General features: G+C 57.2%; 370 protein-coding genes, 1 tRNA gene, 11 pseudogenes and 1 riboswitch (2 of these 383 only partly in view). Of the genes and pseudogenes, 221 read left to right on the forward strand and 161 right to left on the reverse strand.

Translation table 11 applies throughout. The features are described from left to right. Positions 1 to 465: the start of a cache domain-containing protein gene (locus tag FQ705_RS10770; protein ID WP_144140596.1), read on the reverse strand. It extends 945 nt beyond the left edge of the window; 465 of the gene's 1,410 nt are visible here — the first part of the coding sequence; its start codon is at positions 463 to 465; the stop codon falls past the left edge of the window. Positions 466 to 745: 280 nt separating this feature from the next. Between FQ705_RS10770 and FQ705_RS10775 the strand changes: the two genes are divergently transcribed. Next, positions 746 to 943 carry a DUF3311 domain-containing protein gene (locus FQ705_RS10775; RefSeq protein WP_144140598.1) on the forward strand — a complete coding sequence of 66 codons (198 nt, stop codon included), beginning with the start codon at positions 746 to 748 and terminating at the stop codon, positions 941 to 943. After that, positions 940 to 2,421, forward strand: a complete 1,482-nt coding sequence (gene mctP / locus FQ705_RS10780; protein ID WP_144140600.1) for a monocarboxylate uptake permease MctP — start codon at positions 940 to 942, stop codon at positions 2,419 to 2,421. Before FQ705_RS10775 ends, mctP begins: the two co-directional genes overlap by 4 nt. Before the next feature lie 58 nt (positions 2,422 to 2,479). On the opposite strand, the gene FQ705_RS10785 is transcribed toward mctP, so the two are convergent. Together FQ705_RS10785 and FQ705_RS10790 are read right to left on the reverse strand one after the other, a co-directional pair. Further along, positions 2,480 to 3,712 carry an NAD(P)/FAD-dependent oxidoreductase gene (locus tag FQ705_RS10785; RefSeq protein ID WP_144142318.1) on the reverse strand — a complete coding sequence of 411 codons (1,233 nt, stop codon included), beginning with the start codon at positions 3,710 to 3,712 and terminating at the stop codon, positions 2,480 to 2,482. A 5-nt stretch (positions 3,713 to 3,717) separates the two neighbouring features. After that, positions 3,718 to 4,629 (reverse strand): LysR family transcriptional regulator, encoded by a 912-nt coding sequence (locus FQ705_RS10790; RefSeq protein WP_144140602.1) that lies wholly within the window; start codon positions 4,627 to 4,629, stop codon positions 3,718 to 3,720. Between the two features lie 217 nt (positions 4,630 to 4,846). Between FQ705_RS10790 and FQ705_RS10795 the strand changes: the two genes are divergently transcribed. From FQ705_RS10795 to FQ705_RS10815, 5 genes are all read left to right on the forward strand, one after another. Continuing rightward, positions 4,847 to 5,800: an aromatic alcohol reductase gene (locus FQ705_RS10795; protein WP_144140604.1), complete on the forward strand. Its 954-nt coding sequence runs from the start codon at positions 4,847 to 4,849 to the stop codon at positions 5,798 to 5,800. 141 nt (positions 5,801 to 5,941) lie between these two features. Next, a complete protein-coding gene (locus FQ705_RS10800) occupies positions 5,942 to 6,676 on the forward strand; it encodes a DUF3348 domain-containing protein (protein ID WP_144140606.1) in 735 nt (244 codons plus the stop codon). Between the two features lie 10 nt (positions 6,677 to 6,686). Continuing rightward, positions 6,687 to 8,936, forward strand: coding sequence for a DUF802 domain-containing protein (locus FQ705_RS10805; protein WP_144140608.1), 2,250 nt, complete (start codon positions 6,687 to 6,689; stop codon positions 8,934 to 8,936). After that, on the forward strand, positions 8,933 to 9,580 hold the full coding sequence (locus tag FQ705_RS10810) for an OmpA family protein (RefSeq protein WP_144140610.1): 648 nt from the start codon (positions 8,933 to 8,935) through the stop codon (positions 9,578 to 9,580). The genes FQ705_RS10805 and FQ705_RS10810 overlap by 4 nt, the downstream gene beginning before the upstream one ends. Further along, the gene (locus FQ705_RS10815; RefSeq protein WP_144140612.1) at positions 9,573 to 10,160 is read left to right on the forward strand and encodes a DUF2894 domain-containing protein; all 588 of its coding nucleotides are present in this window, start codon (positions 9,573 to 9,575) and stop codon (positions 10,158 to 10,160) included. Before FQ705_RS10810 ends, FQ705_RS10815 begins: the two co-directional genes overlap by 8 nt. Before the next feature lie 202 nt (positions 10,161 to 10,362). On the opposite strand, the gene FQ705_RS10820 is transcribed toward FQ705_RS10815, so the two are convergent. Then, positions 10,363 to 11,127: a TerC family protein gene (locus FQ705_RS10820; RefSeq protein ID WP_144140614.1), complete on the reverse strand. Its 765-nt coding sequence runs from the start codon at positions 11,125 to 11,127 to the stop codon at positions 10,363 to 10,365. Positions 11,128 to 11,247: 120 nt separating this feature from the next. Here FQ705_RS10820 and FQ705_RS10825 point away from each other — a divergent pair, with 120 nt between their 5' ends. After that, positions 11,248 to 12,129, forward strand: a complete 882-nt coding sequence (locus tag FQ705_RS10825) for a LysR family transcriptional regulator (protein WP_144140616.1) — start codon at positions 11,248 to 11,250, stop codon at positions 12,127 to 12,129. Here the strand turns inward: FQ705_RS10825 and FQ705_RS10830 are convergent. The 4 genes from FQ705_RS10830 to FQ705_RS10845 form a co-directional block, all read right to left on the reverse strand. Continuing rightward, entirely contained in the window at positions 12,102 to 12,563 is a 462-nt protein-coding gene (locus FQ705_RS10830) for a TerB family tellurite resistance protein (RefSeq protein WP_144140618.1), read from the reverse strand. The two genes, FQ705_RS10825 and FQ705_RS10830, sit on opposite strands and share 28 nt — an antisense overlap. Before the next feature lie 289 nt (positions 12,564 to 12,852). Continuing rightward, positions 12,853 to 13,296, reverse strand: coding sequence for a hypothetical protein (locus tag FQ705_RS10835; RefSeq protein ID WP_144140620.1), 444 nt, complete (start codon positions 13,294 to 13,296; stop codon positions 12,853 to 12,855). 112 nt (positions 13,297 to 13,408) lie between these two features. After that, positions 13,409 to 14,314, reverse strand: coding sequence for a phosphatase PAP2 family protein (locus FQ705_RS10840; protein WP_186307824.1), 906 nt, complete (start codon positions 14,312 to 14,314; stop codon positions 13,409 to 13,411). A 241-nt stretch (positions 14,315 to 14,555) separates the two neighbouring features. Continuing rightward, complete coding sequence (locus FQ705_RS10845) at positions 14,556 to 15,659, reverse strand: linear amide C-N hydrolase (RefSeq protein ID WP_144140624.1); 1,104 nt, start codon at positions 15,657 to 15,659, stop codon at positions 14,556 to 14,558. 374 nt (positions 15,660 to 16,033) lie between these two features. Between FQ705_RS10845 and FQ705_RS10850 the strand changes: the two genes are divergently transcribed. Together FQ705_RS10850 and FQ705_RS10855 are read left to right on the forward strand one after the other, a co-directional pair. Continuing rightward, positions 16,034 to 16,996 carry a response regulator gene (locus FQ705_RS10850; RefSeq protein ID WP_144140626.1) on the forward strand — a complete coding sequence of 321 codons (963 nt, stop codon included), beginning with the start codon at positions 16,034 to 16,036 and terminating at the stop codon, positions 16,994 to 16,996. A 196-nt stretch (positions 16,997 to 17,192) separates the two neighbouring features. Continuing rightward, on the forward strand, positions 17,193 to 17,519 hold the full coding sequence (locus FQ705_RS10855; protein WP_144140628.1) for a DUF4148 domain-containing protein: 327 nt from the start codon (positions 17,193 to 17,195) through the stop codon (positions 17,517 to 17,519). A gap of 181 nt (positions 17,520 to 17,700) precedes the next feature. Here FQ705_RS10855 and gabD read toward each other — a convergent pair whose 3' ends face one another. Then, entirely contained in the window at positions 17,701 to 19,161 is a 1,461-nt protein-coding gene (gabD, locus tag FQ705_RS10860; protein ID WP_144140630.1) for an NADP-dependent succinate-semialdehyde dehydrogenase, read from the reverse strand. 10 nt (positions 19,162 to 19,171) lie between these two features. Continuing rightward, positions 19,172 to 20,455 carry a 4-aminobutyrate--2-oxoglutarate transaminase gene (locus FQ705_RS10865; RefSeq protein ID WP_144140632.1) on the reverse strand — a complete coding sequence of 428 codons (1,284 nt, stop codon included), beginning with the start codon at positions 20,453 to 20,455 and terminating at the stop codon, positions 19,172 to 19,174. A 131-nt stretch (positions 20,456 to 20,586) separates the two neighbouring features. On the opposite strand from FQ705_RS10865, the gene FQ705_RS10870 reads away from it, so the two are divergent. Next, complete coding sequence (locus FQ705_RS10870) at positions 20,587 to 22,092, forward strand: PLP-dependent aminotransferase family protein (RefSeq protein WP_144140634.1); 1,506 nt, start codon at positions 20,587 to 20,589, stop codon at positions 22,090 to 22,092. A gap of 11 nt (positions 22,093 to 22,103) precedes the next feature. Here FQ705_RS10870 and FQ705_RS10875 read toward each other — a convergent pair whose 3' ends face one another. The 4 genes from FQ705_RS10875 to phnC form a co-directional block, all read right to left on the reverse strand. Further along, positions 22,104 to 22,940: a DMT family transporter gene (locus tag FQ705_RS10875; RefSeq protein WP_144140636.1), complete on the reverse strand. Its 837-nt coding sequence runs from the start codon at positions 22,938 to 22,940 to the stop codon at positions 22,104 to 22,106. 293 nt (positions 22,941 to 23,233) lie between these two features. After that, positions 23,234 to 24,076 carry a phosphonate ABC transporter, permease protein PhnE gene (phnE, locus tag FQ705_RS10880; RefSeq protein ID WP_144140638.1) on the reverse strand — a complete coding sequence of 281 codons (843 nt, stop codon included), beginning with the start codon at positions 24,074 to 24,076 and terminating at the stop codon, positions 23,234 to 23,236. Further along, positions 24,073 to 25,050: a phosphonate ABC transporter substrate-binding protein gene (gene phnD / locus FQ705_RS10885; RefSeq protein ID WP_144140640.1), complete on the reverse strand. Its 978-nt coding sequence runs from the start codon at positions 25,048 to 25,050 to the stop codon at positions 24,073 to 24,075. Before phnD ends, phnE begins: the two co-directional genes overlap by 4 nt. 41 nt (positions 25,051 to 25,091) lie before the next feature. Further along, on the reverse strand, positions 25,092 to 26,000 hold the full coding sequence (phnC, locus tag FQ705_RS10890) for a phosphonate ABC transporter ATP-binding protein (RefSeq protein WP_144140642.1): 909 nt from the start codon (positions 25,998 to 26,000) through the stop codon (positions 25,092 to 25,094). A 291-nt stretch (positions 26,001 to 26,291) separates the two neighbouring features. Between phnC and FQ705_RS10895 the strand changes: the two genes are divergently transcribed. The 4 genes from FQ705_RS10895 to FQ705_RS10910 all read left to right on the forward strand — a co-directional run bounded on the left by FQ705_RS10895 (position 26,292) and on the right by FQ705_RS10910 (position 34,165). Continuing rightward, positions 26,292 to 27,329 carry a M14 family zinc carboxypeptidase gene (locus tag FQ705_RS10895; protein ID WP_144140644.1) on the forward strand — a complete coding sequence of 346 codons (1,038 nt, stop codon included), beginning with the start codon at positions 26,292 to 26,294 and terminating at the stop codon, positions 27,327 to 27,329. Next, positions 27,326 to 28,102 carry an alpha/beta fold hydrolase gene (locus tag FQ705_RS10900; protein WP_144140646.1) on the forward strand — a complete coding sequence of 259 codons (777 nt, stop codon included), beginning with the start codon at positions 27,326 to 27,328 and terminating at the stop codon, positions 28,100 to 28,102. The genes FQ705_RS10895 and FQ705_RS10900 overlap by 4 nt, the downstream gene beginning before the upstream one ends. 157 nt (positions 28,103 to 28,259) lie before the next feature. Continuing rightward, positions 28,260 to 33,101: an NAD-glutamate dehydrogenase gene (locus FQ705_RS10905; RefSeq protein WP_144142320.1), complete on the forward strand. Its 4,842-nt coding sequence runs from the start codon at positions 28,260 to 28,262 to the stop codon at positions 33,099 to 33,101. Between the two features lie 158 nt (positions 33,102 to 33,259). Continuing rightward, on the forward strand, positions 33,260 to 34,165 hold the full coding sequence (locus tag FQ705_RS10910) for a cation diffusion facilitator family transporter (RefSeq protein WP_144140648.1): 906 nt from the start codon (positions 33,260 to 33,262) through the stop codon (positions 34,163 to 34,165). 24 nt (positions 34,166 to 34,189) lie between these two features. Here the strand turns inward: FQ705_RS10910 and FQ705_RS10915 are convergent, their stop codons facing one another. Next, positions 34,190 to 35,170 (reverse strand): aldo/keto reductase, encoded by a 981-nt coding sequence (locus tag FQ705_RS10915; RefSeq protein ID WP_144140650.1) that lies wholly within the window; start codon positions 35,168 to 35,170, stop codon positions 34,190 to 34,192. 202 nt (positions 35,171 to 35,372) lie between these two features. Here FQ705_RS10915 and FQ705_RS10920 point away from each other — a divergent pair, with 202 nt between their 5' ends. Further along, positions 35,373 to 36,446, forward strand: coding sequence for a purine-nucleoside phosphorylase (locus tag FQ705_RS10920; RefSeq protein WP_144140652.1), 1,074 nt, complete (start codon positions 35,373 to 35,375; stop codon positions 36,444 to 36,446). 238 nt (positions 36,447 to 36,684) lie between these two features. Here FQ705_RS10920 and FQ705_RS10925 read toward each other — a convergent pair whose 3' ends face one another. After that, positions 36,685 to 36,996 carry a DUF4148 domain-containing protein gene (locus FQ705_RS10925; RefSeq protein WP_144140654.1) on the reverse strand — a complete coding sequence of 104 codons (312 nt, stop codon included), beginning with the start codon at positions 36,994 to 36,996 and terminating at the stop codon, positions 36,685 to 36,687. A gap of 253 nt (positions 36,997 to 37,249) precedes the next feature. Beyond that, a complete protein-coding gene (locus FQ705_RS10930; protein ID WP_144140656.1) occupies positions 37,250 to 38,254 on the reverse strand; it encodes a LysR family transcriptional regulator in 1,005 nt (334 codons plus the stop codon). Between the two features lie 173 nt (positions 38,255 to 38,427). Here FQ705_RS10930 and FQ705_RS10935 point away from each other — a divergent pair, with 173 nt between their 5' ends. The 6 genes from FQ705_RS10935 to FQ705_RS10960 all read left to right on the forward strand — a co-directional run bounded on the left by FQ705_RS10935 (position 38,428) and on the right by FQ705_RS10960 (position 48,301). Further along, positions 38,428 to 39,282 (forward strand): alpha/beta hydrolase, encoded by an 855-nt coding sequence (locus FQ705_RS10935; protein ID WP_144140658.1) that lies wholly within the window; start codon positions 38,428 to 38,430, stop codon positions 39,280 to 39,282. A 42-nt stretch (positions 39,283 to 39,324) separates the two neighbouring features. Next, the gene (locus FQ705_RS10940) at positions 39,325 to 40,563 is read left to right on the forward strand and encodes an efflux RND transporter periplasmic adaptor subunit (protein WP_144140660.1); all 1,239 of its coding nucleotides are present in this window, start codon (positions 39,325 to 39,327) and stop codon (positions 40,561 to 40,563) included. 56 nt (positions 40,564 to 40,619) lie between these two features. Beyond that, complete coding sequence (locus FQ705_RS10945) at positions 40,620 to 43,805, forward strand: efflux RND transporter permease subunit (RefSeq protein WP_144140662.1); 3,186 nt, start codon at positions 40,620 to 40,622, stop codon at positions 43,803 to 43,805. Between the two features lie 13 nt (positions 43,806 to 43,818). Next, on the forward strand, positions 43,819 to 45,387 hold the full coding sequence (locus FQ705_RS10950; RefSeq protein ID WP_144140664.1) for an efflux transporter outer membrane subunit: 1,569 nt from the start codon (positions 43,819 to 43,821) through the stop codon (positions 45,385 to 45,387). 322 nt (positions 45,388 to 45,709) lie between these two features. Continuing rightward, on the forward strand, positions 45,710 to 46,912 hold the full coding sequence (locus tag FQ705_RS10955; RefSeq protein ID WP_144140666.1) for an acyl-CoA dehydrogenase family protein: 1,203 nt from the start codon (positions 45,710 to 45,712) through the stop codon (positions 46,910 to 46,912). Between the two features lie 60 nt (positions 46,913 to 46,972). Continuing rightward, positions 46,973 to 48,301 (forward strand): Nramp family divalent metal transporter, encoded by a 1,329-nt coding sequence (locus FQ705_RS10960; protein ID WP_144140668.1) that lies wholly within the window; start codon positions 46,973 to 46,975, stop codon positions 48,299 to 48,301. A gap of 29 nt (positions 48,302 to 48,330) precedes the next feature. Here the strand turns inward: FQ705_RS10960 and FQ705_RS10965 are convergent, their stop codons facing one another. Beyond that, positions 48,331 to 49,245, reverse strand: a complete 915-nt coding sequence (locus FQ705_RS10965; protein WP_144140670.1) for a LysR family transcriptional regulator — start codon at positions 49,243 to 49,245, stop codon at positions 48,331 to 48,333. Positions 49,246 to 49,377: 132 nt separating this feature from the next. On the opposite strand from FQ705_RS10965, the gene FQ705_RS10970 reads away from it, so the two are divergent. After that, positions 49,378 to 50,742 carry a nucleobase:cation symporter-2 family protein gene (locus FQ705_RS10970; RefSeq protein ID WP_260854438.1) on the forward strand — a complete coding sequence of 455 codons (1,365 nt, stop codon included), beginning with the start codon at positions 49,378 to 49,380 and terminating at the stop codon, positions 50,740 to 50,742. A gap of 20 nt (positions 50,743 to 50,762) precedes the next feature. Further along, positions 50,763 to 51,272, forward strand: a complete 510-nt coding sequence (locus FQ705_RS10975; protein WP_144140672.1) for a nucleoside deaminase — start codon at positions 50,763 to 50,765, stop codon at positions 51,270 to 51,272. 105 nt (positions 51,273 to 51,377) lie between these two features. Here the strand turns inward: FQ705_RS10975 and flhC are convergent, their stop codons facing one another. From flhC to FQ705_RS11010, 7 genes are all read right to left on the reverse strand, one after another. Further along, positions 51,378 to 51,950 carry a flagellar transcriptional regulator FlhC gene (gene flhC, locus FQ705_RS10980; protein WP_144140674.1) on the reverse strand — a complete coding sequence of 191 codons (573 nt, stop codon included), beginning with the start codon at positions 51,948 to 51,950 and terminating at the stop codon, positions 51,378 to 51,380. 14 nt (positions 51,951 to 51,964) lie between these two features. Further along, positions 51,965 to 52,285, reverse strand: coding sequence for a flagellar transcriptional regulator FlhD (gene flhD / locus FQ705_RS10985; RefSeq protein WP_007177882.1), 321 nt, complete (start codon positions 52,283 to 52,285; stop codon positions 51,965 to 51,967). Between the two features lie 541 nt (positions 52,286 to 52,826). Continuing rightward, entirely contained in the window at positions 52,827 to 54,050 is a 1,224-nt protein-coding gene (locus tag FQ705_RS10990; protein WP_144140676.1) for a YeeE/YedE family protein, read from the reverse strand. Between the two features lie 169 nt (positions 54,051 to 54,219). Beyond that, a complete protein-coding gene (locus tag FQ705_RS10995) occupies positions 54,220 to 54,783 on the reverse strand; it encodes a GNAT family N-acetyltransferase (RefSeq protein ID WP_144140679.1) in 564 nt (187 codons plus the stop codon). Positions 54,784 to 54,878: 95 nt separating this feature from the next. Further along, positions 54,879 to 55,751: a helix-turn-helix domain-containing protein gene (locus FQ705_RS11000; protein WP_144142323.1), complete on the reverse strand. Its 873-nt coding sequence runs from the start codon at positions 55,749 to 55,751 to the stop codon at positions 54,879 to 54,881. Positions 55,752 to 55,868: 117 nt separating this feature from the next. Next, complete coding sequence (locus FQ705_RS11005; RefSeq protein ID WP_144140681.1) at positions 55,869 to 56,171, reverse strand: addiction module antidote protein; 303 nt, start codon at positions 56,169 to 56,171, stop codon at positions 55,869 to 55,871. Further along, a complete protein-coding gene (locus tag FQ705_RS11010; protein WP_144140683.1) occupies positions 56,168 to 56,539 on the reverse strand; it encodes a type II toxin-antitoxin system RelE/ParE family toxin in 372 nt (123 codons plus the stop codon). The genes FQ705_RS11005 and FQ705_RS11010 overlap by 4 nt, the downstream gene beginning before the upstream one ends. Before the next feature lie 310 nt (positions 56,540 to 56,849). Between FQ705_RS11010 and FQ705_RS34940 the strand changes: the two genes are divergently transcribed. The 5 genes from FQ705_RS34940 (at position 56,850) to FQ705_RS11035 (ending at position 59,388) form a co-directional block, all read left to right on the forward strand. Then, the gene (locus FQ705_RS34940; RefSeq protein WP_260854439.1) at positions 56,850 to 57,440 is read left to right on the forward strand and encodes a hypothetical protein; all 591 of its coding nucleotides are present in this window, start codon (positions 56,850 to 56,852) and stop codon (positions 57,438 to 57,440) included. After that, the gene (locus FQ705_RS11020; protein WP_144140685.1) at positions 57,434 to 57,898 is read left to right on the forward strand and encodes an RbsD/FucU family protein; all 465 of its coding nucleotides are present in this window, start codon (positions 57,434 to 57,436) and stop codon (positions 57,896 to 57,898) included. Before FQ705_RS34940 ends, FQ705_RS11020 begins: the two co-directional genes overlap by 7 nt. Before the next feature lie 93 nt (positions 57,899 to 57,991). After that, positions 57,992 to 58,399 (forward strand): VOC family protein, encoded by a 408-nt coding sequence (locus tag FQ705_RS11025; RefSeq protein WP_144140687.1) that lies wholly within the window; start codon positions 57,992 to 57,994, stop codon positions 58,397 to 58,399. Positions 58,400 to 58,621: 222 nt separating this feature from the next. Beyond that, entirely contained in the window at positions 58,622 to 59,053 is a 432-nt protein-coding gene (locus tag FQ705_RS11030; protein ID WP_144140689.1) for a DoxX family protein, read from the forward strand. Between the two features lie 62 nt (positions 59,054 to 59,115). After that, entirely contained in the window at positions 59,116 to 59,388 is a 273-nt protein-coding gene (locus FQ705_RS11035; RefSeq protein ID WP_144140691.1) for a hypothetical protein, read from the forward strand. A gap of 51 nt (positions 59,389 to 59,439) precedes the next feature. Here FQ705_RS11035 and FQ705_RS11040 read toward each other — a convergent pair whose 3' ends face one another. Beyond that, on the reverse strand, positions 59,440 to 60,873 hold the full coding sequence (locus tag FQ705_RS11040; protein WP_144140693.1) for an MFS transporter: 1,434 nt from the start codon (positions 60,871 to 60,873) through the stop codon (positions 59,440 to 59,442). A 994-nt stretch (positions 60,874 to 61,867) separates the two neighbouring features. Between FQ705_RS11040 and FQ705_RS11045 the strand changes: the two genes are divergently transcribed. The 3 genes from FQ705_RS11045 to FQ705_RS11060 all read left to right on the forward strand — a co-directional run bounded on the left by FQ705_RS11045 (position 61,868) and on the right by FQ705_RS11060 (position 64,964). Further along, positions 61,868 to 62,740: a GIY-YIG nuclease family protein gene (locus FQ705_RS11045; RefSeq protein WP_144140695.1), complete on the forward strand. Its 873-nt coding sequence runs from the start codon at positions 61,868 to 61,870 to the stop codon at positions 62,738 to 62,740. Between the two features lie 104 nt (positions 62,741 to 62,844). Next, entirely contained in the window at positions 62,845 to 63,042 is a 198-nt protein-coding gene (locus tag FQ705_RS11050; RefSeq protein ID WP_144140697.1) for a hypothetical protein, read from the forward strand. A gap of 1,175 nt (positions 63,043 to 64,217) precedes the next feature. Then, the gene (locus FQ705_RS11060) at positions 64,218 to 64,964 is read left to right on the forward strand and encodes a DUF5677 domain-containing protein (RefSeq protein ID WP_144140699.1); all 747 of its coding nucleotides are present in this window, start codon (positions 64,218 to 64,220) and stop codon (positions 64,962 to 64,964) included. A gap of 33 nt (positions 64,965 to 64,997) precedes the next feature. Here FQ705_RS11060 and FQ705_RS11065 read toward each other — a convergent pair whose 3' ends face one another. The 5 genes from FQ705_RS11065 to FQ705_RS11085 form a co-directional block, all read right to left on the reverse strand. Next, complete coding sequence (locus FQ705_RS11065; RefSeq protein ID WP_144140701.1) at positions 64,998 to 65,783, reverse strand: hypothetical protein; 786 nt, start codon at positions 65,781 to 65,783, stop codon at positions 64,998 to 65,000. 365 nt (positions 65,784 to 66,148) lie between these two features. Then, the gene (locus FQ705_RS11070) at positions 66,149 to 66,913 is read right to left on the reverse strand and encodes an SDR family oxidoreductase (RefSeq protein WP_144140703.1); all 765 of its coding nucleotides are present in this window, start codon (positions 66,911 to 66,913) and stop codon (positions 66,149 to 66,151) included. 47 nt (positions 66,914 to 66,960) lie between these two features. After that, positions 66,961 to 67,401: a MarR family winged helix-turn-helix transcriptional regulator gene (locus FQ705_RS11075; RefSeq protein WP_144140705.1), complete on the reverse strand. Its 441-nt coding sequence runs from the start codon at positions 67,399 to 67,401 to the stop codon at positions 66,961 to 66,963. A 3-nt stretch (positions 67,402 to 67,404) separates the two neighbouring features. After that, positions 67,405 to 69,318 carry an FAD-binding monooxygenase gene (locus FQ705_RS11080; protein ID WP_144140707.1) on the reverse strand — a complete coding sequence of 638 codons (1,914 nt, stop codon included), beginning with the start codon at positions 69,316 to 69,318 and terminating at the stop codon, positions 67,405 to 67,407. A gap of 116 nt (positions 69,319 to 69,434) precedes the next feature. Next, positions 69,435 to 69,869 carry an acyl-CoA thioesterase gene (locus FQ705_RS11085; RefSeq protein WP_144142325.1) on the reverse strand — a complete coding sequence of 145 codons (435 nt, stop codon included), beginning with the start codon at positions 69,867 to 69,869 and terminating at the stop codon, positions 69,435 to 69,437. Between the two features lie 112 nt (positions 69,870 to 69,981). Between FQ705_RS11085 and FQ705_RS11090 the strand changes: the two genes are divergently transcribed. The 4 genes from FQ705_RS11090 (at position 69,982) to FQ705_RS11105 (ending at position 74,070) form a co-directional block, all read left to right on the forward strand. After that, positions 69,982 to 70,686, forward strand: a complete 705-nt coding sequence (locus FQ705_RS11090; protein ID WP_144140709.1) for a Crp/Fnr family transcriptional regulator — start codon at positions 69,982 to 69,984, stop codon at positions 70,684 to 70,686. Positions 70,687 to 70,799: 113 nt separating this feature from the next. Beyond that, a complete protein-coding gene (locus tag FQ705_RS11095) occupies positions 70,800 to 72,167 on the forward strand; it encodes an MFS transporter (RefSeq protein WP_144140711.1) in 1,368 nt (455 codons plus the stop codon). A 37-nt stretch (positions 72,168 to 72,204) separates the two neighbouring features. Further along, on the forward strand, positions 72,205 to 73,125 hold the full coding sequence (locus FQ705_RS11100) for a 3-keto-5-aminohexanoate cleavage protein (protein ID WP_144140713.1): 921 nt from the start codon (positions 72,205 to 72,207) through the stop codon (positions 73,123 to 73,125). A 3-nt stretch (positions 73,126 to 73,128) separates the two neighbouring features. Beyond that, complete coding sequence (locus FQ705_RS11105) at positions 73,129 to 74,070, forward strand: 3-hydroxyacyl-CoA dehydrogenase NAD-binding domain-containing protein (RefSeq protein ID WP_144140715.1); 942 nt, start codon at positions 73,129 to 73,131, stop codon at positions 74,068 to 74,070. Between the two features lie 368 nt (positions 74,071 to 74,438). Here FQ705_RS11105 and FQ705_RS11110 read toward each other — a convergent pair whose 3' ends face one another. The 7 genes and pseudogenes from FQ705_RS11110 to dcm all read right to left on the reverse strand — a co-directional run bounded on the left by FQ705_RS11110 (position 74,439) and on the right by dcm (position 84,006). After that, positions 74,439 to 75,854 carry an IS1182 family transposase gene (locus tag FQ705_RS11110; protein ID WP_144140717.1) on the reverse strand — a complete coding sequence of 472 codons (1,416 nt, stop codon included), beginning with the start codon at positions 75,852 to 75,854 and terminating at the stop codon, positions 74,439 to 74,441. 299 nt (positions 75,855 to 76,153) lie between these two features. Next, positions 76,154 to 77,023: pseudogene (locus FQ705_RS11115) on the reverse strand (manganese catalase family protein). A 421-nt stretch (positions 77,024 to 77,444) separates the two neighbouring features. Beyond that, a pseudogene (locus FQ705_RS11120) lies at positions 77,445 to 78,567 on the reverse strand (sensor histidine kinase). Between the two features lie 291 nt (positions 78,568 to 78,858). Next, positions 78,859 to 79,989 (reverse strand): hypothetical protein, encoded by a 1,131-nt coding sequence (locus FQ705_RS11125; protein ID WP_144140719.1) that lies wholly within the window; start codon positions 79,987 to 79,989, stop codon positions 78,859 to 78,861. Positions 79,990 to 80,151: 162 nt separating this feature from the next. Continuing rightward, the gene (locus FQ705_RS11130) at positions 80,152 to 80,898 is read right to left on the reverse strand and encodes a hypothetical protein (protein WP_144140721.1); all 747 of its coding nucleotides are present in this window, start codon (positions 80,896 to 80,898) and stop codon (positions 80,152 to 80,154) included. 510 nt (positions 80,899 to 81,408) lie between these two features. Then, positions 81,409 to 82,437 (reverse strand): transposase, encoded by a 1,029-nt coding sequence (locus FQ705_RS11135; RefSeq protein WP_144140723.1) that lies wholly within the window; start codon positions 82,435 to 82,437, stop codon positions 81,409 to 81,411. A gap of 213 nt (positions 82,438 to 82,650) precedes the next feature. Then, positions 82,651 to 84,006 (reverse strand): DNA (cytosine-5-)-methyltransferase, encoded by a 1,356-nt coding sequence (gene dcm, locus FQ705_RS11140; protein ID WP_144140725.1) that lies wholly within the window; start codon positions 84,004 to 84,006, stop codon positions 82,651 to 82,653. Between the two features lie 178 nt (positions 84,007 to 84,184). Between dcm and FQ705_RS11145 the strand changes: the two genes are divergently transcribed. Next, a complete protein-coding gene (locus tag FQ705_RS11145; RefSeq protein ID WP_260854440.1) occupies positions 84,185 to 85,027 on the forward strand; it encodes a DNA adenine methylase in 843 nt (280 codons plus the stop codon). A gap of 112 nt (positions 85,028 to 85,139) precedes the next feature. Beyond that, complete coding sequence (locus tag FQ705_RS11150) at positions 85,140 to 85,415, forward strand: HU family DNA-binding protein (RefSeq protein WP_144140727.1); 276 nt, start codon at positions 85,140 to 85,142, stop codon at positions 85,413 to 85,415. Between the two features lie 174 nt (positions 85,416 to 85,589). Here FQ705_RS11150 and FQ705_RS11155 read toward each other — a convergent pair whose 3' ends face one another. The 6 genes from FQ705_RS11155 to FQ705_RS11180 all read right to left on the reverse strand — a co-directional run bounded on the left by FQ705_RS11155 (position 85,590) and on the right by FQ705_RS11180 (position 93,331). Continuing rightward, positions 85,590 to 86,015 carry a hypothetical protein gene (locus tag FQ705_RS11155; protein ID WP_144140729.1) on the reverse strand — a complete coding sequence of 142 codons (426 nt, stop codon included), beginning with the start codon at positions 86,013 to 86,015 and terminating at the stop codon, positions 85,590 to 85,592. A gap of 872 nt (positions 86,016 to 86,887) precedes the next feature. Next, positions 86,888 to 87,562, reverse strand: coding sequence for a hypothetical protein (locus FQ705_RS11160; RefSeq protein ID WP_144140731.1), 675 nt, complete (start codon positions 87,560 to 87,562; stop codon positions 86,888 to 86,890). 216 nt (positions 87,563 to 87,778) lie between these two features. Continuing rightward, entirely contained in the window at positions 87,779 to 88,681 is a 903-nt protein-coding gene (locus tag FQ705_RS11165) for a TniQ family protein (RefSeq protein WP_144140733.1), read from the reverse strand. Between the two features lie 3 nt (positions 88,682 to 88,684). Continuing rightward, positions 88,685 to 90,322 (reverse strand): AAA family ATPase, encoded by a 1,638-nt coding sequence (locus FQ705_RS11170; protein WP_144140735.1) that lies wholly within the window; start codon positions 90,320 to 90,322, stop codon positions 88,685 to 88,687. Then, on the reverse strand, positions 90,306 to 92,483 hold the full coding sequence (locus tag FQ705_RS11175) for a Mu transposase C-terminal domain-containing protein (RefSeq protein ID WP_144140737.1): 2,178 nt from the start codon (positions 92,481 to 92,483) through the stop codon (positions 90,306 to 90,308). The genes FQ705_RS11170 and FQ705_RS11175 overlap by 17 nt, the downstream gene beginning before the upstream one ends. After that, positions 92,483 to 93,331, reverse strand: a complete 849-nt coding sequence (locus tag FQ705_RS11180; protein ID WP_144140739.1) for a TnsA endonuclease N-terminal domain-containing protein — start codon at positions 93,329 to 93,331, stop codon at positions 92,483 to 92,485. Before FQ705_RS11180 ends, FQ705_RS11175 begins: the two co-directional genes overlap by 1 nt. A gap of 202 nt (positions 93,332 to 93,533) precedes the next feature. Between FQ705_RS11180 and FQ705_RS11185 the strand changes: the two genes are divergently transcribed. From FQ705_RS11185 to FQ705_RS11210, 5 genes are all read left to right on the forward strand, one after another. Then, the gene (locus FQ705_RS11185) at positions 93,534 to 93,767 is read left to right on the forward strand and encodes a DUF6471 domain-containing protein (RefSeq protein ID WP_144140741.1); all 234 of its coding nucleotides are present in this window, start codon (positions 93,534 to 93,536) and stop codon (positions 93,765 to 93,767) included. A 712-nt stretch (positions 93,768 to 94,479) separates the two neighbouring features. Beyond that, entirely contained in the window at positions 94,480 to 94,692 is a 213-nt protein-coding gene (locus tag FQ705_RS11190; protein ID WP_144140743.1) for a BPSL0761 family protein, read from the forward strand. Between the two features lie 731 nt (positions 94,693 to 95,423). Continuing rightward, positions 95,424 to 96,176 (forward strand): metallophosphoesterase, encoded by a 753-nt coding sequence (locus FQ705_RS34945; protein ID WP_409934712.1) that lies wholly within the window; start codon positions 95,424 to 95,426, stop codon positions 96,174 to 96,176. Between the two features lie 990 nt (positions 96,177 to 97,166). Continuing rightward, positions 97,167 to 97,625, forward strand: coding sequence for a hypothetical protein (locus FQ705_RS11205; RefSeq protein ID WP_144140747.1), 459 nt, complete (start codon positions 97,167 to 97,169; stop codon positions 97,623 to 97,625). 80 nt (positions 97,626 to 97,705) lie between these two features. Further along, entirely contained in the window at positions 97,706 to 98,029 is a 324-nt protein-coding gene (locus tag FQ705_RS11210; protein ID WP_144140749.1) for a hypothetical protein, read from the forward strand. A 616-nt stretch (positions 98,030 to 98,645) separates the two neighbouring features. Here FQ705_RS11210 and FQ705_RS11215 read toward each other — a convergent pair. Further along, positions 98,646 to 99,824 carry a DNA cytosine methyltransferase gene (locus tag FQ705_RS11215; RefSeq protein ID WP_144140751.1) on the reverse strand — a complete coding sequence of 393 codons (1,179 nt, stop codon included), beginning with the start codon at positions 99,822 to 99,824 and terminating at the stop codon, positions 98,646 to 98,648. Positions 99,825 to 100,433: 609 nt separating this feature from the next. Between FQ705_RS11215 and FQ705_RS11220 the strand changes: the two genes are divergently transcribed. The 3 genes from FQ705_RS11220 to FQ705_RS34815 all read left to right on the forward strand — a co-directional run bounded on the left by FQ705_RS11220 (position 100,434) and on the right by FQ705_RS34815 (position 103,040). After that, a complete protein-coding gene (locus tag FQ705_RS11220; RefSeq protein ID WP_144140753.1) occupies positions 100,434 to 100,712 on the forward strand; it encodes an HU family DNA-binding protein in 279 nt (92 codons plus the stop codon). A 256-nt stretch (positions 100,713 to 100,968) separates the two neighbouring features. Then, positions 100,969 to 101,379 carry a hypothetical protein gene (locus FQ705_RS11225; protein ID WP_144140755.1) on the forward strand — a complete coding sequence of 137 codons (411 nt, stop codon included), beginning with the start codon at positions 100,969 to 100,971 and terminating at the stop codon, positions 101,377 to 101,379. An 809-nt stretch (positions 101,380 to 102,188) separates the two neighbouring features. Then, the gene (locus tag FQ705_RS34815) at positions 102,189 to 103,040 is read left to right on the forward strand and encodes an H-NS family nucleoid-associated regulatory protein (protein ID WP_144140757.1); all 852 of its coding nucleotides are present in this window, start codon (positions 102,189 to 102,191) and stop codon (positions 103,038 to 103,040) included. A gap of 1,203 nt (positions 103,041 to 104,243) precedes the next feature. On the opposite strand, the gene FQ705_RS11235 is transcribed toward FQ705_RS34815, so the two are convergent. From FQ705_RS11235 to FQ705_RS11280, 10 genes are all read right to left on the reverse strand, one after another. Beyond that, positions 104,244 to 105,074, reverse strand: coding sequence for an ABC transporter permease (locus FQ705_RS11235; RefSeq protein ID WP_409934692.1), 831 nt, complete (start codon positions 105,072 to 105,074; stop codon positions 104,244 to 104,246). Continuing rightward, complete coding sequence (locus FQ705_RS11240; protein ID WP_144140759.1) at positions 105,067 to 106,257, reverse strand: ABC transporter substrate-binding protein; 1,191 nt, start codon at positions 106,255 to 106,257, stop codon at positions 105,067 to 105,069. Before FQ705_RS11240 ends, FQ705_RS11235 begins: the two co-directional genes overlap by 8 nt. A gap of 24 nt (positions 106,258 to 106,281) precedes the next feature. Further along, the gene (locus FQ705_RS11245) at positions 106,282 to 107,043 is read right to left on the reverse strand and encodes an ABC transporter ATP-binding protein (protein ID WP_144140761.1); all 762 of its coding nucleotides are present in this window, start codon (positions 107,041 to 107,043) and stop codon (positions 106,282 to 106,284) included. Next, positions 107,040 to 108,143, reverse strand: coding sequence for an acyl-CoA dehydrogenase family protein (locus FQ705_RS11250; RefSeq protein WP_144140763.1), 1,104 nt, complete (start codon positions 108,141 to 108,143; stop codon positions 107,040 to 107,042). Before FQ705_RS11250 ends, FQ705_RS11245 begins: the two co-directional genes overlap by 4 nt. Continuing rightward, positions 108,140 to 108,706: a carboxymuconolactone decarboxylase family protein gene (locus tag FQ705_RS11255; RefSeq protein WP_144140765.1), complete on the reverse strand. Its 567-nt coding sequence runs from the start codon at positions 108,704 to 108,706 to the stop codon at positions 108,140 to 108,142. The genes FQ705_RS11250 and FQ705_RS11255 overlap by 4 nt, the downstream gene beginning before the upstream one ends. A gap of 119 nt (positions 108,707 to 108,825) precedes the next feature. Beyond that, entirely contained in the window at positions 108,826 to 109,830 is a 1,005-nt protein-coding gene (locus FQ705_RS11260) for an AraC family transcriptional regulator (protein ID WP_144140767.1), read from the reverse strand. Positions 109,831 to 110,178: 348 nt separating this feature from the next. Further along, positions 110,179 to 111,831 carry an FAD-dependent oxidoreductase gene (locus FQ705_RS11265; RefSeq protein ID WP_144140769.1) on the reverse strand — a complete coding sequence of 551 codons (1,653 nt, stop codon included), beginning with the start codon at positions 111,829 to 111,831 and terminating at the stop codon, positions 110,179 to 110,181. Positions 111,832 to 112,160: 329 nt separating this feature from the next. Continuing rightward, entirely contained in the window at positions 112,161 to 112,487 is a 327-nt protein-coding gene (locus FQ705_RS11270) for a hypothetical protein (RefSeq protein WP_144140771.1), read from the reverse strand. Continuing rightward, positions 112,484 to 114,217 carry a methyl-accepting chemotaxis protein gene (locus FQ705_RS34820; protein WP_144140773.1) on the reverse strand — a complete coding sequence of 578 codons (1,734 nt, stop codon included), beginning with the start codon at positions 114,215 to 114,217 and terminating at the stop codon, positions 112,484 to 112,486. The genes FQ705_RS11270 and FQ705_RS34820 overlap by 4 nt, the downstream gene beginning before the upstream one ends. A 1,061-nt stretch (positions 114,218 to 115,278) precedes the next feature. After that, positions 115,279 to 115,728, reverse strand: coding sequence for a BON domain-containing protein (locus tag FQ705_RS11280; protein WP_260854443.1), 450 nt, complete (start codon positions 115,726 to 115,728; stop codon positions 115,279 to 115,281). A 607-nt stretch (positions 115,729 to 116,335) separates the two neighbouring features. Between FQ705_RS11280 and FQ705_RS11285 the strand changes: the two genes are divergently transcribed. Then, positions 116,336 to 116,602: a DUF1488 family protein gene (locus tag FQ705_RS11285; protein WP_144140775.1), complete on the forward strand. Its 267-nt coding sequence runs from the start codon at positions 116,336 to 116,338 to the stop codon at positions 116,600 to 116,602. A gap of 388 nt (positions 116,603 to 116,990) precedes the next feature. On the opposite strand, the gene FQ705_RS11290 is transcribed toward FQ705_RS11285, so the two are convergent. The 4 genes from FQ705_RS11290 to FQ705_RS11305 form a co-directional block, all read right to left on the reverse strand. Then, positions 116,991 to 117,443: a MarR family transcriptional regulator gene (locus FQ705_RS11290; protein ID WP_144140777.1), complete on the reverse strand. Its 453-nt coding sequence runs from the start codon at positions 117,441 to 117,443 to the stop codon at positions 116,991 to 116,993. Between the two features lie 388 nt (positions 117,444 to 117,831). Further along, positions 117,832 to 118,386, reverse strand: coding sequence for an acyloxyacyl hydrolase (locus FQ705_RS11295; protein WP_144140779.1), 555 nt, complete (start codon positions 118,384 to 118,386; stop codon positions 117,832 to 117,834). Positions 118,387 to 118,864: 478 nt separating this feature from the next. Continuing rightward, complete coding sequence (locus tag FQ705_RS11300; protein WP_144140781.1) at positions 118,865 to 119,305, reverse strand: PRC-barrel domain-containing protein; 441 nt, start codon at positions 119,303 to 119,305, stop codon at positions 118,865 to 118,867. A 1,294-nt stretch (positions 119,306 to 120,599) separates the two neighbouring features. Beyond that, the gene (locus FQ705_RS11305; protein ID WP_144140783.1) at positions 120,600 to 121,607 is read right to left on the reverse strand and encodes an amidohydrolase family protein; all 1,008 of its coding nucleotides are present in this window, start codon (positions 121,605 to 121,607) and stop codon (positions 120,600 to 120,602) included. A gap of 89 nt (positions 121,608 to 121,696) precedes the next feature. Between FQ705_RS11305 and FQ705_RS11310 the strand changes: the two genes are divergently transcribed. The 3 genes from FQ705_RS11310 to FQ705_RS11320 all read left to right on the forward strand — a co-directional run bounded on the left by FQ705_RS11310 (position 121,697) and on the right by FQ705_RS11320 (position 125,092). Beyond that, positions 121,697 to 122,608 (forward strand): LysR family transcriptional regulator, encoded by a 912-nt coding sequence (locus FQ705_RS11310; protein WP_186307826.1) that lies wholly within the window; start codon positions 121,697 to 121,699, stop codon positions 122,606 to 122,608. 351 nt (positions 122,609 to 122,959) lie between these two features. Beyond that, a complete protein-coding gene (locus FQ705_RS11315) occupies positions 122,960 to 124,312 on the forward strand; it encodes an MFS transporter (protein ID WP_144140787.1) in 1,353 nt (450 codons plus the stop codon). Between the two features lie 96 nt (positions 124,313 to 124,408). Then, on the forward strand, positions 124,409 to 125,092 hold the full coding sequence (locus FQ705_RS11320; RefSeq protein WP_144140789.1) for a 3-oxoacid CoA-transferase subunit A: 684 nt from the start codon (positions 124,409 to 124,411) through the stop codon (positions 125,090 to 125,092). A gap of 174 nt (positions 125,093 to 125,266) precedes the next feature. Here FQ705_RS11320 and FQ705_RS11325 read toward each other — a convergent pair whose 3' ends face one another. Next, entirely contained in the window at positions 125,267 to 125,959 is a 693-nt protein-coding gene (locus FQ705_RS11325) for a GntR family transcriptional regulator (RefSeq protein ID WP_144140791.1), read from the reverse strand. A gap of 143 nt (positions 125,960 to 126,102) precedes the next feature. Here FQ705_RS11325 and FQ705_RS11330 point away from each other — a divergent pair, with 143 nt between their 5' ends. The 13 genes from FQ705_RS11330 to FQ705_RS11390 all read left to right on the forward strand — a co-directional run bounded on the left by FQ705_RS11330 (position 126,103) and on the right by FQ705_RS11390 (position 142,257). After that, positions 126,103 to 127,041, forward strand: coding sequence for a 3-carboxyethylcatechol 2,3-dioxygenase (locus FQ705_RS11330; RefSeq protein ID WP_144140793.1), 939 nt, complete (start codon positions 126,103 to 126,105; stop codon positions 127,039 to 127,041). Positions 127,042 to 127,056: 15 nt separating this feature from the next. Then, a complete protein-coding gene (locus FQ705_RS11335; RefSeq protein ID WP_144140796.1) occupies positions 127,057 to 127,473 on the forward strand; it encodes a nuclear transport factor 2 family protein in 417 nt (138 codons plus the stop codon). Positions 127,474 to 127,505: 32 nt separating this feature from the next. After that, the gene (locus FQ705_RS11340; RefSeq protein WP_144140798.1) at positions 127,506 to 127,880 is read left to right on the forward strand and encodes a cupin domain-containing protein; all 375 of its coding nucleotides are present in this window, start codon (positions 127,506 to 127,508) and stop codon (positions 127,878 to 127,880) included. A 106-nt stretch (positions 127,881 to 127,986) separates the two neighbouring features. Next, entirely contained in the window at positions 127,987 to 129,600 is a 1,614-nt protein-coding gene (locus tag FQ705_RS11345; RefSeq protein ID WP_144140800.1) for an FAD-dependent monooxygenase, read from the forward strand. Positions 129,601 to 129,688: 88 nt separating this feature from the next. Beyond that, positions 129,689 to 130,543 carry a fumarylacetoacetate hydrolase family protein gene (locus FQ705_RS11350; protein WP_144140802.1) on the forward strand — a complete coding sequence of 285 codons (855 nt, stop codon included), beginning with the start codon at positions 129,689 to 129,691 and terminating at the stop codon, positions 130,541 to 130,543. Positions 130,544 to 130,650: 107 nt separating this feature from the next. Then, a complete protein-coding gene (locus FQ705_RS11355) occupies positions 130,651 to 131,649 on the forward strand; it encodes an NAD(P)H-quinone oxidoreductase (RefSeq protein WP_144140803.1) in 999 nt (332 codons plus the stop codon). A gap of 311 nt (positions 131,650 to 131,960) precedes the next feature. Continuing rightward, on the forward strand, positions 131,961 to 133,313 hold the full coding sequence (locus FQ705_RS11360) for an MFS transporter (protein WP_144140805.1): 1,353 nt from the start codon (positions 131,961 to 131,963) through the stop codon (positions 133,311 to 133,313). Positions 133,314 to 133,541: 228 nt separating this feature from the next. Beyond that, positions 133,542 to 134,615: a porin gene (locus tag FQ705_RS11365; protein WP_144140807.1), complete on the forward strand. Its 1,074-nt coding sequence runs from the start codon at positions 133,542 to 133,544 to the stop codon at positions 134,613 to 134,615. 1,090 nt (positions 134,616 to 135,705) lie between these two features. Beyond that, a complete protein-coding gene (lpdA, locus tag FQ705_RS11370) occupies positions 135,706 to 137,439 on the forward strand; it encodes a dihydrolipoyl dehydrogenase (protein ID WP_144140809.1) in 1,734 nt (577 codons plus the stop codon). 86 nt (positions 137,440 to 137,525) lie between these two features. After that, a complete protein-coding gene (locus tag FQ705_RS11375) occupies positions 137,526 to 138,014 on the forward strand; it encodes a Dps family protein (RefSeq protein ID WP_144142333.1) in 489 nt (162 codons plus the stop codon). Between the two features lie 256 nt (positions 138,015 to 138,270). Beyond that, positions 138,271 to 138,600 (forward strand): H-NS family nucleoid-associated regulatory protein, encoded by a 330-nt coding sequence (locus FQ705_RS11380; protein WP_144140811.1) that lies wholly within the window; start codon positions 138,271 to 138,273, stop codon positions 138,598 to 138,600. A gap of 918 nt (positions 138,601 to 139,518) precedes the next feature. Continuing rightward, on the forward strand, positions 139,519 to 140,139 hold the full coding sequence (locus FQ705_RS11385; RefSeq protein ID WP_144142335.1) for a glutathione S-transferase family protein: 621 nt from the start codon (positions 139,519 to 139,521) through the stop codon (positions 140,137 to 140,139). A 39-nt stretch (positions 140,140 to 140,178) separates the two neighbouring features. Then, a complete protein-coding gene (locus tag FQ705_RS11390) occupies positions 140,179 to 142,257 on the forward strand; it encodes a pyridoxamine 5'-phosphate oxidase family protein (RefSeq protein ID WP_144140813.1) in 2,079 nt (692 codons plus the stop codon). A 49-nt stretch (positions 142,258 to 142,306) separates the two neighbouring features. On the opposite strand, the gene FQ705_RS11395 is transcribed toward FQ705_RS11390, so the two are convergent. Together FQ705_RS11395 and FQ705_RS11400 are read right to left on the reverse strand one after the other, a co-directional pair. Next, positions 142,307 to 143,329 carry a dicarboxylate transporter/tellurite-resistance protein TehA gene (locus FQ705_RS11395; protein WP_144140815.1) on the reverse strand — a complete coding sequence of 341 codons (1,023 nt, stop codon included), beginning with the start codon at positions 143,327 to 143,329 and terminating at the stop codon, positions 142,307 to 142,309. Positions 143,330 to 144,109: 780 nt separating this feature from the next. Then, positions 144,110 to 145,585, reverse strand: coding sequence for a multicopper oxidase family protein (locus FQ705_RS11400; RefSeq protein WP_144140817.1), 1,476 nt, complete (start codon positions 145,583 to 145,585; stop codon positions 144,110 to 144,112). An 840-nt stretch (positions 145,586 to 146,425) separates the two neighbouring features. Between FQ705_RS11400 and poxB the strand changes: the two genes are divergently transcribed. Further along, positions 146,426 to 148,150, forward strand: a complete 1,725-nt coding sequence (poxB, locus tag FQ705_RS11405) for a ubiquinone-dependent pyruvate dehydrogenase (protein WP_144140819.1) — start codon at positions 146,426 to 146,428, stop codon at positions 148,148 to 148,150. A 1,056-nt stretch (positions 148,151 to 149,206) separates the two neighbouring features. Here the strand turns inward: poxB and FQ705_RS11410 are convergent. Beyond that, on the reverse strand, positions 149,207 to 150,661 hold the full coding sequence (locus FQ705_RS11410) for a PLP-dependent aminotransferase family protein (protein ID WP_144140821.1): 1,455 nt from the start codon (positions 150,659 to 150,661) through the stop codon (positions 149,207 to 149,209). Positions 150,662 to 151,977: 1,316 nt separating this feature from the next. Between FQ705_RS11410 and FQ705_RS11415 the strand changes: the two genes are divergently transcribed. After that, positions 151,978 to 152,931 carry a helix-turn-helix domain-containing protein gene (locus FQ705_RS11415; protein WP_186307827.1) on the forward strand — a complete coding sequence of 318 codons (954 nt, stop codon included), beginning with the start codon at positions 151,978 to 151,980 and terminating at the stop codon, positions 152,929 to 152,931. Positions 152,932 to 153,249: 318 nt separating this feature from the next. Next, a complete protein-coding gene (locus FQ705_RS11420; protein ID WP_144140824.1) occupies positions 153,250 to 153,429 on the forward strand; it encodes a hypothetical protein in 180 nt (59 codons plus the stop codon). A 313-nt stretch (positions 153,430 to 153,742) separates the two neighbouring features. Here FQ705_RS11420 and FQ705_RS11425 read toward each other — a convergent pair whose 3' ends face one another. The 7 genes from FQ705_RS11425 to FQ705_RS11455 form a co-directional block, all read right to left on the reverse strand. Continuing rightward, a complete protein-coding gene (locus tag FQ705_RS11425) occupies positions 153,743 to 155,014 on the reverse strand; it encodes an MFS transporter (protein ID WP_260854446.1) in 1,272 nt (423 codons plus the stop codon). Between the two features lie 144 nt (positions 155,015 to 155,158). Next, a complete protein-coding gene (locus FQ705_RS11430) occupies positions 155,159 to 156,523 on the reverse strand; it encodes an FAD-dependent oxidoreductase (RefSeq protein WP_144140826.1) in 1,365 nt (454 codons plus the stop codon). Positions 156,524 to 157,671: 1,148 nt separating this feature from the next. After that, entirely contained in the window at positions 157,672 to 158,022 is a 351-nt protein-coding gene (locus FQ705_RS34950; RefSeq protein ID WP_409934713.1) for a LysR family transcriptional regulator, read from the reverse strand. Between the two features lie 186 nt (positions 158,023 to 158,208). Next, on the reverse strand, positions 158,209 to 159,399 hold the full coding sequence (locus FQ705_RS11440; RefSeq protein WP_144140828.1) for an iron-containing alcohol dehydrogenase: 1,191 nt from the start codon (positions 159,397 to 159,399) through the stop codon (positions 158,209 to 158,211). Between the two features lie 16 nt (positions 159,400 to 159,415). Continuing rightward, positions 159,416 to 160,726, reverse strand: coding sequence for an MFS transporter (locus FQ705_RS11445; RefSeq protein ID WP_260854447.1), 1,311 nt, complete (start codon positions 160,724 to 160,726; stop codon positions 159,416 to 159,418). A gap of 38 nt (positions 160,727 to 160,764) precedes the next feature. Beyond that, complete coding sequence (locus FQ705_RS11450) at positions 160,765 to 161,577, reverse strand: class II aldolase/adducin family protein (protein WP_144140830.1); 813 nt, start codon at positions 161,575 to 161,577, stop codon at positions 160,765 to 160,767. Positions 161,578 to 161,689: 112 nt separating this feature from the next. Continuing rightward, positions 161,690 to 162,595: a LysR family transcriptional regulator gene (locus FQ705_RS11455; RefSeq protein WP_144140832.1), complete on the reverse strand. Its 906-nt coding sequence runs from the start codon at positions 162,593 to 162,595 to the stop codon at positions 161,690 to 161,692. A gap of 3,127 nt (positions 162,596 to 165,722) precedes the next feature. On the opposite strand from FQ705_RS11455, the gene FQ705_RS11460 reads away from it, so the two are divergent. The 3 genes from FQ705_RS11460 (at position 165,723) to FQ705_RS34040 (ending at position 167,956) form a co-directional block, all read left to right on the forward strand. Further along, complete coding sequence (locus FQ705_RS11460; RefSeq protein ID WP_222105639.1) at positions 165,723 to 166,118, forward strand: DUF302 domain-containing protein; 396 nt, start codon at positions 165,723 to 165,725, stop codon at positions 166,116 to 166,118. 46 nt (positions 166,119 to 166,164) lie between these two features. Then, positions 166,165 to 166,812 (forward strand): isochorismatase family protein, encoded by a 648-nt coding sequence (locus FQ705_RS11465; protein WP_144140834.1) that lies wholly within the window; start codon positions 166,165 to 166,167, stop codon positions 166,810 to 166,812. A 916-nt stretch (positions 166,813 to 167,728) separates the two neighbouring features. After that, complete coding sequence (locus FQ705_RS34040) at positions 167,729 to 167,956, forward strand: hypothetical protein (protein WP_186307872.1); 228 nt, start codon at positions 167,729 to 167,731, stop codon at positions 167,954 to 167,956. On the opposite strand, the gene FQ705_RS34955 is transcribed toward FQ705_RS34040, so the two are convergent. Beyond that, a complete protein-coding gene (locus tag FQ705_RS34955; RefSeq protein WP_144140836.1) occupies positions 167,892 to 168,293 on the reverse strand; it encodes a DUF3331 domain-containing protein in 402 nt (133 codons plus the stop codon). The genes FQ705_RS34040 and FQ705_RS34955 overlap by 65 nt on opposite strands. 660 nt (positions 168,294 to 168,953) lie before the next feature. Then, positions 168,954 to 170,153 (reverse strand): porin, encoded by a 1,200-nt coding sequence (locus tag FQ705_RS11475; protein WP_144140838.1) that lies wholly within the window; start codon positions 170,151 to 170,153, stop codon positions 168,954 to 168,956. 930 nt (positions 170,154 to 171,083) lie between these two features. On the opposite strand from FQ705_RS11475, the gene FQ705_RS11480 reads away from it, so the two are divergent. Together FQ705_RS11480 and FQ705_RS11485 are read left to right on the forward strand one after the other, a co-directional pair. Then, positions 171,084 to 171,533, forward strand: coding sequence for a hypothetical protein (locus FQ705_RS11480; protein WP_144140840.1), 450 nt, complete (start codon positions 171,084 to 171,086; stop codon positions 171,531 to 171,533). A 144-nt stretch (positions 171,534 to 171,677) separates the two neighbouring features. Further along, the gene (locus FQ705_RS11485) at positions 171,678 to 173,138 is read left to right on the forward strand and encodes a catalase (RefSeq protein ID WP_144140842.1); all 1,461 of its coding nucleotides are present in this window, start codon (positions 171,678 to 171,680) and stop codon (positions 173,136 to 173,138) included. 598 nt (positions 173,139 to 173,736) lie between these two features. Here FQ705_RS11485 and FQ705_RS11490 read toward each other — a convergent pair. After that, entirely contained in the window at positions 173,737 to 174,579 is an 843-nt protein-coding gene (locus FQ705_RS11490; RefSeq protein WP_144140844.1) for a helix-turn-helix domain-containing protein, read from the reverse strand. Between the two features lie 624 nt (positions 174,580 to 175,203). Between FQ705_RS11490 and FQ705_RS11495 the strand changes: the two genes are divergently transcribed. The 7 genes from FQ705_RS11495 to FQ705_RS11525 all read left to right on the forward strand — a co-directional run bounded on the left by FQ705_RS11495 (position 175,204) and on the right by FQ705_RS11525 (position 182,790). Further along, positions 175,204 to 176,103 carry an amidohydrolase family protein gene (locus FQ705_RS11495; protein ID WP_144140846.1) on the forward strand — a complete coding sequence of 300 codons (900 nt, stop codon included), beginning with the start codon at positions 175,204 to 175,206 and terminating at the stop codon, positions 176,101 to 176,103. A 19-nt stretch (positions 176,104 to 176,122) separates the two neighbouring features. After that, entirely contained in the window at positions 176,123 to 177,310 is a 1,188-nt protein-coding gene (locus FQ705_RS11500; protein WP_222105640.1) for a CaiB/BaiF CoA transferase family protein, read from the forward strand. Between the two features lie 119 nt (positions 177,311 to 177,429). After that, positions 177,430 to 178,290, forward strand: coding sequence for an oxaloacetate decarboxylase (locus FQ705_RS11505; protein WP_144140848.1), 861 nt, complete (start codon positions 177,430 to 177,432; stop codon positions 178,288 to 178,290). 12 nt (positions 178,291 to 178,302) lie between these two features. Then, a complete protein-coding gene (locus FQ705_RS11510; RefSeq protein WP_144140850.1) occupies positions 178,303 to 179,562 on the forward strand; it encodes an aconitase family protein in 1,260 nt (419 codons plus the stop codon). Next, a complete protein-coding gene (locus FQ705_RS11515) occupies positions 179,559 to 180,089 on the forward strand; it encodes a 3-isopropylmalate dehydratase (RefSeq protein WP_144140852.1) in 531 nt (176 codons plus the stop codon). The genes FQ705_RS11510 and FQ705_RS11515 overlap by 4 nt, the downstream gene beginning before the upstream one ends. A 152-nt stretch (positions 180,090 to 180,241) precedes the next feature. Further along, entirely contained in the window at positions 180,242 to 181,411 is a 1,170-nt protein-coding gene (locus FQ705_RS11520; RefSeq protein ID WP_144142343.1) for a porin, read from the forward strand. Between the two features lie 47 nt (positions 181,412 to 181,458). Next, positions 181,459 to 182,790: an MFS transporter gene (locus FQ705_RS11525; RefSeq protein ID WP_144140855.1), complete on the forward strand. Its 1,332-nt coding sequence runs from the start codon at positions 181,459 to 181,461 to the stop codon at positions 182,788 to 182,790. Between the two features lie 357 nt (positions 182,791 to 183,147). Here FQ705_RS11525 and FQ705_RS11530 read toward each other — a convergent pair. Continuing rightward, positions 183,148 to 183,856, reverse strand: a pseudogene (locus FQ705_RS11530) (transposase); the annotation flags it as partial. Between the two features lie 23 nt (positions 183,857 to 183,879). Here FQ705_RS11530 and FQ705_RS34960 point away from each other — a divergent pair. Then, positions 183,880 to 183,963 (forward strand): annotated as a pseudogene (locus FQ705_RS34960) (DUF815 domain-containing protein); the annotation flags it as partial. 605 nt (positions 183,964 to 184,568) lie between these two features. On the opposite strand, the gene FQ705_RS11535 reads toward FQ705_RS34960, so the two are convergent. From FQ705_RS11535 to FQ705_RS11550, 4 genes are all read right to left on the reverse strand, one after another. Then, positions 184,569 to 185,519, reverse strand: a complete 951-nt coding sequence (locus FQ705_RS11535; protein ID WP_144140857.1) for a peptidyl-alpha-hydroxyglycine alpha-amidating lyase family protein — start codon at positions 185,517 to 185,519, stop codon at positions 184,569 to 184,571. Positions 185,520 to 186,258: 739 nt separating this feature from the next. Beyond that, the gene (locus tag FQ705_RS11540) at positions 186,259 to 187,182 is read right to left on the reverse strand and encodes a 3-keto-5-aminohexanoate cleavage protein (protein WP_144140859.1); all 924 of its coding nucleotides are present in this window, start codon (positions 187,180 to 187,182) and stop codon (positions 186,259 to 186,261) included. Positions 187,183 to 187,362: 180 nt separating this feature from the next. Beyond that, positions 187,363 to 187,590: a hypothetical protein gene (locus tag FQ705_RS11545; protein ID WP_144140861.1), complete on the reverse strand. Its 228-nt coding sequence runs from the start codon at positions 187,588 to 187,590 to the stop codon at positions 187,363 to 187,365. 307 nt (positions 187,591 to 187,897) lie between these two features. Next, entirely contained in the window at positions 187,898 to 188,959 is a 1,062-nt protein-coding gene (locus tag FQ705_RS11550) for an aromatic ring-hydroxylating dioxygenase subunit alpha (protein ID WP_144140863.1), read from the reverse strand. Positions 188,960 to 189,657: 698 nt separating this feature from the next. Between FQ705_RS11550 and FQ705_RS11555 the strand changes: the two genes are divergently transcribed. Then, positions 189,658 to 190,623 carry a PDR/VanB family oxidoreductase gene (locus FQ705_RS11555; protein WP_144140865.1) on the forward strand — a complete coding sequence of 322 codons (966 nt, stop codon included), beginning with the start codon at positions 189,658 to 189,660 and terminating at the stop codon, positions 190,621 to 190,623. A 1,023-nt stretch (positions 190,624 to 191,646) separates the two neighbouring features. Next, complete coding sequence (locus tag FQ705_RS11560; protein ID WP_186307828.1) at positions 191,647 to 192,408, forward strand: TetR/AcrR family transcriptional regulator; 762 nt, start codon at positions 191,647 to 191,649, stop codon at positions 192,406 to 192,408. A 421-nt stretch (positions 192,409 to 192,829) separates the two neighbouring features. Here the strand turns inward: FQ705_RS11560 and FQ705_RS11565 are convergent, their stop codons facing one another. Both FQ705_RS11565 and FQ705_RS11570 read right to left on the reverse strand, forming a co-directional pair. Next, complete coding sequence (locus FQ705_RS11565; protein ID WP_186307829.1) at positions 192,830 to 193,888, reverse strand: LysR family transcriptional regulator; 1,059 nt, start codon at positions 193,886 to 193,888, stop codon at positions 192,830 to 192,832. A gap of 871 nt (positions 193,889 to 194,759) precedes the next feature. Beyond that, positions 194,760 to 195,170, reverse strand: a complete 411-nt coding sequence (locus FQ705_RS11570; RefSeq protein ID WP_144140871.1) for an ester cyclase — start codon at positions 195,168 to 195,170, stop codon at positions 194,760 to 194,762. 1,092 nt (positions 195,171 to 196,262) lie between these two features. Between FQ705_RS11570 and FQ705_RS11575 the strand changes: the two genes are divergently transcribed. From FQ705_RS11575 to FQ705_RS11585, 3 genes are all read left to right on the forward strand, one after another. After that, positions 196,263 to 197,132 (forward strand): fumarylacetoacetate hydrolase family protein, encoded by an 870-nt coding sequence (locus tag FQ705_RS11575; protein WP_144140873.1) that lies wholly within the window; start codon positions 196,263 to 196,265, stop codon positions 197,130 to 197,132. A 44-nt stretch (positions 197,133 to 197,176) separates the two neighbouring features. Beyond that, on the forward strand, positions 197,177 to 197,791 hold the full coding sequence (locus FQ705_RS11580) for a VOC family protein (RefSeq protein ID WP_144140875.1): 615 nt from the start codon (positions 197,177 to 197,179) through the stop codon (positions 197,789 to 197,791). A 457-nt stretch (positions 197,792 to 198,248) separates the two neighbouring features. Beyond that, positions 198,249 to 199,451, forward strand: a complete 1,203-nt coding sequence (locus FQ705_RS11585; RefSeq protein ID WP_186307830.1) for a carbohydrate porin — start codon at positions 198,249 to 198,251, stop codon at positions 199,449 to 199,451. 691 nt (positions 199,452 to 200,142) lie between these two features. Here FQ705_RS11585 and FQ705_RS11595 read toward each other — a convergent pair. Then, on the reverse strand, positions 200,143 to 201,111 hold the full coding sequence (locus FQ705_RS11595) for a LysR family transcriptional regulator (RefSeq protein WP_144140879.1): 969 nt from the start codon (positions 201,109 to 201,111) through the stop codon (positions 200,143 to 200,145). A 102-nt stretch (positions 201,112 to 201,213) separates the two neighbouring features. Here FQ705_RS11595 and FQ705_RS11600 point away from each other — a divergent pair, with 102 nt between their 5' ends. Further along, positions 201,214 to 201,654: a DoxX family protein gene (locus tag FQ705_RS11600; protein ID WP_144140881.1), complete on the forward strand. Its 441-nt coding sequence runs from the start codon at positions 201,214 to 201,216 to the stop codon at positions 201,652 to 201,654. A 113-nt stretch (positions 201,655 to 201,767) separates the two neighbouring features. Here the strand turns inward: FQ705_RS11600 and FQ705_RS11605 are convergent, their stop codons facing one another. Further along, on the reverse strand, positions 201,768 to 202,661 hold the full coding sequence (locus FQ705_RS11605) for a LysR family transcriptional regulator (RefSeq protein WP_260854448.1): 894 nt from the start codon (positions 202,659 to 202,661) through the stop codon (positions 201,768 to 201,770). A gap of 110 nt (positions 202,662 to 202,771) precedes the next feature. Between FQ705_RS11605 and mdlC the strand changes: the two genes are divergently transcribed. The 4 genes and pseudogenes from mdlC to FQ705_RS11625 all read left to right on the forward strand — a co-directional run bounded on the left by mdlC (position 202,772) and on the right by FQ705_RS11625 (position 206,905). Then, the gene (mdlC, locus tag FQ705_RS11610) at positions 202,772 to 204,355 is read left to right on the forward strand and encodes a benzoylformate decarboxylase (protein ID WP_144140885.1); all 1,584 of its coding nucleotides are present in this window, start codon (positions 202,772 to 202,774) and stop codon (positions 204,353 to 204,355) included. A 254-nt stretch (positions 204,356 to 204,609) separates the two neighbouring features. After that, entirely contained in the window at positions 204,610 to 206,073 is a 1,464-nt protein-coding gene (locus FQ705_RS11615) for a benzaldehyde dehydrogenase (RefSeq protein ID WP_144140887.1), read from the forward strand. Positions 206,074 to 206,135: 62 nt separating this feature from the next. Continuing rightward, positions 206,136 to 206,306: pseudogene (locus FQ705_RS11620) on the forward strand (benzoyl-CoA-dihydrodiol lyase); the annotation flags it as partial. A 164-nt stretch (positions 206,307 to 206,470) separates the two neighbouring features. Beyond that, positions 206,471 to 206,905: a MaoC family dehydratase gene (locus tag FQ705_RS11625; protein ID WP_144140889.1), complete on the forward strand. Its 435-nt coding sequence runs from the start codon at positions 206,471 to 206,473 to the stop codon at positions 206,903 to 206,905. 1,007 nt (positions 206,906 to 207,912) lie between these two features. On the opposite strand, the gene FQ705_RS11630 is transcribed toward FQ705_RS11625, so the two are convergent. Further along, a complete protein-coding gene (locus FQ705_RS11630) occupies positions 207,913 to 208,884 on the reverse strand; it encodes a helix-turn-helix domain-containing protein (RefSeq protein ID WP_186307831.1) in 972 nt (323 codons plus the stop codon). Between the two features lie 565 nt (positions 208,885 to 209,449). Between FQ705_RS11630 and FQ705_RS11635 the strand changes: the two genes are divergently transcribed. The 5 genes from FQ705_RS11635 to FQ705_RS34045 all read left to right on the forward strand — a co-directional run bounded on the left by FQ705_RS11635 (position 209,450) and on the right by FQ705_RS34045 (position 215,030). Next, a complete protein-coding gene (locus FQ705_RS11635; RefSeq protein WP_260854450.1) occupies positions 209,450 to 211,285 on the forward strand; it encodes a glycoside hydrolase family 3 protein in 1,836 nt (611 codons plus the stop codon). 689 nt (positions 211,286 to 211,974) lie between these two features. Continuing rightward, entirely contained in the window at positions 211,975 to 212,508 is a 534-nt protein-coding gene (locus FQ705_RS11640; RefSeq protein WP_144140894.1) for a hypothetical protein, read from the forward strand. Positions 212,509 to 212,780: 272 nt separating this feature from the next. Continuing rightward, positions 212,781 to 213,413 (forward strand): carbonic anhydrase, encoded by a 633-nt coding sequence (locus tag FQ705_RS11645; RefSeq protein ID WP_144140896.1) that lies wholly within the window; start codon positions 212,781 to 212,783, stop codon positions 213,411 to 213,413. A gap of 68 nt (positions 213,414 to 213,481) precedes the next feature. Then, a complete protein-coding gene (gene cynS / locus FQ705_RS11650; protein ID WP_144140898.1) occupies positions 213,482 to 213,952 on the forward strand; it encodes a cyanase in 471 nt (156 codons plus the stop codon). Between the two features lie 787 nt (positions 213,953 to 214,739). Next, positions 214,740 to 215,030, forward strand: coding sequence for a transposase (locus FQ705_RS34045; protein ID WP_186307832.1), 291 nt, complete (start codon positions 214,740 to 214,742; stop codon positions 215,028 to 215,030). A gap of 20 nt (positions 215,031 to 215,050) precedes the next feature. Here FQ705_RS34045 and FQ705_RS11660 read toward each other — a convergent pair whose 3' ends face one another. Both FQ705_RS11660 and FQ705_RS11665 read right to left on the reverse strand, forming a co-directional pair. Next, entirely contained in the window at positions 215,051 to 216,394 is a 1,344-nt protein-coding gene (locus tag FQ705_RS11660) for an MFS transporter (protein ID WP_260854451.1), read from the reverse strand. Further along, the gene (locus FQ705_RS11665) at positions 216,391 to 217,686 is read right to left on the reverse strand and encodes a sensor histidine kinase (protein ID WP_144140902.1); all 1,296 of its coding nucleotides are present in this window, start codon (positions 217,684 to 217,686) and stop codon (positions 216,391 to 216,393) included. Before FQ705_RS11665 ends, FQ705_RS11660 begins: the two co-directional genes overlap by 4 nt. An 800-nt stretch (positions 217,687 to 218,486) precedes the next feature. On the opposite strand from FQ705_RS11665, the gene FQ705_RS11670 reads away from it, so the two are divergent. Both FQ705_RS11670 and FQ705_RS11675 read left to right on the forward strand, forming a co-directional pair. Then, complete coding sequence (locus FQ705_RS11670; protein WP_144140905.1) at positions 218,487 to 218,936, forward strand: response regulator transcription factor; 450 nt, start codon at positions 218,487 to 218,489, stop codon at positions 218,934 to 218,936. Positions 218,937 to 219,573: 637 nt separating this feature from the next. Further along, positions 219,574 to 220,248, forward strand: a complete 675-nt coding sequence (locus tag FQ705_RS11675) for a response regulator transcription factor (protein WP_144142347.1) — start codon at positions 219,574 to 219,576, stop codon at positions 220,246 to 220,248. 564 nt (positions 220,249 to 220,812) lie between these two features. Here FQ705_RS11675 and FQ705_RS11680 read toward each other — a convergent pair. The 3 genes from FQ705_RS11680 to FQ705_RS11690 all read right to left on the reverse strand — a co-directional run bounded on the left by FQ705_RS11680 (position 220,813) and on the right by FQ705_RS11690 (position 223,646). Next, complete coding sequence (locus tag FQ705_RS11680; RefSeq protein WP_409934714.1) at positions 220,813 to 221,808, reverse strand: alpha/beta hydrolase; 996 nt, start codon at positions 221,806 to 221,808, stop codon at positions 220,813 to 220,815. A gap of 367 nt (positions 221,809 to 222,175) precedes the next feature. Further along, positions 222,176 to 222,604 carry a DUF3331 domain-containing protein gene (locus FQ705_RS11685; protein WP_313955667.1) on the reverse strand — a complete coding sequence of 143 codons (429 nt, stop codon included), beginning with the start codon at positions 222,602 to 222,604 and terminating at the stop codon, positions 222,176 to 222,178. A 67-nt stretch (positions 222,605 to 222,671) separates the two neighbouring features. Next, complete coding sequence (locus FQ705_RS11690) at positions 222,672 to 223,646, reverse strand: helix-turn-helix domain-containing protein (RefSeq protein WP_144140909.1); 975 nt, start codon at positions 223,644 to 223,646, stop codon at positions 222,672 to 222,674. An 805-nt stretch (positions 223,647 to 224,451) separates the two neighbouring features. On the opposite strand from FQ705_RS11690, the gene FQ705_RS11695 reads away from it, so the two are divergent. Continuing rightward, positions 224,452 to 224,925: a DUF1348 family protein gene (locus FQ705_RS11695; RefSeq protein ID WP_409934693.1), complete on the forward strand. Its 474-nt coding sequence runs from the start codon at positions 224,452 to 224,454 to the stop codon at positions 224,923 to 224,925. A 75-nt stretch (positions 224,926 to 225,000) separates the two neighbouring features. Next, positions 225,001 to 226,617, forward strand: coding sequence for an acetolactate synthase large subunit (locus FQ705_RS11700; RefSeq protein WP_144140911.1), 1,617 nt, complete (start codon positions 225,001 to 225,003; stop codon positions 226,615 to 226,617). 310 nt (positions 226,618 to 226,927) lie between these two features. Here the strand turns inward: FQ705_RS11700 and FQ705_RS11705 are convergent, their stop codons facing one another. Further along, positions 226,928 to 227,824, reverse strand: coding sequence for a LysR family transcriptional regulator (locus FQ705_RS11705; protein ID WP_144140913.1), 897 nt, complete (start codon positions 227,822 to 227,824; stop codon positions 226,928 to 226,930). A 1,275-nt stretch (positions 227,825 to 229,099) separates the two neighbouring features. On the opposite strand from FQ705_RS11705, the gene FQ705_RS11710 reads away from it, so the two are divergent. Then, positions 229,100 to 230,569, forward strand: coding sequence for a PLP-dependent aminotransferase family protein (locus FQ705_RS11710; protein WP_144142352.1), 1,470 nt, complete (start codon positions 229,100 to 229,102; stop codon positions 230,567 to 230,569). On the opposite strand, the gene FQ705_RS11715 is transcribed toward FQ705_RS11710, so the two are convergent. The 3 genes from FQ705_RS11715 to FQ705_RS11725 all read right to left on the reverse strand — a co-directional run bounded on the left by FQ705_RS11715 (position 230,570) and on the right by FQ705_RS11725 (position 234,740). Next, entirely contained in the window at positions 230,570 to 230,779 is a 210-nt protein-coding gene (locus tag FQ705_RS11715) for a DUF2970 domain-containing protein (RefSeq protein WP_260854453.1), read from the reverse strand. It lies immediately after the preceding gene. A 974-nt stretch (positions 230,780 to 231,753) separates the two neighbouring features. Then, a complete protein-coding gene (locus FQ705_RS11720) occupies positions 231,754 to 232,143 on the reverse strand; it encodes a DUF934 domain-containing protein (RefSeq protein ID WP_144140915.1) in 390 nt (129 codons plus the stop codon). 1,187 nt (positions 232,144 to 233,330) lie between these two features. Further along, complete coding sequence (locus tag FQ705_RS11725; RefSeq protein WP_144142356.1) at positions 233,331 to 234,740, reverse strand: PLP-dependent aminotransferase family protein; 1,410 nt, start codon at positions 234,738 to 234,740, stop codon at positions 233,331 to 233,333. 420 nt (positions 234,741 to 235,160) lie between these two features. On the opposite strand from FQ705_RS11725, the gene FQ705_RS34965 reads away from it, so the two are divergent. Further along, complete coding sequence (locus tag FQ705_RS34965; RefSeq protein WP_144140917.1) at positions 235,161 to 235,448, forward strand: MerR family DNA-binding transcriptional regulator; 288 nt, start codon at positions 235,161 to 235,163, stop codon at positions 235,446 to 235,448. A gap of 509 nt (positions 235,449 to 235,957) precedes the next feature. Here FQ705_RS34965 and FQ705_RS11735 read toward each other — a convergent pair. After that, entirely contained in the window at positions 235,958 to 236,494 is a 537-nt protein-coding gene (locus FQ705_RS11735; RefSeq protein WP_144140919.1) for a carboxymuconolactone decarboxylase family protein, read from the reverse strand. Positions 236,495 to 237,362: 868 nt separating this feature from the next. Between FQ705_RS11735 and FQ705_RS11740 the strand changes: the two genes are divergently transcribed. From FQ705_RS11740 to FQ705_RS11750, 3 genes are all read left to right on the forward strand, one after another. Then, positions 237,363 to 237,632, forward strand: a complete 270-nt coding sequence (locus FQ705_RS11740) for a hypothetical protein (RefSeq protein WP_144140921.1) — start codon at positions 237,363 to 237,365, stop codon at positions 237,630 to 237,632. Positions 237,633 to 237,892: 260 nt separating this feature from the next. Beyond that, on the forward strand, positions 237,893 to 238,870 hold the full coding sequence (locus FQ705_RS11745) for an alpha/beta fold hydrolase (RefSeq protein WP_260854454.1): 978 nt from the start codon (positions 237,893 to 237,895) through the stop codon (positions 238,868 to 238,870). A gap of 228 nt (positions 238,871 to 239,098) precedes the next feature. Further along, on the forward strand, positions 239,099 to 239,731 hold the full coding sequence (locus FQ705_RS11750) for a cupin domain-containing protein (protein WP_144140923.1): 633 nt from the start codon (positions 239,099 to 239,101) through the stop codon (positions 239,729 to 239,731). Positions 239,732 to 239,886: 155 nt separating this feature from the next. Here the strand turns inward: FQ705_RS11750 and FQ705_RS11755 are convergent, their stop codons facing one another. Then, entirely contained in the window at positions 239,887 to 241,365 is a 1,479-nt protein-coding gene (locus FQ705_RS11755) for a SulP family inorganic anion transporter (RefSeq protein WP_144140924.1), read from the reverse strand. A gap of 337 nt (positions 241,366 to 241,702) precedes the next feature. Continuing rightward, positions 241,703 to 242,578: an alpha/beta fold hydrolase gene (locus tag FQ705_RS11760; RefSeq protein ID WP_144140926.1), complete on the reverse strand. Its 876-nt coding sequence runs from the start codon at positions 242,576 to 242,578 to the stop codon at positions 241,703 to 241,705. Positions 242,579 to 243,468: 890 nt separating this feature from the next. On the opposite strand from FQ705_RS11760, the gene FQ705_RS34050 reads away from it, so the two are divergent. Further along, positions 243,469 to 243,654, forward strand: a complete 186-nt coding sequence (locus FQ705_RS34050) for a hypothetical protein (RefSeq protein ID WP_186307833.1) — start codon at positions 243,469 to 243,471, stop codon at positions 243,652 to 243,654. 381 nt (positions 243,655 to 244,035) lie between these two features. Here FQ705_RS34050 and FQ705_RS11770 read toward each other — a convergent pair whose 3' ends face one another. The 4 genes from FQ705_RS11770 to FQ705_RS11785 all read right to left on the reverse strand — a co-directional run bounded on the left by FQ705_RS11770 (position 244,036) and on the right by FQ705_RS11785 (position 249,147). Beyond that, complete coding sequence (locus tag FQ705_RS11770; RefSeq protein WP_144140928.1) at positions 244,036 to 244,401, reverse strand: hypothetical protein; 366 nt, start codon at positions 244,399 to 244,401, stop codon at positions 244,036 to 244,038. Continuing rightward, positions 244,394 to 245,392, reverse strand: coding sequence for a cytochrome d ubiquinol oxidase subunit II (gene cydB, locus FQ705_RS11775; RefSeq protein ID WP_144140930.1), 999 nt, complete (start codon positions 245,390 to 245,392; stop codon positions 244,394 to 244,396). Before cydB ends, FQ705_RS11770 begins: the two co-directional genes overlap by 8 nt. 33 nt (positions 245,393 to 245,425) lie before the next feature. After that, complete coding sequence (locus FQ705_RS11780) at positions 245,426 to 246,823, reverse strand: cytochrome ubiquinol oxidase subunit I (RefSeq protein ID WP_186307865.1); 1,398 nt, start codon at positions 246,821 to 246,823, stop codon at positions 245,426 to 245,428. A 1,400-nt stretch (positions 246,824 to 248,223) separates the two neighbouring features. Beyond that, positions 248,224 to 249,147, reverse strand: a complete 924-nt coding sequence (locus FQ705_RS11785; RefSeq protein WP_144140934.1) for a LysR substrate-binding domain-containing protein — start codon at positions 249,145 to 249,147, stop codon at positions 248,224 to 248,226. 102 nt (positions 249,148 to 249,249) lie between these two features. Here FQ705_RS11785 and metC point away from each other — a divergent pair, with 102 nt between their 5' ends. The 5 genes from metC (at position 249,250) to FQ705_RS11810 (ending at position 253,861) form a co-directional block, all read left to right on the forward strand. Further along, positions 249,250 to 250,416 (forward strand): cystathionine beta-lyase, encoded by a 1,167-nt coding sequence (metC, locus tag FQ705_RS11790; RefSeq protein WP_144140936.1) that lies wholly within the window; start codon positions 249,250 to 249,252, stop codon positions 250,414 to 250,416. 49 nt (positions 250,417 to 250,465) lie between these two features. Then, on the forward strand, positions 250,466 to 251,116 hold the full coding sequence (locus FQ705_RS11795) for an amino acid ABC transporter permease (protein WP_144140938.1): 651 nt from the start codon (positions 250,466 to 250,468) through the stop codon (positions 251,114 to 251,116). Then, positions 251,113 to 251,901 carry an amino acid ABC transporter ATP-binding protein gene (locus FQ705_RS11800; protein WP_144140940.1) on the forward strand — a complete coding sequence of 263 codons (789 nt, stop codon included), beginning with the start codon at positions 251,113 to 251,115 and terminating at the stop codon, positions 251,899 to 251,901. The genes FQ705_RS11795 and FQ705_RS11800 overlap by 4 nt, the downstream gene beginning before the upstream one ends. A 24-nt stretch (positions 251,902 to 251,925) precedes the next feature. Further along, positions 251,926 to 252,768, forward strand: a complete 843-nt coding sequence (locus FQ705_RS11805) for a transporter substrate-binding domain-containing protein (protein ID WP_144140942.1) — start codon at positions 251,926 to 251,928, stop codon at positions 252,766 to 252,768. Positions 252,769 to 252,850: 82 nt separating this feature from the next. Beyond that, positions 252,851 to 253,861: a succinylglutamate desuccinylase/aspartoacylase family protein gene (locus tag FQ705_RS11810; RefSeq protein ID WP_144140944.1), complete on the forward strand. Its 1,011-nt coding sequence runs from the start codon at positions 252,851 to 252,853 to the stop codon at positions 253,859 to 253,861. A 1,432-nt stretch (positions 253,862 to 255,293) separates the two neighbouring features. Here FQ705_RS11810 and FQ705_RS11815 read toward each other — a convergent pair. Further along, positions 255,294 to 255,818, reverse strand: coding sequence for a hypothetical protein (locus FQ705_RS11815; RefSeq protein WP_144140946.1), 525 nt, complete (start codon positions 255,816 to 255,818; stop codon positions 255,294 to 255,296). On the opposite strand from FQ705_RS11815, the gene FQ705_RS11820 reads away from it, so the two are divergent. From FQ705_RS11820 to FQ705_RS11835, 4 genes are all read left to right on the forward strand, one after another. Then, positions 255,817 to 257,535, forward strand: a complete 1,719-nt coding sequence (locus tag FQ705_RS11820) for an NAD-dependent malic enzyme (RefSeq protein WP_144140948.1) — start codon at positions 255,817 to 255,819, stop codon at positions 257,533 to 257,535. The two genes, FQ705_RS11815 and FQ705_RS11820, sit on opposite strands and share 2 nt — an antisense overlap. 26 nt (positions 257,536 to 257,561) lie before the next feature. After that, a complete protein-coding gene (locus FQ705_RS11825) occupies positions 257,562 to 258,506 on the forward strand; it encodes an AEC family transporter (protein WP_144140950.1) in 945 nt (314 codons plus the stop codon). Positions 258,507 to 259,095: 589 nt separating this feature from the next. After that, the gene (locus FQ705_RS11830; protein WP_144140952.1) at positions 259,096 to 260,151 is read left to right on the forward strand and encodes a Dyp-type peroxidase; all 1,056 of its coding nucleotides are present in this window, start codon (positions 259,096 to 259,098) and stop codon (positions 260,149 to 260,151) included. After that, positions 260,144 to 260,947: a family 1 encapsulin nanocompartment shell protein gene (locus FQ705_RS11835; RefSeq protein ID WP_144140954.1), complete on the forward strand. Its 804-nt coding sequence runs from the start codon at positions 260,144 to 260,146 to the stop codon at positions 260,945 to 260,947. Before FQ705_RS11830 ends, FQ705_RS11835 begins: the two co-directional genes overlap by 8 nt. 260 nt (positions 260,948 to 261,207) lie before the next feature. Here FQ705_RS11835 and FQ705_RS11840 read toward each other — a convergent pair whose 3' ends face one another. Beyond that, a complete protein-coding gene (locus tag FQ705_RS11840) occupies positions 261,208 to 261,318 on the reverse strand; it encodes a transposase domain-containing protein (protein WP_144142360.1) in 111 nt (36 codons plus the stop codon). 498 nt (positions 261,319 to 261,816) lie between these two features. After that, positions 261,817 to 263,316 (reverse strand): SLC13 family permease, encoded by a 1,500-nt coding sequence (locus tag FQ705_RS11845; RefSeq protein WP_313955668.1) that lies wholly within the window; start codon positions 263,314 to 263,316, stop codon positions 261,817 to 261,819. Between the two features lie 392 nt (positions 263,317 to 263,708). On the opposite strand from FQ705_RS11845, the gene FQ705_RS34490 reads away from it, so the two are divergent. From FQ705_RS34490 to FQ705_RS34055, 3 genes are all read left to right on the forward strand, one after another. Beyond that, entirely contained in the window at positions 263,709 to 264,167 is a 459-nt protein-coding gene (locus tag FQ705_RS34490; protein ID WP_260854455.1) for a helix-turn-helix domain-containing protein, read from the forward strand. 710 nt (positions 264,168 to 264,877) lie between these two features. Continuing rightward, positions 264,878 to 265,873, forward strand: a complete 996-nt coding sequence (fdhE, locus tag FQ705_RS11855) for a formate dehydrogenase accessory protein FdhE (RefSeq protein ID WP_144140958.1) — start codon at positions 264,878 to 264,880, stop codon at positions 265,871 to 265,873. A 629-nt stretch (positions 265,874 to 266,502) separates the two neighbouring features. After that, a tRNA-Sec gene (locus tag FQ705_RS34055) sits at positions 266,503 to 266,595 on the forward strand. A 395-nt stretch (positions 266,596 to 266,990) separates the two neighbouring features. Here FQ705_RS34055 and FQ705_RS11860 read toward each other — a convergent pair. Beyond that, the gene (locus FQ705_RS11860) at positions 266,991 to 267,587 is read right to left on the reverse strand and encodes a hypothetical protein (RefSeq protein WP_144140960.1); all 597 of its coding nucleotides are present in this window, start codon (positions 267,585 to 267,587) and stop codon (positions 266,991 to 266,993) included. Between the two features lie 594 nt (positions 267,588 to 268,181). Between FQ705_RS11860 and fdnG the strand changes: the two genes are divergently transcribed. The 4 genes from fdnG (at position 268,182) to FQ705_RS11880 (ending at position 274,054) form a co-directional block, all read left to right on the forward strand. Then, the gene (fdnG, locus tag FQ705_RS11865; RefSeq protein ID WP_144140962.1) at positions 268,182 to 271,250 is read left to right on the forward strand and encodes a formate dehydrogenase-N subunit alpha; all 3,069 of its coding nucleotides are present in this window, start codon (positions 268,182 to 268,184) and stop codon (positions 271,248 to 271,250) included. Positions 271,251 to 271,259: 9 nt separating this feature from the next. Further along, on the forward strand, positions 271,260 to 272,186 hold the full coding sequence (gene fdxH, locus FQ705_RS11870) for a formate dehydrogenase subunit beta (protein ID WP_144140964.1): 927 nt from the start codon (positions 271,260 to 271,262) through the stop codon (positions 272,184 to 272,186). After that, complete coding sequence (locus tag FQ705_RS11875) at positions 272,173 to 272,829, forward strand: formate dehydrogenase subunit gamma (protein ID WP_144140966.1); 657 nt, start codon at positions 272,173 to 272,175, stop codon at positions 272,827 to 272,829. The genes fdxH and FQ705_RS11875 overlap by 14 nt, the downstream gene beginning before the upstream one ends. Before the next feature lie 481 nt (positions 272,830 to 273,310). Then, positions 273,311 to 274,054, forward strand: coding sequence for a YaaW family protein (locus FQ705_RS11880; RefSeq protein WP_144140968.1), 744 nt, complete (start codon positions 273,311 to 273,313; stop codon positions 274,052 to 274,054). 89 nt (positions 274,055 to 274,143) lie between these two features. On the opposite strand, the gene catC is transcribed toward FQ705_RS11880, so the two are convergent. From catC to FQ705_RS11895, 3 genes are all read right to left on the reverse strand, one after another. Next, positions 274,144 to 274,428 (reverse strand): muconolactone Delta-isomerase, encoded by a 285-nt coding sequence (gene catC, locus FQ705_RS11885; RefSeq protein WP_144140970.1) that lies wholly within the window; start codon positions 274,426 to 274,428, stop codon positions 274,144 to 274,146. A gap of 85 nt (positions 274,429 to 274,513) precedes the next feature. Continuing rightward, positions 274,514 to 275,641 carry a muconate/chloromuconate family cycloisomerase gene (locus FQ705_RS11890; RefSeq protein WP_144140972.1) on the reverse strand — a complete coding sequence of 376 codons (1,128 nt, stop codon included), beginning with the start codon at positions 275,639 to 275,641 and terminating at the stop codon, positions 274,514 to 274,516. A 105-nt stretch (positions 275,642 to 275,746) separates the two neighbouring features. Beyond that, positions 275,747 to 276,670, reverse strand: coding sequence for a LysR family transcriptional regulator (locus FQ705_RS11895; RefSeq protein WP_144140974.1), 924 nt, complete (start codon positions 276,668 to 276,670; stop codon positions 275,747 to 275,749). A 174-nt stretch (positions 276,671 to 276,844) separates the two neighbouring features. On the opposite strand from FQ705_RS11895, the gene catA reads away from it, so the two are divergent. From catA to benD, 5 genes are all read left to right on the forward strand, one after another. Beyond that, positions 276,845 to 277,780, forward strand: coding sequence for a catechol 1,2-dioxygenase (catA, locus tag FQ705_RS11900; protein ID WP_144140976.1), 936 nt, complete (start codon positions 276,845 to 276,847; stop codon positions 277,778 to 277,780). A gap of 112 nt (positions 277,781 to 277,892) precedes the next feature. Further along, positions 277,893 to 279,251: a Rieske 2Fe-2S domain-containing protein gene (locus tag FQ705_RS11905; protein WP_144140978.1), complete on the forward strand. Its 1,359-nt coding sequence runs from the start codon at positions 277,893 to 277,895 to the stop codon at positions 279,249 to 279,251. Further along, positions 279,248 to 279,736 carry a benzoate 1,2-dioxygenase small subunit gene (gene benB, locus FQ705_RS11910; RefSeq protein ID WP_144140980.1) on the forward strand — a complete coding sequence of 163 codons (489 nt, stop codon included), beginning with the start codon at positions 279,248 to 279,250 and terminating at the stop codon, positions 279,734 to 279,736. Before FQ705_RS11905 ends, benB begins: the two co-directional genes overlap by 4 nt. 38 nt (positions 279,737 to 279,774) lie before the next feature. Further along, positions 279,775 to 280,797 (forward strand): benzoate 1,2-dioxygenase electron transfer component BenC, encoded by a 1,023-nt coding sequence (benC, locus tag FQ705_RS11915; RefSeq protein WP_144140982.1) that lies wholly within the window; start codon positions 279,775 to 279,777, stop codon positions 280,795 to 280,797. Further along, the gene (gene benD, locus FQ705_RS11920) at positions 280,794 to 281,570 is read left to right on the forward strand and encodes a benzoate diol dehydrogenase BenD (protein ID WP_144140984.1); all 777 of its coding nucleotides are present in this window, start codon (positions 280,794 to 280,796) and stop codon (positions 281,568 to 281,570) included. Before benC ends, benD begins: the two co-directional genes overlap by 4 nt. Before the next feature lie 321 nt (positions 281,571 to 281,891). On the opposite strand, the gene FQ705_RS11930 is transcribed toward benD, so the two are convergent. Both FQ705_RS11930 and FQ705_RS11935 read right to left on the reverse strand, forming a co-directional pair. Further along, complete coding sequence (locus FQ705_RS11930) at positions 281,892 to 283,028, reverse strand: M20 family metallopeptidase (RefSeq protein ID WP_144140986.1); 1,137 nt, start codon at positions 283,026 to 283,028, stop codon at positions 281,892 to 281,894. Between the two features lie 38 nt (positions 283,029 to 283,066). After that, positions 283,067 to 284,275, reverse strand: coding sequence for a RidA family protein (locus tag FQ705_RS11935; RefSeq protein ID WP_144140988.1), 1,209 nt, complete (start codon positions 284,273 to 284,275; stop codon positions 283,067 to 283,069). Positions 284,276 to 284,890: 615 nt separating this feature from the next. Between FQ705_RS11935 and FQ705_RS11940 the strand changes: the two genes are divergently transcribed. The 6 genes from FQ705_RS11940 (at position 284,891) to gcvH (ending at position 291,014) form a co-directional block, all read left to right on the forward strand. Continuing rightward, positions 284,891 to 286,048 carry a branched-chain amino acid ABC transporter substrate-binding protein gene (locus FQ705_RS11940; protein ID WP_260854456.1) on the forward strand — a complete coding sequence of 386 codons (1,158 nt, stop codon included), beginning with the start codon at positions 284,891 to 284,893 and terminating at the stop codon, positions 286,046 to 286,048. 164 nt (positions 286,049 to 286,212) lie between these two features. Beyond that, positions 286,213 to 287,163 carry a branched-chain amino acid ABC transporter permease gene (locus FQ705_RS11945; protein ID WP_144140990.1) on the forward strand — a complete coding sequence of 317 codons (951 nt, stop codon included), beginning with the start codon at positions 286,213 to 286,215 and terminating at the stop codon, positions 287,161 to 287,163. Positions 287,164 to 287,173: 10 nt separating this feature from the next. Further along, positions 287,174 to 288,343, forward strand: coding sequence for an ABC transporter permease subunit (locus FQ705_RS11950; RefSeq protein WP_144140992.1), 1,170 nt, complete (start codon positions 287,174 to 287,176; stop codon positions 288,341 to 288,343). Positions 288,344 to 288,363: 20 nt separating this feature from the next. Then, entirely contained in the window at positions 288,364 to 289,140 is a 777-nt protein-coding gene (locus FQ705_RS11955; protein WP_144140994.1) for an ABC transporter ATP-binding protein, read from the forward strand. Next, positions 289,140 to 289,871, forward strand: a complete 732-nt coding sequence (locus FQ705_RS11960; RefSeq protein WP_144140996.1) for an ABC transporter ATP-binding protein — start codon at positions 289,140 to 289,142, stop codon at positions 289,869 to 289,871. The genes FQ705_RS11955 and FQ705_RS11960 overlap by 1 nt, the downstream gene beginning before the upstream one ends. Positions 289,872 to 290,210: 339 nt before the next feature. Further along, positions 290,211 to 290,299: riboswitch (glycine riboswitch) on the forward strand. A gap of 343 nt (positions 290,300 to 290,642) precedes the next feature. Next, entirely contained in the window at positions 290,643 to 291,014 is a 372-nt protein-coding gene (gene gcvH, locus FQ705_RS11965; RefSeq protein WP_144140998.1) for a glycine cleavage system protein GcvH, read from the forward strand. 114 nt (positions 291,015 to 291,128) lie between these two features. On the opposite strand, the pseudogene FQ705_RS11970 reads toward gcvH, so the two are convergent. Both FQ705_RS11970 and FQ705_RS11975 read right to left on the reverse strand, forming a co-directional pair. Beyond that, positions 291,129 to 291,266, reverse strand: a pseudogene (locus tag FQ705_RS11970) (IS5/IS1182 family transposase); the annotation flags it as partial. A 75-nt stretch (positions 291,267 to 291,341) separates the two neighbouring features. Continuing rightward, positions 291,342 to 292,733, reverse strand: coding sequence for a PLP-dependent aminotransferase family protein (locus FQ705_RS11975; RefSeq protein WP_260854458.1), 1,392 nt, complete (start codon positions 292,731 to 292,733; stop codon positions 291,342 to 291,344). Positions 292,734 to 292,964: 231 nt separating this feature from the next. On the opposite strand from FQ705_RS11975, the gene FQ705_RS11980 reads away from it, so the two are divergent. From FQ705_RS11980 to FQ705_RS12020, 9 genes are all read left to right on the forward strand, one after another. Next, positions 292,965 to 294,110 (forward strand): branched-chain amino acid ABC transporter substrate-binding protein, encoded by a 1,146-nt coding sequence (locus tag FQ705_RS11980; protein WP_144141000.1) that lies wholly within the window; start codon positions 292,965 to 292,967, stop codon positions 294,108 to 294,110. A gap of 3 nt (positions 294,111 to 294,113) precedes the next feature. Further along, complete coding sequence (locus tag FQ705_RS11985; RefSeq protein ID WP_144141002.1) at positions 294,114 to 295,445, forward strand: amidase family protein; 1,332 nt, start codon at positions 294,114 to 294,116, stop codon at positions 295,443 to 295,445. Positions 295,446 to 295,479: 34 nt separating this feature from the next. Then, positions 295,480 to 295,884: an ectoine synthase gene (locus FQ705_RS11990; RefSeq protein ID WP_144141004.1), complete on the forward strand. Its 405-nt coding sequence runs from the start codon at positions 295,480 to 295,482 to the stop codon at positions 295,882 to 295,884. Positions 295,885 to 295,950: 66 nt separating this feature from the next. Next, positions 295,951 to 297,051, forward strand: a complete 1,101-nt coding sequence (locus tag FQ705_RS11995) for a DUF2817 domain-containing protein (RefSeq protein WP_144141006.1) — start codon at positions 295,951 to 295,953, stop codon at positions 297,049 to 297,051. Positions 297,052 to 297,081: 30 nt separating this feature from the next. Further along, positions 297,082 to 297,894: a VOC family protein gene (locus FQ705_RS12000; protein WP_144141008.1), complete on the forward strand. Its 813-nt coding sequence runs from the start codon at positions 297,082 to 297,084 to the stop codon at positions 297,892 to 297,894. 270 nt (positions 297,895 to 298,164) lie between these two features. Then, complete coding sequence (locus FQ705_RS12005) at positions 298,165 to 298,923, forward strand: NAD(P)H-dependent oxidoreductase (RefSeq protein WP_144141010.1); 759 nt, start codon at positions 298,165 to 298,167, stop codon at positions 298,921 to 298,923. A gap of 249 nt (positions 298,924 to 299,172) precedes the next feature. Next, on the forward strand, positions 299,173 to 299,763 hold the full coding sequence (locus FQ705_RS12010; protein WP_409934694.1) for an isochorismatase family protein: 591 nt from the start codon (positions 299,173 to 299,175) through the stop codon (positions 299,761 to 299,763). Between the two features lie 701 nt (positions 299,764 to 300,464). Beyond that, positions 300,465 to 301,859: a dihydrolipoyl dehydrogenase gene (locus tag FQ705_RS12015; protein WP_144141012.1), complete on the forward strand. Its 1,395-nt coding sequence runs from the start codon at positions 300,465 to 300,467 to the stop codon at positions 301,857 to 301,859. Between the two features lie 761 nt (positions 301,860 to 302,620). Beyond that, entirely contained in the window at positions 302,621 to 303,334 is a 714-nt protein-coding gene (locus tag FQ705_RS12020; protein ID WP_144141014.1) for a dienelactone hydrolase family protein, read from the forward strand. A 300-nt stretch (positions 303,335 to 303,634) separates the two neighbouring features. Here FQ705_RS12020 and fabF read toward each other — a convergent pair whose 3' ends face one another. The 4 genes from fabF to FQ705_RS12040 form a co-directional block, all read right to left on the reverse strand. Continuing rightward, positions 303,635 to 304,876 (reverse strand): beta-ketoacyl-ACP synthase II, encoded by a 1,242-nt coding sequence (fabF, locus tag FQ705_RS12025; protein WP_144141016.1) that lies wholly within the window; start codon positions 304,874 to 304,876, stop codon positions 303,635 to 303,637. A 64-nt stretch (positions 304,877 to 304,940) separates the two neighbouring features. Next, on the reverse strand, positions 304,941 to 305,561 hold the full coding sequence (locus FQ705_RS12030) for a pyridoxamine 5'-phosphate oxidase family protein (protein ID WP_144141018.1): 621 nt from the start codon (positions 305,559 to 305,561) through the stop codon (positions 304,941 to 304,943). A gap of 551 nt (positions 305,562 to 306,112) precedes the next feature. Further along, a complete protein-coding gene (locus FQ705_RS12035; protein WP_144141020.1) occupies positions 306,113 to 306,622 on the reverse strand; it encodes a DinB family protein in 510 nt (169 codons plus the stop codon). A gap of 302 nt (positions 306,623 to 306,924) precedes the next feature. Further along, complete coding sequence (locus tag FQ705_RS12040) at positions 306,925 to 307,824, reverse strand: LysR family transcriptional regulator (protein WP_144141023.1); 900 nt, start codon at positions 307,822 to 307,824, stop codon at positions 306,925 to 306,927. Positions 307,825 to 307,903: 79 nt separating this feature from the next. Here FQ705_RS12040 and FQ705_RS12045 point away from each other — a divergent pair, with 79 nt between their 5' ends. Together FQ705_RS12045 and FQ705_RS12050 are read left to right on the forward strand one after the other, a co-directional pair. Further along, on the forward strand, positions 307,904 to 308,650 hold the full coding sequence (locus FQ705_RS12045) for a carboxymuconolactone decarboxylase family protein (RefSeq protein ID WP_222105642.1): 747 nt from the start codon (positions 307,904 to 307,906) through the stop codon (positions 308,648 to 308,650). A 330-nt stretch (positions 308,651 to 308,980) separates the two neighbouring features. Next, positions 308,981 to 309,940, forward strand: coding sequence for a LysR substrate-binding domain-containing protein (locus FQ705_RS12050; RefSeq protein ID WP_144141025.1), 960 nt, complete (start codon positions 308,981 to 308,983; stop codon positions 309,938 to 309,940). Between the two features lie 284 nt (positions 309,941 to 310,224). Here the strand turns inward: FQ705_RS12050 and FQ705_RS12055 are convergent, their stop codons facing one another. The 3 genes from FQ705_RS12055 to FQ705_RS12065 are packed head-to-tail and all read right to left on the reverse strand — an operon-like array spanning position 310,225 to position 311,576. Beyond that, complete coding sequence (locus FQ705_RS12055; protein WP_144141027.1) at positions 310,225 to 310,587, reverse strand: SH3-like domain-containing protein; 363 nt, start codon at positions 310,585 to 310,587, stop codon at positions 310,225 to 310,227. Beyond that, on the reverse strand, positions 310,584 to 311,225 hold the full coding sequence (locus FQ705_RS12060) for a nitrile hydratase subunit alpha (RefSeq protein WP_144141029.1): 642 nt from the start codon (positions 311,223 to 311,225) through the stop codon (positions 310,584 to 310,586). The genes FQ705_RS12055 and FQ705_RS12060 overlap by 4 nt, the downstream gene beginning before the upstream one ends. Positions 311,226 to 311,228: 3 nt before the next feature. After that, on the reverse strand, positions 311,229 to 311,576 hold the full coding sequence (locus FQ705_RS12065) for an SH3-like domain-containing protein (protein ID WP_144141031.1): 348 nt from the start codon (positions 311,574 to 311,576) through the stop codon (positions 311,229 to 311,231). Positions 311,577 to 312,572: 996 nt separating this feature from the next. On the opposite strand from FQ705_RS12065, the gene FQ705_RS12070 reads away from it, so the two are divergent. The 4 genes from FQ705_RS12070 (at position 312,573) to FQ705_RS12085 (ending at position 317,143) form a co-directional block, all read left to right on the forward strand. Beyond that, the gene (locus FQ705_RS12070; RefSeq protein WP_144141033.1) at positions 312,573 to 313,637 is read left to right on the forward strand and encodes a catalase family peroxidase; all 1,065 of its coding nucleotides are present in this window, start codon (positions 312,573 to 312,575) and stop codon (positions 313,635 to 313,637) included. Then, positions 313,634 to 314,167, forward strand: a complete 534-nt coding sequence (locus FQ705_RS12075; protein ID WP_144141036.1) for a cytochrome b — start codon at positions 313,634 to 313,636, stop codon at positions 314,165 to 314,167. Before FQ705_RS12070 ends, FQ705_RS12075 begins: the two co-directional genes overlap by 4 nt. An 803-nt stretch (positions 314,168 to 314,970) precedes the next feature. Beyond that, complete coding sequence (locus FQ705_RS12080) at positions 314,971 to 316,452, forward strand: hypothetical protein (protein WP_144141038.1); 1,482 nt, start codon at positions 314,971 to 314,973, stop codon at positions 316,450 to 316,452. A gap of 406 nt (positions 316,453 to 316,858) precedes the next feature. Further along, entirely contained in the window at positions 316,859 to 317,143 is a 285-nt protein-coding gene (locus FQ705_RS12085) for a hypothetical protein (RefSeq protein ID WP_144141040.1), read from the forward strand. 328 nt (positions 317,144 to 317,471) lie between these two features. Here FQ705_RS12085 and FQ705_RS12090 read toward each other — a convergent pair whose 3' ends face one another. After that, positions 317,472 to 317,690 (reverse strand): hypothetical protein, encoded by a 219-nt coding sequence (locus FQ705_RS12090; protein ID WP_144141042.1) that lies wholly within the window; start codon positions 317,688 to 317,690, stop codon positions 317,472 to 317,474. A 47-nt stretch (positions 317,691 to 317,737) separates the two neighbouring features. On the opposite strand from FQ705_RS12090, the gene FQ705_RS12095 reads away from it, so the two are divergent. The 14 genes and pseudogenes from FQ705_RS12095 to FQ705_RS12165 all read left to right on the forward strand — a co-directional run bounded on the left by FQ705_RS12095 (position 317,738) and on the right by FQ705_RS12165 (position 337,391). Continuing rightward, a complete protein-coding gene (locus tag FQ705_RS12095) occupies positions 317,738 to 318,523 on the forward strand; it encodes a sigma-70 region 4 domain-containing protein (RefSeq protein WP_144141044.1) in 786 nt (261 codons plus the stop codon). Continuing rightward, positions 318,520 to 319,170, forward strand: coding sequence for a hypothetical protein (locus FQ705_RS12100; RefSeq protein ID WP_144141046.1), 651 nt, complete (start codon positions 318,520 to 318,522; stop codon positions 319,168 to 319,170). The genes FQ705_RS12095 and FQ705_RS12100 overlap by 4 nt, the downstream gene beginning before the upstream one ends. Positions 319,171 to 320,016: 846 nt before the next feature. Further along, a complete protein-coding gene (locus tag FQ705_RS12105; RefSeq protein WP_144141048.1) occupies positions 320,017 to 320,496 on the forward strand; it encodes a hypothetical protein in 480 nt (159 codons plus the stop codon). A gap of 3 nt (positions 320,497 to 320,499) precedes the next feature. After that, positions 320,500 to 320,985 (forward strand): hypothetical protein, encoded by a 486-nt coding sequence (locus tag FQ705_RS12110; RefSeq protein WP_144141050.1) that lies wholly within the window; start codon positions 320,500 to 320,502, stop codon positions 320,983 to 320,985. Between the two features lie 482 nt (positions 320,986 to 321,467). After that, positions 321,468 to 322,829 carry a thiamine biosynthesis protein ThiF gene (locus tag FQ705_RS12115; protein WP_186307835.1) on the forward strand — a complete coding sequence of 454 codons (1,362 nt, stop codon included), beginning with the start codon at positions 321,468 to 321,470 and terminating at the stop codon, positions 322,827 to 322,829. 13 nt (positions 322,830 to 322,842) lie between these two features. Further along, positions 322,843 to 323,604, forward strand: a complete 762-nt coding sequence (locus tag FQ705_RS12120) for a hypothetical protein (protein WP_144141054.1) — start codon at positions 322,843 to 322,845, stop codon at positions 323,602 to 323,604. Between the two features lie 104 nt (positions 323,605 to 323,708). Then, positions 323,709 to 324,872 (forward strand): AAA family ATPase, encoded by a 1,164-nt coding sequence (locus FQ705_RS12125; protein ID WP_186307836.1) that lies wholly within the window; start codon positions 323,709 to 323,711, stop codon positions 324,870 to 324,872. A gap of 19 nt (positions 324,873 to 324,891) precedes the next feature. Continuing rightward, positions 324,892 to 327,498: a S8 family peptidase gene (locus FQ705_RS12130; RefSeq protein ID WP_144141058.1), complete on the forward strand. Its 2,607-nt coding sequence runs from the start codon at positions 324,892 to 324,894 to the stop codon at positions 327,496 to 327,498. A gap of 22 nt (positions 327,499 to 327,520) precedes the next feature. Further along, positions 327,521 to 328,996, forward strand: coding sequence for a S8 family peptidase (locus FQ705_RS12135; RefSeq protein WP_144141059.1), 1,476 nt, complete (start codon positions 327,521 to 327,523; stop codon positions 328,994 to 328,996). Positions 328,997 to 329,005: 9 nt separating this feature from the next. Beyond that, positions 329,006 to 329,221 (forward strand): hypothetical protein, encoded by a 216-nt coding sequence (locus FQ705_RS12140; RefSeq protein ID WP_144141061.1) that lies wholly within the window; start codon positions 329,006 to 329,008, stop codon positions 329,219 to 329,221. Positions 329,222 to 329,878: 657 nt separating this feature from the next. Beyond that, a pseudogene (locus FQ705_RS12145) lies at positions 329,879 to 329,989 on the forward strand (AsnC family transcriptional regulator); the annotation flags it as partial. A gap of 1,364 nt (positions 329,990 to 331,353) precedes the next feature. Further along, on the forward strand, positions 331,354 to 331,758 hold the full coding sequence (locus FQ705_RS12155; protein WP_144141063.1) for a RidA family protein: 405 nt from the start codon (positions 331,354 to 331,356) through the stop codon (positions 331,756 to 331,758). 1,011 nt (positions 331,759 to 332,769) lie between these two features. After that, positions 332,770 to 336,180 (forward strand): molybdopterin-dependent oxidoreductase, encoded by a 3,411-nt coding sequence (locus FQ705_RS12160; RefSeq protein WP_144141065.1) that lies wholly within the window; start codon positions 332,770 to 332,772, stop codon positions 336,178 to 336,180. Between the two features lie 386 nt (positions 336,181 to 336,566). Next, a complete protein-coding gene (locus FQ705_RS12165; RefSeq protein ID WP_186307837.1) occupies positions 336,567 to 337,391 on the forward strand; it encodes a helix-turn-helix domain-containing protein in 825 nt (274 codons plus the stop codon). Between the two features lie 389 nt (positions 337,392 to 337,780). Here the strand turns inward: FQ705_RS12165 and FQ705_RS12170 are convergent, their stop codons facing one another. After that, positions 337,781 to 338,374, reverse strand: a complete 594-nt coding sequence (locus tag FQ705_RS12170; protein WP_144141069.1) for a TetR/AcrR family transcriptional regulator — start codon at positions 338,372 to 338,374, stop codon at positions 337,781 to 337,783. 69 nt (positions 338,375 to 338,443) lie between these two features. Beyond that, positions 338,444 to 339,976: a PLP-dependent aminotransferase family protein gene (locus FQ705_RS12175; protein WP_144141071.1), complete on the reverse strand. Its 1,533-nt coding sequence runs from the start codon at positions 339,974 to 339,976 to the stop codon at positions 338,444 to 338,446. A 280-nt stretch (positions 339,977 to 340,256) separates the two neighbouring features. Between FQ705_RS12175 and FQ705_RS12180 the strand changes: the two are divergent. The 17 genes and pseudogenes from FQ705_RS12180 to FQ705_RS12260 all read left to right on the forward strand — a co-directional run. Continuing rightward, positions 340,257 to 340,784: pseudogene (locus tag FQ705_RS12180) on the forward strand (dihydropyrimidinase); the annotation flags it as partial. Between the two features lie 71 nt (positions 340,785 to 340,855). Beyond that, positions 340,856 to 342,028, forward strand: a complete 1,173-nt coding sequence (gene cofG, locus FQ705_RS12185; RefSeq protein WP_144141075.1) for a 7,8-didemethyl-8-hydroxy-5-deazariboflavin synthase CofG — start codon at positions 340,856 to 340,858, stop codon at positions 342,026 to 342,028. Further along, positions 342,025 to 343,305, forward strand: coding sequence for a 5-amino-6-(D-ribitylamino)uracil--L-tyrosine 4-hydroxyphenyl transferase CofH (gene cofH / locus FQ705_RS12190; RefSeq protein ID WP_144141077.1), 1,281 nt, complete (start codon positions 342,025 to 342,027; stop codon positions 343,303 to 343,305). Before cofG ends, cofH begins: the two co-directional genes overlap by 4 nt. Then, positions 343,298 to 344,275 carry a 2-phospho-L-lactate transferase gene (gene cofD, locus FQ705_RS12195; protein ID WP_144141079.1) on the forward strand — a complete coding sequence of 326 codons (978 nt, stop codon included), beginning with the start codon at positions 343,298 to 343,300 and terminating at the stop codon, positions 344,273 to 344,275. Before cofH ends, cofD begins: the two co-directional genes overlap by 8 nt. Continuing rightward, entirely contained in the window at positions 344,272 to 345,039 is a 768-nt protein-coding gene (locus FQ705_RS12200) for a hypothetical protein (protein ID WP_144141081.1), read from the forward strand. The genes cofD and FQ705_RS12200 overlap by 4 nt, the downstream gene beginning before the upstream one ends. After that, entirely contained in the window at positions 345,032 to 345,811 is a 780-nt protein-coding gene (gene cofE, locus FQ705_RS12205) for a coenzyme F420-0:L-glutamate ligase (RefSeq protein WP_144141083.1), read from the forward strand. Before FQ705_RS12200 ends, cofE begins: the two co-directional genes overlap by 8 nt. Continuing rightward, positions 345,808 to 346,491, forward strand: coding sequence for an NADPH-dependent F420 reductase (gene npdG, locus FQ705_RS12210; RefSeq protein ID WP_144141085.1), 684 nt, complete (start codon positions 345,808 to 345,810; stop codon positions 346,489 to 346,491). Before cofE ends, npdG begins: the two co-directional genes overlap by 4 nt. A 36-nt stretch (positions 346,492 to 346,527) precedes the next feature. Continuing rightward, positions 346,528 to 347,538 carry a TIGR03842 family LLM class F420-dependent oxidoreductase gene (locus tag FQ705_RS12215; protein WP_144141087.1) on the forward strand — a complete coding sequence of 337 codons (1,011 nt, stop codon included), beginning with the start codon at positions 346,528 to 346,530 and terminating at the stop codon, positions 347,536 to 347,538. 103 nt (positions 347,539 to 347,641) lie between these two features. Further along, a complete protein-coding gene (locus tag FQ705_RS12220; protein ID WP_144141089.1) occupies positions 347,642 to 348,835 on the forward strand; it encodes a Zn-dependent hydrolase in 1,194 nt (397 codons plus the stop codon). A 47-nt stretch (positions 348,836 to 348,882) separates the two neighbouring features. Then, the gene (gene ald, locus FQ705_RS12225; RefSeq protein ID WP_144141091.1) at positions 348,883 to 349,998 is read left to right on the forward strand and encodes an alanine dehydrogenase; all 1,116 of its coding nucleotides are present in this window, start codon (positions 348,883 to 348,885) and stop codon (positions 349,996 to 349,998) included. A gap of 115 nt (positions 349,999 to 350,113) precedes the next feature. Next, a complete protein-coding gene (locus FQ705_RS12230; RefSeq protein ID WP_144142372.1) occupies positions 350,114 to 351,229 on the forward strand; it encodes a Re/Si-specific NAD(P)(+) transhydrogenase subunit alpha in 1,116 nt (371 codons plus the stop codon). A 4-nt stretch (positions 351,230 to 351,233) separates the two neighbouring features. Then, on the forward strand, positions 351,234 to 352,976 hold the full coding sequence (locus tag FQ705_RS12235; protein ID WP_144141093.1) for an NAD(P)(+) transhydrogenase (Re/Si-specific) subunit beta: 1,743 nt from the start codon (positions 351,234 to 351,236) through the stop codon (positions 352,974 to 352,976). Positions 352,977 to 353,426: 450 nt separating this feature from the next. Beyond that, positions 353,427 to 353,714, forward strand: a pseudogene (locus tag FQ705_RS12240) (aldehyde dehydrogenase family protein); the annotation flags it as partial. Between the two features lie 156 nt (positions 353,715 to 353,870). Beyond that, entirely contained in the window at positions 353,871 to 354,689 is an 819-nt protein-coding gene (locus FQ705_RS12245; protein WP_144141095.1) for an AraC family transcriptional regulator, read from the forward strand. A 164-nt stretch (positions 354,690 to 354,853) separates the two neighbouring features. Further along, the gene (locus FQ705_RS12250) at positions 354,854 to 355,441 is read left to right on the forward strand and encodes a cyclase family protein (RefSeq protein WP_144141097.1); all 588 of its coding nucleotides are present in this window, start codon (positions 354,854 to 354,856) and stop codon (positions 355,439 to 355,441) included. 87 nt (positions 355,442 to 355,528) lie between these two features. Then, positions 355,529 to 356,062 (forward strand): flavin reductase, encoded by a 534-nt coding sequence (locus tag FQ705_RS12255; protein ID WP_144141099.1) that lies wholly within the window; start codon positions 355,529 to 355,531, stop codon positions 356,060 to 356,062. A 51-nt stretch (positions 356,063 to 356,113) separates the two neighbouring features. Further along, entirely contained in the window at positions 356,114 to 356,917 is an 804-nt protein-coding gene (locus tag FQ705_RS12260; RefSeq protein WP_144141101.1) for a helix-turn-helix domain-containing protein, read from the forward strand. A 200-nt stretch (positions 356,918 to 357,117) separates the two neighbouring features. Here FQ705_RS12260 and FQ705_RS12265 read toward each other — a convergent pair whose 3' ends face one another. Further along, the gene (locus FQ705_RS12265) at positions 357,118 to 358,482 is read right to left on the reverse strand and encodes a solute carrier family 23 protein (protein ID WP_144141103.1); all 1,365 of its coding nucleotides are present in this window, start codon (positions 358,480 to 358,482) and stop codon (positions 357,118 to 357,120) included. A gap of 445 nt (positions 358,483 to 358,927) precedes the next feature. On the opposite strand from FQ705_RS12265, the gene FQ705_RS12270 reads away from it, so the two are divergent. From FQ705_RS12270 to FQ705_RS12315, 10 genes and pseudogenes are all read left to right on the forward strand, one after another. Next, positions 358,928 to 359,110, forward strand: coding sequence for a hypothetical protein (locus FQ705_RS12270; RefSeq protein ID WP_144141105.1), 183 nt, complete (start codon positions 358,928 to 358,930; stop codon positions 359,108 to 359,110). After that, positions 359,107 to 359,715 carry a nucleoside transporter C-terminal domain-containing protein gene (locus FQ705_RS12275; protein ID WP_260854460.1) on the forward strand — a complete coding sequence of 203 codons (609 nt, stop codon included), beginning with the start codon at positions 359,107 to 359,109 and terminating at the stop codon, positions 359,713 to 359,715. Before FQ705_RS12270 ends, FQ705_RS12275 begins: the two co-directional genes overlap by 4 nt. A gap of 394 nt (positions 359,716 to 360,109) precedes the next feature. After that, a pseudogene (locus FQ705_RS34505) lies at positions 360,110 to 360,643 on the forward strand (nucleoside hydrolase). Between the two features lie 653 nt (positions 360,644 to 361,296). Continuing rightward, positions 361,297 to 362,571, forward strand: coding sequence for an ester cyclase (locus FQ705_RS12290; RefSeq protein ID WP_186307839.1), 1,275 nt, complete (start codon positions 361,297 to 361,299; stop codon positions 362,569 to 362,571). Positions 362,572 to 362,684: 113 nt separating this feature from the next. Continuing rightward, on the forward strand, positions 362,685 to 363,935 hold the full coding sequence (locus tag FQ705_RS12295; protein ID WP_222105643.1) for an ABC transporter substrate-binding protein: 1,251 nt from the start codon (positions 362,685 to 362,687) through the stop codon (positions 363,933 to 363,935). Between the two features lie 57 nt (positions 363,936 to 363,992). After that, the gene (locus FQ705_RS12300) at positions 363,993 to 365,021 is read left to right on the forward strand and encodes a carbohydrate ABC transporter permease (RefSeq protein WP_144141113.1); all 1,029 of its coding nucleotides are present in this window, start codon (positions 363,993 to 363,995) and stop codon (positions 365,019 to 365,021) included. 18 nt (positions 365,022 to 365,039) lie between these two features. After that, positions 365,040 to 365,288: pseudogene (locus tag FQ705_RS34970) on the forward strand (ATP-binding cassette domain-containing protein); the annotation flags it as partial. 243 nt (positions 365,289 to 365,531) lie between these two features. Continuing rightward, a complete protein-coding gene (locus FQ705_RS34975; RefSeq protein WP_409934715.1) occupies positions 365,532 to 365,867 on the forward strand; it encodes a TOBE domain-containing protein in 336 nt (111 codons plus the stop codon). A gap of 56 nt (positions 365,868 to 365,923) precedes the next feature. Continuing rightward, positions 365,924 to 366,895, forward strand: a complete 972-nt coding sequence (locus FQ705_RS12310; RefSeq protein WP_144141117.1) for a cupin domain-containing protein — start codon at positions 365,924 to 365,926, stop codon at positions 366,893 to 366,895. A 100-nt stretch (positions 366,896 to 366,995) separates the two neighbouring features. Then, complete coding sequence (locus tag FQ705_RS12315) at positions 366,996 to 367,670, forward strand: hypothetical protein (RefSeq protein WP_144141119.1); 675 nt, start codon at positions 366,996 to 366,998, stop codon at positions 367,668 to 367,670. A 41-nt stretch (positions 367,671 to 367,711) separates the two neighbouring features. Here the strand turns inward: FQ705_RS12315 and FQ705_RS12320 are convergent, their stop codons facing one another. After that, positions 367,712 to 368,491 carry a DeoR/GlpR family DNA-binding transcription regulator gene (locus tag FQ705_RS12320; protein WP_144141121.1) on the reverse strand — a complete coding sequence of 260 codons (780 nt, stop codon included), beginning with the start codon at positions 368,489 to 368,491 and terminating at the stop codon, positions 367,712 to 367,714. Positions 368,492 to 368,689: 198 nt separating this feature from the next. On the opposite strand from FQ705_RS12320, the gene FQ705_RS12325 reads away from it, so the two are divergent. The 4 genes from FQ705_RS12325 to FQ705_RS12335 all read left to right on the forward strand — a co-directional run bounded on the left by FQ705_RS12325 (position 368,690) and on the right by FQ705_RS12335 (position 372,825). Beyond that, on the forward strand, positions 368,690 to 369,817 hold the full coding sequence (locus FQ705_RS12325) for an NAD(P)/FAD-dependent oxidoreductase (RefSeq protein ID WP_260854461.1): 1,128 nt from the start codon (positions 368,690 to 368,692) through the stop codon (positions 369,815 to 369,817). Between the two features lie 70 nt (positions 369,818 to 369,887). Further along, the gene (locus FQ705_RS34515; RefSeq protein WP_260854462.1) at positions 369,888 to 370,073 is read left to right on the forward strand and encodes a (2Fe-2S)-binding protein; all 186 of its coding nucleotides are present in this window, start codon (positions 369,888 to 369,890) and stop codon (positions 370,071 to 370,073) included. After that, positions 370,066 to 371,331, forward strand: coding sequence for an NAD(P)/FAD-dependent oxidoreductase (locus FQ705_RS12330; RefSeq protein WP_144141123.1), 1,266 nt, complete (start codon positions 370,066 to 370,068; stop codon positions 371,329 to 371,331). Before FQ705_RS34515 ends, FQ705_RS12330 begins: the two co-directional genes overlap by 8 nt. 69 nt (positions 371,332 to 371,400) lie before the next feature. After that, complete coding sequence (locus tag FQ705_RS12335; protein WP_144141125.1) at positions 371,401 to 372,825, forward strand: FGGY family carbohydrate kinase; 1,425 nt, start codon at positions 371,401 to 371,403, stop codon at positions 372,823 to 372,825. A 14-nt stretch (positions 372,826 to 372,839) separates the two neighbouring features. Here FQ705_RS12335 and FQ705_RS12340 read toward each other — a convergent pair whose 3' ends face one another. From FQ705_RS12340 to hisD, 5 genes are read right to left on the reverse strand one after another with little or no spacing between them, the layout of a single operon-like run. After that, positions 372,840 to 373,592: an alpha/beta fold hydrolase gene (locus FQ705_RS12340; protein ID WP_144141127.1), complete on the reverse strand. Its 753-nt coding sequence runs from the start codon at positions 373,590 to 373,592 to the stop codon at positions 372,840 to 372,842. A 38-nt stretch (positions 373,593 to 373,630) separates the two neighbouring features. After that, entirely contained in the window at positions 373,631 to 374,410 is a 780-nt protein-coding gene (locus tag FQ705_RS12345; RefSeq protein ID WP_260854463.1) for an HpcH/HpaI aldolase family protein, read from the reverse strand. Continuing rightward, complete coding sequence (locus FQ705_RS12350) at positions 374,407 to 375,453, reverse strand: LacI family DNA-binding transcriptional regulator (RefSeq protein WP_144141129.1); 1,047 nt, start codon at positions 375,451 to 375,453, stop codon at positions 374,407 to 374,409. The genes FQ705_RS12345 and FQ705_RS12350 overlap by 4 nt, the downstream gene beginning before the upstream one ends. Further along, on the reverse strand, positions 375,450 to 376,232 hold the full coding sequence (locus FQ705_RS12355; protein ID WP_144141131.1) for an SDR family NAD(P)-dependent oxidoreductase: 783 nt from the start codon (positions 376,230 to 376,232) through the stop codon (positions 375,450 to 375,452). Before FQ705_RS12355 ends, FQ705_RS12350 begins: the two co-directional genes overlap by 4 nt. Beyond that, positions 376,229 to 377,548, reverse strand: a complete 1,320-nt coding sequence (gene hisD, locus FQ705_RS12360; RefSeq protein ID WP_144141133.1) for a histidinol dehydrogenase — start codon at positions 377,546 to 377,548, stop codon at positions 376,229 to 376,231. Before hisD ends, FQ705_RS12355 begins: the two co-directional genes overlap by 4 nt. A gap of 498 nt (positions 377,549 to 378,046) precedes the next feature. Between hisD and FQ705_RS12365 the strand changes: the two genes are divergently transcribed. Next, positions 378,047 to 379,177: a porin gene (locus FQ705_RS12365; protein ID WP_144141135.1), complete on the forward strand. Its 1,131-nt coding sequence runs from the start codon at positions 378,047 to 378,049 to the stop codon at positions 379,175 to 379,177. A 456-nt stretch (positions 379,178 to 379,633) separates the two neighbouring features. Here FQ705_RS12365 and FQ705_RS12370 read toward each other — a convergent pair whose 3' ends face one another. The 4 genes from FQ705_RS12370 to FQ705_RS12385 form a co-directional block, all read right to left on the reverse strand. Beyond that, on the reverse strand, positions 379,634 to 379,876 hold the full coding sequence (locus tag FQ705_RS12370; protein WP_144141137.1) for a hypothetical protein: 243 nt from the start codon (positions 379,874 to 379,876) through the stop codon (positions 379,634 to 379,636). 477 nt (positions 379,877 to 380,353) lie between these two features. Beyond that, on the reverse strand, positions 380,354 to 380,563 hold the full coding sequence (locus FQ705_RS12375) for a hypothetical protein (RefSeq protein WP_144141139.1): 210 nt from the start codon (positions 380,561 to 380,563) through the stop codon (positions 380,354 to 380,356). Positions 380,564 to 380,779: 216 nt separating this feature from the next. Then, on the reverse strand, positions 380,780 to 381,046 hold the full coding sequence (locus tag FQ705_RS12380; protein ID WP_144141141.1) for a hypothetical protein: 267 nt from the start codon (positions 381,044 to 381,046) through the stop codon (positions 380,780 to 380,782). Beyond that, on the reverse strand, positions 381,043 to 381,561 hold the full coding sequence (locus FQ705_RS12385; protein WP_144141143.1) for a hypothetical protein: 519 nt from the start codon (positions 381,559 to 381,561) through the stop codon (positions 381,043 to 381,045). Before FQ705_RS12385 ends, FQ705_RS12380 begins: the two co-directional genes overlap by 4 nt. Before the next feature lie 162 nt (positions 381,562 to 381,723). Between FQ705_RS12385 and FQ705_RS12390 the strand changes: the two genes are divergently transcribed. The 6 genes from FQ705_RS12390 (at position 381,724) to FQ705_RS12415 (ending at position 388,634) form a co-directional block, all read left to right on the forward strand. Continuing rightward, positions 381,724 to 382,104, forward strand: a complete 381-nt coding sequence (locus FQ705_RS12390; protein WP_144141145.1) for a hypothetical protein — start codon at positions 381,724 to 381,726, stop codon at positions 382,102 to 382,104. Between the two features lie 923 nt (positions 382,105 to 383,027). After that, a complete protein-coding gene (locus FQ705_RS12395; RefSeq protein WP_144141147.1) occupies positions 383,028 to 383,336 on the forward strand; it encodes a hypothetical protein in 309 nt (102 codons plus the stop codon). Between the two features lie 759 nt (positions 383,337 to 384,095). After that, positions 384,096 to 384,575 (forward strand): hypothetical protein, encoded by a 480-nt coding sequence (locus tag FQ705_RS12400; protein ID WP_144141148.1) that lies wholly within the window; start codon positions 384,096 to 384,098, stop codon positions 384,573 to 384,575. 1 nt (position 384,576) lies between these two features. Beyond that, positions 384,577 to 386,295 carry a hypothetical protein gene (locus FQ705_RS12405; protein ID WP_144141150.1) on the forward strand — a complete coding sequence of 573 codons (1,719 nt, stop codon included), beginning with the start codon at positions 384,577 to 384,579 and terminating at the stop codon, positions 386,293 to 386,295. A 219-nt stretch (positions 386,296 to 386,514) separates the two neighbouring features. Next, positions 386,515 to 387,075, forward strand: a complete 561-nt coding sequence (locus FQ705_RS12410; RefSeq protein WP_144141152.1) for a hypothetical protein — start codon at positions 386,515 to 386,517, stop codon at positions 387,073 to 387,075. 2 nt (positions 387,076 to 387,077) lie between these two features. Continuing rightward, positions 387,078 to 388,634 (forward strand): AAA family ATPase, encoded by a 1,557-nt coding sequence (locus FQ705_RS12415; RefSeq protein WP_144141154.1) that lies wholly within the window; start codon positions 387,078 to 387,080, stop codon positions 388,632 to 388,634. 453 nt (positions 388,635 to 389,087) lie between these two features. Here the strand turns inward: FQ705_RS12415 and FQ705_RS12420 are convergent, their stop codons facing one another. The 9 genes from FQ705_RS12420 to FQ705_RS12465 form a co-directional block, all read right to left on the reverse strand. Then, a complete protein-coding gene (locus FQ705_RS12420) occupies positions 389,088 to 390,437 on the reverse strand; it encodes a hypothetical protein (RefSeq protein WP_144141156.1) in 1,350 nt (449 codons plus the stop codon). Further along, on the reverse strand, positions 390,434 to 396,727 hold the full coding sequence (locus tag FQ705_RS12425) for an AAA domain-containing protein (RefSeq protein WP_144142379.1): 6,294 nt from the start codon (positions 396,725 to 396,727) through the stop codon (positions 390,434 to 390,436). Before FQ705_RS12425 ends, FQ705_RS12420 begins: the two co-directional genes overlap by 4 nt. Before the next feature lie 17 nt (positions 396,728 to 396,744). Then, positions 396,745 to 397,389, reverse strand: a complete 645-nt coding sequence (locus FQ705_RS12430) for a 4Fe-4S cluster-binding domain-containing protein (protein WP_144141158.1) — start codon at positions 397,387 to 397,389, stop codon at positions 396,745 to 396,747. A gap of 3 nt (positions 397,390 to 397,392) precedes the next feature. After that, positions 397,393 to 399,216 (reverse strand): AAA family ATPase, encoded by a 1,824-nt coding sequence (locus tag FQ705_RS12435; protein WP_144142381.1) that lies wholly within the window; start codon positions 399,214 to 399,216, stop codon positions 397,393 to 397,395. Between the two features lie 1,645 nt (positions 399,217 to 400,861). Further along, complete coding sequence (locus FQ705_RS12445; protein WP_144141160.1) at positions 400,862 to 401,131, reverse strand: hypothetical protein; 270 nt, start codon at positions 401,129 to 401,131, stop codon at positions 400,862 to 400,864. A 227-nt stretch (positions 401,132 to 401,358) separates the two neighbouring features. Then, positions 401,359 to 402,282, reverse strand: a complete 924-nt coding sequence (locus FQ705_RS12450) for a hypothetical protein (protein ID WP_144141162.1) — start codon at positions 402,280 to 402,282, stop codon at positions 401,359 to 401,361. A 1,585-nt stretch (positions 402,283 to 403,867) separates the two neighbouring features. Then, positions 403,868 to 407,938: a KAP family NTPase gene (locus tag FQ705_RS12455; RefSeq protein ID WP_260854466.1), complete on the reverse strand. Its 4,071-nt coding sequence runs from the start codon at positions 407,936 to 407,938 to the stop codon at positions 403,868 to 403,870. Positions 407,939 to 407,963: 25 nt separating this feature from the next. Continuing rightward, positions 407,964 to 408,257, reverse strand: coding sequence for a hypothetical protein (locus FQ705_RS34060; protein ID WP_186307840.1), 294 nt, complete (start codon positions 408,255 to 408,257; stop codon positions 407,964 to 407,966). Between the two features lie 68 nt (positions 408,258 to 408,325). Beyond that, positions 408,326 to 409,147 carry a helix-turn-helix transcriptional regulator gene (locus FQ705_RS12465; protein ID WP_144141166.1) on the reverse strand — a complete coding sequence of 274 codons (822 nt, stop codon included), beginning with the start codon at positions 409,145 to 409,147 and terminating at the stop codon, positions 408,326 to 408,328. Between the two features lie 414 nt (positions 409,148 to 409,561). Between FQ705_RS12465 and FQ705_RS12470 the strand changes: the two genes are divergently transcribed. Genes FQ705_RS12470 through FQ705_RS12485 form a run of 4 tightly spaced genes read left to right on the forward strand, consistent with a single transcriptional unit; the run spans position 409,562 to position 417,136 of the window. Next, positions 409,562 to 411,037, forward strand: a complete 1,476-nt coding sequence (locus tag FQ705_RS12470; protein ID WP_144141169.1) for a hypothetical protein — start codon at positions 409,562 to 409,564, stop codon at positions 411,035 to 411,037. Continuing rightward, positions 411,024 to 411,764 carry a hypothetical protein gene (locus FQ705_RS12475; protein WP_144141171.1) on the forward strand — a complete coding sequence of 247 codons (741 nt, stop codon included), beginning with the start codon at positions 411,024 to 411,026 and terminating at the stop codon, positions 411,762 to 411,764. The genes FQ705_RS12470 and FQ705_RS12475 overlap by 14 nt, the downstream gene beginning before the upstream one ends. Continuing rightward, on the forward strand, positions 411,757 to 416,124 hold the full coding sequence (locus FQ705_RS12480; protein ID WP_144141173.1) for a hypothetical protein: 4,368 nt from the start codon (positions 411,757 to 411,759) through the stop codon (positions 416,122 to 416,124). Before FQ705_RS12475 ends, FQ705_RS12480 begins: the two co-directional genes overlap by 8 nt. Then, positions 416,117 to 417,136 carry a hypothetical protein gene (locus tag FQ705_RS12485; protein WP_144141175.1) on the forward strand — a complete coding sequence of 340 codons (1,020 nt, stop codon included), beginning with the start codon at positions 416,117 to 416,119 and terminating at the stop codon, positions 417,134 to 417,136. Before FQ705_RS12480 ends, FQ705_RS12485 begins: the two co-directional genes overlap by 8 nt. 394 nt (positions 417,137 to 417,530) lie before the next feature. Here FQ705_RS12485 and FQ705_RS12490 read toward each other — a convergent pair whose 3' ends face one another. Further along, positions 417,531 to 418,091: a hypothetical protein gene (locus tag FQ705_RS12490; RefSeq protein WP_144141177.1), complete on the reverse strand. Its 561-nt coding sequence runs from the start codon at positions 418,089 to 418,091 to the stop codon at positions 417,531 to 417,533. A gap of 595 nt (positions 418,092 to 418,686) precedes the next feature. On the opposite strand from FQ705_RS12490, the gene FQ705_RS12495 reads away from it, so the two are divergent. Both FQ705_RS12495 and FQ705_RS12500 read left to right on the forward strand, forming a co-directional pair. Beyond that, positions 418,687 to 419,349, forward strand: coding sequence for a hypothetical protein (locus FQ705_RS12495; protein ID WP_144141179.1), 663 nt, complete (start codon positions 418,687 to 418,689; stop codon positions 419,347 to 419,349). 254 nt (positions 419,350 to 419,603) lie between these two features. Then, positions 419,604 to 420,188 (forward strand): hypothetical protein, encoded by a 585-nt coding sequence (locus FQ705_RS12500; RefSeq protein WP_144141181.1) that lies wholly within the window; start codon positions 419,604 to 419,606, stop codon positions 420,186 to 420,188. 745 nt (positions 420,189 to 420,933) lie between these two features. Here FQ705_RS12500 and FQ705_RS12505 read toward each other — a convergent pair. Together FQ705_RS12505 and FQ705_RS12510 are read right to left on the reverse strand one after the other, a co-directional pair. After that, positions 420,934 to 421,521 (reverse strand): hypothetical protein, encoded by a 588-nt coding sequence (locus FQ705_RS12505; RefSeq protein ID WP_144141183.1) that lies wholly within the window; start codon positions 421,519 to 421,521, stop codon positions 420,934 to 420,936. 290 nt (positions 421,522 to 421,811) lie between these two features. Then, positions 421,812 to 422,414: a hypothetical protein gene (locus tag FQ705_RS12510; protein ID WP_144141185.1), complete on the reverse strand. Its 603-nt coding sequence runs from the start codon at positions 422,412 to 422,414 to the stop codon at positions 421,812 to 421,814. An 893-nt stretch (positions 422,415 to 423,307) separates the two neighbouring features. Between FQ705_RS12510 and FQ705_RS12515 the strand changes: the two genes are divergently transcribed. Continuing rightward, the gene (locus FQ705_RS12515) at positions 423,308 to 423,964 is read left to right on the forward strand and encodes a hypothetical protein (protein WP_144141187.1); all 657 of its coding nucleotides are present in this window, start codon (positions 423,308 to 423,310) and stop codon (positions 423,962 to 423,964) included. Positions 423,965 to 424,689: 725 nt separating this feature from the next. On the opposite strand, the gene FQ705_RS12520 is transcribed toward FQ705_RS12515, so the two are convergent. Further along, the gene (locus FQ705_RS12520; RefSeq protein ID WP_144141190.1) at positions 424,690 to 425,826 is read right to left on the reverse strand and encodes a hypothetical protein; all 1,137 of its coding nucleotides are present in this window, start codon (positions 425,824 to 425,826) and stop codon (positions 424,690 to 424,692) included. A gap of 749 nt (positions 425,827 to 426,575) precedes the next feature. Beyond that, positions 426,576 to 427,877, reverse strand: a complete 1,302-nt coding sequence (locus FQ705_RS12525; RefSeq protein ID WP_144141192.1) for an MFS transporter — start codon at positions 427,875 to 427,877, stop codon at positions 426,576 to 426,578. A gap of 397 nt (positions 427,878 to 428,274) precedes the next feature. On the opposite strand from FQ705_RS12525, the gene FQ705_RS12530 reads away from it, so the two are divergent. Beyond that, positions 428,275 to 429,000: a response regulator transcription factor gene (locus FQ705_RS12530; protein WP_144141194.1), complete on the forward strand. Its 726-nt coding sequence runs from the start codon at positions 428,275 to 428,277 to the stop codon at positions 428,998 to 429,000. A gap of 34 nt (positions 429,001 to 429,034) precedes the next feature. Here FQ705_RS12530 and FQ705_RS12535 read toward each other — a convergent pair whose 3' ends face one another. Beyond that, the gene (locus FQ705_RS12535) at positions 429,035 to 429,940 is read right to left on the reverse strand and encodes a dihydrodipicolinate synthase family protein (protein WP_144141196.1); all 906 of its coding nucleotides are present in this window, start codon (positions 429,938 to 429,940) and stop codon (positions 429,035 to 429,037) included. Positions 429,941 to 430,156: 216 nt separating this feature from the next. Between FQ705_RS12535 and FQ705_RS12540 the strand changes: the two genes are divergently transcribed. The 6 genes from FQ705_RS12540 to FQ705_RS12565 all read left to right on the forward strand — a co-directional run bounded on the left by FQ705_RS12540 (position 430,157) and on the right by FQ705_RS12565 (position 435,065). Then, entirely contained in the window at positions 430,157 to 431,113 is a 957-nt protein-coding gene (locus FQ705_RS12540; RefSeq protein ID WP_144141198.1) for a 4-hydroxyproline epimerase, read from the forward strand. After that, the gene (locus FQ705_RS12545; protein WP_144141200.1) at positions 431,110 to 432,255 is read left to right on the forward strand and encodes an NAD(P)/FAD-dependent oxidoreductase; all 1,146 of its coding nucleotides are present in this window, start codon (positions 431,110 to 431,112) and stop codon (positions 432,253 to 432,255) included. The genes FQ705_RS12540 and FQ705_RS12545 overlap by 4 nt, the downstream gene beginning before the upstream one ends. Continuing rightward, positions 432,248 to 432,520 (forward strand): (2Fe-2S)-binding protein, encoded by a 273-nt coding sequence (locus tag FQ705_RS12550; protein WP_144141202.1) that lies wholly within the window; start codon positions 432,248 to 432,250, stop codon positions 432,518 to 432,520. The genes FQ705_RS12545 and FQ705_RS12550 overlap by 8 nt, the downstream gene beginning before the upstream one ends. Next, the gene (locus FQ705_RS12555) at positions 432,520 to 433,794 is read left to right on the forward strand and encodes an FAD-dependent oxidoreductase (RefSeq protein WP_144141204.1); all 1,275 of its coding nucleotides are present in this window, start codon (positions 432,520 to 432,522) and stop codon (positions 433,792 to 433,794) included. Before FQ705_RS12550 ends, FQ705_RS12555 begins: the two co-directional genes overlap by 1 nt. Before the next feature lie 163 nt (positions 433,795 to 433,957). Beyond that, positions 433,958 to 434,725, forward strand: coding sequence for an AraC family transcriptional regulator (locus tag FQ705_RS12560; RefSeq protein WP_144141206.1), 768 nt, complete (start codon positions 433,958 to 433,960; stop codon positions 434,723 to 434,725). A 10-nt stretch (positions 434,726 to 434,735) separates the two neighbouring features. Then, positions 434,736 to 435,065, forward strand: a complete 330-nt coding sequence (locus tag FQ705_RS12565) for a hypothetical protein (RefSeq protein WP_144141208.1) — start codon at positions 434,736 to 434,738, stop codon at positions 435,063 to 435,065. A gap of 7 nt (positions 435,066 to 435,072) precedes the next feature. Here the strand turns inward: FQ705_RS12565 and FQ705_RS12570 are convergent, their stop codons facing one another. The 3 genes from FQ705_RS12570 to FQ705_RS12580 form a co-directional block, all read right to left on the reverse strand. Next, on the reverse strand, positions 435,073 to 435,333 hold the full coding sequence (locus tag FQ705_RS12570; RefSeq protein WP_144141210.1) for a hypothetical protein: 261 nt from the start codon (positions 435,331 to 435,333) through the stop codon (positions 435,073 to 435,075). 154 nt (positions 435,334 to 435,487) lie between these two features. After that, positions 435,488 to 435,820: a hypothetical protein gene (locus tag FQ705_RS12575; protein WP_144141212.1), complete on the reverse strand. Its 333-nt coding sequence runs from the start codon at positions 435,818 to 435,820 to the stop codon at positions 435,488 to 435,490. Positions 435,821 to 436,025: 205 nt separating this feature from the next. Further along, positions 436,026 to 437,909: a bifunctional sugar phosphate isomerase/epimerase/4-hydroxyphenylpyruvate dioxygenase family protein gene (locus tag FQ705_RS12580; RefSeq protein WP_144141214.1), complete on the reverse strand. Its 1,884-nt coding sequence runs from the start codon at positions 437,907 to 437,909 to the stop codon at positions 436,026 to 436,028. A gap of 321 nt (positions 437,910 to 438,230) precedes the next feature. On the opposite strand from FQ705_RS12580, the gene aroQ reads away from it, so the two are divergent. From aroQ to FQ705_RS12595, 3 genes are all read left to right on the forward strand, one after another. Then, positions 438,231 to 438,686, forward strand: coding sequence for a type II 3-dehydroquinate dehydratase (gene aroQ, locus FQ705_RS12585; protein WP_144141216.1), 456 nt, complete (start codon positions 438,231 to 438,233; stop codon positions 438,684 to 438,686). After that, on the forward strand, positions 438,683 to 439,585 hold the full coding sequence (locus FQ705_RS12590; RefSeq protein WP_144141218.1) for a shikimate dehydrogenase: 903 nt from the start codon (positions 438,683 to 438,685) through the stop codon (positions 439,583 to 439,585). Before aroQ ends, FQ705_RS12590 begins: the two co-directional genes overlap by 4 nt. 72 nt (positions 439,586 to 439,657) lie before the next feature. Further along, the gene (locus FQ705_RS12595; protein ID WP_144141220.1) at positions 439,658 to 441,025 is read left to right on the forward strand and encodes an MFS transporter; all 1,368 of its coding nucleotides are present in this window, start codon (positions 439,658 to 439,660) and stop codon (positions 441,023 to 441,025) included. Positions 441,026 to 441,097: 72 nt separating this feature from the next. Here the strand turns inward: FQ705_RS12595 and FQ705_RS12600 are convergent, their stop codons facing one another. The 5 genes from FQ705_RS12600 to FQ705_RS12620 form a co-directional block, all read right to left on the reverse strand. After that, complete coding sequence (locus tag FQ705_RS12600; RefSeq protein ID WP_144141222.1) at positions 441,098 to 441,808, reverse strand: TetR/AcrR family transcriptional regulator; 711 nt, start codon at positions 441,806 to 441,808, stop codon at positions 441,098 to 441,100. Positions 441,809 to 441,902: 94 nt separating this feature from the next. Next, on the reverse strand, positions 441,903 to 443,192 hold the full coding sequence (locus tag FQ705_RS12605) for an NAD(P)/FAD-dependent oxidoreductase (protein WP_144141224.1): 1,290 nt from the start codon (positions 443,190 to 443,192) through the stop codon (positions 441,903 to 441,905). Positions 443,193 to 443,335: 143 nt separating this feature from the next. Further along, complete coding sequence (locus FQ705_RS12610; RefSeq protein ID WP_144141226.1) at positions 443,336 to 444,121, reverse strand: anti-sigma factor domain-containing protein; 786 nt, start codon at positions 444,119 to 444,121, stop codon at positions 443,336 to 443,338. Continuing rightward, entirely contained in the window at positions 444,121 to 444,690 is a 570-nt protein-coding gene (locus tag FQ705_RS12615; RefSeq protein WP_144141228.1) for an RNA polymerase sigma factor, read from the reverse strand. Before FQ705_RS12615 ends, FQ705_RS12610 begins: the two co-directional genes overlap by 1 nt. 385 nt (positions 444,691 to 445,075) lie before the next feature. Further along, complete coding sequence (locus FQ705_RS12620; protein WP_144141230.1) at positions 445,076 to 446,008, reverse strand: dihydrodipicolinate synthase family protein; 933 nt, start codon at positions 446,006 to 446,008, stop codon at positions 445,076 to 445,078. Between the two features lie 142 nt (positions 446,009 to 446,150). Between FQ705_RS12620 and FQ705_RS12625 the strand changes: the two genes are divergently transcribed. Together FQ705_RS12625 and FQ705_RS12630 are read left to right on the forward strand one after the other, a co-directional pair. Continuing rightward, complete coding sequence (locus FQ705_RS12625) at positions 446,151 to 447,134, forward strand: LysR family transcriptional regulator (RefSeq protein WP_144141232.1); 984 nt, start codon at positions 446,151 to 446,153, stop codon at positions 447,132 to 447,134. A gap of 195 nt (positions 447,135 to 447,329) precedes the next feature. Next, a complete protein-coding gene (locus tag FQ705_RS12630) occupies positions 447,330 to 450,410 on the forward strand; it encodes a transglycosylase domain-containing protein (RefSeq protein ID WP_144141234.1) in 3,081 nt (1,026 codons plus the stop codon). Between the two features lie 68 nt (positions 450,411 to 450,478). Here FQ705_RS12630 and FQ705_RS12635 read toward each other — a convergent pair whose 3' ends face one another. The 4 genes from FQ705_RS12635 to FQ705_RS12650 form a co-directional block, all read right to left on the reverse strand. After that, positions 450,479 to 451,705 (reverse strand): ROK family transcriptional regulator, encoded by a 1,227-nt coding sequence (locus tag FQ705_RS12635; RefSeq protein ID WP_144141236.1) that lies wholly within the window; start codon positions 451,703 to 451,705, stop codon positions 450,479 to 450,481. A gap of 29 nt (positions 451,706 to 451,734) precedes the next feature. Next, positions 451,735 to 452,532, reverse strand: a complete 798-nt coding sequence (locus FQ705_RS12640; protein WP_144141238.1) for an ATP-binding cassette domain-containing protein — start codon at positions 452,530 to 452,532, stop codon at positions 451,735 to 451,737. Between the two features lie 18 nt (positions 452,533 to 452,550). Beyond that, positions 452,551 to 453,537 carry an ABC transporter permease gene (locus tag FQ705_RS12645; RefSeq protein ID WP_144141240.1) on the reverse strand — a complete coding sequence of 329 codons (987 nt, stop codon included), beginning with the start codon at positions 453,535 to 453,537 and terminating at the stop codon, positions 452,551 to 452,553. 87 nt (positions 453,538 to 453,624) lie between these two features. After that, positions 453,625 to 454,629, reverse strand: a complete 1,005-nt coding sequence (locus FQ705_RS12650) for a sugar ABC transporter substrate-binding protein (protein ID WP_144141242.1) — start codon at positions 454,627 to 454,629, stop codon at positions 453,625 to 453,627. Positions 454,630 to 455,264: 635 nt separating this feature from the next. Here FQ705_RS12650 and FQ705_RS12655 point away from each other — a divergent pair. After that, positions 455,265 to 455,951 carry a DNA-3-methyladenine glycosylase I gene (locus FQ705_RS12655; RefSeq protein ID WP_260854467.1) on the forward strand — a complete coding sequence of 229 codons (687 nt, stop codon included), beginning with the start codon at positions 455,265 to 455,267 and terminating at the stop codon, positions 455,949 to 455,951. 37 nt (positions 455,952 to 455,988) lie between these two features. Here FQ705_RS12655 and FQ705_RS12660 read toward each other — a convergent pair whose 3' ends face one another. Then, a complete protein-coding gene (locus FQ705_RS12660) occupies positions 455,989 to 456,594 on the reverse strand; it encodes a hypothetical protein (RefSeq protein WP_144141244.1) in 606 nt (201 codons plus the stop codon). A gap of 513 nt (positions 456,595 to 457,107) precedes the next feature. On the opposite strand from FQ705_RS12660, the gene FQ705_RS12665 reads away from it, so the two are divergent. Next, the gene (locus tag FQ705_RS12665; RefSeq protein ID WP_144141246.1) at positions 457,108 to 457,395 is read left to right on the forward strand and encodes a hypothetical protein; all 288 of its coding nucleotides are present in this window, start codon (positions 457,108 to 457,110) and stop codon (positions 457,393 to 457,395) included. Between the two features lie 108 nt (positions 457,396 to 457,503). Here the strand turns inward: FQ705_RS12665 and FQ705_RS12670 are convergent, their stop codons facing one another. Further along, positions 457,504 to 458,268, reverse strand: coding sequence for a flagellar brake protein (locus FQ705_RS12670; protein ID WP_144141248.1), 765 nt, complete (start codon positions 458,266 to 458,268; stop codon positions 457,504 to 457,506). Between the two features lie 250 nt (positions 458,269 to 458,518). Next, on the reverse strand, positions 458,519 to 459,550 hold the full coding sequence (locus FQ705_RS12675) for a LacI family DNA-binding transcriptional regulator (protein ID WP_144141249.1): 1,032 nt from the start codon (positions 459,548 to 459,550) through the stop codon (positions 458,519 to 458,521). A 191-nt stretch (positions 459,551 to 459,741) separates the two neighbouring features. Between FQ705_RS12675 and FQ705_RS12680 the strand changes: the two genes are divergently transcribed. Both FQ705_RS12680 and FQ705_RS12685 read left to right on the forward strand, forming a co-directional pair. Then, a complete protein-coding gene (locus tag FQ705_RS12680) occupies positions 459,742 to 460,896 on the forward strand; it encodes an ABC transporter ATP-binding protein (RefSeq protein ID WP_144141251.1) in 1,155 nt (384 codons plus the stop codon). Between the two features lie 11 nt (positions 460,897 to 460,907). Then, positions 460,908 to 461,373, forward strand: partial view of a beta-galactosidase gene (locus tag FQ705_RS12685; RefSeq protein WP_144141253.1) — the beginning only. Its footprint extends 1,508 nt past the window's final position; only the first 466 of its 1,974 coding nucleotides appear in the window; the start codon lies at positions 460,908 to 460,910; the stop codon falls past the right edge of the window.

Below are 461,373 nucleotides of genomic sequence, written 5' to 3' on the forward strand. Positions count from 1 at the left end.
ACGTTGCCACAGATAGCGCACGTAGCCGCCACCACGCGATGCGGCGGCCAGCAGTTGCTGGATCGTCGGCGCGCCTTGCGGATCGCGCAGCGCCCACAGATCGCGCCCGACGATGTCGGGCTCGCGCGGATGCATCAGCGCACGGCCATGCATGTCGAAGACAAAGAAGTAGCCGTCCTTGCCGAAATCCATCTTGCCGAGCATAGCGAGCGCGCGCGTGCGCAGCATGGCGTCGTCGCGCGCGTTGTCGCTGCCGGCCTCGTAGAGCGGCGCAATCGCGGTGGTGGCAAGTTCGACGTAATGCTTGAGTTCGATCTGCTTGCTCGCCATATAGGCGGCCTGGGCGGTCGCGTGCTGCCGTTCGGCGAGCGCGGTGGCTTGCTCGCGCACCCCGGTTTCGATGCTCGCAATGGCCACCAGAAAAGGCACGATGGCCAGCAGGACAATCTTTGCTTTCAGTTTCATCGTTCGAAAAAACCGCGGCCAACTACGTAATAGTACGTAGCCGGCATACGTAGTTGCGCGCTTGTGAGGAAGCTTACGAACGCGAATACTACATCCCCGCGGCATACCGCGCCTCGTTCGTCGCAGCCGATTTGTATGAACTTTAAATCGGTCCGGCCTCGGCCGCGTGGGTGGCGTGCAAGCAGGCGATGCCGGTTTGCCGTCTAATAGGAAACCGGTTTTCCGCGTCCGAACCACGAGTTACGGTACGCGGTGTCAATAATAGACTTAGGAGAAGTTCGTGGAGACCTCCCCATCCGCCAGCCGTTCATGGCTCTGGCTCATTCTGCTTATCCCTTACATCGCGCTGTTGTGGCTGCCGTTCTATAACGACACGCGTCCGTCGTTCGCCGGCTTCCCGTTCTTCTACTGGTATCAGTTCTTGTGGGTGCCGTTGACCTCGCTACTGATTTACGTCGTGTACCGAGGTGTCAAATGAGTGATCTGAATCCTGTGAACCCGGTAGCGATGACGGTCTTTATCGCCTTCTTCGTGCTCGTCACCGTGGTCGGTTTTTTTGCCGCGCGCTGGAAGCGGGGCGATCTGACGCAATTGCACGAATGGGGCCTCGGTGGCCGTCAGTTCGGCACGGTCATTTCATGGTTCCTGGTGGGCGGCGACTTCTATACCGCCTACACGGTGATCGCAGTGCCGGCGCTGGTGTATTCGGTGGGCGCCTACGGCTTCTTTGCGTTGCCGTACACGATCATCGTCTATCCGTTCGTGTTCGCGGTCATGCCGAAGCTGTGGAAAGTCGCGAAGGAGAAGGATCACATCACGGCGGCGGACTACGTGCAGGGTGAGTACGGCGGCAAGTGGTTTCCGGCGGCCGTCGCGCTGACCGGCATCATCGCCACCATGCCGTATATCGCGCTGCAACTCGTGGGCATGCAGGTCGTGATCAAGGGGCTCGGCGTGTCCGGTGAAATGCCGCTGATCGTCGCTTTCGTGATTCTGGCGCTCTACACCTACGCAAGCGGCCTGCGTGCCCCGGCGATGATCGCGTTCGTGAAGGACATCATGATCTATATCGTCGTGATCGCGGCAGTGTGGCTGATTCCGTCGAAGCTCGGCGGCTACGCGCATGTGTTCGACGCGGCCGATACGTACTTCAAGGCCAAGGGCGGCGCAACGGGCATCCTGCTGAAGCCGACGCAGTTCACCGCGTATGCGTCGCTCGCTTTGGGCTCGGCGCTGGCGGCGTTCATGTATCCGCATACGATGACGGCGGTGCTGTCGTCTTCGTCGGCGAGCACGGTGCGCAAGAATGCGATTTTCCTGCCGGCGTACACGCTGCTGCTGGGTCTGATCGCCTTGCTCGGCTATATGGCCATCGCGGCCGGCGTGCATGTGAAGTCGGCCTCGGATATGGTGCCGGCGTTGTTCAACACGCTGTTCCCGTCGTGGTTCGTCGGCTTTGCGGCGGCGGCGATTGCGATCAGCGCGCTGGTGCCCGCGGCGATCATGTCGATCGGCGCGGCCAATCTGTTCACGCGCAATCTGTGGCGTCCGCTGGTTTCGCCGAACATCTCGCCTGAGGGCGAGGCGTCCACGGCGAAGCTCGTGTCGCTGGTCGTGAAGTTCGGCGCGCTGCTGTTCATCGTGTTCCTGCCGACGCAGTACGCGATCGACCTGCAATTGCTCGGCGGCGTGTGGATCCTGCAGATTTTCCCGGCTATCGTGTTCTCGCTGTACACGCGCCGTCTGAATACGCCGGGCCTGTTCCTCGGCTGGCTGGTCGGGATCGTGATCGGCACGAGCCTTGCCGTCATTCAGGGGCTCAAGCCGGTGTACGCGCTGCATCTGGGCGATGCGGTCTATCCGGTGTATATCGGCCTGATCGCGCTGACGGCCAATATCGTCGTGAGCTTCATCGTGTCGATGGTGTCGCCGCGACGCGCGGCGGTGACGGCCTGATCGTTTTTTGCGCTGCTTGATGAACGCCGCGGATCGGTCGATCCGCGGCGTTTTTTTTCTAGAAACGCTCTACCCGGAACGGTTGCGGATCGACAATACTCGGCTCGCCGGTCATCATCTCCGCAATCAGCCGGCCTGTGATCGGCCCCAAAGTCAGCCCGTGATGGGCATGGCCGAAGGCGAACCACAAGTCGCGGTGACGTCGCGCGGGTCCGATGATCGGCATCATGTCCGGCGTGCAGGGGCGGTTGCCCATCCATGGTTCGTCGTCGACACGTTTTCCGAGCGGGAACAGTTCGCGCGCGATCGGCTCGACAGCGGCGAGCTGGGTGGGTGTCCTGGCTGCGTCACGTTGCGCGATTTCAGCACCGGTGGTGAGCCGTATTCCGCGCGCCATCGGCGCCAGCACATAGCCGTTTTCGGCGTCCAGAACCGGTTGATGCAGCCGCGCCTCGCCCTCGGGCGCGTAGTGCATGTGATAGCCGCGCTTGACCGCAAGCGGCAACCGGTAGCCGAGCCGCGAACTCACCCGATCCGACCACGGCCCCAATGCGACCACGGCCGACGAAGCCGACAGCGTGCCGTCGTTCGTTTCGACTTCCCAGCCTTCGCGAAGCGTATCCGCGTCGCCGATAAAAAACCGTCCGCCCAGTGCTTCGAAATATTTCGCATAAGCGGTGACGAGGGCGTTGGGATCGCTCACCGAATCGGATTGCGGATAGCGCAACCCACCTCGCAAGCTGCGGTCGAGATCGGGCTCGGCGCGTTGCAGGCTCGCGGAATCGAGTGTTTCGAAAGCGATGCCGTATTCCCGATGCCATTGTTCCGCGAGCCGGATTTCCGCTGCGTGAGCGGCTTCGCTGCGAAACACTTTCATCCAGCCGATCGGACGCAGCAATGCGCTCGCGCCGGCCTCGGCCGCAAGCGTCCGATGTTCGCTCACGCAATGCTCGATCAGCGTCGCGTACGACTTCGCGATTTCCGCGTGCCTCGCCGGATGGGAGTTGCGCCAGTATTGCCACAGGAAGGGCGCGACCTTGAGTATGGCGTCGGCATGGTAGCGAACGTCCGGCGACTGGTTGCGCGCATAGCGTAGCAAGGTGTCGAGTCCACGTGGAAACGCGTAGGGATACACGCCTTCGCGCTGGATCAGCCCCGCGTTGCCGAACGAGGTCTCGTTGCCCGGCAGCTTGCGATCGACCAGCGCTACCTGGCGGCCGCGTTTCTGAAGATGCACCGCCACGCTTACGCCCACGATCCCCGCGCCGAGAACGATGGCGTCGAATTTTATTGTGCTCATCTGCTGGGTCCGAATTCACTTTGCCCGAAAATTTCCACTATCCAATCCACGAATGCTCTCGTCGCGCCGCTTGCGTTGCGTCCCATCGGATACACAAGAGAAATGGGCACCGGCGAACATCGGACGCTGGCCAGTACTTCCTTCAGACGCCCTGATGTCAGATACGGCAGCGCGACGAACTCGGACAGCTGGATAAGTCCCAATCCTTCGAGGCCGCATTGCAAATAGGCTTCGGTTTCGTTCACGCTGAACCGGCTCTGCATCGTCATGCCGTGATCTTCGCCGTATACGTGAAAGCGCCAGTCGAGCGGCCGGCCCGTTGCATTGGAGAGATAGTTGACCGCCCGGTGACTCGCCAGCTCGCCGAGCGTTTGCGGCTCGCCATATTCCTTCAGATAGCGCGGCGCCGCGCAGGTGATCCAGTTGAGTTCGCCCACCCGTCGCGCGATCAATGACGAGTCCGCCAGTTCGCCCGTGCGGATCACGCAGTCGATGCCGTCGTAGATCAGGTCCGCGGGCCGGTCGCTTAGTCCGAGCACGAGCTCGATGCCGGGAAAGCGTTGCTCGAATTCCCGCAGCCTCGGCAGCACGAGCGCCCGGCCGATCACGCCCGGCATGTCGGCTCTCACGCGCCCGCGAGGCGCGGCGGTATCGGTCGACAGTTCGCTTTCGGCGCGTGCGATCTCCGCGAGGATGGTCCGGCATGACGCGTAATAGCGTTCGCCGGCGTCGGTCAGACTCAGTGTGCGCGTGCTGCGGCGAAGCAGGGCAGCGCCCAGTTCGCGTTCGAGATTTTTGATGATCGTCGTGACCGACGAGCGCGGCATGGACAGCGTCCCGGCAGCCTTGCTGAAGCTCTGCGCCTCGACGATGCGCGCGAAGATGGTCATCGCTTGAAGTTTGTCCATGAGCGGGGCGTCGGTCCAATGAGCGTGGCGTCGTTCGCAGGCGGCCTGAAGCGGGTTTTCATCTTACAGGGATGCGGCGGTGGTCATGACGTTCGACGCACACGCTTTCTCATTTCCATTACCGCGAACAATGCCGCGGACCTCGACACCTACACTGCAATCCGTCCGTGCAAGCGAACGCTTTCCAAACGGTTTCTGTCTTCGAAAAGGTCCACTCATGTCGCACTCCCAGTCCATTCTCGTTCTCGGTGCCGGTGAACTCGGCATGGCGATGATGCGCAGTCTCGCACGTCGCGCCGCCGCTGCGCCTCAGGTGTCGATCGCCGTCTTGCTGCGGCCCGCCACGCTGCACTCGGGCGATCCGGCCAGGCGCAAGGATATCGACGAATTGCGCGCGCTCTCCATCGAACTGGTGTCAGGTGATCTCGCCGGGCAGGACGCGGCTTCGCTTGCCGCGCTGTTCCGGCGCTTCGATACGGTGATCTCCTGCACGGGGTTTGTCGGCGGCAAGGGAGTGCAGTTGAAGCTCGCCCGTGCCGCGCTCGAGGCGGGTGTGGCGCGTTATTTCCCATGGCAATTCGGCGTCGATTATGACGTGATCGGCCGGGGCAGCGCGCAGGATCTGTTCGACGAGCAACTCGACGTGCGCGATCTGCTACGTGCCCAGCAGCGCACGGAATGGGTAATCGTATCGACGGGCATGTTCACCAGCTTTCTGTTCGAACCGTCCTTCGGCGTGGTCGACCTGGAACAGAACACGGTTCATGCATTGGGGAGTTGGGACAACGCAGTCACCGTCACCACGGCAGACGACATCGGCGCGTTGACGACGGAGATCGTGTTTGCCAGGCCGCGCATCGCCAACCAGGTCGTCTATCTCGCCGGTGACACGGTGAGCTATCGCCGGCTCGCCGATAGCCTCGACGCCATGCTCGGCCTGCACGTGCGTCGCGTCGAATGGAGCGTGCCGCAGTTGCAGGCGGAACTGGCCGCGGAGCCCGACAGCTCGCTCAGGAAATATCGGGCCGTGTTCGCGGCCGGGGCCGGCGTCTCGTGGTCTCCTGCGCAGACCTTCAACGCGCAGCGCGGCATCGCAGTCTGCGGGATCGAACAATGGATGCGCGAAAACTTGCGGCAAGACGAGGGCGTTTCGCTTCCGTACCCAGGCTGACGAGCGGAAACGCCCCCGCAGAGGCTGCCGGCAGGCGCGCCGGACACGTTAAAATGCCGCCCTCGCTCATGCCTCGGGCGCCCTGCCGCGGTCCCGGCCACCGCCAGCGTGTAAACTGCTGACTTTTTTGACTCCGGTGGTATGTTGCAAGCCCCCCAGCGCACAGCGTTCAGCGGTCCTGCGCTCATTCGCTTACTGGCCCGTCTGGCAGATGTCGACGTTCCCGAATCCGGGCAATCGCTCTCGGACCGGCTTAGCCAATGGCTCGGCTGGACCGACGCTATTGCGTTGTCGTCGGCGCTGAGCGGTAAGCCGCCCGCAGTCGCCGTCAGCGCGCGCGCGTTCGGCAGCGCGGAAGAGGAAGAGTTCGCGCGGGCGCGCGCCGCGATGGCCAAGGCCATCGCCGGCGATAGCGCGTTTGCCGTGGCCGGAAGACGCCCCCCCGCGCAGACCGCGCCCGCGGACGCACCGGCCGACTACGCCGTGTTCCGCCAGCGCTATCTCTCCATGCAGCAGACCATGGAAACCGGCATCGGCGCGCTGCGCAGCCGCCTGCGCGCCACGCTGGCCACGCAAACGCCCGCCATGGCGCGGCTCGCCGTGGTGGACGCCGTCATGGAGCGCGCGCTGGGCGAGCGTGAGCGCACGCTCCTCGCGACGGTGCCCGGCTTGCTCGCCGGCCATTTCGAGCGCTTGCGCAAGGCCGAGGCACGCACACTCGCGAGCGACGAAGGTGTGGTGCAGGACGCCGCCGCTGCCACGCCGGGCGCGTGGCTGGACGCGTTTCGCAACGACATGCGCAGCGTCCTGCTGGCCGAGCTGGAAGTTCGTTTACAACCGGTCGAAGGGTTGCTTGCCGCCCTTCGCACCCGCTAACCGGGACACCATGTCCAGATATCGTATCGATCTCGCCGTATTTCTCGCCGGTCTGGCCGCTGTGTGCTGGATCGCCGCCGGCTATGCCGGCTCGAACCCGCTGGCGTTCTGCGTCACCTTGCTGATTGGCGTCTGCTATCTCGCGGGCGCGCTCGAGTTGCGCCGCTATAGCCAGGCGAGCGCCACGCTGACGCGGGCGGTCGTGGCCTCGTCCGGGCCGCCGTCGAGTCTCGCCGCCTGGCTCGAGCCTTTGCATCCCAGCTTGCGCCATGCGGCGCGACTGCGTGTGGAAGGCGAGCGCGTCGCGTTGCCGGGACCGGCGCTCACGCCCTATCTGGTCGGCTTGCTGGTGCTGCTGGGTATGCTGGGCACGCTGCTCGGCATGGTGGTGACGCTGCGCGGCACGGGTATGGCGCTGGAAAGTGCGACCGATCTGCAGGCGATCCGCGCATCGCTGGCCGCGCCGGTGAAGGGCCTGGGCTTCGCGTTCGGCACCTCGATTGCGGGCGTGGCCAGCTCCGCCATGCTTGGGCTGTTGTCCGCGCTGTGCCGTCGGGAGCGTCTCGAAGCGGCGCAAGCGCTCGACGTGCAGATCGCCACGAACCTGCGCGTCTACTCGCAGAGCCATCAACGCGAGGAGAGCTTCAGACTCCTGCAGCGACAAGCCGAAGTGATGCCCACGCTGGTCGATCGTCTGCAATCGATGATGGCCGCTATCGAACAACACAGTCTGTCGCTGAACGAACGGCAGATCGCCAGCCAGAATGCGTTCCACGGTAAAGCCGAAGCGGCTTACGTGCGTCTCGCGACGTCCGTCGAGCAATCGTTGAAGGAGAGCGTCGCCGATAGCACTCGCGCTGCCGGGGCTGCGTTGCAGCCGGTCGTGGCCGCGACCATGGCGGGTCTCGCGCGTGAGTCGGCCGCCCTGCACGAGAGCGTTGCGCAAGCCGTGCAAAAACAATTGGAGGGGCTGTCGAGCGGTTTCGCGGCGACTTCGACGAACGTTGCCGATGTCTGGAACCAGGCTCTGGCCGATCACCAGCGTTCGCGCGAGGAATTGGCACAGCAATCGGCTGCGTTGCACGAGAGCGTTGCGCAGGCCGTGCAGAAGCAACTGGACGCATTGTCGAGCGGTTTCGAGTCGACCTCGGCCGACGTCGCCGGCGTCTGGAGCAAAGCACTGGCCGAGCACCAGCAATCGAGCGAGGAGCTGGCGCAGCAACTGCGCGTCTCGCTGGAGCGCTTTACCGGGAGCTTCGAACAGCGCTCGGCCGGCTTGCTGGAAAGCGTTTCCGCGCGCCTCGAAGCGACGGCGGGGAAGGTCTCCACCGCATGGAGCGAGGCGTTGGTTCGCCAGGAACACATCGGTGAAAAACTCGCGGATCACAATCAGCAGGCACTGACCGCCGCCGCGGCCGTCTTCGAGCAGCATTCGGCGTCGTTGCTGCGTGCCGTGGGACAGTCGCATGCGGACTTGCAGACGGAACTGGCAGCACGCGACGAACAACGCCTCGCAGCCTGGACCGACTCGCTCGGTTCGATGTCCACCAACCTGAACGAAGCGTGGCAACAGGCGGGCGAGCGCAGCGCAGATCGTCAACAGCAAATCTGCGACACCCTCGCACAGACCGCGAGCGATATCTCGGCCCAAACGCAGGCACACGCCGCCGGCACGATCGCCGAAATTGGCCGGCTCGTGGAAGCGGCTTCGGAAGCGCCCAAGGCCGCAGCCGAGATCATCGCCGAATTGCGGCAGAAACTCTCCGACAGCATGGTCCACGACACAGCCATGCTGCAGGAACGCACCCGCCTGCTCGAAACGCTGGAGACCTTGCTCGATGCGGTGAATCACGCATCGACCGAACAGCGCAGCGCCGTCGACGCACTGGTTGCGACCTCGGCCGATCTGCTGGAGCGCGTCGGCACGCGTTTCACCGACAGGATCGAGGCCGAAACCGGCAAACTGGACAGCGTCGCGGCGCAGGTCACCGGCAGCGCGGTCGAAGTGGCGAGCCTCGGCGAAGCGTTCGGCGCGGCCGTGCAACTGTTCGGCGAGTCGAACGAGAAACTCGTGGCTCATCTGGAACGTATCGAAGCCGCGCTCGACAAGTCGGTCACGCGCAGTGACGAGCAGCTTGCCTACTACGTGGCGCAAGCGCGCGAAGTGATCGACCTGAGCGTGATGTCGCAGAAGCAGATCCTCGAGGAACTGCAACGGGTTGCCGGTCAGCGCGCGTCGGCTGGAGCCGAAGCGGCATGAGCGAGGACATCGACGGCGGCATCGAGACGAGTGCGCCGATCTGGGCCGTGTTCGGCGATCTGATGTCCGTGCTGCTGGGTGCGTTCGTGCTGATTCTAGTGGGCGTCATCGGCGTCCAGCTGGAACTGTCGAGCAAGCTGGAGCACGAGGTCAAGCAGCGGCAGATAGAAACGCAGCGCCGCAAGACCCTGGAGCAGGCGCTCGCGGGACCGCTGGCGGCGGGGCGCGTCACTCTGGTCAACGGACGCATTGGCATTAGCGGCAACGTCCTGTTCGCGCTGAACTCCGACCAGTTGCAGCCGCAGGGTCTGGATCTGCTGAAGAGCCTTGCCGGGCCGCTCGCCGCCTATCTGCGCGCCAACGACGAAATTTTGATGGTGAGCGGCTTTACCGATGACCAGCGTTTGCGCGAAGGTAACCGGCGGTTTGCCGATAACTGGGAGCTCTCGGCTCAACGCGCATTGACGGTGACGCGCGCGTTGATCGATCAGGGCGTGCCTGCGCAGTCGATATTCGCGGCCGCGTTCGGCTCCGGCCAGCCGGTCAGCGCCAATAGCGACGAACAGGGGCGGGCGAAAAACCGGCGTGTGGAAATTGCGCCGGTGCCGAGGCCTTCGAGCGCAACGGTGAAATCTCGTGAGTAGCGACGCCCGCACTACGCTCGACGCCTGGCGCGCGCGTGGCGTCGATCGCGTGAACCCTGTGCGCTTCCATTTTATCGACGCGCTCGAACGGCGCACGGCGAGTCATAGCGGTGAAGCGCGACGGCTGCTCGACGAGCGTTTGTCCGGGTTGATCGAAGGCTACGCAATTGAAATCGCACGCGCCGTGTCTGCTGCTGGTGCTGCGGTTGACGATGCCGTTCCTGCGCCACTCGCCGAACTGATCGACCACACCAGCGATCGACGCGCAGCCGCTTCTTATCCGGAACTGCCGGCGCTCGACTACTTCAGGGACGTCTGGTCGAAAGTTCGCACCGAGAAGCAATTGCGACAGTCGCTGCAACCGGCGCCGGGCAATGCCGGCCCACTCAATTCGAGCAGCCTCGTGCATCGCTCGCTTTCATTGATGCGGGAATTGTCGCCGGGCTACCTGACGCAGTTTCTGTCGTACGTCGACACGCTGGCGTGGATGGAGCAGTTGAACGGCGGCGCGCAGACCAGCAAGGAAGCATCGCGCGCTGCGAACGTCGGCAAGAGCGGGCGCGGCAGCAAAGCTCGCTGACCGGGCTCGCGAGGCAGGCCCGTTAGCGCCCGGCACGCCTTCAGTCGAAGTCGAATACAGCGAAAATCGAGCGTTTCTTGTAACCGCGATAGCCCGATCGGTGCTCGCCATGAGCGCGGTGCTCGGTCATGAGCAAGTCGGTCGTGGTGCAAGCGGGGCATTTCAAGGTCTCGCTCCTGAAAAATAGAAAAACATCGAACCTTCACTCCGGCGATCGACGCGGGCTACGAGCCACGCGCCTTGTTTTCGCCCGACGCGCCAGCATGTTCATCGCCTCGACGAACGCGGAGAACGCCATTGCCGCGTAGATATAAGCCTTCGGCACATGCGAGCCGAAACCTTCGGCGATCAGCGTCATGCCGATCACGAGCAGGAAGCTGAGCGCCAGCATCACGACGGTCGGATTGCGCTCGATGAAAAGCGACAGCGGGCGAGCCGCGAACAACATCACCATGACTGCGGCGATCACCGCGACGAACATGATCGGCATATGCTCGGTCATGCCGACCGCGGTGATGATGCTGTCGACCGAAAACACCATATCGAGCACGAGGATCTGGCCGATTGCGGCCGCCACCGTCAACTGCGCGGTCGAGCGGGCCTTGTCGTCTGCATCGTTTGCATGCGTCACGTGATGACGAATCTCGCTCGTTGCCTTCCACACGAGGAACAGGCCGCCGCCCAGCAGGATCAGATCGCGCCACGAAAACGCATGGCCGAACAGCGAAATGGCGGGCGCCGTGAGTTGCGCGATCCACGCGACCGTGCCGAGCAACGCGAGCCGCAGTACGAGCGCGAGCATGATGCCGATGCGTTGCGTGCGCGCACGCTGCGCTTCCGGCAGTTTGTTGCTGACGATCGAGATGAAGATCAGGTTGTCGATGCCGAGCACGATCTCCATCACGACCAGCGTGAGGAGGGCTGCCCAGGCAGCCGGGTCGGAGAAAAGTACGAGTAGGGAGTCCATGGGATTCTTCGGCGATGAATGCGTTCAATGTCGCGAGAGGTTCATGATCGGCCACTTTCTGGTTCGGATAAATCAGTGATAACCTGATCGATATATCGATTTTTTCGAAGTGTGGCCGCCATGCTCAACTACCGTCATCTGTACTATTTCTGGATTGTCGTGAAAGAGGGTGGCTTCGCACGCGCGGCCGAGCGGCTCGACATGGCGGTTCAGACCATCAGCGCGCAGGTGCGCGAGCTGGAGAAGTCGATCGGGCGCCAGTTGCTTAAACCCGCGGGCCGCGGCGTCACGATGACCGAAGCGGGCGAGACGGCGTTTCATCGCGCGGAGCAGATTTTTCAGATCGGCGAGGCGTTGCTCGACGAAATGCGCGAGGCCGGCGGCGAAGGCGTCGCGCGGCTCGCCGTGGGGTTGTCGGACGGCATTTCCAAGCTTGCCGCTCATGCGTTGCTGGCGCCGGTGCTCGGTACGCCGTCGCTGCGGCTGCTGTGCCATGAGGGCGAACACGCGGAACTGATGTCGGAGCTCGCGCTGCATCGGCTCGATCTCGTGCTCGCGTGTCAGCCTGCGCCTCACAACACGGATTTGCGTGTCGTGAGCCAGCGTCTCGTTGGCTCGCCGGTCGATTGGTATGGACCCGCCGAACTGGTTCGCAAAGCGGGCCGTGGCGGCTTTCCGCACTGTCTGGCCGAACTGCCGGTGCTGTTGCCCACGCGGCACAGCGCGCTGCGCGCGCGGCTCGACCGATGGTTCGAAACCGAGGGTATCCGGCCACGAATCGTCGGCGAGTTCGAAGACAGCGCGTTGATGGCGGTGTTTGCCGCGCGCGGTCTGGGCGTGTTTCCGTTGGCTGAACTCGGCGCGGAGGACCTCTCGTTGCTGCGCGGTCTGCGCTGGCTCGGCCGCGCGGAAGGCGTGATCGAAGAGGTCCACGCGATCCGCTCGCGGCGTGGCCAGCATCACGTGCTCGCGTCTCAGGTGATCGCCGCCGCGCGAACCTGAGCGCGCGCTGGGCCTTGGTCGCCGCCGCGAGAGTCGACGAGGCGCTCGGGTGCGACGCCCCATGCCTTCAATATGGCAGCGAGCAAGGCGATTTCGCCGTCCGCCAAGTGGTTGTCCGCGATCACGACGGCCGCGCACAGGCGCATGACCTTGCGACGCAAGGCGGGGTCGTCGATCTCGTCGATCAGCGTGGCGAGCATGGCGGTGTCGAGTTGGCCAGAGGAAGGCGAGAGCGAAGTGTGACCGACCGAGTGGTCCTCGCACAGGTTCTGCACGATCTGCGCAAATTGTTCTGGGGCAAGGCCGAGTTGGCCGGCAATGTCGAGCTTCTCCAGCGCACGCTCCTCCGAGCTGCAGACGTGGCCATCGGAAGTCAAGGCCAAGGCGACGATACGGGCTGCGGCTTGCGGGCTGTTACGCGGATAGGTTCTCATGATCGGGTGTCCTTGGCGGAGCGCGTCCGCGGTAATGAAGTGACCCCAGTCTGAGTCAGTCTATGAATCGGATAAATCTGCCTTTTATGGAACGAAGGTTCGGAAAAGACGAAGTATGGAGTGTGCCCAGCGCAAGCGCGCATCCGCTGACATTCAAACGCCTGACCTTCGAGGGCGAATGGATCAACAAAACGACGCCTGAAGACGCGGGCCCGTTTGTCGATACGTATATCAACCGTCGTAACAACGGCGTGATCGGCGAGGTCACGACGTCCGTCGTGCCGCCGCCTCAATGCGTGCAGACCACTGCGGTCAGCAGCAACGGAATGATCATGTGGACGGTGGCGGTGCTGCCGGCCGCCTTAACGCGCGATTCGACGGCCTCGCTCGGCGCGGACAGCACGGCGCCATACAGCGGGCTGGCAAGCGCCGTGCCGCGGCCTTTTTTGAACATGCCGTCGTCCGGTTCGTAGCCGAGTACTGCGTAGACCCGGAAGCCGAATGCGGTCATGTCGCTGCCATGCACGGGGCGATATGCGTTCACGGAATTCGAGTCGACCCGCATGGGATCCGGCTCGATGTATTTGTCATCGATCAACTGGCCAATGAACGCGTGCGGATGCGCCTGGCAGTCGAATTGCGCATCGAGCGAGTAGGCGTGCGACGTGAGGGGGCAGAAGCCCGCGCCGGCAGTGACGAGTAGAGCGAGTTTGCTTAGAGGATGGCTTGCCATGTCTACCTGCCTGAACCGCGGCGCGTCGGCCCGCTGGCGACGCTCTAGTTGTTAGTCTCGCAGATTTTTGCACAGGGCGTATGCGTGCCAGCGAACTCTTGCGACGGCGGCCTTATCCAGTCGCGCCGGTGAGACCGGCGTGCGGGCGGGCGGCACCTTGACGGTGCGCGCGCTTCACGCACCAGATGGTCAGCGTTGCGAGGGCGAGGCCGGCGATCACGTCGGCCAGATAGTGACCGCCCTGGGTCGGCGTCGAGGCGATCATCGTCGTGTTGAGTACGACAGCGCACCAGAAAAGCAGCGGTGTGCGCCGTAGTGCGTAAGTGAAGAGAACCGCGAGCACGGTATGGAAGGACGGGATCGATACCAAACCCTGAACGCTCGCCAGGTCGAAGGTGCGTTGCGTGCCATCGCGCAGTGTCGCGAAGTCCGATACGGTTGCAAGAAGATTGGGGTCGGCCACGTTGAAATGCACGAACGCCGCTGTCGCGGGGAAGGGCGTCGAAAGTACGAGCACGAGAAGAGCGGACACCATTACCAGAAAGACAAAGTCCGACAATTCATCGTTCTGGCCCGACAGCCCGAGCACGAATGGAATGATCGGAAGTTGCCAGCGTCCGCTTTCATACGCGAGTTGGAGAATGCGGTGGACGTGAGGGTGCGCCTGAACCCACTGATAAAGTGCGAGCCAGTCGAATCCCAGGGTCTGGTCGAAACGGACGAGTGTGCCATCCACGAGCGGCGGGTTGACTGTCACGCATAGATACGACAGCACGGCGGCCACCGCGAAAAAGCACGTCAGAACGGCGTACCAGGCGACGGTGCGTGACACTTCGACAATGCGTAAGGTGGCGGTAATCTGTCGATAGCGCGGGATACGGGTCACGATTAGAACACCGAGCGCCATCAGGATCAGCTGGCCGACATTTTTTGCTTTGCCTTCGATGCCGGCGAGGCTGACGGCGTAGTGGGCGACACGCAGCCAGATCACATCGATGAGCAGGACGATGCCCACCACGATCCATCCACGACGATATTCGTTCCAGAAGGATCGCCGTGAGCGCTGCGAAAAGATCGGAGCTTCGTTGCGTCGACGCATGAAATACGGCCCGTAATCCAGGTCTTATAGCCGAATGCCGGTCAGGGATCGGCGCTCTCGCGCACGTCATCGGAACAGTCGTGCGGCGCATGGCATGTTAACGGCGAAACGGGGCGACGGCTTGAGCGCTATCGAACAACCCTTCTAAACCCAGTCGCCGTCAGGACACCTTCGCCGGCATGAATCTGAATGACGCCGTCGGCACGAAGTAGCGCGATACCTCGCCGGAATAGACTTGTCCGGCGTCGATCGTCAGCTTCATGATGGGCGCGCCCGGCTTCAGATTCAGCGCGCGCAGCGAGACCCAGAAAGTGTCCGGCCGCGTCGCCGAATCGAAGTAGTACGTCAGGTTCTTCTGGTCGGAAACGGTGCGCCAGATGGTGGACGACAGGTTGGGCATGTTCGGCGTGCTGATGCCGAGCGGCACGCTCACCGAACGCATCACGCTCATGACGCTCGCCACTGCCTCATAGGCATACGACTGGTTTGGAACGCCGGCAATGTAGTTCGGATCGAGTTGCTTCGGAATGGCGTCGAGCAGGAACGACGCGCGCACGAAGCGATCGGCGGCGCGGTTCGTACCGGGCAGGAAGCTCAGGCCGCCCACGCCTTTCCAGTAGGTGTCGAGCGCGAGCTGCTCGCTGTAAATCGGCGAGTTCGTCATGATCCTGAACGCCTTGCCGTGGTGGATCACCAGCTTGCCGTCGAGATATTCCAGAATCGCCGAATCGCCTTGGGCGTCCGAGAGCGCGAGGTGGATCGTCAGCGGTTTGCCGTTGGGCAAGGGCGGCGCGATGATCTGGAACGGCTCGCGGCCGAGCGCGTCGACCGCTTCGGAGACCGTTGCGAAGTTGTCGAGCGCGTATTGCGCCCACAGGCTGATGGACAGCGGCGCGCGCTGCAGATCGGGCTTGCCGTAGTCGGTTTCGGCGAGATAGAGCGCATTCGCCACGAGCCCGCGCTCGTTCATGCCGTCGACGCTGCCGATTTCGTAGCCCGAGACGATCACGCTGCCGTACTTCGAGGTCCAGCGCGGGGTGCGGGGTCCCGCGGCGCCGTCGCGTGCGATCCCCGCTGGAAAGACCCACACGTTCGAGCGCATGTCTTCGGACCAGTCCATCGAGCGGCCGGTTATCACGGTGCCGTCGTCGCCGACATACAGCGCGCGGGTGCAGCCGCTCGCCAGCGACGTGGCGAACAGGGCCAGCGCGGCAAGGGCCGCGCCGATCAAGGCGTACTGGAACTTGCGGAACAGGCCGGGCATGGCGTCTTCCTCTGAGCGGGCGATAGGCGGGCGGAGGGACGAACGTTGATGCACGTCTCGCCCGACGAGGAGCATAGCAAAAGGCCGGGACGGCGGCCGAGCGGTGCCGCGTCTTCATTCAAGCTGCATATTCAGGCGACCTCAGACCACTTCAGGCCACTTCAGGCCACTTCGGGCACCTATGCGGGCTGAGCGCCGAAGCAAGTTTGCACGTTTTGGCAAAGAGCCCTGTACTATACGGTTCACCGGGAACCGGCCCGACAACCAGGCTTGAACAGTCCGGCGTGTCAGCAAACACGGACCGCTTTTTTCGTATGGTTGCTGGCCTGCCGCGTTGGTTTTGCCAGCGGCGGCGCGACGAACCACGTGAAAATATGAACAACTTTATTCGACCACCAGTTTTCTATCCGGCAACGGTCGTCTTCGTCGACGACAACGACAGCTACCTCGACGCGCTGCGCCGTTTCTTTCCGGACGTTTCCACTCATCTGTTCTACACGCGTCCGCAAACCGCGCTGGCGTTCATCCGTCAGCACGCGCGCGAGAACTCGCTGGAGTTCGCGTCGGCGTCGGCGTGTCTGAGCGAGACGGGCTTCGAGCGGCTGGTCGAAACGTCGGCCGAGCGAGACATCCTGAGCCGCGACGACCGCTTCGCCGAAGTGGCGGCGGTAGTCGTCGACTACGACATGCCGGGTATGAGCGGGGTCGAATTTCTCTCGTCCATTTCCCATCTGCGTTGCGCCAAGGTGTTGCTGACCGGCGTCGCTGACGAAACCGTCGCGGTGAAAGCGTTCAATGCCGGCATCGTCGATCTGTACCTGCGGAAAACGGAACCGGACTCGGGCAATCGACTGGTCAATTTTCTGAAGGACGCCAAAAACCGGCATTGCGCCGAAGGTGGCTGGCTGGCGCTCGGCGAAAATGGACTGACCTACTGTGACCCGCGAACGCGGGCGGTGATCGACAACATCGTCGCCACCCAAGGCATCGTCGAGTACTACTGGCGTCCTGAGCAGAACGCCATCCTGATGTTCGACCGCGCGGGCAAGCCGAGCGTGTTCGTCGCGTGGGCGGAGAACGACTGGATCTCGCAGGGCGAGATCGTCGCGGACGAAAGCGGGCCGGCCGAGTTGCTGCGCCAGTTGGCGGTGCGCGAGGCGATGCCGCTGTTCTGGCCGGATCTGGCTTACCGTTACGGCATGAACGTCAGGACGCTGACTCCCCAACCGATTCCGGATTGGAACGACGCGTTCTATTGCTGGGCGCCGATCGAAGCCAACGAGGTGGGCGCCAACCCGTTGACCTTCGCGCAATGGCGGAGCGAGGGAAAGCAGTAATTCCGGATAGAAGGGCGCCCCACGCCGGGCGCCAGACCTTGTCGCAAGGGGATCTGGCGCGATTATCCTAATATTGGCAACAGTGAATTCATTGGTTAGGGGTTTACCCTAGATAGCCTGTCTCCTAGACTGCTGTTCATCCGCTGCAGACACAAAGGTCTCAGCGCGGCAAACAAAAATCCTGGAGGTAGGAATCATGAAATCGCTCATCGAAGCTGTTGTTATCGCTGCTCTCATCACCGCACCGCTCGCCGCTTTTGCTCAATCGAACCAGCCGGTGACTCGCGCTCAGGTGCGCGCCGAACTGGTTCAGATCGAAAAGGCCGGCTACAACCCGGCAACCTCGAACGACTACGACTACCCGGCCAACATTCAGGCTGCGGAAGCCCGGGTTGCCGCTCAGAACGGCTCGGCTCAAACCAGCGGCTACGGTTCGGCTACGCAAGGTTCGTCGCAGGCTGGCAGCCGTTCGTCGACCAGCGTCAGTTCCTACTCGGCTCCGGTTGCTAGCTACGGTCGATAATCAGGCAGCACGGCGCGCAGCATCGTAGCGCGCCGGATCGACCGGCATCCAACGCGACAGGCTTGCTCTCACCGAAAGGTGAGGCAAGCCTGTTGTGCATTCTGGACAATGACGGTCGCGAGACCGCAGATCGCGTGACGTGCGTCGCCCCCGGCGCAAACGCAGATCGACGCTACCGCATTCAGATTCCGCCGACGCACATGTACTTGATGACCACGTAGTCGTCGATACCGTAGTGCGAGCCTTCGCGGCCGAGGCCCGATTGCTTGACGCCGCCGAACGGTGCGACTTCGTTCGAGATCAGGCCGGTGTTGATGCCCACCATGCCGTATTCGAGCGCTTCCGCAACACGCCACACCCGACCGATATCGCGGCTATAGAAGTACGACGCGAGGCCGAATTCCGTGTCGTTCGCCATGCGGATCACTTCCTCGTCCGACGCGAAGCGGAACAGCGGGGCGAGCGGACCGAAGGTTTCGTCGCGTGCCACTTTCATGGCCGGCGTGACATCGGCGAGTACGGTCGGCTCGAAGAAGCCGTGACCGAGCGCATGACGCTTGCCGCCCGTGACGATGCGCGCACCCTTGGCGAGCGCGTCTTCGATATGCGACTCGACCTTGAGCACGGCGGCTTCGTTGATCAGCGGACCTTGCGTGACACCGTCGTCGGTGCCGCGCCCCACCTTCAGTTGTTCGACCGCGACGCGCAGTTTTTCCGCGAATGCGTCATACACCTTGTCATGCACGTAGAAGCGATTCGTGCAGACGCAGGTCTGGCCGCTATTGCGATACTTCGACGCGATCGCGCCGGCCACGGCCGCATCCAGATCGGCGTCGTCGAACACGATGAACGGCGCGTTGCCGCCGAGTTCCAGCGACACTTTCTTGACCGTCGGCGCACATTGCGCCATCAGCAGACGACCCACCGGCGTCGAGCCCGTGAACGACAGCTTGCGCACGATCGGATTGCCAGTCATTTCCGCGCCGATCGCTTTCGGCTCGCCGGTGACGACGTTGAACACGCCGCGCGGCACGCCGGCACGCTCGGCCAATACGGCCAGCGCGAGCGCGGAGAGCGGCGTGGCTTCAGCCGGTTTGACGAGGATCGGGCAACCCGCCGCCAGGGCCGGCCCGACCTTGCGCGTAATCATCGCCGCCGGGAAATTCCACGGCGTGATGGCCGCGCAAACGCCGATCGGCTCTTTCGTGACGACGATGCGCTTGTCGTTGGCGGGCGTCGGAATGGTGTCGCCGTTCACGCGCTTGCCTTCCTCCGCGAACCATTCCAGGAACGAGGCGGCGTACTGGATCTCGCCCTTGGCTTCGGCGAGCGGCTTGCCTTGTTCCGTGGTGAGAATCTTCGCCAGATCGTCGGCGTGTTCCAGCATCAGGTCGTGCCATTTGCGCAGGATCGTCGAACGCTGCTTCGCGGTCGTCGCGCGCCATGCGGGCCACGCGGCGTTCGCCGCGTCGATGGCGCGACGGGTTTCCGCCGCGCCCATGCGGGGAACCGTCGCGATCGTTTCGCCCGTCGCCGGATTCTTGACCTCGAAAGTCGTGGCATCGTCGGCGCCTTGCCATTCGCCCGCGATGAACGCGTGCGTCTTGAGAAGCGTCGGGTCCTTCAGGCTCAGTGTGGTCATCCGTGTTTCCTCAGGCTGCGATCGTGACGCTTTCTTTGACCACGTCTTCGAGGATCGCCATGGCTTCGTCGAAGACGGCGTCCTGAATCGTGAGCGGGAACAGGAAGCGCACCACGTTGGAATACACGCCGCACACCAGCAGAAGCAGGCCGCGTTCGAGCGCGCGAGTCTGCACGCGCCTGGTGAAGTCTGCATCCGGTTCCGTGCCGCCTGGCTTGCAGAACTCGACTGCGACCATGCCACCGGGGCCGCGCACGTCGGCGATCTGCGGCACTTCGCTTTGCAGCGCGATCAGCTTGGCCTTGATGCGGTCGCCCAGCAGCGTCGCGCGTTCGCAGAGTTGTTCTTCGTCGATGATGTCGAGCACCGCGTGCGCCGCCGCCACCGCCAGCGGATTGCCGGCATAGGTGCCACCGAGGCCGCCAGGCGCTGCGGCATCCATCACATCGGCGCGACCGATCACGCCCGACAGCGGCATGCCGCCTGCCAGACTCTTGGCGACCGTCATCAGATCGGGCACGACGTCGTAGTGATGCATCGCGAACAGCTTGCCGGTGCGGGCAAATCCCGTTTGCACTTCGTCGGCGATCAGCAGGATGCCGTGCTCGTTGCACAGCTTGCGCAGCGCGCGCACGAACTCGGCCGGCGCCGGATAGAAACCACCTTCGCCCTGAACCGGTTCGAAGATGATCGCGGCGACGCGCTTCGGATCGATGTCGGCCTTGAACAGGTAGTCGATGGCTTTCAGCGAGTCGGCGGTCGTCACGCCGTGCAGCGGATTCGGGAACGGAGCGTGGAACACGTCCGACGGGAACGGGCCGAAGCCGATCTTGTACGGCGCGACCTTGCCGGTCAGCGCCATGCCCATCAGCGTGCGGCCGTGGAAACCGCCGGTGAAGGCGATCACGCCCGGACGGCCGGTGGCGGCGCGGGCAATCTTGATGGCGTTTTCGACGGCTTCAGCGCCGGTTGTGAAGAAGGCGGTCTTCTTCGGATGGTCGCCCGGCGCGCGCTCGTTGAGCTTCTCGGCCAGTTCGACATACGACGCGTACGGAACGATCTGATACGCCGTATGCGTGAAATGATCGAGCTGGTCGCGAATCGCCGCGACGATCTTCGGATGACGATGGCCCGTATTGCACACCGCGATGCCGGCGGCGAAGTCGATGAAACGGCGGCCTTCGACGTCCCACAGCTCCGCGTTTTCGGCGCGCTCGGCGTAGAAATCGCACATCACGCCGACGCCGCGCGGGGTGGCGGCGTCTTTGCGGCTCTTCAGGTCGGCGTTCTTCATGGTCATCTCCTGGCTCCTCGGTATCTTCGGTATGGGCAGAGGCCGCACGTCCGGCGCGGCACATGCAGCGACTATAATGAGATTTGGCTCTTAACTTCAGAGCCATTTCAATAAAAATGTAGGAGCCAATCATGCGAGCGAGCGTTTTGTCCGATTGGTTGGCACAGCGCCTCGAGCGGGGCAACGGCCAGCCGATCTATCGTCAACTGCACCGGCTATTGCAGCAGGCGATCCTGTCGCGCGAATTGCCGCCGGGCAGCAAGGTGCCGTCGTCGCGATTGTTGGCGCAGGAGTTGGGGATCGGGCGCAATACGGTGACGCAGGTGTACGAGCAACTGGTGCTCGAGGGCTATGTGAGCTCGGCGACCGGGCGAGGCACGTTCGTGGCCGATAGCGCGCCCGATGAGATCGTCGGCGTGCCGGATGCGCCGCTTCCGCAGACGCGTCCTGAGACGCTGCCGCCGCAGGCCCAGCGCGCGCTGTCCGTGCGCGGCGCGCGGTTGATCGCCGGCGCGGGCGTGTCCAAGCGTCAGTGGGGCGCGTTCATGCCAGGCGTGCCGGACGTGACGAAGTTTCCGGCGCGCGTGTGGAGTCGCTTGCACAACAAATACTGGCGACGGCTGCGGCCCGACCTGTTGACCTATGCGCCGGGCGGCGGCCTTGCGTCGTTGCGGCATGCGCTGGCCGATTATCTGCGGACCTCGCGCTCGGTGCGCTGCACGCCGGAGCAGATCATCATCACGACCGGGATTCACCAGTCGGTCGATCTGGCGGTGCGTCTGCTGTCCGATCCGGGCGACGTGATCTGGACCGAGGACCCGTGCTACTGGGGCGTGCGCAGCGTGCTGCATGTGTCCGGGCTGCAATCGCGGCCGATCGCCGTCGACGAGGAAGGCATCAACCCGTCCGCCGACGATCTCGCGCATCCGCCCAAGCTGATGCTCGTCACGCCTTCGCATCAATATCCGCTCGGCATGGTGATGAGCCTCGCGCGCCGACGCATGTTGCTCGAGTACGCCCGGCAGCATCAATGCTGGATCATCGAGGACGACTACGACAGCGAGTTCCGCTACGGCAGCCGGCCGCTGGCGTCGTTGCAAGGACTGGATACGTCGGGGCAGGTGATTTACGTGGGGAGTTTCGGCAAGACGCTGTTCCCGGGTTTGCGCATCGGCTATCTGGTCGTGCCGCAGGCGCTGGCGGAGAGCTTCGCTACGGCTAGCGCGGAGTTGTATCGCGAGGGGCAGTTGTTGCAGCAAGCGGTGCTGGCGGAGTTCATCGCGGAAGGGCATTTCACGTCGCATATCCGCAAAATGCGCACGTTGTATGGACAGCGTCGGCAGACCTTGCTGGATGCCGCCGCGCACCGATATGGCGACGCGCTGCCGGCCGTGGGCGGCGATGCCGGGTTGCATCTGGTGATGCAGTTGCCCGAAGGCAGCGACGACCGCCTGGTGGCGACGGCGGCACTCGAGCGCAATATCGTCGTGCGGCCGTTGTCGGGGTATTACGCGCAGCCGTCGCTGGCGCCGTCGGGTTTGCTGATCGGGTATGCGTGCGTGCCGGATGAAGAGATTGCGCCGTGCTTCGACACGCTGGCGGATGCGATCGATGCGACGCTGGTGCAGTTTGCGTGAGGGGGACCGCGTCAAATCCGAATCAACACCGCCCCCAACGTCACCAGCGCACACGCCACGATTCGCCGCGCAGTCAGCTTTTCCCGCATGAACAACCAGCCGATCAGCACCGCGAAAATCGAACTCAACTCGCGCAACGCGGACACCATCGCAATCGGCAGATAACGGTACGCCTCGATAATGAGGCAGTACGCAAACAGCGCGAGCGCGCCCGCGGTGATCCCTTTGAGGACCACCGCGCGGCCGATGAACAGCCCCTTCGCGCCACCACGCCAATGCCAGGCGAGCAGAAACTGCGGGACATTCCAGATCAGATAGACCCACATGATGTAGCTCATGCCATTGCCCGCCACGCGCGCGCCAATGCCGTCCACGACCGAATACGCCGAAATGAAGAAACCGGTGAGCAACGCGAACGGCACGCTTTCGCCGGAAAAGCGCAGACCGCGTCGAAATGCCAGCGACATGATGCCGATCGACACCAGCGCCACGCCGACCGCGGCCACCGGTTTGAGCGCTTCGTGAGCGAACACGAGTGCGCCGACGAACACCAGCATGGGTGAGAGACCGCGCGCAATCGGATAGATCTGTCCGAAGTCGCCACTGCGGTAAGCGCGGATCAGTGCCAGCAGATAGCCGCATTCCAGCAGCACCGAGGCAAAAATGTACGGCCATGCCGCCGGCGAAGGCAACGGCAGCACCATCACGCCGACCGCACCGACGGCGATATACGGAATCGCCATCATGCCGAGCAGCCAGACACGGTCTTCGGAAAGATGCAAAAACGCGTTCCACGTAGCGTGAAGCAACGCGGAGAACAGCACCAGCAAAACGACCAGGGTTTGCATCGACACTCAGGGAGAAAAGGGCGGCCTGAGACCGGCCGCAAGCCCGTGATTATTCCAGTAGAACGCTGGGATAACGGTCCGGACCACGCGAGTCGAGGGGTTTTATGTGGAAAAAGGCGGCAATTTGTGGCGCCGAAAAGACGCTATCAGCCAGGCTGGCAAGCACGTATACAGCTAGAGAGAGGACCGCAGGGGCGGCGAGGAATAAACGAAGCCGAGCTTCATTCATTCCTCGACCCGGCAGTCAGAATCGCAAACCCGAACGACATCGAACCACATCGAACCGCATCGAATCACGTCACGCGTTCGCGCAGCCATGCCGAGGCCAGATCGATCACCGTCACCACGACGATCACCATGATCATCACCGCCGCCGTTTGTGCATAGTTGAACGAGCGGATCGCTTCATACAGCACCACGCCGATCCCGCCGGCGCCGACCATGCCGACCACCATCGCCGAGCGCACGTTCGATTCGAAGCGATACAACGCGTACGAAATCCATAGCGGCAACACCTGCGGCAGCACGCCGTAAATGATCTCGTCGAGACTCGTCGCGCCGGTCGCACGCACGCCTTCGGCCGGACGTGGATCGATGGCTTCGACTGCTTCGGCAAACAGTTTGGCGAGCACGCCGGTGGTATGCACCCACAAGGCCAGCACGCCCGCGAACGGACCGAGTCCGACCGCGACGATGAACAGCATCGCAAAGACCATTTCATTGATGGCGCGGCACGCGTCCATCATGCGGCGCATCGGCTGCACGACCCACATCGGCGCCATGTTGTGCGCTGACATGAGGCCGCACGGCACCGCGCACACGAGCGAGAGCGCCGTGCCCCACACCGCGACCGACAAGGTCACATACATCTCGTGCAGATAACTGCGCCAGTCGCTGAAGTCCGGCGGGAAAAAGTCCTTCGCGAACTGCCCCATGTTGGCGGAGTCGCTGAACAGATCCAGTGGACGCATATCGGCGCCGTGCCACGCGCCACCGAGCACGGCCAGCACCACGATCCAGCCGATGATCGCGAACCAGCTGCGCTTGCCGGCAACCGGCGCGGGCTGACGCGCCGCCTGCGCGGCGAGCGCGTCACTCGAGCGCGCCGGCGACGTACTCAGATCGACGGTGTTCATTGCTTCGACTGCTCGGTGTTGAGCGCGCCCAGTTTGGCGTCGAGCGCGGCCAGCTGGGTCTTGCGGTCGTCGGCGGAGAGATGCGTGTCGCTCTCGATCTTCTGCTTCTGCTGGAACAACGCGACCTGGCGAATCGGCAGCAACTGCGCATCCGACGACGCTCCGAAACCGCCGTAACCGAAGATCGCCGCCATCACGGCTTTCTCATGGGCATCGGTCTTCGCGTAGTTCAGGAAGAACTTGCGCAGCTTGTCCTTGGTCGCTTGCGGCAAATCCTTACGCCACACCAGCGGATCCGACGGAATCAACGGCGAAGTCCACAGCACGCGCACTTGCGCGAATTTGTCCGGATGCTGTTTTTGCAGCGAGTCGAGCATTTCGGTGTTGTTGGTCGCGATATCGACCTTGTTGTTCACCACGGCCAGCAGGTTCGCTTCGTGACTCGACGGCATCACGTTCTTGAACGACGTGTTGACCGGCGTGTTGTGCCTGGCGAACAGGTAGTAGCCGGGAATCAGCGTACCCGAGGTGGAGTTCGGGTCGCCGAAGCCGAGCGTGACGTCTTTAGTGTTCTTGAACACGTCGTCGAGCGTCTTGAAGCGGCTGTTCACATTAGTGATCAGCACCGACTTGTAACCGGCGTCGCCGTTTGCGTACAGGACCTTCGCGAACACTTCGCCTTGCGAGCGGTCCACCGCTTCGATCGCCGACGCGTTGCCGAGATACGCGACCTGCACTTTATTGAAGCGCATACCTTCGATGATGCCGGCATAGTCGGTAGCGAAGAACGCTTTGATGTTCAAGCCGGTTTGCTTGTTCATGTCTTCGATCAACGGCTCCCAGCGCTGCTTGAGCACCGAGGAGGAATCCGTCGAAATGATGCCAAGATCGATGTCCTCGGCTTGCGCCGTGGCGACGCAGGCAAACGATGCCGCGCCGACGGCGAGCGTGATCAGCGAACGCAGGAATTTCATGGGGCGAGGTCCGGTTGTGTTGACAGATGGATTCGGCGCGCTCAGTGCGAGTGTGCCGGTTTGAGAGCGAACGCGTAACGCGTCGAAGCCGGGGTGTTGTCGCCGGTCGGTGCGCCGCCTGGCGGATGACTTGCGAGGTTGTCGGCAGCCTGCTCGTGCTCTTCGCCCGGCGTGCTCGCGTCGAGCAACTCGTGGGCGTCGTCGCCATAAAGTTTCTTGAGCAGCACCGGTGTCAGCGCGGCGGAGGGGCCGTCGTAGACCACTTTTCCGCGGCGCAGCGCGATGGTGCGCGGACAGTACTGCATGGCAATGTCGACCTGGTGCAGCGACACCAGGACGGTGAGTTGATGCTCGCGGTTCAGCGCGCGCAGCATGTCCATCACGCGGCGCGACGATTCGGGATCGAGCGAGGCAATCGGTTCGTCGGCGAGCACGATGCGTGCGCGTTGCACCAGTGCGCGTGCGAGCGCCGCGCGTTGCTGCTGACCGCCCGAGAGATTGGCGGCGCGTTCGCGCGCATGGTCGCCGATGCCGACTTCATTGAGTGCCGCGAGCGACAAGGCGCGCTCTTCACGAGGAAAGCGTCCCGTGAGCCGACGCCACAACGGCAGACGGGCGAGCGCGCCGATCAGCACATTGCTTTCGACCGAGAGACGATTGACCAGATTGAATTGCTGGAACACGAAACCGATATCGCGGCGAATGCTGCGTACCTCGCGCACGATGCGGCCGTTCTGCTGAATTGGCCGACCGAGAATGGCGATCTGCGAGGGCTGTGCATCAGAGGCAGTGAACCCCGCGATGTGCCGCAACAAGGTCGATTTGCCCGAGCCCGATGCGCCGATCAATGCCACCATTTCGCCGGGCGCGACGCGCAGGTCGATTTCGTCCAGCGCTTTGCGGCCGTTGCTGAACGTCTTGCTCAGACGCTCGATACGAATTGCTTCCATAAGTACCCCTTGATGCATCCGGCCTTTGCCGGGATGTGTGGGGCTCATTCTAGGAAGCGTCTGTGACGGTTGAGTGAAGGCGTCGCAACGTCTAGACGACTATATCTTCGCGTGCCTTTTTTATGTCGTTAAAAAGGCAATTCGAAGTCATTCCTCCGACGCAAAAGTGACACCCATGTGACACGATTCGCCTCCGCGCATGTCGGTTCTGCATGATCGCGTGCAGACAGGCTATATTGCGACATTCGCCGAGCCGTCCCCAATAACCTTGCAGTTCCTTGCGACGCCGTCATGCCATCGCCTCTGACCTTCCTTCCCGACAGTTTTGCGGAGTACGAAGATCTCAAGGCGATCCTCGATCAGGGCAGCGCGAGTTTCGCGATCGAGACTGTCTGCGAAACGACGGTGCGTGGCCGCCACTTCGCCGTGCAAACCGCAAGCATCGGTTCGACCGATCCGCGCGCGCCAGCGATTGGTTTTTTTGGCGGCATTCATGGGCTCGAGCGTATCGGCTCGCAACTCGTACTCGATTACATGCGCGCGCTGCTCGCGCGGCTCGAATGGGACGAATTGCTGGTCAGGCAATTGCAGTCCATTCGTCTGATCTTTATGCCGATCGTCAATCCCGGCGGCATGTGGGCCGCGACGCGGGCCAATCCGAATGGCGTCGATCTGATGCGCAATGCGCCGCAAAGCGCCGACGAACGCGTGCCGCTGCTTGCCGGCGGCCAGCGCGTGGGGGCGTGGCTGCCGTGGTATCGCGGCCGTGAAGGCGAACCGATGGAGGCAGAAGCCGCGGCGCTACTGCGAGTGGTCGAAAACGATCTGGCCACGCGACCGTTGAGTATCGCGCTCGATTGCCATTCGGGTTACGGCTGGAATGACAGCATCTGGTTTCCCTATGCGCGCACCCGCAAGTTGATGCCGCATCTGCCGGAAATGTATGTGTTGAAAACCATGTTCGAGCGCGCCCATCCCCATCACGGTTACGCGTTCGAACCGCAGAGCCATCAATACCTGTTGCACGGCGATCTCTGGGACTTCGCCTACGACCGCACGCCTGCGCCCAACGTCTTTCTGCCGATGACGCTCGAACTCGGCTCGTGGCTGTGGATCAAGAAGAACCCGCGACAGCTGTTTTCGCGGCAGGGCATGTTCAATCCGGTCAAGGCGCATCGCACCGCGCGCGTGCTGCGCCGCCATGCGAATCTGCTCGACTTTCTCGCGCGCGCGGCGTTTTCCTCGCAGCGCTGGCTGCCGCAGGGCATGCGTCGTGAGCAATTGCTGCAAAGCGCGATCGACCATTGGTATAACCCGGACAGCGTATGAGCACGTGGATCCTGCTGCGCGGGTTGACGCGCGAAACGCGTCATTGGGGCCGCTTGCCTGAAGCGTTGCGCGAGGTCGTGAGCGGCGATCGTGTGTTGCTGCTCGATCTGCCGGGCAACGGCGAGTTCGCCGGATTGCGCGCGCCCGCCAGGGTCACGGACATGGTGGACTTCGTGCGGCTTGCCGCAAGGCGCGCCGGCGCGGCGGCGCCTTATAGCGTGCTGGCAATGTCGCTCGGCGGCATGGTCGCGACAGACTGGGCGCAGCGGCACCCCCAGGAGATCGAGCGGCTGGTGCTGATCAATACCAGCATGCGTCCGTTCAGTCGCATGACGGAGCGCTTGCGTCCTTCGGCGTGGCCGGCGCTGTTACGTGTCGCACGACGCTGGGGCGATGCACCGCGCGCCGAGCGTGACATTCATCGGCTCACCTGTAACAACGTCGAGACACTCGGCGCCGATCTCGATGCATGGAGCGCAATCCGCCGCAGCGCGCCGGTGAGTCGTGGCAATGCGTTACGGCAGCTCTGCGCCGCCGCGCGCTTCACCGCAGGCGCGGCCAAACCGGACTGCCCCTTGCTGATTCTCTCCTCGCGCGCGGACCACCTGGTCAATCCCGTGTGCTCGACGAAACTCGCCGCGGCGTGGCGGGCGATGCATATCGAACACGCGTGGGCCGGTCATGATCTGCCGCACGACGACGCCGCATGGACCAGCGAACAAGTCCGCTCCTGGCTTGCGCAAACGCAGGCTGAGCCGAAGCCCGTGCTTTAAACGGCGGCGCGTGCGCTTGCAGCATGGTGTGTGTCAACGGGTATAACCTTAGTGCGGGTGCGCGTCGCATCTCGGGCCACGGGTGCATAATTCCCCTTCAGACGATGCATGCCAATCACGCAATACTCGCCATTGCCGCCAGCCGGGGGAGTCGATGATGCAAGCAAAGAACGAAGAAGCCGTCACGCATTTGCTGAACGATGTCGTCGAATTTGCACGCGGGCGGTTGCCCGAGCCGACCTTTAACGTGGTCGAGCCTTTTCTGCGGCACTACTACGATTTCGTCGACGCCGACGATCTGCAAAGCCGCTCGATTGCCGACCTGTACGGCGCGGCGCTCGCACACTGGCAAACTGCACAACGCTTCGTGCCGGGCACCGAACGGCTGCGAGTCTATAACCCGATTCTCGAACAGCACGGCTGGCATTCCGATCACACGGTGATCGAGATCGTCAACGACGACATGCCGTTCCTGGTCGATTCGGTGTCGATGGCCGTCAACGGCCTGGGGCTCGCGCTGCATTCTGTCGTGCATCCCGTGTTTCGCCTCTGGCGAGGCGTGGACGGCACTATCACGCGCGTGGGGCAGGGCGCGGAAGATGCCACCGATACGCGCTCGCACCTCACATCGTTCATTCACTTCGAGGTAGACCGCTGCGGCGACGCCGCGAAGCTCGACGCACTGCGCGACGCAATCGCCAAAGTGCTGCGCGACGTACGCGCTGCTGTCGAAGACTGGCCGAAGATCGTCGAGCTGGCGCGCATCACGATCAAGGGCATGAAGACAGGCGAGGCCGGTCCGGAGGGTGTCGAAGCGCGCGCCTTTCTCGAATGGATGGTGGCCGATCATTTCACCTTTCTCGGCCAGCGCGACTATGAACTCGTGCAGCACGACGTCGGCTACGGCCTGCGTGCGGTGCCGGGCTCGGGACTCGGCATTTTGCGTGACGCGCTGCGGCCGGTCGGCGCTTCCGAAGTCACCGCTTTGCCGCCTGCCGCCGCCGAGATCATTTCGGGTTCGTCGCCCATCTTTCTCACCAAGGCCAATTCGCGAGCGACCGTGCATCGCCCAGGCTATCTGGATTACGTAGGCATCAAACTGACCGGCGCGGACGGCAAGGTGATCGGCGAACGGCGCTTCATCGGTCTGTACACGTCCACCGCGTATTTCGTCTCGGCGTCGGAAATTCCGATCGTGCGGCGCAAGTGCGCCAATATCGTACGGCGCGCCGGCTTTCTGCCGAAGGGTCACCTGGCGAAATCGCTGGTGACGGTGCTCGAGACCTATCCGCGCGACGAACTCTTTCAGGCCGACGAAAACCAGCTTTACGACATCGCGCTCGGGGTCTTGCGGTTGCAGGAACATCAGCGCACGCGGCTCTTCGTGCGGCGCGACCGTTTCGACCGCTTTGTCTCCTGTCTCGTGTTCGTGCCACGCGACAAGTACAACACCGACTTGCGGCAACGCATCGCCAACCTGCTCGCCGAGGCGTTCAACGGCGAGAGTGTCGAATTCACGCCGCTCCTATCGGAGTCGACGCTCGCGCGCATTCATTTCGTCGTGCACGCCAAACCGGGCGGCATGCCCAATGTCGATACGCGCGAACTCGAAGCGCGCCTCGTGCAGGTCTCGCGCCGCTGGCAGGACGATCTCGCCGACGCGTTGCTCGACGCCTTCGGCGAAGAGCAGGGCAATCGTCTGCTCCAGCATTACGGCGATTCGTTTCCCGCCGGCTATCGCGACGACTATCCGGCACGTACGGCGGTGCGCGATATCGAATTGATCGAGCGCGTGCAGGGCAGCGAGCGGCTCGCGATGAACCTCTACCGTCCTATCGAGGCAGGTCCGCGAGCATTCCGCTTCAAGGTCTATCGCGCGGGTTTGCCTATCGCGTTGTCGCGCAGTCTGCCAATGCTCGAACACCTCGGTGTGCGCGTGGATGAAGAGCGGCCCTATCTGATCGAAGCGGTCGGCGCGACGCCCGCATGGATTCACGACTTCGGCCTCGAACTCGCGGACGATGCCGAATTCGATATCGAGCGTGTGAAGGATCTCTTCGAAGAAGCGTTCGAGCAGGTGTGGACCGGTGCAATCGAAAGCGACGACTTCAATCGCCTCGTATTGCGTGCGCAATTGAATGCCCGTGAAGTGACGATCTTGCGCGCTTACGCCAAGTATCTGCGCCAGGTGGGTTCCACGTTCAGCGACGCCTATATCGAGCGCGCGGTGACCGGCAATCCGGCCATCGCGCGAATGCTGGTCGAACTATTCATTGCCCGCTTCGATCCGGCGCTGGGCGACACGCGCGAGGCCCATGTCGACGGCTGGCTGCATACGATCGACAGCGCACTCGACCAGGTGCCGAATCTCGACGAAGACCGCATCCTGCGGCAGTTTCTCGGCGTGATCAAGGCGACGCAGCGTACCAATTACTATCGCTTCGACGCCGAAGGTCATCCGAAGCCGTATCTGTCGTTCAAGTTCGATCCCGCGCACGTGCCGGGTCTGCCCGAGCCGAAGCCGATGTTCGAGATCTGGGTCTACTCGCCCCGCGTGGAAGGCGTGCACCTGCGCGGCGGACGTGTCGCGCGCGGTGGTTTGCGCTGGTCCGACCGGCGCGAAGATTTCCGCACGGAAGTGCTCGGCCTGATGAAAGCGCAGATGGTGAAGAACGTCGTGATCGTGCCGGTCGGCTCCAAGGGCGGCTTCGTCGTGAAGAATCCGCCGCCGCAGAGCGAGCGCGACGCGTGGATGCGCGAAGGCATCGCCTGCTATCAGACGTTCCTGCGCGGACTGCTCGACCTGACCGACAACCTCGCGGGCACGACGGTCGTGCCGCCACCCGACGTAGTCCGGCACGACCCCGACGATCCGTATCTGGTGGTCGCCGCCGACAAGGGCACGGCCACTTTTTCCGACTACGCCAACGCGATCTCGCAGGAATACGGTTTCTGGCTCGACGATGCATTCGCCTCGGGCGGCTCGGTCGGCTACGACCACAAGAAAATGGCGATCACGGCGCGCGGCGCGTGGGAGTCGGTCAAGCGGCACTTCCGCGAAATGGGCGTCGATACGCAGACCATGGACTTCACCGTCGTCGGTGTCGGCGACATGTCCGGCGATGTGTTCGGCAACGGCATGCTGCTCTCGCCGCATATCAAACTGGTGGCCGCCTTCGATCACCGGCATATCTTCCTCGATCCAAATCCCGATCCGGCAACCAGTCTTGCAGAACGCGGGCGTCTGTTCACTCTCGACCGTTCGAGCTGGGCCGATTACGATCCCGGGCTGATTTCCGCGGGCGGCGGCGTGTTTCCGCGCACGGCCAAGACGATTCCGCTGTCACCGGCAGTGCAGACCGTGCTCGGCATCAGCGCGCCGGCGCTTGCGCCGACCGAGTTGATGCGCGCGATTCTGCAGGCGCCGGTCGATCTGCTTTATAACGGCGGCATCGGCACCTATGTGAAGGCGAGCCGCGAGACCCAGCTGCAGGTCGGCGACCGTGCCAACGACGCCATCCGCGTGAATGGCGCCGATCTGCACTGCAAGGTCGTGGCCGAAGGCGGCAACCTCGGGCTTACGCAACTCGGGCGCATCGAATTCGCGCAGCGCGGCGGACGCATCAACACGGACGCGATCGACAACTCGGCGGGCGTGGACTGTTCGGACCATGAGGTCAACATCAAGATACTGCTGGGTCTCGTCGTATCCGACGGCGAGATGACCGGGAAGCAACGCAATGCGCTGCTGGCTGAAATGACCGACGAGGTCGGCCTGCTCGTCCTGCAGGACAACTACTACCAGACCCAGGCGCTATCGATTGCGGGCCGCTACGGCGTCGAACTGCTCGATGCCGAGGCGCGCCTCATGCGTTATCTCGAACGTGCCGGGCGACTGAATCGCGTGATCGAATTTCTGCCGACCGATGAAGAGATTGCCGAGCGGCAGGCGGCCAGACAAGGTCTCACGACGCCCGAGCGTGCGGTATTGCTGGCCTACAGCAAGATGTGGCTGTACGACGCGTTGCTCGACTCGTCGATGCCGGAAGATCCGCTCGTCGGCGATATGTTGATCGACTATTTTCCCAAGCCGCTGCGCCAGCGTTTCAATGAACCCATGCAACGTCATCCGCTGCGGCGCGAGATCCTTGCCACGCATTTGACCAATGCACTGGTGAACCGGGTGGGCTGCGAGTTCGTGCATCGGCTGATGGAGGAAACCGACGCGCATCCCGGCGATATCGTGCGCGCCTGCATCATGGCGCGCGACGTGTTCGATCTCGACGACGTCTGGCGCAGCATCGACGCGCTCGACAACCGCGTTGCCGACGATGTCCAGGCGCGCATGTTCGTCGAAGTCGCGCGGCTCGTGGAGCGCTCGGCATTGTGGTTCCTGCGGCAGATGCAAGTGGGCGCGCTCAGCGACGGCGACGTGGCCGGCCTGCTCGCGCGTTGCCGCGACGCCGCCCAGAGGCTTGCGCCGCAATGGCCCGCGCTATTGCCCGCAGCCGATCTCGAAGCGCTCTCCGAGCGGCAGCGAGTGCTCGCCGATGCGGGAGTCGATAGCGAGCTGGCCGTGCGGATCGCGAGCGGCGACATCTCGGCGGCGCTGCTCGACATTGCCGAAGTCGCATCGGCTTGCGGGCGCAGCCTGGAACTCGTAGCGGGGGTTTATTTCGCGCTCGGCACGCAACTCAACTATGGCTGGATCAGCGAACGGGCCGCCGCTTTGCCGGCGCCCACCCACTGGGACATGCTGGCGCGTGCCTCGGCGCTGGCCGAACTGGCGCGCCTCAAGCGTGCGTTGACCACCAGTGCTTTGGCCGACGCCGACGACGCGTCGACACCGGATGCGCTGGTCCAGGCATGGCGCGAAAAGCGCGCCGCGCAACTCGAACGCTATGCGCGTCTGCTGGCCGACTTGCGAGCGACGGGCGGCGCGAGTCTGTCGATGCTGCTCGTGATCGTTCGTGAGATGACGGCGCTGGAGCGGGCCTGACGCGGCTCGCCGCCATTTCGCGCGGCACGGTGGATGCTACAGAGCGTGGGTCCGGTGGCAACATCATCCGGGTTGGACGCATGCCGCCCGGCATGGCCATAATACGGGCTATCGCCAACCGATAGCTCTCAGCACACTCACGGACGCCCTCCACGACGATGAAAGAAGAATCGCCGAAAGCCATTTTCTATGCGCTCGCCGCCAACCTCGGCATCGCCATCTGCAAGTTTGCCGCGGCCACGTTCACCGGTTCCGGCGCGATGTTCGCCGAAGCCATTCACTCCACCGCCGACTGCGGCAATCAACTGCTCCTGCTGTTCGGTCTGCGTGAAGCGCGCAGGCCGGCCAGTCCCTTGCATCCGATGGGCGGTGGGCGCGAGATCAACTTCTATTCGTTGCTGGTGGCGCTGCTGCTGTTCTTCGTGGGCGGCGCCTTCTCGGTGTACGAGGGCCTGCACCGTCTGGTGGCGCGCGAGCCCTTGCAGTATGCGTATGTGGCGCTTGCGGTGCTGGGTGTGTCGGTGGTGCTCGAATCGTTTTCGCTGTGGGGCGCGGTGAAGGAAATCCGCAAAACCCATCCGACCACGAGCATGTGGCGCTGGTTTCGCGAGACGCGCGAGTCGGATCTGCTGGTGGTCGCGGGTGAAGATATTGCCGCGTTGGCTGGGCTCGCGATGGCTTTCGTCGCCGTGCTGATGACCATGATTACCGGCAATACCGTTTATGACGCACTGGGTTCGATCGGCGTGGGCTTGTTGCTGATGGTGATCGCGTGGCTGGTGGCACGCGAAGTGAAGTCGATGATCGTCGGCGAATCGGCCAGCCCGGACGTGCGCCATGCGATCGAGGCGCATCTGCGTGGCCGCACCGAGATTCGCAGCATCATCAACATGATTACGCTGCAATGGGGGCGCCACGTGGTGGTGGCCGTGCAGGCGGAAATGATCGACTATGCCAGCGGCCGCGCGATGGTGGATGCGATCAACGTGATCGAAGCGGACTTGCAGGCCACGTTTCCGCAAGTCCGCTGGGTGTTTTTCGAGCCCGACGTACCGCGCATCTGACGAACCGACGCGCGAGCGTGCGGTTTATTTAAAGCCGGTCACCGCGTGCGGCACGTACAGCTCTTCAAGCCGCTGGATTTCATCCGCGCTCAGGTTCAAGGTGAGCGCGGCAACCGCATCGTCCAGGTGATGCAACTTGGTCGCCCCGACGATCGGCGCGGTAATGGGCTTCTTCTGCAACACCCACGCCAACGCCACCTGTGCGCGCGGCACGCCGCGTTCTTTGGCGATCTCGCTGACCCGCTCCACGATGCGCCGATCCGCGTCTTCCGCTTGCACATACAGCGTGCGGCCGAATTCGTCGGTTTCGGAGCGGGCGCTTTCGGTGTCCCAGTCGCGCGTCAGACGCCCGCGCGCCAGTGGACTCCACGGAATCACGCCGATCCCTTCGCTTTCGCAGAACGGCAGCATTTCGCGCTCTTCTTCGCGATACAACAGATTCACGTAGTTCTGCATCGTGACGAAGCGGGTCCAGCCATTGACCTCGGCCACATGTAGCGCCTTGGCGAACTGCCATGCATACATGGACGACGCGCCGATATAGCGCGCCTTACCGGCCTTCACGACGTCGTGCAACGCCTCCATCGTTTCCTCGATCGGCGTTTTGTCGTCCCAGCGATGGATCTGGTACAGATCGACGTAATCCGTACCCAGACGTCGCAGGCTGTGATCGATCTCGGCCATGATCGCCTTGCGCGAGAGGCCGGCACCGTTCGGGCCCGGATGCATGCGGCTATTCACTTTGGTGGCGAGCACGATTTCGTCGCGCTTTGCAAAATCCTTCAGCGCGCGCCCGACGATTTCCTCGCTGGTGCCATCGGAGTAGACGTTGGCGGTGTCGAAGAAGTTGATGCCGTAGTCGAGCGCCTGTTTGATGAAGGGCCGAGCGGCTTCGTCGTCGAGCGACCAGGGGTGCGTGCCGCGCGCGGGCACGCCGTAGCTCATACAACCTAGGCAAAGACGCGATACATCGAGACCGGTACGACCGAGTTTCACATAATCCATCGTGGTGCTCCTGGTTTGAGTGCACAAAGGCGGTGCGCGCTACGGATCTTCGATTATAAGAAAACGGCGGACCAGGCGTATTGAGTCGATTTGAAATGGCGCACTGCGCAGTGGCAAATCATTTCTTCGCACCTATACTTCTTTCGGCTTGAAAGCAGCACTCTCTCCCAACCTGCATCACAAGCAAAAAAGGAAGATCACGATGCTGACTCGCACACTCGGCGCGCTCTGCGTCACGACCCTTGCGGCTTGCGCGGCCTTTACCTCAGGACCGGCCAGCGCGGACGACAACGACAATTTCTCGCAAGGCGACGGCGGCGCGCACGGTCGGCCCGTCAAGGTGATGATCATTTCGATGTTCGGACCCGAGGGGCAGGTGTGGCTCGACCGGCTTGGACCGTGGCGCGATATTCCGGTGGATGGCCTCTCGCCCGATTACCCCACGGTTCATTGCAACAAGCAGGACGTGTGCGTCATGACCACCGGCATGGGGCATACCAATGCCGCTGCATCGATCATGGCATTGACCTTCTCACCGCGTTTCGATCTGCGGCATACGTACTTCATGGTGGCCGGCATTGCCGGAATCGACCCACAGCAGGGTACGGTCGGGTCCGCCGCGTGGGCGAAATATCTGGTCGACTTCGGGATTCAATGGGAAATCGACGGACGTGAAATTCCGCCGGCCTGGAGTACGGGGTATCTCGGCATCAACACCACGAGTCCCACTGCCAAGCCACCGCTCGACTATCGGACCGAGGTGTTCCAGCTGAACTCTCAGCTCGTCAATACGGCGTATGCCCTGTCTCGCAGCGTGGTGCTGTCCGACAGCGCACAGGCGCAAGCAGCACGGGCCAAGTATTCGTACGCGCCGGCCAATCAGCCGCCTTCGGTGCTTCAATGCGACACGCTGGCGGGCGATACCTGGTGGTCAGGCACGCTGCTCGGGCAACGCGCGCGTGACTGGACCAGGATTCTGACCGACGGCAATGGCGTCTACTGCACGACCCAGCAGGAAGACAACGCCACGTATGAAGCGCTCAAACGCGCCGCGTCGGTGCATAAAGTGGATTTGAATCGCGTGGCGGTTTTGCGCGCGGGTTCGGATTTCGACCGGCCCTACGATGGCCAGACGAGTTCGGACAACCTGCTCAACTATGCCGCGCAGGGCGGCTTCACGATCGCGATTGAAAATCTCTTCAGGTCGGGCAATCCGCTCGTGCAGGATATCTCCACGCATTGGAGCGATTGGCGCGAGGGAGTGCCCAAACGGTGAAACGGTTTCAGTTTTTCGATGCGTGTATGCCCGCGACACGAAAGACGCGGGCATACCTGCAGCATTCGATACTCAGTGTTGCGGCGCGCGGTACGGCGTCCACACTGGCGTATCGGAATCCCAATGGTCGAGTTCAGAGGGTGTCATGATGAGCTCCTTTTTTGAAGAGTGCATGCAGCGTGTCGCAATGAGTATTTCTTTTGGAAACCGAATCATTGCGGCAGTTTTTATGTTCCGGTTACTGGCCGTCTGCTACACGCGTGACTTCGCCGTTCGTATTCGTACCTTCCTGAAGCGCGATACGTGCAGCCTGCGTTTGACCAATCAGTCCTTTGTTCGGGTACGTCGTGCGATTTAGCGCGGGCAGCGAACCGTCGCGATACGCGGCGACCAGATCGGCCTTTACTTCAGCGCGTGTTTTTGCAGTGGTCGTGGGAACGGGTGCCGTTTCATAGGTACCTGCACGGCCAATGCCTCCGCCGCCTTGAGCGAACACCGGTGCGCTCACGAGCAGCGAGAGGGCGAGACCAGCTAAGAGATTGCGTTTCATGATTCACTCCTGTCGATTCGTTTGCAGCACGGGTGTCGCTGCGACAGGGTGAAATGTAGGCTTCGAGGCGATCCGGATAAATCGCACTTTCACGAAATGAATTGTCAAGATTCCAGAACAATCACGAAAGCAGGTCGGGAAAGCCTTGAAAACTCGGGAAACCGCGGCATTAGGGCCGCGGCTGGAATTCACTGTTTCAGATTGTGTACTTCAATTGATGTCGGTTCACGTTCGGCCTTCGCTCAATTAAAGCTCAGGCAACCCACTCCGTTATTACCGGCGTATCGAGCGTAGGCGCAGACTCGCGTTCTTCGAAAGTACGCTGCGTGCAGGTTGCGTCGAGACTGCCGCGGCCACTCAACAACGGGCAACGATCGAACAGCTCGGCAATCCAGTCTACGAAAACACGGACTTTAGGCGACAGGTGACGACTGTGCGGATAGACTGCGGAAATTGGCATCGGCAAAGGCTTCAGTTCCGGCAGTACTTCCACCAACTGTCCCGAGCGCAGATGCGGCAGCACCATGAAGAGCGCCGGCTGAATCAGGCCGAAGCCTTCGAGTCCGCAGGTCACGTAAGCGTCCGCGTCGTTCACCGAGACGATGCTCTTCATCTTCACTTCAACTTCTTTGCCCTCGACCATGAAGGCCCAATCGATCGTGCGTCCTGTGCGGCTCGAGAAGTAGTTAACGGCTTTGTGATTGTCGAGGTCTTCGAGCGAACCCGGCACGCCGGCGCGTTCGATGTAGTCCGGTGCAGCACAGGTCACACCCTCGAACAGGCCGATCCGGCGCGCCACCAGCGAGGAATCCTGTAGCGCGCCCACCCGCACGACGCAGTCCACGCCTTCCTGCAGCAAGTCGACCGGTCGGTCCGACAAGCCGAGTTGCAGGTCGATGTCCGGATAGCGCGTGTGGAATTCACACAACGAAGGAATCACCAGCAGGCGGCCAATCGAGCCCGGCATATCGATGCGCAGCTTGCCATGCGGCTTCTTGTTGCCGCTCTGGAAACTTGCCTCGGTCTCCTCGACATCCGCGAGAATGCGCACGCAACGTTCGTAGTACGCGGCGCCGTCCGGTGTCAGCGACAAACGCCGCGTGGTCCGATGCATCAGACGCGTGCCGAGGAACGCTTCGAGGTTCTGAATGATGGTGGTGACCGATGCGCGCGGCAGATCGAGCGTTTCCGCGGCACGGGTAAAACTGTTTGTGTCGACGACACGCGTGAACACTTGCATGGCCTGAAGCCGGTCCATTGCAAACCTCCAGAAGGGGCTGGCGCACTGAGCAGAGATCGAATCCGCAGAGCAATCGCATCCGATTGTTCAGGGGCGCCGAATTGTGTTGCCGGATTATAGGCATTTATTTACGAGTCTGCCGAACCCACAATTCGCACCATTGAAGTTCTATGCGCATTGCGCGGCTCGACATGGATGCATTTAAACCGCCGTACTCCTTTGTGCCCGCCGGCAGCGGCCCGGCACAGACCGACAGCACGGCACTCGACGTCACTGACGTGCAGATCGAAGGGCACGCGCAGGACATCAGACTGCGGTTGTACCGGCAGGGCAAGAAGACCGCACTGCCGGTATTGCTTTATTTTCACGGCGGCGGCTTTACGAAGGGCTCGATCGAACAGGCCGATTACGCCTCGCGTTATTTCGCAGAACACTTACCGGCGTTGGTGGTGTCGGTGGGTTATTCGCTCGCGCCGCAATTTCCGTTTCCTGCCGCGCCCGAAGACGCACACCGTGCGGCGCTGTGGGTGCAGACGCGGGCGCGTGCATTTGGCGGCAATAGCAGGAAAGTCGGCGTCGCAGGCCATGACGCGGGCGGCCAGCTGGCCAATTGCCTCGCCTTCATCGCGCGGGATCGCGGTGATGTGCAGATTGCCGCGCAGGCGCTGTTCGGGCCGATGCTCGATCCGAGCCTCACGCGTTTAGGCGACGAACAGCGGCTCGGCTCCGATATCACCGCGAAAGAGTGTGCAGCGTGTTATCGCGCGTACCTGCCGCAAGCGTCGCAACGCATGCATCCGTATGCCGCGCCGCTCGAATCGTGCCGTCTTGCGGGCCTGCCTGCCACGCTGATCGCGACGGCGCAAAACGACGTGCTGCATGTGGAAGCGGAGAAATACGCGAGCAGTCTGATCGACGCCGGTGTGCTGACCCAGGTGGTCCGCTATCCGAGCGTTTCGCACGCGGCGCTGGCCGACCACCCGCCCGCGTTGCAGGAAGCAGTGAGATTTTTTCAGTGGCGCTTCGATGCGCGCGCCCATCGATAAACAAAAAAAGCAGACATTCATCAACGATATTGGGAGCTTCTCATGACCATTCTTCCTCTTTCCCGTCGCCGCGTGGCGATTGCCGTGCTGGCCGTCGTCGTCGTAGCGGGGCTGGGCACGTTCGGTGCGATTCGCGTGGATGCGAGCTCGCCGGCTGCGCCGACCATCGTGCCGGAAGTGGACGTCGCCACGGTGGTGCAAAAGACGATTACCGACTGGCAGAGCTATTCGGGCCGCCTCGAGGCCGTCGAAAAAGTGGACGTTCGTTCGCAGGTGCCGGGCACGATCGTCTCCGTCAACTTCAAGGACGGCGCACTCGTGAAGAAGGGCGACACGCTGTTCGTGATCGACCCGCGTCCGTACGCAGCGGAAGTGGATCGCACCGAAGCACAGGTCGCGGCGGCCCAGGCGCGCACGGGTTACACGCAAAGCGACTGGGAGCGCGCGCAACGCCTGCTGGCCGATAACGCCATCGCCAAGCGTGATTACGACGAGAAGCAGAACGCCTCACGCGAGGCGAGCGCGAACCTGAAAGCCGCGCAAGCCGCAGTGGAAACCGCACGCATCAATCTCGGCTATACGAAGATTGTCGCGCCGGTGGCGGGCCGCGTCTCGCGCGCGGAAATCACGGTGGGCAACGTCGTGTCGGCGGGCGCGAGCGCCGCGCCGCTGACCACGCTCGTATCAGTGTCGCCGATCTACGCCTCGTTCGACGCGGACGAACAGACCTACCTGCAATACCTGAGCCGCGCGAAAGACGGCAGCAAGGTGCCGGTGCAACTCGGCCTCGCGGACGAAACCGGCTACTCGCGCAGCGGCACGATCGAATCGGTGGACAACCGGCTCGACACGTCGTCGGGCACGATCCGCGTGCGCGCGCGCTTCGATAACCAGGACGGTGCACTGATTCCGGGTCTGTACGCGCGCGTGAAGGTGGGCGGCAGCGAACCGCATGCGGCGCTGTTGATCGACGACGCGGCGGTCGGCACCGATCAGGACAAGAAGTTCGTGCTGGTGGTCGATCAGAGCAATCACGTCGTGTATCGCGAGATCTCGGTGGGCAGCATGCAGGGCAACCTGCGTGTGGTGAAGGGTGGTCTGCAAGCCACCGATCGCATCGTCGTCAACGGTATTCAACGCGTACGCCCTGGCGACGCGGTGCGTGCCCACATGGTGTCGATGACCGCCGACCAGGATCCGAACAGCGTACCGCTTGCCCAGACGCAACAAGCGGCACCGGCGCAACCGCAGACGCGCGCCAAAGCGGACAAGAATTCGTGAGCGCCACGCGCCGCGGTTTGACGACGCGGCGCCTGCTCCTACGTTAAGAGCTTCCCATGAACATATCCAAATTCTTCATCGATCGGCCGATCTTTGCCGGCGTGTTGTCGGTCCTGATCCTGCTGGCGGGCATCATTTCGCTCTTCAAGCTGCCGATCTCGGAGTACCCGGAAGTCGTGCCGCCTTCAGTGGTGGTGCATGCGCAATATCCGGGCGCGAATCCGAAGGTGATCGCCGAGGCCGTGGCTTCGCCACTCGAAGAGCAGATCAATGGCGTCGAGAACATGCTGTATATGCAGTCGCAAGCGAATAGCGACGGCAATCTCACGCTCACGGTCACTTTCAAGCTCGGCACCAACCCGGACCTCGCGACACAACTCGTGCAGAACCGCGTGAACCAGGCGCTGCCGCGTTTGCCGGAAGACGTGCAACGGCTCGGTATCACCACGATCAAGAGTTCGCCCACGCTGACCATGGTGGTCCACCTGATCTCGCCGAACAATCGCTATGACATGACGTATCTGCGTAACTACGCGTTGCTGAACGTCAAGGATCGGCTCGCGCGGATTCAGGGCGTCGGCGAAGTGCAGTTGTGGGGTTCGGGCGACTACGCCATGCGTGTGTGGCTCGATCCGCAGAAAGTCGCACAACGCGGCTTGACCGCAACCGAAGTGGTCAACGCGATCCGTGAGCAGAACATTCAGGTGGCGGCCGGTGTGATCGGCGCATCGCCTTCGGTGCCGGGCACGCAACTGCAGTTGTCGGTGAATGCGCGCGGCCGTTTGAAAACCGAGGGCGAATTCGGCGACATCATCGTCAAGACTACGCCGGACGGCGGCGTGACCTATCTGCGCGATATTGCACGGGTCGAACTCGCGGCGTCGGAATACGGGCTGCGTTCGCTGCTGGACAATAAACCCGCCGTCGCACTCGCGATCAACCAGGCGCCGGGCGCGAACTCGCTCGCGATTTCCGATCAGGTCCGCTCGGCCATGAAGGAACTCGCGCAAGACATGCCGGCGGGCGTCGAATACAAGATTGTGTATGACCCGACGCAGTTCGTGCGTTCGAGTATCGAGGCGGTCGTGCATACGCTGCTCGAAGCGATCGCGCTGGTGGTGATCGTCGTGATCGTGTTCCTGCAAACGTGGCGTGCGTCGATCATTCCATTGATTGCGGTGCCGGTGTCGATTGTCGGGACCTTCTCGCTGCTGCTTGCATTCGGCTTTTCGATCAATGCCCTGTCGTTGTTCGGCATGGTGCTGGCGATCGGGATCGTGGTGGACGACGCGATCGTGGTGGTGGAGAACGTCGAACGGAACATCGAGAACGGGCTGAGTGCGCGCGATGCGACGTACAAGGCGATGCAGGAAGTGAGTGGACCGATTATCGCGATTGCGCTGACGCTGGTCGCCGTGTTCGTGCCGCTCGCCTTCATGACGGGTCTGACGGGGCAGTTCTACAAGCAGTTCGCGATGACCATCGCGATCTCGACGGTGATCTCGGCGTTCAATTCGCTGACCTTGTCGCCGGCTTTATCCGCGATGCTGTTGCGTGGTCACGGCGCAAAGGAAGACTTCCTGACGCGAGTGATGAATCGCCTGCTGGGTGGCTTCTTCAAGCGCTTCAACAAGGTGTTCCATCGCGGCTCGACGGAATACGGCCGTGGCGTGACGGGTGTGCTGCGCCGTAAAGGCGCGATGCTTGCGGTGTACGCGATTCTGCTGGGCGGGACCGTGCTGATCTCGCACGTCGTGCCGGGCGGTTTCGTGCCGGCGCAGGACAAGGAATATCTGATTGCCTTCGCGCAGTTGCCGAATGGCGCGTCGCTGGACCGGACGGAAAAAGTGATTCGCGATATGAGCGCGATTGCACTAAAGCAGCCGGGCGTGGAAAGCGCGGTAGCGTTCCCGGGTTTGTCGGTGAACGGCTTCACGAATAGCTCGAGCGCAGGCATCGTGTTCGTCACGCTCAAGCCGTTCAAGGAACGAGGCAGCAAGACGCTTTCGGCAGGTGCGATTGCCGGTGCACTGAACCAGCAGTTCGGCGCCATCAAGGATTCGTTCGTCGCGGTGTTCCCGCCGCCACCCGTGCTCGGTCTCGGCACGCTCGGCGGCTTCAAGATGCAGTTAGAGGATCACGGCGCGGTGGGTTACGCGGAATTGAACAAGGCGGCGGAAGCGTTCGTGAAGAAAGCGGCGCAAACACCGGAACTCGGCCCGACCTTCTCGAGCTACCAGATCAACGTGCCGCAGTTGAACGTCGACCTGGATCGCGTGAAGGCCAAGCAACTCGGCGTGCCGGTCACCGACGTGTTCAACACGATGCAGATCTATCTGGGGTCGCTGTATGTCAACGACTTCAACCGCTTTGGCCGCGTGTACCAGGTTCGGGTCCAGGCCGATGCGCCGTTCCGTCAACGTGCCGACGACATCCTGCAACTGAAGACGCGTAACGCAGCAGGCGACATGGTGCCGTTGTCCTCGCTGGTGACGGTGACACCGACGTACGGACCGGAAATGGTGGTGCGCTACAACGGTTACACGGCAGCCGACATCAACGGCGGTCCGGCACCGGGCTTTTCTTCCGGCCAGGCGCAAGCCGCGGCCGAACGCGTGGCGGCGGAAACGTTGCCGCACGGCGTGAAGCTCGAATGGACCGACCTGACGTATCAGCAGATTCTGGCTGGCAATGCGGGCCTGTGGGTGTTCCCGATCAGCGTGCTGCTGGTGTTCCTCGTGCTGGCCGCGCTGTATGAAAGCCTGACGCTGCCGCTCGCGGTGATTCTGATCGTGCCGATGAGCGTGCTGTCTGCGTTGACCGGCGTGTGGCTCACCGGCGGTGACAACAACATCTTCACGCAGATCGGGTTGATGGTGCTGGTGGGCTTGTCGGCGAAGAACGCGATTCTGATCGTCGAGTTCGCACGCGAACTCGAACACGATGGACACACGCCGTTGTCGGCGGCGATCGAGGCGAGCCGTCTGCGTCTGCGGCCGATTCTGATGACGTCGATCGCGTTCATCATGGGCGTGGTGCCGCTGGTGTTGTCGAGCGGAGCCGGTTCGGAAATGCGTCACGCGATGGGTATCGCGGTGTTCTTCGGCATGCTCGGGGTGACGCTGTTTGGCCTGATGCTGACGCCGGTGTTCTATGTCGTGTTGCGCACGCTCGCTGGCGGGACGATCCACGTCGCGCAGAAGGACGCCCCGCACTACGCGGCGCCGGTGACGGACGTCTGAGGAGAAAACAATAATGAAACGCTATGAATCTTTGAGTGGATGGGGCCGGGCGGCCACCAGCGGATTGCTGATCGCCTTGCTCGCCGCCTGCTCGGTCGAGCCCACTTACAAGCGACCGGACGTGGATACGCCGACAGCCTTCAAGGAGGCGCCGGCGGCATCGGCGGTGTCCGCGGCCTCCGGTGCTCCGGCAGCTTCGGCGCCGGACAACGGCACCTGGAAGCAGGCACAGCCCGCTGACGACGCCCATCGCGGCGAATGGTGGGCGGTGTTCGGCGACCCGCAACTCAACGCGCTGGAAGAGCAGGCGGAAGCGGCCAATCAGGACCTGAAGGCAGCCGCAGCGCGTGTGCAGCAAGCACGTGCGGTCACGCAGGCCGCGAAGTCGGACTGGTTCCCGAAGCTCGATGCGGGCTTCGGACCGACTCGCGAGCGCGCCTCGGCGGCCTCGCAATTCCTGCCGGATAGCGCAGGCGGCACTACGGGGACGATCTGGCGCGCGCAGGTTGGCGCGTCGTATGAGGCGGATCTGTTCGGGCGAGTGAGTTCGAATGTGAACGCTTCGCGTTCGGACGAGCAGCAAAGCGAAGCGCTGTTCCGTTCGGTGCAGCTCTCGCTGCAGGCCGACGTTGCGCAGAACTACTTCCAGTTGCGCGAGCTCGATACCGATCAGGATCTGTATCGGCGTACCGTGGCACTGCGCGAGGACACCCTGAAGCTGGTCGAACGCCGTTTCAAGGAAGGCGATATTAGCGAACTGGACCTGGCGCGTGCCCGCAACGAACTGGCGAGCGCGCGGGCGGATGCGGTTGGCGTGGCGCGTCAGCGTGCGGCTTCCGAGCATAGTCTGGCGATTCTGCTGGGTAAGCCACCGGCGGATTTCTCCTTTGCCGAAGCACCGTTGACGCCGGTGACAGTGCGCGTACCGCCGGGTCTGCCGTCGGCATTGCTCGAACGGCGTCCGGACATTTCGGCGGCAGAGCGGGCCATGCAGGCCGCCAACGCGCGGGTGGGTCTCGCCAAGTCGGCGTTCTTCCCGAAGCTCGATATCACGGGCGCAGCGGGCTTTGAATCGGCGACACTCGGCGATCTCTTCATGTGGTCGAGCCGCGCGTTCCTTCTCGGGCCGCTCGCCGGTGGCGCATTGACGTTGCCCTTGTTCGACGGCGGCCGCCGCAAGGCGAACCTTGCCCAGGCTCGCTCGAAGTACGACGAGGACGTGGCGCAGTATCGTCAGCAGGTATTGGTGGCGTTCCGTGAAGTGGAAGACAACCTGGCCGATCTGCGTTTGCTCGACGACCAGATGCGCGAGCAGAACGACGCAGTGCAAGCCTCGCAGCGCGCCGCGCATCTCTCACGCACGCAGTACACGGAAGGCGCGGTCAGCTATCTGGATGTGATCGACGGCGAGCGGCAGGTGCTGACTTCCCAACTGCAGGCGAGCCATCTGCAAGGCACGCAGGCGGTGGCGACGGTCAATCTGATTCGCGCGATGGGCGGCGGCTGGGGCGATGTGCCGGCGGCCGACACAGCAGTGGGCGCGATCTCGTCGGCTGCCGTGCAGCAGGTAGCGAAACAGTAGTCTTTCGACTTGCCGAAGTATTGAACGCCGGGCCGCGCATTGCGCGGCCCGGCTTCTTTTTTTGTCCAAATCGTTTTTCGCGCTTTCCTTCTAAAAATCCCTTCGTAGACCACGCGCGTTACGCCCTCTATGATCGTTCGGACCTCTTCTGGAGAGAGGCGCGAACGGTTGGCCGGTCCACTTTTCGCGCCGCATGAAGAACGAACTCCTGTGCCGTGGACATCCGGCTCCGATGTCACTGCCTATCGGGCTAGCAAGGACATCAACCGCAGCAGAGCGCTCGCCTTGCTGACGCTTACCCCTTTATCCAGGTGGAAATCGCATGAATGGTCCTCGCCATGCCGACGCGCGGTCAACGCGCGAGGCCTCCGCTGCCACGCCTGTGCGCGATCTCGCGACGTTGCTCGACGCTCTACGCGTCACGGCGGCGCGACGTGATCGCGAAGGCGGCCACGCCGCGCAGGAAAAACAATGGATCGCCGACGCGGGCCTGCTGACACTCGCCGTGCCGCGCGAATTCGGTGGCCAGCAGGCGCGGTGGCCCGAGATTTACGAAACGATCCGTCAGATCGCCCGGGTCGACAGCGCGCTTGCCCATCTATTGGGCTTTACCTGCTTGCAGGTAGTCAGCGTCGATGTGTGGGGTCATGCGGAGCAACGTGCCCGCTATCTGGGCGGCACCGTGGAAGGGCGCTGGTGGTGGGGCAATGCCGTCAATCCGCTCGACACCCGTCTCGTTGCAAGCGCAACCGGCGACGGCGGCTACCTTCTCGACGGCCAGAAAGGGTTTTGTTCGGGTACCCGCGGCTCGCAGATGATGACCGTGTCCGCACACGATCCGCTCACCGGCAAACCGGTGTTCGCAGTCGTGCCGACCACGCGTGAAGGGATCACGGTCGACGAAGACTGGAATCCGATCGGCCAGCGTCAGACCGACAGCGGCAGCGTCGCCTTCGCGAACGTCAGGGTGGAGCCGCACGAAGTGCTGGAGCGGGCCGACACGCCGTACGCGAGCTTGCGGACCTTGATCTCGCAACAGGTGCTCACCAACCTGTTCGTGGGCATCGCGCAAGGTGCGCTCGAGGAAGCGCGTTCGTACGTCACCCGGCACGGCAGGCCGTGGATCAATTCCGGCGTCGACAAAGCCACCGACGACCCCTATCTGATCCACCGGTTCGGCGAAATGCGTTTGCAGACGGTCAGCGCCGAAGCGCTCGCCACGCGCGCGGCCTACGCACTCGACGACGCCTGGCAGCAAGGTCCAACGCTCACCGCCGACGTCCGCGCGCAGGTGGCGCTCGCCACTTCGGAGGCGAAGATCGTCGCGCACCGTGCCGCGCTCGACGTCAGCGAAAATCTGTTCGACGCATGTGGCGCCCGCGCCACGCACGAGCCGCTTGCGCTCGACCGTTTCTGGCGCAACGCGCGCGTGCATACCTTGCATGATCCGCTCGACTATCGCGTGCGCGATGTCGGCCGCTATGCACTCAGTGGGACGCTACCCGAGGTTTCTTTGTACACTTGAGGCGGCTCGCGATGGCCGGCACGGCTCGTCGCGTTTGATTCCCTTCAAGAGACTTCCGGTTTGCTCTTCAAACTACCGACCACCGCAACGGCGCCGTTTTGCCCATCCGAGGTGCAAGGCTCGGTCGACGTTTCGCAAGGCGCGCCTTTCTGGAAAAAGATCCTGCAGTTCGCAGGACCCGGCCTGCTGATTTCGATCGGCTACATGGACCCCGGCAACTGGGCTACCGACATTGAAGCGGGCTCACGCTACGGCTACAGCCTGCTGTTCGTGGTGGTGCTGTCGAGTCTCGCGGCGATGGCGTTGCAATGCCTCAGCATGCGCCTGGGTATCGCAACGGGCCGCGACCTCGCGGAATTGTCGAGAGACCGTTATTCACCGGCGGTGGCGCGCTTTCAATGGGTGCTCGCGGAACTGTCGATCGTGGCCTGCGATCTCGCGGAAGTGCTGGGCGGCGCACTTGCTTTTCATCTGTTGTTCAAATGTTCGTTGACCACCGGCGTGCTGCTGACCGCCTTCGATACGCTCATCGTGCTCGGCCTGAAAGGCAAGAATTTCCGCGACCTCGAAGCGATCATGCTCGGCCTGATCGCGACCATCGGCGTGGGCTACATCATCGAACTCGCGCTGGTGAAGCCGCATTGGACCTCGGTTGCACAAGGCCTGATTCCGTCCTGGCAGGCGTTGAATTCGCGCGAACCCCTGTATCTGGCGATCGGCATTCTCGGTGCGACTGTGATGCCGCATAACCTCTACCTGCATTCGTCGATCGTGCAGACGCGCGCGGTCAGGCGCGATCCGGTCAGCATCCGTTCGGCGATCGGCATGTCGCGCATCGACACCATCGCGTCGTTGACGCTCGCGCTGCTGATCAATATGGCGATTCTGATTCTTGCCGCAGCGGCGTTCCATGCCACCGGCCACAATCAGGTCACCGAAATCGAAGACGCGTACAAACTGCTCGCACCGATTCTCGGTACCGGCTTCGCGGCAATCCTGTTCGCCGTGACGCTGCTCGCGTCGGGACAAAGCTCGACCTTCACGGGGACGGTGGCGGGGCAGGTCATCATGGAAGGTTTTCTCAAGCTGAAAATCCCGTGCTATCAGCGCCGCCTCATTACCCGGGCGCTGGCCCTGATCCCCGCGCTGATCGGCGTGCAGATGATGGGCAACGGCGCGGTCGGCAAGTTGCTGGTCGCAAGCCAGGTGGTGCTGAGTTTGCAGTTGCCGTTCGCGCTCTATCCGCTGATCCGCATGACCAATGATCGCTCGCTGATGGGCGAATTCGCCAATACGCTGCTGACCCGCTTCGTCTCGTGGACGCTGTTTGTCGTCATCAGCGTGGCGAATATCTGGCTAGTGGTGCAGACGGTCGGACTGATCGGCTGATTGCGGCAAAGGACCGTCCGGCAACGCCGCTATAAGGTCGTGGCGTTGCCGTGCCGGTCGAGTTCATACACTTTCTGTTCCTGCAGGCGGCGTTTCAGCCACACGCCTGCTTTGCCGAGCACGCGCGCTTTCGACCAGATCAGATCGACGCCGACATGCCAGTCGGTGTGCGGATACGCCGCCAGCTGCAATTCCACCAATTCCCCTTCGTCCAGTTCGCGCCGTATCAATTGACGCGGCAGCGTCGTCCAGCCGAGACCGGCGCGGGTCATCTCGAGCAACGCCAGATAGTTCTCCGCCTGCCAACTGCGCATCGAGTCCAGATACTCGGTGCTCGGCAGCTTGTTGTCGTGCGCGCTGAAGACGAGTCGCCGATGGGCGCTGAGATCGGCGAAGCTGACTTTATCCAGACGCGTCAACGGATGATCGCGCCTTGCCACGTGCGCGAGAATCAATTTACCCATCTGCAAGAAGCCGAGATCGCGCGGGTAAGCCGGTTGCGCAAACGCAATCCCGAGGTCCACTTCATCGTTGAGCAACAGGCGGCTCACATCGCCGTGCAGCGGATGGCGAATGTCGAGATCCACATCGGGAAACTGCTCGGCGAAGTCGAATAGCGCCGGCATCAACGTGTTGTAGGGGACTTCGATCGCCAGCGTCAGGGCGGGTTCGACCAGTTCGCCCAGATCGTTGGCGTGCGACTCCAGATCGAGACAGCGCTCCAGCACCAACTCCGCTTCGTTCAAGAGCTTACGTCCGGCCGCTGTCAGCACCGGCAATTTGCTACTCCGGTCGAACAAGGCAAGACCCCAGTCGACCTCGAGATTGGCGATCGCCATGCTGATGGTCGATTGCGTCTTGCCCAGACTGCGCGCGGCCGCCGAGAACGAGCCCGCTTTCGCCACCCGGGTAAACATTTCCAGCTGATCGAGGGAATAGCGCATGGGCAATGCTTCCGACCTATTGAATAAATCGATGGATGTTCATTTGGTGGCCCGGCGGGCTTGATGGATTATGGCGCACCGACCAGCGCGGGGCAAACCGCGATCCGAGGCAATCAAACGATGGAGACAAGCGTGAACCACCCCAATGCGGTACATCCGGTCGACGAAATATTGCCGATCCGGCAACTGGTCAGTTTTGGTCTGCAGCACGTGCTGGTGATGTATGCGGGCGCAGTCGCCGTGCCCTTGATTCTGGGCAGCGCGCTCGGCCTCACGCCGCAGCAGATGGTCGCGCTGATCAACGCCAACCTGCTGACCTCGGGCATCGCCACGCTGATTCAGACGATCGGCTTCTGGAAATTCGGCGCGCGTCTGCCCCTGATCCAGGGATGTTCGTTCATCGCGATCGCGCCGATGATCATGATCGGCAAGCAATACGGGCTTGGCCAGGTGTTCGGCTCGGTGATCGCGTGCGGCGCGGTGACGATTCTGATCGCGCCGGTTTTCAGCCGCTTGCTGAAGTTCTTTCCGCCCGTCGTGATCGGCAGCCTCATCACGATCATCGGCATTTCGCTGATGCCTGCCGCCGCGATCTGGCTCGGTGGCGGCGATCCCGGCGCGCCGTCGTTCGGCGCGCCCGGTAATCTGCTGTTGGGCCTGGTCACGGTGGCCATCACGCTGTTCATCTATGCCCGCTTCAAGGGTTTCATCGGCAATCTCTCGGTGTTGATCGGGCTGATTGCCGGCACGCTCATCGCCGCGCTGTGCGGCATGACGAGCTTCGCTCACGTGGGCGAGGCCGCGTGGTTCGAAATCAGCGCTCCGTTCGCTTTCGGCTGGCCGCAATTCGCCGTCACGCCGATTCTGGTGATGACGCTCGCGATGCTCGTGATCATGGCCGAGACCACCGGCAACGTGCTGGCGATCGGCACGATCATCGGCCGGCCGTCATCGCAGGCGACGCTGGGCAACGCCTTTCGCGCCGACGGTCTCTCGACCATGCTCGGCGGTATTTTCAATAGCTTTCCGTATAACGCTTTTACTCAGAATACCGGCCTGATTGCGCTGTCGAACGTGAAGAGCCGCTTCGTGGTGGCGTCGGCCGGTGCGATCATGATCCTGATGGGCATGTTTCCGAAACTCGGTGCGATCATCGCGTCGGTGCCACGGCCCGTGCTCGGCGGCTGCGCGATCGTCATGTTCGGCATGACGACCGTGGCGGGGATTCAGGAGTTGTCGCGCGTGAAATTCGACGGGACGCGCAACGCGATCATCGTCGCGGTATCGGTGAGCGTCGGCGTGTTGCCGATGTCCTTTCCCGCGCTGTTTGCACACGTGAGCGGACCGCTCAAGCTGGTGCTGGATAGCGGCATTTTCCTCGGTGCGATCAGCGCCATCGTCCTCAACATCTTGCTCAATCGCGAGAGTCAGTCGGCGGGTAGCGCCGACACGTCCGCGCCGCTTTCGACCGGCAGCGCGCGCTCAGAAGTTCTTTAACCACGCATCAGGAATCGAACATGAACGTAGAAACTGGCTTGACCACGGCGACGTTGTCCGACGCCGACATGGCGTTGCTGCGAGCGACCATCGAACTCGCCGAAGAGTCGAAAAAGAACGGGCGGCATCCGTTCGCGGCGATCGTCGCCAATGAGCACGGCGAAATCGTGGCCTCCGCCGGAAACAATTCGATGCCGCCGCATGGCGATCCGACCCAGCACGCCGAACTGGCGGCGGCGGCCAAAGCGGCGACCTTGCTGTCGCCCGAGGCGCTTGCGAAATGCACGCTGTATACGAGCGCTGAACCTTGCTGCATGTGCTCGGGCGCGATCTACTGGTGCAATATCGGCCGGGTGGTGTACGCGCTGTCCGAGCACCGGCTGTTGACGCTCACGGGCGATCATCCGGAAAACCCGACGTTTTCGTTGCCATGCAGAGAGGTTTTCGTTCGCGGCCAGCGTCACGTCGAAGTGGTCGGACCGTTACTGGAAGAAGAGGCTGCGCAGTCGCACGTCGGCTTCTGGGCGTAAGAGGCAGAGGTCCTGGAAGGGGCGGCCCGGAGGGGATGTTTGCCTCCGGGTGCTTCGGTTCGATGAGGGCTGGACCGGCCCGCATCGAATCAGAGTCGATCGGGTTCAGGCAGCCTGAGCGATCTGTGCGGCTTCGAGCGCTTCCTGCTGGCGGGCAGCGGCAGCCTTTTTCGTCTTGCCGGCACGCGAGGGCGGTTGGCAGGCGCCGCACACCACGTTGTGTTGCAGGTCGTGCTTGTGTGCCACGAACTTGCCGGTGCAACGGCAGCACTTGGTCAGTTGCAGGATGTCGGCATCGAAGAAACGCACCAGCGTCCATGCACGCGTCAAATCCAGCACCGGTTCGGTTTCGCTGTGCTGGCAATGCTCCAGATACAGCCGATACCCTTTGGTCAGCGCATCCAGATGCGAGCAGCGCGCTTCGTTCTTCAGGAACAGGTAAGTGTTGTAGAACAACGATGCGTGGATGTTCGCCAGCCACGTCATATACCAGTCCGCCGAGAACGGCAGCATGCCCTTGGGCGGCGAAACGCCTTTCACTTCACGGTACAGGCGGATCATGCGGTCACGCGAGAGCGTCAGTTCGCTTTCGAGCACCTGCATGCGCGCACCGAGTTCGATCAACGCGATCGCGCGGAATACGTCTTGTGCATCTTCCGTCAGGCTACGCTTGAGCATCGCAGTCACCTCGATTAAGCAAACTGCTCAGCCGGCTGGCCTGCAAGCAGGATCGCCGCGTGAGTCGGTGCAACTGCCGTGTGCTTCGTCGTTTGCGTCAACGCCGACAACATCGAGTGGTCGTTGAAGCGGAAGAAGCACAGAAGCTGATCGGAAGCGGCCAGCTTGACGATCTGTGCAAGCGACAACCCTGCCAGCAGATCAGCCAGTTCCGACGACAATCCCAGACGGAACATGCCGACCGGTTTGTCCTCACGCAACATACGTTGCGCAAGCATGATGTAAGACAAGTTAATCTCGCGGATTGAATCCAGCGTCTCGCTGCTACGGTCCATTTTCTCTGTTTCCGAAGCCCCGAATTACTATGTCGGCATTTTTTGCCGTTATGTCTTTTTTGCCTCGCCGGAAACGATAACCTCCGGCTACATGTCACCACCTGATACAGGCACCGACTTTTTGATACATCGCGTTACATTTCGTAACAGCTTGGGACGAATTGTATGAAGGGTAAAACAAGAAATCAATCCCTTCTCAAAAAAATATCTCAAAAAGATACATCTAATTTCGGTAACTATTTCACGGCACTGTAATAGACGATGCGTGGCGGATTTTTTGCCACCTGAGAATTTCGTCTAATCCATGAAAACCCTTGTGTTTCGGGGGATTGATTGATTTGTCTGAGCAAATCGACAAAACGGGTTTGTAACCGCTAAAACCGTTTTAGAAAGAAAGGAAGTAGAAAGAAAACGGAAAATAGGAGTGGCCGAAAGTAATAAATACCGGCCTTCGAGGATGCTTTGGGGACAAAACAGAGGTGTAACGAGGCGGTGCGGCCCCGGTTACAAATGGAGCCGCAGTTGTAACTTCTTGCCGTGGCTAACAACCCGTCTGATGAACGCGCTCGACCTCGAGGCCGAACGCGGGCCGCAAACGGGTGCCCAGCACGTTGCCGGCGAATGCGGCAAGCAGCCAGATCCAACCATGCAGGCTGCCTGACACGATGCCGCTAAAGTAAGCGCCGATGTTACAACCATAGGCCAGACGGGCGCCGTAGCCCAGCATGAGGCCGCCAACTACCGCGGCGATCAGCGAGCGAGCCGGCACTTTCCAGACCGGCGCGTAGCGGCCGGCGAGCGCGGCAGCCGTCATGGCGCCCACAATGATGCCGATGTCCATGACCGTGGTTACATCATGTGTCACCGGCGCGGACAGGGCGCTAGCGTTGGCTTGACCGGCCCAATACGGCCAGTGAGCAACGTCGACGCCTAGCGCGTTAAAGATCTTGGCGCCCCAGAGCGCGAACGCGGATGTCACGCCCCACGGGCGGCCCGACAGCGCAAGCGTTGCGAAGTTGAGCAGCGCCAGTGCGATCGCGCCGACAAACAGCGGCCACGGGCCATGCAACCACGGCGACGTATGCGGTTGACGCGGCGCTTCGTCGACCAGCTTGCCGTGACGGCGCCGCTCGACTAGTACAGTGAAGGCGGCAATCGCTGCAAACAGGAAGAGGTTCAGCGCGATGGCCCAGCCTGCGCCGAGTGAGGTAACCAGCGAAAGTGGTTTGAGCGACGGCAGCGCGGTCCAGAACGGCATGTGCGCGGTAGCCACGACCGAGCCGACCACGAAAGCGGCCAGTGTAACGATCATGCGCGTACTGCCGCCGCCCACCGTGTAGAGCGTGCCGGAGGCGCAACCGCCGCCCAGTTGCATGCCGACTCCAAACATGAAGGCGCCCACCACCACGGACGTGCCGGCCGGTGCAACCAATCCGGCTACCGGGTGACCGAACAGGGTGCCGGCGGCAAGTGCGGGGAAGAACAGCACTACGCCGAGCGCTAGCATCAGCATTTGCGCCCGCAGACCGGCGCCACGGCCGTCGGCGATGAAAACACGCCAGGCCGAGGTGAAGCCAAATGCGGCGTGATAAAGGGATATGCCCAGCAGGGCGCCGACTATATAGAGCGCCGCCTGCCGGCCGCTCACGGTTTGCGCCAGATACACGGCGCCGAGCGCGAGCAGGACGAGCGCGGCGCCGAGTGGTTTCGGATTGACGTCGAAGCGGCGAGGGAGGCGCGGAAGCGAAGTGGAGAGATCGGACATGATAAGTTGACTGACAAGCCGGGAAGCAGGACACCGGACGGTCGCCGGGGCAGATTTTTTGCGGTGTTTTCGGTGGAATGCAGCGTAAAGCTGGCTGAAAACAATAGCACGGTTGAGACAGGAAAGCCGACCGGGCCGGAGCGACGGCCCCAGCCCATTTAGGCGCTTATCAAGCTCGATCGCGGCCAGATGTCGGCTGCACGAACCACGCCATCAGATCGGCGTCGTAGAAAACGCCGCCAACCTGCAGCGCGCCGACTTCGCAGCCGTATTTGCGAAAGCCCACCGATTCGTAGAGCTTGCGCGCCGCCTCGTTATGGCTGCCGACCATGAGCTGAATCTGGCGCAAACCGTCTATTTGCGCGACCCGGGTGAGCAATTCGGCAAGCAGGGCGCGGCCCGCGCCGCGACCTCCGCCCTCAGGCGCGACGTACATCCCGACCACCGACGCTTTGTGCCGTTCCTTGTCCCGTTGGCTACGTATCAGTCCCACTATGCCGATCAGCGGCGTTCCGGTCGCCAGATAGGCGCCGAGCAGGACATCGCCTTCGGCAGCACGCGCGCCCTGCAAGATGGTCTCGTACTGCGTCGCGCCCTTCGCCAGGTTTTCCTCGTAACTCTGGCCGAACGATTCCGGATGCGCCTTGAGCCCACGCAGGCGCAGCTGGAAGTATTCGTCACGGTCGGCGGGACCGAGTTGTCGAATGACTACGGTTGGATTGTCGAGAGGCATTTTTCGCGTGGACTGCGTCGTGCGGATTGAATGGCGCTATTTGGCTAGCGGTGGAATGCGGAAAGCTTGCGCGCCGCGTGAGTGCTTGGCAACGCTTATGTGGTTGGCTGCGACGCAGTCCCGGCGCGCTGACTGTCGGCAAACTCGCGCAATGCCGTGGCGGTTTCCTGGTCGGCTGGGAAGAATGCTTCGATAGCCAGCTCTGAAAGCGTGACGTCAACCGGCGTGCCGAACACGGTGGCCGTGCTGAAAAATGACAGCACGCCGATCGGCGTGCGTAGCCGCAGCGGGACGGCAATCTGATTGGCTGCGTTGTCGTCGTGGTCGGCTTCATGCGCGCCCGGCGGCGCAGGGTAGCCCGTCAGTTCGTCGCGCAATGCGCTCAATGTCTGATCGCCGCTCACGTCGATCTGCCGTTGCAGCCGGGCCAGTACATGCGCGCGCCATGCGTGCCAATTGACGATCGCCCCTGCGATGCCCTTCGGATGCAAGCTCAGTCGCAACGCATTGACCGGCGGCTTCAGCAATTCGGCACTGGCGCCGGCCAGCAGCGGCGCCAGCGCCGTATTCGCAGCGACGATCGTCCAGTGACGGTCGATCGCAAGGGCGGGGTAGGGTTCGTGTCCTTTGAGCACCAGTTCGACGGCCTCGCGCGCCGCGGCAAGTTGCGGGTCGGAGAGCGGGCGCTCGCGAAACAGCGGCGCATAGCCTGCGGCGACGAGTAGCGCATTGCGCGCGCGTAGCGGTACGTCGAGACGCTCGGCCAGGTGCATGACCATTTCCCGGCTAGGTACCGCGCGCCCCGATTCGACGAAGCTCAGATGCCGGGTGGAGATGTCGGCTTCGGTTGCGAGCAGCAACTGGCTCATGCGGCGTCGCTGGCGCCATTCGCGCAGCAGGTCGCCGACGGTGCGGCTCGCTGACGAAGCATGCGACGGCGTGCTTTGTGCAAGAGAAAAAGTGTTCATGGCGCCGATAATAGCCAATGCGTGACTCCGGTCGATTACGTTGAAGGTAATGGAATACCCGGCTCAAGCCTACGAATATACGGACACGCCCGACGCTGAACAGCGCACCGCCACTTGTCAAACTGCGGCCACGCCTTGCGGTACCACATTAAGTTTGACGCCTAGCGCCTGCAGCAGTTTGAACACCGTATCCATGCGCGGTTTGGAGCCGGGCGCCAGTGTTTTATAGAGACTTTCGCGACCCAATCCGGCGTCGGCCGCGACTTTGGTGATGCCGCGTGCCTTGGCGATATCCGCAATGGCGGCGAGCAGGAGGTCGGCGTCGCCTTCTTCCAGCGCCGCGTTGAGATATTCGGCAATCATGGCCTCGCTATCGAGGTAATGCGATGCGTCGAATCGTGCGGTTTTGATCTTGCTCATGACAGTTCCTTTCTGATTGCTGCCCACATTGCTTTGGCATGCTTGATATCGGTTGGCTGCGTGGACTTGTCGCCACCACAGAGCAGCAAATACACCGTGGTTCCTTCCCGCGCGAAGTAGACCCGATAGCCGGGAGCCCAATCGACGCGCATCTCTGCGACGCCGTCTTCCAGCCACTTCATGTCACCGAAATGCCCGCGCTCTGCGCGCCGGATACGCACGAGAATTTTTGCCCGCGCTCTCAGGTCGCCGAGTTGGGCAAGCCAGGTGTCGAACACTTCCGTGCGGTTGACCGTGTACACGGGTGGTGAGGCGATCTGTTGAGAAGTGTATCCTTGTGGATACGAGTTTGCAAGAGTAAAAACCATATTAAAAAGCGGCTCCCCGTCCGTGTCTATTCAATGAAACAAACACCGTGCGTCAGCGCCGCGCGGTCCCATTCATGTCCCATGAGGTTAGCGGCTCGCGCCGCACCTGACGATTCATCCGAATGGCCAATGCCGCGGTCTTACCGTGCTTCGGTTGCGCCGTCCGCGTCGAGGCCGCCTCTCAGGAAAATGCTTACCTCCCACGTAATCGACGCAACACGCGCGACGCGTCAATCTTCACTCCGAGCCCGCTGCCTACAACGACGTTTGCCGAGCGTACTGCTCAGCCTTATTTGCCAGGGAGTCCGAGATGAGTGCGCATACCAATCTGATCTCCGGCGACGCCCGAATGTCCGCTCATCCAGACTTTTTTTCGGAGACGACCATGCACGAACCCGCCACCGCTGCGCCTTCTCAACCCATCGTCGAGCTCGCCCGGATCGGCGCCGCGGCCGATGCGTTCATCAGCGCGATCGCCGGTTTTGCCTTGCTTGCCGGCGCGCGTGCGTTCATGTTTACTGCGTTGCTTGGCTGGCGCGAGCCGGTGGCGGGCGGCGCCGGCTTCGTGGTACTGGCGCTCATCGGCTGGCTGCGCTGGCACTTGAGCAGCGGCTGCAATGACAGTCGCTCCAACGGCAACTGCTCCAACTGCAGCCGCCGCACACCCACCGCCAGCACGGGTTTTCCCGTCGGCCGCGCGAGTCACGACGCCCCTTGCTACAATCGATCATCGCTTGACGTTGCGGCGCGTGAGATCGTTCCTCGCGAGCCCGGGTCGCACCAACCGATCTCGCAGACGGAGCGGCTCGCCTTGTCCCGCCGGCGCTTCATGCGTGCCGCGCCAGGCAGCGAAAACCGTGCGGCAGGCGACCTATCAGACAACAAGGAGACACCGTGCTGAAGAATCTGGACCCGCTGTTGAATGCCGACATCCTCTACGCGCTACGCTCGATGGGTCACGGCGACGAACTCGTGATCTGCGACGCGAATTTCCCCGGCGCGTCGGTGGCGCAGGAGAGCGTGCTCGGCGAACTGCTACGCCTCGACGGCGTGAGCGCGCCGCGTGCGATTCGCGCCGTGCTCTCGGTGCTGCCGTTGGACACGTTCATCGAGCACCCGGCTTCGCGCATGGAAGTGGTCGGCGAGCCGGGCACGATTCCCGCGGTCCAACGCGAAGCGCAGATCGAGGTCAACGCAGCAGAAGGACGCGAGGTGCCGTTCGCGTCGATCGAACGATTCGCGTTTTATGAGCGCGCTCGCCAGGCCTATTGCGTGATATCCACAGGGGAAGAACGCGGCTACGGTTGCTTCGTCTTCACGAAAGGCGTGCTGCTCGCGCCGGATGCCCCGCGCCCGTAAGATCGGTTTTCGGGCGGCGCCATACGCATCGCGGCATGAAGTCCGCCCGTCACGCGAATGCCTATCGCCTCATCACATCACGGTGACGAATCCATGAGCTTCTCGATAGACAGTCTCGATCATCTCGTTCTCAATGTCGCCGACGTGGAGGTCAGCGCGGCCTGGTACGCACGCATGCTCGGCATGCGGCGCACCGAATTCGCATCGCGCAGCGGCACACGCGTGGCGATGACCTACGGCAATCAGAAGATCAATCTGCGGCCGTGTACCGCCGACACCGTTGCCTGGTTTACGGGACGCGAGGCGGTGCCCGGCAGCGCCGATCTGTGCTTCGTCACCACGACCAATCCGGCCGAGGTGAAAGCGCACTGGCTCGCCCAAGGCGTCGAGATCGAGGCCGGTCCGGTGGAGCGCGATGGTGCGCGGGGCAAGATGACTTCGGTCTATTGCCGCGACCCCGATGGCAATCTGATCGAAGTCGCCACGTATCCGGACGCATAAGGTGGCAGCCTTCGCGCGCCCAGGCTGCCGTGCGGGCGGCTTGCCTGCTACGAGCAGGAGCCTGAAGTCCGACCGTTTTTCTCGCGTATTCCACGCATGCTCGCGCCACCTGGCCCGTCTTGTGCTGGGAAAAGGCGGGCAAGGTACATATTCTCAGGTGCAAAGTGGGGAACTGCGGCTGCCCGGGCGGGTCTGCTGCTTATTCTTTTACAGGAGCACTCCATGACGCGTCCCGTCGATTCCGGCGTTATCCTCATTGCGCGCATTGCTCTCGCCGTGCTGTTCCTGTGGGGCGGCGTGATGAAACTGCTGGGCTATGCGGGCTTTGTCGGCTATCTGCATTCGAAGGGCGTACCGCTCGTGCAGGTTGCCGCGCCGGTGGCGACGGCCGTCGAAGCGTTGGGCGGTCTGCTGCTGATCGTGGGCTTCAAGGTGCGTCCGCTGGCGCTGCTCATGGCCGTCTACACCGTGGCGACAGCAGTGCTGGGTCACGATTTCTGGAATGTCACGGACGCCGCCTTGCAACGCGACATGGTGATTCACTTCTGGAAGAACATCGGTATCGCCGGTGGCTTCCTGCTGCTGTTCGTGACGGGCGCGGGGCGTATCAGTGTCGATGGCGCACGCGCGCCGCGTGGCGGATTGGGCCGCTGAATTTTTTGGAACTGGTTGTGCTGGTCGCTTTTCGACGTCGCTTGTAATCAAGGGAGCAAATAATGATTCAGAGTTTCGAGCAAACCATCGGTGGCAAAGTCACGCAACTGTGCGCGAGTCTGGGAGAAGGGCCCACGCCGCATCGCGTGATCATCAGTCTGGCCGACTCGGCGAAAACGCTGGTGGTGCTGGACGCGTCCGGTCTCATCAGCACGATCAAGGCTGAAATCGAGGAGCCGGAAAAACTGATCGCCGACGCCATCACCAAGGCGCAGAACGAAGGACTGATCGAGCGCGCAATCGATACCGGCACGATCCAGGAAGCGTCGCTCTAGGCGCTATCCCGGGCGGCGTTTTCCAGCAGCATTGCGGCCCGCGCAACCGGCTTAGCGCGATTTGCTGGTGCGCGCGGCGTCCGCATTGCGAGGGCTCGCGGGTGACGAATGCGGTTCCGGATGCACGAGACAGCCGAGCACCAGGCCGAGCACGAGCAAGCCCACCGAAATGATCGTCGCCATCTGCATGCCGGCGACGATCTGCGTCGCCGCGGCACCGCTCGCCAGCGCGCCGAAGGCGGCCACACCCACCGCGCCGCCCGCTTGCCGGGCGGTGTTCAATACCGCCGACGCCGTGCCGGCGCGCTGCGCTTCGACGGAGGCCAGCACGGCGGTGGTCATGGCCGGGACGGCGAGGCCCATGCCGGATGGAATCAGCAGGAACGGCAGCAGCAAGCCGACCAGCGGCGTACCCGCATCGACGAGATGCAGCAGGCCGTAGCCGAGTCCGGCGGTGATTGCGCCCGCGATCATCGGCACGCGCACACCGAAGCGCCCGACCACCCAGCCGCTTGCCACATTCGACACCAGGAACCCACCCGTCAGCGGCAGGAAGGCCAGACCAGCCTGCAACGGCGTATAGCCGCGCACCCGCTGCAAATAGAGACTCAGCACGAACACCATGCCGTAGTAAGTCAGATTCACGCAGATGCCGAACAGTACCGCGGCGCTGAAAGTGCGCTTGCTGAATAGCGAGAGCGGCAGCATCGGCATGGCAGTGCGCGATTCCACGGCGATGAATGCGCCGGCCGCGAGTACCGCCAGCACGAAGCCGCCGGCCACGAGCGGATGGCTCAATCCCAGAGGCCGCCATTCGATCACCGCGGCAACGAAGGCCGTCATGGCGACGATGGCTAGCACCTGGCCGCTCAGGTCGATCCCGCGCGCACTCGTGTTCGCGGATTTCTGCGGTACCCAAAGCAGGGTCGCCAGAAATCCAGCTGCGCAAATCGGCAGATTGACCAGAAAGATACTGCGCCAGCCGAACGCCGCGATCAGCAGGCCGCCCACCACCGGCCCGGCCGCGATCGAAATCGCTCCGGCCGCTGTCCATAAGCCAACGGCGCGTGCCCGCAGTTTCGGATCGTGTCCATACGACTGATTGAGCAGCGCCAGCGAATTCGGCAACATGGCCGCCGCGCCGATGCCTTGCAGCGCACGCGCCGCCACCAGCATGGTGGCATCGAGCGCGAGTCCGCAGGCCAGTGACGCGAGCGCGAACAGCACGATGCCGGCCGCGTACATGCGCCGCGCGCCGAGCCGGTCGCCCAGCGCGCCGGCCGATAGCATCAGCACGGCGAAGGCGAGCGTGTAGGCATCGACGACCCATTGCAGACCCGCGACATTCGCATGAAGGTCCGCGCCGATTTTCGGCAGCGCGATATTGACGATGGTGACGTCGAGTTGCGTGACGACGAACCCGACACTGACCGTCGCGAGAATGCGGCCAAGAGCGGGCGAGAAGGAGGTATTTGGGGAGTTCATGTTGGTAACGTACAGACGAAACCTGTTTTGGCGTATCTCGGTAACTCTTTGATTTTTAACAACATCTATTTCTCATGAGTTTGAGGTCTGAACAAACAAATTTGACCTGCGCGTCGCGCGTTTCATCTCGCGAGAGACAAACGAAACCTGTTCCCGGTCGCTAACCAACCTCGGTTCGCAATCAGTCTAGCGATTCACCGACAGCAAACGGGCGGCTGCCGAAAGTGCGGAAGGACCAACGTCAGCCCCACTCTCGGAATGTAGATGGGCGCGCATACGCGCAGGCTCGGTTCCTTTGATAATGAGGCGCCGCATGCGAAAGATTATGGAAGATTGTTGGCGAGGATGCTTCAATCCAACGTGAAACGTGGAATGGCGCAAATGCGGGTGTGCAAGGAGTAGACCGGCGGCCGAATCAGGGGGGCGGTCGTTAGCTCAGTTAGTAATTCAGCAGTCGCGCCTCCCGCACGCGATCCGCAAAGGTTGGCCACAGTTTCTGTTCGCAACCCTGTGGGCAACTCTGGGCATTGCGGCAGTAACGGATTGATGCGACAGCGAAAATTCGGTGGTCCACCGCCGCGAACGAAATCCAGCCGGTGATTCGATCAAGCTCGATGTGCGCGAATGCGTTGATGGCTCGTAGGGTGCGTCCCGCTGATGGGCAAGCTCCCTGGACGAAACCGGTTCTTGTTGATCAGCGCTTGCGGCGCACGAACCTGAAGAACTGATGCGGGTCGTGAGATTTTTGTGGCCTCGTAGCTTCTTACCAGCACCTGCTTCATGTCGACAGCGTGGCGTTGAAATTGCAAACGGCCGAGTTTGCGGTCGACGCTGATCGCCGATCGTCGATGCAAAGTTATCTGCTGATTTTTCAGCCATAAACGGGCGAGAAGCTGATCGCGGCTAAAAACGATCGCTATTTGACTGTATTGGCATCGAAGCATTGCTTTGGTGCTTTGCTGGGCATGCCCTACCAATCAGTCAAATTATCGCAATGAGCAATCGACCACAGACCATCCAAATCTTTCTGCCAGGAGGAGATCCGCGAGGCATCCGTATCGCAGAAATCACCACACGTATTGTTCAGGTAATCGAGGTTCCTCGCAGTCGCTTGTCTGACTTTCTTGTCATGAGAGAAAGCGAACAACTCGCTCTGTACTTTTTAGTGGGCGAACGGGATGACGGGTTAGGCAAGCGCCTCTATGTGGGTCAAAGCGGTGACCTTCGGAAGCGTCTTGTCACGCACAATAAGGAGAAGGATTTCTGGGAGAAAGTTCTCGTGTTGACGACACGAACAGAAAGCCTCACATCCACTCACGCGCTGTACCTCGAGTCTCTGTTTATACAGGAAGCAAAAAGGGTTGGTCGATACGAGGCTGAAAACGCCAACGAGGGGATGCGTTCTCATACTCCGCCTCCGCTAGTCGCCGATTGCCTTGAAATCTATGAAACTGGTCGTGCGCTACTTGCATGTCTTGGCCACCTCGCGTTTGAGCCACTGACCAAGCTATCATCTGACACGTCGTCGAAAGACATTCTGTTTTGCAGGCGCTCTGGAACCTCAGCGCAAGGAGCGTACACGGACGAGGGCCTTGTAGTTTTTAAAGGCTCGATGGGTAAAGCGGGAATCGGGAAGGGCTTCCAGGGCCATGCATTCGCGAGGCTTAGAAGCGAGTTGTTGCGTCAAGGCAAAATCGTGATCGAGAACGGGGGACTCGTCTTCAGGGAGGACGTTCTCTTCTCTTCGCCCAGTGGGGCATCCGCTGTTGTATGCGGCGCTGCTTGCAATGGCTGGCTGGACTGGAAGGACGCCACGGGTCAGACGCTGCACGACCTCAAGAGAAAAGATGCGGGACTGGTCGAGTGAGGGCGATCGGCTCGGTTGCGGACCGCGTCGTGCCGCACCGGGCGTTGGACTGAGATCGCTACACTTATCGGTATAATGGATCTCCTACCGAAGGAGAGTTGAAGATGGATGCATTGCTGAGTCTTTTGCTTGGCAACCGTTCCGCCGAAGAAGTCGTTGCCAACATTTCACAGCGAATTCATGATGATTCCGCTAGGGGGCGGGGCAAGGTTACTGAGGTCATTCAGGGGCGAGGGTTCGTCTACGGCCGGGTGTCGCCGGTCGACGAAAGAGACTCGAAGCTTTATGGCAAGATTGACTGACCAATCTTGACATGTGACCCCAACTTGGTGCTGATTCAAACGGTCGCTTTCAAGCGGCCGTTTTTGTTTGCGGGACCAAATCGTCTGCAGATTAACGTTGCGCGAAAGACTGCGAGCGTGGCTTGAAAGACGTCGGGCTGCAGTTGCTAGGGAGTGTCTTTTTGCGTCCGGCGCGACGCGCGTTCGCGGCATGGTGTCGCGCAAGCACATTGCATTGGTGCGTGGGCCTTGGGGCGAAGGTCCCCGGCTGGCATCCATCGCATTACATCTGAAAGCGGTATTGCGGGATTCCTCGATTCAAGCTCGCGGCGACTCGTCGTGCCAGAACTGATTGGGACCGCATGGAGCATTGCTCGTTCGTTTGCCATGTCTGCCCGCTTTTCGGAAGCATGCGTAACGCTGCTGATCAGTTCAGTTGGACTTTGAAAGAGTTCTGCCGGGACTTTTATCCGAGGCCCTTCCTCGTAATATGACGCCATGATCTCGGCTCGAACGAAGCTATGTGCCTCCAGTTCGCCTTGTTTCTCGATTTTGTTACGTGCATCGACCATCCAACGCATCAAGCGATCCTCCCGCACCCTGTGGTGCGCAGGGTCTGAATCGCAGTCTGGATCGAGATTCTGAAAGTTTCAGGATCAAAGTATCCGCGTTCAGCCTCGTGCCATTGTCGATGCGCGTCCGCGAACCGTCGTTCTACCGCGTTCAGCGGACACCGATTCTCATGCGCAGCTTTAGTCACCTCAAAACCGCAAACAGAAAGGCCTCGAATATCATCCGAGTCCGAGAACTTAGCCGCTAATGCGTCGCACTTTGACTTGCATCCACATTTTCAACGATCGCCATTGCTGTTGTCGATTGACGTTTCCTAGCCGACGTCCGCCCGAGGTGATCGTCAGCAGCCGACCCGTTGCCACCGGCCGACCCGGCGCGACATGTAGGCCGGCTTTCATGGCACAAGGGACGTTTGTTTAGTCGCATTGGAAGACGGCCTTTACTGACGGTCGACATCATCGCTTCTGAAGCCACACCAAGGTGCTTTCCTCTAAATTGCGGCGACTTGTCGAGCGTGCAGAGAGACCACCACTCGAAAGAGAAGCGGTCTTCCGGAATCGGATGCGCCTCATGGCCGGATCGTCAGCTGGCATAATCGCGTTAATCTTTTTACCGGGGCACGTATGCCTGATCTGAAACGAGTCCACGAGACAGCGAATGTGATCATCGGTATGTTCGAGCACGAGCTTCTGCCCCGCATCACCGTGCAGGCCGACGATGAAACCGCGAAGATGTCCGCCTGCCTCATGCTGTCGATCTTCGAGCAGTTTCACGCGGCCATGAAGCTGAGCGGGGCCGGACTTGCAGGTCATGCTGCCGGCCCGATCCGTTCAATGCTTGACAGTCTGGGCGACCTCTTGAACCTGTCGGCTTCACCGGCTTATGTTGACTCGATGAAGCTTTACACGGCGCGCGAGAACGGCAAACTGTTCGACGAACTTCTGGCCAGTGACAATATCGACGACGGGATGCGAGAAACGCTTAACGAATGGATCGGGCTGAACAGGCCCATCGTTGCGGAATTGATGGCGCGCGAGGTTAAGACAGCCGGCCTGAAGGACAAGCTGACAAACGTGGGCGTCGGGGAGATGTATGTCTCTTATCGCGTGCTGTGCGCATTCGTTCACTCGAATGTGACGACCCTGCTTCAGCGACACGACAGCGGTTCATCGCCGGTACTCGAATATCGAGCTCCCATCAGGCCCGAGGTTATCGTCATGCTGCATAACCTCGCGATGGACTATCTGATCCGTTGCGTGACCGAGATATCAAAGTTCTCGACAGGGATGCCCGCCGACGAGATTGGAGCGATGACAGACAAGGCGGTTGCAATGTGGCGCGAGGTCGTTTCTGCGCCGAAGGACGAGTAGACGTTAAAGACCGTCAACGTCGTCTGATGCCGCCTAGTTCATCAGATTGTTGTTATCGGCCAGTTGCGTTTGCTCCAACAGCCTTGCGCGCACAGCCTTCTCAATTTGCTCGTGCAATGGCTTGCCTTCGCTCCTTAGCGTTTCATGAGCCGAGTTTCTCATCGTGTAATCCTCGCTTTGAACGCCAACTTCAAAGGCAACCAACGCTTTCCAAATCAGCTCTGTCTGCTTGTTGAACATTCCGCGAAGATCGTCCGGCAAGAAGATAGAATTCGTCTTCACGAAACCATCGGCGCTAGCGAGTGCTTCTCGCGCCTTGAAATAGCGCTTATCAGTTTCGAGTTCCTGCCAGCGCTTGTCCCGATCCTCTGGACGCTTCTCTCGGATCGCCTGCTTTTGTGTTTCCGACAGATGGTCTCGCTTCGACAAGAACTCTTCAAGTTCGGGTACCGACATCCATCGTAGAGACGCGTAGCTCTGTAGCGGGGAACATAACCAATCGGCGATGGTGTACGCCTCGCTAATTTTCTCCCAGGCGTCGGGGATGATCTTGAATTCGCGCTCCTGCAGTTTTAGCGACCCCTGGATTACCGTGTCGAGCTTTGCCTTGATGCGTTGAAGTTCCTTCGCCTGCTCGTGCTCAAATTCCTTCTGGCGCTTTGCAAAGTGAGCATCCACCCATCGCTCCGCGGCCTTTTGTAAGATTAACCAGCCAATCCCGACAGATACTCCGCCGTATAGGAAGACCTGGCCGATTAGCTTGAATAGTGCGTCAGACGTCACGCTAATCCTCTTTTTTGTTGTATCAATGCGCATCATATCCCGTTACTAAGGTTGACGACGCGACGTACATCATCAGTAGTCGAAGGGCCGTTGATCGAGTGAAGCAGCCGCACGAATATCCGAATGTTGGCTGCGACGAATGACTCTTGCTGGCCGATGAGCGCTTGATGCGATCGGCATATTTCTACCCGTCGCGGACTATCGAATATCGCCCCATAGAAAAATCGTTTTCGCTACGCGAGCGGACGTTCGTATTTCCGAACAGGCCGAGGTTCGCGAAAGTAAATTTCATCGCACACCCACCAAATCTAGTACTCCCGTTCTCGCCTCGGGGCAAGTGAACTGCCCGTCAGGCCACTTCTTGCCGATGACGGCGATGGCACGGGCGGTAAAATAGAGGATCAGGACGCTTGCTGCATGTCATTATCGATCGGAAGCATCTGTCCAGAGATCGACTTGCCCGCGTCGGACGCAAGGAACACAGCCATTGCCGCGATATCCCGTGGATCGACGAAGCGTTGTAACGACTGGATTGACATGGCATCCTGCCGCTCTTCTTCCACGGACCGCCCGCTCATCTGCGCACGTCCTGCCAGAACGCTCTCGATACGCTCGCCTTCCACAGCGCCCGGCAGGATCGCATTGACGCGCACACCCGACTCGCCGAGTTCGCGCGATAGCGATTTCGTGAATCCAATCAAGCCCCACTTGCTGACGGAATACGCGCTTCGATTCGGATAGCCAAAACGACCCGCCACCGATGACATCATGATGATCGAGCCCGCTCGTGACCGTTTCAGATGCGGAATCGCGAGTCGGGTTACGTTGAAGGTGCCATTCAGGTTAATCTGCATGACAGCGTCCCATGCATCGGGGTCGTAGTTTTCAACCGATGATGTCGGCCCCGCGACGCCAGCGTTATTAACCAGTACATCCAGGCCGCCCAGGGCTCGGATGGCCTCAGGTACCGCGCGTTCGATATCGGTACGATTGGCCATGTCACAGACTGCGGTGGCGATCTCTGGCAACTCCGCCGCAAGTGCCGCCAATCCGCTTGCGTCGACGTCGACCACGAACACTTTCGCACCGTTGTTCGCGAAGGCGCGGGCGATCTCCCGGCCGATGCCTGACGCGCCAGCTGTCACAAGAACTTTCTGCGCACTCAATTTCTACCTCCGTTACAGGTTGAATCCGCCACTCCGGAATAAATGCGCTATTCATCAAGTGGTAACAGCGCCAGCAGCAGGCGCCGCAACTCCTGCGTCTCCTCCGGCGACAGCTTCGCAGTAAGAATGCGCTCCACGTCTTCGACTCGTGGGCGCAGTGCCGAAAGCTGCTTTTTGCCCGCCGGCGTGAGGAACAGGACATAGCTCCGCTTGTCGACAGGATCGTCGGAACGTTCGATTAATTCGTTTCGAACCATACGGGCAACAAGATCGGCGATGGTCGACCTGTCTACGTCGAGTTCATCCCCGAGCTGACGCTGGTTGACACCCGGCGTCCGATGCAGGATTTCGAGTGCCGAGTACTGGACGCTTGTGATCTCGGTGGACACCTGGCTCTGCCATACGGCCAGATGCCGCTGCTGCGCACGGCGCACGAGGCTGCCGGTAAATCGGGAAAGCGTGTCGGGGTGATCGGGTCTGATCGGCACTGGCTAGCGGTTCTGCGAAATGGGATCGGTTATAAAAATGGGCTTCAGGAACGAGTTCAACTCGGCGAAGGCATCGAGTGGGAGCACGTGCGCCACGTATTGATCCGGACGGACAACAACGAGCGCACCCCGTTCGCGATCGATGCCGCGCACGTCGAAGATATCAGTCGATACATCACGCGTAAATGCCTTTTCGTAATCGACAAGTCCATATCGACCCTTGCGCGGCAACAACGACGCATGCAGATCTTCAAGTCGCACCTCACGATGAGGTTTTTGCAGCACGGCGCGCAGATCGAAGACGCTATCGGCATCGACACCGGATGGTGTGGCGAGACGCACGACGGATTCTGACGACGAGGTGAGCTGGTCGCAGAACGCGTTGAGTGCCTTACCGCTTGCGTCCGAGAATGCGTACAGGCGCCAGCGGCCATCTGCGCGAGCCACGTGACCAAGGTGCATCGGCCTGGCATCGGCTATGCGAATCACGGGTGCCGAATGAAACCGCGTGCCAATTGTGAAGCCATGCGCCAGCGACTGATGCGTGGCCTTACCTGTCAGTGCGCCCGGCTGGTAACGCGTCGCGACGCCCGCTGTATATCGGCCCGCGCGCACGAAATACGCCTGAAGTTCCGCGGGATCGACTCCGCCCGCTTCGGAATGCGCCGGATCCTTCGGCGCAGCCGCCATCATCGCGGACCACTCCTTATCGAAGTTGATCAGTTCCTGTGCGACAGGCTGGCGTTCGTCCGAATACGAGCGCAGCAGACTCGCGTGACTGCGTCCCTGCAGCACGGCCCCGAGCTTCCAGCCGAGATTGAAGCCGTCCTGCATCGACACGTTCATACCCTGACCCGCTTTCGCGCTGTGCGTATGGCAGGCATCGCCTGCAATGAAGACGCGCGGCTCACGCGATGTCCCGTCGCCCGCAATTGCATCGTCGAAACGCGACGTCAGCCGTTGCCCCACTTCGTACACTGAAAACCAGGCGACTTCTTTCACGTCCAGCGAATACGGATGAAGGATCCCTTGCGCAGTCTGAATGATGCGCTCGACCGTGGTCTGTTTGATTGCGTCGCGATTCTCCGGTCTGACTTCGCCGAGATCGACGTAAAAGCGTACGAGATAGCCGCCTTCACGCGGAATGATCAGCAGGTTGCCTTTGCTCGCCGATTGGATTGCTGCCTTCAGACGGATGTCCGGAAAATCAGTTGCGGCAAGCGCATCCATCACGCCCCACGCGTGATTGGCGGCGTCGCCATTCAGCGTCTGACCGATCGCCGTACGCACGCGGCTTCGCGCACCGTCGCAACCCACCACATAGCGTGCGCGAACGGTGACTGCTTCGCCAGATTGCGCTCCATCCGTGCGGCGCAACGTGACATGCACGGGATACTCGTCGGTATCGACGCGCTTTACGTCGATGACTTCGAGACCGTAATCCGGTTCGAGCCGTTGTGCGGACCGGCGCATCAGATCGAGCAGATACTCTTGCACCCGCGCCTGATTCACGATGACATGGGGAAACTCGGAGATACCTGTTTCGGTATCCTGAACACGTCCGGTACGCCTGATCGCGCCGAGATTGTCGGCATCCGGTCTCCAGAAGACGGTTTCATTGACCCAATACGCTTCGCGGAGCAGGCGATCGCTAAGGCCGAATGCGTTGAACATCTCGACCGTCCGGCAGGCGACACCATCTGCCTGTCCCATCAGCAACGGCCCCAATCGACGTTCGACAATGCGCGTCGTAATCGACGGAAACTGCGACAACTGCGCCGCAAGCACGAGCCCCGCAGGACCGCTGCCGACGATGAGCACGTCGACTGCTTCGGGCAGATCGACCCGAGGCGCACCCTCGGCGGCCGGTTCGATCATCGGATCGTCCGTACGAAAACCGTTGAGATGAAATTGCATGATGTCGTCCTCTGTATGTCTTTGCCTACTCTGGCAAACAATATACTCCGTACACCAACTATATCCAAGCGCTTCCTGTTTTCCTACCGTTTACCCTGGGATCCCGACACGTTCCGCTAATACGCCACGTTCTCGACTGATTCGCAGGCAGCGCGGATGAATTCAGGCACAGGGACGGCCTTCAACCGTCCATCGTCCTGCTTGACGCACAGGGCGCGCGTCGCCTGCCCTTCGCAGATCAGCGTATCGTTGCGCATGATCCGATGGCTCTGGATAAAGACTTTGCCGCGCCATTCCTCGATTCGTGTATGCACCACCAGACTTTCGCCGTAAGTTGCCGAGGTGTGAAAACGCGTATGCATTTCGAGCAACGGCGCGCCGATGCAATGCGGCAGGGTTTGCATCTCCCGCCAAGGCGGCAGACCGCAATGTATAAAATAATCGTGCGACGCTGCGTCCATCCAGCGCGAGAAGTTAGGGAAGAAAACAATTCCGGCCGGGTCACAATCGCCGAATTGCACGTCAATACGATAGACAGTTTCTTTACTCACGGGTCCATGCTCCTGCTTCCAGTTCAACCATTGTGCGCGGGTCGCCTGCGCAACACTGTCGATGCGACGACAGTTCGCATCAACGTCGTTCAATTCCCTTTGGAGTGACGATATGACGAAGCAAAAGCGGACGGTCACGGTGTCGCTCACCCTCGACGAACTGCTCGCGCAGTCGTCGTGGTTCGGCAAGCTGGACGAAGCCGCAAAGGCCCGCGTGCGCGCTGAAGCGTCCGAGCGCGCGGTCTCAGCCGGTCAGGTTCTTGGACATCATGGCGAGCGGCAACATGTCTGGTTCGGCGTGCTCGAAGGGCTGATCAAATGGTCGATCACGGCCCGCGACGGACAAACGGTGACCCTGGGTGGCCAGTCCGTCGGCAGCTGGTTCGGAGAAGGCACGCTGATTCGCAACCTGCCGCGCGAGTCGGATCTCATCGCGTTACGCGATAGCCGCGTCGCGCAGATTCCGCGCGCGACCTTCGAATGGCTTCGCGAACACCATCCGTCGTTCAACGATTTTTTGCTGTTGCGGGTCAACGAGCGGCTGCACTGGTTCATGGGCGCCGTCGCGGCGTACGGCCTGCTCGATACGGATAGCCTTGTCGCCAGAGCGCTCGTCGGCATGGTGCATCCGCTGTCCAATCCGAGCGGTGCGGCGCATCTCCAACTGTCCCAGGATGAGCTCGCCAACCTCGCCGGCGTCTCGCGGCAGACGTGCAACAAGGCGATGACCCGCTTCAAGAATGCGGGTCTGGTACGCACCGAATACGGCGGCATCGTCGTGCTGGATCTGGCTGGCCTTCAGAATCTGGGCCGCTAGCGCCGCGTCCGCCGCGAGTTAGTGTTTACGCTGTCCGCGACTGTCGCGCCATCGACAGTCGTGCGGGCGGTCGCCCGAAATAATGCGTGTCATACAAGATCAGGAGACACGCAATGATACGCGCCCGTTCGCTAACGCCGGCAGCCGCGCTGCTCGACCATTCGTCAGACGAGATGGTGGAAGACGCACTCTTCCGGAAGATCAGCTGGCGCGTCATGCCGCTCGTTCTCATCGCTTACATCTGCGCGTTCCTCGACCGGATCAACATCGGTTATGCGCAACTGCAGATGAAGCATGATCTGGCCTTCTCCGATGCTGTGTATGGACTCGGCGCCGGCATTTTCTTCGTAACGTACCTGCTCTTCGAGGTGCCGAGCAATCTCCTGCTCGAAAAGATCGGTGCGCGGCTAACCTTCCTGAGAATCATGGTGCTGTGGGGCCTCGCGTCGGCGGCGACCGCATTCGTTTCGGCGCCATGGCAGTTCTACGCGATCAGGCTGTTGCTCGGCGTCTTCGAAGCCGGCTTCTTCCCCGGAATCATCCTGTATCTGACGTACTGGTATCCGAGCCAACGCCGCGGCCGAGTCACGGGTCTGTTCCTCTTCGGTATGCCGATTACGGGTGTGCTGGGCGGCCCGTTATCGGGCGCCATCATGAGCGGCCTGGAAGGCTTTGGCGGCATGCACGGCTGGCAGTGGCTGTTCCTCGTGGAAGGACTGCCGACTGTTCTGCTGGGATTTGTACTGTATCGCATGCTTCCGGACAGTCCGTCCCGTGCGCCCTGGCTGAGCAGCGCCGAGAAGACGCTGGTGCAAAAGGTTCTGGATGCCGACCATCGTGGTGAGACGAAAGCCGGACACCGCGGACATCTCGCCGCCGCCCTGACGGACCCGAAGACTTACGTGCTCGCATTCATTTACTTCTGCTGCGCCTGCGCCGTCTACACGCTGACCTTCTGGCTGCCGACCATGATCAAGGGACTCGGTATCGCCCCGATCGCGACGATCGGCTGGTACACGGCGGTGCCTTATATTTTCGGTGCGCTGGGCGTGCTCGTCATCAGCCGCAGTTCTGACCGTTTCAAAGAGCGTCGCTGGCACGTCGGCGGAACGTTGGCACTCGGTGCTGTTGCTCTGGCGTCGACTTCGTATCTCGGCACGGCGGTCGTTCCGGTCATGGTCCTGCTCTGCGCCGCCTCGTTCTTTATCTTTGGCGGCGGCTCGCTGTTCTGGTCGATTCCGCCGACCTATCTGGACCGTCATGCCGCTGCCGCCGGCATCGCCGTGATCAGTTCGTTGGGTATCCTCGGCGGGTTCGTCAGCCCGACGCTGATCGGCATGATCAAGAGCGCAACAGGCAGCATCCAGATGGGCCTGCTGGCGTTGACCGCGCTCGTCATCTGCGGCGGACTCACGATTCTTCTCGGCCTGCCCAGAAGCGCGCTTCGCGTGGGTTCAGACGATACCGCCAGCGCGCACTAAAGAACATTCAGTCCATTTTTCTCTGGAGAGCATCAGCATGAGCAAGCCCAAAGTAATCGTGACAGTGGCCCCGACGGGCGGCATGGCCAGCAAGAAAATGAATCCGGCCTTGCCGACGCAGCCGCAGGAAATCGCAGACGACACGTATCGCTGCTACAACGCGGGCGCGAGCGTGGTCGCCGTGCACGCGCGACGTCCCGACGACGAAGCCACCTGTGACCCGGCGATCTACAGCCGGATCAACCGCCTGATCCGCGATAAATGCGACATCATTCTCAACAACTCGACAGGTGGCGGGATCAATGGCGACATGGTGCGCGAACTCGACAACGGCCTGTGGGAAATCCAGTGGGAAGAACGCCTGAAGGGCATGCAAGGTGATGGCGTCGAGATGTGCACGCTTGACGCGCAGACGGTAATTGCGAGTTTCGGCGGCAAGGAAATTCTGGTGGCAACGCCGCCTTCGCGAATCCGGCAGATCGCGCAAATGATGAAAGCGCGCGGCATCAAGCCGGAATGGGAAGTGTTCGGACTTGCCGACATCGTCCAGGACGTTCAGCGCGCGATCAACGAGGGTCTCGACGACGCGCCACACTTCATCAATATCGTCATCGGCGCCAATGCCTTTCAGGGCGCGCTGCCCTACACGCCGCGCTTACTGCAGACGATGGTCGACCACCTGCCCCGACACACCGTTTTCAACGTCAGCGCGATCGGCGCGGCGCAGTTGCCTGCCGCGATGAACTCGCTGCTGCTTGGCGGCCATGTGCGCGTCGGGCTGGAAGACAACCTCTACTACAGGCAGGGGGAGCTCTCGACCAATGTCCAACTGGTCGAACGGCTGGTTCGCCTCGTGCGTGAAATGGGCTACGAGCCGGCGACGCCCTCTGAGGCACGCGAGATCATCGGCTTGCAACCGCTGCGTGAAGTGGTCCACGCAGCCGGCCTGGAGGCTTAAGCAATGACTAGGCGACCTACTACCGTCGCGGCTGTCGGCACCGGTGTGATCGGCGCGGGCTGGGCGACGCACTTTCTCGCTCGCGGTTTCGCCGTCACTGCAACGGACCCCGCCGAAGGCGCCGAATCGCGGCTGCGCAACTCGGTCGACGACAACTGGCCGGCCGTCGAACGATTGGGACTGGCGGAGGGCGCCTCTCGCGACAATCTGACGTTCACGACGGACCTGAAAGCCGCCGTGCGCGATGCCGACTTTATTCAGGAAAGCGGACCGGAACGTCTGGACATCAAGCGAAAGCTGATCGCGAGCATCGAATCAGCGGCGCAGGCAACCACTCTGATCGCCTCATCGTCTTCGGGTCTTTCGATCAGCGAGATCCAGGCTGGTGCCAGCCATCCGGAACGGATCGTGTTGGGACATCCGTTCAATCCTTCCCACATCATTCCGTTAGTGGAAGTTTGCGGCGGTAGCCTCACATCGCCTGACAGCATCACGAAGACGATGGCGTTCTATGCATCGACGGGCAAGAAGGTCATCAGAATCAACAAGGAGATCAAAGGTCATATCGCCAACCGGCTTCAGGCGGCGATATGGCAGGAAGCGATCAGCCTCGTGGAGCGTGGAATCGCTTCCGTGGAAGACATCGACACGGCGATTTCTCATGGTCCGGGACTTCGCTGGGCGCTGCTTGGTCCATTCCTCAATCTTCATGCATCGGGTGGCGCTGGCGGGATGAAGCATGTGCTGCAGCATCTGGGTCCAGCGCAGCGCGAATGGGCCAACGATCTTGGTAAGTATCCCGCGACGGATGACTATATCGAGTCGATCTCGGCAGGCGTCGAAGTGGAATTGGCGTCGTACGATTTTTCTGAAATGCTTCGCCAGCGTGATGAACTGCTGATTCAATTGCTGGAGGCTAAGCGCAATTGTGCTGAGATCCCGTGAGCGCAGTCTTGTTTTCCGCTTCAGCGCCTGGTGACAAAGCTTCGCACGAGTGCTTTCGCATCTGACTACAACATGGCGTCCGTCGCCGCAACTCCTACCGCCCGTACATGAAGTTTTCGGAGCATGGTAGTTCGTGGTTGAGTGGACAAGTACCGGCAATGCGACTTCTCGCTACCTCTCCAGGACGAGAATGACAAGGCCAACGACGCGAAGCCGACGGTCGGCAATCGCCAATCGAATGGCTGCTTGCGGGCGATTCTGTTGAAAAAGTCGAGTTTTGATTTGGGGCACGGGCTTTGGCAATACGTTTCGAGCTGGAAAATTCAGGGAGGCGGCGTTCCTGCAAGGCGCGACGCCCCCGTTTCTCGTCATGTAGCTGCCTGGTTTGTCTGCTTACCGTCAGGCATGAGCCATTTGGCCATTCTTCGCAGATTTTGCGCAGTTGCTGCCATCAGAAACTCATCATGGGCACCGCTTGGACCACGCAGTCGCAAGCGATCAAGTTTGAGGATGCGTTTGAGGTGGGCGAAGAGCATTTCCACCTTCTTTCGCTGCCGGCGCGACTGTTTGTATTCTGGGGTTGTGGCGATGCGCCTCGCTTCATCACGTGCAGCTTCATGGATGCTGCGCACGATTTTGCGAAACTGCATATTCGGGCAACATCGATCCTTCATCGAACAGCCATCACAGTCCATCTGACTTGCTCGGTAGACGATGGTGTCTGCTTTCGTGATGTGCGTGCGTGGATTCTTCAGTGGACGCCAGTCGCTGCGTAGCGCGTTTCCCGCAGGACATCGATACTCGTTGGCCTGTTCATTCCAGATGAATTCGCTACGTGAGAACGTATTGTCCTTGCGCGTTGTTTTATCCCAGACCGAGACGTGCGGCTCGATGTGTTTCTCGTCAACCATCCAGCCAAGCAGCGCCGCTGTGCCGTATGCAGTGTCACCTACCAGTCGGCGAGGCTTCAGGTCCCGTTGGTGTTCAACACGATCGATCATTGTCCTGGTTGATTCGACCTCTTGGGACTGGTTCGCCGGCGTCGCTTCAACGTCAACAATGATCCCTGCCTGCAGGTCAATCAGGTAATTCGTCGAATAGGCAAAGAACGCGGGACCACCAGGTGCAGCCGTCCATCGTGCAGCAGGATCAGTCAGGGATATCTTCTTTGGAGGTGTCGAAGACACTGCTGGCTCTGACGTGTCCGCTTCCACCGGATTGGTTTGCGCCAGTGCCTCAAGATATTCCCGCACAGCCCGGCTCTGGCCGTCGGCACGTCCCCAGTCGATAGGTTCTGTTCCCGGCACTCCGTTCGCACGACTCGCGTCGGCCTTGATGATGCTTGCGTCAATCGCGAATCCCTCACCCTTGACAAGGCCCTCGGCCATGCAGCGACTCAGCACAGATTCGAACACGTGACGCAACAGATCGCTATCGCGAAAGCGTCCGTGACGATTCTTTGAGAACGTCGAGTGTTCCGGTACGGCATCCTCCAGACCTAACCGGCAGAACCAGCGGTATGCGAGGTTCAGATGTACCTCTTCGCATAGACGTCGCTCGGACCGGATGCCAAAGCAGTAACCCACGATCAACATCCGGATCATGAGCTCCGGGTCAATTGATGGACGGCCTATCGGGCTGTAAAACGGTGCGAGGTGCTGACGCAGATCTCGCAGATCAAGGAAGCGATCAATGCCTCTCAACAGGTGTGATTGCGGGACGTGGTTGTCGAGGTTGAACGAGTAGAAGAGCTTGTCCTGTCCGCTGTCCAATCGACCCATCATGACGATTCACTCCCGTCGTTCGATGTCTTCCAGGATACCCAACAATCCGCATCTACGGCGACTTTTTCAACAGAATCGGGCCCAAACTGTCGTCCGACTGTCGGACGACGGGATCGGACCAAGGTTTCCTCCTGGCCGAGTGTTTCCCTGTGCAAAGTATGCGCTGCCAGAAACTGCGGAGCCGGCGCTGGCAGCACGCGACCTACAACGGCTCTTCGGTTCTTCCGAAAAAGGCGCTCGAGCCGGGCGCGAGGGACGGAAAGCACTGTCATTTCGCAGCCGCGCATCTGCCTGCAACGTCAAACGGTTTGACCCGCACCAAGGTCTGTACCTGTCGTTGGATCCGAAGTTGCATCCGACGCTGTCCTTGATGCCAACGTCGGCAGCACTTTTACATCTTCCTTCGAGACGCTGACCGTTGCTAGTCCGTCCCCTCCACCCACAGCGGGTTCCGGAGTTTCATCGAACTCCCAGTCCGCCCCTTCGTTCCACGGTCCGGGCGGCGCATCTTCGCCTTTCGACATGTTTAATACACGCTGGTGTGCTGCGGCACGCCAGGTGGCTTGCCCTAGGGAAAATTTGGCTGGATTGAATGCAGAGCTTTCTCGAATGATTTCTGATGGGCTCGCGTGTCACCAGAAAACCCAAAAATGTTTCCTTGATGCCAGGGTCGTCGGTGACGTTGACGAGGCGTTCATAGACGATCTTCGCACGCGCTTCCGCCGCAATGTTCGACCGCAGATCGGCCGTTGGTTCGCCGATTGTGTCGACAGAGGAAGGGCACGAAGGTACGCCTGCCGAATTGGTTAGAGCCGGGCCACCACCGTATAGCAAAGCCGTTGTGTGCGAGTCGGTCCGCCGCCGGTCATTGAACGATACTGTTCGGCCTCCGCCTCGACGGCTTCAGCCAGCTGACCCTTCGCACTTTTGTTCAGCATCGCGACGATTGAACCAACAATTTCCAGATGGCTAAGTTCTTCGGTTGCGATATTGAGCAACATATCCTTGCGGCTAGGGTCATCTTCGCCGACAGCCTGCGTAAAGTATCGGCATGCGGCACCAAGCTCTCCCTGAGGTCCGCCGAATTGCTCAAGTAGAAAATCCGCAAGACCAGGGTTCGACGCGGCAACCCGCACGGCGTACTGGAGGCCTTTGTTATGGATGAACATGAGACTTCTCCGGTGACTGGCCGCTGTGGATCGCGTGGATTTGGACATCGAATGGCTAAGTACTCATTCCGGCGCGCAATCGCGTGTGACCTTGGATTGAACCGGATAGCGGTACTGCCAGATGGTTGTCCACATCCCTTGATGGGCGTCCGGCTCTCAGAGCGAACGCTCTGGCAGATGCGCGGAGAAATTGCCACGCATGGCAACACGGTGCCGAACCTCATGCAGTATGCGCTGTGCCCCTCGGACAAACCACGTCACCAGACAGCCCGTATGCAGCCGCCACGGGCGCTCTCCCGGAATATTCACTGATGCGGCTCTTACGTTCCGTCCGTGCGATTGACCGACTCACGCGCCGGTCAAGGACAGTTATTTGCTTGGATGACACCCCCTTGCGTTCGACCGACAGCGCGATGAATCGCTACTTGCTACGTGGCAGTTCTACCGCGAACACCGTTTCCCGCTCGTCAGACCTTGCGTTGATTTCGCCCCCGTGAGCTCTGGAAATCTCGCGCGCAATGTAGAGCCCGAGCCCCAGATTGCCGTCAGTGTTATAGGAGGCTTCAGGATTCAGGCCCCGCTGAAGCGGGTCGAAGATCTGCTGCAAGGTGACTCGGTCAATGGCCGGTCCCTGATTCCTGACCTCGAAACGGATGGTTCGCTCGTTGCCGATCATTACTACTCTTACTATTGTGTCCGGCGCTCCGTATTTGATTGCATTCAACACCAGGTTTCCGAGCAGCTGTTGCAAACGGCGGCCGTCCCAAACGCCTCTGCAATCTCCTGTAACGATCCAGATCGACACGACGGTCCGGGTGCGCCGCGCGCAACTGATCGAGTTCGTCAATAAACAGTTTCGCGAGGTCAACATCAGTGGGCGAGATACCGATCCTCAAACCAAGCCTGGTACGATTGAAATCCAGCATATCGCTCAGAAGGGCCTGCATGCGCGCGCCGCTCCGGATCAAACGGGATGCTGCTACCGACACCTGGTCTCCCGCGTTCAGCGCGGTTAGATGCTGGGCTGTCATCAGGATAGTCTGCAGCGGGCTTCGCATATCGTGCCCAAGCATGCCAAGAAAAAGATTGCGAGCCTGATCTACCTGCGAGCTGAAATACCCGATCGATTCGGTAAGCGCCCGGTCGATGGCCTCGTTGAAGCGGATTACATCATCCGTGTGGGGAGGGTCGGGCTGACATTCGTCCATCCAGAGACGCAGGACGCTCGCCCGCAAGGCACGATATTCGGCAACTAGCTGTTTGATGTCGAACCCGCCGCGTGCTCGTAGAAGCGCGTGCAGCTGCGCAGCGGTCGCCGAAACGCCCATCAGCACAGGGGCGCACCCCAGCGATTTCTCGATTTGCGCTTCCCTGGTCTGAGTCATCGACAGGTCCATCGCGACGGCCTGCAGAATCTGTTGCGCATGGTCGCGCAGAGCAAGCGATTTCATGTCCACGGCTGCCGGCAAGAGGGTGGCGGCGAACGCCTCCCACTGGCCCAGAATCGTTTCCATGTCGCGCAAAATAAAGTCGGCCAGTCGCATGCTTGTTCTCAATGAAGCGGAAACGGCCAGTATCGCCCATCCTTGAACCCACTCCGCTAAAAAAGCTGCCCCTTATTCGATCAGGTCCCAAATTGCGCGACTTCGGGGAAGGCCGGACGACCGCCGGGGCCTGTCGCGTAACTGAAATCTTCCCCTCTCAAATATTTAAGGTTGCCACGATCGATGACCTGGCCGAGCGGCCCGCAGCCTTACAGATCCGACAACGAATCTTGGCGACGCGTCCAGTCAAGACCTTCCCCAATACCCCTGTAGTCAGCGCGTCACCTGAAACTAACTGAGACTGAGATTCACGAAATTCGTCTTGAGCGTTGGCCTGACAATTGTGCCATCTGCAAAAGGAGTTGCGAATTGCTGAAGCGTCACTTCATAGGAGTGCGTGTCTGTATCAACGGCCCACGGCTTCGACAGGTCGAAGAAATGGTTGTAGGGGTGCTTGACCAAGACCGTTTTGTCAGAGCCTACGTACAGAATCGGAATCTCACGCCTCAGTCGCCGAAATACGTCGAGACCATTCCGTGCCTCGAGCCATACAGCGTTGATTCCGATGGCGAACACGGACACTGGAGGCTTGTTGTCTGCCATTCTGACAAATCGTTTTTGGAGTGAGTCAGCGGCACCCAGAAGACGGGGGGAGTCCAGCCATTGATCCGCGACCCGCACCGCGAGGTAGTGCGTCTCCCGCGATTTGTCTTGCAGGCTGGGCGGCAACAGTCTATTGCCGACTACATAGCAAGTCGAAGGTGACAAAAGACTTCTACGCATTTCCTCGACGATGGCGCAACTTTCGTTAGTTTCGAAGATGTGGTGACCTTCGTCGGAGTTTGTGTCGAGAGTGCTTGGTTCACGGCTTTCAATCAATTTCAATATTTCTCGTGCGACAGTCTCGGTGGCAAAGGCTCCATAGCCTGCTACGGTCTTTTTTTTCGTTGCTTTCCATTCTTCGGCATAGTCGTCCTCATTGTCCCAACCCGAACCGTATCGCCATTTGTCGTGGTCAGTATAAGATCGCGACGTCTCATTCATGTACCCCTTGACTGCAGCTAGTCTCGATTCATGGCCGTGCGAAGCGAGGATCGGATCTACGTCAGATTGCTTCATTCTAGCTACGATGCACTCAGCGTCTTCGAACAGATGAATGTGTTCCGCAAAGCGGCGGTGAAACGTTTCCTCCAGATCTCGCTTGCGAATGGTCTCGGCCAACAGTGGCACATCCTCCTGCATCCAGCAATAGACATCGCTCCAGTCGATAGATTGCCAGAAAGCCAAGCTGTCTCCTTCCCACACTTCATTGATGGCAGACATCGCGTAAGTTATTGCCTCCTGGACTATATCGACGTCTTTTCTCGTGCGGTAGATAGCGGGGCCGTTTGGGACTTGAGTTTCGGTTTGTTGTTCAAGCATGACGATTTATTCAGTGTCAAATTAGATTGCCCGCATTTCCAGTCATCAGCTAGTGACCGCCGTGTTGCCGAAGCCGCCGGAAATTTATAGGGTACTTGGAGCGCATGCACGAAGGATCGGAACGTTTTGCGGGGAAGATGCGGCGCGGGGCGCCGCCTTTCCTCAAATGAGCTCGCCGCCGGCCCGAACCTGACGCGGTTCGCACACAATCGTATGCGGCGAGGAGTTTTGCTTTTCCACCAACGAATCGAGTGTCGATGTGCATTCGTTCAGCCATCCAGGTTGGAGCGTCTTGACTGTATCGAGCGTGTTCGTCACATACCCGCCCCCGGGCTGTGCCAGAACAGGAATGGCTTTGCAATAAAAATCAAAATTTCGTCTTGCTCCGAAGCAGTCGATGGGTGTCTCCGACGTGCTTTCCCCGACAAATCGGGCGACGGCGGTCAAGGTGTCCGTGAGTGCGGCATTCTTGCCGCCTAACTCGATGACATGAGGAATGAAAGGGCCGTCCTCATCGCGAATCTTGACGACGAGCTTCCCATCTTTCACACAACTGAATGCAAAATAGGCGAACGAATAAGTCCTGAGATGACAAAGCAGGTTCAGAACTGCGCCGTCGCCGATAATCTGCAGGATTCCATATTCACCGTTTGGGGCGGTCGGAATTAGCTCGACATGGATAGCGCCTGAAAGGGCCATTTTGCTCACTACGTCGTATTGATAATCTTCTTCCGACTGAATAAGAATGACCAACTCGTGACCAACGGTTGCTCCTTGCCTGTTCTTGCTTGGCTCAGGAAGTAGTGTTGCAACTACGTCGAATGGCGTCTGCGGGGCCGACGGGTACTCCATCCAGTCCGCAATGGCGTTTCCGTAATGGTCGCGTTGATTGATATCTGTATTTGACATATTTTAAACAGGGTGGGTGGGAGGCGTTCAGCGCCATTGGGCAGATATTAAGGCGCTGTGCAACAATAAATCAAGACATTTTAATAATATAAATAATTATCCCGTTTAAAAATAAGGAAATGTCAGAATAACTGTGATATGTTGATCGAATTGTATAATCTAATCAATGACTTGGGATAATCGAAATTCGATGCTCGAAATATCCCCCTTTGCCGCTGTCTCGAGACGCCTGGCGTGCGAAGAGACGGAGGGTTGCGTCTGGGTAGATATGTGGACTTCCAGCCCACGAGATAATCGGCGTGGGGCGAGCTTCTGATTTACGGTGGAGCTTGCCGGGGCTGCGAGGATCGTGCTAGGGCTTCAGGGGCATGGGACGTCGCGAAGTCCGCGATCCATAGACCCGCAGTGCCTTTCCGACGTGATGCTCGGCCGAAGCCGGGAAGTTTCTCTGCGCCTCTTGAACCCACGCTCGCGTATCTCCGTCGGAAACGTAAATCGAGTTGTCGGCCTTCACGAACGACGTGCGCTGCGAAGTTCGTTTAGAACCTTGACGACTCGCTCCCAGCGACCATCGTTTCTCATTCGACGGTGGTAATTCGCAATAACCGACTTACTTGTTACTTCGCCTCCAACTTCATTCCAGCTTTTACATGCACCCAGCTTTTCGATAATGCAGTCGATGATTTGCCGCAAATCAAATTTGGATGGCCGGCCGTAATGGACGCCAACTGTGTGTATCAGAGGCTCCACGGCCGCCCATTCTTCGTCCGTTAGCTTCCAATCTCCGTTACGCGTCTGAAGCCGGGAATCGCTAATCTGAGCTTGGAGATGTCGCGCGGCCTTAGTTCCGTGAAATTTGAATTCACGTCTGATGGACTGTGCCCACTCGAGTGGTTCCTCTAATGGGGTTATCCGAAAAATGCAGATGTCTCGCGCATAAATAGTGTTACCGTCACGTTCACCTTGCACAGAGCACTGAATCTCTGCGTTCGGGAGCGTCATCGCGATCTTTCCATTAGTAGCGTGCCGGTACACGCTTTTCCATGCTCGGTATGCTGAGGGGAACGGGTAGAACCAATCCAGCCGACGGACGAACTTGTCGGCTGTTCGTAACGTGTTTTTAATTGTGCGCTTTTGCAACATTCGCATTTCAAAAGTGCCTTCTCCCAGGAGCGGTGCGCACATCAAATCGATGCCTTGAGGGTGATATAACATGCCGACGACTTGGGATGGGCAGGACATCAGGGCACGTTGTAGTTCCAGGGCCGACACCATTACCGTAAAGTTGCCTTTGCGGAATTTATAGACAACGTGGTGGTTGGTCACCCCTTTGGTAATCCCGAACATCGATGCGTATTGCGCGGCCGAGGCCTGTGTCCATGAAGAGAGGCTCGTCACGAACATTGATCTCGGTACTCTGGGCTTTGGCAATCTGTGTTGATGCATCAGCTTGAGTGGAATAAGGTGTTCCTCACCTGATTCCGAAATGCCAACAACAACGAGGTTGTTATCTACCCTTGCAAACCTGTCCAGCCACATTATCCGTCTCCCGTGATTTCAGGAAACGTATAGGTAGTAGTATTTAGCTGCGGAGGACGAGGAGAGTAGATTTCCTGCGCTCTTGGATACACAATTTGCGTACGCGCTTAGCGGCGGCCGGCAAGCACCGGGCCCTGTCGATGCCAGCGCCGCAGCGTGCCTACCATTCCGTGAAAGAATCGGATGCATCATAGCCTGTGATGACGAGCACGGTCACGATGGCGTGAGCGTTGCAGTGTTGTTAATTTGAATTGCGTTATACAGCGCTTCGCCGATTTTGGTGACGATGCCGACCACGAGGGCATTCCCCATCAGCATCGCACGAGTAGTCGCGGATACCTTCGGCAGGTCTGTGAAGCCGCGAGGAAATCCCATCAACTCTTCCAATTCTTCTGGCGTGAGTCTGCGCAGGAGGCCAGACATCTCACGGATGCAATGCTTTGTGCGCGATGGCGTGCTACCTCCTTCTGACGTGATGATGGTTCGTGCAGGTTTGCTCAACGGGTCCGGGAAGGGCATGTTTCCTTCCGAGTAGTCATAGGCGAACCCATTTTTCTCTCGAGCGATGGTTTTCGCCCCTTTCGCTGCATGCCAGGCCGCCTCGGATTCTGACTTGACATAGAAATCAGTCGGTACAGGACCAGTTTTTTTGATAACGTCTGCCAATGTGAGCGCGGCGGCGCTGCCTGTGAATTCTGTGAAGTCTTCGATACCTCCAGCGCGCGATGCGCACGTCCACACATCGCCTTCACACATGAATCCGGAGTTTGCGAAACGGGGTTTCCCATTCGAGAGTGGGCGATAACTAAGCTGCTCGGTGAATGGGTCGTTCTGAATTCCAAGCGCTGGCGCGCACCCGTCGAGTTCGCTGGAAAGTACGCTGGGAAGTGCGGCGTTCAGTATCCCCTCGGAGTGCCACTCACTGTGCTGTCGGCGTGCAGCAGCCTTAATCCGGCTGTGAAGAGCTGTGGTGGTGTGGTAAGCGACGATGAAAACGCGACGGCGCCGCTGAGGATATCCATAGTCGGCGGCATTAATTACACGCCATTCCACGGCGTAGCCTAGCGAATAAAGGGCGGACAGGACGACGGCGAAGTCTCTTCCGCGGCAGGACGCGGGCGAGGAAAGCAGTCGGTCGACGTTTTCCAGGATGAGATATGGGACGGGCTCACCGTCTGCTGAACGTTGCTCAAGCAATTTAGTAATTGACCAGAAGAGAACTCCCTTTTTACCTCCAAGCCCTTGTGACTGCGACAGCGGTCGAGCTACGCTGTAGTCTTGACAAGGAAAGCCGCCGACGACAAGGTGCGGCTTCGCCTCTCGAACAGCCTGCTGGCCGACTGTCGATTCGAGCACTTTAGCGATGTCTTCATTGATGTGTGCTTCGTGCGGCCAGTGCCAAGTGTAAATCTCGCTTGCGTGTTGCTTTTTCTTCGATGGCTCGAACTGGTTGCTCAATGTGACCTGAAATGGGTTGCCGTGCACGGCTTCTAGTCCGAGACGGAAGCCGCCCACGCCGGCAAACAGTTCGACCACGTTTAGTTTTTCGTTACCTTGTTGCGCTGACATTCTGTTTCCTCGTTGAAGTGGAAACAGGTCTAAGCAACAGGTTTTATCCGCATCACGTAACGAAATGCATTAGCTGCAGTTGAAGCGACGCTGACGGACGATTCCGCGTAGAGGCGTGCGGAGCTGACGCTGATAAGCGGGGAAGGGAAAAGGCTAAACCTGAGTTCCTTGACGTTGGATGCAAAAACATCCAGCGTCAGAAACACAAAAGTCCGCGAAACCCTTCCTGAAGTGGGTGGGAGGCAAGTCAAGACTTTTACCGCACCTCATTCCTGCTTTGCCAGTCGGGAACAGGCTCGTCGAGCCTTTCGTCGGCGGCGGTGCCGTATTCCTCGGAACGGATTTCTCGGAGTATCTGATCGGCGATAGCAATTCACACTTGATTGAGCTTTATCGCACAGTGGCCCAGCAAACCGAGCAGTTCATTGCAATGGCGGAGCCGTTCTTTAGCGAGGCGTATCGTTGCCAAGAACGGTTCCTTGAGATACGGAGCACTTTCAACGAGGCGAACGAGGGTCCGCTTCGGGCAGCGCAGTTTCTTTACCTGAACAAGCTGGGCTTTAACGGACTATGTAGATATAACCGGGCAGGTCGGTTCAATGTCCCATATGGTCATCATGCACATGTCCCTAGGTTCCCACGAGAGCAAATCCTGAGCTTCGCAAAAAAAGCGCAACGAGCGACGTTCGTAAACGCTGACTTTGCTTCTGTGATGCGAATGGCGAGACCTGGTGACGTTGTCTATTGTGATCCACCGTATCTTGATCGCGATGGAGCCGCGAGCTTTCGCGCTTACAGTCCAGGAGAGTTCAGCTTCGAGAGGCAGTGCGAGCTCGCCAATCTCGCGAGGGAGCTAGCGGGCAGAGGCATCCCGGTAGCAATATCCAACCATGATTGCGACGCAGCCCGCGAAATTTACTCGGGGGCGACGATACTGGACTTCTCGGTTCGCCGGTCGGTGGGCGCTTCCCGCGATGCACGAGGACAGGCCGCGGAGCTCCTCGCCGTGTTTGGCCCGTAATCGGAGTGCAGAGAATCTTGGTGTATTAGCGAGATGCCCGAATCTCAGTGCAGTGATGTACAGTATCGGTTGGAGTACGCATATCTTTTCTTCCGGAAATAGGACGGTTCAAATGAACAAACAAGAACTCATCGACGCAGTCGCATCCGCTACCGGCGCAAGCAAGGCATCAACCGGTCAGACGGTTGATGCATTTCTCGAGGCAGTAACTAAAGCGGGGGTCGCAGGGGACACGGTGCAGTTGATTGGTTTTGGTTCGTTTAGCCAAGGCGCGCGCGCGGCGCGGACCGGACGCAATCCTGCAACCGGTCAGGAAATGCAGATTGCTGCCGCTAAAACCGTGAAATTCACCGCAGGCAAGATTTTCAAGGAAGCGGTTAATCGTTAAGGAACTCGTGTTCCTTTCCCGACGTGAGGATGCAAGCCTGCGCGGGGGCCATGGCGATTTCGATTTTGTTTTGAGCAGGTGTTCGCTTCTTGTCTCGACGACGAAGCCACGTCGTACGCTAAAGCCACCTGGAAACCGTGGCACCATTCCAACCGCGAATGACGCGACGTTTATCTAGAACGGAATACTGAACCGGTCGTCCAGAAGACGTTCTACCATAGGTGCGATAGACATTATTAGCGAGTAGAACGCTGGATTCGAGTCGTACCACTTGTCGGCGTCCAGTACGTAAAGAAGGTCATCAAAGAATACCTTACTGTGTGATTCAAGGTATGTTTCAAGGTCTAGCCACTCAGGCGCGACTGTTCGCAAGCGGCCGTATATTGTGATGGTTTCCAGGAATCGTTCGCGAAGTCCGAAACGGATGACCTCTGCAATCGACAACGGAGCGAACTCTTCCAGTTTTGTCAGAATTTCGTCCGCTATGACTTCCGCACAACCGGAGTCGAGTGCATGGTCCATTTCGGCAAGCAGCAGGATTGCTGAAATCATCGCGGATTTGAGCGGTGCTTCGTTGTCGACAAGTTCTCTATCGTTCATCTATTGGTTCTCCAGTTACGTCAGGTTGCCCATTACCTATAGATTTGCGTTTTAGCCTTTGTCCAGATTGTTTGCGCGGAGGTAGCGAGCGTTGCGGGCGCGACCACCGGTATCTTCTGTAGTCCGGTTCGGCGATCTGGTTTTATTCTTGGGCACCGTAGCGCCTTCCGGCGTGATGATCGCCTGGAAGCCGAATCGCACTACGCCCCCTGAGGTTCTGCTCGCAGCCGTACCAGCCTGCCGTCACGCTGAGACCAATCAATTGGTCGGATGCCGGGCCAAGAGTTCCGGTCCGTTGTCGCTCTCAAATATCCTTATTGTGATACAATAGTCGCAGATATGGGATATTAATTGGATCGTAGGCAGTTGGCGACAGCTGGGGCGCCCGTCCGATGGGAAGGCGGAAGTTCGGTTGAATGCCGATGGGGTGCGCGGAACTGAGGGAGCGGTCGATGAAAGTACGGGAGCTATTGCACGCTCTGCGACATGTGGACGCAGACAGTACGGTATTGTTCCTCGCTGAACACGCAGAGGCTAGCGACGCCGACGAGGTTTGCGAAATCTATCTGGCACCTCGTCGTTGGATTCATGAAGGGGGCAAGCGGGGTGGGCGCGAGTACTACAAGTGGTATCCGTATCGGCCAGAGCTACGGGGGCGCGCCTGCACGTCGGTCAGATATGACACGAGACGAGTCGTGGTGTTATCGATTGGGCCCACGAATTTGCGATTTGTACGCCCTGAGGACATGCTGTCCGACCTCGGACCGAACGAGCGGCGGTAGCTGACGGTCTACGTTTGATGCTGGTCGTGCTGCGTTTCAGTTCGGGCGCAGGCAGAGAAATTCTGGCAGCAAGAGGTTTTTAGCCGAAGCTTAGGCGCTCAGCGGCGGTTCAAACGGGCGGGCCGTGACTTGAGAATCTATTGCGAGATCCGTTCGTCCCTGCAGTGATGCCCTGCGCTTTTGTTCAGCTGTCGCGATGAAGTCAGACAGCTCGCGTTCCAGCGCGGTGTCCGTGGTGACTGGCCTCCACTTTGCCGCCCCGTGTCGCCGACGTATAACTCGAGCAAGAGTCAGCGCTGACTTCGCGGCTTTGGCGCATTCGTACTCAACTTGTGCACACAAATCCAGTTGCTCACCAAACTCCCGGAAGCTATTTACATGTTCTCGTGCTGAGTGAACCGTTGCGGGATACTCGCGAAGTTCGGAGATTACTTTCCTGCTCAAGACTTGCCATTGCAGTTTTTCCGAGTACGCAAAAGCCGGGACAGAAACACTATTGCTTGCCACGCGGCTCACAGTTCCAGCCGGCGCCGAAGCCGCCCATGCAGCCTTGTGCATCATTGTGCGACAAGTTCGAGCATAGCTTTCCAGCGATGACGCTACTTCCAGCGCGGTGTCGTGCCGCTGCCGTTTGCGCACTGCCGCATCCCTTACCGAGATCCAGGCAAGAGATGCAACGGAACCGACCGCCGCTGACGTCAGCGCCAGCGTCGCGGGAGTATTCCAACGGAAGTATTGGAGGAAACTAAGCAACTCGGGCCACATATGACGCGCCTCGGAAGAGGAGGTGCATCGAGTATAAGCAATCGTTTGCGGAAAGATCCAGAGCAGGACATTCAGCGTGCGTTTTTGCTACACACGCGGTGTTTTGGACGGCCTGCGCCTTGACAGGCGCAGTTTGCGTCTGCAAGCGGTGGATGGCTTTCGAACTGAACACTGAGTGCGAAAGTGGACCCTTCGCCCTTTTCGTGGCGCGCTGGCTCAACGATGGGCGTTTCTGGCTGGGAAATGTTCAAAAAACGTCTGCAGCAATAGATGCTGGAATGTGGTGAAGGCGATTGCTTCACCACGACGTACGAAGAGCGCAGGGCACTGCTCTACGCTTCTTCCGAAATTCTTCCAGATAACTCCTGTAGGGCCGAGGTAGCGGCTGCCATAAAAGTCCTCAAGTTGCCGCATCAGGCAGCGAGTGATGAGACCTTTTGAACATTTGAGTCCAAGGTCATCTACCTCTTGAATACGAGCGCGCACTTCTTCGAGCCTTCCCGCGAGGTTACCCTCTAGCGCTTGTTTTGAGTAGAATGCTATTGCGTCGAGCAGGCGCTTTGAAAGAAGGGGGCTAATCTCCATTCCTGGTCTATCCGCCGGACACGCGCTGGCGAAAGCGCGTGCGCACCAACCAAGGGGCATCGCAGTTCCCAGAAGCAGCCTTCTGTGGCTGATGCAGGTATAAACGCCCGGTAGTTGATGAGATCTGTGCCAGTACGATTCGCCATATCGCTGCAAGTCCTCACGCAAACATTCAGGGCAAAAGCGACGGCATGCGAGATTCGACCAAGGCACTCCGGCAAGCCATTTGAAATCGGAGCGCGTCTGTGGAGTGGTTTCCATCAGGCCGGCGCGTATCTGTTCTTTGCGCCGCACGGTCATGAGCGCCGTCACATACGGGTAGAGCGTGTGATTTACAAGAACGTTGTCGTACGTCATCCGCGTCGCTTCTGCGATTTGCATCAAAGCGAACGGATTGGTGAAATGTACCCGTGTCTTAACGTTGCTGCCCGTAAGGGTCTTAGCCACCTCGTCATATCGAATACCGAGATGGCGTGACGCCCGGATCAAAAGACTGCTCGTTAGTTCGTCAGGGTAGAGGTGCGGGAAGTACATTTTCTACTCGAGCTTTAGCAGGGAGTTCAGGTCGCTGACGACGCCCATGCTGCGGAGATTTTCGAGAATTGTATTGCCGTTGACGACAGAGTCGTTGATTGCTTTGCGATAGTCATCCGGAGCGAGCTCCTGCGTGGCACTGTTTGTAGTTTTCCGGCGCTTTGTACTTCGTCGCGGCTTTATCAGGTCAATGGCGGCTTTGGCTCCATCAAGAACGGTGCCTGCCTTCCCCTCAGCCTCAACGGCATCTGCGATGCTCAGCGCGCGCTCTTTGTCCACGCCAATGCTCACCAGTGCTGAGGCAATCGTGGGCGCGTAGTCCTGATGCCCAGGTCTTACGGACGCTTTCTGGTTGCGTAGCCCCTCGAATTTGTTGAGAGCGCTGTCGAGCAGGTTGGAAAACTTGATGGGTGCAATGTCGCCGTACTGGTCAAGCAGAGTGGCGTCGCCGGACCGATATGCATCGATCATCGGTTGAACGCGTGTAAAGTCGCGATTCCAGACAAGTTCGAGCAATTGAGCTGTGATTGTTTCGCTACCATCGATGATTGCCTGCCACTGGGAACAGGCGAGGAGCTTGATTGCAATATCGATGATTCCCTGGCTATAGTAAAACAGGAGATCAGAAAGTGCCTGCGTGAGCTCGACAGGATTCTTCAGCCATTGGAATGTCCATAGCGTCGTAACAAAGTCTTCCCATTCGAGCGGCTCGCCAAGATTATGACTGGCGGAAAGGTGGCCCCACTCCGGGAAGCCGCTGCCCACGGACCTGCGGCCCTGGCTGAAATCAAGGCCAAGCACATTGATGGCTCTATTTGTACCCACGAACAAAATTGGAACGCCGAGTTCGTTGGAGGCTGAAACGAGAACAGCCATGAGCTTTTCATTGTTCTTGCCGCCGTGCCTGAGATTCTGTATCTCGTCGACAATGAGAAGTCCTACGCAGTGCATGTGCATTACTCGGGCGACATGGTTCAGCATCGTCTCAACCGACATGCTGCCCCTGCCGTATTTCTGATAGTAATTTCCGTCGGGAACCAACTGGTCAATTTTTCGGAGAATTGAATGAGCAAGCCCTTTGATTGATGCTCCGTCAGCCGGCGTTTCAATATGGATATAGGTTATCTGCGTTATCTCAAGGTCAGGGTGGTAGATTGCCTGAGGGTAACGTCTCATCAGGCGTCTCAGAGTTGTAGTCTTGCCTTGTCCCGATACACCAATTAGCGCGCTAGAATTCTGGGATGTGACGTGCCTAAGGTCGTCGACCGGGCTGAACGCCTTTCCTGCCTGTTGAGCTTCGTATAGTTTTTGAAACACCCGGACATGGTCGGCAGTTCTTGGTGCACGTCCGACATATCCTTGCCGTAGCATAGTGTCCAAGGCCCATCCAAGCACCACATGCCGCTGAAGGGGAGACATGAACGCTGAGAGTTCTCCCACAAGATGCAGCCTCTCGAATGGCTGCCACTCGCGCTGTTCCTTTTCGAAGGAAGGTAACGCGTCTAAATACTCTCCCAGCGCTTCATCGTCTAGGGCTGGCGGCAGGGCGGCGATTAGTTGATTGTTGCGATACCGAGGGATTCGCTGTTCCGTGTAGACGGCGGTTACCGCTGTCGACACAATGCTATTTTCTGATGTCATTGAGCATCTCCAGTTTCTTCAGCCGTAGTTTTTCCTGAATTGAAAGCGGTCGGACCGGGGTTTCATCGACTTTCACCGAGGGCTGCGTCACGGTTCCTGCTGCGCTTGCAGAACGGTCAGGCATTGGGAAGACGTTATCTGGCAGACTGGCGGCACATACAGGAGATAGAGGACGGGCAGCGTCACTTTGTCTGCGAGCACGTTTCTCGGCTTCACGATCGGCGGCGATGTCTGCCTTGCGAGAAGAGCGCGACTTTCCTTGGGTAGCCTGCTTCATTGCAGCATGCGCGGGGTGTGCAATATCGGATATGAATGTCTTCAGATTAATTCTCTCCTGAAGTGCGTTGTCTTCGCCTTCCTGCAGAATCCGCTTCACAACTGTCTGCACGTATTTCACCTCCGCGTGTGAGTATCCCCGGTAAGACTCGCTTGTAGTGGTCAGCCCGCACGGATATGACTTGCGGACATCCTGCGGGTCGTGAACGACTATCGAATCCACAAGTCGACGGTCATAGGAAACGTCAACGTCAAATCTTCCCCTGTTCGCCGCGCTCACAAACCAGCCCTTTTTCTCCACTTCGGTGCAGGAGTAGAAGCAGCCCCTGAACTGAATGCCCTGGTCGGTGACTGTAGCTTTGTCGCGGGGAAGCAACTGGAGACGCAGGTATTCCTCGCTGTAGCGTGAAATGACCCCCGCGCTATACACCACGTTGTCTTCCCAGATTTCGCGCGGGACAGGACTGACTCCGCGTAGAGCGGCCTTTGGGTCGAGCGGATACTTTTTCATTTCCCGACGGTTATGAGCAATAATCGCGCGCACGATGATTGCGGTAAACTCGTCCAGGGTAAGGCAGGCATCTTTGTCGTAAGCCTTTCCGCGGCGTCGGGTTACGTTCGATGGCGGCTCGTAGCCAGGTGTCGCGGGCGCAATTGAAGCGTGAATCAGTCTGAAACCGCACTCGACTGTCCCCTTGTTTTGAGGCGAAAGAGGGGGAGCGTTAGAAATCGTGCTCTCCATTCCGTCGCATATCCGGTTGCTGTTGCGGGAAATCATCTCGCCGCAATCACCCAGAAACTTCTGCGGAAAGATCCGGTCGGCTGGCCAATCTGCTGGGTCGTAAGGGACACCGTACTTATTACATAGCGCTGCTTTGTCCTCTGCCAGGCTGAGGATCGCCTGGACAGCAGTCTCCCAACCCGGATGCTCCAGACCAACGTAGAGGCCGACGCAGAGCCGACTATATCTGTCGTATATCAGGTAAAGAGTTGGCTTACCAATAATTCTCGACCGGTCTGCTTGTGCGACGAGAAAGACGTCGGCGACAGTTGCATCAATTTCGTAGATATACCCGACGCCGATGGCGTCATGGAGAGCGCTGCCAATTCGCTGATCGTGATCCCGCTCAAAGTCCTTGTTCCCCTTTTTACCGCGTAAGATTGTCTCGAGTGAGAAACAGCGTTTGACGACCGTATAGAACTGTCGATAAGAGGGGCGTTCGCCCGATGGTTTGATGAACCTGACTCCGTTTCCGTCTCGGTAGGAATAGTGCTTCTTCAGCATTTCCTCGAACGCGTGCTGGAGCGTAGAGACTTCTCCGTTTAGAAAGTGTTCTTTGACAGCAGCGATGACGTGCTTGTCGTCAACACTGCGTTGCATCTGATATATCTCGTAGCGGCTGTCAGCCGGACGGCGCCCCCGGGAATTGGTAGCTTGAGGCTGGTTAAGACCAATGTTGGGGAAGTCGGGTATCAGTGCATCCTGAGTCTGGCCGCCGCGCCAGTAATCACGCAGGTACTTATTGATTGTCGTTGCGGACGCGCCGGAGCTTTCAGCACGATTTTTGACCAGACGACCTCTCAGCTTTGAATCAAAAATTGCGGCGCTAGCAAGAAGCGGCTCGATGATGTCCCACGCTTTCTTTCGACGCGCTTTCGCCGCGGTTGTGTATTCAGACACAGTCCCTTGATCGGTGCCGGTTAGGAGAGTCAACTTTTGCTTGTCCATGTCGTCGAGCAGAACAGCATAGGAGCACTTCCTCGGCCACGTAGCCTCGTCCGTCACATTCAGAATCCAGGCTTCATCAACTTCAGGCTTGACATGAAGGAGCCGATAGCGAGTTCCGGATTCGTTGTGAAACAGGTCGTTCCTAAAAAGGGGCATCAACGAGCTCCCATCGCACGAGGATTGTCTGCCTTGAACGTACAGCGGAAGCTGGCCAACGGGGCGCTGGCTAAATCAGGGTTACTCAAGTCGCAAATCAGGACGCGCTCGTTCATCAACAGTTTTGCAACGCGGAGGCCATCGCCCGGATTCAGTCCCTGCCGGATCTCGAAATTCCGACAGTATTCCTGAAGTGGCTGATTTCTGGTCGATCCGGCCAGGTCGTGGGACATAATGAGCGATTGCTCGCGCAGGGCACCAGCGTACCGCTCGTCTTCACCGCTCTTGACCGTGCCGCCGCGAATCCACTCGATGTTACGGATTTTCTGCATCGGTAGTTCGGAGTGGAATGCGAGGCGATGTGGGATGTCCATCCCTGCGAAGTACGTCCGCGTAATCTGAAGTTTCTCAATCTGGCGCGGATCTTCGGAGTCTTCGGTTCGCTTGCAGTCCCATGCTTCAAACCACGACGTGCCATTCTCATGGAAGTCAGCCAGAAAATCGACGGTCATGACGGTCGGCACTTTTGTGCCCGGATAGTAAGGGTGTGCTATGCCAAGTGCCGCCGCAATTTCGAGCGTAAGTTCACGATCGAGAGGATATTCCTCTCTGATGCCTGTGACGATCTTTGACCATTCAAGCGCGTAGAACGTGTTTGCTTCAACATCCGAAAGTAGATGTATAGTGCGGCCACATTTCGGACTGTACGGGCGGCTCACACGGCCAGGCGAAGAGAGGTCGAACGTCTCCAGCCATGGTTTGTAATTTGCACCTTCGCCCTGGCCACGGCCTTCAATTTGCCACTCCTTGATGAGTGCCTCCGTCATCTTCTTTGGACCGCGCCCCATTTCCCCTACTCCAGTACGTTTTTGCCGCGCAGAAGGCGCATGGCTTCAGTCTGTGTAGCCACCGAATTTCGCAAGCTGCTTAAATGGTTATGCAAAAAAAGATAGATCTTTTATGTGGCGTAATGATCCCACATGTGAGACTATAGGATGGCCAAGACGAAAGTGCGAGCGATACTCGCGTTTTTAGTTTGGTGTGTTTTCAATGATTGACTGGAACCGTGAAGCAAAGCGTTTGCTTCGGGCTGAGCTCGTGCGTAGACAGATTGGCTACAAACAACTGGCTGTGCTACTGGAGGGACTTGGGGTCGAGGAAACTGAGCGTTCGATTGCGAACAAGATTTCGCGAGGTGCATTCACGTTCGTTTTTTTCCTGCAGTGTATGAAGGCGCTGCGCCGGCCTGCAGTCCATATCGATCTGACCGACATCGGAGAATGATGCTGCCTGTTACCGCAGCTTCAGGCAGGCTGGTTGTGTGGGTGAAGGGGATTTGAGGTTCTATGAGACATAGTTGACGAGTCGCGTGCTGGGCTGTGTGAAGTCGAGCGCGCGAATCCAGATGAGAAGATGGATCTAGAGTACGTAGGTGTGCGAAATATATATCGATTCGTTGATGAAATGACACCATGACCACGTCCGAGCTCATTGAGATACTTCGTTAGGTTGCCCCGACATCGAGAGTTGTATTTCTGGCGGGAGGCCTTCACGCTGAGGTTGCGGAAGAAATTGTTGCCGTCGCAACGCCCGAGTGGGTCTGGGTCAGAGGTAGTTTTACGGATGAAGAGTGCGAAGACGAAACCCAGCACGTCAGCGAGCAAGGGGCTAATTCTGGTACTCGCCGCAAGCGCTTTGAATCGAACCGGTGTCCATAGTCCTTCTTTCCACAGACGAAGACTTTCTGTTTAAGGCAATCGTGAAGAAGCTAATGTTGGGTTAGTCATGGGGTATAGAGACGCGGACCGATGTCACCCCTAACTTTGTGCCAGACTGGAGAAGTGGGGTTCCGCGTATCGATGGCGACCATAGCTACGGACGCAATCAGAATGGTGAAGCGGTTCTCTTGAGTGAGGCGTCGGTTAACGTTCGCAGTTGCTTCATGGCAGATGCGCGTTCGATGAGGAACTGAGTCCCATGACAGAAAGGAGCGTTGATGACCCTTCCGCACGAGCGTACGCGTTCAGTAACAGGTGCGCGTCAACTACTTGTCGATTTGGCGGAGGCGCCCGACAACGCTGATCTGGAGAAATTCCGGGTCCTGTCTCGGAGATTGCTTCGGCATTTCCCCGAGCCGATTGATATTCACCTTTCAGCGGGGCTTGCTCCCAGCATTTGGGCAGACCCCGACGCAACCGGCGATGCCTGAACATGTCATGTTTCGATTTTAGTCCGTGCAAGGAAAACCTGCTGTAACACATGCGGCGTCTGCTGGTTATTGCTTCACAGAGGCGCTCGGACGTTTTACCGTGACTTTGACCAGGCGAGCGGTGTTCGGGGGAAAACGTGATTCGAAAGATTCATACGCAGCCAGCTAGCGAGGAACGCACGGTTCTCAGCGTTAATACAGTTGATAGGTCGGTGGTTAAACAGGACCCCGAGCCGCATGGCGGTGGCATCCGGCGCACGTCTGTGATGTCTAAGAGGCCCAGCATGAAGTCGCCGCGTCCAAGGTCTCCGACGATGCGTGGGGTGAAACTGCGCGAACCCTCGTTCACAAAGAACCTGCGCCATCGAATCCTGGCTGTATCGTTGGCGATTGAACGGTCTGCCCGTCTTCTAACAGAGATCACATATCGACGAACGATCATGCGATGTCGTCGAGAAGGTTGCGAACTAAAACGAGGTCTTCGTGCCGAACATAGATTTCATTGGCGGATATTGGTACGTCGCACGTTTGCGGATGCAGCGGCGAGGCAGGTTTCGAGGAGTGGTCGTCGTTTGCGTCGTCTGGTCGCGTTGCTCCAGCGAGACGCAGATCGAATCGCTCGAAAAACTTGAAGGCAGGACGCGGAGTCGGACCGCACAGCTGTTCGCGGCAAAACGTCCACGGAGGATGGAAGAGTGAATATCCAGATTGCGTCTGACCTTCGTCATGAGATGGCTCAACATCGTGCGGATCTCGCTGGACCGCTTCCAATAGCGCTTGACTTCGATGTTCTGATTCTTGCTGGGGACATCCACGAGGGTAGCAGAGCTATCGACCTATACGGCGACTGTCGTGTGCCAGTCATCTATGTGTCAGGAAACCACGAGCCTATAGAGTTCGGTTGTCAGGAACTTGTGTCGGAGATTCGAGATCTGGCACGAGGTACGTCAGTGCGGTTTTTGCGGGACGAAGAGGGCGTCATCAGGAACGTAAGGTTTCTTGGCGCCACGTTGTGGACAGATTACAGCCTGTACCCCCTGCGACTCGACGAGGCAATGCGTTACGCCGGCGCAGCAATGGGTGAGCATAAACGGATTAAGGAAAGGCCTGGCCGGCTTTTTCGCCCCGAGAACGCGCGCGAGCATCAGCGTCGGACTTTTCGTTGGCTGAACGAGCGCCTTGACGAGCAGTTTTCCGGCCAAACGGTCGTAGTCACGCATCACACTCCATCGGGACTGTCGATCCCTCAGAGAAATCGCGCCCACTATCTTGCCGCAGAATATGCGTCGAATGTCGAACTTCTGGTAGTCAAAGCCGATTGCTGGATTCATGGGCACATTCATGCATCAAGCGATTACTGGATAGGTGATTGCCGCGTCATTTGCAATTCCCGAGGGCGCCCGGGCAAGAACCACGACAACCCTGACGTGCCTTATGAGAACGCCAGTTTCAACCCCTCACTCGTTATAGAACTCTCACGGTGAAACGGCGAATCCTAGGAGGAAGTGATGTCAATATATATAGATGCTGGCGTCGACGAATGCCCCGAGATCACGCTTGAGTGCTGGTCGATTCGGGAGGTAGAGGGCGGGAACCGCTATTTCGTTGGGTTCAACACCATTTACTACGATGGTCGTGTAAGTACGCCTATTGTCTCGTTTGACTCGCGCACAAGATTGGGAATGACATCCAGTGGTCGACAGTATCGGCTATTGGGTCGGGCCGGGTTTAATAAGGACGCCGAGTACGTGTGGAACCGCGTGCGGAGCATCTGGGAGATATCAAGCTGGTCTGACATCACGCAGCAGCTATGCCCGGATTGGCGAGATCCGGTCCCGGAGGCGGAGCGGACCATGGATTCGTCCCAAAGCGACAAATGCTTGACGCCGCCCTCGGATGCTGAGGAAGGCTAGTAGGTTTGCCGTGAATGTGGCGCGTATCATCAGCGCGACATCAATGCGGCAGTGAACATTCTCGCGGCGGACGTCGCCGTCTTGCAGAAGGAATCCGCGTCCTTTCCGCGCCATGCGCGGCAGCCGCAGGCTGAGGGCGGGGGGACGTCAAGGTCTGTCGACCGACCAACAGCGCTGAGGCATGTTCTTGAGTATGGGGTGACGATGACAGTTGGACGTAAGCGCAAACGCACGAGGCCTCGTGATGTGAACTTGCGATGGCTTTCGCGCGAGTTGGACAATGCGTTGCGGCGGGGAGAAGCTCTCGCCGAGATCAAGGAGATGCGTCCACGAGAATTCGTCGACTTGATGACCAGTTCGTCTTTCGAAGTAGGGCGAATCTTCAAACGTTGTCTCAGAGATGCACTCTATGACTTGCGGCGGGACACGAGTAGAAAACGGTCACGAGTTCGACATGGCACAGATACGTAGACTCATCTCGAACCAGCGACTATCGGGCGGGATCGCCGCTGTCCTCGCGCGGCCTTATATCAATATGTGGCTGACACTGAAGGCTGCAATATGAATGCGGCCGACAAACGCGAGGTCGTGATATGGGCAGCGCGGTCGCATGTCGGCGAGTATCTCGACGAGTCGGATGAGCTTCCGTTGCTTTCCACCAGGGCAGGAAGTCGAGAGTGGCGTGAGCATGAGGCGTTGCCCACGGACGACGCGGGCATGTGTCTGGTCTGTCTGCTTGCAGATCTGAGAGCGTCGTCCCGAAACTATTTTCCGATAGACTCCTCAATGAAACCTGAACGACTGATGACCGTTTTCGTCGAGCGGATAGCCCGTCCGGAAGACTCGCGGGGCGAACCTGTGGCCCGGTTCGATATCGTTTTCGAAACCAATGTCGCTTCAGCCGGAGTCATCCTGAAGGGCGCGCCGCGTCAGGACGTCGGACCTGTGCCGTGTGCGCAACGAGACGGTGTCTGGGAGATTATGCTGAAGTTTCTGTCCGTCATGTACTCTGGAATTTGAGTTGCATAAGGACGGTCGGGCCTCCACAACTGGTTGGCATTCCGTCCATTGGCAAAAAACTTGGTTCTTAGGAGGCTACGATGCTTCGCGTGACTGTAGAGCTGCCCGGCGGTAGTGAGAGCGGCAAGCGAATCCTCGCGCAATCCGATATTTCGAACGTTAAGCCGGGAGCGCTCGCAACTTACGAGGTCAAATTGCGCGGTGAGGTACTGGGCGATTTGGGCACCGCACTTCTGACAGACTATCCGCGTATGGCTTCGACGATTTGGGATCTCGCCGGGCGATGCATCGCCGTAGGGCTAACTGGAAGGGAGGAATTGCCGACGCGTCCGCATTTACCCGATGTTCCGGTTCACAGAAGCAGCGACGGAGCGATACCTTATGTACGATTTGTGCACCATTAAGCTGGATATCGGTGACTTGAATAGTGTTGCCGTTGCAGCAGGTCGCGGCGCGCGCGCTACGAACGCAATCAGAACAACAAGGAGCGGTTCGTGCCCGAAGCAGTTGGCTAGCAGTTTGAGCTGGAAGGCCTACGCCTCGCCTCGAAGCAGTACTGCTATCGGCGTCTGGAGCAAAGTGGATGAGTCGCGGAGGAGCGCAGCATGGCAAGATTCAACGTTCCCTTTCGTCGCACCTCTCCGGCAAACAAACGCAACACGCGCTCGAAATCAAATGCAACGGCCAAGCTCCTGGGCCAGGCGTAGCCAGCGCAACGCCTCAACCTACATATAAAGCTAGCGGTGTCATTTACCCCTCGCGGGCAGACGTTGACGGAGCGTTTGCTACTTGCCTGGAGCCTTGATCTGCTTGGAAGGGAAAGTTGGGATTCGCGTGTGGTTGGCTGGCGCGGCATTCACGTAGCCTGCGGAGGGTGGTGCGCAAGCATTGGCTCGCCGCCCCGGAATACGAAAAGCACCCCAGGCCTTGGCGGTCACGCCCCCCATCAGAGGAGCAAACGCTCCCCCGCAAAGACAATCTGTATGTGCAGATTTTGCACCTTCAAACTAATGTCTGCAGCTACCTCAAGGCCGACGCAATCCAGCGCCCGGCGACGGCAGCAAGTTGTACCGGCACGGCATTGCCCAATTGACGCATGGCTTGGGACCACGAGCCCGGGATTTCGAATGTGTCGGGCAACCCTTGAAGTCGAGCAGCCTCCCGAACTGTGAAGTGACGAGTGGTTCCGTCGAGGTCCACCACCATGTTTTCGCCGCCAGGCACCCCGTGGACGCCCGATTTGAGCGCCTTTGCGGGCTCGTCGACAAGACTGCCAGTGTGCCCCTCGTATTGTTTTCCTGCGCCACGTGGCTCATGCCCGCTCACTTTTGCTTGGAAAGACGGAGTGCCGAGACCTTGGAACGCATCACGACAGGTGAGCCATGCCGCTTCCTCAGTCGTGTGAGCTGCATCCGCTGACTCTAAAAACTTGGCACGTACGGTGCGCGAAATCGCGCCGTCGTCGGGGCGAGGGAGGTCGTGGCGCTCCCAGTATTCGCCTGTCGCCCACTTGTCGAGGGCAAGTCGCCGCTCGCTATGCGTCTTTTCTGGAAACTGCGGCAGGGTGCCGCAATCGGCGCGAACTCCGGCAACGAGGACCCGGTCGCGCTTCTGGGCAGCCCCGTAGTCCGCTGCATTGACTCGGACGAGAGTGACCTGGTACCTAGGGCCTCTAACAGACTGTTCGAAACCGCCTCGTTCGAGACGGAGGAGTATCTGGTCGAGGTATTCGCTGAATGCTGGTCGCAGTAGACCTTTCACGTTTTCGAATAGAAACGCCCGCGGCTGCATCTCGCGCACTGCGCGTATTGCTTCTGGCCACATGTCGCGCGCATCGTCAGGCCCTGCAGCCCGACCGCCATTGGAGAACGGCTGACAGGGCGGCCCGCCGGCGACGAGGTCAACTCCGCGATAGTTGCCCCAGTCTATGCTCCTGACATCCGCTTCAATGATTTGCGGTGACTCGCTATCGTTGGTGTCCAGATAATTTGCGCGCAGCGTCACGCACGCTGCGGCGTTGAACTCTGCCATGGCCAAGTGGCGAAAGCCGGCACTTTCCAAGCCTTTCGCCATTCCGCCGCAGCCGGCAAACAGTTCGACGCATTCGAGACGACTGTGTAGCCCGTCAAACGGGGATTCACTTTCAACGCCGGCAACTGCGGGCGCATACTGCTTAATTTTGCCTTCGACGGAACGCATAACACGAGCTCAAGTTAAAGCTCGTGTAGGCGCGGCTTTTATCTGGGTAAGTGGCCGTCTGTTGCGTTACGCAGCCCTTTCGCGAAAAGGGGCTGCGCCTCGACGGTGGTTGGCCGGCTAAGGAACGATTTGGTTGGGGCGGGAGCAGGACATCTACCTGGCCGCCGTTCAAGCCAACGGCAAACACGCTTGCTGCACACGCGGCAGGTGCGCCTTAGGGGCGAATGCCCCTGCGTCGAATCGCAACGCCGACATTCAGAAAACGCAACGCCGGCCGTTGTGGTGTAACGAAGAATCAAATCCAACAGCGGTACTTACGCATAAACCTTTTAGCCCGCTCTGCGATCTATGTTCCCGGTTTGCGGGAAACGTACTATTTCGGCGGTGTGTCCGCGTGAAACAAAGTGTTCAAGGGGTGGGGAGGAACCGCCGAAGCGCATGAAAATAGGTATGTGCAGGTTAAGGATTTACATATCTTCGTGAACCGCCAACATTGACTCCTGCAAACAAGGCGAAGGCGAGCTCCGCGGCAAATGGTAGGATGCGAATAGAGACGGGTCGACTGTTCCGGCCTGTCGTTAGGCATCACCACGCTCTATAAGGACACGTATGAACAAGCAGGAATTGATTGACGCTGTGGCCGGCACCACCGGTCAAGGCAAGGGGGTCACCGGCGAAACCATCGATGCATTCATCGAGGTTGTCACCAAGGCGATTTCTGACGGAGGCACCGTGCAGCTTATTGGTTTCGGATCGTTTTCGACTGGCAACAGAGCGGCAAGAGTCGGTCGTAACCCGGCCACTGGCGCAGAGATCCAGATTGCAGCTGCAAAGACCGTTAAGTTCACGGCCGGCAAAGGCTTCAAAGACCGAGTAAACGGCAAGTAAGTTTTAAGGCTGTGGGTCCGCGCCCGGATGGTTTGGCGCGGCCCGGTCGGGTGTCCAATCGTAAGCGGCGCTGGACGTCTCTATCGTTCAGGAATGGAATTCGTGCCATCAAGACAGCGGGGATTTCTCTGGCGTCGGAACTATTCTGGAATGTCTGATACCATCTCCCGGACTATATTCTCCTCGCGTTAAACACGTCCTCATGCATCGCAATGCCTCCCGGTCGTTCGGCCGAACCGCATCCGGCTCAAGGCATTTGAGCAAACAGATGCTCTTGCCAATTTCTTGGCAGTCTGCCGCCGATATCGCGCTCCTGAATCATCTCGCGCTTGCGGTCTGTCGAGAAGGCAAAGGCAATTCGTATCTGATGAATGAGCTCGTGAAAACCGTCTATACGACGTACTACTTGCAACGGTCTGGTTTCGGTGATGCGTCTTTAGAGCTATATCGCCAGGCAGAAGCTGGTTTGGAGGATGCGCTCGCTCAGGCGAATCTCAAACAAATCTGGACGCTGGATCCGGAGGCAGCGAGTTCGCTAGAGGAAGTGTTAGCTCTGTATGACCGACAACTAGTGTCCGCTCCCGCCTGGATGTTTGTCGAGGCTCGGGAGCGGCTCGACTTATTCATTGCAAGCCCGGAGCACTCACCGTTTTCTGGCAAAACTTGAGATGCTATCTTTTCAATCGATTTCTATCTGGGATTGATAGTTGGCTGGAAAGCGGGTTGCGAAAGATCGCCGTAACTAATTCGGACGATTGTTTGTTTTAACGTGCACAAATCTGCACATGCTGATTATCGTTACAGGACAAACAGTTGTCCCTGCAGATGGGCTCGAAGTTAATCACGATGACCACCTACAGTCCGGTCGGCAAGCCCCGGTCTCTCCTGTCAATGCCAGCGCCGCATCGTCCGTACCGGTAGGCCCAATTGGTCTGCTGCTTCGCTGCCTGACAAGAGTCGCATCCAGTATCTCCATAAGATATGCCGTGTAGACTCCTTTTTCTAAACACCGTGGCCAGGTTTGTATAACCTCTGCTGCGCAACTGAGAACCCTCGACTAAGCGATCGACGTGCTCCAGTCCTCAGCCTACGGCTGACGCCCTGGACGCGGGAAGGACGCGGACTCCTTCTGCAAGAAGGCGACATCGTGCCGTGAAAATAGTATCCGTCGAGCTAACTTCGCGAGGAAGATGTACGGCCGGGGCATCTCTCTCTTTCTTTGACCCGCTAAGTTCTCGTCGTGTAAAAACTTACATGCTCATCGCCTTCGTGTTCCGGTATTGCACAGGACAGAGCACTAGCAGTGCGGGCGAAGTAGGTGGTCGTCAACATCGACGATTCGACAATATTGGGGAACTAGGGTTTGGTGATGTGCGCGACACAGTGAAAAATAGCTTGTGTTGGGCCTGAATCCATAGCAATGAGATCCTCATACGTGGCATAGTTCGATTGTCATCAACGACAGGGAGAAGTGGAATGGCGACATTAGAACAAATCCAGGCAAAACTGAAGAAACTACAGGCGCAGGCAGAAGTAATGCTCGCAAAAAAATCGCAGACCGCAATCGACAAAATAAGAGAGTTGATGCTTGAGCATGGTTTGACTACTGCGGACATTGAAGCAAAAGCGAAGGTCGCTCGGGAAGGGAAAACTTTGAGAGGAGCGGCGTCGAAAATTGGGAAAGTTACTTCCAGCGTTCAGGCAAAGGGCACACCCAAATATCAACACCCCAAGACCGGAGCAACGTGGAGTGGCCACGGACGTGCGCCGGCGTGGATTTCTGAGGCAAAGGATCGCACCAAATTCTTGATTGGAGGTACGGTTAACTCGGGCGCCGTTAATGAAAGACGTCCTGCAGAGAAGACCACAGCGCGCTCAGTTTCGGGTAAGGGGCAACCGAAAGGCCCGCAACCAGCGATGTACCGCGACCCAAAGTCTGGAGCGACATGGAGTGGCCGCGGACGCGCACCGGCTTGGCTTGGTGCAAATCGTGGCAAGTTCCTGATTGAAGGCGCAGCCGACGAAGTGAAGGTGACGAGCACAGGCACGACAGCTAAGCCTAAGACTGTTCGAGCTACGAAGGCAATGGTCGAGAAGAGTGTGGCCAAAAAAATCGTTGCGAAGAAAGCTGCGTTAAAAAAGGTGGCGAATGCAAAAAAGTCGACGGTCGTGAAGGTGTCGGCTAAGAAATCCGCAGCTACGCCTCTTGCAAAGGGAAGGGCGGTCAAGAAATCACCCGGACGACCGGCGGCTGTGAATAAGGCCGTCGCAACCACTGAAACTGTCCCCGCTGTGCCGGAAATCGCGGCCGCCGAAGTAACCGGCTAACCGGCCGGAGTGGCGTTTGTGGACGGGGACTCAACTTCCCGTCCAACCGTCTCGTTTTGGTCGGTACTAACTTTGACGTATATATTGCGATCTGCCTTTGGCGGACGTACGAGCCGCGCAAACAGGAAGCATTCTTTCTCCAAGGTGACGACTCCCAGCCGCAAGATGTTCACTGCGTGGTCAATGTCGCCGTAGTTGCACGTCACGCTTGAAGCAAGCCAATTCTTCTGTTCTTGGACTTTTCGGGTCTTTCGAGCCCGTGCACTTTTACAGCGTTGCAGTTCTGGATGGGTACGCTGCTTCGGCTTTATCGAATCAGGCGTCTGTGCAGTGCAACATAGTTCGGAGCACGCTCTCGCCGGTATCGAGCGCCAACTTTGCAATCCGAGTCCAAAGGTCGGTACGTTCGCGTTGCCCGTGAAGATGCCCCGCATTCCACCGCGAGAGGCACGTAACGCTTGTGGGTTTGACCTCCCGTGAATAAAGCTAATACCTATTCATATCAAAAACTTTTTGACAGAGAAACTTTACGTTCGATATGTTTGCTATGCCGTTGGCGCAAGAACTGTTATTCGTGGGCTGCCAGCCTTCGGCTGGCGGTGGCGTCTTCGACGCCTGTTTGCCAAGGATGTGCCTGGCTGTCAAAGTTAACGTGCGCGGCGCTTGACCTCTGAGCAGGCACCTCTGTGTTCCGGCTTATGAAGCGCCGTTCGTCGATTTCACCGGCATCAGGATGCTAGCGTCAAGGCTTCGTCGGTTCGATGCGGTCTCGCGTTGCCTGCGCGCGATGGGTCATTCGTCAGTAAAGGTGCTCTGACACAGGCACGGTGACGCGCCGGCGCCGCACGCCTACCGTAGCGGTTTCTCGAGTCGGCCCGTAACCAGGTCGCGCAGTGTCAGGCGCTGTATCTGTGAAGAGGCTTCTGGCTGTTCGCCGTGAACGGCACGACATTGCGCGCGACCGACGGCACCGCCAATCGGGATCATTTCAGTGCCTTGGCGTGCATACAGGGGAGGGTGGGCGCTATCGCAAGTCGCGAGCTGTGACGTTCATCGCAATTCCCGACCCGTACGACAACCGGAGTCAATGCAAACGACTTAACGTCGACCGTTCCGCTATAGGCGAACATCCCGATGATGCAGTCCGCTCAAGACGCGACGGCACGGTTGGCTCTCGCCCCCGGAGGTTTGAAGCGAGGTGCGTCAGACGCCGCGGGCGTCAGACGACGATCTGAAATGGAGATAGGCGAGCCGGGCTGCGTAATCAAGCGAAAAGCCGATGGCGCCGATGATGACGATAACCGCCGTCAGTTCTGAGTATGCGAGCCTGTCTCTGGTGTCTAAGACAAGATAACCAAGTCCTGCGCTGACGCCAAGCATCTCTGCCGGGACGAGAACAATCCAGAGGATACCAATCGACAGACGCAAGCCTGTGAGGACGTGCGAGGCGATTCCCGGTAGGTAGACGTGCCAAAGCATCTCAAACCTGGTCGCAGCCAGACTTTCGCCCAACTGTATCCAGCGCCTATCGATATGAGCGACGCCGGAGGCGGTGCTCATTATTAGTGGCCAGACCGCTGCGAATGTCAGCAGGAAATAGACAGGGCGGTCGCCCACACCGAGCGACATTACCGCAATCGGCATCCATGAAAGAGGCGACACCATCCGCAGAAACTGCAATGTGGGCGATAGGGTTCGTTCAAGCCATCGGAAGTGACCTATCAGGAAGCCGATTGGTATGCCAATGACAAGGGCAAAGACAAGTCCCACCGCAATACGTCGTAGGCTCACAAGCGCATGTTCCAGGAGCCGCTCGTCGACAATTAGAGTAGGAAGCGCCTGAGCCGCTTTTACAGGCGAGAACTGGGCTGCCATCCCAGAGTCAGCCGCAAGCAGGCGTATAGCCAACCACCAAAGCGCGACGACCGCCACAAGTCCGGCTGTGCCTGCCAAAGCCGTTTTTAGCCAGTTACGTCGAACCGCAGACGGCGCATCCCTAGCACCTGACGCGTTTCTGATGGGGAGACTAGACAACTACCGTCTCCTGGCGGGAGAACGAATTCGACAAGCCGAACGTCTGCATCCCACCGACGGACGCGATGCTCTGCTTGACGAAGCGATCGTCGACGAGGTCGTGGGCCGCGAAGGTTGGATCGAGCTTCGTGATGAACTGGGTATCTCCCTCAACCTGAGTGACCTTCAGGCGGCGAACAAGCTCCTCTGTGTAGGAGGGGTAGGGATACGGCTGAAAGTCAATTCGCTTCTCGTGCCAGTCTGGATGGATGATTGACCGATCTGCCAGATAGCGACCTTCTTCGCTCGTCTGGGGGGCAATAACGCGTGAGAGCAGCGGTGCCGGATGGGGTGTGTAACGGTTCTTGCCTTCCTTGGAGAGAAGTCGGGCGGCCTCTTCAGGATTGGCGCGCGTCCAAACCTGGGCTTTTACGAGGGCATCGACTACTTTCTGCGACCACGCCGGGCGCCCGTTGAGATCACGCTCGTGCATGAAAACCACGCAGCAAGCGTGGTCACGCCAAACGTCACCGGTGAATCGAAGGACTTTGCCAACCTTCAGGTTCTCTACGGCCGCATTGAAAGGCTCGGCAACGATGAAACCCGCAATTTGCTGAGACGCTAAAGCCGGCGGCATGTCAGACGGGGACATCACCACCAGGCTAACTTCATTCGGTTTCAATGCCCCCGACTTTTTCAGAACGGGGGTGAGGCCTTCTGCGCGGAGCATATCCTGCAAAACCACGTTATGTACGGAATACCAGAACGGAACTGCCACTGTTTTGCCTCCAAGATCCGACATCTTGTTTATTTCGGGCAATACAGTCAGAGCAGAACCGTTGATGTGATTCCATGCAACGACTTTCGCGGGCGCCTGGCTTCCGTACCTCGCCCAGATTGTCAGTGGCGACAGCAGATGAACGACATTGACCTGCCCAGAGAGGAACGCTTCAACGAGTTGTGCCCAGCTCCGCAACAACGTTGGTTTCTCTGCCGCAATCCCAGAGGCTTCAAAATAACCGTTGTTATGTGCTACGAGGAGAGGGGTTGCGTCGGTGATCGGCAGATATCCGATACGTACTGGAGCATCTGGTTCTGTAGCAGCTCGGGCGTCGAGCGCACGTATGAGAGGTGCCGCACCGGCAACGGTGAAAATCGACGCGAGTTTTAGCCACTCTCGTCGGGACATTGGAGCTTGGCACATTAGTGGTCATTCCTTCTGTTATGGTCAGGCTGCGTGCGCCATGGATGTCTGGAGAGCTTGCAGTATCTCGATCCGGAGACGGCCAAGCGCCTCAATGTGGGCGTCGCGTGGCTCCGGTATGTCGAGCACCCACTGCTCAATAAGCGTTCCGGATGTCCCTAATAGAATCACCCGGTCAGAGACCAGGAGGGCCTCGTCTATGTCATGCGTCACAATGACCGTCGCCGCCCCGGTATCCCGAACGACCTTGACGAGCAACTTCTGCATGTCGGCTCTCGTGACCTCGTCGAGCGCACCAAATGGCTCATCCAGCAGCAACGTACCTGGCTCACGTGCAAGGCATCGGGCAAGCGCCGCCCGTTGAGCCATGCCGCCGGAGAGCTGGGAGGGCATATAACGCCCAGTCTGAAGTAGACTCACTTCGTTTAATGCCGCAATTACACGCTCCCTACGAATTGCGCGTGGAAGTTTTTCTTGGCGGGCGAAACCCAGACCGAAACCGACGTTCTGCTCGACGTTCAACCATGGCAGCAGACAGGCGTCCTGGAATGCCAGTGCGACATCTGGGCGCGGACCCGACACAATCTCGCCTTTGATACGCATTTGCCCCGATGTCGGCTTGAGCAGACCGGCCACGATTCGCAACAACGTTGATTTGCCCGATCCGCTAGGCCCGAGGATTGAGACAAGCTCGCCGGCGCGTACCGCCAGATTGATTCTGTCCAGCACGTTTTTGCCGGAATATTCGAGCGATATATCTAGAATTTCAATGAGGGCCGTACTCATGCAGCTTGTGATCGCTTGTGTTGCAGGAGCTGGGATTTAAGCTGGACCAGACTCGGTGTCACGATTGGAATGAAGGCCGCTTCCCTTGTGCGTCTTGCCGCACCACTTTGGCCTCTTAGGTAACCTCGGCCCCCGGTCGCCTGGACCTCAAGGCGAACTGCCGCATCCGTCGCATAGGCAAGCGCGATTCGCAATTCGAACAGGCTTGACGGGTCGGCAAGTGAACGTCCACTCACTACATCGCTCTTCAGCGTCGCCGAAAGGAGCTCCACCTTTTCCTTAAGGCTTTCTGCTTCAGCCTGCACCGCGGCGCGCGATGCAGGGCTTGTTGCGAAAACCTCTCCAAGAGCCCTGCGGGCAAGGCCAACAGACATCCCGCACTGCAACCCGAGAAACGCGGGGCGAACCCTGGACAAAAATGCGGGCGCATCGTCGGCAATGAGGAACTCATCTCCGACAGTGGCGCCGTTCAGTCGGAGCGCCGCTGTGTTGCTCGAGCGAAGCGCGATTAGATCGAGATCCTCGCTACGCTCTACACCAGGGATGTCAGACGAAATCGCGATGATTGATGGCTTACGGCCGTCGCCATTTTCAAATGCGGCTGCGGCCAGAAAGCCTTCTTTCCTGAGGTTCGTGATCCAAGGCAATCCACCGTTCAACTTCCAACCATCCTTATGTGGCTGCGCGGTCATCTGGAGCTTTTCGATCGCTGACAGGTATTTCATCGCGTTCGAAAGCCCGGTCGCGCCTGCCATCTCTCCACTCAGCAGCGACGGAAGCCAACGGTCTCGAAGGCCTGTGTTTGATGATTGGACTACGTACTCGATGAACGTGCGTTGTCCCCAGAATACAAACGCGGCCGTCAACGAATATTCGGCAACATCCGCGACAGCTTCAATGGCTTCGGCGATCGACGCGCCTGTCCCTCCCGCATGAGAAGACACACCGATGCGAAACACGCCGGATCGACCCAATTCGGGCAGGACGTGGGGCGCGAGCGTCTGGCCCGCGTCGAGCTCATCGGCATTCCTTTCCAACCAATTTGCAAGCTCCGGCGAACGGAGCTCGGACGTCAGCCTCGCAATATGGGAACCGGTCATACAGTGCTCAGTTTGGGCTGCCAGCGGTAAGTCGCCAACTGTTCGTTCAGATCATTTTGCGAAAGGTTGTTCGCAAAATTGCAGAGAGTGGCAAGGCTGACGCCAAGAACGACTTCTAGGGCGTTCGCGTCGGTAAATCCGGCACCGCGGAATGCTTCCAGTGCTTCGTCGGACACTGCTCCACGGCTCGCGATGACAGCTTTCGTGAACACTGCCACCGCGTCCAGTCTCGCGTCATCGATCTTTTCCTGACCTCGGATCCCGTCAACCAGCGACTGAGGTAACTGAGCCTTTTTCAAAGCGACAGCAGTATGCCCCGCAACGCAAAAGCCACAGCCGTGAATCGCAGCGGCGGTAATCTGAATTACCTCCCGCTCAGCTAATGTCAGCCCGCTGCGCCCATTAATCTCAGCTACGGTCAGATAGGCTTCGAGCGTTGTGGGGGAGTTTGCAAGCGATGCGATCAAATTTGGGAGAAAACCATTATTAGCTTGAGCTTTTTCGATGTATTTCCGGCTTGCTTCGGGAGCGGTCTCGGTAGTGTGTAGGGTCAGGCGGCTCATAGTCAGTCCCGGATAGAAAACCGCATTCTCGAGACTCAGTGCCGATCAGACAAGACGAAACTGTCTGGGCTTTTGTCGCGATTGTCTCGGAATATCGCACCAAACACCCAGGCGCCGCATCAGTGCACTAAATCGGTCGCAAGGGGTGGGGCTGATGCAACCGCCTGAGATTTTTCGCGTCGATAGGCCCCCGGTAAAACTCCTGTCTCCCGCTTGAACGCCTGCGAAAATGCAGACTCAGAGTGGTAACCCACACGGTGGGCCACCTGGGAAGAATTGTTGCCTTCCCGAAGCATGGCAGCGGCGACTTTCATCCGAACGGTCGTGACAAATTGGGCTGGTGGCAAATTGCTTACCTCGACAAACCGCTTGCAAAACCGTGCGCGCGACATGTGTGCGAAGTTGGCCATGCTTGCGGTGGTCCAGTTTTCCTCTGGCCGGTCAATGATCGCGGACACAAGCGATGCAAACTCCGCCTGCCTCATGAGAGACCACAAGCCCGGTGTGAGTTCATCTTTTAGCGCCATGGCACGCAAGGCGTAAAAGAAAAGCAGATCGGTCAGGCGCGCCATCATCGCCGTCGGGGTGTCTCCCGAGCGTAGAGCTTCGACACGAATCAGTTCGAATACCGTACGAGCTCCCGCCAGCTCAGGAACATCGTGCTTTGCGACTATATAGTCTGGTAGCGCTGCGAGTATCGAATCACTGATATCAGATTCAAAGTCGAAGAAGCCACAGGCGAGCCCAACGCTGGCGGCAGCCGGATTTTTCCCGTCTTTGAGGTGGCCCGGAACCTCATCCGGCGTCAACGGGACCATCGTTCCCAGCCGAATGACAGCTTCCAGTGAGTCGGGCGCGAGTTCATTGGGCGAAAGGCAATGCGGCATGTCTTTCAGCAAGAACACTGAGTCACCCTTTGCTAATCGAATGCTTTCGGCACTGTGCCCATGGCGAGCTGGTACGTGGAGCCAGCAGTATCCGTGCAGGATCACATGAAAACTGGCCCGGCCCAGTCCCGACGTCGACGCCCGCCAGATGCCGCAATACTGTCCGACGTGGAACAACGCACTTTTCAATTCCAGCTCTGAGAGCAGCCAATCGGCGATTTGGTCAGTGTTCGACATGGTGGGTGCGCGTAGACGGACTAAGCACGCAAGGACCATCTATGGCGATATCAGATCTCTTTGCGCGTAGTTTCTTACCATATTCAGCTTACTGCACAAACGCAACGATTGAATTCTTAGATTGATATATCCAAATCGCGAGTGACGAGCCTATCATTTCTGTAAGGAAATTTCTGACTCCTTCCAAGCCAATCCATCCGGTTAGCTATCCGGTGTTGTTCTGCCGCGATTTCGATTCCGCTCGCAACAGACACGTTCGAGATAGACGCGAGCTTGAAATGATGGCGAGCTAAGCATACTCAGTACACAGCTGACGTGGTGGGGTGAACGCGTTACGTGCACTCCATGCTATTCGGCGTTGCTCTGCAGATATTTGTGAACAAACGCAATTGCCATGCTGCCCTCACCAACCGCCGAAGCGACGCGCTTAACCGGGCTCAATCTAACGTCCCCACAGGCAAATACACCAGGAACGCTCGATTCGAGGAGGTAGGGGTCTCGGCTATGCGACCAGAGCCCTGCCTTAACGACGTCGTCACCGGTAAGAACATATCCACGTGTATCCCGAGCGATTTCCTGCGGCAACCATTCGGTTTGCGCATCGGCGCCGATAAAAATGAATAAGGCTCCACAGGTGTGCCGGCGCACTTCCCCCTGTGACCTGTCGCGTATGTCGATTGCTGTCAGATATGTTTCACCGTGTGCACAGACCACTTCCGATCGGAGTTGCACCAGCACGTTTGCCTTTTCTTCGAGCTGCTCAATAAGATAACTCGACATACTCCTCTCGAGTGAGTCACCTCGCACGACCAGAGTCACGGTGCGTGCATGATTTGCAAAATACAAAGCAGCCTGTCCGGCCGAGTTACCGCCCCCGACAAGATAGACGTCAAGCCCATGGGTGGCGTTCGCTTCGCTTCGTGACGCGCCGTAGTACAGGCCTTTGCCGACGAATTGGTCAAAGCCCTCGATCGCGAGGCGCCGCCACGTGACACCGGTCGCAAGAATAATGGTTCTCGCTTTGACGACGTCTCCTCCATCGAGGCGAACGCAGCGCGCGTCGACATCAATGTGCGCGACTGACCGCGTCGTCAGAATCTCGGCTCCGAGTCGGGTTGCCTGTTGCAATGCCCGGCTCGAGAGTTCGTTGCCTGAAACTCCGTTGGGAAAGCCGAGGTAGTTTTCGATGCGTGAAGAGGTTCCCGCCTGGCCGCCTGGCGCCTCGCGTTCTAGCACGAGAGTGCACAAACCTTCTGATGCACCGTAAACTGCCGCAGCGAGCCCGGCGGGGCCGCCACCGATGATCAACGTGTCGTACTCGGCGCGGCGCGGTCGCGTCGGCAGACCCAGTGATTCGGCAACTTCGCTTATTCCAGGCTGGATAAGCACGGTCCCATCGGCCAACAGCAGCGCCGGACAATCTTCCTCTGAGGGACATGTTCCGGGCCAGATTCCCGATAGGTCGGGCGCATCGGGCGTCGTCCAGTCGTAACTTATCTGATTGCGCTCCATGAACTGGCGTAGCGCTACGCACGTCGTGTCCCAGCGACCGCCCACGATTATCGCGCGAGGCTTGCGCGGCTCGGCGACGACACCCTGTAGACCGCCGATGCTCTCTCGAGCGAGCATCCCAATCTTGAACGCGATCTCTGGCGACGCAGCTATAAGCGCATAGTAGCGCTGCGTGTCCACGCGGATTACGCGCGTAGGTTCGGCAGCTCGATACGCAATGAGGAACGGCGAGCTCAGCGCGAGCGGCACTTCACCAAAAGTGGTTCCTGGTAGACGCCAGCCCAGCGTGCGGTCAATGCCGTCGAATTTCTTGACCACTTCCACCTTGCCGGCAAGCACAGCGTACAGCGCTCGCTCCCCACCCTCATGGACTGCGAATTCACCCGCGGAAAGCTGAAGGTCTGCTGATGTCGTCGCGAGACGCTCCGCTTCGCTGTCTGGAAGCGCCGAGAAAAGAGGAATCGTGCGGATGTCGTCAATTGTCAACATTTCTTTGTCCAAGCGTGTGAGTCGGGCGGAATCTGGCCAAAGCCGGTTCAGATCGGCAGTCAATCAAAATAAATGCCCCAATGCGCGGCCCAGCTACCCGGCCTAAAAATGCAAGCTCATCGCCGTCAATCTCTGCGCGCGCGTGTCACAAACGTGCAGCAGACAATCCAGGTGCAAGTCTGGTACGTGTCGTCCCGGTGCAAGTGCTCGCGAAGCTACAACCGCCCCTCGCTGTGCAAATGAGTGGCTCGCAACTCCGGAACTGCGGCCGTGCAGCGACGCATTTAACGACGCGGTTGGCTGTTTGTTAAGCAGAGGCGATTTTGTGATCATTTCGCTGGTGATCGACCTTGAGTTGCAGAGGTGATCCCTTGGCGTTTATTTTCCAGTGTGGCCAGAACAGAATTAGTAAGGTCAAGCAGCGTCGAATGATATTCGGCGGGCAACGAAACATCATCCATCATCGACATGACATCTTCGATGCGTCGTCGGAATGATTGGGTCACTTCGATGCGCTGCAATGGCGCAAGGTACGGAATGGCGGCATCAAAAAAACTTCCCAGAACCATTGCACGTGCGCTGAAAACGCTCATTGCTTTCGTGCTTTCAGTCAGAATTTCGCTCACCCCGGTAAGCAAATCGGTTGAATTGTTCACCTTCCTCTCCTCCAGAACGTTTGCCAGTCAGTTGCGTTGGTTTCAATTGGACCGCACACCTTCGAAGTTTTTGCGACGACCAGCGTCGGCCGGGATTTTATTGGCCTTCCACGCGGTGGATGGTTGTCTGGTCCCGATGCGAGTGTCGCCTCGTGGGAACTCTTCGTATTCCACGCGGACGACTTCGGATCCGTGATCTGGAAAACAGCGACGGCGTCGCGCAGCGCCTGTGCTTGCTGTGCCATCGAATGTGCGGCAGCCGAAGACTCCTCGACTAAAGCGGCATTCTGTTGGGTTACCTGATCCATCTGGGCTACGGCTTGGTTTACCTGTTCAATTCCCGTGCGCTGCTCTTCCGAAGCCGCCGAAATCTCACCCACAATGCCTGTGACATGATTAACTGAGCGAATAATTTCACTAATCGTGCCCCCGGCTTCTTCTACGAGTTTCGAGCCCGTGTCTACCCGGCCAACAGATTCACCGATTAAGTGCTTGATTTCCCTTGCTGCCGTAGCGCTGCGCTGCGCTAGAGTGCGAACTTCGCCCGCCACAACTGCAAACCCGCGACCCTGCTCCCCAGCACGAGCTGCCTCGACCGCCGCGTTAAGCGCCAGGATGTTCGTTTGGAACGCGATTCCCTCAATGACGGTGATGATTTCGGCCATTTTGGACGAGCTTTCAGAAATCCCACGCATTGTCTCGACCACGCGTCCGACCACACCGCCGCCACGCTTAGCAACCTCCGAGGCGGTGTTCGCCAAGTGGGTGGCTTGTCGCGCATTGTCCGCGTTTTGACGGACGGTGGCGGTGAGTTCTACCATGCTCGATGCTGTTTCCTCAAGTGAAGCCGCCTGTTCCTCAGTGCGTTGGGAAAGGTCCGTATTGCCAGCCGCAATCTCTTGAGAAGCTACGCCGACCGAGTTGGCCGATTGTCGAACCTCGATGACGACCTCCGCTATGCGTACTAGTAACGCATTGAAGGCGGCGGCGGTCTCGCCAATTTCGTCCATGCGGTCAACCTTGGCCAGTCGGGTCAGGTCTAAGGATTCGCTCACTAGCTGCAATGTCCGTTGCATTCTGTTCAAGCCTGCGCTGATCAAGTGATAAAGATGCACACCCTTAACGGCGGTCACCGCAACGGCTGCTCCCATGCAGACGACCAGTAGCCAGAATGCCCGGTTATAATCAATCCGATTTGCATCGCGCAAATCCTGGCTGAGTTTCTCGTTATAGGCGATGTGACGGTCGAAGGCTGAAAGCAGGTTGGCACTTGCTACATACAATGCACCGCCCTCAACATGCATAGCCTCGGCGCCCCCCGAGTCACCTGCTCGAGACTTTTCCAGAAAGCTTTCCCTGAGAGCTCGATACTTGGCGAGGTTCGTCTTGTCGACTTCCAGAAATTTTCGGTCGACGTCGTCCGAAACGTCGTCATGTTCGTATGCGGCGATGTGTTGATCGACGTTTCGGTCCAAAGCGGAGATCGCACGCTCATCTGCTTCCTTTTCGGGACCGCTCGCACTGAGAAGGTGTCGATAATTGAGCTTTCCAAAGCCTGTGATGTCGACTTTCGCATCGTCAAGCTCCTTAATGCTAGGAATAATGTTGGCTTGGACGTATTCAAAACGCTGCTGGGCCTGGTTAAGTCGCCAGAGGCCGACACCTCCCACCGCAATCATGGCCAGCAGCGCGATAGACAGTGTGATGACAAGACGTCTGGAGAGAGTCATTCGGATATCCTTCAAGGTTATTCAATTGTTGTCGGTTCAGGCCAAGCAGGTCTCGAGCGTCGGCGTCAACTCTGTGAATGACTGTTCGACTCTGAAGAAAAACTAAAGCATCAGGGCTGCATTTGTTGCACCTTGTGGTAGTGCATCTGCGCTGATCCTCGTCAGCGATCTCGGATCCTTCCGGCCAACGAGGCGGTCAACTCGGACTGTTGTCAAAACCAACTACCCTGAAGAATTGACGCTTTACACGTGGTCGGCGCGAGACTGGCATCAATTGTCTGGGCTGCTTGCAAGGGTGAACCGACAATCCGTATTAACAGCGACCTCCCGACATTGGAAATGAAGCACGCGTTCCGTGACTACTCCAAATAGCACCGGTCGGATTGGGTTGGGCATGCACGCGGGCGTTTTGCTTCGAGATACAGATTTCTGGAAACCTACTTGACCTAGATCCTCAAGTTAGATCCCGTTTCCATATGGCATCCCGCAGATCTCCGCTTACTACTGCTTTGCAGAAACGCTACGGCGAAAGTCGACCAAAAAAGGGTGCAATTCGATTCTCCGCTGACTGAGAGGGCTCCATTGACCGAGGATCATCCAAGTATTGGTGGCAAAACAGAAATAGGAGTTTTTCTGTTCCCAATGAGGCCGTTGCCCAGGTATTGATAAAGGCATGCCGCTGCCCATACACGCGTCAACGGAACACATAGTGAATCTTTCGGGCGTCCTTGATGAATTGCATTCGCTGGAATCCGACGTATGCGGTTTGTTGCCCGTCGTTTCCGGCCTTGCGCGAGATGGTATTTGCGAAGAGTGCCGCATCAATATGGAATGCTCCCACCGCGCTGACGAAAGTGGTTGTATCGGCCGGCGAAAAAGCAACTTATCTGACGAAAAGCCTCGAATCTGGTAGCGCTGCTGTGTCGTCTTTCGTGTGCGTAAGGGGCTTTGCAGGGCTAATGTCATTCGCACAATGTGCGCGGAACAACCTAGCCCCGCGAGCCGGTTAAATCTGCATGAATACATCCGAGCGGGCATGCCGTATCGGACGGTTTGCATATTTAGTTTCCGATCTCGTGAACCGTAAGATTGTTCGTGAGATCCGTGACGCCGGCGGTCTTGCCTGCGGTTTGCGCGGCCAGCGAAATCTGACCATCGTCCGGCACCGTACCGACCAGCGTAACGTGGCCGCCCTTTGCGAGCACTGTAATATCCGCCATGTTGAGATTCTTCGTGTGCGCTAACGCCAAGCGAACTTTCTTTACGAGTTGATGATTCTGCGCCCGCATCTCTTTTTTGCTCAGCGGTGCAGCCGGGGCTGATGCCTGCGGCGCGTCCTGAGCGCTGGCCAAGTTCGCGAAAGTGAGGACGGTGGCAATTGTTCCGGCCGTCAGGGCGTGTTTGTATGGTTTCATAAAAATATTTTCCAGAAAGTTGATGGAGCAATAGCAATGTTTGCGGCGGCCAACCACAGCGGCATTCTGCGCACGCCGGCCACGAACGTGTTTCATAAAAGCCTTGGCTTTTCTCGTAATCACTAATATTTTTGCCGATGTCCGTTTTCACGGGCCAGCGTGCAACCGTTGCGACGTGACGAGCGGGTGGCAGCCTGAAATATGAAGTTGAATTTCCGGGATATGTTTAGCGTCATCGTCTCGGCGGACCACCGCGCCGCGCGTCAACAGAGTGAGCTAGAATTGTCTATGTTCCGAGTCTGGTTTTTGCAATGCGTATTACGCCCAGTACGAGGACGGGCTGTCGATGCCACGCGCGGCCTGCAACGATAGTGAATTTATTCGAGTGACGGAGCAATGACGCCTTGCGGCCTGACCGTGGAACGAGGGATGGCCGTCGGGACGTGAACAGACCTCAGGCTTTGAATCAATGATTTGCAGTGGAAAGGTTTGCTTCACGGCATAGAGGGTGTGGCCGTGATGATTGCTTTGGTAGTTCGATTCGCAGTTGTTACACAGCGACTCAAAAAAGGGCTGCGGGTCTGTTTTTTCTAAACGAACGGGTGAGGAGACCGACTGAGCTTTGGGCTTACGTTCATCATGGGTCGACCGATGTACAGTCGCGGCAGTGTTCGACACACAACAGCCTAATTTCGGAAACAAGATGGACGGTATATTTGGTCACTCAGCGCCAATCGTAGGGCCAGGAACAGTATCATTCGTCATGGAAATCGCCGGTCAACAGATACGTTGCTCCATATCTATCGACGCACTAGAACTATATTTCTGGGCTGCGAAGGGTTCTGACGAGGCGCACTTGTTGCGGGCGTTCGATAATGGGAAGGCGCGTATCGCTGCCGTAGCGGAGCGAAAATGGCGACGATTGCGTAATGACGCGATAGCGCTAGGCGCAGCCGACTTTAAACTTTGAGGAATTGCCGTCGTACGGCTCCGCTCGAGTTTTTAGTCTCACTACTGTCGCGGGCGAACATTACGCGCGGAATGAAGCACAATGCTATCGAATCGTCACATCGCTCTGACAAAGAAGGCTGGATTGCCGAAGTTGCCTGTGTACGGCTCCTAAATCAATATTAAATCTGAGAACCCTGCTCGAGAATCCCAGGCGTTCCATCTTGAATGATCTGGTCGACAAAACCATCCCCTGCGGGTATGTCACGCAGTAAGGCGGGGTTCGGCGGAAATGGAAAATGTGTTGCATCTGCCCGATGCAAGGAAGTTATTTTTCCCAAGCCGCCGTACAGGACGTAGATCGGCTCGAAAACTTTGGAGACAGCGGTGCATGTACTGTCTGGATGTGACTATTTTCGTAGCGAGCGTTTCTCTATGGGCGACGGGTCACTCAAAGCGTTCCGCAGTTCCCGCATGTTTGCCACGGCGGTGTGAACCAGATCCGCACCGGCTTTATCATGCAGGACTCTGCTGATCGTTAAGTATGCTCTATCGATGGCAGGTGCCAATTTTTCGCCCGCATCAGTGGGAAAGATTGACCATTCGCGAGCGTCTTCTTCTCGTTGCCGTCGGTCAATGAGCCCTTTTCTGTACAGGCTATCCACAACCCGTGATACCGTCGATGGTGTAACGCATAGCTCCTCGGCGAGTCGGGCGGGAACCTCGCCAGGTGTACTCAAAATCAGGTCAAGCGCAAGCGCCTGAGTGGGAGTCAAACCAAGTGGTGCAAACGCGACTGTCTGCTCACGCTCAAGAAGGCGGGAGAGTGCGACAGAATTGAAGTAGATACATTCTTTCAACATGTGCGCGTCAGTTTTTTAATGCGGCTTGGGTGGGAAACACATTCGTGTGAGCAGGATTCGGCGAATCTGGGCAACGTGAAATATACGGGAGACACATCCACGGCAGGCGAATAGTTGGACGAGAGTCCCTACTAGACGTGCCTATCCCTTTGTGTCGTGCGGATGGGTCAATGCAACAGCCCGGGACGACGAGCGAATATCTCACGTACTCCCGTCACGTACTGTAAGAAATGATCGGTGACTTTTGAAATCGCCCGGTCTAAAGTAACCTCGATTCATCTCTTCAGAGAGACGCAGCGTGTGCCGTTCAGCTTACAAAGCAGTCCACGAGTCGCTATGATCGTCGCGGGAAAGGATCCGAAGCTCCCTTCGAAGGCCCCGACGGCCACTAGAAGTTGAACTGCACGTACAGTTCACTGAAGTTGATGCCTGGGTTGGGATGCTCAAAGCCGGCATTTGAAAGATGCTGAAATCTGAAGCCAACTGCGTAGTTCTGGTGCGAGCCGAACTGGGCGCCCAATCCAACCATATCCGCAAACTGGAAAGACGAGGACCATGTTCGATTGCTGGTCTCCCGTACATGGGAAAGAAGTCTCACACCGACCCCGGCTTCCACATAAGGTCGGAACCAGCCGCTGCTTTTAATAACCCGGAAAACAGGTGTGAGCCCGAACTCCCAAATGTTTGGATGCGCAGCGTTGTTCTCTCGTATGTCCCAATACGCCGCATGTGCTTCACCGAAGAGAGTGACGTGGTAGCCACCGATTGGCCACCACGACAGCCCCGGGTCCCATACTGCTCCGACATCTGCTTTCCTCACGTCGTGATCCGCAACCCCGCCTGCGAACTGTACGCCAAACTCCGAGGCGTGAGACCGTGGCGATGCCGCGACTAGCAAAACCAGAATCGCTGCGTGAAGCAGGGTGTTTTCACGTTTTCGCATGGGTATTCGAAGATATAGAAGTTCGGGGCGGCGGTCGCGATCTGAGGAAATATCCATAGACCTGAACAACTGAGTTTTGCGTAAAGGACAGTGCTCCTCGCCGGGCGCGTTATGGGGGCGTGCCGGCGACGACATAGGCTGTCAGCGGTTTGGCGATGAGTGGAGGGGTAGTCCACCTTGTGCCGGGAATTTAATCAAAGCCGTGTTATGCAGACCCGCCGCGGCCTATCAAAGCGGACAGCAAAGTCATGCAGCGTCCGGCGATCGTGAGCGACACTTTGCCCTTTTAGACTGGTGTCATAGTGGTACGCCCGTTGATTACGGATTGACGGTGTTTGACGAAGCGTGTGTCGCCGTGTGTGGTATTGCCGGATGATCGCCCGGTAGCCTTCGTCTACCAACTTTATCCATGTGTCGCCCCGCTCATTAAAGCCATCGATACATATCTATCCATTGCGTTAACGAACGGGGTAACAGGTCAATGATGCGGCATATCTTTGCGCGAAATCGGCGCGGTATGAACCTTTGCATACTGGAACGGAGGGGTTGCTTTGACTGCTTCCCGCGTAGCTCCAGCCCACACCAACTTGCCGTCTACAACGTCAATCTGGCCGATTGGAATGGCGACATCGTGTTCTGATACTCCCAGAAACTGATGGGCCGCCACAATTGCGAACGATACGGAGTTGTCCGGGGTGATCATGATGTCGTGCAGAACACCAACCTTTTCGCCATTTTCATTAAAGACGGGTTTCCCGAGCAGACTCTTCTTCACGCTCCAGCCGTTGACCACAATACTGTCTTGCTCAACGGTCACCCCGATGACCTGTGCGCCAGCCACTTGTGCTTCGGCTCGAGCCGAAGCAAATCCGAAAACAGCAACAGCAACAAGAAGTGACAACTGTTTTGAAACGTTCATCTATCTACTCCGGTCAGATTTTTTGAGAGCAATCCAGACATCTAGTCCGAACGGCGCGCCGTGTCCCGTCCTCGCCGGTATGGTTGCGGATCGCGCACAAGGAAATCGGCATACGGCTCGCACATTCTGCTGTACAAATGACCGGTGGGTTTTCAAAATCGCACGAATTCGATAGCAGCTTACGTTGGGCGAAGTACTTCCAGCCCAAAGTCGCACTTTCTGAGCGAGGGCGTCGCCGCGTGACGTTTTGAGTGCGAGCTTACCTCGCAAGGAGAATTATGGGAAAGTGTGATCCCGCAACATCACGAGCAGGTTCTTTTGTGGCAGTCTATCTGCAGACTGGTGGTCTGTTCTCTTGCGTAGTTCTTCTTCTAGAACGGCGATATACTGAATCTAAGGATAAAGAGTCTTCGTTATCTATTGAGTCGACCACAGCCTGTAAGGCATTGAGCATACTGATTTTTCTAGGGCGTAGAAAGCTATGGACGAGTCAGGATATAAGCGTGTTGCGGCGGTCCAAAGACCTACGTGCGCCGGGAAGGAGGAACCTCGCGGCGATAGACATTCCCGTAGGCATCCTCGGTGCGGACTGACATACTGCATAAGCAAAAGCACGATTCCGGTTGGGCCCGGTTTAGAAAAATGACTTAATTGTCGGCCGATTCGGAGAAGTTAGGGGGAACGAGTTTGTAATACAACGAAGCGAGGAGATGCTAGCCCCAATCCGACCGAGACTCCGCCGACTTGCCGGTACGATGTTTGAGGGGATCGTGAGTTGAGACAGCTTGCAACAGCATCCATGATCACTGTCGGCGTCTCAGCAGCTAAATCGGTGTGATCGTCACAAGACGACTGTCTCGAAAACCTGATCAGTAGCCTCCACTTCGATGGATGGGCTGATTCGATCCCAGTGACCGTGTGCTCGGTGCGTCCACATTCAATCGCTTGCAACACGGTACCTATCGCCTCGTTCTCGCTGGAGTCAGCCCGGACCTAGTCCCAAGGCTCGAAGCTACTCGGATTCAGCCTGTGAAACTGGTTAAAAAGCGCATTTTCGAATCCGTTTGAATCCGCGCTTTCCTTCACTTTGCACTAGCCATTAAATCGGTCCATCACATTTGTCACGGCGGGACATCTCTGGAATTTCTTCCTGAACCGCGGACGCGACGGATTGGATACGACCGGATTCCAGCAACAAGCGACGCAATGCTTACGCGATACGACGCTTACGAAGATCCGCCGCCTAAGTAGACGCCGGGTCATCGATCATCGGATCGGTCGCCACAAATCCGAATCAATCTCGGGCTTTCAGCCGGGGGAATAGCTCTAACGCGTTCCCACGCATAATGGCATCGCGAAGCGCACCGGCGAGCGTTGGCGTTGCGTCAAGTGCCTCAGCCAATTTTTCGGCCTTCGCCCGCGGAGTAAATGGCCAGTCGCTGCCATACATGACGTGGCTTTGATCCGCGATCTCGAACAGCGCCGGAATTCCTCGCGGTACAGGATAGCCAGCGAGGTCGAAATATAGTGAACGGATGTCCGCGAGGATCTCCTCGCCAGAGAGAGGACGAGGGAGACCGAGCACTGACATGCTTCCAATTACGCGGTCCACGATTAGCGGTAATGCTGCGCCAGCATGTGGGACAATAAATCGGATGTTTGGATGTCGCGTAACTACACCATTCAGAATGAGATTCGTTACAGCGCGAGTGGTTTCAAAAATGAACTCGAGGGTAGGGCGAGGGTAGCCAAGGCCCGACCCATGGCAACAGGGGCAGGCAGGCGAAGTCGGATGCAAGAATACGATCGCCCGGCGCCGGTTCAACTCGGCAAATAGTGGTTCAAACTTTGGGTCACCAGGATATAGACCATGGAAGTTGCTTTTGAGCACAATACCGTCGGCCTTGAGCACGTCAAACACATGCTCAAGCTCTAAAAGTGCACCGTCAACGTCCGGAAGAGGCAGCGATGCAAATAGTCCGAACCGTTCTGGGTAGTCGCGCATCGCTTGCGCGCCTTGTTCGTTGACAAACCGAGATAGCTTCCTGGCAGCTGTGTCGTCGCCGAAGTGGACTCCCGGCGACGAGATCGACAACATCTGTGTCTGCACTTGCATACAGTCCATCAGATCGAGCGCCTGGGCGATATCCCATTCAGGCAAGAAGGGCATCCCGTCGGGATGCGAGTGGCCCGCAGCAATTATTTCTTCCCGATACCGTGTAGGCAAATAGTGAGCGTGTACGTCTATGCGCCCGCGTTGCACCGAATGTCTTTCGATTGACAATTTATCCGCCGCTTCCATCTATCTAGTCTCCCTATTGCGAAGTATTGACAGGGTCGATGATATTTCCGATAGTTCGCGCAGAAAACGTCCCGGCTATCATACAGACTATGAAAAAATCTCATGAAGGACCTGACAACCTTGATTTCCTGCTCGTGATCGAGGCTATCCTCGCGCACAGGACGATCACCGGGGCTGCACGGGCTCTGGGTGTAGGTCAATCTGCGCTGAGTCACGCGCTCTCTGGGCTTCGGGAGAAGTTTGAAGACCCTCTTTTTGTCCGGGTTGGCAACGAGATGCGACCGACTCCGCTCGTTGTGGAGCTGGCGGAACCAATCGGTCGATCACTGAAGATTGTCCGTGAAGAGATACTGTCGAGACCGGAGTTTGATCCTGCGACGACCACTCGGACATTCCATATCTGTGTCAGTGAAACCGGGTCGTTCATTATAGTTCCGCGTGTTTTGCGCTTGCTCAGGCACCGCGCTCCCCTTGCGCACCTGATCATGCACAATACTCCGCGCTCCGAAATTGCTGGGGCGCTTGAGGATGGCAAGCTGGATGTTGCTATCGGGTATCACCCGCACTTGCGAACAAGCTTCTATCAGCAATTGCTCTTTTCGCGCGCGTTCGTCGGAATCGTGAGCGAGAACAACGCGCGCGTGGGCGACTCTGTGACCTTGAAGCAGCTTTCTGGCATACCCGTAGTGCGTACGCCGGGGACGAGTGTAATAAATCAATGGTTGGATCAGAAGCTTTGGCGCAGTGGGAAGATGCAAGTCGCCCTCGAGTCGCAATATGTGATGGCGCTGGCACCAATTCTCGCGGAGACCGATTGGATGGGCATCATTTCCGAAGAATTGGTTTCCGCGTTTAAGAAACTGGCTCGCCTGCGAGTCGTCTCGTTGCCGAAAGACGTTCCACACGTCTCGATTCGCCAACATTGGCATTTGCGATACAAGGATGACGGTGCGAATCGTTTCTTGAGGGAGGTGGTGTACGACGCTCTCCGCGACGGATAGGGGGCGTCGCTGTCCGACCCCGAGTCAATCTTTAGAGTATGAATGTGGTTCATACGTCGTATGAGTAGATCGTGGATTGACTCATGGATGTCACGCTTGTAATTTTGCGCACTGTGCCGTGCGGAGCGCGGTGCCTCAAAAAAAGCGGAGACACTAGATGAAGAAACCATTCGCGATAGCGCACTCTGCGTTATCCACGGCCCATGCCCGAACCTGCAACGCACGATACCAAGGCGGGGCAAATGTTACTCGTCAGGAACAACTGGTAACTACTCACGTCTTAGCCGCGATTGTCGGTCATGCGGGCTTGAGGTCTCTCAACATCAATTCTGACCGTATTTCGGAACCGCGATGACCACCTCCCGATCTATCGCAGTGTCGGAACTAATTGATGATAGCCCTATCAGTCGTTTTCAAATTGTCACATGGCTTCTATGCGCCTGCGTTGCCTTGATCGATGGACTCGATTCGCAATCGATAGGCATAGCCGCGCCGTTTTTAGCAGACAAGTTGCACCTTGATCATCGGCAACTTGGCATCGTGTTCTCTTCGTCGGTGTTTGGTGCGGCAGTAAGCGCGATTGTGCTCGGTGCGCTTGCTGACGCGATTGGGCAAAAGCGGATCTTAATTTTCTCAACGATTTTGATTGGGGCGGGAACACTTCTTACGGCGTTCAGCCGGTCTTTGTTTGAGCTTTCGGCATATCGAGTGTTGTCCGGAATCGGCCTTGGAGGTGCAGTTCCATGTTTTATCGCACTCGCCGCAGAGTATTCACCTGAGCGTCGTCGCGCTGCTGTCACAAGTCTCCTTTGGGCAGCCTTTCCTCTTGGCGGGATGGTCGGTGGGTTCCTCAACGCCTGGATACTGCGGCACGAAACGTGGAGAGCCATTTTCATTGTCGGAGGGGCCCTGCCTTTTGCGCTTGTGCTTGCTCTGGCGCTCTGGTTACCTGAATCGGCCCGTTTTCTGGCTTCGGATCCTCAACGCGCCCGGGCACTTATGCGTCTCAAAAAGCGACTCGGAATCGCGCCAGGTACCTCAGTCCTGCCCGGTGAGTCCCCAGCGCAAGGTTTGGCAATTCATCTCCTTTTTCAATCCGGAAACTCAATTGCGACGCTGCTTTTGTCCGGGATTTTCTTTACGGCATTTGGGACTTTAGCCGTCTCTGTGAACTGGACTCCAGTTTTGCTTCGCGCTGGTGGTATTGGTGCAGCCGACGCAGCCGTAGTGATTGGTTACCACAGTTTTGGGGCGCTAATCGGGATGGCTATTGTGGGCAGGATGATAGAGCGGTTCGGCGCGGCGCGTGTCCTGATTCCCGCTCTCGCTGCCGGCGCAGCTTCGGTGGCATTTACAGCAATCGCCGGCTCGTCGACGGCGCTTGCAAGTTTCGCGCTCGCCGCAGTAGGCGTCTTCGTCGGGATTGGTGCGTCGGGCGCCATCGCAGTAGCGGTCCTGGTCTATCCGCCAGCGATTCGCTCTACCGGAGTCGGCTGGGCCATGGCCTGCGGACGTTTTGGTCAGGTTCTCGCTCCTCTTGTGATTGGCGTCCTCTTAGAAAGTCATGTGACTCCGGGCCAAGTGTTCATCTATACGGCGATGGCACCCGCCTTTGCTGCCGTGTTGACGCTCCTGATGAAGCTCATTCAGCTTCTTCCCGGCAGCGACGGCACACTTCCGGCGCCTCCGGTGGCAACCCATTAGATGTGAGTGAAGTGTGCCTCTCGGCGGGCTACGCAGGAGGCTTTGGCGGTGTAAAGACATTTGCTGAACGTTATGCGCGTATTGGAGCACGTAAGGGTGATAGATAAGACTTGTACATCAATTGATGCAGCAGTTGCCGGCATCTCGGATGGCTGCACGATTTTGATCAGCGGATTCGGGAACGCAGGCATGCCAACGGAGCTTGTCGAAGGCTTACTGGAATTGGGTATTCGTGATCTGACTGTTGTTTGCAATAACGCGGGTAACGGTGATCGCGGTCTGGCAGCGCTTCTGAAGGAGCGGAGGGTATGTAGGGTTATTTGTTCTTACCCGCGAGCAATTGACTCATACGTCTTCGATGAGTTGTATCGGGCAGGCGAAGTGGACCTGCAACTCGTCCCGCAAGGCACTCTGGCAGAGCGAATGCGCGCCGCCGGAGCGGGCATAGGGGGCTTTTATACATCAACGGCCTTCGGCACGCGCCTCGCTGAAGGCAAAGAGACGCGATTGATTGATGGCAAGCCGCACGTTTTTGAGAACCCGCTGCCAGGCGATGTCGCGCTTATCAAAGCGTACAAAGCCGATCGATTTGGAAACGTTGTCTATCGAAAAACTGGTCGGAACTTCGGTCCCGTTATGGCGTCTGCTGCAAGACTCACCATCGTCCAGGTTGGGGAAATCGTACCGGTTGGTCAACTCGATCCTGAAGCCATTGTCACGCCGGGAATCTTCGTGGACCGCGTAGTTCGGGCGAGTGCCGGGGGGAGCCAGATAGTATGAAGATCACAACTGGCGAAAGACATTCCAGTATTAGCGCGAGCGTTTGGGATGACGCCGCGTCAAGAGCGCACGAAGTTGGACAAGGCACCGCCTCGGAAAGGCTGTACGGGGCGGCACACGAGCAGCGCCGGAGCGAGCAACTCCATGAACCGTGAGCTAATGCGATCGAAAAAGTCACTGCGACTGGGATTGAAGGCCAGCTTCGGCCACAATCCTAGCTGTTGCACGGTAATGACCCGTTAGTAGATCGATAGCGAGGTCGACGTTGCGGGCGAGTGCTGCGTCAACTAGGTCCTGGTGTTCGGCTTCTACGTTCCGTTCGGAGGCCGCGGGCGCTTGGGCTGTCCATATCCGGTAGAGGTCCGTGGACTGCATCAGGCTCGCAGCGATTTTCAGCATCGGTTCGCAGCCGCAGCCTGCAAGTAAGGCGGTGTGAAATCCCCAGTGGGTTATCCGCCACTCATTGTTGACGTGCGCACTCCCGATCTGGCGCCTCGGCGTTCGGACCATTCGGTGATGCGCCGCCAGTAGCTCGCCTTCCCACTTCAGATCTCCGCGTTCCAAAGACAGTTTCAGGGCAAGCGATTCTGTTGCGCATCGCAGTTCTGTCAGGTCGCGGAACTCCTGCAGCCGGAGTTCCGGTACGAAAAAGCCGCGATTTGTGCGTGCCTCCACCAGGCATTCGCCGACGAGGCGAGTGAGCCCTTCGCGGATGACGGTCGTGCTGGTGTCGTAGCGTTCCGCGAGGCTAGCCGGCGCCAGCCGTTCGCCAGGAGCCCACGTACCGTCGAGAATTGCATGACGAATCCTCTCCAGTACCGGGTAGGTGTCGGATTGCTCGGGCAGTTGGGTAGGGTTACTTGACATGGAAAGACTATATCACGTTCGAATAATATATTCTTAGCACAAAGTATAGTATTCAAGTATGATGCATTGTGTCGATGGGCCTCGCCGTGTCGGTCGACAAAAACGCTTAGCTGACTGCGGTATAGGCAAAAATAGGAGACAACGTGACCCTCGCTCTTTGTGCACTTTCGCACTCTCCGCTGTTCGGGATAAACGATCCGGGCGCTGCCACCATGGAGGAAGTTCGTGCGACGTTGGATCAGCTCAGATCTTTCGTGCGCGATTTTGATCCAGAGCTTGCGCTTGTGTTTGGCCCGGACCATTTCAATGGCGTTTTCTATGACATGATGCCGGCCTTTTGTATTGCCTCGGGTGCGGTGTCCGTTGGTGATTGGGGGACGGTTCCGGGGCCGCTGTCTGTGGATCGCGACGCAGCTCGAGGTTTGGTCCGAGCGGCGTTGGATGCCGGCATTGACGTTGCACAATCCGAACAACTGCAGGTGGATCACGGCATTACCCAGCCATTGGAATTCCTGTTCGGCAAAGACTCGCCTCAGGCTGTTGTTCCAGTGTTCATTAATGCGGTGGGACTACCGTTGGGCCCAATGCGGCGCGTACGCCTCCTGGGCGAGGCCTTAGGCCATGAGTTAATCTCGTCCGGAAAGCGGGTTTTGATTATCGGTTCAGGCGGCTTGTCGCACGATCCACCGGTGCCACGATTGAATGACGCCCCTCCAGATGTGGTGGCCCGTCTGATCAATGGTCGGAATCCGAGTGAGGAAGCACGTGCTGCGCGTCAACGCCGTGTAATCGACGCGGGAAAAGCGCATGCTGCCGGTGATACCACTTACCGTGCCATCAACCCGGAGTTCGACCAGTTGGTGCTCGACACGCTCGCCAGTGGGGAACTTTCCAAAATGGATGATTGGGCGAACGACTGGATTGAAGAGGCCGGCGGTCACTCGGGCCATGAAATTCGAGCTTGGCTGGCGGCGTTCGCAGCGCTGTCTACGGCGGGCTCCTACAGGGTCACGACTCGCGCCTATTGGCCGGTTGAGGAGTGGATGACCGGATTTGCCATGGTTAGTGCCATCAGCGAATAACATGGAGACAGCCCGATGAAACCTATCACCCCCGATATCCGTCAGGAAATTCAGGCCTTGATCGCCGAGCATGCATGGTTGCTGGACCATGGCGCATCGGACAAGCTCTACAACCTTTACTCCGTCAACGGTGAACTGCTAAATCTTCCGCCACGCGACCTGGTCGGTCGCGATGCAATTGAAGAATGGGGGCGTGAGCGAGTCAAACTGCCCAGAGTATCGCGCCACGTCGAAACAAACCATCGACTTTATTGGGACGGCGAGGTTTTGCGCGGCACGCTTTACGCCTCAGTTTATCGTAGCGAAGAAGCTCCCGCCATTGAAACGGCTCCTTTTATGGTGGGTGATTACGAAGACGAATATGTCCTTGAGGATGGCAAATGGCTGATACGGCGACGAGTCATCCGAAAGGCGTTTCGAGTCGCCAAATAACCATTTAGTTATACTGATTGGAGAAAGGTAAAATGAAAAAAAATACAGCGCGAGTCTATCGACTTGACGAAATGCCACTCACCGAGGTTCGGCCGGGGTTCGAAAGGACTGGCCTGCGCTCTCAGGGCGCAATACACACGGTGAACTGGTTCGAACCTGGTTACAAGAGTACAGGACGCCATGCCCATCCCTTCGATCAAATGAGCTATGTGTTGGCCGGCTCCATGCGCTTTTGGGTAGATGGTGAGGTGTTTGACATGCATGCCCCTAGCGTTCTCTATATCCCTGGCGGTTTGGAACATGGTGCTGAACCTCTAGGTGAAGAGCGAGTGCTGAATGTGGATGTCTTTGCTCCAGTGCGTGAAGATTATCTCCCTCTGTGCGAACACCAGGGGTTTGTTGAGTAACGATGCTTCGCCTTAGTCTCCGTGGTTTTTGACACACATTGCTAATTCGACCACCAAGCTGTAACGGCCACCTTTCAAATTGGATGGCTAATGCATATTCAATCCCATGGAAAACGATCAGGATACCCTAGCCGTCGAAGTCGCAGTAATAGGTGCCGGTCCAATCGGCCTGACCGCCGCGAACCTTCTTGCTGAGTACGGCATACGTACCATGTTGGTCGAGCGCAATCCAAATGTTGCGGACGAACCGAGGGCTATCAGCATCACCGATGAGTCACTGCGTGTGATGGATCAAATCGGCATATTGGATAAGCTCGAACCGGAGATGCTGCTGGACACCGGCACCCGGTATTTTGGGCGCAAAGGGCAATTGCTCGCGGAAGTACAACCGCGTGCGCCGCGGTTGGGTCACCCGGGCAAATCGAACTTCGATCAGCCCATATTAGCTCAACTATTGCTTGAGGCTGCAAAGTCGCGACCACTGCTTGATTTGCACTTCCATGCTGAGGCAAGCAACGTCGTTGATGTGGGTGGTGGCGTGGAATTCACTCTTGCGACGCCAGAAGGGCAACGGCGTGTCCAGGCAAAATGGCTCATCGCGTGCGATGGAGGTCGTAGTCCCATCAGAACTCAGCTCGGAATTCCATTAGAAGGATCGACGCAGGTTGAAAAGTGGATTGTAGTGGACGTTTTGAACACGCCGGGAGTACCCGAACGTATTTCTCAGTTCCATTGCAATGGCGTGAGGCCGTGCGTTGTCGTGCCCGGCGTGAAGGGCCGCTGTCGGTACGAGTTTATGTTGCTGCGCGAAGACGACGAAGCTCAAGCCGTAACTCCGGAATTCATCATCAAGCTGGTTCAGCCATACCAGCGCATCCAGCCTCGCGATATTCGCCGTGCCGCGGTATATACGGCGCAACAACGGGTCGCTCAGTCCTACCGACGTGGTCGCATCGTGCTCGCTGGCGACGCCGCGCACCTGATGCCGCCGTTTGCGGGACAAGGACTGAATGCGGGAGTGCGCGACGCTGCCAACATTGCATGGAAAATTGCAGCGTGCGTGAAGGGCGAAGCCGAGGAATCCCTGATTGATACCTATGCGATCGAGCGGCGCCCCCACGTAAGTGACATGGTGAGACTCTCCCACCGAATCGGACAGATAGTTATGAGCACGCAACCGCTTTTGACCGCGGCCCGTGATCACACGATTGCGGCGCTATCACTACTGCCTACGGCCAAGGAATGGGTCGTGGGGATGAGGTTCCTGAAGCAGCCCCACTTTACCAAAGGGTGTGTGGTTCCCCCATCGCCCGATCTTCCAGCAGCAGTGTCGGCCTTAGTTGGGCGTTCGCTGCCACAGCCGAAAGTAGTTTGTGGGGAGGGGCCGGTCGTTGGCCTGGACAAAGCCCTCGGCATTGGTTGGGCACTCCTTCGCTTCAAGACAGGACGCGAGATCGAGATTCTCCGTGGAATGCAGTCGCTCGGTGAGCGCGAATGCCAGACCGTCTTCGATTTCGACGATACTTTTGCCGGCCTGAGTGGTGGCGACTTCGTCTTGATCATAAGACCGGATCGGTATGTGGCAGCCGTGGCTCGAGAGCGCACTCTGAAGATCAGCGTTGATGCTCTAGCCCGCTTGGTGCCGGCGCTGAATAAAGGATTCTTCGCAGATGCAGGGCAAGCGTCTGTATCACTCGATGGATCGATGGCGTCAGGCTGATTGAGGTCGGCAGATTTTCCGTTGCACACGAAAGTCAGGTCTTATGCGGTTAGAGACTAATATTTACAATTTCGATTGGTAGAGCTAAATGAAACTTATAAGTTACAAAAAAGACGGCCGCGCTACTTTTGGCGCCGTCGTGAACGATGGCGTCATCGACCTTGGAAAAGCGCTCGCTGACAAGTACCCTGATTTGAAGGGGCTACTGGAGTCGGACGCCGTATCTGAAGCTCAAGGCGCATTGAAAGACAGGCTTCCTGACTATGCCCTTGCGGAAGTGGAGCTTCTTCCCGTCATACCTAATCCCGGGAAGATTTGGTGTGCAGGTCTGAACTACGGCGAACATGTACGGGAAACCGGCCGAGAGGTGACTGAAAAACCAGTGTACTTCTTGCGATTTGCGGATTCGCAGGTCGCCCATGGGCAGCCGATTCTCCGTCCACTCGAATCGGAGCGCCTGGATTTTGAAGGGGAGATCGCTGTCATTATTGGCAAGCAAGGTCGGCGCATCGCTGAAGCATCTGCCTGGGACCATGTCGCGGGGTACGCCTGCTACAACGACGGCTCTATTCGCGATTGGCAACTGCACACCAGTCAATGGGGGCCGGGTAAGAACTTCTTTCGGACAGGAGCTTTCGGTCCGTGGATGGTAACAGCAGATGAAATTCCACCCGATAGTACTTTGACAGTGGTCACACGTCTCAATGGGGAGGAGGTCCAGCGGGCAACTACAGCGATGTTGATTCACAGCATTCCTCGACTTATCGCATACGCGTCAACAGTGGCACCCCTATGCGCTGGCGACGTAATTGTGACCGGCACGCCGGGCGGTGTGGGCGCCAAGCGCAATCCGCCGCTTTGGATGAAGGAGGGAGACGTAGTGGAGGTAGAAGTCGAGCGTGTAGGTGTTCTGCGCAACCCTGTACGTAACGAAATTTCGTAAGAAGTTGGGACACGGACCGCACCAACGTGGCGCGCTGCGTGTCCCCTCAATCTTGTGGTCCCAATACCGATTGTTCGGTAACTAACGAATACTGAAGCATTTGTGCAATGAATCCGACCCAAACGCAACAGTGCATCATGATTACCGCCGCTGGTGGCCCGGACGTACTCAAACCTAGGACCGTGGCGGTTCCTTCGCCCTTGGACGACGAAGTCCTCATCCAAGTGCGAGCCGCGGGTGTCAACCGGCATGATTGCCATCAACGCCAGCGTGGCCCCACACCTGCTCACAGTGACATACCCGGGTTGGAAGTCTCAGGCGTTGTCGCCGCGGTCGGTAGGGATGTTCTCGATTTTCAGGTGGGACAAGACGTTTGCGCGCTTACCGATGGCGGCGGCTATGCTGAGTATGTCGTAGCCAAGGTCGGCCATGTCTTGCCAATGCCAGACCACATCGACCATCTGGCGGCTGCTGCCGTTCCGGAAGCAGCTTTCACGGTTTGGCATAACTTCTTCGGCGTAGCAAGGCTCGGGCCAGGCGAATCTGTGCTCCTGCACGGCGGAACAAGTGGCGTGGGGACATTCGCAATTCAACTGCTGTCACTGCTCGGTCATCCTGTTTATGCGACGTGCGGAACTCCGGAAAAAGTGGATTTTGCACTGGCTCTAGGCGCGAGTGGCGCCTTCAATTATCGCAGTGATGATTTTGTGGAAAGCGTCAAGGATCGAACAGGCGGCCGGGGAGTAGACGTAATTCTGGATATGTCGGGCGGCAAATATTCTGCGCGAAACATTGATGCGCTGGCGCGCCGTGGACGGCTTGTGCACCTCTCTCCGGGCAACGGTGCGAAGTTCGAAGGTAACCTCCGCGACATAATGTTGAAGGAAATTCACATCAGTGGATCTGCGTTAAGACCGTTGCCAGCGAACGAGAAGACCGCGATTGCGATGGATCTAAAACGCGTCGTTTTGCCACGCCTCTCGGATGGTACGCTTCGGCCGGTTCTGGATTTGGTACTACCGCTTTCGGCGGCCGCTACGGCACACTCAAGGATGGAAGCGGGTCTGCATATGGGGAAGATTTTGCTAGAGGTTGGGGCTCACTAGGAGTAGTGGAGGAGGGGCGGTTCGCGGGAGAAGCCGCATCCAATGTCGGCCCGACGCTTGAACACATTGGTCATGGGCATCCGCCTAGTCGGCACAACTTGAGGCAGTGTGTGGCACGGCGATGTATGGAGCGTAGGCGATTCGTAGTGAGCTTCATCCGGATAGCGATGGGTTTGTGCGGCAATTAGCTCGTCTCGATACGTCCGGGTCGATTGCTGGCGGCACCGAATGCACCATGCTTGGTCTGTTTGAGTAAAAGCGTTCGTCGCATAGTGGAATCAATATTCTAAAATTAACAGGAGACAGCCGGAATGGACATTCGTGAAGCCATAAAAATCAACGCGATGCGTTGGTATCAATTTGTAGTACTTATTATATGTATCCTTCTGACAATGATTGACGGATACGAAATAATTGTCATGCCGTTTGTAATGCCCCATCTAGCCAAAGCATGGAAACTCAGTCCTGTCGAAATTGGATACCTACTAAGCGCTAGCGTGGCGGGCATGGCCATCGGTGCGGTGATAGTCTCCCCATTGGCGGATCGAATAGGGCGTCGCCGACATATCTTACTATGTCTGGTACTCGTTACCGTCGGGATGCTGCTCACAAGCATGTCGAGAAGTATGGTCGAGCTACTCGTCTTCCGAGCCTTTGCTGGACTGTTTATCGGCGGAATTATCTCGAGTATTAACGTCCTGCTCTCGGAGTACTGTTCGGACAAGCGACGCGGCTTCATTATGGGTCTCTACGGTGTCGGCCTGCCGTTGGGATCGGCACTTGCTGGAAGCGCGGTAGGTCCGCTGGTAAGAGAGTACAGTTGGCGTGGACCCTTCGTATTCGGCGGCTTGCTAACACTAATCCTGTTGGTCATCGTATTTGCTTTTCTTCCCGAATCTATCGACTATCTGATTGCGCGCCGGCCAAAGCGGGCATTAGAGAAATACAACAGGATTGCCGACCGGCTATGCTATCCGCACGCGACTGTGCTTCCTAATGCCGAGACCTCGACAGGCGGACACTCGATCGCTACTACGTTGCAGTCGATTTTCGGTAGCACAATGGGCTGCCGTACTTCATATCTGTGGCTTGGATATGCCGGTTTGATCGCGGCATTCTATTTTGCCAACACATGGACCGCTAAGTTAATTGCAGACGCCAGTGGAGTTCCCGAATTTGGCATTCGCGTCGGTGCATTGGTAATGTATGGGGGCGTCATAGGAGCGGTGGTATTCGCCCTGCTATCACTCAAACTACGTCCGGTTGTGGTTACCGCGCTCATCTTGTTTGGTGGTGCTGTGACCTATTCACTATACGCTTCGAATTTCCGAAACACCGGGCTCGCGGTTCCGTTATCGGTGCTGGTCGGACTCTTCTCCGGTGGCGGAGTGGTGGCGTTCTATGCGATCAGTCCGGCAATCTATCCTGCGATAGTGCGGAGCACGGCAGTTGGGTTGATGCTCGGGTTCGGTCGAACCGTCGCCGTGGCCGTCCCGATCGGGACGGGTTATTTGTTGAGGCTCGGTTGGACCCCATCGACGTTGTATCAAGGGTTCGGCGGAATATTAGCCGCAGCCGCCGTCTTCGCTCTCCTACTCGACCGAACTCGTAGCGAACCAGAAGGCAATGCCGGCACGTATGAGCCAACTCAAAAGCGGGTGTGACGAGTCGATTCCATTTTCCTGCTAAAGAGAAAAAATTTAAAACTAGTCAGTAAGCAGATTCGATAAAAAAGACTGCAGGATTTGATTCGTTTCTTCAATCTTTAATTGATACCCGGTTGAGGCGGGAAGTATTTTGGAACTTGTGAGTTTCGGATTATATTTTAATAAAAATAATAGTTTGGAGTATTGAATTATATCAGTAGATATTCGTCAACAAAAGGAGGAGATATGAAGAGGACGTATGCGTTGTCGGGATTGGCTCTGGTTGCCGCTACTGCTCAGGCGCAGAGCAGTGTGACGTTGTACGGCATCGTGGATACAGGCGTGGCTTTCTATAACCATGCCGCAAACGGCGGTTCTTTCGTAGGTGTACCGGCTCTCACTGGAGAGCTGCCAAGCCGTGTTGGTTTGCGGGGCACCGAAGATCTCGGTGGCGGCCTCAAAGGGGTGTTTAACCTTGAAAGTGGATTTGCACCGGGTACCGGGCAACTAGCGTATGGTGGACGGTTATGGGGGCGTACCGCAAACATCGGATTGAGCACGCCTTACGGGACTGTGACCTTGGGACGACAGTTCAATATGACGTACTACTCGGTCGCTTTTGCCGACGTCATCGGACCAACGCTTATGTCGATGCCCAACTTTGATCCATATTTGGCTGTGGTGAGGAGCGACAACTCAATCGCATATAGTGGTAAATTCGGTGGACTGACAGCTGGCGCAACTTATAGCTTCGGGCGAGATGCGGCGGGACCAGCTGGACCATCGGCGACTAATTGCGGTGGACAGGTGCCGGGCAACTATCTCGCATGTAAGCAGTTCACTGGAATGCTCTCATACGAGACCGGCAGTTACGGTGTCGTTGGGTCCTATGACCAGATGCGTGGTGGGAACGGAGCGGCGGCGCCGCTGACGAGCAGTGCTTATACTGACACGCGTACGGTCGTCGCCGGATACTATGCGTTTAGCTTGGGCAAGCTTGGTCTCGGCTGGATTCATCGCAACGTGGACGCGGCGGCATCATTGCGAACCGATATTTACTTCGGAGGTATCGAATATTTTCCCGTGCCTCAGTGGGAATTTGACGCCCAAGTTTCACACTACATCCAGCACGGAAACTCAAACGCGACACTCACGACGACGAAAATCAATTACTTGCTATCGAAATCTACGTTTCTCTACGCGTTGGCTGGTTACATGATAAACAGTAAAAAGAGCGCGGTGTCTGTTGCTGCGGGGGGGACGGCAGAGCTAGGCATCAACCAAACTGGGGTTATGTTGGGTATTCAGCATCGGTTCTGATAGCGGACGCTGATATATACCTTGACCTTGCCTTGAGTGCCGGATCGGTGACGAAATTGGATGCCAAATCGTCACCATTTCCTTGTTGCCCGATACGAGAAGTGTTGGGGTGACACGTCGGGCTCGGTTATTCCCGCTGTTAGCGCGCAACATTCTGGGACCGAACAACAGCTTATCAGGCTGACGCAGCAAGACGAAGCAGGTAGGTAGGAGAAACGAACGCACGCGCGACGACGAAAAGAGAGGGACGCGGGTGCGAGAACGCAGTACATCGCGAATTGGAAAGCAAGGCACAAATTCTCGCTATCCGAAGCGCAGTCGCAATTTGTCCACTGTCACTCCGTCTAAATCCCAAGTGACTGTATGTGTGACGACTTCTCGCTATCGGGCCCTCGGCTTCCGCCATCGCATACAGTTTGAAACGGGGGCACTATGCAACCAGTGCAAAACCAGCAATAAGCGCATCGATGAAGTAAATTATTGCGTCGATAATGGTCGACATCATCTCTGATTTGGAGGTGCGAAATGTCAGCCAGTGAAACCACGATCGAACTTCCGTCGCGCGCATCGCTGGCGATCCCGAGCCTCGCGCCGCGAGGAGACGCAGGCCGAATACTTGACGCCACTCTTCGCGTCATCTAGTCGCAAGGGGTTCCGGCGTACGGTGCAATGCGCTGAAATTTCAGATGTTCGTGCTTTTTTGTGATCATCGTGCAAATCCTAAAACCATCTACGTTCATCGAAAGATAACATCTCCCTTCTTGACGCCTTGCTTGGATGAGACGAGGCCTAAGTCTACTAGGAAGTGCGTCAAGCCTAACTCTTGATGCGCGCCAATGTTTTTCTGCGAGAGATCCATGCTAAAACGCAACGTTTCGACTCGCCGGACTGGGCGGCGTGGTACCGATCCGTGGCAGATGTCGCGAGCGTTCGGCTTGCGGAATGCATGCAGACATTCGGCTAGTCTCTCGCGAAGTCTGCACACGCATTCGAGTTGCCTTCCATCCTCTATGACATGCGCGATGGGTCTCAGCAGAATTTTAACCAGCTGTCACCCTCACTCCGTTTAATCTCAGCAAGGGAAATCGCAATGAGTACAACCGAAGTCAAGGTCCCGCAGCTTTCTGAGTCCGTTTCGGAAGCCACTCTACACTGGAAAAAGAAAACCGGGGAGGCTGTGGAAGAAGGCGAAGTGCTGGCTGACCTTGAAACTGACAAAGTTGTTCTGGAGGTTCCAGCGACCACTGGCGGGATAGTGGCATCGCTTACGAGGAGCGACGGCGATACTGTACACACGGGCGAGGTCATCGCGACGATCAGTGCAGTCGAAAACGCTAACGTTCGGGCCGCGACGGCAATTGCAAAACTTGATCCGGGCACGAATCAGCAGACTGCCGCAACCAACTTCGATGTCGTTGTCATCGGATCGGGACCTGGCGGTTACATCGCGGCCATTCGTGCCGCGCAGCTTGGCAAGACAGTTGCGTGTGTTGAAGGGTGGAGAAATCCTGAAGGCAAGTTAAAGCTTGGGGGTACGTGTTTAAACATTGGATGCATTCCATCGAAGGCCTTGCTGGCGTCATCCGAAACATTCGAAAGCACGCTCCATCATCTACGCGACCATGGCATCGGCGTCGAAAAAGTGACACTGGATTTGCCGAAGATGATTGCACGAAAAAACCACATCGTTGAGAAAATTACCGGTGGGGTGGAATTTCTATTTCGTAAGAACAAAGTTTCATGGCTGAAAGGCCATGGAAAATTTGTCGGTCGCTCGGGAGAGGCCACACGAATTGAGGTAGCCGGTGAAGCTGGCTCTAGGGCCTATACCGCGAAGAGCGTCATTATTGCAACCGGGTCGAAAGCTCGGCATCTGCCGAATGTCCCCGTTGATGGGCGGATTGTCTCCGACAATGAAGGTGCACTTTCATTCGACACGGTCCCAAGAAAACTGGCTGTCATCGGTGCCGGTGTTATCGGCCTTGAGCTTGGTTCAGTTTGGCGCCGGCTGGGAGCTGAAGTCACAATCCTTGAGGCACTGCCTGACTTCCTCAGCGCTGCAGATGCTTCACTTTCGAAGGAGGCGTGGAAGCTACTCAAAAAACAGGGCCTCTCAATTCATCTCGGCGTGCGGATCGATCGGGTCCAAGTCATGGCTAATGGCGTGGAGATCTCCTATACGGATGATGACGGTAAGGCTCAGACACTTGAGGCCGACAGGCTGATAGTGTCAATCGGACGAGTACCCAATACGGACAATCTCGACCTCGGCGCAATCGGACTGAAGGTTGACGAACGCGGGTTCATCCCCGTGGATGATCATTGCGTGACTGCCGTTCCCAACGTGTACGCGATTGGGGACGTGGTGCGCGGGCCGATGCTTGCTCATAAGGCGGAAGACGAAGGCGTGATGGTGGCGGAAATCATCGATGGGCAGAAGCCGCATGTCGACTACAACTGTATCCCGTGGGTCATATACACCGACCCTGAAATCGCGTGGGTGGGCAAGACCGAGCAGAGACTGAAGTCGGAAGGTCGTGCTATCAAGATCGGCCAATTTCCCATGATGGTTAACGGCCGTGCATTGGGGCTGGGAAAAACCGACGGGTTCGTAAAGATGATTGCCGATGCTGAGACTGACGAGATTTTGGGCGTTCACATTATTTCCACCAACGCGTCTGATCTGATCGCGGAAGCTGTAGTGGCGATGGAATTCAAGGCAGCTTCTGAAGATATTGGAATGATCAGCCATCCCCACCCGTCGTTATCTGAAGTCGTTCGCGAAGCGGCATTGGCAGTGCAAAGGCGAGCACTGAATATGTAGTTAACGGAAAGTACGTAATAGTTGCTGTTGCCTGCGGGTTTGTATTGGTTTAGAAAGGAGCAGCGATGTCTAAGAAGGAAGTAGCGATGTCTAAGAAAGAAGTTAGACCCCACGTTAATATTGGTATTAGCCATAGTGACCGCGAGGATATCGCAGCGGGGCTTTCACGGCTTCTCGCGGATACCTATACGCTGTACCTAAAGACCCACAACTTTCATTGGAACGTCACGGGTCCGATGTTCATCACCCTTCACCTCATGTTCGAGGCGCAATATAACGAACTGTCGCTCGCGGTCGATGCGATCGCGGAGCGCGTCCGTGCTCTGGGTGTCTACGCGCCAGGTAGCTATAAGGCTTTTGCCAAACTATCTTCAATAGCAGACGCGGATGGCGTGCCCACGGCAGGCGAGATGATTCGTCAATTGGTGGAAGGACAGGAGGCAGTGGTACGTACCGCGCGCGAAATCTTCCCATTGACGGACGCTGCGAACGACGAACCCACTGCCGATTTACTGACTCAGCGCATGCGAACGCACGAAAAGACGGCATGGATGCTGCGTTCAATGCTGGAATAGATGTTGTCGACGTCCTCCCCACACTTTGAGGAATTGTCATAGACTCAGGAGCCGCGAGGGCGTGAAGAGCATCTGAACTTTGCCACCGGGTTACACCCCCGAGTAATGCCAGACGGTCTAGACGTCTGGTTTTCGGCGGCTGGTGAAGCGCCTGTCAGAGCCGCGACATACATTGCATTGACGAACGGATTGACGCGGTGCTAAGTTCCTATAGCAGCTATACTGCAGCGTTCAAACCGAAACATCAAATAGCACGATGGGAAAGATTGTCGATGGCGAAGCGAGCGAACGACTCATTATCTGGATTCGTCGGCGCATGAAGGATCTCGGCATCACGATCGACGATCTTGCTGCCTCAATCGAGCATGACTTGGCTCATTTGCCGATTTTTCGCGATGCATGGGGTAACGAATGGGATGGCCGTGGCGACATGCCGGACTGGCTGAAAACGGCAAAAAACGCGGGGGTTAGCCCTGACTTTTTCCGAGTGACTGCTTCAGAGTCACGTTCGCATCCGCCGCGGGAGACGGCACGAAGCGTCACGCTTCGGCTTGACTTTTCAGCTGACGGCATCAAGACCGACTGACTCGGCCGATAGATAACAAAAAAAGTGCCTCAAACGAATAACCGGATTTGCGATTCTTCTGTGGACGACTGCTTTCGCAAATCGATCGCGGGTGGCGGTGAGAACGTGCTCGCTCACGGTTAATGATTGGCACGTTATCAAATAGGAGGGTTGCCGACGGGGCGCGTTCGAGCGAAGGGCGCGGGCACGTCTAAACCGTCTGTTGCGATCTGAAAACTCGCCTGCTGCTTCCAATTAAATAGAAAGGGCTATGGCAATTGTCCACGACCTATCTATACAGCTAGCGCATTGAGCTGGCGCACTCGTCACTCCCGCTCTACGTCAATCCCGTAGGCTTAGGTCGGGGAGCACATCAAGAAGGTTGGTTGACTGTCGAACCCGCAGAAATCTACGCTGCACAGCTGCGCATGGCGCAAGCATCAATCTTATAAATCATCTTCGTCGAGGGCGGGCGCAGTGCGATTTTGACAAGTCCGGATGCAATGTCGTTCGCAAATGAAAACGCCTCGCACGAGTCGCTGCCAGACTACATGCACTCTTTTAACCCATAGATCCTCTTGTACGCAGCGTATCGAGGGTTGGCGCCTCGATTCAGACTTACAACAGCCAGAGGTAGTTTAACTCTCACAATCGACGCTTCGCGACGAGGGCGCGTTCTCAAGCGACAGGCGAGATGGGACGCAAACTGGACACGGAAGCAGGAATTCATCGCACGGGCAGCGACCACCCGATCGGGTGTAGTTTAAGGCGAACGAGTTTGATTTTGGTCGCTGGCACCTTATTGACATAACTGGGACGTGCGTTTGCGGCAGCACTGTTTTCGCGCTGTGACAATTGGTCAAGCGACTCGTCGCAAATTTCTTAAGTAGACGGTTCCCGGGGCAATTCTGCGCACTCTTTAAAGAAGACCAAAACATGATGAAACTTTACTGTCACCCGCGTTCGGGTCACTCGCACCGCGCACGCCTCTTTCTCTCCTTACTCGGCGAGCCCCATGAAATTGTCGAAGTCGACCTGAAAAATGGAAAGCAAAAGTCCCCCGAATTTCTCAAGCTCAATCCTTTTGGCCAAGTGCCGGTGCTTGTTGACGGAGACACGGTGATTGCAGACTCGAACTCAATTCTTGTTTATCTTGCAAAGAAGCTGAAAAAGACGGACTGGCTCCCGGAAGAGGCAGAGGCGGCGGCGCGAGTCCAGCGCTGGTTGTCAGTTGCCGCAGGGGAAATTGCGTATGGTCCGGCAGCCGCTCGGCAGGTCGCTCTTTTGGGAGCTCCCTTCAACGCCATCGAAGTCATCGGGCGGGCTCATCGTGTACTTAAACAGATTGACAACGATCTCCAGACACGGGACTACATCACAGGCAAGACAATGACGATCGCGGATGTTGCGCTCTACAGTTACATCGCACGCGCACCGGAAGGGAACGTTGATCTAAGCTCGTATACCAGGATCAGTGAATGGTTGCGTCGGATTGAAGCTTTGCCGGGATATGTTGAGTTTCAGAAGACTCCTGTAAGTCTGACGGCCAACGCGAACTGATTGGTTACGATAGCTGTCGGCTCTCTCGAGGTGCAGGAAATGAGTGAACGTTCTATTAACACCGATGCTTCGCCCTGGCACAAAGGCGAGGTAGAGATGCAGCGGACAGTAGGAGTTGCTGAACGAATGCTTGCCCTCGGGCGGCGTGTAGTGCGAACCTACATGCCCGACCAACACAGAGAATTTTTTGCTCAACTCCCATTCCTCGTCGTTGGGACGGTAGACCACGAGGGAGACCCGTGGGCCGCGCTGATACCCGGGGTCCCGGGTTTTTTGAATACGCCCACCGAAACGACGTTGCGACTGCGTGCCAACCTGGATCCGCATGATCCTATATTTCCGGGATTACATGTCGGGGCTGCTGTTGGACTTCTAGGAATCGAGCTGACTACGCGAAGGCGCAATCGGTTGAACGGTGTGTTGACCGAGGCGTCTCCGGATGGGTTTGTACTGCAAGTCAGGCAGAGCTTTGGAAATTGTCCTCAGTACATTCAGCTACGAGACTACGAGTTCGTCCGAAAGCCGGGATCGTTTTCTTCTGCCGACATAGTTGAGTCACGCCACCTGACGGCGACCGCTCGAAACATAATTCGTGGCGCAGACACGTTTTTCGTGGCCTCCTACATCAATGATGAGGTCGATACCCGTCAGGTGGACGTGTCGCACCGAGGTGGCAATGCCGGGTTCGTCAGAATCGGGGAGGATGGGACACTGACCATCCCTGAGTTCGCTGGCAATCTGTTTTTTGCGACGCTGGGCAACTTCCTCGTGAATCCTCGCGGTGGACTGATATTCATTGACTTCGAGAGTGGCGACGTTTTGCAACTGACTGGGCGAGCGCGCGTCGACCTGACCTCTCCGGAAATCAATGCGTTTCGAGGCTCAGAAAGGCAATGGCACTTTATGCCGAGTCGAATCATCTTCAGGAAAGGTGCGCTACCGCTGCGATGGAAATTTGAAACCAATGGATGGTCACCGAATTCGCTTATGACTGGTAGCTGGGACGACGCAGAGCGCAGGCTGAAGGCAGCGGCGCTAGCCGACACATGGCGCCCACTAAAGGTCACGAAAATTGTCGACGAGAGCAGGCTCATTCGCTCCTTTGTTCTCGAGCCTGCGGACGGTGCGGGGTTGATAGTCCCCCTCGCAGGGCAGCATCTGCCTATCCGCGTGAAACCGCCCGGCTATGACACGGATGTTTTCCGCACCTATACGCTTTCCTCAGGCCCCGCTGACCCGGTTTATCGGATCAGCGTCAAGAAAGAAGGCTTGGTGTCGAGCTTCCTTCACGATCATATTCGGGAAGGCGATGCCATTGATGCGCGCTCGCCGTCGGGAAAATTTACGCTTGATGCGCTTGAAAGGCGTCCAGCGGTGCTCCTGGCGGCTGGAGTCGGCGTGACACCGATGCTCGCGATGTTGCGACATATCGTCTTTGAGGGATTGCGTACGCGGCGGGTTCGGCCAACCTGGTTTTTCCTATCGGCGCGATCTCTGCAGGAGCGAGCTTTCGAGAAGGAGATTGTCAAATTGGCCGAGGCCTCGGATGGTGCTGTAGAAGTCATCAGGCTGCTCACTGACACGACGAATGCCGAGCGGGGTAAGAATTTCGACGAGGAGGGGAGGATCAATATTTCGTTGCTCAGCCGGAAGCTGCCGTTGAATGACTACGACTTTTATATGTGCGGGCCGACCGGATTCATGCAGTCGATTTACGACGGGTTGCGTGACATAAATGTCGCTGATGATCGAATCCATGCCGAGTCATTCGGACCATCTTCTCTCAAACGGCGGCTAGACAAAGCGCAGACGAAGGGGCCTGTGAGGGAGCCGGCGACCATCACAACACCCGTGGCATTTGTCAAATCGGGAAAGGAAGCCCGCTGGAACCCCGATGAGGACAGCCTTCTTGAGTTGGCCGAATCGCGCGGACTTTCGCCAGAATTCGGATGCCGCTCTGGAAGTTGCGGATCGTGTCGAACTCGGATCGTTGAGGGGGAAGTAGCTTATCGCAGCCAGCCTGAATTTGATGTAGACGAAGGCGAAGCTCTCATATGCTGCGCGGTACCAGCTAGCGAAGCCACTGGAGGTGGTGACCGGCTTCTGCTCGATCTTTGAGACACGATACATGTAACGCTTTATGAGTTCGCACTCTGACGCTGTGTACTCAAGTTCCACGAGATCTATCTATGGCACGGCTGGAACAGGTGGGGTCGTCCGGGTGAAATAGTGTACCTAACATCGCCAACCAGACGGTTTTCCACGCCAACGTTAGGATTGTGAGATTAGATGCTGCAAAGAGCACGATGGACAGATAGTGAACGAATCCGGTTTGACCCTGCATACGCATCGCCATTGTTGGCAAGGCGGCGACACCGAAACTGAACGCCCAGTACGATGGCGTGAAGATTTGTCTGCGAATCCACGGCAACAACCTGAGAAGCAGAAGGACTTGATAAAGACCGTATCCCAGCAGTGCGTAGGCAAATAGGTCGGGCACGCCGTTGTTCAGATTGAGATATGCCCCACCCCCAACGACCGACGGAGCGAGCTGAAGGCCCAGAAGTGGGCGTATGCATGCTGGGGTGGACGGGTTGGTGGCAGCACAATGCATAATCATCGATTCATTTGCAATCCAGAAAAACATTCCCGCACCGAAGAGGATGGCGGCAAGTTGAGGCCATCCGAATTGAGCCGCACAACTAGCTCCAACGAAAGTCGGAGCAACTACGGGCAGATAGACCGCAGTCGTTATGACTCGAGAATCCATCCCACCTTTCCAGATGCGACCTTGCAACATGAGCCCCAACGCCAAGTGAACCAAGGTCGCAAGCACATAGATGGTCACAGCTAATCGCGGCGCGTGCGGGTAGATAATGCCTGCAGAGAGTAGGCTGGACACAGGGAGCAGAGATGCAAAGGGCGCCTTGATTGGGTCCTCAAGTTCAAAGAGTGCGATCTTGCTATCGACCACCCACTTATATCCGTAAGCCAGCATCAATGTCAGCCAGACCGCCAAACCCAAGGCGGCAAGTGCATCGAATACAGCGATGGGAAGGTGCCAAGACCGTGAGGCGACGCGCCAAGCGTTAGCGGTGGCCAATATTCCGACGGCGATCCCGAAAAAGGACACCGGGATAGTTCGCGTCCGACGCTGATTGTTGTTGGTCGTAACTCTCACCTGATTCATATGTGTGATGCTTTCACCGTATCCATAGGCGGTGGAGTCTGCCGCGATAAACGCGCACGACCTTTTGAGGCCGGACCATTCATCACAAAACCGACAAGTAGGTGAAAGGTCGCATCTTCACCGAATTCATGAACCGCGAGAGATAGTTTGCGTAATCGCGATGAAGTTAGGTCGCAGGTGACCCTATACCCCTGCGAGGGTTGGGTAACCGCACGACAGCCAAATTTCCGGTCGCCCGTATAGGAGAGGGGGTGGCGAGATACCATGCTCGGCACAGCCAAGCCGGAGACAGTCTATTAGAGAGGATCATACTGTCCGTACTTGTCGCTGAAGCCATTTATCCGCCTTGGATTCTCTCCCCGAAAAACAGACGGACGCCTCTTTCCTCACTTACCCACACGATCCACAACCCAACACATGTATTCTGCGCCTTAGAACTGAGTCTGAATGTCCGTAAGTTACGGCATTGTTTGAATTGCATTTCACGCACAAATAGTGCTGGCCAATGCGGCGGGTGCTTTGCGCGCCAATTTTTTAGGTTTGCAAGTCCGAGTTGGGCGTCGGCAATTGTCTTGACATGACGGCCTTGCTGCTTGACGCTATCTACCGAGCCGTCCGCTGGACGAACGGCCCGCTTCCAATCAGAGAAAGATAGACTGCTGGTGTCCTGGGAGGATCGCTGCGATCGCTTTGAGCCTAACCTGATCTTAGGGCTAGTGCGCAACTAGTTTCCTGCGATTGCATACGTTCGTGAGACCGGTTTTGGGCCTTCTTGCGTTCTCAAATATAGGCAACGTCGGTCATCATACCGGCCGCCATGTGATAGTCGTTATGACAATGCAAGAGCCACTGGCCTGGATTGTCTGCATCGAAGGCGATCGTCACCTTTGTCATTGGGGGCACGAGGATAGTGTCTCGCATGGCACCGGGGAACGCTTTTCCATTAAAAGCAATCACTTGAAAATGGTGGCCGTGCAGGTGCATCGGATGGGACATCATCGTCATATTGTGGAAAGTAATTGCGACTCGCTGACCGGCCCGTACTTTCACCGTGTCCCGTTCGGGCCATTGCTTTCCGTTGATTGACCATGAGTACGGATGCATTGAACCCTTCAGCATGAGGGTATGTGACGCATCGACTGGTCGATCTGCCAAAGGAGTCAGAGCCGATAACTGCATTTCCTGCTGGAAGGCTACCGGACCAGCCGAGCGGGAGGCCTTATTGGGAAGCTTATTTACCTTCGCTCCGGTGCTGGCAAGGATAACGCCGGTCTGATCCCGCTCGCCCTCCCGAACCGCGACGATTGGCCATACGCCGCTTCCTTTGGGAAGTTCAACGATGATGTCAATTCTTTGAGCCATCGCCAATCCAAATCGGCTCCCAAGGAGCGGTTTAACAGCATCACCATCAACCGCAACGACCGTGCCTCGCAAAGATCCCAAGTCGACATGAAAGTTAGTGGAAGCGGCACCATTGATAACCCGCAAGCGCACTCTGCCGCCGTGTTCCACACGGATGATGTCAGGATCGCTCAGGGTGCGGTTATTGGCGAGATATGCATCGAAGTTTACGTCGTTGAAATCCATTCGGCCGTTGGGCGACTGGGACGACATATCCATTGGCTTCATTTCGCTCATGCCGGGCATGGCTGACTGGCTCGCATTGTCGCTTTGACCGGACTGGTTTAACTCTTGCAACGAGGCCATCACTGCGTTCGGATCGCGGAAAAGAAAATCCTCGAGGAAGACTGTTACCTCCTGAGTGTCCGAGCGCACTTCATCGTTTGTGCGCACGATCAAGGGGGCGGCAAGGAGATCTTGTGCCTGAAAGCCGACATGCGAGTGCATCCAGTGAGTTCCAGGGCGCGCAGGAAAGTTATAAATTCGCTGCTCGCCGCTACCTAGTGCCGCAATTCCAAACTGGTCCACACCATCCTGATTCGATGGTGGTGTCTGACCATGCCAGTGGACAATGGTCGGTTCGTTTAACCCATTAATCAAAGCTACAGAAAACGACTCGCCGGGGTTGAGGAAGACGCCTCGAGTACCGTCGGCTTGCGCCAATGAATAAGCATTAGCTGAGCGGCCATTTACTTCAATGTCGCGTCGGTCGACGAGTAGACGATACTTCGTGTCACTGCCATTTGTGGCCAGGTTTGGTACCAACGTACCTGCGTTCGATGAGATATCACGAGTCAACCCGGCCATTGCAATCGCAAATGACGTTGTAATGAATTCCCGGCGAGATAAAGGCATCCAAATTCTCCTACGGTATTAAAATTGGGGATGTTTCGCTTCGTTGTATTGATCACGCCAGGTGGGGTTCCCTGCGACGTCTCTGCCGTGCGGAGCCAGCCCCGTCTTCACAATTCGAAGTCAGGAAAAGTCGAGAACCCTCGACCCGGAACTCCGGCGGGCGATGATATGTCGAACTCCACGCACCGAACTGTGAACGTAACGGGTAAAAAGCGGTGTTTCCCGGACGGACCTGTCTTCATGCACCGAACTGCAACGATGATAGCGATCCGGACGTGCAACATCTTTCTATTTGAATCCCGATTTTTGTTATCGCACGCTGACATTCTGATTCCTATGGGCAAAAGGCTGTCGGGGTGTCAGGGCGCAGCGTAACGGTCACGCATGACTGCGGTATCCGAACCGGCAGCGGCATGATTTGCCTTTGCCCCCCAGCAAGAACTGCAAGCGTCCCCTCCCACAATGGCCCGCGAACTCGGGCGATTGGCTGGCTGGGCCGGCGTCCCCGGCCCAATGACGTACCGGTCCGCGTACATCAGCAAGGATGAGATCTCATACCGGGCGGTTTCGGGCGCTCGCTCGCAATGTGTATCTCCTTCGAAGTCCCCTGTTATAAACGCGCTGTAGAGGTCTCGATGCACATGCACAACATGCGACGCGAATGCCAAATTGCGTGCCTGTGACGTCGCTCGCGCCACGCTGATTGGCTAGAAAAATGCGGCCCTACATGTGAATAGTTTCGCCACGCGTGTGATTGCAACTTGACGACGCGTTTCGTGAGGAACCGGTACGCTCTGGCATTCCTGAGGTAACGTCTTTTCTCACTTAGCGGAGCACAGCATGGGTAAGCAGACAATTGCGGATTATCTGGCCACAACGTTGGCGGCGGCTGGCATCGAACGAATCTGGGGCGTAACGGGCGACAGCCTGAATGGAGTGTCGGATAGCTTGCGCCGGCTCGGTTCAATTCGCTGGATGCATACGCGCCACGAAGAGGTGGCGGCCTTTGCCGCCGGAGCCGAGGCGGCCGCCACCGGCAAGCTCGCCGTCTGCGCGGGCAGTTGCGGTCCTGGAAACTTGCATCTGATCAATGGCCTGTACGACTGCCATCGCAATCATCAACCTGTGCTCGCCATCGCAGCACACATTCCTTCCTCAGAGATCGGCCTCGGTTACTTTCAGGAAACCCATCCGCAAGAGTTGTTCAAGGAGTGCAGCCATTATGTCGAGATGGTGACGAATCCATCGCAGTTTCCGCGCGTGCTGGCGCGCGCGATGCGCACCGCAATCGAAGAACGTGGCGTCTCGGTGATCGTGCTGCCTGGCGACGTTGCACTTGGCGAGGCGTCCGACGAAACGCCGGCGTGGGCAGGCACGCTGGAACGCTCTATGGTGATGCCCTCCGGCGCGGATCTCGACCGGCTTGCCGATATGCTCAATCAGGCCGGCGCCGTGACGCTGCTGTGCGGCAGCGGCTGCGCCGGCGCGCATGACGAAGTGGTCGCCTTCGCCGATCAACTCGGCGCGCCTACCGTGCATGCATTACGCGGCAAACAACACGTGGAATGGGGCAACCCGTTCGACGTCGGCATGACGGGGCTGATCGGCTTCAGTTCCGGCTATCACGCGATGATGTCGTGCGACACGCTCGTGATGCTCGGTACCGATTTCCCGTATCGCAACTTTTATCCGACGCACGGCAACGTGGTGCAGATCGATCGCCGCGGCTCCGCGCTCGGTAGGCGCGCACCGTTGAAGCTGGGTCTCGTGGGCGACGTCAAGGCGACCTTGCAGGCGCTGTTGCCGATGATCGAGCGCAAGACCGACCGGCGCTTCCTCGACAACGCCCGCAAGCACTACGCCGATACGCGCAAGGATCTTGACGATCTCGCGCGGCCGTCCATTCCGGGCCGCGCGATTCATCCGCAATACCTGACCAGCATCATCGACAAAGTCGCGAACGAAGACGCCGTATTCGCCGCCGACGTCGGCACGCCAACACTCTGGGCCGCGCGTTATCTGACGATGAACGGTAAGCGCACGCTACACGGCTCGTTCAATCACGGCTCGATGGCCAACGCGATGCCACAGGCACTGGGCGCGCAGGCCGCGGATCCCGGGCGTCAGGTGATTTCGCTGTCGGGCGACGGCGGCCTGTCGATGCTGCTCGGCGATCTGCTTAGCGCGCGCCAGCTGAATCTGCCGATCAAGGTGGTTGTGTTCAACAACAGCACGCTCGGATTCGTCGCGATGGAAATGAAGGCGGGCGGCTACCTTGAAAGCGGCACCAATCTGGCCGCCACTGACTTCGCGGCGATAGCGCGTGGCGCGGGCATCTACGGCGTGAGGATAGAATTGTCGGAGAACATCGAGCCGGCGTTGCGCGAGGCGTTCGCGCACCCGGGACCCGCGGTGATCGACGTGGTGACGGCGACGCACGAACTCGCTTTGCCGCCGAAGATTCAGTGGGCGCAGGCGAAGGGATTCAGTTTGTATATGCTGCGGGCAGTACTCAATGGACACGGCGATGAGGTAGTCGAGCTGGCGAATACGAATCTGCGCTGAAACAGTTAAGGCAGGGACGAGCGTGACGCCGGGGAGGCTGTGCTGTAAGTGCAGATGCAAACGCGATCGTCGATTCAGGCGTGAGGGCGGTTCAAGTCGCACATGCGCCTGAACTTAATAACTGATGCGTCGCTTGATGCCGTCGGCGTAACCTTCGCGCCCGTGGACCGGTTGCGGAGGGCCGCAGATCGGACGAGAATGTTTGGCCCTTTGTCGTCATATTTTTTACTTTGTTGGAAAAGAACGCGGAGTCGTGACACGACTGTCCAAAAATTACCGTTAGCGGCACAAGAGAAGCGACCGTTGATGACTGGATGGTCCGTTACCGGAGTTGCGTCACAGCACACAGAATCTATCTATAAGGACCGCCTTGTACGGCAGATAATTCGCAAAGTTGAGCACGTCTGCATTCTGTATTCCGAAAGCCTTAGCGAGATCGGCCGTCCGAAGGCGGGCGAGGGAAGGCGTCACGCGATATTGCTTGCCTATGAAAGCTATGCTGCCCGGAAAGGATGTCGCAAACCTGCCGTCGTAAGCAGCCTTCTAGCGAAAGCGGCATCTACGTTGTTTGGACTAACAAAGTGACCGACCATTTGCAGTCGCAGGTACATCTTTCAAAGCAAGTGTCGGGATGGAAGCCAACCCTCGTCTAGTCAGCGATAAGCTCGTGATTGCCCGCGCTTATTGTTGTTGGCGACTGAGTGCTGTAGGTCATTCCGCCGGGAACATCAGACTCGAGCACCGAGACTCGAACCGGACTGCATTGTTTATCTGCGACCGTTCACTCGTATTCAAAAAATACGATTTGGCGATGAATTTAAGATTGCAGAAAATGCTAGCTTTGACTGACGAAATGTAATTGAGAAATGTTTCACTCGACGCGGCCAAAAGAGGTGGAGCATGTCGGACAGTAGACCGGAACAGTCACCATTAATAGCCCCGTTTCGAGCCCCTGGGCGGTCTGTGCAGATAGTCAAAGGATTTGGTGTACATGGGCTGTATGTTCATCCTTCGACGTCATCTTCTCAATAGAAATTGGCGAATGCGCGTGCCCGCCTATTTCTCAATGTCAATGTCGAGATCAGACAATTCTGTGGGGTGCACCAATGCTGTCGCAATGTCGGCTATTCGTCTCAACACGGCGCGCCTTGGTGCGTCAAGTTGGAAGCCGCAGTTAATGCGAACGTAGTCGCGAAATTTGCCCATTGGCGAAAACATCGGCCCCGGCGCGATTCTTATCCCCTCGCTGGAGGCACACATCGCCAGCTCCGTTGCGGAACGACTGTCTGGGAGCCTCACCCATAAGAGATAGCCGCCGTCAGGAAGTCTGGCACTTGTCCCGCTGGGAAACTGCTCCTGAATATAGGCCAACGTTTCGAGGACCTGTGCTTTGGCGCGTCGGCGAAAACGTCGCAAATGATGTTGGTATCCACCACCTTGCAAAAAATCTCCCAAGGCACGCTGGACCACTAGGGGAGGTGTGGCACTCGTATTGCCTTTTATCGACACGATCGACTGATGGTAACGTCCGCCAGCAACCCACCCCAGTCTTGTGCCAGGCATCAGCGTTTTGGAGGTTGAACTGCACAATACAACATTACCGGTGCGATCGTAGGATTTAGCAGCCCTTTGCGTGGAATTGAAATGTAAATCGTTAAACGTCGCATCTTCGATTAGAGGAATCGAAAGCGTGTCCAACAGATCAACGAGCCTCTGTTTGCCGTCTTCGCTCATGCTTGTACCGCTTGGATTGCTGACGGTCGGTGCGAGTATGCACGCAGCTATCTTGCCATTGCGCGCTAGGTTGATAACCATGTTCAGTGCCTCAAGAGGGGCCGACAAAAACGGGATGGCAAGCGGTATTAGCTGAAGTTGAGCGATGGTCGACAAATAACCAAAGTAAGTCGGCGAATCGACTAGGACTGTGTCGCCCGGACTTGTCAACGCCCGAAGAGCCAGTGAAAGCGCTTCGACGCATCCGTTTGTCACGAGGATGGAGTTGTCGTCGACGTGACAGTTCCAAGTCGCTGCGTGAGCGGCAAGGGCGAGCCGCAGCGACGCCGAGCCTAAAGTGCTGGACGGCCTAGACAAAATCCCGTTGTCGTGACGCACCGCTGTCGAAATATGTCGAGCGAGGGCGTTCGTCGGGAATAGCGAATCGCAGCATACTGCCGCGCCAAACGAAGTTGACGGCGAGTGCTCCTGTCGGTTTTGAGAGGCATGTGAATCCTGTGGGTCATCCTGGCCTACTTCGGCGCGATTATTTTCTCGGGGCGCTTTCCCGCCCATCGAAGCCCGCACGAAGTAGCCGCGTTTCGGTCTGCTTTCGATAATCTGTAAGTCTTCGAGCCGTCGATAAGCGGCCAGTGCTGTTGTCACGCTTACTGAATAGGCCAAGCCTAGTTGGCGAACTGAGAGGAGGCGTTGGCCAGGCACCCATAGCCCTTTTCTTATTTCGGAATGGAGGCGATTCGCCAACCATACATAACGGGCAGTCGGAGTTGAATTCATACCAGTGATTGCATTTTCACGTCAGGCAACGTGGTTTGTGTTGCGAACTTCCGCATGCTCTGCAAGCCGTTCCGCGCGTCGCAAACCATACTCCGCTCGCGTGCGAGGTTTGCGATAGCGCACAGTCGGAGAACTCACGCTGCCCCCGGCTCGCGAGATCATCTGACCTTTGCTCACTGATGCCCTTCGCGCGGCAGCCATCGTAAGCGAGAAAAATTTCTCATCGTTCCAACCTAAAGGCGACTGCAGAAAAAATTCATGAGCAAATTTCATTGGTAGTTGATGTATGCATCTGAATGGGATAAATTTTTTAATTGACATGGAGTATTTCCGTTCTTTTTAATCCCATGCTTTCTTGTATTAAGATTCAGATTTGGCAGTAGTTATGTAGTGACAACAATGATCTCCACCACGGTGGCTGAAATGACCGGGGCAGTAAGATATGCCTCCGTTATTAGACTTTCTTGGATTCTCGCGAATAGCCGTTGGGCAAGTGCGATATGCAGCAGTGAAAGCTTTCCGACAGATCTTTCTCAAGTGGCATCGGCGTTTTCAGATTGCCGTGATCCCTATCACCCGACGACGCTCTCAGTGCGACGGTTGTGTTGCGGTCCGGATGGCGCATCACAGAGTGAATTGGTTTGCTCGACCGCGAAATCTGACAGAAGGTGCATCAACCGCGTTTGTTTCGACCTCAGGCTTCTTGCTGCGTGGTCTGTATTTGAGTAACATCATGTGCGTCCATACAATTGGCGGATTGTATTGATGTGATACGCAGCAACTAGGATCTACCTCCTCAAACGAAGAACCATGTCTTCGCGTGCAATACTGCGGGGGATATCTTTCCAAAGGTAACTTCTGCGGTTTCAGTCTACGTGGAGTCTCACCTGCGCGCCAATAAGCAATTCGACACGCGCCATAACTCAAGCTTATGAGGTGTTATCCGCGCTGTAGCAACCGTGCAGCCGGACAACAGGGTTGACTGAGCTTCTTCCTCGCCAAAGTGATGCCAGGCCGATTTGGCAGATGGTTTCGACTGTCCAGCGCGCCAACGCTTTTCCTTTAGAGCGGACTTTCGCTAGTGCGACGCCCTCATAACTTATCTACCCCAGTTTTCATGCTTGTAAGGGTTGAGGGTTTGACCACTTCCGAAGTTTACTTCGGCGTCGCCGAAGCGTGATAGGGGGATGTGGAGCCCGATGTCCGCGGACCTTCCCGTACGCTGTGTTCTACAAAAATTCCGATTTGCTGTACATGGACCGGCAATTGGTACTACCGCTATGCTCCGCATTGCCAATGCTCCGCGTGAGGTAACCATGACAAAGCGCAACTCCATCCAAAGCACGTTCAACATGGCCGACGCAAACGGCTCGATCACGGTAGAGCGGGAAAGAAGATGGCGACATTCCGACGAACTTCACCGGGATATCCGGGATAAACGCGAGACAAAGTTGGTGATCGGACATTGGCGCGAAAGGGTTATTGGCGTCGAACAGAATGCGCCTATATATGCGGATCACTTTTGCATTGATGTCCTCTTGAAGAGGACTTTTCTGGAATGTCATAAAGGCGGCCAGCGAATTTATCGCGGTACCGCTGACTTCGGTGCGATTCAGATAACCGCCCCGGAAACCGACATCAAGTGTTCGTTTTCATCGCCAAACGAGGCGCTCCATCTATTCGTATCGCGGGGATTGCTGGAAGAGACCTTCGATCTGATCGGTACGAAAAATTGTTCATCAAATTTCGGTTTGCAGGATCCGAATTTTTCGGTCAATCCATCAATCGGCGCGCTCGGTAGAATCCTGTTTGACTCACAACAGTCGTCCGACATGTGCGAGGCAATCTGGTCGGAGAGCCTATCGCTGGCTCTTCTGGTTAAAGTGATTAGCCTCAACAAAGACTGCTTGAAGCAACCCCAAATCAGCTCAGGGAGCCTTCCGATCTGGCGACAACGACGGGTCTTGGAGTTTATCGACGGCAATATGTGCAAGAAGATCTCGTTGGCGGATATGGCAGGACAGGCGGGGCTGAGTAGAATGCATTTCGCCTCGCAGTTCAAGCGCGCCACCGGTACAACGCCACATTTGTTTTTACTCCAGAAGCGTGTCGAAAAGGCGAAGGACCTATTGCTTGACCAAAACCTATCAATTCAGGACGTTGCGTTTGACGTCGGATTTGGATCTCAGTCACACTTTACAGTGGTGTTTCGCAAGTTAACTGGAATCACGCCAACGCACTGGAGAGCTCAGAACAGGACTGCAGCTTGATTGCGCGGGAATCAGCTTCTGACGGGTTTCGAACAGTTGCCTGAGATGTTGTGCAAACCTTATCGTTGAGGCTGAAAAAAGGCACCATACGTCTTTCTAAGCTTTTCAGAGGCGTGGATGAGACTCGCATCAATTGACGGGATGGCGACCTAACTGGGTTTCGGTTGCCACGTTGCGCAGCCGACATCGTCAGGGACGGCTTATTGCCCGGCTTGCCTCAGGAAAGAGGGGCTGTTACGCACGGGTCTCGTCACATGGCAGTCGACGCTGTTCCAGACGCAGGCCACGCGACTGGAAAAATAGTATCGCGACGCTGATTTGACAGACATCGAGTCGGTGACCGACCCGGGCAGTGGTCTGAACGACCGGAAGAAGCGTCTGCAGCGGCTGCTCGAGGATATTGCGCGGGCTCGCGTGCTGGTCACAAAGGACTGGCTGCTTCGCTTCGGTAGCGAGCGGCTGTTTCGCATTTGTGCTTTTTCCATGTTGAGGTCGTGATACTCGATGCGGCAGCGGCTGTCTCGCGAGAACAGAAACTGACTGAAAACCTCGTCGAGATCCTCACCGTATTGCTCCCGAACGGACCTCGGCCTGCGTTGGGCACTTACTTCACCAAACGTGTATTCGCGACCATCGTGCATCCCGCCTTGCCATGGTGATGCCGATGTACTCTTCAACGGGCGCCGATGAAAGCTCGTGATTCTGTGCGAAATCCAGTCACGAGCGAACCAACAGGTCGCCGTATCCAGCGGCTCTGTGGCACAGATGCCTTCATCTTCCCGCTTGCGGGCGCCGTCCAGGTAGTGTGAACTTACGGAGTAGCTGGTGGGCGGATACCAATGCCCTTTGGGGATTCCGATTGGAAAAGTCGCAAGGAACAGACGGCCGCGACTAGCTCGATTGCCGAAAAGATACCCAAACTGATCCCGAATCCGTACTGCAGCATCGCGCCGAAAGCGAGGCTTCCGAGCCCAAATCCAACGAACAGTGTGAAAACGTTCATACCCATTGCCTGTCCAGGTCTCTTGCCACCGAGCGACGTGACAATCCCGCCAAAGAGCGGTTGAGTCATGTCATAACCCAAGGACAGCGTCATCGCGATAATCGGCGCGACCAGGACCGGGAATGGCGTGACAAGCGCTGCCGCAGACGCAGCGCTCAGCAGCAGCCCCAAAGGAATCAGGCGTGCACGACCCCAACGATCGGCTAGGCGTCCGATAACCGGGCCAAGCAAAAAGCCGGGAACGCCATAGCCTAACAGGGCGAGTCCAACGTGCGCCGGTGATAGGTGGTAGCGGCGTTCGAGATAACTAGCCAGCCATGTGAAAACGCCCGAGTGAAACATTGAGTTGATCAGGACGTATCCGTATGTGCGTCGCGCGCGTCGCGTTGCAAACAAATCCTTGTAACCACGTAGCACGTCGCCTAGGTGCATGTTCATTGGTTGAGTCGCTGCTGCAATGGCGCGGCGGTAAGTGAGCAACAGGAGGAGCACGCCTATTCCTGCCGCTCCAACACCAAGGAAGAGCCCTCGCCAGCCAAATACCGGAGTCAGCAGCGCACCTAGCGGCGAGCCGAATGCCATGCCACCGGCCATGGCGCCGAAGAGCCAACCTAGCGGCCGTCCCCGCTCCTCATACGGAAACAGGCGGCCCACGAGAACTAGCGCGAGTGGAACCACACCTCCAGCGCCAATTCCGGTAGCGATGCGCCACATCGCTAACTGTGCGACTTGTGTTGAACTAGCGGTCAACGCGGTAAGGACTGAAAATGCAGCCATCGATACAAACATAACCCGATGAATACCCAGCCGGTCTGCAAGCAGGCCATAGATAAGCGTCGCCATGCCGTATGGAATCAGATAGGCTGGCACAACTAGTCCAACCGTCCGCTCTGGGGTTTCGAAGGCTTGGGAAAGGGCCGGAAGAATCGGCGCAACCATGTAAGCCTGGAAGAAGATGATGAATGTGGCGCCTGCGAGGACACGAAGCAGGCGCTCCCGGTCGCCTGCATCCACTTCGTTGTTTTGATTAGGCATCGCGTTTGAATCTCCGAATAAACGGAATAAGCTGAATGTGGCCATTAGTGTTCCTCGCAGACGGAAGAAATTTGCTGTGCGAGTGCCGACGTATAGCCCGACTTAGTCCACGCCCCTCGTAGTCGGTTCGAGGGAGCGGGCACGGCAGGGTACGCGTGTCTAAGGATCGACTAGCGGCGGGCGCGGGAATCAAGCCAGTGTGGCAAACAACAGGTTGAGCCCTTCCGATAACAACGGATGGGCGATGATTGCGTCTCGGACAGCGGTATAGGGCAGGTCACCGAGCATTGCCATCTGGACTACGCTCATTACTTCGCCGGCGTTGCTGCCCAGCATCGTAAAGCCGACGATCTTATCGGTCTCTGGATTGATCAGCGCCTTCATGAACCCTTGCGTGTCCCCATTGGTGCGCGCGCGCGGGACAGCAGCCATAGGCAATCTCGCAACACGAACGGGCAAGTGGCGAGCCTTTGCTTCTGTTTCGTTCAGACCGATCCTGCCCAATTCGGGGTCTATAAAGAGGGCGTACGGTATCGTTCGAGCAGCAACGCTTGCGGGGCGTCCCTCAATCCCGGCTTTCAATATCCGGTAATCGTCAAACGAAGCGTGTGTAAACATCGCGGTTCCCGCGACTTCGCCTATTGCCCACGTCCGCCGGGCTGATGTCGCAAGTTTGTCATCCACCTTGATGAAGCCGCGTGCGTCACATTCAACACCCGCGAGGTCGAGCCCAATCTCGTCAGTCAGTGGCTTCCGTCCAGTTGCCACGAGCAGATGGGTACCTTCGACCTGCGTGCCATCTTCCAGGTTCATCGTCACCTTTGATCCCGACTGTCCCTGAACTTTCACGGGCCTGGCTGCCAACTTCAGCTCTATGCCATCAGCCTTCAACGCCCTTTCGATTTCCAAGCTCACATCCTCGTCTTCGCGCATAGCCACTCGTGACCCATCATGCACGAGAGTGACTTCGCTCCCTAGCCGCCGAAAGGCTTGGGCCATTTCGAGGCCAATATAGCCCCCGCCCAGCACAATCAGTTTCTGCGGCAGCACATCAAGTTTTAGCGCTTCAACGTGGGTAAGGGGGCTAGCTTCGCGTAGCCCGGGAACGTCGGGGATAGTGGCCACCGTGCCTGTGTTGATGTAGACATTTTCGCCCTCGAACAACTGCTCGCCACCATCGTTTAGGCGCACGTGAATCTGTCTTGGACCGACGAAGCGCCCAGTACCCATCACCAGTTCCAGGCCCGACTTTTTGAAAGCGCTGAGATTGCTTTCAATCATACCGTCCACGACTGCCTGTATGTTCGCTCTAACCTTGGCCGCGTCTGCTTTGGCGAAAGGATGATTCCCGTCGCTTCGTAGCACATTGGCAACCCTTGCGTTCTGAATGAGGGTCTTGCTGGGGATGCAAGCGACGTTGATACAGGACCCGCCAATCATGCCGCGTTCAATCACCGCAACGCGCTTTCCGGCACGTGCCAGATCCATTGCGAGGGATTTTCCACCTTTCCCTCCTCCAAGAAAGAGATACTCGTATTTTTTGATTTCGCTCACTTTACAACTCCACGTTAAGTCTGACAGGGAAGCAATGGCCGCGCCGTGGTTGAGGCGACTCGATACCGGTGCCCCGAATCGGACGGTTTTAGCGCTACGATGGTCACGTCAACAAAAACGATCAATCCAATTTGCTCGGCACAGACGAGCAGTTGAGCGCCCACTTATCTATCTTGGCTGCACTCAACCACGACCTCTTTGCCGACGGGCTGCTCACAGCCGCGCGTTTCTGCTTCCGCGACAGTTCACGCCACTGAACGTACATGTCTTCTCTGCATTGGGGGAGTGCCCCAACACGTTGAATCATCACCCCTTCACTCAGATCCTTCGTTTGGCGACCTGAAGCTCTTTGGAACCTTGACACGCCTCGGCGTGGACAGTCATCAAAAAATACCTGAGTTTTCGGATTGGAACGGGAAGATGGTAGTCGGTGGCTCGAACGCTAGAGTGGCACCGTTTTCTTGCTTGAGGAGTGGAGCTAGAGATCTGATCTTGGGCAAATCCGCATTCAAGCGATCACATCGACGTTTGCGTTTCCTGCAGCTGCTCTGCGCTACAAAATTTGCCTTGCTAATTTTGACACACCTGTCGAATGAGAGGGCGGGACGACGTTTCAAAGCAGTCAACTCAATTCCTGGTTTTGCAACCTACGAGCCTTTGAAAGCGGCTGACGGCAGCCGTTGAAGTCAGCGCCGCAATGCTCAATCACGAGTTTGATGAACGCCTACGTTGCCGCTTCTATATCCACCTTTACGCAAGAGCAATACCGCTGTCCGATCGGGCAGCGTTGGATGGAGATTAGTCAGGCACAGTCTGTTGTCATTGCGTGCGCTAGCGGCGGGGAGCAACGTGGCGAAGGTAGGGGAACGGTGTATAAGGTCGCATGATAATCCTGATCGAGTTCGTTTCCATCGTGATGTGCGGAGAGAGTTCGTTCTGGCGGTAGTAGCGATTTATATAAGACGCGTTGCAAACGTCTCGTTGAACAGGACAAGAACTTCGTTCCCAAACTCCGTTTTCGTGAGTGCATTCTCCTTTTTGCGCATTGATGCGATTTGCTGACAATCATGGCGAAAAATTCGATTAATAGTTAAATCACTTCTATTTAAGAATGGTTGGTTTCATTGAAAGCGATGTCTGTATCGAGGTCATCCTGACTTAGCATATGCTTCCATACGGTCCTGCGGCATTTCGAGAACCCAGCCGCTGGTATTGGGATAGTCGGGGTCGTATTTTTGCAGCGGAGGGACGATAAGGTATGCCGAGAACGTGGGTGTAACCGCAATGCGCATGGAACCACGATTTAGCTCTGCTACGTCGTATATAGCTTGCTTTCCGGCGTCTAGCGGCTTGAGCGCTTGGTGCGCGTAGCTCGCATACGCTGCCCCTGCGTCGGTTGGCTGAGAAACGTTCAGCGCCTCAGCGGCACGAGTGAAGTTCCGGTGTTCGACAACGGCTAAGAAGTACCGGATGTATCGGAGCAGCGTAGCAATTTGAATCGATCAATTGTGCTCTGGCCGATAACAATATCCTATACCAGCGTCTGAACTCCTTGCTTGTCGTTATTCTTTGTCAGTTATGCCGCATGTGCCGATGGGCGCAGGCCACTCTAGGTGCACGATCGGGTTACCCGGCGAGAACGGTGCAACGTGCGCCCTATGCGCCGAAACTCGTGGACGGTGACCTTAGTTGCGTTGCACGTCTTCTACGGTGCCGTGCATGCCATGGCGCAACAACGCTGCCATGTCCTCGCGACTCGGAAAGCGCGGGTTGACGAGAACGTTACCCGACTTCATAGCCTCGTCGATAATCTCGTCGAAGTCTCGTTCGGTGACGCCGAAATCGGAGAGCGTTCGCGTGATACCTACGTCGCGGCGCAGCGTTGCCACTGCGTGCGCCGCGTAACGCGCCGCATCAATGGGTTTTTTCCACTTCTCGCCGTCGTTGAGCAACTCCGCGACAGCGGCGTAGCCTGCGATATTATGTGAAGCGTTATATGCCATCACCGAAGGAAGCATGATGGCATTTGCCAGCCCATGAGCTATGCCGAACTTGTTGCCCAAGGGCAACGCAAAGGCATGTACGAGTCCGAGCCGTGTTGCATTAAACGCAATGCCTGCCATTGCACTGGCGAGCAGCATATCGCCGCGCGCAGCGATATGCTGACCATCGGCGACAGCGTTGCGCAGCGATTTTGCAATCAGGAAAATAGCTTTATGTGTGAGTGCTTCTGTGATGGGCTGGTTTGCTTTGCACACACAGGATTCCACTGCGTGAGTTAGAGCGTCCATGCCTGTTGCCGCGGTCACGTGAGCGGGCATGCTAACGGTAAGCTCTGGGTCGAGCAAACCAATCCGCGGGCAATTGAACACGCTTCCGATGGAGATCTTCGCATCCGACTCGGTGTCAGACAGTACGGACCAGATAGTTAGTTCGCTGCCGGTGCCGGCGGTTGTAGGAATCGCGATGACCGGGGCGCCGGCATTCGGCACCTTATCTATGCCCACATAATCCTTAATGGTGCCAGTGTTGCCAAGCATCAGACCGATGGCTTTTGATGTGTCAAGCGCGCTGCCACCGCCGACTCCTACGACGAGATCGCATTGCAAGCTGCGCGCTTTTGCAATGCCATGCGTGACAGACTGCACCGCAGGGTCGCTTTTCACATCGGTGAACTCCCACGCTTGAATATCGGCATTGCCAAGTGTGTCCATCACGCGATCCATGATGCCTGCGGCTTTGATTCCCGGGTCGCCGACAACTAGGATCCTGCAACCGCCCAGCGTCTGGACGAGGGCAGGGAGTGTTTTCAGGCGCCCAGCTCCATACTCGATTACCGTTGGTATCCGGAAGCTGAACGTTGTGCTGTAAGTCATATTCGTTGCTGGTAGGTTAGGTGCGCGCTGCCATCGCTGGCCGATTGCGGGCCGAGGCTAGCCACAAAGCGGCGTTGAGTGCTGCCGAAGCAAGAAGCGCATAGCCCACGACGTAGAGACCGCTACTGGCGGCGCCCCCTCGTGCTGCCCAACCCACGAGGATCGGGCCGACTGCGCCACCCCAGTTTCCAATGAAATTGACAAGTCCCGCCGATGACCCAATCTGGTTGCGTGGCACGAGACTTAGTGTCCACGACCACCAGATGCCGATGCCTGAATAAAGGCAGATCCCAGTGATCACGAGCATGGCCATCGACGCGAGCAAATTGCCGCTCGCGGCCGGCTCAAGAAGAATAGCGATCCCCCCGATCAGAAGCGGCACGATGAAGTGCCATTGGCGGGCGTGGCCGGCGCGCCCGGACCAGCGCGTGTTGAAATACAGGCCGAGCGCGGCGAACGCAAACGGAATGGCCGTCAGGACTGAAACGTTCCCGATGCCAGCGGCCGAAAGTTGCTTGATGAGCACCGGCAGCCAAAGTCCAAATCCATATAGGCCCGTCAACCACAAGAAATAGGCCGCGCCAAGGCCCAAAATCAGCGGGCGGCGCAGAACGCTTGAGAAAGGGGCAGCATCGCCAGTTTCCACATCGCGGTTCGCGAGTATCATGTCCTTCTCATCTTTCGAGACTCGGCGATCGTACTCGGGTGCGCTGCTACCGAACCAGGCCCAAGCTAGCGCTAGGATAAGAACGGGAATACCTTGGACCACGAACATCATGCGCCAGTCGGAGAGATGGATCAGAGCTCCCGCAATAGGCGCCATCAATGCCGATGAAAGTGGTAAAACGTATTGTGCGAGATTGACTGCGCGACTGCGTTCTGTGCTGGGAAACCACCGCATGATGATAGTCGCGAAGCTGGGCCAGATGACTCCCTCCGCGACGCCCATGATGAAACGTATAGCGACGATATGATCGTAGGTGGTTGCAAGGCCAGATGCGATACCGGTCACGCCCACTATGGACAGGCTTGTTACAATCACCCACTTTGGGCCGAAGCGATTGGCAAGCCAGCCCCCCGGTATCTGCATTACTACATAGCCCCAGAAAAAAGCGGCAAGCAGGAAGCCGGTGACAACGCCGGACATCCCGAAATCGCGCACCATATCGGGCGCAGCAACGCTGATATTGCTACGATCTACATAGCAGCCGAGGTACGCGAGAAAAATCAGCGTCCCCATCCTCAACCATCGAGACCGCGGCACATAGTCTGTCGTCACATGCGGCGGGTCTTCTGGGACGGAAGCGTCCATTGCAGTATTTGTCAAGATGTCTCCGATGTTTGTCTTTGTTGTACGCCGTCTTATTAGTCGAACAGATCAGGCTGTTCGCGCGCGATGGCGTCGTAGATCGGCTGGAAATGAAGCCAGGCCATGAATGGAGTCGCTAAGTGGTTGCGTGAATGGATTGATGCTTCGCGACCGATCATTTTGAGAGGCGAGCCAGTGGATTCCGCCTTGATCTGAATCTCACAAGCACGTTCCAAGGCGATAAACCACCACGCAGCTTCGTCGACGCTTTCGCGGCCTGCGGAGAACAACCCGTGGTTTTGATGGATGGCGGCCTTGTTGTCGCCGAATGCCGCAGCGACCGCCGAGCCGGCATCCTTGTCAACGACGACCGCCCCGGCTTCTTCCGTAATAACTACGTGATCCTCGTAGAATCCGCACGCTGTCTGCGTGATGGGATCGAGTGGCCGGCCCAACGCTGCCCACGCCATGCCATTGGTGGTATGTGCATGACATGATGCGACGATGTGCGGATTGGCCTCATGGATTGCTGAATGAAGGACAAAGCCAGCACGGTTGACTGCCCACGTACCCTCTACTACGGTACCTTCGTGATCCACTAGAAGCAGATCGGATACTCGAACGCGGCCGAAGTCCATGGCGAACGGATTCGTCCAGTAAAGGTTCGTGTGCTCAGGGTCACGAACCGTCACATGTCCCGCAAAACCGTATTCGTAGCGGAATTTTGCAAACACGCGGCAAACGGCCGCCAATCGCTGTTTGCGATGCAACCGCTCTTCATCGAACGTCGCGAACGTCGGATATTGCGGGAAATACAACCCATCTTGTTTGGGACGATAGACAGTGCTGTGCTCTACTTTTTGCTGCATGGCGGACTCTCACGTCAACGAATTGACGTTAAGTCTAAAGGAGGGCACGGCAAGCCCGCCAATAAAGAAATCGCGGCGGGCTATAAATGCAATTAATGTCTCAGCGTGTCTCCTATAACGCCTTTTCCAACGGCGGTTGCGTCGTCATCAAACGTAGATGATCTACAAATTCGTTGACAAGTCTGGACCTCGAAGCGGAGCGGTTACGGATTAGCAGCGCCTTGAAACTGACACGCGGGACAAGCGGTCGGCTCGTGATTCCAGGCAGGCGCATCGCGTGGAGCAGGTCGGGTTCGACGAGCGCAATCCCTGCTCCATTTGATGCAAGCATAATAGCGGTCACCGATAAAGCCACCTCAATGGTGACGTTAAGCGCCACGCCTGCGTCGCTCATGGCTTTGTCGACGTAAGGTCTTAGAAGTGCCTGCGGAAGGTACGTAATGATTGGATATGGCAGCAGATCCGACGGTGCAATGACGCTCTTTTCCGCGATCGGATGTGATTCGGGTAGGACGCAAGCAATGCTGCCGTGTGAGATGACCTCAGTTTCGACTTCTGCGCGAATGATCGGTTCGTAGGCTACGCCCAAGTCGACTTCCCGGTTGACGACGCGCTCAAGCACGACTGGCGAACTGAGCGATTGCAGCGCCACTCGTGCGTCCGGTCTTGCTTTGCAGAAACTTGCAACTGCCTGTGCAACCAGTCCATTCGCAAGAGGTGAGGTCGCGGCAAGGGACAAAGTCCCACGGAGCCCGCCAGCGAGGTCCCGTGAGAGTCGCTCAACTGCCTCTAAACGGTTGAATATCTCTGTGACATCTGGCAGGAGCGCTTCAGCTTCAGGCGTCGGGCGTAGTCGACCGTTGACTCGATCGAAAAGCTGCATGTGAAGCCTGTTTTCGAAGTGTTTCAGTACGGTGCTGACTGCGGGCTGAGTGACGTTAAGCGACTCAGCTGCCGCAGTGATAGAGCCTGTGCGCATCACCGCATGGAAGATTTCGATATGTCTAAGGCTAAGCATTGTGATCCGAAATATAGTTGACTACAGGGGGCATGAGTAAGGCAGGTCCGCGGCAGTCCGTGCCAGCCTCTGGCTTAGCTTCAAAACCGTAGGGTCGATCATATCGTTGAAAGTGACTCAGGACCGAGAAGCCGCTCCCACGTGTGGCGCACCGTGGTTCCGGGCAAAGTGGCAGACGATTCCCGCCGGGCAACGAAGGTATTTGTCTGTTCTCCAGCCGATGCCCGGCAGTTGTTTTAGCCGGCATATATAGCTCCGCCTCAGGACTATGGGCATTCGGCAACGCCCCTTTGCTGGTGGAATGTGAGAGTCCTGCGTAGGCTAACTTTCAGAAGAAGTCCCGGTGCGACAGGGCTGCGAGCCAGATTCGCGCCTCGACTTTACGAGTTGCGAATGCCACGACCCGTTCGGTTAGTTGATTCCAACACATATTATTCTCGGGCCTATCAGTCCGGTACGCGATTTTTCGGTCATGTCTTGTTCAGGTTTGCATGCGTGGTTTGCCTTTCGTGGGTGCCGTTTCCCGACGTGAGAATGCAAAGGCTCCTTAAGATCATGAATTAAATAGATATTTAATATTACTGAAAGCCAATTGCGGAAGCGTCAGAAAAAAACATGAGCGATTTGTTCACCGATTCCATTGGTGACTCGAGTTTCAGCACGCGCTGAATGTGCGTCGAATGGCGAGGTATCGATTGTGCTATCCACAATCCACATACGTTGCCAACGGGCGGCAAGGGCAGTCCGACAGCGTTTCTTCGCGGAACTCACGGAGGAGTCGCCATGAGAGCGTTGCGCCCATGATTTTATAGCCCTGCGAAATCTCCCGCACTACATCTGTCAAATCGTGGAGGAAGCCGCTCGACTGTGATCGACCGTGAGCGTCTCAATCAAATAATTTTCCATTGCTTCGAGGCGAATTACCGTTTCCGGTGGAAGCGGAGAGTCTATAAATCAGGGGCTTGGCGAGCATTCGTCTAGATATACGTGGTGCAGCCAAGGCGCGAGTTCGGCCGCCTTTGCCATCGTTTCCGCGGCGTTCGAATTCGCGTCCGTAGGAGCCATATTGTCAGTTCATCACAGCCAGTCAAGCGGATGATCGCGCGTGCTTCTCGGGCGATAAAGGGAGGTCCGGACAAGAGGTCAAGATGAATTTCCGACTGAAATTCCTGGGAATTTTGCTGGATCAATGCGCATCGATTTTTAGAAAAAGATCTATATTTTCAAATCCGACTGGCGATAAAGCGAGTTGGATTGGATGCAGACGGAAGCGCATTGGCGCGTCGTCTTATTTCTGCGGGGAGTTTCCGTCTTCCGGAAGTCGAGCGGTGAGTGCGACGCATGGGCCCGAGTTCCATCAGGCTATTCAAATGTCTCATTGACTGGCGCGGCGCCTATTGTTCGACGTGCAGTGTACCGCGGTCACGACTCTCGGTCCGCTCGATGCGCTCAGCGCCGCTTCGCCAGGAGGTCGCGTCCGGGCAGTTCAAGGCTGTGCTATCAGACGCATGTCGGATGCGCGGGAATGGGACAAGCGACGGCGCAACTGAGTCCGACGGGCAACGAAGTCCTTCGGAATACGTGTCGAAGCCGGCGACCGCTTGAGGCGCAATGATTCAGAGTGGATCATCGTTCGAGGCGTCGTGTATCGATTGCGGCGTAGATTGGCAGCAGGTGCAAATCAGCATTCGCTTCGTAGTTCTCCGGCAAGCTTTAGCGGACTGTGCCCTCTGGATGGTGCGATCGCACGCCGCCACGAGGCGATCGAAATCAATCTTCGACTTCTCCGCAGGTTGACAACTCGTCGCGGGCAGTGACGCATGTCGTGCGGTTTTGAAAGCATAGTTATTTTATGAGTGTCCGCCAATCTCCAACGTGAGAACTTTGTAGTTGACGCGATGCCGTGTCGCGGTGCGACGAAACCGATCTTCGGTGCCTTGGCGATGCGCGACACCCGGACTAGATTGAGCACCAAGTTTGCGTTAATGAGCATTGGGGTCCGGCAAGGAGCCATGTAGAGGCCATTTGATGACTATTCGCTGCTCACTTTCTGCTTGTGCGCGTGCACGCGGGAAGATCATAAGGCATTGTCGTGGCGGACAACAGTATGTTTAAGCCGAAAACCAAAGCGTGGAGCAGCGGCGCAGATACAAACGATTTCGGCCGCGCATGTGCGACCGGGGAGTTGCAACTGGCGGATGATGCCCAGATATCCAAAGTGCATCCATGCAGGTATTAACGCCTTTGGCGACCTAGGAAAAGCAGATGTGGGTATGTCGGCCTAATTTTCCATAACGCGTAGAGCGGGAGGGTATGCGATGTGACGAAAACCGTCACAGTTACTACATCGGCAAACTGCATGCTCACGGAGAAAGTGGCCGGTAAGCAGTTTACCCTCATCGCTTGCTGAATTATCGGACCGCCGGCAAGTCATCAGGAAAAGTATATCGCTAGTAGAGAAACATCTTACGTTTGGTTAGCGGACTCGCAGAATGCGTATCTTGCCCTGCGTTCAGGATAGGGTCGGGAAGCCTGCGGTACCGTTTCATCTCAGAGTGCGAAGGGATGAGTTTGATGGCGGTACCGTGTAAAGCAAATCATGTCACCTGTCGAGTGTCGGCTCAGAAGATCTGTCAGTCGGTTTAGGGTCTGATATCTCTGGTAGACGGACAGTATGTTGAGATAAATGTTTTTTGGTTTGAAAACGAGAGATGCTTAGTCCACACGAATTTTCGACCTTGATGCTGGTCCACTGCTCGCCTGGCCAGATTGAACTAGAGCGAATGGAGTTCGGCGCTCTGTTGGAGCGCAATCTAGTTATATTTGAACAATCTACTGGAGGGAATCGCCGAGTTCAATTGACGGAGACCGGTCGATTGGTACTAGCGTTGCTCGCTCAAAGACGCGATTTATCAGTTGCCCTTGAGTGAGCCTTAGTGGCCATAAGATCCGGCGATTCGAGCGGCCGCGCCGTGTTATACAAGCGAATGTTCCATCACACGCCGCACCGGGACATAAAAATGGGTGTACAGAGGAACAGGATCTGGATGTGGGAGTGAACGGGGAGTTACTTGCGGTCTTGATGTTTGTCTGTCGCGGACGATGCTATATCAAAGGAAGAGATGCCATGCACGTTGAAAAGTTGCTCACATGGAATGTGGAAGATGAAGTCCACACCACAGCGAAGAAAATAGAAAAATTTCTTACCGAAGCGGGTGTGACGGTTTTCGCCGTAATTGATCAACAGCAGTACGCCCGGTCAGCTGGACTGACGATGGATCCGTTGGTAGAAATCCTCTTCGGTAACCCGCGTGTTGGCACACCGCTGATGCAAGCTAACCCGATTTCAGCATTTGACCTCCCTCTCAAAGTTCTGGTGATCTCGTGTGGTGGAAATGGGGCGACAGTCAAAATGCTGCGTCCCGAAATTTTGTCGGAACGCTACGGATGTACGGAAGCGTTGGCAGACATGGTCGTTGGTGGTGCGGCGAAGCTCGTCGAGCGTGCTGTGCGGGGTGGATGAGCGGAGCTTCCTGAGGACCGCAATTTTCTTTTTTGGGAGAGAGTCAATGAATCTGAGTAAATTGAACACCGCGATCGTTTTTATCGATCCTCAAAACGATGTACTGAGTGACCGCGGTGCCAACTGGGAGGCTGTCGGCGCGAGCGTTATGGAAAACCATACCGTTGAGAACATGGAGCGTATCTTTAAAGCGGCGAAGGAGCGCGATTACCCAGTCTACATCTCTCCGCATTACTTCTATCCGACTGATGTGACATGGAAGATGAACGGGCCCGTCGAGCAAAGTGAATTTGACAATCATTCGTTTGCGAGGAAGGGAGCATTGGACCTTACAGGCTTCAGGGATTCGGGGGCAGACTGGCTTGACCGGTTTAAGCCCTACATTGAAGACGGGAAAACCATCGTGGTGAGCCCACACAAAGTTTTCGGTCCCCAAACGAATGATCTGGTGCTCCAGTTGCGTAAGCGTCGGGTGGAAAAAATCCTTCTAGGCGGAATGATCGCCAATCTTTGCGTCGAGTCGCATCTTCGCGAACTGCTGGAGCAGGGTTTCGAAATTTCGGTAATTAAAGATGCGGTTGCAGGGCCGCGTCATCCCGAATGGGGTGATGGTTACAAAGCTGCCGTGACGAATTATCATTTTCTTGCGCATGCGGTGCTGACTACAGACGAAGTCCTGGTGGCCATGAACTAAGGAGGTCGCGGGAACTACATAGTCGATCGGATTTAGTCGGAATGTGGGAGGAAAGCCTACATCTTGTGGGGGGCGGCCCAGACGTAAGACGGATTAGTGTGCGAAACATATGCTTTGGTATTTTTGATCGTTACAAGAGGGTATAAATGCACTCACTGAGTGGACGCAATAAGTCTGCGAGTCTTTGAGCCGCTAAGGGTTTCGAACGGTTGCCTGAGAAATTGGGCAAATCTGATCACTGGGGCTAAAGGTTGCAACACGTCTTTTTTAGCGTTCAGAGACGTGGATGAGACCTGTATAGATTGGTGAGGTGCCAGCTCACTTGGGCGTCGTGGTGGCTCCGTTACGCCGCCGGCGCTGGCTTCTACCGACTTGCCGGACGCTGGGTGGGCTATCGTCGATACGGGCCCGATGACGTGCGCGCGTTGCCGGGCCTTGCACGACCTGCGTCAGGTAAGACCGTCTTTTGCGCATGGGTCTCATCACATGACGAGGCGGCGCGGTTCCACACGCAAGCCACACGATTGCAAAAAAATCTACCAGGCCGGATATACTGACATCGAAGCGGTGACCGACTTGGGCAGTTGTCTGAACTACCGCAAGAGGGGTCCGCAGCCGCCGCTCCAGGATATCCTGCGAAGTCGTGTAACGCGGTTCGTGCTGGAGGTCCGGGTGCTTCGCTTTGGCAGTGAACTGCTCTTTCGCACTGCGACTTCTTCCGCGTTGAAATTGTCGTCCTGGATGTTAGCCGTGAGCAACTACTCACCGAAAACCCCGTTGAGATCCTCACGGTATTCTTATTCCGGCTGTGCGGCCCGCGCCGCCGCAAGAACGGCAACGCGTTGACGGCCTGATGCTGTCGACCACCCAGACGCGGCTGAATCTCGCAGCTCGCGACTCCTAGGTGCTTGCGCGGATGGCCGTGCTGTACGAGCGCATCGCAGATCGCGGCGGCAAGGCGAAGTCGCAAAAGACCGCGCTCTGCCGGGAGCATGGCATCTCTGCCAGAATGTTCAACGCTATTGTGATCGAACAACGAGGTCCGCTGGATGGCACCTTGTCGGTCGAACCGAGCATGGTTATTCGAGGTAGCAGGAACGCCATTCCACTACAGCAGATTTTAGAATCATGGCTCCCGCATTGATTGGCCTCGGGCGGCCCGTCGGCTGATAAATAGGATCGCCACGTTTGATTTGCGCCCTGCTCAGCGCGCAAACTCCTGGACCCCTTGCGTGTCCGGTGCGCCAAACCTGCTCGCCGTAGTTACACACTGTTGAATCGTGCCATGAAACTGTGACCGATGTCTCAGTCGGTTCATCAAGCAGGTTGACTATCGTGTTTTCCGAGAGACAAGGTGATTTGAAATTACTCTGTAGCTGCAAATCCGTATCTTCGTGTTCGTCGGCGCGATGAGAAGGGGGCGCGGTCAGCAGGTCCACTGTCCGAGACCAGGGATCGATGATTTGCATAACATCTTGCATGAGAACTCCTGTGGACGATTGATGATTAGCCGTTGCAATGGGTATTCAAGTTCGGACGCAGGTTTGCAAGTGAGGACACGGAACGATCCGAATCCAGTCGATGCGGACGCCGGTTGCAGCCGCGACGTTCTCGCTCGGCCACACAAAACCATATCCATGTACTTTCAAGCGTTTCATTGCCGCATTGGAACGTGCGTCTATGCAGCAATTCTCTACAGGGTAGCCGCGCTTTGCAGAGCCTTGGCTACCCCACAGCAAAGTCGTCAAGTTCATTCGGTTAGGTTGCGATTTGAAAACCTTAGGGGGCTGCAATATCTCATGGCGTTTGATCGCAGCCCTCACCGTTGGCGACCGATGAAGGGCAGAACTCGCTTATAGACAGTGTCATATAGAGCGTCCCTGTTGTCTTGCACAAGATCACTGCAATATCTCAATTCAACTATACGACGCGTTGCCGTCGTCTCGCTAACTGGACGAAGGCGGACGACGGCTGACAAATTAGATTAGGACTTGCGGTTTCGAGAACCGCGGGGCGGCGAGAAATACGAGGTGGTAAGTCTTATATGAGCGCGGCAGCCTGTATAAGGCGGCACCAAGACAACCGCCCTGAGACCAGCATTGGAGGGGCTAAGCCGCGGTTGAGCGTAGCCCCTCTTGCGGTTAGAACCGGTGTTTGAGACCTACCGACACTACGGCCTGTTTATTGTCCGATGACGGTGTGAGTGTGAAAACTCCCGCGTCGAAGGCAGCGATGCCATTACCGCCTCCAACGCGCTGATACACACCCTCAAGGTAGATATCCGTCCTGGACGAGAGCAGATAGTCGGCCTGCACCATACCCTGATTCCAGTGCGGATTGGCGCGGGAAGACGCCGAAGAGAAGCTTGCCATTGTGTAGGTATAAGCGGCACCCAAACTCAGGTCTCGTCGCAAGAAGTAGCGACCGTTGATTTCAAAGTTGTCGAACTTGATATAGTTGCCAGCTCCGTTTGACGGGCCCGGCAGGGCGCCGTTGCTCAGGCTGCCACCAAGTGACAGGGCGGTCACGCTCGCAGTTGAGGAATGGGTCCAGACAAGGCCAACGGACGACTTGCCAAACATGTACTGTGCACCAACCCCGTATGTTCTCTGCATCCCGCCTGCGGTTAACGCGTCACCGTCGCCCGTGCTGGCAGCGCCCGTGGCATTCGGTGAGTTTGGATTGCGATTGATCTGGAGGTAGGCCGCTGCTAGGTTAACAGGGCCCACCGTATAAGTCACCCCGGCGCTGTACGCTGCGTTGTTTGAGATGTCTCCAGCTTCATTCGAAAAAGCGTACATCGCACCTACTGTCACTCCGTGGAACGGCGCACTACTGAACTTGACGGAATTATTCAACCGCATGTTGTTGTTCAGATTGTCGTTATCGTACGGATGTTGCGCAAGGTTACCGCCAAAACCCGAACCCGTTGAGCCGAGTGGGGCTAGGTAAGTGACCATGAAATCGTACTGTCGGCCCATCGTCAATGTGCCATATTGTGTCGAACTTATTCCAACCCACGCTTGGCGGCCGAACAGGTCGCCGCCGTTTTTCAGCGTACCGTTCGTAGAATTGAACCCACTTTCCAGTAAGAAAACGGCGCGAAAGCCGCCACCGAGGTCTTCAGTGCCACGCAGGCCCCAACGCGGGGTATTGATGGTGCCTGCGAGCTCTTGCCATTGTGTACCACCGCCGGTTGATGGTTTGGCGGCGTTCAGTCGGGCGTTGCTGCTATACGCGATGCCAGTATCGATCAAACCATAAAGCGAGACGCTGCTTTGCGCGTGTGCCGCGGTGGCGACCAACACGGCAGTAGCGGCAGCAAGAGTCCGGTATTTCATTTGATTTCCTCCGTTATTAAGTTTGACTAAGGAACAGACCATCACATGAGGCCATGTATAAAAGATCCGCGCGTGCAATATGCCGCAGAATCGCCCGGAGTGCTTTCTCGCAGTTAGACCTGTCACAAAACGTACACGTCTTGGGAACCCAACTCGCGCGGGGCTCGGCGATAAAGAGCGCATCTTTTGACGGTTGAACCTCGTTGCAGGCACGCAACGGAAGATTGGTAATTTTCTCGAAAAGCTTGAGTCTCAGTGCTGCGACACCTGTCGCGTGCTTTGTAATCGTGCGTATCTTATAGCCACGGTTGTTTTTTATAATGACGCCAGTCATAGAGCCAAAAACCGAGAACACGCCAGTTGGCTACAACATGATCGACGGTGATTGGAATAGCCTGGGAAGGCTTACGCGACCCAAAGAATTCGGACATGTTTCTTCAGAGACGGCCTAAGATCTCGGAGCCTGCTGCTAGGGGCGTCAGTCCACCGCGAACTGCGAAGCCCAATGTTTCTGATTTCTTAAAGCAAATCGAAATTGTGCCTATCTGTGTTCCCGTGCTGTGTGACCGTCTTGCCCTCGAGCTTCTAGCAAAGTAACCGGGGTTCGCGTGTGAGTTGCTGGCGCGAGGGGTATGGTGCACGATCCTTGGCACGTCAACTAGACATAGCTCTTACCGTTGCGAAGTTCAACTCGCCACGCGGATTCTCCACCGCCCCAAATTTTTTCAGGAGGCTAGGTTGTTAGCACCCGTTGTTCCCTGCGACAGAGTTTTTGCGTGAAAATTTCGTTGCTTCTGAAAAAGGACCGCAGATGAATATGTATAACCTTGTTGTGAGCTGGCCAACTGCAAGTCAACGATCTCGAGTCATGCTATCTAAGCGCAGATGTCAATGAAGTACTAACGATTGAAATTGCATTGGAGATCCACCATGCCTCAAGCAGCGTTTGCCGAGGAGCCGGTGCTGGATGCTTTTCCTACTGTCGATCGAAAAAGTCCTCCGCGCGGACGTTGGCTTATTCTGTTTAGAAGTTTCTCTATGTTTTTTTTGGTCGGCGTGTCGATCTTGGAGGCGCCGTTCGAATTTTGGTTGGCCGGTGAAGACTACTCGCGGGTTGCGTTGCTCGTATCTAAAGTGATCCTTCTTCTTGTCGTGGTTCTAGCCGCGCGTTGTGTTCTGTTGGCAGAAATCCTGCTTGTTCTTGTCTGTGGCTTCGGCGTAGTGGCGGTGGCGCCATCGTTACACGCAGTCTACCAATTCTCGGTATGGGTATTTGGTCTATGTATGTTGGAAGTCGCCGCGAAGATCAGCATCATCTTGAGCTTTTTGCCAAACGTAATTGGCCAATGGAGGCAACCGCGTGGCCCGACCGGCGGATGAGTCAGGGCCGAGAGTTCGACTTAACCAACTTCTTTCAAGACAAGCATGTTCAGCGAGCAAAATCGGTTCGAAATCGATTTGGCTATCGTGGATAGAGTGAGGACATCGCTCCGATCATTCAGACAAAATTTTTTTGAGATCGATATGAAGAAATTGACAACGGCATTTGGTGCTCCGGTGCCTGACAACCAGAATATCCAGACGGCTGGTCCGCGCGGGCCCGCACTGTTACAGGATGTATGGCTGCTTGAAAAGCTGGCACACTTCGATCGCGAAGTCATTCCCGAGCGGCGCATGCATGCGAAGGGTGCTGGGGCATTTGGAACATTCACAGTGACGCATGACATTACGAGATTTACGAAGGCAAAGATGTTTTCGGAAATCGGAAAGCAAACGGAAATGTTCGCCCGATTTTCCACCGTAGCGGGAGAACGCGGTGCCGCTGATGCAGAGCGGGATATCCGTGGCTTTGCAATGAAATTCTATACTGAAGAAGGAAACTGGGATCTTGTAGGCAACAACACACCTGTGTTTTTCCACCGGGACCCTTTGAAATTTCCGGACCTGAACCACGCGATCAAACGCGATCCCAGGACGGGTATGCGTAGCGCGCAGAACCAGTGGGACTATTGGACGCAAATCCCTGAGTCGCTGCATCAGGTGACCATCACGATGAGTGATCGAGGCATCCCGTATTCCTTCCGCCACATGCACGGATTTGGCAGTCACACCTACAGTTTCCTGAATGAAGGCAGAGAACGTTTCTGGGTGAAATTTCACCTTCACACCCAACAGGGTATCCGGAATATCACAGACGCGGAAGCGGAGAGCGTCGTGTCGAAGGACCGCGAATCGAACCAGCGTGATCTGTATAACGCCATTGAACGGGGTGACTATCCGCAATGGAAAATGTTCGTGCAGATCATGTCGGAGAGTGAGGCGGCCGATTACCATCTCAATCCATTTGACCTGACTAAGGTTTGGCCGAAGAACGACTATCCCTTGATTGAGGTCGGTGTCATGGAACTGAATCGCAATCCAGAGAATTTCTTCCAGGACGTTGAGCAAGCCGCGTTTTCGCCTTCGACCATTGTGCCGGGAATTAGCTTTTCACCTGACAAGATGCTACAGGCACGACTGTTTTCCTATACAGACACGCAACGCTACCGCCTGTCTGTAAATTATTGGCAAATTCCAGTCAATGCTCCTCGCAAGGCCGCGTATGTCAACAGCTACCATCGGGATGGTATAGGGCGAGCAGATGGCAATGCCGGCGGCAAGACCAGTTACAACCCAAATACGACGGGGGAATGGCTTGATCAGCCCGACTTCAGCGAACCACCGCTATTGATAGAAGGTGTGGCTGACCGATGGGATCATCATGCCGACCACGACAACTTCTCGCAACCAGGCAATCTCTTCCGGCTGATGGACCGTGATGAGCGACAACGTCTTTTTGACAATACGGCTCGTGCATTGATCGGTACGACTGAGCCGGTCCAGCAGTTGCACATCGCGCACTGTGCCAAGGCCGACCCCGCGTATGGCGAGGGTGTCGCCGAGGCCATCCGGCGCATCCATGATTCAGAAGCTAAACCGACATAGTTTTTGGGGGCATGTGAATAGGCCTCCGGAAATGCGTCGCCGGCGGGAAGTGAGCACTAGCCGCCGGTGGCGTGTCTTGCATTGCCGGGAGGCGCGGGAATGAGACTGTCGGCGGTAAGGCGAAAAAAGCGTCGGAGCAGTTCAGCGCAAATGACGCGGGAACGATCGCTGGACCGCTTTTTTCGCAAAATACTGATACCGTTAGCTTAATGGTGCACATATCTGTACATGCGGACCTGAGGGCGCGGAAGTGACGATGACCTCACGCGCAAGCTTCTGCAACAACCTTGCGCGTCTGTCTTTCAGTCTGAAGCGAAGGACTCGAGTAATGAGTGTCATGTGCCGATACGGTTGGTTTCTTCAGATGGGCACACCCAGATTTCTCCTTGGAGAACACGAAAGTGCTGGTGCGTTGTCTACAGTCGACTTTTTATCTCCGGCCTGACGGCCGATGTTTTCAGGTTATGTCGGGATAAAGGGCCGCCATCACGGTCCGCGCGGCGGATCCGCGCATTGTTAATTCAGCGTAGAGTTTGGAATTTGACGTTTGGGCAAATGATCTTGGTGCAATCATTGCTGGCGGAAACGGGTAAATCTATCAATCAGATCCCAAAATTCCAGCAGCCGTCGTGACAGCCGCAAGATTTTCAAGTATTAATTTTTCTTTCTCTTCAAGTCTCGAAACCGGACCGTGGACGCTTAGTGCCAGCTGCTTTGAACCCATTTCCTTGGGGATCAACATTCCTATCATTCCAGCCCCCGGTACTACCGTGTTTTTTGAAAAAATAAAACCGTCTTTTCGAATTTTGTATACAATCTTCATCAGCTCGCCAATTTCTATTCGATTTCTTGAATATTGCTCAGCGTGGTTGATGCGCTTTGCCAAGTGATCGATCATAGCGTCATCCAGACTACTGAGTAGAAGCCAGCCTAGACCAGACCTGGCAAGGGGGCGCACGGTCTGCCGCAGTCGCGGATAAGGGAGGGGCAAAATGCCGGGAATCTGATGAACATATTGCGCGTGCAGGTCGCTTTGTGTTCCGAGGGAGACCGTTTCCGAAGTTATTTGATGTAATTGGCGCATCGCGGCGAGTACGCTCCCGTTCCCAAAGCGCGCCCGCTCAATCCAATCCACCATGCCGTTCATCCGCATGGTTGGAAAATAGGTTCGACGATTCAAGTCGTATTCTAAATACCCCATAACTACGAGACTTTTCAGAAGCGATGAGCAACTCGACGCCGGATAGTCGAAACGGTCCATGACTTCCTTAAGAGACAAAGGCCGCTTCAAATCGTAAAACAATTCGAATATTTCACAGGTTCGTCTAACAGACTTTACCAGATCCATTTCACAATTCCTCTGATCTAAAAGGAGTTCTCCTGCGATCGAAGTGCCGGTTAAGAGATCTCCCGCCAGTTCCGCTACTAAACCAACGCTCATATCTTAAAGCACCCTCGGCGCTATTGTGATGCCGCGCTAGGTTGGCAACGCGGAGGACAAGGTCACTCTGGGCAGTATCGGCGCATTGAATTTAGGCAGAGGGAAAAAATGCGAGTCCTGCGCCAAAGGGTGACGGGTGGCTGACCAAGACTCGCTCTTCACAATGGTGAGGGTTACATCGTTTTCGCACGGTTGTCGTCCGCAACGAATTTTCACATATGTGAAGATCCCGCGATTCACTTGTGAGCCTCCTGCGTCGACGCTAGGATGTACTCCATGATAATTAGCACATGGAGACTTGGGCTTCGTCCCCGAATTCTGGCCGTTTTTTGCGGAATTTCGTGACGTTATGGACGACGTATGTCGCGAGCTGCTGCTTAGGCGCCGCACTGACGCCCTCCGCTCGATGGCAGTTTTTGGGCGTGTGATCCGAAGGCAGCGTCGACTCAGTGCATACGCTTCGAGTCGCTTCCTACGATGAGCAGATTACCCAGCAGATTGGGCTTAGTCGCGTCCTTACGCCTGCCACTATTGCAACTGGCGCAAGTCTGCACCTTCGAACATTTCGTATGTTTCAGTCCTAAGCCATGTCCATCGGCTTGTGTTCACCTGTAGAGCATAATTATGAAAGATGTTATCTCCGACCGGTTCGTTCCACGTCAAACGTTCGCTTCATTCGATCCGGTTACGCGGCCACCTTCCCGACCCGCGCCGTCCGGAAGTTGCGATGGCCAAATTCATGTGTTCGGCCCGACGAATCGTTACCCTGTGCGGCCCGATGCGGTCTTTGAGGCGCCTACGGCGACCATTGAGGAAGCGCGGCGCATGCACCGAACGCTGGGCATCCGTCGCTGTGTGATCGTCCAGTCGACTGTCTATGGTTACGATCATTCAGCCATGCTCGATGCGATGAAACAAGTCGGGGGCGATTGTCGCGGCGTCGCAATGATCAGTGCTTCCACTACAGATCGGGAACTCCAGCAGCTTCATGACGCGGGAGTCCGTGGCGCCCGTTTCAACTTCTTTCCGGGCGTTAATATGATATCCAGCCCGAGAGAGTTTAGCCGTTGCGTGGCCCGCGTTGCCGACATGGGTTGGTTCATTAAGGTTCATCCGCCAACCGGTCAGTTCGTAGACTTAATGGATCTCTTTGAGCCATTGAAAATCGACGTGTTGATCGACCACTTCGGTCGACCGGACATGAGCGCTGGTCCGGCAGGCGACAAGACAGTCAACAAAATCGTCGAACTTTTGAAGCGCGGGAACTGGTGGGTCATGTTGTCCAACGCTCATCGCTTCAGCCGTAGTGGTCCGTTAATGGACGACATGGTGGACGTGGCGCGCCGCTACAGCGAAGCAGCTCCCGAACGCATGGTTTGGGGCACTGACTGGCCTCATCCACTTTCGATCGACAAAGTCGTGAATGACGGTGATGTCTTGGATTTCCTTTATAGGATGACGCCTGACGACGATCAACTGTCTCGAACACTCGTCCAGAACCCGAATGCCATCTTCCGTTTCTGACGCGCACTGATAGGAACTAATGATGCAGGCATTTTCGGGAATAAGAGTCATTGACGCAACGCATGTGCTTGCTGGGCCGTTCGCTACGTACCAGCTAGCAGTGCTGGGAGCGGACGTAATCAAGGTTGAGCACCCGCTTGAGTTTGATCAGGCGCGGGAGGGGGGAACCGATGCTGAGCTCAACAGCGCCAGGATGGGTACTCTGTACTTGGCGCAATCATCCAACAAGCGGGCCATTACATTAGACTTGAAGACAGCGGAAGGAAAGGAGGTATTTCTCCGACTGATCGCGACTGCCGATATTCTGGTTGAGAACTATCGACCAGGTGCGTTCGATGAACTTGGGCTTGGGTATCACAGTCTACGCGAAATAAATCCAAAGCTGATCTATTGTTCTATCTCCGCGTTCGGGCATGGTGGACCGCGAACAACGGAGACGGCGTACGACCACGTGATCCAAGCCACCTCCGGGCTCATGTACGGTACGGGCACGCCTGAAGTCCATCCTCTGAAGATTGGCCCTCCGGTAATCGACTACGCGACAGGAACGACTGGCGCATTCGCGTTGGCGACGGCCCTGTTCCAACGTTCGCGGACAGGAACGGGACAGCGCATTGACCTCGCAATGGCCGACGTAGCTACGATGATGATGAGTTCACAGGTGACGGGCTACTTACGCAACGGCGTGGCTCCCCGTCCGATCGGAAATCGGTTGCAACACGCGACGAACTGGGCTTATGAGACGAAAGACGGACTGCTCATGCTAGGTGCGGCGAATCTCCGCCAGCAGCGTCGCCTCTGGAATCTCTTGGGGTTCCCCGAGATGATCAAGACGTCCAACGAAGCTCGTGACGCAGACGTCGATGGCGAGGCTGCAGTGTTGCGCAAAGTAATGCTTAACCGTACCGCAGACGAATGGGAAGCACTGTTGCAGAAGAACCGCATACCAGCATCTCGGGTGCGCACCCTTCAGGAAAGTCTGGCTGATCCTCAGGTTGGGTTTCGCCCTTTGCTGCATTTTCATCAGAATTTGTCTGCGATGTCGCCGCCGCTGGGAGTGCCGGTAGCTGCTTTCTCGCTCGAAAATGGCGGTCATTCAATCAAATGCGCACCACCTACTCTTGGACAGGATACGGATCAGATCCTGAAAGAGCTCGGCTATGTGGAAGAAGACGTTGCGAAAATGCGCCGAACGGGGGCTATCTAGAGAGATAGGCATGAACCGTCGGCCCTCCAGCGTTGCGGAGTTCGCCGAAGCGATCTAAAAGCGGACAGTCGGTAATTAATTTTGACTTTCTGATAGCAAAACAGTGAGGATGACTAATCATGACAAAATGCGAAATTCTAAAAAATCTTATCAAGTTACCGAAGTTGCTGATCATGCCGGCTGTATTTGACGGCCTGTCAGCAAAACTTGTCGAGGAAGCTAATTTCGCTGCCGTTCAATGCACCGGCTTAGGCGTGTCGGCCACGGAGGCGTTGCCGGATTTTAGCATCGTGTCGATGCGAGAGATGGTTGATCGAACTCGCGCCATCGCAGGTGCGGTGGAAATTCCTGTGATGGCCGATGGCGACACTGGATACGGAGGCGTCGTCAACGTTTGGTATGCGGTTCGAGAATTTGAGAAAGCCGGGGCCGCGGGCCTGAATATCGAAGACCAGACTTTTCCGAAGCGCTGTGGACGCATCGCAGGAAAGGAGATCGTGTCCGTCGAGGAAATGCAGGCGAAGATCAAAGCTGCCTGCGCGGCTAGAGTCGATCCGAATTTCGTAATTAATGCGCGGACAGATGCGCTTGGACTCATCGGTATGGATGAAGCAGTACGGCGGGGCAACGCCTACATGGACGTTGGTGCCACGATGGTCTTCATCCAGGGGGTGCGCAATTTGCAGCAGGCCAAAGAGCTCACGTCGCGGATTAATGGTCCTGTCGCGATGAATCTGATCGAAGAACGGAACGATTGTGAAGCATTGTCATTTCTTGAGCTTGAGCGCGCTGGAATCGCCCGTGTAAGTCTTTCTGTTTCACTCATGTTGGCATCCGTGCATGGCATGCGTACGGCTCTTCGTCGGATGCAGGAGTGGGGCGGCACACGGATCGATCCTGAAACGTTCGCATCGTTTGCGGACCTTCAACAATTGGCCGGGATGCCGTTCGCAGAATCTATTGAGGAACGGTTCTCCTGACAAGGAAATGAAATGAGCGCTCAAACGCTTGTAGAAAAGATTTTGGCTCGATGTGCTGGTCAGCCTGTAGTCCGGGCTGGAGATGAAATCGTCGCCACGCCCGACTTCGTGCACGCCTACGAACTGAAGGGTACGACCGACGTGATTCGGCGCGACATGGCCACTTTGGGGACCGCAAGGATTTCCGCCCCGTCAAAATTTGCGATTTATATCGATCATCGGGTACCAGCGAAAACGCCGGACCAGGAGGCGTTCCACGAGGAGACCCGCGGATGGGCTCTGGAACAGGGGATGGCGTTATACGACAGAGTCGGTATCGGGCACCAGGTCGCCGCAGAGCAGGGGTATGCGATCCCCGGGAGTTTTTCCGTTCATGCCGATGGCCACATTGCTCAGTTGGGGGCGTTTGGCGCATTGGCCATCGGACTTCGAGGGAACATCATCGAAGCATTCGCTCGAGATCGCGTCTCCATGGTAGTGCCACATTCGATAAAGATTGTGCTCACTGGGAATCTCAGCGTCGGTGTAATGGGTAGAGATGTCTTCCACCACTTGCTGTTCAAATACGGCGCGGAATTTGCCGCCTTCCAGGCTCTCGAGTTTTCCGGCCCGGGAGCCGACGCGCTCAGCGCAGAATCTCGGCAGACAATCTGCGGACTTGCCATGTTCACCGGCGCAATAACGGCGCTGTTTGATCCCAGCGACCGGGTCCTCGCAACGGTCACTGATACATCACGCGCCAGCATCCCCTTCGTTCGTGCGGACGAAGACGCTGTCTATAGTCGGCATATTCAGGTGGTGCTTGACGAAGTTGAACCGATGATCGTATTACCACCGAGCCCTGCGAATGCGAGTCTCCTCGCCGCACATCTCGGAATTCCGCTAAATGCGGGATATCTGGGCTCGTGTGCATCGGGCAGAGTTGAAGACCTCCAGATTGCAGCGCAGATTTTGTCGGGCAAGACAATCAAGTCAGGATTTTCACTGCACGTCGTCCCGACTAGTCAAAAAATCCTATCCGAGGCAGCAAGCAATGGCTCTCTTGCTGCATTGGTCAGCGCGGGCGCTTTTGTTTCCTCGCCATCATGCGATTTCTGCAGCGGAAACATCGCCACAATGGCAGCCGGCCAGCGCGCAGTGTCGACCGGAACACTGAATGTCCCTGGAAGAATGGGGCATGTCGACTCATCCATTTATCTCACCAGTGCTGCCACGGTTGCAGCATCCGCCCTTCATGGCAGCACGACAGATCCGAGGCCCTACCTTTCATGAAAGTTGAGCCTGTACTTCCGGCTATGCACTCCCGCGTTGCATGGGTGTTCGGAGACGATTTTGATATCGACCAGATCATCGGTGTTGAGAATATCAAAGTGCAAGACCTCGACGTCCTTTCGAAAGTTGCCATGAATGGCTTTGACCCAGATTTTGCAGCAAGCTTGTCCCCCGGCGACGTCCTTGTCGGCGGACGAAATTTCGGGTACGGACATCCGCACGCCGCGGCGATGCGAACAATGCGGCATCTAGGAATCAAGGCTGTAATCGCCGAGTCTTTCTTTTCGAGCTACTGGATCGGGGAGATCGGATACGGTTTCACACAGGTGATATGTCCGGGTATCTCCAAAAAGGTGGAGCGTTTCGATCAGGTGGAAATCGATTTTACTGCGCTTGTGTTGCGAGTTGTCCGGACCAATGAGGAGTTGCCGATCATGCCCTACAGCAAGCGTGACGTCAGAATTTTGATGGCAGGTGGTTTAAAGAATGTTTTAGCGGAAGAAAATACAACGAATACGTCGAAGTAGTGAATAAATGACTCGTGTGAAACGCGCGAGCTTGTTGGGTGCAGTATCAGCCCGCCGAAAATGGCGTGGTTAAAATCGGCGAAAACTGCCGTTTTTGCAATTTTTATTTGATGTCTGAATTTCTATATCAAGTGGAAAAAAGGAGACTTATTATGAAGAAATCTATCGCCATGTCTTTAGCTCTCAGCGGATTCGCAAGTTTGGCCAATGCTCAAAGCACTGTGACGTTGTACGGTGTTGTTGACGCTGGCCTGCAATACGTTAGCAACGTTGGGGGGCATCACCTTTTCCAAGCAAGTAGTGGTAATTTGCAGGGTGATCGGTGGGGATTGAAAGGCACCGAAGACCTAGGTGGAAATATGAAAACTGTATTCGTGTTGGAAAACGGATTTAACATTTATAATGGTCGCCTTGGTCAAGGGGGAGACCAATTCGGCAGGCAGGCGTATGTAGGGCTTTCCACGCGTTACGGTACTGTGACTCTCGGCCGCCAGTACGACTCAGTTGTGGATTTTGTTGACCCTCTAGGGGCGGCAACTCAATGGGGCACCTTCTACGCCGCCCATGCAGGTGACGTGGACAATATGAATAACACGAATCGGATGAATAATTCGATAAAATACACTAGCAACAATTACAACGGACTTAAGTTTAGTGCGGGATACAGCCTTGGCGGCATAGCTGGCGCCTCGGGTAGAAATCAGATTATTACGGGTGGATTTGGTTATTCCACGGGATCATTCTCTCTCGGGGCGGGTTACGTAGATGCCAGAAACCCAAACTATTCCTTCTGGGGGGATAATGCTCTTTCAAATACCAGTGCGTCGGCAGCCGGATCAAATAACATGGATAACCGCGTATTCTCTGGATATGCGTCCGCCGGTAGGGAGCAAATTTTCGCAATAGCTGGCGCCTATATTATTGGATCGTTTACTGCGGGGTTGACTTATAGCAATGTCCAGTTCAAAGACCTTGGGTCTACAGCTGGAGTCAATCTCAACCCAAACGGCTACTCAGGTGCGGGGAAATTTCATAACACTGAGATGAGCCTGCGTTATCAGGTAACGCCAGCTTTCAGCGTTGCAGGCGCCTGGGAATACACTCATGCTTACGGCGAGAACAACGCTAATTATAATGAAGGTGTGGTGGGGCTCGACTATTTCATTTCTAAGCGAACCGATTTTTATTTTGACGCAATCTATATGCATGCCTCGGGTGCCGACTCTACCGGTAGGGCAGCAGTCGCCAACATCAACGGTTTATCCGCATCTAGCACACAGAGCCAAGTGGCCACCATCGCCGGAATGCGAGTCAAATTCTAGCGTGCGCGGCCTCAAGGCCGATAAGTAATAAATCGGAGACTTCCACCATGACTGATTCTGCTGGCACCGTCGACATAGAAGCGCTCTATCGACGAATTGCATTTCGTATTCTTCCCCTATTATTAGTTGCCTACATCGTTGCGGTAATTGATAGGGTAAATGTAGGCTTTGCTCAGCTTTACATGCGCACCGATCTGGGGCTTAGCGATGCCGTCTATGGGCTAGGGGCGGGCATATTTTTCATCGGGTATGTGCTCTTTGGGGTTCCAAGCAATCTCATCATGACGCGCGTTGGAGCTAGGAAAACGTTTTCCAGCATCATGCTTGGCTGGGGGCTGGTGTCGATGGCAATGGCCATGGTACGAACGCCTGGGATGTTGTATTTTCTACGGTTTCTCCTCGGCATGTTCGAAGCAGGGTTCTTTCCCGGGGTTGTGCTATATCTTACGTTCTGGTTCCCTGCTGCGAAGCGGGCGCGCGTCACGTCACTGATCTTCGCCGGCGCGGCTTTGTCCGGAGTACTGGGCAGTTTGACGTCCGGGTTAATTATGCGGTTCACCGGCGGGATATTAGGTTTAACGGGATGGCAATGGTTGTTCTTGATTGAAGGGCTTCCATCCGTACTGCTCGCGGGAATCGCCTGGCTTACTGTCGCGGATAAGCCTGCCGACGCAAGTTGGCTGTCAGATAGTGAAAAAGTGGCGCTCGAGGACGACCTGAAACAACAGCGCGAGGTGGCGGGTGGGAAAGAACGCGCCTGGAAGCTAATATTGAATGTCAAAGTCTTGTTTTTGGTTGTAATTTATTTCTCGCTATCCTGCGCAGCTATGGCAATGAACTTTTGGCTGCCAATAATGATAAGTTCGGCAGGGGTGAAAAATGTCCTTGAGAATGGAGTGCTTAACGCAATTCCGTATCTCGCTGCGATGTTCGCGACCGTGGCCATTGCAAGGAGTTCGGATCGGTTGAACGAGCGTCGGTTTCATTACGCCGTTTGCGTTTTTGGGGCAGCTTTAGCAATGTCGCTGTTCCCGACCTTTATCGGAAATCTCCCTATTGTCATAGTTTTGCTGACGATAGGAGAAATAGGGATAGTATCGGCATTTCCAATATTTTGGTCGGTACCACATCGTTATCTTGCGGACGAGGCAATTGCCGGAGGACTCGCAGTAATCAGCTGCCTCGGCCAACTAGGCGGTTTCGTGGCTCCTGCATTCATCGGTTGGATCAAGGCCACTACGGGAAGTTTGGACCTTGGTCTCTATGCGCTAACAGGCTTAATGGCTTTAGGTGCAACCTTGTGGTTTTGCATTGTTCGGAATTCGCCGGCGCCGAGTGAGCAACGCGACCATGGGATGTTGACAAACCAACCGCGCTGAACGTAGTCGAGTGCCGAAACTAGCAAACTGGTAGTTCGAACCGAGCGGCTGATCACTGCGCTCGGTTTGACCAGGGTGAATCCATAAAAAATGGCAGAACTGGCCAAACCTGATCGATCTCCTCAGATTAGGATGCAGCGACTGCAAGTGCAAAGCATTAGGACTCAGGTACGGCATCGGTTGCTTTGTTTGCGTATCCTTGGCATCGCTATAGATGACTTCTGTAATGGGCTTCACCTTCGGAATTGTCTTCAACCGTACATGACTGGGGAACCCCAGTTCGCTGCAGGCCTGTTTTTCCGGCCTACGTTCCGAACCTCTACACCGGTTGGAGTTGTATTCACTAGCCTGGTTGGGCTAATCGACGATCACAGTCGGTTGCCAGCGATGAGGCAGAAATACCGCGATGTCGCCGGCCCTGTGGGTCGGCGGTCGCGTTACGATGTCCTTCATCTAGGCATGCGGGGCGTGGCCGTTGATGTTTGCCTGCCGTATCAGGCTCATGATGGCGGCAGCGCGTTGGCCTGCGCGTGGTGAGTCGCCGAACAACCAGTTGGCCTTGGTGATAGCCCATGGGCGAATCTGGTTTCGACTCCGTCGTTATCTAGGCACGTGCCGATCATCGAGATAGCGCGTGACCGCCTCCCAGCACTTGAGGGTTTAGTCGAGCGCCTTCTTAATCTCTGAACTTTCCGAAACCAGATTGCGCGGCGGCACCATCCATTCATAGAGTGCATCGCACACCGGTTTGGCCCGGCATTGCCGAATCTTGCGGCGCTCTTCGGCGCCCAGGACAGTTGCGTCGCGCTCGATTTCGTGGAGCGCAGCGAAGTACGGCATGGGCGGTCCAGCGACCTGACTGCTGTGATTGGCGTACAGTTCGAAGAGCTTACGCCTCGAGTGCGCGGCACATCCAATTTCAGTAATGCCCTGCTCGATTCCGGCCTTGTACCCGCTATAATCGTCACATACCAACGTGCCATGCTGGCCGGCAAGGAAGGTGCGGGCATGTTCGCCTGCGAGGCCTGTCGGCGAAGTCATAGACCACTGCACACGGCTCGCTGAAGTGCTCGACGTGCATGATTTCCGGCGCAATCGGACAACGTGCTGATTTATGCGCCCTCGGATCGGCGACACCCGATGCCAGAGTATATGATCGAGCGTCGGACATATCTTGGGCGAGATATCTGGCGAGTGCTGGAGAGGATTGCGAGTTCGGTTGCTGTCGAAAACTGTGCACCTCCAGTTAGACGTCGCCGCGAAATTGAGCTAATCGCAGTCCATCAGTTGACTGCTGCAGAGAAAACTACACCTTTGCCTGCACGCGCCTGTTGAGACGCAGCAGGGCGTGTCGATGCTTCAGTCTTCGTGTCCGAGAGAGCTATCAGTAGATGCCCGTGTAGGAAAACCAACTGACGAGCGCGCAGGCGAGGCTCCTCTAGCCTATATACGACTCAAAGGCTCGGCGACAATCTACTGCAGCTCGTTCTAGCTATCCTTGCTCCTGAAAAGCGAGCGTCCTAGTTCTCTGTTTCATTTCGGAACCGGAATGGTCTACGGCGTAGTTCTCTGTCGGATCCCTCGAGCCTCGGCAGTCCTATTTCTTCGCGCTAACTCCTTGAATGGCGTCGGCCCCGAAAGCAGCGTCTTGTCCCGCTTATTTCTATCAAAACCGTCACTATAGATAGGAGACTTGTTTCTCGAGTACGGCGCCTCAGTACTTACTGTCGGGCAGCGGCCATTCAGGGGAACCCTGAATGGCCGCTGCCCTAGCAGCGTCATACCTTCGTTAACTTGCGCAAAACACGCACGCGCTCTGGCTTCTCTCTACCCGGCAAGACCATTTCCCATGCGCCGTAGGAAACTTCTCCAAGATAAATGTCGCCGTGGGAATCAGTTGCGATACCGTGAGGGGCGATGAACTGATGAAGCTCCGTTCCAGCGCCATTGTCCCCAAGGCGAGCCAAAACGTCTCCTTCACTGTTCAATATGCTTATTCGCGGGCCCAAATTGGGATACGACAATGTAAACGGGTGGTTCGGCCCCAGTTCACCCACATAGAAAAGCGGGGATTCGCCGGCACTCCTGCAGAGTGCGCATGGACGGTGCATACCGTGATAAGAGGTCTCGTATTTTCCATCGCCATCGAAAACCTGGATGCGGTGATTCTCACGATCTGCGACATAAACCCAACCTTCTTCGTCAGAACACAGGTTGTGGGGGAGGTAGAACTGTCCGGCCGAACTGCCGCATTCACCCCATGACTTCTCTAGTTTGCCGTCCGGTGTGTATTTATGAATGCGAGCATTCATATAACCGTCCGAGACGTAAATGTCACCCCTTGGAGAAAGTGCCGTATGGGTACAGCGATTGAAAGGCCGGCCACTCATAAATGGAGACGATTCGCCGGGCGTGCCAAGGGTCAAGAGCAACTTGCCCTCGGGTGTAAATTTGCGCACCGTATGATCAGAAGCGTCGGTGCAATAAATCATACCGTCTCGACCAATATCGATACCGTGAGGCGCCTGGAAGGTGTCTTCGCCCCAAGCTCGCAAGAAGCGACCGTTGCGGTCGAAAACAAGCATCGGATGTTCACCGCGGTGGAAAACATAGACTTGGTCATTGTGGTCAACACCAATCGCGGCAACGTCACCCATCTTCCATCCGTCCGGTAACTCGCCCCAATCGGCGACTTCGTAGACAAATTCACCTTCACCCAATTTCGTCATCGCCTAATGTCCTTATCTGGTTCACTAAAAAGTGGTCGATCTTCGGGGTGATCGGGCAACCTTGAAACGTGGCATCCGATCGTCACTTGCAAGCTCTTTCCCGAGAATCCCTCGCCCTTACGTTTCATAAGTCGCATAGGTAGAGTTATGATTGTATCGACGGGTGGCCCACGCTTAATTGCCGAACTTTGCACAACTGTTGTCTATAACTAGAGGTATGTTGACCCTACGTGATTTTCAGTGGAGCTAGCGAAAAGACACGGAATCAACCGGGAGCATCGGTAAATTTACCAATGGACGATGAAAGCATGGCGCGAAAATTGGAGGCCGAATCATGGCGTGATTCCCGCGTGGTTCGAGGCTCCTGTGGGAGAGTGGCAAACGACGTGATAAATTCTGTTTCATCGTCCCGCGGGCGTTGTGTTCTCTGACAAAAGATGGCTGCTTTGCAGATCCGGGCAGCGAAATCAGCATAGAGCAAGCATTCATGTCCGCGAGATCGACGTGTACTACTCGTATGTCGATCTACGGAGCAGATTCTCAAGAGGCTGCTGATTCACCTGGTCGGTGACATCTCGGCATTGCCATCTTGTCGCTGGCAGTCATCCGTGATCACGATTTAGTTCCGTTGCTCAAGACGCGCTTGCTGAGTGCCTACGGCTCGCTCGGAGACCAAGACGGCTCGGCTTAGTGAGAAGCGTTTCCTGGCAGGAAGGATGAGTCGTGCGCGAGCTGTGCATCACGCAACTGCGAAATGTGGCCGGATGGCCGTATCGGTTCGTGGCAGCCCCATCATGTGCCTCGCCTCGGCGGGCGTCGCGATTTCGTAGTCCATTTCTCGAAGGATTCGCACCGTACGCTCGACCAGCTCGACGTTTCGCGCGAATTGCCCTTGGCGATAGTACAAATTGTCTTCGAGGCCTACGCGAATAATTTGCCCGCCCAGAAGCAGAGAGTTCACGCTTGCGGGTAACTGCGCGGGTCCGATACCGCTGACACAGAAGATGCTATCTCTCGGAAGCAGATCGACCATGTACTGAAGTGAACGCGGGTTGTATGGCATCGCGTTCTGGAAGCCCCGATGTGCATTCATCACCATGTTGATAACGTACGGAGGCTCGTCCAACCCCAGTTCGATGAGTGACGTCACATCCTGAACGATATGTGTCGGACTAAAGACTTCCCATTCGGGTTTGATGCCGCGGCTCTTCATCTCTTCGGCGAGAATGCGGCAGCGCGAAGGCGACGTGTTGAACAAAAGTTCCTTGCCGCCGAAGCTCGCGACAAAGGTGCACGCGTCCAGTGTGCACATTTCGGCGCCGGCTTCCATGCCCTTCAGACGTTCTTCCCAGACCGTGTCCCACATGCCGCCTTCAATTGGCTGGATCATGTCGCCATGCACACCGCCACCCGTGGAATTGTTGATGACGATGTCGCATTTCGCGCGTATTTGCTCGTTAATGCTTCGATAGATATCTGCATTGCACGTCGCTTGTTCGTTTGGCAAGCGCGCGTGCACGGCCACGACACTTGCACCAGCGTTGTAACAATCGTAAACGTCACGGGCAATCTCGTCGGGCTGCGTTGGCAAGTGCGGATTTTGTTCCTTGAATGCCATGCCGCCTGTTGGGGCAACCAGCACGATGACTTTGTTTGAGGCCATGAGAAGTCTCCTGATAATGTGAATCGAGGGAAGCACGCCGCGCCGTAAGTCAGAGAGAGCCAGACCGCAAGACCGCCACGTTTTTTCGCTAGCGGAATGCCCTCGGGCATCGGCAAGCCCAAAGCAGCAGAGCAAGCCGCTCGAGAACGTCGGCATGCCTTTGAACTGGAAGAATCGGTGCTAACTTTTCGGCGGAGCGGTCCAATCGAGGCTCGACATGACGTAATCCGACGGGAGGCCGTTGAGTAAGCCAGCCATGCGTCGTTGGCCAAAACTGCTCCATAGCGACGCCGCGAAGCGCACCCGGGTGGCGGCAGGGGAGTGATTAAATTGTGCCAAAGAAAAGGTTCCAGCGAGAAGCGCAACACGGAGATTGATGTCCAGCGTAGCGATTGTCGGAATTTCCATCTGGGTCAATCTCCCTGCGTTCGTTTCCACTCCGCTTCGATTGCTGACTTTGAAGTGGACCAATGCCGTCCTTCACCACCCCTTTTCAGCAGACACCCAAGTTGATACTGTCGGCTCCAGCGATCGTGCGAATCTCCTTGGTCCGATTGACCATCGTGAGATCCGCTTGCGTCAGCTCTGGTGGACATCCTCCACCATCTGCAATCCACCCTCGATTGCTCATCGCCGGCTAGGACGTTCACTGCTAACGTTGCCAACAAGATCTCCCTCGAGATTTGACTGTCAGTGGTGTAGGGTCCAATTTCCACTAATTGGCAGTTACTGCCGGCGCACGCACGGCCTCTTCTTCGCGAATCATTTTATCGAGCCGACGTCGAATTCGGACCGCCGCCCCATCCCCCTGAAGCAAGACCGGCTTCATCGCCCAAAATTCACGCCCCCCCATGTTTTCTTGCAGCGCCTGCAGCAGCCGCTCGTCTTGGTGCACGAAAGCATATTCGGTCCCAGCACGAATTTCATCGTCAAGTGTTGCGTTGTCCAGCTCGAAGTTGCGACAGATCGCCCAGAAATAGTGCGAAGTTGTTGAGGTTTCTGGCGTAACTAAATGGATATTCCGCGTCTCGAGGCCGCCTTCCCGGGGATCACCCTCCAGACTGACGCCCGTTTGTTGAGTAATCGCGGTTGGAACGTCCCACCGCGACTCTGCCCAATGGTCCATAAGTCCAGAATAGTCACCACGGGTGCGGCGCCACATCATGTCGAAGATTGGAGGCGGCGGGGTGCCTTGTGCGAACCTCGTCGCGGAGATGCCGCCGTTCTCCTCGGTGACGACCTGTTTGGCGCTAGAAAGCCCAGGCGCGGACAGCATATCCGGATGGACAACCAAAAGGTGCGCGAGATCCACCAAATTGTCCGTCATATATAAATAATTGGAGCGGACATGAAGATAACCGGTCACTGGACGGTAAAGATCAGGAATCTCCAGCGCGGAAAGTTTTGGGATGAGTTGCGCGTCTTCCCGATCGAGGTCGCCCATCCAAATCCAACTGATGCCGTACTTTTCGACTATCGGGAATTTTCGCACGCGTGCCGCGTCGGGCGTTTGACCATCGAGATCAGGGTTAAATACGCATCGGCCGTCTGTGTTGAATCGCAATCCGTGGTACGGACACTCGATGACTTCATCAATGACCTTTCCCAAATGCAACGGCGCAAACCTGTGTGGACACATGTTTTGTAAAGCAACGACTTGCCCGCTGGAAGTGCGAAAAAGCACAATATTCTCTTCAAGAATTTGTCTGCGCATCGGCGTAGCGGAGATTTCGGAACTCCAAGCGGCGGCATACCAAGTGTTGCGCAGTGCATGCATTTGTTGTCTCCTTGTGTTTTAGAAGTGCGGCGTCGAATGATATATAAATCTTGCCGAGCAGCGAGTCAAAAAAAGTAGGCTGAATACGTTTTCTGCCTAATGAATTTTGTCATGCTAACTACAGCGAACGGTTTTGCGCAGGTCGTTCGTCGGATAGGGAACCGAAGACGCGTTCATCATCAACCCGCTTTCCTTCATGAGCGGTAGAACTGGAATGCTAGTGAGCGCCCAGAGTTTTCGCCACGATTCTTGACGCAAAACACTTGTGCAATTTTGCTCCGTCAGATTGGGGCTAAGATCAGCAGGGGCACATGTCGGTGACTTCCCGGCTGGGGGCTGCAAAGAGGTTGTCATCCAAAAGTATCATCCGCGTTTGGCGGGTTGTGGAGCACGGTATTGACAATATGCGGGGTGCTGAGCCAGCGGCGTTCAAAGAGCCCTGTGACAAAGGACGCAAAGCTCGGTGGTGACTTCAAGGATGGCCATAGGACGACGAGGCCTTGAAGTTGTCTACGATGATGAATCTGCTTTGCAGACCGGGCGGTTAGCGTGCGTCGACACAGACGGTTGGCGTGAAAGCGGGCTTTATCCGTAGCGTATGGGAAGGAAGCTGCTTTATGGTTAATGGGAAGGCATTGAAGGGATTCCGAAAACCTCTCGTGTGGATTGGATGATGCAGCGCGAAGATTAAAGGCATAATGAATAAAATTGCTTCCAAAATTGATGTGAGGGTTGTACGCAAGTGGGCGGAAACGGCTGACATTTGTGGTATCGACCTCGCCGATGAGCGAGGCGGTATGCTGCCAGAATTCTCTGCCGGGTCACATATCGACTTGCATTTGCCGGGCGGCCTGATTCGCCAGTACTCGCTTTGCAACCACCCGAGTGAGCGTTATTATTACCGTATCGGCGTTCTACGTGATCCAAATTCTCGAGGCGGTTCACAAGCCGTGCACGACCTGGTTCGCGAAGGCGACGTTGTTTCCATTAGCATTCCGCGGAATCACTTCCAGTTAACGCCGGCGTCGCGTTACTTGCTGTTTGCGGGTGGTATCGGTGTTACGCCCATTGTTTGTATGGCAGATGTCCTTTCGCGAAAAGGTAGCGATTTCACCTTTCATTATTGCGTCCGGTCGGCAGATCGGATGGCTTTCGCTAAACGTATCAAGGATCCATCCTTTCGCAATAATGTACGTCTCCATTTTGACGATGAGCCGCTTCAGCAGAGACTCAGAATAGAAGAAATTTTGGCAGAGGAGTGCGTTGATACGCATCTATACGTATGTGGGCCAACGGGTTTTATAAGTTGGATTATAGACGCGGCGAAATGTGCCGGCTGGTCAAGCGATCGACTTCATTTTGAGCATTTTACGCCTGCAGTTGCGGCTGGGAATGCCGCGAGTTTCGAGGTTGAGCTGGCAAGTAACGGGCGGATATTGTTGGTTCCAGCGGAGAAAACAGTCGCTAAGGTGCTGCATGAAAACGGCATCAATCTGCCGGTGTCTTGCGAGGCTGGCGTATGCGGCACTTGTCTCACGCGCGTCCTTGCGGGTGAGCCAGATCATCGTGATATCTACCTTACCGAAGAGGAGCGTGCACAAAACGACCAATTTACGCCTTGCTGCTCACGGTCCTTGTCGTCGCGTCTTGTCCTTGATCTTTAGCAGCGTCAAGCAGACGGCACTGAAAACGTAGTTACATTAGCCAGAAAACTGTTGGACGGTGACGCTGAGAACTGCCGTGGTTATGGCACGTTGCTCGGTCGGTTTTGTTCGAGCGGGGCATTCGCGTCAGGACGGATGATTTTGATTAATTGGATGCCATATTTGACGCGGCTCGTCCTGCCGTTACGTAACTAGTCACTGCACTGCGGGATCCAAGCGGGACTCCGCCGCTGATTGACGGTAAAGTCCTCTCGGGAACCATCGGTGATGTGACGTGCAGATATCTCCAAATGTCGATGTTACTTGAGGTTGACTTTCTGCTCGGATGGACTTGCTGAGGACCGCGCAAGAATAGTAATCACGGCCCAGAGCGCCTACCGGGCAAGTGAGGGTGACTCTGTGGCGGGCGAAATACGTTGAGCAACGTCCATGCTCGAAAGTTCCCTTCACGTGTTGTCACCTAGGGGCCGGTCAACGATGGCGGTTGACCGTGAGATCGCAGCGATTTCGAAACCTATTGAATCACACTTTTTTCGAGATGCGATGCAATCCGAAGCAAGTTTGGGTCAAAACAACCACGGAATTTGGACGCGAATTCCGATTGCGGAAATTATTCGTGGGTTGCCCCCTACGCATAACGTATTTGTCCACCGCAATCGTTGCAAGGACGCCAATTAGAGTAGGTCTTTTAGTTAACCTTAGTCTTCAAAGAACTTGAAGAGGCGGAAATCGAGACTGCCGCTGAAAACGCGCGCCAGTATTAATTCAAGGAATCGTATCGAATGCGGTCATAAAACGGGCTGCTGGTGTCTCGGTTTCCTTAAGTAGCGACAATGGCAAATTTCTGCGATGATCTTCGGGTGGACGCGGAGGCCGCCAACAACTTACATAGAGTCTTTTCCAGGGCAGTCGAGCCTGCTAAAATTGGCTAGCTATAATATGTTGGGGGTGAATTGTAGTCTGAAGGGTTACACTCATCAGCCTCTGACCCGCGGATGCTCGTCAAACAAAAAACGGAGTTCTATGCCGTCTCGTCGATCTACCAAACTTGATCCGGAACAGCAAGCGCGTCGACTGGCAATTGGAGAGGAGAGGCGCGCCAAAACTCGCGCGACCCTACTGGCTGCAGCATATCGTCTTTTTGCTGCTCATGGCAGTGACGCGCCCACCATCGACGACGTGATCGCAGAGGCAGGGGTTGCTCGAGGGACGTTTTACAATCACTTTGCAACTCGGGACGAGCTATTTAGGGCTGTGGCAAGCGATCTCACATACGCGATTAACGGCATGATCACTCCGGCTATTGCTGGTATCACAGATCCTGCAACCCAGATCAGTCTTTCGTATAGGCTATTCCTGCGATTTGCTATCTCAGATCCGACGCGCGGATGGATTTTGTTGCGAACCATGCCACTTGTCAGCGCACTGAATGACGAGATGAAATTCATTATGCAGGCTCAGTTTTCCCAGGCAATCGCGCAGCGCCAATTCACCGTGCAATCACTGGAAACTGCAATGGATCTCGGACTCGGCTTGCTTGTCATGACTATCAATCGTGCGTTGCACGAGGGAATCACGGACAAGTATATTGATCAAACTGTCGAAACATTACTGACGGCGCTCGGATTGAGTAAGAAAGAGGCCCGATCGCTAGCGCAAATTCCAATTGATCTTGGACCCCCGTTGAGACTAGCGATCAATTCAATCGCACAACGAGCTGACGGCGCGCCGGACAAGGAGATGCGATTTAGACGTAGTTCGAAACAGGGGAAGGTCGTTCAGTAGCGAAGAAGGGCCGGACTCTTACGCAGTATCCGCTTAAACGTCCGGTAAGACAGACAGCCTCAACGCTATTTGGGCTCGGGGTTGTTGATAATCACGTTTGACGATGACTCGCATTATGTTCTTCAGGATATTGTCTTTAGTGCGCCACTGTCTGATAGATATGCGAGAGATGACTTTTAATATTGCCCTGACGTCGCTTTTGGGGCGGCGACCAGCCTTGAAAATTAATTCGCCCCTGACGGAAAGAGCAATGCCCCTCGGGTGCACAGCCTATGAGGCCCGCGCAGATCAGGCAGGTCGCCGCGCTGGCGACCTGCCCAGAGCACCGGACAGGCACATATTGGTGCGCGGGGCGCCTTTGACTTCCCGGTAGGCGAAAAAGAGTCGTCAGCAGCTTGCGGTTCCCGCGCCGCCCTCAGCATTACTTCACCACGGCGGGGTCCACTGATCTGGAGCTCAAAATCGGCAACGCCTTCTGATCGCGATGTAAATCCTCGACCATTTCCTCGATGGAGTGGCGGCTAGTCCAAAAGCGGACGGATCCATGAGGTCCATGGCTGGAATGCTGAGCAATTTCGTCGCGTTGAAGATCGCTAACGCAATGGGCGCTGAGAAAGTCGATGAGTAGCCTGACAGCGGGCAGCATTCCATGTCGCGAAGGGAAAACAGCTTGAAGTTCGCTGACTGGGGCGTTGAATTCCGGTAGAACGATTTCGAGCGCCCCGTCTCGTATATCTTCCAGGCACAACGATAGCGGGAGCAACGCCACGCCTATCCCTTGTAGTGCGGCTTGTCGAGTAACGACGAAGTCTTCGACGACCAGTATTGGTTGATGTCGAGCCTGTATTTCGTTGTTCTCGGGAGTTATCAATGTCCAAACGTGTGGGCCCTGCGCGGAAGAGTAACTAATGGTGGGCATCCGAAGAAGCTCTTCGAGTGACTTGGGTCGCCCAAACCGTTCAAGGAACTCTTTACTGGCGACTAAAGCCGGTTGGAAGATACCGAGCGGTCGAGCCATAAGACCCGAGTCTTCGCATGGTAAAAGTCGAATGCGAATAGAGAGGTCGAAGCTTTCTTCGAGACGCATATCTCTTTCGGTTGTATCTATGGAAATGCGGACGTCTGGGTTGTTTTTCAAAAATAGGGGAATGAGGGGGCCGATTACGAATTGAGCTAGCATTGCAGGGCAGCTTATTCTTACAAGGCCCGAAGGTTTTTCCTGTGCTAGAACTATTTTCTCCTCGGCCGCATTTGCTTCCGCGATCATATTAATGCAATGCCTGTTAAATTCCGTTCCAAGTTCAGTTACAACGAAATGTCGGGTTGATCGCTGTATTAATCGGACTTTCAGGCGTGTTTCCAGCGCTGCAACACTTCTTGAAATGCTAGAATGGCTTATTCCTAGCGCCTTAGCCGCTCCAGTAATCCCCTTGTGTTCAACGACCTTAGAAAAAATGAACATATCATTGAAATTAATCATGTCTCCTCCAAGTGCAATCGCTTCTGTATAATCGAAGAAGTATACATGGAATTTTCCGACAGTCGGGTAAAAGCACGGTGACCAAGAAATACGGGGACATATCATTGGCGCATAAGCTGTTACCGGGGAAAAAGTGCCTCTGGCGGCTATTGCTGGGGCACCCTCGGTAACGCGGTTCCCATCGCGTGGAAGGGCAAACGGCAACCGAATCATTCGCGTTGGTGTCAGGTACCGGACGGCATTTGCGAAGGAGAGGTGGCGGCTATCCGATGAGCGAGGATTGTTGTTGCCGAATGGGCAAGCTGCCGACGCCGGCTATGATCGGGTTCACGCGGCATGTATCGCGGTCGCGAGCGCCTGGTCCTGCGCATTCATCCGACCTACTGGTTCCCGTCAGACGCACGAGCGAAGTGAAGTGTAAGTCAGCGGGAAAAGAATGGTGGTTTCACCTGAATTTGGGACGTTCTTAAGCGACAAACAATCTTGTCTGGAGCTTCGCTGTGGCTCTGGGAGCACCGTATTCTGCCGCGTAGCCCGGCGCGGGAATACTATCGAACAGGTGTCGTTCCCAGTAAGGTGTCGTCGGCAACGCTCTGCGAGTAGCTCAAAGCCCGAGCGGTAAAGCGGCCTGTCGGGAAATTGGTGGATCAGTTGTGGCAGTCGCGCCGGAACATCGGCTTGATCGAAGTTGCTGCTGCGCTCCGTCGGTTAAGTAGACGTTCACCTTCCCGAGAAGTTGTTGGGACATCCATCAACAATATCAGCGTACTGCCAGCCCTAGTGAGAGCTGGGTCCTCATCCGCGCAAGATCCGCATTGAGGTTCGCTGACGGCCTTTCAGATTTCCGTCAGCGTTCCGTGTTTACATCAGATCACGGCGTCGATTTCAGCTGCTTGAGCAAGCTCATGGTGTCCGGGATTGCGGAGTGATCGACGTATTTTCCGTCGCGTACCGTGATGATTTCGATAACCTCAAAGCTGACAGTATTGCCAGTGGCCGGAACTCCCATAAATTCGCTGCTGTGAGTGCCCTCGTAGCTTTTCCGTGTGACAACCTGATCCCCCTCAGCAATCTGCTCATGGATTACAACTTTCGCGTCGGGAAACGCAGGTCGGAATATTTTAGTAAAAAATACAAACGGGTCGGGTCCACCCTTGTCTTTGCCGCCGTCATGAAATTCCGTAGAAACCAGTTCGTCATAGACTGAATCATCTTTGTTTTCAATAAATTCCTTATTGAATCTTTGCACCACCAACTTATTTGCATCTTGAAGACTAGTCATGTTTATAAATCCATTCGATTAAGGTTGATTTTGGGGTTCGCGCGATACATCCGCTTGCCGCTTGGTTACAGTTTGGAGGTGTCGCAAACAACGACGTAAGCTTCCTCGCGCCCCTTTTTTTGAGTAGGACGAAAACTGAAGTGTTCATGAAACGGACCGTCGTCTTTAAGCGGTCAATGAAGCTGTTGACAAGACCGCACCAACTTCGACCGCATACGCCGTGACCGATAGTCGTTCCCCCCACGCCCCTTATCACTTGTGCAGTTTCATTAGCCTGTTCCAGATCCTCGTGGTTTGGCTTCGCTTAGCGAGCAAGGCTATGCCAGATTAGCGAGGACGAGTTGACTTGTCAGGCGCTAAAACGCGAAAACTCCTGTGCAAATTTGGACGTTATCGCATGCATGCTTGCGTGCGACATGACTTTGCGTTCAGTCACGTATCGGCGGAAGACGTTCGGTCGCGAGCGCCTTCGTCACGGCTGTCCCAGCGAATGACAGGATTGACTGGGCAGTGGCCAACGCAACGGATCTTTTCGATGCTCCCGTACCCTAGGCACTGTGACTTCTTTGAATGTTCGTCGCTCCATCTCCTGAGAAGTAAAAGCTTGGTCAAAACTCACGGACATCTGCATCGGAAAGTGGGTAAACACTGATTTGACGATTCAGTACAATTTGGATTCTAATCTGCCCACGGCACTGTCGATGAACTGTGGTTAGCCTGAGTAGGTCACGCCGACTGCTGACGAGTCGGTGCGGCGAAATTCAAGTACACCTCGACGCGAAAAAACATCGCGCGAATGGAGCCAACCTCGCGCCTGTCGTTTCAGGGGGCTTCCGCGCCGGAAGGTGCGGATTATGTTTGAGCGGGCAAGACAGTTGATTTTGGAAAACTCAGGCCGGAAGGTGTTTCTGCAACCGACGGAATTGTGTTTATCGAAGTGACGGTGCTACTTACGCGGCGTCGAGTCGTCTTCAAGCTTTGAGGGCATGGAGAATCGCAGCTCAAGGGGACTCTACGCTGCTACGCATACGAGACCCTTTGAGCGCTGCGCGTGCATGCATTTCACGAAATGAAATCATTGAGGCATTTGACATGAGGCTATTGAATTACATCGTTGGCGGTCAACACCGCGCGGGCGCAAAGACGGAAGCAGGCATCGTCGATCTAACGGCGGCATTGCGAGGAAATCCCGTAGAGGTTGTCGATATTCTGCAACGAGGCAGCCACGCGCTTGAGGATGCGCAAGAATGCGTCGCGTCCGCACGCTCGTTCGTGGATCCGACTTCAGTCCATGTGCTTGCGCCAATACTGCGACCAGGAAAATTTCTCGGAGTAGGTGGCAATTTTATGTCTCATATTGATGAGGTGCGGCACCTTGGCTTCAAAACACCGGAGCATCCGATCTGGTTCAACAAGCAGGTCACCTGTGTGAACGGCCCGTTCGATCCAATTTACGCGCCGCGCGATTCAAATCAGCTCGATTACGAAGGAGAGCTTGGAATCGTGATTGGCAAGCGGTGCCGCCGGGTGTCGGTTTCGGACGCGCTCGAGATGGTCGCTGGCTATGTGGTTTGCAACGATGTCAGCATCCGGGATTGGCAGTTGCGTGCGCCGACCGCAACGATTGGTAAATCCTTCGACACTCATGGTCCGTTCGGACCGCACTTGGTCACGCCAGATGAAATTGCTGACCCAGGAGCACTGCGCATTCGGACTTGGGTCAATGGTGAACTCCGTCAGGACGGCTCAACCTCGGAAATGATCTTCAGTTGCGCGGCGCTAATCAGTGATTTGAGTCAGCGTTGCACGCTCGAAATCGGTGACGTCCTGTCGGTTGGCTCGCCGGCGGGCGTCGGAGGGTTGCGCAATCCGCCTGCATATCTGCGTGCGGGCGACGTCGTGCGAGTCGAAATTGATCGGATTGGCGCAATTGAGAACATCGTTTGTGAGGAGCCGTCCTGAGACAAGCAGGTGCCAAAAAATTATTCTAATCACGAGATCTTAATATGAATATTACAGAAGCTGAAAAATCTTTGCGAGACAGTGCGAACAGTCTATCCCCGTGGAAATTGGCGCACGTTATCTTTCTGACAGACCGCATTCCGGTGATGCGCGATTGGTACATCAGAGTTCTCAATGCGGAGGTAGCGTTCGAAAACGCCAACCTATGCTTCCTTCGCTATGACGACGAACACCATCGCATTGGTTTTATCGGTGCGACCGGTATGCAGCCGCTGCCCAATGGACCGTCGTATGTGATGGATCACTACGCGTTCACGTACCGTGGCCTCGGCGAGTTGTTGGGAACATATCTCCGACTGCGCGACCTTGGGATTGAGCCATATTGGACAATCAATCATGGTCCGACAACGTCGATATACTACAAGGATCCCGACGGCCATAGAATCGAACTACAGGTTGATAACTTCGACGAGTCGGAGTGCGAACAGTTTTTTGCGTCGGGTAACTATGACGAAAACCCGATCGGTGTGAACTTTGACCCAGACGAATGGATTCGTCGTTATTCCGAAGGTGAGCCTGTCAAAGAACTAACTAAACGGCCCACACTCCCACCGGATGTAAATGCTTTTGACATGGTTCCCCAAGCGCATATTTCATAAAGTCGTTCGCGACAACCCACGCTCGGCGGGGACGCGACAACAGACTGTGTCGCGTCCTTTTTTCATTGCCTGGTGCGCCGGATCTAAAAAAGACGGCGAATGAAAGCCGAGTTTAAGTCGCTGGGATGAACCTACGCACTAGACTGAGCAGCTAACAGCCGCCCTAGCGACTGATTACGCTTGAGCAAGAGCCGCCGAATCACACTGAAACACTGGAACTGTATCAACAAGTGTAGCCCTACAAACAACAAGGAAAATTGGAGACAACATGAAGTATGCAAGGACTCAAATCGCTACGCTTGTCGGTGTCGCGATTCAGCTATCGATCTCCTGCTCGGCGTTCGCTCAGTCTCAGAGCACGCAGGACAATTCTAGCGTTGGCCAACCAAAGAATACAGTACCATCGAGTTCGCCGCCAATAATGCCTGCAGGAATGAGTTCATTCACACCGGACTGCATGGCATTCGAAACTCTTAACAGTCGTAGTCAACCCGCCGCTGCGCGTCCGCCATTTTGCGAGACGATCTCGCCGCACCTCGGAGGCGTACGGGATGCTCTGGCCGACAACGGGATCGGGTTTGGCGCAGAAGCAATTACCCAGTTCTCGTACGATGTTCTGCGGCATAACGCAAACCCGCAGCGATACGCAGGGCAAGATCCAACGTGGAGTACCACCGTAGCTGGGTACGTCACCTATGATCTAAGCCGAATCGGATTCACGCCAAAGGCCCAGTTGACTATTGCTGGTCAATGGTCCAACTCGAATTTCACGCCGACATCTCCTAATCAGGCGACGTTGTACGTCTTGGCTGTGAACCAGCCACTACTGAACGGACAGGTCGAACTGCAGTATGGGTATTACCCACTGCTAACTGAGTTTTATGGAATGTTTCTCGGCGGTAGCCCGACCACGAGCGCACTGGGCCCTCTGAGTGTCATCCCGTCCGAAGTGGGCATGAGTCTGTTAACACCCACTCCATCATTTGATGTAACGGTTCGGAGTCCTGATTCACGGTTTTACAACCATTTTGCAATCTCAAGAAGTCAAAGTCCAGAAGGTTTCGCTACGGACATCGCCGAAAACCCGACCGGGCTACGCCTGACGGTGCCCGGTGCACGAGTATTGTTCGTCGACGAATTCGGATACAAGGTTAAGTCATCGGATGGGCGAGCGATTAACCTTCGTGCTGGCGGAATCTACAATACTAGCCACTACTCAGCGTTTGACTCACCGAATCCAGTGACGAACAACTATGGAGCCTACGTCGCTGGAACTTATCAGTTGACTCAGCCGTATCCTGGCATGCCAAACGGTTTGTACATTGACGTCAAAGCGGACTATGCTCCTCCTGACCGCAACTTGTTCACGTCTGATTTCCAGTTTTCTCTTTTCGATATCGGCCCATTCCCCGGCCGACCGCTGGATATGCTAGCTTTCGGTTTTTCAAAGACGTTTTTTAGCTCGGATGCGCGAGCCATATTCGCGTCCACGCCTTTCGCAGCAGCGGCTAACTCGACAGGCTATTCCATTTCATACGCTGCTAGGGTCATTCGTGGCGTATATTGGATTAATTCGCTGACGTACACACAAAATCCGACATTGACACCGAAGAGTGCGAACTCCTTGGTTTTCAACACGGCGCTAAGTTTGTCGTTCTAGTAATCGGGCGTGGCCTCGGAGCGTGGCGCGTTATGACACACTCCGAGGCCAGGTATTAGCGAGATATTAAACGGAAAGTATAAATGCTGCGGCTAATTCCGCGGGCGTAACCGACACGCGCACGGGTTCCAACCGTCTTGCCGCGAAGCTGCAGACCGTTCTTGAACGCGACCCGTCCTGTACCCACTTGTTTTTCTTCCGGTACTATGTGGTGTGCTTGCTCATGAAACGCCTCGACTAGGGTCGTTTCGTCTGGCCGAGGGCGCAAGCGGTACGGTGTGCCTGTCCCGCGTCTTGTTGCCGGTGCCGCTCGGAGGTATCGACTGACACCATCCGACGCACACACGTGGCCCACCCATACGTCGACGACGGGGCATCGAGATCGACAACGATGTCGTTGAATACGGCCTCTGAACAGTAGACTTGAGACGCTGGACCTTCCTGCACTTCGGTTCCACCGGTGGCGGCGAAAGGGTGGGCGTGATATACAAGTTGGTTACCACGGCCAGATTGAACGGTCCCGATCTACAAATCTAACTACGCGACATTTTGCTCGCATCGCTGATACGTTCGGTCGCGTCGGTGAACTGCTTCCACGTGTCGTCGCCCACAGACTCCAGACCGAACGCACCTGAATTCACGTGCACACACCAGTGTCAAGAAACATCCCCACCTGTCGGTTACGGATATTTCAATGGCCTGTTTGATTCCACTGGAAATGCGGCGCGGCGGTGTATCGTGAGTCTCGTGCGCCGAGGTGGAGTTGCGCTGATCGTTTAAATTCGTCGAGCAGCCACCGAGCGGCTGGACCCTCCACGGCTTCCTTGCGTCGAACTATTGCTGTTGCGTAGGCAGGCATACGGTCGTGACCTTCCCAATCGCGCAATTCAAGCTTCACTAACCTTTTCTCCTCGAGATCGTTTGCAGCCAAATAATCGGGTAGCGTCCCCCAACCGACACCGGCGCGAAGAAGTTCACGTTTGGCTCTCATGTCCGTGACATGCCAGCAATGCAACGAATGGACGCCATAGTCGCGGCTATCCACAGTTGCTGTCGAAGGTGTCCAAACAACCTGCATGTGACCGTGTAATGCATCCGACGCGATGGGCCTCGGCAATGTGACTAGGGGGTGGGTAGGGGAGGCAACTGGCACCATGCTGTATTCGGTCCAGGAAAAGGACTGAAGCGCCGAGCCAAAAGCTGTCGCTTGGACCAATATTCCAAGGTTGGCCTGCCCGTTGACCATGAGTTCCAAGGCCCGCTGGTAAGGCTCAACTTTTAGTCGAACATGCACGGAGGGATATGCTTTGTGCAACCCCGAAAGGACCCGGACCACGGGCCCGATTGGGACCATATCATCGACGACCAACGTCAGATTGGCCTCCAACCCCTTCGCGAAACCCTTTGCTATGCGTCGGTATTCGTCTACGTCCATGGTTATTCGCCGCGCATGTGTCAGAAGGGCCCGACCAGCATCCGTCAGTATTGCTCGGTAGCCAGTCCGATCGAACAGCAGCAATCCGGCGTCCTCTTCCAGAGCGCGAATCGCGTAGGTCATGGCCGACTGAGCGCGGCCTAGTTTTCGCGCCGCTGCGGCGAAGCCGCCGCAGTCAGCGACTGCGATGAAGACTACGAATCGGTCAAGGGTCGGTGCATCCATGATTATCTAGTTATCTGATCGAAAGTATCTAGTTTATGACGTTCTCGTTCATGACCGTAGGTGAGAGCATGTCAGCAGCATTGTTCGACTATGGAGTGAGAAATGAATGCAGAAAACGTTTTGAATCCCACCTCCTCTGCGGCGGGGCGGCCATTGCGATTGGGCCTGTGGATTGCTCAAGGAGCACTTGCGGCACTGTTCGTAGCTTCGGCCGTCTCGAAACTCACTTTGCCAGTTTCACAACTTGCCGCACAGGTTCCCTGGACAGCAGATTTACCGTTGGCTTTCGTCCGCTTCACCGGGCTTGTCGATCTGGCGGGAGGGCTTGGCATCCTATTGCCAGCGCTCACTCGGATCGCGCCTCGGCTCACGGTATGGGCAGCGGTCGGCCTCACGGTCCTTCAGTCGTTCGCGATGATCTTCCATTTCAGCCGTGGTGAATTCGCAATGCTGCCCATCAATTTGGTTCTATTGACGGTGGCGATCTTCGTTGCGTGGGGGCGTTCCCAGAAGGTGCTGATCAGAGCTCGAAGCAAGGCCTGACCGTGCCCCAGCGTTGCTGATCAATTTGCCGGCGCCCGGCGCGATCACTGAATAACTCGCCGAGGTATACCGACGAACCCCGGACGAGATGTTGAGAAGCATCTGCCAGCCCGCTATTCCATGCCACTCAGACTTTTGACTATCGTTTCGCATAGCCACTGCTGTGGAGCGGAATCTTCTGTGTCCGGCTGCCAGAACAAATTGACATCAAATGTCGGGATTGGGAAGGGCACCGGTAGCACTCGCATTCGTCCGTTCATCGCAAACGATTTTGCTACACGTGTCGGTAGCGTCAGCAGCAGGTCGGTCGATGCAACGACGTTGACGATGTTCGTAAAGTGCGGCACCTGAAGCGCAACGGTGCGCGTGAGTCCCATTTCTGTGAGGACATCCTGAACGAGACGGTGTCCAGTGAATGGCGTAACGACGACGTGGCTAGCGGCGACGTACTCCTGCAGACTCAAGGTTTCGCCGATGAAACAGTGAGACGTACTGAGAAGACACGAATAAGTCTCGGTGAAGAGGGCCCGTTTACGCACCCGGCCACCTATGAACTGAAGATTGCCTACGGCGGCATCGACGCTTCCAGTGACGAGCGATTCAGAGATTCGTTCGCTGTCCAGCTGAACAATTTCCAGTCCGACATATGGCGCAACGGTCAGGAACTCGCGAACAAGAAAAGGCAGAAAATAGAATTCGCCCAGATCAGACATGGCCACTCGGAAACGGCGCGTTGACTTCGATGGGTCGAACTGGCGGGTCGCGGCGATAGCGCCTTCGATGCTTCCGATCGCGTCACTAAATGCGTGGAAAAGCTGCGTTGCATTGAAAGTAGGAACCATGCCTTGGCGGCCACGTGTGAATAGTGGATCGTGGAGGAGGTTGCGTAGCCTGCTCAAAGCGTGACTTACCGAGGGTTGCGTGAGATTCAATCGTTTCGCCGCGGCACTCACGGTCCCCGTTTCATAGATGGCTACAAACGCCCGGATGAGATTAAGGTCCGTCATAATTATGGTAAACGATGATATAGATGTTATCTATTATAAAATCGAAAAAATCCTAATTTGTTTAATTTCAGCGGGTCTTCTACCATCCTTCCGTCGATGAGGAAGATGCCATGACCACCGTTCACCAAGTTTGTTACGAAATCCTTCGCGAGCAGGGATTGACCACGTTCTTCGGCAACCCGGGCTCCAACGAATTACCTTTTCTGTCGAACTTTCCAAAAGACTTCCGCTACATCCTCGGTCTTCAGGAGGCGACGGTTGTTGGTATGGCTGACGGCTTCGCGCAGGCCACGGGCAAGCCGGGTTTTGTGAACCTGCACTCTGCTGCAGGAACAGGCAATGCGATGGGCGCCCTGGCAAATGCGTGGAACTCGCACACCCCGCTGGTAGTTACTGCGGGACAGCAGGTCCGCAGAATGATCGGCGTCGAGGCATTGCTTGCAAACACCGATTCGGTAGCATTGCCACGCCCGCTTGTGAAGTGGAGTTGCGAGCCGAGCTGTGCAGAGGAAGTGCCGCTTGCACTGAGCCGAGCCATCCATATGGCGGCCGCGCCGGCTGCGGGTCCTGTTTATGTGTCCGTGCCATATGACGACTGGGGCAAGGACGCGGGCCCGGGCGCGGAGCATCTGGCCAGTCGAAATGTGCAATCGGCCGGGGCGCTTTCAGAGGATCAGCTGACTTCGCTCGTCGAATCTCTCGAGTCCGCTCGAAATCCGGTGCTGATCGTAGGCCCGGATGTCGACGCAGCAAACGCGAACAGCTATGCGGTTTCGCTTGCAGAGAAGCTTTCGATGCCGGTATGGATGGCACCTTCGGCGCCACGCTGCTCTTTCCCGACGACCCATCACTGTTTCAGAGGTTTGCTCCCCGCCGGCATAGCGAGCGTCAGTCGTCTTCTGTGTGAACACGATCTAATCTTCGTTGTGGGGGGGCCAGTCTTTCGTTATCACCAATACGAGCCTGGAAAATTCCTGCCCGAAGGTGCGAAGTTGATTTCCGTCACTTGCGATATCAACGAAGCGACGCGCGCACCGATGGGACAAGCAATCGTTGCAGACGTTGCGCTTGCTCTGCGGGTACTCAGCGAGAAGGTATCCCAGAGTTCGCGTGCGCAACCGGCGCCGCGTCTGATGCCTGCACCTGCTCCCGAAAATGCAGGCGCCCTAACACCTGAGCGTGTTTTCGACATCCTCAATGAAGTTGCGCCTCGGGATGCCATCTATGTGAATGAATCGACTTCGACGACGACCATCATGTGGGAGAGGCTGCGGATGACGGAGAGCGGAAGCTATTACTTCGCGGCAGCTGGCGGGCTTGGCTTTGCGCTTCCGGCAGCCGTGGGCATCCAGCTCGCCAGACCGGAGCGCCAAGTCATCGGCGTAATTGGTGATGGATCGGCAAATTACAGTATTCAAGCGCTGTGGACCGCAGCTCGATACGACATTCCGGCCATCTTCATCATTATGAAAAATGGCACTTACGGTGCACTGCGCTGGTTTGCCGGCGTGCTGCAGGCGGAGAACGTTCCAGGCCTTGACGTTCCGGGGTTGGACTTCTGCGCACTCGCGCGCGGTTACGGAGTTAGCTCACTGCATGTGGATTCCAGCGACGCGCTAGTAGCTGCGTTGCGGCAGGCCTTGTCGGCAGGCAAACCCATGCTAATTGAAGTTGAGACCCGCGTGAAGCTATGACTGCGAACGAGGGTGCTGGCGCTAAATCGTGCCTCGCAGGTTCGGTGCGGTTGTAGGTCAATTACCGGCGGCCGCCCTGTTTCACAGCATCGTTCAACGCCAATCCGCTTGGGCTCGTCGCGCGTAGACTCATCTCAGTGGCCGCTGTTATTACCCCCCGAGTTACAGAATGATTTTCGTACCGGACGGAGTGGGTGCTTCAGCGCATTGATGCGAAACCGGTCCTTCGATAACAGTACTTACTAGAGGAAAACATGAGCGTCGTTGAACAGAAAGCAGAATGGGTCAACCGCATTTTTTCAAACGGCTGGGTTACGGCGAGCGGCGGTCTGTCTCCTGTAGTTGACCCCTCCACGGGCGAGACGTTGACTCAGGTTGGGCTCGGGAACCGGCAGGACATCGACAGAGCCGTGGAATCCGCAACCAGTGCTCAGGCAAAGTGGGCGGCCACGCCGTTCGATCAGCGTGCAGCAGTGCTGCGAGAGGCCGCAAGATTGCTCAAGGTGCGCGAAGCGGCTATCAACGAGTGGAATATTCGCCAATGCGGCTCAACGTTGCTAAAAGCACAATGGGAGCTTCACGCGACCTATGAGCAACTGCTGGCAGCAGCTGCGATGACGATGCAACCCGTCGGGGAGTTTTATCCGTCAGCCATGCCGGGGCGCATGAATTTGTGTCGTCACGTACCTATTGGTGTCGTTGGTGTTATCGCGCCGTGGAACTTCCCGATTCTCCTCGGAATGCGATCGGTCGCTCCCGCGCTGGCGGTTGGTAATGCAGTAGTGCTCAAGCCGGACCCGCAGAGCTCTGTCGCGGGCGGTCTGATGCTCGCGGAAGTGTTCGAGGACGCCGGTCTGCCGCCGGGTGTGTTACATGTAATTCCTGGAGGGCCTGAAGCTGGGGACGCGCTGGTGCGGCACGAACAGGTCGGCATGATTTCGTTTACTGGATCGACCGCCGTCGGCCGCTCGATCGGAAGCATCTGTGGCCAGATGTTGAAGAAAGTCACCCTCGAACTGGGTGGCAACAACGCGATCATTGTGCTTGACGACGCAGACGTCGACACGGCTAGCTCCAGCGGAGCGTGGGGTTCATTCCTGCACCAAGGCCAGATTTGCATGCAGACCGGTCGACATCTTGTGCACCGCTCCATTGCCGAACAGTACGCTACAAGGCTGGCGCAGCGTGCCGAGGCTCTCCATGTTGGAAATCCTGCCACGGAGGATGTACATCTCGGGCCGCTGATTAACCAGAAGCAACGCGATCGCATCGACAGCATCGTCCGTCAAAGTATTGACGCGGGAGCGAAGTTGCGCGCTGGCGGCGAGTATCGAGACCTGTTCTATCGGCCGACCGTCCTAACAGACGTTACGCCCGAAATGCCGGCGTTCACGGACGAGATCTTTGGGCCGGTCGCGCCCATCACGGTATTCGATAGCGATGATGAGGCGGTGGAACTGGCCAACGCCTCTGCGTATGGTCTTTCAGCGGCCATTCACACGGGCTCAATGGCACGCGGTCTTGCGTTGACCTCGCGGATCCACTCCGGCATGGTTCATGTGAACGACCAGACAGTGAATAACGAGTTCCATGTGCCATTTGGTGGAATGGGTGCTTCAGGCAATGGAGGGCGCTTCGGTGGCCCCGCCAACCTGCATGAATTCACGCAGATTCAGTGGGTTAGCTTGCTTGACAGGCCCATTCAATACCCGTTTTAGCGTCCCGTCACGGTAAAAATGAACAGACGATTGTATCAATCCAAGGAGGAACATGACGGGCGCATCAATCACGTCATGCGCGCCGCGGCTATGAGGATGCCGAATTAATTGACGCCGTGCGCTCGAAGATCGGTCAGGCGATCAAACCGGTTGAAGCCGTGCACCAGGGTCTGGTGACGGCGTCGCCGGACGATATCAGCTGGGCCGACGAAGTCCGCATCGCGCTCGAAGATGGCTTGGACCAAGCGATCCCTTAATCACTGGCTGCGCGGCCAGCTCTCGAGGCATCATTGGCAGCAAAAATTCTAGGATTTGGCGGTGCCGACGCTCGTGAAGGCCTTCGTGCCTTAGACGAGAAGCGGGCGCCGCTATTTGTCGACGCTGAGGAAAAAAGCGTATGAAATTCTCCGACTTCAGTAACAACCAAATAATCGAAGCCGGTCCATATGTCGTGACCGAGACAGAAGTGCTCGAGTTTGCCAACCGCTATGACCCACAGTGGTTCCATGCGGATTCTCAAGCCGCGAAGCACGGTCGTTGGAATGGACTGATAGCGAGCGGGTGGCATACGAGCGCTATCGCCATGCGGTTGGCATGCGATGCCTTTCTTTCGGATACTGCATCGTGGGGCTCCCCTGGACTTGACTACGTGAAATGGTTGAGCCCAGTGCGACCGGGCGATTCCTTGACGCTTCAAGCCACGATCATCGAAGCCCGGCCGTCAACTTCGAAATCGGGCGTAGGGATTGTTAAATGGCGCTGGCAACTGTTCAACCAAGGCAAAATTGAGGTTTTCGACACCGTGGTGCACAGCTTTTTTGATGCGGCGTAAGTAGGCTGCCTCGAGCTAACTTCGGTAGTTGACCCGTGCTCGAATGCCGGGACGAGCTGACCGCATCAAAACTTAAAGCTCTCCAGATGACGCGAGTCACCTCTCACCTAAGTCAACCTTGCGAAGAGGGCGATGGTTCGCCTCAGCTTCATTTCGTGTCCACGCCTTACGGAATCCGGAGGTGCCAATGGGTGAAGCAGCTAGACGGCACGTAGAGCGCCGGTCGCGACATTGCAAATTCGGTATAGCATCGCGACGCTCTGTGACCGGATCGGGATTTTCGAGGCGTTAGTGACGCTGACCTGGCACCACCGCAAGCGCTCAATCCGACAGTTGCGGCAAGGGTCCGGCGCGGGAAAAGGAAGGGACACGGATAACGCCAGTGCGCTCACAAACCAGAACATTTTTGACGGTGCTGGGGAACGGCGCCACCGTGCGCCGAACTATCGCCTCTGTCAACTGCATCTCCATCTCCACTCCGCGCGGATTCAGTGATGAAACGCGCTTCACCACCACCGCGGCAGTACGGTCAGTGGTCGGTGAGCTCCCGGCTGACATGACCGCCACGGTGGCTGCGCTCGTCGTGTAAGCCATTCCTCGCCGACAGTTTGCCTCGTGAATTGGAGGCGATCTTTTCGCCCGACAAGGAGATATTGGGCACAAGCGACGCAGACACGAGCAAACGGGTTGGGACGTTAAAAAGCTAGGGAGCTGCACTATACGCTAGGTGATGCCTTTAACGTCCTAAAGCGACTCCTTATAACCGTATGCTTCGGTTTGCCTCCGATCGAACTTTTCGGCACTTGATAGAGAGACTTGCGAAGGAACTCACCGGCCAAGGCGGCCATGGCTATGTGTACACGTTGCGTGGCGATCTAAAGCGGATCGAGTCAGGGCATGTCACTGTCTCGGCGCTGCGTTCCTTGCGAAAGCGATGGTCATTTTGCGCCGGGAGAGCCCGGTAATAAGCATTAGTACAGCGACAGTAGGCCAGATCGAACCCGACACTATTCCTGCAGTTGATGGCGTAACTGTCTGCTCTGCCGGAACGTCAACGGCGGCGCTTCGTGTCGTGAGCGGAAAAATCGCGTGAAGGCGCTTTGCGACGAAAAGCCGAGTTGTTCGCTGATCTGCCCGAGGCTCAACCGCGTTTCGCCGAGCAGGCGGCACGCTTTCTTGAACTTAACGCGCGCTTCGAGCTCGGTAAAATGCAGACCCTCGGTCTGCAACTGTCGGTTCAAGGTCCACCGCGAGGTATTCAGCCGTTCGCAAACCTGTGCGAGCAGCGATGAAGGCGTATGCCACTCGTCGGCGGTGTCGGTGATTTCGCCAATGAGACGTTCGACGCTGCTCGAAACGAGGTGCCCCCGTTTGATGCGCAATAGTTCACGCTGTGCTTGCTCATGTAGGAACGGCGCGAGCGCTGTATTGTAGTGAACGAACGGTACGTCGAGCAGCGCAGCAGCGAACTGCAAACGGTTCGCGTCAGCGTCGTATCGCACCTGCGCACCCAGAAACTCACTAGGATCTAGCGGCTTCGGCAGCGCGGGGCCCATCAGCGAAGCATGGAACACGGTGCGACGCGTGTCGTCGTAGGCACGAATCAGGCTCGCCAGTACTTGAAAATTCGCGAGCGCCTGTAAACCATCGTTCGGCGCGAATTCGCCGATGTACTCGAACTGCGCATAGTCCGGTGTTTTGCGAAAGCACAGAAAATCGAAGTCGCCGATCAGCGGGCGAAACGTGTGAAACCATGCCAACGCCTCACGCAGCGTGCGCGCGTTGAGGCACAGATTGCCGAGCACGGGAAAATCCGGAAATAACGTGCGTGGCTCATCGGGAACGATACGCGCCGAGTTTCCCGCGCCCGTCATCAACTCGACCATTCGCCGATGCCGCGCACCATCGATGCGGCCGTTTCTGTCCGTCAGTTCCTGCTCGCCAATGCCGGTGCGGGCGGTGAAAACGTGCGGCGACATACCGGCGCGCTCCGCGGCGTTCATGGCGAGAACAGCGATGCGATTCGAAACGGTGCGACCGTGGCCGCAAAACCGTGCTGGCGTGGTGGACGACATGGGCTATAAAAAAATGATCGTCGCACGATCTTGAAGATGAATTGCCGATGCCGCCATCGGCAATTGCCATAGCTTGCGCCCGCCGCGCAGCGTCAAAGCACGCGATTCTTAACGCAATCGCGTAGGCGCGGCGAGGTTTTCTTGTGTTGTTTTACACGTCACGCTCCTTAAGGATAAAAACTGCACCCAGCGGTAAAACGCCGATGGAAATAAGGCGATAAAGTATTTTGCGGCTATTTGTAAGGTCGGTTGGTCGCACTCAAACCAACCCTGATTCTAGGAGACATGGATGCACTTTTCCTCAAAAGCTGTTATTTGCCGCTCAGCACTGATGGGATCGGCCGCTGCGCTTACAGTGGGCTTTTACGCCTGCAGCAGTGTTGATTCCCTCACGCCTTCGGTCACGCAACGGGACTTCGGCTACACGACGCTGAAACTCATCAGCCAAGACGGGCTGAAGTTTAAGGACATGGACAAGAGCGGCCAGCTCAAACCGTATGAAGACTGGCGTCTCGCCGCCGAGGTCCGCGCGCACGATCTCGTTGGCCGCCTGACGCTTGCCGAGAAAGCCGGTCTGATGATGCACGGCACCGTGCCCATGTTGAACGATGCGACCGGCACGGGTACAGGCGCGGCCTACGACATGGCTGCGCTGAAAACGCAGATCGACGACCGCAACGTCAGCACGTTTCTCACGCGTATGATCGCCGACGCGGGCAGCATGGCCGATCAGGACAATCAGATCCAGACTCTTGCTGAACAGTCGCGGCTGGGCATTCCGGTGTCGATCAGTTCGGATCCTCGCAATCACTTCCAGTCCGTGTTGGGCGCGAGTGCTGGCGACAGTGGCTTTTCGAAGTGGCCCGAGACGTTGGGCTTCGCGGCCATCGGCGATGCATCGCTCACGCGCAAATTCGGCGATATCGCGCGCCAGGAATATCGCGCGGTGGGCATCACCGAGGCCCTGTCACCGCAAGCTGACTTGGCCACTGAGCCGCGCTGGGCGCGCATCAACGGTACGTTCGGCGAGGACGCCGATCTGACGCGCGCGCAGGTGCAGGCATATATCGAAGGCATCCAGGCCGGTAGCACGGGCATTCAGGCGAATAGCGTGATCGCGGTGGTCAAGCATTGGGCGGGCTATGGTGCGCAGAAGTCTGGCTTCGACAGCCATAACTACTACGGCCGCTTCGCGACCTATCCGGGCAACAACTACGCCTATCACCTGAAGCCATTCGAAGGTGCATTCGCCGCCAACGTCGGTTCCGTGATGCCGACTTATTCCGAGCCGGATGGTGCGGTGACGATCGATGGCATCGCGCTGGAACAGGTTGGCGCTGCCTACGACAAGCCGCTCCTGACAGGCCTGCTGCGCGGCAAGTACGGCTTCAAAGGTGTGATTGTGTCGGACTGGTTGGTCGCTTCCGATTGCGACGCGAACTGCATGAGCGGTGTGTCGTCTGGTTCTCCGTCGATCGTCGGACTCGGCATGCCTTGGGGCATGGAGAGGGCGACGCGGTTGCAGCGTTTCGTGAAAGCGGTGGACGCCGGCATCGATCAGTTCGGCGGCGAGAACGATCCGAGCCTCCTGATCCAGGCCGTCAATCAGGGGCTTCTGCCGGAGTCGCGTCTCGCCGATTCCGCGTATCGGGTGCTGCTGCAAAAATTTCTACAGGGCCTGTTCGACCATCCGTATGTCGATGCGAGCGCGGCAAGCAAAATCGTCGGCAATGCGGATTTCCAGGCGCAGGCGCTCGACGCGCAACGCCGTTCCATGGTTCTGCTGCAAAACAAGGACAAGCTGCTGCCGATGGCGGCCGGCGGTAAGAAGGTCTGGCTGTACGGCATCGATCCCAGGGTAGCGCGACAATACGGCTACCAAGTCGTGGCTACGCCGCAGGCCGCCGATGTTGCGATTCTACGCGTGAGCACGCCGTATCAAACACTGCATCCGAGATACATGTTCGGCTCGCTGCAGCATGAGGGGAGTCTTGCGTTCGTTGATGGCAGCAAGGACTACGAGGCGATCAAGCAGGCCGCTGGCGCGCCGAAGCAGGTCGTCTCGGTGTACATGGACCGTCCCGCGATCCTGACCAACGTGCAGGGCAAGGTCACCGCGATCCTCGCGAATTTCGGCGCGAGCGATACGGCGCTGTTCGATGTGCTGACCGGCAAGGGCGAGCCGCAAGGCAAGCTGCCGTTCGAGTTGCCTTCATCGATGGCGGAGGTAGAGGCGCAACTGGAAGATGTTCCGCACGATACGGCGCATCCGTTGTATCCGTTCGGGTATGGTCTGAAGTATTGATGGTTTGATGCGTGTATTCGCTGCCTGGCGAATCGTACGGCGCACAGCCCATTTCCGATCACTGTGCGCCGCGCTTCTCGTCAACGCGAGTCTTCAGTTCGACGTCGCCAGAAAGGCCCGTCCGCATTGAGTCTGACGGCATGGACTCCCGCCCCCTTCGGGCGCATGCTTTCCGAGCCACTTTCGGAAGGATCCACATGCCTATCCGCGGACGTCGCGCATGTATCGAACTATCCAAGATTTGACCGCGGTCGCCGCGCGACCTGTAAGTAGGGACCCCTGCCCTCGTTGTCGCAACCCTTTTGGGTTGTATGGGCTACTCGCGCTGCACCGCGCTTATTGAGTAGTTTCGCCATCATTGGATGCTTCAACCTACAGATTTCCTGTCAAAACGATAACGGAATTCAAAAGGATCTTGCCGCGACTCAGCAGTAGGGAATAACTATCACTATTTTTTAATATATCTATGGCGAATCCCAGAATATACCAGAATGGAGTTCGGCGGACTTCGTCATATCGATCTGGCAAACATATGTAACGCACGTCCAGAGCCGTATGCAATAAAGTCTGACGTGTGCGGCGTTCACATATCGTACTGGCGGCGCTACTTGCGACGGTTCTACACGCGGGAATCCCGTGACGCCCAGACGATGTCTCCTACACGTCCCGCGATCCGTCAGAATTCTTCCATGGCCCAAGAATCGAAAAGTCAGCTGATGCGATTCGAGCGTGCAAAATCGACATATTGTAGCGGAATAGAAAAAGGCTCTCTGTCCATCAGGCGCATGCTTCGTCCACACAGCCGCTTGTTGCGTGGAGCAAGAAGAGCCCCCTTAAAGGTGAAGGACATGGGAGTCGACTTACAAAAGAAGAGAAAGTTATGCAGGAACAACCTGGGCTTCGCGATTGGATTTCTTGTCACATTCTCGTTGATTGCGTTATGCGGCGTCGTTCATGTCAATCAGTTACGGGACGGGGTTAAAGCATGGGAAACGGTTGGGACACAGGCTCAGCTACCACTGGAGCGGGCAGCCAGCGGCGGCGACGTAGGAACAGTGTTGGAACGTCTGGGCTCGCAGCAACACGCTGCCGGGTCCCGCGGGACAAGCCCGGTTGGATATGCCGGACGCAAAGGTTGCTTCAGTTGCGCCGACGGGCGTGCGCGTCAGGCCGATGTGGAGGGCTACCTCCAGAATGTTCGAGACTTCAAGAACTGGACCTGAAGGCCTTTCACAACCAACAGATTCGTCCGGTTGTGCGGCCGTCCTGCGATGTTTCAGAGGTTTCACGGTCAATGCAAGCATCTGTCAAGTCATGCCGATATGGATGAACTGCCCGACCAAGTCAGGCACCGCGGAAATAAGGTCACAGGCGTACCTGGCTGTTTCTAACTGTTGGTCCGGCCTATGGAATCAATCGATAACAGGTGTTGGACGTGACCGTTTGGCTGACGCATTCTTCACTCACCGAAACATATTGAATTCTGGAGGCAGCAATGAAGGGAATCATCGATGGGTTTCTGAAATTCCAGCGAGACGCGTATCCGCAGAGGAGAAAGCTGTTCAAGGAGCTCGCGAACAGTCAAACGCCAAGTACCCTTTTTATTTCGTGCTCAGACAGTAGGTTGGTTCCGGAGTTGGTGACTCAACAGGAGCCGGGAGGGTTGTTTGTGATTCGTAATGCGGGGAACATTGTTCCGTCTTTCGGTCCCGAGCCTGGTGGTGTGTCAGCAACAGTCGAGTATGCAGTTTCAGCTCTTGAAGTGAAAGACATCGTAATTTGTGGACATTCGGACTGCCGCGCAATGACGGCAATTGCGACCTGTAAGTGTCTGGACAATATGCCGGCGGTAGCCAACTGGTTACGGTACTCGGATTCGGCGAGGGTGGTGAACGAGGCGAGGGAGCACAGTTCTCTCGCCGAGCGTGTTTCGTCCATGGTGCGTGAAAACGTTATCGCCCAGTTGAACAACATCAAGACCCATCCGTCTGTGGCGTTAGCTCTCGCATTGGGAAAGGTGAAACTGCATGGGTGGGTGTACGACATCGAACCAGGAACGATCAGCGCTCTCGATGAGGTGACTAGGAATTTTATCCCGCTTGTAGACCATCCCAGCTATGCGGACTAGTCCGCAATCAGGAAGTTTAATTTTTTGCCGGCGACTTTAAATTAACTGAATATTATTGAGGAATGGTCATGTCACAGTCACTTTTAAGCCAATCACTCCGCCAAAATCTCACAGATGTGATTATTGAGGCGAAGATCAAAAAGAACTTTACATTTGAAGAGATTAGTCAAGGAACAGGATTAAATGTTGCGTTCGTTACAGCTGCGATTTTAGGTCAGCACCCGTTGCCACCAGCAGCAGCCAAGATAGTCGCAGACAAGTTGGAGCTCGGGGAGGAGGCGATTAAACTGCTTCAGACGATTCCGATTCGGGGAAGTATCCCGGGAGGTGTTCCCACCGATCCGACGATTTACCGCTTCTACGAGATGATTCAGATTTATGGCACGACGCTGAAGGCTCTTGTACATGAGAAGTTTGGTGATGGGATAATCAGCGCAATCAATTTCAAGCTTGATATACAGAAGGTTCCGGATCCAGAGGGTGGTGAGAGAGCAGTGATAACGCTTAACGGAAAATATTTGCCGACAAAGCCTTTTTGAGTGCCGGATTATAATGGCTTTTTACTTTTAATCGTCGATGTAACGGGGTAAATGGGAGGCTCCTCAGGTGGGTGAATGGTTGTATCGGCAAGATACAGCGGCTTTCACAGGGGGATGTGATAGGGGCCGAACACGGATTCGGTTGACCACTTTCGTAAATAGGTATCTCTATCCCCGGTATAGCTTTTCATCCCCGGCCTTCAGGCCGGGGATGAAAAGCCCGTTGTAAACGGCGAATCCGGGTTGCGCTGATTTGTCAAACAGCAACAGGTGTGTCTATACGGAGAACAATCGTATCGGCACATGCAGCAGACCATCCGCGTACTCCACCTTCGACTCAAAGACAGGCACGCCCGTGCGCTACAGGAGCAGGCACGCGCGGTCAACTTTCTCCGGAACTACTGCAACGAGCTGTCTGTCAAGGTGAGGGAACGGGAGCGGCGGTTCCTGTCGGGCTATGATTTCCATCCGTTCACGAAGGGTGAAGGGTGCCGATAAAGCCGGGCTGGAACTGCACCCGACAACCATCCAGGCAGTTGCCGAAGAATACGCCACACGCAGAAAGCAGGCCCGCAAGGTGAAGCTATGCTAGCGTGCGTCCGGCGGCAGTCGCCGCGCGCTCGGCTGGATATCTTTCAAGGCAAACGCGATCCGGTGTCGCAACGGACAACTGTTCTTCGGGAAACTGGCGCTTTCGCTATGGGACAGCTACGGGCTCGCCGACTATGACCTGGGCGCCGGCAATATCAGTAAGGACTCGCGCGGCCAGTGGTACATCAGCATCAGTGTGAAGCTAAGCCCGCAGCATGGACCACGGCGCAGCGGCGCCAGAAAGTCCGCTGGTTTTGATCTCGGGCTGAAGGATTTTGCCTCACTCAGCGACGGACACGTCGTGGGTTCCGGGCGGCACTACCGCAAGCTCGAAGGCGAGCTTGCGAAGGCACAACGCACGACGAACAAGGCACGCGTGCGTGCGCTTCATGCGACGATAAAGAATTCACGGAGGGACCAGCTTCACGAGCTTTCCGCGGCGCTCGTTCAGAAGTACGGCGCCATCTTCATCGGTGACTCGATCTGATTCGTTGAAGACGTTAAACGTCACAGGTCCGGTGTCGAAGCAGTGTTACCTATTGAGACCGCAAAAGGTATGGAGATGAATGTCGATGCAGCTGAAAGGAACACATACCACCCAGCGGCGGAATCTATACCTAGCAAGCTGTTCGCTGAAGCGACGACGAAAGGCGCGGATCCTCCAAACAAGGCAACGCCAATAGAATAGACAATCGACATTGATAATGCGCGGCCCTGAACTGGGAACATTTCGAGGATAGCAACGATAATCGGACCGCCAGCCAACGAAGACAGACCAGCGAACAGAGCTATTACACCTGCAAAAGATAACGGATTGGCGTGGGAAGCCGCATAACCGAAGGCGGGAAGTACAAATACCATCGTGAGGCCACGAGCAAAAAGGATGGTGCGGGTTCTTCCGAATAGGTCACCCATCAAACCGCCAACAACGGACAGTACTAAAGTTGTAGAGCCCACTACGGCAGTTGTGAAGAAAGGAGAGGTCGTAGATGGGGTGGTTCCGCCGACGCCAAACATTGTGGTGAAGGATGCGACGTATGTCGGGACGGTCCCGCCGAAAATCAAAACTGCTGCGACGAGCCACTGCGCCCGGTACTGTGAGATGACTGTGATGGCCGATTGTCTGACTAGCGGCGGCTGCCATCGTTCGCTAATGTTTCGACGGAGATAGATCTGGACTGGGATCAAAGAGCTTGCCACGAGAAACGGAACGCGCCATCCCCAGCGTTCGATCTGCGTGGAAGAAAGAAGGCCGTAGAGGGAAAGCCCGCAGACCCCGGCCGCAAGGAGCGCTAGTCCCTGACCGGCCATCAACCATCCGGCATACAGGCATTTCTGATCAGCGCGACAGTTTTCGATCAGGAGAGCGCCTGAAGAACCCATTTCACCGCCGATAGCAACGCCTTGAAGAACACGGCACAAAAGCACCCCGGCAGGAGCGAATATCCCGATCATAGAAAATCCGGGTATTACGGCAAGGCTCAGGCTGCCCGCAGTGGCGAGAGCCGAAGTGAGAAGCAGGGCTGGTTTCCGGCCGGCACGGTCTGCGTGTGTGCCGATGAGTAGAGCGCCAATCGGGCGTGACAGGAATCCTGCGGCAAATGTCCCTAGTACGAGAAGCAGCCCATGGTTGGCTGCCGCGTATGGAAAGAATGTTCGGGTGATAAATTTGGCAAAGATCGTATAAGCGAAATAGTCGAAAAATTCAAGCGCATTTGCCAATACGACAGTCGCCAGAACGCTTTTTTGAAAGTGCGTCTCGGTCGGTGCGTCGATGGATCTACCGAAGGCGCGTCGCATGCTGTTGCGTGGCTGAACAAGCCCCGCCAGCATAGTAGAGAGCAGCCTCATGCCACGCGCTTTGGGGTGCCACGATTGTCGGGCAAATTGCACGTCGGGCAAGGAAGTGTGAAGCAGAACCGTGTACCCTCTTCGCCGGTGGTTGCGATCCAGATTTCACCCCCATGCGCCTCGACCAGTGATTTCGAAATCGGTAGGCCCATACCCATTCCGTTGCTTTTAGTAGTAGCAAAAGGGTGAAAAATAATGTCCCTTTGGGATTCCTCGATCCCATGTCCTGTGTCAGTAACCTCGAAGAGTGTTTGCGTTTCGTCGTGTTGGGTGACTCGCACGGACAAAGTTGACCGGTCGTGGTCGCGACCGCTGGCGATGATGGCATGGATGCCATTGATCAAAAGATTGATCAGCACTTGCTGAAGCTGGACTCGGTCGGCGTGAACCCGAATACCGGGTTCGATTTCCGTGTTTAGCTTGATAGCGTTTGCATTCGCCTCCGATGCGATAAGAAGCATTGCGGAATTGATAACATCTGCACAATCTAGCGTTATCGCTTCAACCGGGGCCCCCGACAGAAAATTGCGAAGACGTTGGCAGATCGCAGACATATCGTCAGTCCAACGCGAAGCATATTGAAAGGCGGTAACCGCTTCCTCGATCTCCGGTTCGGACCTATCCAGCCAGCGAATGGCCGCATCCAGCGTGGTGCGGATCGCCCCAAGTGGTTGACCGATTTCATGCGTGATCGATGCCACGAGTTGCCCGACCATTGAAGCCCTTGCGGTGCGGGCCATCTGCGAACGCAGTGTTTCCAATCGGTCGTTGTTTTGCTTTTGTTCAGTAACGTCGAAAGCGTAGAAATGGAGGCGCCGGTACTCGTCATCGCTCCTTGGGAGTGAGCATTTCCAGACTATCGGCACCTTCTTGCCTGTCAGCGTTGACAGCATCCGTTCGCCTTGACACGACGAGCGGCCATCGAACATGGCTTGCAGGACCTGAAAGTTGCTTATTCGGCTTGCTGGTAGCAGTTTACGGGACCATGCAAAGAACATCTCCTTCGAATCTGCTTCGAAGAGTGCCAGAGTGGCTTCGTTCGCGTCAACAATGGAGTGCAAAGCGCGTAACTCTTCAATCACTCGAGGATTCTTTTTAAGATAGTCCTCGAGATTCACGACACCCCACGCCTTAAGTGCGTCTGTCCATCGCTTGATGCCCGACCAATCTTCGATGAGGATGGGGATTGGCGCATAGCAAAAAAGAGCACCTGTCTCTCCAAGTCCATCTGCCGGATGGCCTTGGAGAGTGGCAGACCTCGAAACAGTGTGCGCTTGTTTGGGTTCATTCATACCGTAGAGACATGTCGTGACTTAGTGCGTAGGCGACTTGCCCGGGCGGTGTCAAAGGGTAACTTTTGGCAGGTTTAAGACGATCAATACGTAGGCAAACTCCATGATACGATTGGGAATTCGATCGACGTCGCGAAGCAACCACTGTTCGAACAACGGTGTGCCAGGAAAGATGCCCTTCGCTTGCTCCAACAGTCGTTGTTCCTAGAGTCGGAGCTGAACTATCCAACTGACGTGTCGAAACGCCTTAACGCGGCGTAAAATATCAATAAATTTTGTCTGCAATCTGAAGTCAGCATGGTTTTCCCATCCGCCTTTGTGCTACGAAAGGCGCGCTTGTTGCAGAAACGGCGTCCACGTCGAAGTCTTGCTCTTTTCGTAGCCGTGTTCGCTGCCGCTGTCGCTTTACTTTGCCACAGATGCAGTGAGTGGATTTTAGTAATCGCACGGAAATTTAGCCTAATGTATCGTGCGTTGCACACAGCGGAATTGCGCTTGACCCAACTCGAGTGGGGCCGCGACTCCACTTGAGTTGCCACGCGGATCACGTTTCATTGCATCAACATCGTGCGAAGTATTTGTAGACGCAGTTATGGCGTGTGAACAACCCATCAAGCAAAAGTTGGAATATCCTTCGACTTGCTGCGGGCATCGGTTCGCGCGTTCGGAGCAGACTGTCAAATGTCTTTAGTCGGTGACAAAAAAAGGCGGGGGCGACACGGAGGGATTGGGACACGCTTACTTCGAATGCTATGGCATATACCTAAATATAATTCTCCCGGCCTACCGGTTTCGGTAGCATGGTATGGTCAAAGCGGGCTGCTTCGTGCCGCTGTCCTGAAATTTCGGCCGAGGTTCGCGATTTGAAAAAAAAACTACTAATCTCGATTATTGACGATGACGAATCCATTCGCATCGCGACCTCAAGCTTGATCCGGTCTCTCGGTTGGGAGACTCAACTCTACTCGTCCGCCGAGCAGTTTCTTGCATCTGGGAGTTTCGGTGATGTTACCTGCGTCATATCCGATTTGAAGATGCCAGGGATGTGCGGAATTGAGATGTACCGTCATCTTCTTGGTACAGGTTTCAGATGCCCAATGATCTTTATTTCGGCATTTATATCCGAGAAAGTGCGGAATCAGGCGCATCAACTTGGCGCTCTATGTGTGCTTGCTAAGCCCGTCAACGCGGCGGAGTTGTCTCGACTTCTGGAAGGAATAAAATCTGTCTGCTCGGATGCAACGACCTGAGCAGCGGTTCGGAAAAATATTCCAGTTAAGTTGGCCGCAGGTTCCAAAGAATTCGCTCTCCGGGCTCGCCGTTCACACTGTCATCCGCTTTGATTCGGTGTTCGAGGTTTGCGTAACATGCGAGTATCCGATCCGGCACAGGACGCAGGTCGACAAGGTGCGGCTAAAGGCGACGTTCGAGTGCTGCGAGAGAGCTATCGCTCCGACCGACAACGTCCAGTTGCAACTGAAGTTGCGTGGTGCGACGCGCGTTGGACACAGTGTGTGCTGCTCGGCCGTCGATCCACACTCCCTTGTGGCAGAATGGCGGCTCGTCCGCGGCGGCTGAACGGCTTCGAATGAAGCAAGTTGGCATTTGAATCGGGGTCCGGCGCACTTGTATATCAAGAGTGCACTACGTTAGTGACTGCAATTCAATCACAGTTGTATAGTCCGGACCACGTCATCATGGGGGCTTGTTTCGCGAATTTTTTGAGTCCAGAGTTATGCTGGGAATGGGCAGGAGCTCGTTCGCAGTCGCTTCGTGACGACATCAAATGGTCGAGACGACGGTTTTGGCATGGTCTCGGCTGCAGTTGCCGGCTGCGAATCTTGTGTTGTAATGCGCGTTGCAGATCGGGTGGGTGGAGAAGCCGTAATGAAATCTGAAAAAAACAGTGCGCCGTCGCCGTCAATTGTGTACGTTATAGATGATGAAGAGTCGATGCGGACGGCTGTCTGCATGTTGCTCAGATCTGTAGGGCTGCGAGTTGAGCCTTTCACTTCGACGCAAGAGTTCTTCTCCTTCGCCACGCCAGATGTGCCGAGTTGCCTAATTGTCGACGTTCGACTTAAAGGGCAAAGCGGGCTCGCGATGCAGGAACAGTTGGGCGCGGGCAGGGCAGTTTTCCCAATTATATTTATGACGGCTCACGGCGACATCGCAATGTCGGTAAAGGCGATGAAAGCCGGCGCTGCGGATTTTCTGGCGAAGCCTTTCCGCGACCAGGACATGCTTGATGCTGTGGAGGCAGCGCTAGCGCGAGACACTGACAGGCGTAGCAGGCAACGGTCGATAACGGATCTACGCCGTTGCTACACGACACTGACTGCCCGTGAACGTGAGGTAATGGCCTTCGTGGCGAGTGGCTTAATGAACAAACAAATAGCCGCCGAAATGAACCTCAGCGAAATTACCGTAAAGGTCCATCGTGGCCAAGCAATGAAGAAGATGCAGTCGCGCTCTCTGGCAGATTTTGTTTTAAAGGCTCAAGCATTAGGTCTGAAGGTTGAGCAGAACCCCGAGACTTTGCCAACTTCAATAGCGAACTGATCTGGGGCGTAGCTCTGATTGCGGAGCTGCCAATAAAATGACCGACGTCTTCGAATGAGTGCGGTCAAGCAGAAACACGGGAGCGCGGCGCTGCAATTGCTTGCTTCCGTCGCTGTGCGTATACCTTTGTAAGCGTGCGGGCGGCCTTCCTGCCCGTGCTTTCGGTCGATGTCGATGTTCTGAGTGCGCCCCCGGCAGACCCTCACGCCGTCCGACCCTCGAGATCCGTGCTCCGACACTATGCGCGGCAGTCCTGATGCCGGCGTAGGAGAACTTGGGTTCAAACAGTTCCAGAAGAGGTTGAGCGATCTGATCACTGAGACTAGAAAAGGTAGCTATACGTCTTTTTGAGCTTTCAGAGACGCTGATGGGACTGGCATCGGCTGGTGAGCTAGCAGCCGACCTAGGCGCAGCGGCGATTAAGTTGCGCCGCCGCACCTTCAAGGCTGGCTTCCCGCTGCTTGCCGAAAGCGGGCGTCCACCGTCGATAGGGGCCCGATCACATGCGCGCCTCTCTGGCACTTGCACGGTCTGCGCCTGGTAAGACGGTCAGTTACCCATGGGTCATCTCTCTAGATGTTCGCGGATCGCAGCGCTGATCTGCTCAAGCGCGGCCCTCGTCGACGGAACCTGACGAAGGGCGTTCAACGTTACGAAATCGTGAATCGTGCCGTTGTAACGGGTCGCGGTCACGCTCACTCCAGACTCCTTGAGCTTCCTGGCATACGCCTCTCCCTCATCACGCAGTGGATCGTTTTCAGCTGTTACTATGATTGCGGGCGGCAAACCTTTTAGCTCTTCAGCACTAGCGCGTAGAGGGGAAACGTATCGGTTGTCCCTCGTCTTTGCGTCGGGCGCGTAGAGGTTCCAGCCATAGTTCATGAAGGAGCGGGAGAGGAAGCGGCCAGTCGCGTAGGTATGGTATGAATCCGTGTCGACGCTGGCATCGGTGGCAGGAATCATTAACGCTTGGAAACTGATCCGGGGCCCATTACGATCTTTTGCCATCAGCGTGATCGCCGCTGCCATGTCGCCACCTACCGAGTTGCCCGCGACCGCAATCCGCGAACCATCCGCACCAAATTCGGCTGCGTGAGCGGCGGCCCATTTCAGGGCGGCATACGACTCGTCAAGTTGCGTGGGAAATTTTGCCTTGGGAAGCGACGTATATTCGACGAACACCCCAACTTGTCCAGAGCCGACTACAAGGTCGCGTAGCAGTCGCTGGTGGTTTGCGAAGTTCCCCACGATCCACACACCACCGTGGATAAAAAAGAGGACACCGGGTGTACCATCCACGTGATCCGGCTTCATGATGTAAATTTTGACGGTGCGGCCGTCTTCCGTAATGGTTCGATCGGTAGTCGTGACGCCAGACATATCAACTGGAGTCTGATTCTGAAGATTAGTCAGAATATCTTGAGGTTTCGGTTGTGGGAGTTCCCAGAACGGGCTGCTATCTTTATTTAGCTTGTCGAGAAATGTCCGGATTTGCGGATCAATATTGGGATCAGTTGCGGGGTCAACCGGTTCTGCCGCTAGAGATTCCGCTGCTGTCATAGGTATCACAGTGGCAATGGCTGCGAAAGCCATTGATCTCATGAGTTTCATGTTCATACCGATTTCTTCCCCTTTTTTGGAGGTTGCTTGATAAGCCTGAGCACACGTTTCTTAAATGAGTGCGACGGGTTGCTGCACCTGATGGATTGCTAAATGGCTAGTGGTGCAGTCAAATCATGACGCGATTTGGTTTGCGGGGTTATACCGAAAAACCTGCGGTGTAGTGTTCGAACGCAATTGATCCGCGACTTCAGTTCACTTCACCTGGATCTTCGTACGGTGTGACTTCACGGGCCGGAATTCGCCTGCATCAACGACATGGTCGTCACGGATCTTCCCTATTGCCGGCCGGTTCGATGAGGCGTGATCAGTTCACTGGCTCCCTTTCGAGTTCGTCTGCGCGTATCATTGCATCGGCGTTACAGGGCATGGGTCTGCCGAAGGGGCGATACACCAGGCTGTTACGGCTTATTGGCTTACCGCTCATCGCGCAGACGCCGTCTCGCTGAGCTCGCGATAGCCTCCACGTTTGATCTCCATAACTGCAGTGAGTGGGGTCGCGCCATTCGACTATTGCGGACGACGTAGACGGACGTTCGATGACTTTCACGGTTGCACACACAACGGACGTGTTGACGCGTCCGGCCAGTTTCTCGCTGTCGGGAAGGCCCTGGTAGTTGCCAATTAACCCGTTTTCGCCGGATAAGAGAAACATGGTTTGTGACCACGGATCGAGTAGTTTCGTAGTTGCCAGCATTTCATGCTCCAAAAAGAATATGTTCATATTGCTTCGCATCTAGCCAACGGGATCAATTTTTTCCACCGCTCGGCTCTTTAACATGCGATCGCGCGGTGTCGAACTGCTATCCGGCGTCGCGGCCTCCTCTAACCGGGGCGACCATAGCTCTCCAAGTCGAAGGGGTCTGGCCGACAAAACGTTTGAATACCGTTGAAAAATGAGCTTGAGAACGAAACCCGCAGGACAAGGCAATTTCTATCACTCTGGCCTTTGATGTCCGGAGCAGATGCTGAGCATGGTCAATACGTCGCCGCAGGAGAAATTCGTGGGGAGGACAACCGGTTGCTCGCCTGAACTGGGTCGAGAAGTGCATGCGGGTGAGCCCAACTGCCTGTGCCATATCAGCAAGGCTAATATTTTCCGACAGGTGGTTTTCTACGTAATCCAAGACGCGATTGAGGCGCCAGCCGGGTAGCGCGGCGGCTCCGTCAGTTTTCTTGGGGATCGCTGTGAAATGGCGCGCTGTGAGGCGAGAGACAATTGCGAGGCTAACGCTGTCGATGAATACTTTGCCGAGCGCAGCGTCGTTCGTCTGGGAGGCGGCCAAAGCTCGTCCGAGTCCTTCCACCGCAGGATCCAGTATCAGATCCGGGTTAGCTAAAAGAATGTCACCCGTATGTTGGCGATGGAACAAATCCTCAAAACGTTCCTTTAACACCGGCTGCGGTACGAAAAGGTGAAGAACATCTGCAGGGAATTCAAAGGCTGCGCTCACTGACACGGCCGGCCCGGTCACTTGAACAGCTCCGACGGCTACGCTGCCGTCTACCAGTCTGCGACCAGCATGCGTGAAGGTTAGCGACGTGCATTTCATGTTGATACCGACGCAGTGACTCTTATCATTGCCCTGATTCGAAACTACGACGGGGACCTTCTCTCTGTGAGTCCAGCGCGAAACAAGAACATCCTTGTCGGACTGGGTGTGCGCTTGCGGCGTGTTTGTACAGCGCCAACGCGCTTCGAGATCAATCGCGGGATACCTACGAGACTGAATGATGTTGGCGATTGGGTCGTGATGCTCGTGAAGTGAGGCGATCATGATCGGGTTCATTCCAATACGGTAGAGCGACGGTTCGGATGACGGTGCAAGCGATGCGTTAAAGTTAATGGATCCGCGGCCGCAAACCTAGCCCTGCATATGTGTGTTTGTTCGGTCTTTTTGATTGACCAACCTATATCAAGGTATAGCTTGTATCGTGCACAAGCATGCCGATCCGAGTGCGATGGTGGGAAAGTCACACTTCTATCGGGTGCATGAAGACTCCTGCCTGATCGTTGTGAGTGTCAGCCAAGCGAAGGTATCGGCGATCTACGAATTTGCTCGTGCTTGTGGCGACGCGAGAAACAGACATCTCGCACTGTTTCGACAGACCGTTCGAAGAGGTCGAATTCAGTACCACACTGGTCGGAGACTGGAGCGTCAGGGACGTGATCTTGATCGAAAACGGTGCACCACTGCTCAGTTGAGACGCAATTGGCGAAATATTTATCGCGGAAAAAATTGTTTTTTAAAAAAAACATGCTTTGTCAGGAACGTCCCACCGCGAGAGGCGTACTGTAAGCCGCTAGGTCGGCGGAATCACACGCTCTCACGCTGCCGTTTCTCTGCGATATTTTCAGCCAAAGACCGAGCAAGAAGGCTTGTGCATGGCTAGTCCTTAACGTGACGCCTTATCGAATCAAACTTCGACATATGACGAAGTGTCGACTAGATGCAGTTGCTATGATCGGAGCGTCATGGAGTATCGAGCTGCGTCGCGTGTCGCTGTACACCGACAACCACGTAGATTGCGTGTTTCTTGTTGCGGATGACGTCCGCAGGAACTTTAACGAAGGAGATTTTTATGTCGACAGAACAACGCCCGCCGCTGCCGCCGTTCGACGAGGCCAGCGCTATCAAGAAAGTTCGCCTGGCAGAAGACAGCTGGAATACGCGGGATCCTGAAAAAGTCTCGCTTGGGTACACGACGGATAGCAAATGGCGAAACCGTGCTGAATTCGCTACTGGTCGTCCGGCGATTGTTGCCCTCCTAGCCCGAAAATGGCAACGGGAACTGGATTATCGACTTATTAAGGAGCTGTGGGCCTTCACCGGGAATCGTATTGCCGTGCGTTTCGCATACGAATGGCACGATGATGCGCAAAACTGGTACCGCTCATATGGCAACGAGAACTGGCAATTCAATGAACACGGTTTGATGCAATTCCGTCACGCTTGCATCAATGATCTCCCGATCAAAGCGGAAGACAGGCTCTTCCATTGGCCACTGGGTCGTCGTCCTGACGATCATGCAAGTCTGAGCGACTTGGGTCTGTAAGACAATCAGGCATCGCGCCCACGGGACTACCGGTATTGGGCGCGATGCAAGTGATGACAAGCTTTGAGTATTTAAGTGAACGCATCTGAACTGTTCGTTAGGGCACTCGAAAATGAAGGGGTGCAATATATTTTTGGAATCCCTGGAGAACAGAATATTGAGCTGCTCAGAGCGATTAAGAACTCGTCGATCAGACTGATACTTACCCGACATGAACAGGCTGCTGGGTTCATGGCTGCAACTTATGGACGGTTGACCGGAAGATCTGGGGTTTGTCTCGCAACGGTGGGCCCCGGAGCTACGAACCTTACGACGGCAGCTGCTTATTCTCAGCTCGGCGGCATGCCGATGTTGATGATCACTGGGCAGAAGGGGGCGAGGGGTCGTCATCAGGGTGGATTCCAAGTCGTGGATGTTGTCCGCATGATGGAGCCGATCACAAAATATAGTCGGTCAATTGAGTCAGCTGCAGCAGTTCCGACCGCTGTCAGGGAGGCCTTCAGGCGCGCGGAAGAGGAGAGACCGGGAGCCGTCCATCTCGAGCTGCCTGAGGACATCGCCACGGAGCGCGTGGAGGGAAACCCGGTCAAGGTAAGCAAGTGGCTTCGTCCTGTAGCCAATGAAAAGTCGATTGAACTGGCGGCTCACGTGATTTCGCAGGCTCGGCGGCCGCTAGTCCTGGCCGGATTGGCTTCCAATCGCAATGATGGGGTCCCGCCAGCACTTCGTAGATTTGTGAGCACGCTAGGTATGCCATGTTTCACTAGTCATCTCGGAAAGGGCGCAGTAGACGAACGTGACCCAAATTGGGTTGGGACTTCATCCGTCTCAAGGAATGACATTGTGCACTCTGCGGTTGACGAGGCCGACTGCATCCTATCTGTTGGACATGATGTGATGGAAAAGCCGCCTTTCGTTATGTGGCACGATGCGCAAACGGTTATACATCTTAACTATACGACGGCCCAGGTCGACCCAGTTTACTGCCCTCAATACGAAGTGATCGGCGATGTCGCAGACAGCCTGCAGAAACTGAGTGATGCGCTTCAGCTTTGTGATGTGCAGTGGGATACAACCCGTGCCAAACAGTCAAGACAGAAGCTCGACTACCAGTTCGAATCGGTCGAATCTGATCTGCGATTTCCAATGCACCCTTTGCGTGTTGTTCACGATCTCAACAATGCCATGGGGCCGGACGGGATTGTCTGCCTGGATAACGGTCTCTACAAGATCTGGTTCGCCCGGCACTATAGAACTTGCCGGCCCGCATCTTTGCTTGTCGACAACACCCTTGCCACCATGGGTGCAGGGCTGCCGTCCGCGATTGCGTCAAAAATAGTCAACCCGACTCGAAGCGTCGTAGCCGTGTGTGGCGACGGCGGATTTATGATGAACTCCCAAGAGCTCGAGACGGCAATCCGATTGGAAATTGATTTGTTGGTTCTTGTTTTGAGGGACGACGCGTTCGGCATGATCGAATGGAAACGGAAAGATCCGCTGGCACAAGGGTTTGGAACTGCATTCGGCAATCCGAGCTTCGCTCAATATGCGATGAGCTACGGAGCCACTGGGCATACCTTGGCGCGAGCGGCATTACTCGAGCCGCTTATAAGCGAATGTTTCACGGCTGGTGGCGTCCACTTGATCGAAGTTCCAATCGACTATGGAATCGAGCCGACTCTCACTGCGTAGTGGCACCAAGTTGTTAGCCATGATGTCTCTCCTGTGAACGGGCTGTCCGCTTTAGGAAATCGGAAATGCCCCTCGTACGAACGGATGCCTGCCAACGTGCGACTCCAAATTCTTAGTGCGTGTCTTACGCCGGTGCGGACGGGAGAAATTTCGGATCCGACACGGAAAACCTCTTCAACGAGGTTTTTTTCGTAGTCTGCGCTTCCAAGTTTACAGTAATCTAGTGGGGACCTGCCACGCGAAAAATAGCGTCTTCCCGAAGCGTAGTCTGGCCACCAAAAAATATCATCGGGTTGGCAATCGGGGGACGCTATGCCTGTGCATCGCGGATCAGTTGATCACGGAGTGCTCGCACAATTCGGGGTACATTCGGCCCATTGCGCATCAAGAGATGGAAGTCAAGTTGAGCGGAATAGATATCTGGCCTTAGTCTTCTTAAGGAGCCGTCTTTTTCCCACGCCTTCGCATAATGCAGCGGCAGAAATCCGATGTAATGGCCTGACAAGATCATCATCGAACGAGCCTCGACGTTGTCGACGCTGCCTGCAGCCAGACCAACACCTAGTTGATCAAGATCGAAATTTCCAAGATACGCGCGAGCGGCCAGCTTGGAGTTGCTAACTATATGCGGAGTAATATCTTCTTCCTTAAGGTCGAACAGTGGATGATTGCGGGCACAGTACAGTCCATGGTGCTCCCGATAGACAAAACTATAGTCTAGCCCAGCGACTCGTTCCAAAAATGGACCTACTGCGAGATGTAAGCGCCCGTCAAGCACGCGCTGTTCCAGCGCGTGCGGGGTGTCAATGTGGACGTGAAGGTGAGCTTCCGGCGCGATGGCGCCAAGTCGCTGGATGGCCGAAATGAGCGGACTGGCCTCATCGGTGACCGTAGCGTCGATTACACCAAAATGCAACGTTCCGGCTAAGTTATGACGTACGCTCGCAGCTTCAAGACGGAACGTGTCAATAGCCGTCAACATGCGCTGAGCGGCTTCGTGCATCGCAACGCCTTCTTCAGTCAGCTTGAATCCACCCCGGCCGCGATCGCACAGGCGTACGCCTAGCCGTGCCTCAAGCTGGCTCATGTGCTCGCTGATCGTTGAGGTCGTTAGGTTCAGGGTTGTTTGTGCTGCAGAGAACCCTCCACAATGAACAATCGTGTCAAAGATGCGCAATAGCTTGAGGTCCGCGTCCTGAATTTGCATCGACGTCTCCATAAAAATGCTGTGTGTGGGCTTTGCGATGTGTCCGCTGCCGGCGCCGTTGGTAAAGTTACCAGAGAGGAAAGTTCAACGAGATTCAGTTCGGCGTGCGCCACAATGAACTTCGGAATTTCCTAATTTGTGTCACAAAATTGCCTGCGAAGGCGCGATCAAGGTCGGAGCCTTACAGCATAACGCAAGCGGCTCCGAACGAGAGCGGTGGCAGTCATGCGGCTTCTTGTGAGGCAGCGTCAATCTCGTCCTGTTTGCAGAGACGATAGTGAAACAATTTGAGGCGTGCAAATTATCAGCCTGCTCTTTGGGGGGGCAGTAATTACTGCCCTTACCGGCCGGCGTTTCCCAAAGAAGGGGCTTTGGAGACTGGAATCTGTCAATTTCACGCCGAGCCGCAGCCTACGGTCGGATGAGGTGCTGAGGGCTGCACTCGAATCCCGATTGAGAGACCCATTCTCGGAGTGGTGCGATTTGGGACGAGGGCACTTCTCGGGGTATCGCGATCGAGCGCCGGGGCCGCGCTGGTCATCCTGGTCCCTAGGGACATCCTCGGTTCCTACTTATCCCGCCAGTCTGGCGTGCCACAACGGATCCATGTTCTCAGACGTCAGAACGGGAGAATCGAAAATTTGGACGATACCATGACGTTTCGTGATAACGCCCGTTGAGCCGTTCTGTTACTTTATGTACGGTACGTTTTGATCATGAGATGGATATTTCCCAGCATGAGCGTCTTCAGCTGGGAGTTCACGAGGATCCGGCGATGTTGTGGGAGACGTCGTGCCGTTTGCGAGTCGAACACCCTCGGACAATGCGCAGCGTTCGGTCTCCCGATGGGGCAGGTTGCCTGCGCGGCCATGTACTTACAATGGCTTCACGTTCAGTCGTTGTGTTGAAAACCATGAATGTATTGTGCTCCTACGGCGTTGCTGCGGCGGCGCGCCGTGGATTCGCTCCCTCCGCCGTAAACGGAGGGAGCTTTTTTCTGGAACGACTGGCTTAACCATCAGCGGTTCGATATGCTAATTCTCAAAGCGGGTCCGGGGCATTACGCTCTTCGGCTTGCACAGTTGACCTGAAACAGGGATCAGTCGTGAGAACCGATAGATTGAGGTTGCTCCACAGATTGATGCAGTCGTATCGCCTCTGCGGCGAGGCCCCAGTGCTCGGTTAAGGACAGGTTGGGTTCCAGTGCTAGCACCGGCACAATAGAAGCTGTTGTCGCAAGCGTCCCGCTTGAAGACACGCAATTTCGGTAGAACTATGAAGCGATACGAAATACTCGCTGCCGAGCTGGCGGATGATATCCAGTCTGGCCGTGTTGCGGTCGGCGCACGGTTGCCGTCGCTACGGCAGATCATAGCGCGGCACGGGGTCAGCCAATCGACTGCATTTCGTGCCTACTACCTTCTTGAAGAGTCAGGCCTTGTTCGAAGTGAAGAGCGATCTGGGTTTTTCGTAGCGCCCGGGGCCGAGCGCATGGAATCGGTCGGCTCGACCTCGATGCCTCTTGCAGATGCAACAAAGATCCAAATAAGCGATTTGGTTTTTTCTGTCCTCGATGCGGCAAAGGATCCGGGGATTGCACCGCTGGGTTCGGCTTTCCCCTCGCCAGAACTTTTCCCAAACGCTCGACTTTTGAAATCGCTTACGGACGGAACCCGTTCTCTAAGCCCATGGAGCACAGTGTCAGACCTTCCTCCGGGAAACGACCAACTCAGGCGCCAGATTGGTATGCGATACGTTGGGTCTGGCGTTCCAGTGTCACATGATGAAGTCGTCGTCACCAATGGTGCCCTAGAAGCCCTCAACCTTAGCCTGATGGCTGTTACTCGCCCTGGGGACGTTGTTGCCGTCGAATCGCCCGGGTTTTACGCAGCCCTTCAAGCGATAGAGCGTTTGGATCTGCGAGCAGTTGAAATTCCCGTGCATCCAGTCACAGGATTGGATCTCAATGTGCTTGCAACCGCGCTCGAGAAGTACACGATTAGCGCCTGCTGGTTCATGACCAACTTTCAGAATCCGACTGGCGTGACCCTCTCGAATGAAAAGAAGAAGACGCTTGTTGAGATGCTCGCGCAGCGTGACATACCGCTGATAGAAGACGACGTCTATCAGGAGATTCACTTTGGGCGAGAACGCCCTTTGCCAGCTAAAGCTTTCGACAGCAAAGGTCTGATCATGCACTGCAGTTCGTTTTCCAAAACGCTCGCTCCGGGTCATCGCATCGGCTGGGTATGCGCAGGGATGTTCGCGGACAGGGTTCAAAGGCTCAAGCTGATGACAACGTTGTCGGCTAGCATACCTGCACAAGCCTGTATTGCTAATTACCTACAACATGGCGGCTACGAGAAACACCTTCGGAAGTTGCGAACTTCTATACGCTCTCAACTTGCGTCGATGGAAGACTCCCTCGCTCGATGGCTCCCTGATAACGTTTCTTGGACTATTCCCTCCGGAGGATATTTTCTGTGGTTGCAATTCCCTGTCGAGATCGACGCCATGGCACTTCATGCCTTGGCGATCGACCGCGGCGTCAGCATCGCTCCTGGACCAATATTTTCTGCTAGCCATTCTTTCAAAAATTGCATCCGTCTCAACTTCGGCCATCCTTGGACTACTAAACTAGATAACGCCATCCGAACCATCTGCGAAATCCTCGTAGACCCAGCTGTCAGAAACAGCTCATCAGGTTCATCTGCATGGGCAGAACACACCCCAACGTTGCGGTAATCAAAATCCTTGGCCCGGCATAGTTACCCCGTGTGTTACCAGAAGCACGAAACCGTAAATTACTACCCCGATACAGAATGCCAGCAGTAACGCTACGAAAGGCAAGAAAGTAAAGTTGACGTGTGCGAAGTCTGCTTCATGCGAAGCGCTCTTACGAACGCCAAAAAAACTCCAGAGAACGACGCGGATCATGCTAAAGAAGGTGCTCATGTTTATCTCCTTGTTGATTCCATGTAGAGATCATGCTCGCGAGCCACATCTCGAAACAGCAGCAGATGAGACAATTTTGAGGGCAGCAGGAAGCAGGCGCCGATCTGCGACCGAAAACCGTCTGTGTTTGCCAGCATTCAACACGCAATGACCTTCTGAAACGGCCCCAATCACGGGCATATCAGCGACGTTTGCGTATGCCCAGTTCTGCGCCGCCGCCAGCGTCTCGGCAGCCTTATCTAGGGAGGGGCGGAACGCGTTAGCGCGTCGAGACAGTCTTTCGATGAAATAGGTGTGTCAAGGGGCGCGTGGTGCAGAGAAATCAGGCTCGTCGATTTTTGACGTCGACTTGAACGTCACTCGACTTGCTTTCCTTGCATCATCAGGGATGGGGGTAACAGATGAGGACGTGATGTGAACACGAAACGATCGAACCCAGGGCCGTGAGCAGTTCGAGCATTCAAGCTTTTACAACGTGCGCAGACGGACGATAGGCAACCGTGCAATTTGCGTGGGATCGACTCCGTCGCTTGCGGAAAAGCGTAGCCCGACAGGCGGTGCAGCGAGAGCGATCCGTTGCCATATTCGCGATCAGTTGGCTTGCTTCAACGATAGTTCTTTCGTTCGGGATGTAGCGCGCAATGGCTCGGAAACTGGCTGGGGACGGCTTCTTGCGGAACCCGCGCTCCGAGTCGACGGCAGCGAGACCAGATGGCCGAAGCAGTGTCTTGTCATTCCCTCGGTGCCTATGAACGGGGCGTGGGCCTCGTTGCGCGGTACTTTGACGTTACGGAAGCAAGCAAAACGCAAAACCGGTATGCTACGCAATTCACGAATGGATGGTGACGCAGCGCAAGCTGGTTTTCTAATTGTTGCAGTAATCCCGCGCCGACGCTATTCATCTGAATTATATAGTTCCAGTTAAAAAGCACGTGATTACCTGTTGGCATACCAACAAGAAGGCTGTCGTACGCCTACCATGACACGTGCTCCGTTGAGGCATCGGCATCGAACGAACTGAGTAAGGATTCAAGTTGCAGAATAACATCTGCCGTATCGGTTCCATCTCGGAGAACCACACTAGAAAATCCGGCTCCTTGTAATTGCATCAGTTGATCCGTCGCAATTTCACCAACGGCTCGAAGGTCGCCTCGAAAGCGTAATCGTCTACGCAACAGTAAAGCTTGCCCGTAGGCTTGCGAGTCTGACGCGTGTACGAACTCTAGCTCGATTCGGCTAAACAGTCTGAGGTTTTCTTCCATTGCCAGCGGATCCGTATCATTTGATAGTCGGATCCATTCCGAATTCTGGTCTTCGGTCTGGTCATTTGGGGTCAGTAATCTGATCCGAAATTTCGTTTTCATACTGCTCCTATGGTCCTAATAAATCTAAAAGTATTTTATTCAAATTAATCTGGATTTAAAAAATTGTATCATTATATTTTTTCTGGCACGCTATGCTGATAGCAAGGGGCTCCATGAAATTAACCGGGCCACCAAAATTTGTCTTACCAGCTTTCATTAGCAGCTGGTAGTTCTGCTATTAGTGTCTATATCCTTCAGACCTCAAAGTCTGCATCTGCCTAATTTTTGTAAATGATGCACCAACCTGAGGCTAGTAAAAAGGGGCAGTTGTGGAGAAGTTAGCGGTAGCAGTTAGCCGGTAATGGTCTAGCGTGCGATTTCGATTTTCCGATTAGGCGCTTTCGGTCTCGCCCTCCCAGGAAAGAAATTACCTTCACAATAGGATTATCATGCCGAGTACATTGATGGTAACTATGGGCGCAGTACTTATACCTGTCGGGGGACATTTGGCTGCGTGGGGGTGACGACTTACCGATATCGGCGGACCCTTATCATGCGACGCAGAGATACTCGACCATATGGCAACGTTGCGCGACACGATAAAACGCGCGCTGTATCGGCGCCTTGTCCTCCATGGCGGCAAGGCGAGGTTCCAAACCACGGTGTTCGGCCGTGAGCAGGGAATCTCCGTCCGAATGTCGGCGCGATAGCGATCGAATTACAGGGATTGCTCGATGGAACTTGGTGAGAGGACGCGCGCCAAGTGAGGCTGCGATTGCGTTAGTCGAGTGGTCCGCGTCGGTGCCTAGGCAGGCTCCCTCGTTTCAAGGCCATCGCGCTGCGCTATCGCAGCGGACAGAGTTGTTCAGTGTCTAGACAGATATTCCGCTCCGAGACAGTTGCGAACTCGGTGATTACCACAACGCGCCGATAATTTCAGCGAGGGTGCATGAGGCAGGTGATACGTCAATATTTGCGCGAAGCTACCCGAATTTCAGGAAGTATGCCGCAACAGGACGATAGAGTCCGTCTGCATTGATTTCGGCCTGAAGGATTCCATCGCGCTGGGCGATGGACACGTCGCCGGTTTGCGTTGACACTGTCGCACGCTCGAAGCTGGGCTTGCAAAGTGACAGCGAGCAAGAAGAAAGACACATGGGAGTAGCATTCATTTATCCTTCCCACGCTGTGCGCGGCAGTCGCTGGTTGACGTCATGGAAAACGTCGGGCAAAGCAAGGCCATGAGATCACGTTGGCCCTCCCAGTATGCGTCCGAGGGCGGGCATTGCTTCTTCAAGATTCACAGTCCAAGGATGGCCGAAGTTTAAACGTACGTTTGTACGAAACGAACGCGTTGATGAAAACATTGCTCCGGGTGCGACGCTTATTCCATTTGCAATTGCTCGAGTGTGTAGCTCGAACGCATCGACCCCGACAGGAAGCTCAATCCACAGGAAGTAGCCGCCCTCCACCCTTATCCAACTGGAGCCTTCTGGAAACCATCTCGTAAGCGCCGATTCCATTTGACGAAGTTGACGCTCAAGTGCGACCCTAAGCTTCCTGAGGTGCTTGTCATAGCCACCGTGTGACAGATAGTCGGCAATTCCTGCCTGCGCCGGAACCGCGGAAGATGACGTCGTCATCAGTTTGAGTCGCTTGATTTTTTCCGCGAACCGCCCGGCGGATACCCACCCGATTCGATAGCCTGGTGCGAGAGTTTTGGAAAAGGAACTGCAGTGCATCACCAGACCCTGAGTGTCAAATGCTTTCGCCGGCAGCGGGTAATGATGCCCGAAGTGGAGTTCGCCATAGACGTCATCTTCTATAAGTGGAACCTGATAACGCGTCAATAATTCCACGAGTGCCTTCTTCTTTTGGACTGTAAGTGTTACTCCAGTCGGATTCTGGAAGTTGGTCATTGCCCAACAAGCTCGAATGTCGTAGATATTGAGTGCGGCCTCGAGTGCAATAAGATCAATGCCTTCTCTGCAGTCCACCGGAATCTCGATAGCCTTAAGGCCCATCCTTTCAACGGCGTGGATGCATCCGTAAAAGCTCGGCGATTCCACGGCGACAAAATCGCCCGGTCTCGTAACCGCAGAAAGGCACAGATTAAGTGCCTCTAATGCTCCGCTCGTGATCAAGATTTCTTCGGTTGCCTGCGGCATACCCATCGCTACATACCTCAGAGCAATTTGCTGCCGTAAATGGGCATTTCCTGACGGGAGGTCGGAGACCGTACTCCATGGACTTTGGGTGCGAGCCGCGTAGCACAGCGATTTCGCCAATCGCGGAAGGGGGAAGAGTTGCGGTGACGGGAAAGCGGAACCCAAGGGCACGGTACCTGGCTGTTGTACCGACTCAAGCACTGCGAATACCAAGGAAAATGGGTCGGCATTCGAGCTTTCGGGAACAGTCTGTGGCGATGGCAATATTTCCGTGCTGGATACGGCCGGTGCGACATAGAATCCGGATCGGTCCCGCGCTTTTATCAGACCCCATTGTTCCAGCAGATAGTAGGCGCGCGCGCCGGTTGATTGGCTCGCGCCATGCTGACTCGTAATCTGGCGTAGGGAGGGAAGGCGTGACCCGGTGGGAATTTCTCCAGCGCGAATCTGCGCAGCAAACGAGAACGCCAAAGCTTCGTATCGTTTCATCACTGCTTCTGTTTGTGCTCTTCTGGCACGCGGACAATGGAGTGCAGTGAAACTGCGCTGAGTCAACTGCTGTTCTTCCAGTTTATCGCGCAGATTCACTCATAATTGGAAGTCTTGTATGCAGTTGGCTAGCCCGACGACTGTCGCCCGATGGAACAGGGCGACGAAAAAGGGGCGCGGATCGCTATTCCCCAGTCGCACTTACGTAGCCAGACGTTTGATCTATCATCGTGCGAACGCATGCTAAATTCTTGTAGAAAACATTTGCATTGCAGATTTCGCACTCTCCTGTGCGTCCCAAGCCAATCCGATTTGACTCCATTTAACGTGGGTTTGCAGCGGTAAGGGTTGATTCCGCGCAAACCTGACCATCGCTCTTAAAAACGAGTGCTACGCAAGGTATCTTCGTGGGGTTATCGGATGCGACCTTTATCAACGGGCGAGCCGGCAGCAGAACTAGGCGTAGCGGTCGGCACGCTGCGACGCTGGCATCGGCAAGGCCTGCTGATGCCCTTCAGCCGGACTGTCGGACGTCATCGGCGATACTGGCGTGACACGGTACGCGCCACCCGGGGCGGTTCGCCGCGCCGGAGTGTGGGAGACACCGCTGGTACGACGCAAACGCCATGCTCCTCAACAGGGATTAGCGCTACCCCTGCGACAAAAATACGCACGTACAGATTTGTGCACCATCAAGCTAACGGTTAGGAGCGGCGGTCAGGCGCCTGAGCACGGCTGATCGCGAGCGGGCTGGAGCAAAAAGACCAATTTAATTACGGTCTTGAGTCGCACAGCGAAACCTTCGAATAGCTCACGCATGCAATCGACATGATCGTTAAGGCTAATTTGGTAAATGCGAAATCAACATCTGCATAATGTCCTCCCGACTGCGAGACCAACTTGCATTAGCGGTACGCGCCCCGTCGGCGTTGACCTCGGTCTGAAAGAGTCTACACCGCTGAATTGTAGATGCGTTAAAGGTCTATGCGTCGCTATCGCAAGTTCGAGGCTTAGCTTGCGAAAGAGCAACGCATGAGGGATAAGGCTCGTGTTCGGGGCGTTATCGCTGCGACCCGGCATCAAAAAGGTCACGACTCTGTGGTGCGGCATTGGGCTAGGAGCGCGCTCTACGTTGTGCGCGAATAATGCGTCGAAGCCTTGTCGAGACGAGCGGCGCCGAACTGATCCTTGAGGTACAGATAGACGCCGCATTGCCGTTAGGCGATAGCTGGGAAATCCAAGGTCGTATCGTTCACACGATTGATGATGTTGGTAAACGTGATAGCCGCGATAGCGAGCGCCGTCTCAATTACCTGGCGTTCGGTATATCCTGCTTCGAGCACCGAGCGCACTTCTTCGTTTGGTAGTGTGCCATGTGTCGTTACAATGGTTCGGACAAAGCGTACCAGTGCGTCGCGTTTCGTGTCGCCGGTCGATTCGCCAACTCGGATCCGTTTCATGGCATCCGGTGCGAGGCCGGCGGCTTTGCCCATTAGTGTGTGGGCGGCCAAGCAATAATCACAGCCGGCAACTTCGCTGACTGCCAGTCGAATAGCCTCGTTGTCAGCCTTCGAGAGTGTCGATTTAGAAACGACCCCATCAAGGCTTAAGATCGCCGCCAAGACATCCGGTGCGTTTGTGCCGATCGTCGCATAAACGTTCGGCACTTTCCCTACCGATTTTTTGATAGCCGAGAAGAGTTCCGCAGTGGCGCCGGTCGCGTCGGCGACCGGAAGGGTAGTGAGACGAGACATGATTGACTCCTTAGTGGGTCAGTGGAAAAGACAATGGAATTAATGGCAAAAATATGATGACGGACTAGCTTCCCTAGAATACTAATACTCGACTGCAACAGCGACGAGACACGACTAAGGGCCGCGCTACCGAACTGGACATCTGCATGAGCGCAGAACGCTGTTGTGCAATCAACAAGTACTGTTCCGTAGTTTTGGAATTGAGTGCCAGCAAGAATGTTCCGGGGAGTTGAGGGCTCTCCTCAATGACTTCGCATAGGAACACCCACGGCTTTACGTCCGAGGCCACCCACTGGGCGCTCGTGCATGGGGCATGTGACGGGTTGCTTGGCCGGCCGTGTCACCGATACGCCTATCCACGAATGCCGACGCCTTTTCAAGAACAGCCCCGACACCGCATTCGTCGATCTTGGTTGACGTAGTAGCGCTCTTAGGTGTGTCTATTAGCTGCGAAACATACACGCTCCCGGCCTTAACGTTCGCGCCGTTTACGTGAGCAGCACGGGGGGGACCCGCGAATAGCTTCGGACAGTGTGGACCTGCGGACGCGGTGACATTTGAAGTTGGTTTCATCAACTTTTGTATCAACATGTGGATCACATTTTTTCGTCATCGTCATGTATCTCCAGTCGCGCGGATTCTCCCCTTGCCTTGCAAGTTGAGTCAATGTTGTTAGATGGAGGTCCGGCCTAAGTCGGCTCGCGTCGACACAACCACTCCTTAGCTTTCACAAACCACAGCCTATCAACGCGCTTTCTTTGTAGTTAGCAAATTCGCACGATTATTGTCTTGCAACATTGCGTCATGTCGTTGACGCGGGGACTGCGGCCTGTATGTACGATGGAGAATCGAGCAAGGAGAGATGCACATGGAAAAGATGAGGTTAGGCGACGGGAAGCTGGCGATTTCCGGCGGACGTCGCACCTATGGCCGACTTGCTATGCGACCACGCAACTCCGGATGTCTGGCTATTGCTTTGGGAAATCAACAAACGACCGCGACAACTATGTCCAAGGTGTCGACGCTGACTCGCTCAGCGCTGAGAATTTCAAAAATTTTCGATAAATCAAGAAAACATCTTGTTTTCTTGATAAGGGGGAGGTGGTTGAGACCGGATACTTCTTTCGCTGGTTCTTGATTCTCGCCACGCGCCCGCTGTGAACTGAGCCGGACGGTACGGACTTCGATCTCCAAGTTGCAAGTTTTTAAGAGTATCTGTTGGCGCGATTTACCCCATAAGACTTGCCAAAATCGGTCGCCACGTGCAACGCACCGACCGCGCGAGAAGAAAATGGAAGCGCGTCACACGAGCCGCCAGAATGGCCTGTGCAGCCACCCAAGAGAGTGGGTCCTGTAGGAGCGTGGTTCCCTTAAATTTTCAAGTATGAGGAGCAAAAAATGTGGTCTATTGACTCTGCTGTATCCCGGCCTTCGAAGCGACGCGGTGTATTCAAGATGGCGGCGGCACTGGGTGCATTAGCAGCGATGCCCGGGTACGCGTCGGCAAATAACAATAAAGAATCGCGTGAGCAAAATCGCCAGTCGACGGCAGGCGATACAGTGCAAACGAAAGACGGTGTGAAAATTTTCTTCAAGGACTGGGGGAATGGTCGGCCCATCGTTTTCTCACACGGGTGGCCGCTGAGCTCGGACGACTGGGATGCGCAGATGATGTATTTCCTCAATCATGGATTCCGCGTCGTCGCTCACGACCGTCGAGGACATGGGAGGTCGAGTCAGACCGCAACAGGGCACGATATGGATCATTATGCAGATGACCTGGCTACGGTCGTGCAGCATCTTGATCTTAAGGATGCAATCCACGTCGGACATTCCACTGGTGGCGGAGAAGTGGTTCGCTATATTGCACGTCACGGAGAGAGCAGAGTCTCGAAGGCGGTGCTGATCAGCGCCGTACCGCCGCTGATGGTCCAGACAGCGACGAACCCTAGCGGACTTCCGAAGAGTGTGTTTGATAACTTCCAGGAGCAAGTTGCGAGCAACCGGGCTCAATTTTATCGCGAGATAGCGGAAGGCCCATTTTATGGATTCAACCGACCCAACGCAAAGGCGCGGGAGGGCATTATCGAAAACTGGTGGAGGCAAGGCATGGTGGGTGGGGCGAAAGCACACTACGACGGCATCGTCGCCTTTTCCCAAACCGATTTCACGGAAGACTTGAAGAAGATTCGCGTGCCGACGCTCGTCATGCATGGAGAGGATGATCAGATTGTCCCCTATGCAGACTCCGCGCCTCTTACTGTCAAGCTGCTCCGGAACGGTACACTGAAGTCGTACCCAGGGTTTCCGCATGGTATGCCCACGACCGAGGCTGCGACAATTAATGCGGACATTCTGGAATTCGTTAAAGACTGAATGGCTCGACTCGACTAAGGTTTCTTGGCATTGCACCGCCAACTTTTGTCGCTGGTAGGCGGAGCTGGATTCGATTATCCGGTCGGGATTTCCTGAAATCGCGTCTTTCGAGTTGAGCGTTATCTGATTCGAGTTTGAGAATTCTTTGGCGGCTTCGAGAGCAGTCGCCGGAAAACTTGAGCGGGATCAAGTGGCGCTCAGTTCTACAGAAAAAATGAAGGAAGTCGCATGGACGACGCAGTCGTTGAAAGCGCATATTTCGACCTGGATGCGCAACCTGGTTCGGGAATCGGACTGATGCATCTTTCTGAGGCCGATGATCCGCACTGGTCAGGAGTCGTCGAACTTGGGCCCGGTCAAAGCTGGGAGATCAGTCAAGAATCGCGCTACGATTTCTACGTTTTGTTTGGCGAAGTCGATTTGGGCAATCTGTGTCTTGAGGTAGGGGACTTTGCCATTCGATTCGGCGCGGGCGTCGTCACAGCTCGTTCCTCGGGTGCTCGGATTTTTGTCTACCGAGAAAAGTGTCTCCAACATGGAGAGCGTTATGTATCGTTCGCGAAGACGAGAGTCTGGCGCGACGCGCACGCACCCCGTATGGGAGTCGCGGACCTGTCGAAGCAGGGACATGCCGTGAGCTTCGTTGCATGGGAGTCTGGTGCGCATACTCGTGATCATGCGCATCCACGAGGGGAAGAGCTGTTGGTCCTCTCTGGGGAACTCATCAACGGAGTCGAACATTATCCGGCCGGCACATGGCTGCGACTGCACAAGCATGCCAGACACGAACTTTGCGCGAACGCATCGGCGCTGATCTTGCTACGCAACGGCCATTTGGCGAATGAGCCGACCGGTATGTGAAGTCCGCAATCGAGGGGTGAGGAGACCGGTACCCTTTCGACGTGGATTGACGACAGCTGGCTGGTTGGACAGATGTTAACTTTCGTTTTGAGAGGGTGATTGGCCTGTCGCTCCTCTCAGTGAGTGGCTCGGCGCCAAATAGCAGCGAGTGAGCGTCAGCGAGGGGAAACCTTTGCTGACGGCAGATCCTCGTACATCGAATATTTTTTGATCATCGTCGAGTTTTCGTCGGTTAGCCCTGTGACTTGAACCGAGATCCCGCTTTGACGGAATTTTTCCACGACTTTGTCGAGTGCCTCGACGGCCGTGATGTCCCAAAAGCGAACGTCGGACAGGTCCAGACGCGCACATTGCAGCGCCTCCGTGAAATCAAAATTTGCGACAAAATCTTCGGAGGACGCGAAAAATACTTGCCCCTGGACAAAGTAACTACGTTCTCTTTTTTGTTCGTCAAGCGAGGACCTGATGAACAGCATTTGCCGAGTCTCCGACGCGAAGAACAAGGAGCTGAGCACTACTCCTACCAAAACCCCGATAGCCAGGTTTCCGGTTGCGACGACAACAACAACGGTAGTGACCATCACAATTGACGCGCTCTTCGGGTGTGTCCGGACGTTGAGGATCGAGCGCCAGCTAAATGTGCTGATTGACACCATGATCATCACGGCTACCAGTGCTGCCATGGGAATTTGTCTGACCCACTGGCCGGCAAAGAGAACGAGCATCAAGAGAGAGGCACCAGCAACAAAAGTAGAAAGGCGACCTCGGCCCCCCGATTGCAGGTTCACCACGGTCTGGCCGATCATTGCGCATCCTGGCATCCCCCCCAAAACGCCTGCTACGATGTTGGCAATACCTTGACCGCGACATTCACGGTTTCTGTCGCTTTCGATGTGCGTAAAGTCGTCGACGATCGAGGCAGTCATAAGCGATTCCAGCAGGCCTACCACTGCAACCGCGATTGAATAGGGGAGGATGATTTCTAGCGTTCTGAAGGAGATAGGTACGCTGGGAAACATTGGGACAGGCAGCTTATCTGGAAATGATCCCATGTCGCCGACGGTTCGCACTTTCAAATGAAATATGAGGGATATGGCAGTTAAGACGATGATGCAAACCAGCGGAGCAGGGAGAGACTTCGTAAACCGCGGCAGGATGTAGATTATGGACAAACCACCGAGAACCATCGCATAGACGTATAAGGAAACGTGGCGCAGTTGCGGCAATTGGGCGAGGAAGATCAGGATTGCAAGGGAATTCACAAAACCGGTTATTACCGATCTGGAGACGAAACTCATCAGACTTCCCAGTCCAATAGTACCCGCACAAAATTGCAGTGCTCCCGCCAGAATTCCTGCAGCCAGAACATATTCCACGCCATGACTTTTCGCTAGGGAAACGATGATGAGGGCGACCGAGCCAGTCGCAGCGGAGATCATTGCTGGGCGGCCGCCAGTAATCGACGAGACGACGGCGATACTGAACGCGGCATACAGTCCCACCTTCGGATCCACTCCCGCGATGAAGGAGAACGCCAGCGCTTCAGGGATAAGTGCAAGTGCGACAATGACGCCTGCAAGGATGTCGCCACGAATATTCGAGAACCATTCGTCGAAAAAGGAAGATTTCTGCATGAATGGTTGCGAGGATTGTAGGGAATTCGTACGAACGCTGATCAGCGGCAACTACCCGTCTGTCGTACGAATATGAAGATTGAGACGTCTGACTGCCAGTCATTCTGGCTGGTTCCGCCGTGCTCGCGTATAGTTCTTGCCGCCGTCAGAGAGTTTGCGGCTTGACACCGGACCCGGCTCGACCACTACAGCTGTAAGATGAGGTATCTCCGATAAATTCGCTATATCGTGAATCGGGCCTCATTTGCTGCGATCGAAATTATTGACGTGTTGCAGTATTCTTGAACGAAAAACGGAACCGGATACACACCGCCATTGCGGTGTGTATCCGGGCAGCCTATCGACCGATTGTACGGTCGAGGAAGCTTCGAATGAGCGGTACCATCTCGTCGAGCTTGTCCTCGAGTGCGAAGTGTCCCGTGTTGAGAATGTGAACCTCCGCATCGGGAAGGTCACGGACGTACGGATGTGCGCCGGCCTCAGGGAAAATCACGTCGTTCTTGCCCCACACAATGATGGTCGGCGGCTTCCGTTCGCGGAAGAACGCTTGGAATTGTGGGTACAGGGGTACGTTTGTGCCGTAGTCGCGGAACAGATCCATCTGGATATCACGATTGCCCGGCCGATCGAGTAACGCCTGATCGTGCACCCAGTTGTCTGGGCTGATTCTCGTCAAATCGGAGACACCATCGGTGTACTGGAATTTGGTCGTTTCGGGTTTCACCAGAACATACAAGGCCTCCCGGTTCTTTTGGGAGTGATCTGCCCAGTACGTCTTGATCGGGTCCCAGAATTCGCGAAGACCCTCTTCATAGGCATTGCCGTTCTGGACAATGAAGCCAGTTACGCGCTCCGGATGCTTGAGAGCAAGACGGTAGCCTACCGGTGCGCCGTAGTCCATGACATACATGGTGTAGCGGTCGGCGCCGAGTTGACCGAGCAGATCGTCCACGATATCTGCGTAATGGCCAAACCCATACTCAAACTTAGTATGATCTGGCGCGTCGCTCTGGCCGAAGCCCGGGTAGTCGGGCGCGATGACTCGATATTTGTCGGCGAGCAGCGGGATCAGGTTGCGGAACATGTGAGACGAGGTGGGAAAGCCGTGGAGCAAAAGAACGACCGGTGCGTTTGCCGGGCCTGCTTCTCGATAAAAGACGTCGACTCCATCAACTTTGGCCGTCTTGTGATGCACAACAGGAATATTAGTCATCTCTTCGTCTCGATTGCGTTGATCAAAGGTCCATGAAGTCGCGATATCCGCCGCGAACCATGCTGGGCGCCGCAAGGGTTGGCGGGCTAGCCCTTCTCTAGCCGTGCCTTACTTCATACGATGTGTGTCCACCGTACGTCTGACTAAATTATCCTGAAAGGTGGCTTCTCTCTTCATCGTTAGAACTGGATTTTAGAAAACGCACTGCGAGCCTAGTTTCGAACTTATGCAGTGGACGACATGTCAGGTAAAAAAGATCCAGGTTCGGCCGACACAGAGCTGTTTGACGATTAGTCGTGTTGCATCGACGTGTGGCGATAGCGTCGGTTTGACCGTCGCATTGAGTGGTGTTTGATGACCTCGCTTAACCGAATATTAGGAAAATTATTATCCTTAAATCGGATCGTCGCGACGTAGCGATCGTGCGACGCAGTATTTTTTCTGCAACTGCATCGATACGACTGAGAATCAGCGAGAATTGGAGAGACATACGTGCATCTCGAACGGGAGGAGAATCCTGAGTGCAATTTTTATCGAGCGCTTTTCAGCTGATACAGCCGATGAAAAAAACAAGATGACAGGCGCAAGAAGGTCGCTGCCAGATTCTCGACGCGGCCAAGAGGCTGTATGCCCCACACGGCATCTGAGCGACGTCCCTATAGGGTGTAGCCGTGAGGGCAAGGTTCACTCGTGGGACAATTTGTGGGCACTTTCGCAACGGAGGCGAGATTTTAGTCGCGGTGATTAACCATGTTGTGCGGCCAAGGGAAAGGTCGCTCGGCGCAGTCATAAGTTCTGGCCGACTCAAGCCTGCCGCGCTTCAGCCCGCTTTGAGCGCTGACAATGAAGCCGGCTCTGGATTCTTCCGCGAGCACTTCGGGAGGCTAGTGATGCTGGTCATTCTGCCGACTCCTAATTTTCCGCACGAATCCCCCGGACGCGCCTTCTTCCTCGCATGGTGCCTTCGCAAACTTAGCTTCGGGCTCAGGTTCAAAGTAGCGCAAACCCGGCTGCTCTACGCGAAACACCGAAAAATTCTCGAAGCAAAAAATGCTTCGGAGCAGGCGTCGAACTGATTCCAATTGAGCGGGCATACTCGCCCGTCGGGGACAGAAGTTGGCTGAGCGTCTGCCACGTGCCGGCACGGTTCTCCGTGTGACGGTGCGAGACGGCCATCACGACCTCGAGCTTTCCGATGGGAAAAACGGAAGTTAACGCGTGGCAGCTTAGCACGGTAGGCATGCAACTTCCAAAGATGGGGTGCACGAGCCTTGGATCGCCATTCGACGTAGCTCACCCCGCCGAATGGTGAATTGCACTTCCGTTGACGGCAGACATCCCGCGCCCGCTTGCAGTGGCCACAGCTATTTCCTGAGCCCCCGATCAGCAAGTACGAACCTGCACATCATTAAGTTAGCGGTTGTTGATCCTCAATTGATCCAGCTTGGGTGCCAGCCTCAACGCATAGCCATCGAGACAAGTAGCCGAAATGGTAACGCGAGTAGCAAAGCGCCGATGAAGCCGGCAATCCACAGTCCAATGAACCAGCCGATGGATCGCGGGCCGCCGCCGCGTGGCTTGGGGACGTTGATTGGGTTTATGTCCAGCCGATGCTGGTTTGAGCGCCGGGCCGTTGATATTCTGTTGGCGAATAATAGCGGATGACTTGGGGCCGCACGCTCTGCGATTTGCTCCAGGTTTTGGCTTTTTCGACTAGCTTCGTTTTCTGTCATGCACATCGCACGTTCGACCATCGGAAATGCATAACTCACCACATCTGCTAATTTACGTCGCGTGAGGCGAAGCGCTTTCAACTCAATCATGTTCAGGAACCACAGTCACTTTGTGACGGAAAACCCAATATCCGGCTGCGGTGTACAAAATAATTATGGGTACGATAACCATTGCGCCCACTATAACGAATACCTGCGCTGTCTTCGGTGCGGCTGCGTCCCAAAGCGTAACTGCGTCTGGAATTGCGTAAGGCCACACGCTTACAAGAATGCCAACATAGCCGAGAAAAACAAGTAGTAGCGCCAGCACAAAAGGCAACCCGTCGTTTCTTCGCATGGCCGCCCGAATTAGCAACGCTGCGACAATGAGAGCCGCAAAGGGAAACGGAAGGAGCCGATAGAAGACAGGTGTGGAAAACCATCGTTGCGCAACCTGAGCGTTTGAGAGAGGCGTCCAGATCGAAACGGAAACCATGAAAAACAGCAACACAAATGAAAGTGGGACCACAAGTCGGTGTAATTTCCTCTGTAGTTCTCCGTCGGTTTTCATGACGAGCCAGGATGCACCCAACAATGTGTACGTAGACATAAGGCCGAGACCTGTTAGGAGGCTAAACGGAGATACCCAGAAGAAAGCGTCACCAGAAAAGACACCGTCGCGAATCGGAATTCCCTGTAGATACGCACCAAGCACTATTCCCTGAAAGAGGCTCGCGCCCGCGGAACCAATCGTGAATGCCAGGCTCCACACGTTTTTCGTTCGCTTCGCTCTCCCACGGACTTCAAACGATACGCCACGCAGGAGCAAGCATAGAAGCATAAGGAAAATCGGGAGGTACAGCGCTTGTAGCACTATCGAATAGGCTAGAGGAAAACTCGCAAACAGCGCCGCGCCACCGAACACCAGCCAGGTTTCATTGCCATCCCATATCGGCGCCAGGGTGTGCATCATACGATCGCGTTCTTTGTCGTCGGGGAAAAATGGGAAGACAATGCCAACGCCAAGATCAAAGCCGTCGAGCGCGACGTAGGCGAAGAGGCCGAACGCGATTACTGCGGCCCAGATGACGGTTAGATCCATATCAAAGTTCCGGTCGGTGTGACTTGCAGATGCCTATTCCGCTGCTGCGAGCGGTCGACGTCCTGATCTGTTGGGCGGCCCTGCTAGCTCTTTAAGCGGTATCGGATTATTTTCTGCGGATGGTCCGCTACCCAAAAGTTTGAATATGTAATATGCGCCTGTACCGAAGACCATGCAGTAAGCGATGACTAGCATCATCAAGGAAAGGCCAATAGTTTGGGCAGGGACTGGAGATGCCGCGTCGGACGTTCGGAGGACACCGTAAACGACCCATGGTTGCCTGCCGACCTCCGTAGTGATCCAACCCATCAATAAGGCGATGTATCCCGATGGTCCCATGAAGAGGGCGAGATACTGAAGAGCTTTGCTTTCATACAAGCGGCCAACTGCACGCAGTGCAACCGCGAAAAATCCTAGCGCGAGCATCGACAGGCCGAGAACGACCATGACACGAAAAGTCCAAAATACTATCGTGGAGTTGGGGCGGTCTGCTTTGGGGAAAGACTTGAGCCCCTGGATCTGCCCGTTCCAGCTATGCGTCAGAATGAGGCTTCCTAGGTGAGGAATCTGAATTGCGTATCGGGTAACTTCGGCATTCATATCGGGGAGACCTACCAGATTTAGTGATGTCCCACCCTGTTCCGTTTCCCATAGACCTTCGATAGCCGCGAGTTTCGCCGGCTGGTATTTTCGGGTGTTTAGCCCGTGCTGATCGCCGGCAATGATTTGCACTGGGGCCAAGACAAGAATCATCCACAGTGACATCGAAAACATCGTCTTGATAGATTGATCGCGCCGGCCCTTCAGCAGATGCCATGCTCCCGTGGCACAAACGAGTAGGGCAGCGACGAGGAACGCGGCGATCGTCATATGGACTAGCCGGTAGGGGAACGATGGATTAAAGATGATGTCGAGCCAGCGCGTCGGGACGATACGCCCATCTTCAAAGACGAAACCGCGTGGCGTTTGCATCCAGCTGTTCGAAGCCAAAATCCAGAACGTGGAGATCACGGTACCCGTCGCGACTAGTGCCGTGGCGGCGAAGTGCGCGCGGCGACCAACTTTCTCCCAGCCGAACAGCATGATCCCGAGAAACCCGGCTTCTAGGAAAAATGCGGTCATCACTTCGTAAGTGAGCAACGGGCCAGTCACCGAACCTGCAGTTTTCGCGAACCCCGACCAGTTGGTCCCAAACTCATACGCCATGACGACACCCGACACAACCCCCATCCCGAAGGTCATTGCGAAGACTTTTGACCAGTAGTGGCAAAGCACCTTGTAGTGCGCTTTATTAGTCCTGAGCCATGCTCCTTCAAGGACAGCTACGAAACATGCAAGCCCGATACTGGTTGCTGGGAAAATTATGTGAAAGGAGATGGTAAACGCGAACTGAATTCTGGAAAGATCGGTAGCGGTAAGTGCCACGGGTATTCTCCTGCCGGACGCACCGGGGGCGTCTCGCCTGTATCTGTGGGGGATCGGAATTGAAGCCGTCGGCATCCGGTGTCGTCAGTGAAAGACGACGGGTAAAGGACATCTCCAGTGGCGTGATCAAACTTCGAATTGTTTCGGGGTGTGATTTTTTCGTTGTGAATAGGGCCTAGACGGGCGCGAATGAGAACACAGCAGCTCGAGTTCGGATGGCACAAGACCCGAGTTTTCTCGAAAAATTGCGGCCCAACCAATCATCTCGATTGACTTTAGGGGATAACCCAAACGAGCTTTGGCTAAAACGCACTATTGTGTAAAGAAGTACCGACTTTAATCGGGGCAAAAGGAAGACCTCTTTTCGGCGGTGGGACGTAATACCCCATCGAACTAGGATGGCACGTTTGCTCCGACATGTGGTCCCAAAGTTCACAGTACGAGCCGAGTGTTCGCACCGGAGGCGGCGTCGAGATCTGATCTGAGAGACGACGCATAGATATCGGCTTAACGGTTCACTCATGAAGCAACGCAGATTGCCCCACGACTTGCTGCTTCGTGACCGTTTGCGGTCAGGTCGATCAAACTGCTGGTTTCACACCCCTTCCCGCTTTCGTCCCGTTCGCCATGCGCCCTATAATCCGGAGGAGCGTAAACACCGGGCATCCTTTCACGTAACCTGCGAGTACTACGATGAATGAACCACTGCTTCAAATGAGCTTGCCGTCACTGCATCGGGATTGCACTTTGTGTTTTTCTGTATACGCGTTTGGCTGGGGCTATCGCGCATTGTCCATAGCCTGTGACGCCGTTCAGGTGCAGTTAGGAGCGCGCGACAGGAGCGAACAGCAGATACGCCTCGCGTTCGAACTGAACAGGCGGCGGATTCTCAAAGTAGCAGAGGAGTCGGTCTTAACACCGTATCGAGGCGAGATAATATCGGTACCTATCGAGAGCCTTTAACGGCTGAGCTCTGATCGGCCGGGAACGGAGTCAGCCCAGAATCGGTCGTATCAAACTCGTTTCGAGAGACAACCAGTGTGTGAGCAACCTGTGTACAAGTCGAATGCATTCAATTCAACGCGAACGTCGGGGAACATCAAGCTCTGCAGATTGAGCAATGTGATTCTGAAAGCTCGAAGTTTTGACTTCCTTGCCTATTTCGCGAGGCTCAATTAATCGAGGCCTGTCACTTGCGGGGCGTGGCACGTTACAACCGTGGTCATTGCTCTGGTTGGAGTAATAGCCGTCTCACGGGCTAGGAACTGCAGCTTCGCTGTTTTCGAGCCGGCAGATCTTGGTTGGCACTGCACGACTTGAGTTGCACGGGAATAGCAAGCCGTCTTCGAACTGGAGTTCCTGGTCGTTCATAGGTAGTCGTTCGTGTACTTTCGTCCAAAACTGAGTCAGCGAGCTTTGCGATCGAGAGCGAGATTTACCTGTTCAGTTTCCTTTTCAAGTTGCATGCGTAGACATCTCAAGAACTCTTTGCCGTTCTCTGAGATCGGCCGTCCGGGGCGGAACGCCAGCAGGGTTCGGCACTCTATATCCATAGAGAGGCGGCGAATGACAAGGCCCTTTGGGACGAAGTCCAAGGCGGCGATGGGATGCACCATCGCGAGCCCTATACCAGACAGCGCGAGTTCGCAAGCAGTTGCGGAAAGTGGAGTTTCAACAATGGAGCGCAGCTGCACCTGGCGTTCTGTTAGAGCAGTTTCCAGACGGCGTCGGGCAGAGTCCTCTGGATTCATATCAATAAAATGATCGGTCGCCAAGTCTTCGAGTTGTAGCGTTCGTTTGTTCCTAAGTGGATGATGGGGCGACATGGCAATTACGCCCGGAAGCACGGAGAACGACGAGGACTCGACGCCGTGCGTATTTACTTCATCGTTCAGCAAACCGAAATCGACTTGGCCTGAGGCTACATGCTGATACACCTCTTTAGAACTGGTGACCTGTAGCATCATCTGCATCTTGCGCTGTTCCGGCGCGAACGACGCGATCGCTCGGGCGAGGAAGCAGTTGCCAAGCGCGGGATATGAGGCAATTGAGAGACGCCCGAGGCCGAACAGTCTCAAGCTACGAATGCGATGCTCGATCGCTTCGTAACCGATGAAATATCGGTCAACCTCCGACATCAGCGCCATCGCCTCCTGCGTCGGCTGGAGCCGGCCGCGTACACGCTCGAATAAGCGCAAACCCGCCAAGGCTTCCAGCTTGCGTATTGACTGACTTATTGCAGGCTGGGATACGCCCAGGAGCCGCGCTGCCTTGCTTGCCGTACCCGCGGTCATGACAGCACGAAACGCTTCAATTTCTCGAATAGACACGTATAAGCTCCGCTTCTGGATTGAGAAGTTTCAAGTGTAGATCGAATACATTTGGCCATTAAAACTACATTCACATCACCACCCCACGAAACGCAGGAAATCATGGAAAAACCTTCGCTCGCATACCTTTCACAACCTTTCAGAAGCCTATCGCCGGGCGTGTTTCGGGCGTCGACTATCGTGTTCGACTCGTACGAGGATTTCATTGGACGTAAGGCGAGGCAGCCGGATGGATACAGCTATGGTCTGAACGGTACCCCGACCAATCGCGAACTCGAGGCACGCATCGCGGAGCTCGAGGGAGCAGCGCATTGCGTGGTCGTTTCATCGGGACAGGCGGCTCTGGTTGCGTCGGTGCTGCCATTTGTAAAAGGTGGTGATCATTTGCTGATCTCGGACGCTTGTTACGGTGGTCTCAAAGCCTTTGCACACGAATGGCTAGCGCGGCTCGGCGTCGAGATTGGTGTTTATCCTGCTGACGTGGGAGCAGACATCGCGAACGTCGTCAAAGCGAACACTCGTATGATTTGTATTGAGTCACCTGGCACAATCTCGATGGAAATGCCTGACGTGCCCGCCATCATCGAGGTTGCGAGGAGCCACGGGATTCTCACGATGATGGACAACACCTGGGCAAGTCCGTTGGCATTCCGTCCAATCGAGCGTGGCATTGACCTGAGTGTACAAGCCGCGACGAAGTTCATTGGCGGTCACTCTGATCTGCTGATGGGCATGGTCAGCACGAGCAACTTCAAGCTATACGAACAGTTGCGTGAAGCACAGGCCACGATTGGATTAGCCGCGAGTGCCGACGACTGTTTCCTCGCACTGCGCGGTCTTCAGACCTTCCGTCTGCGCTTTGCGGAGCAAGAAAAAAACACTTTGGAGGTAGCTCATTGGCTTGAGGAGCACCCGGTCGTCGACAGCGTCCTGTTCGCACCTCTGGAATCGCATTCTGGCCACGCGGTGTGGAAGCGCGATTTTGAAGGCAGTGGATGCCTTCTGTCGTTCGTGCTACGGCCTGGCCCGGAAGAAGCGCTCGCAGCATTCTTCAATTCGCTGAGGACGTTTTCCATCGGAGCGAGCTGGGGTGGAACGCACAGCCTGATCGCTTTCTACCCGGCGTCAATCCAGCGAGCGAGGAAATTCCCGCCAACGGACCAGCCGATCATTCGCATTTCGATTGGTCTGGAAAGCGTCGAACAGCTGATTGACGATTTGGACCAGGGCTTGTCGCAGTACTCGGCACATTGCAACAAGGTTCGCTGAGATCAACAGTAGTCGTAGTGACCCGGATCAACTTGTAGGGGAGACATCAATGGAAGACCTGTTCCTGCGCGCGCTGCCGTTGCTGAGGCTAGCCATGCTCACTACACTTGCACTCGGATTCATTTCGTTCGCGGTCGGATCGGCGCTCGGACTTTTGATAGCACTTGCCCGGATCAGTAGCATCAGGCTTGTCCGCACAGCTGCGTTCATCTATCTGTCTATTTTTCGCGGAACGCCGCTGCTGCTGCAGCTCCTCGTTGTCTATTTTGGTTTGCCGACTTACGGCATTACGCTTGGACCCTTCGAGGCGGCAACGGTCGCCCTGACTATTTTCGTTGCAGCCTATCTCAGTGAAGATTTCCGCGGCGGGTTGCTTGCCGTTGACAAAGGGCAATGGGAGGCGGGCTTATCGCTCGGGATGGGGTACTGGAAAATGCAGCAACGCATCATCCTTCCGCAAGGGCTGCGGATCGCCATCCCCCCAGTATCCAGTCGACTTATCGGGCTGATGAAAGATACATCGCTAGCGTCTACGGTGACCGTCGTGGAAATGACGCGCGTGGCAAATCAGGTTGGTGCATCGACGTTTCGTTACATGGATATGTTCCTGATTGTCGGCGGCCTTTATTGGATTATTAGTCAGGTTCTGACGATCGCGCAGACGTATCTCGAAGGCGTACTTGTCCGGAGGTACGGATGAAAGAAGATAGGACCGTCTTGCGCGCCAGCAATCTGCACAAACGCTTTGGTGACCATTTAGTGCTCAAAGGAATCAGTTTTGATGTGAAACCAGGTGAGGTTATGGTCATCATGGGGTCCTCCGGTTCCGGTAAAACCACGCTGATACGTTCTTTGAACTTCTTGGAGATGCCCGACAGCGGAACTGTCAAAGTTTGCGACATCGAGGTCGAATGCAATCCGGCATACGCGGGGCAATTGGACCGTTGTCCACGAACGCTGCGCAACCAGATGGAGTTGATTCGTCGAAATACGGCGATGGTTTTTCAATCATTCAACCTGTTTCCGCACATGACCGCTCTTGAGAACGTGATGGAAGGGCCTGTCAGTGTCAAGCGTATATCGCGTAGCGTGGCGAAAGCGCGCGCACTTGTGTTGCTTGAGCGAGTCGGACTAAGCGATAGGGCTGACGCATACCCAAGGCATTTATCTGGCGGCCAGAAACAACGGGTTGCCATTGCACGAAGCTTGGCGATGGAGCCGCAAGTGATCTTCTTTGACGAGCCGACGTCGGCGCTTGACCCTGAGTTACGGGACGAAGTGTTGAATGTGATGAGGGAACTTGCCGACGCGGGAATGACGATGTTGATTGTGACGCACGAACTGCGCTTCGCCCGCGATGTTGCAGATCGAATTCTTTTTATGGAGGGAGGGCAGGTCCTGCATGACTGCCGCGCAGAGCAGTTCTTCGCCGACTCGAACAACGATCTGCGCACGAAGCGTTTCCTTGGCAAGCTCGCCACCTAACAATCACGCGATAAGAGGCCGGACATGCATCGATCATTTCTTGATTTGCGCCAGATGAAGTTCATCGGCACGTTCCTCGTCAGCCTGACGATCGGCATGAGCACAGTGCACGCTCAGGGGGACAATGCGCTGCAGCGTCTCCGGCAGGCGAGCAGCATAACAATCGCGAATACACAAGCGAGCCCGCCATGGAGCCAAATTGATGACCAGAATCAACCCGCAGGTTACGACGTCGATGTTGCCACCGAGGTAGCAAAACGAATCGGTGTGAAAAAAGTTACATTCATCGCAGATACGTTCTCGAATTTTATCGATGGTCTGCGTGTGGGTAAGTACGATATCGTAGTAAACAGCATGGCAGCAACGGCACCGCGGAAGAAGATCGTCGACTTTTCCGCGCCCTATGCGCCGCAGGAATTTCGGATCTGGGTGAGCGACAAGGTTATCGGTATCAATGGCGTGAACGACCTAGCCGGCCGTGATGTCGGCGTGGAGGCTGGCACCTCGAATGAAGTCTGGGCTCGTGCGCACCTCACTAGTTCGAAGATACATTCCTACGACAACGGTGGCTTCTTGTACAACGACCTTGCAAGCGGTCGTATAGATGCGGTCATTGAGTCCCACTTCGCTGGCCTGAAGGAAAAGCAGATCAACCATCTGCCGATTCACGAGTCGGGACCAGTGCTGACAATTTCGTTGGGATGCGTCGCGATTTCCAAGAATCAACCGGAACTCGTCGACGCGATCAACCAGGCCATCGGTGACATGATTGCAGACGGTACGCTCGAGCGCCTTGGTCACAAGTGGTTGGGCGCAGATTACGACGTCGTAGGAGACATCCACAAGGCGACCCAGCCTCCGGGTTAACAGCTTGTTTCGCGCCGGCCGTGGCGATTATCGCGCGACCGAATCAACGTTCCACTTGTCACCTGACTATCAGGACCTGAGTATGAGCAACCCCATCAGCAGTGAAATTAACTTTGATGAGAATGGCAAGCACACCGGCTATCTGCGTCTTCCCCATTCTGTGCATCGTTCCGCATATGGCTGGATTCCTATACCGGTCGCGTCTATCCGTAACGGGGACGGTCCTGCCGTACTCATCAGTGCGGGTAACCACGGTGACGAATATGAAGGCCAGATAATTGTCGCGAGTCTGATCCGGGAGATTGAAGCGGACATGGTTCGAGGACAGTTGATCCTTTTGCCCATGGCTAATTATCCAGCAGCGCAGGCGGGCCTACGCACATCGCCGCTTGACGACGGTAACCTTAACCGCTGCTTTCCTGGCAACCCATCCGGCACGCCCACGCAAATCATCGCCGACTACATCGAAAACATCCTGCTCGCGCGGGCCGACTATCTTGTCGACATCCATTCGGGTGGAAGCTCATTGCTATACGACGGTGGCAACATGCTGGCGCTTTCGCCGCGGAGCCCCGACGAAGAAGTGAAAGTCAAAGGGATGCTCGCGGCTTTCGGTTTGCCTAAGGCGTTTTTGCACGCGCCGAACCCCGTCAACATTTCTGCTGCGGCACGGCGACAGGGCGCCATCTCCATTTTGACGGAACTAGGCGGTGCGGGGATGTCTGAGCGCAGCCTGATCGACCAAGGCCGGCAGGGTTTGCTCAATTTCCTCGGATATCTCGGCGTTTTGCAGGGCGACCTGGTTCCGGCGGGCCCTCCTGCCACGACACGTTTCCTTCGGGTCGAGGGTAAGCACCATTACGTCTATACTCGCGACGACGGACTGTACGAACCGCTCGCCGCACTCGGACAACGTGTCGCTCAAGGACAGCCCGCGGCTCGTATCCATTTCCCAGAGACACCTTGGCGCGAACCAATCGCACTGTATTTTGAAGGCAATGGGGAGGTGGCGTGCAAACGAGTGCAGGCCTCGGTGCGTCGCGGTGATTGTATCTATCAGCTTGCGGACGACGATCGCGAACATCAGAGATAGTTTGGCAGAACCACAAGTGAGGTAGTCGGAGTGGACGGAATAGACATGCACGCGACGGTCGGCCTCAAGACTGGCCATTTTTCTTCGGTGGAGTGTCACGTTTGATTCTACTTAGACATGGCACTGAATGAGTTTTCGGTAGGTATCAGCGACAGGCGCCGTCCTATCCTTGAGTGTCGTACTGTTTTAGATCGGTGATTCTTAGTGTAGAAGAACACCGTCGGTTACGGTTGCGTCACTTATGCAGTTGCTAGTCAAAGTTTTGCTCCAACCAGCCGACCGTTAGCTTGAGGACGCCTAGGCCAAAGTTCATCGAAGTAATTAGTGCGTTTTGATTCTGGGGAGAGGAAGTAGCGATTCAATGCGGGAGAGGCGGTTCCTTTTGCCTAAGCCAGTAGAGTATCGCGACTACATTGTTGATTTCCGTCCCGACAAGAATCGCAGTCGGGTATCTGACGATGTCCGTTCCAACTGCACAATGAGTATCAAGTGAGTGATTTTTGAGGGACCAAGCTGAGGCGCTCTTCGTTAGGGAGGCTCGGGTTTCGAATGGTTGCTTGAGATGTTGAGCAAATCTGACCACTGAGGCCTAAATAGGGTTGCTATACGTCTCTTTAAGCTTTCAGGGGCGCGGATGGGACTTGGGTCAATTGGTGCGATAGCAGCCCATCGGGGCGTAGCGGCGGCTACGTTGCGCCGCTGGCACCTCCAGGATCGGTTTCTGCCGGCTCGCCGGACGCTGGGCGGCCTCTCCGTCGATGCGGGCCGGATAACGTGCACGCCTCGCTGGGCCTCGCGCGGCGAGCGTAGGGGATGACTGTCTGTTACACACGGGTCTCATCACGCGAGCGGCTGGACTGTGCATGATGCTGAGGGGGGCGTGATTGACCGTCGCGGACAGATGTTGGCTGAACGTCTGCCACGCACCGGCATGGCCGTTCGTGTTTCGGCGCACGTCGAGTTACCTGCAAGGAAAGCCGGGATTCGCGGTTGGCTGTCTGGCGCAGCGTTCATGCGGCGTACGGAGGCGTGATGCGCGAGCGTTGACTCGCCACCCGGGGCGGCTCGCCGCGTCGGCGCACGACAGGCACCACGGGCTACGGCGGTGACGAAGTGCCTCTCAGTAGGGACAACCGCTACCCCTGCGACTCAAATCTGCACGTGCAGATTTGCACACCAGCGTAGATCAACTTCAGTCGCTGGATTGAATGGCGAATAGCGGTTTGTAGCCCGTCGAATCCATCCGGTCACATCGCTGCCAAGCTGGCAACCTACCAGTAACCCATGTGCGTCGACGTACTCAGTCACGCCTTACTAATTGTAACGTTAAGGCATTTGGTAGCACTTGACACAAGCTACTTGGCACACCCTTGACGCCAAGTGAACGAGTAATTTTCGAAAGCCGAGGCGGTTCAATCATCACCATAGTCATTCAATATTTCCGTTTGAATTTGAAAAAGCGGGATCGTTCGCTTTGGTAAAGTCGTGCGGTCGATGCGCTGGCTGCAGACACTACATTGCCTTTGCGATGAACGTAGGTGCACGAGCTGTCTTCTGAGGAGTTCAGGGTGACGAGATTTGCCAATTGCTCGACCATTCGTCCAGACCCGGACCGCATCAGTTCACCTTGAGCCGGGGGGGCACAACATTGCAACGATTCGATGGCGGCGTTGGGAACGCCGTCTGTATTGCTTCGCCAGATGCTCCGGCTCGCTATAACAATGGACGAGATAGTGGATAACGGGGCGTTCGTCAGGCGAATGATCATCCTCATGGGATAAACACGCTCTTTTGATACAAGCCATCTTTTTCTTGACACGTCTGAGTCTGAAGGCTCAGTCCTTGTGGCCGTTGGGCGCGTAGTCAGATAAGGAGAAGCGTTTTGGGTTGCAGACAAATGTGAAGCATGGCGCGTAAGCGCTTGCCGGTCAAAACCGTTTTCCTGGAGATTTTTCATGTCAAACTCGTCGGATACAGAAGCGAATGCCATCTTCACGAGCACGTCCCGTTCCGGATATGAACTGCTTGCAGACCCAATGCTCAACAAAGGCACCGCCTTTACTGAGTCGGAGCGTGATACATTCGACCTGCACGGACTCTTGCCGCCGAACATTGGCACGCTCGAGGAACAGGCCTCTCGCCGTATTCAGGTTCTAAGGGGGCTGGAGACAGACATTGAGCGCTACGCTTTCCTGCGAGATCTACAGGACACCAACGAGACGCTGTTCTTCGCATTACTCGTGCAGAATCTCGAAGAGTTGCTTCCTATTGTGTACACGCCGACAGTCGGCGCAGGCTGCCAGCAGTTCAGCCGCCTGTTTCGCAAGCCGCGTGGTCTCTTTCTGAGCATGCCGCACAAGAATCGCGTCGAGGCGATCCTCGCACATCCTCGGTTCGACCAGGTACAGGCAATTGTTGTGACAGATGGGGAACGCATTCTCGGGCTGGGCGACCAAGGCGCAGGCGGTATGGGTATTCCTATCGGTAAGCTAGCGCTATATACAAGCTGTGGCGGTCTTCATCCTGCTACAACCCTACCGATCATGCTCGACGTTGGCACCGACAATCAGGATTGTCTTAACGATCCGCTCTACGTCGGCTGGCGCCACGAGAGAGTTCGTGGAGACGAATACGATGAATTTATCGAGGTATTCGTTAATGCTGTTGCGAAGCGGTGGCCGCATGTACTGTTGCAATGGGAGGACTTCGCCAAAGGCAACGCGACCCGAATGCTTGAACGCTACCGCAACCGTCTTTGCACTTTTAACGATGACGTTCAAGGTACTGCGTCCGTCGCAACCGGCACGCTCCTTTCGGCAATCAACGTCACTGGCGTTCCGCTGACGGAACAACGAATCGCCGTGATGGGGGCGGGCTCTGCCGGTTGCGGGATTGCCAGCCTTATTCGCAAAGCTATGACTGAGGCTGGCCTGCCCGATGAAGAGGCCGCTAGACGCTTTTTCATGGTTGATCGTGACGGCTTGCTGGTCGACGGGATGGAGGGAATCGCTACTTTTCAGCAACCGTTTTTGCAGGACAGGTCCATCGTTGCTAACTGGACGCTCGATCATCCCGATCGAGTTGCGTTGCTGGATGTAGTGCGAAACGCGAAGCCAACGGTGCTGATTGGCGTATCCGGCCAGGCCGGAGCTTTCTCCGAGACCATCGTTCGCGCGATGGCGGAGCACAACGAGCGTCCGGTGATTTTTCCGCTTTCTAACCCAACTTCCCGAGCCGAGGCCACGCCAACTGATCTGCAGAAGTGGACTGACGACAGGGCAGTTATCGGCACGGGCACGCCGTTTGCCCCCATCGAGCGCAATGGTGCGAAGTTCAAGGTCGACCAGACCAACAACTCCTATATCTTTCCCGGCGTGGGACTTGGAGCAATCGCGGTCAAGGCCTCGCGCATAAGCGACGAAATGTTTATGGCGGCCGCGAAGGCGCTCGCAGCAGCTTCGCCCGCCCGGAACGATCCTAAAAGAAATCTGTTGCCCCCGGTTTCATCGTTGCGCGAGGTGTCTCTCACAGTCGCGCTCGCAGTCGCGCTGCAAGCGCATAAGGAAGGGCTGACCGGCGGTATGAGCACCGACGAGATTGAGAGCCGGATTCGCGGGGAGATCTGGATTCCGCGCTACTCTTCTTACAAGCGAATCGACCTCCGTTCGGTTTAAGCCTGCAACCAATTGGGAGTATTGTTTTGCTCAACACGATCCTCAACGGGTTGCTACCGATAACATTCGTCATAGCGCTAGGCTGGTTTTCCGGTCGCATAGGTTTATTGAAACACGAAAATGCTGACGTTCTAGCGACTCTGGTCATCCGTTTTGCATTGCCATTCGCGCTGTTCGAAGGAGCGGTAAAGACGTCCCCGGACAAGCTCCACAACGTCGGTTTTGCACTATGCCTAACGTTTGGACTAATGGGTACCTACGCGATTGCGCTCGGCGTAGGTCGCTTTGTGTTCAGACATGATCTGCGTACAGCAACCATGCAGGCGCTGGTGTGTGCTTTTCCGGATATGGCCTACTTTGGTGCGCCCATTCTGGCCGCCGTCTTCGGGCCAGAGGGGTTTCTGGCAGTTCTGGTTGGCAATCTCATCACGAGCATCTTCATGCTGCCATTGACGATTATTCTGACTCATGCTGAAGATAAGAGTGATGGCGGTGGTGGTAAACCGGACATTGCGCGAATCTTCGCTCAAAGCGTCGGGCGCGCTGTGACGAATCCGATTGTCTGGCTACCGATCTCGGGAATGGTCCTGAGCTTTTGTCACGTCACGTTACCAGGTCCAGTGCTGACTTCCATCGATCTGATAGCCAAGGCAGCCGGGGGTACGTCGCTTTTCGCACTCGGGCTAATGCTCTACGGTGAGCGTTTTGTCATTAACGCCAACGTGCTAGCTAATCTTGGCATCAAGAACTTCTTGCAGCCGGCATTGATGGCGATTGGCGCTGTCCTGTTCGGTGTGGCCGGCCCACCGGCGCACCAAGCCATTATCACAGGAGCAGTGCCGACGGCAACAGCTGCTGCGATGTTCGCGCTCAAGAGCGAAACCTATACCGCCAACGCTACCGCGACTATTCTGATCAGTACGATTCTTGGCGTCTTAACCGAAGGCTTGCTAATCGCATATTTTTTCTGAAAGGTATTGATACGGGAGCATGAGCCACCGCCGTGAGCAAGGTCGCCTTGCGGTTAGGTTCCAGTTTATCCGTGAGTCAGCCAGAAAAGTTCGACCTTCGGGCTGGAGATGAAAGACTATTGAGGGCAAGCGCAACCCTGATCGCTCAGTTTTCCAAAGCAAAACCGCGACGTGTCCATACGGGGAAGCAGCCGCGCTGGCACGTGCGGTACACAACCCAGCTTCTCCACCCACGGTCGAAAGGCAAACGCGTGGCGATGCTGCGGGAGCGTGATCGAACCATGAGAAAAAAGGTGGCAGCCAGACGAAGAAGCCGGTGTGCGAGCCGAAAGGGAGGGATACCTCGCCAAAGACAAGCCTGATCGTCAGACCGCGTTCAGCAGCCGTCTGTTATGGTCCATTGTATTTTGGCTCCTCACAGTTATCCGAGCGATATCGCTTGTGCTGCCGTTGCGCCTCCTGATTGCGGCTGCCATGCACCGCCAGCGCTAGGCCCCTTCGGTTCGAGGCTGATCGAGCGTGGTGGGCAATTGCCCAAGCTGTCGGAACAGCGATAGCCATCCGTAACGCTGTCCCAACACTTAAACAGATGCCCAACGAAATCCCAGAATCACAAGCTATTTGTAATGAAGTTTCTCGCAGTGCGATTTTTATCGTTGCGACGATCTCGAGTGGTCTCGACCCCGCTGCCAAGGTGCGCGAGTGGTGCGGCGACATTGCCGCCCTCGTGCGTTCGGTCGGGACACGCGCGCCTTCCGGTGGCCTGTCGTGCGTATGCGGCTTCGGCTCTGATGCGTGGGACACACTATTCGGTGCACCTCGTCCAGCCCTTTTGCACCCATTCCGGGACATCGGCGAGGGTAATCGTCGCGCCCTCGGTACACCAGGCGATATCCTGCTGCACATTCGCGCCGATCACATGGACCTCTGCTTCGAGCTGGCCAGCCAGCTACTCGGTCCACTTTGCGACGCAGTGACGGTGGTCGATGAAGTGCACGGCTTTCGCTATTTCGACATGCGCGACATGGTGGGCTTTGTCGATGGTACCGAGAACCCAAGGGGCAGCAGCGCCGACCAGTTCACCCTGATCACTGACGACCCGGGCTTCGAGGGCGGCAGTTATGTTCTCGTGCAGAAGTACCTGCACGACATGGACGGGTGGAACGCACTGTCCGTTGAAGCCCAGGAGCGCATTATCGGCCGCAAAAAGTTGTCGAACGTCGAGCTCGACGCGGCGGTCAAACCCTCATGCTCCCACAGCTCGCTGACCACCATCACCGAGAACGGCGAGGAAGTGAAGATCGTGCGTGACAACATGCCGTTCGGCCGCCTCGGTGCGGGCGAATTCGGCACCTACTTTATCGGCTACGCACGCTCGCCTTCGCCGATCGAGCAGATGTTGCAGAATATGTTTATTGGACGGCCGCCGGGCAATTACGACCGGCTGCTCGACTATAGCCGCGCGGTTACGGGCGGACTCTTCTTTGTACCCTCGGCCGACCTGCTCGAATCGCTCGCGAATCGCGAAGCGCCAACCGTCACAACCGCTATCGAACAACAGCCGGACAAGTCTTCGCCGGTCGAACCGCGCCACGACGGATCGTTGATTATTGGCTCTCTCAAGGGAATGTCCCAACATGAATAACTTGCATCGCGAGCTCGCCCCCATTTCCATAGTCGCATGGTCACAGATCGAAGCCGAAGTGGCCCGCACCTTCAAACGCAGCGTCGCCGGCCGTCGCGTAGTCGACGTCGAGAGCCCTGGCGGAACGAAACTGTCCGGCGTCGGCACAGGGCATCAGATCGCGATATCCGCGCCGCAGCAGGGCGTTGTGGCGAAGCTCGCCGAGGTCAAGTGCCTGGTGCAATTCACCGTACCGTTTGAGTTGTCGCGCGAGGCAATCGACAGTGTCGCACGCGGCGCCAACGACGCCGACTGGCAGCCCGCGAAAGAAGCCGCGAAACAGCTCGCCTATGCCGAAGATCGTGCGATTTTCGACGGCTACAAGGCTGCGGGCATCGGCGGAATTCGGGAAGGTTCGTCGAATCCGGCGCTCGCGTTACCAGCCGACATCGGCGATTATCCGCATGCCATTGGCAACGCTCTCGAAGAGCTGCGGCTCGCCGGCGTGGATGGCCCGTATTCGGTACTGCTTGGCGCGGACGCGTATACGGCGCTGAGCGAGGCGCGCGATCAGGGCTATCCGATCATCGAGCACATTAAGCGGATCGTGAACGGCGACATTGTCTGGGCACCTGCGCTTGCCGGCGGTAGCGTGTTATCCACGCGTGGCGGCGACTTCGAGTTGCATCTTGGCGAAGACGTGTCGATCGGTTATCTGAGTCATACCGACGAGATTGTGCGTCTCTATCTGTGTGAAACGCTGACCTTTCTGATGCTGACAAGCGAAGCATCGGTATCGCTGACACTGCCCGAGTGAAGGCGCATTGACTCTAACGGCTCGGGTGAGTCGCTCGCGCGAACCTGCTCGCCCGGTTTGCTCCGACCAACGGCGAGTGAGCGCCCGATCCAATTGTGCGATTGCATAAATGAGCGGCCGCTTTAATGGTAGCCAGTATCTCCCTCCCGCGCCTTCCGGGAAATACGCGGTGGTAGATGGAAACGACCATAAGCGTGTCGCCGGTGCCGTTTTGACGCAGAGGTGAGTTACGTGTGTGAGGGTTTCGGAGCAGCAACGGCTTACGGCGTGAGGTCTTCGACGCGATTGAGCGGATGATTTGCGAGGCGAGCGAATGCGCGGTGCAGATATATCTCAAGATAGACGTCGTTGAGTTTCGCGGTGTCGATCAGGCTTTAGATAGCCGTGGCACGCTCGCTGCCAGAGTCCACCTCAGTCCGCATTCGGAAGTACGCTCTTGCTGTACAGGAAAGACGATGGTGAACCGAGGACTACGTGGCCGTCGGCCGTTGAACCATACTTCAGCCGACGGAGAAGCAACAATTGATTGCTATTATGGTGTCAGTGGCTAAAGAGAACTGAAGAAAGAGTTATTCAATAGCATTCGCATCTATTTCGCTGGTCGTTTAGCACGGTTTTGTGAAGAAAACCAGGTGCTATTTTGAATTGCCATCAGTTTGGTTTACCAAGCAGACTTGCATATGACTAAGATACGGGGATATTTGCGCGAAGCGAGGCTACACGGTGCGTCCAAAGATCGAGGTCCGTTGCTTGAGCCGCCGACTCGAAATGTCTCGATGTTGACGTAACGACTGCTAATCTAAGCTTGGTATATTCCCTGCATCTTGGAAGGGAAAGGTCGAGTCGTGGCGCAGTTCGCTCGACTGGCGCTACAAAATTCCAAGAATGCGCCACCAAAAGTAGTCCAGCGGTAGTAGACATAGCACGGAAATGGCGGCTAGCGCTAGGCAGAGTTTTGCGCCGTCCTTCATCGAGACATCGGCTAGATGCATGGCAATCATCATTGGCGGCGACTGATAGGGCAGAAATACGGTCGAGAAAACAGGCACCTGTAGCATGAGCACCGTATATATCGGCAATCCGCTTGCGTGCGCAAGTTGTCCAGCGAGTGGTGTGAGCACCGCGGGCAGCGCCGGAAGAGTCGTCAGGAGACCGATCCCCGCTCCGATCAGCAGGACCTGCATCGCATTCATTGAATAATTGCCCTGCACCATGTGCGTCCAGTTCAACAACGCTTTTGCTGTTAGTTCCCCCAGCCCACTCTGGGAGATCAGAGCACCTAGTCCGAGGAAACCAGCGACGTAAACGAGAGGGGCTATCTGAACCTGTTCCGCGAAGTCCCTGGCGGAGATGATTCGCGTTTGCGGCAGCAGGCAGATGACGCCGGCTCCAAAGCTTACCCATGCAGGAGAGACCCCATGCCAGAAGTCAGTCGCATAGCACAACAATGAAAGTAACAACAACATGACAAGCATTCGCTCGCGTGGCGACATACACGTGGGTGGCACCTCGACGGTTTGTGACGACTCGACACGGTCGGGGAAAAGTCGGCCAATGAGCCAGATCAGCGCCACGCTTTTGAGCGCGCCTAACACTGGGAAATGAAGCAGGAAATACGGCCCGTAGTAGAGGCGTATACCGTAGAGTGTCTGCGCTGCGCCGAGAAGCAGGGAATTGGGGATATTTGCCGGAAGAATTGCGGTCGGCGGCATATAGCTCGCAGCCGCGACCGCCATGATGATTCCCGTACGCCCCGGGCGTCCGGGCTCGAACCCCAGCCGGTCTGCGAGCGTCATCGCAATGGGCGTGAGCAACATCACTCGACCACTTGTCGACGGCATTACGAATGCTAATGCTATGGAGACAACCACCACTGCGGCTATGTAGTGTCGGTAACCTCTAAGATTCATCGCTAGCAGTAACCGGCTGACCTGATTCGCAGCCCCCGTGGTTCGTATCGCAGCGCCTGTAATCATGCCGCCGAAGACTAACCACCAAGCCGGTGATGAGAATCCACTGAAGACGATAGAGGGGGCGGCCACGCTGAACAGCATCGTGAACAGAAAAAACATCAAGCTCGTTAGCGGCTCTTTGAATAATCCGATTGCCCATGAACATATCGTGAAGAGCGTGAGAATAGCGGCTCTCGATGTACCTACGGGATACCCGTGAAGCATTGGAACGTAGCCGCAGAGCGTCATAGCTACCACGAGCCATATCAGAAGCAACGTTGTGCCTGCCTCCCGCTGCGGCCTCGGCGGACGCGTGTCTTCCGGTTGCTTGAGCTTATCGGGCAATGCGGCGTCTCCGATCTCCGAAATTTCCGTTGAGCCTATCATGGCTTCTATCTCTCCTAGCGTCCCGCTCATCGTAGGGTGATTTACAATGTCACAAGTTCGTTTAAGTGACGTTTATTTACGAAACGATGCCACGACGTACGTTCTACGACCCGCTGCCTAAGCACACCCCGACGGCCGAAGACCCGATCATGGTGCATCTGCGTCAACCGCCGGTCGACGGGCTAATTGGTTGGCACCGTCACCCGTGGGGGCAGTTGACATGTCCGCGGCAAGGCAGCATCCGCGTGAGCGTTCCTGGGATGATGTGGATTGTGCCAATCTACCGTGCAGTCTGGATCCCACCCGGGACCGACCATGAGATTGTCGTCCTTGGGCAGGTTGAGTTTCACGCACTGTACGTCGATCCGTGCGTGTCGCCGCTGAGGCTTGACGGATGTTTAGTCCTTGAGGTGTCTCCGCTAATGCGAGAGCTCGTTCATTCGCTGGCGGACAAGGTCGATGGGGCCAACAAACATCGGCAGCTTGCGACGCAGCTATTAATTGAGGAGATCCGCGAGGCACACACCTTGCCGCTGGGATTACCGCTGCCCGCTGACCGTCGCTTGCGGGCACTTTGCACGGCGATGATGGAAGACCCGGGTTCGTCCCGCACGCTGGACGAATGGGCTCCGGTGGTCGGCGCCAGTAAGCGAACGCTCGCGCGATTGTTTGAAAGCGAGCTACAGACAAGCTTCGGCGTCTGGCGCCGCCAACTGAGACTCGCTAGGGCAATCGATCTTATCGGTCGCTCGGTGCCAATCGTGGAAGTCGCGGCTCAACTTGGCTACGCAAATGCTTCTGCATTCTCGACCATGTTTCGTCATGCTCTTGGTGTGGCTCCATCTCAACTGGTCAAATCGATTGTTTCGCTGCATCGGTAAGAGCAATCAATTTGTCTGCGTTACATCATGTGTTCAGAACAGCCTCACGCTGACTAGGCGTGACGTCTTTTCGGAGCAGCGAGAAACTCTTCGTCCGTGGCGGATCGCCAAACGCTGCAGTCTCGGTCCCCCGAGATGGTCTACGTTGAAATAAGTTCCGGCTACGCCGTAAAGCATGTCGAACGTGACGCGACGCTCCGGCGCGTGGTCTAACGACAGAAAGGCGCTCCAGTGACGTTTACCCCTGCGGAGGCACTAAGTGAGCGCGATGTTCAGGAGTGGCGCTTTGGCCAATTCCGCACGGTCGTGATTGGACGTCTCGTGGCTGCCACAGCGTTGGTCGTCATTCACTTAGCGGCTGGATCGCGCTGGTCTATCGAGAAATTTAAATGGGTGCTGCGTCGTGATAATGTAAAAAAACCGTGTCATTTCGCGAGACCGTACGCGTTTCGCCGTGAAAAACTAAGCCGCCGATGCGGGGACTGGGAGTGTTGCGCAATGGCGTCCTGCAACGGCGACGCGGCGAGTTCCGGGTCTTAAGGCCGGTCGGCGCGGCATGTCGTAGGGGCCAGATTAGGTGCGGGTGCACGAGCATACGTCCCCCGCCACGCCCTAGGCCATTGAGTAGGAGGTTGGTGCGACTTCCGGTCAACTGCAAGTTGACTGCAGTTTGTCTTGCATAGCCATGGTTCTAGAAGGGGGTAGATAAAGTGGTTCAACGCATTCTCGAAGCCGGTCAGATTGAGGCCCTCGATCGATCGGCGATTCCACGAATCCGCATCCCTGAACGTTCGGCGACGTTTGCGGCGCGCGCGTCACGCTTGCGACAACTTGCAGGCAACGACAACCCAATCGGCGATTACCTCCATCTGATGGCCGTGCTCGCCGACGCGCAGCAAAAAGCCATCGCCGGCTTCAAGGCTAAGTCGCCCAGCGCTGATTCGATCGCTCGTGCCCAGCGGCATTCCATGCCATTGATACCTGCGCTGCTGGGCGCTCGTGACCCTATTTGGCGCGACGTCTTCGCGTGGCTGATCGATGAGGTCGACTTGGGTGGTCTCCGTACACCGGTACCAACGCAAATCCTTGCGCGGTTGCGCGCCCTTGATACCGCCGAACTCGATACGCAAGCTGACGCGATCCTCGCGAAGCGCTTCGCCGAAGTCGATCCGGTTGGCGCGCCCTTTATCATGGCGGCATTGCAGGTCGTCTGGACCGACCTCGCAAGCAACATCGACGCACGCGACGTGCCTTATGTTGGAACTCTTTCGCTTTGTCCGGTTTGCGGTTCACAGCCCGTGGCCAGCATGGTGCGACTTGGAGGCGCCTACGAGGGACACCGTTTCTTGCAATGCGAGCTCTGCGCTACGGAATGGCACATGGTCCGCGCGAAATGCTCGAACTGCGATTCGACCAAGGGCATAAAGTATCAGGCATTGAGCGCAGCTGAATTGAGCTACGAAACAAGTTCGGCAGACGCAAAAAATATCGCGTTAAAAGCTGAATCGTGCGACGAGTGTCGCGCGTATCGCAAGATCGGATACCAGGAGAAGGACAATGGCTTTGAGCCATTCGCCGACGACCTTGCGAGTCTCACGCTGGACCTCCTTATGGCAGAGGAGGGATATAGCCGGGCCTCGCCGCATCCATGGTTATGGGCCAAACATGTTGAAGAACACGCCGGACCGGTTCCGGGGGCCGCATAACGCGACCAGGGCGCCGGCGAGTGACCGAAATGACGGGTGGCGAGTTTGCCGTCGGTGGAACGGCTAAAGGAACCGGTGTATTTCCGGCCTTACTGGACGAATTCGCGATGAAGACGCATCCCTCGCAGAACGTTGAGAGGTGCGCGCGTGATTATCGGGCCCACAGGGCAGATCAATCGAGGCACAACTACCTGAGTACACGCGCTGACCGGTGCAGGCATACATTGTCGCAAGGAAGAAAAGATGTGCAACATTCCATTGGATTGGGCTGGGCGCATTTTTTCTCTGGGTAGAGTTGACTTGCGCTGGATGATTGACGTGCCCAGTCAACAAAAATCGGCGCACAATGCCGGCTGGTCTCTGTGCAGTTGTTCGACGCGAAACAAGGCTCAGTCATGGCCGGGTACGTCCTCGCAGGTGATACGCTGCCATTCGTCATCCTTGATGGGAGCGCGTTCAGTCGCGAGCGCACGTCCAGGATTCTTGGGGTTCGTTCATCACTTCGAATATACTCGGTCTCGGAGCGACCGGCGTCTCGATCGTTCCAGTAACCTTTGGTTTTGAAGTACCTTAAGCGCGTCGCCGAAGCTTTTCATTTCCGCCTCTACGCTAGTTTTGCTTGGTAGCAAGGAAGGCATTCGCATCCGGTGGTGCGGCTGGGCTTCAAACCCAGTTGAGGACGTCAGTCGTTCTCAGGTCGGTTCGACTCCGGCTGCTTTCCGCCCTAAGGATTTGTTGCAAATCGAGATTTTGATTTTGCTTTCCATTGCGGGAATGGAGACACCTCGCCACGCCAGTGAGCCTCGGATCGTTGTTGGATTTGGGGCGTGTCACTAAGGCGCGCGCCGCTTAGTGTCTTTGAAACCAGCGCTGCGCCGGCAACGGAGGTTATGAATTTTCAATCACCGATCTTCGATGGTTGAGATCTGTCAAATAGTCGACTTTGCTAGACATGAAAGGGAAGGGCATGGTGTGGAAGCCATGCCTCTAGGAACTCCGAAAATGGCATTGCGCCATTAGTTCCATTCAGGCCTTTAAAACACCCATGCTGCTGCGTCCCTTACGACCTTTGACGCCACTCGTGCCGCTGAGACCTCTGATTTCGCAAGGCGGATAGTCAACCATTGCTTTTAAGGCTGGGCTTGACCCATCGTGAAAAAGCAAGAAGCCCCGCGCGATGAGCTGGGCGAGGCCTGAAGACAACGTGTGCTAAATGCAAAATGTGACGTATGCCGTAACGACCGCTGTCAAGTAGACTGTCTGGGAATTTGAGGTCAAATGGTGGTTCCCCAGCGGGCACCCATTTTTTTACGATTGCCAGCATAGCTTCTACGGCTTTGTCGATAATGGCGGCAGAGTCGGGCGAGTCAGTGGTAGTGCCCGGAGATTCAAGCCCGAATAGAATCAAGAATTGCTTCATTTCTGGATATTCGATTCTGACCGGCAGCGTGACGGTTCCAATCTGCTGTCCATTTTTCTCGATAACCAATTGCACGCCAAAGTGCAGTACATTTCCATCAAATTTGGTCAGGTCCCGGATGTCAGTGACAGGTTGCCAGTCGTCGTGCAGCGGATTCAACAATTGCGCTTTGCCACCAATCAGCTTTGCTTTCAGTGCTTTGAAAAACGCAAAGGCCGCATTTTGGGTATAACCGTGTAGGTTCTGGTGATATTCAAGCTTAGTCAGGAACAGCTCTTGGACGGCATTCGCCATTTCTTTGCCTCTAGTTGATCGTGTTCGCCCCCGTGGGCAGTTGTAATGGCATCAGCGCTCACGCGCGGCTGGGTACTCCCCAACTTCGCAAATCAAAACTATTTGCTAAAACCAAGAAGTTCACCGGACGGCGGTGCGCGTCTTGATCTCGCAAATCCGCCCACGGGGCTCGAGGACGCATGCTGCCGCAGCGGGAGTATCCCCTGTCGTGGGCAGAAGTCTGCTGAACGTGTGTCGCAGGCATTTTCGGCTACCCGCGTTCCGGTGTGGGATAGTCGCCATAGTCTCGAGCCACCTACAAGCAGAGCGCATTTCGTTTCCGCGGCAACGAAAGGATTTTGGATATCGGAATTCTTATTTCACGTCCAGAAGGACGAGTCGGCGGTGAGCAGAGAGCACGTGGGATGCCAATTGAGACGAAAGTTGCGTTACTGCGACGTGCAATTTCAAAAAAAGAGTGATTTCCGTAAATTGGATTAGGAATGCTGCCGTCACAATTGGAGGCAGGACAGGAGTCTCGCACTTCAAAAGAAGTTTTTTTGATCAGAAGGCGCCCGCTAGGCGAATCAGAGTCTTACGGAAAGGATCAAACGTATGGATGTCATGACAAGACGGCAGTTCCTGAAAGTGTCGGCCGCTGCGGTGACGGGATCTAGCTTGGCACTGATGGGTTTCTCGCCGACGGAGGCGCTCGCAGAGGTGCGGCAATACAAGCTACTGCGAACCACAGAGACGCGTAATACGTGCACTTACTGCTCGGTTGGCTGCGGCATCCTGATGTATGGTCTTGGCGACAATGCCAAGAACGCAAAATCGAACATCATCCATATCGAAGGCGACCCCGATCACCCGGTCAATCGGGGAACGCTTTGTCCGAAGGGCGCGAGCCTGATCGATTTTATTCACAGTAAGGGACGCCTGACACATCCGGAATACCGCGCGCCGGGCTCGAATGAATGGACACGGATTTCGTGGGATGACGCCCTCGACCGTATCGCGAAAAAGATGAAGGATGACCGCGACGTCAACTTCGTCGAGAAGACTGCGGAAGGCAAAACAGTAAACCGCTGGCTTACAACCGGGATGTTAGCGGCGTCGGCGGCAAGCAACGAGGTGGGCTACGTAACCCATAAAATTGCCCGGAGCCTTGGACTGCTCGCATTCGATAATCAGGCGCGAGTTTGACATGGCCCGACGGTGGCAGGTCTTGCCCCGACGTTTGGCCGTGGAGCGATGACGAACCATTGGGTCGACATCAAGAACGCAGACGTGATTCTTGTGATGGGCGGCAATGCCGCAGAAGCGCACCCTTGTGGCTTCAAGTGGGTGACCGAGGCTAAAGCACACCGCAAGGCACGATTAATCGTGGTCGACCCGCGATTTAACCGGACGGCGTCCGTGGCGGACTATTACGCTCCGATACGTACCGGTACTGACATCGCCTTCCTTGGAGGGGTAGTTAACTATCTATTGACGCACGACAAAATCCAACACGAGTACGTGCGGAATTACACGGACTTGCCGTTTATCGTGCGGGAAGACTTTGGTTTCAAGGATGGGTTGTACTCGGGCTACCAACCTGAGGAGAGAACCTATGACATGACAAGTTGGGACTATGAGCGGGGGGCTGACGGCTACGTGAAAGTTGACCCATCGCTAGCGCACCCGCGTTGTGTGTTCCAGTTGATGAAAGCGCATTACTCGCGATATACGCCCGAGATCGTCGAGAGTATCTGCGGCACGCCCAAAGACAAGTTTCTGCGTGTATGCGAGATGCTTGCTTCTACTTGTGCCCCCGATCGTGCTGGCACGATCCTGTACGCGCTCGGATGGACGCAGCACTCGGTTGGCTCTCAGATGGTGCGCGCGGGCGCAATGGTGCAGTTGCTTCTCGGTAACGTCGGGCTCGCCGGCGGCGGGGTTAACGCGCTACGTGGCCACTCCAATATTCAAGGGCTCACCGACTTGGGGCTTCTTAGCAATATGCTGCCGGGCTATTTGACGCTGCCAGGCGACGCTGAGCAGGACTATGATAAATACATCGAGGCGCGGGCATTGAAGCCGCTGCGGCCGAATCAGCTCAGCTATTGGAGCAACTATCGTGCTTTCTTCGTGAGTCTCATGAAGTCATGGTACGGCGAGGCGGCCACAGCTCAAAACAATTGGGGTTATGACTATCTTCCGAAACTAGACAAATCGTACGATTTGCTGCAGGCCATTGAGCTCATGGCTCATGGAAAGATGAACGGCTATATTTGCCAGGGCTTCAATGTGATTGCCTCCGCTCCCGATAAGGCAAAGGTAGTTGACGGGCTCGCCAAGCTGAAATGGCTCGTCATCATGGATCCGCTCGCTACGGAGACCTCCGAGTTTTGGAAGGACTACGGCGAATTCAATGATGTGGATTCGTCGAAGATTCAGACCGAAGTGTTCCGGCTGCCCGCAACGTGTTTCGCAGAGGAGGACGGCTCGATCGTCAGTTCCTCGCGAGTGTTGCAATGGCACTGGAAGGGCGCGGAGCCGCCTGGTGAGGCGCGCAGCGACCTCGAGATCATGTCGGGCATTTATACGCGCATACGCAAACTGTACGAACAGGATGGAGGTACGTTTTCTGCACCAATCACTAACTTGAGTTGGCCGTACTCGAACCCGCAAAGCCCGAGGCCCGACGAGCTTGCGCGCGAGTATAGCGGCCGTGCAGTGGTTGCAATCACGGACCCGAAGGATCCGGCCAAGGTGATTGTTAAGGCCGGCGACCAGTTACCTGGTTTTGCGCAACTGAAGGATGATGGGAGCACCGCAAGCGGTTGCTGGATTTTCTGCGGCGCATGGACGCAGGACGGCAACCAGATGGCGCGCCGCGACAACTCCGATCCTACCGGCATCGGGCAGACGCTTGGCTGGGCATGGTCATGGCCCGCGAACCGGCGGGTACTGTACAACCGCGCGTCGTGCGACGTGTCAGGAAAGCCATTCGACTCCACCCGCAAGTTGATTTCGTGGGATGGCGCGAAGTGGGGCGGAGCGGATGTACCGGACTACAAGGTCGACGAGGCGCCAGAACTCGGGATGGGACCGTTCATCATGAATCCGGAGGGCATCGCTCGGTTCTTCGCGCGGGCCGGGATGAACGAGGGGCCATTCCCAGAGCATTACGAACCGTTCGAAACGCCACTCGGCTATAACCCTCTACATCCTAGACACCCCGACGTGACGAGTAACCCGGCCGCGCGTGTGTTCCCGACGGATAGGGCCAATTTCGGAAAGGCCGCTCAGTTCCCGCATGCCGCGACCACTTACCGAATCACCGAGCACTTTCACTTTTGGACCAAGCATGCTCGGCTGAATGCGATTGTGCAGCCAGACCCGTTTGTGGAAATCGGCGAAGAGCTTGCAAGAGAGATAGGGGTGGTTGAGGGCGATCGAGTCAGAGTGTCGTCGAATCGTGGGCATATTCTGGCGGTCGCTGTAGTCACCAAGCGTATCAAGCCACTATTGATTGAGGGACGGAAGGTGCAGACCGTCGGGATTCCACTGCATTGGGGGTTCAAAGGCCTGACAAAACCAGGCTACCTCACCAACACGCTGACGCCATCCGTTGGCGACGGTAACACGCAGACACCGGAATTCAAGTCGTTCCTTGTCAAGGTCGAGAAGGTATAGGGGGAAGGGATGGCGTTGCAATCACTCGACATCAAGCGCGTGTCGGCGACCACATTACCCCCGGCGGGCGATAGGGTGCCGGTTGCGGGAGCAGTTGCCAAGCTGATCGACGTATCAAAATGCATCGGCTGCAAGGCATGCCAGACCGCGTGCATGGAATGGAATGATCTGCGCGACGAGATCGGTAACAACACTGGCATTTACGACAACCCGCGAGACCTGAGCGAGCATTCGTGGACCGTCATGCGGTTTTCCGAGTACGAGAACGCCGAGGGCGATCTCGAGTGGCTGATCCGCAAGGACGGTTGCATGCATTGCGAGGATCCCGGCTGTCTCAAGGCATGTCCGTCGCCGGGGGCGATCGTGCAGTACACGAACGGCATCGTGGATTTTCACGAGGAAAACTGCATTGGTTGCGGGTACTGCGTGACCGGCTGCCCGTTCAACGTCCCGCGAATCTCCAAGCAGGACAATCGGGCCTATAAATGCACGCTGTGTTCGGACCGCGTCGCAGTCGGTCAGGAACCCGCTTGCGTGAAGACATGCCCGACCGGCGCCATCATGTTTGGGACCAAGGAAGACATGAAACAACAGGCCGCAGATCGAATCGTGGATCTGAAGGAGCGCGGCTTCGAGAATGCAGGTTTGTACGACCCAGTGGGTGTGGGCGGCACGCACGTGATGTATGTGCTACATCATGCCGACCGTCCGATGCTTTATCACGGACTCCGGCTGAACCCGAAGATCAGCGCTATGGTGTATCTGTGGAAGGGGATAGCGAAACCGCTCGCGCTTGCGGGCATCGCGTTCGCGGCGCTCGCAGGCTTCTTCCACTACACGCGAGTTGGACCAAACGAAGTGAGTGCGGCCGAGGAAGTCGAGGCGGAGCACGCATCGGATGAAGCCCGCAGGGAGCGCACAGATGAAACCCGATGAACTGACCGATCTTCGCGACATGAATGGTAATAGGCTGATCATTCGCTACACACCGAACGAGCGGAGTAGTCACTGGATCACGGCGATCAGTTTCGTGCTGCTCGCATTGTCTGGACTTGCGATGTTTCATCCGGCGATGTCGTGGCTCTATGCTTTGCTGGGTGGGGGGCAGTGGACGCGAATTCTGCATCCGTTCATTGGCTGCGTGATGTTTCTTTCATTCCTGATTCTCGGGCTTCGATTCTGGCACCACAACTACCTGGACAGTGGCGACATCCAGTGGATGATGCAGATACAAGATGTGCTCGCTAACCGGGAGGAAAAGCTGCCGGAGATCGGCAAATACAACGCCGGGCAGAAGCTCCTGTTCTTCACGATGGTGACATGTCTGATACTGTTGCTAGCCAGTGGCATCGTGATTTGGCGTCGCTATTTTTCGTATTACTTCACGATCGAGATCATTCGGTTCGCAGCGGTAGTTCATGCAACTGCAGCATTCGTACTTATCGTGGGAATCGTCGTGCATGTCTATGCGGCGTTTTGGATCAAGGGGGCGATAGGTGCTATGACGCGCGGGACCGTGACATTGGGTTGGGCGAGAAAGCACCATCCGCGATGGTTCAAGGAGATCATCGGGAAGTGAATTATTTCGGGCCGAAGGCCGAAGCTTCGTTTGAACCGCAATTTTTCAATTGAGCCCTTGGTGCTCGGGCCCAGGTGCAACCGGTTCAGTCCAGCGACGCATTGCCGAAGGATCGAAATCGACGTCTGCCTTTCCTCAAACCAGACCCGAGTATTCGCCAAGAAAAGTAGCTTGATTGGTGACAGCAAGAATCGTCTGATCCCAGCAACCGAGGGTCGCATGCGGACCGGTTGAAGATGGAATTCCCAATCGAACAATATGTTGTGCGATTGTCGAGTACATTCCAACGCGCGCCCCGAAGTACGAGCGGATCGTACGGAGTCAGCCACTCGAGCGACGGAATGGAAAGTGGTAACTTGTCTGATTCAAGTGCCGCACCTTGATATTTCGTCACGACGGTGAACGCAATGTCGACCCTGACGCTACCAAGTAACCGCCGTATCGACGAATAGTCACACTCGCATTTCAAAGGAGTCGCGACATGTCAATCATCCGAGACCCCGATCTTGCCGACGTCCTCCTAAGTGCGACCGACGAGGATGTCAAATTTTTGATTGATGTTATTACCGACAATGGCAAAGGGCGCATCTCTCTTTCTTCCTCTGTCTGCCATCGATTGACTATGGCGAAAGAGACCGGGGTATCTGAACTAGCCCGAGCTATGGTAGCCGAGGAACTGACGCGATTTGGTGGAAACTCGCTGATGAACATCTTCCGCGGCGGCGACGGCGTCTCTTACAAAACACTTTTGTCGGAAGTCGCTAACCACTTGGGCGCGGCGAAAACAACGGGGAGTGACTGCGCTGAAATCGAACTGGCCATTGTCCGGAAGTTTTTTGAGCATTTGATCGGTCGGATGAGCGAAGAGGACAGGATGACCTTATTCCAGTCGATTGGTGCGATATATCGTCCGGGAATGGGTCCGGCGGCCCTCGCGGCGTTAATTGCTACGCTAGGGCTATCGGGTGTTGCGTCTTACCGGCTTGCCGCAGTTGTAGCGGGCGCCACGATGAGTCATCTGATCGGCCGTGGTGTCGTCTTGGCTATAGGTTCATCTACCTTGTCCGAAGGACTGGCTGTGCTGGCTGGTCCCCTTGGTTTGGCAATCACGGGTATATGGGTGGTGCTCGACCTCGCGAGCCCGGCCTATCGCGTGATAGTTCCATGTGTCATTCAGATCGCCCACATGAGACAGAAGATGATGCTCAGGCCGAACCCCGCTTGACACCGCTCGTTCGGTCGAGCCTACGACTTTCGGGCCTAGAGTGGCCGGGCACGGTACCTCGTGGAAACCGACCGTCAAACTGACAACGCTTAAGAGCTCTGAATCGATGACGGATGATGCGCGAGTGCGGTCACTTCCAACTTCATGTACGGAAAGAGCGGCAAACTTGAAAGAATAGTGTGTAATTCGTCATGCGACTCAACGTCGAAAATGCTGTAGTTCGCATACTCTCCGACGATGCGATGTAGCTGCTGCCATTTCCCTTGCCGTTGAAGATCCTGAGAGTATTCCTTTTCGCGAGCTTTGATTTCGTTAGCCTGCACTGCTGGCATCTCTTGGGGTAGGTGTACATCCATTCTTACAAGGTAAAGCATGATTCATCCTCATGAATGTGCCTCTTCCAGCCGGTGAGCCGGCAGAAAAATGCGGGGTAGTTGGTTTTGCCTTGAATGTCCAGCCTCAAACGTTTTTGTCACGCCGGTAGTAAGCCAGTTTCTCTTCGTCGATATGGAGACCTAGACCCGGACCTTCCGGCAGGTGAAGATCAAAGTCCCGATACTGCGGGCGCATTGTGACGATGTCATCCTTCAACAGGAGCGGTCCGAATAGTTCGGTACCCCAAGCAAGTTGCGGGAGCGCGCTGAATCCATGTGCCGATGCAATCGACCCAATGCTGCCCTCAAGCATCGTGCCGCCATACAGGGACACGCCGGCTGCATCCGCAATGGCGGCTGTGCGCATCATTCCGTAGATTCCGCCGGACTTCGCGATCTTCAGCGCAAACACATCCGCGCAGGCGCCGCGCACAAGTTCAAGGGCATCTTCCGGGCCTGTCACCGCTTCGTCGGCCATGATGGGTACGATAAAACGCGATGCAAGTCTCGCGAGTGCGCCGCGCTGCTCTCGCGGAGTGGGCTGCTCGATGAGGTCGATGCCGGCAGCTTCGAGCGCTTCGATGCCCAGCGCTGCGTCAGCCTCATTCCAGGCCTGATTTACGTCGACGGTGACTTTGGCGCGGTCGCCGAGTGCAGCTTTGATTGTCGACACGTGCGCTACGTCATCACGAACGCTACGCCGGCCGATCTTCAGCTTGAAAGTGTTGTGGCGACGTTCGGCGAGCAGCGTTTCCGCTTCGTCGATATCGCGTTGGGTATCGCCGCTTGCGAGCGTCCACAGGACCGGAAGCGTCTTGCGGACAGCGCCGCCAAGAAGCGTTGAAACGGGAACGCCGAGGCGCTTGCCCTGAGCGTCCAGCAAAGCTGTCTCGATTGCACACTTGGCAAACCGGTTGCCGCGGGCGACCTTGTTCAGTTTGAGCATGGCGTCGTTGATGTTGGTCGCGTCCATGCCAACGATTGCAGGTGCAAGATAAGTGTCGATGGTCAGCTTGATGCCTTCGGGACTCTCTTCGCCGTACGACAAGCCGCCAATCGTAGTCGCTTCGCCAATGCCTTCGATGCCATCGCTCGAGCGCAGACGGACGATGACTAAGGTTTGTTGCTGCATCGTCGCCATGGCTAGCTGATGCGCGCGAATGGTTGGGAGGTCAACCAGAATCGCTTCGACGGAGGTGATTTGGGCGTTCATACCTGGAATGTTGGAGTTGAGGGGTTGCTGAAGTATTGCGTGCGCAATAACCCCCTGTCCAACACCGTCGGCGTCTAGTGTCATACCTCCGGGGTATAGCGGATATCACCGCCCAACATCGTTACGAGGTGCATGGGGTATCTTTTCCTCGTCGTACAGCCGATAGATGAGTTCAAGCATTTCCCGAATGTCGCGCGACTCGTCGAGCGCACGCATGCTCATGATGATCGGCGAAACCAGCGTGGGGTCGTCCAGTTCTTTGTAGCTCACATCGTCTCGCTTCAGGCCGTACACGCTGCTCGGGACGACAGAAATTCCTTCGCCCGCTGCTACGAGGCCTAGCGCAATCTGCAACTCCCGCACTTCATAGATCCGGCGAGGCTTGAGACCGCGGTCTTCGAATGCCGACAGCACCTGGTCTGCATAACTGGGGCGCGGCGCCTTGGGGAAAATAATCAGCGTTTCGTTGACGAGGTCACTGAGTGCGAGGACGGGCTTGGCCAGTGAGAGTGGATGGCCCTCCGGGAAGGCAACGATCATCTTCTCTTCGCGGAGAATCACCCGGCGGATGTTGGCGTCCTCGTGCCGAATGCGGCCGAACCCGACATCGATCTGACCGTCCTTGAGTGCTCGAATCTGGTCCATCGTCGACATCTCGTGAAGGCTGAGTTCGACGGTAGTGTTCTCGTCGCGAAAGCGCCGGATGATTTTCGGCAGCATTCCATACAACGTCGAACCCACGAAACCGACCGAGAGGCTGCGCTCGATGTTGCCTACGCGGCGCGTCATGGATTCCAGTTCGGACGTCTGAGCCAGTAATTGGACGGCGTGAGCATAAAAGAATTTACCCGTCTCGGTGAGCTTCAACGGACGCGAATCACGCTGGAACAACTGCACCTCGAGAATCTCTTCGAGCTGCTGGATCTGACGGCTCAAAGGCGGTTGCGCCATGTTCAGCCGCTGGGCCGCGCGCGTGAAATTGCGTTCCTCGGCTACGGCGACGAAATAGCGAAGATGCCGTAGTTCCATTTCAATACCTCGTAGATATAGACCGATACTAAATCAGTGTTGGACGCGGTCTTCTGGCGTCCATTATTCTGCATTCACACTCTGTTTCAGCACCCATTATACCTCTCAGGCATATTCAAACGGGCGCTAAACCAAGGGTTTACCCCATCAGAAAATAGAGATTCAGGAGCAGACATGAGCGTCAAAGTGTTCGATACGAAGGAAGTGCAAGACCTGTTGAAGGCTGCTACCAACGTGAGCAGCCAGGACGGCGGTGCTCGCGCCAGGCAGATCGTGAATCGCCTGCTTGGCGACCTGTTCAAGGCCATCGACGACCTCGACATGACGCCCGACGAAATCTGGGCCGGCGTCCACTACTTCAACAAGCTCGGTCAGGACGGCGAAGCTGCGCTGCTGGCTGCCGGTCTCGGTCTGGAGAAATACCTCGACATCCGCATGGACGCGGAGGACAGGGCGGCTGAAATTACCGGCGGCACGCCGCGCACCATCGAAGGTCCGCTGTATGTCGCCGGTGCGCCGGTGCGCGAAGGCGTGTCGAGAATCGATATCGATCCGGACGAGGATGCCGGCCCGCTGGTGATCCGCGGCACGGTAACCGGCCCGGATGGCAAGCCCGTTGCGGGGGCGCTGGTCGAATGCTGGCACGCCAATTCGAAAGGCTTCTATTCGCACTTCGACCCGACCCGCGCGCAGAGCGAGTTCAACCTGCGCGGCGCGGTCAGCACCGGCTCCGACGGCAAGTATGAGTTCCGTACGCTCATGCCGGTAGGCTACGGTTGCCCGCCGCATGGCGCGACCCAGCAATTGCTGGACGTGCTCGGCCGCCATGGCAACCGCCCGGCGCATGTGCACTTCTTCGTCACCTCCGACAAGTCCCGCAAGCTGACGACGCAAATCAACATCGAGGGCGACCCGTTGATCTGGGACGACTTCGCTTACGCAACTCGCGAAGATCTGATTCCCCACGTGGTTGAAAAGACCGGCGGCGCTGCGCTGGGAATGAAGACCGATGCGTATAAGGAAATCCAGTTCGACATCGAGTTGACTCCGCTGATTCAGGGCAAGGATAACCAGCTCGTGCATCGCCCGCGCGTGTCTCTCGGCGCCTGACCGCTGAACGCGGCCGCTGCGTCATACCACTGCTGCCGCTCAATCCTTCGCAAGAATCTTTCGACACTGATGCGCGTGCTCCATGACCCGGAGCATGCGTAGGAGAGCACTCATGTCCGCAACTTTCGACAAAGCCTCGCAACTCGATGAACTGCTGCACACCGCGGTTCAGGACGACAAGCAAAACGGTGTATTCCGTTGCCGCCGCGACATCTTCACGAACGCCGAAGTGTTCGAACTCGAAATGAAGCATATCTTCGAGAGCAACTGGGTATATCTCGCGCATGAAAGCCAGATTCCCAATAACAACGACTACTACACCACCTGGATCGGCCGCCAGCCTGTCGTGATAACTCGCGACAAAAGCGGTGAACTGCACGCGGTCATCAATGCCTGCGCGCACAAAGGCGCGATGCTGTGCCGTAAAAAGCACGGCAACAAAGGCACTTTCACGTGTCCTTTCCACGGCTGGAGCTTTGCCAACACCGGCAAGCTGCTGAAAGTCAAAGACGTGAAGACCACCGAATATCCGATTCAATTCAATACCAACGGCTCGCATGACCTGAAAAAAGTCGCACGTTTCCAGAGCTATCGCGGCTTCCTGTTCGGCACGCTCAACGCGGACGCGATTCCACTCGAGGACTACCTCGGCGAGACGAGGGTCATCATCGATCAGATCGTCGACCAGGCCCCGGACGGGCTGGAAGTGTTGCGCGGCAATTCATCGTATATCTACGACGGCAACTGGAAGATGCAGATGGAGAACGGCTGCGACGGTTACCACGTCAGCACTGTGCACTGGAACTATGCCGCGACGATGGACCGGCGCAAGGTCGAGGGCACCAAGGCAGTAGATGCGAACAGCTGGAGCAAGTCGGTCGCCGGCGTGTACGGGTTCGAGCACGGCCACATCCTGCTGTGGACCAAGACGATGAACCCGGAAGTGCGGCCGGTCTATCAATACCGCGACGAAATCAAGGCACGTGTGGGCGAGGTGAAGGCGGACTTCATCGTCAACCAGACACGCAATCTTTGTCTTTATCCGAACGTGTTCCTGATGGACCAGTTCAGCACGCAGATTCGCGTCGTACGTCCGATCAGCGTGGACAAGACCGAAGTCAGCATCTTCTGTTTCGCGCCGAAGGGCGAGAGCGCATCCGACCGGGCTACGCGTATCCGCCAGTACGAAGACTTCTTCAACGTCTCGGGCATGGGCACCGCGGATGACCTCGAAGAATTCCGTGCCTGCCAGGCAGGCTATGCCGGCACCACTGCAATGTGGAACGACCTGTCGCGCGGCGCGCCGCTGTGGGTCGAAGGAGCCGACGCGAATGCAAAAAATATGGGCCTTAAGCCACTCATTTCAGGCGAGCGCAGCGAAGACGAGGGCCTGTTCGTATGTCAGCACGAGTACTGGGTCCACGTGATGCGCGACGCACTCAGGAAGGAACAAGGGGAGGCCGTGGCATGAGCTTCGATCACCAGAAAGTTTGCGCCACGCTGTTCCGCGAAGCGCGCCTGCTCGACGACCGTCAATGGGACGAATGGCTTGCCTGCTATACCGAGGACGTCACGTACTGGATGCCGGCGTGGGATGACGACGACCAGCTCACCGACGACCACGAGAGCCAGATTTCGCTGATGTATTACCCGGACCGTGGCGGCTTGGAAGACCGTGTGTTCCGCATCAAGACCGAGCGCAGCAGTGCGTCGATGCCTGAACCGCGAACCAGTCACAACGTTACCAATGTGGAAGTGCTGGCCGAGCGCGGGAACGAAGTGGACGTGCGCTACAACTTCAACACGCTCAGCCACCGTTACAGAACAACCGACCAGTTTTTCGGCACGATGTTCGTCACTCTGCGCAAGGTCAACGATGAACTGCTGATCTGCTACAAGCGCATCGTGTTGAAAGACGACTACATCCGCCAGGTACTCGACGTCTATCACGTTTGAGCGCAAACACCGCGGAATAGAGAAGTACAGGAGACAACATGTCCAGCTACAACATTGCACTGAATTTTGAAGACGGCGTGACCCGCTTCGTCACATGCAAGGCGGGCGAGAAGGTGCTCGACGCCGCCTTTCGCGCCAAAATCAATCTGCCGATGGATTGCTCGGATGGCGTGTGCGGCACCTGCAAGTGCCGCGCCGAGAGCGGAAGCTACGACCTGGGCGACGATTACATCGAAGATGCGTTGAGCGAGGATGAGAAGGAAGGCGGTCTCGTGCTCACCTGCCAGATGGTGCCGGAAAGCGATTGTGTGATTGCGGTGCCGGCATCGTCCACTGCATGCAAGACCGAGCAAAGCAAGTTCGCCGCGACCGTGACGAAGGTCGAAGCGCACAACGATGCGGCCATCGTGCTCGAGCTGGATGTGGAAGCGGCCGCGCCGGTATTTCTGCCAGGCCAGTATGTCAACATCGACGTTCCCGGCAGCGGTCAGCACCGTTCGTATTCTTTTTCGTCGGCACCGGGCGAATCGAAAATCAGTTTTCTGATCAAGAAAATTTCTGGCGGCGTGATGAGCACCTGGCTCGAATCCGCGCAGGCAGGCAACAAGGTCGAACTGACCGGACCGCTCGGCAGCTTCTATCTGCGCGCGGTCGAGCGGCCGTTGTTGTTCCTCGCCGGCGGCACGGGATTGGCGCCGTTCCTGTCGATGCTTGAAGTGCTGGCTCGCACGAATTCGCAGCAGAAAGTCCATCTGATTTACGGCGTCACGCGAGACCTCGACCTCGTGCAGGTCGATGCAATCGAAACCTACGTGGCGAAGCTGCCGAATTTCACATACAGCACGGTCGTGGCCGATACGGAGTCGACTCATCCTCGCAAGGGTTGGGTGACGCAGCACATGCCGGCGGAGGCCGTCAACGATGGCGACGTGGACGTGTACCTGTGCGGCCCGCCGCCGATGGTCGATGCGGTGCGCAAGCATTTCGACGACAACGGCGTGAAGCCCAACAGCTTCCACTACGAGAAGTTCACTCCCAACGCAGCTCCGAGGACCGCATGAGCACGCAACGATTCGCCGGCAAGGTCGTGGTGGTCACGGGCGCCGCGCAGGGCATCGGTCGCGCGGTAGCGCTTCGCGCAGCCGCTGAAGGCGGCAAGGTGCTGTTCGTCGACCGCGCCGACTTCGTGTCGGAAGTCGCCGCCGAAGCGCACGGCGCGGACACGGCAGGGTTTGTTGCCGACCTCGAAACATACGAAGGCGCCGCGTCGGCGATGGCCTTCGCCGCGCGCACCTTCGGCGGCATCGACATTCTGGTCAATGGCGTGGGTGGTGCGATTCGCATGCGTCCCTTCGCCGAGTTCGAGCCTGCGCAGATCGATGCGGAAATTCGGCGCTCCCTCATGCCGACGCTGTACGCCTGTCATGCGGTCTTGCCGTATCTGCTCGAGCGTGGAGGCGGGACGATCGTAAACGTATCCTCGAATGCCACGCGCGGGATCCGCCGCGTTCCGTATTCGGCGGCGAAGGGCGGTGTGAACGCGATCACGCAGTCGCTGGCGATGGAATACGCGGAGCACAACATCCGCGTGGTCGCCACCGCGCCGGGTGGGACCGATGCGCCGCCGCGACGTGTCCCGCGTAACGCGATCGGCGATAGCGAGCAGGAAAAAATCTGGATGGGCGAAGCGGTGAAACAGGTCACTGAATCGACCTTCTTCAAACGCTACGGCAGCATCGACGAGCAGGCCGCGCCGATTCTGTTCCTCGCTTCGGACGAGGCGGGTTATATCACAGGCACGGTGTTGCCCGTGGCGGGCGGCGATACCGGTTGATCGTGCTGCGGGCATTTTCTGGGCGTCAAGAAGCTTGCGTTGTCTAACGGGATTCGTGAGCAATCAACACGGGCGGTTGTTTCCGCGCTGCCCAATCGAGCCGACGATATCGCCCGGCTCGCCATTCTTCTCGACGATGGTGAACCGTTCGTCATCGTCAAATATAAGAGAATTGGCTTGCCTAGAATGTGGTGCATATCGTCATCGCGATATCAACTCGGCACAAAATATTCTCGCGGCGGGACGTCGCCGTCTGGCAGTGGGAATCCTCGTCCTTTCCGCGCCCAGCGTGGCAGCCGCAGGCTGAGGGCGGGGAAGATATCAAAAACGGTTCCGCTGCCAATCTACTATGAGTGACCGATAAATCCTAACTGCCGCCTCGATGCGATCTACCCGGCAATACTCATCAGTCTGATGGGCCATCGCCGGCTCGCCAGGTCCAAGGATGACGATGGGCACATTCGGAAATGCCCGTTGTAGCACGCAACCGTCGGTGTAGTAGCTAGCCCCCTGCGGTGTGGCTGCCACACCAGTCTCCCTAAGTACAGTTGCGTACACCGATGCGATCCATGCATTATTAGGTTCAGAGAACACGCTAGGGAGGTCCAGCACCTGCTCGATGCCGTCCACGTCATCTCCCAAGTGGGAGCGAAGGGACTCTTTGACTTCCGTGTGGGTTGCACCTGGAACTGTACGCACATCCAAACCTAATTCTGCATAGTCCGGCACAATATTGATTGCAACACCACCATTCAAAGTGCCAACACTCAATGTCGGCCGGCCAAGAATCTGGTGGTCTTCAGCCTGAAACCGATATTGTTGAAGCCGCGCCAACACGCGCCCGGCCTTGTATAGCGCGTTGATACCATTTTCGGGCATTGAGCCATGAGCACTCTTTCCCCGCATCGCGAGGCGCATCCATAGAGCCCCTTTATTCCCCACTAGCGGAATATTCGCGGTCATCTCGCCAATAATGACGGCGCCTGCTCGATGCATTTCGACCTGGCTCTGAAGCAAGGACGCGGCCCCTTGGCAACCGGTCTCTTCGCTTGCCGTCAGGAGCAGCACGACGCCTGGCCCAGCCGCTAGTTCCTCCCGGCATTCGAGTACGGCTGCGACGAATGCCGCGATCCCCGATTTCATATCGCTACTACCACGCCCAAAAAGCTTCCCGTCGACTATCTCTCCGCCGAACGCACTCTTGCTCCATTCGGTGCGTCCTAGAGGGACGGTATCCATATGGCCGGCAAAGCAGAGCGGCTGGCCTTGCCCCGTACCCATGTACGCCACCAGGTTCGTTCTTCCTGGCGAAAGATCGTGCGATACGATGCTGAAACCAGCGCCTTTCAGGATTGGCGCGAGCAACGCCGCACAATCCGACTCGTTGCCGGGCGGATTTACTGTGTTGCATCGGACAAGTGCTTGCGTGAGTTCGACCGCGAGGCCGCTTGCGTTCATGTTCAGACTGTTCCTATCGTTTGCTGGACCTGTTACTGCTACTCCGGGAGCACCGCTATCGCGTCGACCTCGATGCTTGCGTTTGACGGTAGTCCATTTACTCTCACGAACGTGAACGGAGGGATGCTGCTGGTGCACAACTGCTCGAGTGCGCTTGTAAATCGCGCAAGTGCGCGGTCTGGTGATTCATTTACCTCCTCACCACTCACAAAAACGTGGAGATGTGAAAGTGCGGAGAGGTCGGTGCCGGACTCGGATAGTTGAGCGGAGATGCGAGCGAGCGCGGTGACGCAATCGGACGCGAATGATTGCGGCTGGGGGCTGACACCGCCAATTTGCAATTGCTGACCGATGCGCAATGCTTGGGTACCACTGGAGCGATTGAGATTGTTTGCGCCTAGACCCGAAAAGCGGAGTTGGGGGCGGTCACTGATTTCTGCGGTGCAGTCGATCTCAAGAACAAGCCCTTCGTACAGCAGGTTGACGCCGAATGCGGTCATTGGAGGCAAAGTACCACCGCAGGCTGCCGACACCTCAGTGACCATTTCACTCAGGCGCTGTTCAGACGCGGCGTCATCTCCGTCGTGGAGGTAGCAGATTTTGATCTGAGTTACGTGAGAAAAATCACCGCCGGCATCTTTAAGTACGTTCCGGACGTGTTCAAGCACATTTCTGGTCTGTAGCTTTACATCACCGAGTGCAGTCGCGCGGCCCGCTTCATCTGCTGAAACCTGACCGCCGGACCATACCTGATTTCCGACCTTCCAGCCCTGTGACAGCGGAACAGGGATACTCCAGTCCCAGCTTTTAGCTGGCATGATTCTCTTTCTGGCTTCAAGTGGTGTCGAAACCGCCTCGGCCTCAAATTGGATCATCGCTCCCGAGATGCCCATGCCTTTCACCCGTACGGCCGTTGCGGCCGGCCCGGGGTCCGGAAAATACTGAAGGCGTACTCGCGTCATCTTTTCCCAGTAGACCGTCGCGTCTTCTTCGACGCCTTCATACACGTAATAGGTGTTGAGTCGGACTAGGTCCCCCATGCGAAACCCCGCCTCCTCAACGGCCCGTTGGAGTTGCTGGAAAGCGGCGTGCGTTTGCGCCTCAATATCTCCGGCGCCGATAAGCTTCCCGTGGCTGTCTACGGGCAACGCACCTCCTACGAACAGATGTCGACCAAAGGCGCGGTTCTTTACAACAGTTTTCGGCAAAGTCGCGAGCTTGAATAAGAGGGACCCTTTGTCTTCCACAGAAATCTCCGCGAGTTAGCATGGTTTCAGTCAGGCTTAGCGCCTATTAGTGCTGTAATTTAGCGGGAAGCCTCTGCGCGGAACATCAGCCGATACCGAAGTTAAGTTGGGCGTTTCCGAAACCCGTTCAGGAATGTCCTTGCCGGTCGACCTGAACCCAAGACACTCTCACTCTCGACGTCGTATACAAAATCCGATCCTGAGCGGGGATCATGTGCTCGTCGACGGTCGATGTGACGAGGCCATGGTCAGTTGAGCCGGAGAATATCTTCTGTGCGCAAATCGGATTCGCGACCCGAAGAATTGGGTTCGACATCCTGAAATTCGGTGATGCATGTCCCACAAGCCACGTGAATCTGTGCATCGTCCCGCCCGGTGGGCCCGACACGAAGCATAGGATTCAGACTAAACGGTCGCGCGATGCTTGGTTTGACCTTCACCGAAGTGGACTTCGGAACGTCCTCATTCTTTCTTTATTTTTGTTTGCAAAGAATATTCCCAAGTTCGAACCTTACGGCATATGGCTGTGGGTGCCGAGCGAAAAGAGGGGACCCGTCAGAACGTCTGAAGATAGACCACGACGATAACTTTGTCCGATCACTTAGATGATGGTAGATGAAGATGAAACTCACAAATCGTTCGCCGTATTTTGCATCCATGCTGCTCGCACTGTCGTTTCTCGCTACCGGTTCTGCGACGGCAGCTGAAGACCAGGTATTCAAGGTTGGCATTACAGGTCCCCTGACCGGCCCGCAGGCGGCCATCGGGAAAGACGATGAAAACGGCGCGCGAATGGCACTCGACAAGGTCAACGCCCAAGGTATCGTTGCCGACGGGAAGAAAGTCCGCTTCGAACTGGTTTCCGTGGATGACGCGGCAGACCCTCGTACGGGCATGACTGTCGCCCAAAATATGATTGATTCAGGCGTTAAACTTGCTCTCGGACCGTACAACTCCGGTGTAGCGATTCCCACGTCAAAACTGCTCAACGACTCGGGCGTCCTGATGGCGACGGTCGCCACGAATCCTCAGATCACCGCTCAAGGTCTCCCCAACGTATTCCGGATCGCGGCAAGCGATTCACAGATTGGTGCCAAGATGGGGCAGTACGCTTCGAAAAACCTCAAGTTGAAACGGATGGCGGTTATTGACGATCGTACTGCATACGGTCAGGGGGTGGCCGATGAGTTTGTGAAGGCGGCCAAAGCGAACGGCATAGAGATTGTCGACCGCGAGTATACGTCGGATAAGGCAACTGATTTCTCTGCAATTTTGACTAAGGTCAAGTCGCAACGGCCAGATGGCATCTTCTACGGTGGCTACTATTCGCAAGGCGGTCCACTCCTCAAACAAATGACGCGCCTCGCCATGACGCAGTATCTCCTCGGAGGGGATGCGATCTGTAACGATGAACTTGGCAAGCTGGCGGGCAGCGCTGTCGACAGTCGCGCCTTTTGTGCACTCGGCGGCCCAGTTCTGGAGTCGTCGAAAGCGGGGCGTGATTTCAAGGCTGAATATGCCAAGCGTTATAACATCGATCCGCTCACTTACAGTTCATCAATGTACGACGGAGTCATGTTGCTCGCGGCGGCGGTGAAGAGTGCCAACTCGATAGATGTGCAAAAGGTGAGGGCGGCACTGCTCAAAGTGGATCAGCAAGGCGTTGCGGGTGATTACTCGTTCAACGAGAACCGCGACCTGAAAAACTCGCCCATCACCGTTTATACCTTCAAGAACTCGTCCATGACACCCGTGAAGGACGCAGCGAACTAGTCATCTCGCCGCAGTATCGGCGATCCGGCGCATTCGCTGCCGGACCACCTTTAGACAATGATCCAACGCCGGCACGCGAATCGGAGACATTTCGCGGCTGGAGATGGTGAGAGCACGGCACGCCGGTTGGGCTCGACACATGGATCGATAAACGGAGACTACTCATGGACATTCTTGTCCAGCAGATCCTCAATGGGCTTGTACTAGGTAGCGTCTACGCAATCATTGCGCTCGGCTACACGATGGTGTACGGCATTCTCGGCATCATTAATTTTGCACATGGTGATGTACTGATGGTCGGAGCGCTTGTAGCGCTATCGGCGATTTCCGTGCTTCAAAACCATCTGCCAAGCCTTCCTGGGCCCATCATGCTTGTCATTGCCGTTGTGATCGCCGCAGTTGTATGTTCAGTGCTCGGGTACACGATCGAACGGGTGGCATATCGCCCGCTCAGGCGGGCGCCGAAACTTGCGCCTCTTATTACTGCCATCGGCGTGTCGATCCTATTGCAAACGCTGGCAATGATGATCTGGTCACGAAACCCGCTCGCGTTCCCACAGCTGTTGCCAACGGACCCGCTCAATGTCATTGAGGCAACGAATACCGCGCCAGGCGCTGTGATTTCCATGACAGAAATTGTGATTATCATTGTGGCTTTTGCGGTCATGGGCGCTTTGCTGCTACTTGTGCACCGAACGAAACTCGGTCGAGCCATGCGCGCCATCGCAGAAAATCCGGGTAACGCGAGCCTGATGGGGGTGAACCCGAACTTTGTCATATCCGCAACGTTCATGATCGGTTCGGCGTTGGCTGCGCTCGCCGGCGTGATGATCGCGTCCGAATACGGCAACGCCCATTTTTACATGGGTTTCATTCCCGGTTTGAAAGCCTTTACGGCAGCTGTGCTCGGAGGCATCGGTAACCTGGGCGGGGCGATGGTGGGCGGGGTGCTGCTCGGTCTGATCGAGCAATTAGGCGCGGGTTACATCGGCGATTTGACCGGTGGGGTATTCGGAAGTAACTACCAAGATGTTTTTGCCTTCATTGTGTTGATCGTTGTCTTGGTGTTTCGTCCGTCGGGCTTGCTCGGTGAGCGTGTTGCGGACCGGGCCTGAGGAAAATAATATGACATCTATTAAACCGATTGAACCGTCTACGACGCTCCTCCCCGAAAAAAACCTGACGAGAATGCTTACGGTTGGCATAACGACTGCGATCTTCGTGATTGCAGCGCCCGTGATAATTGGTGCCCTGGGCGGCAACTACTGGGTACGTGTGCTCGACTTCGCGATGCTGTACGTGATGTTGGCACTTGGTCTAAATGTAGTAGTTGGTTTTGCTGGGCTTTTGGACTTGGGCTATATCGCCTTCTACGCCATCGGCGCCTACACAGCGGCAATGCTCTCATCACCGCATTTGACCTCTCAGTTCGAATGGATTGCGCATCTGTTTCCCGGTGGCCTTCATACCCCCATATGGATTACCGTGCCCGTGGCAATGTCGCTCGCGGCAATCTTTGGGGTACTCCTCGGTGCGCCGACGTTGCGTTTGAGGGGCGACTATCTTGCGATTGTCACGCTTGGCTTTGGAGAAATCGTTCGAGTTTTTATGAATAACCTCGATCGCCCGGTGAACATCACAAATGGCCCTAAGGGAATCACGGGAATCGATCCGGTGTCGGTGGGCAGTTTTAGCCTCGCGCAGACGCATACATTCGGCGATTTTTCGTTCCCGTCTGTGTACATGTATTACTACCTGTTCGTTCTCTGCGCGTTGCTCGTGGTGTGGGTCTGCACGCGACTCCAGCATTCTCGTATCGGTCGCGCTTGGGCCGCAATCCGAGAGGATGAAACCGCCGCCAAGGCAATGGGAATAAACACCCGCGACGTAAAACTGCTCGCGTTCGCGATGGGTGCGTCATTCGGTGGCCTTTCAGGTGCAATGTTTGGCGCCTTCCAGGGCTTTGTTTCTCCAGAGTCATTTACCTTCTGGGAATCTGTCGTGGTACTGGCGTGTGTGGTGCTAGGAGGCATGGGGCATATCCCCGGGGTGATTCTTGGAGCGGTTCTGCTCGCCGTATTTCCGGAGTTCCTCCGTTCTTCAATGGGTCCACTTCAAAACGCGATCTTCGGCCATCAAATCATAGATACCGAAGTGATTCGCCAGTTGCTGTATGGACTTGCGATGGTGGTCATCATGCTATATCGCTCGGAGGGCCTGTGGCCGGCAGCCAAACATGAGGACAAAATCGCAAAACTGGCTAAGCGTGGCGGGCGAAAGCCGGCGCGTGCTTAAGGTGGACAGGAGAGAAAACCATGATCGAAAAGAAAATTCGTCTGTCCGTGAAGGGAGTCACCAAGCGGTTCGGTGGCCTGCAGGCGCTGTCAGACGTTGGCCTGGAAATTGAAGAGGGCTCGATCTACGGGCTGATTGGCCCGAACGGTGCGGGCAAAACGACCTTCTTCAACGTGATTACGGGCCTCTATATCCCCGATACTGGCGAGTTCAAGCTTGATGGGGAGCGCTACACGCCAACCGCAGTCTACCAGGTGGCAAAGGCAGGAATAGCAAGAACATTTCAGAACATCCGTCTGTTTGGAGGGATGACAGCTTTGGAAAACGTCATGGTCGGACGCCATGTCTGTACCAGACACGGTTTGCTGGGTGCCGTTTTTCAGACACCGGCGGAGCGACAGGAGGAACGCGAAATTAAGGAGCGTGCTCTCGAGTTGCTCGAATATGTCGGTGTATTGCAATATGCGGACTATACATCGCGAAATCTTTCTTACGGGCACCAGCGTCGGCTGGAAATTGCGCGTGCGTTGGCTACAGATCCAAAACTGCTTGCGCTTGACGAACCGGCTGCCGGAATGAATGCAACCGAGAAGCTGGAGCTTACGCGCCTGCTCGACAAGATCAGGCAAGACGGAAAGACAGTTCTGATCATCGAACACGACGTGAAGTTGATTATGGGCTTGTGCAATCAGATGACAGTACTCGACTACGGAAAGGTGATTGCGCAAGGGGCGCCTCACGATGTTCAGAAAGATGAGCGTGTGATCGAAGCTTATCTCGGCGCGGGAGTGCACTAATGGACGGAACCAAAGCGAAGAATTCGGTGCTGAAAATTCGCGGCCTTCAGGTTGCGTACGGTGGAATACACGCCGTAAAAGGTGTCGATATAGACGTGAAGCAGGGTGAACTGGTCGCAATTATTGGTGCGAACGGCGCCGGGAAGACGACTACGATGCGTGCAATCACCAATCTTAAGGATTGGGGCGGCGGTAGCATCGAATTTTTCGGGGAATCCACCAAAGGCGTACCTCCGCATGAACTGCTACGCGCTGGCTTGGCAATGGTCCCGGAGGGGCGCGGAATATTTGCTCGAATGACCATCCTGGAAAACCTGCAGATGGGTGCGTATCTACGGAAAGACGCGGAACAGATCCAGTTGGATACGGAGCGGATGTTTGGTTTCTTTCCTCGATTAAAAGAACGGGCAACGCAGCTTGCCGGAACGCTATCAGGAGGCGAGCAGCAAATGCTCGCAATGTCTCGAGCGCTGCTGTCTCGTCCCAAGTTGCTCCTTCTGGATGAGCCATCGATGGGACTATCACCGATTATGGTCGAAAAGATATTTGAAGTCGTGCGCACGATCTCTGCAGAAGGGATGACGGTGCTTCTGGTGGAGCAAAATGCGCGTTTGGCCTTACAGGCCGCTGACCGCGGGTACGTCATTGATTCTGGCTCAGTGTCCATGAGTGGGGATGCAAATATCATGCTGGACGATCCGAAGGTACGCGCGGCTTACTTGGGAGAGTGATGCGGGAGCGTGACGGGGTGCCCGCGGCCAAGCAACGTCTCGAAGGCATGGTTGCGGTGGCTGTTGGTCTATGCTCAGCATCGTGCTAATGCCATGCCGAATTCGGCTATAGCTTCGTAGCAAGCATCGAAGCGACATTGAGGCGGGCTATGCGAACCACGTCCCGGAGACGCGGTAGTGTCGAATGTACCCCTCCACGCGTTGTCTCGACGACAAGAACTTTTTTGTTTTCACTATCTGCTCAGATTTGGTCTATTTCGAAATTATGGAGGAATGCATCGCAAATGATTCTTGATGATCGCTAGAATCAATTCAGATTCGACAATCCTTTTTGTCTCGGGCAGTGTGACCGGAGAGACCTTCTAACGGGACGGCGCGAAAGAGCTATCGCCCCAGAAACTCTCAGACAAAAGGACCGTCACACCGAAAGCCCTCTGGAGGGGAGGTCTAAGTGCCTCGCCGAAGAAAGATCGTCAGTTCACCGAGCTGACGCCACAATCTGTCAGGCACACGGACAGAGGGGGCGGTTACTGACTTGATGTCAGGTGCCTGTCCTGTCCGCGCGTGCTGTGCTTACATTCAAGACATTTTTCGTTTTTCAGTTCGCAGCGAATTGGCTCGGCAGCTCATTGGCCTGATTCAGGCGTGCGTTCGTATTTTTCGCCCACCGCTTGCTTGGCCAGACGGCAGTGCCGGCTCGAGGAAATATCGCTGAAAATTACAGCAACGTACATTACCTCTAATCTACTGGGGAGCTGGGGAGCTGGAGACATGGACGCATTACGATTTACAGAGGATCATGAATGGCTTCGCCTTGAATCCCACGGAACGGTCACGGTGAGTATCACGACGTTCGCGCAGCAGCAGCTCGGAGATCTCGTTTTTGTCGATCTGACTGCAGTAGTAATGTCATTTGTGGCTGGCGACGAGGCTGCCGTTGTCGAGTCGGTCAAGACCGCCGGTAAAATCAAAATGCCGATCGAAGGAACCATCGTTCGGGTCAATGAGACTTTGCGCGACCAGCCGTCGGCGGCTAACGAAGATCCGCCGGGCGTAGGGTGGCTCTTTCGAATTTCGCTAGCCGATCCGTCTTCGTTGGATTCGTTGATGACTGAAGGGTCCTACGCTTCTTTCGTTAGCTAAAGCGCATCACTCATGGAAGAAAGACAATGAGCGAAACTGCGACGCCTCTGAGTGTCCAACTGGGAACTAATTGGGCAGCATCTGCTAGGGCACGCCGGACCTAGCCATCTAGAGTAACGCGTCAAATATGTCGCGCAATTCACAGTTGCGCTCCGGAGCCGTGACGTCCGTCAGCCTCAGATAGGCGGCCGCGAGGCTCCATTCTTCGTCGGACACGTCGGTCGGGCGCCCTTTGTGGTTTGCTTTTTTCATCCCGCCAGGATACCAGGTCTCACACCAGGTGGCTAACACGCTCTAAGCTAGCGGTTTTGGGGAGAGCGCGGAAACCTAAACTATGACGCTTGATGCCGACGATCCGGTTTTCAGCAGCATAGCGATACGTTCGAGGCAATGTGCGAGATCCAAACGCGTTTCCGGCCCCCCGAGCGAGAGCCGTACCGCCTCGGGGACGGGGCCGACAGAAAAAGCGTCGCTCAAAGCGACGCTGATGCCGCTCGCACGCAACTGTTCGGCGAATGCCGCGCGTGTCCACTGCGCGGGAAGTCGCAACCATACATGAAAAGCGCACGTGTCCGTAGCTTGAAGCAAACCGGACAACGCGTGCTGCGTTAGCGACTGGCGTTCCGCGACTTCGCGCCGGATCGTCGTGAGAATGGCCGTCGCCGTGCCATCCTCGATCCAGCGTGTAGCCAATTCCGCATTGAGCGGCGATGCCATCGATGCGGTCGCGCGCAGCACCACTGCGGCTCGTTCCGCAGCCAGTCGGTCGGGGGTAACCATGTACGCAATGCGCATTGCAGGCGTCAGCGACTTGGACAGACCCGTGAGATAAAACGCGAGTTCTGGTACGAGCGTGGACAGGGGCGCGGGAGCATCCACGGCATCGGGGAAAAGCGGCCAGTAATTGTCGTCTTCGATTAGCGGTATCTGAAATTTGCGGAGCACGCTCGCGATGGCCTGTCGGCGCTTCAAGGGCATGCTGAGGGCAGTCGGATTGTGCAACGTCGGCATGCAATAGAAAGCTTTCGGACGGTGCTGCTCGCAGACATTGGCCAATGACTGCGGTGTAGCGCCATGTTCGTCCATTTCAACCGGAATGAGCCGTATTCCTAGATGCCGGGCGAGCAAAATGAAACCTGGATACGTCAACGCTTCCACACAGATCACATCATCCTTTCCGGCGAGGAGCGTCATGACGACGAGCAGGGCGCCTTGAGTTCCTGGGCAGACGAGCAATCTGTCCGCTGCAACGTCTTTGATTCTTTGCGCGAGCCAGACCGCACCTGCGTCGCGGTGACGGGAGGTGCCTGCCGGCGGTTGATAGCGCATGAAGGTGTCTGCATCGAATGGGACTTTGGACTGGGTCAATCGATTGCGAACGTGCCCGTCAGAATCGGCCTCCACGAGGCTTGGAGGAGAGTTGACCATCATGTTGATCAGCGCGTCTACCGACGGCGTAGGCGCAGTGTTTCGCTGGAAGCGCACGAAAGTGCCTTGTCCGACGCGCGCCTCGATCAACCCGCGCTGACGTGCTTCCTTATAGGCGCGTGTGACTGTCGTGAAGTCGACTCCGAGAAGTCTCGCTAGCGTGCGCTGAGGAGGCAGCAAGTCGCCGCGATTGAGCTTGCCCGATGCGATATCTGCTGCTAAGGCGTCCGCGATGCATTGATAGATCGGTTTGTCGCATTTCTCGACTCTGGGCGTCCAGACAGTGTTCATAATTTTTCCTGTTAACATACAATTTATAAATTGTATGTTAAATCTTCGTTCGCCACATGCGATCAATATTTTTTTCCTTTTTATTGTTATACCCTTATGAAAAAGGCTTAGTTGCGTGTTCGTAGCTCACCCGGCATGATTGTCCGAAATATTGTATGCAAATAATATACATACAATTAAATGTGTGATGTACTCTTTGACCAACGCCTGCCGTCTATTATCGGAGCACAAATGAAGCGTCCGTCTAGCCTGTTTTTGGGACTTGTCCTATCTTTCACCTTCCTGGCTGAGGCCGGGTTAGTCCGCGCTGACGATCAGGTCGTCAAGATCGGTTTTGCCGCACCACTTACGGGCAGCTCCGCGGCGGATGGTAAAGAAATGGAAAACGCAGCGCGCCTGGCCATTGAAGATGCGAACAAGCGCGCTGTGCAGGTGAACGGCCGGACTGTACGTTTTGAACTTGAGGCACAGGATGATCAGGGGGATCCTCGAATTGCGACGCAGATCGCCCAGCGTTTCAGCGATCTCGGCGTGGTCGGCGTCGTGGGGCATTTCAATTCAAGTTGTAGTATCGCCTCTGCGAAAACATACGATGACGCGAAAATCGCCGAGGTAAGCCCCAGTTCCACAGGGGCCTCCTATACGCAGCAAGGTCTAGCGACCACATTCCGTGTGGTTGGTCAGGACGCAGTTGCCGGCGAGACCTTGGCAGGGTACGTAATCGATTCGTTGCAGGGCAAACGTATCGCCATCGTTGATGACCAAACCGATTTCGGACGTGGACTCGCTGATCGTGTCGAGCAGACCTTACGTGCCCGCCACGCGAATGTTGTTACCCATGAATACGTAACCGATAAGACGGTGGATTTCAGTTCCATTGTCACCAAGCTCAAGGGGGTGAACCCGGACGTCATCGTGTTTGGCGGTTTCGACGCTCAGGCAGGTCAGTTCGTGCGGCGTGTGCGCAGTTTTGGATTGACGGCGACCTTGGTCGGTGAGGGCTTCAATAACAGCAATTTCCTGAACATGGCAAAGGGCGCGGGTGACGGCTCTGTGTCCATCCAGCCGGGACTGCCGCCGGAAAAAATGCCGTCTACGGACTTCGGATCACGCTATGAGGCCCGATTCAAGACGTCGCTCCAAGGTTTTCAGGGGCCTTACGCGTACGATGCGGCAACAGTCATCGTCAATGGCGTGCTGAAGGCGCAATCATTTCAATCCGCCAAGGTGCTCGAATCTGTGAAGGCAACGCAAGTGAACGGGATCACCGGCCCGATAGCATTCGATGCCAAGGGTGATCTGGCCAATTCCCCGTATACCATCTATCGCTTGAATAAGGAGCGCTGGCAGGATATCGCAATCCTCAAGGCGCGTTGAAACATGGGGCATACCTTCGATAAGGATGGCGTAAGTCTGACGGCAGTCGAACGTGCCGAGTCCGCGAGCGTCGATTGCGTTGACATCGGGCAGATTCTGCTCAGGACGCGTTTCGCAGCTGCTCGTGCCGAGGCGATCGCCTCCGATACCCTGTTTCGCGCGGGTATTGGTCTAGCACTCGCGGGGCTGACGTTGGCTGCCAAAGCCTGCTTTGACGTTCGCGGTTGGGTGACCGACGCCGCATCCGGAGTGCTAGCTCACGAGCCGTCGGCTGCTGCTGACGCGCCCGTGGTCGCAGCGTTGCGTAAGGCTGGCGCGTCGCTCGTCGGACATGCAAACATGACGGAGTTTGCTTTCGGCGCACTCGGAATCAACACGACAACAGGCACACCGCGTACGCCACTCGATACATGTCGGGAACGCGTCGCGGGCGGATCGACCTCGGGCGGCGCGGTGGCTGTGGCTATCGGACTTGCAGATATCGCGCTTGGAACGGACACAAGTGGCTCGGTCAGAATACCAGCGGCGTTCTGCGGACTGACAGGTTTTAAGCCATCGAAGGGCGTGTTGTCGGAAAAAGGATGTATCCCGCTTTCAACCAGCTTCGATTCGCCTGGGTTCATCACCCGGGACGTATCAACGATGCAGCGTGTCGTCGAAGCGTTGCAGTTATACGGGCAACGTATGGTGTCTGAACATAAGGACGTCCCGCGTGCGCAGCTTTTGAGCGGTATAAGTTTCGCCGTGCCGGGAAACTTTGCGTTACAACGCAGCGACGATGCGGTTGCTCGAGCGTTCGAGCGAGCTGTAGAGAAACTGAGGCAATGCGGTGCAAATATCGTCGAGCGTGTTTTCACAGATCTGACAACGCCCTCTCGCATCGCGGCCGAGAGCGGCATCATCGTAGCCGACGCGTATGCGTATCATGGAAAGTGGATTCATGAGAGGTTCGCAAAATACGACCCCTTGGTGGGCCCGCGGATACTTGCGGGGCAAGATGTTTCTGCGCACCGTTACATCGAGGGTAAAACCGCGCTGCGAAGTTTCGCTCACACTTTCGACGAAGAAATCGCCGATTACGACGCGTTGTTGACGCCGACGGTTCCGATTATCCCTCCGCGCGTAGATGACATCGTGGAGAAGGACGAATATCTGCGCATTAACGCACTGGTGTTCAGCCTTACAGAACTGGCTAATCGAGTCGATGTGCCGAGCATCGCGCTTCCGTTTGGAGCGCTGGATGCGGGGCCTTTCGGTCTCATGCTGACCGGGCGTCGTCGCGACGATGCCCACTTGCTATCGATTAGTAGACGAGTCGAGCACGCGCTCGCATAGGACGACCATCAACAGGTAACTGGAGGAAAGCAAAATGATCGTGAGAGACGTGGTATCGACAGTGGGAACTGATAGACATGCGTCGGGAAAGGGCTGGGACAGCAAACGGCTGATTGTTGCAAGTGACGGCGTTGGTTTCTCCGTGCATGATACGACCGTGCCAGAAGGTTCCGAAATCGAAATGGAATACAAACATCATATTGAGGCGAATTATTGCTTCGAGGGTCTCGGCGAGGTTGTAGACCTTGCGACGGGAAAGACTTACGAGATCAAGCCTGGCTCGATCTATGTATTAGACAAGCACGATCGTCATATCCTGCGTGCGATCAAAGGCGATTTGCGTCTTGTATGCGTTTTCAATCCAGCGCTCGCGGGAGGAGAAACCCATCGTGCGGACGGAAGCTTTGCGCCTGCGAGCAACTCGACCACGCAGGGCTGATTTCGAAGAGTGAATGTGTGCCCTGCGAGCGGTTCTAAAGCTTGACTGTCATGCAACGGAATACGCATGCTGATTAGATACACCGACTATTTCTCTGCCAGCTATCAGGCGGCGAGGACGAAGTTTCGCGACGCCGTCAACGATGCGGCCGGCGATTTCGCCAGTTACGAGTGTCCTTCTGGCCGCGGCGTAGAAGGGGAAGAATTGGCTATTGATGTTGGTCTGGTAGGCAACCGGCACAGTCCTCGTCAGTTTGTGATGATCAGCGCCACACACGGTCTAGAGGGTTTCGCCGGTGCGGCATTGCAAGTTGCATGGTTGCGCAATCGGATAGACCCGAGGTTGCTTGGTGAGATCGGCATCGTGTTGATTCATGGATTGAATCCTTATGGTTTCTCTCACGGGATCCGGACTACTGAGGACGGTGTCGATCTCAACAGGAACTTCATCGACCATACGGCGAATGCTCCAGATAACGAACTCTATCGACAGATACATCCATATCTAATCGCTGACATGGCCGACCCTGCCGCGTGGGCGCAAGCACAACTGGCGCTTGACCATGTACGCGGGACCGTTGGCGATGACGTTCTTTTCGACGCAATCGCGAGCGGGCAGTACAGACATCCAGACGGAATCTTTTATGGCGGTGCTGCGCGTACATGGGAGAACCGAACACTCGAGGAGATTGTTCTTCTGTACGCCGGTCGCGCCAGCAAGGTCGCTGTCATCGATTGGCACACGGGTATTGGGGCATACGGCAAGCCGTTCTTTCTAGCCTTTGCGGACGATGAATCACAGGAGCAGATGCAGGCCGTGAAGTGGTGGGGGCAGGACAACGTTGTCGCGGCGCGACCGCACGGGCGAAATCGGCCACGCTATAAGGGTTTGGTCTTTGACGGTATCAGAGGTTTTATTCCGCATGCGCAAGTGGCGGGAGGGGTGATCGAATGGGGAACTCGCGGACCGGTCGCAGGCGAAATGGCTATTCGACAGGACCTTTGGCTACGTGACTATGGTCATCTATTGTCGTCGGACGCTTACGCGCAAATGCGGGCAGATTTGCTGGATTCGCTCAACCCCGTATCCTACCTTTGGCGGAACTCAGTTCTCTCCACTGGCGTGGAAATCATGAATGCAACCGCGCAAGGCCTGGCAGCCTGGTAGGCATTCGCTCTAACGTGCAGGAGAAGTCTCTTGATTTCATCCATCAGGCTTGATCACATCGTCATCGCAGTTCTCAATCTGGAAACAGCGGTGGGTGACTACACCCGGCTGGGATTCAATGTGACGACGGGCGGGCGGCATACGCATGCACCGACACGCAATGCTCTTATATATTTTGACGATGGGACCTATCTCGAATTGATAGAGTGGCTGGCGCCGGCAAACGGGGAAAAGTGGTATGAAAGCCTAGGCAGGTCGGGTGAGGGCATCGTTGACTTCGCATTATGTCCAGAAGACTTGGCGTCAGTCATAGATAGAACAGGTGGAGTGGGCGCGGCCTACCTCGCGCCCGTACCCGGTTCTCGATTACAGCCAGGCGGCGAGGAAATCCGATGGCAGCTCGGATGGCCAATTGATAGGGTGCTCCCGTTCCTGTGCGCCGACATCACGCCTCGTAGCTTGCGCGTGAGAGAGGGAGATTGCCGGCAACACCCGAATGGTGTGAAGGGAATAAGGGAGCTTGCTGTCGGCGTGCCAAATCTCGACGCTGCCATCCCGATCTATGAGCGGTTGCTTCAATCGAAGGCATCATATCCTGGCGGTTCGGAAGCAGTCGGGGACAGTCCTGGTCCCCGCACAGCGGTCTTTCATGTAGGCGAATCGGATCTGCTGTTGGTGGAGCCCGAGAACGTGAAAGCTTCCGGTGCGAGCACGTCGCGTTTGCTGTTGGCGCTTCGGGGACCGGGAGTCTATCGGTTCGTGTTAAAGGTGGCAGGACAAGAATCTATACCGTTCGACCGTGCGTTGACGCATGGTGCGTCAATGTCGATCGGGATTGCCTAAAAAATGCAACTCGTTGCAAATCCGCGTACGGCGCTTATCAGGTCGCGCTTGACCGAGGTACATTTGACCCTATAGCGATGATATAGAAGGGAAAGTGATTGCCGCGAAAAAGCGGGAATCGGATTGCGACATTTTTTCGCGAAACTTGGCGTCGACAATCGCCGTTGGGTTCCTTGCCTAATGCAGTCGAACGCATACGGCGGGCGGGGAGTCGCTGGACTCCAACGATTTCGATTATTTGCAGGCTCGACGAAGGACGAAGAGGGAATAATGAGGGCATTGATAGTTTTCGCGCATCCGGAGCAGCGCTCTTTCAATGGGCAGCTTAAGGACACGGTTCGAGAGTCCCTTGAGCAGCAAGGTGCCGTAGTCGAAATCTCCGACCTCTATGCCATGGGTTTTGATCCGGTGGAGTCGGCAGATCACTTCCCAAACCGCAAACGCATTGATGTTTTCGATGTGCAGACCGAACAGCGGCACGCGTATGAGGGAAATACGAGTAGCCCACAGGTCAGAGATGAGATTAAAAAAATCCTTGCAGCCGATCTGGTCGTATTCCAGTTCCCAATCTGGTGGTTTTCGATGCCAGCAATTCTCAAGGGATGGCTAGATCGGGTGTTCGTCTACGGCCTTTTTACGAGCCGTCAGCGTTACGATAAAGGGTTCTTTGCTGGCCGTCGCGCGATCGTATCGGTCACTGCCGGCGGACCGGAGCCGACTTTTAGTCACCGTGGGCGGAACGGCGACCTAGATCTGATCTTGTGGCCTTTGCATTTCACGCTGCATTACATGGGCTACGCGGTTTTACCGCCATTCGCAGCTTTCGGTGTTGCAGCCGCAATTCGATACGCAGGTGCGTCTGCGGACGCCGCGCGGCTCGACCGCTACAGGGCCGACCTACGGCAGCATATGCAAAACATCGACCATCTGGTACCTCTTAAATTCAATGTCTGGGATGACTGGGACGAGAATGGCCAGTTGAAGGCAGACGCCCCCAGTTTCAGCGCATTCATGCGCCACATCCGCTAGCGTTGAATAGGAGCTCACGTCATTGATAGCGCATTCATTCGCGGCAGACACGGCGCTCAACCAGCACATAAGGTGATGCAGTCCGTGATATGAGAGCGCGGCTCGCCAAATTGCTGTGCAAAGTGATGGCGATCAAAGCGGGCATGGAGTCCTTCAACGGTGAAATCGTTGAATTGCAGGCTAGTTACGCAGGTTCGTTTGCCATCAGTCTCGGAAGAAACTCGGACTGCAATTGTGGCGCAATGCTGCTTGCTGATCGCTTCAGGCTACGGCGCCCGGGCCAACGCTAGATATGAAGGGGAAACCGCAATGTTGCTGAATGTTGATGGTTCTGTTCTCGTTCTGGTTGATTTCCAGGAACGGTTAGTGCCAGTGATCCATCAAGGTGATGAGGTCGTCAGAGAGGCTTTTCGTCTCGCTCAGATCGCACAGATATTGGCAGTCCCCGTGGTGGGAACGGAGCAGAACCCGCGGCATCTCGGGTCGAACGTGCACGATCTGAAGCGTCTATGCTCGCAGACACTGATCAAGCATACCTTCGACGCAACGAGCGCAGGGCTAGTCGAAATTCTGCCAGCAGGGACTAGCCGGGTTTTACTTGCCGGATGCGAGTCTCACGTTTGCGTGCTTCAGACGGCGTTTGGGCTGCTCGAACGGGATATCGGAGTGACAGTTGTACGAAATGCGGTGGGCTCCAGGAAGCAATCTGACCTCGACGTCGCGATGGTACGACTTGATCGAGCGGGTGTTGAGTTAACAACCGTGGAAATGATCGCGTTTGAGTGGATGCGCACTTGCGATCACACCAATTTTCGCCAAGTTCTCAGGTTGGTTAAGTAGGGCGAACCTAGCTGTCAAGCAGCCCGTACTAGCATCCCAGCAGTCCTTCCCGAATCCATCCCGTCACATATTGGCTGGCGCGATTGCTCTGGCCACCTTCGATCTCGAAGTACTGGACCGCCCGAGCGTTCCTTGGACCGCCTGCGTCTAGGGTGAGATTGTGCTCTTAATATCACGCGTTGCTTCGGGCCGAAACACCGCCAGCTTGCATCACAGTGCCTGTTTGAGGTTGTTGTCCATGTATAAAATTTAACGCAATCTAATAACGAAGTCGTGCGATTTCTAGAACTTACCGGCCACTTGTACCGCAGAATGAGAGAACAGATAGGCCGAGATCTCTTGCTCGAGTGCGGCGAGTCGGTGAGGGCTGGAGCATACGTGAGGCAGCCAAAGCTTTTTCCTTCGTTTCAGTGTGCAAAAATTCGGACCGAACCCGTCGCCCGTAAAGCTATGCCGCGTCACCAACTTACCGTTCCGTTCGTTGAGCGATACGAGTGCAGACTCGTGCTAACGAATTTGCGATTGGGTGAGTTAGGCGGCGAGGTGCACGGGACCGACCGACGACGAGAGCTACCCAGTGGTAAACCAGAGAGTTTGATTGAAGCGGTAAGAGAGCCGTTAGATGGTTTGTCGCGGCACATCTTTCGGCTCACGGCGGGATCTACCGCGAGCTTTGCCGCGCCTGCTTTTCAAAGGAAGCAATGAAAGCTGTTCGGATTGATGTCGCAATCATTGGTGCAGGCAGCGCTGGACTGGTTGCCTATCGCGCTGCAAAAGCGGCCGGTGCTTCCGCGATCCTGATCGAAGGTGGGGCGTACGGTACAACTTGCGCGCGGGTAGGCTGCATGCCATCCAAGCTCCTGATCGCTGCCGCTGAAGCTGCGCACGCTGCGATGCGTACCGCGCCATTTGGCGTGCATATCGACGGAGTGGTTCGCATTGACGGTCGCGAGGTCATGCGACGTGTTCGGAGCGAGCGCGACCGCCTAGTCGGGTTAGTGCTCGATAGTGTGTGGGCTATCCCTGCCGAGGACAAACTGACTGGTTACGCCAGCTTTATTGACGACGGCTTGTTGGAAGTCGGCGGCCATACTCAGGTTCGGGCCCGCAGCGTGGTGATTGCCACAGGCTCGACGCCGGTCGTTCCGACGCTGTATCGGGCACTCGGTAACCGCGTCGTCGTCAATGACGATGTATTCGAATGGGGTGATCTGCCACGCAAGGTCGCGGTGGTGGGTGCGGGTTCGATCGGCTTGGAACTGGGCCAGGCGCTTGCGCATCTTGGCGTAGAGGTGACGGTCATCGGTGCGCGCGGGCATGTCGGACCGTTGACTGATCCTGCGGTCAGGGACTATGCCGAAGCGGTCTTCAGGGAATCGTTCCGCTTTGAGCCTCGTGCACATGTTGAGGTCGCTACCCTTGATGGAGATGGCGTCAGGCTTCGTTTTAGAACCGATCAGGGTGAGGTGGTAGAGGACACGTTTGAATACGTACTGGTCACGGCTGGCCGCAAGCCGAATATCGAGCGACTTGCGCTGCACAATACGTCGCTTGTACTTGACAACCGTGGCTTACCGGAATATGACCGGCTGACTTTGCAAGCCGGCGCACATCCCGTGTTTATCGCGGGCGACGCGAACGGCATCCTCCTCTTGCTGCATGAAGCCACTGACGAAGGCCGCACCGCGGGTGCCAACGCGGCGACCTTTCCGCACCTGGTCCCGTTGATCCGTCGCGCGTCCATTTCCCTCCTGTTCAGCGATCCGGGGATTGCGATGGTAGGCGCCCGGCATTCGGATCTTGATCCATCCACATTTGTGACCGGCGAGGTGAATTTCGAGGATCAAGGTCGCAGCCGAGTGATGCTTAGAAACCGTGGCTTAATGCGCGTCTACGTGGATAAGACCAGTCGTGGTTTCATCGGCGCGGAGTGGATCGGACCGGCCGCCGAACATATTGCACATCTTCTTGCGTGGGCGCTGCAAATGAACCTGACCGTCGACACGATGTTGCAAATGCCGTTCTATCACCCGGTGGTGGAGGAAGGCCTGCGCACTGCTCTACGAAGTGCACTGTTAGCGCTGGATGCCGCTTAGCCGACGACCGACCGCACGCTCCGGATTCTTGCGCAGCGACCGCGGTCCTCGCCCTTCTAACAGTCTCGCGTCGAATCTTCCGGCGTTCGATAGGCCCGAGAAAATCGTGAGCAAAGAGTGTCGGTCCGAACGCTGGTCGTGGCCCATGAAGTAGACCTTTAAGCACGGCGCTTAGACATTGGTCTGGCGAACTTCAGAAAACATTTGGCGTTGGCGGGGCAAATCTACAATTCCAGTGCAAACAGAATGACGGATTTAGCTTGATTTACGTATGTTGATTGGAGCGCGGATTCGATGATGACTTGGCGAGTGGGGCACGGGAGCTGAAAGGCCGCGGCTAAAGAAGCCGCACCTCGATGTCGACGCTTTGGATCCTATCAGTCTGAACGAGTATCTCTTGCACATCTACGTCCGTCCAGCATATCGGCAAGCCATCGAGAAGGGTGGGCCCTATACGTTCGCTTGGCGTGGTGCAACCGAAACGAGACTGAAAGTGCTGAAATCGTTGTAGATGCGGTGAACGCAGATGATCACTTTCGCGAACCGGTATCACAAGCTCCGCAGTCGGCAGCGGTGAAAATACGGAGGCACTAGTCTCGGAGCAGCAGCCCATCGACTTCAAGTCGTACCAAGGTATTGCATGCTGTTTGGGAGGGCGGCATCGCTGATCGCCAACGTGCCGTTCGTTTAAGAATGAGCCAGATCGAATCTCACGCTGACGCGTGTTGACCCTTGCAATTTAACTCTGACGAGAACATGCGATGCACCAAGAAACGCTTACCTACGAGTCCGATGGCCTGACTATGCGGAGCCAACTTTTCTACAATCCAGAGCCCGAGGTGCGTGCCGGAGTCTTGGTATTCCCGGAGGCTTTTGGACTTGACAAGGCAACGATCTCGCGTGCCGTGCGCCTTGCCGAACTTGGTTATGTGGTTCTTGCCTGCGACCTGCATGGTGATGGTTTGGTAGTGGACGATTTGCAGGAGGCAATGTCGATGTTGCAGCCTTTATTCGACAATCCGGCTCGTACTCGGGCTCGCGCGGCGGCGGCCCTGCAGGCGCTCGCTGCCAGGCCAGAAGTTGACGAGAAGCGCATCGGGGCTATGGGCTTCTGTTTCCCGGCATCGCTGGAACTCGCTCGCTCCGGAGCGGCGATCAAAGCGGCGGTCGGTTTCCATACCGGCCTTGCAACAAAGGCTCCTGTGACTGAAGCCGGTGCTATTAAGGCACGCGTCTTGGTATGCATTGGTGCCGACGATCCGTTCATTGCCCCGGCGCAGCGGGCAGATTTCGAATCCGAGATGCGTACCGCCAAGGTTGAATGGCAGATGCATCTGTACGGAGATACGGTCCATAGCTTCACGAATCCGGAAGCTGCAAAGCGGAATATGCCGCATGCAATACGTTATAACGCGCAAGCAGCGACTGAATCTTGGGATTCGGCGCTCGATATGTTCGACTGCGTACTTAAATAACTTGAAACCGACCGGGCTCGGGGAGCCGTCCCGAGCGCGACCTACGATTACGACCCCGGCGTCGGTTCACCAAGCCTGCGGTTACAGATGTATAAGCTGGAGAACGCGACATGTCACAATCACGACACGAACTCAGCGAGCAACACTCTCGCGGCGGGACGTCGCCAAGGGAGCAGGAAATCCCATTCCTCCAACGCTACCGGCAGCAGCAAACCAAGCTCTTGGCGTAATCAACAATACGCGAAAAACCGGTAATACTCTGACTCGTTGAACGTCGTAATGCTGTTTCACAAATCAACTTTACGATAGGCGCTTAAGAACGAGCGTACCGTTCGTACCTCCAAAACCGAACGAATTTTTGAGTGCTACGTCGATGGGCATTTCGCGCGCGAAATTGGCGCAATAGTCAAGGTCACATCCTTCGTCTGTCGTCGCCAGGTTGATCGTGGGAGGGGAAACCTGGTGATGCACGGCCAGCGCCGTAAAAACGGTTTCGAGTCCACCCGCGCCTCCGAGAAGGTGCCCCGTCATCGACTTGGTTGAGTTAACGACGATCCGTGGGGCGTGCTCTCCGAACGCCTGCTTGATCCCGTTTGTCTCTGCACGGTCTCCGAGCTGAGTGGATGTACCGTGCGCGTTAAGATACGACACCTCGTCCGCATTGATGCCCGCGTTACGCAGCGCGGCTCGCATGCAACGACTTGCACCTCCGCCATCCGCTGGAGGCGCGGTCATGTGATACGCATCTCCGCTCATACCGAAACCAGCAACTTCAGCGTAGATCACTGCGCCACGAGCTTTAGCTCTTTCGTACTCTTCGAGAACGACGACTCCAGCTCCCTCGCCAAGGACAAAGCCGTCGCGGTCACGATCCCATGGTCGGCTCGCACCCGCCGGGTCGTCATTCCTTTGCGATAACGCACGAGCGGCCATGAAACCTCCGATCCCAAGAGGCGAAACTGAGGCTTCAGATCCTCCTGCCACCATCACGTCGGCGTCCCCATATTCGATAAGTCGAGCTGCTGACCCGACACAATGCAAACCCGTCGTGCACGCCGTCACGATAGCGAGGTTCGGTCCCTGCAAGTTGTATTTGATCGACAGATGCCCTGAAATCATGTTTGCAATTGACGCAGGGATGAAAAAGGGTGTAACCCGTCGCGGCCCGCGCTTCAGCAGTTCAGTCTGTGTTTCCTCAATTAGCGGTAGGCCGCCGATGCCGGAACCGATCGAAACGCCAATTCGTTCCGCATTCTCTTCGGTGACCTCAATCCCGCTGTCTTCGATCGCCTGTATGCCTGCCGCCAACCCGAAATGAATGAATGCGTCCATGTGTCGGGCGTCCTTGAGAGGCATGTAAGCTGTGACGTCGAAGTCTTTCACCTCTGCTGCGATACGCGTTGAGAAACCGGAGGTATCGAATTTTGTAATTTTTCCGACGCCGGATTTACCTGCCAATATGTTCCCCCATGCCTCTCGGACAGTGTTTCCGACAGGCGAAACGGCACCCAATCCAGTTATAACCACACGTCGCCGACTCAAGATAGACTCCTTTAACAAAGATTTGAGTTGCTGGTGTGCCGCTTTTCGCAGCTCACGGACTCCGTTAAATTGCTACCGTACCTTTCAAACGCTTCACTTCGGCCTCCAGCTCTCGGATACGCTTGTCCTTCTCTTCAAGTGCCGCCCGGACATCTGCCGCTTCAAAGCGCTGTGGAATGTGCTGCGGACAATTTGCCTCCCAAAGGGAAACCTCGAAAACAATTGCCCGTTCGGGTTTTGCCCGGTAACCTTCCGGCATGAGAGTGGTAATCAACTCTACATCTTCGTCGGCATACGCCTCTCCCCAGATCTTGATTCTCTGGCGATGAGCGTAGTCGATCAGGAAGAGAAACGCCTTTCTGTTGTCCGATAAGTTCCCAGTGGTGACGTACTGCTTGTTTCCCGAGAAATCGGCGAACGCGATCTTCTTGTCATCCAAGACGTGCAAGAATCCGGCTGGCCCTCCGCGATGTTGAATGTAAGGCTGACCATCATCGTTTGCGGTTGCGAGGAAGACGCTCGTCTGTTCACCAATAAAGTCCGCCAAATCCGGCGTGATCGCAGTCTCCCAAGCGTCTCCCTGCTCGCGGTGTGCGTACGACTTCCGCGACCCGTAACGCGACTGTAGCGACTTGACTGAGGGCGTGAAAACAATATCGCTGGGGTACTTGTGTGCACTAGCCATCTAACCCTCCATCCGACTTAACCCACCCTGTAAACAAATTTCTTTGATGTCCCTGACTTCGAAACAATTCACCAATCCATAGGTTCTTCGGCCTTTTTACCTTGCTGTCGCAAATCGGCTTACACCGATCGTCTCAGTTCGGCCCGTCTGAAGGTCGGCCCGGCTCATCGGTCTTTTTCCCCTTCCTTCCCACGGCGCTTATTTCTAAATTCCGGTGTTGACAGGTGGCCGCTGAACGCCCGACCGCATGACATCACCATTTCCGGAGCTCCTAGCTTTCTATCGGTTCACCGAATGTAGGGCTGGCGCGAGCCTAAGAGAACCCTCCGTCACCAGAAATCTCCTTTGCGATTTTTGAACGAGTGGTTGGTTGGATCCGACCGTGTCTACCCTGAGGGTTTTGGCGCGGGTAGCACGCGGTCATGAACTACGGCAAAGTGGCCAGCCAGTGCAACAAGCCGAATCTTGCGGGAGCGCGGACCTGGTGGTGTACGGACCTTTTGAGGCCGCGTAGGCTGAGACGGGATCCCTCTAATGCGGGAAAGAGTTGATCATGCTGGATTCGACATCGCATCGAGGTAAGCCGGCAGATCTGTTATTGGCGGCGTTGCAGGAATGTCGAAGAACCTCTCGCATATCCAGCCGCGGTGATAGGTGGCGTGATTGACGACATGCATAAACATGGCTCCTCGCGACATTGCCGACCGCTGCCCGGAAACGTAGGCGAAACCCAGGTTTTCAGCTAGCGAAAGGTCGGTTTGCTGATCTGCCCACGATTCGAACCATAGGTTGATGTCGTGCTGAGCTGATCGAAGGTCGACCAGGTCTGGGTGCACTATGATGTCTTTCGAAGTGAATCCGTGCGCCGTCTGCATCAGATGCGCTTGCCAGATAAGGTCGACGACGTAGTTGTGGTTCGCCGTTCCGATGATTGACCTGAAACGAGTGTTTCTTGTCCTGACAAGCTCTCGATTCGGCAGCGCCTCCATCCTATCGAACAGAAGGCTGTCGGCCCACAATTTGTATCTTGCGAGCAGACTGGCACTCTGTGCATTGAGCATGTTGAACCCCTAGCATTGGATCCGTGAAACACTACGAAATGCATCGATACACAACAGTTTACGCTCGTCAATAGGTGAGGCATTTTGAAAATCGAACGGTTTTTTAACAAACTTCTGGCGTGGAAAAGCGATGATGGGAAAATGATATCCGCTTACTACCGGAAATTCCCCAGGGACTGGGCATGCTGCGGTCGATACGGTGGCGTGGGCATCGCAGACCGCGCAAGTTGGCGTCAGAGTGCACTGCGCACAGTGGTCATGGCCGATAGCTGGAAAAGTACCTTCGCAGCCGGTTGAGGCCGTCAGTTCAACGAGTCATCGCTCCTCAGGGTATCAACTGCAAGGTCGAAGAAAGCACGTACTTTCCGCGTAACGTGCCGCCCCTCGCGATGGACAATATTGATCGGTAATGCGGGAGGTTCAAAATCTGCGAGGACGATCCGCAGCGTCCCGTCTCTTAGTTGCGAGGCCACTTGGTAGGATAAAAGTCTGGTAATGCCAACCCCAGCGACAGCCGCCTCTATCGCCGAATCGTTCGTTGTAGTCGTGAGTCGTGGCCGCAATCGTACGGATGTATTTTTGGTGTTGTCGAGAAAGCGCCATTCGGGGGACGGCGATATTCCACTTGCAACGACTGTCAGATGGTCCGCGAGTTGATCTGGATGCGTTGGTATGCCGTACTTTTCAAGGTACGTGGGCGCTGCACAAAGTATGCGACGAACGCCTCCGATGCAGACGGCTTGCAACGACGAGTCCGGCAGTTCACCAATTCGCACCGCAATGTCCACTCCTTCGTCCACAAGATTGACCACCCGGTCAACGAACAAGCTATAAATTTCGACCTCAGGGAAGCGTTCCAGGTATTCGGCGACGATCGGCATGATGTAACTTTTACCGAACAAAACAGGTGCAGTGATACTTAAGTGTCCTTGTGGCCTCGTGTGCGAGCCGGCCGCGGTCAATTCGGCTTCCACTACTTCGGTCAAGATACGTTTGCAATCGTCAAAAAACGCGGTGCCCGCTTCGGTCAGTCGAACAATCCGTGTCGTACGTGTTAGCAGACGAGTTCCTAGATGATCTTCGAGCTCGCTAATAATCCGACTGATAACGGAAGGCGAAACGTCCAGTTTCCTTGCGGCCGCCGTCAAGCCGCCAGTCTCTGCAACTGCAACGAAAGTCGTCATTGCCTGAAATTTGTCCATATCGTTCTCGTTAGAAGAAGAGTGTTTTCGCGCAGGCATGCATTCTCAAACAGATTCCCGTGACAAACAATGAGTTCTCTTGCCGGCCGGTCAGGGCGAGGAGGGGGTCGGCAAGCTGAATCTTCTGAAATTGGGGTTTCCGATGGACCGGATCAATTTGGTTACCGATAACAGAGCCACTGAAGAGCAGGCATCGTTGCTTAGTGGACTAGCTGACGCGCAGGGGAAAACGCCTAACATTTTCAAGGTGTTAGCAAATTCGCCAGCGGCATTGCGCGGATACATGGGGCTTCGTAAAATCACTAATTCCGGAAAGCTGAATTCAGCCACACGCACGAGAATTGCACTTGCCGTATCGCAGAAAAATGAGAGCGAATACTGTATCGCTTCGTGTATCGCTGACGGAAAAAAGATCGGACTGACTGGGCACGAAATCACCCGTGCAAGATCGGGTACCAGCGAAGAAGCGAGAGCGGCCATTGCAGTCAGGTTTGCCAATCTGCTGCTGGAGACGGGTGGGGCTGTCGCCGACGATGAACTGCGGCGCCTGCGGTGGGCGGGCTATGGAGATGCGGAAATTGTCGAGATCATCGCGCATGTAGCCATGAATTTTTTTTCTAACCTGATCACGAATGTAAGCGAGATAGAACCCGACGTCGAGAAGACTGATACCGGATCGATCCGATGGCAGGGATTTGCCGATGACGCTTCCACACATACGGCGCCTGGGGATAAGGGGGACAACGGATCGCGCGTTTGTCTGACAGCTAAAGCTTCTCCCGAAGGCATGGGGCGCCACGCAGGGGATATTACCACTCGTGATTAAGGGAATCCGGACCTTGGCCGAAACAGTTCGCGGATCCGGAGGAAGTGTTCGCGCCATGCGGCGCGGACGCATGGTTTCTCATGTGTTTCCCGCAGAAAGAAGCTCGGTGCCTGAGTCTTCACTTCTATCCATAGGATGGTGAGCGAAGGGATTGTTGCCTTACTGCGAGTGCTGTCGCGACGAAGGAAACACTTGACCGGACACCTGAGTGGCCCAGTCAAGTGTTTCGCTGAAAACGGCTCAAAGCCATCCGGCTGCGGGGTTGTTTATCTCTTGCGTTCAAGCGCCAGGGTGGGGGCATGCACAACTTAAGTAATTGGACTCACGCATATGGGCATACGCGAAATCGAAGTCTTTAGAGCTGTCATGACGTCGGGCAGTATGAGTAAGGCAGCCGATCTTCTCGGCATTTCTCAGCCGGCAGTCAGCCAAGCAATACGGAAGCTTGAAACTACGGCTGGTTTGCGATTGTTCGAGCGAATTCGAGGTCGACTGGTACCAACACGCGAATCAAGCGCGTTAATGAGCGACGTCGACCGTTATTTTCTGGGATTTGAAATAATCGAACATCGAATTCGAACTTTGCGATCGTATGGTTCGGGGCGTTTGTCCATCGCTACTATACCGGCATTTGGTCTGGGTTTTTTGTCCCGCGTGATCGCAGCGTTTGATGCGGAAAAACGTGGGATTCAGATCTCCCTTCAGGTTATGAGCTCTCAGGAAGTCTACCAAAAGGTCCTTGCCGGGCAAGTGGACTTCGGCTTACTGGCTGAAGGAATGTCAATGTTGGGGCTCGAGCATTCGCCGTTCGCCCATTTGCAGGCCGTGGCGGTCATGCACAGCAGTCATCAGCTAGCGGCCAAAGACGTAATCGAGGCTGTGGATCTTGGCGTCGCTCCTTTCATTGCGTTGAACCCGGACGATCCGACGCGTAGATCGATGGAGGCTGCGGTACTTACGACAGGTGTTTCTTTTCAATCCCTAGTTGAAACGCCGAACTCTCACACGATATGTGAGCTCGCGTTGGCTAAGGTTGGATTTGGAATCGCCAACCCTCTTGTGGCCTTTGAATACGTCGAACGTGGACTCCTTGTCAGACCGCTCTCAATCGAAGTGCTCTTTTCGAGCATGATTGCATTCAGGCCCGGGAGGCCACTTTCGGAGAACGCGAAGAGTTTTCTGCGACAGATGCGCATACTCCTTTCAAGCGATATGACCGCATTGACGGAGAAGATGCGGACACAGAAACAGTCTGATCTTCGTCAGAGAGGAGGGCGCCGCGTTGCATAGGCGATTTTGTGTTCGATGGATCTGCGCACACTTTAGCAAAAGATCACATCTCCACGGCGACCTTGAACACGGCAACAGTTGGCCTCGCAGGCAGGGGTTTTAGGCGCGCGAAGCAATGGATGCATTCATCATGGTGGTCCGTCTACAGGACTCGTGCATATTCTAAAGATTGGCACCGTGCTAGCTGGCAATATTGCTGCCATGACGGTACAGGCTAGGTTATCTAATCCTTGAAACGGGAGATCGAAACCCGCGCAGCACGGCCCGCTGCGCGCTGTCTTGGGCTAATGATGCCCTTCATGTGAGTCTGTTTCCGGCCCAGAATAGTCCCATCGCGCCTTCACTTCATCCATCTTTCTCGCGAGATCTTCGGGAGTCAGTACGCTCTTCTGGAACAGAATGTTCGCAAATGCTACGATCCATCGCTCGTAGTAAGTTAGCTCGGCGATCATTTTTGAGCCGAGCGATTCGACGCCGCGCCGTTTCTCTTCCGTGTTGATGATCTTATGGAAGTCCAGCACATCGGCGAGCGCATGGCATCTCTTCTCCCACGGCTCCAGTTCGTGTTCGACGCGCTCTATCGGGCCAGCGGAATCCCCTCCGATATCATTCGGAAGTTTCGTGACCAGCTGTTCAGAGTGATTCATTGGGCGTCCTTTTTCGTGGGTGCCGTCGCTGGTACAACACCAATCATTGCATCGCGCGTAACAAGGGCCGCAAGTTGCTCCTCGTCCCATCCCTCAGTACCCTCAGGGCGTAAAGGCAACACTAGGTATCGAACCATTGCCGTCGAATCGCTGACGCGGATCTCGACTTGGTCCGGGATGACCGTTCCGAATTCGGCAAGGACCGCTCGCGGTTCGGAGACGGCTCGGGCGCGATACGGCTTGAGTTTGTACCAGTCAGGAGGCAACCCAAGCACAGGCCGTGGATAGCAGGAACACAACGTGCAGACAATGAGGTTGTGCACTTGTTCGGTGTTCTCGAGCACAATTAACCGTGTGTCGTCGTAAAAGCTGATGCCCAGCTCTTCACATGCCGCGCGCCCATCGGCAAGCAAGCGACTCCTGAATAGAGGATCGACCCACGCGCGTGTGACGACCTTCGCCCCCAATGCCGGAGTCCTCGAGTCGAGAACCTCGATCTGCTGTCTGATTTCTTCGGCGCCAAAGTACTTTCGTTCTATCAGCAGTTCTCGGACAGCCGTCTCCATGATGTCGTAATAGCCCGGTGCGCCAGATGCGCTAATCTCATCATGCGGGTGATCATGTTCGTGCGTACCCATTGATCAGTCCTCTTTTAGCCATGTTTCGAAAACTTCTATTCTCAACGCGTCGTCGGCCGATCCGACGTAGTTTGGCCATATTTGGGTCATCAAGATTGCCAGGCGGTAGTAATGCAGCTTCGCACCCGCATTGCGGCCGAAGGCTTCCTGTTCGTTGTCGATGGCGACTGGCTCGATGACGGCTTCTACGGTGCCTGCCTTGCCACGCAGATAGCTCGGCACGCGGTAATGACCGACGGGAGACCGCGTGTCGACTCGTACTGAGTCTCCAGGCTTAAAGCGCAGTTCTTCTCCGGTTGCCAATGTGATGCCAGACAGCTTTACAGCGCTTGCGTGAGGCTCTACGGACATGATCTCTCCCGCTCGAGGTGGTTGTCCTTGTGGCATGCATCGTGCGTATTCTTCAATCGACTCGAATCGCATGATGTGATAACTAGCAACCCAAGTTTGCACATTGAAGCTTCCTATCGCAAGAATGCGTTTGCATTTGGGCTGCCATGATCGGTCTAAATTGACAAATCGTTGTCAAAGTCTAAAAACACCAATGCCTCGTACGACCCTTTGTAAGAATCAACTCTGCGGAATTTATTTTCGCGCGGAAAGGTCTCTGCCTGGCGGTGAGAATTCTGTCCTTTCCGTGCTCTGCGAGGCAGTGGTAGCTCAAGGTTTGCTAAGACGTCAGTAAAGCAGTTCCGGCAGAGCGAAAAGTTGCATCTAACGATGCGAGCCCGTGAGGTTACGTTAACTGTGTCCAATTTCATTCGGGTGGCTGGGGGTCGTGAAGCTGCGACGGCGCCGAGGACCATTGATCCCACATCAACGTGCGAATTCGACAGGATGGCGTATTTCTGAATAGTGCCCTACTCGCCAGGACGTCATTATCTTTGCGCTGACGGTCAATAGCCGTTCAGGGATTGATTGACTATTTGTTATAGCGACCGATCGTATCGGGGAAGGTTACTCAATCGAGTCGAAAAAGGTCGTACATCTTTGGGATTGCCGATTTCGGTTAGTCCCGTAGCACATAGAACACGCGGAGGGCGAGGATGCATCGCCACCCTATCCGCAGCACACAGAAATCGTGGCAACGCGCGCGTTGGCTTCGGCACGTGCGGATATTTCCAGTACTCGCTGTCCGTAATCGTGTAGATGTGCGATGCAGAGAGCCATAGACAGGAAATTTCGCCACGCTTGTACCGAAGAAAGAGGTCGTAATGCCCCTGTCAGCTGAACATTTGTCGAACTGGTGGGAGAGGGGGGCGAAATCGAACTGTCTGCAGTCGAGAGGGCTAACCCATTCCGGGCGACTTCTACTCTTACTACCTAACCGCGCTAATAGAGAGTTCCATGCAGGTTAAACCGACTCCTAACGCCCGCAACAATGCGCCAGCGTACGTTCTCATCGCGGCGATAGCCGCCGTCGTAGCATTGGCGTTCACCTACACGGCGGGATGGCTATCGTTCGACCGATTGACACCCGCCAAGCTTGTCAACGCTTTCTCGCCGCCAGGAGGTCCAGCCTTAGGCTTCCGGCGGAATCATGCCAAAGGTATCTGTTTTACCGGGACATTCGAATCGAATGGGGCCGGGGCCTCGCTGTCCAAGGCCCAGATATTCACCGTCGGTACGTATCGAGTCGTTGGTCGTTTCAATTTGGGCACAGTTGATCCCACCGCGGCTGACCCTACAATCCGCGTTCGTGGGCTTAGTCTTGATTTCGTTACGCCTGATGGTTCCGAGTGGCGTACGGCTATGCTTGACGCGCCTTTCTTCGCCGTCTCTACGCCGCAGTCGTTTTACGCGTTGCTGCAGGCCTCGGCAAAGAAGGACGATCCCAACGCAATGAAGATTTTCGCGGCCGCACATCCTGAGTTTCCCAAATTCGGCGCTTGGGTGATGTCGGCACCGAGGACGGCATCTTACGCCCAGGACCAGTTCAACAGTTTGAACAGCTTCGTGCTCGTGGATGCTAAGGGCGAACAGCGAGTCGTGCGCTGGTCGTTCGTGCCTACGGCGGAGCCGCAGATATTAACGCCCGACGAACTCAAACAGCGCGGACCGAATTTCCTTGAGTCTGAGATCACGCAACGCGTGCATGGCGGACCACAACGATGGAAGATGATCGTGATCGTCGCAAATCCGGGTGACCCGACCGCCGATCCGAGCAAAGCTTGGCCCGAGGATCGCCGAAAGGTAGAGACGGGCACGCTGGTGGTGAGTGCGATCGAGCCGGAGGCTGACGGTCCGTGCCGCGATCTGAACTTTGACCCCACCATACTCCCGGTGGGGATGCACGTCTCTGACGATCCATTCCCGGCCGCCCGCTCAGCCGCCTACGCGGTGTCGTTTAATCGTCGCGCGGCGGAAAACAAATACTACCCGCACACCCCAGCCGAAGGAGCGAAGCCATGACATCTACGCAACAGCGTTTTTCGCCGCTGCAGCGCGTGCTGCACTGGATCATGGCAATCTGCATTCTGTCGATGCTGTTCATTGGTGTAGGCATGGTGTCAACTATTCGTCCAGATCATCTGACCCTTGTCTCGATCCACGAGCCGCTTGGCATCGCTATCTTTGTACTCGCCGTGTTCAGGCTGGTGGCGAGGTTCGTATACGGCGCACCGTCACTGCCAGCGGGCATGCCGGAATCGATGAAGATCGCTGCGCATCTGTCCCATTGGGCGTTCTACGCATTAATGCTTGGGCTTCCGCTCCTCGGCTACGGTATGTTGGCCGCGGCGGATTATCCCGTGGTAGCTGTCGGTATTCAGCTGCCGTCGATTTTGCCGCATAGTAATGCTCTGCATGCGTTGCTGTGGAGCGCACATAAATATCTGGCGTTGTGCTTCTTTGTGCTGATCCTTGTTCATTTTTCCGCGGCGCTATTTCACGCGATGGTTCGGCGGGACGGAGTTTTTCGAACCATGGCGCCGTGGCGCTAAACGGTTGAGATTCGACGAATCGCGAGAAGTAGTCGCAGCGCGATCTGTTATACAAAAAAAGAAAGCCCGCGCGGCGGCGGGCCAAATCCATATCAGGGAAGACATGGAGGAGACTGTGGGAGTATAGACCCGATACGAAAGATTTGTCTGATAAGCGGCAACATCGCGTTGTGCGCGCGTCGCTGAGTTCGCTGTGACACGCGCCTGATCGATTTGCCGGTCCGTAGCTGGCTGGCCCGTCGATTGCCTCAGTGGGTGAAGCGTGCCGATGCTACTCATCGTAGAGCGTGACGATCGTAGCTAACGTAACGACACTAACGTGTCGTCACTGGAGCATAACGCTCGTGTCGCGGTCGCGGCCGAAGTCGCTCATTAATTGCGTGGCATATGCTCGGGGCGTCAGGTCGATATTCAGCCTATGCTGGAAGCCCGGTCAGAAGCTTCAGCTAGACGCGCGGGATTCGCCTCCCAACCGGATGCCACCGCGCATAAGCGGTGATATGGTTCACCTTTGAAGACGTGGAGGAAATCCCTCCGCGTTGCGGTTCACCGGTCCTTCATATCCGGCCTGAATGCCGAAGTCATAAGGCTTTGCGCGGATCAATCCATTGCTCCGCCCGCGCGCAATGCTACCCGCTCTGCCTTAAAAAAGTTCGAAGCTGACTGCCAGGAGCTGTCCCATTGTTGCGTTGTTGCGTTGTTCGCTCCCGGCGGCTAAAGTTCGGTCTCGCCACTGGTTAATGAGCCTGCAGATGAGGGGCTTTTTTAACCTCAAGCCAGTCCTTCACCGATACGGAGAATCAGTGTACGTTTGGCACGACATTTCAGGTCCAAAGGATATTCGCGCCATTGTGGGATCTCTGTCGTCCGAGTATGCGGAGGACAGTATCGCAGATCTGCTGGCGAACAATCTGTCCGGATCTGTCAGAGGTATTCTCGTAGAACGAGACTACGTCGACAAAGACTACCGCAGCGTTTTCTACAACTTCTACGCCAAAAAGGGGGATGAGTTCAAGCGCAACTGCGTGCGCCTTCATCTTTTCGCCGAAGATGTCGTGTTAAGTTGCGCCGCTGACGGACTCCGTATCATCCGAGGCGAAAACGTCGATGATGAAGACCCGGACGATGTCCTTTCTCGAAGGTATCTGGGCTATGTGGTTCTCAGGCCGACGGGAGGTGACAACATTGGCCGATCAGTTATATCGCCAAAAGCGCTAATCGGTGTCGCTGGCGGGATAATAACTGCAAGACATAAAGTACATGTCTTGGGCCATCGCCTGAACGCTGTCGGTTTTCCATGGATGATGCAACATCGGGACATTTCCGTTTGTGCGCATGTGGCATGCTGGTCCATTCTGCGACATTACAGTGAACGATATTCGAAATACGCTGAATTTCTCTTGCATGAGATCACAAAGCTGGCGCAACCCTACGATCCGGGTGGAATGGTTCCTGCGGCCGGCTTAGCGTTGCAGCAAGCGGAGCGTATATTTTACGCCACAGGGACCTTCCCGCTTCTTATCCGAAAGGAACGCGAATCGGCTGCCTTTCTGGAGCAGGTGTTTGCCTACTTGGAGTCGGGGTTTCCTTTGTTTGCTGCGTTAAACAGCAAAGAGCACGCGGTTGCTATTGTTGGTGTCAAGTGGTCCAGGTTCTCGGCGACCCGGGGCGCGGTCAGCGTCCCGCAGCCTGTGTTCCGGCGTGCCGAAGCGTTGATTGTATCGGACGATCAGCAACTGCCTTACGCGTATATGAGGATGCAGCGCTCCGGGCAGGTCGTAGGTTTGAGTGTGGAAGATATCGACGCCATACTTGTGCCACTTCCAGAGAAAATATTCTATCCTGCTTCATCAGTACGCGACGTGGCGTCGCATGCTCGAACCTTGTTTAAGGAGCTGGTTTTTCCTCCGAAGAACGGGGGAATCAAGCGGTACTATGTGACTACAACGGCCGCGCTCCGGCGACATTTTCGCGACAAGGCGGTCTCATTTGATCCGAAGATGGTGCAGGCTGTCATGGAAATGCCAATGGCTCAATTCGTTTGGGTGGTGGAATACTCATCTGACGAACAGTGGCAACAGGGTGAGGTAGCGGTGACCATCGTTCTTGACGCTACGGCCAGCGTTAGGGACAATGAGCCGTTCTGGCTGGCCTTCGACAGCAAGACCGCGCTGCTGTGGCGCGAGCGGAAAGGTGCTAATCAACAGTTTGTGGAATTGAAACTTGAGCCGGCAGAACGGCCATATTTTCGTATCCAATCAAATCTCGATCATTTTGCAGGTTAATTGCGACGGCTCTGCAGGCAAAATGCATAATCAACAGGCAATCAAATCTGGGGTATCTGTGCCAGGAGAAGACAGGCAACGGGGTTTTTGGGCGAATGTGCCTGCTGGTGAGAGTTCAGACCGGCGCAAAGAGCTGCGTCGCGAGATGCAGCGGCTTGTGGTCGACAAAGCGGTCTCAAGCAGCACTGAGCGCGGTCAGGCGGCGGCCCCGCGATCACGATCTGCTCGGGCAAACCCTACTCGAGTCTGAGGTTCGGGATGAAAGATTCCGTTCGCCTTCATCGCTTTCGCCAAACATTTCCAGCAATTGTGTCTACGATCTGGGTTAACCTCATACTCATACGTCATGGCGCGGTGTCAACAAAGTTGGCTTGGGAGAACAAAGGCTGTCAAATGAGGGAAGCAAATGCCTAAGTTCACGACCCGCGTTCAGTTGATATCACCATCGGCTGATGCATATCAAAAGCTGCACGCTGAAATGGAATTGTGCGGATTTTCACGTGTTATCGAATCAGGCGACGGCAAGTTTTACGCCATGCCCGAGGCGGAGTATGACCTTCAGCAGGAGCTGGACCGTAAGGACGTGCTAGAAAAGGCAAAAAGGGCGGTACATCAGGCTGGACTTGTCGCGTCAATACTTGTTACTGAGTCGAAAGGACGAATCTGGTACGGGCTCGAGTCGGCGGGGTAGGCGCTTCTCACTGCGGGAGTGATACCCCTGCGCGTCCACCTCGCATCGATTATCCCAGTCTAGCTTTTGCTTCAATCTGGTGCAGGCCAAGGCGTAACCGCTGGCGTCGCGACAAACGCCGACGTTTTCACTAACAATCCTCAGCGAATAGCTCGCGCAAATTATGGGGAAGGCTTTCGTCGACCCTTCGCTATCCCCGCCAGCCTAACTCGGCTTGCAGCCAATCCATCGTAAACTGCCCGAATCCCGGTCTCACCGGGTCTGCCGACAGGCGCTGGCCGACTCGCCAGTGATCGTGCTTCAACCGGGCCGGGCCCGGCTAGGCTTCCTAGCTGCGAAGCAAGCCCGCTTTTTGCCATCGGTGACCGATTTCTGGCCCCTTCCGATAGGCCAAGATGGATTGATAGACTTTGTCTATTAATGAATGCTTTCCATAATGTTGATAACGAAGGCTTGCCACGTCCCTGCCGGGTCCGGTTTTCAGGTGACAGAGGGTCCATTTTTCCATCGTTACAATTTTTTCTGAAAATGCCTTTCCGGTTTTCACGTCTCGGCTCTATTTCCTTTATATAGGGGTAGCCGATTGGAGGGAGTGTGCCAAGCAAACTGACCAAAAAGACCGAAGCAGGTGTGACTATGGCCCGCTTGCCGCAGGTCGAAAGAGAGATTCAAGAGCTTGAACTGCTTCCCGACGCCGAGTTGATTCGGCGTGCTCGCATTACAAATGGCAAGGATCCACAGCATTGCAGCAGCGAGGCGTTGCTGAGTTGTTTTCGCAAAGCGCAGAGGGAAGGGGCTCGAAAACTGGCGAATGCGCTTGTGGAAATGGTCCTTCGGCGGCTGATTGTCAGAACGCGAGTACGCTTGCGCACCCGGAAAATCGCTGGGCTTGACGAGGCTACTGAGAACGTTGCAGGTAAATTTGCTGAGATGCTGGCCTCCGACGCACACGGAAAAGGTTGTGAACCGCTCGATTTCTTCGAGGTTCTTTTCGAAAACGCGGTTAGTGCTCTTGCGTTTGACGAGGCAAAGCGTGTCTCCGGAATCGAGGAGCGGTTCGTGCCCCTGGTAACTGCCAGCGACAGCGACGACGAAGGCGCTGGCCACGATGCGTATGACGGCTCAGGGTCCGCGGACAATGAACTTGGGCTTACAGACCCGGAACTTCGTGTCTTCTCCACACAATTGCTCGATGCGGTTGCGAGACTTTCGCCGGACGAGCAAGAGGTCATGATTCTCACGATTCTTGGGGTTAAGGCCGAAAGTGGCGACGAGTCAGAGCCTTCGATTGCTGGTTTGTGCGATGTTGATCCTCGCACTGTGCGGAACCGCCAGAAGCGAGCCCGAGAGAAGCTCGCCAACTTTAAGGAGTTAACATGATGACCGAGAGAAAAAAACCGGACCTGCAGGAAATTCTTTTGCAGTTTTCAGTGGAGCGGGGGATTCCGGACGCCAGTTTATTGCTCAAATACGTCCAGAAATATCCTGAGTATAGCCATGTGCTCACGGAGTTCGCAGCGAGTTTGGTGAAAGATAGTTTCGCCGACCCTAAAGAAACTGCGGCGCCCGTTGATGACTTAGTTGTCAAAGCGGCAACCGCTCGATATCAAGCTTATCTCGCCAGAGTTGAACAGCCGGAAGAAACGGCAGCGGCAACCGGAGGGATGGCGGAGAATCCACTTGAGCGGTTGAGCCGCGAACAGTTCAGCGGACTTGCTCAATATCTCAAGGTGCCTCTGCCTTTTGTATCCAAGCTACGCGACAGGGCAATCCAGCTGGAAAGTATTCCTTCCGCCTTCATTGCTCGCCTGGTGGGCTACTTGCAGCTTCCAGAGTCCACTATTGTGTCGCACCTCAGGGCGGAGCCGCACCTTGTAGGATTGGCGGCGATAGATGTCGATGGAAAGATAGCACGAGAGAGACTTTCGTTCAGTGATGGCCTGCGCGCGGTGGGCCTGAACTCAGAACAGATTAAGTCGCTGATGGACGATTTAAACTCTCGAAATTCTGGACAGGTCAAGCCCTAACGGAGTTCGTCTGCAACGATTCGTCTTTTCATACCAAACTATCTCACCGCTATCTTAGGGGTGTGTAAACCTGCCCGTGCGGATTGTTGTCGCAGAAGAACGGTAGTCCATGCTGAGTAGGAGTGTGTGATCGCCGCCTGTGGTGCTTGTTGCACTACGGCGCGGCGAACCGGGCCGGGTGGCGAGACAACACTTGCGCACCAAACTTATATGCGCCGAATGAAGACTGCGCGCAAACGGCCACGCACGAATCTCGGCTTTTCCTTGCAGGTAGCTCGAGGGCGCAACGACCTTCCCCGCACGTCCGCAACGGGTGATCACGCGCGCTGCGGCTGCTTGCACTCTTCAGTCACGTCTCGATTCGAGCTTCACCGCGCCGATGGTCGAATGTAGACCAGGTTAATCGGAATCAGTTCGACATATGCCCTGAAGTACTGCTCTTTGAGCAGTTACCGGATTTTTTTGAAAATCGCTTTGGGAACGTATTCTTATGTCCTTCAGGTTGACCTCCGTCATTGTTTCCTTGATACGCTAAGTCTGGATCCTCTGGGGCAGCGCGTTTCAGCTCGTCCCTCGCTCGTGCAGCCGCTGCGACAGCGAGGCAGAAACTACGGCTTCGCGCTGACTGGACGTGACACCCTCTCGCAGGGACGGAAGCGCTGCGTGTGCGGCAGGTTACACGGTTCGCCAACGATGCCATGACGGACAGGGCCTGCGAGAAAACGCCCCAGATCAGTCAATACGTTGTACATCATCTTTCCGGTTTCTCACGTTCGAATCTATTTCCTTAGTATGGGCGTCGGAAAGCATCTCGCTTTCTAGCCCGGACAAATCAGGGAGTAGGCGATGACTGTCTTTTATCAACGGGAAGGATCGCGGGAAGTTCACTCGTTCGAAGCGAAGGATGACGAATCTATTGTCGTCATCGTCGAGCGAGCTGTGGGAGGCCACTTGAAGGTTGAAGAAGTGGCTATCTTCGAGGAGGGGTGCGAAACGCAACTCACAGACGAACTACTGAGAGATCTGCTGTCCACTAAAAAGCACCCGCGATTCCATTTTCACCGGTGCCGTAGGGTCGACGCCTCCGTGACGTACAACGGCCGCACGCTTACACACAATGTTGCACCGTCAACCACGCTTGCATCGGTAAAGGCCTGGGCAGACAAGGCGTTTCGTATCGACCCAGCTCACGCCGCAGAGCATGTTTTGCAACTGCATGGAACCATTGACCGGCCCACAGCGTCGACACACGTTGGCGCGCTCACGACTGGACATCTGTGTGCCGTAATGTTCGACCTTGTCCCGAACGAGCGCATTCAGGGGTGATCCATGAGTGACGTGATTGTCGAGTCGCCAGACTATCGCGCGTTCATGGCTGCGACGAAGGCCCCGTCCTTCGTCGTTGCAGAACTCGATGGCCGTTGGCGGCTGTGCGAAGTGAAGTGGCCCAACGCATTGATTGAGGTGCGTGCTGCTACCGGTGCATTTACGCTCCGCTTCGATCTTTCTGGCTATCCATCCCATCCGCCAACCGCTCAATTGTGGGACCAGAAAACGAATGCGCGGCTTACGGACCCGCTATGGCCTCGAAGCAAAGGAGGGCGGATCGGAACAGTGTTCAGGACAAACTGGATGTCCGGCACGGCACTCTATCTGCCGTGCGACAGGGTAACGATTAATACTCACCCTGCCTGGCAGACTCAGATGCCGGCTCAACTGTGGCGTCCAGATGGATCGATTGTTCAATATCTTGAGGTGGTCTATGAGCTTCTCAATTCGCTCGACTTTTTACCGCCTTCTGCACAGGCGGCATAACGTTCGCTGCGGATACTTCACCTGGCGAAAGCTCATGCGAGAGCTCAGGTTGCGCGGGCAAGGTCGGCGCGAGAGCGGTGCTTTTCTGCTTGGTTATTTGGATGGTGATGTGCGTGTAATTACGCATTTTGTGCCATATGACGATATTGACCCCCGGTCGCTTGACCGAGGGTATGTCCACATAGATGGCAGCCAGATGGGGAAGTTGTGGGCAATATGCAAACGACTAAGCGTTGAAGTAGTGGCCGACGTTCACACGCATCCAGGCGATGTAGACCAAAGCGAGTCAGACCGCTGTAATCCAATGATTGCGGTTATCGGTCATACGGCATTTATCGTGCCTCGTTTTGCTCATGCTCCTGTTCGTCGGCGTGACATCGGTATGTACCACTACCTTGGATCGAACACTTGGCAGAGCGTGGCTATATCTGAGCGCGGCTCGTTCATTGCAATAGGACTGTGAGAATGCCATGGTAAACACAATGCCTGATTCGCTAAATCGAACCGTCAAGCAGCTCGTCGATAGTGGCAGGGCATCAACATTCGAAGAAGCAGAGCGAATCTTTGGTGGTTATAAGTTGCACGTACACTTAGCTCCGGAAACTGCGAGCCAACGATCTGCGCAAATTGCGTTGCTGACCATTATTCAGCTTGGCAAGCGAACGTTTTTGGGGGGAGTCGAGGTGTCCGGGACGCTCGACGTGCCCTTGGAGAAGGGGCTTGGCCTGGAGGAGAGTCTGGCCGCCGCAGTGAGTTCGGCGGGCGGTCTTCCGTCGGCCGGCTCATCGCTGCCGACTATTGAGATTGGTCCGCCGGCACCGAGGGCGGCCAGCTTCCATATCAGACTTTTAACGGCAGGCTGGCGGGCTGGCATTGCAGCCATTGACGAGCCGGATTCGGTTTCGAGAGAAGACGGTTATGTGATGCCTCTCGCCGCTATTGCCGCGGCGGCGCTGGCCGTGAACGAAGCGTTTCTCCATGTGAGCGCCGCTACCGTGTTGGCGGGCAACCGCACAACGGGCATCTCACTTTGGGGGCCTCAGTTGTCGAGCTGGATGGATAACGACACTGATGGACCGTTGCTGTCCTACCTCCCTTCCAGCGTATGGCTGCTCGGCTTAGGGCATCTCGGACAGGCATATGCGTGGGGCCTCGGTTCGCTCCCGTATGGGGCCGTCATGGCAGAACGACCACTCGTGGTCCTGCAGGACATTGACCGCGTAACCTCATCAACGTTTAGCACCTCAGTTCTGAGTGAATGTGAGGATGTTGGGTTGTCGAAGGCCCGGGTCGTCGCGCGATGGCTCGAAAGCAAAGGGTTTGAGACAAGACTTGTCGAGAGAATCTTTGATGCAGCGACATCCAGAAGTCGTGGAGACCCGGACCTGCTGTTGTCTGGTGTTGACAACGTCGAGGGTCGTCAGGCTCTGGAGTCCGCTGGCTGCAGGATGGTCGTCGAGGCGGGGTTGGGAAGTCTTCACGACGATTTTCAATCGATTCGGATACACACGTTGCCCGGGTCACGTCTCGCCGCGGATATCTGGTCGAAAGACAGTGGCAAAGGTTCGGCAACGTCAATGCCCGCCTACAGTGCGCTTCTAAAAACTGGTGTGCTTGACCAGTGTGGGCTGACCGAACTTGCCGGGAAGGCTGTCGGCGCGGCGTTTGTCGGCATGTTTGCGGCAAGCCTCGTCTTATCAGAGGTGTTACGCGTTCTCCACGGCGGTAATGCAAACGAGGTAATGGATCTGAGCTTGGTTGAACTGGAACATCGGACACTTGTCCCCAACAAGATTGATTTTTCGAGAGTGAATCCGGGTTTTCTGCCTGTCGAGGCTAGGTGAGTTAATCGGCGTCATGCCGAAAATTTCAAAAAAAGGAACAATGATGAGCGAATTTCACGGTAGCCCAATTGTCATCAAAGGCAACGGAAACAACGTTGGCGACAACAATTCCAACACCAGTATCGAGTCGCTGAACATTAAAAATATTACTCATGTCAACGGCGGGGCGGCAAGCGACTCTGAAGGAGATCCCCGAGTTGTCGTAGTCGGTGCCTTCGTTGCTGTTGTGGTCGCGGCCTGGTTTTATCTGCGCCACTTTTTTCCGATCCACGAAGTGCTTTATCTTGGCTGCTTCCTGTCGGTCGTACCGGCTCTTCTCGTCGTGGCGACCTCTTCTATGCGCGGCGATGATTTCTTGAGCAGTTTCCTGCAGGCTCTTCCGACGTGCCTGATCGCTGTTGGTGCGCTTGTTGTGCTCGGTCAGATTCGGGATGCGATGCCACAGGACATTCTGGATCTTGCGGCTAGTTCGTCAGCCAGCGAAACATGGCATCGCCTGACCGAGCATGGCCAACGGATTGTCCTGGAAAGCGGCGGAGGTGCAGTGGCGTGTGCTTTCGCGATTCTGCTGAACGCACTCTCTGGTACGCGAGCACTCGCCGAGTCTGGGGGGAAATGGACGAACTGGCTGCTGCGTTTGACGACGAACTTCCAAATGGGCCGTTGCGCCGTAGCGAACATTGCGTTTCTGGCCCTTGCCTGGGGCGTTTCCTCGGGAGCCGCGTACGACTACTGGAAGATGTTTCAGGCCGCTGTAGCGCCATCCGGTACATGAGTGTGGGGAGTCAGGCGACGGGAGCAGCGCTGCGACGGTAGAAACGTGTTGACGTTGTGCACGGTATGCGGAGAGAATCGCACATTTTGCCTCGTTTGACGCACGTGAAATCAAATAAATCGCAGCATCCATTGGCACTAATCGAGCTTTGTCGGCACTTTCTTGCGAGTGGGCACGGCTCGCCGGCAACAGTCACCTGGTTGGCGCAACGCTTACTCGCCGCAGATGACCAAGCGGTGGCAGGGGCGCTCGAAGCCTTGGTATCCGAAGCTGCGGTGAAAGCTCCGTCCGAGCGAGCGGGCGTTCTTTCTTTGACCGTCGCCGGTGAACCGCTGACGCGATCCGCCCGTATGCCGGTGGACAGGGAAACGGCTTCGCCTTTGGCGACGATTGTGTACGAAAAACAGTTGCCGTCGACGCCACCTGTGCTCCCTCGGGAATTGATGCGGGCGCTGGACGCATTTGTGCTTGAATGGCGACGGGCCGATGAACTGGCTAGAGTTGGAATCGCGCCCGCCAATAGTTGTCTCCTGTACGGCGAGCCGGGTACGGGCAAAACGCAATTGGCACTTTGGTTGTCTGGGCAGCTTGGATTGCCGGTCATCCTGGCCCGGCTTGACGGGTTGATGTCCTCTTTTCTTGGCACGACTTCCCGGAACATTGGCAATCTTTTCGCGTTCGCCAACCGGCATCGTGCGGTTTTGCTCCTCGATGAGTTCGACGCGATCGCAAAGCTCCGAGACGATCCCAACGAGATCGGTGAAATCAAGCGAGTCGTAAATACGCTCCTGCAAAACATCGATGAACGGAAGGGATGCGGCATCACGATTGGGATCACGAACCACCCTCAGCTACTGGACCCCGCGATATGGAGGCGATTTGAAATGCAAATCGCTATCTCTGTACCTGAAGCCGATGCACGGCAAATTATCGTAAAACGCAACCTCGAACCGCTTGTTTTCGGTGATGCCGAAGTGCGTTTCATTTCGTGGGTTATGGACGGTGCGTCTGGTGCGGAAATTGAGGACTTCGTCCGCTCTTTGAAAAAGAGTCTGATTTTGATTGAGGGCGTTCAATCAATCGTAAAAAGGTTGCGTGGCTTAGCATTTATCCATGCGGCACGCATAAAGCCGCTTGCTCTTGACGCATTGAAATTATCGGATCGAAGTCTCGCGCGCGCGCTGAACAGCGACTATAATTTTTCAATTACGGAATTAGCCCAACTCTTCAGGGTGAACCGAACAACTATAAGTCGCTGGATAACATGAGTTCGCTTCGGGGGAAGCAATGGCCGACCAATACCCGCTACTTTTTGTGACCAATCCAGGGGCGTTGCGCCGAGATCGAAAGGTGAACGCCGGTGGCTCAAAAAAAGACTTCTTTGCGGATCGGGACGAAGCCCTTATCGCTCACAAGGGAAAAATTTCGAACGACATCCGGATGGTGCAACAGCAGTTGTCCCAGACGACGTCTCATTTCTGCAAATCCGCTTTTGTAAAAGTACGACTTCAGGAGAGGGCATGGGCCAAGACGCACCGCCCAACCCGGAAACTATTCACACCTGATATCGCACCTGTGGTTGGCGGCGGTGATATCGGCGAACTCATCGTGCGCGTGAACAAGGAGGCGCTGGACTCAGTAGCCGCGAGCGTGAGTGGCGTGGAGCAGGTCACTCGACGCAAACGCGACAGTCGAGGAAAGCTCGTTGAAGATCCAAGCCGTGAACGTTCTGAAGTTGGAGCAATTGAGCAACTCACGCTGTGGTCCTCCGACGACCGTCGTATCCCGTCTGCAGCGTCTGCGATTGAATCTTTGCGGCGATATGGTCTGGCCGCGATGTACTCCGTGCAACTTTTTGAGTCTGTCGCAACGGTCTTGGAGCGCGGAGTGGTTGCTCAAAGACGCTCGACCAATGTATCGCCTGCGCTGTCGTTTATCCAGTCGCTCAACGAGTTAAGCAAGCGTTATGGGGTGTTCGTCTTACTAAACGACGAGGAAACTACCGTCCCATACGTGTATGTCGGACTAGTAGAAAACCCTGGGTTCGCTGTCTTGAGAGGCAAGGAATCATTCGCTGAAATGGCCGAGCAGTTGAGAACTGACGCTGAGTTCGGTCGTGACGCACACACAACTTTGCTATCTCTGCTCGCAGTACATCCGAATGTCCGGAGGGTCAATGTACCCGACGTTTTCGTTGCGGATAGAAAGCTGACTTTTTCGCCTTCGAGTGCTCCTCATCGTGCGCGTTTGGGCGCGACGTCGGTGATTTCCTATGTTCCAGCCCGTATCCCTGCGCCTCTGACGGGGAAAAATTACCCAATCGTGGGGGTCATCGACGGTGGAATCTCGAAGAGCCTTAAGTCATGGGTTGTCCAAAGCTATGATCTGGTCGCGCCTAAAGATCGTGACCTAGAGCACGGCACGAACATCGGTGGTTTGCTGGTAGGCGCGGAAAGCCTGAATTCCGGCTACGCTGCCAGATTCGAGGCCGACGGGTGCTGGCTCGTCGACATTGCGATGTATCCCGATGAGAACAAGGCACTGGCCGGCTCCTACTATGAGAGCGGTAGCGCGAAGTTCCTTGATCGCCTTGAAGGGGTTGTGGCAGCTTGTCGCGAGCAACACGACGTCCGGATATTTAACTTCAGCCTCAACAATCGAAGAGCGGTCTCCAACAGCGAATTTAGCGAAGAGGCGAGGCGGCTTGATCAGATATCGCGTCGTTATGACGTCATCTTTGTGATTTCTGCCGGGAATGCGGAAGACGGCGACGCGAGGCCAGAGTGGGACAGGCGCCCGTCCTATGCGGCTGCGCAGTTGATTGAAAGCAAGAACGATTCGCTACACGGTCCGGCGGACTCACTTCTCAACATTTCCGTCGGAGCGACCAACGGCCATGGCGTTGCCGGATGCATTCCGGATGCCCCCGCTCGATACAGTCGGCGCGGCCCGGGAGTGAGAGGGTCAGTTAAGCCGGACGTTTGCCATATCGGGGGGGCGGCGGGTGACGACGATCACACCGGCCTGTTTAGCGTGACTAAAGGCGGTATGTTGACTGAAGTGCTCGGCACCAGCTTTGCCGCCCCCCTTGCGGCCAAGACTCTTGCTGCCATCGATCTTGAGCTTGACGGCCGGGCACCGCGAGAAGTGCTCCAGGCGATGTTTATTCACAGCGCACATCTGAAGCCGCCGATGTCAGGTCGGGGAGCGAAAAAGTTCGCGCGCAATCTCGTTGGATTTGGTTTTCCGGCCGTGTCGCATCAGATTTTGTCGCTTGATCGTCATACGTTTGGAGTCGTCGTACACGACAGCATTCGCCCCGGCGAGAACACCGTGATTGATTTCAAGTGGCCGCAGGCGTTGGTCGGGGCGGACGGGAAGTGCTTCGGCGCAGCGCGGATGACATTGGTCTATTCACCTCCGCTTGATTTTACGTACGGCGCTGAGGCAGCGCGCATTAGCCTGGATGCATCGCTTCGGCAGGCCAGTTCTGGTGGGTCGGTAGAGGGCGATGATGACGAGGACATCGAGGACGAAAAGATTTCGTACATTGGGCGATTGAAACCCGTTCATTCGCATGGGCTAAAGAGGACTTCACGAGAGGCCGCGCTTCTGCTAGACGGGTTGAAGTGGAGTCCGGTCAAGGTATTGGAAGGGCAATTTAACGGGATTGGCAGTTCGTCCGATTGGCGTTTGACAGTGAATTACGTTACGCGTGAACTTGCCAGTTTTCCCGACGAAGGCGTGCCGTTTGCCGTCGTACTCACGATTGAGGATCCAACCAGGAGCGTCGACGTTTACGACGATCTGAGGCAGGAATTGTTAAGCGGGTCAGCGCTTCATCTGACCGACATTCGCAATGCGTTGAGGGCTCGAGCTCGAACGCGAGGATAAAAATCACTTGAGGGCACGCGAGATGGACCAGGTACCAGGGCAATTTATTATCATGCCGCAGACGCGCCGCAGTGCGCAGGCAGGCCCAATGTTGAAGCAAAGTAAGGTCAAACGAGATCGGATCAAAGATATTCTCGAGTCTGCCAATCCTGACGGAGGTCAGGTGCCGATAACTCGGGCGAAGCACAATGACGACATGGCAATGGTTACTCTTTCAGAGGAACAGAAAGCTTGCGTTGAAGAAGCGAATCCTGGTCTAAAGCTATATCCCGTCTATCGGTACTCGTTGGCCACAGTTGATCTTGGCAGCGTCATGGCAATAGCTATGTCAACGACCCATCCGTTCGGCACGACATCCCCTGCCGAGGGCAATTTCAACTTCGTTGTTCATGACAACAACGGATCACCGCTGCCGGGTGCGAAGGTCTCGCTTTGGGAACTGAACGCGACTGAGCCTTTGGTCACGACGACTGACTCAAAAGGTCAGGCATCGATTTGGTCGCAAACGGGGCTCGCTACATTTGTAGCGGTTTCATCGTTCGCAGGTTTTTGGGACAGTTACCGAACTGGTCTGCTCGCCTCAACGGGCGTAGCCAAATTCGTGCTCCAACCGATTGATCCCACGTTCAACGACTGCCGAAAGTTCCATTACGGAGCGTCGAGTCGGCAAGCAGGCGCGAAGGTTCGAGTGGCGGTTATCGATACCGGGATTGATGAGCATCCAGACCTCAAATGTGTTGTCCAGCGCACGAACCACGTGAATTCGGAGCCCGATACTGTGGTGCACGACAATGGCACGGGCCATGGCACCCACGTTGCTGGGTTGATTGGGGCCTCGGGTGCGATGCAGGGCATTGCCGCGAACGTTGAGATTCTGAGCTATCGTGTTTTTGAGCAAGGGAAGAGGGAGACTTTCAATTTTGCTCTTGTCCAGGCGGTTGAGAAGGCTGTCGAAGACGGCGTGGACATCATAAATTTGAGCCTTGGGCAACGCGATGTCGACGGTGCACTGAAAGACAGGATCGTTGATGCGCTTGCGGCAGGCATTCTCGTAGTCGCCGCGGCAGGCAATGATGGGAACCCATCCGTAGGTTTTCCTGCGGTTATGGACGATGTCGTATCAGTTGGCGCTGTCGGTCGCGAAGGCACATTTCCTGCTGGGACGACATTTGTGAAGTGTCTTAAACGGGCGCAGGGAACCGACAAACTTGATTTTGTTCCGTGGTTTTCGAACAACGGTAAGGTTAATGTTGCGGCACCCGGAGTGGCGGTAATTTCGACGGTCGGTTCGAATAGTTACACGGCGATGAACGGTACTTCCATGGCTGCGCCAATCATTACCGGTATCGCGGCGAGTGTCTTGTCGAACGATACATCTCTTGCCGAAATTGAACGTGGCCCAGAGCGTTTGAAGCTGCTGAAGGAGTTGCTATACGATCAGTGCAACACGTTAGGGTTCGGCGTCACCGACGTCGGTAGCGGGTTGCCGAAACTGTGAGGAATAGGCATGAGCCTTTATGTGGTGTACTTTCGCGGGCCAGGCCCGATGCCGGCGGAGGACGTCCAAAGAATCAGAGAGCATGCTGGCGTTCAAGTGGTCAACGACAAGTCTAAAAAGGCCTTGTTGCTTGACCTGGATGAGCCGGAGACTGACTTTCTGCAGCATGTCGCTGAAATGGGCGGGTGGGCTGCAAGCAAGCAGACTGCCTACCAACTCTACTAGAGAGACCCTGGCGCGCGCTTCCTGCATGATGAGCGGTGCACAGCGCCAATGGGCAGCGCATAGGAAGGTATTAAAATAATTATTTATGCCCGGCCGCTTCTGGCCGGGCTCTTTCCTTTTTAAACTGAAAAAGACAGTCGATGAGCGCTTGAGGCGACCCCAGACGTTGGTTTCAAATCCTGTGCTGGATCGACGCGTTCAAGGCGCGGGACGGTTGTTCGCGCGGATGAGGGCGCTTGCAAGCCAATGGTCTGGCGTTCAAGCACCGATTCATCGGCTTCGCCAATACACTGCGCGGACACTGACCGCGCCGTCGCACCTTCCGTGCTGATGACGAGTACTCGCGAACTCAGGTCCAAGCCCGCGAGTAGGTTTTTTGTGGATGACGCAAGAGCGAGGTCAGGCCGGCAAGCTCGGCAGCGCCTGATTCTCCAGCGACCAGCGGCACATCTCGTTCGCTGCCCGCTGCAAGGCCTCTCACGCCGCCTCGAAGGAAAACGCGCGTGAATGGCGGCGTGCACAGGCCGTTGGCGGTCTGCTCGATAATTTCTGCCGCGAAGGCGCCATAACATCCCGCGGAATGTTGTCATAACCTTCGTAGGACGTGTCTGAGACAACGTGCCAGCCGTTTTTCGCGGGAAGTCGCGGGACCTGGAGTTGACCCGCCATCCCTTTTTCTCGAACAACAACGTCAAACGCTTCAAGACACTTGCCAGCATGAGTCGCGTCAAGGTTGGCCCGACGGTACAGGTCGATCTCGAAGACTAGCGGATAGTTTTTCGTTCAAGTGGCGGTAGCCGTCTGTGCTCCGTCACCGTACGAAGCTGCGATCGTGCCAGTCTCCCGGATCCAGTTGGCGAACCGCGATTGCGTCGTTTTCAAATATCGCCATTTGCGTTGAACTGAACGGACCCACTAACCCTGTTCTGTTTTCGGTGCCTGTAGCCTTGCGAGGTAGATTTTCGGATCTGTGGAATCCACCGCCTGCATCGCATCAGCCATCGCCATCATAGGCGTACGGTGCGTAGAGCCGCACTGGGGCTTCGAAACGTTGCTGAAACCGATTGTAAAAAGCATCACCCTGCGGCATCCTGTCTCTCTAGACGCCCGCCAGCGATGCAGAACATCGCATCGCTCATCGCTGAACCGACCGGCTTGACGGTAGGGTTCATACCGTCAGATATCCGCCTCACACTGCGCTTGCCATATCGATTGGATGGCGTAGGCTAAATGCGATTCGCTATCTGAATTAAAAAACTTTTAATCAGAGAGTGTTTCCATTCTTTGTCAGAGAAACTCCACGCTTTATCAGTAATTGTCTACCTTCAGTACGTTTGCTGTTGCGTTTGGTGGGAGGACTGTTATTAAGGAAGGCGCCGGCCTCCGGCCGGCTTCGGTGCCTGCGGCACCTGCTTGCCACGGCTGAGCGAAGAGCGTTTTCTAGCGAGGCACTCCGTCCTCCTCACTTTCTAAACTATGGTTCGACGTGGAAGAACTTCGTCGTTCAGGGCGGAGTCAGCGAAGCCTTAGCAAACGGCTACTCGCACGATCCGTCTCCGCCTTAATCCTTGGGGTGTCGACGATGGGCCCAGAAAGATACGTTCGTTGGAGCGGAAATCACCTGTTTCCTTTGTTGCTGAACACGTCGCCGCGCGACATGTTCACATTTCGCTCGCGTCTCGAGCGCGGTAAACGAATGTTGTCCATCGGGTTGCAGGACGACTTGCATATCGTTGATGCGATTCGCCGCGATTGATGCCAGCCCGGAGCGAGCAGGTTGCCTGAATGCACCAGGCGCCGACGATTTCTGGTACGGGAGTTCTGCGCAGCAGTGGAGCCCAAGATCGCCCGGGGGATTTTGATTTCTGGGTTCGGCCAGACGTAGCCGTCTGCCGGGGCTGATGTTGCAGGTTTTAGCGGCCTTTGTGAAGCTGCCTCTTTTCACCACTCGAGCGAAGGCTTGCCTCGCATCAAAACGGTCCATCTGATCCATGCGCCAGATAGTTCGAGAATTGTTAGGATTTTACAAAAAGTGATGTCTGGAGTTGCTTGTTTATCCGCGCGTCACGCATCGTTAAAGTCTCTTCACCGCTAGCACCGGGTCAGCTTAGACCCAATGATGGAGAGAGTTTATGACACAACGTAAAGTAGTGTTTCCGGCCGCCCGCCAAGCGCTCTACGAACGTAATCACTATTCGCCGGCAATCCGGTCCAATGGTTTTCTGTTCGTTTCTGGGCAAGTTGGCAGCCGTGAGGACGGTTCGCCCGAACCAAATCTTGAGGCACAGGTTCGACTTGCGTTTGACAATTTGAATGCGATTCTAGCGGCTGCGGGCTGCGCATTCGAAGACGTGGTTGACGTAACCGTCTTCGTCGTCAATCCCGATACGACATTCGACAGGATCTGGAAGGTCGTGCCGGAGTATTGGGGAGACGCACCGCATCCAACGCTGACTGCGGTCGGCGTGACATGGCTATACGGTTTTCAGTTTGAGATCAAGGTGATCGCGAAGCTGCCGGAGACCATCGATAGCTAAACATGAACGAGGGGTACCCCATGTGTGTCACGGGCGCGCTTTCCAAACTCGGGATCGGCGTGTACGGAGTGGAAGCGAGATGCCGCTGACAACCAATAACGGTGGTCGCTGGCGGACACCAGAATATCGATCAGGTCAATTTCCATGCGGATTTTCGCTTCCGATCTGGCCGACTCCGAGACCAAATTCATGACCCCCTTTGGAGCTGACGGCGACCACGCAATCGTTCGGCACTCCGATCACACATACCGCAAAAGAACGAGGCCGAGCTAAGCGATTGTTGCCACCGCCCACCGTGCAATCCGTCGGATCTGGAGCGCTTCATGACCAGCCCCATCAGCAAAACGGTCCTGGTTATGCCGAGCCACGCCGAGCCACGTGATCAGTATGGTTTACCAAACCGGGGCCGCGAAGCAGATTGAGCAAGCGGCAGCACATTCCAGCAAAGAATGATGAAGCGCGACCCGGCAACTGCGCTGTTCCTGATAGTTCAAGCGGTGACAGGTCTGTTCTTCTCATGCGTGTGTGCCTCCCGCCTGACCGGCTATTGCGAGACGACAGCGAGAACTTGCTTCAGAAGGCCACCGCACTGGCCCCCCCGACAATCTCAATATATCGTTGGCGGGAAATCGACATATGCCGTCATTGTTTGTGTAGATAGGCCACCCCTACAATCAAATTGCGAAAACAACTAACCAAACGAAATTTTGCGGACAGATTCTGTGGCCGGAAGGGTGAAGAGCGTCTGCGCGGTCGCTTTGATAAGCCACCAATCGCTCCGTTCGCGCATTCGTCGGTCCAGGAGAGTGCGACAACGCATTCGATCATTTCCAAGGTGAGGCGTGCTTCTGCCGGGCGCGACGCATAGGCGCTTCCTGATGCCGGTCACGCTTTGCCTCTAGATTTTGATGCAATTTTCGACATGAGCACGATAGGCACTCGTGCGCCAGCGCCGTTTCCGGGTAATGAACATTTCTCGCGCCCGAGTTGCATATCCCACAGGAGCATTTGATGTCTGTTTCACGCACACCAGGATTCTGCGCCCTCTGCAAGTCGCGTTGCGGGTCGGTCATGGTTACCGAAAATGGGAAGTTTCTTGGCCAGGAGCCGAACCCGGAGCACCCGACCGGCGTTGCCCTGTGTGTGAAAGGGCGTGCTGCCCCCGAAATTGTCTATCGTCCCGAGCGGCAGTTGTTTCCCCTCATGCGAACTCGTCCAAAGGGCGATGCAGACCCCGGTTGGAAGCGAGTCAGCTGGGATGAGGCACTGGATTGCGTGGCTGAACGTCTTGGAAGAATTCGACGGGAATCGGGAGCTGAGGCTGTCGCTTTTAGCTGGACCACGCCAAGTGGAACGCCCATCTCTGACAACATTCAATGGGTCGAGCGGTTCACGTATGCTTTTGGGAGCCCAAACATCGCGTATGGAGTGGAGGTATGCAATTGGCACAAGGACTTTGCCCACGCATACACATTTGGCAGGTCCATAGGATCCCCTGATTTTGACAAGGCGGGTTGCGTCGTCCTCTGGGGGCACAATCCGAGCGCGACCTGGCTAGACCATGCAACGGCAACCGGTGCGGCCGCGAGTCGAGGGGCCAAGATTATCGTTGTCGATCCGCGTCGTGCGGGATTTGCTTCGCGAGCCGACCAATGGTTACGGGTTCGGCCTGGCTCAGACGGTGCACTTGCTCTAGGTATCGCGCGCGAAATGATTTCAAACCGATGGTTCGACGAAGAGTTCATCACAAAGTGGAGCAACGGGCCGCTTCTTGTTCGGTTGGATACGATGAGATTCCTGCGCGCGGAAGACGTGGGTGAAGCAATCAGCGGGCCGTTCGCTCCAGATACGTTGGTGGCGGAAGATGAGTCTGGCGGATTGCTTGGCTATGATAGGCAGTCGAAGTGCTATTCAGAAGCTGCCAAGCCGAGGCTCTTCTCAGTCGTTACGATCAAAACGGATAGAGGAGAAAAGCTCCAATGTAAGAGCGCTTTCCAGTTGTATTGGGAACTGTGTGAATGGTACACGCCCGAGTTGGTCGAGAGGTTGTGCTGGGTGCCCAAACAGCAAGTCGTGGACACAGCCCGCATGCTATATGACGCTCGGCCCGTTTGCTATTACATGTGGACAGGAACTGGCCAGCACACCAACGCGACTCAGACTGATCGCGCCATAGCGATTCTCATGGCTCTGACTGGAAGCTTCGACGCGGAGGGAGGCAACGTTGAGTTTTCCAAGCCGCGTTCTAATACCGTGGCGGACGGAAGTCTGCTGAGCAGCGAGCAGCGTGCGAAGTGCATCGAACTCGACCATTCGCTCCTTGGGCCAGGCCGTGACGCTTGGGTTACCTCCGACTCACTTTATAGTTCCATTCTCGACGGCAGCCCGTATCGCATTCGCGGGATGCTTGGGTTTGGGCGAAATTTTCTGGTGACACACGGAAACGTCGACCGCGGCGTAGAGGCGTTCAAAAAACTGGAATTCTACGTGCACACCGATGTTGTCCTTTCGCCGACGGCTGCGTTTGCAGACATTTTCTTGCCTGTCAATACACCGTGGGAGCGCGAAGCGCTACGCATCGGGTTTGAGGGGAGCCAGAACGCCGAAAGTCACATTCAGTTTCGTCAGGCCGCCATAGAGAGCCGGGGGGAGTCGCGCTCGGACGCAGATATTGTTTTTGAATTGGCGAAACGGTTGGGACACAGCCATCTGTTTTGGGATGGAAACATTGAAGCCGGGATGAATTACATGCTTGAGCCGTTGGAATTGACCGTTGACGACTTGAGGCGGCAACCTAACGGTATCAGGAGGAACTTGACGACGGAGTACCAGAAGTATCGGAACGTGGGATTCAAGACACACACGGGAAAGGTGGAAGTGTTCTCGGAGGTGTTTCGCGATGCCGGCCAGAATCCTCTTCCGGAGTTCGTCGAGCCGGCAATGTCACCGATGCGAGAGCATTCAGCGGATTTTCCGCTTGTCCTTACGTCGGCCAAGGTAGTCCAATTCTGTCATAGCCAGCATCGGGACATCGCGTCGCTACGCAAGCGCTCGCCCGAGCCGGAGGTTCAACTTCACCCGGACGCGGCAGGCGAACGCGGAATTGAAGACGGGATGCTGGTCGAAGTCAAAACTCATCTTGGTTCAGCAACGATGAGGGCCAAACTTGATCCCACACTGGATTCACGGGTTGTGTGGGCCCAATATGGATGGTGGGCCGGAAATCAGACATTAGGCCTGCCAGCAGCAAACCCCTTCGCCAAAGACGGCGCAAACCTCAACAGGCTGATCTCTGATGAGGCAACGGACCCCATAAGTGGCTCAGTCGGGCACCGTTCTTCCATGTGCGATGTTGTCCCTATCTGGACCGGTGGTGAGCGAGGATGGGTGGGCTGGCGGGAATTCCGCATTGCCTCCACTCGTCTGGAGGCAGATGGCGTCGTGTCGTTCGTGTTTCGACCGGTTGATAACAAACCTGTGTCTCCATTCCGCGGCGGCCAGCATCTCAACATCCGGGCGCGCACGCGGGATGACGCCGCGGTGGTCCGCTGCTATTCGCTGTCGGGTGCGGAGGGAGGGCGGGCGTACCGGATTTCGGTCAAACTTGCGCGGGGCGCGGACGACTATGTTGGACAGATGTCGGGCTTGCTGCACTCACTGTCGGCTGGCGCGCGAGTGGAGTTACAAGCGCCAAAGGGAAAATTTCATCTTCCGTTCTCCGACGGCAAAGTGGAGCTTGAACGGCCGGCCGTCTTTATTGCGGGCGGTATTGGGATTACGCCTTTCATATCGATGCTTTACCAGCTGCGAGCGCAGGGTAATAGCAGCCCGGTTCGACTTGTATATGGCGTGCGAAGCGGGCGTGATCATGCATTCCGTCAAGAGTTGTCGGACCTGGCGGCATCCATGCCCAATCTCCAGGTCGTAACTTTTTATGGCGTAGTTGAAGAATGCGACCGTCAAGCGAATTGCTTCGATTTTGAAGGTAACATCTCCGTTGGCGCTCTCCTCGCGGACCATGGCTGCGAGGCGGATTTCTACCTTTGTGGCCCCCCGATGATGGTCGAAATTGTAACCGACTCGCTTCGGGAAGCCGGTGTTGCCAAACAGCGAATTCACCTGGAAGCATTTGGACCGTCAAGCAAGAAGGAAACGCTTGAGCACAACGGACCTCAACCTGTGGTTTTGTCCCACTCAGACAAATCGATTACCTGGGATCCTTCGGCGGGCAGTTTGCTAGACCAGTTAGAGAAGACCGGTGCACCATTGGCAAGTGGATGCAGAACTGGGCAATGCGAGAGTTGCATCCTAAGGATCGTTGAAGGGGAGGTTGCGCATCCCGACGGCACAGCTTCCGTCGACCCGGGGCTGTGTTTGCCATGTGTTGCCGTTCCGCTCACTCCAGTTACGCTGGAAGGGTAAGTGTGGTGATCGACGAGACAACGTTCGACGCCGTTTGAGTCTCGAGTTGGCCGCCCCTCAATTGTCCGCCGGCGACTTCAGACACCGCTGGCGCGCTCGCCTCTTCTCGAGAAACAGTATCTTTGCCGGGTGGCGCCAGGTTGGGCAAAAATCGTCGCAGCAAGGCGTCCTGGCAAGATTCTTTCGGTGAGCAACCTGAGCGTAAGGTGCTGGAGTTTGCTCTTCGGCTTGCTTACCTACGGGTGAATCGACTAGGGCCACCACGAGGACTTGTGCCGGTGCTTGGTCAATTTACGCCTCGAGCCTACGCATCCCAAAATCGAGATTTCTCGTCTATGATGGTAAGTTGTATCCAGCCTTTTTCCAGGCGCGAAGCAGAGCACGCTATGGACGGACGCCCACAGAGGCAAAAGCACGTTGAGTCAGTGTCGCGAGACGTTTCGCTCACTGATGACGCGCCCCATGCTGTACTAATCGAGACGCTGGACGACAGTACGGTTGTTGATTGGCATTCTCATGAGTTTGCTCAAATACTGTGTCCCTCAAAGGGCGTCGTCGCCGTCATTCTCTCCGACTGGCTTTGCTTGGTGCCGCAGAACTACGGCGTTTGGATTCCAGCGAACGTCCTCCACACCGTTGTCGCTGGTATTAGCACCGCGTTGGATATTGTCTGCATAAAGCAGACGGGGACGTCGATTGAGAGCCGACCAGCGCAGCCTGTGATTCGGCGGATGGAGCCTCGTGCGGACAAAAATCACCCCGACCAGTTACCAGCGGTTTTTCATCAAGACGAAGATATGGATGCACCGGAGTATCAACTTGTTCAATACCTCTATGGCGTCCCGATACCAAGGGACCGTCGGGCACGGCCGATCGCATTCGGCTTGGTTACCTCGCTTCACGACTTGCGGACCTTGAAGGAGTGGGGCGCTCAATCCGGAGCAAGTGAACGTACGCTCATGCGGATTTTTCAAACTGAAGTTGGCATGAGTTTCCGCGCCTGGCGCACCCGTCTGCAGGTCGCGCAGACCATCGCCTTGTTGCTGTGCGGCCAGTCGGTGAAAAGCGCGGCGTGCTCGGCGGGATATTCGAGCCCGTCCGCCTTCGTTGCTGCGTTTCGGTTAGCAACTGGCGAGTCTCCCATGCGCTACCTGAGAAATTCGCAATGGGACGGGCTGAAGGATCAGAAGGAGGTTGGCACGCAAGGATAGACGGCTTTCTGCCCGCCTCTGCAGGTGCATTGTGCTTCAGCCATCCTCGCTCTCGATTCCAAGAGCATGTGCGTGAGATTTGGATGGATTGCTATCGCCAATTATGGCAGCTTTTCGATATCGCTAAGCTTTGCATGGCAAGTGAGCTTATGGCGTAATTGATGCATAACTGTAGCGGACGATTTAAACGGAGAGTTTGGTGCAAGCTTAGTTCCCAAGCAAAGCGGACTGAAGCCGGGGAAGTTTTCCTCTCCTTAGATATGAACGCTGAAATTTAGCGCATCGAGCGCCGCGCCTTTAGTAAGGACAGCATCGACGCGGAGGTACCTTTTCGCGTCGCGTCGGGCACGGCATTCGACGGTTTGACTTCAGACGTCGGCGGGTAGAGTCTAGTCCTCTGCGAGCTTGAGCGTGCGTTTCACGAGTGTCTTGAGCGTTTCGCGAGCAGCTTTCTGGTCGGCTGCAGTCAACGATTTCTTCCCGAGCACAAGCTGCATTTGTGCCGCGAAGTCAGCATAAGCCTGCGTTGCTGCCCAGATGGCGAAGATCAGATGTTCAGCGCTCACTCGGTCGGTGAGTCCCGCTCTCATCCAGTTCTCGAGCGTCGCGATATTCTGATGCAACATCGGAACGAGCCGGGCTTTGATTTCTTTCCCGTAGTTTCTTGCACCGCCAATTATCTCGAGCGCGTAGACCCTTGACCCGTAAGGACGCTTGAGTGAAAAATCTACTTTGGCGTCAATGTACGCGTCCAATGCCTCAGCAGGTGGCAAGCCCGTATGAGCAAGAGCGTCAAGGCTCTGCAACCACGCTCCCATGACGTCATCCAGAACTCGCTTGTATAGCGCAAGTTTGTTCGGATAGTAATAGAGAAGGTTCTGTTTCGATACTCCCGCACGCTCTGCAATGATGTTGACGGATGCACCATCAAAACCCATTTGTGCGAAGACCTGTTCGGCCTGCTCAAGGATTTTCTGTTGCATGTCGCCGCGAAGACGGGCACGACGAGAAATTGTAGGAGTGGAGGTGTTTGTCGGAGTAGCCACAATACTTTACCTCTTTATCGATTCGAAGAATTCCTGAACACGAGGATGGTCTATCCACGCCAAATTGAAGCGAAACCATGGCGGGTCCGAGGAATTTTCTGCTGTAAAGAAATGTCCGGGTAGAAGCAGCAATCCGTTATCGAGCGCGAGTCTGGCAATTGAACTACCGGTCGGACTTATTGTGTCCGTGCCGAAACCATTCGGGCTGAATCCTGCAGATATGAAGAAGCCACCCTGCGGCGTCGCTAGAGGCTTCATGTCATATGCATCCAGCGCGCTCAGACCTGTGTCGATTGCGAGCGCCAAGCGCGTTTTTAGTCTGGCCACCATGCGTCGATACTCGCTTGAAACCAGTGCATGTTTGACAATACGCTCCTCAAGTTCGGAACTGGGCAATCCAGTCACCATTTTCGTGCGGGAAAACTCCTTAATTAGGTCACCCGCCGCGCAAATGGAACCAACACGGAATTGCGGCGAAAGCGTCTTCGATGTGCTGTCTATGCGTATGACCCGCTGTAGCCCGTCCAGCGCCGCGAGAGAGGGGTCGCCCGCGCGCGCCAACTCTCGGCAAACGTCAATATCCACCAGATGAAGCAGTCGATTCTCGGCAATGTTGACCAGATGATGTGTATCGGAAGCGCTAAGAGTCGTTCCGAGCGGGTTTTGCAAAACTGTCTGCACAAAGAAGAGCTTCGGGGCGTGTTGTTCACAAAGTTCATCTAGCGCTTTCAGGTCGATACCGCGCACACTGCGAGGTACACGATAGAGCTTGCAGCCTAGTTGCTCAATGAGCGCAGCCAGTGGCGGATACCCCGGCTCCTCCATCAGCACCACATCGCCAGGACGAGTGAGCGTGCGTAAGACAAGATCAAATGCCTGGGTTGCCCCGCGCGTCAACAATATTTGCCCATGGCCAACGTCTAGCAGGCCTGCTATTGACATCCGATGCGCCAAAAGCTCCCGCAACTCCGGCAAGCCTAGAGGATGTCCGTATCCTTGGACCCGCTGTGGGTTGAGCCGGATCGCCTGCCGCTCAATACCCTGCATCCATCCATTATCGTGCAACGACGACGGCAGCCAGCCTGCACTTACCGGCAGAACATTTGCGCTTGGGGCGTAAAGCTCTGCCATTAGTGGGTCTATTTCCTGCGGTGCCATTGGACTCGAAATTTGGCGACCCGAGCGCTCCGGGCTGGCGCGACTACCGTTGACGAAGTAGCCGGCGCCGGGCCTCCCCAGCACCAACCCATCCGCGACGAGCCGGCTGTAGGCCTCCGAGACGGTAAAGGTGCTTAAGCCGAGTGCCCTTGAAATCCCGCGTACTGAAGGCAGGCGCTCTCCCGTAGCCAATGTCCCGCTCTCAATCAATCCGACCACTCCCGTGAGGAGTTGACTGACAAGCTCCCCACGTCTCGCGCGATCGATCACCAAAGACCGCCACGCGAACGGTAGCTGCGCACCGTCATCGCCTGCGAGGTCTCTTTGGTGTGCTGACTGCTCGACCGGTACGGTTGGTGGAGTTTTTTCGTTGCTGTGCATGTTCGCCGCCAATTTGGCTTCTTACATTGAATCAACATTTGACCACTTGGAAAAAAATTGACCTGATGGACAAAACAATAGACCGGCCGAAATTAAAGATCAACTAGCCAAGCCGGTGCGCTCGAATCTTCAACTGACGCGGCTGCGTCCAGAGGTAAGACATATCGCGGTCATAGCCGTTGTCCTAGGACTTGGGGCAAACCCCGGTCAATGTCATGAAGTGCGCGCCCTGGCTCTATTGGTTAGACAACTCATTGGAAATGGTGTGCAAGGAGAAGCAATGCGGTCCGTTCTCATTCGCGGCGGAGTGGTGGTCGATGCGGACGCTGAACAGCGCGCCGATGTGCTCTGTGCTGACGGTTGCGTCGTCGCTGTTGGCGGCGACCTGCAGGCTCCGACTCAGAGCCACGTCATCAACGCAGGCGGCGCATGCGCGACGTCTGGCGGTATCGACCCGTACACCGAGATGCAGTTGCCGTTTATGGGCACGGTGATCGCCTACGATTTCTTCACAGGGACGGTTGCGGGACTCGCGGGAGGCACGACCTCCATTAACGGCTGTGTCATTCCCCGTCCGAAGCAGCCCTTGGTTGACGTGTATCGCACTTGGCGCGGATGGCCGGAAAAATCTACTGCGGGCTACTGGTTTCACGTAGCTGTGACGTGGTGGGATGAGAGCGTTCACGTGGACATGGAACAACTCGTACGCAAAGGGGGCACAAACGGATTCAAACACTTTATGGCCTACAAGAATGCAATCATGGCTGACGACGAAGTGATGGTGAAGAGCTTCACGCGCGCGTTGGAGTTCTCAACGACGTTCCGGATAACAAAGCGGCGTAACGAGTTCTCTGCGCGGCCCGCTGTAGTGAGGTCGATATGAGCACAATCACCCGCGAAGAAGCGTACGCGCTCGGCGGCGCTTGCGGCCTGCAGTTCGAGGAACTGAAGGCGCGCGCAACTCAGAAGCGCGAGGCGGCTTGGGGGCGCACCGTTACTTACTCGCGAAAAGTGTTCGTGCCGCTCACCAATCTGTGTCGAGACAAGTGCGGCTACTGCACGTTCGCGAAGGAGCCGGGTACGCCAGGGGCGGGCTATCTAACGCCGGAGCAGGTGTTGGCAATAGTCCGTCGTGGCGAAGCACTTGGATGCAAGGAGGCGCTCTTTTCGCTCGGCGAGAAACCGGAGTTGCTGCATCCGCAGGCCAAGGAGATGCTTGCTACGCTAGGTTACGCGACGACGATCGACTACGTGATTGCGATGTGCGAGCTTGTACTGAGAAAAAGTGCGCTCGTTCCCCACGTGAATGCCGGCACGCTCGACCAGAGTGAGGTCCGTCGGGTGAAGGCCGTTGCTGGCAGCGCCGGCATCATGCTCGAGACCGTCAGTCGCCGGCTGATCGGTCGCGGGCAGGCACACTTTGCCTGCCCGGACAAAGTGCCTGTTCAGCGCCTGCGCACCCTTGCACGTGCAGGCGAGGCTAGTCTGCCAATGACCACAGGCATTCTCATCGGTATCGGAGAAACCTGGGTCGAACGCGTGGATAGCTTGATGACGATTGCGGCGTTGCATGAGCAGTACGGACATATTCAGGAAGTTATTGTCCAGAACTTCCGCGCGAAGTCAGGCACGCTCATGGCGCATTGCCCTGAGCCGGATATGGACGACATGCTACGCACGACCGCTGTCGCACGCCTTCTGTTGCCGTCGACTATCTCCCTACAGGCGCCGCCAAACCTCAACGAATCGTTCGAGCAATACCTGCTCGCTGGAATCAACGATTTTGGCGGGATTTCTCCGGCTACTGCCGACCACATCAATCCGGAGCGCGCGTGGCCCGCAGTCGATGAGATTGCGCACCGGAGCTCAAAGCTTGGCATGCAGCTTGTCGAGCGCCTGACGGCCTATCCAGCTTTTCTACATCCACGACAGGTTGCTCGCTTCTTCGGTCCGAAGCCGCTGGTTGCATTGGCATCGCTTGCACGTAACGACGGTCATGCTCGTCATCAGGCGCACCCCGGGCTGCAATCGAAAATGGAGGTCCTCGTATGAAAGCGCTGTCCTTTGCTGACCTTGTCCCTGCTAGCGGCGCGAGGATTGAAACAGTGTTGTCCACGGCGTCAGCCGGCTCGAGGCGAATCCTCGATCGCACGCTCGCCGGCAACGAACTCGATGTAAGCGGTGCCGAAATGTTGCTTGCGGCGCGTGATGTCGATGTGCCATCTATCGCAGCAGCGGCAGATGCAGTTCGGAAAGCACGTTGTGGCGACGCGGTGAGCTTCGTCGTAACACGCAACATCAACTTTACGAACGTGTGCTACATGGGTTGCCGGTTCTGCGGATTCGCGAAACGTCGTGAAAGCTCCAGCGCCTATTGGCTCTCCTTTGACGAAGTTGCTGATCGGGCGCAGGTTGCGTGGGACAGAGGCGCCACAGAAGTCTGCATGCAAGGCGGTCTCCACCCGGACCTCCCGCTGACCTACTATCGCGACGTGCTGCTGGCGGTCAAACAGCAGGTGCCCGGGATACATGTCCATGCGTTTTCCCCGTTTGAGGTCTGGTTTGGCGCGCGCAAACGCAAGATGCCCATCAATGTATTTCTGGCCGAGCTCAAAGAAGCGGGGTTGGGTTCCATTCCGGGTACTGCGGCCGAAATTCTGGACACGGAGGTTCGACAACAACTCACACGGGACAAACTCTCCGCAGCTGCGTGGGAAGAAACCATCCGTGCCGCACATTCCATAGGTCTTCGCAGTACGTCTACGATGATGTACGGCCACATCGATACTCCGCGGCACTGGGCCGCGCACATCGACCGGCTGCGTAACATTCAGAAGGACACAGGTGGTTTCACCGAGTTCGTACCGCTTGGCTTTGTTCACTCGGAGGCACCGCTTTATGTTGAAAAACGTATTCCCGGCGTACGCCCTGGCGCGACTCCCGCGGAGCATATCAAGATTCATGCCGTTGCACGCCTGATGCTGTCCGGGTGGATAGACAACATTCAGGTTTCGTGGGTGAAGCTCGGCGCCGACGCCTCTCAAGTGCTACTACACGCAGGCGTAAATGACCTGGGTGGAACGTTGATGGATGAAACCATCTCGCGCTCTGCAGGCTCCTCGCACGGGGAAGAAGTCACGGCGTTTGAGATGGTGCAACTTATCAGGGATGCCGGCCGCGATCCGGTACGTCGTTCGACGCTTTATCACACGCTTGAGGACTACCGCGACCACGACCCGGTCGATATGTCCACGCTTAAGCCTCGCGCTCAAAGTCCGATACGGTTTATCGACTATCACCAGCCAGTTCTGGGAGCCGGCAATGTTTAAACGTGAACCTAAGGTCGTGCTACTTGCCGGCGGTGTCGGCGGTGCACGGATGGCGCGGGGGCTTGTAGGAAGTCTGCCAGCCGGAAGCCTCTCCGTAGTCGTCAACATCGGTGACGATGAGCACTTTCATGGGCTGACGGTATGTCCGGACGTCGATACCGTGACGTACACCTTGGGTGGGCTCATACATGCACAGCAGGGTTGGGGTGTCGCGGGAGACACGGCAAATGCTCTTGGGATGCTTCGTAAGCTCGGTGCGTCCAATACTTGGATGCATCTAGGTGACGCGGATATCGGAGTGCACCTTTTTCGAGCCCAGTGTCTGGCTTCAGGCGAAACCCTCACCGCGGTTACTGCACGAATAACGCATGCACTCAATGTACAGGCAACGATTCTTCCTGCCAGTGACGACCCTGCGCCAACTCTTGTGGATACCGACCAAGGGGTGATGCGTTTTCAGCAGTGGTTTGTGCGGCACCGTGCGCAGCCTACCGTTCGCGCTCTTCGCTATGTTACCGAACAGGCACGGGTGTCGCCCGCGGTAGCGGCCGCGCTGGCTGAGGCAGACCTCGTCGTTATCGCGCCGTCGAATCCGCTCCTGTCCATCTATCCGATGCTTAAACTGCCAGGCTTCAGCGAGGCACTCAAGACAACCCGTGCCAAGCATATCGCGGTCTCTCCACTTATAGGCGGTAAGGCTGTAAAGGGGCCGCTCGCCCAAATGCTGGTGGACCTACGTGTAGGAAGCGGCAACGAGGCCGTCGCGAGACTCTACGGTGACCTTTTGGATGGTTTCGTCATCGACGAAGCAGATGCGCGGGACGTTAGCGTCGTGACAGCCGCGGGTGTACCTCAAGTGATTGTCGGGGCAACGCGAATGGACGACCGTCAGAAGGCCACGCAGCTCGCTCGGACGGTCCTGCAGGCTGGTGGACTTCGCCAAGAGCACCTGGCGCCGGAGGAGGTATGAGGACCCTCGTGGCCGTTCCGATGAAAGACTTGAGGTCTGCGAAATCCCGGCTTGTGCCACAGTTGGATTCGATGCAAAGAAAACGTGTCGCACTTTGTCTTTTTAGCCGAGGCCAGGAATTCCTGTCGCGGGAGTTCCCGGAACTCGAGCGCCTCGTGGTGACGCCTTGCCCGCTCGTCACGCGTTTGGCCCTTGAATACCGGGTTGCGGTGTTGCAAGAAACGAACTTGAGCGATCAGCCCAATCCGATCGCCACACAACGAGGGCAAGCGGGCCTTAACCACGCAGCGCTTCTTGCTTTGACGCGTGCGCGCACAACGGGGTGCGATTGGTTGTTGATGTTGCCTGGCGACCTGCCTCATTTGTTCGCCCAGGAATTCCAGCAACTTCTCTCGTTGCGCGAGCCCCGACGGGCGACCGTGGTGGCGTCGCGTGACGGCGGCACAAATGCGTTGTTGTTGCCGGTGAGCGCGATGCCGCGGGAATGGACATTCGACTACGGCGACGCTTCCGCTGAGCGTCACGCCACGTTGCTGGAGCAGGAATGTCTCTCTGTCACGCGGCTAAATTTGCCGGCACTCGCACACGACGTAGATACGGTCGAAGACTACGCGCAGCTTGCTAGCTGGTGGCAGGGCGCTGGAGAGGGTGCTCTTTCTGGCTTCGATTCGAACGGTGATGTGGGCGCCCGTGTGAGCGTCGTTCATCCCGTCGTGCAATCAGGACCTCAACTTCTACCGCGAGTGAGAGGGCGTCATGCGTGAACCCTCCGGCGTTGAGGTGTTTGCCTTGCACGGCATCCCTGAAGTGCAACCGTCGGACGACATCGCTGGCTTTATCGTGGAAGCCATGGAAAGAGCGGGGCGCACTTGGCAGTCCTCAGACATAGTAGTTGTTGCTCAGAAGATTGTCTCTAAGGCGGAGAACAGGTTACGCGATATTGCCGACATTGAGCCCGGACCAAAAGCTATCGAGATATCTGAGGCGAGTGGAAAAGATGCACGCAAGGTCCAAGCCATCCTTGATGAAAGCACGGAAGTGCTCCGTGTTGTCCGTTGTAAGCCAGACGGGATAGTGATCGCGCGGCATAAGTGCGGCTGGGTGTGCGCGAACGCGGGCATCGATGAGAGCAACCTTGGAGGCAGGACACAGCAGTTACTTCTTTTGCCAGTTGACCCTGATGCGAGCGCCCAAGGCATCGCCGCTGGTATCGAGGCGAGGACGCGGGTCAGGCCTGGTGTAGTTATCACGGACACGTTCGGACGTCCTTGGCGTCGCGGTCTTGTGAATGTCGCGATTGGTCTTTCTGACGTTGCTCCCATGATCGACTGGGTGGGGCAGAAGGACGCATTTGGCCGGGAGTTACAAGTGTCGCAACAGGCTTTGGCAGACGAGATTGCCGCAGCTAGCGGCCTTTTGATGCCCAAGGATGCGGCGACCCCGGCAGTCGTGTTTCGCGGATTGCAATGGCGTGCAGACCCGGACGCTAACGCGCGTCGGTACGTGCGCCCCCTAAATGAGGACCTTTTCAAATGACTATTGCAATTCTTGGTGGTACTGGCCCTCAGGGGCAAGGCCTGGCAAAACGATTCGCCCTCGCTGGTGTCCCGGTTGCACTCGGCTCACGTGACGCGCAGCGCGCTATGGAGATAGCGAATGAGCTGAACGCTTCTCTCGATGGTCACGGCTCGTTTGCTCGCGTTAGGGGATTGTCGAATGAAGACGCTGTGGCGCAAGCGGACCGCATCGTCGTCCTTGCCGTGCCTTATGCGGCACACGACGCGACACTCCAGTCCGTGGCCGAAGGATTAAGCAACAAGATCCTGGTCGACATCGTGGTGCCGCTTGCACCGGGCAACGCCCGAGCAGTGGCGATGCCGCCCGAAGGCTCTGCAACCGAAGCTGCTCAAAAACTGCTCGGCGAGTCTGTGCCGGTCGTGGGAGCGCTTCATAACGTGTCGGCCCACACGCTCAATCACCTCGAAGAGCGTATCAATTGCGACGTACTCGTCGTTGGTAACCAGGACGGCGCAAAGGAAGAAGTCGTTGCGTTGATTGAAAAATTGAAAGTGAACGTCTACGACGCTGGCCCGGCGACTTCGGCTCGATGTGTCGAAGCTATTACCCCCATCCTGATTCGGTTGAATATCAGCAAGAGGGTGCCGTTCAGTCACGCAGGCATCCGCATCTGGGCACCAGGCGCCCACACGGCCTGATTTGCCCGCCATTTTCACGATAAACAAGGAGTAAGCATGGAATTCGGAATCTGTTTCAAAGGGTTTGTCGATGCCGACCGGGCACGCTATCTCGTCCGCATGGCAGAGCACGCTGGATTCAGTTACTGCTGGTTTTACGACTCGCATATTCTGTGGCGTGAAGCATATCCGGCAATGGCGATGCTGATGGAGCATACGAAAAAAATGCGTTTCGGGCCGCTTGTCACCAATCCGGACGTGCGCGACTGGTCGCTTGCGGCATCGCTTTTCGGTTCACTCGCGAAGCAAAGCGGCGGTCGATTCGAAATCGCGGTAGGCCGCGGCGACAGTTCGCGACGCGTGATGGGCAACAAGCCGGCTTCGCTGGAGCGAGTGGCAGAGTTCGTGTACAAGGTCAAGGCCATGGTGCGTGGAGAGGAGGTGACCTACGAGGGCTGTCCGAACCCGGTGAAATTCCCCTGGTCTGTCGGCTACGACATGCCGGCATGGATCGGCGCATACGGCCCACTCGCGCTCAAGTGCGCTGGAGAGCATGCCGAAGGCGTTGTGCTGCAGATCGCAGAGCCTGGCCTGTGCAAATGGTTCGCGGACCAGTGCAAGACGGCAGCCAGCGCCAGCGGCCGTGAGCCGGGGAAATTCCGTGTAATGGCGGCAGCGCCCGCGTACTTCGGTACGCTGGAAGAAGGCATCGAGGCGACGAAGTGGTTCCCAGCCATGGTCGGCAACCATGTGGCCGATATTGTCGAAAAGTATGGCAAGGATAGCGACCTCGTCCCTCACAGTCTCACGAGCTACGTCGAGAAGCGCAGAGGGTACGACTACTCGAAGCACGGCCAGAGCGATAACCCGTACCTCGACTTCATTACACCGGACGTGGTGCAGTCCTTCTGCGTGCTTGGCCAGCCCAAGGACCACATCCGCAAACTCAATCAGCTCAAGGAAGCCGGTGTCACCCAGTTCAACATCTACCTCGACAACGGTGATGAAGAAAACATCATCTCGACATATGGGCGAGAAGTGATTCCCGCTTTTGCCGGCAACGCGTAACGCGCTGTCGGGCGCAGTCGATAAAGGAAATCTGCTATGAGCAGTGATGCATTGACGGACGAAAACTCTGTCGATCAACCAGGAGCGTCTGTGGGATTCGCTCATGGAACTGGCGTCAATTGGTGCGACGCCAAAAGGCGGCGTGAAGCGCCTTGCTTTGACAGATCTGGACAAGCGCGGTCGCGACAAGGTTGTCTCGTGGGCAAAGGCGGCTGGCCTTTCGGTGAGCGTCGACCAGATTGGCAACATCTTCATGCGTCGTCAGGGCACAAACCCGAAGCTGCCGCCTGTCATGACCGGCAGTCACATCGACACCCAGCCGACCGGCGGGAAGTTCGATGGGAACTACGGCGTACTGGCCGGGCTTGAGGTCGTCCGAACACTGAACGAACTATGCATTCAGACGGAGGCGCCCATTGAAGTCGCGATCTGGACTAACGAGGAAGGCTCTCGTTTCGTGCCGGTCATGATGGGGTCTGGCGTTTTCTGTGGCGCGTTCACGCTCGACTATGCTTACTCCATGAAAGACACGGACGGTTGCAGCGTCCGGGATGAACTCGAACGCATCGGTTATCTCGGCCCGGATGTGTGCGGAAATCACCCGATCGGCTCTTATTTTGAAGCACACATCGAACAGGGGCCTGTGCTGGAGGACGCGGACCGTGTGATTGGCGTAGTGCCCGCGGTACTGGGGCTGTCCTGGTACGACTGCGTTGTGACGGGCGTCGAGTCGCACGCGGGGCCGACGCCGATGCCATTGAGAAGAGATGCGCTTCAGGCTGCGACGGTTTTGATGCAGGAAATTGTAGCCATCGCGAACCGATATGCGCCTGGTGGACGTGGCACAGTCGGGTTCGTGCAGGTATTTCCGAACAGCCGGAACGTCATTCCAGGTGAGGTGCATTTCTCCATCGATCTGCGCAATGAAACCGCGGAGCGACTCGACAAGATGCACGATGAACTCCTTGGCTGCATTTCCGCGGTACAGGCGAGTCGGGAAGTGAAGATTTCGCTCGAACGCGTATCCCATTTTCCGCCATGCCCGTTCGACGCAACGTGCGTGAGCGCCGTGCGCACTGCAACGGAACGGCTCGGCTATTCCCACATGGATGTTGTGTCCGGCGCCGGCCACGACGCTATCTATGTCGCAAGGGTGGCGCCAGCTACGATGATTTTTGTGCCCTGCAAGAATGGCATTAGCCACAACGAGATCGAGGATGCTCGCGCAGACCATCTTGGTGCCGGGTGCAACGTCCTGCTGTACGCGATGTTGGAAAGGGCGGCAGTCGCAAAGTAGACGGGCATTTCCGACGTAAGTCTGACTATTTCAATGGAGGAGTCATCATGCTGATTGGAGTTCCGAAAGAAATCAAGAATCACGAATATCGAGTTGGGCTCACGCCTTCATCCGTGCGTGAGTTGACCGGGCGGGGACACCGGGTTCTCGTACAAGGTAATGCTGGTGCCGCAATTGGCCTCGGAGACGACCTGTTCGAGGCAGCAGGCGCACAGATTGTAAACCGGGCCGAAGAGATATTCGAGCGGGCCGAAATGGTGGTCAAGGTGAAGGAGCCGCAGCAGACTGAGTGGGGCATGCTTCGTCCCGGTCAGATCCTGTACACGTACCTGCACCTGGCGCCAGACCCCGATCAGACGGCCGCCCTCGTGAAGTCTGGTGCGATTTGCATTGCTTACGAAACCATCACAGGTCCCGACGGCGGCCTGCCGCTGCTCGCGCCAATGAGCGAGGTGGCGGGTCGCATGAGCATTCAAGCCGGCGCTGCGCATCTTGAGAAGAGCAAGGGCGGCCGCGGTGTCCTGTTGGGCGGGGTGCCGGGTGTTCAGCCCGCGAACGTCGTCATTATTGGCGCCGGCGTAGTTGGGACCAATGCGCTCCAGATGGCTGTCGGCCTTGGGGCTCGCGTAACGGTGCTGGACAAGAGCGTCCAACGCCTGCGAGCGCTGGACCTTGTGTATGGCAACCGTATCTCGACCGTCTATTCGACGGCATCGAGTATCGAAGACGCCGTCGTTGACGCGGATCTGCTAATCGGTGGCGTGCTTGTACCGGGTGCCGCCGCGCCGAAGCTTGTGACGCGTGCAATGGTATCGAATATGAAGAAGGGGGCGGTGATAGTGGATGTCGCAATCGACCAGGGCGGCTGCCTTGAGACTTCACGCGGAACGACCCATGCAGAACCGACGTTCGAAGTCGATGGGGTCATTCACTACTGCGTGACCAACATGCCAGGCGCCGTGGCGCGAACGTCGACGTTCGCGCTGAACGGCGCGACCCTCGTCCACGCACTTGCCATTGCCGACCGTGGATGGCGCGAAGCGCTCCGCGCTGACCGAAATTTGCGAAATGGGCTGAACGTCTGCGAGGGACACGTCACCTATGCAGCCGTCGCGGCTGGCCTCGGGTATCCGCCTGTGAGTGCGGATAGCGTGCTCGAGTAAGCACCGTAGGCAGCGTCCCGGCGGATTTTACGGCGCAGCCGTGAGAGGCAAATGCACGGCGCAGGTAGCCGTGCGAATCCGTCGGATGATGATCGTGATTTTGAGGATAAGTCTGATGTTGATAGGCATCCCAGCAGAGACGGCGCATGGCGAGCGGCGGGTAGCGGCCACGCCTGAAACGGTGAAAAAATTTGTTGCTAGAGGTCACAAGGTATTGGTACAGCGCGGCGCCGGGATATGGGCTGGAATGCTGGATGACCATTACAGCGCTGTCGGCGCGGAGCTTTCGGATGACTCCGCAACGCTCGCGGCGGACCTAGTCCTGAAAGTCAGAGCGCCTTCTGCGCCCGAGCTTGCAAGACTAAGAAGCGGCGTTGCGCTTGTGGGAATGCTCGACCCGTTCGATAGTGATGGGGTCGGGCGGATGGCCTTGGCGGGCATTAGTGCCTTTGCGCTGGAAGCTGCACCACGCACATCTCGCGCGCAAAGCATTGACGTGCTCAGTTCCCAAGCGAACATCGCGGGATATAAGGCTGTAATGATTGCCGCCGAGCGGTACCAACGAATATTCCCAATGCTCATGACTGCGGCCGGAACGGTGAAGGCTGCCCGTGTATTCGTCCTGGGTGTCGGCGTGGCCGGTCTCCAGGCAATCGCGACAGCTCGACGGTTGGGTGCCGTGGTAGAAGCCTCTGATGTGCGTCCCGTAGTCAAGGAGCAGGTTGAGTCGCTCGGCGCCAAGTTTGTCGATGTCCCATGTGAAACGCAGGAAGAGCGAGATGCGGCTCAAAGGCAAGGCGGCTACGCGAAAGCGATGCCTGAAACCTGGTTACAGCGTCAGAAACAGGAGGTGGCAAAGCGAATCGCAACGGCCGACATTGTCATCACCACGGCGCTGATTCCCGGTCGGCGAGCCCCCGTACTTGTCACTGAGAACATGGTGCGGTCAATGAAACCGGGGTCGGTCGTTGTCGACCTTGCTGCAGCTGCAGGCGGTAACTGCCCGCTCACCGAGCCGGGCAAGACGGTTGTCGTAGACAGTGTGACGATTGTCGGCGAGACGAACCTTCCTGGCCTTGTGGCATCCGACGCGAGCAGTCTGTACGCGCGGAACGTTCTCGAGTTTGTGCGCTTGCTGACGGCCGAAGACGGCAGTCTACATATCAATCTGGAAGACGAAATCGTTGCGGCTTGCCTGGTTGCGCACAACGGGAAACAGAAAGAGGAGTGACGCAATGGAAGCGCTCGTGAGTCACACCGTGACCAATCTGACTGTGCTGGTGCTAGCTATCTACGTTGGCTATCACGTTGTCTGGAATGTTACGCCAGCCCTGCACACCCCACTCATGGCCGTCACCAATGCCATTTCGGCCATCGTCATCGTGGGCGCCATGCCTGCGGCGGTGCAGACCGAGACGCTGTTGGGACGCAGCGTTGGCGTTCTGGCTGTCGCGCTTGCGGCAGTAAATGTTTTCGGCGGATTCATGGTGACACGACGGATGCTTGCCATGTTTAAAAAGAAATCAAAGACTGCAATTGCAGGGAGAGATGAAATGAGCCCAAACATCGTAGCGGTGTTGTATCTGCTCGCGAGCGTTTGCTTCATTCAAGCGCTCAAGGGACTTTCTCACCCAACCACCTCGATACGCGGGAATCTGTTCGGGATGAGCGGTATGGCTATGGCGGTACTTACCACATTGGCGGTGATAGTGGAACATATCCGGGATACGCCCACTCTGATTGGATGGGCGATCGTAGCACTTGTTGTCAGCGGTGCTATCGGAACCACGATGGCAAGACGCGTCGAGATGACGAAAATGCCAGAGCTTGTTGCGTTCATGCACAGCATGATTGGTCTCGCCGCGGTCCTCGTCGCTATTGCGGAAGTCGCGGAGCCGTGGGCGTTCGGGGTGGTCGGGAAAGGCGAGCCGCTGGCAGCCGGAAACAGGGTTGAACTCGCACTGGGCCTGTTCATCGGCGCAGTGACCTTTACCGGTTCGGTAATTGCGTTCGGGAAGCTCTCGGGCAAATACAAAGTCCGGCTCTTCCAGGGCTCGCCGGTGAGGTTTGGTGGGCAGCATCAGATCAACCTCGTTCTTGCATTGACAGCCATTTATTTTTGTTACGACTTCGTTGCTACGCAAGACTGGATCGGCATGCTGATGATGTTAGCGACTGGTCTGGCTCTTGGCGTACTACTCATCATCCCGATTGGCGGTGCAGACATGCCAGTCGTAGTTTCGATGCTAAATAGCTACTCTGGGTGGGCTGCCGCTGGCATTGGCTTTAGCCTTGGCAATTCGATGCTCATTATTGCGGGCTCGCTTGTCGGCAGCTCTGGCGCCATCCTGAGCTATATCATGTGCCGCGCCTTGAACCGTTCGTTTTTCAGCGTCATACTCGGCGGCTTTGGCGCAGCAGCGGATGCGCAAGGAACCCCTGCCTCGCCACAGAGAAGCGTGAAATCTGGCAGCGCCGACGACGCGGCATTTGTGCTTGGCAATGCAGAGAGCGTTGTAATCGTGCCGGGATATGGTCTGGCGGTCGCACGGGCACAGCATGCGGTAAAGGAAATGGCGCAGAAGCTGACCGAGAAGGGTGTAAACGTGAAGTATGCGATTCACCCAGTAGCTGGCCGCATGCCAGGGCACATGAACGTATTGCTCGCGGAAGCAGAGGTGCCTTACGACCAGGTCTTCGAAATGGAGGACATCAACAGCGAATTCGGCCACGCCGACGTCGCGATTGTTTTGGGCGCCAACGATGTCGTCAATCCCGCTGCCTTGCAGAAGGGTAGTCCGATCTTCGGCATGCCTATTCTGGACGCGTACAAGGCGAAAACTGTCATTGTCAACAAACGCTCAATGGCAGCCGGCTACGCGGGGCTCGATAACGAACTTTTCTACATGGAGAAGTCGATGATGGTTTTCGGCGACGCAAAGAAGGTCGTGGAAGATATTGTCAAATCAATCGACTGAGCATCCGGAATGTAGGTGCCGCGCAATTCTGGCGTGCCTGCCTTTCATCTCAAACAGCGAGCAGAAAATCCCATAGTTCAGGCTCGTTGGATGTCGCAGCGTTAAACCGGAACCACGAAGACGGATTCTCATTCGCTGTGAGATCGGAGCCCCGTGCAAGCCAGATTCCACGAGACGGAGCTTGCGTTGCAAGGACTTCTGCGCGCTCCGACTTAACTGGCAGTTTTGCCCAGAGAAAAAGCCCAGCCTTGGGTGTCGCGAAGGTCTCAATATCGAGGCCGGGGAATGCGTCAGTCATCCGTGAATGGGTCTCCTTCAACCTCTCCTTGGGAAACTGCGTGCCGCTCATAGTGACCTTCGATGAGCATGTTGGCAACAAGACGTTCACTGAGTTCGGATGACGTCAGACCAATGGCCATCTTCGTGCGGTAAAGATTCGACAGGAAACGAGCGGTTGTACGGGTTCCGGACCTGTGTGTGTCGCTATTTACTTCGGATGGTGGCGCCGCTCGCGTTTTTGGGCGTCGGGTCAAGGTCGGAACGATCGGCGTTCATGTGCCTATCTCGGTGCCGATGGCGTGGCATTCATTCGGGGGTTGGAAACGCTCTCTGTTTGGCGACCATCATGCGTGTGGCGGGGAAGGCGTTCGGCTTTACACGCACTACAAGAGCATCATGCAGCGGTGGCCCGATGGTATTGCCAAGGGTGCCGAGTTCACGATGCCTGTTGCAAAGTAGAAGCCGACAACAATGGGCCGTGGGTCGGCAAACGGCTGTTGACTCTCGCTCTGCCCTCGACGGCGGTTCTTTGCATGTCATGCACTTGCTCGCATAGAATGAGAGGGGTACCCCGGAGTGCCACTCTCAAATCTCCCTCGAAGGCAATTTCAGGACATGGTTTCAAGAAAGGCGGACCGCGCGACCCGTTTGGCGCAAACCTTGCCACTGGAAGCTCTTCCTCGCCCGGCTTACTTCCGTGCATACCGCATTACGGCCGGTACGCTCGTCGAGCCGCACGTTCATGATTGGTGCCAGTTTGCCTTTGCTCGCCGCGGCATCATGCACGTGCGAGTCAGCAACTCGACGATGATTGTTCCACCGCAGTATGGCATGTGGCTGCCAGTCAATACTCGGCATTCCGTCTGGGCCCCGGAGGATGTTGACCTTGAGAGCATCTATATCAGCGACCCTGCCATCATCGCCGCGATTGCACGATGCCGTGTCGTGTTGGTCAGTGACCTCGTTCGAGCGTTTATTCATCACGTATGTACCGTAGTCCGGGAGGACTATGACGAGGCAGGGAAAGATGGTATGAAAGTCCAGGTTTTGCTGGACCTCCTCGGCGATCTGCCCGACGCTCCGCTCAACCTGCCGTTGCCGGAAGACACGAAGTTGCTCTATGTGTGCGAGCAGATTCAGGCGAATCCGAGCAATACGCTTGGCGCTGGCGAGTGGGCAAAGGAGTTGAACATTTCGGACCGAACCCTGGCCAGGCACTTCCTCAAACAAACGGGCATGACGTTTCACAACTGGAAGCAGCGGTTACGCCTCCTGCGTTCGCTTGAGATGCTCAAGGATGGAACAAGCGTGACTGCCGTAGCGCTCGATTTGGGTTACAGCAGCACTTCAGCGTTCATCTTCGCTTTCAGGTCGCTTTTCGGGTGTCCGCCCAAGCAGTTTTACGCGACTGACAGGACTGATCGCATCGTCTGAGTTGCGCACCATGCGGGCGCAGCCACCGGTGGCGTTTCCCGAGCAGCCGAAGAAAAAGTTAGCGAAACGTTGGCGTTTTCCTGCGCACGGTTGTCTGTATTTTGATAGTTTGTCGAGAATTATCGATTTATTCTGAAGTCTCACTTACCCTAGGAGACTTCAAAATGCTTCACGACCTCACGCTCTCGATTGATATGAATGACCCCGTTGTGGGCAAAGCGAACATGGACCAGCACAGCTTTATGTCTGCGGGCCATATCGGGACTCACCTTGATACCTACCTGCAGTCGACGATTCCGCCGGAGTTCTGCGTGCGCAAGGGAAAGGTGTATGACGCTACCGCGTTTGCTGGCCGGGATGTAGATCTGAGCGTCCTGGACAGGCAGCCGCCCGAAGCCGGTGATTTCGCCATCTTTCACACGGGATTTCTAGAGAAGTACAGCTATGGGACGCGTGAGTACTTTAAGGACCATCCCCAATTGTCCTGGGAACTCATCGACCATCTGATTGAAAAGGGCGTCAGCTTCATCGGTATCGACGCAGCGGGAGTCCGTCGCGGTGACGAACATGGCGTCGCTGACCGTCGTGCCGAAGAGGGTGGGGTCTACATCATCGAGAATCTGGCTAACATCGGCCGGCTTGCTCATTCGGCGAAGGAGGGCGACTTTAAGGTGTTCACCGGGTGGACTGGACTGCGCGGATTTAGCGGTCTCTCGTGTCGTGTAATCGCTGACTTCGGTCGTTACGTTTGATTCGGAGGTTTTCCCACAGTCAACCCGAGGGAGACCGACGCCCCGCCCCCGGGTTCTCGCCCTGTATTGGCGGAAGGAGACAACGATATGTCAAACGAAAACGTACAGATGGAGGCCGGTGCTCCCTCGTTCGTATCACAGGCCGTATATCGCGACGCAATGGCCCGGTTGGGCACCGCCGTCAACGTCGTTACGACCGATGGCCCGTCAGGGCGGGCAGGCTTCACAGCTTCGGCGGTTTGCAGCGTGACCGATAGCCCGCCGACTCTTCTGGTTTGTGTTAATCGCAACTCGTCATCGTACGCCTCGGTCCTTACGAATCGGGTTCTTTGCGTAAATACGTTGAGCGATGGTCATGAAAGTCTGTCGCGGACATTCGGTAGCAAGGCAAGTTCCAATGAACGGTTTGCTGCTGGAAATTGGAGTACGCTTGAAACTGGGGCGCCTGTACTTAACGGTGCATTGGTGGCCTTCGACTGTCGGGTCGTTGAAGTCGTGCAGCAGGGTACGCATGACGTCTTCTTCTGCCAGGTCGAGGCGATCCGGGATTGCGCAGAGGCGCAGGGGGGGCTGGTCTATTTCGCGCGCCGGTACCATTCGCTCGCCCATGCGATCGGATGATGTCTCTAGTGACGCTTGCCGTGAAACGGCCGCTTGTTGCGGATAAGCGATATGAAAGAACGCTGGTCAAAGCCAAAGCTTGTTGAGTCAGCATCGCTTGACGTTCGTCTGACCGACTTGCAGCCGCATTTAGATTTTACGGAAACGTTGGACGACGGAACCGTGGTGGGATGGCACGCGCACGAGTTTGCGCAGGTCCTAAACCCCGAGCACGGAGCCGTCGCATTGTTTGTCAGGGACTGGTTGAGTATCGTGCCTCAATCACATGCTGCCTTCATCCCGGCCGGGGTCATGCACACGGTAGTAGCGAACACGGATGCTTCGTTGCGTACTGTCTGCATTCAGTCCAACACCTTGATGCCAGTCGGTCAAACATCCGTCCGTCCGATTATCAGAAAAATATCAACATCCGGTGGCGACGTTCGGTCAAGTTTGCAAGACCGACTGATTGCGACGTTCCTTCCTCAGGATGTTTCACCCGACGAAGTTGAGCTCAAACTGAATCTGTTTCTCGCCGGCGTACCCATACCGCGGGACCGACGTGCGCGTCCCATTGCATTTCGGCTCATGAGCGCACTTCATGATCAGCGAACGCTGAAGGAGTGGGGAGAAATACTCGGCGCCAGCGAGCGTACCCTCACGCGAATATTTCACGATGAAACAGGGTTGGGCTTTCGTACTTGGCGACTTCGCGTGCAGGTCGCGGCGACAATCGCATTGCTCTTTTGTGGTCGCTCGGTCAAGAGCGCCGCGTGCTCTGCCGGGTACTCCAACCCTTCAGCTTTTGTCTCTGCTTTCCATGCCGCAACGGGTCAATCTCCGTTGGAGTACATCAAGGGAGCCTGTTGGGACTGATTCTGGCCCGTGTTTAGCATGTCCGGCCCAAAACCGGCTGCATCCTTAAACTGTCAGGTGAAGTGATTCGCGTGCCAAGGTAAATGCGTGCCTGGCAATTCACTGCTACGGCCCGTCGCCGAGTTTCGCTTTACTGAGAACCGACTCAATCACGCGAGGCTCGGAGCATTGCCCCGACTCGCGGACAATACGTAGTTGGTTCAGTGCCTAGAAGTTGAGCTGCTGACTTCAAAAACCGGCATACCTTCGTCACTTGCAGGAACGGCTATCGGCTCGCGGCTGAGGCCTCGCGCAATGGCATGCAGCGCAATGCCACCGAAAGTTGCCGTCCCGATGCCCCCAAGAGAAAAGCCGAAGAACGTCAGGGTGAAATCGCCCGTTCCGAGAATGAAAATCGTGGCGCCGACTATCAGATTTCGGTTTGAGGAAAGGTCGACACGATGGTTGGTCCAGATGCGCACGCCAGCAACCGCAATTAACCCAAAGACGACTATGGAGACACCGCCCATTACGGAGGATGGGATGGTCAGGATAACAGCGCCGAACTTCGGCGAGAACCCAAGAAAAATTGCGACTAGCGCAGCGATGACAAAGGTGAGGGACGAGTAAATCTTGGTTACAGCCATTACGCCAATATTCTCGGCATACGTTGTGACGCCCGTTCCGCCGACGGAGCCGGAAAGAATGGTGGCAAGGCCGTCGCCCAGGAAGGCCCGGCCGGCGTAGCTGTCGAGGTTCTTACCCGTGATGGCCCCGACCGCCTTAACATGACCGAGGTTTTCGGCGACGAGGATGATGGCAATAGGTGCCATCATCAGCGCGGCGTGGGAAGAGAAGATTGGGGATGCAAATTTGGGTAGTCCAATCCAACTGGCGTTGGCTACGGGCGAAAAGTCTATAGGCTTGCCGAGGCCCATGCCATTCGTCAGGATGGCATATAGAGCGTAGGCTGCAATTACGCCGAGCAGTAACATCAACCGCTGAGGAAGTCCTCTTGCGCGAACCGCAACAGCGGTGATGAGGACAATGGTACCCAGCGCGAAGATGCCGTCGAACAGGTTGTGGCTAAGCCCCTTTACGGCAACCCCGGCCAGATTTAAGCCGAGTACGGATACTACGGCGCCAGTGACGACCGGTGGCATGACATGTTCAATCCAGTCAGTGCCTACGGCCATGACCGCGAGGCCGATTAGGGCATAAATGATGCCGCAGACAATGATTCCGCCAAGAGCGATAGGCAAGGATGCGTTTGCCCCGTGGCCTGAATAGCCGGTGACGGCGACAACTGCGCCGATGAATGCGAAGCTTGAACCGAGGTAGCTTGGAACGCGACCGCCAACTATCAGGAAGAAAATAAGCGTTCCAATGCCGGACATAAGGATCGCCACGTTCGGGTCGAATCCCATGATGAGCGGGGCAATCACTGTCGCTCCGAACATTGCGACTACGTGTTGCATACCCATGGCAACAGTCTGTCCCCAAGGCAGGCGCTCGTCTGGAGCCACGGGTTCATTGGGGCCTCGGTTGACGGGCAGTTTCCATCGTGGGAAGTAGTTTTTTAGCATCACATACTCCGATTACAGAGGGTGGGGCCCCATCACATAACGTTGGGCACAGTCTGGAGGCCATTGTTTGAGGAATTGGCTGGGGTCACTCTAAGAAGCCAATACTCGCCGTACAACCGATTGGAATGTCGAGTTCCAGCCACAATCGAATTCGGCATTACTCGTCATACTGGTGGGTACATTGGCTTGCATTGCACAACCCGTGATGTGCACCGGGTTGGGGCGCGGCACGAAACGCCGTAGATTTCCGGTGACTCCCCGTCAAAAACGAGACTGTTTGGCATACGTGTACATTTGTGGCGGAATTTCGACATCGCCCGCAGTTGCAACGAATTTCAGCAAGTGGCGTAATGAAGCATGGCCCGACGGAAACGCCTTATGTCGATGATCGCGGCAGCAGGCGCAGTGAGGCGAGGGCCGCTATCGCACCGAGTGGGAGGCGTTCATGGACATCCTGGATGTAGCACGCAAGGCCGGAATGGTGGTTGTGCTCGAAGGCAAAATCGGACGCGAGGAGTACCAGAGCGTGCACGGGTCGCTCGCGGCATTCCAGCGCTTTGTGGATAGCGTATTGTTAAAACCGGACAGCGCAGCGGTAGCTGGAGGTGCTAGTGAACTTCAGGCTTGAGGCAGCGTAGATATGCACCGGATACCGCGGGGTTTGTTGACGTTGCCTGTGTCTTTGCGCCAATGGCTTACCTTCTCGGCATTCCGTTCCACGAGACTGTTTTCGCTGGTGGATTCATCGGCGAAAAAATTATCCTGAGCGAGTTCGTTGCTTACGCATCGCCGTTTCCATATCCTCACAGAACTGGAGTTATGCAGATGGACCAACTAACCGTTGCCGTTCTCAGCTTTGCGCTGTGTGGATTCGCGAATCTGAATTCGGTCGCTGTGATGTCAGGTGCATTTGCCACGGTGGTGCCCGGGCGTCGGTCGGAGATAGCCAGATACGGACTGAGAGTGGTCCTTGCCGCGACTCTGTCGAATCTGCTCAGCAAAACTATTGAAGGAATGTTCCTATTGCTCACCTGGAGTGTCGCCCGTTGGCCATCATTGCCGCATTCAGGCCGGTGCGTTGATAAACGTCAGCGAGTCGTGCGGATGCTCACTTTTCAAGGAACCGTGATTTCTGGCGTTAGAGTTGGCGGGGGCGATCGCGCCGACTTTTTTGATGGAGCCAAAGGAGAGTGTGATGGTCGCGACGGGCAATTCTTTGCGCGCGCTGGTTGAGAAATGGATTGGGCCGCCGCCATGGACATCGGCCAGGATAATACGGCTAGCACGCTTGCACTCAAATCATCGCCGCTGTCTGCGCATAGAGGCATCGCGCTCCGCTGGCGCGATGGCGATTTACTTATTTCTCCACGATGATGGTTTCTGGTACGTATTTCCATCCGAAGCGGGACGCCCATCCATGCGCGTTTCATGAGATTGGCCGAGATCGTTTCAGCGCTCAAGCGGACAAGCCTTGGCGAATCGAAACAGCGAAGTGGATCTGACGGAAGGCTCTCGAAGGAGATGCTACGCAGCGACGGCCTTGACTCTCTTGCAATTCTCTAAATTATCAATACGGGATGGGGTCTAAAATGCATAACATAAGGCTATCTAAAATGCGGACCCAAGTATCGATGACGCAATGTCGCTCATTTTTCAAACATCTTATCCAGATATCGAATTGCTCGGGGTGACCTCGGTCTTCGGTATCGATACGATCGACAATACAACGCGAAACGCTCTGTATCTCGTTAAGAAGCTTCCTGACGCTAGCGTCTTTGTTGCCAAGGGGGAAGCGTCCGTTGCATACTCAGGCGCCAACTCCCATATCTCACGTCCACGTCCACGTTCAAGTGCTCTTGGTTGCGCTCCCCTCCCTGAGAGGACATATCGCCAACTTGGCGAACGTCCGGCATATCAACAATTCATCATTGATACGATTCGCCAATACCTAGGCGAGGTTAGTCTGATCGTTGTAGGCTGACTGACCAACATAGCTCTCGCATTGCGCGCTGCGCCTGACATTCAAAGATGCGTCAAACAGGTGATCCTGATGGGGGGCGACTTCGAGAGAAACGGCATCTTGAGGAACGTTTCGCCATGCGCCGAGGCTAGTATCGCTGCCGACCCACGCGCTGCCGATGGGGCGTTCAAAGCATCGTAGAACGTGACGGCCCTTGGACTAGACGTCACTCAGCAGACTTTTACCTCAACAGACTATATGCTCGCACTGAAGGCAGATGTTGGAGTCAACGGCCAGTTGCATAGCGTGTGATTTGGCACTATGAGCAATTTCATCGGAAAAGCGAAGATATCGATGGAATCTATGCGCACGACTAATCTGCTTCTGCCTACCTGCTTGCACCGCATCTTTAGAAGACGCGCCCCGGCACGTCAGCTTCCGTAAATTTCCTTTCTATCCCCTAGCAGATTCGCGCAGTCTGATTCGTTTGCATGCGTATGCAAACGTTCCACAAATGGACGGTGACGCCGCGGTTGCAGAGTCGAGCAGGATCTCGCCTTGCTTGCGTCAGCGAGCATTCCGGCGGCATGACTCGCTCTACGGCAACCGACTCTGCTTTTTTAAAAATGCCCGTTCGGTCAAAATACTTGACTATACGGAAATTGACTGGTTATAGTTGCGACAAGCCTGCCGGGGGCGATGGGCAAGTGCAGGAGCGTGCAATGCTTGAAGAGATATCCCCGCTGCACGAGCGCGTAGATTTAAGACCGAGCGCGCTGGCACTCACAACCTGACCGTTCGGTCACAGTGCTGGGTCGACCGGGCAGAACGTATTCGAGAATGGAGATGAGATGATGAGCGAGCAATCAACGAAGAACGACCAGGCTGGCAAAACGGCCGGCAAACAGTCGGCGCTGCAACCGGCGGAGCATGAGCCGTTCGTAGCGCCGGCGGCGATCCCGACCGCGCCGGCACAGGCCGCGGCTCGTGCCGGCGCCGCGCAGGCCAAGGAAAGCCGAGCGAAGTTCAAGGCGCTTTCTTCGGAGCACATGCCGAAGGATTTTTCGATTTCACTCGACGCCTATCGCCGCGGCGGCACAGATGCCTTTCTGGGACACGCTCCGAAACATGCGGTCGCTCAATCGATGCGTGGTTTCGAGCCGACTTACGTGAACGTCGTCGATTACATCGTACGGATCACACATCAGATTTGGGAAGAGAAGGACATCGGCTACATCTACGACACCTATAGCCACGATTGCGCGGTATGGGACGACCTGGCGCTTCAGTACGGGCGCGACAAGATCGTCGCGGACACCATCGCGCTGAACAATGCATTTCCCGATATCCGCATCGTAGCGGACGAAGTGATTTGGGCCGGCGACGACACGGTAGGTTTCCATACGTCGCATCGCACACGGATCATCGGCACCAATACCGGCTACACGCGCTACGGCGAGCCGACCGGCAATCGTGTCCAGTTCTGGTGTCTCGCGAACTGCATCGCTCGCGACAACGAAATCTTTCATGAACATGTCGTCTACGACACGGCTTCGGTCGTGCAGCAACTCGGCTACGACGTCATGGAGACGGCGCGCAAGATTGCACAGGTCGGCAACGGCATTCCTCTACCCAAAGACTTCCTCGGCAGCGAGCCGCGGCGCACGAGCGGGCAGTCGAAGCCACCCCGCATGACGATCCCCTCGGACGTCGGCAACGACCCGGAGCCGTTCGTTCGTGCGGCGCTGCACACGATCTGGAACCGCCGCAACCTGAGCGCCGTTAGCCGTGTGTATCACGAGTCGGTGCTGGTGCAGGTCACCGCCGGCCGCAACTTCCATGGCCACGGTCAGTTGCAGTCGTTCATGCTGTCCCTGCTCGCGATGTTCCCTGACATGCTCTATTCGATCGACGACGTCTACTGGATGGGTAACGCACGCGAAGGCTATCTCGTCGCTATACGCTGGAGCATGCTTGGCACACATCGCGGCCACGGCCGTTATGGCGCGCCGACCGGCAAGGAAATTAATCTGTGGGGCATCACGCACTGGGTGATCGAAGACAGCAAGGTCACCAAGGAATGGACTATGTTCAACGAGTTCGGCGTTCTGATGCAAATCACCGGATAACCCACCAGATTCAGCGATTCAGGGCGCGACACGCAAGCGGGCTTGCGTGTCGACGGCGGCTTAGCGATCAGGGAGACTCGGCGCGCCGGTTTGGGCGACCGATGGAGACATTGGTGAAGAGCATCAGATTAATAGGCAGCCTCGCGATGGCGGTGGCGATGGCCATGGCTTTGACGGCGGGCGAGGCGCGCGCGGATTGCGGCATTCCGTCGGGTTCCGTGAGGATTCTTGCCAATGACTTTGCGGCGTTGCGCATTGTCATTGCAGCGGCACAGCAGTGCGCATCGCCTTCGGTCAGCATCACCGCCAACGAAACGACCGAGCACCAGAGCCTGCAGGTGCCGGCGCTGCAGATTACGCCCGCAGCTTATACGGCTGTGTTCGTGGCGAACAACTCGATTTTCCCGTTGATGAACAAGGGCCTCATCCGGCCACTCGATGACCTCATCGCGAAGTACGGCAAGAATCTGACGCCGGACCAGCTCGTGAAGGTGGACGGCAAAGTGATGGCGGTAGCGGTCGACATCAATGCGGAGCATCTGTTCTATCGCGAGGACATTCTTCAGAAGGCCGGATTGCCGCCGCCCACCAGCTACGAACAGATTCTTGCCGCCGCGAAGACGATACGCGACAAAGGCCTGATGCAGTACCCCCTCGCTGCGACGGACAAGGCGGGCTGGTACATCGCGGCTGAGTTCGTCAACATGTACTTCGGTTATGGCGGCCAGCTGTTCAAGGCCGGTAGCGCGGCGCCCAACATTAACAATGCGAAGGGTGTTGCAGCCTTGAACATGATGAAAGCGCTGACCGCCTACATGGCGCCAGACTATTCGACCTACAGCGCCGACGAAATGAATAAGGTGTACATGGCGGGCAGGACGGCGATCATGAACCAGTGGGGCTCGGTGGCGGACACGGTGATCGATCCGAAAGGCGCGGCCCCGGACGTCGCGGCGAACACGGTGCTCGCCGCGGCGCCGACGGTAGGCGGCGGCCAGACGCCGGCCGGCGCGCTCTGGTGGGACGGTTTCTCGATCGCCCGCAATATCTCCGACGCCGATGCGGAGGCCTCGTTTCGTGCGCTCATGCATGGAATCCAGCCGGCCGTCGCGCGCGCGCATCCTGATGACGCTACATGGCTGGCGAGCGGCTATCAACCCGGCACGGGTTCAGCCGGCGTATTGGCCACCGCGCACGCGCATCCGCAGTCGTATCCGATGGTGCCGTATATGGACCTGTTGCACGCCGCGCTCGGCACTGAGCTGCCGCAGTTCCTGCTAGGGCGCGAATCAGCGGAGGCGGCGCTTGCCAACGTGGAGGCTGCGTATATCGCATCGGCTCGTGAAAGCGGCTTCCTGCGTTAGCGCGGCCCGGGCGTCCTCACGCTCGCATGAACAACCTCGCCTGAGAGAGAATCTATCGTGCATCGCAAAGCGTTCTTCGCATTCATGCTGCCATCGTTGCTGGCCATGTTCGTTTTCATTGCGCTCCCGATTATTTCGGTCGCCGTGCAATCCTTTTATACGCAACACGAGCAGGTGCTGGTCAAGTCGCAGATGTGCGCGCCATTCGGCGGTTGTACCGAAGGTGTGCGCGTCGATTCCGACGCGACCGAAAAACTACGCAACGCGCACCCGCTCGGCCATTTCAACGGCTTCGGCACCTATCTCGACCGCAATCACCTCGCCGTGGAGGAGGTTCGGCTTGCGCTGAAAAGCCACGACAGCTGGCGCGACAGCGTGGCGCGGATCTATTCGCTGCCGTTCTACAAGGCGCTGTCTTTCACACTCGCATACACGTTCATCGTGACGCCGCTGGCGATGCTGCTCGGTTTCGCGATCGCGCTCGCCGTCGACGCGGTTGCACCTATCTACAAAGGGCCAGTGATTTTCTTTTCGCTGCTGCCGATGATCATCACGCCGCTGATCGGCGCGCTGATTCTCTACTGGATGATCAATCCGCAGGGGATCATCGGCGCAAGCCTGCAAACGCTGCTCGGTGATCCGCAACTGACGCTGAACGCCTCCGCGCCGCTCACTTGGTTTGCACTATTCACGTACGGCGTGTGGACCAATGCACCGTTTTCTTTCATCGTGCTCTACGCCGGCCTGCAGACGGTGCCCCACGACACGCTCGAGGCGACGATGATCGACGGCGCGAGCCGCTGGCAACGCGTGCGCTACGTGGTGATTCCGCACCTTTGGCCGCTCGCGACATTCATTGCGCTCGTGCAACTGATGGATAACTTCCGCGTATTCGAACCGATTGTCGGGTTGAGCGCACAGGCCAACGCGACCTCGCTGAGCTGGAATGTGTTCCATGATCTGCAGGGTCAGGCCGACCAGCAATTCGGTTCGGCGGCGGCCACTTCGGTGCTGACGATCGTCGGCGTGATGATTCTGCTCGCGCCGGTGCTAATGCGCACGTGGCGCGAATTCAACCCAAAATAGGAGACCCCTCATGTTAGCGGCGATATCTCGATGGTGTTCCAGAGTTATGGCCTTTATCCGAACATGACGGTGTACGAGAACATCCGCTTTCCGCTCAAGGTCCGCAAGGTCCCAGCGGCGCGTCATCACGAACTGGTGATGAAGGCGGCGCAGGCGGTGGAGTTGAGCGCGCTGCTCGACCGTCGTCCGGCTGCGTTGTCGGGCGGCCAGCGGCAGCGGGTCGCGCTGGGCCGGGCGATCGTCAGGCAGCCGCGCGTGTTCCTGATGGACGAGCCGCTGTCGAATCTCGACGCGAAGCTGCGTGTCTCGACGCGAGCGCAGATCAAGAATCTGCAGCACCGACTGAAGGTGACCACCATCTACGTTACGCATGACCAGATCGAGGCTATGACGATGGCCGATCGCGTGGTGGTGATGAACAAGGGGGTGATCCAGCAGGTCGGCACGCCGACCGATATCTATGACCGGCCGGCCAACACGTTTGTCGCGAGCTTTATCGGATCGCCGGCGATGAATTTGATCGGAGGCGAGATCGAGGGCGGCGTGTTCCGCGCGCCGGGCGTGCAGATCGCGGGACTGGCGAACAAGGCGCGCGGTCCGGTCACGCTGGGTTTCCGCGCCGAAGACGCGTCGCTTGTTAGCGAAAACGGCCAACTGTCCGCCGAAATTTACTCGATGGAGCTGTTGGGCGAGGCGACGATGGCCAGCTTTCGGATTGGCGATTCGCTGGTGTCGGTGAAGTCCGCGAAGAGCTATCGGTCGGAAATCGGCGATATGGTGCATGCGGAGGTACCGGCTGAAATCTGTCATCTGTTCGACCACCAGACGGGTGTGCGGATCGATTAGCGCGCCGCGGGTACCGCTGACGTCGCAAATGGCAACGAAATCAAACAGGACATTCAATGAAGGTGACGAAGCAGCAGATGGAACAGCGCGTCGTCCGCTACGGTGAATTGATGCCGTGTCGGACTGCGTTCATCGACGCGCATACGCCGGGTTCGGATCAGAAGGAAAACTTCACGATCATCGGCAGAGGCGTGTCCGAAAGCCGCGATCAGCACGTGCACATCGACGACACGCCGGGCTTTAACATCGGCGCGGCCGGTCAGCCGCCGAGATGCCGGAATTCGCTGCATGCGCACCGCACGGCGGAAGTGTTCTTCGTGCTGAAGGGGCGCTGGCGGTTCTTCTGGGGACGTTGGGGGAATGCTGGTGAAGTGGTGCTGGAAGAGGGCGACATCTTCAACATTCCCACCGGCATTTTCCGCGGCTTCGAGAACGTGGGCACCGACTACGGAATGATCATGTCGATCCTCGGCGGCGACGACGCCGGCGGCGGAGTCATCTGGGCGCCGCAGGTTATTCAGGAGGCCGCGAGTCATGGCCTCGTGCTCGGTGAGGACGGGCGTCTCTACGACATCAAAAAGGGCGAGTCTCTGCCGTCGGGCGTGCTGCCAATGCGGCTGCTGACAGACGACGAATTGCGTGTGTTTCCCGAGGCGCCGGTCGACGCGGTGGTGCGCGATTATGTGGCGCGATACCACGACCTGCTAGCACTCGCGGGCCACGCACCCGCGAAGGTCATCGGCGCGGACGCGTTGCTGCGCGACAGGCCCGGTTTTGAGGTCGAACTGCTCGGGCGCGGTTCGATACCGCCCACGCCTTATCGCAACGAGCGGCACGAAATCGTGATGGTGATGCGCGGCCACTGGCGGTTGAGCTGGGACGACGGGTCGCTGGTGCTGGCGCCCGGCGATACCTGTGCGGTGCCGCCGGGCCTCATGCACGCGCTCGCGCCGAGCATGTCGGGCGAAGCCAGCCTGTATCGGGTGACGGCTTCGGGCGACGGGGCCGGCCCGACCTGGCGTGGCTGAACAGGGGTCGCCGACAACCCGGCGCGTGCCGATCGATACGTATCGTTAGATATCGCTAGCCCTTCGCACGCGCCGCCCTGCATTTTTCTTTGGATCAAAGATGGAATTCGCGCTGTTTTTTACCCGCAACGATCAGACTGTTGCTAACTGCCTCGAACTGTTCGAACAGTTCCAATCCACCGGTGTCCGGCATTTCGGCTTCAAGGATGTCGGCGTCGACAAGACCACGCTGCAGGCGCTTGCGGACGCGATCGACAAAGCGGAGGCCACGTCTTACATGGAGGTCGTGTCGGCTTCGCCGGAGGCCTGCATCCGTTCCGCGCAAATCGCGGCGGAGCTGGGCGTGCACCGCTTGCTGGGCGGCACCCAGGTCGAGGAAATCGGTGCGGTGCTCGCCGGCACGCGGACCGCGTATTACCCGGCGCCTGGCCGGCCCGTCGGACACCCGGTGCAACTGGACGGTTCGCTGCGGGCTATCGTCGACGACTGCAAGCGCTTCATGGATCTCGGCTGCGCGGGCGTGGATCTGCTTGCGTTTCGCGCATCGGACGCGGAGCCGCTGGAACTGGTCGCGGCTGCACGAGAAGTCGTGCGGCCTGGCGGACTGGTGGTGTCGGGGTCGATCGGCACGCCGGCGCGAGTACGAGCGATTCGCGAGGCCGGGGCCGATCTGTTTACCGTCGGCAACGCGGTGCTCGATTGCACCTACGTGGCGGGCAATTCGTCATCTGTCGAACAGGCGAAGGCGATGCTGCGCGATAGCGGCGGCCTGTAACCGACGCGCAAGGAGCGTGAAGCTGTGCTGTGCTCGTTGCATCACGCGGTGCTGTGCTCGTTGCTGGCGACGATCACGGCGACACCCGCCGTGGCCAGCGCATCCGCGAGCGGCCGTTCAGGCGCCGCGTCCACCACCAGCCGGTGAATCTGCCGCAGTTCGCAGACGCGGAAAAGCGCGGTGCGATTCAGCTTGGTGGAGTCCGCAATCACCGTGACGCGCTGCGCCTGCGCGATCATGGCGCGGGCTATCTCTGCTTCGCGAAGCTCGTAATCCATCACGCCGCCGGTATCTATCGCACCGACGGTAATCACGGCGTCGCCGGCGTTGAACTGCGCGATCTGTTCGACCGCAAGCCGTCCGACATTCTCCGACGCTTCTTCCAGATATTCTCCGCCGATCAGAAATACGCGATGGTTCTCGCCGCCACGAGCGACGGTCTGCGTGATAGCGAGCGAGTTGGTGATGACCGTCATCGCGGGACGCATCGCGAGTTCCTGCGCAAACGCGAGCGTGGTCGTGCCGGTGTCAATGAAAAGCGTATCGCCCCGGTCGAACAGCGCGGCCGTATAGCGGGCAATCGCTCGCTTTTCGTCGGATTGCTCTAGAAGCCGTTTGCGAAACGCGCCTTCCGTTTGCTGATCGAGCAGCGTTGCGCCGCCGTGGTACTTGCGCAACTGGCCGCGCAACGACAATTCGGTTAGATCGCGCCGTATCGTTTCGCGCGACGTGCCCAGATGTTCCGACAGGAAGTCGACGGTGATCTTCTGATGTTCGCGGACCAGCGCAAGGATGGCGACGTGTCGTTCGTGTGGTTTCATGAATGTTCCTCTGGCGTTGGCATTTGCGCCTGCACGCACGGATGGACTCGAATCGTGCGGGAGGAAGCCCGATTCGTCAAGCTCATGTGGATGCGGGCAGGTTTGTAAATAAGATTTGCCAATTTATGGCCATAATTTGACTGAATGGGCAATTTAATGTAGTTTTCGGTCATTGAAGATGATCGAACGGTGATTCGGGTGAGTGTGTCGGACGACGATGTTTATGACGTAGCAGTGATCGGCGCAGGCGTGGTCGGCTGCGCGGTTGTGCGCCGCTTCGTGCTGGAGGGGGCACGCGTGCTTCTGCTCGAGCGTGGGGCCGATCTGCTTTCGGGCGCAAGCAAGGCGAACAGCGCAATTCTGCACACGGGTTTCGATGCACCGGAAAACAGCCTCGAAGTCGCCTGCATGCAGGCGGGCTACGAGGAGTATCTGGACATCGCGGGCCGGCTCAATTTGCCGCTGCTCGAAACGGGCGCCATGGTGGCGGCGTGGAACGAACAGGAACTGGCCCGGCTAGACTCCATCGAGGCACAGGCCCGAACCAATGGTGTCGCCGACGTGCGTCGTATGACCCGCGACGAAATGCTGGCGCGCGAGCCTCATCTGGCGACGAACGTGATGGGCGGTGTGCTGGTGCCGCGCGAACATGTGATCGATCCATGGAGCGCGCCGCTCGCCTATCTGACGCAGGCTGTCGAAAACGGCGCTAACGCGCTATTCGGCGCGGAGCTGAAGGCAGGGCGACGCGACACGCGCCACTGGACGCTCGAGACGACGCGCGGCCGGTTCAAGGCCGCTTTCGTCGTGAACTGTGCGGGTCTGCGCGGCGATCTCGTCGAACAGGCGTTGCTCGGGAGCAGCAGCTTTACGATTCATCCGCGCAAGGGGCAGTTTGTGGTATTTGACAAGGCGGCGTCCGGGCTGATCCGAACAATTCTGCTGCCGGTGCCGACCGAACGCACAAAAGGCGTGGTGATCACGCGGACGGTGTTCGGTAACGTGCTGGTCGGCCCGACCGCCGAAGAACAGGACGACCGTGTGCATGCGAGCGTCGAGCGCCCGGCTCTCGAAGCATTGGTTGCTGCCGCCGTCGCTCGGGTACCGGCATTGGCGGGCATGCCGGTGACCGCGGTCTACGCGGGCCTGCGGCCGGCCACCGAAAAAAAGGAGTACCGCGTGCAGATCGACAAGGAACGCGGCTACCTGGTGCTCGGTGGGATTCGCTCGACGGGTCTTACAGCCGCACTCGGTCTCGCGCGGCACGCATTCGCGCTTTACCGCGACGCTCACGCGAACCTCGCGCCGCTCACTGCGCCTGCCTAATCTCGCCGAACATTTGCCGCGCGATTGGGAGCGTCCGGGCGACAACGAAATCGTCTGTCATTGCGAACTCGTGACTCGCCGCGAAATCGAGGCGGCGCTGTCGGGCGTGGTGCCCGCCGGCGATCTGGGCGGCCTGAAGCGCCGCACCCGGGCATGCATGGGGCGCTGCCAGGGCTTCTATTGCAGCGCGCGAGTCGCTGAACTCACTGCGACCCGACTTGCTACTCCGCTGACGGTGGGAGCGGTCAATGAGTAACAACATGGATATGGATGTACTGGTGATCGGCGGTGGTCCCGCGGGCATTGGGGCGGCGGTCGCGTTGCGCAGCCAGGGCGTACAACGGGTGACGATCGTCGAACGGGAAGCCGTGCTGGGCGGCGTGCCGCGGCACTGTGGACATCCGCCGTTCGGGATGCGGGAGTTCGGCCGCATCTACAGTGGGCCGGTCTATGCCGCGCGTCTCGCGACGCTGGCGAAAGAACAGGGCGTGACGGTTCGCGTGGGCACGACCGTCACGCGGCTGGAGCCGGGCGGGCGCGTGCAACTTGCCGACGCCGGCGGCCGCACGTCGCTCAGCGCGGAGCGAGTGATTCTCGCCACCGGCGTGCGAGAATCGCCGCGCTCGGCACGGCTCGTGTCTGGCGACCGGCCTGTCGGCGTGATCAACACGGGAGCGCTTCAGTCGTTCGTCTATCTACGCAAATCGATGCCGTTTCGCCGTCCGCTGATTGTCGGGACAGAACTGGTTGCGATTTCGGCTGTGTTGACCTGTTTCAAGGCGGGAATCAGGCCGGTCGGTATCGTCGAAGCCGGCACGCGGCCCACTACGCGGCGAGCGTTCACACTGTTGCCGCGCCTCTTCGGCGTTCCGCTGTGGTATGAAACGGAACTGGACCATATCGAAGGAAACGGTCGCGTAGAAGGGGTGCGTTTGCGTGGGCCGGACGGCGCGGTTCGTCGTATCGATTGCGACGGTGTGCTGTTCACGGGGAAGTTCACGCCTGAAGCAGCGCTGGTGCGCGGCAGCCATCTGCTGCTCGATCCGGGCACGGGCGGACCCGTCGTCGATCAGTATGGGCGCTGCTCCGACCCGTCGTACTTCGCAGCCGGCAATCTGTTGCGGCCGCTTGAGACCGCCGGCTGGTCGTTTCGCGAAGGTCAGCGAATCGGCCGGAGCGTGGCCGCCGATCTGCATGGACACATGGCCGAGGCACTTGCCAGCGTGAGCGTGGAGCGCGCGGAAGGCATCAGGCTGGTGATGCCGCAGCGCCTCGTCGTCCCGCTTACGCAGCTTCCGCGGGATGTGCCGCACGTGCCGCAAGGTCTCGAGCATCTGCAAGTGCGTGTCGCAAAGCAGATCAAAGGCACATTGGAACTAACGGCGGGCGGGCATGTATTGTGGGAGAAACAGGTCTTGGCGCTGCCCGAGCGCAGACTGCTCATTCCGCTGCGGCATTTGGAAATTCCGGCAACCAGTGGCACGCTGCGCGTCGCGATAAGGCCGGGAGCCTGACGACCGTATACATCGTGTGGCGACAAAGGCCGCAAAGCTGGCACAGAGAATGAGGAACTGAGGGATACCATGCGGATTGCAGCAATCGATCAGGGCACGACCAGCACGAGGGTGCTGGTCGCGGACGAAGACGGCGAGGTGGCGATCGCGCATGCGGTCCGTCACCAGCAGCGCCATGTGAAGGCGGGCTGGGTCGAGCACTCCGCGCTCGAACTGCTGGCGAACGTTCGCGCATGCATCGATGCTGCTGGCACCGTTGACGCCATCGGCCTCGACAATCAGGGCGAAAGCTGTCTCGCGTGGGACGCGCACACGGGCGAGCCGTTATCCGATGTGATCGTGTGGCAGGATCGGCGCACGGAAGCATGGATCGACGAACTGCGGGCACTCGATGCGCAGACGCTCACGCTTGAACGCGCCGGCTTACCGCTCGACGCTTACTTTTCGGCGTCCAAGTTCGGCTGGCTTTTGCGCCACAACGAACGCGTGCGGGCAAGTCTCGCCTCCGGAAGCTTGCGGCTCGGCACAACTGACGCCTGGTTTCTCGATCGCCTGACCGGACAGTGCGCCACCGATATCACCACCGCATCGCGCACGTCGCTGATGAATCTCGCGACCAGCGAATGGGATGAGGAGCTGTGCCGTTTGTTCGGTGTGCCGGTCGAATGCCTTCCGCCGATTCGCGCGACAGTCGGCGAGTTCGGCCACATCGGCGCGACGCCAGTAACGGCCGCCGTCGTCGATCAGCAGGCAGCGCTGTATGGACATGGCTGCCGTCGCACGGGCGACGCGAAGATCACGTTCGGCACCGGCGCTTTCGCGCTTGCGCTGACCGGTTCGCAGATCGTCCGCGTGCCGGACGACGGCCTGTTGCCCACCGTGGCCTGGCAGATCGACGACGAGGTGACTTATGCGGTCGACGGCGGCGTCTATGATGCAAGTTCCACGATCGAATGGGCATCCCGGCTGGGGCTGTTCGGCGATCTGTCCGAGATCGAACGTTTCGATGCGCCGCCCGCGATTTCGCGCGAGCTGGCCTTCGTGCCGGCGTTTTCAGGACTCGCATGTCCCCATTGGGACCGCAGCGCGGGCGCGCTGTGGCTCGGCATGACGGGCGCCACGACCCGAGCCGAATTGTGCCAGTCGATGCTGGAGGGCATCGCGATGAGCGCCGCGGACGTGATCGATGCGATGCGTGAGCACGTCGGCGTGACGGATCGCCTGTCGATAGACGGTGGTCTCGCGCGCAACGGGTACTTCGTGCAATTTCTCGCCGACGTGCTGGAACGGACGATCGTCACGCGCTCGTTCCACGAGTTGACGGCCTACGGCTGCGCAGCGCTCGCCGCACGAGGCCTGTGCGGCCGCGACGGCACGTTGCCTGATCACGACAGCGACACGCTGCTGTTCGAACCGCGCCGGCCGGCGGCTATGGTTCGCGAATGGCGGACACGTTTTACCGACGCAGTGAACCGTGCCAAGCGCTGGCGCTAGGCACTGCGCTTTCCTTAGAGTCGAGCTAGCCAATTTCGGACCGCGTGACCCAGTTGTGCAGGCGCTTCGAGTGGCACGAAATGCCCAGTACGTGCGCAGACGTGCCATTGTGAGTTCGGCAAACCGTCTGCGAGTTCACGCTGCCGATCCTCGGGATTCAGTGCGTCTTCGTCGCCGCTGACGATTAGTGTCGGCACGCTGAATTTGGGAAGTCGCGGACGGCTGTCCGCACGCGTAATTGCTATTTCCACCTGATCTGCGAATCCTTCCAGGCCGACCCGCGCTGCCATTTCGCCGATCGTTGCGGCTAGCGCGGCATCGTCACGGCGATACGACGCGACGTACTGAGGCCATAACGTCGTTGCGACAAAGTGTGCGAGTCCGGCTTCGCGTGCGGCGTCGACGGTCGCGCGGCGAAGAGGAGCATTGTCGGGTGCATCTGCCCGCGCATTGCTGGCCACCAGTGCAAGACCTGCGACGCGCTCAGGTGCTTGCGCGGCCAGTTCCAGTGCGACGAAACCGCCCAGCGAAAAACCAAGCACCGCGACCCTTGGGGGTAACTGACGCAACAGTGCGCGAGCCGCGGCGGCTGCGTTTCTATGACCCGCGTACGACTTGGGCAACGCGGTCGCGCTCAGCGCCGGATCGGCGTCGAGCATGGGCGTCCATAGCGCTCGATCGCATAACGTGCCGCCGAGCAGAACGAGTGGCGTCAGCGTCGCACAATCCTGAGCGGCGTTGACGGTCGAAGAGGGTGAGTTGGCCATCAGAGATTCACAGACGGGTCACGGCCTTGCCGCGACGTTCAATAACGGATGCTCTGCGACTGCCCGCGCGCCGCTTCGGCGAATGCGCGGGTGATCAGACTAGTGGTCACATTCGCAAAGTAGCGCGCGCCCAGTGCCGCATATCGATCTTCGTCGTCGGCGCTCAGCGCGACGATGCCGGCGCATTTTCCTGCCGCGGTGATGGCGGACAACGCTTCGACAATTGCAGCATGCACTTCGGGCGCGTTCCACTTGCTGCCGTGGCCCATCGCGTGCGCGAGATCGTTCGGGCCGACGAAGACCGCGTCGACGCCGTCCACCTCGGCAATCTCGCGAGCGTTTGCGATAGCCGTGGGTGTTTCGATCATCGCGATCAGCGCGATGCCTTCGTCGCTCCGTTGCGTATGGCCGCTGGTGAACGCGCCATAGCCCGCCGCGCGCGGACTGAACGCGCAGCCGCGACGGCCGATCGGTGGATAGCGGACGGAGTCGACGAGGCGGCAAGCCTGCGCGGCGGTTTCGACCATCGGAACCTGCACCGCGCTCGCCCCCATGTCGAGAAAACGCGGTAGGTCGTGCTCGAAACAGCGGATCACTGGCACTATGCCACTTGCACGTGCCGCTCGAAGCATGTGTTCGGTCACGCCGAAGTCGGAGCTACCATGTTCGTTGTCGATGATGACGAAGTCGAATCCGGCATACGCGCACATTTCGACGATCGCTGGGCTTGAAAGCGAGTTGAATACGCCGCGCAGGCGGCGTCCGCTGCGCAACATGTCGGGCAGGCGGGTGTCGATGGGCATCTGAGCAGCAGTCAAAACGAAGCTCCAGTGAGTGGCAAATGATCGATGCGGGGGCGTACTGTCGAACGCTCGACGAGTTCGCACGGAATGACAATGTTGCGCGGCGCGAAGGCGCCTTGCATCTGTTCGCACATCAGCGAAACCGTCGCTGTAACCATCGATTCCAGGTCTTGGCGGACACTTGTCAAGTCGTAGGCGCCCCACGAAGATTGGGGGACGTCGTCGAAACCAATCACGGCGACGTCCCCCGGCACGCGCAGTTGCAGTTCACCGCGGATCACATCGAGCGCCGCGATGGCCATGTGGTCGTTGGCGGCAAATAGCGCGTCGGGTTGCTGCGGCTGCCTGAACAGCCGGCGTGTGGCCGCCTGCGCTTCGGCGAAGTCGTAGTGGCCGGTCTCACGCGCGGTGAGCCCGAGCCCATGCGCTGCGAGCGTCTCGGCGAAGCCACGCTCGCGTGCGATGCTAGTGGACGAAGCTTCGAGGCCTGCCAAAAATGCGATGTGACGGTAGCCGCGCTCGAGTAAGAGCATAGCGGCGAGTTCGCCGCCGCGGTGGTTGTCGCTGGTCACCGCGCTCACCGTGTGGCGGGGCGATCCTTCCAGCGATGAAATACGATTGAACTGCACGACGGGAACGCCGACCGCCGCGCAACTGCTTGCGAGCGTCGGGGACAGCATGGTCGAAGCCATGATGATGCCGTCGACCTGGTACTCAAGTATTTCGGCAAGCACCCCATCGGCGGCTTCGTCCATGTCGGCGATGAACATCAGAACGTGGTACCCCTCTCGCTGCAATTGCTGCGAGAGCCGCTCGATGACGAGCGGATAGAACTGGTTCTCAAGGTAGCTCATCACCAGCGCGACGATGCGGCTGCGCCTCGTGATCAGGCTGCGCGCCAGCGCGTTCGGCCGGTAGCCGAGTTGCTGCGCCGCAGCCAACACTTTGCGGCGCGTGTCCTCGGACACGCTCGCGCCAGGTGTGAAAGTGCGGCTTACTGCGGACTGTGACACGCCCGCGAGCGACGCAACATCTTGGGCACGAACAGACGCTTTCATGCGGCGCTCCAGCCGCCGTCGAGCATCAATGCGCTGCCCGTCATGAGACTCGATGCGTCGCTGGCGAGAAATACAACCGCACCCATCACCTCATCCATCCTGCCGACGCGTCCCAGCGCAATGCGTTCCTCGACCCACTGTCTGAAGCCCGGCGCGTCGAACATACCTGCGGTCATCGGTGTTTCAATGAAGGTAGGGCAGAGCGTGTTCACGCGAATAGAGGCTTTGCCAAGTTCCCATGCGAGCGCCTTCGTCATGCCTTCGAGTGCATGCTTGCTCGCGCAGTAGAGCGTTCGCCGCGGACTACCGACGTGCCCCATCTGCGATGAAATGTTGATAATTGAGCCTGTACGCCCGCTAACCACCAGCCGCCGCGCAAACGCACGAGCGACGTAAAACGCAGCCTTGACGTTGAGTTCCAGCACGTCGTCGATGTCCAGGTCGTCGAGTTCGACGAGCGGCTTCGGGCGGTTCATGCCCGCGCTGTTGACGAGGATTTCGAACGGCACGCCTTCTGTGTCGAGACGGGTATCGAACGCGGCTTCGACGGCTTTCGAATTGGTCACGTCAAGTACCTGCGAATCGCAAGCGAGGCCTTCAGCCTGCAGCACAGCGCAGGCTTCAGTGAGCGCTGCGGTACGGCGCCCGACAATCGTTACTCGTGCGCCAGCGCGCGCGAGTGCGACAGCGGCCGCGAGTCCGATGCCGCTGCTGCCGCCGGTCACGAGTGCGCGCCGGCCGTCTACACGAAAATTCGGCCCTGGCGGCAGCGCTGTCACGACCGCGCCTCGACCGGCCGATACCACGTCAGGTCCGGGCGGTTACCGTAGCGGCGTACGCGAATATTCGCCTGCTCGCCGTGGCCCGCAAAATTCTCCATGTGGCACAGGCGCGAGCAATATTCGCCCATCGTCGCGCTGGCCTCGTCGGTTAGCACGCGCTGATAGGTGCAGGTCTTCAGGAACTTGCCGACCCACAGGCCGCCCGTATATCGGGCGTTGCGATTGGTCGGCAACGTGTGGTTCGTGCCGATCACCTTGTCGCCGAACGCGACGTTCGTGCGCGGGCCGAGGAAGAGCGCGCCGTAATTGGTCATGTTTTCTAGGAAGTAATCCGGTTCGCGCGTCATCACCTGGACATGCTCCGACGCAATACTATCGGCCACCTCGAGCATTTCTTCGTACGTGTCGCAGACGATCACCTCGCCGTAGTCGGCCCAGCTCTGCGCGGCCACCGCAGCGGTGGGCAGCACTTTGAGCTGACGTTCGATTTCGGCCAGCGTGTCGCGCGCAAGCTTTTCGCTAATGGTGAGCAGCACCGCGGGCGAGGTCGGACCGTGTTCGGCCTGACCCAGCAAGTCGACCGCGCACAGTTCGCCGTCCACGCTTTCGTCGGCGATCACGAGTGTTTCGGTCGGACCCGCGAACAGATCGATGCCGACCCGGCCATACAACTGCCGCTTGGCTTCAGCGACGAACATGTTGCCGGGGCCGACCAACATGTCGACTGGCGCGACGCTCGGTGTCCCGACCGCCATCGCGACCACCGCCTGCACGCCCCCGAGCACGAGAATCTCGTCGGCGCCCGCCATGTCCATTGCAGTGACGATGGCCGGATGCGGCTTGCCCTGATACGGCGGCGCCGTCGAGACCACTCGCGGAACGCCCGCCACCTTCGCTGTCAGCACGCTCATGTGCGCGGAGGCCAGCAACGGATATTTGCCGCCCGGGATATAGCAGCCCACGGCGTTCATCGGCACGTGGCGATGGCCGAGCACCACACCGGGGAATGTCTCGACTTCGACATCGCGCATCGAGTCGCGTTGGATCTGCGCGAAGTTGCGGACCTGGTGCTGGGCGAACGCGATGTCCTCGATTTCGCGCGGCGTCAGCTGTTTACGCGCTGCTTCGATCTCTGCGCGCGACAACCGGAAGTCGGCCGGGTCCCAGTTGTCGAATTTGCGGCTGTAGTCGCGAACGGCTTCGTCGCCGCGCGTCTCGATGTCGTGAATGATGCCCTCGACGGTAACGCGAACCTTTGCATCGTCGTCGGTTTTCGCCGCGGCGGCGCGACCTTGCTTGAGATACCTGATCATCGATTGTTCCTGTTGAAAACGGTGGGTGTTGAAGATGCACCGCAATTTCTGTTCGTTGCATACGTATGCAAATCAGCGTTAACCCGAGGAAGCGCGATTCCGCCGGCGCGAACGCTAGACGTAGCTGCCCAGCGCTATCTCTCCCGGGTTTCTCCCAATTTGCATCTGTTCGCACGACTAGGATAGTCCGAATATGCCCGTTCGGTCATGAAAAATGTTTATTAAGAAGGCTTGACCATATTTTTGGTCAGAAATACGCTGACCGAACGGTAATCGAAGTCGACCACCGAACGGTGGCCCGCGACGTCCGGATCATGGGGGGGCGGCTAGCGTTTTTTTCGTGACCGAGGGCTGCCGAGGTTGTCGATTTGCAGTACTTACCGATTCGAGCGGCGTAACGCACGCGAACGATGTCGGTGCTGGAACGACCGTCCGTGTGCGGATCGACCTGTGACTACTGCGAAAACATACGAAACAAACTGAACAGGAGCGAGAGAAATGAAAGGTAAGACGTGGCTGGTCTGGACGATGTTGGCGTTGGTTCAAGGCGAGGCGTTCGCGCAGTCGAGCGTGACGTTGTACGGCGCGACGGATGCAGGGATTAATTTTTTGAGCAACACGGGTGGCTCGCATGCATACCAGTTCGCCGACGGCGCGTATCAACCGAATGAACTCGGCTTTACTGGCAACGAAGATCTCGGTGGCGGCAACAAAGCTGTTTTCAAACTGGAGAACGGTTTTCGCCTTGGCACGGGCCAACTGAATCAGGGCGGGGCACTCTTCGGTCGGCAGGCCTATGTCGGGCTAGGTAATTCATGGGGTACGGTGACGCTCGGGCTTCAATACGACTTCGCGCTTGATTTCACCGCTTTGTTCAATACCAGCGCTTACGCGAGCGGATACGGCGTACACCTTGGCAACTTTGACCGCCAGGGCGGCGCCCGTCTGCAGAATGCGATCAAGTTCGTCAGCAATAGTTATCACGGACTGGTGGTGGGCGGAATGTACTCGTTCAGCAACCAGCCGGGAGATTTCCATAGTGGCAGCGCATGGAGTGCAGGCGCCTCATATCAGGCGGGTGGCTTTGCAGCAGGTGGGAACTATACGAGACTGAATTCACCGCAAGGGCTGGCGGCCATCGATCCGTACGCGCAAATGGGTGTCACCTCGATGCTTGGCCAGACTGTGGCGACCGTGAATCCGGCAACCGGAGCGGTTACCGATCTGCACGCCACGACGCCGTTCGCAATCGACTACCAGTCGATTTTCGGCATCGGCGCGTCTTATACGTTGGGCAATCTGATCATGGCCGGCGACTTCAGCGATACCACGTTTCACGGGTTCGGCCGTTCGTCGTCGATGAAAGTCTTCGAGCCTGGCGTGCGCTATCAGTGGACGCCGTCGCTGTCTTTCATCTCGGCCTATCAATACACTATGTTCGAGGGACACCATTGGCATGAAGTTGCATTGGCGACCCACTATCAGTTGTCGAAGCGGACTGAACTGTACACATCGGTCGACTGGATGCGCGCATCGGAAGGCGTGGACGCGGTAATTGGCTACAGTTTTACCCCGTCGACCACGCGCAATCAGACGGCTGTGCGGGCGGCAATAAGACACGTCTGGTGACCTGCTGTCGTGCAACGAGACGCAAGACGGCGACGAGGAGGGCTTAGTGCACGAGAAGGCGGTCGATGACGTTATTTTTTACAGAGATTCTCGTCCACGCATTACTGCCATCGGACAATCGGTGAGCGTCTCGCGTTGATGGCCGTCTAGTGACGCCTGACCGTGCGCTCGTACCTCCGACGTCGAGATAGTGGATGTCGCGCCACGCAACAATTTGTGTGGCTCGGATATCACGCGGTCTTCATTGAAGTATTCTGGGCGAGGTCCGCGCTGCTTTACTGCTGCGACGCTTGGATGGGTACCCGGGGAATGTGGATGGCGGTCGGCTGACGCAGATGGCGGGATATTGCGCAAACGTGTTAGTGGCCACTTTACTGAATCGCGCATGGGCATTGTCTCGGAACTGCTAGCCCGGGCCGATACTAGCGATATCTCTATAGAAAGGACTACGTCGTTTCAGATGACATCAACGCGGTTGAAGGACGCATTGGGCTTGCTGCGCAAGGGTGAAAAAAAGTCGAGTATGTGGATTCGAAGGGCGCGACGCAGTTTTAAGATCCATCCTACTTCAGGAAGGCCGAGGTGCGGCGTTTGCGGGCCGGGATAGGTTCCTCTCGATCTGGAGAGTGCCAAAGGTATCGAGCCGGTCTTCTTCCTATCCGGTGAAAAGAAAGTTTTTGAGGCCGGGTTCTGATCCATCCGAGGTGATCAAGTGTTACACATAACCGTTTATCGGTCTGTTCGCGGAGAGCTCTCGGGAACATTGGAATCGCGCTTTCTTGGAGGCGTGTCATGATCAGCTTGAGGCCCCGATTGGTATCCGAAGCGACACTGGAACAAGTTACCGGAGAGCGTAGTGCATAGAGACTTGTTGAGAATGCGGCATGGATGAGCTTTCAAGTGACTTTGTTGGCTTGATGCTGAATTCGGCCTGTTTTCCATGCGCCCAATCTGTCAGTCTGCGGCTCTTCAGAGTCCTGGCCGCGTCGACGATCGATGAGGGATGGTGCTGTGCTGCTAGCTATAACGTTTCAAGACTGGCACTTGCCATGAAAGGCGCTTGGTTCAGTGTTGTCCAATTTGAGAAGAGATGCACTTCGGAATTCGTGCTAGCGCGCGGTTTAGTGATGGCGCTGCAGCGCGGCAAAACCACATGCCGCGCTGCCATGCATGCGGTTAGACCTTGCGCCAATGATCAGGCTTGTTCTTGTCGTTCAAGTGGCGAACGCGCGCGACATGCAATGGCTTATCCGGATGATTTTTCTTTGCCCATGCAATTGCATCTGCTTGAGTGTTCGCCGTGTGCAGTGGAGTGTTGCTGTGCGCTGGTTCGACGGTGAATCTACCTTGTGCACTCTCATTGATAAAAAGGCTGTTGTTTGCCACAAATCTCTCCTTTTTTTGCGACCTGGAAGGTTGCTGTTGAATTGCCAGACGGCCACTGGCTTTGGGATGGTATCAAATTGATTAGTGGCATGCTTAACGCCAGCGTAGCGGTCTGCAGAGTTTTTTCGAAAAATCGTGGATTCCAGCAGCCGCTACCGAGTACGTGACCGGAGGTGGCTTGCGTTTGAGCACACTCAGAACTGTAGACCGTCTTCGTTAGTCGGAAAGTGCTGACAGTTGATCGACCCGTGCCTTGGCATGCTGCTCGTAGCACACAAAACGCTCCTGGGAAATTGGGTCGTAGCTTTGGCAGTCGTTCCTGGTTGCCGCAAAATATCCTATTTCGTCGCTGACCAAAGTTGGATTGGCTGCGGCGCCGCCATTCTTTTTCAGATGTCTCTGGTAGGCGGTTCGCTCAATGGCTTGAATCGAGCCGCGAGGCAATTCGGTTGACGGGTTCATCTTGTGGATCGACGCGATCATGCGATTTGCATCACCGATTGCGGCGTCCCGCTCCGCCGCGCAGTAGAAAAGCTGAGTAGGGCGGTTGGCTGCCAGACGTACGCCAATACGCTAGTCCTTGGGATCGTCGGTACGCCTTGGCTGGGGCGATACGCCGCCTGTCCCACGATGGCAATTTCATCGTTCAAGAGTGGGATGTCGATATTTGTTGGGTTATCGAGTGAGATCGAAGACGTAAGCACGCCGTCGGCTTTGATCCGGGCAGCCAGTTGGTCGGGCGACATGCTTTTCCGTATGTCTTTTCTCGCATCGATGAACCACCGAACGGGCACAAATCGGTCCCGCTGCGTCACCGTACTAATTTTCCATACAGCGGGACTTTCTCCCGGTACGATGCCGACGCATGTGCCGACTTCATTTTCGTCACCCGTCGGCGTGTGGCAGTCTGGCGAACTGCCGGCGGCCAGCGGCGCGCTAATTTTCACCCGGACATCCTCCCATGCCAATGTCGCGTCCTGCGACGTCAGGGTTTTCACAGGTAACGCTTCAGGGATGGGGCTAGGCTTATCGGGCGCCAAGCTGGATGAAACGGGAGGGCAGAACTTCTCCCTTGTGAGGCGAAAGTAGGGCCCAGGCTGCAGGGCCAGCTCGATACCCGACGGGAGCTTCTTGCCGAGATTGCGGCCGACCGCCTGCGCATGCACCCCCAACGCGAGGCGAAGCTGCGTCACACCGTGCATCACAACGGCGCGGCGCTGGCCCGACTGCGGGCGAAGCTGGCCGGGGTCGAGCGTCGGCTCGCTGCCAATGTGCCAGGCATCTGCTTTGGCACGCGCAAGCTGTTTGCCCAGTGGCATCGCCTCGCACTGTCGGGGTTCAGAAACCATGATGCATGGTTGGGTGCCTGGCAGGACAGCCGCTCACATCAGGTCTTCTTCGTCGGCTCGAAGGACGAGACGGCGGGTAACCAGCTGTGCCAGCTCCACAAACCTGACGACGATCATTACCAGCTCAAGGTGCGGGTGCCGGACTGCCCGCACAACAAAGGTGAGCGCAATTACCTCGTCTCAGCGACGTGACATTCGATCACGACCGTGGGGCGCTGAACGAGGCCCTACACGCGAATGTCGCACTAACCTGGTGTCTGCATTGGACGGACGCCACTGGCGGGCATCCGTCTCGTTCGACCTCGCGCCGGCGCGCCGCGTCACGCTGGATGCGCAGTATGGCGTCGTCAGGATCGATTTCAATGTTGATCATCTTGCGGTAACGGAAACCGACGCCTCTGACTCCCCACTACCGGCCAAGATGAATGTCGGTACACCGGACGTACTCATTGTCGCCCCCCATCAGGGCAGGTGTCGAACTGATGCTGAATTACCCGGCCTATACGTCGACCATCGGTGCGGTGAAATACGCAGCGCGACGGGGTTGGAGTGTGCATGCTGCCGCGGCGGGCGTGATTGCCCGTCGCGGACAGCAGTTGACTGAACGCCTGCCAGGCACCGACACGGTTATTCGTGTTCCAGTGCGCGGTGGTCATCACGCCCTCGAGCTACCTGCAGGGATAGCAGGAGATTCGCGTGTGGCTGCCTAGCGCCGCGTTCACGCAGCGTATAGAGGCGTGGTGCGCGGGCAGTGGCTCGCCACCCGACGCGGCAAGCCGCGCCGGAGTGCGAAAGGTACTCCATGGTGCTGGCGCATGCGCCGCATCCCTCAGCAGGGACAACCGTTCGCCCTGCGACGACAATCTGCGTGAGCAGATTTGTGCACGTTAATGCAAACGGTGACCTGGTTGATTGTTCGAGTAGAAGTTGCTCGGAGGCCGACCGGCTTCAGAAGAATTACGGGGGGCTCCTCGAAGTAACGACCACCGGAGCGCTATTGGTCGGGCCGGCGCCAGCTAGACGCTAGGGGCAGGGCGTGGACTCTTACGAGCCACGGCGACATCGCGCATCGCCTGTTCTGGCTTGTGTCCTACCTCGTACTTGGAACCGCCATAGTGCGCCTGACCGTTAACGACAAAGCTATTTTTAAGCTGATGATCACATCCTGCCCGATTTCTGGCACGTTGATGCTGTGCGTGGTACCCATCGGCATGCTGGCGGCCGAAGCCCTGCCTGGCGTAGCGCTGCCGAGACAGTGCCGGATGGTGTACAACGATCGACCGAAGGTTCTCGCGACGGTGAAACACTTCTTGTCGCCTGTCGCCGTGACCATAGAAATGACGATGGCGTCGGCCGTCCGGCCCCGTTGCCCACACATAAGTGCTACCGCCCAGGAACACGACGTCGCAGTTGGTGGCCGCTGAGATGTACACGTCATTTGCTTCCGGGGCTATCGCTTCGGTGACAATCAGTTTTGGTGGCGCTGCGTAGCGAGGAACCGAAGGCGTAGTGGCAACCGTAACGGCAGGCTGAGGCCCAGCAATCGGTCGACTGCCGCTTTGGCTTTCAGTGGTTGCCGAACATCCGCACAGGAAGAGCATGGTCGAAATGCCTGCCACCAAGATAGTTCGTCCCATCGTCATCGTAGATCCGCCGCATTGCTGCTTGAATATTGTGTCCAGATAACGGCCGATTGAAAAGAATCTTTAATCGATGCGTAGGGCGACGTTTGATTTGGGCCGACCTTCAGGCAGGCGCTCCACCGAAAATTTAAGCCAGCGTTAAAGAAAGTCTCGCTGCTGCCGTTATGTCGGCAAGAAAACTGGACATGGGGCGTGCTGGCAGGCGAAGCGCGTCACCACGTTCCTGTGAAGGTCGCCGACGGAATGACCTTGAGTGGCCAAAAATAAGCAGCCGAGAGCGCAAAAGGACCGTCAGTGCTGGCCTCGAGCGTAAAAACAGACGAGGTGCGTTGTGGTTAAGTTAGGCAATTCCTGTCACAAGCGGTCGAGGGGATCACAGTGCCCCGACTGCTCTGTAGGTCCGTCGCGCGGCCATCACCGAAGGCGTAAGTTCATATCCCAGTCGTCTGGGGTCAAGGCAGTTCGTCACAATACCGCCGGTACGTGGCCCATGCTTGGCACGTTCTATCCCAAGGTGCTACCGGTTCTGGTGGGTTTCGCATGATTCGAAAGCTTTTAACGCCCGGCGCCCCTGTTGCTGAGACGAGTACGTTGCTGCGACCAGTCTGTAGGCAATCAACGAGTCTGTCTCAAGACCAGATTAATGCACGACTTCGAGCCAAGCGCTCCACTGCGTACCTTGAAGCTATCGGGCGACTTGATGCAGGTGGCCACACCCATAATCGACAGGCAGTCGAAGCACTGGTCGCCGCAATCACGGAAGAGTTTCCCGACATCGCCATCGATCAGCAACCGGTCGGAATCGTATCTAGGTGCTATCTCGGGGCGCCTTATGAGGTCCATATGCTGGACCGGGCGGGAAACATCATCCAGCACTACAAAAGTTTTGAATCGTTGCCGCCTTTGCTGGCAAAAGGGCGCGCGTTAGCGATGCATGGCCAGTACGCGTTCGTTGAAGTTTATTTGGATAAGGTAATCGCCGTTACGTCGAGCGGCGACACTTCGATCGTCAAGGGATGAAATGAGCACCACAGAACGAATTATTCAGGCGGCAGACCTTACTTTTATCAACAATAGCCTGAGAAGCCTCAATCGTGACATCGAGGCTGTGTCTCAACAGGTAAACGGCGTTGGGACTGAGCTTGCTGACACAAGGTCAGAACTGGCACGGCTTGAACAGGCGTTCATGCAGTTTGTTGCCGCCGACTTGCGCGCCAAGCAACTGGCACTCGCCGAAACGCGGCAGATCAAGATCCGGCAAGAACTGGAAACGACGTACGGGTACTACGCGGAAGTACGGCGACAGGCCACAGGCATCCTGCAGGCAGCGGATGTGAATGTTGTACGCGCTGAGACCATCAAATCTGCGACCGAAGGCCTGATGTTGTCGGCGCCGCGCTACTGGTTGGCCCCGGCTCTCGTAGCACTCGCTGCGTGGCTGAACGACCAGCACGACCTGGCGAAGCGAGCTTTGGCAGAAGCTGTGCGTCGCGACGACGAAAAGACTTCCCTGTTCTTTGCTCTCGTCAGCCGCCGCGCAGATCGCGGCGGTGCTTGCCGGGTTTGGCTGGACCGCTATTTTGGAATGCAAGACCCGAAAAGCCTTGACCGGCAAAGCGTTATTCTTGTTGACGCGCTCGCTAGCGGCATCTTTGGCGGGGAGGTTCGTCTGCAGTGCACACGACGCGTCGAATCGTGGGTCGAAGAGCTGTCAGCAGAGGTCGGCTTTGTGGAAGCGCAACGCCATCAATGGAGCGATGGCCTGCTCACGAAACTTCCGGAAAACGACAACTCTCAGCGTTACCGGCATCTTGCGCGTTTCAGCCCGACATGGTCTGCGTTAAACCATTCACTTAACGAGGCGACGCTTCACGAAGTCGTTCGTGATCATTTTGTTGGCATATTTGACGGCGCGTTGACGCCGGCACGCAACATCGAAGCCGCAGTTGATGATCTTCTTGATTCATTGGTGAAGAACTTCGATGACGAGGAGTTGCCTTTGCGTCGCGAAGACCGCCTCAACCAGCTGATCATCGAGAAATCAGGTGATTGGGACGCTGCACAGCGCAAACAGGCGTTGGAAACGACGATATTGGACGAGCGTGTGAGTTTCACCCAGTTGCTAACCAATGCGGCGATGAATCCGCAGTTGAGCAAGGCAACGCGTGCAACGCAGCGATATGCCACTGCTTTGTCCCGCACTTGGATTCGGGATGCCCATGATGACTTGACGGCCTCTTTCCGTGCACGTGTTCCATCCGATGTCGCCTTGTCTATTGAAGGATGGACAGGCTCGACCCGCAGCGGGGAGAACGAGGAAGAACTGGTTGGAAAACTCGGCGCTCACCTGGATGCCGAGCGCGATGCGGCGTTGGCAAAGCTGAAGATCGGATTCAAGCAATGGGCAGCGATTGCATTCGGCGTTCTCATGATCGTCTGTTCTATTTCTGCGGGCTGGTTCCTTGCGCTGATTGGTGTTGCTTCCATCGGGTGGTTCTTCGCGGAGAAACAGAAAATTGCGAAAGCCAAGGTGCGGGTCGCCGAAGAAGCCGCGAAAAAGAAAGAGCAGTGCGAGCAGGCATTGAAGGCTTGCCTGGCTGAACTCGTCGAGTGGCGCCGCGAGCATGCGCGGCGAGACGCAATTGCTGTCGAGGTTACGAATTTCATAGATTCAATTTCGCCTGACCAACATATTCTCGCGTCCCACGACAACGTCCGTCGCGTTATCTCTGCAGCCTGACAGGAAATATTACGATGAACCGCCAATTTTTGAGTGAATCCAGCGACTCGCCCACGCAAAACCAACCGGCAGCTCAACCGACGTCAACCACGCAGTCTACGGAGCGGCTCATGTCGGAGCGTTCGTTTCATGAGGCGTTAGCCGGAGCATTTCCGGAGTGGGATCTGCTGCCCGCGACGCCGTTTGTACGCCGTGTAAAGTAATCGAGCCGACACTGCCATGAAAACTCCAGTGACCTATGCTGATTGGTCGGTCTGCCTGGACACGTTTGAGGCTGGCACCAATGATGACGAAGCGATCGACGCGATGAGTATCGGGTCGCTTAGTTGGACCGGCGGTGTCGCTCCGCTTTTCGCGAGAAGAGTCAGCGAAGCGGTTGATTCGCGGTTAAAGCGTATTGCGGACGGCATGTCGCGTGCGCTGCGGCTTGGTGGCGATACGACGACGCTCGCAAGGGCCATGCTCGATGCACGCCAGAAGCTCGCTACAGTGTATCGATTGGCAGCATTGCCTGTCTTCGCGGATGAGCTGAGAGAAAGTCTCCAGAAACAGGTCGGGCAATACGCCCAGACTGCCCAGCAGGCACTGGAAGATAGCGCGAAGCATGACCGCTCAGGTCACTTGGCCAGCACCATTCGGAACAGCAGCCTGCTTCATTATCAGGCGACCGCAGCGGCTGCAACTGTCGTGGAAGGTGACAGGGCGCTTGCTGTCGGCGCTCCCTCGAATTACGGAAATAGCGCTGGTTCTGCGCAACGCCGCCGAAAAATTCTTGCATAACCATGAGTGATACAAACGAATTTCGCAGTACGCTGACGCGTTATCTGAAGGCACGAGTGCCCTTCATTTCGATCCGTAGCGCTGAGCGCTCACGCATACTCGATATCCTCCGCGAAATTGCGCAAGGCCTTAGCAATGCACCGATATATGTCCATACGCTATCCCAAGGGACGAAGGACCTGGTGAGTGGCCGGGTCACAAACGAGGACCGTTCCCTGGTTGGGGCGCTCGATCACGCAAGTCAGCAGATTGGACAAAGGCAAAATCTTACGTTTGTGCTTACCGAATCACCCGACTCGGAAGACGACACGCCGTTTGCCCGTCAGTTGCAGGACACGGTCATGCTGGCAGCGGAAAGCGGCGGGGTTGTCGTCATCATCACGACGACGCCGGTCTGGGGACAGTTGCAGCGCCTTGGAATGTCGCTGACCTTGTCTGCTCCCTCCGAAGACGAGATGCTGGAAATCATCCGTGAGCAAATTGGAGCATATCGGGCGGACTACCGCATTGAATGGGACGAGGCGGATGAGAAGGAGGCTGCTGCAATTCTGACCGGGATTTCGCGAATCGAGGCCGAGAACATTATTGCGACGCTGTTGGCGAATGGCAGTATTGTCAAGGACGACCTCGTCCAGTTGACTCAGGCGAAAGACCGCATATTTGCTGATATTTCTGGCATTGAACGCGTTCAGGTTCGAGGCTCTGAACTCAATGTGGGCGGCCTGGGCGGTCTCAAAGCCTGGCTCGACAAGGAGCGTCCGCTTCTCACAGCCGACTTACGCGAGCGTGGCATTCGCCCACCGCGCGGAGTCCTACTTGTCGGTGTGCCGGGCTGCGGGAAATCTCTTTCAGCCAAAGCAATTGCGCATAACTGGAAGATGCCGCTATACAGGCTCGATTTGTCTACGATTCATGGTCAGTATCTCGGTCAGAGCGAAGGGCGACTTAAAGAGGCGCTCAGCACCGCCGATCACGTGGCTCCTTGCGTGTTGTGGATCGATGAGATTGAGAAGGGCCTAGCTGGTGCAACGCAAGGGTCCGGCGACGGTGGCACGTCGACTCGCCTGGTCGGGCAATTTCTTTATTGGCTTCAGGAAGCTAGGTCCCGGGTGTTCGTTGTCGCAACGGCGAATGATGTCTCGCGTTTGCCGCCAGAACTGCTCCGACGCGGTCGGTTTGATGAGCTCTTTTTTGTCGACTTGCCGACGCCGGACGAACGTAGGGAAATCATCCAGATTTATGCCCGTCGTGGGCTTAAATACGAGATGAACGACAGCCTCATGACCGAACTTGTCGAAATATCAGAGGGCTTTGCTGGCTCCGACTTGGAGTCGGCGGTCCGTGAAGTCGTAAAAGAGGCGTTTCTGAGCGGAGACGCAGCAGTATCGGATGATTTATTCCGGCGGAGCTTCCAGAACGTCGTTCCCTTGTCGAAGACGAGCCCTGAGCAAATTGATGGCATTCGTGCCTGGGGCCGTGAGAGGGCTGTGCCTGCATCCGGGATTCCGATTGGGGGAGCTGCGCTGCATCAGCGCAGCCGGCGTGCGGTTCTTGCGTGAGCGCAGGCGTTGTTGTCGCGGTAAATCGATCCTGATCGACCACGACTACACGTCGACCATCGGTGCGGTGAAATATGCAACGCGACGGGGCTGGAGTGTGCATGCTGCTGCAGCGGGTGTCATTGCCCGCCGCGGGCAGAACTTGACTGAACGTCTGCCAGGCGCCGGCACGGTGATCCGTGTTCCGGTGCGCGGTGGCCGTCACGCCCTCGAGCTACCTGCAAGGATAGCGGGAGATTCGCGTGTGGCCAGCTGGCGCAGCATTCATGCGGCGTATAGAGGTGTGGGGCGCGGGCAGTGGCTCGCCACTCGGGGCGGCAAGCCGGCAAGCCGCGCCGGAGTGCGAAGGGTACCCATGGTGCTGGCGCTTGCGCCAGCACCCTTAGCAGGGGCAACCGTTCGCCCTGTGACGACAGTCTGCATGAGCAGATTTGTGCACGTTGATGCATCCGGTCATTCCCAAGTATTCTTGTGGGAGAACGAATCTCTTGCTTCTATCTCTGTTTCTAAAACCTTAAGTGGTACTTGTCCGACGGCTAAAGCACGTTCGATCAGTAGATTGTTTCCGTCTCTGGCAACAAGCTCCTGAAGCCGCGTAAATTCGCCACACCAAATGGTCTCGACGTCCTTATCGCGGCTCGCGTCGCGACTTTCACTCAAAGCAACCGCGCGAACCTGTAGGCGACTCGTCTCGGCCTGGCCGCCGACCTCTACGCCATATCCTGGCAGCGACGGTTTGCGCAGCACGATCCGCCCGTCCTTTGCCCACGAGGTGGTCATGCCCTCACGGACCTCGTATCCAAGTTTGGCCAATCCCTGAAGTATGACCTCCCGGCGGGATTGGGCGGCCCTTCGCTGCGCCTCGGCACTGGCGAGCGCACGACACTTTTCTGTCAACACAGCTAACCGGTTGGCCGGGGTGCTGGCATCGCATGCAGAAATCGCTTCCCGCAAGGTTGTCGCTTCGGCCGTATCGACTTCCGTGAGTTCCAGTGACAGTTCGGCGAGCTGCACCCGTATGGCCTGTTGGTGTCGCACGACTTCAATTGCACTGGACATATCGAGAATCAGGCTGTCGAGCAGCAAAGACTTGCGTGCCTCATTTGCCTCCGACTCAATTGAATTCAGGCGCTGCAAATAACCGGAGGTCCTCACGGCGCCTAGCACCGTTTGCGCCTCAGCTATCTGACCGTCGACCCGATCAAGCAGGAGGTCGAGAGAGGAGGGTGCGCGGTTCTTCGTCTTCCATGCTTCGAAGCTTTGGTCCGCGTTGAACTCCTTGAGCCGCCCAATCAGTTCCTGCTGTGTCGCGCTCAAGCCCGTCGGGCTGCCTGGCACTAGGAGGTTGAAGCACTGCGCGAGAATCGATTCGGCGTCGCTCAACGCGCCGCCGGTCGCGACCGACTGAAGCTGCTCCTTGAGATCCAGGGGAATCACGACACCTCGGGCTTCGAGAGATCTAAGAAGAGTCGAAGCGTTATCCCTTCCCTGGCGCTCCCGCTTACGTGCGATTACCGCCTTTTCGATGGCGACACGCTCGCGCCGGAGCAGGTCACTTTTCAGAAAGGAAATCTCGTCCGGAACACCTTTTTGCAGTTCCATGAAGGCGTCGCGGGTGATCAGGCTGGCAATAGCCTCTCGTCTTCTGAGCGTCGCAGCGATTTCCTCGTCAGTAAGTTCGCCGGAGCGCTTCCCCTCGCTGATCCAATGAGCAATTGCCTGATCCAGCTGTCGGAGATGCCCTTCGCAGATGGCCAGGATTTCCTCGCGCGTTACGATTTTCACAACCTTCGGACCGCTCATGCCTCCACCTCCATGCTGAGCGACGCTTCAATCGCCGCCTTCAGCCGTTCTCGCTCTTCGCCGCCGTTGTGATACCACGCTTGAGAAGATACCCGGTGCAGACGGGGGATTGCCCGACGTAGGACCGAGGGGCGCCAGATTTCTCTCGCACGTGCGCGCTGGAGGAGTACGTGACGGGGCGCATCGCATTCGATTCCGATTGCGTAGAGACCGGTTTCAGGGTCTGCGATCGCGAAATCCATCCCGAACGCGTCTCCTTCCTGCGCAGAAACGGGCGAGAGACCTAGCGAGCGGATGTACTGGAGGACGTCGTTCGCAAAGCCATCGGCCTTTTTGCCGTCGTCGAGCCTAGCATGGGCCCGCTCACTGGAGAGGCGCCCGAGGAGGGCCCGGCCCGCTGGCAGTTCGCCGTTCGACATCGCGCGCGCGTACTCCATGTAGCCTTGAAGGTAGTCGCGCGGAATCGCAGGCTTGCGCTGGGTGTTAAGCATGTCGGAGATGTCGCGGATCGGCATCGATGTCACAAGTACGACCTTCTTTCGGGCACGAGTCACCGCAACATTCAGCCGGCGCTCACCACCTTTCTGTCCCAGCACGCCGAAATTACGACGGAATGTACCTTGGCTGTTGCGTCCAAAGGTCGTCGAAAAAACGATGACGTCCCGTTCATCGCCCTGGACGTTTTCGACGTTCTTCACGAACGCGCCCATGTCTTCTCCACCTTCGACGCGATCGCGTTCCTCCAGATAGGCGTCACGGAAACTGGCGTCTTCCTCAGCGCGCATTGCTAACGTCTCTTCGATGAGATCAGCCTGTTTGCGGTTGAATGTCACAACTCCGACCGAAGGCCGCTCGGCGAACGGCTGCTGCCAGAGCTGCGCGAGATACTCGACCACGCGCTTTGCCTCCGTCGCATTAGTCTGCTGTTCGTACAGACCGTGCACCTGGATGAGTTCGATTGGTTTGACTTCACGGACCTTTTCGTCGGGATGGCGAACTGGAACGCTCAGGTTATTCTCATAGAACGCCGCATTGGAATAGCTAATAAGCTCGCGGTAGGCGGACCGATAGTGAATCTGGAGCGTCGACGTAGGCAATGCCGTACGCGCAAGCTGAAGCAGGTCAGGGCAGTCCTTGATTTCTCGCCGGTTCCATGTGTCTTCAAAGAGTTCGCGCTCCTCCTCCGTTGCATCCTCTTCGGGCTGTTCGCCGTCAAAAAGCTCCGTCTCGTCGCTCTCGGCACGACTGGAGAAGAACGTGGTAGGCGGCATCTGCTTTTCGTCGCCACTAACAATGGAGACGCTCCCACGGAACAGCGTCGGCAGGGCGAACTCGACAGGCATCTGCGATGCTTCGTCGTAGACGACTGAGTCAAACAGGTTTGACTTGAGCGGCAGCACGCGGCTGGCAACGTCCGGGTTCATGAGCCATACTGGCCTGAGTGCCATCAGTCCGAGACGCGCGCCCAGTTCGATGAATTCACGAAGACGCCGTGAGCGCTTACCGGTCAGGCGAGTGACGTCTTCCCAGTCGTGTAGGGAACTGAGTCTTCCCCGCTCGATACCCTCGCGCAGGACATCGCGGTTGAGGCCACGCATCTGCTCGTCTGCCGCCGCCAGCGCCTCAATCTTCGCTGCGGTTTCTCCCTGATCAAGGAGCAACTCGGGATTTTCCTGCTCCATTCTGCGCTTCCAGCCCAACCGGGCTTCCCGGTTAATCAGACGCCGAACTTCGAAGTCAAGGTCCTCAGGGCGTATTACGCCGAGAGCCGCTTCGTGGCCACGCATCAGGGCGAAGATTTCGAGGGCGGCTTGATTCAGATGCCGCGCGCGGGTCCGGAACTGCTGGTAGGCAGCCAACGTAGGCAGGGAATCCTTGATTCGGTTCAACGGCGCCAGATAGCTGATGTTTTGAGCGATGGCGGTCGTGCAGGCTTCGAACAGTTCCGGGGAGAGCCAGTCTTCCAGAGCCCCCAACGCCTGCCGGCTGTGCTGACGCGCGTTGTGGCGCACGAAAGCCGCCTCGAATCCGTCCAGCAGCTGTTCGACCGGGGCACGGTCGCCCGTCATGACCGCCGAGTCGAACTCGTCACCACGCGGCGCAATCGCCAGATGTTGGGCGAGTTCACGGATTTCTTCAAGCTGGCGAAGGCGGGTTAGGCACTCCTCGGAGAGCGTTGGTCCGCAACCCTCATCGACCGTCCCGAGGCGCAGCGCCTGGCTAATCGTGTTCAATGATGTACGCAACGGACGCCACTTCTGCTCCAGGCGGGCAGCATCACGAATGTGCCCAAGCGTGTCGTTTGACGCCGATGCGCCCAGAGCCACCGCGAATTTCAGTAGTGCCTTACGCCGCACGTAGGTTGCGGGGTTAAAGCGGCTAAAGAAGGTGGGCGCGCGGGTCGCGAGTGTGGCCCGTACTTCGATGCCAGCCAGTTCAGGAGCCGGCAGACGGGCGAGGGCGGGTGAGAGCGCCGCATCGAATGCGCCGCCGTCAATCTGGACAAGGGTGCTGTGTAAGTCCTTTAGCGCCGCATAATGGATATGCCCCGGGGCATCGGACCTGTCTGCAGGCCGGAACAACGGTAACCATTGAGCAAGCGACTTGCGCTGCACGTCGTCGAGATCGACGAGCCGCCGCGCGTTGGCATCAAGCCAGGCCCGATATGGCGCCGGGTCATCGATATCAAACCTGGCGGGGTGCGCGGCCAAGGTGTCGATTCGATGTTGCTCGGCCTCAAGGAACGACGCAAAAGCGGCCTGGAATTCCTTGATTGTCGCTGAGTCGGTGGCAAAGTGTTTGAGCTGGACGAGAGCGCTGCCTTCGTAGCGAGCCGGCAGCCAGTATCGGGCAAGAGGCGCGCATTGCTCCTCCAGTGTGGTGAGCGACGAAATGTCCATCGCAGACAACTTTGTTCGAAGCTGCGGCACGTCAATGGCCGGCTCGCCCGCCTCAAGCTGAATCAGCTCGCCGAGAAGCACCCGATAGCTAAGACCGGTAGACTCGTCGACCGCATGGAGAGCCTGGTGATGCCGATCCAGTTCACCCTCGAGAGCCTCAATCCGGGCGGCCATTCGCTCTCTTTGTCTGACCCAGCCATTGTCGAATGCCGAGCCTTTAAAGATGGCATCAAGTTGCTCGCGAACGGCACGAATGGTGGGCTCGCGGTCCTTGTTGACGTCGTTGACCATAACGATTCGGTCGCCAAGGCCTTCGGCGACAAGCCGTTTGTGGACGACCTCCAGCGCGGCATGTTTCTGACACACAATCAGCAGGCTCTTGCCGCGCCCGATGGCGTCGGCGACCATGTTGACGATTGTCTGGCTCTTGCCCGTTCCCGGTGGCCCTTCGACCAGCAGGCCAGGACTCTGCCGAGCCAGCAACACAGCCGACTCCTGCGATGGATCACTTGCTACCGTGAGAAAACGGTCAATCTCTGCATTGCTGGTCTCGACCGGCTCGCCGGATGCTCGCTCCTTGAGCCGCAGCATTGACTCAAGCGCTGTGCCAGCGGGGGAGAGCGACTTCAACTGTCGCAAGTCTTCGCCAATTGCCTGCCCCATGAACGTAACGTGGAACAGGACGCCCGAGCACGCGAGTTGTGACTGCCCGGCTTCAATCTCGGCCGTAGGAGATGGCAAACTGGATAGCTTTCTCCGTTCGGCCGACGCCAGCACGCCGAAAGCGTCCACCACATCCGGAACTTTCAGGGCTGATCGTCCGAGCAGCTCATCAGCGGCTACGCGCCATGGCTTGATTGCTTCGCGCCCCAGCAAGCCCTCGAGCGCCGGGTTCAATCGCACTTCCTCCCGTTCGCTGTCGAACGCGAGCGAGACCTGACCGCGTGAACCGAGCTCCATTAGCAGCTTGATTGGCCACAGCAGAACAGGTGCGATGCGGGGGCGCGAATTGCTGCGGGTATCCCTGAAATGCAGGAATGGGAAACCCAGATACAGGCCGTCGATTCCCGTGTCCCGCTTATAAAGCGATGTCTGTCTTTGCAGGGTGTTAAGACGGTTCTCCAGCGTGACGTTTCCACCAAATACGGCCGGATCGATGGTGACTGTCTGCGAATTGCGCTGAAGCAGGTGTTCGAGAATTGCGGTGCTGGTGTGGCGTTCGCCATTCAGTTCGTTCACGTCGACGCGGCCCGTCGTCTTGCCGATGGTCATCCGCACGAGCGGCCCGCGCAAAACGGCTGTCGAAACCTTCTTCTCGAAAAAATCGAGAATCTGAGACACATACTGCTGCTTCTGCGGTTCCAGCCATTGTTCGGCCGGCACGGACAGCAGGACGACGACCTCGTGCAGGGGCAGGCGTCGCTCAAGACGGAATTGCTCTGCCCAGTCGTCGACGGTTGTGTTGCCGGTGCGCGCGAACCCTGCAATCCGGTCGTCCACCTTCCGGAACAGGTCTGCTCTTGGCAAGACAAGTTCTTCGCGTGCCGCCTCAGCATCGAAGGCCAGAATCTGCTCTTTCTCGGCGAGGTTCGTGGCCTCTTCGATAATTGCATCGACAGACCGGAACTGATTGATGGATGCGCTTAGCAGGACGATGAGGTCCTCTTCGCTTATCACCCGGCGTTCGGACAGCGACTGGAGTCCCGGATGGTCCGAGTCTGGAAGCAGCCGTCGCCGTTCTTCCCAGAGGGCAACCAGGCGGGCCCGCGAAGTTGAGAGCAGATTGATCCGAACGGTGTCTTCGTCCAGATCAATATTGTGTCCGTGCGCGCGGTTGCGCACCTGCTCCGCGCGAAGGCGCAATCGCGAAAGCCATGTTTCTGTCTCGAGCCGTTCAAGGAAAGGGGGCACGGGACCGGTGATCAAATCGTATGCAGCCAACGCGTGTTCGAGCAACCAGCCAGGGGTGACAATGTCCCCACGCAAAATCAGCGGCATTTCAGGGTTCAGCAGCTTCAGCGCGATCATCAGCCGGCAGTCGTCATCGACTCCCTCAAGTTGCGCAGCCTGACGTATGCCGGCGAGTGTTCTGGACGCCAGCCCAGCATTTTCGGCCCACGTGGTGAGCACACCACGCTGTAAGTGGTCCAGTGCCTCCGCCCAGTTCTCCCGTTCAGCGGCGGCGAGGGCAAAAACAGTTGGCTTATGGAAGCGCTTGGCGCCGAGGGCGATACTCGCGCCTTCGCTGCTGTCGGCCTCGGTAACACTGGCGGAGGGTGCCGTCACTTCTTCGCCGGCGAGCCAGGCCTTTACCTGAGGCCATTGCCAACGTTGATGTCTGTCGCGAGCCAACAGCCCTCGGAGAAGCAGGTGCAGCGAGGGCTCAAGATTGTCCGGGAGCGTCACGCCGTTTGCGAGCACGTGAATCATGAACGCGCGTTCGTTGATTCCTTCGAAGCAGGCGCCCTGGGTCAATTGCTCAAGCAGAATCATCCCGAGACTCCACCAGTCGGAGGCCGCAGCGACACCGCCGGCAATTGCCTCGGGCGCCATGTACTTTGTGGTCTCAAGTGGGGAGACGATATCGAGGTCGAAGTCCGACAGCCGGGCGGACCCAAAACCGCTGATCACGAGATCGATCGGGTCACGGCTGCGAACGAGGAGGGTGCCGGGGCGCAAATCCCGATGCCTTAGGCCCGCTTCAGAAAATGAATGGAGCGCCTGTCCGAGCTCATCAACCACATGCCGGATTGTAGCCAAATCACGCAGCGCGATACCGATATCGGCTAGCGTGCCGCCGCTCAGTTCTTCTGCCACTTCGTAGGCGCGTCCGTCCCAGCGTCCTGTCGTGAGGATTTCCGGGACATGCTCGCGTGGTAACCGGCGCACAACTTCGTAAATTGACGGGTCTGGTTCAGCACCCTGCCGGTAGAGCGTGAGCACGGCCTGACGATTATCGTCCCGGTGCTGTGCAACATATCGCTCGCGGGTGCTGTCCGTACTGGATATCTGCCTGATCAGCCGCCAGCCGTCGATCTGCGTTTCCTCGGTCGGCTGCAGCCGTTCCTGACCCGACCCTGACATGTCCCGCTGCGGTTCTGGCGCGGCGCGGTGTGCCGGATCCGCCCCACAGGTCAGGCACATGAGGTCGCCGTCGTTCATTGCATGCCCGTTCGTGCAGAGCAAAGGCTGCGCGTCGGTTATGAGTCTGGTAGCCGGTGCTTCCCGATTCACCGAATCCGACGTGACGACATCCTGTGGCCTCCAGCCACTTTCACGAATCGGAAGAGCGGACAAATCCCACTGGCACGCCGCCCCCGCAGCCGTTTCTTCGCAGTACCACTCCTGCACGGACCTTTCGGTCTTGCAATTCGGGCAAAAACGCATCATCGTTGACATTTCCTGTCTTATCGGCTTCGCGCCTTGTCGGCGCTGATTTGGACCAGATGGCCCTCGTCGTTTAATAGGTCTCTCAGGCGCTGAAAATCGCCGCGATCGGGTATTCCTGCAAACCAGACGCTGCCATCTTCATCAAACATAACGTCCAGTGACTTGTCCTGCTCGGTCAAAGAACGTTCAAACGGCATAAATCGCTCGCGACCCCAGGCCGTGAGAAAGTGCATGCGCTGATTATCGCTCCCTCGCAAAGGCCGCGAATGCGCGGACTGCAGTTCAAATGGGTCGGTAATTAACGCATCGATCAAACCCGAAGCCTTCCCAAGAGCCTGCGTAAGCGCCTCGATCGGGTAGCCGGTGTAGACAAGAATATCGACACTCGTTAGCTGACGCAGCGCGCCGAGAAGAGCGAGAAGCGCGTCTGCCTGTTCGAATGGCTCGCCCCCTGAAATCGTCACTCCGTCTGCATCAGGCAGATACAGGGAAACTTGAGCCAGTAACTGCTCAAGACTCGTATCCCCATGACCGGTCGACCATGTGTCGGCAGAAATGCAGCCGGGGCACCGGATACTGCAGCCCTGGAACCAGATGCCAATCCGGCGTCCCGGCCCGAGGCTCGTCACCGGAAAATGGACGCGGGATAAGCGCAAGTCCATGGACTACAACTTCTGTAGCTGGAGTTGGCCAGTCGCCAGGCCGGTCAGCATGAATCGGTCACCCGGTTTTGCGTCCTGGTCAAAGAGCCCTCGAGCTAACGGATTGATCAGGTGCGCTTCAATCTGGTTCCGGATTCCCCGTCCGCCATTTGACAGGTCAAGGAGACACCGCTCCTGGAGCGTGGATTTTGATTCGCTTTCCAGGTCAATCACAATACCTTGCTCAACAATGTCATCTAGCACCGAACGAACCATCTGCTCGAAAATCGCGTCGGCAACGTCTTCACGGATAAAATCGAAGACGATGACGTTTTCACCGATTCGATTGAGAATCTCGGGGCGGTTCAGCACAAGCTTGAAATGCCGTTGTATCTCAGCCAGCACTTTTTCCTGGACCATCTCGAACGGATCCCCGGGAAGTACGTTAGCTACGCGCTCCCCCGTCTCGTCCTGACGATAGATTCCGAGGTTGGACGTAAAAACGATTAACGCTTCCGAAAAATAGACTCTGTCTCCACGACCGGACGTGAGCACACCGTCGTCAAGGATTTGCAGAAACTTGTCCAGAATGCGTGGATGTGCTTTCTCGATTTCATCAAAGAGCACGACGCTGAATGGACGCTCCCGGATCGCGTTTGTCAGTTCTCCGCCGACGTCATATCCGACATAGCCCGGCGGCGCGCCAATAAGGCGCTGATCCGCGTGTTCCGCGCTGAATTCCGACATGTCGAACCGGATATAAGCGCTTTCGTCGCCGAAGAGCAGGCTGGTAATGGTCTTTGCGAGCTCTGTCTTGCCGACGCCGGTCGGGCCGGCCAGGAACGCGACCCCTCGAGGCCGATTCCCTTTTCGCTGGGAACCGACACCCGTCATCGCACGCTTGACAAGGTCAAGCATATGCGTCACGGCGTGCGCTTGGCCCTTCACCCGGTTCTGGACGAACGTCCCAGCGTTGCGGATATTGTCGCGGTCAATCTGAAGCCAGGGATCCTCTGTCACGCCAACCTTGTAACGTCTGACCGCATCGGCAATTTTCTCGATGGGCACGCTTTCCACACGAGCAAGGGTTGCGATCGCATTCATATCGGCGAGCAGCAAACCTTCCGAGCCGTCGACAAACGCCTTCTCGGCATTAGCGCGAATATTAGGTGCTGCTTGCTGGGCACCGGGCACGCCGCGAAGAAGGGCGCCGGACAGTGCGCGACGCGAGACGCTATCAGGCTTGGCTACGGGGATATGCCTGGCGCGAGGATTGTCGATGAGTAACCAGTCAGGAAGATCCCCCTCCTTGTCGACAATCCAAAGGATCGTATTGAAAAATGGGCGCCGCTGCTCTCCAGCCGGTCGGGAGGTCGCCGAGTGCGCCAGCACGAGTGCCCGCGTGAAGAGGTTGTGCTCGGCGGCGCTCAGCGATTCCGCCCGGACAGCAAGCCGTGATGCAAAATCAATAACTAATGCGATAGGTTGGCCACTCAGGTTCACCACGCGCTCGAGAATTGTTGCAAGAGTGTCAATCCCACCCGGTGCAACGCCGTCAACAGGTGTCAATCCGATTCGGCGGAACGTTTCCTCGGGCGGTTCTGCCGATGCAGTTCGACCTTCGGCTACCGTGAACCCTGTAACCGGGTTCCATACGACCAACTGGACGTAACCGGCTTCGCGAAGGTTGTCGCAGAGCGTTGCAGTAAGTGACTGCGCAGTAACGACATCGGGAGCGACCTCGCATGCCTGAAGATCGCGTATATTGCCGGACAGGACAAATTGACTCTTCAAAGGAAGGAAGCGCAGCAGATCGCGCATCCAGCGAGGCTTCATATACGCGGACATAATGATATTACGGGCAAGTCGAAGCTGGAACATTACCACAGCCACAACACAATCAGAGAGGGCACCAAGTGCTCGCCGGACTTGCCGTGGCATGTAGCGATAGCTGCGACTGGGGTGATTGCGAGCACTCAGGTTCGCCAACGTTTACCACGTGGATCAAAAAAATGGCCGCACGGGTGTTGAAACCCGTGCACACGATATTTTTTCGGACAGTATCTACCTGCATTTCGTGGCAGTGACTGTCCTGCAAAAATGCGATGCGAAGCTACCGGCACACTTGCATTAGCAGGCCGGGTCTCAATCCTGTTTCGGTCGCGAGCGTGCAAGTCAAGGTATCGTTTAATAGCGAATGGAATCAATTCAAGATTCGTTGATTCTTTCCGTAAACATAACAAAATCAAAGAATACGGCTGAAAAAAATTCATGAGTCTTCGTCCACAAAACCGATGCAACAACTGCTCATACACCTGGTTCCCGCGAGGAAAGCAGCGCTCCCTCCGATGCCCCGGGTGCAGCAGTAGAAACATTGAAGTTGTGCAGCCGCCGCCGCGTTCATCGTCGGGTTGTGGCCCGGTAGTGTTGGTTGCAATCGTGATTCTGATCGCGGTTATCTGGATGAGCTCCCGATCCGGGACGGGTTCCTCTACACCGTCCACAGCTGCGTCTGAGGCCGTGGCGGCGAGTGCCGGAGGCGCCGACGCGCAATCTGATCTACAACCAGCCTCTGCAGGCGATGTAGCGTTGGCTTCCCAGGAAACGATGCCGGCGTCCGATAGGCCCTCCACAACTGATGTGGCGAGCGATGCTTCGACGTCAGGCGGTCCGAACGGCGCTTTGACGGCAGCGCCGTCGCCAAAGTCTTCGTATGCGACCAGCTTCGATTGCAATAAAGCCGCTCATGAGGATGAGATTGCAATCTGTGGCGACCCGGGACTTGCTGCGATGGATGTGGAGCTAGCGGAACTGTACGAAGCAGCACTGAAATCCATATCAGACCCAAAAGCTCTCGAGCAGTCTGAATCCGGTTGGGTAATTGCGCGCCACTTGTGTGACAGCGATCTCATCTGCCTTCGGAAGGCTTACGGGGAGCGGATCGGTCAATTCAAAGGATCCCTTGGCTCGCCCCCACTGCTTCCTGCCGACGCACCAGCTGAAAAGCCTTGACGCTAATGTCCGGCGCCGCAAGAGCGAATAACCGTTATTCGGTCTGGGTCCGCCTGGGCAGCGCGTGAGTTCAAAGGATCACACACAATTTGAGGAGCGCAGACACGATTCCAGGGAAGATATCAAGCGCATCCACAGGATCGTGCGACGCATACGGCGGCGCGGTGCCCTAACGGGATCGACAAGCTTTATTGCTCTCGGTACGCGGACCAAATTCAGGCCGACTCTGTTTCGATACGAGTTATCTACTTACCGTGTGCATTAACATGCACGAATCTGCTCACGCAGATTGTCGTCGCAGGGCGAACGGTTGTCCCTGCTGAGGAATGCGGCGCATGCGCTGACATCGCGAGTATCTTTCGCACTCGGGCGCGGCGAGCCGTGTAAGAGAGCGATCCAGAAGTAGAGCTCAACCAACCAATTCATAGTTTTGCCAATTTGACAGCTGAAAAAATACTGGCGGCTGTAGGCCGCCAGTGAATTAACTGCTTCTTGGACGAGCTGGCCTCGGTCCACTGTCGAACGCGCAATCCCAAAAACCTGACATCAGCCCGTCATGCTCTGGAGAGTGCTCCGCAATTGCCTGAAGCCGAAGGAAAAGGGCTATTTCGGCTTGTCCTTGCGATGGCGTGAACGCGTAATAGGCTAACGCGTCCCAAAATTCCTGCAAGGATGGCAAAGCTTCGTGCTTTGCGTCGACCGAAAACGCGAATGATGATTTGACCTCTTCCTGCTCCTGATACTTGTTCATGGTCCTGTCCGTTGGTTGCATGGTATGTATAGCAACCCGCGATTCAGGAACGGATGTCGTGGACCTTAGCTCATGCAAACTTCCGGCCGGCTGAAAAGTCTATAACGCTGATTTTTCGCGCATCTAATGTTCCCGCGGGTCCGGAGCTCATCAAAAGTGCGTCTCGGGGTTTGCAGTAGCCATCGTTGAGCCTGTGCAGACCTTATCATGGCGTTTAAAAACGGGTCTTACACCTTGTTAGCGGTCTTAAGCTTAAGTTCTGGCAGCTTGGTCGCAAATAAACTATTCCATGCGTCGCTGCTAGGGAATGGGGCATACACGACAAAAACAGCAGATACGATTGCACCGACTGCAAAGTAAGCCAGTCGGCCCGAGATACGCGTAGGTAAGAGTCTCTCGGGTGCGTTAATAACGTACCGCATGGTGATCGCTAGGACCAGTGCATTTCCGCAAAGCCACAGAAGGGAGACTGCCGGCTCTGCACGCAACGGTGCGGTCAATAAATGAGTGCAGGCGTAGATGATCTGCTCCCCGACTGAAGCACCAATTCCGATGACAAATAGGTGAAGCGTGAACTCGGAAAGCGGGGTAATCACATGCGTCGTCAATTTATCAAGAAATTTGAAGGCTTTTGCGGAAGCGGCCATACCAGCAAAAGCGAGCGAGATATTTACGATCGAAGACGGGATTTCGTGAACGTGATCTATAAGGAGGGGCAGGCTAGTTCGTGCCGCTTCCGAAGTTGGTCGCCAATGGCCCAGTGCTTCCAAGATAAAAACGATGCCAATACTACCGAACAGAGTTTTCGTGAAATGCGCCAACGGATCTTTGTGATCGAGCGAGAGGTGGCGGAGCAAGTGAGTCCAGAACTCTTTCGACTGGAACTTCTTACGCGATTTTTTAGCGTCCAGGGGATCTAACTCGCGCGACGTATCGGAGGTGGATGGTGGTAGGGGAATGGCTATAGAAGGCTCGACGCTCGCGCTAACTCGCGCTGCGCGCCGGTTGTGTCCAGTCAGGCTTGCGCCGGCGACCATTCCGAGGACAAACAGCCCGACCCCGGAGACGAGTCGCTCTGCGAGGTCGCCGCCTTTCGCTCGCTCGTCGCGTGTTTGCTTGTTCACGAGACCGTTCACCTTCTCTTTTTTCATTGGTCGTAAAAATGCTAAATAGATTTGCTTCGGCTCAACCCGGACTTTGCCTGCAACTGCTCGCTTACATGCCGCCGATTGCTATCTGGTCAGTCATCCAAATGTGCGCGTACCGCTGGCTCGAAGGACTTTCGTTGGCAACCGCGTCGGGTGTGGTCGCGTATCTGGCTTGGCGCGTGTTGCGCCAGGACCGTCTCACATGTGACGCGGATTCATAGGCGCGCATCCAGTTGGCGTAGGCATCTTGGGTGCGGGCTATTGCTCTGAGCGCACACGCATCGGAAACGAAATGAGGCCTGCGTTAACGGCGGCTGACAAGAAATCTTGAGTCATGCAGCGGATCCGGGGTCGACAGGGTGACGGCCGGGGTGAACGTCCGCGAACGTGCCTTCCTGCCGGTCACGGTGAACCGGGCCACTGACGGCGGCGTTACCGAACCGGCCGCATCTCCACCCGCTGCACTGGCGCCCGGGACGATACACAATCAGTTGCCACGAGGCGAGGTGCTCGTTGAAGCGACCACCGATCCGACACGCTATGCGTGGTGATCCAGTGCCTAAGCCGATGACGGGTTCGCTGGCCAACAAGCGCATCTGGTTTGCGGCCGGATTTACCGATGTGCGCCGCGGTTTCGACGGCTTGGCGTCGACGGTGCAGACAGTGCCGGCGAAGAATCCATTCTCTGACACACCGCAATCAACTATTGCGGCCAAGTTGCGGGCTACTCTACGACGCCTTTTTGTTTGTGGCATGTCGTTGCCAGGATGCGCCGACGATTACTGCCGGACTTCGGCAGTTGGTGAAAATTGTCGAAATCGCGGCGCCGGCGATAAAGTGCAATTTGACGCTGGGGACGGACCGCACGCTGTTACGTCCGGAGGACGTGTCCCATAGCGGCTGTGCTAGCTTTTGTCCAGCCTCATGACGCGGGTTGGCTGGATGTGACTCGTCGCTGATTGCCGGGCGGCGCCTGGGCCGATGATGGCGGTCGGATGTGTCCTTCGCATCCATGTGCTGCGGCCGATGGCTGTCTTCAACTTTTCGACCGGTGCTGTGCCAAGGGTATCGCGCTGGCCGATGTGCCGGGCGAAGGGCACTAATGGAGCGAAGATTTTCGCGGCGTCGAAACACTTCCTGCCGCCTGTCGCCATTACCTTGACGTCCCTCCGCCCTCAGCCTATGGCTGTCGCGCGGGCGCGGGAAGGGCGGGAATTCCTACCACCAGATGGCGACGTCCCGCCGCAAGAAATTCTCTGCCGAGTTGATGTCGCGATGGCCGGCGGACGCCCGCCAGCGTAGCTTCACCTTGCGAGCCTGCTTTCGACGCACGGCGTATTCTTCGGCAACCGCCTAGGATGATTGTCGAGTGGTACAGCCGCGCTCGCCCTGCGATTTGGCAAGCCACTGACGGACTGCCGCTTCAGCGCATCGCCAAAGTTTTCACCTGCCGCGTTATAAGCTGAGCAGCGATGTATGGACGGGGGCGCTGGCGACAGCATGTACGTGTCCTTCGCCAGCGGAAGTCGTGAAAAATTGAGACGCGCGAATTCCAGAAAATTATTGGTAGCTCGCTTTGTTCAAATGGTCAGGACGCAGGTACGAGATGCCGTAGGCGAGACAGCTCACCGGATTTTGCAAAGACGCCTTCGATGATCTTGAACTCATCAAAGGTTAGGGTTACAGGCGCAAACGATTTGAGCACCGACTGTCCAGCCAGCGCTGAGCAGTAGGTACAAATGTCAGTTTTGACTGTATTAGTTTTTGCCTCCCGGAAGACATTCATAAGCTTGCGAGCAAGCTTCGACTGATTTTCTCTCGTACGAAGCAGCGCTGTTATTTTTTCCTTGTCTTGGAAAACGGCGTTCGCTGTCATTTCGATCTGGGGCAATGTTAAAAGTTCTGGCATAGCACTGAGTAGGAATACCGCACCAAACTTCTCTGCGCGCAGACTCACCTGTCTCCAGAGCCGTAGTCTTTGTTCGTCTGAAATGTCGCGAACGATCAGCAAGGCGGATAGCAAGGATTCTCCGGCGTCAGCCTGCACATCCAGCCAGATACCGAGGCCGGCGTCGATTTGATCGAACGTGGTAACTGGGCTACTCATCAGCAGCGTGCGGAAGGTGTCCGAATTGGTTTTCGCATCCATGCTCCGAGAAACTCGTGCCCACACCTCACGCAACGCGAACAGGTGTGTTTCATTTTTCCCGTCGATGGGTAGTATCAACTGCGATGTCTGTGCTGCTGTCAACTGTGGATAGGCCGAAATGATGCCAGCAGTCTCCACAGGCGACGCCTTCCAGGCAATGCACGCTGCGTCCAATAACCGCGATTCGCTTGCAGCAGGGACGACTTCGCGATCAATCATATCCCGCATTGACCTGAGAACGTTTGTGTTGGCAAGAGTCGGATATGCCTGAACGAAACTAGCGGCCTCCTCGAAGAGAATGGATGGATTGTAGGGACTTTGCCCGGCTGAAGATTGCTGCCAATTGCCCACCATCCATCCGTGCAACGACGGGTAAAAATTCGGCGCCTGCGCCCTTGCTTGGGTAAGGAGTTGTTGGATTTGCGCTCCGTACGTTGCCGGCGTTGCCCGACTTAGGATCGATTTGAATATCGGGAAAACTGAATCCAGATAACCGTTCGGATTGTTAAAGCGTGCGGAAAGCTGTACTAGAAGGCCGTTCAGACACTCGACCAGCGGCGAGGTGCTCCAGTTTTCCGGTTGCAGCGCATCGACGAACGCCTTCAGGCGGCCCTGAGCGGTCTCATCAACTCGTGGTGCCGCGATCGTCGCGTTTAGCGACGATACAATCGTCGCCTGGACGGAGCTGGACTGTTTAGTGAAGCGCGTCGCCAGGAATCGAACGCAGGGTAACGGAAGCGCCGTCATCAACCGTGAAGACCAATTCTTCGTAAGCTGCTCTTCAATGTCCGTCTCCAACACGAGCAGTCGTTGCGCCATGCCACATGCCTTGTCGGCGGTAGCATCTGCGTTACTCCACTGATTTGCCAGACTTACGATTGCGCTCAGCGATTCATCGTTCAATGACTGCAGCTTGTCTGTTGTGGCTCTCGTTATGAAGTCGAAGGCAACGTCTAGGTCGACAGGTTCGTAGCCCTCGGAAGACAGGAGTCGCTTCGCGAAGGCTGCGACAAAGGCGGATGCCTGTTCGTCGCTCGCCTTGCCCAGGAACGGTACCCCGACTCTCCATGCAACCTCGACTGCACAGCTGTACGAGGATTCCAGGTATGCCGGTAATACTTCCCAAAGGGCTTGCCGCGCCTCTTCACCGACTGGCATCTGCCTCTCGAATATCGACTGCGCTCGCCGGATTGCGGTGTCAATGTTGAATGCAACATCGTCGTTCGCGTCAAGTTCGGTAACAAGCGCGTCGAGATATCGCGTGCCGAGCGCATCTGCGACTGTGCCATCGTCTTTCGATAGCCAATCTTCGAGATTTTGATAGGGCATTTGGGCGCGATTTCCGTTGGCTGATTCGACGTGCCGTTCGACCAGCCACTTCAAAAGCGATTCGTCGGCGTCGGCGTCTAACCCGCACTGTATTCTGGTCGAGATCGCGAAAGGTACTACTGTTTGAACCATCTCTAGAGCTTCATCAAGACCGGGTGTGCCAAGCGTCTCAAGCTGAAGTGCGATTGGCCCGTCGAGCATTAGCAGGTCCCCAATCAGGCGCGATGTAACAGACTTGCGATCAGTGTTTTCTGCTCGCGACAACAGATTCGTGATTCGGACTGGTCCCAGCTGTGACCGCAGGTTCAGGCTATTGTCGATATCACGACTCAGCCCCGCTAATAGCCTTCCGGCGAGCGGCTCCGGGATGCGATCAATAAGGTCTGAGATCACGCGGGCGGCGTTGCTACGTCGCGCCGTGGTTTCAGTGGCCGTTCCTTCGTAGAGCAGCGACAAGCTTTGAGCCTGCTCCGGTGTTAAGGGGGACGAGTCAACATGCCGCCCCATTCCTTCCAGTACGCCTTTTGTGTCACCTGATACGAAGGCGTTGTGAATGGCGGATATCTTCGAGCCGAGGCGGCGCGTGATCGGATCCTCTGACAGAAGCAGGAGGCTCTGAATCGGATCGGCCCAGCGTAGGCCATTGAGACTCGCAATGAACTGGCGCAATGGTCGATGCTCGGGTTTGACCTCCAGAATTTCCTTATCGGGCGTCTGCTCAACAAGGTACGCATCGATGAGTCGCTTGCGTGACGGTTCCGGCAGACCTTTAAGCGGGCGCCCCAAAGCTACGACGTCGATGAACGCTCGGAGGAACAGAGGATCTTCCTGCAAATCGCGATAGAAGTCCGGGAAGCTAACCTTCATTGCGCTTAGCGCTCCCAGCGAGATGGGGTGGTTCGTGACCGCGCCGTCATGAAGCCCACCAGGGAGATCGCTGGCAAGGCCTTCACGTTCACGCCGTACAGCAATCCACCATGCTTGCGCAAATGCATTAACTATCTGAAGGGCGTTTCGTGGATCGCTGACGCCGACATGAATCATCCGGTCGATTAATGCCTCAATGGCGACGCCGCGACGTTCAAGGTCCGATGCAATATGGGTAAGACGCCGCAACTGGCGGGTTGCAAATCTGCGCATGTCATTACGCGGTGCCGGCGGGATTTCGAGTCTGAATTGGAAGATTCGGTCGAGATAGCGACGGGCATCTGAATGGTTGAAAACTGTCGCTGGGAGTTCACCGGTGCGGCGACCTCTAGCTAGGGCGTCGGCGATTTTTCCTTCGTCGCAGGAGATGACGAAGACTAGACCCAGACCGGCGGGTAGTCTCGACGTTGGTATCTCCATGAAGGTTCGTACGGCGTCCAGGCCAAGAACCATCTCGTCGGATGACAATCGGTCAAGATCATCAACGAACACGACGAGGCGCTCGCAGGTTTTTCCATTCCGTCCGTCTGGAGAGTTGCTTTTGCCTTTCTTGTACAGCTTGAGCTGCGAGAGCAGCATGTCTTCATATTGCTCGGAACTGGTGCTGGGCAGCGCTACGCGAGTCAACGCGCTTGACGCCTTCACTTCTGTGGGCTTCAGGTGTTTGAGCACGTAGGTATAGATGCCCGAGACGCACGCGAACAGCACCGCCTGTGATATGCCGCGGGGGTGAAAAAGCAAATTCGCAAGAAATAGCAAGGCGAACAGCAATGCAAGAACAACGATAAGAGCGGGGAGGGGCATCGCCCATGCGCGCAGCAGTTCGCCCGTTACCTTGCGCCAAGGCTTGGGTGTTTCTTCTGTCTTGGTGATCTGGCGAAACAGCCGGTCATGGAGATTTTCCTCGTCGCCGCCAAGTTCAAGGAAGACGTGACGCAACAACGCCCGCTTGATGTCCTGTTCTCGGCCGCCGAAGCGCCACGCGTTGAACGTCACGTAATGAATCCGCTCTGAACGAACCTGTCCGTCGACCGATGCCGCGTCGTTATTTAAACCGGCGGTGTACAGTTCCTTGATACTGGATTTGCCTGTGCCCCAGCCACCGAGCAAGCCAATGCTGAAAGGTGGCTGGTGGTTCTTCGACTCGATCAGACTTTGCAAAGCCTCAGCAAAGTGCCGGTGACCAAAAGCATCCTCGCTCGTGTTTGAAATCTCGCGATCAAGGATAGCCGGCATCGCATCGCCATATGGCATTCGATCATTCATTGGTTTTTGAATTTTAGTAATGGATGCGTCGTCCGGCGTTCGATATGAACAACCAGAGCGATGCACGTCTCTCGGCAAGGGCGACCACGGCCGGGGCGCCGTCCTGCATGTTTCCTAAAGTCAATATTTTAATTGTAATCTGCCATGTGCAGGTAATCTTGACGCCCGGCCGCGCCTGTAGCAATGGTGCTGCGCAAGACGTAACGTTGACGGATGCCATCTTTTTTCGGCCGAGGGGCACCGGGCGTACCATCATTGCGACATCAACACGGCGGAAACCGTTCTCGCGGCGGGACGTCGCCGTCATGCAGAAGGAATCTCCGTCCTTTCTGCACGTGGGGCAGCCGCCGCGGGGTGAGGGCGCGGAGTCGTCAACTACCGAATTTGCTCTACGAATAGCTGGTGTGCTGCGGGGACATCATTGACTTCCGGATGGAACTTCGCTTTCACATAGAAAAGCATTGACTGTCGCAGGCTCAGCGTGGCTTCCATGCTTTTTGGTGGCAAATCGTACTCCAATGCGATCGCCTGGCGTTTCTCTGGCGCGAGGTTTGGGTTGGGGGTCACCAGTACATTAACTAGCGTGGCCCAGTCATGGTCGTCCGAACGATTGATTTCGGAGCTTTTGACATGTCGAGTCGTCAGAATCCGGCCTAATACGAAATCCCTAAACTCATCGCGGGAGTGGCAGTACGCCCTGACGTGCCAGCGTTCTCCATCCGACGCGAAGGCATGTGGCGATAGCCACCTCCACGTTGGTTTCTCTCCCGTCATAGACTGATACTGGACTTCAATCTTCTGCCGTTCCCGTACGGCGGCAACCATAGCCAATAGCACTTGTGGCGTTGCGCGGCGGTTCGGCAAGGGCCAGTCTGCCACAGGAACAAGAGGGGAACTAATGCCCGCAAATTCGTCCAGCGTCTTTGGTTCGATCAGCTTCGGGGCAAATCCTGGCAGTGGCAGGTAGCGCCTGCGCGACTTGTTGTATTCCATGTTGTGCGGATACCGCTCCATGTAGGCACGAAAATCCTTCGCTGCCTGAATCGGATTGATGCCGAAGGCATCTATCAGATCGGCGCGTTGCAACTCTCCACGCCAAAACAGGCATCGTTCCAGATGCATCAATCGCTGGAGGACAGTTTGCGGCAAGTCGTCTGAGTTAGTCGCGGATGGTGTCTGATCTGCGGTCTGAGGCACGAGGCTGATCCTACCCGGGCAACCCGGGACTCGAGTTGAGTGATGCGTCTGCGACGCAATGCACACCTGTAAATTTATCCAGTATTGACAAATATTAGCATCGACCGTTACTCTGCGCTACATGTAGCTTAAAGCTATATATCGCTTTAGGCTACAAATGAGGAATGCCTGTTCTGCGGGGAGTTAATTTAAACGATCAGGTGATCATCCAAGGACGCCCGGTAAGGCGGGCTTTGCTGCAGTGCGTGCTTCCAGTTGATTCGTGTATGGCCGGTGGAACACGGCAGACGGAGCGAACCACCTCCGGTGATGTATTCGTGCCCCAGAGACTGAACAATCGGATTTGAAATTTATATAGTTTTCGCGCGCGGCTTCCCCGACCCGTGTTCCATTCATCTGCAAACAGGTTTTGATATGGGCAAGGTTGTTCAGACAGCGAGCGACGAATCCGTCGACGAAATGACGAGTGAGTCTCATCTGGTAGGTCCTCAAGACCTTGGACGACAGACGCGTAATTTATTGCTCGCGCGCCCGTTGCATGAACTGTCGGCCAAGGTCCGTCGTGCAGATTTTGGTGACGGTGAGTTTCAGGATATCGACACCCATTATCTAGCGCTGGCGATGTTCGATTTCATCATGGAGGGAAGCGTATTTGGCCTGGGGCGTCTGCGCGAGCAGGTGATCAGCTATCTCGCCGATATTATCCGCCAGATGAAACCAACGCTGGGCGACGAGCGCTGTAATCAACTCGCGCTTGAAGTGCTCAATGGCCTTCATAACACGGAAAATCGCAACGAACAGTTCGACTACCCATACTTCGACGCAGCATCGGGTACGACGCGTAGCCACCGGTTCAGTCTGCTGACGTTTGAGCGTCAGGACGACAACCAATACAAATACCGCCTAACGGAATCGGCAATCTTGCTCTATGTCGGGCAGCTCGACATCGGCGCCGAACAGATGCAGACATTGCTTGACAGGATGACAGCCGAACTAGTCAAACGGGGTCGCGTCAATGAAGCCCTTGATGTCTCGCGGCAGGCCTACCTGCAGGCGGTCCGGTATCAAAATAATATCCGCGCGCGACTTGACCGTGCGCAACGGGTTCCGGATTCCATTTCGTGGAAAGCGGACCTGGAGCCCTTCCTCGAGGAGTCTCGCCGACATATCGACGAACGGGGTAAGGAAGAGCGAGCACTTCTCGGGCTGGTCAGGGAAAAGATTAACAACACTTCTGACCGTATTACGCGGGAGCGACTCGTGCGGCTGTGCGAAACCGTCGAGCGCGAGGCGGACATCCATCTTCATCTGCTGCGGCTTGTCGCGCAGGCCGGGGCGAAATATCTTGAAGCGAGCCGAACCATGTTTCGAGCCCGACAGCGGCACCGCCTACCAGATATGGAGGACCGGGTCCTGCCTGCATTGCTGCGTCTGCCACAGGCATCGCTTACGCAAGTGGCTCGCCGAGGCGGGTATGTGTTGTTGCCGCCAAACATCGAGCGGGTTTTTAACCTTCGCCAGATTATCGAGTTGCTGACCGAACCGCAGGCCGAAGCGCCTGTGAAGTCTGATCGACCGGATGTTATCAAACCGGTTCTGGAAGAGGTTGTGCATTTCGGACCGGAGGTTGTCCGGGAAGGGAACCGTTATCTCAGGAGTGCCTTCGCGACAAAGAAGCCAGTGTACATCGATGAAGTATTGGAAAGGGCAGAAGTCGACGGTCTTGATACTGTGGTACGCGACTATCTCGTTTTCATGATGTATCAATCATTCAGCCGCGAAGAAGATATTTTCGGAGTTGACGCCCAGGTGGAGGGACGATTTGACCTTGCGCGCGTAGAAGGCTCCCGGCTCCTTTTCACACCTCGAGGTGCAGATGGCCAACAGTGAATTCTTACCAGACGCATACACGGCGTCGCTGCTCATTAACAAGGGTCTTCAGGCTCGACTGACGCCGGTTAATGACAAGGACTATCGGTCCATCCTCGCGCTTTATGAGGCGACGCCAATACTGCGTGCGCTGGTGCAGGATGTAGCGGCGGGCCTAGGCTTGACCGTTCTCTCCGTCGGTCGGGATGGGGCATTTTTCGCTCCGGATGGCCCCGACAGTCTCTTCGCATTTCGGCTAGGAGATATGCCGGGTCTTGCAAACCAGGAAAGTCGTGCACTTGCCGTTCTCATTCATGTGACGGTGGGCGCCCTGTTTTATCCGACGGCGGAAAAACTTAACGACGAGACGTACAACGCGCCACCTATTAGCGAAGCAATGACGATTTCATCGCTCAAGTCAATATGCGCCGAGATGGCAGAACGCGAAGACCGGGCGCAGCTTGAGGGAATTCCGAAAGAGCTGGAACCTGGTTGGCAAAGTGTTCTGGTCAAACCGGAATCTCGCCCGGACCAGCAACGCCGAAGCAGTCACACGCTGGAGGGACTTGTTTCGACGGTCTTCCGGCAGTTGCGCGAGAAAGGCTTGCTTAACCAACTGCCAGGTCCTGGAGAGGTAATGTACACGGCTAACCGGCGATATACCGTCCAACTGAGAGAAGTACTCGTTGAAAAAATCTTCGCAATTGGCCGTGAAGTGCTTTCCCGGGAGGATGAAAAAAATGTTTAAAGTGACGCGCATATTCATGGGCAACGTAGGGCATGTCCTCGCCTGGTATCCAGGCATCGATGTGCCTCTAGTCGACCTTTCGGGACAGCCGACGCATACGATTTTCAACCTCATCAACCAGGGCGGGAAGAGTACATTCCTGTCAATGTTTTTCACTATTTTCGACCCGGACAAGGGGCGGTTTCTTCAACATCTGCGAAACAGCGCGCAGCGATTCGAACAATACTTCGACAGGGACGGACAACCCGGTCTGGTCGCGGTCGAGTGGATGATGCCCGGCGACCTTGCTTCCTCACGCAAGCTCGTGACAGGCCTGATCGTTGTCATGAAAAAGTCAGGCGAGCTCTTTGAACCGGATCGATTCTTTTTTGCTTTCGAGAGCGTCCCTGGCCTGAGCTACGACGAACTCCCGGCCGGTCAACTGGGCGGTGGGCCGAATGGCATGCTCAACAGCCGAGAAGATGCGTTGCGCTGGCTTCAACAGATGGAAACGCAGCACGCCGGCAACTTCCAGCGCTTCAGTAATCAGAATGAATGGCGGGCGTGCCTGGAGGGCCGGGGGATTGACATCGAGATGTTGCGGCGCCAAGTCGAGTTCAACCGGACTGAAGGTGGGATGGGTGATGCTTTTCTGGACTTCAAGACGGAATACGATTTCATCCGCAAATTCATGACACTCACGCTCAATCCGGAGACGGCGGAGCAAACGCATGCGACGATTTCTACGTTGTGCAAAAGGATGGGCGGACGCTCAAGGCTCGTCGACGCGAAACAGCAGTTGGAGCGGTTTTCCCAGTTCTTTGATCCATTCGCCCTTGCAGCCGCCGAGTTTCACGAAGCGCACAAAAGCCGTCGGGAGATTGAGGTGGCGGTTGCGCGAGCATACGCTACGTTTGGTCATTACGCGGTAAACCACAGGCAATCGGCGGAAGCGGCGAGACGCAATGTTGTGGAATTTCGGACTGAAGCGCGAAAGGCGGACCAGCTCGCAATCGAAAATGAAGGCATGTCCGAGGCATATAGGGACGTGGCCGGCCGCCGTTTGAAGGACCTGTCCGAGAAAACGGAATCCGCAGCAAAAGCAATCACGGCTGCTCTGGATCACAAAGAGAAATTGTTTTATGCCGCGCAGCTGCGTAAAGAAATAATTGAGTGCCACGCGGTAATCGGAAGAATTCAGGAGAATATTGACCGGGTCACACGGAAGCAGATTGCGCCGCTGAAGGCGCAGCGAGACAGGGAGGCCACGATCCTTACGCATGCCATCCAGCAAGAAATGGAAGCCACAGCTCGGGAGATTGATGAGCTCGACAAGCGTGCGAAGGACCTGGATGTTACGCGGGCCAATCTGAAAGCAGAAAGTGGCCGTCTCAAGACCCTGCGCGAATCGGCGATCACGGAGCTGAACCGAGTCAAGGGTTTGATGGAAAGCGCTCAGAATTCACTGGCGCGGCTTCGTGCTGCGGGAGTGGTTGAGACCTTTGAGACCTGCGATGACGCCCACACCCGCTTGTCGTCCACGCTCGAACAGATGGCCGCACGTGCGGATGATTTGGGGCAGCAAATCGAAGAGGCGCAGAGCGAACTGGTTACGCTGAAAGATCGTCGATCGAAACTGGACGGCGATGTTAATGTCAATGCCCAAAAAGTCAAGGTCCTTCAGGAACAAATTTCGACTGGAGAAGCGCAGCGCGAACGACTCGCGCACTTGCCTGTACTCTGTCGCGCAGCTGGTGCGGAGGTAGCTGATGTCGATTCGGAGGTGCTGGAGCCCCGGCTTCGTGATTTTATACGCGGCGCCATGGAAGAAATGGCTACCGCGAACCTTCGTCTCTCCCGGTTGAAGGAAGATCAGAGCAGCATCGTTGACACGCGGCTTGCCGGTCGTGACCCGGATGTGTCCGCCGTAGTTCAGTTTCTCGCTAATGCAGGCGTCAAAGGCGTGCAGGCGTTTCCACATTACCTGGCGGAAGTTTTGCCGGATGCAAATGCTGCCCGTGAAACTGTTCTGAGCAATCCAGCGCGATTCCTTGGGGTGACGGTTCCAATCGAGGCTGTGGAGCAGGCCCGGACCACTATCGGAAACTCTGCCTTGAGGCTGATTCGACCCGTGGTGGTGTCCGCCTATGCGGTCGAGCCTGCGCTGCCGCAAGAGGGTCTCTTCACCGTTCCCAGCAGCGATGACAGCGCGTATAACCACGCAGCTGCCCGTCGACGCGGTCAAGTTTTAGAAGCGGAAATCGAGTCAGCGACTGGTAAGCGAGATGAAGCGGTGGGGTTGTACGAAGAGGCGCGTTCTACCTTGAATGATCTGGTTGCCTACGTTAAGGCCTTCGGTGATGGGCGACTTGACGCGCTCAAAGCCGGTGAAGAACGTCTGCTGGCGAACAATGAAGCGCTGCGCATGGAAATCGAGACAATTGGCGCACAGGTCGAAGCAATGCAAAGTCGCCAGGTTGGCCTGGCCGCGCGGAAGGTAGACGCAGACAACAAGGTGGGCAGCCTGCGTTCAGAGTTAATCAGCCTTGTTGATCACATTGGATTGCATGAATCGTTTATGCCGGAATGGGAGGCAACACAGGCTCGGGCCACGGCTGATGCTCAGCGTTACGCGGACGACCAGGCTGCAGTAGACGCGCTCCACGAAGACATTGAACCACAGCGCCGACAACTCTGGAACGCGAAGAACAATGCGCAGCAACATGTAGGGCGTTGGCAGCCGTTTCTAGCCGTGCTTGCCGAGATGCTTGATTCTGCAATCGATGTTGAAGCCGAGCTTGCAAAAAATCCTCGAACGACCAGCGCAATCTATCAGGATTATGAGCGTGCGGTGACAGCGGTTGAATCAGTCGAGCAGGAATCAACCCGAGCGCTAAAACTTGAAATTGATGTTGCCAGGCGCGATGCCAACAAGAAGGAGTCCGATTACGGCAGCCGGTACCCTCAGCTCACCTTTGCGCCCGAAGACGTCAATGCACTTCTTTGCGATGATATGCCGGCCCGGCTCCTGGAGCTTAGGGGGGCGCAGGCAAAAGCGGAAGACGAAAGGGATAGGGCGATGCAATTGGCATCAGACGCCCGAGCTGACTACGCTGCATTTGTAAAGCAACGAAGGCATCGCGGTTTTACAGTCGCTGGCATCGAGGGCATGGAATCAAACCTCATCGGGCAGAAGGCAGCGGATCATGCAGAAAACGCTATCAGGCACAAGGCTGCGAGCGCCAGCGCACATGCAATGGCGAGCGAATCCGAAGTCGAGGAGCGCAAATTCACCAATTTTGCAGTTGACTTCGAGGGACTTCGCGAAATCATTCAAGCGATGGACATCGACGTATCTGAGGACGCAGTTGTGACCGACTTTCTTGTCGATGCGGGCGACGCACGCAACTATGTCCGGGAGCACGAGAAGCGGTTGAGGAAAACAAAAGCCGTACTGAGTACGGCTTTCACTCAATGCACGAATCTGCATGACAAGATCTTGAGCCTGGCACGAGACGATGACTTCGCCAAGGTTGACGTGGAGCTCGCGATCATTTTGCGGGACAACTCCGTAGAAGCGACCATTAACGATTACCGGCGATTGCAACGTGCGGCACAGAACAGGCGCGACACTATTGAGAATGAACTTGCCAGCATGGACGGAGACATGGCTCGCGGAACCGATGCGTTGCTCACGCTCACGACGGATGGACTTCGTATTCTTACCCGCGCAACAGACATGCTCAAGCTTCCAGACTCGGTTCCGGTCTATGGGGGCAAGGGCGTCCTCAAGATGACAACATCTGTCGGCCGTCTGACCAGCGATCAGCGCCGCGAGGTGCTGTCCATTTACATGGACGAACTGTCCAGGGACGGCAACATTCCCGAGTCGGGCGCTGCACTTGCCGCCGCCTGTGTCCATCGGCTGGCTCCAAACCGCCGACTTGACCTGAAAGTGCTGAAACTTGTTTCCCTCGAGACCCAGCAGTACGTGCCTGTTGACGGCCTGTCAAACTCGGGCGCAGAAAAGATATCGATGGCGCTCTTCCTGTATTTCATTATCGCCAAATTGCGCTACGAGCAGCGTGCTGATAGTCGCTCATCCGAAGGCGGCATCCTGGTTCTGGACAACCCGTTTTCGACCGCAACCGCTCGCAGCATCTGGGAGACCATTCTCGGTCTGGCAGACGCGATGAAAATCCAGCTACTGCTCGTGACCGGGATCAAGGAGTATGACGTGTTGTCGGTGTTCAAGCGATTCGTGCGGCTGAAAAAAATTGGCCATAACACGACCAAAGGCCGCATTCACGTCGGCATCGTGGATTATCAGTTCAAACCTACCTCAGAAGAAGATGGCGAACCGGAGGCGATGAATGCTTGAGTCGTATTCCTCCTGGCTTCGCAGCCAACCCAAGGCAACCGTCGAACAGAATCAGTTGGTGGCTGGTTATATGCAGGTTTTTCCTGAGTTCCGGTCTGACGGAAATCTGCGAGCAATGGTGAAGGAGGCGCTCGATAGACTTGCGGCTGAAGGTGTCCTGCGCCTGCCGGCAGGGAGAAGTGGCTGGGATGCATTCGGATCGCCCAAGCTCCCTCTATGGGTCAGTGTCATCCGTGAGAGGGCCCAGAAGCCGGACTTCAGCGATGTAAGCTGGCTACCAGAGCTTTCGTTTGCAACGAAGGTGCTACGCGGCTCTCAACTGGAAAAACTACGCGTGATCAATCAATTCCTCGTCGAACATCGTAACGCACTCACCATCGTCTTGCCCTATCGTGAGCGCGCGCTCGAGATTTTCGGGGATGAGAAAGCATTCGACGGAGCGGTCAGAGATGGTCACATTTATGGGAAGCTGCCTCTGTCGGTCATCGGTGCGTGCAATCCGGAGCCGCCGCTAGCGCGGGAGGATTTTAGCGAGGCGAACGGTCCGTTGCTCGTGCTTGAGAACCATCACACATACTGGTCAATGCTGCAGTGGAATCGCACAACATTGCGATATCGTTCAATTGGATACGGAAGTGGCAACATCATCGTCAAATCGGCTGGTGCAATTCTTGACGCGCTGGAGCGTAGCGGGGCAACGCACGCGGAATATTTCGGTGACCTCGACCCAGCGGGCATTAGCATTGCCGCATCGCTGAGCGAAAACCTCCAGGCTGCGGGCGGTCATTCACTCAAACCCGCCGCTGCCTTCTATCGATGGATGTTGCAGAATGGTGTACGTAAACCTATGGGAGAGGGCAAGCGAACACTGGTCGAGACGTCACTTGATTGGTTCGAGCCGGCGCTGCGCGATGCCGTCAAGGCGCTATTCGCCGAACAAAAATGGATTGCACAAGAGAGTCTTTCGTTGCGAGTGCTACACAGCCAAGACCCGCAAAGTGCATTTTTGTGACGAGTGGTCGGCATTTTCGAAGGGGATTAGCCAGCTACCTCAGAGTACAGCGGAAAATCCACATGTTACGACGTAAGGGGAGTGCCACTGTATGGCAGCCTGTGGGATGGTGAGAACCGTAAACGGTTGACTTGTTTCCACATGGGATCTGATGGATCTGGCAGCACTTAACGCGTCGTCAATGCCTTCCGGTTGCAGGACCTGCTGACATGCAAGATCCGGCAGATTTTCTCGATTCTGGAAGAGCATCCTCGTCGAAATCCTGCGTTCCTTGCTTACCAGTCGAAAACTTCGATCATTTGCATCATTGCCTGTTTTCCCTGCTTCCTTGCAGCGACACGCCGCCCAAAAACGTTCGGATGACCCGCGCCGAGCGGTTAGTCACGAAACGTTGCTAGCTAGTCGCCGGAATCTCGACCACGATGTGCTCGGAAATATCGATAACACGTCGAGAGTCCACCAACTGGAGGCGAGGGCTGCCTGGCGTCGAATGGCTCTCGGCGACGCGTGACGCGACCCACATATCTTCCGCCAGCTCATCATTGAACCGATAGTCGGAAAATGCCCACATGTCATCGAAGTCCCACAGAACATACAGCCGGCCGTGATGCTCGGCGGCAGTCAAATGAACTGCAACGCCCGACAGAGCGATACGTTCGCGGGCCATCATGACGCATTCCAGCGCAGTCCCATCGGGACGATAGCGAACCTCCGCGTACAGGCGCTCATCCTTGTAGTCGATTTCGCTGGCTGAAATGCCCGGCAACGGAATGACGATGCATTTCTCGTCAGAGTCCACTGCGTCCTCCCACAGTTCAGACATCGGAATGACGTATGCAATATGTCCGGCCGAAGTAGCTCGATGCTCGGCGATTGCCGCCAGCAATTCGGGGTTCGGCCGACTCAATTCGTCGGCGTCGTTCTGTGTTCCTGCGTGGTTCGTTTGAGTCGTCAAAATGTAAGTTCCTTGTGTTGATTTGCCCTGTAGCCGCGCAGCTTTGGTGCCGACCTACATGCGTATAGCAATTCGGCTAGTTTCAGTTCGCGTCGCCCAGACGGGTCCGATCTCGACTTACGGCAATCGGCTAGCGTTCGACCCAGCGAAAGTGCAGCGCCGTTTATCAGCAATCGCTGGGTACTGTCACGCCCAGTCTGAAAGTTAGCTTCCTTAAATCCAGATTAACGAATGGTCTCTGGAAATTCAATAGGCTGGAGAAAATTTATTTTATACGTGGCTTGTCATATGGATCGCGTGCCGACATTGAAAACATAGGAATATGGCCCCCACTGATGGATCGGCATATTTGATAAGGGTTATCAAATTGATGTTTAAAAAATTTTGGCTCGGCGCGCGGAGATGGCCAGCAGGCAACCGTTTGTGGCGAAGTGCTCCGCCTGTCTTCGCTGTCTTTTGTGAGGTCCAGTCGTTGGTATAAATATTTAAACTGGCTTAAATACTATGTTGCCTGTATCGAATAACCTGGTTATGATCTGCCGCAGTTTGTGGATGCAAAAACCCTAATGATTGGCTATTTTAATTTTATACGTTAATGGAAAAATCGAACGATACACTGAACTCATCGAGCTCAGCAGGTAAAGCATTTCTGCCTGCCGGCGAGCTTAAGGCGGCACGGGATTTCATGCCGCATCTCGACGACGCAAGGAGTCTGCGCTCTGCGGCGCCTGTGTTCGTGACAACCGTGGATCTATCCCAATTCGAGGCCCATCGTTCTGGCGCTGGCTCGTTTCGCATGGGAGCGATGGAGTTCGACGACTGCGTGATTGTCACCGCGAGACTGCAGATGGGCGGGATGCAGTTCATCTGGCTTGCGGACGCTTCAGACGACGATGTGTGGCGGGCTATCGACAACATGCAGCGAACAAAGCAGGCGGCGTTTGTGTTCGTCCCTGATGGAAACCCTAGCGATATGTCTTTCATCCCCTGGTCGCTCGCAGGGGCGAGCAGCGCCCTCGACCGTTACCGGAGAGAGTTAGGGCATAAGAACGGAAATTTTCTGGCGAAAGCTCGCGAACTGATAAACAGTAAAGCTGTCGAAGAAGGCGCCCAAAGTGTGATCCCAGGCGTGTCGCTAAAGGTCACACGTGTCAATTTGCTGCTTACGAAGCGATTGAAAAACGCGCTCGCGTCGCACGGGGTATCTGCGCTGATGGTCCAGCCTCTTGGCGATCCAGGTGTTTCGCACGACATCTGACAGGTACCGACGCCTCGGATAGTTGAGTCCACGGAGCTAACGCCTGCGGCTACAGTGATTCCCCACGGGGGCTTCAGGACGTTCTCATGCGGTTCGATGCCGCAAAAATCTCGAGCGAACCGATCTCGGCGCGCCGACCAGAACACTCAGACACGAATCTGCTACCTGAGCATCTAGGATGCGACTCGGGAAGCGGGCCGGGTCGTCGAAAACGCGGCAGGAATGGTCGCGCCAATTTTAAAAAGGATTTTCCAATGGAACACATTGAAAAGAAACAGCACGCGGTTCAGGATTCTCCCATCCCTCTAGGCATCATTGCACCTGCAAGCGAGTACCGAGGGGCTGACGCACGACTCAGGGGGCCGGTCCTTGAGCAGATGGTCGAGTTTGACCCGGGTCAGTATGTGAACGCCCGTCGCGCGGCATTCGATACTTTCGTGATGGTTGGCCCGCTGATGTCGATGATTGTGTTCTCTCCGCGCCTTGAGGATGCCTTGCTGAACTGGCTGGCGGACCCGACAGAGCCCGACGTGTGGAAAGCGATTGGCACCTGGAACAAGCATGGCGTGCTAGCTTCCCATCAATCGTTCGAGTTCTGGCTGCGTTCCCCGTCGATTTGCAGGTTCGATGCGATGGCATTGCGCAGCACCGGAGTGACCTTCGAGCCACTCTCCGACAATACGCTTTCCGCCAGATACCATAGTGTGAGACGGTGCGGTATGCAGGCGGCGGCGATTGCGTCCGCACCTTTGTTTGAGCAGCAAGTCGCGCGCCTTTGTTCGGCGGTGTCGCGAAGGGTCGCGTGCTCAGCAAGCAAATCCGTCAAGGTTTCCCTTTGACCGCCACTGCTGACCGCGTCCGCGAGTTCGGGCGACGTGTGTTTCATCATCCAGAAAATGACGTCCGGGACAACGGGTAGAATTCCCTGGTCGTGCACCAATACCGGTCCATATCCTCGATTAAACCGAGGGCAGCCGTGAGAGCGGCTTCGAGCGCCTCTGGTTGATTTAGATTGTTACTTGTGTTCATTCGGGTCAACCTGTTTGCGTTGGAAAAATTGCTGTGCAAACATGTAGAGCCAAGTTTTATTCAAGTTTGCCTTGCAGGCATAAACGGCCAGTCGGCCATTCTGAGCCAATAGACAGGCTGCCAACAATCGTCGACCATCGACTCCTGCATTTGACTGCTGGCAGAGGACGAGGTGAAACTGGCAGACGGTCGCAAGACATAGCCAAGCCTCGATAGAGTCGGGAGAGATAAACGTTGCCAATGCAGTCTTTCTTCGATGCCCGTCAGCCGTTGCGCCGCCGCAGACCGCGCGTTTGCCAGTGGCGATGAGTGCGTGATCAATTTTCCGGATGGCGCATGGCCATGTGACGTTGCGATTGTCGAGATCGCTCGCCGTATGTCATTCGCCATGCAGCGCTCCGACACCTGTCGAGTGCGAACGAGAGGAGAGGCCGACAACGCTCTCAACTATCAATGCCACGCTTATGCGTAGTGTCCGGCGAACGTGATGTGTCGCGTGGCCCGTCTGGTTTTATCCGCGACGGGCCCGAAAAACTCGACCTTCATACCGTGTCGTTAATCATCCTCGCTGTCATCTACATCGAAGGGCCGGTCGATAATGAATGCGTGGCTGGTTACTATAGCTTCCCGCATCAACTCAGTCATAAATGGACGACCTTCCTTTGCAGCAAGCTGCGCCTCGACGAGTTCAAGCGCAGCATCTGGTCCCCTCTCTTTGTCTGCAATCACGTCCTTAGCCAGTCGAGCCTGGCCTCGAGAGCGAAGTTGCAGGACCAGATATTCAAGTGGATTTGCGAAGACCGCTTGCCGTTTGTCGGCAGGCACTGCAAGTAGGATTTCAGCGTTCATCTCGTCTCGGTGGCGGAGCTCAAGCATAAAGTCAATCCGGTCGACAAGAATGTCGTACGCATTTTCCTCAACGAAAGAAAGAGTGTCTTTGAAGCCTGGAGCATGATTCTCCAGTGCGCGTAAAACGGTCGCGCGATCCAGCGCGCGCCAGAATACGGGTTGCGGCTTGTACGATGCCTCGAGCGCGAACTGCACCAGACGAGGATTGATGAAGTAAGCAGGAATTTCGCAACGCTTCAGGTAGGAAACTACGTCGTTGATTACAGACTGTTGAATTTCAGACGGTTGGTTCACGTTTCTATGTTCCACAAGGATAATTGTCTGCTCGACATGTCCACGTGTGACATGTCCTTGCTGTTAGTGGTCAGTGTTCTCGACGACGGGATACGAAGTACACGACGGGGACGTTTGATAAGACGCTGTTTTTTGAGGGGCGGCGACGCGGGAAGCGAAAGGTTGGCCGGCGCATCTATTCTCTCGAGAGAGTAGAAACTTCATCGATTTGCGAAAGGAGCGAATCGAGAGGGTTTGTCCTGCCGCTGAAGATTCCGATAGCTCCCGTATCCGTATGCCGATTCTCAAGGTCAGGCTGCCGAAGCGATTTCCAGGAAAGAAGTCTTGGGGGTCGTCAGGTCGACCACTTCAAAAACGCCGATATGGCTCGCCTCCGCCGCTACCTTTTGCCATGCCTTTACCTCCTCTTGGGTCAAAGGATTGTGGTCGTCTTCGATGCCGTTTGTGACCATCATGCTTTCATTGAGGTCGTCAGAGAAGTAATACTGCGACACGACCGACTCGTCATCGAAAATCCAGAGAACGTCAAGGGTGTCGTAGAGGCTCACGTCAGCCCAGTGCGGAGCCATATGCGTAAGGGCTACTGCGCCGCCGGCGAGCATAAGACACGCTATGCGTGCACCGTCCGGGCTAGGATGAACTTGGCTGTAGATATCCGGGTTCTCGTGGTCAATCGCGTTGGAGTTGTGGCCGCGAAGTCGGATGGCGACGATGTTCTCGCCAGAGATTTTTGCTGCGTTCTCAAGTACGTCATCGGCTGCCAAAACGTAGGCAGAAAGAGCAGGGCGCGCATCTGCGTCGTCGCAGATTGTCTGTAGAGCCTGCGAATTAAAATCTTCAATGTCGAATTCGAGTGCGGCAGACCGAGAACTGTTGTAGCGATGATTTGACATGTCAATGCGTATAAAAATAACCCGGCTGATATTCAGGCCGAAGTAAGGAATGGGTGGGGAGGCGGGGCGTCTACAAAGTGCGTCGCGCCGTTGCATTGGAAACCATATTAATGAGTTATTTTCTATTCGACAATGGGTTTTGCAAAATATTCTCTGCTTGTCGGTATAAATAGTTAATCGTCGAATGATTTTGCTGATAAATCAATAATTAAGCGAAAGTTACTTGCAGGGTTTTGACGCAACTTGGATTCGCTGATTTGCAGTATTACAGCTGGCGCTGTGCACGTCGGCGGGTCCGCGAGGCGAGGGACGCGGGTATGTTGCCGAGAAACGGACCGTACTTGGGACGAGACGCGGCTGCGGCTATCTGCTTTAAAGTACAGATCAGGCAATGTGCTGTTCGATTATTCTCAACCAAACGTCATTGAAGCCTTTTGCTTAGCGTAAGTGTGAGAGGCAAGGCACTGGTTGAGCCGAGTGCGCCTACCCACAGGCACGTTCTCAGTGTGACGCAAAGCGTTTGAGCAAAGTCCGTGGCCGGGGGGGGCTGCGAATGATCAGCCCTTTTGGTGACTATTTATACGTGCCAGAACAAATAAAAATTTTCACTTCTCAGAAAATAAATTTCTGTATTGGAATCAAGATATTGGAATCGATTTTTATACCGATTTAAGAATTTATACGTCGGAGAGTTGTTATATCTTTCGCAGTCGGTATGATTCTGGAAATTCTTGATTTAAGCGTGAATTTGAGGTCGGCAGGTCACTTGGCGACTTCTCCCTGGCTTCGTTTGCTGAAACTACTGGGTAAGCGGACTCAATCGCTTTCACTTAAGAATGACACGTATAAATCCGCCCTGCGCTTGTAGCGGGGCCAACCAAATAGGATGTGTTATGGAAAACGTTTTGATTGATGATTCGATGTTCAGGATTTGCGAGATTGCTTCAATTGCGACCGCGAAGGATTTTGCACCGTACGGCAAGTCGGCTGCAAAACTGCGCCCCTTAACGCCAGTCTTGACTGCGAACTGCGAACTGGACCTGCTAAAAAAATATGCCCGATACGATGGCGCAGGCTGCTTTGGTTTCGGCTGCATTCATGTTGATGACTGCCCTTTGCTGACCATGCGCCTGCAGGTTGGGGCTATGCAAATTTATTGGTTGGCGGACACGAGCGACCCGGAGGTTTGGAGAACGATAGACTTTTGGAAGAAAGTTGGGCAGGCAGGCTTTGCGCTGGCTCAAGGCAGCAACGTAGCATTCTTTTCGTGGGACATGCGGAGTCCGCAGACTGGCATGACTGTCGAACAGTTCCGCGGGGAGTGCGGTAAGGACCGGGCGTGGCAATTCATTCAGCGCGCTGCGCCACTTGCCGGAAGCGGTCGAATTCAACTCCATGCAACGACGGATATACCGGGCGTTCGTCTAGAACACGTTCTGGTGAACATCCTGATGACTGAACGGCTCGAAAAAGTTGCGAAGGAGCGCTCGCTGGGACAGCTTGCGAATATGTCGGCGTTTTGGCACCCGACCAACGCTTCCGTTCACTAATATGGCGGGTTCGTAAGTCGGCAAGCTGCGGCGCTCTTGTCCGTGCGGGGTGCAGATGGGATACAGCCATCAGCAATTGAGGTTCGACTTCGGCCCACTTCTGGAGGCAGACATCTTTGGGAAAAGCAGAGTTCCGATGATTTGATGCCTACTGCGCACAGTTCTTCGTAATCGCATCCTCCTTGCGTAGGTGAGCGAGACGTGCAAGTCCACGGCATCTGGTTGCTGACAGCTTGTTTGCATGAGCCTGCCTTTCGTCCCTTATACCCTCAGCTCAGAATACCTGCGTACGCGCCACTTTCGACTCTGAGCCAACCGTGCTTGCCGCGGGTAGCGCCGAGATTTGTCTGGGACCAGCCACATCCGCCGCTGTAGTCCCGAATCATCAGAAGTAGAGCTCCGTGACACGGGCAACCGTGTCAGTACCCGGCAGACGCTCGGTCGATTTCTGTCCATGGCAGCCGATCGCCCCCGCTGCGGAAGCATGCGAACCCCAGCCCGTGGCAATGCGTATTTCACCGCACCGACGGTCGACGATTGGTCCGGGCCAATCAGGATCAGTCCTGACACTTATGGTGAACCACTTTGCTTGGAGCAGTTGTCTGTGTGAGGAGTAAGCGACCCCGGACAGCATTCTCGTGCCGTCCGGGCTGCGCGGTGGTTTTCTGACAAACTTCAGTTGCGTGATAATGACGCGGCCGCTTTCGCGGACGGGCGACGCCTGCTCAAAAAGGCGCCTTGGGCATGCCGTATTCATCCCATGAGCCGTTCTCGTCTTGCGCTTTGTTGGCAGTCGCCCTAGGAAGAGGGGACAGTTGCTCAATACGGTGATGACTGGCCGGTGACAAACGTCGTTTGACGGACAAACCCTCGCCGACAGCAAGTTTAGCGTCCTCGTTTCTTGCCTCTTCAAACCGGAGGCGGGCGGCTTCTACAAGGTTCCACTTGTACTCGACTAACAGCACATGGTCCTCGAAGACGTACAAGACCGGCAGCCGGCTCCTGAGTCGACGAAAAAATTGTTCGTGACGTACCAGTGGCAGCACCAGACGCCCGCCGGCGAACGACTCAGCTGTCTCAATAGTGCCGTCTTGTGCCTCGCTGAGTAGGCATACACACTCGTCCTGCCACACGAGGTTGTAGTCGGTAGCGCCCTGTGGAGCAGCCACCACGAGACTTACGCTCTCGCTCGTCAAATTGAATACACCAAAGGGCCAATGCTTCGAATCCAGGACATAACCCGCATTGTTACCTGCCGCGCGGACTTGCGGGAGGTCGAATTCTGACCATCCATCCAAGCTAAACCGCTCATGGGGGGCCGTTTCATAGCGCGAGCGGAGAGCGTGTCGGCGTAAGCGGTCGTATAGGACCGCGACTTCAATAGGCAGCGGAGCCATCCATTCCTTATCGACATCTATTTGCCGCGGAAACTGCAGTTCAGAAAACGTCTCCTTGAGGTCGGCACGGGTGTCCACGGGATATCCCCGATTAAGCGTTTGCGCATATGCACTCGCAGCCGTCATTCGCGTACAGAAATGCGTCAGCTTCGCTCGGAACGACTCCATGGTCCCTTGTTTTCCTAACTGACTCACTACCTCCGGAAAGTCATCGAAGAGCCATTGCGCGATTATTCTGGAATCGAGATTTTCGTAGAACGCAGGCCCTCCCTCATGGATGCAAATCAGGTCTTTCGCCACCTTAAGTGCCCATCCTTCCGCGTCCTCCATTATCTCCACCATATAGTTGCGCGAAACTGGTGGTTCATAGTCGAGTTCGTCGTTTAGATTATGCTCGGTGTCGCTGTCCAATTCTTCATCGTTAGAAAGGTCGCCGTCATTTTTTTGCATTGCAGAAGTGCCCATATTTTAAGTTTCCTGTTTTAAGAAAGATGTGTAGGGCCGTAGTTTTATCCGCAGACAGTTGCCGCTTGGCTTTGCGAGGTAGTGGCCAGTCTCGGTCAAGCTGACGCGCCGCTAGACTAGTTCTGCCCCGCATCAGTTGCGACGGATGGGTTGGCCTGAAGAGGCGTCGTGCGGAGTCACGCTCAGGTGTACCAAGTGGCTCAGCCGGAATCTCGATGGGAGCGGGTTTTGTGTGGGCAGGAGGGAGGTGGCGAGGTCAGATTTGTTTGCGATTTGTTTTGACGAAACCAGTTTTCTTTGTCACGAATATCGACTTGAGGTCCATTGCATTAGGCTTTGCGCGTGAGTTGCCTCGTCGCTGTTTGCACCACGTCCGAAGGAGCAGAACTTTACGAGCGATTGCAGGCCGCTCTACCAAACTGAGCTTTTCTGCGTTCCCTCGGAATTTCCAGAGAATCAATGGGTTAACGCCAGGTCAGATTCCTTTGTAGTCGAGGTGGCGCGCTCGTTAGGGCCCACGGAGCAGATTTATTTGTCGAAAACGGCCAAATTAGATTTGTTTTTACCGCATCAGGTTTCGAATGAGCGTGACCAATGTGTGACATCGTAGGACGGATGCGGCGCACCATGTTTCGTACCGGCATGAAATGTCGATGTCGCGCCCGCTGCGAATGGCGGCGCCACAAACAACAACGGCGCGCCAGGGGGCGCGCCGTTGTGAACAGATACCGCTTTACAAAACCACGCAATCAGTGCGTCTGCGGCGCGTCTTTAATGAAAAACGTGGTCAACGCGCCGAGCACGCAGATCACGCCGACATACATGGGCGCGGCCATCGGATTGGACTTCATCATCAGCGACACGGCGATCGGCGTGAGGCCGCCGAAAATGGCATACGCGACGTTATACGAGAACGAGATGCCCGAGAACCGCACGACCGGCGGGAAGCCCTTGACCATCACGAACGGAATCGCACCGATCACGCCGACGAACAGGCCCGCTACCGCATACATCGGCACCAGTGCGGACGTGTCGACGGCGAGTTGCTGGAACATGTAGTAGTACGTCACCGCCAGCGCAAGGCCGCCGATGAAAATGGTCCGCCCCGCGCCGATGCGGCCGGCGATCGAGCCCGCCATCACGCAGCCGATGGTCAGGCACAGCGTCGCCACGCAGTTCGCCAGCAGAGCGGTAGCCGGTGCGATATGAAACTGCTTTTGCAGCAGCGTCGGCGTCATCAGGATCACCACGACGATCGCGGCCGACAGCATCCACGTGAGCAGCATCGACACGATCACGGCGCGGCCGTGGTCGCGCAGCACGGCCTTGAGCGGCACTTCGGCGGCAATTGCCTTGCGCTGCTTGAGTTCGGCGAACACCGGCGTTTCATGCAGCCAGCGGCGCAGATAGACCGAAAACATGCCGAATACGCCGCCCACGAGGAACGGAATGCGCCAGGCAAAGGAAGCGATTTCAGCCGGTGCGAAGTTGCGATTCACCGCGGAGGCGATCAGCGAGCCGAGCAGGATGCCGGCCGTCAGGCCCGCGGTCAGCGTGCCGCACGCATAGCCGATGTGCCGCTGCGGCACGTGCTCGGAGACGAACACCCACGCGCCCGGCACTTCGCCGCCGACCGCCGCGCCCTGCATCACGCGGAACAGCAGGAGCAGAACCGGCGCCATCACGCCGATGCTGGCGTAGGTGGGCAGCAGGCCCATCATCAGCGTCGGCACGGACATCAGCAACACGCTTAGCGTGAACATGCGCTTGCGGCCGAACAGGTCGCCGAAGTGCGCCATGATGATGCCGCCGAGCGGCCGCGCCAGATAGCCGGCAGCGAAGATGCCGAAGGTCTGCACCTGACGCAGCCATTCCGGCATGGCGGCGGGGAAGAACAACTGGCCGATCACCGGCGCGAAGAACACGAAAATGATGAAGTCGTAAAACTCGAGCGCCCCGCCGAGGGCGGCGAGACCGAGCGTCTTGTAATCGCTGCGCCCAAGAGGGCGTGGGGTGACAGCCTGCGCTCCACCCAGATTTGTCGCTTGCATTGCTTCTGTCTTTTCTTGAATTGGGAGCCACACGTAGCGCGTGGAAATACGGCGGTCGTCGGGCGAGAAGTGTGGCAAGCGCTGGGTAGAGCACGGGACACCGGCGCGCCGCCCGGATAGGGCTTGCGCGATGACGACTGGGGCCAGGCCGGCATTTTACAGGATGAAAGCCGCTCACTTCGGGAAGTGCTTAATTAGATTGGAAAAAGTTTCCCCGACACGCTATTTTTGATGACGACGCGGGCCGTGTGCTGGGATCGGTCCTAACCGAATACGAGAAGGCGCCGCAAGTGCTGTCAGTGTGAGGCGAGGGTCTCGTAAATTAGGATTGCTCCTATGGGAGGGAGCGGGTGCGCCTTTGAGAATCGCGTCCGAGTTATCACCCAAGAGTCATCCCATGCGTGTTGCCATCCTCCAGCGTGACCCCGTCATGCGCCAGTCGATCGAAAAAGTTCTCACTGCCGCGAGCCACAGCTGCGCGTCCTTCGACGACGGCCTGACCCTGTCGAAAACGCTCGCCCGTTCCACCGTCGATCTGCTGATACTGGACTGGCAGAGCACGCGCCTGTCCGGTGCCGAAGTCCTGCGCTCGGTACGCTCGGTTGGTGGCGATCGCCTGCCGGTGATGTTCGTGTCGCGCGATACGTCGGAGGAGATCACGGTGCGCGCCTTCGTTGGCGGCGCGGACGACTACGTCGCGCTGCCATTGCGTCCGGCGGAGTTTCGCGAGCGGGTGGCGGCGTTGCTGCGCCGCGCCTATCCGGACCGCTTCAGCGCCGCGAGTTTCAACGTCGGGCCCTACCATTTCGACCCGCATCGTCAGCTCGTCATGCTGCGCGGCCAGGCGGTCCAGCTGTCGGGCACGCAGTACCGGCTGGCGTCGCTGTTCTTTTCCAATATCGGCCGCGTGATGTCGCGCGATCACATTTTTGCGATGGTCTGGGGACGCGAGTTCCGCGAATTCACGCGCACCATCGACAGTCACGTGTCGCGCCTGCGGCTACTGCTCGAGATCGAAGTGCACAACGAATTCCGCCTGCAGCCGGTCTACAAGAGCGGCTATCGGCTGCTGCATCTGCGTCAGGGCGAGATCGCCGTGGTGGAGCAGAAGCAGGCAGCCTGAGCAAGACACGGCAGCCCAAGACACGGCAGCCGGATCAGAGGGACGGCAGCGCCGGGCGCGTTTCGATCGCCTGGCGGATCAGGGCTTCCACGGCCTTGCGTTCGTTGCCGGCCAGCGGCAGACGAGGCGGGCGCACCGGCTCCGTGCCCAGTCCGACGATCACCTCGGCAAGCTTGATGTTTTGCACGAGTTTCGCCGAGACGTCCAGCGCCAGCAGCGGAGCGAACCAACGATAGATCGCGCGGGCTTCCTCCAGACGACCCGCCTTCAACAGCTTGTAGATCGCCACGGTTTCATGCGGAAACGCGCATACGAGACCCGCCACCCAGCCGTGCGCGCCCATCAGGATCGCTTCCATAGCCAGATTGTCGACGCCGCACAGAATCGCGAAGCGATCGCCGACGACGTTGATCAGGTCGGTCACACGCCGCACGTCGCCGCATGATTCCTTGATCGCGACGATCTTCTTTTCGTCAGCGATTTCGGCGAACATCTCGGGCGTCATGTCGACCCCGTAAGCGAGCGGGTTGTTATAGATCATCAACGGCAGCGAGCTGGCATCGGCGACGCTGCGGAAGTGGTGCAGCGTTTCGCGCCGGTCCGACAGATAGCGCAGTCCCGGCAACACCATGTAGCCGGCCGCGCCGTGGCGGCTGCCGGCTTCGGCCTGACGGCAGGCGTCGAGCGTGCTGTTTTCCGCGATGGTGAGCAACACCGGCACGCGGCCGCGCGAGGCGTCGACCGCGATATCGAGCACCTGGAGCTTTTCGTCCAGCGAGAGCGTCGAGGCCTCGCCCAACGAGCCGCACACGATGATGCCGTCCACTCCCGCGTCGATTTGCGCTTCGATATTCTTGCCGGTCCACGCCCGGTCTATGCTGAAATCCGCGTGAAATTTGGTGGTGACTGCCGGCAATACGCCTTCCCAGATATGCGCCACGACTGCTCTCCTGAGTGTGATGAGTCGAAGCGCAGTGTAAGCAGGGAAAATCCCGGCGTCTTGCGCGAATCGCGCGTGACGGGTGACGATTTCGGCATAGCTGGTCACGCGGTTCCAGTGCTTCGCCGCAGCGCCTCGGCGGAGGGGACGGTTGTGCTGAAATCGTCATGGTGAGCGCGCAGGCACACCAAGACGTCGTGGCGCGCGGTTCCTACCATGAGCGTCATGAAAACCTTGAACATCATCGACTCGCATACCGGCGGTGAGCCGACCCGCCTCGTGGTGTCGGGCGGCCCGGAGCTCGGCGGCGGCACACTGGCGCAACGCCTCGACGTATTGCGTACCCAGTTCGACGACTGGCGCGCCGGCGTGGTTACCGAACCGCGCGGCTCGGACGTCGTGGTGGGCGCGTTACTTTGCGAACCGGACGATCCCAGCTGCGCAGCCGGCGTGATCTTTTTCAACAACGTCGGCTATCTCGGCATGTGCGGGCACGGCACGATCGGCCTCGTCGTCTCGCTCGCGCACATGGGACGCATCGGGCCGGGGCGTCACCGGATCGAGACGCCGGTCGGCATCGTCGAAGCGACACTCAATGACGACGGCAGCGTCGCCGTGCGCAACGTGCCGGCGTATCGCTACCGCAAGGACGTGCAGGTCGATGTGCCGGGCTATGGCGCGCTGATCGGCGATATCGGCTGGGGCGGCAACTGGTTCTTTCTGGTCGCCGATCATGGACGTTCGCTGGACGCTTCGCATATCGACGAGCTGACCACCTTCAGCGATGCGATTCGCGAGGCGCTGGTCGCGCAGCGCATCACCGGCGCGGACGGCGCGCTGATCGATCACATCGAACTTTTTGGAGCCGGTTCACGCGACGGTATCGACAGCCGCAGCTTCGTCCTCTGTCCGGGCAGTGCCTACGACCGTTCGCCGTGCGGCACCGGTACGAGCGCCAAAGTGGCCTGCCTCGCCGCCGACGCCAGGCTGGCCGAAGGCGTCGTGTGGCGCCAGGAAAGCATCATCGGCAGTGTGTTCGAGGCGAGTTACCGGCATGCCGGCGACGGCGTGTCGGTGATTCCGACCATCACCGGACACGCCTACATCACAGCGGAAGGGCGCCTGTGTTTCGACGGGCGCGATCCCTTTGCCTGGGGCATTCGCACGGCATGACGGCGGACGTGCTGGTGGTCGGCGCGGGTATTGTCGGCGCAGCTTGCGCGGCCGAGCTGGCCACGCATGGCATGCAGGTCGAGGTGCTCGACGCACGCGGCATCGGCGGTGGCGCGACGGCGGCGGGCATGGGCCATATCGTCGTGATGAACGACTCGCCGGCGGAATTCGCCCTCAGCCGTTATTCGCGGGACTTGTGGTTGCAGCTTGCGCCACAGCTGCGTTCGCGCGAGGCGTTCGCGCGCTGCGGCACGCTCTGGGTCGCCGCCGACGACGAAGAGTGGCAAGCCGCCCGCGCGATGCAGGCGTCGTTCGAAACGCAAGGCGTCGCGGCCCAATTACTCGACGCGACTGCCCTGCGGGCTGCCGAGCCGGCGCTCGCGCATGGGCTGACGGGCGGTTTGCGCATTGAACACGACAGCATCGTCTACGCGCCCACTGCCGCCGAATGGCTGCTGACGCAATCGAGCGCGGCCGCGAAGATTCGCGTGCGGCTCGGCGCGCCGGTTGCGGCAATCGGCGTGGACGGCGTGACGCTGACGAACGGCGAGCGCGTCGGTGCAGCGCATGTCGTCGTGGCCAATGGGCTCGGCGCGCAGCAGTTGTTGCCTTCGTTGCCATTGCAGCCGAAGAAAGGACATCTGCTCATCACGGATCGCTATCCCGGTCTGATTCATCATCAGCTGCTCGAACTCGGCTACATCAAGAGCGCGCATCATGCGCTCGGTACGTCGGTGGCATTCAATGCGCAGCCGCGGCCCACCGGACAACTACTGATCGGCTCGTCGCGTCAGTTCGATACGACGGACCCCGCCGTCGACCTGCCCGTGCTCGCGCAGATGCTCAAACGTGCCGCGCGCTATCTCCCCGCGCTGCCGACGCTCAACGGCATTCGCGCATGGACGGGGTTGCGCGCCGCTTCGCCGGACGGATTGCCGCTGATCGGTCCAGCCGGCGAGTTCGCACCGCATGCTCCGGGTGCCTGGCTCGCGGTGGGCCACGAAGGCCTGGGCGTGACGACCTCGCTCGCGACGGCGAAGCTGCTTGCCGCGCAGATTGTCCCAGGGGCTGCGCGTGAGGTGCCGATTTCCGTCGTCCCCTATCTGCCGATCCGTTTTGCGCAAAAGGTGATCCATGAGTAGTCCGCAGACGGCGCGCCTCCGCGTGACAATCGACGGCCGGGCAATCGATGTCGAACCCGGCACGACCGTGGCCGCGGCGCTCGTGCAGGCGGGCCGGCATGTCACGCGGCGATCGGTCGGTGGCGAGCCGCGCACGGCGTTCTGCGGGATGGGCGTTTGCCAGGAGTGTCGCGTGACGATTGACGGCCGGGCGCATGCGCTCGCGTGTCAGACGCTGTGTCGCGACGGTCAGACGGTGTGCACCCAGACAGCGGCGGCTGCGTGATGAAACAGCGCTTCGATATCGTCGTGGTCGGCGCCGGTCCCACTGGTTTGCATGCGGCGCTTGCCGCGGCGCGCACGGGCGCAAGCGTCGCGCTGCTCGACGACAATCCGCGCGCCGGCGGTCAGATCTGGCGGCAGGGGCCGGGCCATTCGACGCAAACGCCGTTGCGCGCTTTGCTCGCTGCATTGGATGAGCGATCGAACCTCACCTATTGGCCGTCGGCACGGGTGGTTGCGCCGCTTGGTCCGCGCGCCTTGCTGATCGAATCGGCCGTGCACGGCGGCGTGAGCCTCGCCTACGAACGCTTGATACTCGCAACGGGTGCGCGCGAGCGCCTCTTGCCATTCGCGGGATGGACGTTGCCCGGCGTGACGGGAGCGGGCGCGCTTCAGGCGCTCATCAAAGGCGGTATGCCGGTGCGTGGAGAGCGGATCGTGATTGCCGGCAGCGGCCCTTTGCTGATCGCGGCCCTGGCCACGGCGCGCGAGGCCGGCGCGCAGGTGGTGGCGATTGTCGAACAGGCTTCCGCGCGCAATATCGCCCGGTTTGGCGCTTCGCTATTGCGCGAGCCTGTGAAGTTGCAGCAAGCCATCCGCATGACGCGCGGTTTTGCGGGCGTGCATTACTGGACCGGCAGTATGGTGCATGAAGCACTCGGTGAAGGGCGCGTTGAGCAGGTGACCCTACGGCGCGGGCGGCGCAGGGTCACGCTCGATTGTGAGCGCATTGCGTGCGGTTACGGGCTCGTGCCCAACATCACGTTGGCGCAGACGCTGGGTTGCGCGATCAGCGAAGCGGGCGAGATCGTCGTCGACGATGAACAGCGGACTTCGGTGGATGGCGTGCTGGCCGCGGGCGAGTGCACCGGTGTCGGTGGCGCGGAACTGGCGAGTGTGGAAGGCGAGATCGCGGGAATCGTGGCGAGCGGCGTTGCGCAAGAGCGCATGGCACTGGATGCGCAGCGGGCGCGGTGGCGTCGTTTTGCCCAGCGCGTCGACCAGGCGTTCGCGCTGAGCGGCGTCGCGCGCACACCGCCCGCCGACACGACGCTGCTTTGCCGTTGCGAGGACGTCAGCGTCGGTGAAGTGCGCGCCTTTCCCGACTGGCGCCAGGCCAAGCTGCACACGCGCTGCGGCATGGGCGCATGCCAGGGAAAAATCTGCGGTACCGCGGCAAGCGTGTATTTCGGCTGGTCGACGGTGGAACCGCGTCCGCCGTTCAGCCCGGCGCAAATCGGCACGTTGATACAGGCCGAGGCGTCTGTCACTGAATGAACGGCACGGTTAGTGCGGCGGCGAACGCACGTCACGCCAGGGCCAGGCCAAGGCTCCAGGCTCGCCCGCATATTGTCATCGGTCGCGCGGCTCTATAATCGACCGCACGCGCAAGCCGCCAGGCGCCGCCCCCTCCAACGCACCGACACACGGACCCCGCACGATGAACACGCTGGCTCATCCGCTCGAACCTGACGATGCAACGCTCTCCAGCATGCTGACGCATTTCAGGTTGCTCGAGCCGGTGTTCGACGCGATGCCCGACGTCGTGTTCTTCGTGAAGGACACCCAGGCGCGCTACACGCTCGTCAATCGCACGCTGGCATCGCGTTGCGGCTTCAAGGAAAAAGCCGCGCTGCTCGGCAAGACCGCCGAAGACGTGTTCCCGCGTCGCTTCGGGCGCATCTATACCGCGCAGGACAAAGCGATCATCGAGGTCGGCAACCAGATGACCGACCAGCTGGAATTGCATCTTTATCCGGGCCGTCAGCCTGGCTGGTGTCTGACCTGCAAGCAGCCGCTGCGGGACGCCGAGGGCAAGGTAGTGGGCCTCGCCGGCACCTCGCGCGATCTACGCGCCGACGAGAGCAGTCACCCGGCCTATAGCCGGCTTGCCGCGGTCGTGCAATCCATCCAGCAAAACTATGTGCAGCCGCTGAATCTGAAGCAGCTGGCCGCCATGGCGGATATGTCGGTCGCTCAACTGGAGCGCTACTTTCACAAGGTGTTTCATCTGACGCCGCGCCAGGTTTTGCTGAAAACCCGGTTGGACGCGGCCACCGCCTTGCTGGTTTCGCACGACAAGGTCACCGATGTCGCCGCGCTCTGCGGCTATACCGATCACAGCGCTTTCACGCGGCAGTTCAAGGCGACCGTCGGTGTTACGCCGACCGAATATCGCATGCTGCTGCACGGGACCTCGCGGAGCTGAGCCGCAGCACATGGTCCGTCGCAAGCATCACTATTACGTCTATGTCGTCCTGCTCGACGACACGGTCTGGAACGAGGCCAAGTTTCGTCGCTCGAATCCGGATTACCGGTTCGACAAGCCTTGCGTGTATGTGGGGATGACGGGACTGGACCCGGACTTGCGATTCGACCGGCATAAGGCCGGGATTCAGGCTAATCGTTATGTGCGCGACTACGGTCTGCGCCTGGTGCCCGAGTTGTACGAAGTGTTCAATCCGATGCCGTACAGCGGCGCACAGGATATGGAAATCGAACTTGCAATCGGCTTACGCGAAGCAGGCTATGGCGTGTGGCAGGCATGAGCCCGCCTTAGCGTATGCCCAGTCCGCGCAGCACCGCATTGCCTTCCTTCGTCAGGCGAATGTGCGAGGCGCCCGCATCGCCGGCGACTGTTTCGATCAGGCCGGCCTCGTGAAGCTGCGGAATCTCGGGTTTCGCGAGAGCGTCGATCGGCGCGTGCAGCAGGAGCAGCAGGGTCGCGAGTTCGTGGTGGCTCAGCAGGCGGCGCAGGATGGTAGGCCGCTTGGCCGGCGCCGGCGTGTCGTTGATGTTGTGGTCGGGCTTGTTCATGTGCGCACCTCGTGCGGGTAATGTCCGGTGGATGATGCGGACGAAGTCTTAAACGATTCTTAAGACACCATTGTCCTGTAACACCGTGACACGAAGATTGCACCCGAAGAAGTTACCGATTGTCACAATTACGCTTCATTACCGGCGCAAAGCCTTATGGGGCGCAGGTTTTGCCTGCCTGCTCGATCCACAGGTTGTTCACGTGACGCTTGCCCGCATAAAAACGGTAAGTCGTCGCGCCATTGTCGCTGCGTACCTTGATGATGTTCGAGTCGCCGAAGTCGAGCATCTGGCCTTGCGGGATGCCCGTGGACTTGAATGAGGCGTTGTGGCTCGTGGCGACTTGAGTCAGGCAGGCGACCACGTCGTCGACGGAGCGCTGCGTGGTGGTATCGGTGACGGGCTCGCCCGCGTCCGGGTTCTTCTGAAAGTAAGCGCAAGCGCTGAGAAGTAAGGGAATTGACAGGACTACGGCAAACTTCTTCATATCTCTCCTGGCGTGTCATTCGGCCGAACGGTGCGTGCAACGCCCGCATTTCGCGGCGTCGCGCGGCGCCGGCCGTGGATCAGGCGCCATTATATCGATGCGGCGCGCGGGTCCTCCGTTTGTCCGCACGTGCCGTGCCTGGTGAATTGACGCAGCTGGCTGGCTCGACGCGCGTGCGCTATGCCGGTTGGAGTCGACTGGCCGCCTATTTGCGCCGCTGCGCCTGCGCGGCGAGCCGCACGGCCGCATTCGCGGCGCCGTAACCGTCATAGCCGCCACGGCGCTCGACGATCTCCATGAAGAAGCGATGATCGAGCTGTTCGGTGTAAGCGTGAAAGAACTCGCCGCCGCGTTCGTCGCGGTCGTACAGGATGTTGAGGGCGCGTAGCGCGTCGAGTGTCGCGTCGGGCAACGCGTAGCGGGCGGCCAGATCGTCGTAGTAATTGCGCGGAATGCGCAGCACCGGCAAGCCGTCGGCGACGAATTCGGGAATCGCGCTGAAGATGTCGCCGGTGCTGAACGCGACGTGGTTCAGGCCGGAGCCGTGGTACGTGTGCAGCGCCTCGGCCACCGCCGTATGGTGATCGACCGACGCGTTCAGCACGATCCGCACCGAGCCGTCATGACTGCGCAGCGCGCGGCTGCGGACGAGCCCATACGGGTCCGGCACGAGCACGCCGGGCTCGGCCTGGAAACCCAGCGCGGTGCGCAGAAACAGCACCCACGTATCCAGCGAAGTCGCCGGCACCGACAGACACACGTGATCGATGCGGCTGAGCGGACCCACTTCGGTCGGACCGTTGACGTCGGTGAGCACGAAGTCGGCTTCGAACAGCGTGGGCTGGTCCGGGGTTTCGTCGACGAAATAATTCAGGCTGCTGTCGGGGGCCTGCACGGCGGGCAGCACGCGCTCGTTCGGGCCGATCTGGCCGGAGAACGGCGCATAGCCGAAACCGGCGGCGCGCTCGAACGCCTGACTGGCGTCGTCCACGCGAAACGCCGAGGCGCACAGCGACAAACCATGCTGCTGGAAGAACGCATTGGCGAACGAGTCCGGCTCGGCGTTCAGCACGATCGACGCCGCGCCGTGCTGATACAAGGTCACATCCTTCGACCGATGCCGGCCCGCCTGGCGAAAGCGCAGTTTGCCGAGCCAGTCGACGAGTTGCGCGCGCGTGGTGGGATCGACCGCGAATTCGAGAAACTGATAGCCGACATGCGCGGGCGCGGCCGGCGAGCGGTAAAGGTCGCCAGGCGGCTGACGTTCGGCCTCCAGCTGCGCGCGGGTCTGCTCTTCGAGAAACAGTAGCGAGCGATGGCCGTCGGCCGCGGTAATCGTGGTGGGCGCGGCGCGGAAGCCGTCGTTGAAAATCTCCAGCGAGAGCGGCCCTTGGTAGCCCGTTTTCACGACCTGCGCGGTGAAATTGGCCAGATCGAAATCGCCCTGGCCCGGAAAGCAGCGGTAGTGGCGGCTCCATTCGAGCACGTCCATGGCGAGCTTCGGGGCGTCGGCGATCTGCACGAAGGCGATGCGTTCGCCCGGAATCCCGGCGATGGCGTCCACCGTATCGTTCAGCGAAAGCGTGTGAAAGCTATCCAGCACGAGCCCGAGGTTAGGGTGATTCACTGCGTTCACGAGCTTCCAGGCGTGCCGGTAGGTCTTGACATGTTTGCCCCAGGCGAGCGCTTCGTATCCCGCGATCACGCCCGCCGACTCGGCCGCGCGGGCCAGCGCGCCTAATTGGTCGGTCATCAGGGCGTCGTCGCAGATCGTCTCGGGCGAGACGTTGCTGCATACCAGAATGCGGTCCGTGCCCAATTCGTGCATCACGTCGAACTTGCGTCTGGCACGGTCCAGATTGCGCTCGAGCCGCTCCGCGCTGACCCCGTCGAAATCGCGGAATGGCTGGAACAGCATGATTTTCAGCCCGAGGTCTTCGGCGATGCGCCGCACGTCGGCGGGCGAGCCGTCGAAATACAGCAGATCGTTTTCGAAAATCTCGACGCCTTCGAAGCCCGCCGCCTGGATCGCGGTCAGCTTCTCGACGAGGGTTCCGCTGATCGACACGGTGGCAATCGAACGTTGCATGGACGGCTCCTGCAAAAACAGTCAAACGGCGGTTGGGAAAAACGCGTGGCGGCGACCCGCCGGTGCGCCGCGCGCCTTGCCAGAAAACATGTTGCAGTGCGCAAAATGGCCGAGTCCGTTACTCGAGACCGCAAGACACAGGCCAGAAATGCCCACAATAACGGGATTTTTAGACAGTCTATACAAACTAACTAGATGGTACAAATTCGGATAAACCCCGAATGACGGCGACCGCCGATGCGCGCACACTTCGCTTCACGTTGTCGCGCCGCGGCAAGTGCCGTGGCAGGCACGACGCGTTACTTTGCAGGAGTGGTCGTCATGAGTTTTGCCTCCGTACTGGTCCTGAACGGGCCGAATCTGAATCTGCTCGGCACACGCGAGCCAGCCATCTACGGCTCGGAAACGCTCGACGACGTCGCGAAGCTGTGCCGCGATGCAGGCGACCGGCTCGATCTCGACGTCGAGTTCTGTCAGTCCAACGCCGAACATCAGCTGATCGACTGGCTGCATGCGGCGCGCACCAGGGTGCAGGGCATCGTGATCAATCCGGCGGCCTATACGCATACTTCGGTGGCGCTCGCCGACGCGCTGACTGCGATCGAAAAGCCTGTTATCGAAGTGCATATTTCCAACGTGCATCGCCGTGAAGCGTTTCGGCATCACTCGTATGTCTCGGCGGTGGCGGAGGCGATCATCGTCGGCTGCGGCACGCAAGGCTATGTCCTCGCCCTGGAGCGGATGGCGACCATTCTTAAGAATAGGGCGGCGAAATGAACCCACAAGCACCCAGACAGGCGAACGCGCGAACCCACGCGCAGGCAACCGCGCATTCCTATCTGGTCGGTCTGATCGGCTCGGGTATCGGCGGCTCGCTGAGTCCCGCGATGCATGAAGAAGAGGGCGCCCAGCTCGGGCTGCACTACGTCTACCGTCGGCTCGATCTGGAGGCCTTGAAGCTCGACATCGCCGCGTTGCCGGATCTGCTCACTGCCGCCGAACGCATGGGCTACAACGGTCTGAACATCACTTACCCGTGCAAGCAGGCGGTGATTCCGCTACTGGACGAACTCTCCGACGACGCGCGCGCTCTGGGCGCAGTCAACACGGTGCTATTCAAGGACGGCAAACGCATCGGCCACAACACCGACTGGTCGGGTTTCGCGCGCGCGTTCCAGCGCGGCTTGCCGGATGTGTCGATGGAGCGCGTGGTGCAGCTCGGCGCGGGCGGCGCGGGCGCGGCCGTTGCCCACGCCGCGCTGACCATGGGCGCAAAAACGCTGACGCTATTTGACGTGGATGCCGCACGCGCCGCCTCGCTTGCCGAGCAATTGCAGAAGCGCTTCCCCGCCAGCAAGGTCGGCGCGGGGGAATCGCTTGCCGGATCGCTCGCGGACGCCACCGGCCTGATTCACGCAACGCCCACTGGCATGACCAAGCTGCCCGGCTTGCCGTTGCCAGCCGAATTGCTCCACCGCGATCTGTGGGTAGCCGACATTGTTTATTTCCCGATCCGCACCGAGTTGCTGCAAGCGGCCGATGCGCTCGGCTGCCGCACGCTGAGCGGCGGCGGCATGGCGGTGTACCAGGCGGTGGACGCGATGCGCATCTTCACCGGCCTGGAGCCGGACGCCGAACGCGTGTACGGCCACTTCCAGTCGCTGCTGCAGGGATAACCGGCAGCGCAGCGCCGGCTTTCGACGGATAAACCACGGGTGCATCAACCCGATCGAGGAGACAAAAACGACATGTCGCAACCGATTCAATCCAATGCGTCCGACGCTACGCCGACCAGCGGAGCCGGCGTGAGCACGGCGCGCCGCTCCAAAGCTCGCTTCCAGATTCTCACGCTGCTCGCGGTCGGCACCATGATCAATTACCTCGACCGCACCGTACTCGGCATCGCGGCGCCGCAGCTCACCAAGGAGCTCGGCATCAACGCGGCGCTCATGGGCCTGCTGTTCTCGGTGTTTTCGTGGAGCTACGTGGCCGCGCAGATTCCGGGCGGTCTGTTTCTCGACCGCTTCGGCAGCAAGCTCACCTATTTTCTGTCGATGACCTTCTGGTCCCTGTGCACGCTCGCGCAAGGTCTGGTGCACGGTATCGGCGCATTGTTCGCATTCCGTCTCGGTCTCGGTGTGTCGGAAGCGCCGTGTTTCCCGACCAATAGCCGGGTCGTGGCCACGTGGTTCCCGCAGAGCGAACGCGCAATGGCCACCGGCACCTACACGGTCGGCGAATATATCGGCCTCGCGTTCTTCAGCCCGTTCCTGTTCATGCTGATGGGCGCGTTCGGCTGGCGTTCGCTGTTCTACGTGGTGGGCGCCGTAGGTCTGGTATTCGGCCTGATCTGGTGGACGTTCTATCGCGAACCGCGCGATCATCCGTCGGCGAACCAGGCGGAGCTCGACTATATCGAGGCGGGCGGCGGTCTTACGCAGCGTCAGAGCGAGAGCGCAGCGGAGAATGCAGCCAATGCGGCCACGAGCGGCTTCAACTGGCGCACCATCGGCCGTTTGCTGAAGCATCGTCAATTGAGCGGCATCTGCCTCGGCCAGTTCGCCGGTAACTCGACGCTGGTGTTCTTCCTCACGTGGTTCCCGACCTATCTGGCCACCGAGCGGCATATGGCGTGGCTGAAGATCGGCTTCTTCGCGATCATGCCGTTCATCGCCGCATCGATCGGCGTGATGTTCGGCGGCATCTTCTCCGACTGGCTGCTGCGTCGCGGCAAGTCGCCGAACGTGGCGCGCAAGCTGCCGATCATCGCCGGCCTGTTGCTCGCTTCGACCATCATTCTTGCCAACTACGTCGAGAGCAATGTGGTGGTGATCGTGATCCTGTCGGTGGCGTTCTTCGCGCAGGGCATGGCCGCGCTGGGCTGGACGCTGGTGTCGGATATCGCGCCGGAAGGCCTGCTGGGCGTGACCGGCGGCATCTTCAACTTCGCCGCGAATCTGGCCGGCATCGTGACGCCGCTGGTGGTGGGATTCATCGTCGCGGCAACCGGCTCGTTCGTCGGCGCGCTGGTGTTCATCGGCGCGATCGCCATGGTCGGTGCGCTGTCCTACATCTTTATCGTCGGCGATATCAAGCGGATCGTGCTGGTGGATTGAGCCGGGCGAATTGCGGGCATAAAAAAACGGGACGTGGCCGAAGCTACGTCCCGTTTTCATTTTGCGTTCGCCTCAGTCGTCCTTGCGCACGAAACGCAGGACAGCGTCGACGATCATCGCGCGATGCCTCGCCCGCAAGCGCGGATGCGACGGATCGCGCCCGAATGCCGTACCGAAGGTATGGCGATTGCCGACGCGGTGAAAGCACAGTGAGCTGATCATCAGATGCAGATCGATCGGATCGAGATCGCTGCGGAATTGCCCCGTCGCGATGCCGCGCGCGAGCAGATCTTCAATCGTATGAATGACGGTGACGTTGCGGCCCTTGAAGGTCTTGACCTGCTCGACGTACTTCGCGCCGTGAATGTTTTCGATCGTCACGAGCCGTACGAAATCGCGCTGACGGTCGTGGTAGTCGAACGTGAACTCGACTAGCGCTTGCATGCCGTCGACGGGATCGAGTTCGCTGACGTGCAGATCCTGCTCCAGCGCGCGAATGTCGCCATACACCTTCTCCAGCACGGCCTGATACAAGCCTTCCTTGCTGCCGAAGTAGTAGTACAGCATGCGCTTGGTGGTGTTGGTACGCTCCGCGATCGCGTCGACGCGCGCGCCCGTCAGGCCCATTGCGGAGAACTCCTGGGTCGCGACCTCGAGGATGTTGCGCTTGGTCTGTTCGGGATCGTACTTGCGGCGGGTGTCGCCGCGCCGGGCGTCGGCACGCGCAGTGTCGGACGGGATGCCGGTGGTATCAGGCTCGGCGGCCTTACTTCCCTTTTTCATTGTGTTTTCGAGCGGCAGTGACGGCGCATTCTAGCATGTCGAAAATGGCTTCCGGCGCGGGTCTCGGGGCATCGGCGCAGGGGCGCTCATTGCTTCAGAGGTCGGCCCGGGTCCGCTGGCGGCGTGCGGCTAAAGCATCGCGCGTCTGCATGGTGGTGTAGGTCAATTGCGCGGCCGCAAGACCAAGCGCGCCATACGCGGGCGTCAGACCGAACGCCGCGAATGCGTCGGGCACCGGTCGCTCGCCGGCGATGGCCGCGGCCAGCAATTCACCGGACACGGTGGTCGGCGCCATGCCGTGTCCGCCGAAGCCGACGGCGTACCAGACGCCGTCCGCACTACGGCCGATTTGCGGCATCTTGTGCCGCGCGTAACTCATCAGGCCACCCCACGCGTGTTCGATGCGCACGTCGTGCAACTGCGGATAGACCTTCAGCAGATCGCGTCGCAGCAATCGCGCGATGACCTCGGGCGCGCGCTCGCGCACGGAAATACGGCCGCCCCACAGAATGCGCGTGTCGGGCAACGGCCGATAGTAGTCGAAAGCGAAGCGGGTGTCGTAGACGGCGGCGCGCGTGTCCATTGCCTCGTTCAAGCGAGCGCCGAGTGGTTCGGTGGCCATCACGTAAGTGGCGATCGGCAGTACCGCGCGTTCCACTTTGGCGTAGACGTTGCGCGCATAGCCGCCGCCCGCCATCACGACGTGGCGCGCTTCGAGCGCACCGTTCGGCGTGTGTACGATGAAGCCCGCGCCGTCGCGCTGCAAGCGCACGACCGGCGATTGCTCGTGAATCTGCACGCCCGCTTGAGCTGCGGCGTTCGCCACGCCAAGCACGTATTTCAGCGGATGAAAGTGGAACGCATTGCGCTCGAACAGGCCGCCGTGATAGCGGCGCGTTTTCAGTTGCGCGGCGAGTTGTTGCGTCGATACCGGTTCCCACTCGACGCCGAAAGCGTCGAGCATGAGACGACGTTGCACGTCGAGCCGCGCCGGATCATCGAACCAGTTGGCGAGGATCACGCCGGCGTCGGTCGCATCGCAGTCGATGCGACAGTTCGCGATGCGCTGGCGCATCAGAGCGACGGCATCGGTGGTGAGGGCATAGAGTTGGCGCGCGCGAGCGGCGCCGAGGGTCCTCAGCAGATCGGCGCAGTCGAGGCTATAGCCGCCGAACACGAATCCGCCGTTGCGTCCCGACGCGCCGAATCCCACTTGCCGGGCTTCGAGCACGGTGATGTCGGCGACGCCGCGCTCGGCGAGCCCCAGCGCCGTGGACAAGCCCGCCAGGCCGCCGCCGATGATGCAGACGTTGGCGCCGCGTCGGCCGGCGAGCGGCGCATAAGCGGACGAGCGGGTAACGGTGGCCTCGTAAAAGCTTTGCATGGGGCTAGGGTAGCGGCAATCTCCTGGCCGCGTCCAGCCATCGTGCAAGGCCGAAGTCAAAGGACGGATCAATCAGAAGAACGAAGCCGGCATCCGCGGGAAGCGAAGGCCGGCCTCGTGCCGTACTAATAGTCAGGCGTGGCTCAGGACACTGGCAGTAGCTTGCCGCTGAAGACCACCGGACCGGTCGGCGCGTTCGGGTTCGGCGAGCCGCCCGGCGCTTCGATCGACACGGCCAGTGCCGCGTAGCTCTCCGGCTTCTGCACGCCCGCCGGGAGCTTGCCGCTTGCGCTGTCCGGCAACATGCCGAGCGCCACCGGATGACCGCTTGCGGGAATACCCCACAACTCCATCGCCCGGCCCGCAGGCAACTCCACGTTGCCGAGCGGATGCAGGGTCATGGTGGAGTGCGTTTCATCCCACGCGACCAGCATGACCGGATGCGAGTCCTTGTTGTTCAGCACCGCGACATGCGAGACGGCGGCTTCCGGCTGCTGTTGCGCGACGACAGGCGCGGTGGGCTGCGTGGTGGTCGAAGGCAGTAGCGAACGCACCGCCACCACCACGGCCACCGCCGCGAGACCCGTGACGCCGAGCGCCCAGCCGCGCCAGAACGCGAGGTTCTCGAACGGGCTGCGCGACGGACGTGCCGGCGTTTCCACTACCGTGCGCGGACGGGCCGCCTCGCGCGTGGCGGCGAGTCCTAGCCGCCGCTCGATGGCATCCCATACGGCGGCCGACGGCATGCGCGGCTCGGCCAGTTCGGCCAGCGGCGCAATGCGCCGTTGCCATTCGTCGACCGCGCGGCGCACCGCCGTGTCGTATTCGGCATACCGTTGAAAGCGCCGCCGCGCGCCACCACGCAAAGTGCCGAGTACGTATTCGGCAGCCAGCATGTCGATCAGTTGAGGATAGCGACCAAGATTCATCACTCGCCTCCCAAACAGTTCTTCAGCTTGGCGAGTCCACGCCTGATCCAGGACTTGATGGTGCCAAGCGGCACCGTCAGGACTTCTGCGATCTCGCTATGGCTTTGATCGCGCAGGTAGGCGAGCGCCACCGCCTGTCGTTGCGCCGGTTCCAGCTGCTGCATGCAGCCGGCCAGCAAGCGCGCCTGCAGGCTGACTGCGGTCAGCGCTTCGGGATCCGGATCGCCGGTTGCCACGAGATCGTCCAACGCATCGCTCCATTCTGTTTCCTGCGAGTTGACCCGCCGCAGGTGATCGAGAGCACGGTTTCGGACGATGGCGGACATCCACGTCATCGGGGCGGACAAGGCGCGGCGATAGTCACCGGCAAAGCGCCAGATATTGACGAAGCTGTCCTGCAAAACCTCTTCGGCCCACTCATGCTTGCTCAATATACGGAGCGCAAGGCCAAACAGTTTCGGCGCGGCGAGATCATATAACTCGCGCAATGCCGCAGCGTCTTCTTTGGCGACTTGTTCGAGCAGCTCGGCGAGCGTTTCCGGCGTTAATTCTCGAGGATTGGCGGTCATGGAAAGTGTGTGGGTGAGCTTGCGGGCCTATGTTACTCAATTTCGCCGTGAATTTTCTGTGGTTTTTTGAGTGTGAGCTGCATCCGTTCGGGCAAACCCGACGTATGTGCGTGCAGAGCCTGAGAGTGTCGCAAGCGCCGGGCCACGGTCAACACGGCTGGCGCGACGCGACGATGTCGGGCTACAGGGACACGGGGTGCGTGTGCGGGGAGGGGTAGTGCCGTTGCAAGAGCCTGGTCAACAGGCCGGCAACGAAGCCGGACGATGCCGGACGGATAAAGCATCGACGGGAGGGTGTCACGCAGTTCGGGGGAAGCCGGCTCATTCTGGTCAAGGTCCGGGCGCGCGCCGATGGTTCGGCCGTGCCCGGACCGGGATGGGCGAGCTAGCGGCCCCAGCGTAATACGAGCGGGTTCAGACGCCGCGCGACTTTCAAGAGTCCTTCACGTGTGGCCGGATGCATGGGCGGCAAGGGATGGCGCACCGCGTCCGAACGGATTACGCCGCCCTCCTTCATTAGCGCCTTGCAGGACGCAAGGCCGCCCTGGCGGTTTTCATAGTTGATGAGCGGAAGCCACTGTTGATAATGAACGGCGGCGGCCTCGGTGTCGCCGGCCGCATAGGCGTCGACGATCAGACGGATGCCGTCGGCGTACCCGCCGCCTGTCATCGAACCGGTTGCGCCTGCATCCAGATCGGCCATCAGCGTGATCGCCTCTTCGCCGTCCCACGGACCCACGATTGCGTCGCCGCCCAGTTCGATCAACTCGCGCAGCTTGTTGGCCGCTTGCGGCGTTTCGATCTTGAAGTACGACACGTTGTCGATTTCCCGCGCCATGCGGGCAAGAAACGGTGCCGATAGCGCCGTGCCGCTGACCGGCGCGTCCTGAATCATGATCGGTATCCGGAGCGCGTCGGACACCGTGCGATAGAACTCATGGATGCCGCGCTCGCCGATACGGATCGTCGCGCCGTGATAAGGCGGCATCACCATCACCATCGCGGCGCCCGCCGCCTGAGCGGCACGGCTGCGCTCGGCACACTGGTGCGAACTGAAATGGGTGGTCGTGACGATCACCGGCACACGTCCCGCCACGTGCTCCAGTACGAGGTGCATCAGCGTGTTGCGTTCGTCGTCGGAGAGGGCGAACTGTTCCGAGAAGTTCGCCAGAATGCACAGTCCGTTGGAACCCGCATCGATCATGAAATCGATGCAGCGTTTCTGGCCTTCGAGGTCGAGACGGCCGCTGTCGTCGAAGATGGTCGGCGCAACGGGGAACACGCCGCGCAGTGCAGCAGCTTGGGAGGGTTGGGTCATGATGGATGTGGGTTGTCGGTAGGTGTTCGAATGTCTCCGCCGCCGACTATACGGCGCCGGTCGGCGCGGGTATATTGAATTGTTTCCATCTTGTGATCGCTTTTACGACTCACCCAATCGCCCCGCGCTGTTGCTCCTCGCCATGAAAGACACCCTGAACGTCCTGCTCTCGAAACTACGCATCAAGCAACTGCAATTGCTGATCGCGCTCGACGAGCAGAAGTCGCTGCACAAAGCCGCCGGCACGATGTCGATGACGCAATCCGCCGCCAGCAAGGCACTGCAGGAGCTGGAGTCGATGCTCGACGCGCCGCTGTTCGAGCGTTCGAAAAGCGGCATGATCCCGAACCAGCTCGGCCATTGCGTGATCCGCTACGCACGTCTCGTCACGACGGATCTCGCCGCACTTTGCCAGGACGTCGCCGAAATCCGCTCGGGGCGAGGCGGCCGTCTGGCGATCGGCGCGATCATGGGGGCGATTCCCGAGTGCGTCGTGCCCGCGCTGAATCGGCTGCATGCCGCGCAGCCGGATTTATCGATCGAGGTAGTGGAGGACACGAGTGCACGCATGCTCCAGCAACTCGACGACGGGCGGCTCGATCTGGTGATCGGCCGCGCGACGGTGGCCGCCGATCCATCGAAATACCAGTACCGGCCGCTCGGCGACGAGCCGTTGTCGGTCGTGGTGGGTTACAGCCATCCGCCGTTGCCGAAGAAGGCAGTGAAGCTGCACGATCTGGCCGCTCACCGTTGGGTGATGTATCCGTCGCATATGCCCTTGCATGCCCTGCTCGAACGGGAGATGGACCTGGCCGGGCTGGAGATGCCGGACAACGCGATTTCGACCGCGTCCACCTTCGTGACCGTAGCGTTACTGCAAAGCAGCGCCGAGCTGGTTTCGCTGCTGCCGACGGCAATTGCCGCGCTGTTCGTAGAGAAAAAAATGCTCCGCGTCGTGCCGGTCGAACTGAAATCGCCTTCGCAGACTTTCGGCATCGTGACGCGTAAGGGTGGGGTGCTTTCGCCGCCGGCCGGGCAGTTCATCGGCATGCTATGCGCGCAGCCGGCGAGCCGATCCGCAGAAGCGATGCCTAAGCGCACGCCCAGAAAGCAAAAAACCGCCTGAAACGGCGGTTTTTCAATGCGCGAAAGACTCGCAATATCGCACGGCAAATCGCGCCGCGCCATGCTTCGCGAAAGTGTGTTGTAGCCGCGACACTCTCGGGTAAATCCGAACCAATTGCGTCGATCCGTTCCGGGCTACACTGGATTGAAGGTGCGCCACGCTAAAGAGTCGGGCGCCCGCTCGGGGAGAGCAACCATGAATCGGCCACTGGTTCGGTTTCCGCTTCGCGCGGCAGGCTTGGCGCCTGTGCGGAAGTGGCTCAAATGGGGGTTGGCGGCAGTATTTTTGCTGGCGCTGGCTATCGCGGTGCGTGTGGCTCAGATCGAGATCGACACCTCACGGCTTCAGGCGCATTACCTCTCCGAACTGACTCGCGACGTGGGTTTTTCAGTCGCCGACGGTCCCAGTCATTCGATCCGCTTTCCCCCACCCGACAAAGGTCCTTACGACAGCCGCCTCGGCTACGCGTTGCTGCCGTCCATCCAGCAGCGTTTGTTACAGCGCGGGTTCGACATCACTGCCCAGGCGCGCGACTCCGAGCGCATGCTCTCGCTCGCGGACGACGGTCTTTTCTTGCCGTATGCGGAGAAAGATCAGGCGGGCCTGCAATTGTTCGACGGCACCGGCGCGCCGCTTTTCAGCGCGCAATATCCGGGCGGCGCCTACGAGAGCTTCGACGCGATTCCGCCGCTCGTCGTCAATTCGCTGCTGTTTATCGAAGACCGCTATCTGCTCGATCCGAATCAGCCGAACCGCAATCCGGCGATCGACTGGGGACGCTTCAGCCGCGCCCTGGTCGATCAGGGTGCTCGCGTGTTCAATCACCATCAGTCGGCGCCAGGCGGCAGCACGCTCGCCACGCAGATCGAAAAATTCCGGCATTCGGCGGGTGGCCGCACGGCGACGCCGCCGGAGAAGTTGCGGCAAATCGCATCGGCTTCGGTGCGCGCGTATCTGAACGGTCCGCAGACCTTGCCCGCGCGTCAGCAGATCGTCGTGCATTACCTCAATTCAGTGCCGCTCGCGGCGCAACCCGGCATCGGCGAAATCAACGGGATCGGCGATGGTCTCGCGGCCTGGTACGGGCGCGACTTCGACGACTTCAATCGCATTCTGAAGGCGCCTTCGACCGCGGCGAATCTGCCGGCGCAGGGCACGGCGTTTCGTCAGGTGCTCTCGCTGATGATCGCGCAGCGTGCGCCGTCGTATTTCCTGCATCACGGTTATGCCGAACTCGAGCGGCTGACGGATAGTTATCTGCGCTTGCTGGCAAGCGGCGGCGTCGTGTCGATTCCGCTGCGTGACGCGGCGCTTTCCGCAGCCGTCGAACTGCATCGCATGCCGACCGGCGTCGCGGCCACGGGGTCGTTCGTGTCGCGCAAGGCGGTTACGTCGATGCGCTCGCATCTGCTGGTGGCGCTCGGCATTCCGAGCTTCTACGAACTGGACCGGCTCGATCTGCAGGCGACGGGCACGCTCAACAACGCCGTGCAACAGGCCGTCAGCGAACGCCTCGCCGACGCGGCGACGCGCGACGGCGCGAAAGCCGCGGGCCTCGTCGGCTTCGAAATGCTGCGGCCTTCCGACGATCCGTCGAAGATTGCCTATAGCTTCACGCTGTTCGAGCGGCGCGGCGGTGCCAATCTCGTGCGGGTGCAAACCGATAGCGTGAACCAGCCGTTCGATATCAACTCCGGTGCGCGGCTCAATCTCGGTTCGACCGCCAAACTGCGTACCGTGGTGACGTATTTGCAGATCGTCTCCGACCTGCATACACGTTATGGGTCGATGAGCTCAGCGCAACTCAAAGCGGTCAAGCCTGATCCCAACGACCAGCTGACGCGCTGGGCACTCGACTATTTCGCTCACACGTCCGATCACTCGCTGCAAGCCATGCTCGACGCAGCAGTGGAGCGCAAGTACTCGGCAAGCCCCGGCGAAACGTTCTACACCGGCGGCGGCGCGCAGACCTTCAACAACTTCGAATCCGATGACAACAGCCGCGTTCTCACCGTGCACCGCGCGTTCCAGCACTCGGTAAACCTGGTATTCGTGCGGCTGATGCGCGACATCGTCCACTACGAGATGGTGCAGACCACCGGGCCGTCGTCTGAATGGCTGGGCGATCCGGCGACCCGCAAAATGTATCTGACGCAGTTCGCCGATCAGGAAAGCCGCGTCTATATGAATCGTTTCTACACGAAGTATCACGGCAAGACGCCCGACCAGGCCTTGGCGCTCCTGCTGCTCGGCGTGCGCAAGTCGCCACCCAGAATCGCGACGGTGTTGCGCAGCGTCGCGCCGGACGAATCGAATGCCTGGTTCAACGCGAAGATGAGCGCCGCGCTGAAAAACACGCCGGCGGCTGCCGTGCTGGACGATGAGGACCTCGCGAACCTGTACTCGAAATACGCGGTGGACCGCTTCAATCTGAACGACCGAGGTTACATTTCAAGCGTCCACCCGCTCGAATTGTGGACACTGAACTACCTGCGCCAGCATCCCGATGCCACGCTCGATCAGATGCAAGGCGCGAGCCGCGATGTGCGTCTGTCGACATATTCGTGGCTCTTCAAAACGCGTTACCACCTCACTCAGGACCATCGCATCAAACGGATGGTCGAGCTGCGCGCTTACGACGCGATCGGCAAATCGTGGCAGGCGCTCGGCTATCCGTTCGCGACACTCACGCCTTCTTATGCGGCTGCGATCGGTGCGTCAGGCGATCGACCCGCGGCGCTCGCGCAATTGATCGGCGTAATCGCCAATGACGGCAACAAGGTGCCGACCGAAAGTCTCACGCAACTCGATTTTGCAAAAAACACGCCGTATGAGACACACTTCCAGCGCGCGGCAGTTGCGCCGCAGCAGCAGATCTCGCCCGAGATTGCCGGTGTGGTGCGCGTGCTGTTGCGTGATGTCGTGCTGGGCGGCACCGCCAAACGTCTCGCGCAAGGCATGACGTTCCCCGATGGTGAGACGCTCGAGGTGTACGGCAAAACGGGGACGGGCGATCAGCGCTTCAATGTCTTCGCCAAGGGCGCGCGGCTGATCGAATCGCGCAAGGTGAATCGCAGCGCGACCTTCGTGTTCGTGATGGGCGATCGTTTCTATGGGACCTTGACTGCGTGGGTGCATGAACCGTATGCGGCGCATTACGAATTCACGAGTGCGTTGTCGGTTCAATTGCTGAAGTCGCTGGCGCCGGTGTTGCAGCCGTTGTTGAAGGATTCGCCGGTGAAAACCGCAGCCGTCGCAAAGATCGCAGCGCAATAAAACCGGGGCGTGGCGGCGTGGATAACGTCACGCATTACGCATCACGCGCCACGCCAGGCATGTCGCCGCTAAGCCGTCGGCTCTGCGGCCGGCTTCAGGAACAGCTCGTGCACCGGGGCGAAATGCGCATAGAGCGGCAGAATCGCGCCACCCATCGCACGTGCGTCGGCGCCGATGGTGCCTTCGAGCAATTGCGGCCGCACCATCCCTTCCCATTCGAAGCGGTCGAGCACGCGCTCCGTGCGTCGAATGATTTCGCGCACCAGTTGCCGGTCGAGCTCGCCGTCGACCACGACGGCTTCGAGATCGAGCAGCGCGGCAGCATTGGTCAAGGCATTGGCAATCGCAGGGCAGGCGCTGTCGAGCCATTGCTCCGTGTGCCGCCACATATCCGGCGATAACGCGCGATGGTCATGCGCGGCCGCGGCCGGGGCGCCTGCATCGCTCAGGAGTTTTTCCAGCACGAAGCCCGATGCCGCATGCAGCAGTTGGCGCGCCGGTTTGCGCGCGCTACCGCCGCTCAGCGGAATCGAGCCTACTGCGCCCGCGTTGTCGTGCGGTCCGCCATGCAGGCGGCCGTCGATCACCAGACCGCCGCCGATGAACGTGCCGACGAACAGGTACAGGAAATTGTGAATCCCGCGCCCCTGGCCCATCACGAGTTCGGCGGCGCAGGCAGCGGTGGTGTCTTTGGCGAATTCGACGGGTAGTCCGGTCATGGCGGCGATGCGGGTGCGCAGGTCGATCTCGTGCCAGGCTTCGAGCGCTTCGGGCGGCGCGCCCAGAAACTCGCGCCAGCCGCCGAGCCACAGCGGTGCTGCGACCCCTACGCCGACCACCTTGGCGGCCTTCGCACCGAGCATCTGGTTCACGCGCGCCAGTTTGCTTTCGAGCGCGGGGAACAGCGTGCGCGGATCGGGATAGGCATAGTCGAATACATCGCGGCACACCACGTGACCGGCGAAGTCCATCGCCAGCACGTCGAGGCTGCGCCGTCCCACCTTGATGCCGATGGTGTACGCACCGTCCGCGCGCACCGCGATCGGCACCGACGGCTGACCGATGCGGCCGCGCACGCGGGCCTGCTTTTCGAGCAGCCCGTCGTCGATCAGACGGTCGACGATCATCGACACCGTCTGCATCGACAGACGCGTGAGGCGACCGACATCCGCCTTCGGCAGCGGTCCATGCAAGCGGATCGCCTGCAGCACGATGCGCTCGTTGAACTGCCGCATACCGATCTGATTCGAGCCGACCGTGCGTTTGAGTGGCGAGCGGACGCCAGTGGTATCCATCGTCGATTCCGCTCAGCGGGGGACGGTCGTCATGCGATGGCCTTGACGTCGGCTTCCTTGGCACCCGTCATGATCGCCACCGCCTCGGACATGTGCACGTCTTTCGTATTGACGAGGGCGGCGCGCCGGCCGAGACGCTGAATGTGGATGCGGTCGGCCACCTCGAACACGTGGGGCATGTTGTGGCTGATCAGGATGACCGGCAGACCGCGCTCGCGCACGCGGCGGATCAGTTCGAGCACCATGTTGCCTTCCTTCACGCCGAGGGCGGCGGTGGGCTCGTCGAGAATCACCACGTGCCGTGCGAAGGCCGCGCTGCGCGCCACGGCGACGCCCTGGCGCTGGCCGCCCGATAGCGTTTCGACGGCCTGGCGCATCGAGCGGATGCCGATCTGCAAGTCCTTCATATGCGCGGTTGCCTCTTCCAGCATGCGGCGTTTGTCGATCATCTGGAAGATCGAACCGCGCCAACCCGGCTTGCGCAATTCGCGCGCGAGGAACAGGTTTTCCGCGATGCTCATGGCGGGCGCCACCGCGAGTTCCTGGTACACGGTTTCGATGCCTTGCGCGCGAGCGTCGAGCGGGCTGCGGAATTTGACCGGCTTGCCGTCGAGCAGAATCTCGCCTTCATCCGGCACCGTGGCGCCGGAGAGCGCCTTGATCAACGACGATTTACCGGCGCCGTTGTCGCCGATCACGGCAAGGATTTCACCGGGCAGCACTTCGAAGTCGCAACCGTCGAGCGCGGTCACGTTGCCATAGCGTTTGACGAGTCCGCGTGCCTGCAGAACGGGCATCACGGTAGAAGCTGAAGTGGGGGTCGACATGACAGACTCCTTGAGGGCTTAACCGCGACGATGGGAAAGTTTGTCCGCGGCCACCGCGAGAATGACCAGCATGCCGGTAATCAACACCTGGTAGACCGACGAGACACCGATCAAGGTCAAGCCGTTGCGGAACACGCCGACGATCAACGCGCCGAGCAGCGTGCCGACAATCGAGCCGCGTCCGCCGAACAGACTGGTGCCGCCGAGCACGACTGCGGTAATGCTGTCGAGATTCTCGGTCTGCCCCGCCTGCGGATCGCCCACGCCAGTGCGCGACACGGACAACAGCGCCGCGATACCGTAGATCGCGCCTGCCAGCGAGTACACCGTCAGCAAGATCTTTTGCGACGAAAGGCCCATGAGGCGCGCCGCTTCGGCGTTATTGCCGAGCGCATACAGATGCCGCCCCGGCACCGTATCGCGCAGCACGAACCAGGTGGCGAGATACATCAGCAACGTGAGTACGGTGCCGTACGTGACATCCGCCGGGCCGAGCTTGAACGTATTGCCGAAGAACATGATCGCGTCCGGCAGGTTCGACACGCTCTCCGCGTTCGAATAGATCTGCGTCAGCGCGAACGCGATATTCAATGTGCCCAGCGTCACGATGAAAGCGGGCAATTTGATGCGCGTGATCAGCACGCCGTTGAGTGCGCCGAACAGCGTGCTCGCGGCAACGCCGCACAGAATCGCCAGAACGGGCGGCACGCCCAGCGTGACGGCGAATTTGGTCATGATGATCGAGCCGAAGGCCATCACCATGCCGCATGACAGATCGATACCGCCGGTCAGCACGATCAGTGTCTGACCGATGGCGATGACCGCGACCACCATGGTCTGTTGCAGGATTAGCGAGAGATTCTGGAACGACAGGAAGCGGTTGCTTTGCGAAATGAAGAAACCGCACGCCAGCACGAGAGCAATGAGTGGACCGATCTCGGCCAGCGAGGGCAGACGGTCGGAGAAAGTGCGTGCGTGTCCAGCGGGCGCGGAAGGCGTCGACATGATGGAAATCCTCGAAGCATGAGCGTGGCCGCAAGCCACGCGGCAATTCCGGCGGCGGCCCCTTGGCGGGCCGCCGGTCCGTGCGCGTTACTTGTTGCCCCAGCAGTTGTCGAGGCCGAACCTGGTGTCCTTACTGTCGATACCGGGCATCGCCTTGTCGGTGATCAGCGTGACGCCGGTGTCCTGATAGCCGGAGACCTTCTTGCCGGTCTTCGCGTAGTCGACGCCCGCCGTGACGCCGAGCGAGGCCATCTTGAGCGGATATTGCTGCGAGGTCGCGGCAATCGCACCGGCCTTCACATTGCGCACCCCTTCGCAGCCGCCGTCGATCGAGACGATCATCACGCTCTTGTCCTTGCCCGCCGCCTTGAGTGCGCGATAGGCGCCGGCGGCGGCCGGTTCGTTGATCGTGTAGACCACGTTGATATCGGGCGATTTCTGCAGGCAGTTTTCCATCGCCGTCTGGCCCTTCGCCTGGTCGCCGCGTGTGTCCTGACTGCAGACGATCGACGGATCGCCTTCCTTCACGCCGAAGCCTTCGAGAAAGCCGTTATGACGCAGCACGCCGACCGAGACGCCGGGCGCGAGGTCGAGCGTGGCGATCTTCGCGGGCTTGCCGTTCATCGCGGCTTTGGCGTATTTGCCGATCAGCACGCCGGCCTTGAAGTTGTCGGTGGCGAAGAGGGCGTCGGTGGCGTCCTGCGGGTCGGTCGGTGTGTCGAGCGCGATCACCATCACGCCTGCCGCGCGCGCTTTCTTGATGCTCGGCACGATCGCCTTGGTGTCGCTCGGCGTGATGAGAATTGCCTTCGCGCCGGCCGTCATCATGTTCTCGATAGCGGTGACCTGGCTCGCGTTGTCACCGTCGAACTTGCCGGCCGCGGTGATCAGCTTCGCGCCGTCTTTCGACGCGGCCGCTTCCGCACCCTGTTTCATCTTCACGAAAAACGGATTGGTATCGGTCTTGGTGATGAGGCCGACGACGGGCTGATCGGCCGCCTGACTCGCGGCGGCACACCAGAGTGCCGACGTGGCGACGCACATCGAGACGATTTTCCTGGCAACAGGATGCCTGCGGGAATGCTGATTCATGGGACGCTCCTCCGGTTATTGGCAACGACTTGACGAACTACTGGCCGAGTGGACGCGAACGCTGCGCGTCGCCGTCGGACAGCAAAACTAAATCAATCAATGTGATTTAGTATGGCCGTCGCGCAGAGAAGATCAAGCCTGGCGGTGTTTTGCAGTTGCGCGTGTCTGCCCATGAAAGGATCGCTGGAGACCAGGCGGCAAAAGGGTTTCCGGCCGTTGTTGCGCCGCAGTAGCGCAGCTGGCGGGTAAGGGTAAATCGTTAGTCGAGATAGGCGTTGCGTGGGCGGGAAAGCGCGTCGGGCGCTGTTCGGGCGGAGGCTGCGGGGAGGTGGGTAGGCGCTGCGTTGGAGTAGCGAATCGCCGGACGAGGGATCCGGAAGCACCAGCCAGTGCCGATTCGCTAGTGAGGATTGTAGGGTGGTCATCGCGGGCGATAAACCGCGAGTCCGGTAATAGAGCTTTACGCGCTTTTGAATAAACGATCGGGCACCGTATGCCGTCGGCGAGCGTTTGCAGATTCATTGTTCCGCACTTTAAGCTTCGGGTCCTGACGGTGTCGTGGGCACGTCGTTCGAGCTTCTGGAAGAGTCCCGTCTGAGTTCGTTACGCTGAGGCAAGTAGAGGGAAATGAATTGGTGACGAAAACGAAAACGAAAACGAACACGAACACGAAAGCGGCTCGTAAAAGCACAATCGCCACGCTCGACGATGCGACACGCGTCGAAGTACGAGCTGTGGTGATGGGTGAAGACGGGCTGGCGCGACCTCCCTGGGCGGCGGTCGACGGCATGCTGCGCGCCTACTACGACACCGAATGGGGCATGCCGGTGCGGGACGAGCGGGGATTGTTCGAGCGTCTATCGCTGGAGGCTTTTCAGTCCGGCCTGTCGTGGGCAACGATCCTCAGGAAGCGGGACGCCTTTCGTGCGGCGTTCTGCGGTTTCGATCCCGACATCGTCGCGCTGTTCGACGACGCGCAGGTCGAGCGGCTGCTCGCCGACGCCGGCATCATCCGCAATCGCGCCAAGATACTGGCGACGATCAGGAATGCGGGTGCGACGATCGGACTACGTCAGGAGGGCGGCCTTGCCCGCTTCATCTGGTCTTTTCAGCCTTCGAGTACGCCGCGTCCTCGCACTGTCGATGAGATTCCCACGGTGTCCACGGAATCGGTCGCACTCAGCAAGGCGCTGCGTGACAAAGGCTTCTCTTTCGTGGGACCGACGACGATGCACGCGCTCATGGAAGCGACGGGCATCATCGACACGCATTTGCTGGACAGTCACCGTCGCGGGAGTTCGGGGGTTTGGCCGCCTGATTGAATGACGTGGCCCGTCGCTGTTCGCCGTGCAGCGAAGCCTAGCTCTTCGCCGCCGGTGCTCCCGACTCGGTGTGATGTCGCGCACCGTCGCGCGCCGATGTTTCGCGCAACGGCTGGGCCGGATTGCGGCTCGTCTGGTGGTGCGCATCGGGACGATGCGTCTGCTGAGTGACAGCAGTGACACCGGCGGCAGCAGATCGATGCCGAGGCGCGTCATGATGGCCGGACATGCTCGCGACATGGGTCGCATGCGGATCGCGCCGGGCATCTTTCCACTCATGCCGGTCATGCCGATGGTCGTCACGCTGCGGCGGATGGGCCGGCCGGTGCAGGTTGACCGAACGAAGATTCTCGCGGCGACGGAACACCTCCTGACGTCTATCGCCGTGCGCATAGAAACGGCGATGACGTCGGCCATCCGACTCCTCGACCCAGATATACGTGCTGCCGTTGACGAACACGACGTCCCGGTTGGCGACCGTCGAGATATAGACGTCGTTCGGTTCCGGCATGATCACTTCCGCCACCATCGGCCGAACGACGACCGGACGCGGCGCGGGTGCCGGCGAGGCGGCGACCGCCGCGACGGGACGCGCGGGGTGAACAACCGGTTGGACGGCGACCTGTCCTTGTCCAGTTGTCACGCACCCGGCCAGACAAAGTGCACTTGCGATTCCAGCAAAGGATGCAGCCAGACTAAATTTTTTCAAACCACGCTCCGTATTCCGACTTGGGTGTTGTGTCGAAATAACGGCCGATTGAAAGGAATCTTTAAGGGCGATTGCTATTCAAACCCTCCCGCCTTAACGTCAGCATCACTTGTTCGGGCGTGTAAAACCCGTCGGCCTCGTTGACGCCCTGGTCTTGCCGCAACAGGAAAAGCAGTTCGCGTAGATAGCTTCGAATCGCACGGCGCCGGAAAAAACGTGTCAGCATTTTTCTTCTCCCGGATTGGCTGATCGCCTACGGGCTTGCTCAACTGCGTTTCCATGCTGCTTGAATTCTAATCCGCTATACGTGGCGATATTGCCACTTTCGCGTCAGCGCCGGGCCACGATTGCCTGCGTATATTGAGTCCGGTGCCAGGGAAACCACGACTCGGCGACGCGCACTCAGTCTCTTGCCGAAATCCGACAGTTACCTTCCGGGAGTTCATCATGAAACGAATCGCCTATCTTGCAGTAGCCGTATCGATGGTCGCCTGTGCGCCGTCAGTTTTTGCTCAGAGCGCTTCGCCTGACAGCGCGCAGCAACCCGTTGCCAACTCGAACCAGGTTGCCACGGGTGCCGCCGACAGCGGCATGGGTACCGGCGTTAGCGGACAATCTGCCGCCGGCGGTCCTGCCGGTTTGACGCGCGGTGACGTCAAACAGCAACTGTTCCAGGCGGAACGCAGCGGCCAACTTCAGAACCTCAACCGCACCCTGTATGAAGGCGGCAGTTGAAGTTTGCAGTGCAGAACTGCGTCGTCATGGCCGCGGCGATTCGCGTCGCGTGCCCATGACGTGCCGATCGATGATGTGCCTATCGCCTCGCAACACAGACCGACGCGCTTATCGCCGCGTCGCCAGACTTTGCCGCTTCGTTTCGAGTTGAGTGACGACGCGTTGCAGGGTCCGTTCAGCCGATCCCGGCGTCTCGACGAATCTGCAGCCGATCACATAACGCTGATCGCCTTTCGGCGTCGTCAACTGACGCGGCGCGACGATTTCCAGATCGAGTCGCAACGTGCCAAAAGCGCCGAGTTGTAGCGCGACATCGCGCAGCACCGTGCCGCTCTCGAGCGAACCGAAACGCACGTCGGCAGTTTTCAACGCGATGCCACCCAGTGACAGATCCTGCAATTCCAGCCTGAACGAGACGCCGTCTTCATGTGCGCCACTCGCGGTGTACGGATCGAGCACCGGTGTCTGCACGCGGAAAAACTCACGGCGTTGAACGTAGTAGAGCAGCGAAGGAAACGGCGCTTCGAAAGCCGGCAATCCGTCGAACACGACGGGCTTCGCATCGAGCGTCGTGAAGTCGGTGCGAATGCCGCCGGGCAAACTGCGAAAAGTCAGTCGGCGCGCGCCGGGCAGCGCGTGGTTGTCGTCGGCGACGCTGCCCGCATCGAAGATGAAACGCGCGTTGCGAGAGTCCACGTCGAGGATTTGCGTCACGATTTGCCGGTCGTCGAACTCGACGGTCACGAAGTCTTGTCCCGCTACCAGATGGCGCAGGCACACGGCGATTTGCAGCGGGTGACTTTGCGCGAAACTCGAATCAGCGTCGTGGATCGTTTCGGCGACATCGGCTTCCAGTTGGAGATCGGCGATCATTTTGAGTATCCATGCAGGTGTGGCCTTGGCCTGGCCGGTTGGGAGAGCGGCGGCATGGACATCACGCCGGCGCTCGGCCTTTCCCTGTCTGATTGCAGAGACCGTGCCAACTTGCATGGTGTAGCGGAGGAATATGGCCAATCAGGCGGACAGCCCCGTGCAGCGGGCGTTTGCCGTTGCCGGTTGCGGACGGTGTGGCGACCGGTTGCCGGGTTCGCTACGTAACGCGCGCGATGGCGTTACGGACACATCAGCGCGAGCGCGGCGCGCCGGTCGATGCCCGCACGACGAGTTCGGGCGGCGAGGAGATTCGCATCGGCACGCTTGCCGCAACCTGTCCCGCCTGTCCATACGACGACTCGATCAACTCGCGTAACAGCGACACGGCGAGTCCGGCGACTTCGACGGTCGGGACGGCCACGGTCGTCAACGCGGGGCGTGATTCGCGCGCCAGTTGAATGTCGGTGATGCCGATCACCGAGAGGTCGTCGGGCACGTGCAGGCCGAGGTCGGCGGCGGCGTGCATTGCGCCGAGCGCGGGCAGGTCGTTGGTCGCGTAGATCGCGGTCAGCTTTGGATCGGTTTCGAGCAAAGCACGCGCTGCGTCGTAGCCGCCCTGAATCGTATCGGCCGCGTGTTTGACGCGGCTCTTCGGCACGTCCGCTTTGCGCATCGCGTCGACAAAACCCTGGTAGCGCGCCGCATGAATACCGGAGATCTTGCTGCCGACGATCGCGCCGATCCGCCGATGCCCCAACGCCAGCAGATGCGCACCCGCCAACTCGCCCGCCAGACGAAAATCGACCGCCACACAGGGCAAACCCGGCGGTTCGTGGGGCCGCTCCCACATGCATAGCACGACCGGCGTGCCGCGCGCTTCGGTCGTATGCAGATCGGCAAAATCGAGGTTCGCGTTCGTTACGAGTACGCCTTCGGAGAGAGTCCCGGCAATCTGGTCGAGATAGGCACGACCGGTCTGCGGATCTTCGTTCGTATTGCAGATGATCACGAAGTGGCCACTGGTGCGCGCCGCACGCTCGACGGCCAGCGCGAACTCGGGATAGAACGGATTGGCGATGCTCGACACCATCAGCGCAAGGGTCGGCGCGCGACCCTCGGCGAGTGCGCGGGCGGCCAGGTGCGGGCGGTAGCCGAGCGTGTCGACGGCGGCAAGCACGCGCTGCCGGGTCTGTTCGCCGACGCGGCCGCGATTGCGCAGCACGTTGGACACCGTGGCAGGGGTAACGCCGGCGTGACGCGCGACTTCGCTGAGTGTGGGCATGATGTTTCCAATATTTGGGATAAGTGCCCGGCATTTGCATCGTGGCTCAAGGCGGGGCACCATCTCTCGCACAAACAAACGATATCGGAGACAGGCAAGGCCCAACGATCGCACGCGATCGATTTTTTCGGCCAAGCTGATTAAGCGCTTAATCTCCGACTTCGAGCCGATTAAATCACGGAGTCGATGCAATGGCGAGCATTTCGTTGAAAGGCGTGCAGAAGGCGTATGGAGATGGCGCGCTGGTGATCCGCGACGTCGATCTGGAGATCGGTGAGAACGAGTTTTGCGTGTTTCTCGGTCCGTCCGGCTGCGGCAAATCCACTTTGTTGCGCATGATCGCGGGCCTCGAAGACGTCACCGACGGCGACCTGTCGATCGGCGGGCGGCTTGTGAACGACGTGCCGGCCGCGCAACGCGGCGTGGCGATGGTGTTTCAGAGCTATGCGCTGTTTCCGCATATGAGCGTGTTCGAGAACATGGCGTTCGGCCTGAAGCTCGCCAAAACCCCCAAAGACGAAATCGACCGCAAGGTGCGGGAAGCCGCCCGCATCCTGCAACTGGAGGCGTTGCTGGAACGCAAGCCCAAGGCTCTGTCGGGTGGACAACGGCAGCGCGTGGCGATTGGCCGGGCCATCGTGCGCGAGCCCGGCGTGTTTCTGTTCGACGAACCGTTGTCCAATCTCGATGCCACGCTGCGCGGCCAGACCCGCATCGAAATCGCACGGCTGCATAAGCAGTTCGCCAAGGCCAGCGTGGTCTACGTGACGCACGATCAGATCGAAGCGATGACGCTCGCCGACAAGATCGTCCTGCTGCACGCGGGCAAAGACACCGAGCTCTACGGCAGCATCGCCCAGATCGGCGCGCCGCTGGAGTTGTACCACCGTCCCCGGAGCCGTTTCGTGGCGGGCTTCATCGGTTCGCCGCGCATGAACTTTCTGCCTGGGCGCGTGAAGTCGGTCGATGCGCAAGGCGTGACGGTCACGCTGGATCACACCGAAGAAGTGGTGCGCGTTCCCATCAACGCCGACGGGCTGCAGATTTCGCAGACGGTCACAGTCGGCGTGCGCCCGGAACACATGGAATTCGTCGAGGCATCGACGGCTTCGAATGAAGACGCCGTGCTGAGCCGCACCGTCTCGCTTGTCGAACAACTCGGCGAGCACAGCTATGTCCATCTCGATCAACCCGGCGGCGCCGCGCTTATCGCCAAAGCGCCGGGCAATACGCGTCTGGCGCCTGGCGATCGCGCGAACTTGCGCGTGCCGCGCACCGCCTGCCACTTGTTTACCGAAGACGGCTTTGCCGCCGCTTCGCTCGAATCCGTCGAACATTACGTATAGAGGACATTCGGATGCGCCTTGGAGTCTGTTACTACCCGGAACACTGGCCGGAGTCGATGTGGGAAGACGACGCCCGCAGGATGAAAGCACTCGGCATCGAGCAGGTGCGGATCGCGGAATTCGCATGGAGCCGCATCGAGCCCACACCGGGTGAATACGATTGGGGTTGGCTCGATCGTGCGATCGACGTGCTTGGCGCCGCCGGTTTGCAGGTCGTGATGTGTACGCCGACCGCGACGCCGCCGAAGTGGTTGATCGACCGTCATCCGGACATCCTGCCGATCGGTGCGGATGGCCGCCCGCGTGCATTCGGTTCGCGGCGTCATTATGACTTTTCATCGCCGTCGTATTTCGTGGCGTCCGAGAAGATCTGCACGGCAGTGGCCGAACGTTACGGCAAGCATCCGGCCGTCGCTTACTGGCAGACCGATAACGAATTCGGTTGCCATCACACGGTGGTCAGTTATTCGCCGGCCG

It is taken from the genome of Paraburkholderia sp. BCC1884 (genome assembly GCF_900996225.1).
In the GTDB taxonomy this organism is placed as follows: domain Bacteria; phylum Pseudomonadota; class Gammaproteobacteria; order Burkholderiales; family Burkholderiaceae; genus Paraburkholderia.

Excerpts from the sequence above, each read along its gene's own strand:
- FQ705_RS11600 (WP_144140881.1), top strand. The coding sequence starts at position 201,214 with ATGAATGCAGAAAACGTTTTGAATCCCACCTCCTCTGCGGCGGGGCGG.
- FQ705_RS11565 (WP_186307829.1), bottom strand. The coding sequence starts at position 193,888 with ATGATTAATTTCAATGATATGTTCATTTTTTCTAAGGTCGTTGAACAC.
- FQ705_RS10905 (WP_144142320.1), top strand. The coding sequence starts at position 28,260 with ATGCAAGCAAAGAACGAAGAAGCCGTCACGCATTTGCTGAACGATGTC.
- FQ705_RS12575 (WP_144141212.1), bottom strand. The coding sequence starts at position 435,820 with ATGAAGAAGTTTGCCGTAGTCCTGTCAATTCCCTTACTTCTCAGCGCT.
- FQ705_RS11340 (WP_144140798.1), top strand. The coding sequence starts at position 127,506 with ATGAAAAAAAATACAGCGCGAGTCTATCGACTTGACGAAATGCCACTC.
- FQ705_RS12115 (WP_186307835.1), top strand. The coding sequence starts at position 321,468 with ATGCCTGATTCGCTAAATCGAACCGTCAAGCAGCTCGTCGATAGTGGC.
- FQ705_RS12480 (WP_144141173.1), top strand. The coding sequence starts at position 411,757 with ATGTTTAAAGTGACGCGCATATTCATGGGCAACGTAGGGCATGTCCTC.
- FQ705_RS10975 (WP_144140672.1), top strand. The coding sequence starts at position 50,763 with ATGAACGTAGAAACTGGCTTGACCACGGCGACGTTGTCCGACGCCGAC.
- FQ705_RS12425 (WP_144142379.1), bottom strand. The coding sequence starts at position 396,727 with ATGATGCGTTTTTGCCCGAATTGCAAGACCGAAAGGTCCGTGCAGGAG.
- FQ705_RS11940 (WP_260854456.1), top strand. The coding sequence starts at position 284,891 with ATGAAGATGAAACTCACAAATCGTTCGCCGTATTTTGCATCCATGCTG.
- FQ705_RS12630 (WP_144141234.1), top strand. The coding sequence starts at position 447,330 with ATGAATCGGCCACTGGTTCGGTTTCCGCTTCGCGCGGCAGGCTTGGCG.
- FQ705_RS11640 (WP_144140894.1), top strand. The coding sequence starts at position 211,975 with ATGGCCCAAGAATCGAAAAGTCAGCTGATGCGATTCGAGCGTGCAAAA.
- FQ705_RS11285 (WP_144140775.1), top strand. The coding sequence starts at position 116,336 with ATGGACGGTATATTTGGTCACTCAGCGCCAATCGTAGGGCCAGGAACA.
- hisD (WP_144141133.1), bottom strand. The coding sequence starts at position 377,548 with ATGATCAGGTATCTCAAGCAAGGTCGCGCCGCCGCGGCGAAAACCGAC.
- FQ705_RS11760 (WP_144140926.1), bottom strand. The coding sequence starts at position 242,578 with ATGACTAATATTCCTGTTGTGCATCACAAGACGGCCAAAGTTGATGGA.
- FQ705_RS11345 (WP_144140800.1), top strand. The coding sequence starts at position 127,987 with ATGGAAAACGATCAGGATACCCTAGCCGTCGAAGTCGCAGTAATAGGT.
- FQ705_RS11710 (WP_144142352.1), top strand. The coding sequence starts at position 229,100 with ATGAAGCGATACGAAATACTCGCTGCCGAGCTGGCGGATGATATCCAG.
- FQ705_RS11690 (WP_144140909.1), bottom strand. The coding sequence starts at position 223,646 with ATGATCGCCTCACTTCACGAGCATCACGACCCAATCGCCAACATCATT.
- FQ705_RS11975 (WP_260854458.1), bottom strand. The coding sequence starts at position 292,733 with ATGAACACTGTCTGGACGCCCAGAGTCGAGAAATGCGACAAACCGATC.
- FQ705_RS12615 (WP_144141228.1), bottom strand. The coding sequence starts at position 444,690 with ATGACCGCCAATCCTCGAGAATTAACGCCGGAAACGCTCGCCGAGCTG.
- FQ705_RS12040 (WP_144141023.1), bottom strand. The coding sequence starts at position 307,824 with ATGGACAAATTTCAGGCAATGACGACTTTCGTTGCAGTTGCAGAGACT.
- FQ705_RS34945 (WP_409934712.1), top strand. The coding sequence starts at position 95,424 with ATGGCTCAACATCGTGCGGATCTCGCTGGACCGCTTCCAATAGCGCTT.
- FQ705_RS11990 (WP_144141004.1), top strand. The coding sequence starts at position 295,480 with ATGATCGTGAGAGACGTGGTATCGACAGTGGGAACTGATAGACATGCG.
- FQ705_RS12405 (WP_144141150.1), top strand. The coding sequence starts at position 384,577 with ATGAGCACCACAGAACGAATTATTCAGGCGGCAGACCTTACTTTTATC.
- FQ705_RS11605 (WP_260854448.1), bottom strand. The coding sequence starts at position 202,661 with ATGACGGACCTTAATCTCATCCGGGCGTTTGTAGCCATCTATGAAACG.
- FQ705_RS12610 (WP_144141226.1), bottom strand. The coding sequence starts at position 444,121 with ATGAATCTTGGTCGCTATCCTCAACTGATCGACATGCTGGCTGCCGAA.
- FQ705_RS10900 (WP_144140646.1), top strand. The coding sequence starts at position 27,326 with ATGAGCACGTGGATCCTGCTGCGCGGGTTGACGCGCGAAACGCGTCAT.
- FQ705_RS12060 (WP_144141029.1), bottom strand. The coding sequence starts at position 311,225 with ATGGGTACGCACGAACATGATCACCCGCATGATGAGATTAGCGCATCT.
- phnD (WP_144140640.1), bottom strand. The coding sequence starts at position 25,050 with ATGAAATTCCTGCGTTCGCTGATCACGCTCGCCGTCGGCGCGGCATCG.
- lpdA (WP_144140809.1), top strand. The coding sequence starts at position 135,706 with ATGAGTACAACCGAAGTCAAGGTCCCGCAGCTTTCTGAGTCCGTTTCG.
- FQ705_RS11205 (WP_144140747.1), top strand. The coding sequence starts at position 97,167 with ATGAATGCGGCCGACAAACGCGAGGTCGTGATATGGGCAGCGCGGTCG.
- FQ705_RS11575 (WP_144140873.1), top strand. The coding sequence starts at position 196,263 with ATGAGGCTATTGAATTACATCGTTGGCGGTCAACACCGCGCGGGCGCA.
- FQ705_RS12415 (WP_144141154.1), top strand. The coding sequence starts at position 387,078 with ATGAGTGATACAAACGAATTTCGCAGTACGCTGACGCGTTATCTGAAG.
- ald (WP_144141091.1), top strand. The coding sequence starts at position 348,883 with ATGCTGATTGGAGTTCCGAAAGAAATCAAGAATCACGAATATCGAGTT.
- FQ705_RS34060 (WP_186307840.1), bottom strand. The coding sequence starts at position 408,257 with ATGACGGCGACGTCCCGCCGCGAGAACGGTTTCCGCCGTGTTGATGTC.
- FQ705_RS11675 (WP_144142347.1), top strand. The coding sequence starts at position 219,574 with ATGAAATCTGAAAAAAACAGTGCGCCGTCGCCGTCAATTGTGTACGTT.
- FQ705_RS11505 (WP_144140848.1), top strand. The coding sequence starts at position 177,430 with ATGACAAAATGCGAAATTCTAAAAAATCTTATCAAGTTACCGAAGTTG.
- FQ705_RS34955 (WP_144140836.1), bottom strand. The coding sequence starts at position 168,293 with ATGCAAGATGTTATGCAAATCATCGATCCCTGGTCTCGGACAGTGGAC.
- FQ705_RS11905 (WP_144140978.1), top strand. The coding sequence starts at position 277,893 with ATGTCCGCAACTTTCGACAAAGCCTCGCAACTCGATGAACTGCTGCAC.
- FQ705_RS11550 (WP_144140863.1), bottom strand. The coding sequence starts at position 188,959 with ATGCATGCACTGCGCAACACTTGGTATGCCGCCGCTTGGAGTTCCGAA.
- FQ705_RS11720 (WP_144140915.1), bottom strand. The coding sequence starts at position 232,143 with ATGAAAACGAAATTTCGGATCAGATTACTGACCCCAAATGACCAGACC.
- FQ705_RS10865 (WP_144140632.1), bottom strand. The coding sequence starts at position 20,455 with ATGAAGAACGCCGACCTGAAGAGCCGCAAAGACGCCGCCACCCCGCGC.
- FQ705_RS12485 (WP_144141175.1), top strand. The coding sequence starts at position 416,117 with ATGCTTGAGTCGTATTCCTCCTGGCTTCGCAGCCAACCCAAGGCAACC.
- FQ705_RS34975 (WP_409934715.1), top strand. The coding sequence starts at position 365,532 with ATGAATTTGATCGGAGGCGAGATCGAGGGCGGCGTGTTCCGCGCGCCG.
- FQ705_RS11665 (WP_144140902.1), bottom strand. The coding sequence starts at position 217,686 with ATGAATGAACCCAAACAAGCGCACACTGTTTCGAGGTCTGCCACTCTC.
- FQ705_RS12120 (WP_144141054.1), top strand. The coding sequence starts at position 322,843 with ATGCCGAAAATTTCAAAAAAAGGAACAATGATGAGCGAATTTCACGGT.
- FQ705_RS10945 (WP_144140662.1), top strand. The coding sequence starts at position 40,620 with ATGAACATATCCAAATTCTTCATCGATCGGCCGATCTTTGCCGGCGTG.
- FQ705_RS12560 (WP_144141206.1), top strand. The coding sequence starts at position 433,958 with ATGAACACGCTGGCTCATCCGCTCGAACCTGACGATGCAACGCTCTCC.
- FQ705_RS11380 (WP_144140811.1), top strand. The coding sequence starts at position 138,271 with ATGGGAAAGATTGTCGATGGCGAAGCGAGCGAACGACTCATTATCTGG.
- benC (WP_144140982.1), top strand. The coding sequence starts at position 279,775 with ATGTCCAGCTACAACATTGCACTGAATTTTGAAGACGGCGTGACCCGC.
- FQ705_RS11585 (WP_186307830.1), top strand. The coding sequence starts at position 198,249 with ATGGCATTCGAAACTCTTAACAGTCGTAGTCAACCCGCCGCTGCGCGT.
- FQ705_RS11395 (WP_144140815.1), bottom strand. The coding sequence starts at position 143,329 with ATGAATCAGGTGAGAGTTACGACCAACAACAATCAGCGTCGGACGCGA.
- FQ705_RS12070 (WP_144141033.1), top strand. The coding sequence starts at position 312,573 with ATGCAGGTTAAACCGACTCCTAACGCCCGCAACAATGCGCCAGCGTAC.
- FQ705_RS11805 (WP_144140942.1), top strand. The coding sequence starts at position 251,926 with ATGCATCGATCATTTCTTGATTTGCGCCAGATGAAGTTCATCGGCACG.
- FQ705_RS11875 (WP_144140966.1), top strand. The coding sequence starts at position 272,173 with ATGAAACCCGATGAACTGACCGATCTTCGCGACATGAATGGTAATAGG.
- FQ705_RS12675 (WP_144141249.1), bottom strand. The coding sequence starts at position 459,550 with ATGCCCACACTCAGCGAAGTCGCGCGTCACGCCGGCGTTACCCCTGCC.
- FQ705_RS11705 (WP_144140913.1), bottom strand. The coding sequence starts at position 227,824 with ATGCAAATTCAGGACGCGGACCTCAAGCTATTGCGCATCTTTGACACG.
- FQ705_RS11400 (WP_144140817.1), bottom strand. The coding sequence starts at position 145,585 with ATGCCTTTATCTCGCCGGGAATTCATTACAACGTCATTTGCGATTGCA.
- FQ705_RS10835 (WP_144140620.1), bottom strand. The coding sequence starts at position 13,296 with ATGGCAAGCCATCCTCTAAGCAAACTCGCTCTACTCGTCACTGCCGGC.
- FQ705_RS12030 (WP_144141018.1), bottom strand. The coding sequence starts at position 305,561 with ATGGCTAGTGCACACAAGTACCCCAGCGATATTGTTTTCACGCCCTCA.
- FQ705_RS12670 (WP_144141248.1), bottom strand. The coding sequence starts at position 458,268 with ATGATCGCCGATCTCCAACTGGAAGCCGATGTCGCCGAAACGATCCAC.
- aroQ (WP_144141216.1), top strand. The coding sequence starts at position 438,231 with ATGAGTTTTGCCTCCGTACTGGTCCTGAACGGGCCGAATCTGAATCTG.
- FQ705_RS11465 (WP_144140834.1), top strand. The coding sequence starts at position 166,165 with ATGAATCTGAGTAAATTGAACACCGCGATCGTTTTTATCGATCCTCAA.
- gabD (WP_144140630.1), bottom strand. The coding sequence starts at position 19,161 with ATGACCACACTGAGCCTGAAGGACCCGACGCTTCTCAAGACGCACGCG.
- FQ705_RS11105 (WP_144140715.1), top strand. The coding sequence starts at position 73,129 with ATGACTAGGCGACCTACTACCGTCGCGGCTGTCGGCACCGGTGTGATC.
- FQ705_RS11310 (WP_186307826.1), top strand. The coding sequence starts at position 121,697 with ATGAAAAAATCTCATGAAGGACCTGACAACCTTGATTTCCTGCTCGTG.
- FQ705_RS12520 (WP_144141190.1), bottom strand. The coding sequence starts at position 425,826 with ATGGGCACTTCTGCAATGCAAAAAAATGACGGCGACCTTTCTAACGAT.
- FQ705_RS11670 (WP_144140905.1), top strand. The coding sequence starts at position 218,487 with ATGGTATGGTCAAAGCGGGCTGCTTCGTGCCGCTGTCCTGAAATTTCG.
- FQ705_RS12330 (WP_144141123.1), top strand. The coding sequence starts at position 370,066 with ATGAGTAACAACATGGATATGGATGTACTGGTGATCGGCGGTGGTCCC.
- FQ705_RS12500 (WP_144141181.1), top strand. The coding sequence starts at position 419,604 with ATGGAACACATTGAAAAGAAACAGCACGCGGTTCAGGATTCTCCCATC.
- FQ705_RS12380 (WP_144141141.1), bottom strand. The coding sequence starts at position 381,046 with ATGATCGCGTCGATCCACAAGATGAACCCGTCAACCGAATTGCCTCGC.
- FQ705_RS12550 (WP_144141202.1), top strand. The coding sequence starts at position 432,248 with ATGAGTAGTCCGCAGACGGCGCGCCTCCGCGTGACAATCGACGGCCGG.
- FQ705_RS11390 (WP_144140813.1), top strand. The coding sequence starts at position 140,179 with ATGAGTGAACGTTCTATTAACACCGATGCTTCGCCCTGGCACAAAGGC.
- cynS (WP_144140898.1), top strand. The coding sequence starts at position 213,482 with ATGTCACAGTCACTTTTAAGCCAATCACTCCGCCAAAATCTCACAGAT.
- FQ705_RS12635 (WP_144141236.1), bottom strand. The coding sequence starts at position 451,705 with ATGGATACCACTGGCGTCCGCTCGCCACTCAAACGCACGGTCGGCTCG.
- FQ705_RS11485 (WP_144140842.1), top strand. The coding sequence starts at position 171,678 with ATGAAGAAATTGACAACGGCATTTGGTGCTCCGGTGCCTGACAACCAG.
- FQ705_RS11190 (WP_144140743.1), top strand. The coding sequence starts at position 94,480 with ATGACCCTTCCGCACGAGCGTACGCGTTCAGTAACAGGTGCGCGTCAA.
- FQ705_RS12455 (WP_260854466.1), bottom strand. The coding sequence starts at position 407,938 with ATGCCATATGGCGATGCGATGCCGGCTATCCTTGATCGCGAGATTTCA.
- FQ705_RS10915 (WP_144140650.1), bottom strand. The coding sequence starts at position 35,170 with ATGGATTATGTGAAACTCGGTCGTACCGGTCTCGATGTATCGCGTCTT.
- FQ705_RS12315 (WP_144141119.1), top strand. The coding sequence starts at position 366,996 with ATGGAATTCGCGCTGTTTTTTACCCGCAACGATCAGACTGTTGCTAAC.
- FQ705_RS10850 (WP_144140626.1), top strand. The coding sequence starts at position 16,034 with ATGAACAACTTTATTCGACCACCAGTTTTCTATCCGGCAACGGTCGTC.
- FQ705_RS10805 (WP_144140608.1), top strand. The coding sequence starts at position 6,687 with ATGTCCAGATATCGTATCGATCTCGCCGTATTTCTCGCCGGTCTGGCC.
- metC (WP_144140936.1), top strand. The coding sequence starts at position 249,250 with ATGGAAAAACCTTCGCTCGCATACCTTTCACAACCTTTCAGAAGCCTA.
- FQ705_RS12250 (WP_144141097.1), top strand. The coding sequence starts at position 354,854 with ATGCTTCACGACCTCACGCTCTCGATTGATATGAATGACCCCGTTGTG.
- FQ705_RS11645 (WP_144140896.1), top strand. The coding sequence starts at position 212,781 with ATGAAGGGAATCATCGATGGGTTTCTGAAATTCCAGCGAGACGCGTAT.
- FQ705_RS11250 (WP_144140763.1), bottom strand. The coding sequence starts at position 108,143 with ATGACCGGTTCCCATATTGCGAGGCTGACGTCCGAGCTCCGTTCGCCG.
- FQ705_RS11110 (WP_144140717.1), bottom strand. The coding sequence starts at position 75,854 with ATGATGGGTCGATTGGACAGCGGACAGGACAAGCTCTTCTACTCGTTC.
- FQ705_RS11295 (WP_144140779.1), bottom strand. The coding sequence starts at position 118,386 with ATGCGAAAACGTGAAAACACCCTGCTTCACGCAGCGATTCTGGTTTTG.
- FQ705_RS11860 (WP_144140960.1), bottom strand. The coding sequence starts at position 267,587 with ATGGCGAATGCCGTCCAAGAGCTGTTCCTGACTAAGCTTGAATATCAC.
- FQ705_RS11455 (WP_144140832.1), bottom strand. The coding sequence starts at position 162,595 with ATGCTTAGCCTTAGACATATCGAAATCTTCCATGCGGTGATGCGCACA.
- FQ705_RS34040 (WP_186307872.1), top strand. The coding sequence starts at position 167,729 with ATGGCCGTGCTGTACGAGCGCATCGCAGATCGCGGCGGCAAGGCGAAG.
- FQ705_RS11000 (WP_144142323.1), bottom strand. The coding sequence starts at position 55,751 with ATGAACACTTTTTCTCTTGCACAAAGCACGCCGTCGCATGCTTCGTCA.
- FQ705_RS12015 (WP_144141012.1), top strand. The coding sequence starts at position 300,465 with ATGAAAGCTGTTCGGATTGATGTCGCAATCATTGGTGCAGGCAGCGCT.
- catC (WP_144140970.1), bottom strand. The coding sequence starts at position 274,428 with ATGCTTTACCTTGTAAGAATGGATGTACACCTACCCCAAGAGATGCCA.
- FQ705_RS11360 (WP_144140805.1), top strand. The coding sequence starts at position 131,961 with ATGGACATTCGTGAAGCCATAAAAATCAACGCGATGCGTTGGTATCAA.
- FQ705_RS11660 (WP_260854451.1), bottom strand. The coding sequence starts at position 216,394 with ATGAGGCTGCTCTCTACTATGCTGGCGGGGCTTGTTCAGCCACGCAAC.
- FQ705_RS12005 (WP_144141010.1), top strand. The coding sequence starts at position 298,165 with ATGAGGGCATTGATAGTTTTCGCGCATCCGGAGCAGCGCTCTTTCAAT.
- FQ705_RS12570 (WP_144141210.1), bottom strand. The coding sequence starts at position 435,333 with ATGAACAAGCCCGACCACAACATCAACGACACGCCGGCGCCGGCCAAG.
- FQ705_RS12140 (WP_144141061.1), top strand. The coding sequence starts at position 329,006 with ATGAGCCTTTATGTGGTGTACTTTCGCGGGCCAGGCCCGATGCCGGCG.
- FQ705_RS12340 (WP_144141127.1), bottom strand. The coding sequence starts at position 373,592 with ATGGCCAACTCACCCTCTTCGACCGTCAACGCCGCTCAGGATTGTGCG.
- FQ705_RS11145 (WP_260854440.1), top strand. The coding sequence starts at position 84,185 with ATGCAAAAACATCCAGCGTCAGAAACACAAAAGTCCGCGAAACCCTTC.
- FQ705_RS10925 (WP_144140654.1), bottom strand. The coding sequence starts at position 36,996 with ATGAAACGCAATCTCTTAGCTGGTCTCGCCCTCTCGCTGCTCGTGAGC.
- FQ705_RS11520 (WP_144142343.1), top strand. The coding sequence starts at position 180,242 with ATGAAGAAATCTATCGCCATGTCTTTAGCTCTCAGCGGATTCGCAAGT.
- FQ705_RS12035 (WP_144141020.1), bottom strand. The coding sequence starts at position 306,622 with ATGCTCAATGCACAGAGTGCCAGTCTGCTCGCAAGATACAAATTGTGG.
- FQ705_RS11800 (WP_144140940.1), top strand. The coding sequence starts at position 251,113 with ATGAAAGAAGATAGGACCGTCTTGCGCGCCAGCAATCTGCACAAACGC.
- FQ705_RS11415 (WP_186307827.1), top strand. The coding sequence starts at position 151,978 with ATGACAAAGCGCAACTCCATCCAAAGCACGTTCAACATGGCCGACGCA.
- FQ705_RS12555 (WP_144141204.1), top strand. The coding sequence starts at position 432,520 with ATGAAACAGCGCTTCGATATCGTCGTGGTCGGCGCCGGTCCCACTGGT.
- FQ705_RS11755 (WP_144140924.1), bottom strand. The coding sequence starts at position 241,365 with ATGCAGAAATCTTCCTTTTTCGACGAATGGTTCTCGAATATTCGTGGC.
- FQ705_RS11305 (WP_144140783.1), bottom strand. The coding sequence starts at position 121,607 with ATGGAAGCGGCGGATAAATTGTCAATCGAAAGACATTCGGTGCAACGC.
- FQ705_RS11050 (WP_144140697.1), top strand. The coding sequence starts at position 62,845 with ATGGATGCATTGCTGAGTCTTTTGCTTGGCAACCGTTCCGCCGAAGAA.
- FQ705_RS11350 (WP_144140802.1), top strand. The coding sequence starts at position 129,689 with ATGAAACTTATAAGTTACAAAAAAGACGGCCGCGCTACTTTTGGCGCC.
- FQ705_RS12235 (WP_144141093.1), top strand. The coding sequence starts at position 351,234 with ATGGAAGCGCTCGTGAGTCACACCGTGACCAATCTGACTGTGCTGGTG.
- FQ705_RS12600 (WP_144141222.1), bottom strand. The coding sequence starts at position 441,808 with ATGAAAAAGGGAAGTAAGGCCGCCGAGCCTGATACCACCGGCATCCCG.
- mdlC (WP_144140885.1), top strand. The coding sequence starts at position 202,772 with ATGACCACCGTTCACCAAGTTTGTTACGAAATCCTTCGCGAGCAGGGA.
- FQ705_RS12245 (WP_144141095.1), top strand. The coding sequence starts at position 353,871 with ATGGTTTCAAGAAAGGCGGACCGCGCGACCCGTTTGGCGCAAACCTTG.
- gcvH (WP_144140998.1), top strand. The coding sequence starts at position 290,643 with ATGGACGCATTACGATTTACAGAGGATCATGAATGGCTTCGCCTTGAA.
- FQ705_RS10875 (WP_144140636.1), bottom strand. The coding sequence starts at position 22,940 with ATGCAAACCCTGGTCGTTTTGCTGGTGCTGTTCTCCGCGTTGCTTCAC.
- FQ705_RS10955 (WP_144140666.1), top strand. The coding sequence starts at position 45,710 with ATGAATGGTCCTCGCCATGCCGACGCGCGGTCAACGCGCGAGGCCTCC.
- FQ705_RS12175 (WP_144141071.1), bottom strand. The coding sequence starts at position 339,976 with ATGCACAGCAACGAAAAAACTCCACCAACCGTACCGGTCGAGCAGTCA.
- FQ705_RS11980 (WP_144141000.1), top strand. The coding sequence starts at position 292,965 with ATGAAGCGTCCGTCTAGCCTGTTTTTGGGACTTGTCCTATCTTTCACC.
- FQ705_RS12085 (WP_144141040.1), top strand. The coding sequence starts at position 316,859 with ATGCCTAAGTTCACGACCCGCGTTCAGTTGATATCACCATCGGCTGAT.
- FQ705_RS11170 (WP_144140735.1), bottom strand. The coding sequence starts at position 90,322 with ATGACATCAGAAAATAGCATTGTGTCGACAGCGGTAACCGCCGTCTAC.
- FQ705_RS11040 (WP_144140693.1), bottom strand. The coding sequence starts at position 60,873 with ATGAACTCCCCAAATACCTCCTTCTCGCCCGCTCTTGGCCGCATTCTC.
- FQ705_RS12135 (WP_144141059.1), top strand. The coding sequence starts at position 327,521 with ATGGACCAGGTACCAGGGCAATTTATTATCATGCCGCAGACGCGCCGC.
- FQ705_RS12160 (WP_144141065.1), top strand. The coding sequence starts at position 332,770 with ATGTCTGTTTCACGCACACCAGGATTCTGCGCCCTCTGCAAGTCGCGT.
- FQ705_RS11080 (WP_144140707.1), bottom strand. The coding sequence starts at position 69,318 with ATGCAATTTCATCTCAACGGTTTTCGTACGGACGATCCGATGATCGAA.
- FQ705_RS11615 (WP_144140887.1), top strand. The coding sequence starts at position 204,610 with ATGAGCGTCGTTGAACAGAAAGCAGAATGGGTCAACCGCATTTTTTCA.
- FQ705_RS12590 (WP_144141218.1), top strand. The coding sequence starts at position 438,683 with ATGAACCCACAAGCACCCAGACAGGCGAACGCGCGAACCCACGCGCAG.
- FQ705_RS12540 (WP_144141198.1), top strand. The coding sequence starts at position 430,157 with ATGAGCGTCATGAAAACCTTGAACATCATCGACTCGCATACCGGCGGT.
- FQ705_RS11315 (WP_144140787.1), top strand. The coding sequence starts at position 122,960 with ATGACCACCTCCCGATCTATCGCAGTGTCGGAACTAATTGATGATAGC.
- FQ705_RS11180 (WP_144140739.1), bottom strand. The coding sequence starts at position 93,331 with ATGGGGCGCGGTCCAAAGAAGATGACGGAGGCACTCATCAAGGAGTGG.
- FQ705_RS11525 (WP_144140855.1), top strand. The coding sequence starts at position 181,459 with ATGACTGATTCTGCTGGCACCGTCGACATAGAAGCGCTCTATCGACGA.
- FQ705_RS12430 (WP_144141158.1), bottom strand. The coding sequence starts at position 397,389 with ATGGACTTGCGCTTATCCCGCGTCCATTTTCCGGTGACGAGCCTCGGG.
- FQ705_RS11045 (WP_144140695.1), top strand. The coding sequence starts at position 61,868 with ATGAGCAATCGACCACAGACCATCCAAATCTTTCTGCCAGGAGGAGAT.
- FQ705_RS11150 (WP_144140727.1), top strand. The coding sequence starts at position 85,140 with ATGAACAAACAAGAACTCATCGACGCAGTCGCATCCGCTACCGGCGCA.
- FQ705_RS11625 (WP_144140889.1), top strand. The coding sequence starts at position 206,471 with ATGAAATTCTCCGACTTCAGTAACAACCAAATAATCGAAGCCGGTCCA.
- FQ705_RS11715 (WP_260854453.1), bottom strand. The coding sequence starts at position 230,779 with ATGAGCACCTTCTTTAGCATGATCCGCGTCGTTCTCTGGAGTTTTTTT.
- FQ705_RS11175 (WP_144140737.1), bottom strand. The coding sequence starts at position 92,483 with ATGCCCCTTTTTAGGAACGACCTGTTTCACAACGAATCCGGAACTCGC.
- FQ705_RS10965 (WP_144140670.1), bottom strand. The coding sequence starts at position 49,245 with ATGCGCTATTCCCTCGATCAGCTGGAAATGTTTACCCGGGTGGCGAAA.
- FQ705_RS11365 (WP_144140807.1), top strand. The coding sequence starts at position 133,542 with ATGAAGAGGACGTATGCGTTGTCGGGATTGGCTCTGGTTGCCGCTACT.
- FQ705_RS11535 (WP_144140857.1), bottom strand. The coding sequence starts at position 185,519 with ATGACGAAATTGGGTGAAGGTGAATTTGTCTACGAAGTCGCCGATTGG.
- FQ705_RS11335 (WP_144140796.1), top strand. The coding sequence starts at position 127,057 with ATGAAACCTATCACCCCCGATATCCGTCAGGAAATTCAGGCCTTGATC.
- FQ705_RS11135 (WP_144140723.1), bottom strand. The coding sequence starts at position 82,437 with ATGTGGCTGGACAGGTTTGCAAGGGTAGATAACAACCTCGTTGTTGTT.
- FQ705_RS12620 (WP_144141230.1), bottom strand. The coding sequence starts at position 446,008 with ATGACCCAACCCTCCCAAGCTGCTGCACTGCGCGGCGTGTTCCCCGTT.
- FQ705_RS12475 (WP_144141171.1), top strand. The coding sequence starts at position 411,024 with ATGGCCAACAGTGAATTCTTACCAGACGCATACACGGCGTCGCTGCTC.
- cofD (WP_144141079.1), top strand. The coding sequence starts at position 343,298 with ATGTTTAAACGTGAACCTAAGGTCGTGCTACTTGCCGGCGGTGTCGGC.
- FQ705_RS11955 (WP_144140994.1), top strand. The coding sequence starts at position 288,364 with ATGATCGAAAAGAAAATTCGTCTGTCCGTGAAGGGAGTCACCAAGCGG.
- FQ705_RS11740 (WP_144140921.1), top strand. The coding sequence starts at position 237,363 with ATGGAAAAGATGAGGTTAGGCGACGGGAAGCTGGCGATTTCCGGCGGA.
- FQ705_RS11835 (WP_144140954.1), top strand. The coding sequence starts at position 260,144 with ATGAATAACTTGCATCGCGAGCTCGCCCCCATTTCCATAGTCGCATGG.
- FQ705_RS12020 (WP_144141014.1), top strand. The coding sequence starts at position 302,621 with ATGCACCAAGAAACGCTTACCTACGAGTCCGATGGCCTGACTATGCGG.
- FQ705_RS12170 (WP_144141069.1), bottom strand. The coding sequence starts at position 338,374 with ATGCAACAGAAAATCCTTGAGCAGGCCGAACAGGTCTTCGCACAAATG.
- FQ705_RS12420 (WP_144141156.1), bottom strand. The coding sequence starts at position 390,437 with ATGAGCGGTCCGAAGGTTGTGAAAATCGTAACGCGCGAGGAAATCCTG.
- FQ705_RS11440 (WP_144140828.1), bottom strand. The coding sequence starts at position 159,399 with ATGACTTACAGCACAACGTTCAGCTTCCGGATACCAACGGTAATCGAG.
- FQ705_RS10930 (WP_144140656.1), bottom strand. The coding sequence starts at position 38,254 with ATGGACCGGCTTCAGGCCATGCAAGTGTTCACGCGTGTCGTCGACACA.
- FQ705_RS12625 (WP_144141232.1), top strand. The coding sequence starts at position 446,151 with ATGAAAGACACCCTGAACGTCCTGCTCTCGAAACTACGCATCAAGCAA.
- FQ705_RS11820 (WP_144140948.1), top strand. The coding sequence starts at position 255,817 with ATGTCAAACTCGTCGGATACAGAAGCGAATGCCATCTTCACGAGCACG.
- FQ705_RS11810 (WP_144140944.1), top strand. The coding sequence starts at position 252,851 with ATGAGCAACCCCATCAGCAGTGAAATTAACTTTGATGAGAATGGCAAG.
- cofG (WP_144141075.1), top strand. The coding sequence starts at position 340,856 with ATGAGCACAATCACCCGCGAAGAAGCGTACGCGCTCGGCGGCGCTTGC.
- FQ705_RS11280 (WP_260854443.1), bottom strand. The coding sequence starts at position 115,728 with ATGAAACACGTTCGTGGCCGGCGTGCGCAGAATGCCGCTGTGGTTGGC.
- FQ705_RS12215 (WP_144141087.1), top strand. The coding sequence starts at position 346,528 with ATGGAATTCGGAATCTGTTTCAAAGGGTTTGTCGATGCCGACCGGGCA.
- FQ705_RS12050 (WP_144141025.1), top strand. The coding sequence starts at position 308,981 with ATGGGCATACGCGAAATCGAAGTCTTTAGAGCTGTCATGACGTCGGGC.
- FQ705_RS10830 (WP_144140618.1), bottom strand. The coding sequence starts at position 12,563 with ATGAGAACCTATCCGCGTAACAGCCCGCAAGCCGCAGCCCGTATCGTC.
- FQ705_RS11580 (WP_144140875.1), top strand. The coding sequence starts at position 197,177 with ATGAATATTACAGAAGCTGAAAAATCTTTGCGAGACAGTGCGAACAGT.
- FQ705_RS12290 (WP_186307839.1), top strand. The coding sequence starts at position 361,297 with ATGAGCGAGCAATCAACGAAGAACGACCAGGCTGGCAAAACGGCCGGC.
- FQ705_RS11090 (WP_144140709.1), top strand. The coding sequence starts at position 69,982 with ATGACGAAGCAAAAGCGGACGGTCACGGTGTCGCTCACCCTCGACGAA.
- FQ705_RS11750 (WP_144140923.1), top strand. The coding sequence starts at position 239,099 with ATGGACGACGCAGTCGTTGAAAGCGCATATTTCGACCTGGATGCGCAA.
- FQ705_RS12255 (WP_144141099.1), top strand. The coding sequence starts at position 355,529 with ATGTCAAACGAAAACGTACAGATGGAGGCCGGTGCTCCCTCGTTCGTA.
- FQ705_RS11930 (WP_144140986.1), bottom strand. The coding sequence starts at position 283,028 with ATGAACGCAAGCGGCCTCGCGGTCGAACTCACGCAAGCACTTGTCCGA.
- FQ705_RS11425 (WP_260854446.1), bottom strand. The coding sequence starts at position 155,014 with ATGGCCACATTCAGCTTATTCCGTTTATTCGGAGATTCAAACGCGATG.
- FQ705_RS11815 (WP_144140946.1), bottom strand. The coding sequence starts at position 255,818 with ATGAAAAATCTCCAGGAAAACGGTTTTGACCGGCAAGCGCTTACGCGC.
- mctP (WP_144140600.1), top strand. The coding sequence starts at position 940 with ATGAGTGATCTGAATCCTGTGAACCCGGTAGCGATGACGGTCTTTATC.
- FQ705_RS12110 (WP_144141050.1), top strand. The coding sequence starts at position 320,500 with ATGAGTGACGTGATTGTCGAGTCGCCAGACTATCGCGCGTTCATGGCT.
- FQ705_RS12270 (WP_144141105.1), top strand. The coding sequence starts at position 358,928 with ATGGACATCCTGGATGTAGCACGCAAGGCCGGAATGGTGGTTGTGCTC.
- FQ705_RS12310 (WP_144141117.1), top strand. The coding sequence starts at position 365,924 with ATGAAGGTGACGAAGCAGCAGATGGAACAGCGCGTCGTCCGCTACGGT.
- FQ705_RS11495 (WP_144140846.1), top strand. The coding sequence starts at position 175,204 with ATGAAAGATGTTATCTCCGACCGGTTCGTTCCACGTCAAACGTTCGCT.
- FQ705_RS11165 (WP_144140733.1), bottom strand. The coding sequence starts at position 88,681 with ATGTACTTCCCGCACCTCTACCCTGACGAACTAACGAGCAGTCTTTTG.
- FQ705_RS11795 (WP_144140938.1), top strand. The coding sequence starts at position 250,466 with ATGGAAGACCTGTTCCTGCGCGCGCTGCCGTTGCTGAGGCTAGCCATG.
- FQ705_RS11685 (WP_313955667.1), bottom strand. The coding sequence starts at position 222,604 with ATGCGAAGCAATATGAACATATTCTTTTTGGAGCATGAAATGCTGGCA.
- FQ705_RS11490 (WP_144140844.1), bottom strand. The coding sequence starts at position 174,579 with ATGAGCGTTGGTTTAGTAGCGGAACTGGCGGGAGATCTCTTAACCGGC.
- FQ705_RS11450 (WP_144140830.1), bottom strand. The coding sequence starts at position 161,577 with ATGCAGCAAAAAGTAGAGCACAGCACTGTCTATCGTCCCAAACAAGAT.
- FQ705_RS12065 (WP_144141031.1), bottom strand. The coding sequence starts at position 311,576 with ATGTCCGTAGAGCCTCACGCAAGCGCTGTAAAGCTGTCTGGCATCACA.
- FQ705_RS11560 (WP_186307828.1), top strand. The coding sequence starts at position 191,647 with ATGCCGTCTCGTCGATCTACCAAACTTGATCCGGAACAGCAAGCGCGT.
- FQ705_RS11035 (WP_144140691.1), top strand. The coding sequence starts at position 59,116 with ATGATTCAGAGTTTCGAGCAAACCATCGGTGGCAAAGTCACGCAACTG.
- FQ705_RS10995 (WP_144140679.1), bottom strand. The coding sequence starts at position 54,783 with ATGCCTCTCGACAATCCAACCGTAGTCATTCGACAACTCGGTCCCGCC.
- FQ705_RS34965 (WP_144140917.1), top strand. The coding sequence starts at position 235,161 with ATGCGACCTTTATCAACGGGCGAGCCGGCAGCAGAACTAGGCGTAGCG.
- FQ705_RS10855 (WP_144140628.1), top strand. The coding sequence starts at position 17,193 with ATGAAATCGCTCATCGAAGCTGTTGTTATCGCTGCTCTCATCACCGCA.
- FQ705_RS12445 (WP_144141160.1), bottom strand. The coding sequence starts at position 401,131 with ATGAACAAGTATCAGGAGCAGGAAGAGGTCAAATCATCATTCGCGTTT.
- FQ705_RS10990 (WP_144140676.1), bottom strand. The coding sequence starts at position 54,050 with ATGTCCGATCTCTCCACTTCGCTTCCGCGCCTCCCTCGCCGCTTCGAC.
- FQ705_RS12470 (WP_144141169.1), top strand. The coding sequence starts at position 409,562 with ATGGGCAAGGTTGTTCAGACAGCGAGCGACGAATCCGTCGACGAAATG.
- FQ705_RS34940 (WP_260854439.1), top strand. The coding sequence starts at position 56,850 with ATGAGTGCGCATACCAATCTGATCTCCGGCGACGCCCGAATGTCCGCT.
- FQ705_RS10895 (WP_144140644.1), top strand. The coding sequence starts at position 26,292 with ATGCCATCGCCTCTGACCTTCCTTCCCGACAGTTTTGCGGAGTACGAA.
- FQ705_RS11220 (WP_144140753.1), top strand. The coding sequence starts at position 100,434 with ATGAACAAGCAGGAATTGATTGACGCTGTGGCCGGCACCACCGGTCAA.
- FQ705_RS12260 (WP_144141101.1), top strand. The coding sequence starts at position 356,114 with ATGAAAGAACGCTGGTCAAAGCCAAAGCTTGTTGAGTCAGCATCGCTT.
- FQ705_RS12130 (WP_144141058.1), top strand. The coding sequence starts at position 324,892 with ATGGCCGACCAATACCCGCTACTTTTTGTGACCAATCCAGGGGCGTTG.
- FQ705_RS11745 (WP_260854454.1), top strand. The coding sequence starts at position 237,893 with ATGTGGTCTATTGACTCTGCTGTATCCCGGCCTTCGAAGCGACGCGGT.
- FQ705_RS10940 (WP_144140660.1), top strand. The coding sequence starts at position 39,325 with ATGACCATTCTTCCTCTTTCCCGTCGCCGCGTGGCGATTGCCGTGCTG.
- FQ705_RS12515 (WP_144141187.1), top strand. The coding sequence starts at position 423,308 with ATGGAAAACGTTTTGATTGATGATTCGATGTTCAGGATTTGCGAGATT.
- FQ705_RS12230 (WP_144142372.1), top strand. The coding sequence starts at position 350,114 with ATGTTGATAGGCATCCCAGCAGAGACGGCGCATGGCGAGCGGCGGGTA.
- FQ705_RS10870 (WP_144140634.1), top strand. The coding sequence starts at position 20,587 with ATGCGAGCGAGCGTTTTGTCCGATTGGTTGGCACAGCGCCTCGAGCGG.
- FQ705_RS10845 (WP_144140624.1), bottom strand. The coding sequence starts at position 15,659 with ATGCCCGGCCTGTTCCGCAAGTTCCAGTACGCCTTGATCGGCGCGGCC.
- FQ705_RS12640 (WP_144141238.1), bottom strand. The coding sequence starts at position 452,532 with ATGTCGACCCCCACTTCAGCTTCTACCGTGATGCCCGTTCTGCAGGCA.
- FQ705_RS10910 (WP_144140648.1), top strand. The coding sequence starts at position 33,260 with ATGAAAGAAGAATCGCCGAAAGCCATTTTCTATGCGCTCGCCGCCAAC.
- npdG (WP_144141085.1), top strand. The coding sequence starts at position 345,808 with ATGACTATTGCAATTCTTGGTGGTACTGGCCCTCAGGGGCAAGGCCTG.
- FQ705_RS10790 (WP_144140602.1), bottom strand. The coding sequence starts at position 4,629 with ATGGACAAACTTCAAGCGATGACCATCTTCGCGCGCATCGTCGAGGCG.
- FQ705_RS12410 (WP_144141152.1), top strand. The coding sequence starts at position 386,515 with ATGAAAACTCCAGTGACCTATGCTGATTGGTCGGTCTGCCTGGACACG.
- FQ705_RS11890 (WP_144140972.1), bottom strand. The coding sequence starts at position 275,641 with ATGAACGCCCAAATCACCTCCGTCGAAGCGATTCTGGTTGACCTCCCA.
- FQ705_RS11290 (WP_144140777.1), bottom strand. The coding sequence starts at position 117,443 with ATGTTGAAAGAATGTATCTACTTCAATTCTGTCGCACTCTCCCGCCTT.
- cofE (WP_144141083.1), top strand. The coding sequence starts at position 345,032 with ATGCGTGAACCCTCCGGCGTTGAGGTGTTTGCCTTGCACGGCATCCCT.
- FQ705_RS12435 (WP_144142381.1), bottom strand. The coding sequence starts at position 399,216 with ATGTCCGCGTATATGAAGCCTCGCTGGATGCGCGATCTGCTGCGCTTC.
- FQ705_RS10950 (WP_144140664.1), top strand. The coding sequence starts at position 43,819 with ATGAAACGCTATGAATCTTTGAGTGGATGGGGCCGGGCGGCCACCAGC.
- FQ705_RS12365 (WP_144141135.1), top strand. The coding sequence starts at position 378,047 with ATGAAAGGTAAGACGTGGCTGGTCTGGACGATGTTGGCGTTGGTTCAA.
- FQ705_RS11125 (WP_144140719.1), bottom strand. The coding sequence starts at position 79,989 with ATGCTTGAACAACAAACCGAAACTCAAGTCCCAAACGGCCCCGCTATC.
- flhC (WP_144140674.1), bottom strand. The coding sequence starts at position 51,950 with ATGCTCAAGCGTAGCCTGACGGAAGATGCACAAGACGTATTCCGCGCG.
- benD (WP_144140984.1), top strand. The coding sequence starts at position 280,794 with ATGAGCACGCAACGATTCGCCGGCAAGGTCGTGGTGGTCACGGGCGCC.
- FQ705_RS12595 (WP_144141220.1), top strand. The coding sequence starts at position 439,658 with ATGTCGCAACCGATTCAATCCAATGCGTCCGACGCTACGCCGACCAGC.
- FQ705_RS11880 (WP_144140968.1), top strand. The coding sequence starts at position 273,311 with ATGTCAATCATCCGAGACCCCGATCTTGCCGACGTCCTCCTAAGTGCG.
- FQ705_RS11385 (WP_144142335.1), top strand. The coding sequence starts at position 139,519 with ATGAAACTTTACTGTCACCCGCGTTCGGGTCACTCGCACCGCGCACGC.
- FQ705_RS11160 (WP_144140731.1), bottom strand. The coding sequence starts at position 87,562 with ATGTGGCCCGAGTTGCTTAGTTTCCTCCAATACTTCCGTTGGAATACT.
- FQ705_RS11025 (WP_144140687.1), top strand. The coding sequence starts at position 57,992 with ATGAGCTTCTCGATAGACAGTCTCGATCATCTCGTTCTCAATGTCGCC.
- fdxH (WP_144140964.1), top strand. The coding sequence starts at position 271,260 with ATGGCGTTGCAATCACTCGACATCAAGCGCGTGTCGGCGACCACATTA.
- poxB (WP_144140819.1), top strand. The coding sequence starts at position 146,426 with ATGGGTAAGCAGACAATTGCGGATTATCTGGCCACAACGTTGGCGGCG.
- FQ705_RS11245 (WP_144140761.1), bottom strand. The coding sequence starts at position 107,043 with ATGAGTACGGCCCTCATTGAAATTCTAGATATATCGCTCGAATATTCC.
- FQ705_RS12165 (WP_186307837.1), top strand. The coding sequence starts at position 336,567 with ATGGACGGACGCCCACAGAGGCAAAAGCACGTTGAGTCAGTGTCGCGA.
- FQ705_RS12350 (WP_144141129.1), bottom strand. The coding sequence starts at position 375,453 with ATGAAAGCGTCTGTTCGTGCCCAAGATGTTGCGTCGCTCGCGGGCGTG.
- FQ705_RS10800 (WP_144140606.1), top strand. The coding sequence starts at position 5,942 with ATGTTGCAAGCCCCCCAGCGCACAGCGTTCAGCGGTCCTGCGCTCATT.
- FQ705_RS34050 (WP_186307833.1), top strand. The coding sequence starts at position 243,469 with ATGCTGGTCATTCTGCCGACTCCTAATTTTCCGCACGAATCCCCCGGA.
- FQ705_RS11355 (WP_144140803.1), top strand. The coding sequence starts at position 130,651 with ATGAATCCGACCCAAACGCAACAGTGCATCATGATTACCGCCGCTGGT.
- FQ705_RS11895 (WP_144140974.1), bottom strand. The coding sequence starts at position 276,670 with ATGGAACTACGGCATCTTCGCTATTTCGTCGCCGTAGCCGAGGAACGC.
- FQ705_RS11475 (WP_144140838.1), bottom strand. The coding sequence starts at position 170,153 with ATGAAATACCGGACTCTTGCTGCCGCTACTGCCGTGTTGGTCGCCACC.
- FQ705_RS11595 (WP_144140879.1), bottom strand. The coding sequence starts at position 201,111 with ATGGATGCACCGACCCTTGACCGATTCGTAGTCTTCATCGCAGTCGCT.
- FQ705_RS12665 (WP_144141246.1), top strand. The coding sequence starts at position 457,108 with ATGAAACGAATCGCCTATCTTGCAGTAGCCGTATCGATGGTCGCCTGT.
- FQ705_RS12220 (WP_144141089.1), top strand. The coding sequence starts at position 347,642 with ATGGAACTGGCGTCAATTGGTGCGACGCCAAAAGGCGGCGTGAAGCGC.
- FQ705_RS12645 (WP_144141240.1), bottom strand. The coding sequence starts at position 453,537 with ATGTCGACGCCTTCCGCGCCCGCTGGACACGCACGCACTTTCTCCGAC.
- FQ705_RS12605 (WP_144141224.1), bottom strand. The coding sequence starts at position 443,192 with ATGCAAAGCTTTTACGAGGCCACCGTTACCCGCTCGTCCGCTTATGCG.
- FQ705_RS34820 (WP_144140773.1), bottom strand. The coding sequence starts at position 114,217 with ATGACTCTCTCCAGACGTCTTGTCATCACACTGTCTATCGCGCTGCTG.
- FQ705_RS11845 (WP_313955668.1), bottom strand. The coding sequence starts at position 263,316 with ATGAGCGGGACGCTAGGAGAGATAGAAGCCATGATAGGCTCAACGGAA.
- FQ705_RS11155 (WP_144140729.1), bottom strand. The coding sequence starts at position 86,015 with ATGAACGATAGAGAACTTGTCGACAACGAAGCACCGCTCAAATCCGCG.
- FQ705_RS12650 (WP_144141242.1), bottom strand. The coding sequence starts at position 454,629 with ATGAATCAGCATTCCCGCAGGCATCCTGTTGCCAGGAAAATCGTCTCG.
- FQ705_RS11830 (WP_144140952.1), top strand. The coding sequence starts at position 259,096 with ATGCCCAACGAAATCCCAGAATCACAAGCTATTTGTAATGAAGTTTCT.
- FQ705_RS11735 (WP_144140919.1), bottom strand. The coding sequence starts at position 236,494 with ATGTCTCGTCTCACTACCCTTCCGGTCGCCGACGCGACCGGCGCCACT.
- FQ705_RS10810 (WP_144140610.1), top strand. The coding sequence starts at position 8,933 with ATGAGCGAGGACATCGACGGCGGCATCGAGACGAGTGCGCCGATCTGG.
- FQ705_RS34815 (WP_144140757.1), top strand. The coding sequence starts at position 102,189 with ATGGCGACATTAGAACAAATCCAGGCAAAACTGAAGAAACTACAGGCG.
- FQ705_RS11630 (WP_186307831.1), bottom strand. The coding sequence starts at position 208,884 with ATGTCGCCGCACGTTTTCACCGCCCGCACCGGCATTGGCGAGCAGGAA.
- FQ705_RS12495 (WP_144141179.1), top strand. The coding sequence starts at position 418,687 with ATGGAAAAATCGAACGATACACTGAACTCATCGAGCTCAGCAGGTAAA.
- FQ705_RS11950 (WP_144140992.1), top strand. The coding sequence starts at position 287,174 with ATGACATCTATTAAACCGATTGAACCGTCTACGACGCTCCTCCCCGAA.
- FQ705_RS12100 (WP_144141046.1), top strand. The coding sequence starts at position 318,520 with ATGATGACCGAGAGAAAAAAACCGGACCTGCAGGAAATTCTTTTGCAG.
- FQ705_RS11960 (WP_144140996.1), top strand. The coding sequence starts at position 289,140 with ATGGACGGAACCAAAGCGAAGAATTCGGTGCTGAAAATTCGCGGCCTT.
- FQ705_RS11770 (WP_144140928.1), bottom strand. The coding sequence starts at position 244,401 with ATGATTGAGTTGAAAGCGCTTCGCCTCACGCGACGTAAATTAGCAGAT.
- FQ705_RS12580 (WP_144141214.1), bottom strand. The coding sequence starts at position 437,909 with ATGCAACGTTCGATTGCCACCGTGTCGATCAGCGGAACCCTCGTCGAG.
- FQ705_RS11375 (WP_144142333.1), top strand. The coding sequence starts at position 137,526 with ATGTCTAAGAAAGAAGTTAGACCCCACGTTAATATTGGTATTAGCCAT.
- FQ705_RS12200 (WP_144141081.1), top strand. The coding sequence starts at position 344,272 with ATGAGGACCCTCGTGGCCGTTCCGATGAAAGACTTGAGGTCTGCGAAA.
- catA (WP_144140976.1), top strand. The coding sequence starts at position 276,845 with ATGAGCGTCAAAGTGTTCGATACGAAGGAAGTGCAAGACCTGTTGAAG.
- flhD (WP_007177882.1), bottom strand. The coding sequence starts at position 52,285 with ATGGACCGTAGCAGCGAGACGCTGGATTCAATCCGCGAGATTAACTTG.
- FQ705_RS11515 (WP_144140852.1), top strand. The coding sequence starts at position 179,559 with ATGAAAGTTGAGCCTGTACTTCCGGCTATGCACTCCCGCGTTGCATGG.
- FQ705_RS12055 (WP_144141027.1), bottom strand. The coding sequence starts at position 310,587 with ATGAATCACTCTGAACAGCTGGTCACGAAACTTCCGAATGATATCGGA.
- FQ705_RS10795 (WP_144140604.1), top strand. The coding sequence starts at position 4,847 with ATGTCGCACTCCCAGTCCATTCTCGTTCTCGGTGCCGGTGAACTCGGC.
- FQ705_RS11255 (WP_144140765.1), bottom strand. The coding sequence starts at position 108,706 with ATGAGCCGCCTGACCCTACACACTACCGAGACCGCTCCCGAAGCAAGC.
- FQ705_RS11545 (WP_144140861.1), bottom strand. The coding sequence starts at position 187,590 with ATGGAAATTCCGACAATCGCTACGCTGGACATCAATCTCCGTGTTGCG.
- FQ705_RS11680 (WP_409934714.1), bottom strand. The coding sequence starts at position 221,808 with ATGACAGCAGCGGAATCTCTAGCGGCAGAACCGGTTGACCCCGCAACT.
- FQ705_RS11555 (WP_144140865.1), top strand. The coding sequence starts at position 189,658 with ATGAATAAAATTGCTTCCAAAATTGATGTGAGGGTTGTACGCAAGTGG.
- FQ705_RS11215 (WP_144140751.1), bottom strand. The coding sequence starts at position 99,824 with ATGCGTTCCGTCGAAGGCAAAATTAAGCAGTATGCGCCCGCAGTTGCC.
- FQ705_RS12680 (WP_144141251.1), top strand. The coding sequence starts at position 459,742 with ATGGCGAGCATTTCGTTGAAAGGCGTGCAGAAGGCGTATGGAGATGGC.
- FQ705_RS12530 (WP_144141194.1), top strand. The coding sequence starts at position 428,275 with ATGCGTGTTGCCATCCTCCAGCGTGACCCCGTCATGCGCCAGTCGATC.
- FQ705_RS11210 (WP_144140749.1), top strand. The coding sequence starts at position 97,706 with ATGCTTCGCGTGACTGTAGAGCTGCCCGGCGGTAGTGAGAGCGGCAAG.
- FQ705_RS12450 (WP_144141162.1), bottom strand. The coding sequence starts at position 402,282 with ATGAAAAAAGAGAAGGTGAACGGTCTCGTGAACAAGCAAACACGCGAC.
- FQ705_RS12390 (WP_144141145.1), top strand. The coding sequence starts at position 381,724 with ATGCACCCCCAACGCGAGGCGAAGCTGCGTCACACCGTGCATCACAAC.
- FQ705_RS11480 (WP_144140840.1), top strand. The coding sequence starts at position 171,084 with ATGCCTCAAGCAGCGTTTGCCGAGGAGCCGGTGCTGGATGCTTTTCCT.
- FQ705_RS12075 (WP_144141036.1), top strand. The coding sequence starts at position 313,634 with ATGACATCTACGCAACAGCGTTTTTCGCCGCTGCAGCGCGTGCTGCAC.
- FQ705_RS11540 (WP_144140859.1), bottom strand. The coding sequence starts at position 187,182 with ATGGCCTCAAACAAAGTCATCGTGCTGGTTGCCCCAACAGGCGGCATG.
- FQ705_RS10825 (WP_144140616.1), top strand. The coding sequence starts at position 11,248 with ATGCTCAACTACCGTCATCTGTACTATTTCTGGATTGTCGTGAAAGAG.
- FQ705_RS11100 (WP_144140713.1), top strand. The coding sequence starts at position 72,205 with ATGAGCAAGCCCAAAGTAATCGTGACAGTGGCCCCGACGGGCGGCATG.
- FQ705_RS11010 (WP_144140683.1), bottom strand. The coding sequence starts at position 56,539 with ATGGTTTTTACTCTTGCAAACTCGTATCCACAAGGATACACTTCTCAA.
- FQ705_RS11005 (WP_144140681.1), bottom strand. The coding sequence starts at position 56,171 with ATGAGCAAGATCAAAACCGCACGATTCGACGCATCGCATTACCTCGAT.
- FQ705_RS11460 (WP_222105639.1), top strand. The coding sequence starts at position 165,723 with ATGCACGTTGAAAAGTTGCTCACATGGAATGTGGAAGATGAAGTCCAC.
- FQ705_RS12105 (WP_144141048.1), top strand. The coding sequence starts at position 320,017 with ATGACTGTCTTTTATCAACGGGAAGGATCGCGGGAAGTTCACTCGTTC.
- FQ705_RS11945 (WP_144140990.1), top strand. The coding sequence starts at position 286,213 with ATGGACATTCTTGTCCAGCAGATCCTCAATGGGCTTGTACTAGGTAGC.
- FQ705_RS11995 (WP_144141006.1), top strand. The coding sequence starts at position 295,951 with ATGCTGATTAGATACACCGACTATTTCTCTGCCAGCTATCAGGCGGCG.
- FQ705_RS12320 (WP_144141121.1), bottom strand. The coding sequence starts at position 368,491 with ATGAAACCACACGAACGACACGTCGCCATCCTTGCGCTGGTCCGCGAA.
- FQ705_RS11065 (WP_144140701.1), bottom strand. The coding sequence starts at position 65,783 with ATGATGCGCATTGATACAACAAAAAAGAGGATTAGCGTGACGTCTGAC.
- FQ705_RS12525 (WP_144141192.1), bottom strand. The coding sequence starts at position 427,877 with ATGCAAGCGACAAATCTGGGTGGAGCGCAGGCTGTCACCCCACGCCCT.
- FQ705_RS11695 (WP_409934693.1), top strand. The coding sequence starts at position 224,452 with ATGTCGACAGAACAACGCCCGCCGCTGCCGCCGTTCGACGAGGCCAGC.
- phnC (WP_144140642.1), bottom strand. The coding sequence starts at position 26,000 with ATGGAAGCAATTCGTATCGAGCGTCTGAGCAAGACGTTCAGCAACGGC.
- FQ705_RS34490 (WP_260854455.1), top strand. The coding sequence starts at position 263,709 with ATGCGAGAGCTCGTTCATTCGCTGGCGGACAAGGTCGATGGGGCCAAC.
- FQ705_RS11985 (WP_144141002.1), top strand. The coding sequence starts at position 294,114 with ATGGGGCATACCTTCGATAAGGATGGCGTAAGTCTGACGGCAGTCGAA.
- FQ705_RS12510 (WP_144141185.1), bottom strand. The coding sequence starts at position 422,414 with ATGTCAAATCATCGCTACAACAGTTCTCGGTCTGCCGCACTCGAATTC.
- FQ705_RS11185 (WP_144140741.1), top strand. The coding sequence starts at position 93,534 with ATGATTGACTGGAACCGTGAAGCAAAGCGTTTGCTTCGGGCTGAGCTC.
- FQ705_RS11300 (WP_144140781.1), bottom strand. The coding sequence starts at position 119,305 with ATGAACGTTTCAAAACAGTTGTCACTTCTTGTTGCTGTTGCTGTTTTC.
- cofH (WP_144141077.1), top strand. The coding sequence starts at position 342,025 with ATGAAAGCGCTGTCCTTTGCTGACCTTGTCCCTGCTAGCGGCGCGAGG.
- FQ705_RS11260 (WP_144140767.1), bottom strand. The coding sequence starts at position 109,830 with ATGTCGAACACTGACCAAATCGCCGATTGGCTGCTCTCAGAGCTGGAA.
- FQ705_RS11635 (WP_260854450.1), top strand. The coding sequence starts at position 209,450 with ATGGACAAGAGCGGCCAGCTCAAACCGTATGAAGACTGGCGTCTCGCC.
- phnE (WP_144140638.1), bottom strand. The coding sequence starts at position 24,076 with ATGAACACCGTCGATCTGAGTACGTCGCCGGCGCGCTCGAGTGACGCG.
- dcm (WP_144140725.1), bottom strand. The coding sequence starts at position 84,006 with ATGTCAGCGCAACAAGGTAACGAAAAACTAAACGTGGTCGAACTGTTT.
- FQ705_RS12400 (WP_144141148.1), top strand. The coding sequence starts at position 384,096 with ATGATTCGAAAGCTTTTAACGCCCGGCGCCCCTGTTGCTGAGACGAGT.
- FQ705_RS12565 (WP_144141208.1), top strand. The coding sequence starts at position 434,736 with ATGGTCCGTCGCAAGCATCACTATTACGTCTATGTCGTCCTGCTCGAC.
- FQ705_RS12335 (WP_144141125.1), top strand. The coding sequence starts at position 371,401 with ATGCGGATTGCAGCAATCGATCAGGGCACGACCAGCACGAGGGTGCTG.
- FQ705_RS11325 (WP_144140791.1), bottom strand. The coding sequence starts at position 125,959 with ATGTCAAGTAACCCTACCCAACTGCCCGAGCAATCCGACACCTACCCG.
- FQ705_RS11060 (WP_144140699.1), top strand. The coding sequence starts at position 64,218 with ATGCCTGATCTGAAACGAGTCCACGAGACAGCGAATGTGATCATCGGT.
- FQ705_RS12155 (WP_144141063.1), top strand. The coding sequence starts at position 331,354 with ATGACACAACGTAAAGTAGTGTTTCCGGCCGCCCGCCAAGCGCTCTAC.
- FQ705_RS10920 (WP_144140652.1), top strand. The coding sequence starts at position 35,373 with ATGCTGACTCGCACACTCGGCGCGCTCTGCGTCACGACCCTTGCGGCT.
- FQ705_RS11240 (WP_144140759.1), bottom strand. The coding sequence starts at position 106,257 with ATGTGCCAAGCTCCAATGTCCCGACGAGAGTGGCTAAAACTCGCGTCG.
- FQ705_RS11500 (WP_222105640.1), top strand. The coding sequence starts at position 176,123 with ATGATGCAGGCATTTTCGGGAATAAGAGTCATTGACGCAACGCATGTG.
- FQ705_RS11725 (WP_144142356.1), bottom strand. The coding sequence starts at position 234,740 with ATGAAACGATACGAAGCTTTGGCGTTCTCGTTTGCTGCGCAGATTCGC.
- FQ705_RS11510 (WP_144140850.1), top strand. The coding sequence starts at position 178,303 with ATGAGCGCTCAAACGCTTGTAGAAAAGATTTTGGCTCGATGTGCTGGT.
- FQ705_RS11095 (WP_144140711.1), top strand. The coding sequence starts at position 70,800 with ATGATACGCGCCCGTTCGCTAACGCCGGCAGCCGCGCTGCTCGACCAT.
- FQ705_RS10935 (WP_144140658.1), top strand. The coding sequence starts at position 38,428 with ATGGATGCATTTAAACCGCCGTACTCCTTTGTGCCCGCCGGCAGCGGC.
- FQ705_RS12370 (WP_144141137.1), bottom strand. The coding sequence starts at position 379,876 with ATGGATCAGAACCCGGCCTCAAAAACTTTCTTTTCACCGGATAGGAAG.
- FQ705_RS10820 (WP_144140614.1), bottom strand. The coding sequence starts at position 11,127 with ATGGACTCCCTACTCGTACTTTTCTCCGACCCGGCTGCCTGGGCAGCC.
- FQ705_RS11570 (WP_144140871.1), bottom strand. The coding sequence starts at position 195,170 with ATGACTAGTCTTCAAGATGCAAATAAGTTGGTGGTGCAAAGATTCAAT.
- FQ705_RS11130 (WP_144140721.1), bottom strand. The coding sequence starts at position 80,898 with ATGTCAAATACAGATATCAATCAACGCGACCATTACGGAAACGCCATT.
- benB (WP_144140980.1), top strand. The coding sequence starts at position 279,248 with ATGAGCTTCGATCACCAGAAAGTTTGCGCCACGCTGTTCCGCGAAGCG.
- cydB (WP_144140930.1), bottom strand. The coding sequence starts at position 245,392 with ATGGATCTAACCGTCATCTGGGCCGCAGTAATCGCGTTCGGCCTCTTC.
- FQ705_RS12265 (WP_144141103.1), bottom strand. The coding sequence starts at position 358,482 with ATGCTAAAAAACTACTTCCCACGATGGAAACTGCCCGTCAACCGAGGC.
- FQ705_RS11030 (WP_144140689.1), top strand. The coding sequence starts at position 58,622 with ATGACGCGTCCCGTCGATTCCGGCGTTATCCTCATTGCGCGCATTGCT.
- FQ705_RS11410 (WP_144140821.1), bottom strand. The coding sequence starts at position 150,661 with ATGAATTCAACTCCGACTGCCCGTTATGTATGGTTGGCGAATCGCCTC.
- FQ705_RS12545 (WP_144141200.1), top strand. The coding sequence starts at position 431,110 with ATGACGGCGGACGTGCTGGTGGTCGGCGCGGGTATTGTCGGCGCAGCT.
- FQ705_RS11265 (WP_144140769.1), bottom strand. The coding sequence starts at position 111,831 with ATGTTGACAATTGACGACATCCGCACGATTCCTCTTTTCTCGGCGCTT.